The organism is Chitinophaga sp. 01L420 (genome assembly GCF_056399985.1).
Window position 1 is genome coordinate 173,015 of sequence record NZ_JBFTSK010000002.1, and the last position, 371,208, is coordinate 544,222.

Annotated in this window: 321 protein-coding genes, 1 tRNA gene and 1 pseudogene (1 of these 323 running past the window's edge); 139 read left to right on the forward strand and 184 right to left on the reverse strand. The window is 44.5% G+C overall.

The window, feature by feature from the left end; genetic code table 11:
* The 3 genes from AC1DP6_RS02420 to AC1DP6_RS02430 all read right to left on the reverse strand — a co-directional run.
* Nucleotides 1-1,307: the 5' portion of an Rne/Rng family ribonuclease gene (locus AC1DP6_RS02420; protein WP_133807633.1), read on the reverse strand. The gene continues 244 nt to the left of window position 1, outside the view; the window shows 1,307 of its 1,551 coding nt (coding positions 1-1,307); the start codon lies at nt 1,305-1,307; the stop codon falls past the left edge of the window.
* Between the two features lie 458 nt (nt 1,308-1,765).
* Complete coding sequence (locus AC1DP6_RS02425) at nt 1,766-2,608, reverse strand: tetratricopeptide repeat protein (protein ID WP_477053417.1); 843 nt, start codon at nt 2,606-2,608, stop codon at nt 1,766-1,768.
* Between the two features lie 24 nt (nt 2,609-2,632).
* Nucleotides 2,633-2,920, reverse strand: coding sequence for an HU family DNA-binding protein (locus tag AC1DP6_RS02430; RefSeq protein WP_073084475.1), 288 nt, complete (start codon nt 2,918-2,920; stop codon nt 2,633-2,635).
* 219 nt (nt 2,921-3,139) lie between these two features.
* Between AC1DP6_RS02430 and mutY the strand changes: the two genes are divergently transcribed.
* From mutY to AC1DP6_RS02460, 6 genes are all read left to right on the forward strand, one after another.
* Nucleotides 3,140-4,213, forward strand: coding sequence for an A/G-specific adenine glycosylase (mutY, locus tag AC1DP6_RS02435; RefSeq protein ID WP_477053418.1), 1,074 nt, complete (start codon nt 3,140-3,142; stop codon nt 4,211-4,213).
* 197 nt (nt 4,214-4,410) lie between these two features.
* Entirely contained in the window at nt 4,411-4,869 is a 459-nt protein-coding gene (locus AC1DP6_RS02440) for a single-stranded DNA-binding protein (protein WP_441577685.1), read from the forward strand.
* 132 nt (nt 4,870-5,001) lie between these two features.
* Complete coding sequence (gene gldE, locus AC1DP6_RS02445) at nt 5,002-6,345, forward strand: gliding motility-associated protein GldE (RefSeq protein ID WP_441577684.1); 1,344 nt, start codon at nt 5,002-5,004, stop codon at nt 6,343-6,345.
* A gap of 22 nt (nt 6,346-6,367) precedes the next feature.
* Nucleotides 6,368-6,970 (forward strand): gliding motility lipoprotein GldD, encoded by a 603-nt coding sequence (gene gldD, locus AC1DP6_RS02450; protein WP_477053419.1) that lies wholly within the window; start codon nt 6,368-6,370, stop codon nt 6,968-6,970.
* Between the two features lie 72 nt (nt 6,971-7,042).
* Nucleotides 7,043-7,609, forward strand: a complete 567-nt coding sequence (locus AC1DP6_RS02455; protein ID WP_477053420.1) for a DUF3109 family protein — start codon at nt 7,043-7,045, stop codon at nt 7,607-7,609.
* A gap of 46 nt (nt 7,610-7,655) precedes the next feature.
* On the forward strand, nt 7,656-9,035 hold the full coding sequence (locus tag AC1DP6_RS02460) for a LutB/LldF family L-lactate oxidation iron-sulfur protein (RefSeq protein WP_477053421.1): 1,380 nt from the start codon (nt 7,656-7,658) through the stop codon (nt 9,033-9,035).
* Here AC1DP6_RS02460 and AC1DP6_RS02465 read toward each other — a convergent pair.
* The 3 genes from AC1DP6_RS02465 to purH all read right to left on the reverse strand — a co-directional run bounded on the left by AC1DP6_RS02465 (nt 9,032) and on the right by purH (nt 12,541).
* Nucleotides 9,032-10,297 (reverse strand): energy transducer TonB, encoded by a 1,266-nt coding sequence (locus AC1DP6_RS02465; RefSeq protein WP_477053422.1) that lies wholly within the window; start codon nt 10,295-10,297, stop codon nt 9,032-9,034. The two genes, AC1DP6_RS02460 and AC1DP6_RS02465, sit on opposite strands and share 4 nt — an antisense overlap.
* On the reverse strand, nt 10,290-10,868 hold the full coding sequence (locus tag AC1DP6_RS02470; RefSeq protein ID WP_477023674.1) for an RNA polymerase sigma factor: 579 nt from the start codon (nt 10,866-10,868) through the stop codon (nt 10,290-10,292). Before AC1DP6_RS02470 ends, AC1DP6_RS02465 begins: the two co-directional genes overlap by 8 nt.
* Nucleotides 10,869-11,026: 158 nt before the next feature.
* Nucleotides 11,027-12,541 carry a bifunctional phosphoribosylaminoimidazolecarboxamide formyltransferase/IMP cyclohydrolase gene (gene purH, locus AC1DP6_RS02475; protein WP_477053423.1) on the reverse strand — a complete coding sequence of 505 codons (1,515 nt, stop codon included), beginning with the start codon at nt 12,539-12,541 and terminating at the stop codon, nt 11,027-11,029.
* Between the two features lie 252 nt (nt 12,542-12,793).
* Between purH and AC1DP6_RS02480 the strand changes: the two genes are divergently transcribed.
* A complete protein-coding gene (locus AC1DP6_RS02480) occupies nt 12,794-13,930 on the forward strand; it encodes a hypothetical protein (RefSeq protein WP_477053424.1) in 1,137 nt (378 codons plus the stop codon).
* 84 nt (nt 13,931-14,014) lie between these two features.
* Here AC1DP6_RS02480 and AC1DP6_RS02485 read toward each other — a convergent pair whose 3' ends face one another.
* Nucleotides 14,015-16,114, reverse strand: a complete 2,100-nt coding sequence (locus AC1DP6_RS02485; RefSeq protein ID WP_477053425.1) for a ComEC/Rec2 family competence protein — start codon at nt 16,112-16,114, stop codon at nt 14,015-14,017.
* 470 nt (nt 16,115-16,584) lie between these two features.
* Nucleotides 16,585-19,401, reverse strand: a complete 2,817-nt coding sequence (carB, locus tag AC1DP6_RS02490; RefSeq protein ID WP_477053426.1) for a carbamoyl-phosphate synthase large subunit — start codon at nt 19,399-19,401, stop codon at nt 16,585-16,587.
* 318 nt (nt 19,402-19,719) lie between these two features.
* Here carB and AC1DP6_RS02495 point away from each other — a divergent pair, with 318 nt between their 5' ends.
* The 5 genes from AC1DP6_RS02495 to AC1DP6_RS02515 all read left to right on the forward strand — a co-directional run bounded on the left by AC1DP6_RS02495 (nt 19,720) and on the right by AC1DP6_RS02515 (nt 22,410).
* Nucleotides 19,720-19,977, forward strand: coding sequence for a type II toxin-antitoxin system HicA family toxin (locus AC1DP6_RS02495; RefSeq protein WP_477053427.1), 258 nt, complete (start codon nt 19,720-19,722; stop codon nt 19,975-19,977).
* A complete protein-coding gene (locus AC1DP6_RS02500) occupies nt 19,974-20,318 on the forward strand; it encodes a type II toxin-antitoxin system HicB family antitoxin (protein ID WP_477053428.1) in 345 nt (114 codons plus the stop codon). The genes AC1DP6_RS02495 and AC1DP6_RS02500 overlap by 4 nt, the downstream gene beginning before the upstream one ends.
* A gap of 218 nt (nt 20,319-20,536) precedes the next feature.
* Nucleotides 20,537-20,773 carry a hypothetical protein gene (locus AC1DP6_RS02505; RefSeq protein ID WP_441577673.1) on the forward strand — a complete coding sequence of 79 codons (237 nt, stop codon included), beginning with the start codon at nt 20,537-20,539 and terminating at the stop codon, nt 20,771-20,773.
* A gap of 51 nt (nt 20,774-20,824) precedes the next feature.
* A complete protein-coding gene (locus AC1DP6_RS02510) occupies nt 20,825-21,751 on the forward strand; it encodes an MbnB/TglH/ChrH family RiPP precursor modification enzyme (protein ID WP_477053429.1) in 927 nt (308 codons plus the stop codon).
* Nucleotides 21,752-21,756: 5 nt separating this feature from the next.
* Nucleotides 21,757-22,410 (forward strand): hypothetical protein, encoded by a 654-nt coding sequence (locus AC1DP6_RS02515; protein WP_477053430.1) that lies wholly within the window; start codon nt 21,757-21,759, stop codon nt 22,408-22,410.
* A gap of 3 nt (nt 22,411-22,413) precedes the next feature.
* Here AC1DP6_RS02515 and AC1DP6_RS02520 read toward each other — a convergent pair whose 3' ends face one another.
* Nucleotides 22,414-23,568: an MFS transporter gene (locus AC1DP6_RS02520; protein ID WP_477053431.1), complete on the reverse strand. Its 1,155-nt coding sequence runs from the start codon at nt 23,566-23,568 to the stop codon at nt 22,414-22,416.
* A gap of 27 nt (nt 23,569-23,595) precedes the next feature.
* The gene (locus AC1DP6_RS02525; protein ID WP_477053432.1) at nt 23,596-24,342 is read right to left on the reverse strand and encodes a DeoR/GlpR family DNA-binding transcription regulator; all 747 of its coding nucleotides are present in this window, start codon (nt 24,340-24,342) and stop codon (nt 23,596-23,598) included.
* 83 nt (nt 24,343-24,425) lie between these two features.
* Here AC1DP6_RS02525 and AC1DP6_RS02530 point away from each other — a divergent pair, with 83 nt between their 5' ends.
* Nucleotides 24,426-24,962, forward strand: a complete 537-nt coding sequence (locus tag AC1DP6_RS02530) for a 5' nucleotidase, NT5C type (protein WP_477053433.1) — start codon at nt 24,426-24,428, stop codon at nt 24,960-24,962.
* A 10-nt stretch (nt 24,963-24,972) separates the two neighbouring features.
* Here AC1DP6_RS02530 and AC1DP6_RS02535 read toward each other — a convergent pair whose 3' ends face one another.
* Together AC1DP6_RS02535 and AC1DP6_RS02540 are read right to left on the reverse strand one after the other, a co-directional pair.
* Nucleotides 24,973-25,503, reverse strand: a complete 531-nt coding sequence (locus AC1DP6_RS02535) for a helix-turn-helix domain-containing protein (RefSeq protein WP_477053434.1) — start codon at nt 25,501-25,503, stop codon at nt 24,973-24,975.
* A 174-nt stretch (nt 25,504-25,677) separates the two neighbouring features.
* On the reverse strand, nt 25,678-26,277 hold the full coding sequence (locus AC1DP6_RS02540; protein WP_477053435.1) for a helix-turn-helix domain-containing protein: 600 nt from the start codon (nt 26,275-26,277) through the stop codon (nt 25,678-25,680).
* A 468-nt stretch (nt 26,278-26,745) separates the two neighbouring features.
* Here AC1DP6_RS02540 and AC1DP6_RS02545 point away from each other — a divergent pair, with 468 nt between their 5' ends.
* From AC1DP6_RS02545 to AC1DP6_RS02560, 4 genes are all read left to right on the forward strand, one after another.
* Nucleotides 26,746-27,021: a hypothetical protein gene (locus AC1DP6_RS02545; RefSeq protein ID WP_477023685.1), complete on the forward strand. Its 276-nt coding sequence runs from the start codon at nt 26,746-26,748 to the stop codon at nt 27,019-27,021.
* A 177-nt stretch (nt 27,022-27,198) separates the two neighbouring features.
* Complete coding sequence (locus AC1DP6_RS02550) at nt 27,199-28,344, forward strand: tetratricopeptide repeat protein (protein ID WP_477053436.1); 1,146 nt, start codon at nt 27,199-27,201, stop codon at nt 28,342-28,344.
* A gap of 112 nt (nt 28,345-28,456) precedes the next feature.
* Nucleotides 28,457-30,370, forward strand: coding sequence for an acetate--CoA ligase (acs, locus tag AC1DP6_RS02555; protein ID WP_441577663.1), 1,914 nt, complete (start codon nt 28,457-28,459; stop codon nt 30,368-30,370).
* Nucleotides 30,371-30,446: 76 nt separating this feature from the next.
* Entirely contained in the window at nt 30,447-31,388 is a 942-nt protein-coding gene (locus AC1DP6_RS02560; RefSeq protein ID WP_477053437.1) for an alpha/beta hydrolase, read from the forward strand.
* Between the two features lie 173 nt (nt 31,389-31,561).
* On the opposite strand, the gene AC1DP6_RS02565 is transcribed toward AC1DP6_RS02560, so the two are convergent.
* The 7 genes from AC1DP6_RS02565 to AC1DP6_RS02595 all read right to left on the reverse strand — a co-directional run bounded on the left by AC1DP6_RS02565 (nt 31,562) and on the right by AC1DP6_RS02595 (nt 38,035).
* Nucleotides 31,562-32,128, reverse strand: a complete 567-nt coding sequence (locus AC1DP6_RS02565; protein ID WP_477053438.1) for a L,D-transpeptidase family protein — start codon at nt 32,126-32,128, stop codon at nt 31,562-31,564.
* Between the two features lie 128 nt (nt 32,129-32,256).
* Nucleotides 32,257-35,196, reverse strand: coding sequence for a M16 family metallopeptidase (locus tag AC1DP6_RS02570; RefSeq protein WP_477053439.1), 2,940 nt, complete (start codon nt 35,194-35,196; stop codon nt 32,257-32,259).
* Nucleotides 35,197-35,350: 154 nt separating this feature from the next.
* The gene (locus AC1DP6_RS02575; RefSeq protein ID WP_477053440.1) at nt 35,351-35,686 is read right to left on the reverse strand and encodes a hypothetical protein; all 336 of its coding nucleotides are present in this window, start codon (nt 35,684-35,686) and stop codon (nt 35,351-35,353) included.
* 32 nt (nt 35,687-35,718) lie between these two features.
* Complete coding sequence (locus AC1DP6_RS02580; protein ID WP_477053678.1) at nt 35,719-36,129, reverse strand: outer membrane beta-barrel protein; 411 nt, start codon at nt 36,127-36,129, stop codon at nt 35,719-35,721.
* A gap of 73 nt (nt 36,130-36,202) precedes the next feature.
* Nucleotides 36,203-36,415 (reverse strand): hypothetical protein, encoded by a 213-nt coding sequence (locus AC1DP6_RS02585; protein ID WP_477053441.1) that lies wholly within the window; start codon nt 36,413-36,415, stop codon nt 36,203-36,205.
* A 19-nt stretch (nt 36,416-36,434) separates the two neighbouring features.
* Nucleotides 36,435-37,508, reverse strand: coding sequence for an anti-sigma factor family protein (locus AC1DP6_RS02590; protein ID WP_477053442.1), 1,074 nt, complete (start codon nt 37,506-37,508; stop codon nt 36,435-36,437).
* A gap of 41 nt (nt 37,509-37,549) precedes the next feature.
* Nucleotides 37,550-38,035, reverse strand: coding sequence for an RNA polymerase sigma factor (locus AC1DP6_RS02595; protein ID WP_133807663.1), 486 nt, complete (start codon nt 38,033-38,035; stop codon nt 37,550-37,552).
* A 380-nt stretch (nt 38,036-38,415) separates the two neighbouring features.
* On the opposite strand from AC1DP6_RS02595, the gene kbl reads away from it, so the two are divergent.
* The 4 genes from kbl to AC1DP6_RS02615 all read left to right on the forward strand — a co-directional run bounded on the left by kbl (nt 38,416) and on the right by AC1DP6_RS02615 (nt 42,700).
* A complete protein-coding gene (kbl, locus tag AC1DP6_RS02600) occupies nt 38,416-39,603 on the forward strand; it encodes a glycine C-acetyltransferase (RefSeq protein ID WP_441577656.1) in 1,188 nt (395 codons plus the stop codon).
* 129 nt (nt 39,604-39,732) lie between these two features.
* The gene (gene blaOXA / locus AC1DP6_RS02605; protein WP_477053443.1) at nt 39,733-40,536 is read left to right on the forward strand and encodes a class D beta-lactamase; all 804 of its coding nucleotides are present in this window, start codon (nt 39,733-39,735) and stop codon (nt 40,534-40,536) included.
* A 341-nt stretch (nt 40,537-40,877) separates the two neighbouring features.
* Nucleotides 40,878-41,897 (forward strand): VWA domain-containing protein, encoded by a 1,020-nt coding sequence (locus AC1DP6_RS02610; RefSeq protein ID WP_477023695.1) that lies wholly within the window; start codon nt 40,878-40,880, stop codon nt 41,895-41,897.
* A gap of 11 nt (nt 41,898-41,908) precedes the next feature.
* Entirely contained in the window at nt 41,909-42,700 is a 792-nt protein-coding gene (locus AC1DP6_RS02615; protein ID WP_477053444.1) for a tetratricopeptide repeat protein, read from the forward strand.
* Between the two features lie 60 nt (nt 42,701-42,760).
* Here the strand turns inward: AC1DP6_RS02615 and AC1DP6_RS02620 are convergent, their stop codons facing one another.
* Nucleotides 42,761-43,561, reverse strand: a complete 801-nt coding sequence (locus AC1DP6_RS02620; protein ID WP_477053445.1) for a helix-turn-helix domain-containing protein — start codon at nt 43,559-43,561, stop codon at nt 42,761-42,763.
* A 98-nt stretch (nt 43,562-43,659) separates the two neighbouring features.
* Between AC1DP6_RS02620 and def the strand changes: the two genes are divergently transcribed.
* Nucleotides 43,660-44,181 carry a peptide deformylase gene (def, locus tag AC1DP6_RS02625; RefSeq protein ID WP_477053446.1) on the forward strand — a complete coding sequence of 174 codons (522 nt, stop codon included), beginning with the start codon at nt 43,660-43,662 and terminating at the stop codon, nt 44,179-44,181.
* A gap of 294 nt (nt 44,182-44,475) precedes the next feature.
* Here def and AC1DP6_RS02630 read toward each other — a convergent pair whose 3' ends face one another.
* The 4 genes from AC1DP6_RS02630 to AC1DP6_RS02645 all read right to left on the reverse strand — a co-directional run bounded on the left by AC1DP6_RS02630 (nt 44,476) and on the right by AC1DP6_RS02645 (nt 51,420).
* Nucleotides 44,476-45,600 carry an efflux RND transporter periplasmic adaptor subunit gene (locus tag AC1DP6_RS02630; RefSeq protein ID WP_477053447.1) on the reverse strand — a complete coding sequence of 375 codons (1,125 nt, stop codon included), beginning with the start codon at nt 45,598-45,600 and terminating at the stop codon, nt 44,476-44,478.
* A gap of 50 nt (nt 45,601-45,650) precedes the next feature.
* On the reverse strand, nt 45,651-48,893 hold the full coding sequence (locus tag AC1DP6_RS02635; RefSeq protein WP_477053448.1) for an efflux RND transporter permease subunit: 3,243 nt from the start codon (nt 48,891-48,893) through the stop codon (nt 45,651-45,653).
* 135 nt (nt 48,894-49,028) lie between these two features.
* Nucleotides 49,029-50,444 (reverse strand): TolC family protein, encoded by a 1,416-nt coding sequence (locus AC1DP6_RS02640; protein WP_441577648.1) that lies wholly within the window; start codon nt 50,442-50,444, stop codon nt 49,029-49,031.
* 112 nt (nt 50,445-50,556) lie between these two features.
* Nucleotides 50,557-51,420, reverse strand: coding sequence for a helix-turn-helix domain-containing protein (locus AC1DP6_RS02645; protein ID WP_477053449.1), 864 nt, complete (start codon nt 51,418-51,420; stop codon nt 50,557-50,559).
* Nucleotides 51,421-51,584: 164 nt separating this feature from the next.
* On the opposite strand from AC1DP6_RS02645, the gene ispG reads away from it, so the two are divergent.
* The 6 genes from ispG to AC1DP6_RS02675 all read left to right on the forward strand — a co-directional run bounded on the left by ispG (nt 51,585) and on the right by AC1DP6_RS02675 (nt 57,545).
* On the forward strand, nt 51,585-53,543 hold the full coding sequence (ispG, locus tag AC1DP6_RS02650) for a (E)-4-hydroxy-3-methylbut-2-enyl-diphosphate synthase (protein ID WP_477053450.1): 1,959 nt from the start codon (nt 51,585-51,587) through the stop codon (nt 53,541-53,543).
* Between the two features lie 81 nt (nt 53,544-53,624).
* Nucleotides 53,625-53,972 (forward strand): hypothetical protein, encoded by a 348-nt coding sequence (locus tag AC1DP6_RS02655; protein WP_477053451.1) that lies wholly within the window; start codon nt 53,625-53,627, stop codon nt 53,970-53,972.
* 287 nt (nt 53,973-54,259) lie between these two features.
* Entirely contained in the window at nt 54,260-55,261 is a 1,002-nt protein-coding gene (locus tag AC1DP6_RS02660; RefSeq protein WP_477053452.1) for a c-type cytochrome, read from the forward strand.
* A gap of 21 nt (nt 55,262-55,282) precedes the next feature.
* The gene (locus AC1DP6_RS02665; protein WP_477053453.1) at nt 55,283-55,702 is read left to right on the forward strand and encodes a DsrE family protein; all 420 of its coding nucleotides are present in this window, start codon (nt 55,283-55,285) and stop codon (nt 55,700-55,702) included.
* Between the two features lie 9 nt (nt 55,703-55,711).
* Nucleotides 55,712-56,629, forward strand: a complete 918-nt coding sequence (locus AC1DP6_RS02670; protein ID WP_477053454.1) for a molybdate ABC transporter substrate-binding protein — start codon at nt 55,712-55,714, stop codon at nt 56,627-56,629.
* A 22-nt stretch (nt 56,630-56,651) separates the two neighbouring features.
* Nucleotides 56,652-57,545 (forward strand): LysR substrate-binding domain-containing protein, encoded by an 894-nt coding sequence (locus AC1DP6_RS02675; RefSeq protein ID WP_331961384.1) that lies wholly within the window; start codon nt 56,652-56,654, stop codon nt 57,543-57,545.
* A gap of 16 nt (nt 57,546-57,561) precedes the next feature.
* Here the strand turns inward: AC1DP6_RS02675 and AC1DP6_RS02680 are convergent, their stop codons facing one another.
* The 7 genes from AC1DP6_RS02680 to AC1DP6_RS02710 all read right to left on the reverse strand — a co-directional run bounded on the left by AC1DP6_RS02680 (nt 57,562) and on the right by AC1DP6_RS02710 (nt 61,843).
* Nucleotides 57,562-58,068 (reverse strand): GNAT family N-acetyltransferase, encoded by a 507-nt coding sequence (locus tag AC1DP6_RS02680; protein ID WP_477053455.1) that lies wholly within the window; start codon nt 58,066-58,068, stop codon nt 57,562-57,564.
* Between the two features lie 32 nt (nt 58,069-58,100).
* Nucleotides 58,101-58,847 (reverse strand): metal-dependent hydrolase, encoded by a 747-nt coding sequence (locus AC1DP6_RS02685; protein WP_477053456.1) that lies wholly within the window; start codon nt 58,845-58,847, stop codon nt 58,101-58,103.
* A gap of 165 nt (nt 58,848-59,012) precedes the next feature.
* Complete coding sequence (locus AC1DP6_RS02690) at nt 59,013-59,504, reverse strand: hypothetical protein (RefSeq protein WP_477053457.1); 492 nt, start codon at nt 59,502-59,504, stop codon at nt 59,013-59,015.
* A gap of 128 nt (nt 59,505-59,632) precedes the next feature.
* A complete protein-coding gene (locus AC1DP6_RS02695) occupies nt 59,633-60,124 on the reverse strand; it encodes a hypothetical protein (RefSeq protein WP_477053458.1) in 492 nt (163 codons plus the stop codon).
* A gap of 133 nt (nt 60,125-60,257) precedes the next feature.
* A complete protein-coding gene (locus AC1DP6_RS02700) occupies nt 60,258-60,728 on the reverse strand; it encodes a hypothetical protein (protein WP_477053459.1) in 471 nt (156 codons plus the stop codon).
* Nucleotides 60,719-61,219, reverse strand: a complete 501-nt coding sequence (locus AC1DP6_RS02705) for an RNA polymerase sigma factor (protein WP_477053460.1) — start codon at nt 61,217-61,219, stop codon at nt 60,719-60,721. Before AC1DP6_RS02705 ends, AC1DP6_RS02700 begins: the two co-directional genes overlap by 10 nt.
* Before the next feature lie 117 nt (nt 61,220-61,336).
* Nucleotides 61,337-61,843, reverse strand: coding sequence for a GNAT family N-acetyltransferase (locus tag AC1DP6_RS02710; protein ID WP_477053461.1), 507 nt, complete (start codon nt 61,841-61,843; stop codon nt 61,337-61,339).
* Nucleotides 61,844-61,987: 144 nt separating this feature from the next.
* On the opposite strand from AC1DP6_RS02710, the gene AC1DP6_RS02715 reads away from it, so the two are divergent.
* The 3 genes from AC1DP6_RS02715 to AC1DP6_RS02725 are packed head-to-tail and all read left to right on the forward strand — an operon-like array spanning nt 61,988 to nt 64,083.
* On the forward strand, nt 61,988-63,259 hold the full coding sequence (locus AC1DP6_RS02715) for an acetyl-CoA hydrolase/transferase family protein (protein ID WP_477053462.1): 1,272 nt from the start codon (nt 61,988-61,990) through the stop codon (nt 63,257-63,259).
* A gap of 59 nt (nt 63,260-63,318) precedes the next feature.
* On the forward strand, nt 63,319-63,516 hold the full coding sequence (locus AC1DP6_RS02720) for a hypothetical protein (RefSeq protein ID WP_477053463.1): 198 nt from the start codon (nt 63,319-63,321) through the stop codon (nt 63,514-63,516).
* 24 nt (nt 63,517-63,540) lie between these two features.
* The gene (locus tag AC1DP6_RS02725) at nt 63,541-64,083 is read left to right on the forward strand and encodes a hypothetical protein (RefSeq protein ID WP_477053464.1); all 543 of its coding nucleotides are present in this window, start codon (nt 63,541-63,543) and stop codon (nt 64,081-64,083) included.
* On the opposite strand, the gene AC1DP6_RS02730 is transcribed toward AC1DP6_RS02725, so the two are convergent.
* Nucleotides 64,067-64,546, reverse strand: coding sequence for an SRPBCC family protein (locus AC1DP6_RS02730; protein ID WP_477053465.1), 480 nt, complete (start codon nt 64,544-64,546; stop codon nt 64,067-64,069). The genes AC1DP6_RS02725 and AC1DP6_RS02730 overlap by 17 nt on opposite strands.
* A 106-nt stretch (nt 64,547-64,652) precedes the next feature.
* Here AC1DP6_RS02730 and AC1DP6_RS02735 point away from each other — a divergent pair, with 106 nt between their 5' ends.
* Together AC1DP6_RS02735 and recR are read left to right on the forward strand one after the other, a co-directional pair.
* Nucleotides 64,653-66,110 carry an Ig-like domain-containing protein gene (locus tag AC1DP6_RS02735; RefSeq protein WP_477053466.1) on the forward strand — a complete coding sequence of 486 codons (1,458 nt, stop codon included), beginning with the start codon at nt 64,653-64,655 and terminating at the stop codon, nt 66,108-66,110.
* A 59-nt stretch (nt 66,111-66,169) separates the two neighbouring features.
* Complete coding sequence (recR, locus tag AC1DP6_RS02740) at nt 66,170-66,790, forward strand: recombination mediator RecR (RefSeq protein WP_477053467.1); 621 nt, start codon at nt 66,170-66,172, stop codon at nt 66,788-66,790.
* A gap of 198 nt (nt 66,791-66,988) precedes the next feature.
* Here the strand turns inward: recR and AC1DP6_RS02745 are convergent, their stop codons facing one another.
* On the reverse strand, nt 66,989-67,207 hold the full coding sequence (locus AC1DP6_RS02745; protein WP_477053468.1) for a hypothetical protein: 219 nt from the start codon (nt 67,205-67,207) through the stop codon (nt 66,989-66,991).
* Between the two features lie 422 nt (nt 67,208-67,629).
* Between AC1DP6_RS02745 and AC1DP6_RS02750 the strand changes: the two genes are divergently transcribed.
* From AC1DP6_RS02750 to AC1DP6_RS02775, 6 genes are all read left to right on the forward strand, one after another.
* Nucleotides 67,630-68,646, forward strand: coding sequence for a homocysteine S-methyltransferase family protein (locus AC1DP6_RS02750; protein ID WP_477053469.1), 1,017 nt, complete (start codon nt 67,630-67,632; stop codon nt 68,644-68,646).
* A gap of 44 nt (nt 68,647-68,690) precedes the next feature.
* Nucleotides 68,691-71,456, forward strand: coding sequence for a methionine synthase (metH, locus tag AC1DP6_RS02755; RefSeq protein WP_477053470.1), 2,766 nt, complete (start codon nt 68,691-68,693; stop codon nt 71,454-71,456).
* 147 nt (nt 71,457-71,603) lie between these two features.
* Nucleotides 71,604-72,368, forward strand: a complete 765-nt coding sequence (locus AC1DP6_RS02760) for an exodeoxyribonuclease III (RefSeq protein ID WP_477053471.1) — start codon at nt 71,604-71,606, stop codon at nt 72,366-72,368.
* A gap of 26 nt (nt 72,369-72,394) precedes the next feature.
* Nucleotides 72,395-72,697, forward strand: coding sequence for a DUF4286 family protein (locus AC1DP6_RS02765; RefSeq protein WP_477053472.1), 303 nt, complete (start codon nt 72,395-72,397; stop codon nt 72,695-72,697).
* A 316-nt stretch (nt 72,698-73,013) separates the two neighbouring features.
* Nucleotides 73,014-73,283, forward strand: coding sequence for an HU family DNA-binding protein (locus AC1DP6_RS02770; protein ID WP_029465307.1), 270 nt, complete (start codon nt 73,014-73,016; stop codon nt 73,281-73,283).
* Between the two features lie 153 nt (nt 73,284-73,436).
* A complete protein-coding gene (locus AC1DP6_RS02775; protein ID WP_331957710.1) occupies nt 73,437-73,565 on the forward strand; it encodes a 30S ribosomal protein THX in 129 nt (42 codons plus the stop codon).
* Nucleotides 73,566-73,675: 110 nt separating this feature from the next.
* Here AC1DP6_RS02775 and pdxH read toward each other — a convergent pair whose 3' ends face one another.
* Complete coding sequence (gene pdxH / locus AC1DP6_RS02780; RefSeq protein ID WP_477053473.1) at nt 73,676-74,323, reverse strand: pyridoxamine 5'-phosphate oxidase; 648 nt, start codon at nt 74,321-74,323, stop codon at nt 73,676-73,678.
* Nucleotides 74,324-74,409: 86 nt separating this feature from the next.
* Here pdxH and AC1DP6_RS02785 point away from each other — a divergent pair, with 86 nt between their 5' ends.
* Nucleotides 74,410-75,528 (forward strand): DUF3298 and DUF4163 domain-containing protein, encoded by a 1,119-nt coding sequence (locus tag AC1DP6_RS02785; RefSeq protein WP_477053474.1) that lies wholly within the window; start codon nt 74,410-74,412, stop codon nt 75,526-75,528.
* A 104-nt stretch (nt 75,529-75,632) separates the two neighbouring features.
* Here AC1DP6_RS02785 and pyrH read toward each other — a convergent pair whose 3' ends face one another.
* The 8 genes from pyrH to AC1DP6_RS02825 form a co-directional block, all read right to left on the reverse strand.
* Nucleotides 75,633-76,346, reverse strand: a complete 714-nt coding sequence (gene pyrH, locus AC1DP6_RS02790) for a UMP kinase (RefSeq protein WP_133807696.1) — start codon at nt 76,344-76,346, stop codon at nt 75,633-75,635.
* A gap of 200 nt (nt 76,347-76,546) precedes the next feature.
* Entirely contained in the window at nt 76,547-77,371 is an 825-nt protein-coding gene (tsf, locus tag AC1DP6_RS02795) for a translation elongation factor Ts (protein ID WP_477053475.1), read from the reverse strand.
* A gap of 148 nt (nt 77,372-77,519) precedes the next feature.
* Nucleotides 77,520-78,527, reverse strand: a complete 1,008-nt coding sequence (gene rpsB, locus AC1DP6_RS02800) for a 30S ribosomal protein S2 (protein WP_477053476.1) — start codon at nt 78,525-78,527, stop codon at nt 77,520-77,522.
* Nucleotides 78,528-78,630: 103 nt separating this feature from the next.
* On the reverse strand, nt 78,631-79,020 hold the full coding sequence (rpsI, locus tag AC1DP6_RS02805) for a 30S ribosomal protein S9 (RefSeq protein ID WP_079471350.1): 390 nt from the start codon (nt 79,018-79,020) through the stop codon (nt 78,631-78,633).
* Nucleotides 79,021-79,034: 14 nt separating this feature from the next.
* Nucleotides 79,035-79,478 (reverse strand): 50S ribosomal protein L13, encoded by a 444-nt coding sequence (rplM, locus tag AC1DP6_RS02810; protein WP_079471351.1) that lies wholly within the window; start codon nt 79,476-79,478, stop codon nt 79,035-79,037.
* Between the two features lie 275 nt (nt 79,479-79,753).
* A complete protein-coding gene (locus AC1DP6_RS02815; RefSeq protein ID WP_477053477.1) occupies nt 79,754-81,118 on the reverse strand; it encodes a RagB/SusD family nutrient uptake outer membrane protein in 1,365 nt (454 codons plus the stop codon).
* A gap of 38 nt (nt 81,119-81,156) precedes the next feature.
* Nucleotides 81,157-84,219 carry a SusC/RagA family TonB-linked outer membrane protein gene (locus tag AC1DP6_RS02820; RefSeq protein ID WP_477053478.1) on the reverse strand — a complete coding sequence of 1,021 codons (3,063 nt, stop codon included), beginning with the start codon at nt 84,217-84,219 and terminating at the stop codon, nt 81,157-81,159.
* 286 nt (nt 84,220-84,505) lie between these two features.
* Nucleotides 84,506-85,198, reverse strand: a complete 693-nt coding sequence (locus AC1DP6_RS02825; protein WP_477053479.1) for a zinc metallopeptidase — start codon at nt 85,196-85,198, stop codon at nt 84,506-84,508.
* Nucleotides 85,199-85,757: 559 nt separating this feature from the next.
* On the opposite strand from AC1DP6_RS02825, the gene radA reads away from it, so the two are divergent.
* The 6 genes from radA (at nt 85,758) to AC1DP6_RS02855 (ending at nt 92,141) form a co-directional block, all read left to right on the forward strand.
* Entirely contained in the window at nt 85,758-87,134 is a 1,377-nt protein-coding gene (gene radA / locus AC1DP6_RS02830; protein ID WP_133807701.1) for a DNA repair protein RadA, read from the forward strand.
* Nucleotides 87,135-87,169: 35 nt separating this feature from the next.
* Nucleotides 87,170-87,859 carry a ComF family protein gene (locus tag AC1DP6_RS02835; RefSeq protein ID WP_477053480.1) on the forward strand — a complete coding sequence of 230 codons (690 nt, stop codon included), beginning with the start codon at nt 87,170-87,172 and terminating at the stop codon, nt 87,857-87,859.
* Between the two features lie 197 nt (nt 87,860-88,056).
* Nucleotides 88,057-88,578, forward strand: a complete 522-nt coding sequence (locus AC1DP6_RS02840; RefSeq protein ID WP_477053481.1) for a glutathione peroxidase — start codon at nt 88,057-88,059, stop codon at nt 88,576-88,578.
* Between the two features lie 128 nt (nt 88,579-88,706).
* Nucleotides 88,707-89,258: a hypothetical protein gene (locus tag AC1DP6_RS02845; RefSeq protein WP_477053482.1), complete on the forward strand. Its 552-nt coding sequence runs from the start codon at nt 88,707-88,709 to the stop codon at nt 89,256-89,258.
* A 33-nt stretch (nt 89,259-89,291) separates the two neighbouring features.
* Nucleotides 89,292-90,431: a DNA polymerase III subunit gene (locus AC1DP6_RS02850; RefSeq protein WP_477053483.1), complete on the forward strand. Its 1,140-nt coding sequence runs from the start codon at nt 89,292-89,294 to the stop codon at nt 90,429-90,431.
* A 147-nt stretch (nt 90,432-90,578) separates the two neighbouring features.
* Nucleotides 90,579-92,141 (forward strand): PSP1 domain-containing protein, encoded by a 1,563-nt coding sequence (locus tag AC1DP6_RS02855; RefSeq protein ID WP_477053484.1) that lies wholly within the window; start codon nt 90,579-90,581, stop codon nt 92,139-92,141.
* 409 nt (nt 92,142-92,550) lie between these two features.
* Here AC1DP6_RS02855 and AC1DP6_RS02860 read toward each other — a convergent pair whose 3' ends face one another.
* Nucleotides 92,551-93,603: a nucleoid-associated protein gene (locus AC1DP6_RS02860; protein ID WP_477053485.1), complete on the reverse strand. Its 1,053-nt coding sequence runs from the start codon at nt 93,601-93,603 to the stop codon at nt 92,551-92,553.
* Nucleotides 93,604-93,757: 154 nt separating this feature from the next.
* Here AC1DP6_RS02860 and AC1DP6_RS02865 point away from each other — a divergent pair, with 154 nt between their 5' ends.
* Nucleotides 93,758-94,657 carry an SMP-30/gluconolactonase/LRE family protein gene (locus AC1DP6_RS02865; protein WP_477053486.1) on the forward strand — a complete coding sequence of 300 codons (900 nt, stop codon included), beginning with the start codon at nt 93,758-93,760 and terminating at the stop codon, nt 94,655-94,657.
* Nucleotides 94,658-94,789: 132 nt separating this feature from the next.
* On the opposite strand, the gene AC1DP6_RS02870 is transcribed toward AC1DP6_RS02865, so the two are convergent.
* The 8 genes from AC1DP6_RS02870 to lptB form a co-directional block, all read right to left on the reverse strand.
* Nucleotides 94,790-97,813, reverse strand: coding sequence for a glycoside hydrolase domain-containing protein (locus AC1DP6_RS02870; RefSeq protein WP_477053487.1), 3,024 nt, complete (start codon nt 97,811-97,813; stop codon nt 94,790-94,792).
* A gap of 117 nt (nt 97,814-97,930) precedes the next feature.
* Nucleotides 97,931-99,415, reverse strand: a complete 1,485-nt coding sequence (locus tag AC1DP6_RS02875; protein ID WP_477053488.1) for a RagB/SusD family nutrient uptake outer membrane protein — start codon at nt 99,413-99,415, stop codon at nt 97,931-97,933.
* Between the two features lie 21 nt (nt 99,416-99,436).
* Nucleotides 99,437-102,664, reverse strand: coding sequence for a TonB-dependent receptor (locus tag AC1DP6_RS02880; protein ID WP_477053489.1), 3,228 nt, complete (start codon nt 102,662-102,664; stop codon nt 99,437-99,439).
* 195 nt (nt 102,665-102,859) lie between these two features.
* Nucleotides 102,860-103,969 carry a FecR family protein gene (locus AC1DP6_RS02885; RefSeq protein ID WP_477053490.1) on the reverse strand — a complete coding sequence of 370 codons (1,110 nt, stop codon included), beginning with the start codon at nt 103,967-103,969 and terminating at the stop codon, nt 102,860-102,862.
* 85 nt (nt 103,970-104,054) lie between these two features.
* Entirely contained in the window at nt 104,055-104,573 is a 519-nt protein-coding gene (locus AC1DP6_RS02890) for an RNA polymerase sigma-70 factor (RefSeq protein ID WP_477053491.1), read from the reverse strand.
* A 155-nt stretch (nt 104,574-104,728) separates the two neighbouring features.
* The gene (gene fabG / locus AC1DP6_RS02895; protein WP_477053492.1) at nt 104,729-105,478 is read right to left on the reverse strand and encodes a 3-oxoacyl-[acyl-carrier-protein] reductase; all 750 of its coding nucleotides are present in this window, start codon (nt 105,476-105,478) and stop codon (nt 104,729-104,731) included.
* A 17-nt stretch (nt 105,479-105,495) separates the two neighbouring features.
* Complete coding sequence (locus tag AC1DP6_RS02900) at nt 105,496-107,028, reverse strand: GH3 auxin-responsive promoter family protein (protein WP_477053493.1); 1,533 nt, start codon at nt 107,026-107,028, stop codon at nt 105,496-105,498.
* Between the two features lie 22 nt (nt 107,029-107,050).
* The gene (gene lptB / locus AC1DP6_RS02905) at nt 107,051-107,812 is read right to left on the reverse strand and encodes an LPS export ABC transporter ATP-binding protein (protein ID WP_477023738.1); all 762 of its coding nucleotides are present in this window, start codon (nt 107,810-107,812) and stop codon (nt 107,051-107,053) included.
* 162 nt (nt 107,813-107,974) lie between these two features.
* Here lptB and metF point away from each other — a divergent pair, with 162 nt between their 5' ends.
* On the forward strand, nt 107,975-108,928 hold the full coding sequence (metF, locus tag AC1DP6_RS02910; protein WP_477053494.1) for a methylenetetrahydrofolate reductase [NAD(P)H]: 954 nt from the start codon (nt 107,975-107,977) through the stop codon (nt 108,926-108,928).
* A 325-nt stretch (nt 108,929-109,253) separates the two neighbouring features.
* Here the strand turns inward: metF and AC1DP6_RS02915 are convergent, their stop codons facing one another.
* The 4 genes from AC1DP6_RS02915 to AC1DP6_RS02930 form a co-directional block, all read right to left on the reverse strand.
* Nucleotides 109,254-109,934, reverse strand: coding sequence for an outer membrane beta-barrel protein (locus AC1DP6_RS02915; protein ID WP_477053495.1), 681 nt, complete (start codon nt 109,932-109,934; stop codon nt 109,254-109,256).
* Nucleotides 109,935-110,103: 169 nt separating this feature from the next.
* Nucleotides 110,104-110,604 (reverse strand): porin family protein, encoded by a 501-nt coding sequence (locus AC1DP6_RS02920; RefSeq protein ID WP_477053496.1) that lies wholly within the window; start codon nt 110,602-110,604, stop codon nt 110,104-110,106.
* 271 nt (nt 110,605-110,875) lie between these two features.
* Nucleotides 110,876-111,577 (reverse strand): porin family protein, encoded by a 702-nt coding sequence (locus AC1DP6_RS02925; protein WP_477053497.1) that lies wholly within the window; start codon nt 111,575-111,577, stop codon nt 110,876-110,878.
* 126 nt (nt 111,578-111,703) lie between these two features.
* Nucleotides 111,704-113,110 carry a DUF5106 domain-containing protein gene (locus tag AC1DP6_RS02930; protein ID WP_477053498.1) on the reverse strand — a complete coding sequence of 469 codons (1,407 nt, stop codon included), beginning with the start codon at nt 113,108-113,110 and terminating at the stop codon, nt 111,704-111,706.
* Between the two features lie 120 nt (nt 113,111-113,230).
* Between AC1DP6_RS02930 and rlmD the strand changes: the two genes are divergently transcribed.
* The 11 genes from rlmD to AC1DP6_RS02985 all read left to right on the forward strand — a co-directional run bounded on the left by rlmD (nt 113,231) and on the right by AC1DP6_RS02985 (nt 125,327).
* On the forward strand, nt 113,231-114,646 hold the full coding sequence (gene rlmD / locus AC1DP6_RS02935) for a 23S rRNA (uracil(1939)-C(5))-methyltransferase RlmD (protein WP_477053499.1): 1,416 nt from the start codon (nt 113,231-113,233) through the stop codon (nt 114,644-114,646).
* Between the two features lie 6 nt (nt 114,647-114,652).
* Nucleotides 114,653-115,477: a rhomboid family intramembrane serine protease gene (locus AC1DP6_RS02940; RefSeq protein WP_477053500.1), complete on the forward strand. Its 825-nt coding sequence runs from the start codon at nt 114,653-114,655 to the stop codon at nt 115,475-115,477.
* A 47-nt stretch (nt 115,478-115,524) separates the two neighbouring features.
* Nucleotides 115,525-116,457 (forward strand): rhomboid family intramembrane serine protease, encoded by a 933-nt coding sequence (locus AC1DP6_RS02945; RefSeq protein ID WP_477053501.1) that lies wholly within the window; start codon nt 115,525-115,527, stop codon nt 116,455-116,457.
* Nucleotides 116,458-116,754: 297 nt separating this feature from the next.
* Nucleotides 116,755-117,678: an endonuclease/exonuclease/phosphatase family protein gene (locus AC1DP6_RS02950; RefSeq protein ID WP_477053502.1), complete on the forward strand. Its 924-nt coding sequence runs from the start codon at nt 116,755-116,757 to the stop codon at nt 117,676-117,678.
* 64 nt (nt 117,679-117,742) lie between these two features.
* On the forward strand, nt 117,743-118,849 hold the full coding sequence (locus AC1DP6_RS02955; protein ID WP_477053503.1) for an endonuclease/exonuclease/phosphatase family protein: 1,107 nt from the start codon (nt 117,743-117,745) through the stop codon (nt 118,847-118,849).
* Between the two features lie 160 nt (nt 118,850-119,009).
* Complete coding sequence (gene cysS / locus AC1DP6_RS02960) at nt 119,010-120,509, forward strand: cysteine--tRNA ligase (RefSeq protein WP_477023749.1); 1,500 nt, start codon at nt 119,010-119,012, stop codon at nt 120,507-120,509.
* A gap of 19 nt (nt 120,510-120,528) precedes the next feature.
* Entirely contained in the window at nt 120,529-121,521 is a 993-nt protein-coding gene (locus AC1DP6_RS02965; RefSeq protein ID WP_477053504.1) for a M28 family peptidase, read from the forward strand.
* A gap of 61 nt (nt 121,522-121,582) precedes the next feature.
* Entirely contained in the window at nt 121,583-122,224 is a 642-nt protein-coding gene (locus tag AC1DP6_RS02970) for a DNA-3-methyladenine glycosylase family protein (RefSeq protein WP_477053505.1), read from the forward strand.
* A gap of 41 nt (nt 122,225-122,265) precedes the next feature.
* Nucleotides 122,266-122,886, forward strand: a complete 621-nt coding sequence (locus AC1DP6_RS02975; RefSeq protein ID WP_477053506.1) for an alpha-ketoglutarate-dependent dioxygenase AlkB family protein — start codon at nt 122,266-122,268, stop codon at nt 122,884-122,886.
* Between the two features lie 16 nt (nt 122,887-122,902).
* Entirely contained in the window at nt 122,903-123,808 is a 906-nt protein-coding gene (locus tag AC1DP6_RS02980; protein ID WP_477053507.1) for a hypothetical protein, read from the forward strand.
* 109 nt (nt 123,809-123,917) lie between these two features.
* Nucleotides 123,918-125,327 (forward strand): META domain-containing protein, encoded by a 1,410-nt coding sequence (locus AC1DP6_RS02985; RefSeq protein ID WP_477053508.1) that lies wholly within the window; start codon nt 123,918-123,920, stop codon nt 125,325-125,327.
* A gap of 212 nt (nt 125,328-125,539) precedes the next feature.
* Here the strand turns inward: AC1DP6_RS02985 and AC1DP6_RS02990 are convergent, their stop codons facing one another.
* From AC1DP6_RS02990 to AC1DP6_RS03030, 9 genes are all read right to left on the reverse strand, one after another.
* Nucleotides 125,540-125,884, reverse strand: coding sequence for a helix-turn-helix domain-containing protein (locus AC1DP6_RS02990; protein WP_477053509.1), 345 nt, complete (start codon nt 125,882-125,884; stop codon nt 125,540-125,542).
* 27 nt (nt 125,885-125,911) lie between these two features.
* A complete protein-coding gene (locus tag AC1DP6_RS02995) occupies nt 125,912-126,304 on the reverse strand; it encodes a DUF6597 domain-containing transcriptional factor (RefSeq protein WP_477053510.1) in 393 nt (130 codons plus the stop codon).
* Nucleotides 126,305-126,394: 90 nt separating this feature from the next.
* Nucleotides 126,395-126,733 carry an IPT/TIG domain-containing protein gene (locus tag AC1DP6_RS03000; RefSeq protein ID WP_477053511.1) on the reverse strand — a complete coding sequence of 113 codons (339 nt, stop codon included), beginning with the start codon at nt 126,731-126,733 and terminating at the stop codon, nt 126,395-126,397.
* Nucleotides 126,734-126,946: 213 nt separating this feature from the next.
* On the reverse strand, nt 126,947-127,693 hold the full coding sequence (locus tag AC1DP6_RS03005; RefSeq protein WP_477053512.1) for a succinate dehydrogenase/fumarate reductase iron-sulfur subunit: 747 nt from the start codon (nt 127,691-127,693) through the stop codon (nt 126,947-126,949).
* A 15-nt stretch (nt 127,694-127,708) separates the two neighbouring features.
* Nucleotides 127,709-129,619 carry a fumarate reductase/succinate dehydrogenase flavoprotein subunit gene (locus tag AC1DP6_RS03010; protein ID WP_477053513.1) on the reverse strand — a complete coding sequence of 637 codons (1,911 nt, stop codon included), beginning with the start codon at nt 129,617-129,619 and terminating at the stop codon, nt 127,709-127,711.
* Nucleotides 129,620-129,625: 6 nt separating this feature from the next.
* Entirely contained in the window at nt 129,626-130,294 is a 669-nt protein-coding gene (locus AC1DP6_RS03015) for a succinate dehydrogenase cytochrome b subunit (RefSeq protein WP_477053514.1), read from the reverse strand.
* 21 nt (nt 130,295-130,315) lie between these two features.
* Nucleotides 130,316-131,746, reverse strand: coding sequence for an anion permease (locus AC1DP6_RS03020; protein ID WP_477053515.1), 1,431 nt, complete (start codon nt 131,744-131,746; stop codon nt 130,316-130,318).
* Between the two features lie 14 nt (nt 131,747-131,760).
* Nucleotides 131,761-132,936 carry a porin gene (locus tag AC1DP6_RS03025; RefSeq protein WP_477053516.1) on the reverse strand — a complete coding sequence of 392 codons (1,176 nt, stop codon included), beginning with the start codon at nt 132,934-132,936 and terminating at the stop codon, nt 131,761-131,763.
* Between the two features lie 163 nt (nt 132,937-133,099).
* Nucleotides 133,100-135,262 carry a S46 family peptidase gene (locus AC1DP6_RS03030; RefSeq protein WP_477053517.1) on the reverse strand — a complete coding sequence of 721 codons (2,163 nt, stop codon included), beginning with the start codon at nt 135,260-135,262 and terminating at the stop codon, nt 133,100-133,102.
* 206 nt (nt 135,263-135,468) lie between these two features.
* On the opposite strand from AC1DP6_RS03030, the gene AC1DP6_RS03035 reads away from it, so the two are divergent.
* The 5 genes from AC1DP6_RS03035 to recA all read left to right on the forward strand — a co-directional run bounded on the left by AC1DP6_RS03035 (nt 135,469) and on the right by recA (nt 140,540).
* Complete coding sequence (locus tag AC1DP6_RS03035) at nt 135,469-135,906, forward strand: hypothetical protein (RefSeq protein ID WP_477053518.1); 438 nt, start codon at nt 135,469-135,471, stop codon at nt 135,904-135,906.
* A gap of 89 nt (nt 135,907-135,995) precedes the next feature.
* Nucleotides 135,996-136,595 (forward strand): ribonuclease HII, encoded by a 600-nt coding sequence (locus AC1DP6_RS03040; RefSeq protein ID WP_477023763.1) that lies wholly within the window; start codon nt 135,996-135,998, stop codon nt 136,593-136,595.
* A 148-nt stretch (nt 136,596-136,743) separates the two neighbouring features.
* A complete protein-coding gene (gene rpoN, locus AC1DP6_RS03045) occupies nt 136,744-138,231 on the forward strand; it encodes an RNA polymerase factor sigma-54 (RefSeq protein ID WP_441578237.1) in 1,488 nt (495 codons plus the stop codon).
* An 11-nt stretch (nt 138,232-138,242) separates the two neighbouring features.
* Complete coding sequence (locus AC1DP6_RS03050; protein WP_441578238.1) at nt 138,243-138,938, forward strand: hypothetical protein; 696 nt, start codon at nt 138,243-138,245, stop codon at nt 138,936-138,938.
* Nucleotides 138,939-139,529: 591 nt separating this feature from the next.
* Nucleotides 139,530-140,540, forward strand: coding sequence for a recombinase RecA (gene recA / locus AC1DP6_RS03055; protein WP_477053519.1), 1,011 nt, complete (start codon nt 139,530-139,532; stop codon nt 140,538-140,540).
* A gap of 225 nt (nt 140,541-140,765) precedes the next feature.
* Here recA and typA read toward each other — a convergent pair whose 3' ends face one another.
* Nucleotides 140,766-142,574 carry a translational GTPase TypA gene (gene typA, locus AC1DP6_RS03060; protein ID WP_477053520.1) on the reverse strand — a complete coding sequence of 603 codons (1,809 nt, stop codon included), beginning with the start codon at nt 142,572-142,574 and terminating at the stop codon, nt 140,766-140,768.
* 262 nt (nt 142,575-142,836) lie between these two features.
* Between typA and AC1DP6_RS03065 the strand changes: the two genes are divergently transcribed.
* Entirely contained in the window at nt 142,837-143,838 is a 1,002-nt protein-coding gene (locus tag AC1DP6_RS03065) for an alpha/beta fold hydrolase (RefSeq protein ID WP_477053521.1), read from the forward strand.
* 2 nt (nt 143,839-143,840) lie between these two features.
* Here AC1DP6_RS03065 and AC1DP6_RS03070 read toward each other — a convergent pair whose 3' ends face one another.
* Both AC1DP6_RS03070 and AC1DP6_RS03075 read right to left on the reverse strand, forming a co-directional pair.
* On the reverse strand, nt 143,841-146,075 hold the full coding sequence (locus AC1DP6_RS03070; RefSeq protein WP_477053522.1) for a patatin-like phospholipase family protein: 2,235 nt from the start codon (nt 146,073-146,075) through the stop codon (nt 143,841-143,843).
* Between the two features lie 169 nt (nt 146,076-146,244).
* Nucleotides 146,245-147,291, reverse strand: coding sequence for a COX15/CtaA family protein (locus AC1DP6_RS03075; RefSeq protein WP_477053523.1), 1,047 nt, complete (start codon nt 147,289-147,291; stop codon nt 146,245-146,247).
* A gap of 183 nt (nt 147,292-147,474) precedes the next feature.
* Here AC1DP6_RS03075 and AC1DP6_RS03080 point away from each other — a divergent pair, with 183 nt between their 5' ends.
* A complete protein-coding gene (locus AC1DP6_RS03080) occupies nt 147,475-147,933 on the forward strand; it encodes a hypothetical protein (RefSeq protein WP_477053524.1) in 459 nt (152 codons plus the stop codon).
* Between the two features lie 94 nt (nt 147,934-148,027).
* Here the strand turns inward: AC1DP6_RS03080 and AC1DP6_RS03085 are convergent, their stop codons facing one another.
* A complete protein-coding gene (locus tag AC1DP6_RS03085) occupies nt 148,028-151,012 on the reverse strand; it encodes a glycoside hydrolase family 3 N-terminal domain-containing protein (protein WP_477053525.1) in 2,985 nt (994 codons plus the stop codon).
* Between the two features lie 281 nt (nt 151,013-151,293).
* On the opposite strand from AC1DP6_RS03085, the gene AC1DP6_RS03090 reads away from it, so the two are divergent.
* The 5 genes from AC1DP6_RS03090 (at nt 151,294) to AC1DP6_RS03110 (ending at nt 155,340) form a co-directional block, all read left to right on the forward strand.
* The gene (locus AC1DP6_RS03090) at nt 151,294-151,881 is read left to right on the forward strand and encodes an adenylate kinase (RefSeq protein WP_441578245.1); all 588 of its coding nucleotides are present in this window, start codon (nt 151,294-151,296) and stop codon (nt 151,879-151,881) included.
* Between the two features lie 171 nt (nt 151,882-152,052).
* Nucleotides 152,053-153,093 carry a GTPase ObgE gene (obgE, locus tag AC1DP6_RS03095; protein ID WP_477023770.1) on the forward strand — a complete coding sequence of 347 codons (1,041 nt, stop codon included), beginning with the start codon at nt 152,053-152,055 and terminating at the stop codon, nt 153,091-153,093.
* 65 nt (nt 153,094-153,158) lie between these two features.
* Nucleotides 153,159-153,866, forward strand: a complete 708-nt coding sequence (locus AC1DP6_RS03100) for a hypothetical protein (RefSeq protein ID WP_477053526.1) — start codon at nt 153,159-153,161, stop codon at nt 153,864-153,866.
* A gap of 30 nt (nt 153,867-153,896) precedes the next feature.
* Entirely contained in the window at nt 153,897-154,655 is a 759-nt protein-coding gene (locus AC1DP6_RS03105; protein ID WP_477053527.1) for a hypothetical protein, read from the forward strand.
* Between the two features lies 1 nt (nt 154,656).
* Nucleotides 154,657-155,340: a DUF2306 domain-containing protein gene (locus AC1DP6_RS03110; RefSeq protein ID WP_477053528.1), complete on the forward strand. Its 684-nt coding sequence runs from the start codon at nt 154,657-154,659 to the stop codon at nt 155,338-155,340.
* 6 nt (nt 155,341-155,346) lie between these two features.
* On the opposite strand, the gene AC1DP6_RS03115 is transcribed toward AC1DP6_RS03110, so the two are convergent.
* From AC1DP6_RS03115 to AC1DP6_RS03135, 5 genes are all read right to left on the reverse strand, one after another.
* Nucleotides 155,347-156,474 (reverse strand): TPR end-of-group domain-containing protein, encoded by a 1,128-nt coding sequence (locus AC1DP6_RS03115; RefSeq protein WP_477053529.1) that lies wholly within the window; start codon nt 156,472-156,474, stop codon nt 155,347-155,349.
* A gap of 142 nt (nt 156,475-156,616) precedes the next feature.
* Nucleotides 156,617-157,159 (reverse strand): GNAT family N-acetyltransferase, encoded by a 543-nt coding sequence (locus AC1DP6_RS03120; protein WP_477023775.1) that lies wholly within the window; start codon nt 157,157-157,159, stop codon nt 156,617-156,619.
* Entirely contained in the window at nt 157,146-157,511 is a 366-nt protein-coding gene (locus tag AC1DP6_RS03125; protein ID WP_477053530.1) for a DUF7674 family protein, read from the reverse strand. The genes AC1DP6_RS03120 and AC1DP6_RS03125 overlap by 14 nt, the downstream gene beginning before the upstream one ends.
* A gap of 377 nt (nt 157,512-157,888) precedes the next feature.
* Nucleotides 157,889-159,193: a PepSY-associated TM helix domain-containing protein gene (locus AC1DP6_RS03130; RefSeq protein WP_477053531.1), complete on the reverse strand. Its 1,305-nt coding sequence runs from the start codon at nt 159,191-159,193 to the stop codon at nt 157,889-157,891.
* Between the two features lie 218 nt (nt 159,194-159,411).
* Nucleotides 159,412-159,714, reverse strand: a complete 303-nt coding sequence (locus AC1DP6_RS03135) for a YbaB/EbfC family nucleoid-associated protein (RefSeq protein ID WP_441578254.1) — start codon at nt 159,712-159,714, stop codon at nt 159,412-159,414.
* A gap of 171 nt (nt 159,715-159,885) precedes the next feature.
* Here AC1DP6_RS03135 and AC1DP6_RS03140 point away from each other — a divergent pair, with 171 nt between their 5' ends.
* The 3 genes from AC1DP6_RS03140 (at nt 159,886) to AC1DP6_RS03150 (ending at nt 164,858) form a co-directional block, all read left to right on the forward strand.
* Nucleotides 159,886-161,121 carry an NAD(P)/FAD-dependent oxidoreductase gene (locus AC1DP6_RS03140; protein WP_477053532.1) on the forward strand — a complete coding sequence of 412 codons (1,236 nt, stop codon included), beginning with the start codon at nt 159,886-159,888 and terminating at the stop codon, nt 161,119-161,121.
* Nucleotides 161,122-161,134: 13 nt separating this feature from the next.
* Nucleotides 161,135-162,223: a DUF2891 domain-containing protein gene (locus tag AC1DP6_RS03145; protein ID WP_477053533.1), complete on the forward strand. Its 1,089-nt coding sequence runs from the start codon at nt 161,135-161,137 to the stop codon at nt 162,221-162,223.
* A 76-nt stretch (nt 162,224-162,299) separates the two neighbouring features.
* Nucleotides 162,300-164,858: a DUF3857 domain-containing protein gene (locus tag AC1DP6_RS03150; protein ID WP_477053534.1), complete on the forward strand. Its 2,559-nt coding sequence runs from the start codon at nt 162,300-162,302 to the stop codon at nt 164,856-164,858.
* Here the strand turns inward: AC1DP6_RS03150 and AC1DP6_RS03155 are convergent.
* From AC1DP6_RS03155 to AC1DP6_RS03165, 3 genes are all read right to left on the reverse strand, one after another.
* Nucleotides 164,855-166,048 (reverse strand): FtsX-like permease family protein, encoded by a 1,194-nt coding sequence (locus AC1DP6_RS03155; RefSeq protein WP_477023781.1) that lies wholly within the window; start codon nt 166,046-166,048, stop codon nt 164,855-164,857. The two genes, AC1DP6_RS03150 and AC1DP6_RS03155, sit on opposite strands and share 4 nt — an antisense overlap.
* Nucleotides 166,049-166,057: 9 nt before the next feature.
* Nucleotides 166,058-166,708 (reverse strand): ATP-binding cassette domain-containing protein, encoded by a 651-nt coding sequence (locus tag AC1DP6_RS03160; RefSeq protein WP_477053535.1) that lies wholly within the window; start codon nt 166,706-166,708, stop codon nt 166,058-166,060.
* 117 nt (nt 166,709-166,825) lie between these two features.
* Complete coding sequence (locus AC1DP6_RS03165; RefSeq protein WP_477053536.1) at nt 166,826-168,604, reverse strand: hypothetical protein; 1,779 nt, start codon at nt 168,602-168,604, stop codon at nt 166,826-166,828.
* A 214-nt stretch (nt 168,605-168,818) separates the two neighbouring features.
* Between AC1DP6_RS03165 and AC1DP6_RS03170 the strand changes: the two genes are divergently transcribed.
* Nucleotides 168,819-169,097 carry a YciI family protein gene (locus AC1DP6_RS03170; RefSeq protein ID WP_477053537.1) on the forward strand — a complete coding sequence of 93 codons (279 nt, stop codon included), beginning with the start codon at nt 168,819-168,821 and terminating at the stop codon, nt 169,095-169,097.
* Nucleotides 169,098-169,152: 55 nt separating this feature from the next.
* Here the strand turns inward: AC1DP6_RS03170 and AC1DP6_RS03175 are convergent, their stop codons facing one another.
* Nucleotides 169,153-170,169: an SRPBCC family protein gene (locus AC1DP6_RS03175; RefSeq protein ID WP_477053538.1), complete on the reverse strand. Its 1,017-nt coding sequence runs from the start codon at nt 170,167-170,169 to the stop codon at nt 169,153-169,155.
* An 87-nt stretch (nt 170,170-170,256) separates the two neighbouring features.
* The gene (gene msrB / locus AC1DP6_RS03180; protein WP_477053539.1) at nt 170,257-170,748 is read right to left on the reverse strand and encodes a peptide-methionine (R)-S-oxide reductase MsrB; all 492 of its coding nucleotides are present in this window, start codon (nt 170,746-170,748) and stop codon (nt 170,257-170,259) included.
* Nucleotides 170,749-171,072: 324 nt separating this feature from the next.
* Between msrB and mutL the strand changes: the two genes are divergently transcribed.
* On the forward strand, nt 171,073-172,971 hold the full coding sequence (mutL, locus tag AC1DP6_RS03185; RefSeq protein ID WP_477053540.1) for a DNA mismatch repair endonuclease MutL: 1,899 nt from the start codon (nt 171,073-171,075) through the stop codon (nt 172,969-172,971).
* Nucleotides 172,972-173,047: 76 nt separating this feature from the next.
* Here the strand turns inward: mutL and AC1DP6_RS03190 are convergent, their stop codons facing one another.
* Entirely contained in the window at nt 173,048-174,520 is a 1,473-nt protein-coding gene (locus AC1DP6_RS03190) for a gluconokinase (RefSeq protein ID WP_477053541.1), read from the reverse strand.
* Nucleotides 174,521-174,601: 81 nt separating this feature from the next.
* Here AC1DP6_RS03190 and AC1DP6_RS03195 point away from each other — a divergent pair, with 81 nt between their 5' ends.
* From AC1DP6_RS03195 to AC1DP6_RS03205, 3 genes are read left to right on the forward strand one after another with little or no spacing between them, the layout of a single operon-like run.
* Nucleotides 174,602-176,341, forward strand: coding sequence for a GMC family oxidoreductase (locus AC1DP6_RS03195; protein ID WP_441578103.1), 1,740 nt, complete (start codon nt 174,602-174,604; stop codon nt 176,339-176,341).
* Nucleotides 176,342-176,358: 17 nt separating this feature from the next.
* On the forward strand, nt 176,359-177,054 hold the full coding sequence (locus tag AC1DP6_RS03200) for a gluconate 2-dehydrogenase subunit 3 family protein (RefSeq protein ID WP_477053542.1): 696 nt from the start codon (nt 176,359-176,361) through the stop codon (nt 177,052-177,054).
* 48 nt (nt 177,055-177,102) lie between these two features.
* Nucleotides 177,103-178,557, forward strand: a complete 1,455-nt coding sequence (locus AC1DP6_RS03205) for a Gfo/Idh/MocA family protein (protein ID WP_477053543.1) — start codon at nt 177,103-177,105, stop codon at nt 178,555-178,557.
* 83 nt (nt 178,558-178,640) lie between these two features.
* Here AC1DP6_RS03205 and AC1DP6_RS03210 read toward each other — a convergent pair whose 3' ends face one another.
* The gene (locus AC1DP6_RS03210; protein ID WP_477053544.1) at nt 178,641-180,398 is read right to left on the reverse strand and encodes a RagB/SusD family nutrient uptake outer membrane protein; all 1,758 of its coding nucleotides are present in this window, start codon (nt 180,396-180,398) and stop codon (nt 178,641-178,643) included.
* 10 nt (nt 180,399-180,408) lie between these two features.
* Nucleotides 180,409-183,477, reverse strand: coding sequence for a SusC/RagA family TonB-linked outer membrane protein (locus AC1DP6_RS03215; protein WP_477053545.1), 3,069 nt, complete (start codon nt 183,475-183,477; stop codon nt 180,409-180,411).
* A gap of 388 nt (nt 183,478-183,865) precedes the next feature.
* Here AC1DP6_RS03215 and AC1DP6_RS03220 point away from each other — a divergent pair, with 388 nt between their 5' ends.
* Nucleotides 183,866-185,428: a carboxypeptidase-like regulatory domain-containing protein gene (locus AC1DP6_RS03220; protein WP_477053546.1), complete on the forward strand. Its 1,563-nt coding sequence runs from the start codon at nt 183,866-183,868 to the stop codon at nt 185,426-185,428.
* Nucleotides 185,429-185,565: 137 nt separating this feature from the next.
* Entirely contained in the window at nt 185,566-186,222 is a 657-nt protein-coding gene (locus tag AC1DP6_RS03225) for a hypothetical protein (RefSeq protein ID WP_477053547.1), read from the forward strand.
* Here AC1DP6_RS03225 and AC1DP6_RS03230 read toward each other — a convergent pair.
* From AC1DP6_RS03230 to AC1DP6_RS03240, 3 genes are all read right to left on the reverse strand, one after another.
* Nucleotides 186,219-187,511 (reverse strand): D-alanyl-D-alanine carboxypeptidase/D-alanyl-D-alanine-endopeptidase, encoded by a 1,293-nt coding sequence (locus tag AC1DP6_RS03230; protein WP_477053548.1) that lies wholly within the window; start codon nt 187,509-187,511, stop codon nt 186,219-186,221. The genes AC1DP6_RS03225 and AC1DP6_RS03230 overlap by 4 nt on opposite strands.
* A 108-nt stretch (nt 187,512-187,619) precedes the next feature.
* On the reverse strand, nt 187,620-188,951 hold the full coding sequence (locus tag AC1DP6_RS03235; RefSeq protein WP_477053549.1) for a Gfo/Idh/MocA family protein: 1,332 nt from the start codon (nt 188,949-188,951) through the stop codon (nt 187,620-187,622).
* A gap of 40 nt (nt 188,952-188,991) precedes the next feature.
* On the reverse strand, nt 188,992-189,957 hold the full coding sequence (locus AC1DP6_RS03240; RefSeq protein ID WP_477053550.1) for a formylglycine-generating enzyme family protein: 966 nt from the start codon (nt 189,955-189,957) through the stop codon (nt 188,992-188,994).
* A gap of 176 nt (nt 189,958-190,133) precedes the next feature.
* Here AC1DP6_RS03240 and AC1DP6_RS03245 point away from each other — a divergent pair, with 176 nt between their 5' ends.
* The 3 genes from AC1DP6_RS03245 to AC1DP6_RS03255 all read left to right on the forward strand — a co-directional run bounded on the left by AC1DP6_RS03245 (nt 190,134) and on the right by AC1DP6_RS03255 (nt 193,559).
* Nucleotides 190,134-191,066: a hydroxypyruvate isomerase family protein gene (locus AC1DP6_RS03245; protein WP_477053551.1), complete on the forward strand. Its 933-nt coding sequence runs from the start codon at nt 190,134-190,136 to the stop codon at nt 191,064-191,066.
* Between the two features lie 137 nt (nt 191,067-191,203).
* Nucleotides 191,204-191,557, forward strand: coding sequence for a phage holin family protein (locus AC1DP6_RS03250; RefSeq protein WP_441578114.1), 354 nt, complete (start codon nt 191,204-191,206; stop codon nt 191,555-191,557).
* Between the two features lie 28 nt (nt 191,558-191,585).
* Nucleotides 191,586-193,559 (forward strand): alpha-ketoacid dehydrogenase subunit alpha/beta, encoded by a 1,974-nt coding sequence (locus tag AC1DP6_RS03255; RefSeq protein WP_477053552.1) that lies wholly within the window; start codon nt 191,586-191,588, stop codon nt 193,557-193,559.
* 298 nt (nt 193,560-193,857) lie between these two features.
* Here AC1DP6_RS03255 and AC1DP6_RS03260 read toward each other — a convergent pair whose 3' ends face one another.
* From AC1DP6_RS03260 to AC1DP6_RS03275, 4 genes are all read right to left on the reverse strand, one after another.
* Nucleotides 193,858-195,237, reverse strand: a complete 1,380-nt coding sequence (locus AC1DP6_RS03260; RefSeq protein ID WP_477053553.1) for a TlpA family protein disulfide reductase — start codon at nt 195,235-195,237, stop codon at nt 193,858-193,860.
* A 97-nt stretch (nt 195,238-195,334) separates the two neighbouring features.
* A complete protein-coding gene (locus tag AC1DP6_RS03265; RefSeq protein WP_477053554.1) occupies nt 195,335-195,877 on the reverse strand; it encodes an O-acetyl-ADP-ribose deacetylase in 543 nt (180 codons plus the stop codon).
* Nucleotides 195,878-195,880: 3 nt separating this feature from the next.
* On the reverse strand, nt 195,881-196,666 hold the full coding sequence (locus AC1DP6_RS03270; protein ID WP_477053555.1) for an NYN domain-containing protein: 786 nt from the start codon (nt 196,664-196,666) through the stop codon (nt 195,881-195,883).
* A gap of 119 nt (nt 196,667-196,785) precedes the next feature.
* A complete protein-coding gene (locus AC1DP6_RS03275; protein ID WP_477053556.1) occupies nt 196,786-197,256 on the reverse strand; it encodes a Dps family protein in 471 nt (156 codons plus the stop codon).
* 176 nt (nt 197,257-197,432) lie between these two features.
* On the opposite strand from AC1DP6_RS03275, the gene AC1DP6_RS03280 reads away from it, so the two are divergent.
* The gene (locus AC1DP6_RS03280) at nt 197,433-198,626 is read left to right on the forward strand and encodes an MFS transporter (RefSeq protein ID WP_477053557.1); all 1,194 of its coding nucleotides are present in this window, start codon (nt 197,433-197,435) and stop codon (nt 198,624-198,626) included.
* 125 nt (nt 198,627-198,751) lie between these two features.
* On the opposite strand, the gene AC1DP6_RS03285 is transcribed toward AC1DP6_RS03280, so the two are convergent.
* From AC1DP6_RS03285 to AC1DP6_RS03300, 4 genes are all read right to left on the reverse strand, one after another.
* Complete coding sequence (locus AC1DP6_RS03285; RefSeq protein WP_477053558.1) at nt 198,752-200,284, reverse strand: DNA recombination protein RmuC; 1,533 nt, start codon at nt 200,282-200,284, stop codon at nt 198,752-198,754.
* A gap of 146 nt (nt 200,285-200,430) precedes the next feature.
* Complete coding sequence (locus AC1DP6_RS03290) at nt 200,431-201,507, reverse strand: iron-containing alcohol dehydrogenase family protein (protein ID WP_441578122.1); 1,077 nt, start codon at nt 201,505-201,507, stop codon at nt 200,431-200,433.
* 20 nt (nt 201,508-201,527) lie between these two features.
* Entirely contained in the window at nt 201,528-202,253 is a 726-nt protein-coding gene (gene kdsB, locus AC1DP6_RS03295; protein ID WP_477053559.1) for a 3-deoxy-manno-octulosonate cytidylyltransferase, read from the reverse strand.
* Between the two features lie 72 nt (nt 202,254-202,325).
* Nucleotides 202,326-203,516 carry a DegT/DnrJ/EryC1/StrS family aminotransferase gene (locus AC1DP6_RS03300; protein ID WP_477053560.1) on the reverse strand — a complete coding sequence of 397 codons (1,191 nt, stop codon included), beginning with the start codon at nt 203,514-203,516 and terminating at the stop codon, nt 202,326-202,328.
* A 118-nt stretch (nt 203,517-203,634) separates the two neighbouring features.
* Between AC1DP6_RS03300 and AC1DP6_RS03305 the strand changes: the two genes are divergently transcribed.
* Both AC1DP6_RS03305 and AC1DP6_RS03310 read left to right on the forward strand, forming a co-directional pair.
* On the forward strand, nt 203,635-204,084 hold the full coding sequence (locus AC1DP6_RS03305; RefSeq protein WP_477053561.1) for a YybH family protein: 450 nt from the start codon (nt 203,635-203,637) through the stop codon (nt 204,082-204,084).
* Between the two features lie 481 nt (nt 204,085-204,565).
* Nucleotides 204,566-205,111: a CAP domain-containing protein gene (locus tag AC1DP6_RS03310; protein ID WP_477053562.1), complete on the forward strand. Its 546-nt coding sequence runs from the start codon at nt 204,566-204,568 to the stop codon at nt 205,109-205,111.
* Here AC1DP6_RS03310 and AC1DP6_RS03315 read toward each other — a convergent pair whose 3' ends face one another.
* Nucleotides 205,112-205,402: a hypothetical protein gene (locus AC1DP6_RS03315; protein ID WP_477053563.1), complete on the reverse strand. Its 291-nt coding sequence runs from the start codon at nt 205,400-205,402 to the stop codon at nt 205,112-205,114. It abuts the gene before it with no gap.
* An 18-nt stretch (nt 205,403-205,420) separates the two neighbouring features.
* Nucleotides 205,421-206,161: a glycoside hydrolase family 25 protein gene (locus AC1DP6_RS03320; protein WP_477053564.1), complete on the reverse strand. Its 741-nt coding sequence runs from the start codon at nt 206,159-206,161 to the stop codon at nt 205,421-205,423.
* Nucleotides 206,162-206,291: 130 nt separating this feature from the next.
* Here AC1DP6_RS03320 and AC1DP6_RS03325 point away from each other — a divergent pair, with 130 nt between their 5' ends.
* The 3 genes from AC1DP6_RS03325 (at nt 206,292) to AC1DP6_RS03335 (ending at nt 209,447) form a co-directional block, all read left to right on the forward strand.
* On the forward strand, nt 206,292-207,317 hold the full coding sequence (locus AC1DP6_RS03325) for an SPASM domain-containing protein (protein WP_441578129.1): 1,026 nt from the start codon (nt 206,292-206,294) through the stop codon (nt 207,315-207,317).
* Nucleotides 207,318-207,429: 112 nt separating this feature from the next.
* On the forward strand, nt 207,430-207,792 hold the full coding sequence (locus AC1DP6_RS03330; RefSeq protein ID WP_477053565.1) for a BlaI/MecI/CopY family transcriptional regulator: 363 nt from the start codon (nt 207,430-207,432) through the stop codon (nt 207,790-207,792).
* A 5-nt stretch (nt 207,793-207,797) separates the two neighbouring features.
* Complete coding sequence (locus tag AC1DP6_RS03335) at nt 207,798-209,447, forward strand: M56 family metallopeptidase (RefSeq protein ID WP_477053566.1); 1,650 nt, start codon at nt 207,798-207,800, stop codon at nt 209,445-209,447.
* A 1-nt stretch (nt 209,448) separates the two neighbouring features.
* On the opposite strand, the gene AC1DP6_RS03340 is transcribed toward AC1DP6_RS03335, so the two are convergent.
* The 3 genes from AC1DP6_RS03340 to AC1DP6_RS03350 are packed head-to-tail and all read right to left on the reverse strand — an operon-like array spanning nt 209,449 to nt 210,501.
* Nucleotides 209,449-209,796 (reverse strand): hypothetical protein, encoded by a 348-nt coding sequence (locus tag AC1DP6_RS03340; RefSeq protein ID WP_441578132.1) that lies wholly within the window; start codon nt 209,794-209,796, stop codon nt 209,449-209,451.
* A gap of 20 nt (nt 209,797-209,816) precedes the next feature.
* A complete protein-coding gene (locus AC1DP6_RS03345; RefSeq protein ID WP_477053567.1) occupies nt 209,817-210,281 on the reverse strand; it encodes a hypothetical protein in 465 nt (154 codons plus the stop codon).
* A 25-nt stretch (nt 210,282-210,306) separates the two neighbouring features.
* Nucleotides 210,307-210,501, reverse strand: coding sequence for a YtxH domain-containing protein (locus AC1DP6_RS03350; RefSeq protein WP_166649869.1), 195 nt, complete (start codon nt 210,499-210,501; stop codon nt 210,307-210,309).
* 216 nt (nt 210,502-210,717) lie between these two features.
* On the opposite strand from AC1DP6_RS03350, the gene AC1DP6_RS03355 reads away from it, so the two are divergent.
* On the forward strand, nt 210,718-211,776 hold the full coding sequence (locus AC1DP6_RS03355) for an AI-2E family transporter (protein ID WP_477053568.1): 1,059 nt from the start codon (nt 210,718-210,720) through the stop codon (nt 211,774-211,776).
* Here the strand turns inward: AC1DP6_RS03355 and nadD are convergent.
* The 5 genes from nadD to paaA form a co-directional block, all read right to left on the reverse strand.
* A complete protein-coding gene (gene nadD, locus AC1DP6_RS03360; protein WP_477053569.1) occupies nt 211,773-212,342 on the reverse strand; it encodes a nicotinate (nicotinamide) nucleotide adenylyltransferase in 570 nt (189 codons plus the stop codon). The two genes, AC1DP6_RS03355 and nadD, sit on opposite strands and share 4 nt — an antisense overlap.
* A gap of 82 nt (nt 212,343-212,424) precedes the next feature.
* Nucleotides 212,425-212,916 (reverse strand): 1,2-phenylacetyl-CoA epoxidase subunit PaaD, encoded by a 492-nt coding sequence (gene paaD, locus AC1DP6_RS03365; RefSeq protein WP_477053570.1) that lies wholly within the window; start codon nt 212,914-212,916, stop codon nt 212,425-212,427.
* A 3-nt stretch (nt 212,917-212,919) separates the two neighbouring features.
* Nucleotides 212,920-213,684 (reverse strand): 1,2-phenylacetyl-CoA epoxidase subunit PaaC, encoded by a 765-nt coding sequence (gene paaC, locus AC1DP6_RS03370; protein ID WP_477053571.1) that lies wholly within the window; start codon nt 213,682-213,684, stop codon nt 212,920-212,922.
* Nucleotides 213,681-214,049, reverse strand: coding sequence for a 1,2-phenylacetyl-CoA epoxidase subunit B (locus AC1DP6_RS03375; RefSeq protein ID WP_133807807.1), 369 nt, complete (start codon nt 214,047-214,049; stop codon nt 213,681-213,683). Before AC1DP6_RS03375 ends, paaC begins: the two co-directional genes overlap by 4 nt.
* A 38-nt stretch (nt 214,050-214,087) precedes the next feature.
* Nucleotides 214,088-215,086, reverse strand: coding sequence for a 1,2-phenylacetyl-CoA epoxidase subunit PaaA (gene paaA / locus AC1DP6_RS03380; protein WP_441578138.1), 999 nt, complete (start codon nt 215,084-215,086; stop codon nt 214,088-214,090).
* 163 nt (nt 215,087-215,249) lie between these two features.
* On the opposite strand from paaA, the gene AC1DP6_RS03385 reads away from it, so the two are divergent.
* Nucleotides 215,250-215,900, forward strand: a complete 651-nt coding sequence (locus tag AC1DP6_RS03385) for a hypothetical protein (RefSeq protein ID WP_477053572.1) — start codon at nt 215,250-215,252, stop codon at nt 215,898-215,900.
* 67 nt (nt 215,901-215,967) lie between these two features.
* Nucleotides 215,968-217,422 carry a S41 family peptidase gene (locus AC1DP6_RS03390; RefSeq protein WP_477053573.1) on the forward strand — a complete coding sequence of 485 codons (1,455 nt, stop codon included), beginning with the start codon at nt 215,968-215,970 and terminating at the stop codon, nt 217,420-217,422.
* A gap of 73 nt (nt 217,423-217,495) precedes the next feature.
* On the opposite strand, the gene AC1DP6_RS03395 is transcribed toward AC1DP6_RS03390, so the two are convergent.
* From AC1DP6_RS03395 to AC1DP6_RS03410, 4 genes are all read right to left on the reverse strand, one after another.
* Nucleotides 217,496-218,428 (reverse strand): M28 family peptidase, encoded by a 933-nt coding sequence (locus AC1DP6_RS03395; RefSeq protein WP_477053574.1) that lies wholly within the window; start codon nt 218,426-218,428, stop codon nt 217,496-217,498.
* A gap of 44 nt (nt 218,429-218,472) precedes the next feature.
* The gene (gene feoB / locus AC1DP6_RS03400; RefSeq protein WP_477053575.1) at nt 218,473-220,608 is read right to left on the reverse strand and encodes a ferrous iron transport protein B; all 2,136 of its coding nucleotides are present in this window, start codon (nt 220,606-220,608) and stop codon (nt 218,473-218,475) included.
* 175 nt (nt 220,609-220,783) lie between these two features.
* Nucleotides 220,784-222,547, reverse strand: a complete 1,764-nt coding sequence (locus tag AC1DP6_RS03405) for a PspC domain-containing protein (protein WP_477053576.1) — start codon at nt 222,545-222,547, stop codon at nt 220,784-220,786.
* Nucleotides 222,548-222,581: 34 nt separating this feature from the next.
* Entirely contained in the window at nt 222,582-222,920 is a 339-nt protein-coding gene (locus tag AC1DP6_RS03410; protein ID WP_441578144.1) for a PadR family transcriptional regulator, read from the reverse strand.
* 376 nt (nt 222,921-223,296) lie between these two features.
* Between AC1DP6_RS03410 and AC1DP6_RS03415 the strand changes: the two genes are divergently transcribed.
* From AC1DP6_RS03415 to AC1DP6_RS03425, 3 genes are all read left to right on the forward strand, one after another.
* Nucleotides 223,297-223,590 (forward strand): hypothetical protein, encoded by a 294-nt coding sequence (locus tag AC1DP6_RS03415; protein WP_441578145.1) that lies wholly within the window; start codon nt 223,297-223,299, stop codon nt 223,588-223,590.
* A 203-nt stretch (nt 223,591-223,793) separates the two neighbouring features.
* Nucleotides 223,794-225,443, forward strand: coding sequence for a SulP family inorganic anion transporter (locus AC1DP6_RS03420; RefSeq protein WP_477053577.1), 1,650 nt, complete (start codon nt 223,794-223,796; stop codon nt 225,441-225,443).
* Between the two features lie 94 nt (nt 225,444-225,537).
* Complete coding sequence (locus AC1DP6_RS03425; protein WP_477053578.1) at nt 225,538-226,218, forward strand: carbonic anhydrase family protein; 681 nt, start codon at nt 225,538-225,540, stop codon at nt 226,216-226,218.
* Nucleotides 226,219-226,362: 144 nt separating this feature from the next.
* On the opposite strand, the gene AC1DP6_RS03430 is transcribed toward AC1DP6_RS03425, so the two are convergent.
* The 3 genes from AC1DP6_RS03430 to AC1DP6_RS03440 form a co-directional block, all read right to left on the reverse strand.
* A complete protein-coding gene (locus tag AC1DP6_RS03430; protein WP_477053579.1) occupies nt 226,363-227,499 on the reverse strand; it encodes a methionine aminotransferase in 1,137 nt (378 codons plus the stop codon).
* A 100-nt stretch (nt 227,500-227,599) separates the two neighbouring features.
* On the reverse strand, nt 227,600-228,655 hold the full coding sequence (locus tag AC1DP6_RS03435) for a mannose-1-phosphate guanylyltransferase (RefSeq protein ID WP_477053580.1): 1,056 nt from the start codon (nt 228,653-228,655) through the stop codon (nt 227,600-227,602).
* A gap of 38 nt (nt 228,656-228,693) precedes the next feature.
* Nucleotides 228,694-229,668, reverse strand: a complete 975-nt coding sequence (locus AC1DP6_RS03440) for a KpsF/GutQ family sugar-phosphate isomerase (RefSeq protein WP_477053581.1) — start codon at nt 229,666-229,668, stop codon at nt 228,694-228,696.
* A 156-nt stretch (nt 229,669-229,824) separates the two neighbouring features.
* Here AC1DP6_RS03440 and recQ point away from each other — a divergent pair, with 156 nt between their 5' ends.
* The 4 genes from recQ to AC1DP6_RS03460 all read left to right on the forward strand — a co-directional run bounded on the left by recQ (nt 229,825) and on the right by AC1DP6_RS03460 (nt 234,037).
* A complete protein-coding gene (gene recQ, locus AC1DP6_RS03445) occupies nt 229,825-232,026 on the forward strand; it encodes a DNA helicase RecQ (protein WP_441578150.1) in 2,202 nt (733 codons plus the stop codon).
* Nucleotides 232,027-232,057: 31 nt separating this feature from the next.
* On the forward strand, nt 232,058-232,825 hold the full coding sequence (locus tag AC1DP6_RS03450) for a DUF3050 domain-containing protein (protein WP_477053582.1): 768 nt from the start codon (nt 232,058-232,060) through the stop codon (nt 232,823-232,825).
* 82 nt (nt 232,826-232,907) lie between these two features.
* A tRNA-Phe gene (locus AC1DP6_RS03455) sits at nt 232,908-232,980 on the forward strand.
* Nucleotides 232,981-233,293: 313 nt separating this feature from the next.
* The gene (locus AC1DP6_RS03460; RefSeq protein WP_477053583.1) at nt 233,294-234,037 is read left to right on the forward strand and encodes a hypothetical protein; all 744 of its coding nucleotides are present in this window, start codon (nt 233,294-233,296) and stop codon (nt 234,035-234,037) included.
* 549 nt (nt 234,038-234,586) lie between these two features.
* Here AC1DP6_RS03460 and AC1DP6_RS03465 read toward each other — a convergent pair.
* From AC1DP6_RS03465 to AC1DP6_RS03485, 5 genes are all read right to left on the reverse strand, one after another.
* Nucleotides 234,587-234,997, reverse strand: a complete 411-nt coding sequence (locus AC1DP6_RS03465) for a DsrE family protein (protein ID WP_477053584.1) — start codon at nt 234,995-234,997, stop codon at nt 234,587-234,589.
* 41 nt (nt 234,998-235,038) lie between these two features.
* Nucleotides 235,039-236,013, reverse strand: coding sequence for a c-type cytochrome (locus AC1DP6_RS03470; RefSeq protein WP_477053585.1), 975 nt, complete (start codon nt 236,011-236,013; stop codon nt 235,039-235,041).
* Nucleotides 236,010-236,708, reverse strand: coding sequence for a hypothetical protein (locus AC1DP6_RS03475; RefSeq protein ID WP_477053586.1), 699 nt, complete (start codon nt 236,706-236,708; stop codon nt 236,010-236,012). Before AC1DP6_RS03475 ends, AC1DP6_RS03470 begins: the two co-directional genes overlap by 4 nt.
* A 262-nt stretch (nt 236,709-236,970) precedes the next feature.
* Nucleotides 236,971-237,783, reverse strand: a complete 813-nt coding sequence (locus AC1DP6_RS03480) for a helix-turn-helix domain-containing protein (RefSeq protein WP_477053587.1) — start codon at nt 237,781-237,783, stop codon at nt 236,971-236,973.
* A 55-nt stretch (nt 237,784-237,838) separates the two neighbouring features.
* Complete coding sequence (locus AC1DP6_RS03485; protein ID WP_477053588.1) at nt 237,839-238,072, reverse strand: hypothetical protein; 234 nt, start codon at nt 238,070-238,072, stop codon at nt 237,839-237,841.
* A gap of 30 nt (nt 238,073-238,102) precedes the next feature.
* On the opposite strand from AC1DP6_RS03485, the gene AC1DP6_RS03490 reads away from it, so the two are divergent.
* Both AC1DP6_RS03490 and AC1DP6_RS03495 read left to right on the forward strand, forming a co-directional pair.
* Nucleotides 238,103-238,876, forward strand: coding sequence for an outer membrane beta-barrel protein (locus AC1DP6_RS03490; RefSeq protein WP_477053589.1), 774 nt, complete (start codon nt 238,103-238,105; stop codon nt 238,874-238,876).
* Nucleotides 238,877-238,990: 114 nt separating this feature from the next.
* Nucleotides 238,991-239,971 carry a hypothetical protein gene (locus tag AC1DP6_RS03495; RefSeq protein WP_477053590.1) on the forward strand — a complete coding sequence of 327 codons (981 nt, stop codon included), beginning with the start codon at nt 238,991-238,993 and terminating at the stop codon, nt 239,969-239,971.
* 157 nt (nt 239,972-240,128) lie between these two features.
* Here the strand turns inward: AC1DP6_RS03495 and AC1DP6_RS03500 are convergent, their stop codons facing one another.
* From AC1DP6_RS03500 to AC1DP6_RS03510, 3 genes are all read right to left on the reverse strand, one after another.
* Entirely contained in the window at nt 240,129-240,572 is a 444-nt protein-coding gene (locus AC1DP6_RS03500; RefSeq protein WP_477053591.1) for a hypothetical protein, read from the reverse strand.
* A 182-nt stretch (nt 240,573-240,754) separates the two neighbouring features.
* A complete protein-coding gene (locus tag AC1DP6_RS03505) occupies nt 240,755-241,555 on the reverse strand; it encodes a lipid II flippase Amj family protein (RefSeq protein ID WP_477053592.1) in 801 nt (266 codons plus the stop codon).
* Nucleotides 241,556-241,591: 36 nt separating this feature from the next.
* Nucleotides 241,592-243,997, reverse strand: a complete 2,406-nt coding sequence (locus AC1DP6_RS03510; RefSeq protein WP_477053593.1) for an ABC transporter permease — start codon at nt 243,995-243,997, stop codon at nt 241,592-241,594.
* Between the two features lie 227 nt (nt 243,998-244,224).
* On the opposite strand from AC1DP6_RS03510, the gene AC1DP6_RS03515 reads away from it, so the two are divergent.
* From AC1DP6_RS03515 to cls, 3 genes are all read left to right on the forward strand, one after another.
* The gene (locus AC1DP6_RS03515; protein ID WP_477053594.1) at nt 244,225-246,372 is read left to right on the forward strand and encodes an alpha-galactosidase; all 2,148 of its coding nucleotides are present in this window, start codon (nt 244,225-244,227) and stop codon (nt 246,370-246,372) included.
* A gap of 120 nt (nt 246,373-246,492) precedes the next feature.
* Nucleotides 246,493-247,446 (forward strand): carotenoid biosynthesis protein, encoded by a 954-nt coding sequence (locus AC1DP6_RS03520; RefSeq protein WP_477053595.1) that lies wholly within the window; start codon nt 246,493-246,495, stop codon nt 247,444-247,446.
* A gap of 22 nt (nt 247,447-247,468) precedes the next feature.
* Nucleotides 247,469-248,947 (forward strand): cardiolipin synthase, encoded by a 1,479-nt coding sequence (gene cls, locus AC1DP6_RS03525; RefSeq protein ID WP_477053596.1) that lies wholly within the window; start codon nt 247,469-247,471, stop codon nt 248,945-248,947.
* 5 nt (nt 248,948-248,952) lie between these two features.
* Here the strand turns inward: cls and AC1DP6_RS03530 are convergent, their stop codons facing one another.
* From AC1DP6_RS03530 to ybeY, 5 genes are all read right to left on the reverse strand, one after another.
* A complete protein-coding gene (locus tag AC1DP6_RS03530) occupies nt 248,953-249,369 on the reverse strand; it encodes a hypothetical protein (RefSeq protein ID WP_477053597.1) in 417 nt (138 codons plus the stop codon).
* A 118-nt stretch (nt 249,370-249,487) separates the two neighbouring features.
* Nucleotides 249,488-250,852 (reverse strand): outer membrane beta-barrel protein, encoded by a 1,365-nt coding sequence (locus AC1DP6_RS03535; protein ID WP_477053598.1) that lies wholly within the window; start codon nt 250,850-250,852, stop codon nt 249,488-249,490.
* A complete protein-coding gene (locus AC1DP6_RS03540; protein WP_477023843.1) occupies nt 250,845-251,432 on the reverse strand; it encodes an RNA polymerase sigma factor in 588 nt (195 codons plus the stop codon). The genes AC1DP6_RS03535 and AC1DP6_RS03540 overlap by 8 nt, the downstream gene beginning before the upstream one ends.
* A 362-nt stretch (nt 251,433-251,794) precedes the next feature.
* Nucleotides 251,795-253,663 (reverse strand): tRNA uridine-5-carboxymethylaminomethyl(34) synthesis enzyme MnmG, encoded by a 1,869-nt coding sequence (gene mnmG / locus AC1DP6_RS03545; protein ID WP_477053599.1) that lies wholly within the window; start codon nt 253,661-253,663, stop codon nt 251,795-251,797.
* 822 nt (nt 253,664-254,485) lie between these two features.
* Nucleotides 254,486-254,911, reverse strand: a complete 426-nt coding sequence (gene ybeY, locus AC1DP6_RS03550) for an rRNA maturation RNase YbeY (RefSeq protein ID WP_477053600.1) — start codon at nt 254,909-254,911, stop codon at nt 254,486-254,488.
* 163 nt (nt 254,912-255,074) lie between these two features.
* Here ybeY and AC1DP6_RS03555 point away from each other — a divergent pair, with 163 nt between their 5' ends.
* Nucleotides 255,075-255,311: a FeoA family protein gene (locus tag AC1DP6_RS03555; RefSeq protein ID WP_441578170.1), complete on the forward strand. Its 237-nt coding sequence runs from the start codon at nt 255,075-255,077 to the stop codon at nt 255,309-255,311.
* A 1,998-nt stretch (nt 255,312-257,309) separates the two neighbouring features.
* Here AC1DP6_RS03555 and nadA read toward each other — a convergent pair.
* Nucleotides 257,310-258,266 carry a quinolinate synthase NadA gene (gene nadA / locus AC1DP6_RS03560; RefSeq protein ID WP_441578171.1) on the reverse strand — a complete coding sequence of 319 codons (957 nt, stop codon included), beginning with the start codon at nt 258,264-258,266 and terminating at the stop codon, nt 257,310-257,312.
* Between the two features lie 817 nt (nt 258,267-259,083).
* Between nadA and AC1DP6_RS03565 the strand changes: the two genes are divergently transcribed.
* Together AC1DP6_RS03565 and AC1DP6_RS03570 are read left to right on the forward strand one after the other, a co-directional pair.
* Complete coding sequence (locus tag AC1DP6_RS03565; RefSeq protein WP_477053601.1) at nt 259,084-261,171, forward strand: peptidylprolyl isomerase; 2,088 nt, start codon at nt 259,084-259,086, stop codon at nt 261,169-261,171.
* 144 nt (nt 261,172-261,315) lie between these two features.
* Entirely contained in the window at nt 261,316-261,822 is a 507-nt protein-coding gene (locus AC1DP6_RS03570; protein ID WP_477053602.1) for a DUF2480 family protein, read from the forward strand.
* Here AC1DP6_RS03570 and corA read toward each other — a convergent pair.
* Nucleotides 261,819-262,925 (reverse strand): magnesium/cobalt transporter CorA, encoded by a 1,107-nt coding sequence (gene corA, locus AC1DP6_RS03575; protein ID WP_477053603.1) that lies wholly within the window; start codon nt 262,923-262,925, stop codon nt 261,819-261,821. The genes AC1DP6_RS03570 and corA overlap by 4 nt on opposite strands.
* 328 nt (nt 262,926-263,253) lie before the next feature.
* A complete protein-coding gene (locus tag AC1DP6_RS03580; RefSeq protein ID WP_477053604.1) occupies nt 263,254-264,513 on the reverse strand; it encodes a DUF3472 domain-containing protein in 1,260 nt (419 codons plus the stop codon).
* Nucleotides 264,514-264,787: 274 nt separating this feature from the next.
* On the opposite strand from AC1DP6_RS03580, the gene AC1DP6_RS03585 reads away from it, so the two are divergent.
* Nucleotides 264,788-265,384 carry a type 1 glutamine amidotransferase domain-containing protein gene (locus AC1DP6_RS03585; RefSeq protein ID WP_477053605.1) on the forward strand — a complete coding sequence of 199 codons (597 nt, stop codon included), beginning with the start codon at nt 264,788-264,790 and terminating at the stop codon, nt 265,382-265,384.
* Nucleotides 265,385-265,420: 36 nt separating this feature from the next.
* On the opposite strand, the gene AC1DP6_RS03590 is transcribed toward AC1DP6_RS03585, so the two are convergent.
* Both AC1DP6_RS03590 and AC1DP6_RS03595 read right to left on the reverse strand, forming a co-directional pair.
* The gene (locus AC1DP6_RS03590; RefSeq protein ID WP_477053606.1) at nt 265,421-265,816 is read right to left on the reverse strand and encodes a septal ring lytic transglycosylase RlpA family protein; all 396 of its coding nucleotides are present in this window, start codon (nt 265,814-265,816) and stop codon (nt 265,421-265,423) included.
* A gap of 49 nt (nt 265,817-265,865) precedes the next feature.
* Nucleotides 265,866-266,387 carry a DUF2867 domain-containing protein gene (locus AC1DP6_RS03595; protein ID WP_477053607.1) on the reverse strand — a complete coding sequence of 174 codons (522 nt, stop codon included), beginning with the start codon at nt 266,385-266,387 and terminating at the stop codon, nt 265,866-265,868.
* A 153-nt stretch (nt 266,388-266,540) separates the two neighbouring features.
* Here AC1DP6_RS03595 and AC1DP6_RS03600 point away from each other — a divergent pair, with 153 nt between their 5' ends.
* Entirely contained in the window at nt 266,541-268,277 is a 1,737-nt protein-coding gene (locus AC1DP6_RS03600; protein WP_477053608.1) for a thiamine pyrophosphate-dependent enzyme, read from the forward strand.
* An 87-nt stretch (nt 268,278-268,364) separates the two neighbouring features.
* Here AC1DP6_RS03600 and tamL read toward each other — a convergent pair whose 3' ends face one another.
* The 12 genes from tamL to AC1DP6_RS03660 form a co-directional block, all read right to left on the reverse strand.
* Entirely contained in the window at nt 268,365-270,863 is a 2,499-nt protein-coding gene (gene tamL / locus AC1DP6_RS03605) for a translocation and assembly module lipoprotein TamL (RefSeq protein ID WP_477053609.1), read from the reverse strand.
* Nucleotides 270,847-275,931 carry a translocation/assembly module TamB domain-containing protein gene (locus AC1DP6_RS03610; RefSeq protein ID WP_477053610.1) on the reverse strand — a complete coding sequence of 1,695 codons (5,085 nt, stop codon included), beginning with the start codon at nt 275,929-275,931 and terminating at the stop codon, nt 270,847-270,849. The genes tamL and AC1DP6_RS03610 overlap by 17 nt, the downstream gene beginning before the upstream one ends.
* Nucleotides 275,932-276,199: 268 nt before the next feature.
* On the reverse strand, nt 276,200-277,036 hold the full coding sequence (gene dinD, locus AC1DP6_RS03615; RefSeq protein WP_477053611.1) for a DNA damage-inducible protein D: 837 nt from the start codon (nt 277,034-277,036) through the stop codon (nt 276,200-276,202).
* A gap of 106 nt (nt 277,037-277,142) precedes the next feature.
* Entirely contained in the window at nt 277,143-277,754 is a 612-nt protein-coding gene (locus tag AC1DP6_RS03620) for a hypothetical protein (protein WP_477053612.1), read from the reverse strand.
* Nucleotides 277,755-277,849: 95 nt separating this feature from the next.
* Complete coding sequence (locus AC1DP6_RS03625) at nt 277,850-278,455, reverse strand: hypothetical protein (protein ID WP_477053613.1); 606 nt, start codon at nt 278,453-278,455, stop codon at nt 277,850-277,852.
* A 183-nt stretch (nt 278,456-278,638) separates the two neighbouring features.
* On the reverse strand, nt 278,639-280,114 hold the full coding sequence (locus AC1DP6_RS03630) for a glutamate synthase subunit beta (RefSeq protein WP_477053614.1): 1,476 nt from the start codon (nt 280,112-280,114) through the stop codon (nt 278,639-278,641).
* A 63-nt stretch (nt 280,115-280,177) separates the two neighbouring features.
* Nucleotides 280,178-284,707, reverse strand: coding sequence for a glutamate synthase large subunit (gene gltB, locus AC1DP6_RS03635; RefSeq protein WP_477053615.1), 4,530 nt, complete (start codon nt 284,705-284,707; stop codon nt 280,178-280,180).
* A gap of 421 nt (nt 284,708-285,128) precedes the next feature.
* Nucleotides 285,129-286,772 carry a M57 family metalloprotease gene (locus AC1DP6_RS03640; RefSeq protein ID WP_477053616.1) on the reverse strand — a complete coding sequence of 548 codons (1,644 nt, stop codon included), beginning with the start codon at nt 286,770-286,772 and terminating at the stop codon, nt 285,129-285,131.
* A 361-nt stretch (nt 286,773-287,133) separates the two neighbouring features.
* On the reverse strand, nt 287,134-288,675 hold the full coding sequence (locus AC1DP6_RS03645) for a glycoside hydrolase family 10-like protein (protein ID WP_477053617.1): 1,542 nt from the start codon (nt 288,673-288,675) through the stop codon (nt 287,134-287,136).
* 88 nt (nt 288,676-288,763) lie between these two features.
* Nucleotides 288,764-290,626: a mechanosensitive ion channel family protein gene (locus AC1DP6_RS03650; RefSeq protein ID WP_477053618.1), complete on the reverse strand. Its 1,863-nt coding sequence runs from the start codon at nt 290,624-290,626 to the stop codon at nt 288,764-288,766.
* Between the two features lie 96 nt (nt 290,627-290,722).
* A complete protein-coding gene (locus tag AC1DP6_RS03655; protein WP_477053619.1) occupies nt 290,723-291,175 on the reverse strand; it encodes a methylglyoxal synthase in 453 nt (150 codons plus the stop codon).
* Nucleotides 291,176-291,233: 58 nt separating this feature from the next.
* Nucleotides 291,234-291,749, reverse strand: coding sequence for a ferritin (locus AC1DP6_RS03660; RefSeq protein ID WP_331965408.1), 516 nt, complete (start codon nt 291,747-291,749; stop codon nt 291,234-291,236).
* Nucleotides 291,750-291,901: 152 nt separating this feature from the next.
* On the opposite strand from AC1DP6_RS03660, the gene AC1DP6_RS03665 reads away from it, so the two are divergent.
* From AC1DP6_RS03665 to AC1DP6_RS03680, 4 genes are all read left to right on the forward strand, one after another.
* Complete coding sequence (locus AC1DP6_RS03665) at nt 291,902-292,498, forward strand: NifU family protein (RefSeq protein WP_133807858.1); 597 nt, start codon at nt 291,902-291,904, stop codon at nt 292,496-292,498.
* Between the two features lie 130 nt (nt 292,499-292,628).
* The gene (locus AC1DP6_RS03670; RefSeq protein WP_477053620.1) at nt 292,629-294,326 is read left to right on the forward strand and encodes a PNGase F N-terminal domain-containing protein; all 1,698 of its coding nucleotides are present in this window, start codon (nt 292,629-292,631) and stop codon (nt 294,324-294,326) included.
* Nucleotides 294,327-294,406: 80 nt separating this feature from the next.
* Nucleotides 294,407-295,030: a nicotinamide riboside transporter PnuC gene (gene pnuC / locus AC1DP6_RS03675; RefSeq protein WP_477053621.1), complete on the forward strand. Its 624-nt coding sequence runs from the start codon at nt 294,407-294,409 to the stop codon at nt 295,028-295,030.
* Nucleotides 295,027-295,551, forward strand: a complete 525-nt coding sequence (locus tag AC1DP6_RS03680; protein ID WP_477053622.1) for an AAA family ATPase — start codon at nt 295,027-295,029, stop codon at nt 295,549-295,551. The genes pnuC and AC1DP6_RS03680 overlap by 4 nt, the downstream gene beginning before the upstream one ends.
* On the opposite strand, the gene mtgA is transcribed toward AC1DP6_RS03680, so the two are convergent.
* The gene (gene mtgA / locus AC1DP6_RS03685; RefSeq protein WP_477053623.1) at nt 295,552-296,268 is read right to left on the reverse strand and encodes a monofunctional biosynthetic peptidoglycan transglycosylase; all 717 of its coding nucleotides are present in this window, start codon (nt 296,266-296,268) and stop codon (nt 295,552-295,554) included.
* 75 nt (nt 296,269-296,343) lie between these two features.
* On the opposite strand from mtgA, the gene AC1DP6_RS03690 reads away from it, so the two are divergent.
* Both AC1DP6_RS03690 and AC1DP6_RS03695 read left to right on the forward strand, forming a co-directional pair.
* Entirely contained in the window at nt 296,344-296,961 is a 618-nt protein-coding gene (locus tag AC1DP6_RS03690) for an L-threonylcarbamoyladenylate synthase (protein ID WP_477053624.1), read from the forward strand.
* 13 nt (nt 296,962-296,974) lie between these two features.
* On the forward strand, nt 296,975-297,271 hold the full coding sequence (locus AC1DP6_RS03695) for a hypothetical protein (RefSeq protein WP_477053625.1): 297 nt from the start codon (nt 296,975-296,977) through the stop codon (nt 297,269-297,271).
* 189 nt (nt 297,272-297,460) lie between these two features.
* On the opposite strand, the gene AC1DP6_RS03700 is transcribed toward AC1DP6_RS03695, so the two are convergent.
* The 3 genes from AC1DP6_RS03700 to polA all read right to left on the reverse strand — a co-directional run bounded on the left by AC1DP6_RS03700 (nt 297,461) and on the right by polA (nt 302,202).
* On the reverse strand, nt 297,461-298,606 hold the full coding sequence (locus tag AC1DP6_RS03700; protein WP_477053626.1) for a C1 family peptidase: 1,146 nt from the start codon (nt 298,604-298,606) through the stop codon (nt 297,461-297,463).
* A 127-nt stretch (nt 298,607-298,733) separates the two neighbouring features.
* Nucleotides 298,734-299,258, reverse strand: coding sequence for a GNAT family N-acetyltransferase (locus AC1DP6_RS03705; protein ID WP_441578335.1), 525 nt, complete (start codon nt 299,256-299,258; stop codon nt 298,734-298,736).
* 127 nt (nt 299,259-299,385) lie between these two features.
* Nucleotides 299,386-302,202, reverse strand: coding sequence for a DNA polymerase I (polA, locus tag AC1DP6_RS03710; RefSeq protein WP_477053627.1), 2,817 nt, complete (start codon nt 302,200-302,202; stop codon nt 299,386-299,388).
* 97 nt (nt 302,203-302,299) lie between these two features.
* Between polA and AC1DP6_RS03715 the strand changes: the two genes are divergently transcribed.
* Nucleotides 302,300-302,629: an arsenate reductase family protein gene (locus tag AC1DP6_RS03715; RefSeq protein WP_477053628.1), complete on the forward strand. Its 330-nt coding sequence runs from the start codon at nt 302,300-302,302 to the stop codon at nt 302,627-302,629.
* 180 nt (nt 302,630-302,809) lie between these two features.
* Here the strand turns inward: AC1DP6_RS03715 and AC1DP6_RS03720 are convergent, their stop codons facing one another.
* Complete coding sequence (locus AC1DP6_RS03720) at nt 302,810-303,904, reverse strand: glycosyltransferase (protein ID WP_477053629.1); 1,095 nt, start codon at nt 303,902-303,904, stop codon at nt 302,810-302,812.
* Nucleotides 303,905-304,285: 381 nt separating this feature from the next.
* On the opposite strand from AC1DP6_RS03720, the gene AC1DP6_RS03725 reads away from it, so the two are divergent.
* Both AC1DP6_RS03725 and AC1DP6_RS03730 read left to right on the forward strand, forming a co-directional pair.
* Nucleotides 304,286-304,534, forward strand: coding sequence for a hypothetical protein (locus AC1DP6_RS03725; protein ID WP_089764628.1), 249 nt, complete (start codon nt 304,286-304,288; stop codon nt 304,532-304,534).
* A 118-nt stretch (nt 304,535-304,652) separates the two neighbouring features.
* Nucleotides 304,653-305,792 carry a formimidoylglutamase gene (locus tag AC1DP6_RS03730; protein ID WP_477053630.1) on the forward strand — a complete coding sequence of 380 codons (1,140 nt, stop codon included), beginning with the start codon at nt 304,653-304,655 and terminating at the stop codon, nt 305,790-305,792.
* A 64-nt stretch (nt 305,793-305,856) separates the two neighbouring features.
* Here AC1DP6_RS03730 and AC1DP6_RS03735 read toward each other — a convergent pair whose 3' ends face one another.
* The 7 genes from AC1DP6_RS03735 to AC1DP6_RS03765 form a co-directional block, all read right to left on the reverse strand.
* A complete protein-coding gene (locus AC1DP6_RS03735) occupies nt 305,857-306,258 on the reverse strand; it encodes a lysozyme inhibitor LprI family protein (RefSeq protein ID WP_477053631.1) in 402 nt (133 codons plus the stop codon).
* 55 nt (nt 306,259-306,313) lie between these two features.
* Nucleotides 306,314-306,715, reverse strand: a complete 402-nt coding sequence (locus tag AC1DP6_RS03740; RefSeq protein ID WP_477053632.1) for a lysozyme inhibitor LprI family protein — start codon at nt 306,713-306,715, stop codon at nt 306,314-306,316.
* 4 nt (nt 306,716-306,719) lie between these two features.
* Nucleotides 306,720-307,523: a class I SAM-dependent methyltransferase gene (locus tag AC1DP6_RS03745; protein WP_477053633.1), complete on the reverse strand. Its 804-nt coding sequence runs from the start codon at nt 307,521-307,523 to the stop codon at nt 306,720-306,722.
* Nucleotides 307,524-307,806: 283 nt separating this feature from the next.
* Complete coding sequence (locus AC1DP6_RS03750) at nt 307,807-309,087, reverse strand: M16 family metallopeptidase (RefSeq protein ID WP_477053634.1); 1,281 nt, start codon at nt 309,085-309,087, stop codon at nt 307,807-307,809.
* 44 nt (nt 309,088-309,131) lie between these two features.
* Nucleotides 309,132-310,370 carry a M16 family metallopeptidase gene (locus AC1DP6_RS03755; protein ID WP_477053635.1) on the reverse strand — a complete coding sequence of 413 codons (1,239 nt, stop codon included), beginning with the start codon at nt 310,368-310,370 and terminating at the stop codon, nt 309,132-309,134.
* A gap of 156 nt (nt 310,371-310,526) precedes the next feature.
* On the reverse strand, nt 310,527-311,399 hold the full coding sequence (locus tag AC1DP6_RS03760) for an aspartyl protease family protein (protein ID WP_477053636.1): 873 nt from the start codon (nt 311,397-311,399) through the stop codon (nt 310,527-310,529).
* Nucleotides 311,400-311,460: 61 nt separating this feature from the next.
* Entirely contained in the window at nt 311,461-312,693 is a 1,233-nt protein-coding gene (locus AC1DP6_RS03765; protein ID WP_477053637.1) for an aspartyl protease family protein, read from the reverse strand.
* 136 nt (nt 312,694-312,829) lie between these two features.
* Between AC1DP6_RS03765 and mqnC the strand changes: the two genes are divergently transcribed.
* The 3 genes from mqnC (at nt 312,830) to AC1DP6_RS03780 (ending at nt 315,442) form a co-directional block, all read left to right on the forward strand.
* Entirely contained in the window at nt 312,830-313,954 is a 1,125-nt protein-coding gene (mqnC, locus tag AC1DP6_RS03770; protein ID WP_477053638.1) for a cyclic dehypoxanthinyl futalosine synthase, read from the forward strand.
* 182 nt (nt 313,955-314,136) lie between these two features.
* On the forward strand, nt 314,137-314,760 hold the full coding sequence (locus tag AC1DP6_RS03775) for a hypothetical protein (RefSeq protein ID WP_477053639.1): 624 nt from the start codon (nt 314,137-314,139) through the stop codon (nt 314,758-314,760).
* Nucleotides 314,761-314,899: 139 nt separating this feature from the next.
* Nucleotides 314,900-315,442, forward strand: a complete 543-nt coding sequence (locus tag AC1DP6_RS03780) for a GNAT family N-acetyltransferase (protein WP_441578321.1) — start codon at nt 314,900-314,902, stop codon at nt 315,440-315,442.
* On the opposite strand, the gene AC1DP6_RS03785 is transcribed toward AC1DP6_RS03780, so the two are convergent.
* Together AC1DP6_RS03785 and AC1DP6_RS03790 are read right to left on the reverse strand one after the other, a co-directional pair.
* Nucleotides 315,439-316,893, reverse strand: coding sequence for an amino acid permease (locus tag AC1DP6_RS03785; protein WP_477053640.1), 1,455 nt, complete (start codon nt 316,891-316,893; stop codon nt 315,439-315,441). The genes AC1DP6_RS03780 and AC1DP6_RS03785 overlap by 4 nt on opposite strands.
* A 57-nt stretch (nt 316,894-316,950) precedes the next feature.
* On the reverse strand, nt 316,951-317,844 hold the full coding sequence (locus AC1DP6_RS03790; protein WP_477053641.1) for a hydroxypyruvate isomerase family protein: 894 nt from the start codon (nt 317,842-317,844) through the stop codon (nt 316,951-316,953).
* Nucleotides 317,845-318,059: 215 nt separating this feature from the next.
* Here AC1DP6_RS03790 and AC1DP6_RS03795 point away from each other — a divergent pair, with 215 nt between their 5' ends.
* Nucleotides 318,060-318,344, forward strand: a complete 285-nt coding sequence (locus AC1DP6_RS03795; RefSeq protein ID WP_441578318.1) for a hypothetical protein — start codon at nt 318,060-318,062, stop codon at nt 318,342-318,344.
* Nucleotides 318,345-318,425: 81 nt separating this feature from the next.
* Here AC1DP6_RS03795 and AC1DP6_RS03800 read toward each other — a convergent pair whose 3' ends face one another.
* Together AC1DP6_RS03800 and AC1DP6_RS03805 are read right to left on the reverse strand one after the other, a co-directional pair.
* Nucleotides 318,426-321,314 carry an outer membrane beta-barrel protein gene (locus AC1DP6_RS03800; protein WP_477053642.1) on the reverse strand — a complete coding sequence of 963 codons (2,889 nt, stop codon included), beginning with the start codon at nt 321,312-321,314 and terminating at the stop codon, nt 318,426-318,428.
* Nucleotides 321,315-321,356: 42 nt separating this feature from the next.
* Entirely contained in the window at nt 321,357-322,154 is a 798-nt protein-coding gene (locus AC1DP6_RS03805) for a GLPGLI family protein (protein WP_477053643.1), read from the reverse strand.
* A gap of 194 nt (nt 322,155-322,348) precedes the next feature.
* On the opposite strand from AC1DP6_RS03805, the gene AC1DP6_RS03810 reads away from it, so the two are divergent.
* Entirely contained in the window at nt 322,349-323,791 is a 1,443-nt protein-coding gene (locus AC1DP6_RS03810) for a sensor histidine kinase (protein ID WP_477053644.1), read from the forward strand.
* A gap of 21 nt (nt 323,792-323,812) precedes the next feature.
* Nucleotides 323,813-324,499 (forward strand): response regulator transcription factor, encoded by a 687-nt coding sequence (locus AC1DP6_RS03815; RefSeq protein ID WP_441578314.1) that lies wholly within the window; start codon nt 323,813-323,815, stop codon nt 324,497-324,499.
* Here the strand turns inward: AC1DP6_RS03815 and AC1DP6_RS03820 are convergent.
* Nucleotides 324,496-325,338: a sensor histidine kinase gene (locus AC1DP6_RS03820; protein ID WP_477053645.1), complete on the reverse strand. Its 843-nt coding sequence runs from the start codon at nt 325,336-325,338 to the stop codon at nt 324,496-324,498. The two genes, AC1DP6_RS03815 and AC1DP6_RS03820, sit on opposite strands and share 4 nt — an antisense overlap.
* Nucleotides 325,339-325,438: 100 nt before the next feature.
* Here AC1DP6_RS03820 and pheS point away from each other — a divergent pair, with 100 nt between their 5' ends.
* The 3 genes from pheS to AC1DP6_RS03835 all read left to right on the forward strand — a co-directional run bounded on the left by pheS (nt 325,439) and on the right by AC1DP6_RS03835 (nt 328,438).
* The gene (gene pheS / locus AC1DP6_RS03825) at nt 325,439-326,467 is read left to right on the forward strand and encodes a phenylalanine--tRNA ligase subunit alpha (protein ID WP_441578312.1); all 1,029 of its coding nucleotides are present in this window, start codon (nt 325,439-325,441) and stop codon (nt 326,465-326,467) included.
* Nucleotides 326,468-326,554: 87 nt separating this feature from the next.
* Nucleotides 326,555-327,406, forward strand: a complete 852-nt coding sequence (locus AC1DP6_RS03830) for a 3-hydroxyacyl-CoA dehydrogenase family protein (RefSeq protein ID WP_477053646.1) — start codon at nt 326,555-326,557, stop codon at nt 327,404-327,406.
* A 45-nt stretch (nt 327,407-327,451) separates the two neighbouring features.
* Nucleotides 327,452-328,438 (forward strand): NAD-dependent epimerase/dehydratase family protein, encoded by a 987-nt coding sequence (locus tag AC1DP6_RS03835; RefSeq protein WP_477053647.1) that lies wholly within the window; start codon nt 327,452-327,454, stop codon nt 328,436-328,438.
* A gap of 100 nt (nt 328,439-328,538) precedes the next feature.
* On the opposite strand, the gene AC1DP6_RS03840 is transcribed toward AC1DP6_RS03835, so the two are convergent.
* From AC1DP6_RS03840 to AC1DP6_RS03905, 14 genes are all read right to left on the reverse strand, one after another.
* Nucleotides 328,539-329,210, reverse strand: a complete 672-nt coding sequence (locus AC1DP6_RS03840) for a hypothetical protein (protein ID WP_477053648.1) — start codon at nt 329,208-329,210, stop codon at nt 328,539-328,541.
* A gap of 89 nt (nt 329,211-329,299) precedes the next feature.
* Nucleotides 329,300-330,247 (reverse strand): UDP-3-O-(3-hydroxymyristoyl)glucosamine N-acyltransferase, encoded by a 948-nt coding sequence (locus AC1DP6_RS03845; RefSeq protein ID WP_477053649.1) that lies wholly within the window; start codon nt 330,245-330,247, stop codon nt 329,300-329,302.
* A gap of 573 nt (nt 330,248-330,820) precedes the next feature.
* Nucleotides 330,821-332,179, reverse strand: a complete 1,359-nt coding sequence (gene hemN, locus AC1DP6_RS03850) for an oxygen-independent coproporphyrinogen III oxidase (RefSeq protein ID WP_477053650.1) — start codon at nt 332,177-332,179, stop codon at nt 330,821-330,823.
* Nucleotides 332,180-332,185: 6 nt separating this feature from the next.
* Nucleotides 332,186-332,893, reverse strand: coding sequence for a sulfite exporter TauE/SafE family protein (locus AC1DP6_RS03855; protein ID WP_477053651.1), 708 nt, complete (start codon nt 332,891-332,893; stop codon nt 332,186-332,188).
* 18 nt (nt 332,894-332,911) lie between these two features.
* Nucleotides 332,912-333,349 carry a FixH family protein gene (locus tag AC1DP6_RS03860; protein ID WP_477053652.1) on the reverse strand — a complete coding sequence of 146 codons (438 nt, stop codon included), beginning with the start codon at nt 333,347-333,349 and terminating at the stop codon, nt 332,912-332,914.
* A 36-nt stretch (nt 333,350-333,385) separates the two neighbouring features.
* Nucleotides 333,386-334,771: a cytochrome c oxidase accessory protein CcoG gene (gene ccoG, locus AC1DP6_RS03865; RefSeq protein WP_477053653.1), complete on the reverse strand. Its 1,386-nt coding sequence runs from the start codon at nt 334,769-334,771 to the stop codon at nt 333,386-333,388.
* A gap of 62 nt (nt 334,772-334,833) precedes the next feature.
* Complete coding sequence (locus AC1DP6_RS03870) at nt 334,834-335,907, reverse strand: cbb3-type cytochrome c oxidase N-terminal domain-containing protein (protein WP_477053654.1); 1,074 nt, start codon at nt 335,905-335,907, stop codon at nt 334,834-334,836.
* A gap of 10 nt (nt 335,908-335,917) precedes the next feature.
* A complete protein-coding gene (locus tag AC1DP6_RS03875) occupies nt 335,918-336,097 on the reverse strand; it encodes a CcoQ/FixQ family Cbb3-type cytochrome c oxidase assembly chaperone (protein ID WP_331958343.1) in 180 nt (59 codons plus the stop codon).
* A gap of 10 nt (nt 336,098-336,107) precedes the next feature.
* Nucleotides 336,108-338,252 (reverse strand): cytochrome-c oxidase, cbb3-type subunit I, encoded by a 2,145-nt coding sequence (gene ccoN / locus AC1DP6_RS03880; RefSeq protein ID WP_477053655.1) that lies wholly within the window; start codon nt 338,250-338,252, stop codon nt 336,108-336,110.
* A gap of 30 nt (nt 338,253-338,282) precedes the next feature.
* Entirely contained in the window at nt 338,283-338,441 is a 159-nt protein-coding gene (gene ccoS, locus AC1DP6_RS03885; protein ID WP_441578301.1) for a cbb3-type cytochrome oxidase assembly protein CcoS, read from the reverse strand.
* An 8-nt stretch (nt 338,442-338,449) separates the two neighbouring features.
* The gene (locus AC1DP6_RS03890; RefSeq protein ID WP_331958334.1) at nt 338,450-338,740 is read right to left on the reverse strand and encodes a cupin domain-containing protein; all 291 of its coding nucleotides are present in this window, start codon (nt 338,738-338,740) and stop codon (nt 338,450-338,452) included.
* 197 nt (nt 338,741-338,937) lie between these two features.
* Nucleotides 338,938-341,376 carry a heavy metal translocating P-type ATPase gene (locus AC1DP6_RS03895; RefSeq protein ID WP_477053656.1) on the reverse strand — a complete coding sequence of 813 codons (2,439 nt, stop codon included), beginning with the start codon at nt 341,374-341,376 and terminating at the stop codon, nt 338,938-338,940.
* Entirely contained in the window at nt 341,376-341,927 is a 552-nt protein-coding gene (locus AC1DP6_RS03900) for a hypothetical protein (protein ID WP_477053657.1), read from the reverse strand. Before AC1DP6_RS03900 ends, AC1DP6_RS03895 begins: the two co-directional genes overlap by 1 nt.
* Before the next feature lie 135 nt (nt 341,928-342,062).
* Nucleotides 342,063-342,773 (reverse strand): Crp/Fnr family transcriptional regulator, encoded by a 711-nt coding sequence (locus tag AC1DP6_RS03905; protein WP_331957020.1) that lies wholly within the window; start codon nt 342,771-342,773, stop codon nt 342,063-342,065.
* A gap of 54 nt (nt 342,774-342,827) precedes the next feature.
* Here AC1DP6_RS03905 and AC1DP6_RS03910 point away from each other — a divergent pair, with 54 nt between their 5' ends.
* From AC1DP6_RS03910 to AC1DP6_RS03940, 7 genes are all read left to right on the forward strand, one after another.
* Nucleotides 342,828-343,421, forward strand: a complete 594-nt coding sequence (locus AC1DP6_RS03910; RefSeq protein ID WP_477053658.1) for a pseudouridine synthase — start codon at nt 342,828-342,830, stop codon at nt 343,419-343,421.
* 123 nt (nt 343,422-343,544) lie between these two features.
* Complete coding sequence (locus tag AC1DP6_RS03915) at nt 343,545-344,420, forward strand: YicC/YloC family endoribonuclease (protein WP_477053659.1); 876 nt, start codon at nt 343,545-343,547, stop codon at nt 344,418-344,420.
* Between the two features lie 15 nt (nt 344,421-344,435).
* Nucleotides 344,436-344,924, forward strand: coding sequence for a gliding motility lipoprotein GldH (locus tag AC1DP6_RS03920; protein ID WP_477023914.1), 489 nt, complete (start codon nt 344,436-344,438; stop codon nt 344,922-344,924).
* Nucleotides 344,921-345,940, forward strand: coding sequence for a sensor histidine kinase (locus AC1DP6_RS03925; protein WP_477053660.1), 1,020 nt, complete (start codon nt 344,921-344,923; stop codon nt 345,938-345,940). The genes AC1DP6_RS03920 and AC1DP6_RS03925 overlap by 4 nt, the downstream gene beginning before the upstream one ends.
* 63 nt (nt 345,941-346,003) lie before the next feature.
* Nucleotides 346,004-346,714 carry a response regulator transcription factor gene (locus AC1DP6_RS03930; protein WP_291915691.1) on the forward strand — a complete coding sequence of 237 codons (711 nt, stop codon included), beginning with the start codon at nt 346,004-346,006 and terminating at the stop codon, nt 346,712-346,714.
* 296 nt (nt 346,715-347,010) lie between these two features.
* Nucleotides 347,011-347,820 carry a sensor histidine kinase gene (locus AC1DP6_RS03935; RefSeq protein ID WP_477053661.1) on the forward strand — a complete coding sequence of 270 codons (810 nt, stop codon included), beginning with the start codon at nt 347,011-347,013 and terminating at the stop codon, nt 347,818-347,820.
* 125 nt (nt 347,821-347,945) lie between these two features.
* On the forward strand, nt 347,946-348,692 hold the full coding sequence (locus AC1DP6_RS03940; protein ID WP_477053662.1) for a LytR/AlgR family response regulator transcription factor: 747 nt from the start codon (nt 347,946-347,948) through the stop codon (nt 348,690-348,692).
* Between the two features lie 3 nt (nt 348,693-348,695).
* Here AC1DP6_RS03940 and AC1DP6_RS03945 read toward each other — a convergent pair whose 3' ends face one another.
* The 3 genes from AC1DP6_RS03945 to AC1DP6_RS03955 all read right to left on the reverse strand — a co-directional run bounded on the left by AC1DP6_RS03945 (nt 348,696) and on the right by AC1DP6_RS03955 (nt 352,303).
* Entirely contained in the window at nt 348,696-349,478 is a 783-nt protein-coding gene (locus AC1DP6_RS03945) for a tetratricopeptide repeat protein (RefSeq protein WP_477053663.1), read from the reverse strand.
* 20 nt (nt 349,479-349,498) lie between these two features.
* The gene (locus AC1DP6_RS03950; protein ID WP_477053664.1) at nt 349,499-351,445 is read right to left on the reverse strand and encodes a BatD family protein; all 1,947 of its coding nucleotides are present in this window, start codon (nt 351,443-351,445) and stop codon (nt 349,499-349,501) included.
* A gap of 156 nt (nt 351,446-351,601) precedes the next feature.
* Nucleotides 351,602-352,303, reverse strand: a complete 702-nt coding sequence (locus tag AC1DP6_RS03955; RefSeq protein ID WP_477053665.1) for an SDR family oxidoreductase — start codon at nt 352,301-352,303, stop codon at nt 351,602-351,604.
* 95 nt (nt 352,304-352,398) lie between these two features.
* On the opposite strand from AC1DP6_RS03955, the gene AC1DP6_RS03960 reads away from it, so the two are divergent.
* On the forward strand, nt 352,399-353,094 hold the full coding sequence (locus AC1DP6_RS03960) for a YjjG family noncanonical pyrimidine nucleotidase (RefSeq protein WP_477053666.1): 696 nt from the start codon (nt 352,399-352,401) through the stop codon (nt 353,092-353,094).
* A 95-nt stretch (nt 353,095-353,189) separates the two neighbouring features.
* On the opposite strand, the gene AC1DP6_RS03965 is transcribed toward AC1DP6_RS03960, so the two are convergent.
* The 5 genes from AC1DP6_RS03965 to AC1DP6_RS03985 all read right to left on the reverse strand — a co-directional run bounded on the left by AC1DP6_RS03965 (nt 353,190) and on the right by AC1DP6_RS03985 (nt 356,411).
* On the reverse strand, nt 353,190-353,414 hold the full coding sequence (locus AC1DP6_RS03965; RefSeq protein WP_441578288.1) for a hypothetical protein: 225 nt from the start codon (nt 353,412-353,414) through the stop codon (nt 353,190-353,192).
* Between the two features lie 27 nt (nt 353,415-353,441).
* The gene (locus AC1DP6_RS03970; protein WP_441578287.1) at nt 353,442-354,095 is read right to left on the reverse strand and encodes a phosphatidylserine decarboxylase family protein; all 654 of its coding nucleotides are present in this window, start codon (nt 354,093-354,095) and stop codon (nt 353,442-353,444) included.
* Nucleotides 354,096-354,182: 87 nt separating this feature from the next.
* Nucleotides 354,183-355,067, reverse strand: a complete 885-nt coding sequence (locus AC1DP6_RS03975) for a phosphatidate cytidylyltransferase (RefSeq protein ID WP_477023923.1) — start codon at nt 355,065-355,067, stop codon at nt 354,183-354,185.
* A 117-nt stretch (nt 355,068-355,184) separates the two neighbouring features.
* Nucleotides 355,185-355,433 (reverse strand): putative signal transducing protein, encoded by a 249-nt coding sequence (locus tag AC1DP6_RS03980; RefSeq protein WP_477023924.1) that lies wholly within the window; start codon nt 355,431-355,433, stop codon nt 355,185-355,187.
* Between the two features lie 27 nt (nt 355,434-355,460).
* The gene (locus tag AC1DP6_RS03985) at nt 355,461-356,411 is read right to left on the reverse strand and encodes a CPBP family glutamic-type intramembrane protease (protein WP_477053667.1); all 951 of its coding nucleotides are present in this window, start codon (nt 356,409-356,411) and stop codon (nt 355,461-355,463) included.
* Between the two features lie 185 nt (nt 356,412-356,596).
* On the opposite strand from AC1DP6_RS03985, the gene dusB reads away from it, so the two are divergent.
* A complete protein-coding gene (gene dusB, locus AC1DP6_RS03990; protein WP_477053668.1) occupies nt 356,597-357,664 on the forward strand; it encodes a tRNA dihydrouridine synthase DusB in 1,068 nt (355 codons plus the stop codon).
* Nucleotides 357,665-357,706: 42 nt separating this feature from the next.
* On the forward strand, nt 357,707-358,276 hold the full coding sequence (locus AC1DP6_RS03995; protein WP_133807162.1) for an NUMOD4 domain-containing protein: 570 nt from the start codon (nt 357,707-357,709) through the stop codon (nt 358,274-358,276).
* A gap of 87 nt (nt 358,277-358,363) precedes the next feature.
* On the opposite strand, the gene AC1DP6_RS04000 is transcribed toward AC1DP6_RS03995, so the two are convergent.
* Nucleotides 358,364-361,687: an AAA domain-containing protein gene (locus AC1DP6_RS04000; RefSeq protein WP_477053669.1), complete on the reverse strand. Its 3,324-nt coding sequence runs from the start codon at nt 361,685-361,687 to the stop codon at nt 358,364-358,366.
* Nucleotides 361,688-361,742: 55 nt separating this feature from the next.
* On the opposite strand from AC1DP6_RS04000, the gene proC reads away from it, so the two are divergent.
* Nucleotides 361,743-362,540, forward strand: a complete 798-nt coding sequence (gene proC, locus AC1DP6_RS04005; RefSeq protein WP_477053670.1) for a pyrroline-5-carboxylate reductase — start codon at nt 361,743-361,745, stop codon at nt 362,538-362,540.
* On the opposite strand, the gene AC1DP6_RS04010 is transcribed toward proC, so the two are convergent.
* The 5 genes and pseudogenes from AC1DP6_RS04010 to AC1DP6_RS04030 all read right to left on the reverse strand — a co-directional run.
* Nucleotides 362,537-363,031 (reverse strand): SixA phosphatase family protein, encoded by a 495-nt coding sequence (locus tag AC1DP6_RS04010; RefSeq protein WP_441578280.1) that lies wholly within the window; start codon nt 363,029-363,031, stop codon nt 362,537-362,539. The two genes, proC and AC1DP6_RS04010, sit on opposite strands and share 4 nt — an antisense overlap.
* A 232-nt stretch (nt 363,032-363,263) precedes the next feature.
* Entirely contained in the window at nt 363,264-364,991 is a 1,728-nt protein-coding gene (locus AC1DP6_RS04015) for an amidophosphoribosyltransferase (protein WP_477053671.1), read from the reverse strand.
* Between the two features lie 389 nt (nt 364,992-365,380).
* A complete protein-coding gene (locus AC1DP6_RS04020) occupies nt 365,381-366,763 on the reverse strand; it encodes a peptidylprolyl isomerase (RefSeq protein WP_477053672.1) in 1,383 nt (460 codons plus the stop codon).
* Nucleotides 366,764-366,990: 227 nt separating this feature from the next.
* Nucleotides 366,991-370,842, reverse strand: a complete 3,852-nt coding sequence (gene infB / locus AC1DP6_RS04025) for a translation initiation factor IF-2 (protein ID WP_477053673.1) — start codon at nt 370,840-370,842, stop codon at nt 366,991-366,993.
* Nucleotides 370,829-371,208: pseudogene (locus tag AC1DP6_RS04030) on the reverse strand (transcription termination factor NusA); the annotation flags it as partial. The gene infB and the pseudogene AC1DP6_RS04030, both read right to left, overlap by 14 nt.

The following is a 371,208-nucleotide window of genomic DNA, read 5'->3' on the forward strand; positions in this document are numbered from 1 at the left end:
GCGCCGATTTTACCTGTTCCTCTGCAGGTAGGGCAATCTTCTGCTACGGAAATGGTGATCTCAGGTTTTACCCGTTGGCGGGTAATTTGCATGAGGCCAAATTTCGATATAGGTAAGATGGTATGTTTTGCTCTGTCCTGGGCCATAAATTTCTCCATGGCTTCAAATATTGCCTTTTTGTTTTCCGGCAGTTTCATATCAATGAAGTCAATGATAATGATACCACCCAGATCGCGCAGCCTTAGCTGTCGGGCAATTTCTGCAGCTGCTTCCAGGTTGGATGCGAGGGCATTTTGTTCCTGGTTGTTGCTGGAGCTTTTATATCCGCTGTTAACATCTACTACGTGTAGTGCTTCGGTAGCTTCAATGATGAGGTATACGCCACTGTCGAGGTTTACGGTTTTACCGAAAGACGCCTTTACCTGGCGGGTAATACCGAAGTTATCAAAGATAGGCGATCCGTTATTATAGTAATTAACGATATCAGACTTTTCGGGTGCAATCTTTTGAATGTACGTTTTGGTGTCTGTATATATATTTTTATCGTTAACGACTATACGGTTAAAGCTCTCATTGAGCAAGTCGCGGAGAATACTGGCTGTCTTGGTTTGTTCGCTCAGGATCTTTTGCGGGGCAACGCCACCACTGAGATTCGCCTGGATATTTTTCCAGGTTTGAACGAGGGTCGTCAGATCTTCGTGTAATTCTGCTGTTTTCTTTCCTTCTGCGGCGGTGCGTACAATAACGCCAAAGTTGGGCGTTTTGATGGCTTCCACAATTTTCTGCAATCTTTTTCTTTCTTCGGAGGAGTGGATTTTTTTAGAAACCGCAACAATATCATTAAAGGGTGTTAACACTATAAACCTTCCGGGTAAAGAAATTTCGCAGCTAAGGCGTGGGCCTTTAGAAGAAATGGGTTCTTTCAGAATTTGTACGAGGATGTTGGGTTTCCCTCCCAGTACATCAGTAATTTTACCGGTCTTCACTATTTCCGGTTCATTTTTAAACTTAGTGAAATCGAATCCATCGGGCGTTTTATCGCTGATAGCTGTTGCAGTAAATTTAAGAATAGATCGGATATAGGGGCTGAGATCCGTGTAATGTAAGAAGGCATCTTTCTCGAAGCCAACGTCCACAAATGCAGCATTTAAGCCGGGTATCAGCTTTTTCACCTTGCCCAGGTACAAATCGCCTACTGAGAAGTTAGGATTGCCACTTTCGTGATGTAATTCCACTAGCTTCTTATCTTCCAGTAACGCAATTTCCACCCCTGTGGGAGCCGCATTTATAATAAGTTCCTTATTCAAGCGTCCAAAATTTTAACCTTTAAAACTTCACCTTTATGCTATGCACACGGCTATTAAGTAAGAACAGCTTACTGCATACCAAAACAATAGCTCACCATAAAGTTAGCGTATTTCTTCACGTTCGTGACGAATGGATTGCTTAAGGGTTCAGCGATCACTGCAGGTAATGTCCGGAGAATTCAATTGCGGGATCTATGGAAACAACCTGCATGACTATAGCAATTTAAGAAGTAAATGCTAGAATCATGCAGGATATATGAAAATTTTTATCCGACCACCGCGCCGGGAAAATACCGTATTAGTATAAATGGCGGGAAACTGGAGTAATTATTTCTTTTTACTTTTATGCCGGTTCTTTCTCAGTCTTTTTTTACGCTTGTGAGTGGCAATTTTATGTCTTTTTCTTTTCTTACCGCAAGGCATACGCTGATACGTTTTTAAATGATTGAAAAATAATATTATTGAATACTTTTAATGTAACTATCTACTTCCTTCTTCAGTTCCGGATCGGTCATCAGCTGTTTTGCTTTTTCAAACAGCTCAATCGCTTTCTTCTTGTCTCCTTTGCTCCGGTACGATTCTGCCAGCACAAATAATACTTTCGCATTATCCGGGTGACTCTTCGCAACGCCTTCCAGTCTTTCGATAGCTTTATCGTACTGACCCGATGTAATAGCAAGGTTAGCTAAAGTAACCTGTGCGTCTATATTATCAGGATGTGCAGCCACTACTTCTCTTAGCTTAGCCACACCTGTCATAGGTTCACCGGTGTTCATGTACACCATGGCCTGTGATATTTTAAGTGTGTCGTTCGCCGGGTTCAATTGTATTGCCTGATCAAACAAAGTGATTGCTTGCTGGGCTTCCCATTTTGCTACACGCGGATCTTCTGCATGCTGCAAGTGGGCCAAAAATAAATTGGCTGCAAAGGTGAGGCTTTTTTCGGAATTTTCCAACTTAGCGGCTTCGCCAAGATAATATGCGGCTACGGGCAGCTGGTTAAGGCTGTCCCAGGTGTTGTACAATTGCTGATAGGCGGCTATCTGTTGGGTCTTCACATCCCCGCGGACAACATTTGTCTCAATTGAATTTACCTGTAAAAGTTTTTCAGCAGGAATTTTCCCCTTCGCTGTAGTAAGCAGTTCAGAGAAGGCAATAGGTTCTACATCCTGTCCACCCTGCATAGGGGCGGCAGATGACATAGGTTTCTTTTCTGACCGGGGCACAGTACGGCCAAAGGCGAATAATATCACCAATAGTGCTACCGCAGCACCCACCAGAAGAACTTGTGATTTTTGCATCGCCTAAATTATTAGGCTGCAAAATTAAGAACTTTTAAGCTTCTTTACCTCAGCAACAAATTCTTTCGAAGGTTTAAATGCCGGAATAAAGTGCTCAGGGATCTCCACAGCTACGTTCTTCTTGATGTTACGCCCAATCTTGGCTGCTCTTTTCTTAGTGATGAAACTTCCAAACCCACGGATATAAATGTGTTCTCCGTTTGCAAGTGCTTCTTTCACCTCTTTGAACATAGCCTCGAGTGTGACTAACACATCGACTTTGGGGATGCCGGTTTTTTCAGCAATGTTGTTAATTAAATCAGCTTTTCTCATATGAAAGCGAGAGGATTACTTTACTCTCAAAGTTAATTTAAAAATTCTAATTGCTGAATTTTAAGCAAATAAATTTTATCATTTTTTCTTATAACTGGTATTGGCGATAATTTATATTTATTTGCAGGCCCGGAAATGGGTATCTGTTGTACCTTATAGGGTTTTGTACAGCATTTGCCATATCAATATACTAAATAATTTTATTAAAATAATATATAAATGATATCACCCCGACATTTTTTTACTGAAAAATTACTGGAATGGAACCGGGAGATGAACACCCGCAACATGCCCTGGAAGGGTGAAAAGAATCCATATCGTATCTGGTTATCTGAAATCATTCTCCAGCAAACCCGCGTGGAGCAAGGATGGCCGTACTATGAGCGCTTCATCCAAAACTACCCCACTGTCACTAAACTTGCCGCCGCCCCGGAGGAAGAAGTATTCCGCCTGTGGCAGGGATTAGGCTATTATGCCCGCTGTAAAAATATGCTGGCCGCCGCCCGCCAAATTACCAACCTCCATCATGGAAAGTTCCCGGATCAGTATGAAGAGATTAAAGCTCTCAAAGGAATAGGCCCATATACTGCTGCCGCCATCGCCTCCTTTGCTTTTAATCTCCCCTATGCCGTGCTCGACGGCAATGTTTTCCGGGTCCTCTCCCGCTACTTCGGCATAGAAACGCCCATAGACAGCACCGCCGGCAAAAAACAATTCGATACACTGGCCCAGGAACTCCTCCCCGAAGGCGCTTCTTCCGAATACAACCAGAGTATTATGGACTTCGGCGCAGTAGTATGCAAACCACAGCAACCACTATGCGCAGACTGCCCCCTCCGGAAAAAGTGCGTGGCCCTGCATAACCAGTTAGTACCCCTTCTCCCGATAAAAACTAAAAAATTAAAAATCAAAAAAAGATACTTCAACTACCTGCTGGTCAATTACAAAGAAGAAATCTTTATCCGGAAAAGAACCGACAGCGATATCTGGCAAAACCTGCATGAGTTCATTCTCATTGAAACACCAGCTCCTTCAGATATCACCACAATACAGTCTTCCGAAACATTCCGGCAACTTTTCGGCAACATCACCTTTGAAATAGACCGGGTATCAGCGCCCTTTAAACAACAGCTCACCCACCAAACCATTCATAGTCAGTTTATTAGTCTTACCGTGAAAAAACGCCCTGATCTGCCAGGATACACGCTGGTGGCGAGAAACAGCCTGAATAACTATGCTTTTCCAAAAACAATTACCACCTTTCTGGAAAGCAATCACCTGCAATTATTTTAGCCTTCACGCATAGAGATAAAAAATATACATTAACCATTAAGACAGTTCAGTAATAGTAGTGAAAGAGAAAATCCGGCTCAATCGGCTGCCAGTAAGAAATTTTTCACTATCGATTGGAAAAAAATATTAACTTTAAGAAGGTTGTTTATTTATTAAAAGAAGAACTTTTTAACAATAGACTAAAAAAACCTACAACTATGAGAGGTGTTAATAAAGTAATCCTGATAGGCAATTTGGGCAGAGATCCGGATGTACAGTTTCTGGAAGGGAATATTGCAGTAGCCAAATTTTCGCTGGCAACTACTGAAACATTCAAAGACAGGGCCGGTAAGCTCATTTCACAAACAGAATGGCATACGGTGGTGCTTTGGCGCGGATTGGCCGAACTGGCGCAGAAATACCTGCACAAAGGCAGTCTTGTTTATATTGAAGGCCGTTTACGCACCCGCAGCTGGGAAGATAAAGAAGGCAACAAAAAATTTGCCACCGAAGTTGTAGGAGACAACCTGGTTATGCTGGATAAACGCATGGACCTCAATAACCAAGATCACCCCATACCTCACCATAGCAGTACGAGCACAGGCAGTGGAGAAAATTTCCGGGAACTGGAAATCCCCCCTTCATTGAATGAACCTGCAGACGATCTGCCTTTTTAGTTGCAAAAAAATATTAAGTTTTGATCCTACGTAATCCCATATAGGGACATTACTTATATTTGCGTGCAGGGAAAGCAATTCCATGAATTACTTTCCCCTTATTTTTGATTATTTACATCAAAGTTGAACATCTTGGGCATCCTTTCGGCAAGCAACGTATCCTATTTTTTACAAGCCAGCGCACCTATTGGCACCCCTAATGTGGTGGTATTTCTGCTTGTTATATTTGTTCTACTGCTGCTTACCTTCATCGTATCCGGGGCAGAAGTAGCTTTCTTTTCCTTAAATTATAAGGATCTGAATGTGCTTAAAACCCGGCAGAATGCCTCCGGCAAACTTATTACCAAACTACTGGAAAAGCCGAAATCACTCCTCGCGTCTTTACAAATAGCGGGTATCCTGTTGACCATTGCGTTCATCATGATCACCAATTACCTCGTTACCCAGATGGAAGACCTGCAAACACTGCCGGTTGTTTCCCTCGTGGTACGTATTGCCGCTATCTGCCTGATATTACTGTTCTTCGGCCAGATACTCCCCAGGGTATGGGCCGCCCAGAACAATATTCGTTTCGCTACCTATTTCGCCTGGTTTGTAAGCCTGGTTCATGCCACCATGGAACCAGTAAGCGATTTCTTTGTAAGCCTCAGCGGCAGCATTGAAGCCCGCCTGTTTCACCGGGGCAGTGGCCCGGTAAACTACCAGGAAATTGATGAAGCCATCGAAATGAGCGTAGACCCTACCGCCTCCCAGGAAGAAAAAAATATCCTGAAAGGCATCCTCAAATTTGGCAACATCACCGTGAAACAGATTATGCGCGGCCGGCTCGACGTAAATGGCGTGGAATATGACAGCCCGTTTGGCGATATCGTCAAACGCGTAGCTGATCTGCACTACTCCCGCTTACCCGTATATAAGGATAACCTGGATAACATAGTAGGTGTTATTCATACCAAAGACCTGCTACCTCACCTCGACAAAGGCAGCAATTTTGACTGGCACGAAGTAATGCGTCAGCCTTTCTTTGTACACGGACATAAACTCATTGAAGACCTGCTCTCCGAATTCCAGAGCCGCCGCATGCATTTTGCCGTAGTGGTAGACGAATTTGGCGGTACTTCCGGTATCGTTACCCTGGAAGATATCATGGAAGAAGTAATCGGCGATATCAAAGACGAATTTGACGAGGAAGAATTCAACTACAACAAAGTAGATAACTTCACCTATGTATTTGAAGGCAAAACCATGCTGAATGATGTTTGCCGGATCATGAACATACCTCCTGAAACCTTTGAAACAGTGAAAGGCGAAAGCGACTCCCTCGGCGGCCTGATACTTGAGCTGGCCGGAAAATTTCCGGAAGAAAACAGCGTTATTAACTACAACAACTATGATTTTACTGTACTGGAAGTAAATAAAATGCGCATCCAGAAAGTACAGGTAACCATCAGGCCGGACGCCGCTGACAAAGTATAGCCGCCTGCTAAATAACCGTAAAATGCCACATATAAAAGGAAAGGCCCTCGCCGTGATTTCCCTGCTGATATTACTATTTGCAGCCTGCGAAAATGTACCCACACCTAAACCAAGGGGTTACTTCCAGGTAAAATTCCCGGAAAGAGCCTACCGCAAATTTGATATGCCCGGCTACCCATATACATTTGAATATCCTGCATATGCCAATATCATTAAGGATACTTCCTTTTTTGGTGCAGCTCCCGAAAATCCTTACTGGATCAATGTAGACTTCCCTTCCCTCAACGGGAAAATTTATATGAGCTATAAGATCATAGGCCCCGGCAACAATGCCTACCGTAAACTGGTGGATGATGCCTTTAAAATGACTTATAAGCATACCTATAAAGCCGAATACATCGATGAAAATGTGATCCACACCCCCAACAATGTGAGTGGTACCTTTTACGAAGTAGGCGGTAATGCGGCTTCCTCCAAACAATTCTTTGCTACGGACTCCATCCACCACTTCCTCCGGGGAGCCCTCTATTTCGACGTTACACCCAATGCCGACTCCCTCGCTCCAGTATACAAGTTCCTGGAACAGGATATGTGGCATATGGTAGAAACCCTCCGCTGGAGATAAGCCGGTAATGCCGTAACTTTGTGGTCTTATTAAGATTGTCTGTATATCATTTCAGGCATAAGACCGTTTCCGATGATCATCATTGACGATAAATACATAAGTGACGAAGTAATTGAAGAGCAGTTCGTATGCAACCTGTCGGCATGCAAAGGCGCCTGCTGTGTAGCGGGCGACTGTGGTGCTCCCCTGGATAAAACCGAAGTTAAAGCCCTGAAGAGAATTTATCCGCAGATTAAATCCTACCTGCGTGAAGAAGGAATCCAGGAAATTGAACGCACCGGCACCAACACGATAGACGATGAATACGGCTATGTAACACCTATTGTCAACAAAGGCATTTGTGCTTACGCAACAGTAGATGCCCATGGCATTGTGGGTTGTGGCATAGAAAAGGCGTACAATGATGGTGTGGTGGATTTTAAAAAGCCTGTTTCCTGTCATCTTTATCCCATCCGCATTAAAAAATACGAAACATTTGAAGCGGTAAACTATGACCGCTGGGATGTTTGCAAGCCTGCCTGTAAGAACGGTAAAACGTTACAGGTTCCGGTCTATCGTTTTCTCAAAGATGCTTTGATAAGAAAATACGGCACGGAATTTTATGAAGTGCTGGATAAAATTGCAAGAGAACACAAGTAAATCATTTTTGGATTTAACTATCTTTAATTAGGAACACTGCTTGCTTATGCATCAAATAGCATCTACTTTTCTCGAAGAAAGTGAAAAAAAAGCCGCTGACCTGGGTCACCGACAGACTATCAACTTCAACATAGGTAAATATAATACTGCCGTAAAAGCCGGTAAACAACAGTTTTCTGATTTACCCGGCGCCAGGGAAAGAGCCAAAAATATTAAGTGGAGAGCTATTGAGCACCTGGATAATCACCTGGAAGAATTTGAGCAAAACTTTACCCGTCGTGGTGGTAAAGTCATCTGGGCAGAAACTGCCGAACAGGTACAACAGGAAATACTCGCTATCTGCAAAGCCAAACAATGCAAAAGCATTGTGAAAAGCAAGTCTATGGCCACAGAAGAAGTACACCTGAATGCCTTTATGGAAAGTAACGGCATTGAATGTGTGGAAACTGATCTGGGAGAATATATACAACAACTGGACGGGGAACCGCCCTACCACATCGTTACACCGGCCATGCATAAGAGCAAGGAAGATGTAGCCCGTTTGTTTGCAGAAAAACTGGGAACAGATCCTGGTCTCACACCGGAACAACTCACCCTCGTAGCCCGCGAAAAACTCCGTCACAAATACCTGGAGGCCGAAATTGGTATCACCGGCGCTAACTTCATTCTTGCTGACACCGGCTCTATAGCGGTGACAGAAAATGAAGGTAATGCCCGGTTAACTACTGCATTTCCCAAAACACATATTGTATTAGTAGGTATAGAAAAGGTACTCCCGTCTATTGCAGACCTGGGGCTTTTCTGGCCTTTACTGGCTACTTATGGTACCGGTCAGCAGATCACAGCTTACAACAGCATCTTCAGTGGTCCGCGCCAGGAAGGAGAAGTAGACGGTCCTGAAGAAATGTATGTGATCCTGATGGATAACGGCCGCACCAATATCCTGCAGGATACCACTGCCCGTGAAAGTTTGTATTGCATCCGTTGCGGCTCCTGCCTCAATGCCTGCCCGGTATATAAGAATATTGGCGGCCATAGTTATGCCGCTACTTATAGTGGACCTATAGGTGCTGTTATTACCCCACACCTGAAAGGAATGGATTCGTATATGCACTTAAGTTTTGCCTCTTCTCTCTGTGGCAACTGTACGGAGGTATGTCCGGTGCGTATCAACTTGCATGAATTATTACTCCATAACAGGCAGAAGGCCGTAGAGGAAAACTATACTTCAGGCGGGGAAAAATTTGCCTGGTATGTATGGAAACAAGGTTGTGCCAGTCGTAAGATGATGAACCTGGCCAGTGGCAAAATGAAAAATTTCCTGTTAAAAAGATTCTTTGCGAAGAGCTGGGGCGATAACCGCGAGTTACCCGTATTTGCAGCCAAATCCTTTAATCAGCAATGGAAAGAGCGGAATAAGCACTAATCCTTATCCACTGTAAACTTCACTTTTACTTTTACTTTAGCAGGCTTTCTGTCTGAAGCAGGTATCCATGCGGGACCTTCTTTGATTACTCTGATGGCTTCTGCATCGCAGGCATCATTCAGGTGACGGATGATCTTAAAGTCCTGCAGGGAACCATCCGGCATAACGGTAAAGGATACACGTACGATGCCTGTATATTTATTTTCCGGGTTCACTGTTTTTGTGCGGAGATAATTTTCAAACGCTGTTTCTCCGGTTACTGGTGCGGGTTCCCGGTATACCATTTCTGCGTCATTGCGGTTGTCACTGGTTACATTTACCCCTGCCGCTTTTCCCTGCAATGCGTTGGCTATACTGTTCACGCTGTCTGCACTTACGCCATTCATGCCCCGGATCATCACCGACTGGCTTTGTGTTACATTTTTCTTTTGTGCACCATAGCTGGTGATCACAACTTCATTTAATGATTTATCATTATTGCCGGAGAGTGTTGGACTGGCCCACTGCGACCGGTTTGCCTCCTGCTTTTTATCAGCATTGGCATGTGGTACAAAATAGTGTTGATATTCTTCTTGTTTATCCTTTTTTTCCACTGCAAGAGCACCTGCAGGGGCATTATTCACCGGGGCGGGTACAGCACTCACGGGCGGCGCGGCCTTATATACTGCCGGCGGCGCGGTACTTGCAGCTGCTACTTCCGCACTGGCAGGTGCAGCTGCATTATTTGAAGGAGCAGGAGCGTCATCAGCTGATGACAGGGTAAAGCGTTGCTCCTTTAACCCGTTATTTTTAGTTGTGGCGGGTGCCGGAGGCAATACTTTTTTAGAAAGCTGATCTGCACTTGCCATTGCCGGCGCTGATGCCCGTTCGTCCTGCGGCAAAGAATCGGCCACCGGAGCGGGTGGAGGAACCTGCATCTTAGCCAGTGGTGGTGCGCTTCGTTGCTGATCCCACAAAAACCAGCCGGCCGAGAACATCAGCAATAATATGGCTGCAGCAGCGGCCCAGCGATAATAAAGTGTGCGAACCTTTCCTGCTTTGGGCGAAACCCGTCCCTCCAGTCTGGAAACAAGATCTGCCTGATGCGCCTGCTGTTCCGGAGCGTGCTCAGCATATCCTTCCAACGCGTCGGCCAGGAACGGATCGTCCAGGGCCTGGCGTTCCAGGTCGTGCATGGCTTTATCGTCCAGCTCTCCTGCCAGATATTGGCGGATGAGCCCGGCGAGTTCTTCCGGTTTTATATGTGGTCGCTTGTCAGACATCTTGTTGTTCCATACATATTTTCAGGTTACGCTTCCCGTTCTGTATATAGCTTTTTACTTTGTTCATGTCATAGCCGGTCATATCACTTACCTGCCGGTAGCTTTTCTCCTGCAGATAAAACAGGTCAACGCTACGCTTTTGCTCTTCCGGCAAGGTTTCCAGGCATTTTTCCATGCTCCGGAGGTTATCTTCCAGCGTAATTCCGTTCTCATGATGCCCTATTTCTTCATTTTCCACAACAGGGTGATCATCGATAGAAACTTGTCTTGATTCCTTGTTTTTCATGGCCCGCAGTTTCATTAAACAATGATTACGGGCCAGTACATGGAGCCAGCTTTTAAAATTCTGGACTTCGTGCTGTTTTAACTTACCGATCAGTTCTTCAAAGATCTGCATTACGGCGTCCTTACTGGCATCTTCATCAAAATATTTCAGGCACACCCCATATACCAGGTTCATATAACGCTGGTAAAGAGCTGCAAGGAAGTCCAGTTTGCCGGTAGCTTTATACTCCCGGATCAAAAAGGCATCCTCCGCATCCTGCATGATATTTTGTTGAATAAAAGACATTTGGAACAGCTATCGGCTCTTCGCCTTAGGCTTTTAGAATTATATTGATTTACAAGCTGACAATACTATTATTTTTTTTCGAATATCTAACGGGTAAAATAAGAAAGCACCGGAAACTCCAGTGCTTTCTCATTTTAATTGTACGTGGTGAATAACCCTTAGTGCCTGAAGTGACGCATTCCGGTCATTACCATTACCATATCATGTTCTTTACAGAATTCGATGGAGTCGTTGTCTCTCATGGAACCACCTGGCTGAATCACGGCTTTAATACCCTGTTCGTGTGCAATGCTTACACAGTCGTTGAACGGGAAGAAAGCGTCAGAAGCCATTACCGCCCCTTTCAGATCAAAGCTGAACTGTCCTGCTTTTTCGATGGCATGACGCAAAGCATCGATACGGGAAGTTTGCCCGCATCCTTTACCGATGAGTTGTTTGTTTTTCACCAGGGCAATCGCGTTTGATTTCAGGTGTTTGCAAACGATGTTGGCAAACTCCAGGTCAGATTTTTCTTCGGCAGTAGCTGCGCGGGCACCTACTTCGTTCCATTCTTTGTAGTTGCCGTTATCGCTGTCCTGCAGTAATACGCCGTTCAATACATTTTTGTACATGTATTTGCTCTTCACGGGTTGTTTCTGTTCCAGCAGGATGCGGTTCTTTTTCGCCTGCAGTACGGTGAGTGCGTCTGCATCAAAGCCTGGTGCGATCAGGATTTCAAAAAAGATTTCGCTGATAGATTCGGCGGTAGCTTTGTCTATTATCTTGTTGGTAACGAGTACGCCACCGAAAGCACTTTCCTTGTCACCAGCCAATGCTGCTTCCCAGGCTTCTTTCAGGGTATTGCGGGAAGCTATACCGCAAACGTTGGTATGCTTGATCACCGCAAAGGTGGTCGCTTCAAATTCYTGGATCAGCTGGCAGGCAGCATCTACATCCACCAGGTTATTAAAGGATAATTCCTTTCCGTGCAATTTATTAAATACTTCGTCCAGGTTACCGTAGAAAACACCACGCTGATGCGGGTTTTCGCCATAGCGGTTTACCTGCCCCTGTGGAATAGAGAGTTGGAAATTAGCGCCAGGCTCATTATTCAGGAAGTATTGAGAAATCGCTACATCATAGTGTGCACATACTTCAAATGCCTTAGCAGCAAAGCTTCTGCGGTCTTCTATGGTAGTAGCACCGTTGTTGTCAGTTAATACTTTTTCCAGATCAGCGTATTGATCTTTGGAGGCAACAATCACTACATCTTTGTAGTTTTTGCCGGCAGCACGTATCAGGGAAACACCACCTATATCAATTTTCTCAATAATAGTTTGTTCTACGCTGGTGCTCTTCACGGTTTCTTCAAACGGATACAGGTCTACGATCACCAGGTCAATTTCCGGGATCTGGTATTCCTTCAGCTGTTCCAGGTCCTGCGGATTATCGCGGCGGGCCAGAATACCACCAAACACCTTTGGGTGCAAGGTTTTAACACGTCCACCCAAAATAGAAGGGTAAGCAGTCAGGTCTTCAACTGCTACACATTTCACACCCAGGTCCTCAATAAATTTTTGCGTACCGCCGGTGGAATAGATGGTAACACCCTGTTCACCTAACTTTTTAACAATGTTCTCCAGGTTGTCTTTGTAGAAAACGGAGATCAAAGCGGATTTAATTTGCTTTTGCATGAATGGAAAACATTAGAAATTAATAACATAGGCTCCCTGATCCGGAACCGAAAAGAAGCGCAAAGTTAACACGTAACAATCATTTTTCCATTTATCAATCAGATGGGCGCTGTTATTTATGAAAAAAAGCAACTTATCAGGTGATAATTCTTTATTACTTAACCTTTTAAAATACCAATTATTTTATATTTTGCAATGAGTATCCGTAGTTATTCCAATAGTTCTGTACCCGTCTAAAATTTACATCCCTATATGAAAAGAATTGTTTTGTTGTTTGCCCTGCTATGCCTGCTTTCCAGTGTGAAAGCGCAGGTTGTTTGTGATACGGTAATCACCTATTTCAAAAATAGTACACCCGCTAATGGTGTTAAGATTAAAACCAATCTGCCCTTTACTAACGGAGCGGAAATGCCTACGATTATCATGGAGGGTTATAATTTCGGTACTGGTGAGGCCATTGGACTCATCATTAATTTTTATGTGTATGATAATGCCTTCTCACGATTGGGCGCTTCTTCGTTTGGTTCCTATACACCACGCATGTTCATTGCTAATGAAGGAGGGAAAGTGGTTATTTTCATAGACAGTAAAGATTATTATCAACGTTTTGCTGTCAGAGCGTTTGCTAAAGGCATGACGATGGATGTTCCTGCCAGTTACCAGGGTTGGAGTGTTGTTGACGAGGACATTTTAGGCACTGCTACTCAAAAAACACAGATAAGCTATTTGAACAGATTTAGTGGCCTCGTTACCCTTTTAGGAAACGGAGGAACCAATAATTCAGGGCGCCTGGGTATCAATGTTAATTCTCCTCAGGCCCCGTTACATGTGATGGCGACTCCAACAGACACCGCCAATAGTTTGAAAATAGCCGCAGTACTGGGTAATTCGTATAACGAATGGACTACTTTTGGCGGCACTACCGGAGGAAGGATCCGCGGCAGCAATGAAGGCTACCTGGTGCTCGAAACAAATGCTGCCGGTAGCGATAATAAGCTTTATATGAATACTGCTTCAAAAGGCAATATCATAATGGCCACCGGTGGAGGAAGTGTGGGTATCGGAACAATAACTACCGGCACAAATAAGCTGGCTGTAGAAGGTACTATCGCTGCGCGAAGAGTAAAAGTCACGCAAAACAACCCCTGGCCTGATTATGTATTCGGTGAAGACTATCCCCTCACACCTCTTTCTGAAACAGAAAAGTATGTGAAAGCAAATAAGCATCTCCCCGATATGCCATCAGCTAAAGAAGTGGAAGAAAACGGTGTGGATCTGGGAGAAATGAACAGGAAGCTATTAGAGAAAATGGAAGAAATGACGCTGCATATGATCCAAATGCAGAAGAAAATTGATGCCCTGGAAAGTAGAATGCAGAAGAAGCAGTAGTCAGATTACCAGTAGCTTATTTAATACGAGGACGTAATGGGTCCGTCTCTTTGAGACGTGACCCATTTTTTGCATTCGCATCTATCATCTGAAGTTATAAATAAAAGCCCCCTGCTCTGCAATGCTGTAGTACTTCTGCCCTGAGGTATCACAAACATTTTTCCATTTCTCTACTTTGTACATACTGTTAGATGCTGCAAAAATGAGCGTATCATATTCATAAAGACTACTCAATTGCCTGATATCAACCCGGGGATTATGTGTTAATAAAATATAGTTTGTTTTAAATTTTTTCTCCGGGAGATGCATAGACAATGTGCTGTCTATAATCAATAACCGTTTGCCCTGGAAGCTGATACAGTGGCCATACTGCTGAAAGTTGTCAGGGTCACCGGCATGCGCCCGCATATCATTTCTGGCACTCAGGAGTTGTTGTGCCATGGGCAGTTGCCAAACACTATCATCGCCGGTGAATTGTACCTGGTTACCTTTTATACAGTCGATGGCCGTATAGGCTGGCACGTTATAAATAATCATTTTACACTGCGTATTACAGAGGGTGACCCAGTATGCACGGGAAGCCAGATATCCCCATACACTCAAGATAGCCAGCCAGGCGCCTCCACGCCACCGGGTCAGCCACCACCCTGCCAGTCCGGCTATGAACAAATACAGGAATCCGGTTTGCAGCAATGAACAATGAATGTTGGTGATCAGGGCATAAGGCAATTCGCCCAGCCATTTTACGCAACTATTCATACCCCGGATCAGAAACTTCAGTGCGTACCCTGCCCATACTGCCGGCACCCGGAAGGGATCCAGGAAAAGTAGGATGACTTCTCCATAAATAATAACCGTAGATAACGGCACCGCTACCAGATTGGCCAGCAGGAAGTAATTGGGGAACTGATGAAAATAAAATAAACTCACCGGTGTAGTCATCAGTTGGGCAGCGAGCGACAGGGCCACCATTTGCCAGATCAGGTCTGCCCATTTTCTTTTCATCTCCCAAAGCTGATAAAGTGGTGGATAAAAAAGCAGGATACTCAGTACTGCCAGGTAGGAGAGCTGAAAACCTGCATCTATGGCCAGGTAGGGATTAAAGCATAATAATACGGATGCAGATGCTGCCAGTGTATTGTAAATACTGCTATAGCGTTCCAGTACAAAACGACCAATCGTAATACCGGTAAACATTACCGCAGAACGAAGCACAGAAGCAGAAGCACCAGTGAGAAACGCAAATCCCCACAGCACACCCAGTATGATAACTGTTTTCACAATGTTGGACCATTTATGTGCGGGCAGCCATTTCAGGCRCCACAGCAATGTGCCGTACAGCAGCGCGAGGTGCATGCCTGAAATCGCAATCACATGTACGATGCCGGTGTTGCTATAGGTTTGCACCACTGCTTTATCCAGGTCCAGGCGATAACCGATTAACAGGGCTTCGGCCATGCCGGCCTCCTGCCCTGTTCCGATATATTGCCGGAGGTTATCCAGACAATAATCCCTGGCTTTTAGTAATAGCCTGTTCACCGGGTTGCCGCGGTTGTGTGGTAGTTTGTAAAAGTCGGTGGTACGCAGGTAAAGCTGTTGATAGAGTTGCTGGGTCATACAATACTGCTGATAATCGAATCCTCCGGGGTTCCCGTTATTTTTAATCATTTCAGGGCGTTTCCCGGCAATCACCTCATCACCGTACCTTAAGCAAGGCAAAGTGCTATCTTTGGCAAAATAGAGCAGCAAATAGCCTTTTACCGGCATCCATTTACCATGATCATAGATGGCAATAACTTTAGCAGTTGTTTTAAAGGTGCGGGCCTTTTCCTCTAAGGGTTCATTGATCCGAAGTAAAAGCAGGGAAGAATCAGTAACAGTATGCCCAAAGAAGCCTTGCTGATGGCGGATGTCTGCCTTGTATAATAACAGGCCGCCACAACTGCCTAACAACATGCAGATCAGGATACCTGGTATCCAGGCCATCGCAAAGCGCCATTGCAGCGGCAAAAAACGAAACAGCAAAATACCGGTGATACTGATGCCCGCCAATAGCCACAGGCAGATGGGTAACATGGAAAGAAAAAGCTGTAAACTTATTCCTGCAAGCAGTGGTAGGAGAATGCGCAAAAAAGGCACACGCTTCCAAACCATGACAACAAACATGGTAGATTCAAAATGCATGTGGGGTTAACTTTTATCAGAAAACAAACATCGCATTTAATCCCCCGAAAAGTGTTTTAAGAATGTTAAAACAATCGATAGTATTTTTATATGATATCTTGAAAACTTTCTCTTTACAGTTAAAAATGAAGGGTAACTAGCGAATATTAACGACTATTTAATACATTATTAATGAATATATTAAATATTATAGATGTCTGCATCTGTTATTGATTAGTTAACATCTCTTTTAAATATAATATTATTTGTAAACTGCATTACCGGTCACGCTATTTGAATTGTATCAAGATTCAATAGTCGTGTCTTTAATGGTTATTTTGAGGGAAAAGAAGGAGCCTGATTTTTATCAGGCTCTGTTATTTTATAGCTGTTAGCTTTTAGCCATCAGTAGTTAGTTACAAAACGCAAAAGCCATCGAAGCGACGATAGTACGCTCCGATGGCTTTTTGCTAAAAGCTAACTGCTAAAAGCTATTTGCTCAGATACATGCTCTTTTCTTTGAACAACTGTCTGAAGTAAGGATCGCGCAGATCTTTAATAAAGCGGATCGCCTCACCAGTTGATTTCATTTCAGGTCCGAGCTCTTTATTCACGCCTGGGAACTTATTGAAAGAGAACACCGGCTCCTTGATAGCAAAGCCTGTGAGTTTCTTTTCAATGGTAAAATCTTTCAGCTTATTGGCGCCGATCATCACTTTGGTAGCGATGTTCAGATAAGGCACCTGGTAAGCTTTGGCGATAAACGGTGTAGTACGGGAGGCACGTGGATTAGCTTCAATCACAGCCACTTTACCATCTTTAATGGCAAACTGAATGTTGATCAGGCCTTTGATATTCAGCGCGCGTGCAATCTTTTCCGCGTAGTATTCCATGGTGGTTACTTCGATCGGCGACAGGTTGAAAGCTGGCAGCAACGCATGGCTATCGCCACTGTGAATACCAGCCGGTTCAATATGTTCCATCACACCCATTACATGAAACTCATCACCATCAAAAATACCATCTATTTCCGCCTCCTGGCAACGATCCAGGAAGTGATCAATCAATATTTTGTTACCAGGTAAATGTCTCAGCAAACTCAGTACAGATTCTTCCAGCTCCTCTTCGTTGATCACTATCCTCATACGCTGACCACCTAATACATAGGAAGGACGCACCAGTACAGGATAACCAACTTCTTTCGCCACATCAATCGCATCATCTGTGTTGTAAGCCGTACCATACTTAGGATAAGGGATACCCAGTTCTTTCAGCATGTCGGAGAAACGACCACGATCTTCTGCAATGTCCATGTTATCGAAAGAAGTACCAATGATCTTTACTCCTTTCTCTTCCAGGCGTTTTGCGAGTTTCAGTGCGGTTTGGCCACCCAGCTGAACAATCACTCCTTCTGGTTTTTCCAGCTCAATGATTTCCCACAGGTTTTCCCAGAACACCGGCTCGAAGTACAGCTTATCAGCCATATCAAAGTCGGTGGAAACAGTTTCAGGGTTACAGTTTACCATGATTGCTTCATAGCCACAATCCTGGATCGCCTGCAAGCCGTGTGTACAACAGTAGTCGAACTCAATACCCTGACCAATCCTGTTAGGACCAGAACCGAGTACGATGATCTTTTTCTTCTCCGTTCTGATACTTTCGTTTTCGGTATCGAAGGTAGAATAGAAGTAAGGTGTTTTAGCTTCAAACTCTGCGCTACAGGTATCTACCATCTTGAACGTGCGGCGGATGCCCAGTTCTTTACGTTTAGCATATACTTCATCTTCGTCGCAATCAGCGAAGAGGATAGACAGCTGTGCATCGGAGAAGCCCATTTTCTTGGCATCTTTCAGCATTTCCAGCGGAACGCTCTGCAGATCGTGTTCCAGTAATTGTTTCTCCAGGTTTACGATATCCTGTATCTGGTGAAGGAACCAACGATCGATATAAGTCAACTGGTGAATATGTTTTACGGATACTCCTGCCATCAAAGCATCTTTGATACGGAATATACGATCCCAGGTAGGACGCTTTAATTTTTCTACCAGTTGTTCGCTCTTCATGAGTGATTTACCGTAGTAGCCCAAACCGAGTGCATCGTTTTCGAGGCTCTGGCAGGCTTTCTGCAGCGCTTCAGGGAAAGTCCGGCCAATAGCCATTACCTCTCCTACTGATTTCATTTGCAGTCCCAGGGTGTCATCAGCTCCTTTGAATTTATCGAAGTTCCAGCGTGGCATTTTTACGATCACGTAATCCAGCGCAGGTTCGAAGAAGGCGGAAGTTGTTTTGGTGATCTGGTTTTCCAGTTCATCCAATGTATAACCTATGGCCAGTTTAGCGGCAATTTTAGCGATCGGGTAACCGGTAGCTTTGGAAGCGAGTGCAGAAGAACGGCTTACACGCGGATTGATTTCAATCGCGATCAGCTCTTCGTTTTCCGGATTCAGGGAAAACTGTACGTTACAACCACCAGCGAAGTTGCCGAGGTCACGCATCATCATCATGGCTTTGTTACGCATGTCCTGGAAAGCGGTATCGCTCAGGGTCATGGCAGGCGCCACGGTGATAGAATCCCCGGTGTGAATACCCATTGGATCCAGGTTTTCTACGGTACAGATGATAACAACGTTATCATTTTTATCACGCAACAGTTCCAGTTCGTATTCTTTCCATCCGAGTACAGCTTTTTCTACCAGTACTTCGTGAATGGGAGAAGCTTTCAAACCACGGTCCAGGGCTTCGTCCAGGTCGTCTTTGCTGTGTACAAATCCACCACCTGTACCACCCAGGGTAAAGGAAGGACGGATTACCAGCGGGAATCCTATTTCCTGTGCAAACTCTTTTCCTTCGAGGTAGGAGTTAGCTGTTCTGGCAGGAGCAACCGGTATACCCAGTTGGATCAYCCACTGACGGAACTGTTCACGGTCTTCCGCTTTGTCGATGGCTTTGATGTCTACACCAATCAGGCGAACATTGTACTTTTCCCAAATTCCCAGTTCGTCTACTTCCTTACAAAGGTTCAGCGCAGTTTGGCCGCCCATAGTGGGTAATACGGCATCTATCTGGTTTTCTTCCAGAATCTGCTCAATGCTTTCCACGGTCAGCGGCAGCAAATAAACCTTATCGGCCATCATAGGATCCGTCATGATGGTGGCCGGGTTGGAATTAATCAAAATCACTTTAATTCCTTCTTCCCGCAGCGAACGTGCTGCCTGGGAACCGGAATAGTCAAATTCGCAAGCCTGACCAATAATAATGGGTCCAGAACCGATAATGAGTACAGATTTGATAGATGAGTCTTTTGGCATTTGTGTAATCTATTGAAAATGAAAAACCAAATTGATTTTCCTGCCGTATGAGGGAACAAAAAAATCGTGCAAAGTTACGGGATTTGAAATTTATAAAGCGAAATTAATTTTGTTTGGGGGGAAGTTTTTTTGTGGAGCGGGTTGAATACACTTAGTTTTATATAAAATATTTATGCTATTTATTGAAGTGTCCACCCAAACATTGTAACCTTATAAGGACATCCTAACGTGAAATACGCTTATGATTATTTGTAACTAAAATTTAGTTGCAAATAATGAAAGTCTTAACTAAATTGCAAGTAAATATCCATTGCCCCCATGTCTAAAAAAGAAAAACTAATAGCCAGGCTATTAACCAGACCCGTTGACTTTACTTATGCTGAATTAATAAAATTAATGGCAGCTTTCGGGTTTGAAGAAGAAACATCAGGCAAAACATCAGGATCAAGGGTGGCATTCATAAATAGCGCAACGAAACAAATTCTCAGGTTACACAAACCTCACGCAGGTAACATTCTAAAGGGTTACCAGTTAGCACAACTAATAAATGAATTAAAAAATTTCAAACTACTATGAAGAAAAAAGGCATGCTACAATACCAGGGCTTTCTGGGCAGTGTTCATTTCAGCGCAGAAGACGATGTATTCTTTGGTAAGATTGAAGAAATAGATGATCTGATCAGCTTCGAGGCCAGCACAGTAAAAGACTTACACAAATCCTTTGAAGAAGCTGTTGACGATTATGTGGAACTTTGCAAAAAAGCCGGTAAAGAACCCTTAAAGCCCGCAAAAGGTTCTTTCAACATCAGGATATCACCGGAGCTACACCGAAAGGCAATACATACTTCCAAACAAATGCATTTAAACCTGAATCAGTTTGTACAGCAGGCAATAGAACAGGCCGTAGCCGCTTATTGATGAGCATGGTGGTCAGCAGGTACTTCTGCTGACCACCCCATTTTCCGTATAAATACTTATCTAGTTCTCGCTATATTCCCCTAACTTTATTATCCGCAGAAAAACACTGCGTGTACAACCCCAAAAAGACTGGCACTAAAACTACAACAGCCCTGCGTGCAGGGAGTATTTCCAATCTGTTTTCCACAAGCATTTTACACCCCAAAAATCAAAACATCATGCGTACAGCTGAAGTTCATTACGGTGACAATGGTCATGTAGATCTCGCCGTTCCCAAAGGCACCAAACTGGAAGAAATCACCAAATTACAATCTATGGTGATCAAACAAATTAATCCCCGTGGCTGCCAGGCATGCTTATCCGGCGTTCACTTCAATATCCGGGAAAAACTGGAAGAAGTGATTAAAGTAGACCTGGATAAAATGGCTGTCATCAAAAATGTCGCCCAGCATTAATTCTGTAATACCGTCCCGGCACCACCGGGACGGTTGTTAAACATTCTCACCATGTCACAAGTCATATCATCAGCCAGGGTGGGGCATCTTTATCAGCAAACTATTCCTCAACTGGGCGTAGGCCTGCTGTATAACCCTTCCCTTGAATTATACCTGGAAGCCTGTCCGGATAGCTGCGACTACGTGGAAGTTATCCCGGATATGTTTTGGACAGACCGAGGAAATGGCCAGCAGGAAAGATTTGAAGAGATTGAATCCTGGATGAAAGTGCTGGATAAAATTGCTGCCCGATACCCTTTAACTTCTCACAACATCTCCTACTCCCTCGGCAGTGCAGGTATCTTCGATAAAACCTATCTGCAAAAAATGAAAGAATGGCATACCCGCTATGCCTTCAAATGGCACAGTGATCACCTGTCTTTTGTAAAGGTGCATAACGAACAACAGGAAGAACATAATGCAGGACTGGCCGTACCCGTACCATACGATTATGAAGTACTGGACATGATAGGTGGTCGCATCAATGCTATTAAACGCATTATCTCCACACCTTTCCTGGTAGAGAACAATGTTTATTTTATTGATCTTCCGGATCAGGAACTCAGTGAAACATCTTTTCTCAATGAGCTATCGCACGACACCTCCTGTGGATTGCTGCTGGATATACACAACGTATATACGAACGCGGTGAATCATCACTTTGATCCGAAAGAATTCATTGCACAGCTGGATCTGGATAAAGTCATTGAAATTCATATTGCAGGCGGAAATGAGCTTGGCGGCATGTATACCGATTCGCACGCCGGACCTTGTCCACAGGCGGTATGGGAGTTGCTCGATTATACATTACCGTTAGTGCCTAATTTGTGCGGCATCACTTTCGAGTTTCATGAATCTTATTTTCACCTGTTGCAGTTCGATGGCATTACGCGTGAACTAAACAGGGCGAAAGCAGCCTGGAACCTTTATCATACCTGAAACATATGTCACTCTTATCATTTCAGAAAGCATTAACAGACCTGATTGCCTCCCCGCAATTATGCCTGCAGATGCGTACTGACCCAACTGTTATACTGTCGCGGTATGAGCTGACCGCCCGCGAAAAAGCGCGCCTGCAAACGGTGGTACACCAACCCGGCATGTCCGTTAGTTGTACCCTGTATCGTGTAAACAGGATTACGCCTATTTATACGATGCTTCCCTATACCTGCTTTTTATTGGGCCATACCTTAGTACCGCTGGCAGAGGAGTTCTGGAGCATCAGTAACAAATCTGATCTGCAATTTAAGCGGGAGATCACCATATTTGGTGAATTCTTACTACAGAAAATTGAAAATGGTTCCCTTGAAAATCCTTATCTGCGGGAGATTGTAGCCATGGAACTGGCAATTAATGAATTGAATTTTTTACCGAGAGAAGCATTGTTGGATACACCCGTTAATGAACTGGCCTTGCATCCGCTTATACGGCTGGTATCATTTGATCATCCGCCGGAAGCCTTACTCACTGCGCTCGCAGGCATGCAACAGCCGGAGCTGAGTGATAGTAAAGGACACTATTGGCTGATGATAGATCATCGCGAAGAGGAAATTTCTTTCAGCACACTGCCCCATAAAAACGAAGCAGTGGCTGTTTGATCGTTATACTTTTATTCTGGAAGACATTACCGCAATAGCTGCTCCCATTACTGCAATCATGGAGAAGGCAATACCCAGACTGGTCGCCTGCGCCACAAATCCGATTAATGGAGGTCCGCACAGGAAGCCTAAAAATCCGATGGTAGATACCGTGGCAATGGCCATGCCCGGAGGTACAGTCTTTGATTTTCCAGCGGCGCTGTACACCAATGGCACCACAGCGGATACGCCGGCTCCTACCAGCATGAAACCAAATGCAGCAGAAAGAAAATAAGGAAAAATAACGGCCACGAGTAAACCGGATGCTGTCAGGAAACCACTGCCCAGCAACATCTTTTTAACCCCAAATTTTGTGGTCAGGTAATCTGCTACAAAACGCCCTGCAGCCATGGTGCTCATAAATGTTACGAGACCGAAACCGGAAAGACGATCACTCAAACCAATTACCCGTCTGAAATATATCACGCTCCAGTCGAACATCGTCCCTTCACAGATCATAGAACACAAGGCAATAATGCCCAGCACCAACAACAGGTTATCCGGCCTTGCAAATAAGACAGGAGCATTATTTTCATTGGGTACGCGTGTTATCAGCCGGTTCATGGTCAACAGGATGATAGTCCAGGAGACCACCGCAACAATCAGAAAATGATACACCGGCGCCAGGTGCAATCCCGACATCCAGCCACCAAAAGAGGCGCCTGTAAATCCGGCTACACTCCACAATCCATGGAAGGATGCCATAATAGACCGGCTGTAGATGGCTTCTACACCAACGGCCTGTGTGTTTACCGCTACGTTGGCCATGTTACCACAAAACCCAAAGAGCACCAGGAATATGCTCAATTCCCAGGAAGTAGTGGCCAGTCCTAATGTTGGCAACACTGCGGCGTAAGCCACTGCCGCAACGAGCAGTACCTGCCGGCTGCCATATTTGGATATCAGCACACCAGAAACGGGAAGAGAAATAACGGAACCCACAGGCAGCGCCAGCAATAGACTACCTAGCCCGGCATCGTTCAGCCGAAGGCTTTGCTGAATGTCCGAAATACGCGACGCCCAGCTCGCAAAACATAAACCTGTAAGAAAAAATAAGGCACTTACCGCAATGCGGATGGCTCTCTTATTAATCATCACCATCGATAGATCCTGTAACATCTTCGGTTAAGATAAAAATTAAACTGATTAAATTACCTGAATACCCAGGTTTATATATGGTTTCAGTGAAGGCAGGTCGGGATTATCTGTGATGATGGTATCCAGTCCTGTAATATCACATACTTTAAAAGGCTCTGCGGTGCCCATTTTATCGCTGGTGGCCAGTGCGATTGTTTTGTTGGCTGATCCCACCATCGCGCTTTTCACATCTGCTTCTCCCAGATCAAGTCCGGTAACACCCGCATCCGGATGCAGGCTGCAGATCCCAAGGAAACAAATGTCTGCACGTAATTTCTCCAGCATACGAATAGTATCCATCCCTCCAGCTGTTTGGGAATCCTTACCGATCAATCCACCGGTGAAGATCACTTCAATAACAGGATGTTCTATCAGTTGTGCCACAATGGGTACACTGTTGGTGATGACCCTGATATGCAGATTAGCGGGAAATAACTTGGCCAGCATGAGTGTGGAAGTACCGCCATCGAGGATAATGGTTTGCCCGTTATGCAGATAGGTCAGTGCTTTGCTGGCGATATGCTTCTTATCGTCTTCATGGTATTGAATACGTTCCTTGAAAGAATAAGGATTGGGGGAATGTGGGATGGCCCCTCCCCTTACTTTGATCAGCTGCCCGTTTAGCGCCAGCGATTCAAGGTCCCTCCGAACGGTGTCTTCAGATACCTGTAAGTCCGTGCTAAGCTCTGTTTGCAGCACTTTATGATCCGTTTGCAGCTTTTTCAGGATATAGTCCAGCCTTTCTTCTTTCAACATGCTCATGCTATTTTATGCAATATTATGAAAGATTATGCAATAATTTGCAGAATATCGCATAACTTTGCAACAAACAGCAAAATATGGCAAGAATAGCAATCGACATGGACAATGTAATGGCAGACCTCACACAACATCTGCTGGACGTATATGCGAAAGAATATGGTGAAGTAGTGGATCCGGAGCGTTTAAATAATGTACCGGAAGGCAGTGCATTCCCGGAAGGGGTAGCTCACAAATTATTAAGTGCTCCCGGATTTTTCAGGAATATACCGGTAATGGCAGGCAGCCAGGAAGTGGTAAAAGCTTTGGCGGAAAAACATGAAGTATTCATTGTATCTGCCGCCATGGAGTTCCCTTTTTCACTGGCAGAAAAGCTGGCATGGCTGAACGAACATTTTCCTTTTATCAGCTGGCGCAATATCGTATTCTGCGGCTCCAAAACCATTGTAGAAGCAGATTACATGATTGATGACCACGACAAAAACCTGAGTTACTTTAAAGGCACTCCCATACTGTTTACAGCACCGCACAACTTACCCCTGACTGATTACAAAAGAGTGAACAGCTGGGAAGAAGTAGCGGAATATTTTGCAGTAAGTTCAGTGGAAGCGATATAAGGCGACCGGCTTACCTGGCATTCATCTTTTTCTCCAGGGTATTCACCTTGCGAACGTACTGCTGTACTTCCATACATTTATCCAGGTAAGCCTGCTCCCAGTTAATTTGTGGTTTCCCGGCCTGCGGATCAGTAAAGTATGCCGGCGCTATCAGCAATCCGGTATACAATTGCTGTAGCTGGGCTTCGCTGAAACAGGTACAATCGAACCAGTCATACATTTCATTTACGGGCAACTGCAACTGATCTGCCAGTTGTTTTACTTTTATTTTATGTTGGGCGAGATATAAAAGCAGTAGTTCTCCCTGGTGCAACGAATTTTCATCCAGTGAATTCCAATGATAAAAATCCGTGAAGGTAATAGGTACCGCATCCAGCAATACTTCCAGCTTTTCTCTTTTAATCACTGCCTGAGAAAAATAACGATATAATCCCTGTGGAGTAAGTCCTGCTTTTTTAGCATAATGCAGGATAACTATTTCTTTCTGTCTTAAAATACGCCTTAACCTGGCGCCTGCATGGATATAATATGGAACTGACATGTATATTACTCCTGTTTTGGTGAAGAATTGGGGAAATCTTAAGTATACAAATGTAATATTTTTCAGTTCCTATAAAAATATTAATTCTCAAAAAAGGGCTTCATCTGTTACATTTTAAAAAAGAGCCGGGCTAAGCTATCAACAAATATCATTATAATACATTGCTCCCCATTTTTAATCGAGTTGTTTGCGGCAGGCACTCAGTTCTTTCTTTGTTTGAACGAGTTCATCTCTCAGGGCAGCATGGCTTTTCAACAGTTGGTTATACTCTTCCAGCTGTTTGTAATACTTCTCTCTTAATAACATCATTTCTTCGCTATCAGTACTCCTTGATTCCTGGACTACGCCTGGATTCAGAAAGGCGTCCACACTCATATCCAGTCCTTTGGATACGCGATCCAGTTCATCCGGGGAGAAGCTCTCTTTTTCAAAAAGGTTATACATCGTGCGGCGGCTCATATCCAGCCGGCCGGCGAGTTTACTCTTATTCAGACCTTTCTCTGCGATCACATTCTGCAGCCGGTCGCCATGGTGTATATTTTTACCATTGGTCAGCTGCATAGCGCCATTCCATCTCATAAATTCGTCCGCAGAAATGCCGATAAGGGCGCAAAAACGTTCCATAGTGGCCCTTTTCATATCACTTTTACGCAAGTGATAGTGTGCGATCTGGTTTGTAAAACCAGCCATAGCTGCGAAATCCACTATCTTAATTTTCTTCTGCTTCAAGATCTGTTTCAACCGTTGTCCCATGTGTATCAGGCTCGACTGCATCCTTTACATTTTAAATTATGATGCTACATACAGGACTGACCTGTCGTATTACCGTATAATTTAACAATTAATATTTCATTCTGTAAATAAAAATATCAATTTAACGAAAAAAATATGAGTCTGTAAACAGCCCTGGCTGATAATTACTTCGTCTAACTGTAAAGGATATACGCAGAAAAATAATGATAAATATTTCTCAATTTGAACACGCAAAAACGATACTGATAATCCTATTCAAATGCACTTCAATTATTGTGTAAAACAATAGAAATAAAATTCGCCGAAATACTTTACCATAGTGGGTTACATGATTTATTATTTTTTTTAAAGAAAGTAAAATTTTATAATTATAAATTGCATGATTATAAATATATTTGCTTACACTAAATGATACTTTTTACACATGTTTCAATTTGACACAATTGCATTTGTTAACCATATCCAATCATACAGAAAACAATACCCACTATGACTAAAGAACCACTAAATGTTCTCCTTGACATCCACACGCAACTCTCCGGGTTACCAGTTCGTTTCAGGGAAAGAGTATGTGAAGAATGTAACTGGAGTACCCCTACTTTCTATCGCAAAATGCGCGGAAGAGATAAGCCCAATCCAAACGAGAAAGGAAAAGTAATTCCTGCACTCAGTAATGCGGAAAAACAAAAAATCATTGAAATCATGGAAGAAGTATATGCCGCAGGCGATGAATACCTGGAGAAATACAAGAAAACTTCCAAATAACCACTGTTATATTTCATCCCCTGTCTGTAGAAACATTTTCCGAAAAGTATGTTTGCAATAGTAAAGCCTTGTTCCCTGCCCCGGGTTTACAAGGCTTTATTATTTTATGAGATCAATCAACTAAGTTTTTCTTTTTAAAACTAAATTCTTAGTTTTAAGGTTATAAAACGCCTTATTATGCATCAACTCTTAACCCGCTCCCTTGCAATCATCATCCTGACCATTACCCTTCAATCTGCATTGGCCCAGCAATCTATAGATCGTACCCAACTGATGGAATACCTGCAGAACCAGCAGTATGAAAGCGCCATCAGCTACTTACAGCCAAGGGTAGATGAAAACGATATTCCCCAATTATCATTGCTGGCCTATACTTATTACCTGTCAGGCAAAACAAAGGATGCCGTCAGAAAGTATGAGAAAGTACTGCAACTGGATAGTAACAATGTGGTGGCCCATCAATATCTTGCCAGTATATGGATGCAAATGGAAAGTCCGCTACCTGCTATTCTTCATTACCAGGCAATCATCCGCCTGCAACCCACCAACGCCAATGCTTATAAACAGCTCAGCTTTGCCTGTTTTGCCGCACAGCAGCCGGATACCGGATTTGTATGGCTGCAAAAAGCATATGTACTCAATCAAGCTGACCCTAAAGTAACAGCACGCCTGGGCGAAGAATGGATAGACAGACAGCATTATACAACAGCAGACAGCATTCTCCGCTCCTTCCTGCAATCAGACTCCCTGCAGCCACAGGTGATTATGACCGCCGTAAGATCCGCCTGGTTCCTGAAAGATTATAAGCGCTGTACTACCCTGGGGAATCAGCTCATGAATATGCATATCCTTTCTCCCAATACGTTTAGTTTCGTCTCCGCCGCCTGGTACACACTTAAACAATATCAGCAGTGCATTGCCATATATGAATACCTCCGTGCCAGCAACGCACAATCAGAGAATATCATGTATTACGCAGCCATGGCATATACAGAGCTAAAAAATTATACTGCCAGCAATGATTTGTTACAACTCTGCATTGACCTCGCCACCTCCAAAAGCATGGATAGCTATTACAGCGGTAAATCGGCCAATTATGAAGGCCTCCGTCAATACAAATCCGCAGTAGCCAATCTTGATACCGCATATTATCTTTTCCATCAACCTCTGCACCAGTACCGCATTGGTCGTATTTATGAAGTGAATCTTAATAATAAACAACAGGCTACCGTCTACTATAAACGCTTCATGAAAGCAGGCAACCCGGCTGATCCCAAAGAAGCGGATATTTACAAATACCTGCGATCATATGTTGAAAAATAATCTGCTTTTAACATGAATTTTTAGATTATTTCTACTAAACCATCTGGTTTTTCTTAAATTTAAACCCCGTTAGTAAAATGCTTGTACTTAACCAATAAACAATTACGGTGCTATGTCGTACCCATACCAGATCAAGAGTATTGAAGATTATCAGCAGGCTTATCAACAAAGTGTAATTGACCCGGAAGGTTTCTGGGCCAACGTTGCAGACCATTTTTACTGGCGTCGCAAGTGGGATAAGGTATTGGACTGGAATTTTAAAGACCCGGAAATCAAATGGTTTACCGGTGCTAAACTGAACATCACAGAAAACTGTCTGGATCGTCACCTGGGAACATTGGGCAATACCCCCGCTATTATCTGGGAGCCTAATGATCCGGAAGAACACCATCGCATTATCACTTACCGCGACTTATACAATAAGGTTTGCCAGTTTGCGAATGTGCTGAAGAACAATGGCGTTAAGAAAGGAGATCGTGTGTGTATATACATGGGAATGATCCCTGAACTGGCGATTTCTATACTGGCCTGCGCCCGTATAGGTGCCGTTCACTCCGTGGTGTTTGGTGGCTTCAGTGCCCAATCTATTGCAGACAGGATACAGGATGCGCAATGCAGCCTGGTAATTACCTGCGATGGCGCTTACCGCGGTGCAAAGGATATTCCATTGAAATCAGTCATGGACGATGCACTGATGGCCTGCCCATCTGTAAAAAAAGTAATCGTATGTACCCGTACCCGCACTCCGGTGAGTATGCTGAAAGGCAGAGACCTGTGGTGGGAAGATGAAATTAAACAGGTAGAAACGATGGGCAACCCGCCCTGCCCGGCTGAAGAAATGGATGCAGAAGATCTGCTCTTCATCCTCTATACTTCCGGATCTACCGGCAAACCTAAAGGCGTGGTACACACCTGTGCCGGCTACATGGTATATGCCAACTACACCTTCGTAAACACCTTCCAGTATCAGCCAGGCGAGGTATACTTCTGTACTGCCGATATTGGCTGGATCACAGGACACAGCTACATTGCCTATGGCCCGCTCAGCGCAGGCGCCACCACCCTCATGTTTGAAGGGGTGCCTACCTATCCGGATGCAGGCAGACTGTGGGAAATTGTAGATAAATTCAGGGTAAACATATTATATACCGCTCCCACTGCCATACGCAGCCTGATGAGCTTCGGCCTGGGACCCGTTAACCATAAAGATCTCAGCTCCCTCAAAAAACTGGGTAGCGTAGGCGAACCAATCAATGAGGAAGCATGGCATTGGTTTAAAGACAATATCGGTAAAGGCAGGTGCCCGATCGTAGATACCTGGTGGCAAACAGAAACCGGTGGTATTATGATCACTCCGATTGCTGGCATCACCAAAGAAAAACCAGGTTATGCCACCCTGCCACTGCCAGGTGTACAACCTATACTGGTTGATGAAAATGGTAAAGAACTACAGGGCAACGGCGTAAGCGGTAACCTCTGTATTAAGTTCCCATGGCCGGGTATGCTGCGCAGCACCTACGGCGATCATGACCGTTTCCGTAAAACCTATTTTTCTACTTACGAAAATCTCTACTTCACCGGCGATGGCTGTCTCAGAGATGAAGACGGCTACTACAGAATCACCGGCCGCGTAGATGATGTACTCAATGTAAGCGGTCACCGTATTGGTACTGCGGAAGTGGAAAACGCCATCAACATGCACTCCGGCGTAGTGGAAAGCGCTGTAGTTGGCTATCCTCACGACATTAAAGGTCAGGGCATTTATGCTTACGTGATCATGGAAAGACTCACACATGATCTGGAACTGACTAAAAAAGATATTGCTCAAACAGTGGCCCGTATCATCGGACCTATTGCCAAACCAGATAAAATCCAGATTGTAAGCGGTTTACCTAAAACCCGCTCCGGCAAAATCATGCGCCGCATCCTGCGCAAAATTGCTGAAAACGACCTGGATAATTTAGGTGATATCTCTACCCTGCTGGATCCATCAGTGGTAGAAGAAATCAAGGTCGGCAAACTGTAAATTATTCTTAGATTTTTCGACAAGGGATGCAGGAATTTATTTCTGCATCCCTTCGTCATAAATGAATACCCCCGGCATGAAACGTTTTCTCAAAAAGGCAGCCTGGACCTGTCTTTTCCTGTTCCTGCTACTCAACATAACTGCAGCATTCCATGCCTGGAAATTCACGCATTTTTACGATGCAGGAGGCCGCCGCAATAAGCTGCCGGAACAAATGAGCACCGGAGAAAAAATACGCACCATCCTGTTTGGCGTTAGCATTGCTAAGTCGGTAACAACAGCACGCCCTGCTGTCCCCTTTGAAACAGTGCTCCTGCACACAAAAAAAGGGTTGCGGCTGGAAGGCTGGTGGATACCTGTTAAAGCGCCTAAAGGCACCGTTATCCTGTTTCATGGTTATAATGGCAACAAGGGTTCTCTCTTTCCGGAAGCTAATCGCTTCCGGGAACTGGGCTATAACACCTTCTTACTCGATTTCCGGGCGCATGGCAATAGTGAGGGGTATACCTGCAGTGTGGGATTTAAAGAAGCTGAAGACGTAAAGCTGGCCTGGGATTATGTACAGCAAAAGAGTAACCGGCCAATAGTATTGTGGGGCGTGAGCATGGGCGCTGCTGCCATTTTAAAGGCGGTGCCGGAGTATGGCCTCACCCCTCAAAAAGTAATCCTTCAATGCCCTTTTGCATCACTTACAGATGCAGTAAAAAGCCGTATGCGCGCTGTGCACCTGCCCGCCTCCCCTCTTTCGCAGCTGCTTACTTTCTGGGGGGGTGTAGAGCAAGGCTTCTGGGGACCGGGCTACCAGCCAGAAAGCTATGCCAGGCAAATACATATGCCGGTATTATATTTCTACGGCCGGCAAGACATCCGCGTTTTGCCCGGCGAAACGCAGGCCGTATTTTCAAATTTAGGTACCCGGCAGAAAAAGCTGCACATTTTCCCCAACGCCGGCCACCAGTCCTTTTGTGGGAAAGACTCCGCTGTTTGGATGAAGGAAGTCACCGCTTTCCTGCAATAAAAAAGCGCGCACCATACGAGTGGAGCGCGCTCTTCACAGGATCTGACCCGCCGATTTTATATTTGAGTCATGGTGCAGTAAAACTGCGCCACTAGATGCCGTATCTGTTCTGTTGCTAAATTACAACGGTTGGCTGCCACCCGGAGTCACCTGTTGAATTATCCACAAAAATCTTACCGGCGTATCACTACCGGTGTGCCTACTTTCAGGACATCGTACAATTCATTCACATCCGCATTTTTCATGCTGATACAACCCAGCGTCCAGTTAATTCTGCCTTCTACATAATTATCCCGGATACCAGAGTTATATTCTACTCCATGAATGCCGATAGCCCCACCAATACTGGCTTCAGTAGATACCATGCCTTCGGATTGCCGTTGATGGAATTTCTGCCAGGAATCCTCATTGGGATAATCCAGCAGCATAAACCGACTCCAGCTCTTATCTACTCTTTTACTTAAAATATGGAAGGTACCTTCAGGCGTCCTGCGATCACCTTCAACTTGTTTGTCTGTTTGGTCGCGGTTACCAAATACCACTTTGTAGATTTTTCTCAACGTCACATCTTCATATACATACAAACGATAATCGCTCTTGTCTATCAGCAGGAAAACTTTATCCGGATCAATGTTGGCAGCATTTAACCGTACACTATATAAATCAGATTCGTTGACAAATCCACTAAGTGGCAGCAGCAACAGGATCGCTACCAACCAGTAATGACAGCACTTCTTCATAGGGAGTAATAAATATGCAAATAACGTGTAGGGATAAGAATTTATTGTTTGGCAGAAGGGTATAAAAACAAAGGCACAAAGAAATAATCTCTGTGCCTTCGCCTTTTATATACTTTCAGATACGATAATTAGTACCCGAAAATTTCGTCCAGAGAAAGTTTTTTTACTTCTCCATATTTCTTCAACTCGTCTGCAGGTACCTTCTTTTCAGAGGCAACAATGCAATAAGTATATGGTTTATGAGCAAGATATTGATCGTGGAACTTCTTCACTTCGTCAAAATTCATTTTATCAATAGACTCATACACCTGTTTGCGGATATCTGTGCTTAAGCCCAGTTTCTGCGCAGCCAGATAGCTGAAAATAATACCGTCATTGGTGATACGCTCTGTTTCGATATCCTGTTTCATGCCTTCCTTAGCAGTTTCCAGCAATTTATCTGCACGGGGAACATCGTTCAGTAATTCGTTCATACCCACAATCGCATCATTCATTTTATCTGCCTGGCTTCCTACGTAAGCAACTACTGAATAGCGCTCATCTTTTTTATCAGGAGGTGCATAGAACGCATAGGTAGAATAAGCCAGTGCTTTGGATTCACGGATAGTCTGGAATACAACAGATCCCATACCGCCACCAAAATAACTATTGAACAATGTTACCAGACCGGTTTTAGCAGGGTCGTATACTTCTGAGTTTCTCAACCAGTTTACTTCTGTTTGTACCATGTCGTAGTCGGCAAACAGTACCTGGTTTTTCTGCTGGTTATCTTTCACAAACTTCACGGCGGGTGATGCTACTTTGAAGGAAGCAGGCAGGGTGTGCAGCTTTTTCACATCGGCAGCGGCAGCAGTCAGTGACTGAGGGCCCCAATAGATCACGCTGTGTTTGTAGGTAGGCAGTTCATGCAAAATGTTGGTCAACTCGGTAGCTGTGATGCCATCCAGGTCAGCCTGGCTTAACTGGTTGTTGAACGGATTTTTAGCACCGTACATGGCGTAGTTTACCACGCCTTTCATGATCGCACCCTTATTCAGTTTGTTATCTGCGCGGGCTTTCTGCAAGCGGCCTTTCAGAGCAGCCAGTGCTTCTTCATTCGGTTTGCAGTTAGCGATTACATGTTCAAACAAAGTTACTGCCTGATCAAAATTCTCCTGTAAACCACTGATAGTGATAGTTGTATTTTCAGTGGTAGCAGCTACGCTGAAGTTGCAGGCAATATTGTAGAATTCTTTACTGATCTGCTCAGAAGTATATTTATCTGTGCTCAGGAATTGCAGATATTGTGCTGCCAGCGGGAGTTTTTTATCATTCCAGCTACCCATATCGAAACGATAGTACAGGCGGAAAAGACCATTGTCTTTATTCTGTACGTACATCATTTCAGTATTACCCAGCGATGTTTTCTGGATATCTTTTTCGTAATCCAGCCATTGTGGTTTCACTGGAGTAGCAGGCATCGCGGCAATCTTCTGCAGGAAAGCAGATTGTGCTTCTCTGTTTACTTCTACCGGCGTGATCACAGGCTTTTCTACTTTCTGGATGTTTTTGTCTTCACCTTTACGTTTGTAGACAATCACATAATTATCATTGAGGTATTTGTTGGCGTAGTCAACGAGCTGTTTTTTAGTAACCGTGCCCATATCATCTACATAAGCCACATCATAAGCCCAGTTCTGGCCTCTGCTTTTAATGAAGCCATCCATCAATGAGGTAGCGCGGTTGTTATTACTTTCCAGGCCTTGTAATTCGCTCAGTTTCGCATTGTTAACAATCGCTTTCACCAGGGTTTCATCAAAGTCTCCTTTTTTCAGGATGGCGAGTTGACCCAGCAACAGTGCTTTCACTTCTTCCAGAGTCTGACCTTGTTTTGCTTTACCGCTCAGGGAGAAAATGGAATAGTCTTTCAGTCCCATTACACCTGCACTGGCATTCAGTACTTTCTGTTGTTTGTTGATATTTAAATCCAGCAAACCGGCTTTACCATTTTCCAGGATAGCGGACATTACACCCAACACCAGGTTAGATTTGGTATCGAGGGCACCTGGCATTCTGAAAACGATATCTACGCTTTCTGCGTCAGGACCGAAAACTTCTTTTACGATAGGTGCTTTGATCGGAGCTTCCGGAGCAGGCTTGTATTCCTTTACCGGCTTAGCTTTCATGTAACTGAATTTGTCATCGATGGATTTGATCACGTAGTCAGGATCAAAATCACCTGCCATTACCACTGCCATGTTATTAGGCACATAGTATTCGTTGTAGAACTGGCGGATGGCTTTCAGGTTTGGGTTTTTAAGATGTTCTACGGTACCAATGGTAGATTGCTGACCGTAGTTGTGAGTAGGAAACAGGGCAGCGAGCATTGTTTCATACACTTTGCGGCCATCATTATCCAGTCCACGGTTCTTTTCTTCGTATACTGCTTCCAGTTCTGTATGGAACAGGCGGAAAACAGGATCGCGGAAACGTTCTGCCTGAACAGTCAGGTATTTATCGATCGCGCTGGAAGGAATATCTTCTTCGTAGATCGTTTCCTCTACCCAGGTGTGGGCATTGGTACCCTGAGCGCCCATACCGGACATCAGTTTGTCGTATTCATTGGCAATAGCGAATTTAGCGGCAACGCCGGAAACACTGTCTATTTCATGATAAACGGCTTTACGGGCAGCAGGATCAACGGTTTTGTTGTATTTATCATACAAATCGGAGACCTGATCTATCAATGGTTTTTCCTTCGCCCAGTCGAGGGAACCATATTGCTGGGTACCTTTAAAGAGCAAGTGCTCCAGGTAGTGGGCCAGACCTGTATGATCTTTGGGATCATTATCACTGCCGGCGCGGGTGCCTATCAGTGTCTGGATGCGGGGATCTTTTTTATTGACACTCAGGATAACCGTCAGACCGTTTTTCAGCGTGTAAAAACGTGCCTTCATGGGATCATTGGAGATATACCTGTAGGTGTAACCGCCTGAAGTAGCCTCCTTCCATTGGTATTTCCCCTGAGCTCCTGCTGTTTTCAGGGAGCAGGCAAACAGGAATAGTAATACGACTCTTTTAAGACTCATACAATAGTTGGTTTTTTGAAATTATTCTGTCAAATATACCGGAAGTGGAAAATAAATAAGGGGAAAAAGGGGGAGAATTGTATGAGCGGTAGATGCACAGGGATAACAACCGATTGTCCAACCGGTAGTAATCTTAACAAGACGGGTAATTTGATCAGGGAATGGAATTATTATATATCGAGTATTGTCCCTTTACCACTGCCAGGTTAAACAGCAGCGAGTCGGTTGTTTTATTGGCAGTACCCGTTTGCTTTTTTGTCCGGGCCTTATTTCTGGGGCGTACCACCGGTGCAGACATCGGGACACTCGTTATCTGTGAAATATAGTGCGCCGGGATATTATCGGGTAATATGGCCACAGGCAGCTGCTGTAGCTGATGATTGGGAGTTAGACTATTTTTCTCGATCCGAACGCCTAACAAACGCTTTTCACAGGAGTGAATCCATGCAATACAACCAATACATGTCATCAGAGCAACAAAAGAACGCATAAACACAATTTAGGACTGGCTAGCTAATAAACTTAGAACCCATTCAACCGGATACCGATTGAAAAGGGATATTGCTGTAACCCGTAATCATGTAATGCCGTCAGGGCAAAATTTGCATACAACTTCACAGGACCGTAGCCCAATTCACTGGTTAGCCCAAAACGCCATTTATTCAGATTAAAGTCATCAGTTTTTCTCACTTTACCTCTCTCTTCACTTACTTGCTTTGTTCTGGATTTAAGGAGATAACCACCGGAGACACCAATGCTCGCCTGGAATGCACGACTCGGGCGGGCGGGGTTAGAATTAAAGTTAAGCATTACCGGCACTGATATGTATTCGGCAAATAGCTTATTCTTTGAAAACTCTACGGAATCTCTGATTATTTGTGTAGGATACCCTGGCAAATATGTGATGCTCCGGGCATACCTATAGTTATTCATCTCTAATCCTAAAGCATATAACAAGTTAAGTTTGTGTTTTGTTATATTAAGTCGCTGCTCAAATATCCATATATTAAAATTGATTGATTTCCCGGTGATTAGCTTGAATTCTGATGGTGTTAATGGCTCGCTTGCGTCCCTGGGGGCGAAGGTAGCTGATAATGATCAGTCCTTTGATCTGTATAGTATCTGGAGTGGCTGGAGCATTCTTTGTATCCGCCTTTTGCGCATGAGCCCATTCGCCACATAATACCAGTAACAAAATGAGTAAAATTTTATGCTTCATATGCTATCACCATGATTTATTATTTATTCCTTTTGCGGGAAAAAAACTTAGCTACGTTGGTTACTTTATCAAGGATTTTGCTGTCACTACCGCTTACGGACATGATCAGTTCTCCCTGAATGCCCGGTTGGGCGGTTACAGGGGCTACCTTATTATTGCTGACGGTGGCAGTTGATGCCATAACCGTTTCTTTATTGGCTTCTGGTTTTACAGCGGCGATATGTGCATTATCCGCCTGTTGCAGATGTTGTTCCACCACTTCATCCATTGAATTACGCTGAGGTGGCAATTGCGACATTACTGGTGCATCTCCTTTGGGAGCAGTGGTATTGGCGGCGGCCAGATCGGCTGTTTTAACCGGAGTTGCTGCAGTGGTTACCGGTTTCTTTTCGCGGGTGGTAGCCGTTTTATTACTTTTTGCCAACAGCGGTTGATCGTTCCGCGGGCTTGCAGCAGCTGGTATGGCTACCGGCGCAGGGGCAACTTCAGGTACTGCAGTTGCAGGGGCCGGCGCGGGTGTTACTTTTGGTGCAGTAACGGCACCAGGCGTATTAACAGCGAATGCTGGCGGACGTTGGGAATGATTATCTGCCGGTAACAGCCAGATAATAAGGCCGGCCATTACAGCGGCAGCCGCTACTCCCCATCCTATACGACGATACATCGGAGCAACCCGGTGTTTCTTACTTCTGTATAAGGATGCTTTATCTCCAAATACCAGGTTGGTATCCGGTGTTAATTTTGTTGCCTGCAGGAGAGACAGTTCCTTTTGGGCAGCCGGCCGCTGAGCCAGGTACACCTGTAAGGTTTGTTCTTCTTCAGAAGTAAGTTCCCCATCAATATAACTCAGCATTAACTCCTCATAATCAATGGTATCCACTGATGAGGTTCTGTATAAGGCCGCTTTATTATCAAATACGATTGTTTCATCCGGTACTACGCGTACACCTTCCAGCAGCTCCAGTTCCTGTTTGAATTGGGGATGTTTTTGCAGGAAAAGCTCCAGCGCCGCCTGTTCTGCCTCATTCAGCTCACCATCAATGTAGCTGAGGAGATAGGACTCGTAGTTTGATATGTTAATCTCTATTGACAAAAATCTATTTTATTATTAATGCTTTAGTAATTATAAAAAAATTATATAACATTCTCCATCTTCACCAGGTAATTCTTCAGATGTATCCTGGCCCGGTGCAGATAAACTTTTACCTGGGAAGGGTTCAGGTTCATCATCTCTCCTATTTCTTCATAAGAATATCCCTCATAATCCTTTAGCAGTACCAGGGAACGCTGTACCTCACTGAGTTTGGATAGCGCTTTTTCAATCACCTCTTTCGCGTTATGTATCTTATGATCCGAAACTTTCTCTTCGTCTTTGAACTGGTCAACCAATGTGATCCGCTTTACCTTACGCACATGATCTATCATATTGTGGTAGCCGACTGTGAACAGGTATGACTTAGCCTTTTCAAAAGGCACATCCTGACAGTGCTTCCACAATATTTCGAATGAATTCTGTACTACGTCTCTGGCATCTTCCGCATGCTCCAGATTTTTAACGATAAAGCGGAATAAATTGTCCGAATACAGATCCACGCATTTATTGTACTCCTTTTCCGTCATTCCGGTGGTGCGGGATTTTAGTGCTAAGTTCCGACAAAAACTTTAATACCCATCATTGACAACATCCATCCTTGTTACCCACACCAGCTCTAAAGCCTGTAAAACCTCCCGCACAGTTGTAGTAACAGTTCCTTTCAAACTGATCATCAATCCTTTATTCAGTATACTCTTTTAGCATTTCTCACTTAAAGGCTGACAGCTCAGTTTTTCACTTCATGGCATTTATGATCATGATAGTACTATGACGGAGTGCAACGGGTAAATGTTACACCTGGGTCAAACTTTTTGCATATCCGGTCCTTAGTCATGCGGACGATGAATAATCGTAATACATTTATTGCCATAACTTTGGTACATCGAATTTAAATATTGCAATTTTTATGAATGAAAAGTTTATAACCCGTTTACGGGAAGAACTCGGCGATATCAACAAAGCCGGCTTGTACAAAAGAGAGCGCATTATTACATCTGAGCAGGGGGCTGAAATACAGGTTGGAGGCAATACAGTACTTAATTTTTGTGCCAATAACTACCTCGGGTTATCTTCTCACCCGGCCGTAGTGAAGGCTGCCAAAGATGCTATTGATACGCATGGATATGGAATGAGCAGTGTCCGCTTTATTTGCGGCACACAGGATATTCACCGGGAGCTGGAGGAAAAAATCTCCAAATTCCTGGGTACAGAAGATACTATTTTATATGTAGCGGCATTTGACGCCAATGGTGGCGTATTTGAGCCATTATTCAATGAGCAGGATGCTATTATCTCTGATGCGTTGAACCACGCTTCTATCATTGACGGGGTACGTTTGTGCAAAGCCCAGCGTTTCCGCTATGAGCATAACAATATGGCCGACCTGGAAGCGAAGCTGCAGGAGGCTAAAGACTGCCGTAGCCGCATCATTGTTACAGACGGTTCATTCAGTATGGACGGTACCATTGCCCAGCTGGATAAAATCTGTGACCTGGCAGATAAATACAATGCCATCGTGATGTCTGATGAAAGCCATTCTTCCGGCTTCCTCGGCAAAACAGGCCGTGGTACACATGAATACCGTGGCGTAATGGGCCGTGTAGATATCATCACAGGTACCCTCGGTAAAGCCCTGGGTGGTGCTTCCGGTGGTTTTACCAGCGGTCCTAAAGAGGTAATTGACATTCTGCGTCAGCGCAGCCGTCCTTACCTGTTCTCCAACTCAGTGGCTCCCAGCATCGTAGGCGCTTCTATTGCCGTACTGGACATGCTGAGCGAAACAACGGAGCTCCGCGATAAACTGGAATACAATACCAAATACTTCCGTACCAAAATGACGGAAGCAGGTTTCGATATTAAACCCGGCGATCACCCTATTGTTCCGGTAATGCTGTATGATGCAGTATTGAGTGCACAGTTTGCAGATAAGTTGCTGCAGGAAGGCATCTACGTCATTGGATTCTTCTTCCCGGTAGTACCAAAAGGCCAGGCCCGTATCCGCGTACAGCTGAGCGCCGGTCACGAACAGGCACATCTCGACAGGGCCATTGCCGCCTTTACCAAAGTGGGCAAGGAACTGGGTGTTATTAAATAAATAATACAGCAAAAAGCAGTAGAGGCAAATGACAACAGGCGCTTATCCCCGGTTGTCATTTGCCTCTACTGCTTTTTGCTTTACGCTCTTTTGGCTACTTTTGCCCCTTATAATTTAATCTTTATGCTGATGAAACGATTTGGCTGGATGTTATTGGCGATAGGTTTGTCCCTTGCTGCCTGCGCACCGAATAATGTAAAAGAAGAGAATAGCTGGGAAAAATATTTTGCCCAATACAAAGTAGAAGGCACTTTTATGTTGTTCAATAACAGCCAGGGCGAATTTAAAGTCTACAACCTGGAAAGGGCTAAAAAACGTTTTCTGCCGGCATCAACCTTCAAAATATTCAATGCCCTGGTAGGATTACATACCGGGGTCATTAAAGACACCAGCATGGTCATTCCCTGGGATGGTGTTACCCGTCAGATCCCTGCATGGAATCAGGACCTCAGCATGGCACAGGCATTTAAACAGTCGGCTGTACCTTATTTCCAGGAAGTAGCCCGTCGTATCGGTCAACCTACCATGCAACTATGGCTGGATTCTATCAAATATGGCAACATGAAAATCAGCCGTTTAGATACTTTCTGGCTGGATAACTCCCTGCAGATATCACCGGATGAGGAATTAGGCTTTGTGAAGAAACTGTATTTTGATCAGTTGCCTTTTTCCAAAACAACCATGAAAACCGTACGTGAGGTGATGCTCATGGAAAAAACGCCAAAATATGAACTGTCTTACAAAACAGGATTGGGCAATAATGAGGCTAAGAAAATAGGCTGGATCGTAGGCTGGATTGAAGAAAACAGGCACCCCTGCTTCTTTGTACTGAATATTGAAACAGAGGACCCCAACATCGATATTCCTAAAGTTCGCATGGAAATACTCCGCAATATCCTCACGGATGCCGGCTATTTCAAAGGCGAAATGTAATTTTTGTCATCCGGCGATGGAAAGATGAGCAAATGCCCTACCAGGACTCATCTTCCCATCATTGGATAAATCTCAAGTCCACATCAAGTCCACCTTTCCTCCGCATCAAGTCCACCTCAAAGGCAGGTCATCGGCAGGTAATAGGCAGGTCATAGCCTGCTTTGAAACTGGCTCCTCCTATGTTTAAGGCGCACCCAACCCTGCAAAAGTGCACTCCAATAACAAGTGATCGTTAAAAAAACGATAAAACCCCACCTCAACGGCTTGCAATACGTGACAAAAAAATTATTTTTGATATCTTACCTGGTTTACTACCGGTAACGGATATCTTAAAATCGAATATGTTACGATTTCAGCATAGTGAATATTTATGGGCATTGGTGCTCCTGTTAGTCTTACAGGTGGCCTTCCTGGGTGTATCCTGGTGGAAACGCCGTTCTATACGCCGTATTGGAGACCAGGCACTGGTAGAAAAGCTTTTTACCGGTTATTCCCGCAAACTGTTTGTATTAAAGTTCCTGCTTATTTTCCTGGCCTTCTTTTTTGGTGTGGTGGGCCTTGCTAACCTCCAGAAGGGTAGCCGCATGGAAAAGATTACCCGCAAAGGGGTGGATGTAATGATTGCGCTGGACGTAAGTAAAAGTATGCTGGCCACCGATGTACAGCCAGATCGCCTTACCCGTGCACGCCAACTGATCAGCAAATTGATGGATAAGCTGGACAACGACCGTGTAGGCCTGGTGGTATTTGCCGGCAATGCCTATCTGCAAATGCCGCTGACAGTAGATTATTCCGCTGCCAAAATGTATCTCAGCACCGTATCTCCGGATATGATACCTTCACAGGGTACTGCTATCGGACAAGCCATACAGGTATCAGATGATGCTTTCAATAAAAAAGAACGTAAACATAAAGCCCTGATCATTATCTCCGATGGGGAAGATCATGACGAAACAGCAATACAACGGACTAAAGCCGCCTTCGAAAACGGCGCGGTGACTAATACCATCGGCATTGGCTCAGTATCTGGTTCTCCCCTCCCCGACCCTGAAACAGGTGGTTATAAAAAAGACCGGGAAGGAAATACCGTTATCTCCAAGCTGAATGAAAACGAACTCAGATCTATTGCTGCTGCCGGTAAAGGTATTTATCAGCACCTGGACAATAATACAGACGATGTGGTGAATACGCTGGTGAATAAAATAGACAGCATGGAACAGAAAGAGTTTGGCGAAAATGTATTCACAGATTACAATAGTTATTTTCAATATTTCCTGGGCATATGCCTGGCATTGCTGCTGATTGAATTTTTTATCCCTGAAGTACGTTTCAAACGTACGGCAGAAACACCCGCAGCTTAATACAACGGCTCATGAAAATCATTTTTATAAAATATTGTTTTATTACCACGGTAGCGCTGCTCTCCGGTGCCAGCCTGTTTGCTCAAAACGGCACCAATCAGTATATCCGCAAAGGCAACGAGTTGTATAAAAAACAACAATTCACCGATGCTGAAGCCAATTACAAAAAAGCACTGGAACAAAATGCCCAATCTGCGATCGGTAATTATAACCTGGGGAATTCCCTGTATCAGCAGAAACGTTACGATGATGCCCGTAAACAATATGCCAACACCCTGAAACTGGGCGATAAACCAGGCATAAAATCGGATGCAGACTATAACATCGGCAACACCTTTATGGAAGATAAAAAGTGGGAAGAAAGTATCAAATCCTACAAACAAGCCCTGAAAATAAATCCTTCCGACGAAGATGCCCGCTATAACCTCGCTTATGCACAGGCAATGCTGAAAAAGCAACAACAAGGCGGTGGTGGTGACGACAAGAAAGATAATAAGGATAAAAACAAAGACAAGAATAAGAACGACAAGAACAAAGACAAGGATAAAAACAAAGATCAGAACAAAGACCAACAGAATAAAGACAAAGACAAAAATAAAGACCAGAACAAGGACCAGCAGAATAAAGATAAAGATCAGGGCAAAGACAAAGAAGATCAACAGAAACCAGAGCCACAGCCCAGCAAAATGAGCAAGCAGGAAGCAGAACGTTTACTGCAGGCATTATCACAGGAAGAAAAGAAATTACAGGATAAAGCGAAGAAAGTGAAGGGTCAACCGGTGTCTAACGAGAAAGACTGGTAAGCATTTCATCCCTCATTATACATTAACGTCCAAAAGTAAGTCCACTTGCTTTTGGATGTTTTATTTAGCGGCAGAGGGTAATGTACCGGTATACTTCTTATAAGCTTTTATAAAGTGATTCTGATCATAATACCCGTTATCCAGCGCGATGCCTGTGAGTGGCTGCGCAGCCTGTTGTACGTCAGACCAGGCATGAAGGAAACGGATATTGCTGATATAATGTTTCGGTGTAACACCGGTAGATATACGAAAACTCCGCTCCAGCCATTTGTAATTTACTTTTAGTGATGTACATATATCGGATACCATAATTCTGCCCTGAGACGCCCTGATAATATTCGCTGCTGTTTGCAAAAGAAAGTTGCCGGTAATATCATCCGGCAGCTGTTGCATCAGGAACGCATTTAACAGCATCGCCTGCTCCTGCGGAAAAGTGGATTGTCGTATGGCCGTTAACAGCGGAAGTAAGGTGGTAGGAAGCTCCATGATGGGTGATGATACCTTCACTGACCGCGACAGTAATGGCTTCAGGTATGCCCAGCCATCTGCCGTAAACTTAACTACCAGCAACTGCGTCCCGGTGGGCATCTCCCCGAGATAAGTATTTTCAAGGGTACCATTGCAAAAGCATCCGTCACTGATTACTTTTTCATACTGACCGGTAAATTTTACGCTACCGGTATTCAATAAAAATACCAATGCAGGCTGGCCATCTATGGCAGCCCATACTTTCCTGTTATGCAGGGGAGTATACCAACAATAACATTCAACTGCATGCAACAGCGCCGCGGCGGGCTGCAACACTTTTACCCCAGCTGATGCGTGATGACAAATAATATGTGCAAGAATATCTACCGGCATGGTTATTTAAAATTACAGCTAAATTTATTATCCCCTTCCACAAGTGTCTAAAATTTACTATCCCTGCGCAACAATTCCTCCTTTCTTTGCAAAAAAATATGATACTACCTATCATTGCTTATGGAGCAGCTATTTTAAGACAGCCCTGCCAGGAAATAACCGCAGCAACAGCCGGGATCAATGAGCTGATAAAAAACATGTGGGATACCCTGGAACATGCTAAAGGAGCTGGTTTGGCTGCACCTCAGGTAAATAAACCTTACCGGATTTTTCTTATTTCCATAGAAACATTCAACGACACTTTTATTAATCCACGCATATTGAGTTATAGTAACGAAACCATACTGGATACCGAAGGTTGTTTGAGTATACCTGGTATCTGGGAAGAAGTTGCACGCGCAGCGGACATTACGCTGCAGTATCAGGACGAACATTTCATTTCACATACCCGTGCTTTCAGTGGGAATATTGCCAGGGCTATTCAACATGAATATGATCACTTAAATGGAAAACTATACCTGGATTATCTTTCTCCATTACGTAAAACATTGTTGAAACATAAGCTACAGGCTATTGCGAAAGGAAAAACAAAAGCCCCATATCCATTGAAGGTATTGTAGACCGGGCATAAAAAAACCGGAACAAGAGTATTCCGGCCGTTTTACCTAAACCTACAATTGTTACACGATGGCAACAATTCTCTTTCGTGTTTTAAAGCAACAGCGCCCCCTTTACGGAAGCGCTGTAATGCCCATTCATCGCGAAGTAATTTGCCTGCTTCTGTTCTTTTTTCACACTACTGTATATAGGCCGATTAATTGATTCTTCATCACTCGATTCATTTAACCTTTTATCTGATTCCTTAGCCAGTTCGATTCTTAATTCCGCAAATTACTTCCTCCTTTAAACACACATTATTTTGCAACTGCCTGTAAGGCTGTTCCTTCCTTTATTTCATCGCTACCGTTTTGTACCAGCTGATCATTGTCTGATAAATCACCAAAGACTTCTACCTGTCCGTTAGATTCATTGCCACACTTCACTGGTATCCACACCGCTTTGTTGTTTACGGATTTGATCACAAATACTTTCTCTGAATTAGTGATGATCGCCGATTTCGGCACTATGTACACATCTTTCTTACCGGGCATGGGCATTTGTACTTCTGCATACATGCCGGGCAGTAGTTTGGCGTTTTTGTTGGCCACATCCATCTCCAGTATTTCTGAGCGGAGCTTTACATCCAGGCTACCGGCAATACGATTTACTTTGGCGGTAAAAGTATCTCCCGGTAACGATTTCACGGTGAAACGAACATCTCCCGCATGGGCGGCTTCGTCTGTATATATTTCAGGTACGGCAACGGACAAACGCAGTTTCTGCTGTTCTTCCAGGCGAAACAACGGCCTGTCAGAACCTTTCCCTGCCGGACCTACATAGGTACCCGGATGTACGTTACGCTGACTGATAACGCCGCTGAAAGGTGCCCGGATCACGAGATAGCCCAGCATCTGTTGCACTTCATGATAGGAAGACCGGGAAGATAATAACTCTGCGCTGTCAGCACTCATTTTCTCAAAAGCCATATCCAGGTCGTTGGGAGAAATRGTACCGGGCACTTTACTTGTTTTCAGCAAACGCTCGTAAGTAGCGCGGCTGGCACGGAACATCGCTTCTTTGGTGTGGAGGCGTGACTGCGCTTCCAGCAATTGTGTATTCATTTCAGGTGCGTCCAGTGTTGCCAGCACCTGGCCGGCGAGTACCTGGCTTCCCAGATCTACATTCACATTTTTCACATAGCTATTCACCTTTGCATACAGGTCGGCAAACTGGAAAGGCTTTATTTCTCCCGGTAGCCTGAGAGACGCATCCAGCTGGCTTTTCTGCAGGTGAATAATTTTCACCTGTACACTTTGATTCTCCGAAGTATTTTCATCATCTGCCAGGGAACTATGGCAGGAAGCAAAAAACAGCCCTATTGGTAACAACGCAGCAGCCGTCATGACCCGATACGACAGGCTGTATGTATTTATATTCATGATATTGGTATGTCGTTTAGTCATTATAGTTATACTTAAAAAAGGCGCTGTTAAACACGTTCCGCGCCTGGAACATAATACTGGCTGTTTTCATCTTCCGGATCCAGCGACACCGATTTCACGGTAGTTTTCTGTTGTACCCAGGAGAAAATCAACGGCAGAATAAACAGGGAGGCAAACGTACTGGCGATCAATCCGCCAATTACAGCGCGACCCAATGGAGCCGTTTGATCTCCCGCTTCACCCAAACCGGAAGCCATTGGTATCATACCAGCCACCATGGCGATACTGGTCATCAGGATAGGACGCAAACGAATAGAAGTACCTTCCAGCGCAGATCTGCGGGCATCATGATTTTCCAGCCGCAACTTCTCAGCATTCGTAATCAGCAGAATGGCATTGGCCACCGATACCCCCACCGACATGATAATACCCATGTAAGACTGCAGATTAAGGGTAGACCCAGTGATCAGCAACATGATCAGCGAACCCGCCAATACCGCAGGGATAGTAGAAATAACCACCAGCGCCACTTTGAACGACTGGAAGTTGGCCGCCAGCAATAACAGGATCACCACAATAGCAACCGCCAGACCGGATTGTAAGCTATCCAGCGTGTCTCCCAACAAATTCATCAAGCCACGCTTTTCTACGGTAATACCCCGTGGTGGCTCGCCAGCACGCTTAATAGCGGCCGCTACTGCCGCAGAAGCGTTGCCCAGATCTTTCTTATAAATATTAGCGCCGATAGACACAATTCTTACAGCTCCGATACGATCATATTCTCCTACAATGGTATCCGGTGTCAGCGTAGCCACATCTCCCAATGAAGGGCGGGACTTATCTTTACTCACCGGGATAGCCGCCATATCATTGATACTGCTCATTTCATTTTCCGGTACAGATATCTGTACAAAATAAGAGGTGGCATTTCGCTCATCCAGCCAGTTATTCTTTTCCGTAAAGCGGCTGGAAGAAGTAGATGCTGTCAGCGATTTGGCGATGTCTGTTACGCTTACGCCCAGCTGCCCGGCCCTTTCCCGGTCGATGTTAATACGGATAGCCGGATAATCCATGGGTTGATTAATCTGTATATCACGCAGGTAAGGGATCTTTTTCATCTCTTCCATTACCTTCTTCGCAAATGGTACGCTTTCTTTCAGGTTTTTGCCCATCACCGCAATCTCAATCGGCGTAGCCGCCCCCTGGCTCATTACCTTGTCGGTCAGGTCAATGGGCTCAAAGCTCATCTTCACTTCCGGCATTTGTTCGTGGATACGCTTACGGAGTTTCTCCTTAAACTCGTCCATATTCACCTTGTAATCCTCTTTCAGATTTACCTGTAGTACCGCCTCGTTAGGAGTCGCCATGAACAGGTAAATGGGATTGGTAGAATAGGACGAGGGATGTGTACCGATAAAGGAGGAGGTGATGTCGATGTTTTTAGCACCGACCATCTCCTTCAGAATCTCCGTTGATTTAATAAGCATGGTTTCCGTCCGTTCCAGGCGGGTTCCTGTTGGCTCTTTCAGGCGCAACTGGAATTGTCCGTTATTCAGTTTAGGTAAAATATCGCGGCCTATAATACTTATGCAAAGGGCTACTATTCCGAGAACACCCAGGAAGTACGCACCTATGACTAGTTTCCGTCTTTTTAGTAATGTTTCCAGCCATCCGATAAAGCGAAGCTTAAACCGGTCGAAGCCTGAAATAGTTTTCGTGTGTTGCTTTTCATCTGCTATCTCTGTTTCTATGTAGCCGGCTGTTTTATGCGCATCGTTGCTATGTACATGTGGACGGGCATGATGCTGAAATTTTTCTTCCTTCAACATCCAGTTCGCCAGGATAGGCACCAGTGTTTGTGACAGGAGGTAAGAAGCAATCATGGAAAATCCGATGGCGAGCGACAATGGCATAAACATCGCACGGGGTACACCTGTCATGGTAAAGGAAGGTGCAAATACCGCGAGTATACATAGCAGGATCAATAATTTCGGGAAAGCAATTTCCTGACACGCATGCCATACTGCCTGGGCTTTGGGCTTACCCATCTCCAGGTGCTGATGAATATTTTCAATGGTAACAGTAGACTCATCTACCAGGATACCGATTGCGAGTGCCAGTCCACTCAGTGTCATAATATTGATGGTTTGCCCGAAGAGTTTCAGGAACATCACACCGATGATGATAGACACCGGAATAGTGATGATCACAATATAAGCGCTACGGCGATCTCCAAGGAACAGCAACACCATCAGGGCTGTCAATACAGCACCAATTACTCCTTCGCTGATCAAACTTTTCACCGCATTGATTACATATACGCTCTGGTCAAATACAAAAGATATTTTTACATCTTCCGGTAATAACTTCTGGATATTTGGTAATGCTTCTTTTAAATTATTCACCACTGTCCAGGTAGAAGCATCTGCTGTTTTAATGATGGGCAGATAAACAGAACGCTTACCATTGATAACTGCATAGCTGCTGGTCACATCTGCCGCATCTTCTACTTTGGCTACATCTCTCACAAACACGGTAGGGCCATCTCCCATTACCAGCGGAATATTTTCAAATTCCTTTACGGTGCGGATCACCGTATTAGCGGGGGTGAGATAGGTGATATCGCCGATACGTACGTTACCTGCCGGAGATATCTGGTTATTATCTTTGATGGCGGCAACTACCTGGTCTGCCGTAAGATGGTGACTACGCATCTGTTCCGGATCTACGTGGATCACGATGGTGCGGGAGTTACCACCAAAAGGTGCAGGTGAAGTAAGACCAGCAATACGGCTAAAAGAGGGTCGTACTACGGTCATGGCCAGATCCTGCAGTTCGTTATTGGAACGGGTAGGACTGCTCAGTGCCAGCTGCCCGATGGGCAGGGTGCTCGCATCAAAGCGAATAATAAAAGGCGGTTGCGTACCAGACGGCATCGAGGAAAATGCACGATTGGCCATGGCTGTCACTTCCGCCGCGGCTTGCGCCATGTTGGTCCCTTCATAAAAAGAGATCTTAATCATGGTGAGGCCCTGAATATTTTTGGCTTCAATATCCTTTACACCTGTTACATACAGGAAGAGATTTTGATAGTTGGTAGCAATAAAACCTTCCATCTGTTGTGGCGACATACCACCATAAGGTTGTGATACGTAAATAGCCGGCAGATTAAGGTCTGGGAAGATATCTATCTTAATATCCCGCGTAGATTTAATACCAAAAAACAAGAGGCCCATCACAACTACGATGATGGCTATTGGTTTTTGTAATGCGATTCTAATCAGGTTCATATGAGTTCGTTCAAAAATTGAAGGTTTTTGTGGAGCTGTTAGCAGTTAGCTTTTAGCTTTTAGATTAGAGCGGATAACTTATGAAGCTAGTCGCTCTAATCTAAAAGCTAACTGCTAAAAGCTAATAGCTAATCGTTACAGCTGACCAAGGAACAGCTGTAGATCCCCTACTGTAGCTGATTTATAGAGTATTGCCTGCCATACGCCGTTGTAGGCAATATCTCTGTCTGTTTCCGCCCGGTTAATATTATACAGGGCCTGGGCCAGGTCTGCGATATTGGATAATCCGTTTTCATACAGGGTGCTCTTCTGCAGAAATGCGTCACTGGCTGCTTTCAGGCCAACGGGCGCTTCCCGGTATTTCTTCACTGCATTATCTATTTGTTGTTCCGACAGTTGCAGCTGATGTTGCAGGCGGCTGTAGGTTTGATTATATTCATTCTTCAATCCTTCTGTGGTATAGTGCTGACGGGCTACCTGCGAGTGCGTGCGCCACAGATCTGTTACCGTCCAGGAAAGGTTGAGGCCTACGAGGTAATTAGCTACCTGTGGTTTTACGCCCGACCAGTATCCCTGGCTGTAGTGGCTCAGGTTAGCCGCGCTATAGTCGTAGTCAAAACCGGAACCGCGCGTTTGCATCACACCCATAAATGACAGGCGGGGCATGGCGTTTTTGCTGATCAGTTGTTGATTGGCTTCACTCAGGGTAACGCGGGAGCTGAATAATTTCAGCAGTGGTTGTTCTTTCAAAGACACGGAATCCTGTGCTGATACTGTTTCCAGCAGCTTATTGGGAATTTTGGTAACGAAAGTGGTGTCCAGGTTAAAGTCCTGGGCCGGTACATCCATCATTTCCGCCAGTTTGTTACTCTGAGCATTTTCATAATTCACGGCATCCACCAGGGTCAGTTTCGCTTTGGATACTTCTGCGTTGGCGATGGAGCTGTCTACCCCGGCACTGAGGCCATTCAACGCGCGGGATACAATAATATGTTGCAGGTCCTGTGCACGTTTCAGGTTGGATTCCATGGAACCTCTTAAACGTTGCGCTGCCAGCAGATTGAGATAGGCGCCGGCAATGCGTATTTGTTGTTCAAATGTTTCCTGGTCCAGGTCTGCGCGGTTAGTATTCAGTTGTTCTTTGGCGGCTAATACTTTCGCGTGTTGACGGCCAAATGTCACTACATCCCAGCTGATGTTAGCCAGATATAGTCCGCCAAAAGCGGCATTCCAGTTTTGCGTAGGCAGTGCCGGTCCGGAAGCACCGGTGGTCCAGCCTTTGTAGCCCCACATCGGGCCATTTTCCCCATTCACGGTACCATAGCTGTTTTGAGCGGAAAGATTCAGATCAGGTAAGTATTCTCTTTTTACTGCACTGATATTTTCTGTAGCTGCTTTAGCATAGTTTTCTTTTGCCTTGATGGACTGATAATTTTTCAATCCTGTTTGTAGTGCTTCCTGCAAGGTGAGCGGGCGGGTTTGACCCATCACAGCCGCCGAACTGCAACCTGCTGTAATGACCAGCAGGCAAAGCGGTTTCCAGATGTTCATATATTAATCTATAGCGTCCAAAAAAAGCCGTTGATAAGGGCTGGCAAATAAGTATGCAAATATAAACCCGGGTGAGTGGAGCGTGTTAGGACAATTCAGCTATTGACTTGTACTATTTGAACATCATGTCCCGGAAATCCTGTGGAGAGATGCCCGTATTATTTTTAAAAAAGCGGCTAAAGTAGGCAGGGTCTTCAAATCCAAGCTCATAGCAGATCTCCTTGACACTTTTATGACTAAATGCCAGGTTGCGTTTGGATTCGAGCACAATCCGGTCGTGCAATAATTCCGTCACAGTGCGACCGGTGGTGTCTTTCGTAATTTCGTTCAGTCTTTTTGGGGTAAGGGCAAAGGCGGCGGCATAAAAAGCTACCTGGTGTTCACAATGGTAGTGTTGCTCCAGCAGGCGCCGGAGCTGTACTACCCGGGCATCGTGGGTAAGCGGCATCATGGTTTCTGTGGCATTGCGTTTCTTTTCCCTTTCTGCCAGTAATAAGAAGGCATTCAGGTAATGTTTCACAATACCCTGGCTGCAGTTGGGGGCAAAGTTTTTTTCTCTGCTCATCAGCTCAATCAATCCCTGCAAAGATGCAGTGGCATTGTCGCTGATCCGGATGGGCCCGTATCCGTGCCAGTTATCGAAAAGCGTCGTAAAATCGTACAGTGTTTCTTTATCATGTTTGTTAGTGAAATAAAACTGTTCTGTAAAATACAGGAAGTAGCCTTCCCGCTCACAGTCCAACTGATGTACCTGTCCGGGTCTGAGCAGAAAGATCATATTATCATCCACATCATACCACACGAAATCCACCATGTGCCTGCCTTTCCCCTTTGTAAACCAGATAATCTGAAAGTGATCATGGCGGTGAGGCTGGTCTGTCAGTTCATTGCGGAACATGCCCAGTGCTGCGATATTAAACTGACCTTTAAATGGCAGCTGCTGATAAGGTATATCAATGCTTTTATTAACTAACATATGAAGGCTCAAATTTACGGCTTTATCCCCTATTTGTGTCGCCCTGCAACCGCCGTTCGTGGAATTTAATGTAGCTTTAAGGTGAGCTCATATATGACCTCTTTTTTGACTTTTACTAAGCAGGTTTAGTTAACTTTGCTTCCGCAGGAAAACAAAACAAACGTATGCAACTTTATTGCGACTCTCTGACAGAATACAAGCGATTGGCCACACTGGAAGTTAAGGTGGGAGATCTTATTATCGGAAATTTTAACCCGATCCGCATTCAAACAATGACCACCACCGATACCATGGACACCGCCGCCACAGTAGCGCAAACGATCCGTTGTATCGAAGCTGGTGCAGAACTGGTGCGTATTACCGCTCCCAGTAAAAAAGAAGCGGATAACCTGCTCGTGATCAAAAACGAACTACGCAAACAAGGCTACAACGTTCCCTTGGTAGCAGATATCCACTTTACCCCCAATGCAGCAGAAATAGYCGCACGCATCGTAGAAAAAGTACGTGTGAACCCGGGGAACTATGTAGATAAGAAGAAATTTGAACAGATAGATTATACCGACAGCGAATACCTGGAAGAAATAGACCGCATCCGCGAACGTTTTTCTCCCCTGGTAAAAATCTGTAAGGAATATGGTACTGCTATGCGCATCGGTACCAACCACGGCTCGCTGAGCGATCGTATCATGAGCCGCTACGGCGATACTCCTATGGGTATGGTAGAAAGTGCCATGGAGTTTTTGCGTATCGCAGAAAACCTGGACTACCGCAATATTATACTGAGCATGAAAGCCAGTAACCCACAGGTGATGGTACAGGCTTACCGCCTGCTGGTGCAAACCATGCAGCAGGAACTGGGCCACTGCTACCCACTGCACCTCGGCGTAACAGAAGCCGGTGATGGCGAAGATGGCCGTATTAAATCGGCTATCGGTATCGGTACATTGCTGGAAGATGGCGTAGGTGATACCATTCGCGTATCCCTGACAGAGGACCCTGAATTTGAGCTTCCCGTATGTAAGGATATTGTGAAGAGATATGCTAACCGCAACGACTATACGACTATTCCACCGGTAACCACCGTACCCTACTCTCCTTTTACATACCAGCGCCGCGAAACTACCCATGTGGAAAACATCGGGGAGAAACAGGTGCCTGTAGTAGTAGCAGATTACAGCGCAAAAGAACACCTGCAACCGGCAGATCTCACCGCCATCGGCTACCAATACGATGAGCCCAGTGATAAATGGAATATCGGCGATGCAGCAGCAGACTATATCTACACCGGCAAACAGCTGCCTTCCTTCGGATTGCCCGGCACTTTGCGGGTAGTGATAGATGCTGAATACTGGCAAAGTCTCAGCAACAAACAGGAGCTCGTTCCTTATTTTGATGCCCGCCATTATGTAGCCGCCTGCCAACAGCAGGAAACCGGCCATATCAACTTTGTACAGTTTGATTGTAATCACCTGGATACAGAAGATCACGAACAATTACTGCTGCAACTGGCCAATGCCACCGTTTCCGCCAGCACCGTGCTGATTGCTACTGCCACTGGAAGCAATGCCATGGCCGCTATCAGACGGCTGTTCATTTTACTGCTGGATAAAAATATCCACGTTCCTGTTATCATCCATAGTATCAGTCATCGGCCTTCGGCAGATGAACACCTGATCCACCATGCCACCGAAGCCGGCGCACTGCTCCTGGATGGTTTCGGCGATGGGCTGTGGTTAAGTAATGCGGATAACACCCCTGCACTACTCACTTTGAACAACGTAGCATTTGGTATTTTACAGGCTACCCGTACCCGTATTTCCAAAACAGAATATATTTCCTGTCCTTCCTGTGGCCGTACCCTGTTTGATTTACAGGAAACTACTGCCAGAATCCGGGCAGTAACCCATCACCTGAAAGGCGTGAAAATTGCCATCATGGGCTGTATCGTGAATGGTCCCGGTGAAATGGCCGATGCCGACTTTGGCTATGTAGGTAGCGGTGTAGGCAAAATCACCCTTTACCGGGGTAAAGAAATCGTGAAACGCGGCCTGAACAGTGATGTTGCCGTGAATGAACTGATTAACCTCATCCGCGAAAACGGCATGTGGGTGGAGAAAAACTAATTATTAAATATTGCTTAAAATGGCTGGTAGCGGATACAGCAATGAAGAAAAAAGCTTAAATTTTCGTAAAACATATTTGATATGAAAAAGCTCCTCACCGGATTGTTGGCCATGTTTATGGGTTTAACCGTAACAATGGCGCAAACACCTGCCACCGCGAAAAAAGAAGTAAAAGCCACTAAAACTAAAACCGAAAAGAAAGCAGAGAAAGCAGAAAAGAAAGCAGCAGCAACACCAGCGCCTGCAGCAGCAGCGCCTGCTCCGGCAGCTACCGCCGCTAAAACAAAGAAAGACGGTACACCAGATAAACGCTTTAAAGAAAACAAAACTACTGCCGCTCCAGCTGCAGCAGGACCTACCAAAAAAGATGGTACACCTGACATGCGCTACAAATCAAATAACAAAAATGCAGGAAAGAAGAAAGCGTAAGCTGATCATCTGAACTGAAGCTAAATAATTAATTTCCCGGAGAGGATGTATCTTATGATACATCCTCTTTTTATTATTAACACGCAACTCCTCCTTTATTCATACTCCTATTTTACCACTGATAACACCTGCTTTTTCATTCAAAAACATTTTCTCTATTTTGAGTGCTTACGTTTTTAATCACTTGTTGTCAATAACTTATAGTTATCATTAATAGTTATTAGTTATTTGACTTCGCTATGGTGGCGCCCTACTTTTGTATCGTAATCCACCAACCTGTAATTTTAATGGAAACCAATAAGATTCAACGTTATAAGCGGATCCTATCCGGATCTTTTGCATGCCTGTTAATGTTAGTGATGCTACTCGGTATTGAAACATTGTTGCTTTGCACGCGCGATTTAACTCATCCGGACATTCCAAAGGCCCCCGCTGCGCTGGCAGCTGCAACGCCCATATGGCGCCCACCAGCCGTTACCACCATTCCCAGCGGGGAAAAGGGGACTGCTATTCTTTACGGACAAGCACTGGTAAGTGAAACGGCCCGATACCTGGGCCCCAAAGGCAGTGTACGATCCATCACCAACGGGATGAACTGCCAGAACTGTCATTTGCAGGCCGGCACAAAACCATTCGGCAATAACTACAGTTTTACTGCCGCGTCCTACCCCAGGTTCAGGGCAAGGTCCAACAGTACAGAAACGCTTAATAAACGCATCAGCGACTGTTTTGAGCGTAGTTTAAATGGTACCGCACCAGACAGCAACAGCAAAGAGATGGTGGCTATAAAAGCCTATATTGAATGGCTGGGCAGTGAAGTAACGCCACGGGTAAAACCGGATGGCAGTGGCATCCAGAAAATCGCCTTCCTATCCCGTCCGGCAGATCCGGAAAAAGGTGTACAGGTATACCAGCAGCAATGCCAGAGCTGCCACGGCGCCAACGGAGAAGGGGTAAAAACGCCGGATGACATCACCTATACCTTTCCGCCACTATGGGGGCCGCACAGCTATAATGATGGTGCAGGACTATTCCGTCTTTCCAGCTTTGCCGGCTACGTGAAATACAATATGCCCTTTGGCGTAGATCATAATAATCCCCGCCTCACCGATGAAGAGTCCTGGGACGTGGCGGCATTCATTAATTCACAGCCAAGGCCGCATAAAGATCAGTCGGCCGACTGGCAGGATATAAAACAAAAACCTATTGACTTTCCTTTCGGACCCTATGCAGATGCTCACTCAGAGAAACAACATAAATACGGACCGTTTAAACCCATGCAACATTAATCGTTAAACAATAGAAGAACCATGAAGAAAGTAATGATCCTGCTTTGCCTCTTTAGCATATTGGGCATCCAATATGCCATGAGTCAGCGTAAAACGAAGTACAAGGCTATTTATCAGCTCAACAGCGATGATGATAAAGTAATCCGTAATACCCTGCGCAACATTAAGAACGCCCTGGAAGATCCACGCCTGCAAAACAAAGTAACCATTGAACTGGTAGCCCATGGCAGCGGCGTTACTGCCTTCAAAAAAGATCATCCTTACGAATCATTGCTACAGGAACTGCAGGCCAAAGGCGTGCTGCTGGTAGAATGCGAAAACACCCTGCGGGAAAGAAATATCCCTAAAGAAGATTTGTTTCCCTTCATCAGTTACACTCCCAGCGGTAACGGTGAATTAATTATCAAACAAACGGAAGGCTGGTCTTACGTACACCCATAAACGAAAAACATGAAATACTTTATAACAACGCTGATGGTAACCCTACTATTGGCAGGGGCGCTACATGCCCAGGATCACCACTTTGACCCACCCTGGAATACGCCACCAGCCGCGGGTGTGGCTTTTACTGTACCCGGCATCGATAACGTACCTGATTTATACGGCGACATTATCGATCCCCAACTGGTCATCTTTTTTGCAGGCAATCAGTTTATGGTCATCGATTCACTGATCACTGATTTTAAGAAGACATATCCACAGTATAAGCGCGTATTTGCAGAAACATTGCCGCCTGGCATACTGGCGCAGCAAATCCTCAGCGGATCGCTGGTATTGGGTAATCTACGTATTGCTATACAACCAGACATCTATACCGCGGGCAAAGGCCGCATAGATCAGCTAAAGGATAGCTTCTCCCTGGTAAAAAATTATGCAGGCAATACCCTGGCCATTATGGTACCAAAAGGCAATCCTAAAAAAGTGAACCGTCTCTCTGACCTGGCCCGCAAAGACGTAAGGGTAAGTATGCCCAATCCCGCCTGGGAAGGCATCGGTAAGCGTATAGAAGAAGCCTATGTAAAAGCAGGTGGCACTACGCTGCAACAAACCATTATGAAAGATAAGGTAGCCAAAGGTAGCACCTATCTCACAAAAATTCATCACCGGGAAACACCTTTACGCATCCTGTACAAACAGGCAGATGCAGGCCCGGTATGGTTTACAGAAGCTTATTATCAGCAAATGATTGGGCACCCGGTAGACCTGGTAAGGATACCTGAAAAGGAAAACATCCGGGCTTCCTATTGGGCAGGTATCCTTAAAAGTGCACCACATCCGGAAGCAGCAAAGGCTTTTATGGACTTCCTGATGGGACCACAGGGACAGGGTATTTATAAACACTTTGGCTTTACGCCGCCTGAGTTGTAAGGTTATTTTGTATTTTTATTGCATGTTCGATTTCAGACTCAGGGTATTTCATACCGTAGCCAAACGCCTTAGCTTCACCAAAGCTGCAGAGGAGTTATACATTTCACAACCAGCTGTTACCAAGCATATACATGAGCTGGAGCAGCAATTGGGGATGGCTATGTTTGAAAGAATAGGCAACAAAATAAAATTAACCCGTGCTGGTTTGCTGGTGATGCATCATGCAGAAATCATTTTCACCGATTACCGCAATCTCGAATATGATGTAAATCAGCTAAAACATATGCAGGGCGGGCTGTTACCAATAGGTGCCAGCACCACTATTGCACAATACCTGATACCACCCCTGCTCGCTAAATTCAACCAGCGTTATCCGGATGTAAAAACATCCCTGACTAATGGTAATACAGAGCAAATTGAACAGGCCCTGTTTGAAAAAACAATACAGCTGGGCATTATAGAAGGTAGTTCTAAAAATCCGTTGCTGAAATACGTGGAGTTTGCAAAAGATGAAATTGTGCTGGTAGGAAATGTTAAACACCAGTATGGCACCGGGGAACCATTGACAGCGGCTGATCTGAAAACTATTCCGCTGTTGATGCGGGAACATGGTTCCGGTACCCTGGAAGTGATTACGGAAGAACTGAAACGCTTAAAACTAAAGATCACTGACCTGAATGTGGCCATGTATATGGGCAGTACGGAAAGTATCAAATCATACCTGCACCATTCGCCCTGTGCTGCCTTTGTATCCTTACATGCAGTACAGCGCGAACTGGAGCTGGGAGAATTTACCATTTTACCGGTGAAAAACTTTAAGTTGGTACGGAAGCTGCATTTCACTTATCTGCAGGGGCTTCAGGACAAACTTTGCCAGCTTTTTATCCGTTTTGCGAAGCAAAATATGACGGAATAACGACTACGCATCTACGCTATTTATTCAACAAATGCCAATGCAGCATTTCTCCGGAAGAAGCTATTTCTTCCATGCCCAGGTGTTGTAAAACTTTCATAGACGCAACGTTGGTAACATCGCACTCGGCAATCAGTTTTTTCACATGTGGCTGCCGGAATGCCCATGATACCAGGGCAGTGGCAGCTTCCTGCATATATCCCTGGCCCCGGTGGGATGGCAACATGGTATAGCCAATTTCCACTACACCATTTTTATCAGGGCGTCCTTTAAAGCCGGCATCTCCTATCACTACTTTCTCGTCTTTGGATACAATAATCCATAACATCCAGGGAAATGATTTGGGATCATGTTGCAGCAGCTCTATAAAGTGAGGTAATTGTTCTTTCAGATCCTCCTGTGGCCATTCTTCCGGTATGCCAGCCTCCAATACTTCGCGGGCATGAGGGTGCCGCAGATATATTTCCGTCAGCAGGGGCAAACGGCATGGATATATAAATAAGCGCGCAGTACTTAGGGGTAACATGAATCGGGATTTAACTATTCTTCTACATTTCGCTATCGGTATCGCGTTTTTATGATACTGGTATCTAATATTTCTCCGGGCTTCAGCGCATGAATTTCCAATCGGTTTACATCTTCTGTTAAAGCCGCCAGCTTTTCCGGGGTGCCGCTTAGTGTAGGCATGGTACCATAGTGACAAGGAATCACATGCTTTACTTTCAACAGCCGGATGGCGAAAGCTGCTTCCAACGGCCCCATCGTGAAACGGTCGCCAATAGGCAGAATAGCAATATCCGGCTCGTAAATTTCGCCTATTAATTCCATGTCGGCAAATACAGAAGTATCGCCGGAATAATAAACAGAAACATCATCACTCATCCATACAATGAAACCGTTGCTGGCATGAGGATACCCGATCTTACCATCCGGCAGATTGATATGCGCAAAATGAAAAGCATTGGTCATTGTTATTTTTACATTCAGGATACTGACCGTACCACCGGCGTTCATCGGTTCAAATACGTGATCCGGCACGCCTTGTTCCTGTAAATAGAAGCGTACAATGGGATTGGCAATTACCTTGGGAGATTTGGTACGTATGATATCTACTATTTTGCTATCCAGGTGATCACGATGCCCATGTGTAATCAATATCAGGTCTACCTTTTCCGGGATTTTCAGATCGGCTGGCATTGCCGGATTATTGGTATACCAGGGATCTATTAAAATAACATGTCCTTCGGGCGTGGTGATCTGGAAGCTGGCGTGTGCCAGGAATTGAATTTGGGAATGCGTGCTCATAATTCTGGTGCTTAATTATTGCTGTCTAAATATACTATTTTTAGCTGTTAGCCATTAGCTTTTAGCTTTTAGAAAAAAATGCAGCGGAACAAATAAGCATATTGCTATACTTAAATGTTCCGCTGCATTTCTAAAAGCTAAAAGCTAATGGCTAACAGCCCTATACTATTTGCGTTGCAATGTGTAGATGATTGCTGCGCTCTTACTTTCGAAGTTTACATTTGCTCTCCAGGTCATCGTACTACCAGCATTCACCACTTCCACTCTGTAGCCTGTTGTTACATTTTTGGCTTTATCGCCGCTGTACAGCTTTTTGAAGCCGAACATGGTAACACCGCCTGATTTGGTCAATGTCCATGCAATATTTTGTGTTACTGCGCTGCAACCACCATCTGTAGAAGAGAGTGTGTAAGAACCACCAGCCCAGTTGTCAGGAAGTACCCACTGGCTACCGATAAAGCATTTTGCATTCGCTTCATCAAATACAGTTACTTTGGCGTTGTCAGGAATACCTTCATATTTAATATCGGTTAATACCCAGTTACCCTTTACCGCGCTTTTGTTAATGTCTTGTGTAACACCTTGTTTTGGGGAGCAGGAAGATGCAAAAACGGCCACAATAGCCATCAGTAATGCTGCAAATGAAAATTTTCTCATGGGAAATTAGTTTGTGTGTTTAAATGCCATAGTATTCAACACGCAGTTATCAAATAAGGTTTATAACAGCACGAATACGGCGGCAAGTTCAGCATTTGCAAGAAACGTACCAAATGAAAGTGAGCCCTTTAATGGGCGGCTGGTGCAGGATTGTTTACCACCGGGACTTTGAGCTTTATGAGCACGTCTTCCAGCTGTTCGGCGCGATGATAGAAATGCCAGGTACTGGCGGCGAGCGCCATCGTCAGCACTACAAGGGCAATAAACGCGCAACGCCACCACATGCTCACTGATATGCGGCGGTTCCAGAAAGGTTCCAGTTGTATATAAGTAGGGCCCGGATTCGTATGCTCATGGTTGTTATAGTTCCCCCAGCTTCGTTCCTTTGGGCCACTACTCCGCCGGACCCGCTGAAGTACAGTATTCCGCAGTTCATTTGGAGGATTTACCCCTTCTTCCAGCAACTTGTCCTCGAACCGAAGCTCTGCTGCTGTTATTTCCAGTTCCAATAGCGGATAAATCTGGCGCAGGTGGAGTAATTCCTCTTCCTGTTCAGGAGAAGTAAGGCCAAGCAGGTAACGCTCTATAATGCCACTTTCTACATAGTTACTGATGTTCAAACTACGAGATTACGAGACGACTCAAATGCAAAATATAATTAATAAATACCATATCAATAGATACGTTAAATCCGAACATGGTGGATTCTCAAATTGAGAAAATATTTTTAATAACGATTTTCCGGCCGAAAAATTACGCTATTATATTTTGTGTTTGTTCCTGTTTGGTTTGGTGGTGGAGATTGTCGCCATGTTGTTCCTGCGACATGCGGTATTTGAGGTAATAAAAGATAGCCAGGAAAAGAAATACTTTGGACATGATGAAGAAGATAATAAAGAATATCTTCCACCAGCGGTGAACGGTGATATGGCTCCCGTCTTTTGGTTGAATGTTAATAAAAGTATAGTTGGAAGAAGGATCCGAATAAGCATGCCCTTGCTCCCACCTGATTTTTTGCAGCACGCGATCGCGTACTTCCGCAGGCGGCATAGCAGGCTCATCAAACGCAGCCCTTTCCAAACGGCGCTCAACGAATTCCACTTCTGTATCCAGTTCAGGATATAGTTTTCTCATGTGTTGCAGCTCTTCTACTTCTGCTTCAGAAGCGAGGCCCAGCACAAAGGACTCGATAATACCGCTTTCTATGTAAAATTTTAGTTCCAAGTATCTTTTAAGAATTGTCTGAAAGATTTCATCGCATCTCCCAGGATGTCATTTATTTGCTCTTCCGGCAGGGCCAGTAAGCGAGCTATCGTTGTGATTGATAATCCTTTAAAATAACTAAGCCGGAACACTTGCTGCTGGTCGGCTGGCAGCACTAAATAAAAACGTTGTAATACTCCTTCTTCCTGTTTCATCAGCTCTGATCCGGTTAATGCGGTTTCCGGCAGTGCTTCTTTAATGGCGAGCTCTCGTGTTTTACGCATCAGCCACGCAAACAAGGTCTTGTAACCCGATGAATGAAACGTTCCAATGTGATGAAAGGCCCAGGTAAATACCCTTACAATTACATCATCCGCCCGCTCTCTTATTGGTACCAACTGCAGCACCATACTATAAAGCGCTCCCGCGTAGCGGTCATACAACAACTCTTTTGCCGCAGGATCCCCTATTACTAATCGCTCAATGAGCACTTGCTCACTTATATGTGCCAAATCACGCCGCAAAGAAGTTGTGTACCAGGTTTTAGATTGCTAATATAGAAAATTAAAGCATGTACAAGTCACAACAGATAATATGAATTTATCAACATATAGAGCTAAAATGGATAACTATTGTCGTAAATCCTTGCTATACAACCAGTATTGTTGTCCCAAAATAGGCTCCAACTCGCGAATCAATGTAAATCCAAGTTTACCATAAAGGTGCCGGGCATCCGGCATCATGGTACTGGTATGCAGCCCCAGGATTTTTTCACCATTGATGCCCGCCTGCTCCATACACATTTCCGTTAACCTGCGGCCAATCCCATGTCCCCGGTACCCGGGATGAACGCCCAAACGGCGGATATAGGCCCAGTCGGCAGGGTAAATAGGTGTTGGATTTCCAGATGGCACCAGGAATACCACACCCGCCAGTTCATTGCCGGCATCACAGACAAAGGTGGTGGAAATACTCATCAGCTCATCCAGCATCCCCTGATCACTCATACTATGTTTCATTCTTTCCCAGTGCTCCGGCGCCAGCACACATTCAAACTGGCCGTAGCTCTGCATGGAAACCTCCCTGATAGCTGCCGTATCTGCCGCCACTGCGGGTCTGTAATTTAGTATATCCATCACCGTTATTTCAAAGAGAAAGTCCAACAATTTCTGATGATTGTTTGTTGACAATAAGCAGTCACTAAAAATTAAATTTACGACATGACTTTGCTCATAGTTATTTTTTTTGCTGCACGATAATTTTGGAGAAAATCACCCACTATGTCCTACACATCGATTAAAGCAGCCGTAGAGTTAATACAGTCCGGACACACCGTATTTATACACACCGCAGCAGCTACCCCCAGAGAGTTGGTAAATGCAATGACCGCCCGCAGTCATGAGTTAAAACAAGTGCGACTGGTAAGTATTCATACCGAATGGGAGGCCCCTTATGCTGAACCCGAGCATGCACATGCTTTTCATATAGATGCTTTTTTTGTTGGTAAAAATATCCGCAAAGCAGTAAATGAAGGACGGGCGAATTATGTACCCATGTTCCTCAGTGAAATACCCCGCTACTTTCGTAACAGCGAGCAGCCAATTGATGTAGCACTCATTTCTGTATCCCCTCCCGATAAAAAGGGGTATTGCACGCTGGGAGTATCCTGCGATGTGAGCAAGGCCGCCGTGGATGTGGCAAAGATTATTATTGCAGAGATAAATCCACAGATGCCACGGGTGCTGGGCGATGGTGTAATCCATATTTCCAGGATACATGCTGCCGTTGAAGTAGATTACCCTATTTATGCACAGAAAATTAATGCCCCCAGTCATATAGAGCTCTCCATAGGCCGGCATGTAGCCTCGCTGATAGATGACCGTGCGACCCTGCAAATGGGTATTGGCGGTATTCCCAACGCAGTACTGCAATGCCTGTCCAATCACAAAGACCTCGGTATTCATACGGAAATGTTTTCTGATGGTATCATTGACCTGGTAGAACGGGGCGTGATCACCGGCAAGTACAAAGCCGTACATCCCGGTTTGCTGATTTCCRGCTTTGCCATTGGCAGCCAGCGGTTATATGATTTTATGGACACTAATCTGATTATGCGGCTCATGGATGTGGAATATGTGAATAACCCTACTACGATCCGCAAAAACCCCAGGGTGACTGCTATCAATAGTGCTATCGAAATAGATATCTTCGGACAGGTATGTGCGGATTCTATTGGATTCAGACAGTACAGTGGTGTAGGCGGACAAATGGATTTTATGCGGGGAGCCGCTCTTTCTCAGGATGGCAAGCCTATTATAGCCATTCCGGCTGCCACCTCCAAAGGAATTTCCCGTATTGTATCCAGGCTGCAACCCGGCGCCAGCGTAGTAACTACCAGGGCGCATGTACATTATGTAGTTACCGAATATGGTATTGCACACCTGATGGGGAAAAACCTCAAACAGCGCGCGCAGGCACTTATCAACATTGCCCATCCGGATCACCGGGAACAACTACAAAAAGATGCGTTTGACATCTTCAAGGTATTCTGATCCTATAATGCCCTCCTGCAAGGCGGTATTTCAGATCCCGGGATACTAACTTTGAACAATTGTCCGGCAGTCAGCAAACACACATGCGGCATTGGACCATTGGCATGGATTATGGGATAGGCGTTGTGATTAACCGCATGAGCATCAACTATACGCAGAAAACGCGTACGGAGTGGATGAGCGGCACCGGGAAACATTCAGTGGGTAACATCACCCTGTTAATACCCATCTCCCGTAAAACTATTATTGGCGATTAACGTTATTTATCAAAAACATACTCCATGCATTTCAAATTGTTTGTACTTGCGGTTTGTACACTTGCCATCGTTTCCTGCGTGAACAACGGAAAGAAAACGAATACCGACTCCACTGATAATGATACCGACACTGCGCTATCTGTGCAGGCATCTACCGAAAGCCAGTTGGAGGTAAAACCGATATCAGGATATTTTCTGAAGAATACTATTAAAGTAAGTGATAGTCTTACCTACTGGATCATTGATAACCAGGCCTCTTTTGACAGCTTATTCGGGGTGGCTAAAACCATGAACAATACCATAGATAGGCCTGATTTTGGCACCTCGATCGTTATCGCCGCTACCATGCCTCCTACTTATTATGGCACCCAGATACAGCTGGAATCTGCTACTTCAGACAATGCAGATAACAACGCCACACTACACTTTGTGGCAACGGCCAATCCTGATAAAAGCTCGGCTGCTACCGTTCCTTTATGGCTGGGCGCTGTGCCTAAAACGGGTAAAAGCACCTTTAAACTGTTTACCGGAGATAATTTAACGAAAACCATTACTGAGCAGCAGTAGTCGGACCAAAGATTTTCTCCACGGCTTTGTGCCTGTAGGTAAATAAAGACGCCAGCTGTTTTTTCACAAACAGGCCATGCGCGAGCTTTCCGAGCCACCCAAAGGGGAGCCGGTAATGTACAATGTCTGTCATATTAACGCCACCGGGTACTATCTGGAAATGGTGTTCATGATGCCAGATGCTGTAGGGGCCAACTCTTTGTTCATCTACAAAATAATCGAGATACGCTACATGGGTAATTTCCGTCATCCACTCCAGGGGAATACCTGCTATAGGAGCTACGGTGTAAGTAATCACCTGCCCCGGATATACCTGACCCGTATAAGGAGGCGATGTAACGGTGAAGCGCRTATAGGCGGGGGTAATATGTGGCAGGTTGCCGGGGGTGGAAAAATAGTTCCATACCTCTTCTGGCGTAGCCGGGATGAACTGTGTGCGCTGCAATAGATAGATACTGGCCATATATAAGATTAACGAAAAAACAGGTATATGCGGGCAAGGTATTACCAAATTCGTAATTCTTTAAATGAGTTCGTAAGTTTGTAGCCTACTTAATCCGATCAGGTACATGAATCAATATATCAGGGGCTGGGTTTTCTGGCTGATGTTTATTATCGTTTCCATTTCATTTACGCGATGCGCCAACATTGTACCACCCAGCGGGGGGCCAAAGGACAGTCTTCCTCCGGTACTGCTACAGGTAACGCCCCGCGATTCCACCCTTCACTTTCACAGCAAAAAAGTGGCATTCATATTTGATGAATATGTGGAGCTGGATAATGTAAACGACAAGCTGATTGTGTCGCCTACGCTGAAACGCCCACCAATAGTGACGGCCAAACTGCATACCGTTACCCTTGAAATCAAGGATACGCTGGTACCCAATACCACTTATACTTTCAACTTTGCGGATGCCATCCGTGATATCAATGAACGCAATATTACCCAGGATTTCCAATATGTGGTATCCACCGGCGACTACCTCGATAGTTTGCAGGTAAGCGGACATCTCATAGATGCAGAAAATGGCAGAGTTGATAGTAACGTAGCCGTGATGCTGTATCGCGACCTGACAGACTCTATTGTTTCAAAGGAAAAACCGGTATACTACGCCAAAACCAAGGGGGATGGCTCTTTCCGGTTCAAAAATATTGCGCCTGGTGCGTACAAGATCTTTGCGTTAAAAGAAGAAGACCGCGATCTGCAGTATAATCAGCCCACTGAGCAGATTGCATTTGTGGAAGAGCCGCTGGTGCTGAAAGAAGGCAACCTTTCAGATGTGAATATGCTGTTGTTTATGGAAACAGACAGTACTATAAAACCGCCACCAGAGCCCATAGACTCAACGGATATACAGCCGGAGGAAGACGAAAAGAAAAAGAAGAAATTACCTAAGTTAACGGCCACCGCCTCCCTGGAAGGCGGGCAGCAGGAATTGCCCAAGCCACTGAAGATCACTTTTTCGCTGCCGCTCAGGAACCTGGACAGCAACCGGGTAATATTAGGAGAAGACAGTGCCTATGCTCCGGTGACCTTTACCAACAACATGGACTCTACCAAAACACAGTGGACGATAGGTTATCCCTGGAAAGAAGGAACGCTGTACCGGCTGATTATTCCAAATGATGCCCCCACAGATACCGCAGGGCAACACCTGGCCAGGGCAGATACCATTAAGTTCAGCTCTAAAAAAGTATCTGATTATTCCATTTTTGCAGTAACGGAACTCAACATCGGCGATAGTACCAGGAATGCCATCAACGATACTGCCATGCATTATGTAGTGCAGCTGGTACAGGACAAAACCGTTAAATATTCCGGCACTATTGTGAACGGTAAATGGAGCCAGCGTTTCATTACGCCCGGTGAATACGAAGTGCGGTTGTTGCTGGATACCAACGGAAATGGTAAATGGGATCGGGGTAACTATTATTCCCACCCCAGGAAGCAGCCGGAGCGGGTGATCGTTATTGAAAAGATCAACCTCAAGTCCAACTGGACGCTGACAAAGAAAATAAGCATTTAAATAACGATAGCGGAGGGAGCGGATTACTCCCTCCGCTGCAATATTCCTAACTTTGCACTATGATATTTTCGTCTGCACTGATAGAAAACGCGGTAAATGAATTTGCGAAACTGCCGGGGATCGGTAAAAAAACGGCCCTGCGCCTGGTGTTGCACCTGCTGAAACAGGAAACGGCCCAGGTAGAGCAGTTTGGTGATGTGATTGCACGTATGCGGCAACAGATCCGGTTTTGCAATGTGTGTCATAATGTATCGGATGCAGAAGTGTGCAGTATTTGCAGCAGCCATTCCCGGCAAAAGCAAGTGGTATGTGTGGTAGAAAGCATCCGGGATGTAATGGCTATAGAAAACACCCAGCAATTCAATGGTTTATATCATGTGTTGGGGGGCATCATCTCCCCTATTGATGGTATTGGCCCGGATCAGCTGAATGTACACTCGCTGGTAGAAAGGGTGCAGTTCCAGGGCGTGGAAGAGGTAATTATGGCGGTAAGTCCTACTATTGAAGGAGATACTACTATTTATTATCTCTCTAAAAAACTAAAAGAATTTCCGGTAAAAATTACCACAATAGCCCGTGGTATTGCTTTTGGGGGAGAATTAGAATATGCAGATGAAATGACCCTGGCACGTTCTATCAGCAACCGGCTGCCGTTGGAAAGTTATGTACAGAACAAATAAAGAATTACGAATTAGAAATTACGAATTACGGAGTTGTGGGTAGATAAACTAAATTCGTAATTCGTAATTCGTAATTCGTAATTCGTAATTCGTAATTCGTAATTCGTAATTCGTAATTCGTAATTCTTTATAAAAAAATACGGGTGCTGAATAGCACCCGTCTTCGTTTAACCTGTAATTCCACGTTATGAAAAGTTATCAGACTGCATCCTTTAATGGATCGTCCTGAAATATTGTATGATTGGTTTCTGATTCCTCTTTTTCCTGCAGCTCTTTCCACCGCTGCATTTCATATTTATTTAAAAAACATACCTTAAAAACTTCCGGTTGCCTGTCATCATTTGATACGGGTACTGGCTGCAATCCCAGGCTGGCCAGGTGTTTATGCAGGGTATGGATATGTTCTGATATTGTCATGACTGACGTAAATTTTGTTGTAATAAATAATTGAGAAGAACTTAATGATGAATCTGTTAATTGCAACAGCAATTACAAGGAGTGTAGGCGGAGGGCTGGTGGGTGGCCATGACCGGGTAAATCACTATATTTCTATCATTTTGTTGCATGGTGTCTTTCTATTACCCTACAAATATAGTAGACTTTATAGACTACTACCAAATTAATTTTCCGGATATAAACAAAATCTATATTGAACCTCATAAATATAGAGTTAAGAGAAATCCGGTCAAAGTCCGGCCACATCTTAAGAAACACAAATTCACAAAACAAAAAATTAGCTGGGAAAAGGTTATATTTGTGGGGACTTTTACAGGGTGGATTTGTTTATTGTTCGACCCTGTTCTCTTTTCTTAACGGTAACTAATAAACGCCTTGATAATATGAAATCTTTACAAGACTGCGCCAATGAGCGCATACTTATCATCGATGGTGCGATGGGCACCATGATACAACGCTATCAACTCCAGGAATCTGACTACAGGGGAACCCGCTTTGCTAACTATCCCAGCGATCTTAAAGGCAACAACGACCTCCTGAATCTTACACAGCCGCATATCATTGAAGCCATTCACAAAGAGTACCTGGAAGCAGGCGCTGACATTATTGAAACCAATACTTTCAGCAGTACCTCTATTGCAATGGCTGATTACGACATGCAGGAACTGGCCTATGAGCTGAACGTAGCTGCAGCTACCATTGCTAAAAAAGCAACAGCAGAATATAATGCCAAAACACCCGACAAGCCTCGCTTTGTAGCAGGAGCGATTGGTCCCATGAACAAAACGCTCTCGCTGTCGCCGGATGTAAATAATCCGGGCTTCCGCTCCGTATACTTCGATGAAGTAGCCGCAGCCTACGAAGAGCAGGTCAGGGGCCTCTCCGAAGGTGGTGTGGACATCCTGCTGATAGAAACCATTTTTGATACACTGAACTGTAAAGCAGCTATATACGCCATCAAGAAATATTACCGTGAATCAGGGAAGCCGGAAATACCGGTAATGATATCCGGTACTATTACAGATGCCTCCGGCAGAACCCTCAGCGGGCAAACACTGGAAGCATTCTATATCTCGGTAATGCATGCCAACCCGTTCTCCATTGGCTTAAACTGCGCCCTGGGCGGACAACAAATGCGTCCTTATGTAGAGGAGCTCTCCAACATAGCCAGCTGCTATGTGAGCTGCTACCCTAACGCTGGTTTACCTAACGCCTTTGGTGAATACGATGAGGAACCGGAAGATACCGCCTGTATCATCGAAGACTTTGCCGCATCCGGCTTTGTTAACGTGGTAGGTGGTTGCTGCGGCACCACACCAGATCATATACGCCACATTGCAGATCATGTGAAGCATATCAAACCACGTCTGAAACCAGTATTAGCCGAAACACTGGCATAATCAATTACGGCAGGTTTTCTATTTAACTCCCACTAACAGCAACAATGAGCGAAACTATCATACATAATACAGAACTTACCAATGAACCAATTGTCAACGAAGAACGCAGGGTAATCAAGCCCTTTATGCGTTTGAGCGGACTGGAACCACTGGTGGTGCGACCTGAAACCAACTTTCTTAACGTAGGGGAACGTACCAACGTAACCGGATCCAAAAAATTTGCCCGTCTCGTCAGGGAAGGTCTTTACGAAGAAGCCTTGTCTGTAGCCCGCCAACAGGTGGAAAGCGGCGCACAAATCCTGGATGTAAACATGGACGATGCCCTCCTCGATGGAGAAGTGGCCATGTCTACCTACCTGAACCTCCTGGCAGCAGAACCGGATATTTCCCGTATCCCGGTGATGATTGACTCCAGTAAGTTTTCCGTTATTGAAGCCGGGTTGAAATGTGTACAGGGTAAATGTATTGTGAACTCCATCAGCTTAAAAGAAGGAGAAGCCAAATTCATTGAGCAGGCACATATCTGCAAAAGCTATGGTGCTGCCGTAGTAGTGATGGCTTTTGATGAACACGGCCAGGCAGATACCGAAGAAAAAAGGGTCTCCTTCAGTCATCGTGCCTATAAGATATTGACAGAAGTAGTGGGATTTGCTCCGCAAGACATCATCTTCGATCCCAATATATTTGCGATTGCCACCGGTATTGAGGAACATAACAACTATGCCGTAGAGTTTATCAATGCTACCCGCCGCATTAAAGAACTGATGCCGCTGGCTAAAATAAGTGGTGGGGTGAGTAACGTATCATTCTCCTTCCGGGGGAACGAAACCGTGCGGGAAGCCATGCACTCCGTATTCCTCTTTCATGCTATCAAAGCTGGTATGGACATGGGTATCGTGAATGCAGGTATGTTGCAGATATATGACGATATTGAACCAACGCTCCGGGAATTATGTGAGGATGCCATACTAAACAGACGGGACGATGCCACCGAAAGACTGATTCAGTTTGCGGAAACCGTAAAGGCCAAAGGAAAGGTAATAGAGAAAGATGAGACCTGGAGGCTGGGCACTGTGGAAGAGCGATTAAGTCATGCCCTCGTAAATGGTATTACTGACTATATAGATGGAGATACAGAAGAAGCCCGCGTTAAATATCCCCGTCCGCTGGACGTGATTGAAGGCCCGCTGATGGCTGGTATGAATATCGTAGGTGACTTATTCGGCAGTGGTAAAATGTTTTTACCACAGGTGGTAAAGAGTGCCCGTGTGATGAAAAAGTCTGTGGCCATTCTGACCCCATATATTGAGGAAGAGAAGCTGCGTATGCAGGCAGAATTTGGCGGAGAAATAAAAGCCGCCGGTAAAATACTGCTGGCTACCGTAAAAGGAGACGTACACGATATCGGTAAAAACATCGTAGGCGTGGTACTGGCTTGTAATGGCTATGAGATTATTGACCTGGGTGTAATGGTACCGGCAGAAAAAATCCTGCAGGCAGCCCGCCAGGAAAAAGTAGATATTATCGGTCTTAGTGGCCTGATTACCCCCAGTCTGGATGAAATGGTACACGTAGCCCGTGAGCTGAAAAGGCAGGACTTTAACATCCCGCTGATCATTGGAGGTGCTACCACCAGCCGTACCCATACTGCTGTTAAAATAGCCCAGGAATATGGTCATGGTGTAGTACACGTACTGGATGCTTCCCGTAGTGTAACGGTAACCGGCAGCTTGCTTAACAAAGCGCTGAAACCCGATTTCCTGGCTGGTATACAGGCAGAGTACCACAAATTAAATGAAGCATTCAGAAATAAAAAACAAACCAAACAATTCCTTMCGATCGCCGTAGCGCAACAAAACAAAACCCTCATCAACTGGGACACCTTTACACCTGTAAAACCTAAGAAGACCGGGGTGATGAAGTTTGAGAACTACGACCTGGGAGAAATTGCCGCATATATTGACTGGCAGCCATTCTTCATTGCCTGGGAACTACATGGTAAATTCCCGCAGATCCTCACTGATGAGATTGTAGGTGTGGAAGCTACCCGTTTGTTCCACGATGCAAAAGAATTATTGAACAAAGTGATTGCAGAAAAATGGCTGGGTGCCAATGCTGTGATAGGCCTCTACCCTGCTAACCGCGTGGCTGCAGACTCCGTAAAGGTAACCCCTGAGCAGGCAGATATTGCCCCGGTACAGCTGGAGTTCCTGCGTCAGCAGGTAAAGAAAGCCCCGGGACAGGCTAACTTTTCCCTGGCTGATTTTATTGCCCCTGAAGAAAGTGGCAAAACCGACTACATTGGCGGGTTTGCGGTGACTACTGGTGTCGGCATTGAAAAGTGGCTGGATAAATTCAAAGAGGAACATGATGACTATAACAGCATTATGCTGAAAGCGCTGGCCGACAGGCTGGCGGAAGCTTTCGCAGAACTCATGCACGAACGTGTACGTAAAGAGTTCTGGGGATACGCTACAGAAGAACATCTAAGCAACGAACAACTGATTAAGGAAGAATATGCGGGTATACGTCCGGCGCCGGGTTATCCTGCCTGCCCTGATCATACCGAGAAATACAAATTGTTTGACCTGTTAAGTGCCACCGAAAACACCGGCATTACACTGACAGAATCGCTGGCCATGTACCCTGCCTCCAGTGTGAGTGGCTGGTATTTTGCAAATCCGGAAGGCAAGTATTTCGGATTAGGCAAAATAGAAAAAGACCAGGTAATAGACTATGCTGCCCGCAAAGGCTGGACAGTAGAAGAAGCTGAACAATGGCTTCGCCCCAACCTGGAATACGATATGTAGTTGAAACAGCTGTTAGCCATTAGCTGTTAGATTAACGCGAATAGTTAAGCAGACCAAAATATTAGATTAAATAGCTGCTGGCTTTTAGCAAAATGCAACAGATCCGCTGCATTTTGCTAAAAGCTAAAAGCTAAAAGCCAAAAGCTAATGCGAATCATATCTTACAATGTAAACGGCCTGAGGTCAGCCATGACTAAGGGGTTCACCGAATGGTTACAATCAGATCCTGCCGATATTATCTGCCTGCAGGAAATCAAAGCTCACCAGGAAAACATCGACTTTGCCCAATTTGAGAAGCTGGGTTATGAACATTACTGGTATCCTGCACAAAAGAAGGGATATAGTGGAGTGGCGGTGCTGACACGTATTAAGCCCGACTTTGTACAATATGGTAATGGTCATGAACAGAGTGACACAGAAGGCCGCTTTATAAGGCTGGATTTCGGCGATATTACCCTGATCAATACCTACTTCCCTTCCGGGACTAGCGGGGATATCAGACAGACCTATAAATACCAGTGGCTGGAAGAGTTTTTCAAGTACCTCGATGAGTTAAAGAAAACCCGTCCAAAGCTCGTGGTATGCGGCGATTACAACATTTGCCACAAGCCGATAGATATACATGATCCGGTGAGCAATAAAAATTCTACCGGCTTTTTGCCTGAAGAACGGGCCTGGATGGACCGTTTCTTTGAGAGTGGCTTCGTAGACAGCTTCCGTCATTTTAATACAGACCCACATCAATACAGCTGGTGGAGCTTCCGGGCCAATGCCAGGAACAATAACAAGGGCTGGCGTATAGATTACATCAATGTTACAGCGCCCCTGAAAGAACAGCTTAAACATGCCACTATATACCAGCAGGTAAAGCATTCTGACCATTGTCCGGTGTTTGTGGAGCTGGCCATATAAGCATTTGAGAACAAGCCCAATTTAATATGATTATATACAATGTAACCACGAAAGTGGCCACAGACAGGGAGTTTCAGTGGCTACAATGGATGAGGGAGTCGCAGATTCCGGCTATTATGGCCACGGGATTGTTTAGTGATTACCGTATGAGCCGGTTACTGGAGCAGGACGATACAGAAGGGCCTACTTATGTAATACAATATTTTGCGGATAGCCTGGAACAGTACAATATCTTCTCAGAAAGGCACCAACAAGGGCTCCGGGAAAGTGCGTATGCTATTTTCGGGGATCGTTTTATTGCCTTTACAACCATTATGGAGGTGATTTAAGTAAGGGATCTTGACTAAACTTATCCACAGGAAATCCACTATTTTCAAGGCATCCGGACTTTGGTACAATACTTGGTTTAAAGCCGCGTTAATAGTAAAAAAACAGGCAAACATGCCACGGTGCAGGGTTCTACAAGATCCTGCTAAAGCTCACTACTTTAGCACGGATCAGGTCAATCAGCTGTAACCGTTACCAGTAGCGTTTTTCAGCCGATAAATTTTTCTATAAAAAATTTGTAAAAAATTTGGTAATCTGATAAAACGCGCTATATTTGCTCACATCAAACATTTTTTCACTAGTTAAATCTTACTAACTATGAACAAAGCCGAATTAATCGACAAGCTTGCTAAAGATGCAGCTATTACCAAAACCCAAGCTAACGAAGCTCTGGATTCTTTCACCAAAGCAGTTGCTGATACCCTGAAAAAAGGTGGCAAAGTAACTTTGGTTGGTTTCGGTACTTTCTCCGTTTCTAAACGTGCTGCACGTAACGGTAGAAACCCACAAACCGGTCAGATCATCAAGATCAAGGCTAAGAAAGTTGCTAAGTTCAAGGCTGGTAAAGCTTTATCCGACAAGCTCTAATCAGTTAGCACAACTTATTCAAGCAAGGAACAATCATGTTTCTTGCTTTTTTTTTATATCAAACGGCCGGCACTATACAATTTCATCGAATTACAGTAATTTGCAGCCTGATAACATCATATTTAATAAACAACAAACTTCAAATTATTCGTTATGGGTAGAGGAGATATCAAAACCAAAAAAGGTAAGATCTTTAGTGGATCTTTCGGTAAAGTAAGATCTGCTAAAACAAGAAAAAATACTGCAGCCAAGACTGCCGCTACAGCTGCACCAAAGGCATAAGCATAAAGCATAAGGCTAAAAGCAAAAAGCTATTGAAGCGAATAATTAAAGCAAAAGGTTAATACCCGCTTGGATCATTCGCTTCAATAGCTTTTTGCTTTACGCTTACATCAGGGTGCCAGGCGCTCTATTTTCCAGCTACCATCCGCTGTTAAAGTATACAAAATCCGGTCGTGCAGGCGACTACTTCTACCCTGCCAGAATTCTATCCCCTGAGGCTTCACTACGTAACCACCCCAATAATCGGGTCTCTGAGGGTCTTCTTGCTGATATTTTGCGGTCTCCTGGTCTACCTGTTCCTCCAGGAAAGATCTGCCCGGAATGACCTTGCTTTGAGGCGAAACGATGGCACTTATTCTGCTACCTAATGGACGGCTGTTATAATACTCATTACTGATCGCTACCGGCGCTTTACTAACGGTGCCCTCTATACGAACCTGTCTTTGCAGCTCCCGCCAGAAGAACAGCAGCGTAACATGTGGATTCTCTGCCAGTTCCTGTCCCTTGCGGCTTTCATAGTTAGTGAAAAACAAAAATCCATCTTCATCAAAGCTTTTCAGTAATACAATTCGTGCCGAAGGATGCCCGTCCGGCGTGCTGGTTGCCAGGGTCATGGCATTGGCTTCATCTATTTCGCTATGGATAGCATCGTCCCACCACTTCCCGAATTGTGCTAAAGGATAGGGTGCTATCTCGCTTTCATCCAGGGACGCCAGCTTATAATCTTTCCGTAAATCAGCTATTTTCTGGTTCAACATGGTCTGTTAATTTTATTGGTTCAAACGGGTCATCAAAGGTATGGAAGGATAATAGTAATTTTGACGGATCTGATATAAATCATACTATGAAAAGAGTTTCATTTTGGGTATTACTGATGACTGTCGCGCTGCTATCCTGCCATACGCGCAATGAAAAAGACAGTAGTGCTACCGGTAATACTGCTGATATCATTGTCCCATTGGTGTCTACTCCCCTGTTTTATACACAGCTGAAAGGTAAACTAGGTGAAAAAGAAATTACCATGCAATTACTGAAAACCGCGCCGAACCTGTTTCGTGGCTACTATAGTGACGACAGCATAGGACGGCCCATTGCACTATGGGGTACCCTGGATTCCAACCTGGTCAACATTTATGAAGAAACCAGTAACAGTGCGGAAGACCGGTTGTTCAGCGGATATCTCTCTGATGATGGGAGATTCAAGGGAGTATGGCATGGTAACGGTACTTCCTATCATTTTGAATTTCATACGGACCTGAAGAAAGCCGTACCATTACAGGTGTTTTACCAGATAGACTCTGCCAAACTGATACCTTCCTTTCCGAAATCACCGATAGGAACCGTTTCCGGGAGTGTGATATGGCCTGATTCCCTGGTAGACTCCACCATTGCAAACTTCATCATTCAGCAGGTGACTGGTGGTAGTCATTTCAAAAGTCCGCAGCAGTATCTGAAAAGAGGAATTGACTCGTTTATCCTTAGCTATCGGGTATCTGCCAAAGATGCGGATAGCAGTGAATTCAGTGATGCATCTGAGGCGATGTCGTGGAACTGGACTACAGACAATGATACAAAGGTGGTGTACAATACCTGGCCATTGCTGGTGATAGAGAAGTATGCTTATGATTTTACTGGCGGCGCACATGGCAATTGGGGCGCCACTTATAAAACGCTGGATCTGTCTAAACGGAAGGTGCTTACACCCGATGATATTTTCAAACCTGGTTATAAAGAAACGCTGAGTGCCTTACTGGACAAAGCTTTCAAAGACAGGTTTCACATGAGTGAAGAAGAAGCACTGGATCAGAATCTGTTGGTAAAGAGCATTCCACCTAATAATAATATGATTGTTACCGGTAAAGGTGTTGCTTTCAGCTATGTACCTTACGAGATAGGTCCTTATGCTTTGGGGCAGGTAACGTTGTTTGTGCCGTTTACAGCGATGAAGGGAATACTGAAGTAATAGCTTTTAGCTTTTAGCTTTTAGCAAAAATGCAGCGAGAAACATAATATATGTTCTTCGCTGCATTTTTGCTAAAAGCTAAAAGCTAACTGCTAAAAGCTAAATTATCCTTTCACTAAAGTACCAACATTTTTACCCATGATAACGTTCAGGAGATTACCCTGGCGGTTCATATCAAACACGATGATAGGCAGTTTATTTTCCTGGCAAAGGGTAAATGCTGTCATATCCATCACGTTGAGGGATTTCTGATATACTTCTGAGAAAGTAATGGTTTCGTAGCGGGTGGCTGTTTTATCTTTTTCAGGATCTGCTGTATAGATACCATCTACGCGGGTTCCTTTAAGGATTACATCGGCCTGAATTTCTATAGCGCGCAGGGAAGCAGCGGTATCAGTGGTAAAGTACGGGTTACCGGTACCTCCACCAAAAATCACAACACGACCTTTTTCTACGTGGCGGATAGCGCGGCGGCGGATATAAGGTTCAGCGATTTGTTCCATTTTGATGGCAGATTGCAGGCGGGTGTAAAGACCAACTCTTTCCAATCCACTTTGCAGCGCCATACCATTGATCACTGTTGCGAGCATTCCCATGTAATCGCCTTGTGCTCTTTCAATGCCTGTTTCGGCTTCATTCATACCGCGGTAGATATTACCTCCGCCAATTACGATGGCTACCTGTACCCCGAGGTCGGTAACCGCCTTAATATCGTAGGCGTACTGTGTTATCACCTTCGGATCAATACCATAATTTGCATCCCCCATGAGGGCCTCACCGCTCAATTTGAGCAAAATACGCTTATACTTTGGCAACATGACGCTATAAAATATTGTAAGATTGTGATTTCCTAATCTGGTTTACGGTATTCTAATATACAACTTAAATGCAGAAAGGAGGAAATGAAGGAAAAAATGCCTTTTTTATTGCCTGTTTCCTGTGGGTTAAAGTGTATGATTAGTTATGCGCAAAAAAAAGGAGAGAAACGAATTCTCTCCTTTTTTTCGATATGTTTTTCTTAACCTAAAGCGATTCGCTTAAAGCCAACCACTTTCAGATCAGCATCTACTGATTTCAGGTAATCCGCTACGGACTTGTTGTTGTCCTTAACGAAAGCCTGTGGCAGCAGGGTGCTTTCTTTGAAGAATTTATTTACTTTACCGGCAGCAATTTTCTCAGCCATTTCAGCAGGTTTGCCTTCAGCTTTCACTTGTTCAACAGCGATTTCTTTTTCGCGGGCGATCAGTTCAGCAGGAACACCATCCGCATCAACTGCGATAGGGTTCATAGCTGCGATCTGCATAGCGATATCTTTACCTACTTCTTCAGAAACAGGTTTAGAGAAAGCTACCAGTACACCCATGCGGAAGTTACCGTGAATGTAAGCGGTTACGCTACCAGCTTCAACGAATTCGAATTTATTGAGGGTGATTTTTTCACCGATTTTTGCTACCTGATCGTTTACTTTATCAGCTACTGTAGCGCCGTCCAGAGGAGCAGCGTTCAGATCTTCAACGGTTTTGATACCGCTGGTCAGTGCCAGATCAACGATAGACTGTGCAAATTTTACGAAGTCTTCGTTTTTAGCAACGAAGTCAGTTTCACAACCCAGACCTACGATAACACCGGATTTACCATCAGCTGCTGTTTTAGCGATGATAACGCCTTCTTTGGTTTCACGATCGGAACGTAATGCAGCCACTTTCTGACCTTTCTTACGCAGGTAGTCTACTGCTTGTTCAAAATCACCATCACTTTCTACCAGTGCCTTTCTGCAATCCATCATACCAGCACCAGTTTGCTGACGCAGTTTATTTACATCAGCTGCTGTAATTGTTGCCATGAGCTATAATTAGTTTAATTGTTGTAAAAATTTATGACCAGCTTTTAGCTATTAGCCTTTAGCTTTTAGTAAATGCTGTGAAGAACATTTTATGTTATCTCCGCTGCATTTACTAAAAGCTAAAGGCTAATAGCTAAAAGCTTAATGATTATCTTCCGCCGCCTGGTTTTCTAGGACCACCGCCGCCAGCGCCAGATGGACGACGTTGTCCGCCTGCTGCACCGCCACCACGGTTTCCACCTGCACCACCGCCACGGTTAGCACCGCCGCCCTGGCCACCTGGACCACGACCGCCGCCGCCTGGACCACCACGGTTAGCGCCACCTGGACCGCCTTGACCACGTCCACCACCTGGTGCACCTGGTTTACGACCTCTTTCACGATCTTCACCGCCTTCAACATCGAACTTGCGTCCTTTGTCGTCTGCTTCTTCTTCTTCCTCTACTTCTTCAGATTTCTCTGTAGCTCTTTCAGAAAGACCTTCAGCGATAGCTGCGCAAATGTAGCTGGTGATGATAGCGATAGATTTAGTAGCATCGTCATTCGCCGGGATAGCGAAATCTACTTTAGTAGGATCGGAGTTAGTATCCACCATACCGAAGGTAGAGATACCCAGACGCTTAGCTTCCGCCAGTGCAATGTGTTCGTGGCTGATATCAACCATAAACAGCGCAGCTGGTACACGTGCCAGTTGGGCAATACCACCCAGCACTTTCTCCATTTTCTCTTTATCGCGGCTTAAAGTAAGACGTTCTTTCTTGGTGATGTTGTCGAATGTACCGTCCTGCAGCATTTTTTCAATGCTCTGCATTTTCTTAACACTCTTACGGATCGTAGAGAAGTTAGTGAGCATACCACCTAACCATCTTTCAGTAACGAAAGGCATGTTGATGTTACGCGCAGCATCTGCTACGATTTCTTTCGCTTGCTTTTTAGTAGCAACGAACATGATCTTTTTGCCGCTTTTAGCGATAGATTTCAGGGCAGCTGCTGCTTCCTGTAATCCTTCTACGGTTTTGTTCAGATCAATGATATGAATACCTTTCTTTTCTGCGAAAATATAAGGCAGCATCTTGGGATTCCACTTTTTCTTCAGGTGACCGAAGTGAACACCTGCCTCCAGTAACTGCTGCTGCAATGAGGTATTATTTTCCATGTTTATATTGCTCAATTAAAAGGATCAAATAATGTTTAGCTCTTGGCGGTTAGCGTCCAGCAATTAGCTAAAGGCTAACGGCTAATGGCTAACTGCTCAAATATTAGCGTTTAGAGAACTGGAAGCTTCTTCTTGCTTTTGCTTTACCTGGTTTCTTACGTTCAACTCCACGTGGATCACGTTTCAGCAGACCAGCAGCTTTCAGTGCGGGACGGAACTCGATGTTCACTTCGCAAAGAGCACGGGCAATACCCAGCTTAATTGCTTCTGCCTGACCTTTGATACCACCACCCTGTGCGTTCACTTTCACGTCAAATTTATCGAGTGCTTCGATAGTTTTGAAAGGCAGTTCCACCTGATTTTGCAGGTAGATCAAAGAAAAGTAGTTTTTATAATCTTTGTCGTTAACAGTAATGTTACCGGTACCCTTGTTGATGTAAACACGGGCAACAGCTTCCTTACGACGACCTATTGTATTTTTTTGCTTTTCCATGTATCAGAGAAAAATTAGAAAGTTAAAGGTTGTGGTTTCTGCGCAGCATGAGGATGTTCAGCACCAGCATATACAAATAATTTTTTGTACATCGCACGGCCCAGACGGTTTTTAGGCAACATGCCTTTAACAGCCTTTTCGATCAACACCTCAGGACGGCGACGGATCAGATCCTTAGCCAACTCGATTCTCTGACCACCTGGGAAACCAGTGTAGTGCATATATTCTTTCTCCTGCATTTTGTTGCCGGTTAAAGCAATCTTTTCTGCATTGATTACGATGATATAATCACCACAATCAGTATGAGGCGTATAGTAAGGCTTGTTTTTACCTCTTAAGATAGCCGCCATTTTAGCTGCAACTCTTCCCAGAGTCAGGTTGGTAGCATCTACTATATGCCAGTCACGCTTTACGTAAGCGTCGTTAGCCGATTTAGTTCTGAAACTTAATGTATTCATTGTTGTATACGATAAAAATTACGTCTTGTAAACAATTCCCCATTATGAGGAGTGCAAAGGTACATTGCACAATCTTAATAACAATACATTTTGGACACTTTTTTCCGGGGCACCTTTGTAATAGATTGATTTTCAATAAAAAATTTGTATAAAAGTTATTAACAGCGTTTGTAAAAAGGTTAACAAAAGTTTTTTTCATCATATCACTCCCTAAAAAAAGCGCACCTGCCCTAAAAAAGGCAGGTGCGCTTTTAAAATATTACATTAATTCATAATTAATATCCTTCATTCTGCGTGAGTTTGGAGTTTACATCCGTTTCACGCTGTGGAATGGGAAGTATCATTTTATTATCATCATACTTACGAGTGCCGAAATCCATTTTCAAACGCTTGTAAGTAAAGAATTTATCGCCTTCGAAAGACAGTTCGCGTAATCTTTCCTGCACGGCAATATTTGCAGTAACGGCAGCTAAGATGCTGGCATTTGAGCGTCTTCTTACTGCATTAATATCGTTCAACGGCGTTTCCCCTATCACTGTTCCTGCTCTCAGGTTACCCTCTGCACGTGTAAGAAGCAATTCTGCCAGTCTTACAATAGGAATATTTTTAGCCTGCAATTCCCATTTATTAGTATAAAACCCTGCTGTGTTATTACCTTCTCCTTCATAGAAAAAGGATTTGCGTACATCATCCTCTTCATAGTTTCCTAACGTAGATGTATCTACTGTAATATCTCCTCTCCCATTCGTACTATAGAAAGTAGCTATACCAGCATTTACGGTGCCGGCATTGCTCTGGTCAGTTTCCTGAATAGCAAATACATCTTCTATAGAGTTGACTGCATTATTAAAGGCTGCAGGGAAAGTGGTGGTAAGCCCGTAAGCTCCACTGGAAATAACTGAATCTGCCATGGCAGCTGCATCTGCATATCTTCCTTCAGCCAGATATACTCTTGATAGGATAGCAAAAGCGGCATATTTAGTTGCCCTGGTTCCGTTAGTTTTAGGCAGATTTTTATACGCTTCTATAAGATCAGCTTCTACCTGCTTATACATTACATCCACAGTAGCACGTGCACCGAAGGATTTAGGCAAATCCGCATCAGAACTAACCGGCTCCAACATTAATGGTACAGCAAGATTACTTGTTACATTTCCTGCTGAATACGGCTTACCAAAAAAGTTCGTCAGATTAAAATTAACCATCGCCCTAAGAAACTTAGCCTCTGCAATTGTAGCTGGCTGTTTAGCCTTAGACACAAGGTCTATTTTGCTTATCACCAGGTTTACATTATTGATGATAAAAAAACCTCTTTTCCACATACTCTCAGGAATGGAATGGCTTTTTGTCTGAGTTTTATTCTGTATTTGTTTATAGGTCAGAAATGTTCCTCCAAAATTAATTTCGCCTTCATCCGCCAACAGATCCGGGATCAGCAGGTACCGTTCACCGAAAGCCTCTGCGTTCGCCATATTAAGATAAGATCCGGACAATACCGCTATCACATCACCTTCCGTCTCGATTTGATCAGGTGTGATTTGCTTACCTGGTACCACATCCAGGTTTTTATTACAAGCCGTCAATACTGCCAGGCTTGCGGCCATGATGCAAATACTGATATTTCTGATATGTGATTTCATGTGTTTACTTTTTAAATAATGAATTACAACAGGCTGGTTTAGAATTTAACATTTAATCCTACTGTTACTTGTTTTGCCTGTGGTACAGTATAAAAATCAACCCCACCTGCAATATTTCCTGTTACATCTGTATTGATTTCCGGATCAGCAATGTATTTGGTCTTGGTCCACAAATTAAATCCAGCTACATAAAAGCGCAGGTTGGAAATGTGCAGGGCACTCAATGCTTTCTTTGGAAGGTTATAACCAAGTGTCAGAGATTTCAAACGGATGTAAGATCCATCATATAACCAACGGGTAGAAGTTTCAGAAACACCATTCAGGTAATATCCGGATAAACGTGGTTCGTTCGTGATATCGCCTGGTTTTTGCCATCTGTCCAAAACTTCAGTGGTCTGGTTATCCAATCCATTTGCAAAGCCACTGGACATATAGATACCAGCACGATTGTAAATATTATTACCTTGTACGAAGGTGAAGAAAACACTGAGGTCAAATCCATAAGCAGAGAAAGTATTGGTGAATCCACCAGTCCAGTCGGGGTTAGATTTACCCACTACCTGACGTTCTCCTTGTGCAAAATCTTTGGTTGTTTTACCATCTTTATCCAGGTATAACGGATCTCCTGTTTGTGGATCTACACCTGCATATTTAACCATAAAGAAAGCACCGATGGGTTCTCCTTCAACGGCACGTTGTTCTCCGTTAGGGCTTTCAATAATTTGTCCTTTAATATCTTTTACCAGGTTTTTATTATACGCAAGATTCAGATTGGTGGTCCAGTTGAAATTCCTTGAAACAATATTACGTGTAGTCAGACCTATTTCGATACCTTTATTAGACATATTTCCAATGTTCTTATACTGAAAGGTATAACCGGACATATATGGCACATTCGCCTGTAATAACAGGTCGGATGTCTGTTTGTTATAGTAGTCTACTTCACCACTGATGCGGTTATCCAGGAGCCCAAATTCAACGCCTACATCAAACTGTCCGGTTTTTTCCCATTTGAGATCGGCATTACCAATGCGCAGTGGTCTGAAGCCTGGTAAGCCAGGATAGTTCGTAGGTTCCAGCAGCGTGAGAAAGCGGTTGTTCCCAATTTCAGCATTACCTGTTAAGCCATAGCTGGTTCTGATTTTCAGATAATTCAGTACACTGTTTCCTTTCAGGAAATCTTCTTCAGAAACTACCCAGCCCAAAGACCCCGCAGGAAATGTACCATAACGGTTATTAGGTCCGAAACGGGAAGATCCATCCGCTCTCACACTGAAAGAGGCCAGGTATTTATTTTTATAGGCATAATTGGCACGCAGGAAATATGACAAGAAAGTATACTTCTGCGTTTCAGAAGATCCTGCAGTGATAGTAGCTGCTGCTGCTATATTTTTCAACAAATCTGATGGGAAATTCTGACCATTAGAACTGGCGGCGTAGAAATTATTTTGCAAATAACTCATCCCAACTGTGGCAGAAAATGTATGATCAGCACTGATAGTAGGGGCGTAAGTAAAATAGTTATTGGTATTTAAAACTACATTCTGGTTAATGCTGGCTGAGGCACCACCGCCAGTGCTCACTCCATCAGATGCCAGTTTACCTATATATTGATCTTCATTCATATTCAGGATATCTGTACCCAATTCTGATCTGAATGTAAGAGAGGGAAGAAATTTATAATTCAGGAAAACGTTACCAACTGTTCTGAAAGTAACCAATGTATTCGTATTAAACTGCGCATCATATAATCCGTTTGCATAGGTACTTCTGCGGGTAATTTTTCCTGTAGAATCACGCTCAGGAGTAATGGGCGATAATGCTACTAATTCTCCCGGAGTAGATAATGTATTATCATTACTTATGCGGTCAAGCTCCGTGCGACTTACCGCCAGGTTTACGCCAAAAGACAACTTATCAGTGGCTTTATGGTCCAAGTTTAAACGGCCACCATATCTCTTGAAGTTATTATTAATAACAATCGCATTCTGGTTAGCAAAGTAGCCTGATATAAAAAACCTTGTTTTATCATTCCCACCTGAAGCAGATAAATCGAGTTGTTGACTGGGAGCTGCATTTCTGAATGAAAGGTCTTCCCAATTTGTATTCACGGCATTATTCCGCCAGTCCGTACCTTTTGATAAGCTTTTGAAAGCGGGAACAACACCATTAAACTGGTCATTCATGAAAAAGTCTAGTGCCTCTGCTTCAGTAGCAAAATCACCAACCTCAACACCTGTTTTAGCATCATTTTTCGCTCTTTCTGTCAGCAGGTCTACATATTGCTTAGCATTCAGAAAACCTCTCTTGCGGGTAGGTTTCCCCCAGCTAGAGCTGGCATTCAGTTCAATTCTTGTTTTTTCTCCCGATTTTCCTTTTTTCGTAGTAATCAATACTACTCCATTCGAAGCACGTGCACCATATATGGCAGAGGCAGCAGCGTCTTTTAGTACTTCTACAGATTCAATATCATTGGGATTAATGTCTGCCAATGGGTTTGTGTCATCATTATTGATATCCGACAAACTGGTTGATTGTATCGGAACACCATCCAATACATATAGGGGCTGGCTGTTGGCTGAAATGGAAGAAGTACCACGGATACGTATTTTAATAGCCTGGCCTAATTTACCACTTCCTGATTCAACCACCACACCGGGAGCTTTACCTTGTATCGCTGATTCGAAACTCACTACTGGCTGGTTTTCTATTTCTTTAGCAGATAGTTTTGTTACCGAACCTGTTAACGTTTGTTTGGACTGAGTACCATAACCTACTACTATTACCTCTGAGAGGTCTTTATTTCCTACAGTGAGGTTTACATTAACTACATTCTGATTACCTACAGCTATCTCTTGATCACTATAACCGACAAAAGAAAAGATTAATGATATTCCCTGGCCTGAGATGTCGAGCTTATAACTGCCATTGGGATTAGTTACCGTACCATTAGAGGTTCCTTTTACTTTCACAGTAACGCCGGGCAGACCGCTACCATCTTTCTGGTCTGTAACCCTACCAGTAATTTGTCTTGACTGGGCAAATGTCAAGGTACTGCATAGGAACAGCAACATGCCCACCATCGAGTAGAATCGCAACATGGTTCTTAGTTTAGATTTTGAGTTATGAACAGCAGTTTAATACACATTTGGTCGATGAGGTAATTTTGGGCCTTATCATTTAAGCAAAAAACACAAGCAATGCACTCACAGTACATTTTACACAAGCAAGCACTATAAAATTGGCTGAATTAACAATCCAAGATTTAAAAATATAAAAATATTTTCACTTTCTTAACAAAATGTTAAAGGAGAGTTTATTACATGATAAAAATAAAAAGAGACGACCGTAGCCGTCTCTTCATCATATAAGTATATTATATCTTTTTTAGTTGTTTCTGTTCCTGGCTCCCATATAAATGAGAATATACTGGAACAGGGTAGCTACGGAGGCCAGAGCGGCTACCACATAGGTCATGGCTGCCCACCAGAGTGCGTTCTTCGCCTTATCATGTTCGTCTGCTCTCATGACCCGGCTGCTATCCAGCCAGGCGAGTGCCCTCCGGGAGGCATCGAATTCCACCGGCAGCGTTATAAGGGCAAATAAGGTGGTAATACCGAAAAGGATGATACCCCCCAGGAGCAGTTCCGGGAAACGGTTTACAAGGAAAATACCGGCCAGTAATACCCATGAAACGATATTGGAGCTGAACTGTACCATCGGAACCAGCTTAGACCGCAGCCCCAGGAAAGGATAGGCCGCTGCGTGCTGAACAGCATGCCCACACTCATGGGCAGCAACCGCGGCCGCGGCTACGTTAGCGCCATTATACACATCAGAACTGAGGTTGACGGTTTTATCGGCCGGATTATAGTGATCAGACAGGAAACCATCTGTTTCCCGGACCTGAACGCCATATATCTGGTTGTCTTTCAGCATCTTATCTGCAATCTGCTTCCCGGTAAGGCCGGAAGAGGTGGGTATTTGGCTGTAAGCCTGGAACTTACTCTTGAGTACGTAGCTTACCAGCATACTGATCCCCACAAAAATCAGCGATAAAAACATGATTCCAGGTGTCATATTATGTAAAATTTGGTAAAAAGGGGGCGCAAATATCTCACCAGATCCCCCCTTTTAAGTTTTATTTAGCACTTGTCTGCCATCCCTTCCTTTTGTCTTAAAATTATAAATTTAACACTGCCATTTTGGCGTTTATATTATTTTTTTAGCGCAAAAAGCGTCTGTTTGTCATTTAAAAAAATGTGTCTTATTAGTAATTTTTCATATGCAAAAATCATCAACATCAACCCTATTTATCAACATTTTACGAGTACCCAATGAAAGTAATATTGGATAAAAACAACCCCTGAAACAAGCGATGGCAGCCACTTTGTTAGATCGGGCAAATGGCTCAAAAGTTATTCACATCAATTAAATAAACTTTTTTATTCTGAAGCCATTTTGTAATTTAGACCTGAATTTAATGGGTTAGTAAGTAGAAAGAGTCAGCGGAATCTTCCGTTTGGCTCTTTTCTCTTTTTATACCTTTTCTCCTCTCTTTTTATCGCTTCTCTTTTTATCATTTCGGTGCAATAAGTATAAAACCATTTACTTTGTATGCATCCTCTTTAAAAAAATTATGAGTAAAATAAGAACTGCTTTTTTCTGTCAGAATTGTGGATACGAATCAGCTAAATGGAACGGAAAATGTCCGAGTTGCGGAGAATGGAATACGTTTGTTGAAGAAAGAGTGCAAAAAGATATTCCACAAAAGCAACAAGACTGGAAAAACAACGACGCTCCCACTGCCCGCACACATAAAATCATTAACCTTTCTGAGGTAGTTACACAAGAAGAAGAAAGGATATTAACCCCCGACAACGAATTGAATCGTGTGCTGGGAGGCGGCATAGTAGCGGGTTCGCTGGTATTGGTGGGCGGAGAACCCGGCATCGGAAAATCTACGCTCTTCCTCCAGAATGCATTACAACTGAAGCATATTAAAACACTTTACATCAGCGGTGAAGAAAGTGAACAACAGATAAAAATGCGGGCAGACCGCATACAAAATTCCAATGAACAGTTTTATCTGCTCACGGAAACATCTACACAAACAATTTTCCAGGAAATAAAAAAACTACAGCCACAACTGGTCATCGTAGATTCTATTCAAACACTCCACTCTCCTTTTATAGAATCAGCTCCCGGTAGTGTATCTCAAATCAGGGAAACTGCCGCAGAATTACAACGTTTTGCCAAAGAAAGTAACACCCCCGTATTCCTCATCGGGCATATTACCAAAGATGGCTCCATTGCCGGCCCAAAAGTGCTGGAACACATGGTGGATACGGTTCTGCAGTTTGAAGGAGACCAACATTATGCCTACCGCATCCTCCGTACCATCAAAAACAGGTTTGGCTCTACCGCCGAACTGGGTATTTATGAGATGACCGGAACAGGACTCCGGCAGGTCACTAACCCCTCTGAAATTTTAATCTCACAACGGGAAGATCTGCTGAGCGGTGTAGCCATTTCTGCCACCATGGAAGGCATGCGTCCTCTCCTCGTGGAAGTACAGGCACTCGTTACACAATCGGTATATGGTACCCCGCAACGCACCGCTACCGGTTTCGACCTGCGCAGGTTACAACTCTTACTGGCTGTATTGGAAAAACGAGGCGGATTCCACTTCGGCGTGAAAGATGTATTCCTCAATATTGCCGGTGGCATCAGGGTAGAAGATCCCGCGATTGACCTGGCAGTATTATGTTCATTGCTTTCTTCCTATGAAGACAATGCCATCCCTCCTAAAATCTGTTTTTCCGGAGAAGTAGGGCTGAGCGGTGAGATAAGAGCAGTCAACCGCATAGAACAAAGGATAGCGGAAGCAGAAAAACTCGGCTTCGAGAAAATATTTATCTCCCGTTACAACAAAAAAGGAATTGATTTCAGTAAATTCCATATTGAAGTAATTGCGGTAGGAAGAGTGGAAGAAGTATACCAGCGATTATTTTAAAACGCTATTCAAACCATATCTTTAAAACCCAAACCATGTTTACCAGTTTGTTATCCCCACTGGTTCACCTGTTTTATCCGCATTGCTGTGAACTCTGTGGCACAGATCTGCAACAAACAGATGAACTGTTATGTATCCGTTGCGTGCAAACATTACCCGTTACTCATTTCCACCGGTACGCCGGCAACCCGGTAGCGAACGTATTTAACGGCAGGGTCGTTGTACAGCAAGCTACTGCAGCCTATTACTACAACCAGTCATCAGGTATGCAGCAACTTATTCATCGTTTTAAATACCGGCAACGGCCAGATATAGCCACCTGGCTGGGTAAACAAACCGGCTATCAGCTACAGGACAGCTCCTGGATCAAAGACATAGATATATTGGTGCCCGTGCCTTTGTTTCCCCGCAAAGAAAAACTGCGCGGCTACAACCAGGCCACCCTACTGGCCAGAGGCATCGCACAGATCATACCATTACCCGTGCATCCGGCTGCACTTGTGCGCCTGCAATTTACGGCTACCCAAACCAAAAAAGGAAGGACAGACCGCTGGCAAAATGTAGCCGCCGCCTTCAAAGTCAATGGCAACCTTCCGGCAGGAATACACGTATTACTGATCGATGATGTTATTACTACGGGCGCCACCACCGAAGCGTGCTGCATGGCCCTCCAACAAGCCGGCGCCAGGGTAAGTATATGCTGCCTGGCCTATGCCTGGAGTTAAAGCCAACAATCAGCTGCCAATAAAGCCTTCAGAAGATCCTCCCTGCCGGAAACACTGCTTTTTGCAACAGGCGCCCCACTTCTGATCGCTAAAATCTCACTTTGGAAAAACTTCCTTTTTTTTGATGCGGGAATGCTAACTTTACAAGTACAGCCTTTTCGGTGTTCATTTTAATCAGTCTTTAAAAAAACGTCTATATGTTTAGGTTAGCAATACTATCAGTTGTTATGCTTTTTGCCTCATCCCATCTTTATGACTTCAAAGTAGATGCTGTTGACGGAGGAAAAATCGATTTCTCCAAATACAAAGGAAAGAAGATATTAATTGTAAATACAGCATCCCTCTGTGGTAACACACCACAATACGAAGGGCTGGAAAAACTGTATAAGAAATACCAGGATAAACTGGTGATAATCGGTTTTCCTGCTAACAACTTCGGCTCTCAGGAACCCGGCAGCAACAAGGAAATACAGGAATTCTGCACTAAAAAGTATGCAGTTAGTTTTCCTATGGCCGCCAAAATATCTGTAAAAGGTGCTGATATCCATCCGCTGTACAAATGGCTGCTGGAGGAAAGCAAAGCCAAACACTTTGAACCAGCCGAAGTAACCTGGAATTTTCAGAAATATCTGCTGGATGAAAAAGGAAACCTGGTGGCTGTATTCTCTCCAAAAACTCAACCTGAGTCTGCGGAAATTATTGCTGCGATAGAAAAATAGTCGTAGTAAGCACTTTATTATCCTGTTGCCAACTTTGTGTATATAAGATTTTTGCAGGTGCTTGCGTTAACGTATATACGTTAACGTAAGTACACTGTCGTTTTTATTCACAATGTGTAACAGTATTCATGAAACACCAACTTATCCCCCGCCGGAAAACACTACCATTAGCCGCCATGGCTAGCTTCTTCCTGTTTTTTGCCGCTTGTCAAAACGACGCAGATGGACCATCCTTTTCCTGTCCGGAGATGAAGATGACTGCCACCATAGCTGGTCGCAGTAGCGCAATGAGTCTTACCAACAGTATCATATTCCGATCAACTACGGATAGTGGTAGTCACAAATTCCTGAATATGGAAACCATATCCGACACCTTTAAAATAGTATTCAATCTTACAGATGGTATGTTTGATGAGCATGCAATAAAGAATGATAGTCTGCACCTGGATACTTTCCGCTTTTCCCGGCTTGGTCCCCAAAAGAAAGGATTAGTAGCTGCCGCTTTTTTAAATAACAGCGGCAACTTTGATTTTCTGACCACAGATACTTCCAATATTATTATCCGTAAAATAAATACCAGGACGCAAACGATTTCCGGGAGCTTCTTTTTTATGGCAAATGACCGGACCATCACTGGTGGAGGCTCTTTTGAAAATGCCTGCTATGTATCGTTGCAGTGACCGCGATTAGCCCCTTTTCATTATCTTGCGCCCATGCTATTTTCAGATATCATAGGACAAGCTGATGTGAAGCAGCAGCTCATTCAATCCGTTCAGCATAACCGGCTTAGTCATGCCATGATACTACTCGCTCCGGAAGGTGCGGGTGGTCTTCCGTTAGGATTGGCATTTACACAATATCTTGTTTGTGAAAACAAAAAGGAGCACGATGCCTGCGGGCAGTGTGCTGCCTGTACAAAAGCATCCCAGTTTGTTCATCCGGATATTCATTACTCCTACCCGGTTATTCCACGTAAGTCAGGTGATAAACCTGTCAGTACAGACTATATCACTGAGTGGCGTGAATTTGTGGTAACACATCCTTATGGCAACGCTTATGACTGGTTACAGTTTATAGGCGCCGAAAATAAACAAGGGAATATTACGGCTACAGAGTGCCAGGACATTATCCACAAACTGAACCTGAAAAGTTTTGAGAGCGGGTATAAAATCCTGGTAATGTGGATGCCGGAATACCTGGGCAATGAGGGTAACCGTCTGTTGAAGCTGATTGAAGAGCCACCTCAAAACACACTTTTTATCCTGATAGCGGAAAACCAGGAGCAAATATTAGCTACCATCTTATCAAGAACACATCTTATTAAAATAAATCCGCTGGAAAAAGCGGATATGATTACTGCGTTGGAAGTGAAAAGCAAGGTACCTGCTGCCCGGGCACAGCAAATTGCCACCCTCACGGCGGGCAACTACCGGGAGGCCTTATACCTGCTACAACATTCCGATGACGACTATCATGAGTTACTCCGCAGCTGGCTCAATCATTTATTTACCGGTAACCGGGTAGCCCTGCAGGAATGGATAGAAGGTATTTCCAGCGCCAAAACCGGACGGGAAAACCAGAAACAGTTTCTTCGTTACTTCATTAACCTGCTGGAACATACCCTCCGACTGCAATACCTGGACAAAAGCCTGCTGGCTTTTTCTCCGGAGGAAATGGACTTTGCGGCCAAGCTCGCTAAACTGGCCAACCTGGACCAAATGCAGGAAATAACCGCGGAGCTGAACAATGCCAGTTACTATATTGAACGCAATGCCAACGGAAAGATGCTATTTCATGCCCTGTCCATCAAGCTCCAATATATATTTAAAAAGAAACCTTTACCGGTTATGTAATAAGCACAGGTATCCCGGGGGGCTTATCAGCTGCTTTTCCCTATCTTTGTTGCTTCCGGCCTTTTGTTTTTCTGAAAGGAAAAACGTATTTTGAAGAACTGGAATAACCTGAAATGCTTATTTATAAAATTTAAACTAATTAATAATATGGCTTGTGCCGGATGTGGTACGGGTGTGGATGGGRAGCCGTCAGGATGCAAGAGTAATGGAGGATGCAGTACAGGAGGTTGTAACAGACTGAATGTATTTGATTGGCTGTCCAATATTCCCCTTGGTGATAGCTTAGCACCATTTGACATTATAGAAGTAAGTTTTAACAACGGCAGCCGCAAAGACTTTTTCCGGAATGTGACCAAACAGCTCTTTGATAAAGGAGAAATGGTAACAGTGGAAGGTGTTAGCGGATTTGACGTTGGTACGGTGAGCCTGACAGGCGAACTGGTAAAACTACAAATGAAGAAGCGACGCGCGGAAGACACACCCGAAGTAAAAAAAGTTCTACGCCGTTCAACTAACGACGACCTGCAGCGAATGAATGACAACAAGTTACGTGAAAAAGAGGCACTTATTAAATCGAGAGCACTTGCCCGTAACCTTGGACTTGAAATGAAACTCGCAGAAGTGGAAATACAGGCCGATGGCCGAAAAGCCACTTTCTTCTACACAGCAGACGATCGCGTTGATTTTAGAGAGTTAATTAAAGTATATGCCTCTGAATTCAGGGCCAAGGTGGAGATGCGCCAGATAGGCGCCCGCCAGGAAGCCGGAAAAGTAGGTGGCATCGGCAGCTGCGGCAGGGAGTTATGTTGCTCCACGTGGTTGTCTGATTTCAAAAGCGTGAATACTACCGCTGCCCGTTACCAGAACCTGTCTATCAACCAGGCCAAGTTATCCGGACAGTGCGGTCGTTTGAAATGCTGTCTGAACTACGAGCTGGATACCTACCTGGATGCGTTGAAAGACTTCCCGGATGATGCGGATAACATTGAAACTGCCGGCGGGGTTGCCCACCTGCAGAAGAGAGATATCTTCAAAAGCCTCATGTGGTACTCCTACGAAGGCAGTAACAAACAATACCCGCTTACCATTTCCAKGGCCAAGGAAATACGCCTGCTCAACAAGCAGGGTATTAAACCGGAAGACCTGAAACCGGTAGAAGTAGTAACAGCCAAACCAAAAGAAGCGGATCTCGGATACGCAGATGTGGTAGGGTTAATCAGTCTGAAATCTCTCGAAAAAACTGCTCAGAAGCGGAAACAGAAAGATAAAGACAAGCAAAAACAACAAAAAGTCGGCGAGCAGAAACCAGCCCAGGGCCCCGGTCAGCCAAGAACGGAGCAAGCGCCTAAACAAGCTCAAAGACCTGATAACCGTCAGCAGCAGGATCGTAAACCTAAACAGGAAAACCGTCCGCAGCAACAACGGCCACAAGGTGGCGGTCAACCTAAACAGGGACGTGAACAACAACCCCGTTCAGAACAGCAGCCCCGCCCCGAACAACAACCCCGGCAACAAGGTCCAAGGCAACAGCAAGGCCCAAGACAACAAGGTCCGAAACAATCAGGGCAACAACCTGATCAACCAGGCCAACAGCCCGAACAAGGAGGGCAGCAAGGAGCAGCCCCCAGACACGACAGACGCCCACCAAGGCATAAACACCGGTCTGGTAATCCAAACAAGAACAACAATCCTGAAAAGGATAACAAATAATAAAAAAGACAACCGTAATGGTTGTCTTTTTTGTTTGCATAAAGTGCAAAAAACTATTATTTATTCATCTGTATAGCTATTTCAGGACGAGACATAGTGCGGTGAAAGAGTAGTAAGAGTGTAGTAAAAGAGTAATGTAACAGTAGTAAGAGTGCGGTGGAACAGTAATAGCAATATAGTAGGAATGTAATAGATAGACGAGTCCTAAGTACCGGAGAAGTAGTGGAGAAGTATACGAGAAGTAATAACAGTACCATCCGAGGCGGTATCTGTTAAAATAAAAGGCCGCCCAGACGAGGCAGCCTTTGTTAACAATTGGTTTTTGCTTATGAGAAAATCTTAAAAATTCGTTGTTATCCCTCTTCACAAAATCAACCACACAGGTGCCTCTACTGTTTCTTACACGAACCTACGCTTCATTTTCAAACAGTAATTTATAATAATTCATATTGGTAGCTTCGTCAAACCCGCGCTCAATCATTTCGCGGTTGCCGTGAATGTACACATGAAAATTCTTATCCAGTTTCAATATACTCTTAAATACTTTCTGCTGTTTCTTTACAGCAGGTGCAGATATTTCAAATTCGTCAGGGATATCTTGCTGAAAATGATTCGCATATTCATTTCGGTATTCTTTAAAAGAAGCTATCGCGTCGGGATGTCCCAGTACTTCTTTTGCGAAATCATCCAGCTGGAATTGCTCTTTTTCCTTGAAATAGGCGGCTGATTTATTTAACAGATCTACCTGATCCACCCTATCCATCTCATACTCTGTTGGTAGTTTATTATGTATAAACTGTTTACACATGTCTACCGCTGTTTCTGTCTGATGGTAGCTATCTTCCCGGCGCTGAACCTGTAGAAAAGCATCTTTCCAGTACACCGCCTCGGTTTGTTTGCTATTACTATCTATAATACTAACCTTAAAACCTTCTGATTCTTCTGTATTAAAAACCAGACAGCCTTTGTCCAGCTTATTAATATTTATACCATCTTCATAATTTACCTGGTAATTTTCATCTGCCAGAAACACTTTTAAGTAGGTATCGCGGTTTTCTGACTTGAAAATGCCAATCGCCTCCACTTCTTCACCATCTACCTGGCACTTGCTAAAGTAGGCTATATATAGCTCTCCGCCCTTAATTTTAGGATGGGTGGAATGTTTATATAGATGCTTGGCAATATTGACCGACTGCTCCTGGAATTCATTTTGGTCAGTAAATATACGGCGACAATATTGAAATATTTCATTCAATTGTATATCTGCGTCATGACGGAACCGAAAATATTCCGCAGCGTTGGCAAAAGGCTGAATAAAATAAGTGATCAATAACTGGCTGATCGTTTCATCCTCCAGCTGCAAAGGCGCTTTGGAACAGAGTAAAGCCTCTTCATTTGAGGAATTCCCTACCTTATGTATTGTCAGGTGCGCCAAATCTTTAAACTCCGAAACATGGACCATGGGCGCAAAATTAATAAATTAGTTGACAAGGCAACGGAACCGATTCTGCCATGAATTAATTCTTGATAATTTCATTACATAAGCCCCTCCCCGGATGAATACACGAAAAAATCCGGAACAGTTCCTTAATTTAAAGTTTCAAAATCCGATGAACATGCGAAAACAGATATGCCTGATGGCGATGATGACTGGCTGGGGCCTGCCAATGATGGCACAACAACCAACAGCCGCAAGACCCCTATACGAAACACGTGATCTGACAGCAGAAAATATGTTTTCCGTAAATATCGAAGGACCCAACTTTGACAAGGCGGGCAATTTTTATGTTGTAAATTTTAAACAGGACGGTACCGTGGGAAAAATAAATACCCACACCGGCGCCGGCGAAGTATTCGTGACCCTGCCCGATAGCAGCGTTGCCAATGGGATTCATTTCAATAGCAAAGGCGCCATGTTCCTCCCGGACTTTATCAAACACAATGTGCTTACCATAGATATGAAAACAAAAAAGGTAAGCGTATATGTCCATTCCGATAAATTCAATCAGCCCAATGATCTCTGTATTAATCGCAAAGACCAGATCTTTGTATCTGATCCCAAATGGGCTAATAACACCGGGCAGCTGTGGCGCATAGATGCCAACCGCACCCCTGTTTTACTGGAAGCCAATATGGGCACCACCAACGGAATAGAGCTGAGCCCCGACGAAAAAACCCTGTACGTAAATGAAAGTGTACAGCGAAAAGTCTGGAAATACGAGGTGGACAAAGCAGGCAACATCTCCCATAAAACCCTGTTCGCTACCTTCCCCGATTTCGGATTCGATGGGATGAAATGCGATAAAGCCGGCAATCTTTATATAGCCCGCTGGGGAAAAGGCGTCATCGCGGTAATGTCTCCTCAGGGCACATTAATCCGTGAAATACCGCTGAAAGGAAAACAATGCAGCAATCTTGTTTTCGGGGACAAAGACGGCAAAACAGYATACGTAACCCTGCAAGACAGAAAATGTGTGGAAACATTCAGGGTAGCCATTGCAGGAAGGAAATATTGATATAGCTGTTAGCAATTAGCCATTAGCTGTTAGCAAAATGCAGCGGAGACATAAGCAAAGTATCGTACACTTACGCTTATGTCTCCGCTGCATTTTGCTAACAGCTAACAGCTAAAAGCTAACAGCTAATTGCTAATTGCTTATAATCAGTATCCATCCTTTGTTCTTAGAAACCGGGATGCTGGCGTCTTTTCCAAATACCTGTCCCTGCTGGAAGTTACGTATATCCGGCGCCGTTATCACTGCCTTTGCCGGGTCCAGCCCCAGGGCTTTCCAGTCGATGGTCAACTTGATAGTCGTATCTTCTGCTGCCCAGCTGGCAACGGATACCAGTACTGCACCATCTTTCTTGTAGATAGTAGCTGGCACCAACGGGTTATTGGTTTTAACGGGGTTATTCTCTACCCAGTAACCAATCATTTTTGTGCCCTGCATACCAAAATCATCCCATACTTTCCAGATAGGGCGTGGGTCTGAGTTCTCTGTCCAAGGCATGCGGTTAGTCATACCATACACCATACCACGCCATTGATTGCCGCCATCCTGCAGCATTTCGCCCATCAGCCCAAATGGAATGCCACTCACTTCTGTAAGGAAGAAGTCGGGGCTATTCTTCTCATAGTCGAAGTATTCACCAAACCAAAGTCTGTTCAGGTAAGGGAAGTTCTCCATATAAAGTACCGCGCTGTTAATAAATCCATCTGATTTATTATACTGATTGGCAGAGTGCAGATCTATGATACCAGGGTGATTATCCTTTGTCAGTACGCGTTTCACACGTTTCATGGTTACCCGGTCAAAGGCAACATCATCGAGATAGATACCATCTATACCTACGTTTTGTACCAGCCAGTTCATGCCTTCCACATAATAGTTGTGCCAGCGGTTCATGCCACTGTTGATAATAGCGGCATCCTTAAATTCCGGTACAAACCAGGCAGCGATATAATCTTTTGCCACATGCTCCTGCAGCCAGGAGAAGCCACCACCTTTGCCCGGGCTGTATACCTCGTGACCCAGACTGCGCAGCGGGAATGTTTCCCAGGCATGGTTAGACAATTCTCTTACGGTATTATAGATCTTTACTTTCAGGCCTTTGTTATGTGCTTCATCGATATAGTCCTTCATCTTTTTCCATTCAATAAATGGATAATTGATCCAGGGATTTATATTATTGCCATGGTGGATATTCACTACAGTAGCGCCGGTAGCTTTGATGCTGTCCAGGTTATTATACCTGTGATAGAAACGGGTAGACCATTGAAAATCGGTATTAATAGTATGGAACGGCGTAATGATGAGGTGGAAGTTATAATACAATACCTCGCCTTTATGCAGGGTTCTTTCACCACTATAGCTGTTCACCAGGATCGCCTTTCCTTTTTCGCCGATGGTGATACCACCTTTATCGCCGTTACCCCAGGAAGTGGGCAGCAGTAAGGGTTTTTGCAGGTAGAAGTTGGTGTTCAACGGGCGTACGTAGTTTTCATCCCGGAGATTAAATTGTATCCCTGCGTTAACATCTCCTATCCAGGCGCCGTCCTGGTTTTTATTTTTCACATCCCATTTCCAGTCGATCTTTTCCGGACGCAGGCCCCCCTTCTGATTCAGGCCCATCATGTATTTGGCGGCGCCTTTATCAAATGGCAGGTGCATGGTAATTTCCTTCAGAGATGTCTCTTCCAGGGCAGTTACTTTTACCGTGTAATCCATGAAGCCATCAAATTCGAGGGAAGCATTTACTTCCATCTGTAATCCGGTAGTGGTATTAACAGCCTTCCAACTGATTTTACCGTCTTCTTTGGAAGTGATCTGCCAGCCATTGCTTTTCCAGGGAAGATCCTTGCCGGTAGCGGCAGATGTGAAATGAAAGTGTACTGGTTCCGTGAAAATATTCTTTGCCTGGGAAGACAATGTTGTCATTTCAGGGGTAAAGAAAGTTTGTATCTGTGCAGGGAAACCGTCGTTGTTGATCCCTACTTTACGACCAAGTAAGCTGATCACGCTGTCTTTTATTTCCAGCGGTGTATAGGGTGCTGTCAGGGAATTATCCTGTGCCAGCGTAGAGTTCAGCCATTTTAAACGGGTTTGCTTCCAGGGCTCATTAAAGCCACTGTTTACCGCCAGTTTATTCGTTACCGTTAGTGTAATTCTTACCGGCATGGCAGGCATCCCCGCAGCGCTGATAGTAACTGTTCCTTTATAAACACCTGCTGTAGCGGATGATGGCACATCTATACCACACCACAATGCCTGTACCTGATCCGCGGGGATGTTTACCTTAGGTGCAAAAGGTTTGGCATCATAGGTAGTACCACTGGTGTTGATACAGTTCAGCTGAGCAGCGGGAATTGTTTTGCCATCAGGTGCTGTAAGATCTGCAAAAGTGATCTGCACCTCTTTCATATCATGAYGGGCGTAGATGCCGAGCTGAAAAGCATAGTACTCTCCTTTATCGGCTTCGCCGGTGAAGGACTGCGAAGGTCCTTTCTTCACCCAGCGTTGGGGCAGATCGTCCGTCATTTTAATGGGAAACTGCCTGTCTTCCGGAAACACCATATAGCCTGCGCCGGGGTGTTTTAGCAGCAGTTGTTGCTTTTCTGCTGCGGTGGCAATTACTTCCATTGGGTAAAAGCTATTGAAAGTATCAATGGCTTCTATTTCCTTTACGGTAGTATTGGGTTTTATCCCGGCAGGGATGGATTGCAGCCAGTTGTTATCGGCTGTTTGTTCCGGCGCCAGATACATGCCTTTGGGGTAGTTATCGCGTCCTTCATTTTTAGAAGGCAGATAATATATATAGTAGTCGCCTTTACCGGAGATGGGTTCAAAGCAGATATCGCCTTGCTCGCGGGTAAGTGCCAACGTTTTTACATTGGTAATCTTTTGTTTTGTTTTTGCATCCTGGATGATGATGCGTTTCATTTCCGGATGTTCATCGCGGCGGCGCCATGGAATGACTACGCGGGCCACTTTGGTGGCTCCGTTAAAGCTAACTACTGCGCGGTGGTTACCGAGCGAATCCGCGTTCCAGCTATTGTTACCGGAGGTATATTTCAGTTCCTGGGCCAGCGCCGTAGTGAGGAAGCTGAAAGTAAAGCCTGCCAGCAGCAATCCTTTCCTGATGTTGCGGGAATGGTGGTTGATCTGATACATGTAGGACGATAAGTTTTTAAATGTTCACCGGTTATAAATTTACTATTGTTGTGGCTTCTTTTCCGGATTATTTTATAAAAGCAAAAGCCCCGTAGAACGGGGCCTGTGCCGGATATTTTAATTAATCGGGTTCTGCACAAGGTTCGGGTCCAGCAGTATTTCCTGTTCAGGAATAAAGTGAACCACCCGTGCATTCGTGTAGGATATGGTTTGCGGATTAGTTTGTACACCAGGATAATTTCTGTACACGCTACGGTTGTTGCGGAACAGGTCAAATGAGCGGTGTGTTTCAAAGGCCAGTTCCAGGCGGCGTTCGTCCAGGACTACATCCAGTACGCTGGTATACCCTTGCATATTATTCTCACTGAACAGGGCGTTGCCACTTAATCCTGCTCTTGTACGGATAATATTTACATCTGCCAGTGCTGCCGGGTTATTACCCAGTTTAGCATTTGCTTCTGCGCGGATCAGGTACATTTCGGCCACCCGTAATACAACCGGTGAGCTAAGAGTAGGCACGTTATCCTGGTTAGAATACTTCAGGATATACCATTTTTCCACACCGTTTCGTTTAGCGATCACTTTCTCGCCACTAACAGGATTTATAGAATCTTTACCATTAGCGCCTTTCAGATGTACCACCTGTATAAAGGAGTTACGTACATCTTCCGGATGTTTTTGAATCAGGTCACGGAAGGATTTAGAAGCATACATTTCACCATAACCCATACCACCAGGTGACATATAATACATGGAGCCGATAGAGCTCCAGGTACGGTCATCCTGCAGGGTATGATGAATAGCGAAAAGCGTTTCCTTGTTATTTTCATTCGACTTGGTATAGTAACCAGAAAGATCTCCGGTAGGCACCAATAAGCGATCTTTCGCATTGATCACAGAATCTGCATAGATACGTGCAGAATCGTTTTTCCCCATGTAGAGATAAGTCCTTGCCAGTAAAGCCATTGCTGCATCTTTGGTAGCATAGCTGTTGGTGTTGGTGTTATCCATCAGGTCTTTTCCTTTTTTCAGGTCAGCTACTATCTGCGCGTATACATCTTTTACTGTATTACGTTTAGGCATAGCTGCTATATCAAATTTGGTAATTACCGGTACGCCCAGATTGGTTTCAGGGCTCTGGCTGTAAGGGCGGCCAAATGTTCTTACCAGGCTCCAATGAACGAAAGCGCGTATAAACAGGTTTTCACCAATCAGTTGATTTACTGAAGCAGCGCTGTCTTGCGGCATTACAGCCAGCAATTTATTACAGCCATTAATGGCTTTATACCCCATGCGCCAGATCTGCAATGCATTACCCTGGTTGGTCAGATGTCCATATGTATAAGAGTAAAACAGCGGATCTGTAGTGGCACCACTTAACGCTACATCATCACTGGGAAATTCTCCCATCTGAAAATAGTTACGCGTAAAATTTTCTTCTTTCAGTAACGCATAGTTACCGGCAGTAGCTGCCGACCATTTACTTGGATCTCTCAGGATATTATCATCCGGAACAGCACTGTATGGATCTTTCTTTAATGAACAGGAACTGGCCACAGTTAACAGTAACAGCCCCGCAAAATATTTTGATAAGTGTTTCATGATCTTCTCTTTTAGCTCCTGTTAAAAATTAATTTCAAGCCCTGCAAACCATTTGGTGCTGGATGGGTACTTAATGTAGTTGATACCACGATCATCTACTTCAGGATCCAGACCGGAGAATTTGGTCAATGTCCACAGGTTATCACCGCCAACAGAAATTCTGGCGTTTCCAATGTGCACGCGGTCCAGCCAGGCTTTCGGCAGTGCATAGCTCAGGTTCACGTTTCTTAAACGCAGGTAGCTTCCGTCTTCCAGGAAACGGGAAGATGGTTTATGTGAGTTTTTATTTCCTTTGATGGTGTACTTGGGATGAGTAGCTACATCACCAGGTTTTTCCCAGCGGCTCCAGCCCTTATCCAGTTCCATCATATTATAGGTGTAATATGCGCCATCATTGTCCATCAGTTCACGGGTGCTGTTATATACATCATTACCGGAAACAAAGGCCAGGAAGGCACTCAGCTGGAAGTTTTTATACGAGAAAGTGTTACGCATACCACCAAAGAGTTTTGGTGTAGCAGAACCTACAATCTGCAGAGACGCATCATTATAATTATTGGTAGTTGTTTTACCGGTTACATTACCGTTAGCATCGGTAGTGAGTTTTTCCCACAACGGATCACCATTGGCAGGATCTACACCAGCCCATTTACGCATATAAAAGCTACGCATATCCTGTCCCTGACGCAGCACAAAGTAACCACTGATAGGATCTACGATCTGGTTTTTGCCAGCGTATAAATCAGTTACCCTGTTTTTGTTGAAGCCGATATTGAAGTCTGTACTCCATTTAAATGCACCCACCAGGTTATCTGTGCTCAGGTTGATTTCAATACCTTTATTACGCACAGATCCTACGTTCTGTGAAATGTAGCCGTAGCCGGCAGTTCCGGGCAAAGGCACATTAAACAGCAGGTCTTTACTATCTTTCTGATAAATATCAACGTTCAGGTTAATACGGTTAAACAAGCCCAGGTCAAAACCAAAGTTGGTATTGTAGGCTTTTTCCCAGGAGAGATTCGGAACATTATAAACGCTCTGATAAGCTCCCGGATATCCGTTGTACTGGGTGTTAATGGCGTATGCACCAATAGCGCTGTAGTCGCCTATTTCAGCATTACCGGTGGTACCATAACTGGCCCTTACTTTCAGGTTGGTGATGGCTTTGATCTTTTTAATAAAATTTTCTTCCGAAACAGCCCACGATGCACCAAAAGCATAGAAGTTACCATACTGTTGATTAGCACCGAATTTGGAAGATCCATCTCTTCTGAAGGAAGAAGTGAAGTAATATTTATAATTGTAGTTATAGTTCGCCTGAATAAAGTAGGAATTAAATGCCCGATCAATTTTTGTTCCACCGATAGACATAGGAGAAGAAGTGCCACCCAATACATTTACTCCCTGCAGCACACCTTTACCCTTTGCATTGATATCATTCAGGTTTGCCTGCTGGAATTCAGCACCCACCAATCCATCGATGTTGTGCACCTTGTTGATCGTATATCTTGCTTTCAACAGATTGGAGCTGATATAGCTGGCAGTATCCTGGTAATAGTTATACAGATTACCACGATCATCTGACCCGGAAGATGTTCTCACATCACCATTGCTTTCCTGGTTGAAGTGATAATACTGCGCGCGGTTAGTAGAGCTGAATGATAACCACTTGGTGATATCATATTCCAGTTTTACCAATGCTTCGAGTGACTGTCTTTTATTTTTGACATAATTATACTGTTGATCGTACAGGAAGTTGCCCATATCGCGACCATACCAGGTAGCAGCTGTTAACGGATTTACCGGTTTGCCCTGATCATCATAGGCTTTGTCCCATGGCAGGTTGGTATAATACTGATACAGTGACCCATTTGAGTTATCCTTGTCTGTAGTTTGTGTTCCGGCAACGTTTACACTCACGCGGAATTTATCAGTGATATTATGATCCAGGTTGAGGCGTGCGCTGAAACGCTCTACACCAGTACCTTTCAGGATACCATCTTCTTTATAGTAGTTACCACCCAGGTAGAATTTCGTTTTCTCATTACCGCCACTGGTAGATAATTCGTAGTTCTGGTTGCTCGCATTCTGGAAGGCCAGTTTCTGCCAGTTAGTATTAATATTACGGAGAGATGGATCTAAGTCCGCCCCTGCGGCCTTCTGAAGATCATACAGGTCTGTTCCGTTCATCAGGTGAAAATGCCCGGTATTGATTTGAGCTGTTCCGATATTGGTACGGAAGTTCACCTGTGTTTTACCGGCTTTACCTCTTTTAGTGGTAATAACCATTACGCCATTGGCAGCGCGGGCACCATACAATGTGGTAGCAGCCGCATCTTTCAACACCGTTACACTTTCAATATCACTGGGGTTAGGTAAACCACCAATGATACCATCTACTACTATCAGTGGAGAGTTGCCGGCAGTTAATGTTCCGTTACCACGGATACGGATAACAGGAGCGGCAGAAGGATCACCGGAGGCGTTTCCAACAAACACACCACTTACTTTACCCTGCAGCATTTTGTCCATGCTGCTCGCAGTAACGTCTTTCAGTTTGGTACCGCTTACCGCTTGTGCCGCACCGGTGAGGTTTTTGGTGGTGGTAGTGGTATAACCCATTACCACTACTTCTTCCAGTTTTTTGGTATCTCCCTCCAGTTTAACGCTAATCTCGGAACGACCGCCTACTGCTATTTTCTGCGGCACATATCCTATATAGGAAAACACGAGTATACTGGTTTCAGTGGGAGCCTGGATGGTATATTTACCGGTAGCATCGGTGACGGTACCTATGCTGCTGCCTTCTACAGACACGGTTACACCTGGCAACGGATCTTTGGTGATAGCATCGGTTACATAGCCTGTCACCTTTAGCTGTGCGGTACCGGCAGGTGTAATCACTACCAGGTTATTTTCTAGCACACGATAGGTAACATTGGAGCTATTGAAGAGCAACTTCATGATGTCATTGATCTTTTTATCTTTCACATCAATGGTCACTGCCTTATTCAGGTCAGCGAAGTTCTCGTTATAGAAGAAGCGGTAGTTGCTGCTACTCTCAATTAGTTTAAATACCTCTTTCACGCTAGCATTTTCAGCATGCAGTTCTTTTATTTTCTCCTGCCCAAAAACACTCGCGGATACTTGTAAAAAACTTCCGAAAATCAGCAGACCTGTCAATTTCGTCATGAGCAATAATTTTCGCCCGGGGCAAAAAAATGCCGCCAGGTTTGCAGTGGATTTCATAAACTTGTATAGATTTTAGTTAAACGAATGATTACGGTGATACGGCCCGTCGCAAAGGCCATTCACCAACACGTGATTTTCGTTGAATTGGGGGTGAGTCGCATCACTCCCAATTTTTTTTTCAGTTGTTCATATCGTGCATGTAAGTTGGTTTTTACAGGTGATGAATGATGATTCTCCTATATGTTCCGGTTGTTACCGTGTCTTAAATGCTTTTATATATTTTTCTTTCAGCTCATTATCCACTGCCAGGGTTACAACACCCTTGTCTATAGTATATTTCAGCGGAGCGGTGAGCTTAAGAATGTTGAGTACCTGTTCCAGTGTTTCCTGTCGGAAAGTACCACTGAAGCGATATTCTTTCAGTTCCTGTTCTTTAAAAATCACCTTTACATTAAACCTGCGTTCCATGGTTACCGCCAGTTCTTCCATGGTTTGAGCGGCTACAATCCAGTTGCCATCTTTCCAGGCGGTATATATTTCTGTGTTGTTCACTTCCCTGCTTTCTATCGGAGCAGCCGTGGAGCTATCTCCGTTAGATGCAGGTATTTTCATATGTTCACTGTCGTTGGTTGTCAACGGTTTCTTATACACAACATGCTGATGTGGTTTCATCATTAGTCCGAAAGGCATGGTTGTTTTGCTGCCATCAATTTTCACTTCTCCATCTACCAGCGTGGTCACCACGGTTTTATCTTCCGGATATGCCTTTACATTGAAAGAGGTACCCAGTGCAAGTATTCTCAGGTCGGAAGCTTTAACGGTGAAGGGTTTCTGGGCATTGGTATGCACTTTAAAGAAAGCCTCTCCTTCCAGTTTTACTTCACGGCCGCGGAGATTATAAGACTGTGCATATTGCAGTTTACTACCTGCATTCAGCCATACTTCTGTACCATCAGACAATTCGATTTTGGTAGTCGCCCCTTTCGGGCTGGTTACCGTTACCAGGGCGTTGTTACTATCCTCTTTTTTCAGGGATGACCAGGCATATACCAGGCCACCACCAATTAAGAAAGGCAAAGTATAGGAAGCTGCTACCCGGAAATAATATTTCCATCTGTTTACCACCATAGGTGGCGCTATCGCTGTCCTGTATTGCATACTATCCCAGGCGGCCGTAGTATCATATGTTCCTGACGAAGCAGTTGCCTGCCATACCTCCCTTAGTTGCAGAAAGTAGGACCTGTTCTCTGCCAGTGCATTGATCCAGTGTTCCAGTAATTTCTGCTCTTCGGCGGAAATATCGCCGGATAAAAAGCGTGCAATCAGGTCATCTACCTGCTCCTGTGTATAGTTAGACCCCATAATATAGAAAACAAGTACTAAGACAATATTTAGTATTGTATAGGGTGACAAGACAAGGAAAAAAAATTTGCTTTAATTTAACATGCTACTTGAGGAGCGGGAGTAATTCGTCCCGTAACCGTTGCAGGGCGCGGGTCATCTGGGTTTTTACGGTATTGATGGAGATCCCTAAATGTCGGGATATTTCTGGGTAACTGAGTTGTTCGAACCGGCTGAGACGGAAAACATCCTGGCATTGGGGTGGTAATTTCCGGATGGCTTTTTCTGCCAGTTGTTCCAGTTCGGAGGTTTCCAGTTTTTCTGCCGGTGAATGAGAAGGAAGACTGAAGAGGGAAATACGGGATTCCAGTTGTTGTATTAATTCACTGCTGTATTGTGTCCGGATCCTGTTTTGTTTAATAAAATTGAGGCAGTTATTTTGTACAGCCCTGTACAGGTATGCCTTTTCGGACACCTGGATGTCGAGGTCATCATACTTCTCCCATATCTTCATAAAGGTGTCCTGTACAATTTCTTCTGCCAGTTCATGTCTGTTTACAAAATCATAAGCAAATGTGCAGAGCGCAGGATAATACGTTTTGAATAATGATTCAAAAGATGGCATTTGACGTTGTTGCTGGGCAATATTTTTACTTACTTCCTCCAAAGTATTCCGACATCCTCACAAATATGTTCACTGTGCCGAAAAGATACGACAAGTAGCCCCAATAAAAAAACGCGGGTTATAGACCCGCGTTTTAACATCTTTAACTAATTGAATTACATGCACAAACCGCCACAGGTGCTGATTGTCTGGCCGGTTACATACCCGCTCATATCAGATGCCAGGAAGAGGCAAACGTTGGCAATATCTTCCGGTGTACCGAAACGGGCCAACGGAATTTGTTCAATATAATTGGCAGCGCCCTCTCCTTCTTTGAGGTAGCTGGTCATATCTGTTTCTACGAAACCTGGTGCTACAGCATTGCAGCGGATGTTACGGCTGCCCAGTTCCTGAGCGATGGATTTGGTAAACCCGATAATGCCTGCTTTGGAAGCCGCATAGCTGCTTTGGCCGGCGTTACCCATAATACCTATTACGGAACTCATATTAATGATGCTGCCACTCCTTGCCTTCATCATAGGGCGTATCACCTGTTTGGTCATATTATATACGCTCTTCAGGTTGATGTTCATCACATCATCCCATTGATCAGGGCTCATACGCAGGAGCAGGTTATCTTTGGAAATACCTGCGTTATTCACACAGATATCAATTTTCCCGAATTCTTTCAAAACTTCTGCTACCAGTGTTTCACATTCTTCATAAACGCCGGCATTAGATTTATATGCCTTTGCTTTTACACCTAAAGCTGTTAGTTTAGCTTCGAGTGCCTGGGCTTTTTCATCAGAACTCACGTATGTAAAAGCTACATTCGCTCCCTGTGCTGCAAATTTTAAAGCAATTGCTTCTCCGATACCACGGCTGGCACCAGTTACAATCGCTACTTTGTTCTCCAGTAATTTCATGTTATAGTTGATAGGTTTTAAGCGTTCATGTTGTTGGCCGCAAATTTCAGGATTTCTTCCAGGTAATTACGGTCATTATTCAGTCTGGGGACCTTATGTTGTCCACCCAGTTTACCTTTACTCTTCAGAAATTCGCAAAAAGTGYCTTCAGGCAATACATGCACTACCGGCATATGTAAAGCGATGTCTTTATATCTTTTTGCCTCATAGTCTGAGTTGATAGCTTTTAACGTGCTATCCAGTATACTGGTAAACCGGTTGATATCATCCGGAGCGACTCCGAATTCCACCAGCCATTCGTGTCCACCATTGCCGTGGTCACTGAAATATACCGGTGCGGCCGTATAGTCATTTACAACAGCGCCGGTGGCCTCACAGGCTTTGGCAACTGCCGTATCAGAATTTTCAACGATTACTTCTTCACCAAAGGCGTTGATAAACGACTTTGTTCTGCCACTCACTTTTATCCGGTAAGGAATCAGGGAGGTAAACTGTATGGTATCACCTACCAGGTAACGCCATAAACCGCCGTTGGTGCTGATTACCAGGGCGTAGTTTTTACCCAGTTCCACTTCCTGCAATTGTAATGTTTGCGGGTTTTCCTTACCTAATTCCTCCATGGGCATAAACTCATAGAAGATGCCATGGTTGAGGAACAGGAGTAGTCCTTCGTCTCCTATTACGTCCTGGGCGGCAAAAAAGCCTTCAGAAGCGTTATAGGTTTCCTGGTAGTGCATCAGTGGTTTGCGTATTAGTTTTCTAAACTGTTCGCGGTAAGGGGTAAAGCTTACGCCACCGTGCATATATAATTCTACGTTTGGCCATACATCGGCCAGGTTGTCTGTGCCGGTCAGCTCAAATATACGTTTGATCAGTACAATGGTCCATGTAGGCACCCCGGCAATCGAGGTTACGTTTTCATGGATCACCGCATTGGCCATGCGTTCTATTTTTTCTTCCCATTCGTCCATGAGTGCAATTTCCAGGTCCGGCGTGCGGATCATGTTGCCATAAAATGGCATGTTTTGCAACATCACTGCGCTCAGGTCTCCGAAATAGGAGTCGCTGTTTTCGGACAATTTATTCACCTGGTGGCTACCACCAATGACCAGGGATTTCCCGGTAAAAACATCGGAATCAGGGAAATTATTGTAGTAGAGAGAAATCACATCCCGGCCGGACCGGTAGTGACATTCATCCAGACTTTCTACTGTTACCGGAATAAACTTGCTTTTATCGGCGGTGGTGCCACTCGATTTAGCAAACCATTTAATGGGCGTATTCCAGAGTACATTTTGCTGTCCCTCCATCGTGCGTTGTATATACGGCTTGATGGTATCATAAGTATGAATAGGAACGCGCTGCTTATATTCGTCTATCTTATAAATCTTCGAAAAGCCGTACTGCTTACCGAATTCGGTATACTGAGCGGCACTGATAAGGTTTTGGAATACCTGCTGCTGCACCTGCACGGGATACTGCATAAAATACGCAATACGCCCCATGCGCAATCTTGCCAGTTGTGATATTGCAGGACTTAAAATTCTCATATAGGATGCTGTAGAATTATTTTTATTGTTTAGCTGCTTCGTCCAGGTAATCTTTCCGGCGCAAAATAAAATTCTGGCCAAGATACACTTTTCTTACCTGTTCGTCCTCTGCCAGCTCTTCTGCCGACCCGGATTTAAGGATTTTGCCTTCAAACAATAAATAAGCCCGGTCAGTAATGGACAGTGTTTCCTGTACGTTATGATCTGTAATCAGGATGCCTATATTCTTATATTTCAGCTTGGCTACTATTCCCTGGATATCTTCCACCGCAATGGGGTCAATACCTGCGAAAGGCTCATCCAGCAGAATAAATTTAGGGTCTACCGCCAGGGCGCGGGCAATTTCCGTACGGCGTCTTTCCCCCCCGCTCAATACATCGCCGGGGCTTTTACGCACGTGTGTAAGCCTGAACTCAGATAGCAGGCTTTCCAGTTTATCCCGTTGCTCGGCTTTTTTAAGGGTGGTCATTTCCAGTACTGCAGAAATGTTATCCTCCACACTCAGCTTCCGGAATACGGAGGCCTCCTGCGGCAGATAACCAATGCCCATCTGGGCTCTTTTGTACATGGGCAACTTGGTAATGTTCTGGCCATCCAGGTACACATTCCCTTCATCCGGCTTAATAAGCCCTACAACCATGTAGAAGGAGGTGGTTTTACCCGCTCCGTTAGGGCCCAGCAGCCCCACTATCTCACCCTGAGACACCTCCACAGATACATGGTTTACCACCGTTCTGTTGCCGTAACGCTTTACCAGCTGGTCTGTATGTATTCTTAATGCCATATGATCAAACTTAGCAAAAATAAACAATTCATTCAGTTAGCCTAGTTATAGTTGTCATAAGATTAAAAATGATCTGATTATAATAATCGGATATCTTATTTTTGCCCGCGTATTTTAGCAGGAATATCGGCATTCGCCGCATTCTTCAAAGCTTATAACTTTATGAAAGTAACTGAACATATTGCCCGGGCCAAAGACACCCTGATTTCTTTTGAAATCCTTCCTCCACTGAAAGGAAAGAGTATTGAGTCTATTTATGACCACCTGGATCCCCTCATGGAATTCAAGCCGGCTTTCATTAATGTGACCTACCACCGCAGTGAGCATATGTTCAAGAAAAAGGCGGATGGCTCCTTTGAAAAAGTAGAAATCCGCAAACGCCCTGGTACAGTTGGTATTTGCGCTGCCATCATGAACCATTACAATATAGATGCCGTTCCTCACCTCATCTGTGGTGGCTTTAGCCGGGAAGAAACAGAAAATGCCCTCATTGACCTGAACTTCCTCGGTATTGACAATGTACTCGTTTTACGCGGTGATGCGCCTAAAAACGAAACTTTTTTTGAACCAGACCCACATGGTCACAGCTTTGCGATAGAATTGCTCGACCAGGTTGCCCATATGAATAATGGCGTATACCTGGAAGATGACCTGCAGAGCGGTGTAAAAACCAATTTCTGCATTGGTGTAGCCGGCTACCCGGAGAAACATTTCGAGGCGCCGAATATGCAAACAGACCTGTCTCACCTGAAACGGAAAGTGGAAAATGGCGCTGATTATATCGTTACACAGATGTTCTTCGATAACCAGAAGTTCTTCGATTTTGTGACCAAATGCCGGGAAGCAGGGATTACCGTTCCTATCATTCCGGGATTAAAACCACTTACCTCCAGGAAACAAATGACCATGCTGCCACGCATTTTCCATGTAGATATCCCTACAGACCTCTCTACAGAGATCCTGAAATGTAAAACAGACAAAGATGTGGAGCTGGTGGGTACGGAATGGCTGATTGCACAGTCTAAAGAACTGAAAGCATTTGGTGTACCGGTATTGCACTACTATACCCTGGGTAAACCCAAAGTGGTGCGTGATGCAGTAGAAGCGATTATGTAATATCAACAAGACTTATAAATAAAAAGAAGGGAAGGACAGAAGTCTTTCCCTTTTTTCGTTTTCTTTCATATAAAAAAATAATGCCATCACGTAGATACGTAGTGGCATATCCCTATAACTGTCACACTTTTAATTATAACTGTCCAATGATCGAAATCGCTTTGCGGCGACCTCTTTCGCTAATAAGACGCGGTAAACAGACTTGTCCCCTACTCCATTTTAAAAAAAATAAAAAGAAGGCGCAAACGCAGCCTTCCCTGCCAGGCATAAAAAAAGTTCTTCCCGTCAGGAAAGAACTTCTCTTTTATCCTTGTGCATCTTATCGCTACCAGTCTTCCCGGTCAAACAGAAAGCCAAGGCTCACGCCCCAATACCTGTTTTTTAAATCGCCTGATGATTTATCCAGATCTATCAGACCATAGCCATAATGTGCAGTCAATGTAAATAAGCAATTAAATTCTATACCAGCAATAAAGTTTAATCCTGCATCCCAGCGTTGCAGATTAATATTGGTTCCAAATATATTGGGAGATCTATTAAAGTTTAATTGCTGGGAACCCGATTGCACCAGTTTTGTACCATCAAAAGCAGCTACATTATAGTGACCGCGTAAGCAATAGGCAGCATAAGGTCCGGCTCCCACCAGGAGTTTACCAAAGCTCACCGGTAATTTATATACCATGTTCACCGGTAATTCCAGGTATTGCAGTTTTAAACTGGTAGGTCCCGATGCAAAAAGATCCGGATGTAGCACCGTGTAATCGAGCCCGGCTCCTTTTACGATATACCCTGCACCTGCCTGCAGGTATCCTCTTTCAAATAACGGGATGTTCAGGTAGGCACCGGCTTGCCAGTTGTCCAGGGGGGAGGTTCCAGGGGCGGTACTATTTTGGGATGTGGCCAGTCCTGTATTTACGTATCCCCCGCGTATGCCCATACTTACCTGGGCTTGGGACGAGGAGACAACAAAGAACACAGCGGTAGATAGAAATGTAAAAAATTTCATCAGTAGTTCGCTAATAAGTGTATTAAAATATCAATGTGACAAACGATTTTGGGGAAAAGTCCTATAGCTCAGTCGGTTACTAGTACTAAAGTAAACAAAGGTTTTGATAAAAATAAAAAACCACCCGATAATTTCGGGTGGTTAATATAAAAATCATTTTGAGTATTCTTTATTTGCCGCCGAACTTATATCCTACGGAAACACCGAAAGAAGTGTTCTTAAATTTGCGGTCATTATTTGTGTTATCGGCAGTATTTATCAATCCGAGATCTGTATTCAGTCCAAAATAAAGCCCCATAGGCATTTCATAACCAACATTGATCCCCACTCCTGCATCGAAACGTTTCTGTTTCAATAATAAAGATTCATCGTCATACACGTTGAAATCTCCAAAACCAGTATCCTTAATCTTACCGCTGATACCATATGCGAGGTAAGGACCAGCCGACAGTACCAATCTTCCGCTTCCTACTTCAGGCTTGAACATGAAGTGGATTGGCACTTCCAGGTACGATAAAGTTGTTTTCGCATCTGAATTTTTAGCCTTGCCTCCTTTACCGGAATACAGTAAACCCGTTCCGATATAAAATTCATCCGCCAGTGGAATGTCTACAGTAACACCTGCCCTGATACCTGTCAGGATTTTACTGGTTTCTTTAGACGTACCCACTAAACCCGGGTTTTTAACGGTCATGCTGGAGAACTGGGGTCCTGCAACGATACCCACTTAGCCTGACCAAAGGAAAGACTGGCGATTAATAAAGCTGCTGCAGATAATAATACCTTTTTCATGTGTGATGTAATTTGAATGATACCAAAAGCGATACCCACAGGTCAGGTATCGCTTTTGTAGTTTTTCTTGATTGCCAACTAATGAATGAACCTGTTTTTTTGCTTGCTGCTGATATTACAATTGAATCAGCTAATTGTTTGTTATTGTGTTATTTTCCACCAAACAGGTAACCTACAGACACGCTGAAAACACGGTTTTTACTCTTGTCATCACTGCTGTTATCCTGACCGGAGCGTACTTTTGCAAACCCAATACCATACTGCGCAGCGATCAGGAAGTTGCTTATTTCAGCACCTACCTGTACGTTACCACCCCAGTCAAAACGTTTGAATTTGTCAAAACCCTGGTTGGGATCACCATTGTTAAATGGGGTATCATCATCCCATTTGATGTTGGAAGAGCTACTTTTAGTCACTCCGGCAATAGTAGTTTCGTATTTATTTTTCCCCGCAACACCAAAAGCAAAATAAGGTCCGGCGCCGGCAAATAAGCGGGCATTAGGACCCACTGGTAATTTTGCCACGAAATTCAAAGGAACTTCAATGTAGGATGGATTCGTTGTAAACTTCGAATTAGTAGTGGTGGTATTGTTGCTTAAATCCACCTTCGTTCCTTTCGTAGAATAAAAGACCCCTGGCTGAAAAGACAATATTTTAGGCACTAATGGTAAGTCAACAATGGCTCCTACATTAAAACCAGATAAAGAACGGCTGTCTTTTGTATTTCCTTCGTTATCGGTAGTAATGTTTGAAAGATTCCAACCAGCCTTAATACCTACACGGGCCTGAGACATTGCAGCAAACGACATACTTAATGCTGCAAGGGATAACAATAAAAACTTCTTCTTCATAATCTTTGGTTTTATGGTCTGGTACCCATAAAGCCAAAGACTATGCCAAAGGAACGTTAAAATTACATAACTAATTGATTATCAAATATGACTGAGGACCATATTCTACGTTCTACACCCCTATTTCTACAGCTTTGCTGCTGTGTTTTTGGGGGTTACACGGTCCAGAAACTCCTGTAATTGTTCCACACCCAGCTTTTTGGCCACAATTTTCTTTTTATCATCCAGCAGGTAGATCATTGGTGTGCTGTATACATCATACAATCTGCGGTAATTGGTCGCGGATTGTGGATCTGATCCATGTACCCATCCATCGAGATGATGGTCTTTTATGAACTGTATCCATTCTTCCCGGGTACCTTCTGTTTTTACGCCTATCATGGCTACTCCTTTGCTTTTCCAGCTTGCTTTATAGGCTGAGTCGAGGCGGGGCAGCTCTGTTTTGCAGTGGCCACAGGTAGGATCCCAGAAAACCAATACCGTATACCTGGATTGGGTTTTATACAAAGAAAGCATATTGGAAGCCGTGTCCTTAAACTCCAGTGGAGCGGCCTGTTTTCCGATAAGATTGGGGGCCATAGTATACGCCCTGTCCACAATTTTATTCAGCTGTTCGTCAGTCAGCCAGAAGGCTTCTCCTGGCACGTAGTACTTCTCTACCAGGTGAACGAATACCGCGTCCATGCCCATGTAGGGAGAGCTTTCATAATTATAGGTAAGCCACCATAATACAAATTTGAACACCTCTTTGCTCTTGCGGGTGCGGGCAATCAGGGCATCACAATCTACGATAATAGAGTCCGGGGAGGCCATCACCAGTTGTGTGAAGTATTTCTTTAGTTTTCCTTCCAGAATGGGCGTTCTTACCAGGCGGTCGCTTTCCAGGTCTACCTCATCCCAGTAATGCCCCTTGAAGTAGCGGTAGGCAAAGGTAGAATCTTCACCGGCAGGCTGCTGGGGCACTTCCGGCTCCTTCATTGCCAGAAATATGGCGCTGAGAATGGTTCCTGGATGTTTACTCACGAAGTCTGTCCTGAATTCCTGGATCTTTTTACCTAATTCCTTTTGTAACGGCAGCACTTTCGCAGTATCAGCCGCAGTACGCGCTGTCTGCAGCTGTTGCTGAATATTCCGGCTCAGTGTTTCCTGCTGGAACAGAAATTTATTATAAGAAAGGAACAAATCGTTGTCGGGACTACCTTTATAAATGGTTTTATTGATCAGATCTGAGGTGTCGAGGGTAACGCTAAAGACCTGCTGTTTATCGATCAGTGCTTCCACGTACTTTTCCTTTCCCGGCAGTACCAGCAGGTAAATGCCCGGGAGCAGTTTTTCCTTGCCTTTCAGGACTGCGTCTCCTGATGGACTAACATCAGCAGAGTCGGCCAGGTAGGTAGACCTGCCCATGTAATGGGCGAGGAAGAATTTACCACCGGTAAAGTTTTTCAGCTTAACGGAGATCTGGTATCCCTGTGCCTCCAGGTGTAAGTGCCCTAAAAGGGTGGCTATCAGTATTAAAAATAATTTACGCATAGGATTTCAAAGCAATATGTAAATGTAAGCGGAAAAAAGTAAAAAAGGAAAGCTGCGTGGTGAGTGGTAATTACATGAATTACGACGTAGGATTCAGCATTTCCAATTACCTTTGCAGCCGTGAGGAAAAAAAACGTTGTTTTAGAAAATGTACCTGTTACTGCCTATGCGGCAGAGGGTAAAGCCCTGGCCCGTCAAGACGGGAAAGTTATATTTATTGAAGGCGGTGTGGTACCTGGTGACGTAGTGGATGTTCGTCTTAGTAAAAACAAAAAAGACTGGGCAGAAGGGAAAGTGGTCCACTTTCACAGTTATTCTGACAAGAGGGTGACTCCTTTTTGCCAGCATTTTGGTACTTGTGGTGGTTGTAAGTGGCAGATGCTGCCTTACGCTCTGCAACTGGAGTACAAACAGCAGCAGGTGGCAGACCATCTGCAGCGTATTGGGAAGCTGACATTGCCACCAATGGATCCTATCCTGGGTGGTGTGCATACGGAGCATTACCGTAACAAACTGGAGTTTACCTTCAGTAACAAGGCTTACCTTACCAACGAGGAAATAAAGGCGAATGATGGAGAAATACCTGTAAGACCCGCACTGGGCTTCCATGTACCCAAATTGTTTGATAAAGTCCTGAATATAGATACCTGCTATCTCATGCAGGAGCCGGTAAACCTGATCCGTAATACCATCCGGGAATATGCTGTTGCGCATGAACTGCCGTTTTACGATATCCGTGCCCAGCAAGGCTGGCTGCGTAACCTGGTCATCCGTCTCTGTACCACCGGGGAGATTATGGTGAACCTGGTCATCCGTCATGAAGACAAGCCTAACCGGATTGCTTTATTGGATCATTTACTGAAAACAGTTCCGGCCATTACCACGGTGCTGTATACCATTAACTCAAAGGGGAATGATACCATTTTTGATCTGGAGCCGAAGATATACTTTGGGAAAGGTTATGCAGAAGAGAAGTTGGAAGATTTTGTTTTTAAGATAGGTCCTAAATCTTTTTTCCAGACCAATACCTACCAGGGGGAAGTATTGTACAAAGTAACACGGGATTTTGCCGGGTTAACAGGGTCTGAAATAGTATACGATTTATATTGCGGCACAGGCAGTATCGGCATCTTTGTATCTCGCAACGCCCGTAAGGTAGTGGGTATTGAGTTGATCAAAGAAGCCATAGATGATGCGAAGGAGAATGCCGCAAGAAATAATGTAGACAATGCCGAGTTTTTTGCAGGCGATGTAGTGGATATTTGTGATGATGCATTTTTTGCACATCATGGACAACCGGATGTAATTATTACGGATCCACCACGGGCAGGCATGCACGAAAAGCTGGTGAACAAGCTGCTTGAAATTGCAGCGCCTAAAATTGTATATGTTAGCTGTAATCCGGCTACACAAGCCAGGGATCTGGCATTGCTGGATGCACTCTATACAGTGGAAAAGGTACAGCCAGTAGATATGTTTCCACACACACATCACATTGAAAATGTGGTGCTGTTGAAAAAAAGAGCTAATAACTAAGCAACAATGAACGAGTACAGGCCCGGAAAATTTCAGCTCCTACCGATGGTGATCAAAAATCTGATGATCATTAATGGTTTGGTTTGGTTAGTGCAGATTACGCTGCTGAACAGATTTGATTATGATTTGAGTCGTTTATTTGCCCTGCATTACTGGGGCTCAGAACTTTTCAGACCGCATCAGTTCATCACGCATTTGTTCCTGCATGATCCGAAGAACATTACGCATGTGCTCTTCAATATGTTTACGCTGTGGATGTTTGGCGCCACCCTGGAAAACTTATGGGGTCCCAAGCGGTTCCTCATTTTTTACATGGTATGCGGAAYTGGCGCCGCACTTTGCCATATGGGTGTACTTACTTATGAGAACGTAAACCTCACCAAGTATGCGACTAACTTCCTGAACGATCCTTCCTACAGCAATTTTGCGTTGCTGGATGGCAAGTATGATCTGGGTAACGGCACCAATAGTATGGAAAGCCTGAAAAACGCGCTGGCCAATAATGACCCACGTGCCATAGATATTGCCAGGCTATACGTCCGGGACTACGTGCATATGTACCGCAGTGGTGCTACACTCGGAGCCTCTGGTGCGGTGTATGGCATCCTGTTCGCATTCGGCTATCTGTTCCCGAATACTTACATGTACATCTACTTCATGTTCCCTGTAAAGGCGAAATATATAGTTGGATTTATGATTGTGGCCGAGTTATGGTCCGGCATTCAAAATTCTGCAGGTGATAATGTGGCGCACTTTGCGCATTTGGGTGGCGCACTCTTTGCGTACTTATTGCTCCGGGGGTGGACGAAGAGGCGAACAGATTTTTATTAATACAACTGTATTAATGACGTATTTTTGTATTGAAAAATATATGTACCATGCATGCGTTGGAAAAGGAGAAATTACCCCGCCTCTCTTTAGGAGAAGGAAGAAATATGGTGACACAATTGTTGGTCGTTAATCTTACCATTTTTATTTTCCTGCTCTTCACTCTTGTTATTTACAAGATGGAAGATGTAGGGGAACCAAGGTTTCACCAGGACATCATGACCTGGCTGAGGCTTCCCGCAGATCCGGCAAAATTATTAATGCGTCCGTGGACGCTGGTCACCTCTCTGTTTACACATATCAGTGTCTGGCAGGTATTTACCAATATGGTGTGGCTGTGGTGCTTTGGCACCTTTATGCAACACCTGGCTGGCTATCAGCGGATTTTACCTTTATATCTTTTCGGAGGTATCTGTGGTAATCTCTTTTATGTGGCCRCCATGCAGTTTATACCGTCCTTTCATGTACTCAACGGTACTGAATACTGGCTGGGCGCAGCGGGCAGCATCATGGCGATAGCCGTTGGTGTTACAGCTATTGCTCCACGTTACCGCATTTTCCCGTTGCTGGCAGGTGGTGTTTCCCTTTGGGTCATTACCCTGCTGTTCATCGTACTTTCTGTAGGGTCACTGCTGGCCTCTTCTACCTATGGTTATACCTACATTCCGGTACTGGCCGGTGGCGCATTTGCCGGCTGGATCTATATGACCCAGTGGAAAAAAGGCAACGACTGGGGGTCGGGCTTCAACAGACTTACGTTTAAACTGACACATGTTTTCCATCCGGCCTCTCAGCAGATCAACCCGGATGATTTTAAAAAAAAGAATAGTCCATCAGATACCGATCAACAACCCTTCAGACGCATCGGCAAAGTACCGGAGCAACGATTGAATGAAATTCTTGATAAGATAAATGAAAACGGCCTGTCTTCCCTCTCTCCGGACGAAAGGGATACTTTACTCAGGGCAAGCCGAACAGAATAAAAGCATTACAAATTAAAAATTAAGAGTTACGATAAATGGGGACACATTAGCGGAGTTTATTCGCTGATGTGTCCCCATTAATTTGTAATTTGATTCCAGCAATTCGCAATTGCTTGTAACCCTATGCTACATAAAATTTTTCTCCGGATTTTGATTTGGGGCAGTACRATGCTCGCTGTAGGCCTTCTACTGAGTACATATCTATCTCACCTTAATCCAGGTAAGTACTGGATCACCGGGTTTTCTGGCTTCTTCTTTCCCCTCCTCTTTCCCATTTGTCTTCTTTTAATTCCTGTTTTGTGGTGGTATAAGCGCAAAGAACAGCTGCTGTTGTGCAGTATTGCAGTACTATGTTGTATCCCCGCAGCCCTGGTCACCTGGGGCGTTCATATCTTTCCTAAAAATAATATTGCCAAACGGCCCAACAGCCGGGAGTTTACGCTCATGACCTATAATACCAGCAGTATGGGACTAATGGCGTATAAAACGGATAAGGACAAAGAAGCGGCTATTTATAATGTGGTGAGTAAAAACAGCCCGGACATTTTGTGTATGCAGGAATTTTACAGCAACGACAAGCCGGATAAAGAACATCATATTGATAGTTTGATGCAGAGGGGCCAATACTCCTATCATTTCTTCACCTGTGACAAAACACATTGGGACACCTGGTTTTACGGCATTGCCCTGTTTTCGCGTTATCCGATCGCAGCTGCTGCTGTTATTCCCTGCGGAAAGAGCACAATGGGTAGCGGCAGTTCTTTTTTGCAGGCGGATCTTGTATTACAGGGAGACACGATCAGGATTTTCTCGGTGCATCTGACTTCGTATATGTTTAAGGGTGAGGATTATGATAACATGAAGGCGCCCGGTGGAGGTGGCCTGGTTTATAAAATGCGGTCCACTTTTCAGAAAAGATCCGCACAGGCACTACAGCTGGCAGCATTGGTAGCTGAAAGTCCCTATCCTGCGATAGTTTGCGGCGACTTCAATGATACCCCGGTATCCTTTACCTATAAAACAGTGAGCAGGAATTTGCAGGATGTTTTCCTGGAAACCGGCAGTGGCTGGGGGCGCACCCTCTCCTTTTTGTCGCCTTCCCTGCGGATAGATTATGTGCTGACGCAGCCATCCTTCCGTATTCACGGCGGTCAGGTTTTCCCTACCCATCCATCAGACCATTTCCCGGTTATGGCCTGTCTGTCGTTGAAAAAACACTAACTTTAGTACTTCAACAAAGTAAGACGCGGTGCGATTTTTAAGACTATTTACGAAAGGCTTTTTTTTGATCATCAACTTCGCCGTGGTATTACTTTTCCTGGCAGCCTGTATGGCGCCGTATATTTCACCGGCGTGGTTTTGGCCCATTAGCTTTATTACACTGGCCTTCCCGTTTTTACTGGGGGTGTTGATAATATTCCTTATCGGATGGTTATTTTTTAATTATCGCTATGCCTTATTATCACTGATCGCCCTGTTACTGGGTTGGAAATCTATCAGCGCTTTTGTGGCCTTTCACATGCCTTCCGGCAATAGGGCGGTGAAGAGTGATAGCACGCTCACAATTATGAGCTACAATGTGAGCCAGTTTGGCTTATACCGGGAAAAGGACAGTAAATACAACCGGCAGGCGATGTTTGCCATGATTAAAAAACAGGAGCTGGATATTGTCTGCTTCCAGGATTTTTATACCTCTGAAAAAAAGAATGACTTCAACAACCGCGAGGATATTTCCAGGGAGATGACATTGCCCTATCGTTACTTTTCCAGCGATTTTAACCGCGATGGCATGCAACACTGGGGGTCGATTATTTATTCCCGTTTCCCTATTATTGCGTCTGACAAAGTGAAGATGAGCGTGGGCCCGAGGAGCGAAAGCCTCATCTATGCAGATATTCAGAAAGGGGATGATACAATCAGGGTCATTAATATGCACCTGGAATCATACCGGTTTGATAAAAAAGATTATTCGGCTATTCAGAAAATCAAAAACCAGGAAGATACCGGGTTGAAAGCCACCAAAAGCATCATACAAAAAATGCGGGAGGCGTATATCCGCCGCAGTCAACAGGCCGATATTGTAGGTGATTTTATCCGGCAAAGCCCCTACCCTGTCATTGTATGTGGTGATTTCAACGATACCCCGGCCTCTTATACCTACTTCACCATTAAAGGAGGTTTGCAGGATGCTTTTCTGCAAAAAGGTTTAGGAATAGGACGTACTTTTACAGGGCTGGCGCCGACATTACGCATTGATTATGTTTTTGTGAGCAATCATTTTAAGGTAAACAGCTTCCAGAAAATCATTTCTGACCTGTCTGATCATTATCCTGTAATTGCCAATCTGAGTTTAATGGGCAGCGGAAAAACGGAAGTAGAAGTAAATAAATAACTGTAACCATTATGAAAATGTATAATATTTGTATGGCAGACCGATGTTGTTCCGGTAGTTTTATCGTACCCGGAAAACAATTTTTATCTTTGCCATCCACCAATAAAAAATAAGATGTCAGGACCCGGTTCAACCGGATGACATCTGTCATTTACAGCATATGTCAGAACTCAGGATATACAATTCATTACATCGACAAAAAGAAGTATTTACACCATTACACCCCGGCCATGTAGGCATGTATGTGTGCGGACCCACCGTATCCGGCGAATCACACCTGGGACACGCCCGCCCTTATATTACATTTGATGTAGTATTCCGCTATTTAAAGCACCTGGGCTACAAAGTGCGTTATGTACGTAATATCACCGATGCCGGCCACTTTGAAGAAGAAGGCCGCGCAGCAGAAGATAAGATTTCAAAGTTTGCCGTACTGGAAAAGCTGGAACCTATGGAGCTGGTGCAGAAGTACACTAACCTGTACCACTGGGCCATGTTGCAATTCGGCTGCCTGGAACCTAGTATAGAACCTACGGCTACCGGTCATATTATTGAGCAGATAGAAATGATCAAAACGATCATTGAAAAAGGATATGCCTACGAAGTAGACGGCAGCGTATACTTTGATGTGAAAAAATATGCCGCCAACTACGACTACGGCATTCTGAGTGGTCGTATACTGGAAGATATGCTCGAAACCACCAGGGAACTGGAAGGCCAGGATGATAAACACAACAAAGCAGATTTTGCCCTCTGGAAAAAGGCGCCACCGGAACATTTGATGCGCTGGCCAAGTCCATGGGGTGAAGGGTTCCCCGGCTGGCATATTGAGTGCTCTGCCATGAGTGCCAAATACCTGGGTGGCCAATTCGATATCCATGGTGGTGGTATGGACCTTCAGTTTCCTCATCACGAATGTGAAATTGCACAAAGTGAAGTAGTACACGGAGAGATGATGGCCCGCTACTGGATGCACAATAACATGATCACCATTAACGGCCGCAAAATGGGTAAGGCTTACAACAACACCATTAAGCTCACGGAAATGTTCACCGGCAGCAATCCTCAACTGGATAAAGCTTATAGCCCGATGACCATCCGTTTCTTTGTGTTGCAAACGCATTACCGTGGTACCCTGGACTTCTCTAATGAAGCCCTGCAGGCCGCAGAAAAAGGATTACAACGTTTGTGGGCTGCTTATGAAACATTGCAGAAGTTAACTTATACCAGCAGCAATGGTCAGGGTATTAATGAAGAGCTGGACAAACAGGTACGTACCTGGTGCCAGGAATGCCCTGAATTCATGAACGATGATTTCAACACCGCTAAAATACTGGCTAATCTGTTTGAACTTACACCGGTGATCAATTCCCTGAAAGGCGGGCAGATAAAAATGCACGAGATCAGTGAAGATACTTTCGTCCTGTTACAGCAAACATGGAAAACCTACCTGGTAGACATTCTGGGTATTCAACAGGAAACTATTACCGGAGAAGACAACAAGCTGGATGGGGTATTACAGATGCTGATTGAAATGCGTAAGGAAGCAAAGAGCCGTAAGGACTATGCTGCTTCCGACAAAATCCGTAATGAATTACTATCTATCGGCGTTCAGCTGAAAGATGAGAAAGACGGGTCTGTTTCTTACAGTCTTCAATAACTAAATATTTCCGAAGATAATGCGTAAAGCTCTTATTACGCTGACTGCGCTGGCCATACTGGCCGGCGCCTGTCAGCAGAATGGCCAGACAACAGAAAATACCAACGACAGTACAGGCGCCAGTAAAGTAGCCAAACTGGATGTACCTGTGCCCGTTTTCCAGGCAGATTCAGCGTATGCTTACACTGCCAAACAAGTCAGTTTTGGACCCAGAATACCCAATACGCCGGCGCAGGAAAAATGCGCCAGCTGGTTGATCGGCAGTCTGCGCCCATGGGCGGATACCGTATACGTACAACGTACTACCGTAACCGGCCCTAAGAGTGAAAAATTGCCTTGTATTAATATCATTGCCAGCTTTAACCCGGCAGCCAAACAGCGTGTACTGCTGCTGGCACACTGGGATACCCGCCCATGGGCAGATGAAGATGCCTTTGATAAAACAAAGAAGCTGGATGGTGCAGATGATGGGGCCAGTGGTGTAGCCGTACTCATGGAAGTAGCCCGGCAGTTTCATCTCCAGAAGCCGGAAGCAGGTGTAGATATTTTGCTGGTAGATGTGGAAGATTATGGTGCCAAAAGTGACGAAAACTCTTTTTGTCTGGGTACCCAGTACTGGGCCAAGAACCCGCATGTACCAGGTTATAAAGCTAATTACGGTATCCTGCTGGATATGGTAGGCGGCCGTGGCACACAGTTTTACATGGAAGGATCTTCCAAACAATATGCTGCTGGACAGATGAAGATGTTCTGGGACGTAGCCAACAAACTCGGCTACTCCGATAAGTTCCGTTATGAGAACAATGGTGCTTATATTACAGATGACCATATAGCGGTGAATACTATCGCCAATATTCCTACATTCGACATCATTGCATTGCAGGCCAATAACGACTTTGCTCCGCACTGGCATACGCAGAACGACAATATGGATGTGATAGACAAAAAAACGTTGCAGTCTGTAGGTCAGACCCTCCTGCAGGTAATCTATACACAGCCATTCAATTACTAGTCAGGTATCTGGTATTCCGGAGTGAAGGATGATGTGATGTATTAACTAAAAAAAACAGGTTATGCCCAGATCAGCAGGCACTCCGGATGCTAAGCCGGTGCACTATCAGATACATCTCAGCAAGGATAAGAAGCTGCAGAAAATTATCGGCGGCCCGCTAACGGAGCTGACCATACGAAAAAACATCTGCCTGAAACTGATCGGCTCTATTATGAGTCAGCAGCTATCCACCAAGGTTGCAGATGTTATTTACTCCCGTTTCCTGGACCTTTATGGCCGAAAGGAGCCTACCGCACAACAAATACTGGATACCCCCGCTGTAACGCTCCGGGGCATCGGTTTATCCAATGCCAAGGTGACCTATGTACACAATGTAGCCGCTTTTGTGATTGCTGAAAAGTTGACCGACAGCAAACTTAAGAAGATGGGAGATGAAGAAGTCATCACCTATCTCACACAAATCAAGGGTGTAGGCAGATGGACAGTAGAAATGCTACTGATGTTTTACCTGTGCCGCGACGATATATTTGCCATGGATGACTGGGGGCTGCAGCAAGCCATGATCAAGCTGTACAAGCTGGACCGGGAAGATAAGAAGGCCTTCAGGGATCAGCTGCGTAAAATATCTGATAAATGGTCCCCTTACCGTACACATGCCTGCCGTTATTTGTGGTCCTGGAAAGATAATACACCAGATAAATAACACCACATATACACTGCGTAGCATCTTCCTAAATTTGTAGTATGAATGTGCAGGGAAGTTTCTTCGATGATCAGGATGCAGCTACCAGGATTTCATTACTGAATGGAGAGCTGGTCTATTATCCGCAGTTTTTTACTACTGTGGAGAGCGATCATTTCATGCAAAAATTAACCGATACCATTGCCTGGAAACAGGAATCTATGAAGATGTATGGCAAGTCTGTGCTATTCCCCCGTTTAATGTCCTGGCACGGTGATGCCCCCACTTCCTACCGGTTCTCCGGCAATACCTTCTCCCCGGAAAGCTGGACGCCTTCATTGTTGCAGATACGCGACCGTATTACGCCGGCTAGCGGCCATGCCTTTAATAGTGTATTGCTGAATCTCTACCGTAACGGAMACGACTCTATGGGCTGGCATGCAGACGATGAGCCCGAGCTGGGTCCTCAGCCGGTAATTGCCTCTGTCAACTTTGGTGCCACCAGGCGGTTTCTGCTGCGATATAAAAGTGACCATCAGCGGAAATATGAGTTGCCGCTACAACACGGATCCCTGCTTATTATGAAAGGTATGTTGCAGGAATATTGGGAACACCAGGTCCCTAAAACATCTAAAGTATCTACCGGAAGAATTAACCTAACCTTCCGATTTATCCACCCCTAAAAACCGAATGTATCTTATGAAAAACCATGTTCTATTAATTGGAAATGACATTAACAACATTTCCCGCGGCCAAAGCTGGAAAGACCTGCTGCAGGATATTATCACCTTCTGTCATGCAGGCGACTGCATACAGCTGGATGATAAAAAGCCTTTCCCTTTGCTGTATGAAGAAATATTTTTAACCGCCAGTAAAAACCATAAAATCCGTGAAAAAGACCTCAAATCATTTATCGCTATCAAAGCCGCCGAGATAAAAAGCAATCCCATACACAGCGCCATCAGGGCCCTGAAGCCGGCACATATCCTTACCACGAACTATGAATTTACACTGGAAGGCAGTACTCCGCTGGAAAACACGAGTCTTATCAACGAAAAGTTTTACAGCATCTTCAGAAAGTATAAAGTCGGAGATACCAATTACTGGCATATTCATGGCGACTGTTTGAATCCGATGAGCATCAATCTTGGCTTTGAGCACTATGGCGGACAGTTACAGATGATGCGCAATTATGTGGTCAGCGGCACCGTGTACACTTCCAAAGAAGTACCTAAAAAGTCTCTATTGCGGCGTATACATTTCAAAGAAGTATACTTCCACTCGTGGATTGATCTCTTTTTTATGGATGATATTCACATCTTCGGATTGTCGCTCGACTTTGTAGAAACTGATCTGTGGTGGCTCCTGACTTACAGGGCCCGGCAGAAATTCCACCATAAAAATGTGCCGGTGCATAACAAAATATTTTATTACATCCCGGAAGAGTATGTAGCCGCCTCCAAATACAAGCTCGATTTGTTAACAGCAAATGACGTTACCATTATTGCGCTACCAGGAAAAGATAAGCTGGCTTATTATGAATCCATCATAAACGGCATTGGCAAACCAAATAAAACAGCCTACCATGGCTGCAAAAGCGAATAGTACGGCCTTCAAAATGAGTCTGGCAGCGTTTTTGAAAAATATAGGAAGTTGTAACAAAAGATAAAACCTGATCGTTCCTTTTGTTGTTATTTATTAAAATCTATATTTTATGTTATTCGAATTAGYAATCACCCTCGCGACCACTTTCATGGCCCCCGTCCAAAACAAGCAACAACCTGCCAAAACGCAGGTGATCTATGTTAAAGAATCCAAGGAACCCTGTACGGGAGTGGCGCCTATGGAGTGTTTGCAAATAAAAGGCGTTAATGATGCTGACTGGTCCAATTTATACACCAATATCAATGGCTTTAAATATACACCTGGCTATCGCTATAAACTGAAAGTAAGAATCACCCAGGTCAAGAACCCACCAGCAGACGGCTCTTCTATTAAATACACACTAACCAAAGTATTGGAGAAAAAAAGAATCGGCAATAGTAGTCAGTCCGCCGCCATTACCGGCAAAAAATGGGTATTGGTGAAAATGGACGATAGCGATATCTCCGATGGTAAAACCTGGATAGAGCTGGATGCCGGCAAAAAGCGTATGCATGGCAACGGCGGCTGCAACGGCATAATGGGAAGTTATACTATCGCCGGCAACAACATTACTTTCAGTAAAGTAGCCAGCACACTCATGGCTTGCGCCGATAATAACGTAATGCAACGTGAAGGCGCTTTTACGCAGCATCTGGGGGATCAGACCTTTAAATATGAAGTTGTAGGAACAACCGTTAACCTGATCCAAAATGGTAAAACAGTACTGCAATTCGCGCTGCAGAATAAAGATGCTAACTCCGGCAACACTACCGGTATTACCGGCAAAAAATGGACACTGACGCAAATGAATGAAGGTACTATCAGCAACTCCGGCGTATGGATTGAATTAGATGCCGCCGAAAAACGCTTCCACGGAAAAGGTGGTTGCAACAGCATTTCCGGCGGATACACCACTACCGGCAACAAAATTACTTTTACACAGGCCATCAGTACACGTATGGCTTGCCCTGATGCCGATGTGATGCACCGGGAAGCAGAATTCCTGCAACAATTAGGTGGACATACTTTCTCCTATACTGTAACAGGCGAAACGGTAAACCTGTATGAAAATGATAAACTCACCCTGCAATTCACCATGGAAGCGAAAGAAAGCGGCTCTCCTGATGCCAGGCAGTGGGCTTTCATTGGCAGCAAAAAATGGAATGTGATCCAACTGAATGGTAATACTTTATCTAACTCCGGCATCTGGGTGGAATTTGATACTGATAAAAAGCGGTTTCATGGCAAAGGCGGTTGTAACAATATCTCCGGCGGATACAGCGCTACCAAAGATCAGATTAAATTTACCCAGGGTATCAGCACCCGCATGGCCTGCGCTGATGCAGATGTGATGCGCCGGGAAGCAGAATTCCTTAAACTGATCAGCGCAAATACTTATCGGTATGACGTAGCAGACCAAACACTGAACCTGTATAAAGACGGGAAGATTATAGTAATGTTTGGTATGCAGGATAAATAAACTCAACTGCACTATACCATAAAAAAAGCTATCGCCGATAATGATCAACGAGGTGGAAATACACCTCTTGCTGACCACTATCGGCGATAGCTTTTTTTATTAATAAGTCTGCCCTTTCCCGAGCCGGGCTTTGTGCTGCCTAGTTTATTACGTATTCTCTTTACGTTGAAATCACGACATAATCGCCCTACCTCTGCCCGGTGTAAGTACTGTCACCGCTGCAGAAATATCGTAGGACTATCTCCGGAAAATGCTTTGAATTCACGCGTTAAATGTGCATGATCATAAAAGCCATTATCGAGTGCCAGTGACAATAAATGAGTAGGCGCATTTGTTTTCAGCTGTTGCTTTATTTCTATAAAACGAACAATACGAGAGAATTTTTTAGGGGACACACCAGTCATCTGCAAAAAGCATCGTTCAAAATTGCGGGTACTCATAAATGCCTGCGCAGCCAGTGCTGCAATGGGCACTCCGCCCTGCGACTGACGGATCAGTGATATGCTATGTTGTATTTTACCTGCCTGCATATTGCGTACCGGTAAACGTTGCAACAAGAATTTTTCCAGTGAATTTATTTTTCCTTAGAGAGAATTTTCCTTTGCCAGCAAAGGTTCCAACATAGTGTGCCAATTGTCAGCTATTTCTTTTAATGATAGATGCCCATCTGTAATTAGCTGCAATGGCAGTCCCGTAAAGGCATTCAGGCCACCGGGATGAAAACGTATTCCCAGCATGCGTGTATTTGCCGACATCTCTGCATCCTGAAAAGCGGTCATCGTACCTACCACAAAAGCGGTATTAGGCGCTATCAAATCTCCATTATCAATAGGAATAATGTCCTCACTGATATTGAATATAATATCCGCACAGGTATCCGGCAGAATGCGCTGCTGGCTGAACTGCATAACAGCGCTTACCCAGTAGGCATCTACATAATCAGCTAATAAATGATGAGGTCGGATCTCCTTATACATACAGCAAGTGTAGGAAAAAAATACGACTTAAAACATAATGGGTAGATGATCTTAAAAGACCTCTACCCATTACATTTAACTCACACTCTTTTAAAAGCTGGAAGCTACCAGCTTAGGATGATATGCAAACAGCATAGCGTTGGAAATATTTTCTCCTACGGTTACTACTACGGGTACCGTAGCAACTTTTTGCACAGGAACCTTTACCAACAGGTAGTCTGCATCCGCACGCAATACCTGCGCAGGGACCGTTCCAAAGATCACTTTATTCTGATTTTTGTCTTCGCTAAAACCATGGCCTTTGATAATGAGGAAATTACCTGCATTTCCTGTTACTACTTCAGTGGTATTTTCTTTTTGATTAGGGGAACAAGCCGTCATGGCTGTTATCAACAGCACAATGGCTGCCACAAACATTCTAAGTTTCATCTTATTTCTTTCTTTTTTTGGGGGGTCACAAACCCTGTTACAAATAATTCACCGGGGTTAACACCATTGCAATTGCAACTCTTATCAGCAACAGTATATATTCGGTATTCAAACGGACGCAAATTTACAACCTATATTTCAATAAAAGACAAGTATCCTAACTTATTTTTAAAATAAGTAGTAATACGTATACGGGTATATGAAGAAATAATTTTACTTTTTTAGCACCTGTGCTTTGTTATACTCATAGTTCATGCGGGCGATGTGCAGCACCGAAATTTGTTGCGGACATTCTGCTTCACAGGCTTCCGTATTACTGCAGTGACCAAAGCCTTCTTTGTCCATCTGATCTACCATATTTCTTACTCTTGTTTGCGCCTCTATTTGTCCTTGTGGCAACAGCACCAGGTGCGATATTTTCGCGCTGGTAAATAAGGCCGCACTCGAATTTTTGCATACTGCCACACAGGCGCCACAACCAATACAGGCGGCCGCATCAAACGCTTCTTCGGCAATTGGAGAGCCAATCGGAATACCATTGGCTTCCGGCGCCTGTCCTGTGTTTACCGAAATAAAACCACCTGATTGTATGACGCGGTCAAAAGAAGAACGATCTACTTTCAGGTCGCATTTCACCGGAAATGCAGTCGCACGAAAAGGTTCTATTACAATCTCCTCGTTATCTTTAAACGTGCGCATATGCAACTGACAAGTAGTAGTATTCAGTAACGGTCCATGTGCACGGCCATTAATCATTACACCGCACTGTCCGCAGATACCTTCACGGCAATCATGATCAAATTCCACGGGGCGAGTGCCTTCCTGCAACAACTGCTCGTTGAGCGTATCCAGCATCTCCAGAAATGACATATGCGGATTAATATCTTCCAAGGTATAACTCACCATTTTTCCAGCATCTTCCTGGTTTTCCTGCCGCCATATTTTCAATCGTATACGCATAACCGTTAGTTTACGTTATTTGTAGCTTCTTACTGTAGGTGTTACAAACTCAAAATGCAAAGGTTCTTTGTGAAGCTGCGGTGGCTTACCGGCACCCTCCCACTCCCAGGCAGATATAAAAGAGAAATCAGCATCATTACGCATAGCCTCACCTTCCGGTGTCTGATACTCTACGCGGAAATGTGCCCCACAGGATTCTTCCCGGGTAAGGGCATCATAACACATCAGCTCTCCCAATTCCAGGTAGTCTGCTACTCTGCCTGCTTTTTCCAGTTCTGTATTAATCGCATAGCCACCGGGTACGTATAAACGCTGCCAGAAATCTTCCCGTAACTCCGCAATCTCTTTGATAGCGGCTTCCAATCCTTCTTTGGAGCGGGTTAACCCGCATTTATCATACAGTATCCTGCCCAATGTTTTATGGAAATAATCTGCGCTGAGATTACCCTGTATGCCCATTAGCATTTTCAATTGCAGTTGCACATGCTCTTCTGCTGCTGCAAAAGCGGCATGCCGTATATCGATAGGCCCTGTTTTAATTTCATCTGCCAGGTAATTAGCCATGGTATAAGGTGCAATAAAATACCCGTCGATACTGGCCTGCAGAAGAGAATTGGCCCCTAAGCGATTAGCCCCATGGTCGGCGAAGTTGGCTTCTCCCAAAGCAAACAACCCGGGGATGGTAGTCATCAGTTCATAATCTACCCACAATCCGCCCATTGAAAAATGTGCTGCCGGAGAAATACGCATCGGCTCTTTATAAGCATCTACGCCGGTAATTTTTTCGTACATGCGAAACAGGTTGCCATACTTTGTCCGGATCTTATCTTCTCCCTGATCTTTAATTGCTTTAGAAAAATCGAGGTATACCGCGTTCTTTAGTGCCCCGATACCATAACCGGCATCTATCCGTTCTTTGGCTGCCCGGGAAGCAATATCACGGGGAGACAAATTACCAAAGGCAGGATATTTTCTTTCGAGATAGTAGTCCCTTTCTTCTTCCGGTATCTGGTTGGGCTCCCGCTCCTCTCCTTTGCTTTTCGGCACCCAGATGCGGCCATCATTCCGTAATGATTCCGACATCAGCGTAAGCTTAGACTGGTACTCGCCGGATTGGGGTAAACTGGTGGGATGAATCTGCGTCCAGCTCGGGTTGGCCATATAGGCGCCCCTTTTATGCGCGCGCCAGATGGCAGAACCATTACAGCCCATAGCCAACGTAGACAAATAGTATATTTTTCCGAAACCGCCCGTTGCCAGTACGACTGCATGCGCACCATGACGCTCCAGTTTACCGGTATCCATGTTACGCACAATCACCCCTTTGGCCTTGCCATCTATTACCACGAGATCCAGCATTTCATGACGGGCAAATAACTGCACAGTGCCGGCGCCTACCTGTCGCATAAGCGCCTGGTACGCCCCTAACAATAACTGTTGCCCCGTTTGTCCCCGTGCATAAAAAGTTCGGGATACCTGCACCCCGCCAAAAGAACGGTTATTCAGATAGCCACCATACTCGCGCCCGAAAGGCACGCCCTGCGCCACCGCCTGATCAATCAGGTTGGCACTGCACTCTGCCAGCCGGTATACATTACTCTCACGGGCCCGAAAATCACCGCCTTTAATGGTATCATAAAACATGCGGTATACACTGTCCCCATCATTTTTGTAATTCTTACAGGCATTCACGCCTCCCTGCGCAGCCACAGAATGCGCACGCCGGGGCGTATCCTGGAAGCAAAAACTTTTCACACTATATCCCATCTCTCCCAGCGAAGCGGCGATAGAACTGCCTGCCAGACCCGTTCCTATCACTATTACTTCCAGCTTCTTCCTGTTGGCCGGATTCACCAGCTTTGCATGTGCTTTGTAATGACTCCACTTTTCTTCCAGTGGTCCGTCCGGTATTCTTGCGTCCAGCATAACCAACTATTTTAAGAAATGAACATACACGGGCATTGCCGCAAATCCTGCACTGATGACAATACTGTATACCCAGCCAATAATTCTGACCCAACGCGCATAACGCGGATGATAAAGTCCCAACGTTCTGGCAGCACTGAAAAAGCCATGCAGCAGATGATAACACAGTGCTATCATACAAATCACATACAGCACCACATACCACAATTCACTATATACACTCACCACCAGGATATACAAATCCTTATGCCCGTTGGCATCCAGCGGGAGCTGCCCGTATTTATACACGTACCAGAAATCCTTCAGATGGATCACCAGGAAAATAAAAATGATAGTGCCCAGCAATCCCATATTACGACTATACCACTTGCTCACCGCCCCTCTGCGGTCATAGTGATACTTTACCTTTCTTGCCCGATAGTTGGTAAGCGTAATAATAATCGCATATACCACATGCCCGATAATACTGGCAAAGAGGATATAAGAAATGATCTGAATAATGATGTTACCGGAAAGTATGTGTGAATACAGGTTAAACTGCGTATGCGCCCTTTCTGCCGGCAGAAATAACTGCAGGTTACCCAACAGGTGGATCACCAGGTAAAGACAGAGGAATAGCCCTGTAAATGCCATCCAGTTTTTCCTGGATAATGTTTGTTGCTTCCATTGACCCATAAAAATATTTTTAGCGATACGTTACCAGATGCCCAATACCTTCCACCACACCCCACCAAKGCCCATCCAGATGATGATCAATGCAATACTTAACACAAACCCACACTTCCACCAGTCTTTCAGATCTACATAAGTACTCCCAAAAAATACCGGTGCCGGTCCATGACCATAATGCGTGAGTGTACCGAATATGCCACCACAGAAACCCAGTACCAGCGCCAGCAATGTGCCCGGTATGCCCACCGAAATACCTACTCCCAGGAAGGCCGAATACATAGCCGCCACATGCGCGGTAGCACTGGCAAAAATGTAATGACTATAAAAATATACCAGCACAATAATGGGAAAAGCGATCGTCCATTTCATACCCCCTACCTGCTGCCTGATCAGATCACTGAACCAGGGAATAAAACCCAGTGTATTCAGGAAACTAGCCATCATCACCAGCGCAGAAAACCATACGATCGTATCCCAGGCGCCCTTTTCTGATTTCACATCGTCCCAGGTCAGTACCTGTGATATAAGCAGAAATACCAGTCCTATTAACGCCGTAGTGGTAGCATCTATCCCAAACAAATCCCCGGTAATCCACAGGAATAAAAGAATGAAGAATGCCAGTAGCATCAGCCATTCATTTCTCTGCACCGGTCCCATTTCCTTCAACTTCTCAGACGCCATGGCAGGCGCATCCCCGGTGGATTTCAGCTCGGGCGGATATATCTTATACAAGATCCAGGGCACCGCAATAATGGACACGATGGCCGGCACTATTGCAGCTGTAAACCACGACATCCACGAAATATCAATTCCCAGATTTTTCGCAAACTTCTGACACATCGGATTGCTGGCGGTACCTGTTAAAAACATCGAAGAAGTAATAAGGTTCATGTTATAACTGTTCAATGTGAGATACCCACCCAGTTTGCGATGTGTAGCAGGATCGTCTGGCATAGAACCAAAGTTCATGGCCATCGACTTCATAATGGGATAAATAATCCCTCCACCCCTGGCGGTATTGCTGGGCACCGCCGGCGCCAGCACCAGGTCGGCCAAACCAAGTCCATAAGCCAGCCCCAGTGAGCTGCGGCCAAACACCCGAATGAAAAGGTAGGCGATTCGTTTACCCAACCCCGTTTTAATAAACCCACGGGCTATAAAAAAAGAAATACCAATGAGCCATATTACCTTATCACCAAAACTGCTGAGCGCCAGTGCAATGGATTTAGCCGGATCTCCCGGAGCCAGCACGCCGGTAAGCGCTACCAGCGTAATGGCAATCATCGACATCGTGCCCATACTGGCTGCTTTCATAATAATACCGGCAATAGTTGCCAGGAAAATAGCCAGCAGGTGCCAGGCTTCCGGCTTCACTCCTTCCGGCGCCGGAATAAACCAGATCAGCAGGCCAAAAGCCAGTGTAATTAACAGTTGCGGATACTTAATCTCTTTCATATAGATAGCCTTTATTAAAATCTACATTGTACCTGTGCAATCAATAGATTGCTGTTATGTGTTTTAGTTCCCGGAATATCTTTGTTGTATTGATCGATCTGCATACCTAACTGTATACGGCCACCATAGTCTTTCAGGAAAGCCAGGCTCACCATGGGAATATAAGACTGGCGTACATTTCCCGTATGTTTCTCATCTTCATTAAAATATTCATACCGCATAGAAAACTCTATGGAGGTTAGTTTGTGGTAATTAATTTTATAGCGGAAATTGGGGAGTACATATATCCCATTCATGATATAATTACCGACCGACCCTTTACGCAAACTGTCTGGTATGGCATAATACAGCTGATGGTTATTACCTTGCTTGTATTCTGATTGCAGCTGCAGGTCCCATTTAGGCGCCAAAGGAATAACACCGCTTACATCTATCCCCAACGCATAAACGCTTTGTTTCTTTACTGCACCGAAGCCACCGTTCAGTCCCAGCGATAACTTGTTCATATCGCCGAACTCCAGTCGGGCGGTGCCCAGTTTGCCATTATCATTATCTGATGCCTGGTTGCGGTTATTACCATTCACCACAGAGAGGGCATATTTCATGGGCACTTTCCTGTCTTTATTAAAGGCGCCAAACATGGAAACGCCTATCTGGAAGCTCTGCCAGCCGTTGCTTCCAAAAGCATAATACTGATTGGAGAAATCCATGGATTGAATAATATCTACCGGGTAGAGGTCTTCCAAACCAAAGGAAGGTCTGAACTGGCCGATGGTAAAGTTGAGCGCATCATTCCAACGGTAGGAGACGTACGCATTTTCCAACACCTTCCCCTTTGTATCGCCGGAAAATTCCGCGAGGTTTATCAGTACTGCGGCGGTGAAGCGGTCGCTCACCTGGGCTTTTGCCTGTAAACGTGCACGTTTTATGCTAAAGCTATTCCGCACTACTTCTTCGGCATTGGGCTGATGCACACCATTTACATCCACATCTTTCGTCAATGAGCCGGTATACCTGGCCTGGAAAACCCCACCAAAGGAAATCTTCTTAATAAAACCAATTACCTTCTGTACAGAAGAGTCCCTCGCAATACTATCCTGCTTTGCAGGGGCAGATTGCCTGGCATAAGTGTTGCCGGTAATGCAACAGAGCAGTATTAAAGAGGCAAAGCGTAAAATTCGTTTATGCATGCACGGTTGTTATACCGGGATAACAACCCTATATTAAAAAAGGTTCAGCCCAAGGCAGAAGGCAAAAAAGCAAAAAGCTATTGTGCAGAAGATATCAGCGAATGATCTACGCTTTTATCTTCTGCACAATAGCTTTTTGCTTTATGCCTTCTGCTTTAGGCTCTTATTTCAGCAGTTTCAGCTCATTGATAATATTTTTTGCGCCACCCAGTTTTTCGATGCACCACAATACATAACGTACATCTACACAGATAGTACGATTGTATTCGGAGTCGAACTGAATTTTATGGCTCAGTGCTTCGTAGTTACCATCGAAAGCCAGACCAATTAGTTCTCCGTTTGCATTGATAACAGGAGATCCGGAGTTACCACCGGTGATATCGTTGGTGGTAATGAAACCTACTACGATATCATTGCGTTTAGCATCTTTATACTGACCGAAGTCTTTTTTATTGTACAGATCCACATAGTTTGCAGGCAGATCAAATTCATAATCGCCTGGTACATATTTCTCGATCACGCCTTTCATAGTAGTTACATAATCGTAATGTACCGCATCACGTGGAGAGTATGGTTTTACCTGGCCGTAAGACAAGCGCATCGTAAAGTTAGCGTCAGGATATCTGTTGGCATTAGGCGTCATCTGCATTACACCTTTCAGGTAAGCGCGGCCCAGATCGGTATTCTTCGCATTAAACTGGGTGTATAATGGAAGATATTTACCTACGTAGTTTTTGATAAATGTACTGGCATAAGCAAATGCCGGGTCACTCTGCAGGGTTACTGCATCAGGATTAGACACAAATGCTTTCCATTTGGCATCGTCAAAAATGAAGGTGTTATTCATTAATGCTGCAGCCCAGGTGCGGTAGGTATTGTCTTCATCGAGGCTACCGTATTTTGCTTTCAGTGCATCATAAAAACCAACTGGTTGCTGATCTTTAGAGATGTCTGTGTAATACATATGGCAGGTAGCCGTGAGAATTTTCTGATCGCTGGGTTTATTTTCGCCTTCCAGGAAAGCAGTGCGTGCTTTATCAGCCGCTTCTACTGCCTGTTTCACGGCGTCTTTAGGGGCGCCTGCTGTTACAAGTGCTTTTTCCACGCCCATTAAGGAAGCGGCAAAAGCTGCTACCGGAGAGCCGAGGATACCTTCGTTCAGGTAAACACGTTGTTTGGCATATGGCGTCCATGCTTTATATGCGGCTTCATAATCACGCAGGATGCCGGAAAATTCCGGTTTATCCTGTGCCCATTTAGCAAAAGCAGCTTCCTGTTTTTGTTTGTCAGCCAGTACACCGTGTTTTTCCAGCTGTTTGGTTTCGCCGTCAAAGAATTTCCAGTAGTTGGCGATACCGGCATAAGAAGAAGCCAACTGCAGTTTTACCGCAGGGTCTTTCTTCATTTGCTCAAACATCGCTTTCAGTCTTACATCTCTCAGGTTAACCAGGAAAGGGTTTTCTACAGCTGTTTTCAACTGAACACCGTAAGAAGTTTCATAACGGTTGGTACCACCAGGGTAACCAAAGATCATGGCGTAATCATTTTCCTTTACACCTTTGAGCGATACCGGCAGGAAGTGCTTAGGCTTCATGGGCACGTTGTCGGCAGCATATGGTGCTGGTTTACCATCTTTACCTGTATAAACACGGAAAATAGAGAAATCACCGGTATGACGTGGCCATTCCCAGTTATCTGTATCACCGCCAAATTTACCAACGCTTTCAGGAGGAGCTCCCACCAGGCGGATATCTTTATAGCGCTCGTATACAAACATCAGGTATTGGTTGCCTTTGAACATCGGTACTACTTTCGCTTCGTAGCCGGTATTGGCAATGGCTTTGGCGATTACTTCGCCATATATCTGTTGTTCTTTCTTAGCTCTTTCAGCGCCGTCTAAGCCTTTCAGGGCTTCTTCCACCTGTTTGGTCACGTCTTCCACTTTTACGAGGAATTGTACGGACAACTGGGAAGAAGTTATTTCTTCCTGTTTATTTTTTGCATAGAACCCGTTTTTCAGGTAGTTGTGTTCTACAGAGCTGGCGGAGGCAATAGCCCCATAGCCGCAGTGGTGATTGGTAAAGATGAGGCCTTCGTTACTTACAATTTCTCCTGTGCAGCCACCACCGAAAATAACGATGGCATCTTTCAGGGAGGCCTTGTTGATACTGTACAATTGTTCTTTGGTCAGCTTCAATCCCTTCTTCACCATGTCGTTGTACGTTTGCTGCCCCAGTAAATAAGGTAGCCACATGCCCTCATCTGCTTTAGCCCATTTGATACTTACGCTAAGCAATAAGAGCAAAACCAGTAATTTTTTTCTCATATTAAGTCAGGTTTTGTTTTTAAGGACCTCAAACCTAGCTATTTTTTCGTTACCGGGCGCAGGTATAAGGATTAGTAGCGCCTTTATGTGATAATTATTTTTATGTGATTCCGGGGTAAACAGGAAAACTGGAATATGTTTTGATAAGGGGGTACAGCCGGATGGCTATGCCAATATTTTATTAAATTGAAAAAAACTGTAGAAGCATGAAAAAAATATTTTTAATAATAGGCATTGCCGCGTTCTTCGCCTGTAACGAGAGCACTACTCAGCAGGAAAAAAAGGAAGACGTAAAAGACAATTTGCAGAAAGCCGGTGAGGATTTAAAATCTGCCGCCAGCAATACGGGTGATTATTTATCCGAGCAAAAGAAACAGGCCGAAGATGCCATCCGTGAAAGAATTAAAGAAATAGACCAGACCACCACGGAGCTAAAGAAAGATGGAGATGAAAAAAGTGTAGCTGCCCGTAAAAAACTGGAAGCATTGAAAGCGCAGATGAATAAAAAGCTGGAAGACGTAAAAAGCAGCAGCGCACAAACCTGGGACAGTACCCGGGCAGCCGCTGATCAGCTGATGAAAAAATCTGATAAAGAGTGGACAGACTTTAAACAGGATTTCAAAGATCTGTTTAAGAAGGATTAAGAGAATACTGCAGTATAGCTTCAAAATTCCACAATCCTTGTTCCTTGTACATTAATCTTGTAATTTTACCCGGCTTAATATATTAGGATTTGCTACTTTCTTATCATCAGGAATTATTAACAGAAGCCGGCTGCGATGAAGCCGGAAGAGGATGCCTGGCGGGTCCTGTGTTTGCGGCAGCAGTTATTCTGCCAAAGAAATTCAGGCACCCATTGCTGAATGATTCGAAACAGATGAAGCCAGCTGACCGGGATAAACTACGGATAGTAATAGAGAAAAAAGCAATTTGCTATGCCGTGGCGAGTGTGGATAATGTAGAAATAGACAAGATAAATATACTGAAAGCTTCTTTCAAGGCCATGCATCTGGCATTGGAAAAGCTACAGCAGCAACCGGAGTTCATACTGGTAGATGGTAACCGTTTTTACGCATACGGCAATACGCCACACGCCTGTATTATACAGGGCGACGGTATATATGCTTCCATTGCAGCGGCTTCCATTCTGGCAAAAACCTATCGGGATGAATATATGCAGCAGTTACATGCTACTTATCCTCATTTCGGATGGAATGTGAATAAAGGTTACCCTACAAAGCAACACCGTAATGCGATACGGGAGTTTGGCGATACGCCTTACCACCGGAAAACATTCCGACTGTTGCCGGAGCAATTGGAATTAGACCTGTAGAGCTATTAGGCATTAGCTTTCAGCTTTTAACAAATGCAGCAAAGATCAACATACTATTATCTTCGCTGCATTTGTTAAAAGCTGAAAGCTAAAGGCTAACTGCTTAGTTAACCTTATACTTATTAATTTTGCCCTCTAGGGAACAATTATGTTAAAGCAGACACAACAGCAAAAATTATTACAGAAGCTTTCACCACAGCAAATTCAGCTCATGAAATTGCTGCAGGTACCTACTGTCAATCTGGAAGAAAGGATTAAAGAGGAACTGGAAGAGAATCCGGCATTGGAATACGGTGAAGAAGCCGGTGAAGATGAGTTCAAGGAACAGGAAGAATTTGAAACACCTGCTGAAGAGGATGAATTTGAACCAGACGGTAGTGAAAACGAATACGACAACATAGATATTTCTGAATACGTAAGTGAGGGAGATGATGATGTAGCAGATTACAAGCTGCGGGATGATAACTATCCTGACCCTGATGAAAGCAATAAAACCATCCCTATCCGGGTGGAGACTTCCTTCCACGAGCACTTACTAAGTCAGCTGGGCATGCTGGAGCTGGACGACCACCAGAATGCTATTGCCGAACATATTATAGGTAGCATTGATGATGACGGATATCTGCGCAGGGAAATAAGCTCTATGGTAGATGACCTGTCCTTTTCCCAGAACATCGACACCACAGAGGAAGAAATTAATACCCTGATCAAAAAGATACAGGACTTTGATCCTGCAGGAGTATGTGCTACTGACCTGAAAGAGTGTTTACTGCTGCAGTTAAAACGCAAAGTGCAGGATGATCCCGGCGTACATAACGCTTATCTGATCCTGGAGAACTACTTTGATGAATTTACCAAGAAGCACTACGAGAAGATACAAAAGGCGCTGGGTCTTACAGACGAAGGCCTGAAAGAAGCCATCACACAGATTATTAAGCTAACGCCGAAACCGGGCGGCAACTTTGCCACGCTCAATAAAGCTGAAAGCTATGTGTTACCTGACTTCTTTATATTGAATAATGCCGGCAAACTGGAGCTGACGCTGAATTCACGCAATGCGCCGGATCTGCGTATTTCCGGTGGTTACCGGGAAATGCTGAAAGAATATGACCGTGGTGATAAAAAGGATAAGCGCCAGAAAGAAGCGGTATTATTCATCAAGCAAAAAATTGATGCAGCAAAATGGTTTATAGACGCCATTAAGCAACGGCAACATACTTTGCTGTCTACCATGGAATCTATCATGGATTATCAGCGCGAATTTTTCCTTACGGGAGATGAAACCACGATGAAGCCTATGATCCTGAAAGATATCGCGGATCGTACACAGCTGGATATTTCTACCGTAAGCCGTGTGGCGAACAGTAAATATGTACAAACCGAGTTCGGTACCTTTAAACTGAAGTTTTTCTTCTCAGAGTCACTGTCTACCGACAGTGGAGAAGAAGTATCTACCCGGGAAGTGAAGAAGATTTTATCGGATCTTATAGAGGCAGAGAATAAGCGTAAGCCGCTAAGTGATGAAAATCTGACGAAGATGTTGCAGGATAAAGGATACAATATTGCCCGCCGTACGGTGGCCAAATACAGGGAACAGCTGAATATACCGGTAGCCCGTTTACGTAAAGAATTATAAGAAACCATACCATGCAAGAACAAGCTGTTTTAGACCGGAACGGAAATTTACATGCAGCGCCGGAGTTTTCACCTGTGATGAGATCACTGGCACAAATCATTTCCTATCTTACTCATCCGCTGTTCATTCCGCTGCTGGTAACGTTTTTGGTGCTACAATCTATTCCTGAATATATGGTAGCGTTCAAGTCATTAAGCAAGCGTTTTGCTTTTGACATGCTTTATTTCAGGGTAGCTATTATCAGTATAGGATTTCCGGTACTGACGATGTTACTGGCCAAAGCGCTGAAATTTGTTTCCTCTATATATATGAAGACCCAGCGGGACAGGATCATTCCATATGTGGCGATGATCACCTATTATTTCTGGGCTTTTTATACTTTTTTGCAGGAAGGCCGGGCGCCAAAGTTCTACACCGCCTTTTTCCTGGGCGTTTTCCTGAGTATTTCCATTTCTTTTATATCTAATAATTTTATCAAGACCAGCATGCATACAGTAGGCTGGGGAGGTGTGATCGGATTTTTATTGTCATTGATGTGGGGTATGCATATGAATGTGTCTGTGCCACTGCTGATCACCTTTTTTGTAGCCGGAATAGTGGCTACTGCCCGTATGGTGCTGGAAGCGCATACACCACGTGAAATTTATATTGGTTTCCTGATTGGTATTGTTTCACAGCTGGCGTCCTGCTGGATATTAGTAAAATAAGTATAAATCACCATTCTATTTCCCTCTTCCCTGCTGGTAATAGCCATACAGGGAACAGGGAGAACAGAATATAGAATGGCGATAAAAAACTTTTTGGGGTTTAACCTGGACCACTTCACCGTATCTTTTACACACATTGGATGCAAGGCCACAAGGCAGGCTAACAAACAACTTTAACAAACAGTAGGGGATTAACTTCAACAACTAAACTTGACAATACAAAAGTCAAACATTCTCTGATGATACTCAAGAGTATAACTACGCTTTTTAAAAATGCAGTAGAATTCTCCTTTTTGCAGATCTATAATTTTTTTTGACGTGTTTGTTATTACGCACATTCAATGCGTAATGGGTTAGCATCTTTGTTATGCCATTAGGGATTAACCCTTTTAAGGATTTGAGAATCAGGATGTAAGTAATAGAACGGAGTAAAAATAACAGCCGGAAAGAGAATACTAGTTTATTTAGCATTTGAAAGAAATTGCTAAAAATTTTAGGAAAATAAAAAATTAGATCATAACTTAGCAATCCAATTAACATGCTTTCTAATTGTGATCAGCTATCTTTTAAATTTGTAAAAACATTAATGATATGTCTACAGCCAATGCAGAAAAACTGAAGGCCTTGCGCCTCACAATGGACAAGATTGAGAAAGATTTCGGTAAGGGATCTGTGATGATGATGGGAGAAAAAGCGGAAGCGCCAATGGAGGTTATCTCTACCGGTTCCCTGGGTCTTGATATTGCGCTTGGAATTGGTGGTTTACCAAAAGGAAGAATTGTCGAGATATATGGACCTGAGTCTTCTGGTAAAACAACGATTGCCATACATACAATTGCCGAAGCACAGAAAAAAGGTGGCATATGTGCCATTATAGATGCGGAGCATGCTTTTGACAGCAGCTATGCAAAAAGGCTGGGAGTTGACGTAGATTCCCTGTTAATATCACAACCGGATCATGGTGAGCAGGCGCTGGAAATAGCAGATCGTCTGATTCTTTCCGGAGCAGTAGACGTAGTAGTAATTGACTCCGTTGCCGCCCTGGTACCAAAGAGTGAACTGGAAGGTGAAATGGGTGAAAGCAAAATGGGATTACAAGCCCGTTTGATGTCACAGGCACTACGTAAATTGACAGCCACCATTTCAAAAACAAATTGTTGCTGCATATTCATTAACCAGTTACGTGAAAAGATAGGTGTTATGTTTGGTAATCCTGAAACGACCACCGGTGGTAATGCGTTGAAATTCTACGCATCAGTAAGACTGGATATACGCCGTATGAGTCAGATAAAAGACGGTGACGAAGCAATTGGTAACCGTGTGAAAGTGAAAGTGGTGAAGAATAAAGTAGCCCCTCCATTCCGCCAGGCAGAATTCGATATCATTTATGGTCTGGGGGTTTCTAAAATGGGTGAGATCATTGACATGGGTGTTGAATATGGTGTTATTCAGAAAAGTGGTAGCTGGTTCAGCTATGACACCAATAAATTAGGTCAGGGCCGTGATGCAGTGAAACAACTGCTGAACGACAATCCTGAACTGGCAACAGAAATTGAAGCGAAGATTAAAGTGAAGATTCAGGAAAAGCAGGATGCTGCTTAATGATGGTCGCTTTTTGAAAGTTGCTAAAGAATTGAATTAGATCTTACTATTTATAAGATATACATAGAAGTTAGTTTTAGTTTTAGTAAGCATTGGGTTAGTATGCACATCCCTGCCTTGTCCTGGGCGGGGATTTTTTTGACCCTTAACCCCGAAAAAGAAAAACCCGCTCCGGTAATCGGAGCGGGTTTTTCTTTTTTCACTAGTTATCTTACAAAAAAACAATTAAGCTTCCGCTTTCATGCTCTTAGCTGTTCTCTTACGTTCTTCCTCATCCAGGGTAACCTTACGCATACGGATGAAGTTTGGTGTAACTTCAATACACTCATCATGCTGGATGTACTCCATACATTCTTCCAGTGTCATCAGAATTTTAGGCGCAATGTTAGCCGCACCATCAGTTCCGCTCGCACGCATGTTTGTCAGTTTCTTTCCTTCGTTTGGATTCACCACCAGGTCACCTGGTTTGTTGGTTTCACCAATGATCATACCCTTGTACACTTCTTCTCCTGGATCAACGAAGAAAGATCCTCTATCCTGCAGCTTATCCAGAGAATAACCGGTAGTAGTACCAGCTTCTTTCGCGATCAGCACACCATTGTTACGGCCTGGGATAGCACCTTTCCATGCTTTATAATCATTAAATCTGTGCGCCATTACAGCCTCACCTGCAGTTGCAGTAAGCATTTGTGTACGCAGACCAATCAAACCACGGGAAGGAATTTCAAATTCCAGGTGTTGCATTTCACCCTTGGTTTCCATGATCAGCATCTCACCTTTACGACGAGTTACCAGATCAATTACCTTGCTGGCAAAATCCTGCGGAACGTCTACCACCAGGGTTTCGTACGGTTCGCATTTTTTACCATCTACGTGTTTAACGATTACCTGTGGCTGACCAACAGTTAATTCATAACCTTCACGACGCATGGTTTCAATCAATACACCTAAGTGCAGGATACCACGACCATAAACCATGAAGCTATCAGCACTGTCAGAATCCATTACACGCAGTGCCAGGTTCTTTTCAGTTTCTTTCATTAAACGATCACGCAGGTGACGGGAAGTAACAAACTTACCATCTTTACCAAAGAACGGAGAGTTGTTAATACCAAACAACATGTTCATGGTAGGTTCATCTACACTGATGATTGGTAATGCTTCTGGTTCTTCTGCATCAGCGATAGTATCACCAATGTTGAAACCTTCAATACCAACTACCGCGCAAATATCACCGGCGAATACTTTAGTTACTTTTCTTTTACCTAATGCTTCAAATATGTACAACTCACGCACTTTCTGCTTTTTGCTGGTACCATCTGTCTGCATTAAAGTAATCCACTGACCTTCTTCGATGGAAGCACGTGCTACTTTACCTACGGCGATACGGCCAAGGAAAGAAGAGTAATCCAGGGAAGTGATCTGCATCTGCAGATTGCCTTCTGGAGTTTTAGGTTCCGGCACATACTGCAGGATACCATCCATCAGCGGGGAAATATCTTCACTCTGTTCTAATGAACTGTTGAACCAGCCATTCTTACCAGAGCCATAAAATGTCGGGAAGTTCAGTTGATCTTCTGTAGCGTCCAGGTTAAAGAACAATTCAAACACAGCATCATGTACTTCGTCAGGACGACAGTTAGCTTTATCTACCTTGTTGATAACAACAATAGGTTTCAGATTCAGCTGTAAAGCCTTCTGCAACACAAAACGTGTCTGCGGCATAGGTCCTTCAAAAGCATCCACCAGCAAGATAACACCATCAGCCATTTTCAATACCCTTTCCACTTCACCACCGAAGTCGGCGTGGCCTGGAGTATCGATCACATTGATTTTGGTTCCCTTGTATTCAATAGAAGCGTTCTTACTGAAGATGGTGATACCACGTTCTCTTTCAAGATCGTTACTATCCATGATCAGTTCTCCTGATTCCTGGTTAGCCCGGAATACATTAGCCTGATGAAGGATTTTGTCAACCAAAGTAGTTTTACCATGGTCTACGTGTGCAATAATTGCGATATTACGAATGTTCATATACTTAAGTCTTTAGCTATCAGCCATTAACAAAATTTACGCTAATAGCTAYAAAAAGAAGGCGCAAAGGTACGAAAACCTAGCGAGAATGAAGGGAACACGTTTTAAATAAATGTAATCATTTAGTCACGCCGCAGATCCATGTTGCAACATACTGACAACCATTGATTTACAATTAATTATAAGCAAATATGGTAACCAATTAGTTTTGTGGCGTTAATTTTGATTCCCCCACTGCGTTTTAACGGCATAATCGACTTTTATGATGAAGAAATTATACCCGCTGGCAATAGCCTGTCTCCTATTCATTTATAACCCAATACAAGCACAACAAATACCAGCCCAGGATATCACCCTGTCACAATATAAATACCCTTTCCCCGTACATTTTCTAAAACTCCAGATACAGGGCCAACCCATACAGATGGCCTATATGGATGTACAACCATCCAGACCCAACGGTAAAACCATTGTACTCCTGCACGGCAAAAACTTCTGCGGCGCCTATTGGGATACCACTGCCGCCGACCTCAGCAATAATGGTTACCGTGTAATCATACCGGATCAGGTCGGTTTTGGTAAATCTTCCAAGCCAGCACACCTGCAATATACCTTTCAGCAACTGGCTCAAAATACCAAAGCCCTGCTGGACACCCTCCACATCAGCAAAACCGCCATACTCGGACACTCTATGGGAGGCATGCTCGCCGCACGCTTCACCCTGATGTATCCTGAAGTAACGGAGAAGCTCATCCTGGAAAATCCTATTGGATTGGAAGACTGGAAAATAAAAGTGCCGTATCAGTCAATAGATAAATGGTACAAAGCAGAGTTGCAACAGAACTACGAAAAAATCAAACAATATATGATGGACAGCTACTATGCCGGCAAGTGGTCGCCTGCATACGATAAATGGGCCCAACTCCAGGCCAGCTGGACCAGCAACCCCGATTACTCCCTGGTAGCGTGGAATTCAGCGCTTACCTACGACATGATTTTTACGCAACCTGTATTATACGAATTCGAAAATATACAAGCTCCTACCCTCCTGATCATCGGACAACGTGACCGAACCGCATTGGGCAAAGCCAATGTGCCGGAAGAGGTACGTAAAACCATGGGGAACTATCCGGAATTGGGGAATAATGCAGCCAAAAAAATTCCCCATGCAACGCTGGTCCCCATTCCAGGTGTAGGACATCTTCCCCACATTGAAGCATATGCGCAATTCATCGCTCCCCTGCTGAAGTTTTTGCAGGAATAGATTTACTGCTCCTCCAACAGCTTCACCACATATTCCAGGGCACTCTGATTAGCCGGATTGTCCAACGCATGGGCGATGTCCAGCTTTTCGCGGGAAGTCAGATGCCACGATAAAGCGGCCGCCTTATCCTGCTTCTGCGGTACATACTGGAAAATAACCCGATGAAACTTGTCGGGGAAATATCCTTCCATATAATTCAACAAATCATCCTGGTCAAAATCCTGCATAGCGCTCCAGTGCTGTTGCATGGTAAACAGCGGCTCAAACAGCAGGTCGCTGAGGTCTTTCGTCTTTTTGATCGGGGAAATATCGTTCTTGCGCGTATCGCGGATCTGTATATATACTACACCACTGGTGTTTTCATTGATCCACTTATTAAAAGTATAGAGATAGCGCAAGGTGGTTTGTTGACCGAAATTATCACGAATTCCTGCATCCATTACATCTACAATAGGATTGCTGGGCAGGAACGCGTTAGGCAGTACATAAGGGAAAGTAGCACACATACGGATAGCACTGGTAACCCGCAGATCCATAGCATCCTGCGCAGCAAAATACTGCGCGAAATCCACCCCGTCTATATCTCTTACCTGTCGCGTTGGATACAGGTATTGCGGGCTACACAAATAACTGATCGGCAGTGGTGAAATCATTAAGCGGCGCCCATCCGCGTTGATAGTGGCATTCCATATCAACATCGGAATTTCTGCATTTGCTTCCGGCTGCCGGTAATCCTTCAGGGTTTTATCCAATGCACTATCGGTATGTTCATTCAGCTGCATTTCAAAAGCATAGCCTCTGTCTTTCGCATATTGGTTTTTACCTATGCTGAAACTCCTCCAGGGTGTAATAAAATCATTTACGGCTAAGGCGGTGAAAACAGAATTAAGCAAATCCCTTGATACCTTCTCCGCATAAATTGGACTGGTAAGACGAATCGGCTTTCCCTGTTGCTGCTCATAATACAACTCCCGGAAGTAGCTGGCGCCCAGCATGCCGCCGGAAGCACCTGTCATCAACACAGTATGTTCCATTAAGCGGCCATGTAACAAGCTGTCCAGCCGCTGCATCACATTTACACTCCATGCGGCAGAACGGCTACCACCTCCACTGAAATTCATGACAATCAGTGGAGGCTTTTTATTTGCCGGAAATTTCTTTCTCCACTTATCTAAAATTTCGATGGTTTGCTTCTTATCCGCTTCATATTTTTCCCTGGTAAAAAACTGTTGCAATGCAGACACACTATATTCCGGGCGCTCCTTCTTTTGCCGGTAGTTAAGGCCATAGGCTTTGTTACGGTTATCTACCCAGTTATGTTCTACCATCCAGTTGAGGCCAAACAGCATCACCAGCAAAATAGGAATAGACCAGGTTTGCAACATATAAGAATAGGCCCCTGCCACACCAATGAGGAATGCAAAGAAGATCAGTACACTACCACCAGCGGGAATCCGGAATACATCATAATCCATCATATAGGCCAGTATCATCAGAAAAATCAGGGAACACCCTACGGTGATTATGGCAGCAAAATGGTGCTGTTTTAGGATACTGTCGAGGTAGTGCTTGTTGTAGTGATCTACATTTCTGGCCCTCCGTATGCGCCAGGGTGTAGAAAAGTAGTTATGCACCGGCAGCGCATTTTCATCAGGCTCCTGTGTGGGCTTCATGATCATACGCAAAAAGTTGCGCGGATTTCCGAAACGCTTTTCCAGACGGCGACCGATATTTTTATCTGCATTAAAAAAATAAAAGAAGCAGAAAAAGAAAATAAACAATACCCCACAGATAAAACCTTCTCCCAGCAACAGGATATCGGGAATAGAGCTCAGTTCTTCATAACGTTGGTATTCCCACCCGCGGTAAAGCATGCTGAGAATAAATACCATGGGAATAATCGCATTATTCAGGCAATACCTGAAAAACGGCTGGGAAGTAGTGGCCAGAAATTTAAACCGGCCAGTATGCAGAATGAAAGTGGTGATTTGCCAGCTCATGATAAACATGCCTGTGGCCAATCCTAATATGGTAGTGCTGTAGAAATTTACTTTGCCCAGATATTCCGGGGCGAGGTACAATGCATCTCCTCCAAACACCTTGGCAAAACCGCCATTGATGGTGCTAAACAGTATCACCCAAAAAATAAGTAACACCTGGTACTTCCTGAAATGCAGGAGCAGTAGCTGTATAGGGAAAGAATAGTAAGTTTTTATCAGTAATAACTTCACCTTCATCAGACGATTATTACAAATAAACCTACGGAAAATTTACGGAATAATAGATTTTAAAGCGTAAAGCAGAAGGCAAAAAGCTATTGAGGCGAATGAGCTAAGCAGGTTATTAACCTTTCGCTTTAATCATTCGCCTCAATAGCTTTTTGCCTTCTGCCTTCTGCTTTACGCTTTATTTAGTGGTTCCTCTGCTGAGGAAAAGTGTCCATATCAGCGAAAGCAATAACAACATACCCACGCCCTGGTGCAATATACCATAGCTGATAGGTATTTTAACCTGGCTGTTTAACAAGGTAAGTACGCCCAGCAGCACCTGTAATAAAACCAGCAACAACGGCAAATAGCGGATGGTATGCAGTTGACTGTTAGTCGGCGTTTGAGCTGATTTCCACCACCAGATAGCAATCAGGAGGGTGATCAGATACGCCAGGCAACGATGTATAAATTGAATGGTAATCGGATTATGTGCAATATCTGTAGCAAAGCTTCCTTGTGAAAACATGCCATCGGGTATCCATGCACCGTTGATATCCGGCCAGGTACTTGCCACCAGTGCCGTATGCAGTCCGGCCATGAAGGCGCCATATACCAGCTGTATCACCAATAATACCAATAACCAGATATTCAGTTTCTTTAAAGCAGGCACCTCCAGTATTTCCACCGGGCGGACGCTGAGTTTCAGCGCAAACCAGAACACATAGGCCAGCAGCACCAATGCGGAAATAAAATGGATAGCCAAACGGATATGGTTCACATATAAGTTTTCTTCGTTCAGGCCGCTCATTACCATCACCCATCCTATCAATCCCTGCAAACCGCCCAGCACAAATAATATGATCATAGGATTGATCATACTCTTATTGATCTTCTTCTTAATAATGAAATAAATGAAAGGCACAATAAATACCAGCCCCATTAACCGGGCCCAGTCGCGGTGCAGCCATTCCCAAAAGAAGATAAACTTAAAGTCAGATAAGGTAAAGTGACTATTTACATATTGATATTGCGCTATTTTTTTATAGCCCTCAAACGCGCGTTCCCATGCGGCTTCATTCATAGGCGGAAATGCGCCTAGCAGCGGCTGCCATTCAGTGATGGATAACCCCGACCCGGTCAAACGGGTAATTCCGCCTAGCAATACCTGCACGATCAACATGCCCACACCAATATATAACCAGATGGCTACCGGGCGATTATTCTTTATTGTAACTGCTTCCATAAACGCTGCAAAAATAGGGAATGAATGGCGAACAAGTCCCCTAAATACTCACATTATTTTAACAAAGGCGTAATGTTCTGTTAACCCACAGATCGGAGCTTTGCATCGAAAATATAAGGCACCATTGTATTAGCTAATACCGCCCTCATTAAAAAAGAAGAAAACAATAAAAAAAATAAAGTCATGAAACACTTACGTTTTGTTTTTTTAGCACCCAAAGCAGCATTGTTATTACTTGTTACTATTTTGTTTCCAATTTTGCACGCAGCAGCACAGTCTAAAGCATTTGCTTATAATGTAGCCAGACATACTGTGAACGAGAAGCCAGGCAACTTTGCACCAGTTGAATCTTTCAATGTTCACATTATACAGGTACAAAAAGATCAACTGTTATTTCAACTTTCTGTGGACAATCCAGGCAACGAAAAGTTAACACTTTACATAAAAGACAATTTCAATAACACACTGCACCGCGAAATACTGCCGGCAACCCTTCGTTTTGAAGCACGCTACAACCTTGCCTCTCTGGAAGACGGCGACTACGTTTTCGAAATCAGAAGCGGAAAAAACAAACTGGCGGAAAAAGCAATTGCTATAAAAACACAGACACTCGTTAACAGGAATGTTTCTGTAATCGAGTAATCGAAAAGCTTAAAGTAAAAAGCTACTAAAGCAAATGACCAGAGCAAAGGATTTAATTCCGCTCTGGTCATTTGCTTTAGTAGCTTTTGGCTCATTACTTCCGAACCGACTCATACACCGCTTCAAACATTTTTTCGCGGGTATGTAAGGCGGTTAATTTCGTATTAGCGCCACCGTTAGGATACACCCGATTACTGAGGAATATAAATATAATCCCTGAACCAGGATCCGCCCATACACAGGTACCGGTGTAGCCGGTATGCCCAAATGTAGCAGCAGAAGCACTTTTAGCCGGATACGGTTCCCGGCGGGTAGCATTATCCTTTTCCGGCTTGTCAAAGCCCAAACCACGGCGGCTGATAGTACTGTTATATGCTGTAAACAACTGCACCGTTTCCGGCTTTATATATTGTACCCCATTAAAAGAGCCTTTATTCAGTAACATCTGCATGATAACACCCAGGTCATTGGCATTGGAAAATAATCCGGCATGTCCGGCTACTCCGCCAAACATGGCGGCGCCAGGGTCATGTACATCGCCTCTCAACTGCTGCATCCGGAAAGAATATTCGTGTTCTGTAGGTACAATTTCTGATAAAGCAAAACGCTCCCTTGGCAAAAAGCCCGTGGTGGCCAACCCCATAGGGGTATAAAATGTTTCCCGCACATAGTCATTCAGTTTTTTACCGGTTAACTGCTCCACAATTTTTCCCAGGAAAATATAATCACAGTCGCTGTACACATATCCCTGTCGGGGCGACAGCTTACTATCCAGGATTTTTTTCCAGAGTGTATCTACATAGCTGTTTTCCATGTACATCTGATCTGCCACACGGATGCCATGTGCCGGATCTGGTGCCGTATGATACAGGATTGTATCAGGGTAACCGCTGGGATATAATGTCTCTTTATAAAAAGGAATAAAAGGCACTAACCCTGCCTGGTGCAATAAAATATCGCGGATGCGCAATCCTGCTTTGTCGGTACCCAGCACCAGGGGCAGATATACACCCAATGTAGCATCAAGATTTAATTTCCCTTCATCGTACAAACGCATCACGGCCAGTGTAGTAGCGCATATTTTGGTAACGGAGGCCAGATCATAGATAGATTGCGGGGAAACCGGCTCTGCTTTGTTATACTCATAATGACCGAAGCAGTGGTTATACACCACTTTTCCATCTTTCATGGCCAGCACCTGCGCACCAGGAGCGGCTGTGCGGGCAATCATATCATTGGCAAAACCATCAATCTTTACCAATGTCTGTTCATCCATACCAGCTTCCTTGGCTGTTGCCACCGGTAAAATGGTAAACTGATTCACCTTGTAGGTGATGCCGGTACCGGAAGGCAGCGCAGGACATACCGTCACCGGCAGTTTGCCGGAAGGACCCAGTTTACCAAACAGGAGGTCTGCCGCTGCTTTTTGTGTGGTGCTATCGTCTTCATAGGCGGCAATGATAGCAGGAGCATCGCAGAAATACTGGATGGCGTAAGGGTTACCAAATGCGATGGTCACGGATGGCATTTCTGACTGCAGCTGCCGGATGATAAGCCGCTCCGCCATGGTGAGTCCGAAATTATTTGCCGGACGACGGCTGTAGTCATGCAGACTGATAATAACAGCCTTATAATCGCGCTGGATGCGGGATACGATAGGTGCAATCTGATCTACCGACTGCCGGGAAGTAAAAATAAATGCATCCGTGCTAGGTTTATATTCTTTCACGGTTTGCAGGAAAGTGTTGCTGGCATCGGCTCCTATTGCAATAACGGCCAGCTTTTGCTGGGTCATGGCCGGAGAAAACGGCACCAGTTTTTTATCGTTACGTACCAGGGTGATGGCGCTTTCTGCGATGCGTTTGCGTAGCGCATCTGTATTCGCATTGAGGTCGGCTGCCAGGTTGTTGGTATCAATAAGCTGTGGCTTCCACAGTCCCAGGTTGTATTTGGCGCGCAATACTTTCTTTACGCGGGCATCTACTTCTTCCTGGTCTATTTTGCCCGCTTTAATGGCTTTTTGGATGGCGTCCACACTGCCGGCGGCAGTAGAGGGTAATATCATCAGGTCGTTGCCCGCAAGCAGCGACTGTAAGGATTCCTGTCCTTTGGTGTAGAATTTTGCGATGCCTTTCATTTCGAGTGCATCGGTTATAATCAGTCCTTTGTAACCCAATTCATTTTTCAGCAGTTTTGTAACCGCATTGTAAGAAATGGAGGTGGGTGTATTGAGCTTTCTATCGATAGATGGGATATAAAGGTGAGCAATCATAATAGATCCCACACCAGCAGCAATGGCTTCGCGGAAAGGATATAGCTCCAGTGAATCTAGTTGTTCCCTTGTTTTATTGATGGTAGGTAAATCGAGATGTGAGTCCACGTTGGTGTCGCCATGACCTGGAAAGTGTTTGGCGCAGGCCATTATGCCGGCATCCTGCATTCCTCTGATGGTGGCTACGCCCATGCGGGCTACCTGGTATTTGTTTTCACCGAAGGAGCGGTCATTGATCACCGGGTTGGAAGGATTGTTATTCACATCCATGTCTGGGGCAAAGTCGATGTGGATACCTATGCGGCGGCATTGTTCGCCCATAATTTTTCCGGCATCATAAGCCAGGGCGGTATCCTGTACGGCGCCTATCATCATATTACGGGGCAGGGAGATCACACTATCCAGGCGCATGCCCAGACCCCATTCCCCGTCTATGGCCACCAGTAATGGTACTTTAGAGATAGATTGATAGTAGTTAGTAAGGCCGGCTTGTCTTACCGGGCCACCCTGGAAGAAGATGACGCCGCCGACTTTATTATCCTGGATGTCTTTTATAACGGCGTTCACATGGTCGGGGCCCAGGTTAGAGTGGGCTCTTATCATGATCAGTTGTGCGATGCGTTCATCTGGGGTGAGTGACTGAAATACACTGTCTGCCCATTGCGAGGCTTTGTCCTGCTGCGGTGCCGCAGTTTGTGCGGTGGTTTTCTTTTGTTTCTTTTTGTCCTTAAATACCAAGGGCGCAGAAATGGCGCTCCCGGTCATCATCAAGCCGGTTAGTCCTGCAACCAATATTTGTTTCCTCATATCATAAACTTACAAATATTCAGTCGTAAATCCAGAGCTGGCACACTGAATATCAAAGAATTACTAATAATAATCATATGATTTTGTTAGATAGAAAGTATTTCATTAAATTAGGATAGCCTGTTGAAGATAATTTAGGTATTCTGGTTAAAAATTAAATTATGTTTACTATTTTGTCAGAATATTTACATTTAGTTCAATCAATCGTAATTTTAATTACCAATACATTCATCTGTTTCATATATTTGCAGCCTTGCGAGTAAAGTAGATTTTAATTAAACATGGTCAATCTCATTTTATTTGGCCCTCCCGGTAGCGGCAAGGGTACACAAAGTGCTAATATTATCCAGAAGTACGGACTTATTCATCTGTCTACCGGCGATTTGCTTCGCAGTGAGATTGGTGATAAAACGCCACTGGGTCTTGAGGCCAAGAAATTCATGGATCAGGGTACTTTGGTACCTGATGAAGTGGTGATTGGCATGATTAGTTCCAAGCTGGAAGCTAATCCTGAAGCGCGTGGTTTCATTTTCGATGGTTTCCCCCGTACCACTGCGCAGGCAGAGGCGCTGGATAAGCTGTTGTCCCTGAAAAAAACGGCTATTTCAGTAGTGCTGTCTCTGGAAGTACCGGAAGATGCGCTGATCAAGCGTTTGCTGAACCGAGGTTTAACCTCCGGCCGTAGCGATGATGCTTCTGAAGAAGTAGTAAAGGCACGTATAGTAGAATATCATAACAAAACCGCTCCTGTGGCTGATCACTATGCCAAATTCGGCAAATTCAAAAAAGTGAAAGGTGATGGTACAGAAGGGGAAGTCTTCGAACTGTTGTCCAAAGAACTGGACGAACTCGTAGGAGAAAGAGTATAGTTGTAGGCGGAATACCGCTATCACAAAGACTTTTAACATCTTATTATACAACGCAAAGATTGTAAGTAGACAGCTCTTGGCACAGGATGGTGCTAATTAGCTTAAACTTCACGATCTTTGCGTTTTGTTTTTCTGTTGTTATGGAAGCAACAGACTTAAAATCCGAGAATAGTGGAAAAAGCGAATTTCGTAGATTATATCCGTGTATTTTGTAAATCCGGGAAAGGTGGCGCAGGCAGTTTGCACTTTATGCGAACCAAATTTAATGCGCAGGCCGGCCCTGATGGCGGCGATGGCGGCAGAGGCGGGCATGTTATTTTAAGAGGAAATTCACAGCTGTGGACCCTCCTGCATCTCCGCTGGCACAAAAACCTGCTGGCAGAAGACGGCGAAAATGGTAGCGGCGACAACTGTACCGGCCGTTTTGGTAAGGATATTATCATTGAAGTGCCGCTGGGTACACAAGCGAAAGATGAAGAAACCGGTCGCGTAGAAGCTGAAATTCTGCACGACGGACAGGAAGTTATCTGGATTCCGGGTGGACAAGGTGGTAAAGGCAATGCCTATTTCAAATCTGCCACCAACCAAACACCGGAATATGCACAACCAGGTATGCCAGGTACTGAAGGCTGGAAAGTAGTAGAATTAAAGGTGTTGGCAGATGTAGGCCTTGTTGGCTTTCCCAATGCCGGAAAATCTACCCTACTGTCTACTATTACCGCCGCCAAACCTAAAGTGGCCGACTACGCCTTTACTACGCTCACCCCTCAGCTGGGCATGGTGGAATACCGAGACAGCAAATCATTCTGTATAGCAGATTTGCCGGGTATCATTGAAGGTGCGCATGAAGGAAAAGGATTAGGACACCGATTTTTACGACATATTGAAAGAAACGCCGTATTATTATTCCTTATTCCAGCAGATAGTGCAGATCACCGCAAAGATTTTGAGGTACTGGTAAATGAGCTGGAACAATATAATCCCGAATTGCTGGATAAACAGTTTCTGCTGGCCATCAGTAAAAGCGATATGCTGGATGATGAGCTGAAAGCCGCTATATCAGCGGAGCTACCGGAAGATGTACCACACGTGTTTATCTCCTCTGTTACCAACCAGGGCCTCAGTGAATTGAAGGATATTTTGTGGGAAGCCCTTAACAGAAAAATAGATACTCCCGGTACCGTAGATGTAGATAAGGTAGACGCAGAGTAACTGTTTCCGGATTTACGGGGAAAACTATTTCTGACGCCAATGTTCGTTACAGTATCCCGTATACCATGAAAACATCCTTTTTTCTTGCAGCGACACTGATGTTGCTGCCGGCCTGCCAACATTCCGCCAAGCCAGAAAAGGCGAGACCGGTCCAGATTGATACAATGCAGCTGATAGCTCCGCCGGCAACATCAGTGAAAGTAGCTTCCAATGAAGTATATGTAGTGAGCCGAGATTCTACTACGTATATCCGTTTCGGTGATAGCTATTTTTCACTTGACTGGGTAAAACCGGATGCAAAACGCAACGATTTCGAATTGCATCCGGACACGCTCTATTTCCTGCTGGATCGCCTACATAGTATTGAAGGACAAATGTTGGCCGTCACCACCGGAGAAGCTGAAAAGATCAATGTATCCCAATGCTATGAAACCAGCGCCATTATTGAGCAGGAACCCTTGCTCAACTGGAAACATTATCGTTCCCCCTGGGAGTCGCTTAGCGCCGAAGCCAGCAACTTCTTCATCTGTAAAAAATATTCCGCTGCAGAAAAAACCAGGTTCCCTCCTGCCAGTATCTCCAGCTTACAACAACATATCAAACAACACGGCACTTCTTCTCAATATGCACTGATTGCACAACTGGATAATTTCCCCGCGCCCCCCGTTCGCATAGCCATCAGCCGCTACTATATCCGGCTGGACGGACTCACTAAAAAGACCACCAATAAAATCAATAAACTGCTCATTATTGAGGTATCATTTAAAGGCTGATAAAAATTATATTTACAAAAAATATACCCTGTGAAATTATTAACCAGTTCTCTTCTGGCCGCCCTGCTGTTTTTTTTCGCCTGCAAACCTGCGGCAGACAAGAGCAGCGACAAGCCCGCAAACGATGACAGTCTTGCTATCAGTAAACTACCTGGCACCTATATGGGCGACTTCGGTGGCGCACCTATCTACATTACACTGAACTACTCTAATGGTAAACAGGTAGCCGGATATAATGTGCATAAAGGATTACGCCGCAACCTGCGGGGAGAACTAAAAAAAGATAATGATAACTGGGTGATCACCCTGAGTGAACCCGGCGATCATCCCTTTGACGGGAAATTCGACCTTACCTTCGATCACCTGTTTGCCAAAGGAAAAGGAACCTGGACACCTTTGAACAATAATACCCTGAAAGAAAAATCTTTTGTGCTGGAGCCATCCAGTGGTAAAGGGCAAGAGGAATTTGGCATGCATGGAAATACCTTCAATCAATTCCTGATTGAATCGTCTAACTCCAAAAGTGACCTTACCTTCAATGTGGATGGTAGCTGCCTATTACAACTCTACGAAAAAGTAACCGACTCCACATTTGCCGAACAAATGATGAAGGTCAGGGGCACTTATCAAAAATCCAATGATAGCACGCTCGTTATTACCTGGGAAAAGAATTCGCATTTTCCAGAACGGACCAACACCTACAAAATGATAACCGGCAACAATGACGATGGGAGCACTTATTATTATGGCGTAAAGATTGACAGCTCAGAATTTGTAGAGGGACCATAATATGCGGCTACTGAAGAGAATAGGATGGATACTAACAGCAACGGCTATACTTTACGGGGCATGGCTGATGCTGTTACTCACCATTCCTTATGCAGCGTTTGAAAAGTATACCGATTTTCTCATCACCAAACAAAGAGTATACCCTATCCGCCACTGGCGCATTAGCTTCTACGTTCACATCTTCGTAAGCATCACTGTACTGATAACAGGATTGCTTCAATTCAGCAAATACCTGCTGGATAAGTATCCCCGACTACACCGAAACAGCGGAAAAATTTATGCACTGGTAGTTATTACCCTCAGTGGCCCAACCGGACTTATCATGGGGTTTTATGCCAATGGGGGGTTCTATGCACGTATCAGTTTCGTACTATTATCCCTGCTCTGGATCGCCTTTACCATTATGGGCTGGAGAACAGCAATGCAGGCCCGCTGGCCGGAACATATTACCTGGATGCTCCGTAGCTACGCCCTCACCCTGTCTGCGCTTACCCTCCGGCTGTATGCCTTAGTGCTGGGCTTGATGCATATGCCGCTAAGACCGGCAACGGCCTACATCATTATTTCCTGGTTAAGCTGGACGTTGAATTTGTTGTTAGCAGAGCTGCTGTTGAAGCGGGTATTTATAAAGAGGATGGGGATAACTCCTGCGGCGTCTCCAGGAGGAAACACCGCAGTATTATAAATTTGATTAGTGGTTCAATGCCAGTTGTTGCGTTTTAGCTGAAAAGTGGCCATCATCTGTAATAGCGAAAGCTGTCTTTTTTAGTTCTGTTCTGGACTTTTCCACATTATCTATGTACCCGGCATTAGCGGGGTCCTTTTCATATTCAACCTTATACTCCGTTACCGTAAAATCACTATTACCGGCAATGGTCAATGTACAATAAGGGTCTTCTATTATCTTTTGCCCGGATACCAGCATTTTTTCTATGATCTTTCCCGCGTTATCATAACTTACCATAAAGTAATATGCAGGAGCATCTGTGATGCTGTCTTCACCCTCCACTATTTCATCACTAACTGCATAGATCAATGTTTTAAAGGCTTCTGCTTTTTTCACCAGCCCTACATAATAAAAAGAGCTGCCCACATCCCTCGAAAATTTTGAATCCCGCATTTCTGCTACATACATTTCAAAATCATACGAAATAAAATTCTTTCCAAGTTGCTTCCCATATCCTGTATCAATGGTCAAAGGTATAGGTAGCTGTTTGAACTGATTAGCAAAAAGATTCCATTCCAGTTTTTCAGCATCACCGGCGCCACTGAAAGCGGCTATGATTTCTGTTTTAAAATTGTAGTTGTCCCTGAAATACGCCAGGTCCGGATCTGACATGATATTTTTCATGTTGTTGTATCCAAATTCAATGGCGGCCAACAGATTATAGCGGGAAGAATCTATGTTTTCTGAGAGAGAATATGCACACGCTTTATTATACAACACTTTTGACAACGGCTTGTAGTCCAATAGTTCTGCCATATTATAGGCAAGAATAGCTTCCTTTACTTTACGGGTATCCAGGAGAGCATTGCCCAGTTCATAATAACTTTTAGCCTGTGGTTGCAACAAAATAGACTTGATAAATTTATCTATGCTGCCTTTGGCGTTTTTCTTATTGCGGTATATATCTATGCCTTTCAGGAATTCTTTCTCGGCAGCATTATTTTTTTCGGAAGAATTGGCCGCGACCCATTTTACCGAATCGGCATTGTAAATACTGGATAAGCTGAGTTTTGCTGATTGACTGTCTTTACTCCCTGATTGATGACAGGAGGCTAACAGTGCACAAAAAGCAAACAAAAATACTAAGCGCATAAGGATAGGATTTGGGATATAAAGATATGGAAGAAAACCCTCGTTTTATCATACTTACGCGAGAAAACCGGCAATGCAAAGGCATCGCCGGTTTGAGGTTATTGGCTGTAATTTTCACCGTAAAGGGTTCTCCTGCTCACACTTATTGCGGATGAAACAGCATGGCAGTACACAAACAATTCCTGTAATTTTTTCCTGCCAGGATAGGATAGTTTACGCAACTCTTACACCCCTCCCAAAAGAGCGGGTCCTGAGTAATCTGATCATACGTCACCGGCTCAAAACCCAGTCTGGTGTTTAATTTCATGACCGCTAAGCCGGTGGTGATACTAAATATTTTTGCAGCCGGATACAGCACTCTGCTTAACTCGAATATTTTATTTTTAATAGCAGCAGCCACTTTCATTCCCCGGAATGCCGGCGCCACAATCAATCCACTGTTGGATACGAAGTGGCCCTCTTCCCATGACTGTATGTAGGAAAATCCTGCCCAGATACCATCTGCCGTAAAGGCGATCACCGCTTTTCCTTCCAGGATCTTTTTCCTGATAGCGGCTGGATCTCTTTTGGCAATACCTGTACCGCGTGCTTTGGCAGATGCTTCCATCTCCGCAACAATGGGTAGTGCAAAATCAACGTCCATGGCCGTAGCCATGCGGACGACAATCTCCTCATCTGTTTCCATTACCTGTAAGTTGATGTTGTATGTAAAGTGGATAAAGTGCATCGGGAAYAAGAGAATACATCCGGATTCTGCTCACGGCATCTGCCAGCGGAATGCTGCAGAGTGCCGGCAAAAAAACACGGGTGATAGCTTCTCTTACCACGGCATTGCCCCGCTCATATAATTTACCTGCCAGTTGCAAACATTTGCCTGCTACCAGGAAGTTTTGCTCCCTCAGTTGCCTGTCTGTGTATTCACTCAGGCAACTAACGGTATCGTATATATGAAATATAGCGGGAAACTGGTGTAATGCTTTTCTTAATGCCGGTATTGTGTCTTCAATACAGGCCGGTACTTCATATTGATTAATCATGGGTCATCGTTTTACACTTTGTGTAATATTTCAGCAAGAATAGAAATCGTAATAACGCCGATAGCTATATAGTACATCGCTTTATGATTAGGTACCGGCGGCTTTGGATAGGCTCGCATTGTTGTTACATTTCTTACTATATGCCAAATGCTATTCCATATTCCGCGCAAGGAATGTTAAAACTTAGTACAGGAAAGGGTTTGCAAAGAAAATGTTAAAGACCGGCCGGGCCGAAAACAGGAAAAAGCCTACCGTTTCTGAAGGGTATTTTCAGAAACGGAAATCCGGGGAGGTAATAAGGAAAGAAGAGAGATAAACAAAAAGCGGTTATCTCCGCTTTTGAGATAACCGCTTTTACTTTCGGGAACACTATTTCTTTAGGCGACCTGCTTCGCAACGTCTTCCTGCGGAACCGCCGGGACCTTTGTTTTCTTTTTCTTCTTCCGGGTTCTGTTAAGCCACATAATGGTACCGGTAGTTGGAAAAATGACACCCAGCAGGGCCACGAACAGAGCTAATATTTTAGAGGGCATACCAAAAATAGCACCCGTATGCAGGGGCTTAATGGTACCCCGGATCTTTTGTCCGAGGTTTCTTTGCGCAAAAGTTTGTGACTGCAACACCTTTCCGCTGAACTGGTCCAGGTAATAAGTGGTGGTAGYGGCCTCCTGGAATGCGTTGGCGGGGAGCAGACTCACCATAAAAGAAGCGGTACTGTCCTTCGGCGCTGAAAGGGTATAGAAAATGGCATCCGGCACGCTTTGTCTGACTGTAGCCAATGCGGTTTCATAAGAAATGTGCTTACCTTCCGGCACTGCCGCTGGCGCAGACACCGGCGCCGCCATGGGCTTGGGAGAAGTACTCAACATGGCATACAGTCCATTACTGAACCACTCATACGACCAGGTTAAACCGGTAAAAGCAGATACAAAGAGGAATATGGCCGCATAAAAGCCCAGCACTACGTGCAGATCATGGTTTAGGCGTTTCCAGCCTCCGTCCCACTTCACTTTAATACGTTGCTTAAAAATATTACGTGTCTTAGGCCACCATAATACGATACCGGTAATCAGAATAAATACAAATATCAGGGTACTGGCGCCAGTAATAACTTTACCGGTAGGACCGGCCAACAGCCAACGGTGCAGGGAAAATATCTGGTAATAAAATGTTTGCTGATAACTGTATAACTCCACCACTTTTCCGGTGTAGGGATTTACAAAAGCGGTGCGGCCACCTTTTTCCTTTTTAGGAGCGCCTTTTTCAGCGCCTGCTGATTTGTCTTTCTTTTCTGATTGGGATATTGCTTTCACATCTCCCTGGGCATTTTCTTTAGCCTCCGCTCTTCCTTCCCCTTTCCCTTCTTTCCTTCCTTCTCCTTTACCCTCTTTCTTTCCGCCTTTCTTGCCTTCTTCCAGCAGCACCTGCAGCGTCCGGGTAGGATCTGCAAATACCTGTATACGGGAAATACCGGCGCCTGGCACCTGCTGTTTTACCATCTCAGCCACCTTGTCCAGTGGTAAGCGTTCTCCGGAAGGCTGAATGTAATAACGGCCCTGATTAAATGCTTCTGTTAACTCTTTTTCAAATACCAGTAATGCGCCGGTTAGGCAGCTGATGGTGATTACCAGGCCTGCAGTAAGACCCAGGTATAAGTGAATGCGTCTAAAAAAAATTTTCATATTCAAACTGGTCGTAGCCTCAAAGAAACTACACGCGCGGGGTATTATACGAGCGAAAAGGGAAAAAGATTTATCTAATGCGGAATTTTTTGGGGTAGAGAAGGTTGGTGCCCGGTGGACGTTTTATTGGCAACGCATCGTAAATCTACACTGGCAGCCGTTCTTGCATAAAAAAGGTGCAAAGGAAGGTCTCCTTTGCACCCTCTTCACGAAATATATTACATCAGGCCTCCCAGCATACCGCCGGCAGCGTTCTTCATTTCTGCTTCCCAGGAGTTTTCTGCATCTTTCAGCGCACGGTTCAATGCGGTGAGCAGCAAATCTTCCATTTCTTCCTTGTTTTCCGGTGTAAAAAGATGCGCCGCAATATCAATACTTTTTACCTGACGGTTACCGTCTACGGTCACCTTCACGGCACCATCACCGGCCTCTCCGGATAAAGTTACTGTAGCCAAACGCTCTTTGCCTTCCTGCATTTTTTGCTTGATCTGCGTCAGCTTTCCAAATAAATCACCAAACATGTTTCGTGTGTTTTAAGAACGGCAAATATAATATTTTCCGCCTTCGGCGGAAGAAATTGTCTGGTTTACTCATAAACCTATATACCAGGAAAGCATTATTAATATTTAACATACAGAACAGCGCAAGGAACAATTACGTATCTTACTGGCAGGTAACAGTATCATCAAATAATGGAGACAAAAGTTTGTATTATAGGCGCAGGACCAGGAGGCGCTACCGCTGCCCTTCAACTGGCGCAGCTCGGCATTGAATGCATCGTTGTAGATAAAGCCGTATTTCCCAGAGACAAAGTATGTGGAGATGGACTAAGCGGTAAGGTATTAACACTGCTGGAACGCATCGACAAAGGCATCGGAGAACGTTTGCAGCAAGCCATGTTTAAAATGGACAGCTGGGGTGTCACCTTTGTAGCACCTAACCGCATTGGTATGGATATCCCCTACCGCCCGGATTATCAGCAAGACATGAGCAATCCACGCGGATTTGTGTGCAAACGCATTGACTTCGATAATTTCCTGGTAGAAGAAATCAAGCGCCGTTCAGAAATTCGTTTATTCGAAGGGGTTAGCATCGATAAATATGAACTGAAAGAAGATGGCTACCATCTGTCCAGTAAAGACGGCTCTTTCCAGGTAAAAGCAGACATTGTTATTGTAGCAAACGGCGCCCATTCCGGCTTCACTAAAGATGTAGCTGGTATTAAAATGGAACCGAAACATTATGTAGCCGGCATCCGTGCCTATTATAAAGGCATCACCGGTTTGCACCAGGACAATTTCATAGAACTGCACTTCCTGAAAAATATGCTCCCGGGCTATCTGTGGATATTTCCACTCCCTAATGGCGAAGCCAATGTGGGCGTAGGCATGCTCAGTAATTCTGCCCGTAATAAAAAGGTAAACCTGAAACAGCTCATGCTGGATACCCTCGCCACAGATGCTACTATGAAAGATCGCTTTGCCAACGCAGAGCTGGTAGGTCCTATTGATGGTTATGGTCTGCCACTGGGCAGTAAAAAAAGAAAATTACATGGCGAACGCTATATGCTCGTAGGAGATGCCGGCTACCTCATAGATCCTTTTACAGGAGAAGGGATCGGCAACGCCCTTTACTCTGGTAGAATAGCCGCCCAACAGGCCGCTGCCGCTATTGCGGCCAACGATTATTCCGATCAGTTCTTTAATGCCTACGATGAAAACGTATACCGCATCCTGGGACCGGAACTACAGGTCAGCACTAAGCTGACGAAACTGATCAAATACCCGTGGCTGTTTAATACCCTGATGAAAATGGGGTCCCGTAACAAACAACTGAAAGATCTGATGTCCTGCATGTTCCATGAAGTAGATCTGCGCAAAAAACTGGGCCAACCCATGTTCTATCTAAAATTGTTATTTAACAGATAAAGCATTTCCTGCTGTGAAATTTTTAAGCCAATTATCCATCATCGTATTCACCTCACTTACCATGAGTGCACAAATACATCCGGCGGCAGCCACCCGTTTAACGCCCGAAATCGCCAATAAACTGGCGGAGCTGCCACTGAAATGCCTGGACCTGGAATTTCCTTATAAAACAGGAATTGTATTTACCGATAGCTCACTGCTTACCGCTCCTAAAAACTATCATCCGGCCTTTTATGGCTGCTTCGACTGGCATAGCAGCGTGCATGGCCACTGGATGCTGGTACGCCTCCTGAAATCCTACCCGGACCTGGCCAAAGCCAGTACCATCAGAAGTAAACTGGCCGCACATCTATCTGCCGAAAACATAAAAATTGAACAACAACTGTTCAGCAGCACCGACAATAAAAGCTTTGAACGTATCTATGGCTGGAGCTGGCTCCTGCAACTGCAAAATGAATTGCTCACCTGGAAGGATCCATTGGGCAAAGAAATGAGCGGACATCTGCAACCACTGGCCACCCAGTTTTCTACTGCTTACATTCAGTTTTTGGATAAAATCATGTACCCTATCAGGGTGGGTGAACATACCAATCTCGCATTCGGATTATGCCTGGCCTGGGATTATGCCATCACCGCAAAAAATGCCGCCCTCCAGAAAGCCATACACGATGCAGCTATGCGCTTTTATGCAGCCGACAAAAATGCACCCGTTACCTGGGAACCAGGTGGATACGATTTCCTGTCGCCCAGCCTGGAAGAAGCTGATCTTATGCGCCGTGTAATGCCGGAAGCTGACTACCGGAAATGGCTATACGCGTTTCTGCCCGGCTTATTCGAAAACAAGATAAGTATCCTGCAGGTAGCACAGGTGAAAGACCGTACAGACGGCAAACTCGTTCACCTGGATGGTCTCAACCTCAGTCGCACCTGGTGCCTGGAAGCCATCGCAGAACATGGCGGGAAAAATAAAGCCGCCATTCAGCAGCTGGCACATCAGCACATGGAAGCCGGACTGCAACAGGTTTTCAGCGGAAACTATGCCGGGGAACACTGGCTGGCCTCTTTTGCTGTTTATATGCTAACTATCGGAAAACAACCGTAATTTCATTACCGTAATTTATTGTCCCTACATAAAGCTATAGTTTAGTTTGTCCGCAAGGAATATCAACCACGCTGTTATGCGCCCTACTATAACCCTCGCCTTGAAATCAGTATTGTCAATACTATTGATAGTATCGTCTTTCATCGCAACCGCTCAGAAAGTGAACACCAGCCCTACTCCGGCATGGCTGGTACCTTATACCCCGGACCTTACTAAAAAACCCAATGCTAAAAATATCAGCGATGGATATTATCTGCTGCTGCTGGAAGAACAAAGACAGGTAGAACTGAAAAGTAATTACCAACACTTTATCCGTCAGATTATTTCAGAAGCGGGCATTCAAAATGGATCGGAGATCTCGGTAGACTACGATCCACAATATGAAAAACTCTCCTTTCATAAAATAGTGATTCACCGTGACGGAAAAGAAATAAACCTGTTGCCAGGCGCTGCATTCAAACTGTTGCAAAAAGAACAGGACCTCTCCAGGTTCATCTACAGTGGCACTTATACCGCTTATCTTATCCTCGAAGATGTGAGAAAAGGAGATCAGATTGAATACGCCTATTCTATTACCGGCGACAATCCCATCTTCAACGGGAAGCTCGATAGCCGTATTTATTTTGTGGCCTATGAACCCATTGTTAACTATTACAAAAACCTGATCGTAAGCCCRCAAAGGCCCATCCGGTTTAAATTATATAATAACGCCTCCGCTCCCATTCAAAAAAACTGGAACGGACTACAAGTATATGAGTGGAATAATGTAGAGGTAAGGGAAGCCGACAACAGTAACTACGTTCCGTCCTGGTACAATCCCTTTACCCGTGTACAGGTAAGTGAATACACCTCCTGGAAGGAAGTGGCCGACTGGGCCAGGAAAATAAATACCGTGCCTGCCCCGGGCCCGGCATTGACACATAAAATTGCTGCCTTCAAAAAAGCAGCTAATGGCGATAAAACTACCTATCTGCTGCAAGCATTGCGATTTGTACAGGATGACATCCGGTATATGGGCATTGAAATGGGAGAATATTCACATCGTCCCAATGTACCTGACAGGGTGCTGACACAGCGTTTCGGCGACTGTAAAGACAAAGCCCTGCTGCTCTGTACCATCCTGCGCGCCAACGATATTGCTGCCAGCATGGCCTATGTGAATACGGACGGCAAAGGCGTGGTAAGTGAAATGCTCCCCTCCCCAAATGCCTTTAACCATGCCATTGTACACGTAGTCCTTGATAAGAAGGTGTATTGGCTGGATGGCACCATGTCCTACCAGCGGGGCAATCTGGCTGATTTCTGTGAACCGGACTATCAGCGCGCACTGGTCATTACTGATACCACTACGCAGCTCACCCCTATCGTTCCGGTCACCCGCGGACGTATTGTTGTTCATGAAACCTTTACCCTGCCTGACGATGAAAATAAAGATGGTGGCCTGGAAGTAATGACGGCCTATCACCGGGATGAGGCAGATGCACAACGCGCAGACCTCGCCGGCACCAGCATGAAGGATAAAGAAAAGTCGTATCTCAGCTATTATAAAAAGTTATATGGAGATGTGACCATCAGGGATTCTATCACCACACAAGATTCAAGTACCGTCAATACTATACGCATCAGGGAAAGCTACCTGATACACCGCATGTGGAAAAGAGATAGTCTTACCAATAAGTTGCAGTTCTCCACCAGCGCGCAATCTTTCTATGATATACTGTCGTATGTGTCTGACGAACAGCGGAAACTACCGGTCAGCCTGCGTTATCCATATAACCTGGACTATAAAATCATCATGCATACGCCCATTGAATGGTCCCTGGATCAAACACCAGTGCACATTCAGAATGAATATTATGCCTTTGATTATACCGCTTCAAAAAGCGGTACCCTGATAACATTGTCTTACCAGTTTAAAACCTTCAGTGATCATGTGCCCGTAAAGTTCATGTCGCAGTACGTGAAAGACCTGAAGAGGATGAATGAAGTCACTTCACTGGATCTTAGCTGGAAGCCGGATAATACACCTGTGCATCGTCCGGCAATACCCGGTAACTGGCTGGCCATTGCATTGGCCGTATTATTCGCCGCCGTTTTTGCTTACCTGGCAAGCGTTTACTATAAGCGGTCCGTATGGCCGGTAAGAGATGCGCCGGAATCCATGCCTATCGGCGGAGGGCTTGCACTGCTGGCTATAGGACTGGTATTTAGTCCCTTGGGAGAATTTGTAGGTGTTTGTAAAATGGCGGTATTCGATTATAGCTTCTGGGTAAATGCTTCTACCCGAAAAGACCTGGGGAACGTAACCCTGGTACAGCTTTTCCTGATTATGGAAATGGTGGTAAATGTGTTTTTGCTTACTTACAGTGTACTGCTGGCCGTATTATTTTTTAACAGAAGAGATACTTTTCCATTTGCACTCGCCACCTATTATTTTATCTCTACTATTTTTATTTATGTAGATAACTCCATCAACAACTACTACTTCAATACACATCAGCCAGACAGTATATTCAGCTTAAACAGCATTCTCTGGCCGCTATTGCGCATGGCTATCTGGGTGCCCTATCTACTGACGTCGGAAAGAGCAAAAACTACTTTTGTTATGCCGTACCAGGCAGAAAGAGAGCGTTAAATATTATTGACGTATTTCCGTACTGTGGCCAGGTTCACGATGTATACCAGTCCAAGCACCAGCACAATGCCCGCAAACACGGGTACGCCTGGCCAGGGGCTGACCTCCATCTGATGAGTAGCCAGTTCCGCAGCTGCCCAGTATTGCAAACCCGCTACCAGCAAAAGCGACAGGATGCCTATAACAATATATAAAGGAACAAATTGCTTCAGCAGGTATCGCTGTAGTTGTTTCGGCGCCGTGCCCAATATCACCAGCAACTGAATTTCCCGCTTACAGGAAGCAATGACCAGCTGGATAAACATGCTGAACACCAGCAGCGCAAAGAACAACAATATCAGTCCGAAGAACCCTACTACAGATACAATGGTTTGCACAATCATCCTGGTTTTACTGAACTTCAGCTTATCCTGATTGGTGGTGTAGCCATTGTCTTCCAGGAACTTTACCAGTGCCGGGTTAGACGGGTCCGGTGTTTTAATGATTACCCTGGAAGTACCAACATTAGTAGCCATTCCATATTTTTCATTGGCCCACGACATAAAGGAGGCTGGCACGAGGAAGGAAGAGATGCGATCAGAAAAACCCACTATATGGCCCATGAACTGATCAGCGACCTGGTTATTGGAAATGCTTACCTGTAAGGGCAGCGCCTTCACCGTTTCCTGGGAAATCTGTGGCAGGTCCTGGCTTAGGGAAAAACCAAAGTTATAGAGATTCAGAAAGTCGTTGGGTAAGATAATGGGAATGGTGCGGTCCCCGTTGCTCCATTTCCAGTCTTCGTTTTTCACATCTAAAAAGCTATCCGGCACTGCTTCAAAAAACATATCAGTTGCAAAGTGCAGGTCACCCGGAGCTTGTATAACTACTTTGTACTGACTGGAGGTAACTAACCCAAAAGCCTGTACGAAAGGTTGCTTTTTTATATTGGCAATTTCTTCCGGGGTAAAAATGCTTTTGGCAGATTGTCCCATCATAGCGTTGGTGATGGTTTTGTTGATCACCAGGAAATCGGCCGTTTCATTCTGGTTTTTGGCGCTGTACAGCAGCTGGCTGAAGTTGGTATGGGCCTGGATAGCAATCAGTATCAGCAGCATCGCAATACCCAGTCCAACCGCTGCCATCAGAAAGCGGGTTTTACCTACACCGGTTTGAATGATCTTCTTAAGTAAGTCGAAAAAAGGACGCATGAAACAACATTAAAGATGGAAATGCACATCATAAGTGAAGTGCTGGTCATTATCCAGGTCTGTTAAAATGAACCCGGCATTGCGGGCTTTACATTCATCGGCAATCAGTGCAGCGGCACGCTGCGTATTTTCTTCATCCAGGTGGCTGAAGGGTTCGTCCATCAGCAACCACTGAAAAGGTTGTACCAGTGCCCTGATAATGGCAATACGCTGCCGCTCGCCATAGGAAAGGGTTTTACCACTCTGCTCCAGTATATGCGATACATTGAGTCGTGCTGCCATTTCCTCGATCTTTTCGGCGGGATAGTATGGCTTGGGCTGCATTACTCTTTTTAAAGTAATATTTTCACGGGCAGTGAGCTGTTCAAACAGGCGAAGGTCCTGGAATATGACGCTCAACTCCTGCTGCCGCATCAGTGCAATCTCGTTTTTACTGTATGCCTGCCAGGGCTGTCCGTTTACCTGTACTTTTCCTGTATAGTCATAACGGATATGATACAGGTAGTGGATCAGGGTAGTTTTGCCGGTACCTGACGGCGCTTTTATTTTTACAAAACTGCCTGGTTTAAAAGTCACGTCCTGGTTCCAGATGTCCGATGACCGCTGCCGGAGCTTATCCTGCAAGGGTATGGGCATGAGCTGATTGAGCTGAATCTGCATAGTGGCATTTACTGTTAACAAAAGCGAATATAAATGATAAATTTCACGCAGAGGTGCAAAGAAAACAAGGGCGCAGAGGAATATCCCCTGCGCCCTTGCATATAAGTATGATCTGAATTAATGAGCTGTTGCAGTAGTATCTGCCGGGGCAGCAAAGAGGCTGTCTTCATAAGCCTTTTCCTTTGCTTTCTTTGCCTGCATTACTTTCGCCGCTTCTGTACCAAAATTAACCAGTTGTACAAGGCTGTTCTGATCTTTATTTTTAAAGGTCAGTACTGCTTCTGCATGCTGTACATCACCGCCTTCGCTTTTGCTTACTACGGTAAAGTCTTTGAACAGTTCTTTTACTTTCTTGGATACATTTTTTTCATCTGCATCCATTTTTTCTTCCGGAATAATGGCGGTCACCTTTTCGAGGTTTACATAGCCACCCAGCATGCTTCCTTTTACTTTGCTTTCAATGCCTTCCGGTAATTTGATGCTGCCTTTGCCGGCCAGGTATTGCTGTAACAATACGCTATCGGAACCTACCGTTACAAATTTCTCAGTAATGGAGAATGGAGGCATGGTAGCAGCAGCCATTGGGTTTACAGTTACGTAGTGGTCACCTTCGCGGGCAAACACTTCCTTCAGCATAGGAGAAGTCATTACTTTATTGAAAGCATCCTTATTTCCTACTTTCAGGCTGAAGATCCATTTAGCAGAAGGATTTTCAGTGAATTCGCCAGGGAAGTATTCTGATTCTTTCTTGGTGATCGCAAAATCAGAGGCAACATATACCAGCTGACCTTCAAAAGCATTCAGGATATCATCCATGGTTAAGCCGGATTTGCCGGTAATAGCCATGTTTACGATACCATCCATGCCAGTAGCTTTAATGATTTCACCGATCATGCGGAAGTCGAAAGCATAGGAAACGAAACCGGTCACGTTTTCTGAAGGATATTTCTTCAGCATGTCCATATCGATTTCTTTTTTGCCATATTTCTTATAGATAGCGGCAATTTCTTTACCCATGTAAGTATTCCCGTTAAACAGAATTTTACCGTTTTCGAAGTCAACGGTACCAGTGTAATAGGTACCTTCCATCAACTTCTTCACGTTGGCAGGGATCATAGTAAACTGGCCGCTGTTATAGATGGCTTCCGGGTTTACAAAGATGCCTGCATCTGCATCTTCTTTCAGCAATTTGGCAAAAGGCTCGATAGAACCGGCAGATTCTTCTTTTTTCAGGTGGAAGAGATGATCTACTTCCGCTACCCATGTTTTTATTTCTGCATCATCATCGGCAGCTCTGAAGGCTGCTGGTGCAGCAACAGCGCTATCAACAGCTTCTTCCGGAGCGTCCGGGGTGGGTATCCCGTTGTTACCTGGCGTATATTGCTGCAGACTATTAGGGTCTACTGCGCTCACGTAGATCACGGTAGATTTATTCCAGCCGATCACTGCATGTTGCTTGGACTCCCAGATATATTTAAAATCATTTTGTGTTTTCAGGGAGAAGTTAGCTACGGTCTTTTTGAGATAGGCCTCAAATTTGTCCGCATCTTTCAAACTGGCAGTAGCAGCCACATAGGACTTGTGGTCAGCGGGCTGACCCTGGAAAACGAAGGACGCAAAGAAATGGCTTTGCAGGTCGATACCGGAATTTTCGGCATCTTTCCAGGCTTTCATCATTTCATTGGAGGTGTCTTTGCTTTGTGCTGCATCAAACAGTTTATCCATGGTAATACCATTGGTCACCAGTTTGGTAGTCAGTTGTTTGGCATTCAGGTCTATTACCAGGCCAGCCGTTTTTGGAATATACCGGCTCTCATCAGGGGTTTTAGAGCAGGAAGACAGAATAACGGCTGCGGCTACAGCAGTTAACAACACTTTGGAAATTGTTCTTTTCATAAAAGCTATAAAAATTAAAGAAAATGATTCGGAGCAACACTCATCAAACAATACATTCCCACTATCGTGGTATTTCATTCGTGCAAAAGTACGTATATTTTTGTAGCGCATATGTCTGATTTTTCCCGGCAACATACAATAATTCAATACTGATTAAGTTTATACCTTTGCTACTAACTATGAAACTATTACTAAATACCATAGAAAAACCATTATGTTCCTGATTATGTTRCAATACATACGGCCCGTTGCGGCAGTAGAACACTTCATGGAGGCGCATACCGCCTTCCTGCAGAAGCACTACGAAAGTGGTCAATTCATCTTATCGGGTCGAAGAAAGCCTAAATCGGGTGCCGTTATTCTTTGTAACGTTTCGAGCCGAAGGGAGGTAGAAGAGATCATGAGTGAAGATCCACTGGAAAAGTACCAGCTGGCGCTTTACGAGATCATTGAATTTGAGCCAACAATGTATGCCAACACGCAGAAGAAATAGTCTTTCCGCCTTGTAATGCCTTGCCAACCGCTTATGCTTCTTTATTTCCGGATCATCACTTCATAAAGTAAATGACCTTCGTCAGCCATTTGCTACTGTCCTTTTCTTTGCCCGGATCTGTTACATACATCTCTATTGTGGGTGGGATTATTTTCCTTCCTTTATCTGTAATAAATTTTTGAATGGCCACATGTGCGTTGGCTATTTTGCTGTAAGGGCCATAATAGTCCGCATATGCAGCCTGTGCTGCCGGCAGTGTAATGATTTCATAGCCACTGGCTGCTTTGCTGCCTTCCGGAACCGGTATAGCCGCCGCCATATCTGTTTGCTGTAGTTTCCGATCCCAGGTAAAAAAGATGCCGCAGGGTACTCCTGGCTGCAATTTGGCTGCTGTGGCCGCATTATAGATCGTTTCCAGGTTTTTACGATAATAGTCGGTAATCCTGCTCATCTGAATGGTTTTTCGTACAGCCGCATACGTGGTCGCAGGGTAATTCATTTCTTTTACCGTTACATCAATACCGTTGGGGGTACCCGGTCCTTTCACCTCTGCTTCCGCCATACTCTTCAGATTACTGAGGCCATGGTGAAAATCCTTCTCCAGTGCGCCTTTCATAAAAAGCGACATCACATTTTGCGGGCGTTTATAGCGGGTATCAAATCCCCAGGTAACCTTTGTTTTGCCGGCAGCCTCCGATAAATTAAAAAACACATCTGACTCAGATGCGAAAGGTGTAATGAATGTAAGTTTCTGGGTAACAGACTTATAGGTATCCATGGATAGATGCTGTAACTTCCCCTCCCCGATTTTACTGCCTTTCCAGGAATCGGTAGCTCCAATAGCACCATCATCGCCTGTAACAGTAAACCTGGCGGTGGAATCCATCTGTTTCCAGCTATTCCACTCATTAAATTTTTCGAATCTGACAATGTCATTCCATACGATAGACGCGGGAGCATTGATTTCCACTGTGCGCTCCACATGCATTGTGGTGGGCGCGAAAAAGATCAACACGAGTGCTATGAACAGGATGATTCCTATGATCCAGGCGAGTGTTTTAAGTACTTTCATGACTGTCGGGGGTTGATGATAATAAAAATACGTCTTTTTATTGTTCAACCGACAGATCACGTTGGCAATCAGATAGAAGAATGTTGGCTACTCGTACTCTTTATCGTTGGCTTTGTCCTGTTGATACTGCTCGTCTGCTTCCTGCGCTTTTTCGAAGTCCAGGATAACGGAGTTAATGCAATAACGAAGTCCTGTTGGCGGTGGTCCATCATCGAAAACATGTCCGAGGTGCGATTTGCAGCGACCACACAAAACCTCCGTCCGATGCATGCCATGTGAATTGTCTGGCGCATAAATGACACTGGTTTTGGTAAGTGGCTGAAAAAAGCTCGGCCATCCGCAACTGCTTTCGAATTTGGCATCCGAAACAAATAAAGGATTGCCGCAGGCTGCACAGTAGTAACTACCATGTTCTTTGTTGTTCCAATATTTTCCGGTAAACGCCCATTCTGTTCCCTTTTCCCTGGCAATGTTAAAAACATCCTTTGGTAGTACTTCCTTCCATTCCTCGTCTGTAAGATTTACTTTACTGGCATCTGTATGGGAGTAAATTCCTCCCTTCTTTTTTCCATCTTCCATTGATTTCTTTTTTTCGCCGTTTTACGGGTAAGTACGGTTGGTCACCCTGATAGAGATCTTCAAAATTATTCGATTCCATAGGTACATATGTAAAGTTTTGATTCGTTAACTTCTCATTAACACTATCATTGTGATTCAGTCAGTCTGTTGCTTCCTTAATTTTTTCTCTATTTAAATTACGTATGAACAAGCATAATGGATTGTTATTTCCTGCAAATCAAGGGCCTATTTCACAAAACAGTTAGTTTTTTGTTTAAAACTGTCTGATAATCACCGATGAGCAACTGCATTTAAATTGTTAACTTTACAGCAAAAGGCTAGTAAGTGGCGGATATCATCAATTTATTACCAGACAATATAGCGAACCAGATAGCTGCAGGAGAAGTGATACAAAGACCGGCATCAGCGGTAAAGGAATTACTGGAAAATGCAGTGGATGCAGGCGCTACCGAGATTCAGCTGATCATAAAAGATGCAGGCAAGGAGTTAGTGCAGGTAATTGATAATGGCGGCGGTATGAGCGAAACAGATGCCCGGATGTGCTTTGAACGCCATGCTACCTCAAAAATACAATCCATAGACGATCTTTTCCAGATCACGACCATGGGTTTCAGGGGTGAAGCCCTGGCCTCCATTGCGGCCGTGGCCCAGGTTGAACTCAAAACCCGTAAGAAAGGCACCGATGTTGGCTCCTACGTGGAAATCGATAATAGCTTCGTAAAAAAGCAGGAACCCTGCCAAACAGCAGAAGGTACCAGCATCGCGATGAAAAACCTGTTCTTCAATGTGCCTGCCCGCAGAAACTTCCTGAAAAGCAATGCGGCAGAAATGAGACATATCGTAGACGAGTTCATTCGCGTGGCCATGTCTTTCCCCCAACTGCAATTTTCACTCACCAGCAATAATCAACAGCTGTTCCACCTGGACAAAGGATCGCTTAAACAGCGCATCGTGGCCATCCTGGGACAACATTATAACGCCCGTCTTGTTAGCGTAAAGGAAACTACCGACTACATGAATGTGTACGGATTTGTAGGAAAACCCGAAACAGCCAAGAAAACAAGAGGCGATCAGTTCTTTTTCGTCAATAACCGCTTTATCAAAAGCTCTTACCTGAACCATGCAGTCATGAATGCGTTTGCGGATATTATCCCGGCAGACGGATTCCCCCTGTATGTACTGTTTATTGACGTAAACCCTGAACATGTCGACATCAACGTACATCCTACCAAACAGGAAATCAAGTTCGATGACGAAAAGCTGATGTATGCCTTTGTACAATCTGCTGTGAAACACTCCCTGGCCCAGTTCAGCATCACCGCTACCCTGGACTTTGACCTGGATCCCAGTATCCAGGCCCTCGACGCTGTAAGTAAACCATTTACCGCCCAGCAACAGAACGAGTCTACCCTGAGTCCCTTGTATAAATCCTTTACACAGGCGAACCAGGCACACATGATCGATAAAAGCACCAACAGCAGTAACCTGAAGCACTGGAAAGACTTATACGAAACCAACAGCAACGACACTTACACCACCAGCACCTATACTGCCGAACAGGAGCCCGAAACACGCCCTGCTGTTACTTACGAAAGTCAACCCCATGCTACCGCCTCCGTTATTGATGAACGCTGGCAGGATACCGCTACAGATCAAAAAGTGCCGGTACAAATCCAACAACAATACATTTTGTCCCAGATAAAATCTGGCTTCATATTAATAGATCAACAGGCAGCACATGAAAGAATCCTGTATGAACGCTACCAGCGTGCCTTACTCGAAACACCCATGGCCACCCAGCAAAGCCTCTTCCCGCAAACCCTGCAACTCCCCCCTGCAGATGCAGCCCTGGTAAGCGAAATGCTGGGAGATCTCCAGACATTGGGCTACGACCTGGAACCGTTTGGTAATAATGCCTTCATTGTCCGCGGTACTCCTGCAGACATCCAGAATGGTAACAACCAGGCTACCATCGAAAACCTGCTGGAACAATTCAAAAACTTCAGCCATGAGCTGAAAGTAAATACCCGCGAGCAGCTGATCCGCTCTATGGCACGTAACAACGCCATCCCTACCGGTAAAATACTGGCCGCCCGCGAAATGCAGAACATTATCGATGAACTGTTTGCCTGCAGCATGCCAAATGTGGCGCCAGGCGGCAAATTCACCTTCATATCATTCAAACTCACTGATCTGGCGCGCATGTTTGAACGCGGCAACTAAGCGGGTTACATCTTAAAAAGAAGAGCGAGGAAGACTATATGATCTTCTTCGCTCTTCTTTTTAAGATGTAACCCGCTTAATCCCCACTGAGAAAAAATTCCAGCTGGTCATATAGCTTCCCAAAGCGTCTATACTTCTCCTGATACCCTTCAAACTTACTCACATCCGGTTTAAACACCACTTCCGTTGCCGGAGCACTATCATCCGGCTCCGGCCATTTCAGCGCCCTTGCAGCCAGTATGATGGCTCCCAATGCAGACGCATCACTTTCCTGCTGCAGATACATGTCCTGGCCAAAAATATCTGCCAGCAGCTGAATCCAGCCTGGAGAACTGGTGAAACCGCCACTAACAGAAATTTTGCGCACCGGTCCGGCTGTTTCTGACAACGCTGTTTTAATGCTGTAGAGCGCAAAACAAATACCCTCCAGCACTGCCCGGGTAAAATGTGCGGGGGTATGCTGGGGCTGTATGCCTATGAAAGCCGCACTGGCATGACTGTTCCACACCGGCGCTCTTTCTCCCAGCAAATACGGCAGGCATAACAGCCGGCCCGGATCGGTCAATAAAGCTTCGTTCACCAGGTCATTCAATGCGCTCAGCGGCTTTTGCAGAAAATCCCTTACCAACCATTGCAACACAACACCGCCGTTATTGGTGGCACCTCCGGTAATATATACATCATCTGTTAGCAAGTAAGTAAAGAGACGTGCGTGGGCATCTGTGAGCGGCTGTTGCCCTGCCATTCTTACCGCGCCGCTGGTGCCGATAGTGAGGGTAGCATGGCCTTCGTCCATAGCGCCACTGCCTAATTGTGCCAGGCAGCCATCACTGCCCCCTATTACAAATGGGGTGTTGGCCGGAATGCCCAGTTGGGTGGCAATATCTGCGTGTAATCCTTTTATGATGTGATTTGCCGGTACCGGTTGTGGCAGTTGTGCTGCCGTGATGCCTGCAGCCGCCAGTGCCGGCTCACACCATTGCAAAGTATGGATGTCGAACAATCCGGTAGCCGAGGCAATAGAATGGTCAATAATGTAACTACCGAAGAAATGATGGAAGATATATTCTTTAATACCAGGGAACAGCGCAGTTTGTGCAAACAGTAATGGCTGCTGCTCCCGGAGCCACATAATCTTGCATAGTGGCGACATGGCATGTACCGGCGTACCCGTTTGCCGGTATATCAGCTGACCTTCCAGGGTATTGCGCAATGCGAGCGCATACGATTCGCTCCTGTTGTCTGCCCAGATAATCAGGGGTGTAAGCGGTACGCCTTCACTGTTAACTGCCAGGATGCTGTGCATGGCGCTGCTAAAGGAAATGGCTGCTGGTGCAGCTCCCACCTTCGCTGCCACTTCCCGGATCCCGGCCTTTACGGCGGCCAGTATCACATCAGGGTCCTGCTCGCTGTAGGTGGGCTGTGGATGCCGTGTGGCATAGGGCTGTTGAAAAACAGCCAGAATTTTGCCGTCCATTCCTCGCACAATCGATTTTGTACTGCTGGTGCCGATATCTACCCCAATAATATACGCTGTATGATCACTCATATAAAAAACCTTCCTTTTTCCGCATTTAATTTATAGATTTAAAACCGGTGTTCTTCTAAAAAGTCTAAAATATCCACGCAAATGGCTTTCGAAATCAAAAAACAGGGGAAGGTTTATGACGTTTGTATTGTTGGTTCCGGTGCCGGAGGCGGTATGGCGGCAAAGATGCTGTCTGATGCAGGCCTGAAAGTAGCATTACTGGAAGCAGGTCCAAAGTATGACCCTGCCGACCCGGAACAGGCCACTCAATTAAAATGGTCATATGACTCTCCCAGAAGAGGTGCAAGTACCACCCGCCCGTTCGGCGACTTTGACGCATCGTACGGAGGATGGGAAATTAACGGTGAACCTTACACGAAAAAAGATGGCACCGAATTCGACTGGTTCCGCTCCCGTATGTTAGGGGGCCGAACTAACCACTGGGGCCGCATTTCACTACGCTTCGGACCACGTGACTTCAAACACAAAAGCTATGATGGCCTTGGTGATGACTGGCCCCTCAGCTATGATGATGTGGCGCCTTATTACGACCGGGTAGATAAGATGATTGGTGTATTCGGATCCAAAGAAAACATGCCCAATGAGCCCGATGGCTTCTTTCTACCTCCTCCCAAACCCCGGCTTCATGAGCTGATGGTGAAGAAAGCAGGTGATCGTTTAGGCATCCCCGTTATCCCGGCGCGTTTATCTATTCTGACCCGTTCTGTTAATAAAGATCGCAGCCCCTGCTTCTATTGCAGTCAATGTAACCGTGGTTGTACCGTGTATGGCGACTTCTCCGCGTCTTCTGTACTGGTGAAGCCTGCCATGAAAAGCGGACATGTAGACCTGTATACCAATGCCATGGTACGGGAAGTGCTCACAGACGGCAGCGGCAAAGCCACCGGCGTAGCCTATGTGGATAAAACAGATCTCCAGGAATATTCTGTGAATGCCAAAGTAGTGGTATTAGCTGCCAGTGCCTGCGAATCTGCCCGTTTGCTACTCAACTCAAAATCTGCCAAACATCCTAACGGGCTAGCGAATTCCAGTGGTGTGGTGGGTAAATATTTGCATGATTCTACCGGTTCTTCCAGGGGAGGCTTTTTGCCGCAACTGATGGACCGTAAACGTTATAATGAAGATGGTGTAGGCGGCATGCACATGTATGTGCCGTGGTGGGAAGACAATAAAAAGCTGGACTTTGCCCGTGGCTACCATATTGAATTCGGAGGTGGTATGCATATGCCATCTTATGGTTATGGTTTTGGTATGGAACACCTGAATGGCAAACAACCAGGCCGCGATGGTAAAATAAAAGCGGCCGGCGGCTATGGTGCTTCGCTGAAAGATGATTACCGCCGGTTTTACGGCGCCCACATCGGCTTTGCCGGCAGGGGCGAATGTATTGCACGGGAAGATAATTACTGTGAGATAGATCCTACGGTGGTAGATAAGTTTGGCATACCGGTACTCCGTTTCCATTACACCTGGAGTGATCATGAAATTAAGCAGGCCAGACACATGCAGGACACCTTTGAGCAGATCATTCATGAAATGGGTGGTATTGCGACCGGTACCAAACCGGGTGCTGATACCAAATACGGACTGGAAAATCCTGGCCGTATCATTCATGAAGTAGGTACTACCCGCATGGGCGATGATCCGACCAAATCCGTACTGAATAAATTTAACCAGGCGCACGAAGTGAAAAATCTCTTCGTTGTAGATGGTGGTGCATTTGTATCCCAGGCAGATAAAAATCCTACCTGGACCATACTGGCCCTGTCTATGCGGGCATCTGAGTATATTGTAGATCAATTGAAAAAACAGAATCTCTAATCATTTAAGTTTTTTTCATGGATAGAAGAGAATCACTTAGGGCCATTGCATTAGGCACGTTATCAGTAGGTACCATCTTATCAGCCACTGGTTGTGAAGATAAAAAAGGAACCGGTGATAAGAAAGGAGAAGAAGTTGCCAAAACGCCCGGCTATGGCCGCACACCAGAAGAAGTAAAACGGGATAAAGCATTGATGGAAGAGAGTTTCTTTACTCCGGAAGAAATGAAAACCATCACCATTCTGGCGGATATTATCATTCCGGCAGATGAACATTCCGGCAGCGCTTCTGATGCCAAAGTGCCTGAATTCATTGCTTTTATTGTAAAAGACATGCCGGAACACCAACTGCCCATGCGGGGTGGTTTGCGCTGGCTGGATGTGCAATGTGCCAAACGATATAATAAATCTTTTGCCGACTGCAGTGAGCAACAACGTATTGAAATCGTTGACCTGATTGCTTATCCGGAAAAAGCGAGTCCTGAAAACAGCCAGGGCGTTGCCTTTTTTAACCGGATGCGCAATCTGACTGCTACAGGATTTTTCACCAGTAAAATAGGTATCAAAGACCTGAACTACATTGGCAATACCCCCAACGAATGGGATGGGGTACCTGCGGATGTGTTGAAGCAATATGGTTATGCCTATGATGAAAAGACATTGGCGACCTGCCTCAAAATTGAGGACAGAGGTAAGCTGATGACCTGGGACTAATGACCAAAATTGCTATTTCATAATTTAAATCCAGAAAACTTATCATCAATGATTCCAGAAAAAAAGAATGAGGGGGAAAACGGTGTCTCCCGCAGATCATTCCTGAGAAACGGTGCGCTTGCAGCCGCCGGTTTCATGATAGTTCCACGTCATGTATTAGGCCGGGGCTATGTAGCGCCAAGCGATCGCCTGCGGGTAGCAGGTATCGGTGTTGGCGGTAAAGGCTTCAGCGATATTTCTGAATTTGCCAAAGGTCCGGCTGATATTACTTTCCTGTGTGATGTTGACGCCCGTCGTGCCGCGGAAGCAGTAAAGAAATTCCCTAAGGCTAAGTTCTATACTGACTTCAGGGAAATGTTTGACAAGGAATACAAAAACTTCGATGCGGTTTCTGTATCCACACCAGACCACACACACGCAGTGGCTGCCATGGGTGCGATGCAGCTGAAGAAAGATGTATATGTTCAAAAGCCATTAACACACGACATCTACGAAGCACGTATGCTCACGCAGGGTGCCAACAAATACAAGGTAGTAAGCCAGATGGGGAACCAGGGCTCTTCCGGTGATGGTGTTCGTCAGCTGATGGAGTGGTACAATGCCGGTCTTGTTGGTGATGTCCACACTATCTACTGCTGGACAGATCGTCCCGTATGGCCACAGGGCGTTCCCTGGCCAACCACCCGCCAGGATGTTCCTAAAGAACTGAACTGGGATCTGTGGTTAGGTACGGCTCCTAAAAAAGACTATGTGGATAACCTGGTGCCTTTCAACTGGCGTGGCTGGTGGGATTACGGTACCGGCGCTATCGGCGACATGGGTTGTCATATCATTGAACCTCCTTTCCGTGTACTGGGACTGGGCTATCCTACTTCGGTAGAGTGTAGCGTTGGTAGTGTATACGTAGGAGAATTTACACGTGGCTACTTCCCTGAAAGCTGCCCTCCTTCTTCTCATGTAATCATGAAATTCCCGGGTAAAAACGGCAAGGAAGTGACCCTGCACTGGRTGGATGGCGGTATTCAGCCTGAGCGTCCGGAAGAACTGGGACCAAACGAAGTAATGGGCGATGGTGGTAACGGCGCCTTGTTTATCGGTGATAAAGGTAAAATGATGTGTGGCACTTATGGTATGTATCCTAAGTTGTTACCTACTAACCGCACAGATGGCGCATCTGTACCACAAACCATTGCACGTGTACCCGAAGGGCACTATGTACAGTGGGTGAATGCCGCTATTGCTGGCTATGGCAGCAAGCAGCAGAAATCACTGAGCTCACCATTCGACATTGCCGGTCCGCTGACAGAAAGTATTCTGATGGCAAACCTTGCGATACGTAGTTTTGATATACGCAAACAAAAGTCCAATGGTAAAGGATTTGATTATCCCGGCCGTTATATCAAGCTGTTGTGGGATGGTAATAATATGAAGATTACCAACTTCGATGAGGCTAACCAGTTCGTGAAACGTAATTACCGCGATGGCTGGTCATTAGGTGTATAATTATTCAGCTCTTAGCCATTAGCTTTAGCTTTTAGAAAAATGCAGCGGAGATCTCCGCTGCATTTTCTTTTATGAAAGGTGTGTTATTTTGTATAGTCTGCCTGCTGCAACAGGTTGCTGTTTTTCCTGATTTCATTGGCAGGAATGGGCAACAAATAATTCTTCGCTTTTACAAACTTGCGATCCTGGATGCTAAACGGCCGGTATACGAAAGGATGTCCCGCAATCTTTGAACCCAGAACTTCAATACCTTTTGCATTTTCGTTAAACGCCGTTTCGGCATCTCTCCATCTGCGGGCATCGAAGAACCGGTGTTCTTCAAAAGACAGTTCATAGCGTCTCTCATACTTTATCACCGCCAGCAATGCGGCACCAGATGCAGTGGTAGCAGGCATACCGGCGCGTAACCGCACCTGGTTTACAGCATCACGGGCATCAGCTTCACTGCCGTATCCATAGGCTGCTTCTGCATAGCTCAGCAAAATTTCTGCATAACGGAAAAAGATCCAGGACTGGTCACCACGAAAGAATTGTGCATCCAGGTTTTTATCCATAAACTTACGCATGTAGTAGCCGGAATAGGTACCATTCCAGTTTTCGATAGTACTGTTGCGGGTATCCAGCCCCCAAACACTGTCTGTTCCATTTGCTGCTTCATATTTGCCGGTTTGTATCACACCGATCGGATCGGTTTTAGCTCCATCTGAAGGACGGGGTTTCCATTTAGCGCCATCATAAAGAATGGTAGCGTAAAAACGGGGATCGCGGTTTTCGTATGGAGCTTTCGCCTGCGCAACATTGCTCCAGGAAAATGCAGAACCATCTTTCATCTGGTAACCAGATACAAAATTTTCAATGGGCACATTTCCGCCCCAGTTATGGTAACCGTTAGGACCATTATACAAATCGTGAGAAGTGCCCAGCAGTGCTTTATCATACTGCTTTATAAAAATCAGTTCAGGATTATCCTTGTCCAGGAATACGCGGGTGTAGTTTTCTACCGGGTCACTGGTAGGCTTATAAAGACTGTACATGTTCATCTTTATAACGCTGTCTGCTGCATCCATCGCTAATTTATACCTCGCAGTTTGATTTCCTGATGTATAACCCATCAACTCATTCGGTGCATATTTTTGATCAAACAGATCACTGGCTGCAAAAAGCAACATCCTCGCTTTCAGCGCCAGCGCAGCACCTACCGTTACTCTTCCCTTGCTGGAAACGGCTTCATAAGTTTTGGGTAATTGTTTTGCCGCCAGATCACATTCTGCTACAATAAACTTAATACATTCATCAAAGGTGGCTCTTTTAATACTGAGAATTTCCTGTTCATCTCCCTTTATTTTGAATGTTTTAGTGATCAATGGCACGCCACCATAATACCTTACCAACAGGTGATAATACCAGGCACGCATGAAATGTACCTCTCCGGTCATCCGTGTACGCTGGCTTTCATCCGTGAAGGGTACAGATGCTACTTTTTCCAGGAACATATTACAGTTACGGATAGCTTTATAGTGCGCATCCCATCTGGCAAAGTCACCGAGTGCACCCGGATCATCTGCAGAAGCATTTCCCTGTACTACCCGGGAAGTATTATAATCGTGGATAAAGCGGCTTTCGTCCGTCATAGAAGAAAGCATGACTTCATTAAAACCAGGTCGCATCTGCACATACAGGTCATTTACAAATGCCTGCACCAGACCTACATCTTTCCATACATCGCCTTCTTCATATTCATTAAGTGGCTTCTTTTCGAGGAAGTCCTTATTACACCCAGTAGTGGCTGCACATAACAAAAAGGCTCCTACTATATATTTGATGATTGTTAATTTTTTCATGGCTCGTTAATTAAAAGGTTACGTTTAATCCCACGTTGTAGATTTTGGTTTGCGGATAGAATTGTCCACTACCGCTGGGTGCTTCCGGATCAAATATTTTCACTTTGTCAATGGTCACCAGGTTCTGGCCACTTACATATACCCGGAGGTTTTGCAACCCTACCCGTTTGCAAACATTGGCAGGAATATTATATCCAAGATCCAGTGTTTTCAACCGTACATAGTTGGTGTTCCAGAACCAGAAAGTATTAGGGCGATTTACCCAGTACTCACGGTCACGGTCATAGGCTCTCGGCCAGGAGCCATTAGGATTGTCTTCTGTCCAACGATCTTTTACATACGCCATCGGGAAATTGCCTATCAGCCCGGATTCTGTACGCAGGTACTGACTGGCACCGGTAGCACCCTGCCATAACATCGTGAAATCGAAGTTTTTGAATTTAGCGGTCATGGTTAACCCAAAGATCCAGGTAGGATTTTCCGTACGGTCCATGCGAACACGATCCAGGTCATCAATTACCTTATCATTATTAACATCTTCAAAAATCACATCACCAGCTCTGGCACCATCTAAGTGAATACTGTTTTTTACATCTTCTGCTGTTTTATAAATACCAATGGCTTTATAATACAACGCAGATCCTATCTGTTTACCGGTAGCCTGTTGATATGCCGGCAGATTGGGTGTTTCATCGAAATACAGCACTTTGTTTTGCGCATGTGTAACCGTTCCGATAATTTCATAGTGGAACTTTTTAATGTCGTTCTTATGACTCAGGACCATTTCAAATCCTTTATTTTCCACCTTGGCAATGTTTTCCTGTGGCAGCGTCATACCGGTATAGCCGGGCATGGACAGGCTACGGCTAACCAGGATGTTAGATCTTTTGGTCATAAAGTAATCTCCTTCGAAGGCCAGCTTATCTCCCAGTATTTTGGCTTCTATCCCAAAATCATAGTTGTTGGCAACTTCCCACGTAATGGCTTCATTGGGAGAACGCAGCTGATAAAGTCCTTTATTAAGATCTCCGCCCAACATCACGCCTCCGCTACTAAAGCCATAAGTGCTCAGGTATTGGAAAGGGTCGATCTGGTCATTACCCATTTGTCCCCAGGAAGCACGCAGCTTAAAGTAGTCCAGTGTGCGGATGCCTTTCTTCCAGAAGTTTTCGTTAGACAATACCCAACCGGCAGAAGCTCCCGGGAACAGGCCCATGCGGCGGCCTTCAGGGAAATTCTGCGAGCCATCATATCGCATATTATAATCAAAGAGGTATGTTTCCTTATAATTATAGGAGATACGACCGAAGTAGTTGCGGCGGGCATATTCGAAACCACTGCCACTATTATTCTTTTCTTTATCCCCGCCTAAACTCAGTTGGTCCAGTTTATCACTGATAAAGTATTTGCGGTTAGCAGAGAAGTTGTCATTTCTTAAAGTGGCCTGTTCAAATGCAATAAAACTGCTTAAATTATGCTTACCAAAGGATCGCACATAGTTCAGTTTGACGTTAACCGTAGTTTGTCGCAGGGTACCATATTGCTCCGACAGTTCCGGTGCGCTCACCCCTCTGGAACCTGCGTTCAGTTTATGTGTGGGATCATTCACATCTGCCAGGGTATATAATGTCCATGGTTTGATATATGATTTATAGAAATCAAAATTCTGGTCATATGCAAAGCTACCATCTACGAACAAGCCTTCTACCCATGGAATATTCACTACCGCCGACATGTTGGTATTGATCACATAGTTTTTATCGTTCGTGTATCCTATTGCGTTAGTCCCTGTTACCACGGGGTTATCGCCGTACTCAATATCTGGTCCTGGCAGTCCGTTGGGCCAGATGGCATTTTCAGTGGGGCGACCACGCATCAGTGAGCGGAAAATAGATCCGGCACTACGTGGAGGGAAGTTCCTGTTTTCCAGGCGGCCGGCCAGATCGAAACGCAAACGGATATAATCATTTACAACAGCATCGAGGTTGGCCCGTACGTTCTGTTGTTTATAGTTAGTCGCGCTGTTCTTATAAATACCATCCTGGAATAATGATCCGAGGGAAACGAAATACGACATTTTCTCGGTGCCCCCACTGAGCGACAGGTCATGCCTGTTTTGCAAAGAGTATTTCTTGATAGCGGCATCATACCAGTTGGTGTTGGGATACAACCATGGATCGGAGCCATCTCCAAATTTTTTGATTTGATCATCTGAGTATTTCGGGGCATCGCCACCATACTTTAAAATTTCGTTTACCACCTTTGCATAGGTAGGTGCATCCGCCATTTCCGGCAGTCTGGTGGGCGTAACAAATGATTGGTTAAAACCATAGCTCAGTGTAGGTTTTCCTCCTTTACCCCGCTTGGTGGTAACCAGGATAACGCCATTCGCTGCACGCGAACCATAAATTGCAGCAGCCGCATCTTTCAGAATAGATACACTTTCAATGTCGTTGGGATTCATGCGTTCAAAGCCATCGCGCGGGAAACCATCGATCACCACCAGTGGATTACTGTTGCCCAGTGTACTGCGGCCACGGATAAAAATCCGGGAACCATCGTAACCGGGTTCTCCACTGTTGTTGACGGCAATAATACCTGGAATGCGCCCTACCAGTGAGTTGGAGATGTTAACGTTGGGCGATTGCTGCAGCTCCGCTCCTTTCACAGAAGATACGGCACCGGTTTTGGTTACTTTCTTTTGTGTACCATAACCTACTACTACATACTCGTCCAGTGTTTTCTGGCTTTCTTTTAATACCACATTGATAATGCCTTTTCCTTCCACCTTTACCTCCTGTGGATCAAAACCAATATACTGGAATACGAGTATCCCATCTTTTTTTACATCGGTCAGTATAAAGTTTCCTTTTTCATCAGTAGTGGCGCCTTTTTTTGTGTCTTTCAACAATACCGTGACGCCTGGTAAAGGGTTACCATTAATGTCTTTTACTTTACCCTTTACACCGGGATTACCTTGTTGCCATACACTTGGTATAGGCGTACGCGCAGTAACAGCGCGAGAGGTGGTTGCAAACAGGCATAGCAATAGCATAGCCTTTGCATAACGTGGATTCATGCTACAAGTGATTTAGGATGATGAAATTCTGGTTTGCTACTTAGTTTTCTGTTAAACTAAAGCGTTAATCATATCATGCGTGATTTAGGATGTTCAAATTTTGGTTTGCTACGTTAGTTCACTACTTTGGTTTTCCAGGCCCCTCAAGGGCTTATCGCGTTGCAAGTGAAATTTATTTTTTGTTTGTTAAGGGTTTATTATATCGATCAAACGGGAAATCATGTCTTTGTAAGTTATCTCTAAAAGCTTTAATTATTTTCTAAAAATAAATGTACTTTTTACAATTATCTTTAAAATTCGTTGGCATAAAAAAGAATTATTAGCATTTCAACAATCCCAATATGTTGAAAGTAACTTTTACTCCCCCCTGCCCGTTTAGGGTATACGTATGAATAAGAAGGCTTTATGGTTATCCACAGCCAATAAATATCTACAACAGGACTGTCATCTTTCGGCAAGGGCTATACGCACTGTTGCTGCAGGGCATGTACTTCCTGGTAACCAACCATCTGTGGCGGGTACCAACACGTATTTTATCAAAATTTCAAATATTCAGACACCTATGTTCAAGCAAAAGTGCTGGTTGTTTATGCTGACTGTATGCATATTCATGGCCTGTAACAAGAGTACTACCAATATTAATTTCCCGGATCCTAATGTGACCAATCCTGAAAAATCACCCATCTCCGATAAGCAAGTGAGTAGTGCTGTGCAGGGTATTATATTAGATGAAACCAATAAGCCGGTAACCGGAGCCACCGTAAAATGCGGAACCGCCACCGCTACCACCGATGCCAGTGGCAGCTTCCTGTTTCCTAAAGTAACAGTGAATGAAGTAGCTGCAGTAGTCACTGCAGAAAAAATAGGGTACTTCAATGGTGTCCGTACCTTTCGTATAGCCGCTCCCGATAAGCTGCAATATGTTCAGATTCAATTGCTGCCCAAAAAGGCATTGGGTGTTTTTGATGCTGCTACCGGTGGTACCGTTACTGTTTCCAATGCACAATTCACCTTTGTCGCACAGCAGGTATTAGGTGCGGATAACAAACCCTATTCCGGCAAAGTATCCTTAATGTATGCGCCCATTAATCCGGAAAGGGCCGACTTTGCGGATATTATGCCAGGTGATCTGCGGGCTATCACTAAAAGCAATGTACTTATGGGGCTGCAGTCATTTGGCATGATGGCCCTGGAACTACAGAGTGAAGCCGGAGCAAAACTCCACCTGGATACCAGCAAATCTGTATCCTTTAAAATGACGATTCCTGCCAGCCTGCAAAGCCTGGCGCCAGCAACCGTACCTCTGTGGCACTTCGAAGATAGTTCCCGCGTATGGAGGGAAACGGGCAGTGCCACCAAAGCCGGCGATAGCTATACGGGTACTATAAAGTACTTTTCTACCTGGAGTCCTGCTGCTCCTTTTTCAACAGTTAATTTCCGAGTGGTACTACAGGATGCAGATGGCACTCCTTTATCTAATGTATCATTACTTATCAAAGGAAGCAGTGGCCGTTATTCTGCGGGGCATACCAATGAAAATGGCGTATTCAGCGGACATATTGTGAAAGGAGAAACACTGACACTGAAGGTGGCAGGAAGATGCAATGTGGCGGTTGACTCCCGTATTATAGGCCCCTTTGCCGACAGCACCAGTCTTGGTATGCTGAGGTTAAACATACCGGCTACTCAGTACGTTCATTTCAGCGGTGCAGTTACTTCCTGCACCAACACTCCTGTAAAGAATGGCGCAGTGTATATAAATATAGATGGTGTGGATTACCGTTACCAGGTAACAGACGGCAAATATGCGATCGGCATTATCCGTTGTAACGCTGACAATACCACTGCCAATATCAAGGCAATGGATGCTGATGCCAATAAAACGTCTGTTATCAACATACCTGTATCAACAAATACCTATGTAAAAGACCTGGTCGCTTGCGGCGAGTAAAATAACTTCTTCCATATCAGAATCAGGCGATAACAGGTAACAGATATTATTATAAAGCCATTAGCATAAAGCTAATGGCTTTTTTTGCATAAATTTATACTTATCAGCGTTATAGGAATATCAAAGCACATAGTTTTATGGAAAACCGTTACTTTCTCATAGCTATTCTTGCAGCAGTTACCCTGCTGTTTTCCTGCAGTAAGGAAATGAGCCGGGAAGGTGATGGCACACTTCCTCCTACCAGCACCTGCGACTACGCCCCTTATACCAACCACTCCTCCTTTTCCTACATGAACGTTAACAGCGCTAAAGACACCATTAAATATACCTTCACCGTTTCCGGAGATACGACCATTAATGGCAATGTGTATAAAATAGTGGGAAACGACAGCGTATTCACCTGCTCTAACTGTAAGGACGGTATTTATACACAGGTAGCCAGCATTCTTACCTTTCAGGGATATAGTGCGGATGATCTGCGGCTGACTTATCTGAAAGACAATGTAGCAGCAGGCACTACCTGGCGGGACACGATCACGGTTAGCAATGGCGGGGCCAGTACTTCTGGTATCCTCGAGTTTACAGTTACCCAGAAAGATGTGACCAAAACGGTGAACGGTAAAGATTATGCACAAGTGATTGCCGTAAGAATGGATGCTTTCGCATTGGTACTCAACAATCCTGTTGCTGTGGGCACCATCTCCACCAGTTACTATGGCAGAGGTATTGGCCTAATAGAAGCAGATCAGTTACACGATACCACCACAATTCTTTCCTATACATTACAGCCTTAATAATCTTTCCACACCATGGTGAGCAGACGTTCTACGGCCCTTCTTACACTGGTAGCGGATTCATGATGATTATTTACCAGCACACTAAATACCAGCTGTTTATTTTTCTTTGTTACCAGGTAGCCGCTCAGCGCTACCACCCCGTTTAATGTACCTGTTTTCGCGTGTACAGCCGGCTGTTGATAGTAGTTCTTCAGCGTACCTTTCCCTCCGGTGGGGAATATCTCCCATAGTCTTTCCTTTGGAAACTCCTGCTGCATGAGAGTGAGTACAGAAACAAAATCGCGGGGCGTAAATAAGTTATACCTGGAAAGGCCGGATCCGTCCTGCCATTGCGGCGGTTGTGGCATTACTTTCAGGTCATGAGACAGCAGGTATTCCATCATGCGATCACTGCTGATGGTATCCCATAAACGGGACGACGCCATCATCAGTGTTTGTTCTGCAAAGAAGTTATCACTGTGGTGCATCATGGGGATAAACAGGGAATCGGCCGGAATACTGTTCAATATGCGGAACCTTGCTTTGGGCGGTATAACTGTCAGTCCTATACGCTTATGCAGCGTGTCTTCCAACCGCTGCCGCAAATCCTGTATAGAGCCGGTAATAAAAGGTACTTCGGCTGCTGTCAGCCCTTTATCTTTCGGATTATATTTCAGGAAGAAGAAATTATTACGTTCCTCCCTGGTGGTGATCGTTTCACTAAGCGTATCATCTGCGGTAATATCCAGATCATAGGTAGCAGGTACAATGTTGCTGGTATCCCCGTGGTGGCGGATGCGCACCACATTTCCGTACATGGGAAATTCATTTAGTTCCGGCTGATAATCATCTGCGTAGTCATTCCAGGCCCAGCCCGAACCGTAACGCCGGTTGGTATTCACACCAGGTACCAGGTAAATCTTTTTAGTGGTTTGTTGCAGCAGCTGCAACAGGGGTTGGTAGGTGTACTCCGGATGTAGAAAGGAGGGGTCGCCCATTCCTTTCACAAATAATGCGGTATCGTTTTCATAGTAGCGGGCGGCGGGCAATGAGTCGCCTAACAACTTCATCCCTGCGTAGAGGGAGAAGATCTTCATATTGGAAGCGGGGGTAAAAAATTTATTATCCTGGTACTCATACCAGTATTTATCGGTGGCCGGTTCATAAATACAGATGCCCACGTGGGCCTGTTCCATAGGTGCTCTGTGTAACAATTCCGACTCTGCCCATTTTTTTATAGCCCCTACCTGTGCGGTAGCAGACGCTAATGAAAACAGCGCGGTCATTACAAGGAGAGTTCTTTTCATAGCAGGAAATTACGAATTGTACTGTACGAAATCAGGGATTTGTGAAAAGATCTGTTGACAAATCTCTCCGCAAATCCCTGATCCGCTATGTTAACTTCTTACTTTTTATCAGGTAAAATATTTGGTAATACCTGGTTTCGCATAAGCATAATTACCAGATGCGTCCGGCATTACTGGCGGTTGTGCATCAAATGAATATGTTTTAGGATGCAGATCAAGACCTGAGTTCAGGGCAACATTCCAGTCGATTACCTGACCGGAATAAGTTGCCAGACGGCCTATGATAGCAGAAAGGGTTGTTTGAGCGCCTCTTTCCGCATCTGCAAATTTGTATTCTCCTTTGGCGATGGCGGCAAAGAGTTCATCGTGTTCTGTCTGATAAGGGTTATTTTCCTTTTTCTTATCAAACTGGTACAGGACTTTCCCTTTGTGATCTACGATCTGCGCTTTATCGCAGAAGATGCGGCCTTTGGTGCCCACAATTTCTTCATCCACTTTACTTGGTGCATCTTTCCAATGGCGGCACTGGCTGTTCATGACCACGCCGTTGGCGTAACGATACTCTACGTAGTGGTGATCATAAATTTCACCAAACTCTTTTCCGGTACGCACAGCACGGCCACCCATTCCTCCTGCAGTTGCAGGTGTATCGCCCATAAACCAGTTACCTACGTCAATATTGTGGATATGTTGTTCTACGATATGATCGCCACACAGCCAGTTGAAATAATACCAGTTGCGCATTTGATATTCCATCTCGGTATATTCAGGTTTACGAGGTTTCACCCACAGTGCGCCCTGGTTCCACCAAACCTGTGCAGACACCATATCACCGATGATACCATCTTTATAGCGTTTGTACAGTTCGCGGTAGGAATTCTGGTAGCGGCGTTGTAAACCTACTACTACGTTCAGTTTTTTTGTCTTGGCCACTGCAGCAGCTTCCAACACTTTTTTAATACCCGCCGGATCTGTTGCTACCGGCTTTTCCATAAACACATGTTTACCCTGGCGGATGGCTTCTTCAAAATGAATAGGCCTGAAACCCGGAGGGGTTGCCAGTATTACCACATCAGCGAGCGCAATGGCTTGCTTGTATGCGTCAAAGCCAATGAATTTGTTGCCTTCCGGAACATTTACCCGGCTGGCTTTATCACCTAAAGCTTCTTTAATATTGGAGTAGCTGTCGCTCAGTCTGTCAGGGAATGCATCTGCCATTGCCACCAGTTGCACGTTTTCTTTAGTGCTCAGGGCTTGTGTAGCAGCACCGGTACCACGACCACCGCAGCCGATCAGCGCGATTTTAATGACGTCGGAAGATCCGGAGAAAAAGTTTGCTTTAGATAAGATAGGCATCGCCAGCAAACCACCCGCAAGCAAGGACGTTTGCTTTACGAATTCGCGGCGGCCTTCACCGTGGGATTTCTTTTCGTTGTCCATAAATGAATAAGATTTTTAGATTTTAGTAGTTTGAATCTTTCTAGCGTGCACCTTTATATTTCGCGATCATTTCTTCAAAAAATTGTTCTGCTTCTGCTGCTGTGGGCTGTTTTGCGGGTCTCACAATTCTGAATCCAACAAAGGGCGCATCAGCGTTCCACCAGGAGCTTTTCGGAATTTGCGGATCCCGGCGGTTCCAGATGGGGTCTGATTTTAAACGGGCCGCACTGCGAAGCAGCGGCGCTTCATCCTGGAAGCTGCCGCCTTTCAGCAGACGAGGTGTTTTTGCCGTAGGCACTGTCCAGGGATCCTGGTCTTTTGCGCTGGCTACGCCATTTTCATCGTATTGGTCCAGGGTCCATTCTTCTACGTTACCCAGCATATCATATAATCCCCAGGCATTAGGTTTCAGCTGACCTACTTTATGGTATTTCTGCTCGCTGTTTCCGTTGTACCAGGCGTAGTCCTTCAGTTGGGAGGCATCCGCTCCAAAAGGATATGCGGTAGCAGCACCGGCTCTGCATGCATATTCCCATTCTGCCGCTGTGGGCAGACGGTAGAATATACCAGTTTTAATGTACAACCATTTGCAATACATCAGGGCGGCGTACTGGCTCATACTATTCGCCGGGAAACCACCTGCCTTACCCATTCCTAAAGTCAGATCAATATATGGAGGACTTGGGCGGGTCATACCATCCGGCACCGGTGTTTTATCTTTTTCGGCATCTGAATAAATATCGTATTCATCAAAAGTCACTTCTGTAGCGCCCATCCAGAAGTCAGAGATCTGCACATTCTTAGCGGGACCTTCGTCCTTATTCCTGCCTTTTTCATTATCGGGGCTTCCCAGTTTAAAACTGCCCCCTTTAACGGGTACCATCTTGAAACGGACATCAGTGCCTGGAATTTGCTGGCTATAAGCTTCGAACGCCTGATTTGATTGCGCTATTACCACCTGGCTGAGTAATCCACTCAGCAGTAAGGTCACATACGGTTTAGTCATCTAACGTGATTGAAAATATAAGTGGGTGAATCTAAAAAAAACTAATCTGGAATGCAATATTTTTTTATGAGTGCGAAAAATGGCTGATGAATTGAAAATTTTTCATGAATATTAGCATTTCCTTGCAAAACCTATTAAATTTAGCCTCCTGTCATTTACACAATCAACCTAACGTTATGGAAAGAAGAAAATTCCTGCAAAACGGCACCCTGGCCGGCATTTCGGCACTGACACTTGGCAGTATCGGCAACACAGCACAGGCGGCAGCAGGCAACAACGATAAAGATGTAAAAGGAAAACCCTTTAACATGAACTATGGCCCGCATGATGGTATGTTTAAAAACAGTGCTGGCGAGGATTTCCTCGACCAGATAAAGTACATGTACGATCAGGGATTCCGCTCCATTGAAGATAATGGAATGTTAGGACGCCCTGCCGCCGAACAATCTAAAATAGGCGACCTGCTGAATAAATTAGGCATGCAGATGGGCGTGTTTGTAGTAGACACCGGCAACAACTGGAAAACTTCGCTGGCTTCCGGCAAACAGGAATTTAAAGATGCCTTTATCAAAACCTGTAAGGAAAGCCTGGAAACCGCCAAGCGCTGCAACGCCAAATGGGCCACCGTTGTTCCGGGATACTTTGACCGCAACCTCCCGATGGGCATCCAAACAGCTCATGTAATAGATGCACTGCGCGCCGGAGCAGAAATATTTGAACCGCATGGCCTGATCATGGTACTGGAGCCGCTGAGCGACAACCCCGATCTGTTTCTCCGCACAGCAGAACAAAGCTTTGAAGTATGTAAGGCGGTGAAAAGTCCTTCCTGCAAAATATTATACGATATCTATCATATGCAACGCAATACCGGCAACCTGATTCCTGTAATGGATATGTGCTGGGATGAAATTGCCTACATACAAATAGGTGATAATCCCGGCCGCAAAGAACCTGGCTCCGGCGAAATCAACTATAAAAATATCTTTAAGCATCTCCATAAAAAAGGATACAAAGGGGTACTAGGCATGGAACATGGCATGGTCGGACAAGGTAAAGATGGTGAAGCGGCCCTGATTAAAGCCTATAGAGAAGCTGATAGTTTTTTGTAAGAATTACGGATTAAAAATTACGAATTACGGAGTGATAACGAGACCGCAGCAGATGCTCTCCACATAACTCCGTAATTCATAATTCGTAATTCGCAATTCTTTTTTTTTCGTTAACTTAACTAGTAAAACAATCTGCTATGGGTTTTCTGATCCGTATACTAGTTAGTGCATTGGCTGCCATGTTAACCGCTTACCTGCTGAAGCCGGCAGTCAAAGTAGATACCTTTGTTACAGCCCTGATCCTGGCGTTGGTATTAGCGTTATTAAATGCCCTGGTAAGGCCGTTGCTTGTTATTCTCACGTTCCCGGTAACCATTGTTACACTGGGCCTTTTCCTCTTTGTTATCAATGCCCTGATCATTTTGCTGGCAGCGAAGCTGGTACCCGGCTTCAAAGTAGACGGCTTCTGGTGGGCATTACTTTTCAGTATTATCATGACCATCATCAATAGTGTGATGATTAATCTCGCGGGCAATAATAACAACGACTAGCCTTTACTGCCTGTTAAAAAGCCAACCCATGTATTTCGACCGGTCAGACCTGAGCGATTCGCAATTACTGTCTTTCTATAAAGCCTTGCTTTATCCACGGCTAATAGAGGAAAAAATGCTGCTGCTATTGCGACAGGGAAGAATAAGTAAGTGGTTTTCGGGCATAGGCCAGGAAGCTATAGCAGTAGGTGCCACGCTGGCACTGGATGCTGACGAGTGGATCATGCCCCTGCACCGCAACCTGGGCGTATTTACTACTCGCGAAATGCCGCTTGACAAATTGCTGCTGCAGTGGCAGGGCAGTGAACATGGCTACAGTAAAGGGCGGGAACGCTCATTTCACTTTGGCAGCACTCCACATCATATCTGCGGCATGATTTCCCACCTGGGCCCTCAGCTTTCTATTGCCGATGGTATCGCCCTCGCACATCAGCTTAAAAAAGAAAAGAAAGTATCCCTCGCCTTTACCGGCGAAGGAGGTACCAGCGAAGGAGAATTCCACGAAGCCCTCAATGTGGCTGCTGTATGGGGTCTTCCCGTTATATTTATCATTGAAAACAATGGCTACGGACTTAGCACTCCCGTAAGCGAACAATATCATTGTGCCAGCCTGGTGGATAAAGCCATCGGGTATGGCATGGAAGGCGTGCAGATAGATGGTAACAACCTGCTGGAAGTCTACCAAACAGTGCGTACCGCGCGGGCCTACGCCATAAAGGCGCAAAAGCCGGTGCTGATAGAAGCCATGACCTTCCGCATGCGTGGCCATGAAGAAGCCAGCGGTGTAAAATATGTGCCTCCTGCCCTTTTTGAAGAATGGGGTAAAAAGGATCCCATTCTGCAATATGAGATCTGGCTGCAGGAAAAACATATTCTTACCACGGCAGATATCGCTGCGATCCGCGATGAGCTGAAACATCAGATTGAAGCAGAGGTGGCTAGAGGTCTGGTAGATACGCCTATCATTGCAAACACGAAAACAGAAATAAACGACCTGTATGCCCCTACACCTGCTGTGGTGGCCGCTGCAGGGCCATCTTCCGAAAAACGCTTTATCAATGCACTGTCCGATGGCTTAAAACAAGCCATGGAAAAGCATCCGGAGCTGATCCTCATGGGACAGGATATTGCGGAATACGGCGGTGCCTTTAAAATTACAGAAGGTTTTGTGGAAATTTTTGGGAAAGACAGGGTACGCAATACGCCCCTATGCGAAAGCGCTATCATAGGCGCTGCGCTGGGATTGTCGATCGCCGGATTTAAGAGCGTGGTAGAAATGCAGTTTGCCGATTTCGTTACCTGTGGATTTAACCAGGTGGTAAATAACCTGGCCAAAATACATTACCGCTGGGGACAACACGCTGATGTAGTGATCCGCATGCCTACCGGTGGCGGTGTTGGCGCCGGTCCTTTTCACTCACAAAGTAATGAGGCCTGGTTTACACATGTTCCCGGCCTCAAGGTAGTATACCCTGCTACGCCGGAAGACGCCAAAGGCTTGCTCACTGCGGCTATTGCCGACCCTAACCCGGTGATGTACTTTGAGCACAAAGCACTTTACCGCAGCATCAGTGGCAGCGTACCGGAACATTATTACACTATTGAAATAGGAAAAGCCGCGCTGGTACAGTCCGGAGACGATATCAGCATTATTACCTATGGCAGTGGCGTACACTGGGCCATGGAATATGCTGCACAGCACCCGGAAATCTCTATCGGGATCCTGGACCTACGCACCCTGGTACCGCTGGATTATCCCGCCATCCGGGAGATCGTAGCTGCTACCGGCAAAGTACTGGTGCTCCATGAAGATACCCTTACCGGAGGCTTTGGCGCCGAAATCAGCGCCTGGATAGCCGAACACTGCTTCTCCCTGCTGGATGCCCCGGTGATGCGGTGCGGCAGCCTGGACACCCCTATTCCATTTGCAGGCACGCTGGAAAAAAATTTTCTCGCCAAATCAAGACTGGACACGTATATACAGCAATTAACCGCCTGGTAATATATCCTTTCATTGGGAATATGCCCCGAAAGTTTTAATTTGCATCCGGAATTAAATAAATCATTATACTATGTTGATGAATCTTTTAACAGTAGTACACACCACCAACTTTTATAAAGTTGGCGATAGTATTGGTCATTTCTTGGCACCTGTAGCCATTATAGTTTTTGCTGCTATGTTTATCTACGCCTGGGCGAAGTACGCAAAACTCTAACAGCACCGCTTTTTCACATCGCACTATAAAACAAAAGGCTTCCTTTAAACGGGAAGCCTTTTGTATAGCTGCTAGCAGATCTTTTTATCCTTTCGTAAGCGTTTTCTCTATCAGTGCCTTTAATGCCGGCTCAGACGGACGTGGCGCATCCACACTTACAATATTGCCCTTCTGGTCAAATACCATAAAACGGGGAATCCCTTTGATATCGTAGCTTTTAGTGATATCGCTCCAGCCACTCATAAAAATCTGTGTTCCCTTCATTTCCTGCTTCTTCACAAAATCTATCCACTTTTCTTTGTCTTTGGCTTCATCTACAGAACAGCCCAGGAACACTACATTTTTGCCTTCCATTTCCTCTTCCAGCTTACTGAGATGTGGCATTTCTTCTTTGCAGGGACCACACCAGGTAGCCCATACATCTACTACCACTACTTTTCCTTTCAGGTCCTGCAGAGATACTTTATTACCCGTTACATCCACACCAGAGAAGTTAATGGCTGGCTCTCCCGCTGCAAAGTGGCGTAAGGTTTTTTCATAAGCCAGGTAACGCTCTTTCTGCAGATCTGTTACCAGGTATTGCTGTACAGGCGCCATTGCCTCTGTAAGCTTTTCAAAAGTTCTGTAGGCCGTAAGGCTTTGCGTAATGGCCACTGCTTTGATGCTATCATTACCAAATAAGGCAACCAGATTTTGAAGCCCCTCAGATGCTTTCGGCCTTTCTTTAGGCATGAAAGTGATCAAATGGAAGGTGGAATAAAGGCCGATAATCCTTGCACCGTCTCCATCCTGCAACAATCTTGCATCAGCATATTTTTTGTCCTGGATAATCTGCCGGTAAAAAGCAGACCGTTGCTCCACCGTTGGATGCTTGGGGCGCGGCATAAGCAGAAATGACATGGCAGCATACTCCATATCTACATCCATTTGGAATTTCAGCAAGTCATTGAATTTTTTGTTGGGCGTATTCACCGCTTTCTTCCAACCAGCAACTTTAGGCACAAAGGCTTCAAGCACAGGGAAATAAGACTCGAAAGTGACAGTGTCGATATTGATTGCCGGCAACATAATTTCTTTCAGGTGCTGATCCCATTGTTGTAACGCTTTGTTTTCGGCAGATCCGGATTGTAGCGTGTAGTCGCTACTGTTAAGTGTCAGTTGCAACTGATCACCTGCTTTCAGGTACACGCGGGCATCCCGGCCTTTAGTGTCTGTTGATGAAACATAATAAAAGCCTTCTTGGGGTGTAGGTACTGCAAAAGCAAAAGCGTGATTTTCATTGACAGCAGCGGTAGCCACTTCTTCTTTACGACCTTCCTTAACGGCATAAAGCGTGATTTTCTTTACTTTTTCATTGGTTGCTTTTCCCTGAATAACGGCGAGGGTGGATGCAGGCACAGGTCCGGCATACGTGCTGGTAAAAGCCATAGCGGCTATCACCGGCATCAGACGATGTAATTTCATTGTTTCGTTTTTAATGGTTGGTGGTTTCGAAATACGTATTCAAATATAAAAAAGGTTGATTGATCGGAGCCAGCATTCTACATCAACGGCAGAAAAATTATTCTTCAGGACGAATATGCTGATTGTAGTACTGTTCTGTATAACGGAGGTTTTCTTCATCGAAACAAACAAATATTACTTCTTCCATTTCCGGATGTAATTCCAGGTATTTCACCACGGTGTCCATGGCAATAAACGCTGCCAGGTCTTTAGGGAAATGATAAATTCCCGTGCTGATGTTTGGAAAGGCCACTGATTTTAAATGATGTCGGGACGCCAGCTCCAGGGAGTGGCGATAGCAATTGGCCAGCAATGCTTCTTCGTTGTGGATCCCGTTATTCCATACCGGGCCTACCGTGTGGATAACGTGTTGGGCGGGTAAACGCCCGGCGGTAGTAATTACTGCTTCGCCGGTTTTACAGCCACCCTGTCGGGCTACGATGGTTCTGCAATCGGCCAGTATGGCTGGTCCACCGGCTCTGTGAATGGCACCATCTACTCCGCCGCCACCCAATAATGACGAGTTGGCGGCATTAACAATGGCGTCTGCTTTTATTTTAGTGATATCGCCCTGAACGATCCTGATCTTCCTGTATGCCATAAGTTATACAGTTCTTACATACACTAGTTTCCCGGTTTTTTTACCGCTTTCCCGGATATCAATTTCAAAGTTGGGAAAACTCTTCAGCAACTGCAGCAGTTTATTGAAGCCATAGTTACGGGCGTCAAAGTCTGGTTGCTTTTTCAACAGCAGGTTGCCCAACTCACCCAGGTAAGCCCATCCATCTTCATCCGCAATATCATTCACGCTGGTAGATAGAAGGGTAATCAATTGTTTATCGGCTTTACTGATGCTGTTCCGCTTTGCTTTGGTGGTTTTAGGTTTGCCGCCGGTTTCATTTTCCGAATCAGTGTCGGTATCCGTATCTGTATCCGTTTTCTTCCTGACCTGTAATATTTCCAGGTAAATAAACTTATCACAAGCTGCCCGGAAAGCGCTGGGGGTTTTTTGTTCTCCCATACCGTACACCCGCATACCTGCTTCACGCAACCGGGTGGCTAATCGGGTAAAATCGCTATCACTGGATACAAGGCAAAAGCCATCTACACGACCAGTATATAAAATATCCATGGCGTCAATAATCATCGCCGAATCCGTAGCATTTTTGCCGGAGGTATAGCTATACTGCTGGATGGGGGTAATTGCATAGTCCAGCAGCACACCTTTCCAGCCTACCACGGTAGGTTTAGTCCAGTCGCCATAAATTCTTTTAAAAGTGGGATTGCCGTATTTCGCTACTTCTTCCAGCATACCCTTTATGTTATGATAAGGTATGTTATCTGCATCTATCAGTACCGCCAGGCGGAGGTCACTCGTTGTATTATCCATTGTTATTGTTTTTGGGATGAAGAGGTGACAACAACAAATGTAGCCATTTACTTAAAATTAAAAACGTGTTAGTTACAGCTTGTTACTGTAGCTAACACGTTGCTTATATGAATGAGATATTATTTGAGATAGGAACGTATCATCCAGGCCAGCTTCAGGTGCTTCTGCAACATTTGCGTTGCAAAATCGGCTGCGCCCTTGTCTTTGTATTTTTCATCAAATTCATCTATCAGTCTGCGGAGATTACGAACAATGGTTTCGTGATCATCGAGTAATTCCTGCAGTTGTTTTTTCTGGTTATTGGAATACTCTGATTCCAACAGGTTGGTGAGCTTTAATACGTCTGCGTAGCGGCCTTCAGCATAGTGACCGATGGAGCGGATATATTCTGCTACTTCATCCGCATATTCTTCCAGCTCTTCATATTGCTCTTCATAGAACTTGTGCATTTCCATGAAGTTGTCACCTTCTATATTCCAGTGAGAATTACGTGTTTTAGCATAAATCACCAGTTCATCTGCCAATACTTTATTTAATTCTAATGCTATTTGCTTTGTGTTTTCTGCTGAAACACCAATGTTTATTTTCATATCATTGAAATTTTTTGGTTACTTAAATTTACAACTTCGGGAGATAGATTATTATGATGGATGTCATGATTTAACAGCCGGTTAATATAAACAGGCTTTACCCTGTTTTTGTTCATGTTTCCTGAAGGTGCCAATTACTTTGCTAAAATTGTACCATAGTTCCTAATTTTGTGTGCATGTATCAGTCGACAGAGAGAATTTACAGTCTTCATTTTATTCTACTTTGCCTTAGCAATGCCCTTTTTTCTGCCAGCTTCAATATGATGATCCCTGAGCTGCCTGCTTATCTTACGCGGATGGGCGGTGCGGATTACAAAGGATATATTATCGGCTTGTTTACTTTAATGGCGGGACTATCCCGACCATTCAGCGGCAAGCTTACGGATACAATAGGACGTGTGCCTGTCATGATTTTCGGCTCGCTGGTTTGTGTGGTTTGCAGCCTGATGTATCCAATCATCAGTTCTGTAGGGGCTTTCCTGTTATTAAGATTCTTTCATGGATTTTCCACCGGGTTTAAGCCTACCGGCACATCTGCCTATGTGTCTGATATGGTGCCGGTAACCCGGCGTGGGGAAGCCATGGGCATGGTCGGTTTGTTCAGCACTATTGGCATGGCCATGGGACCTGCCATTGGCGGCTATGTGGCGGTACGATGGAATATTAACATCATGTTCCAGCTATCTGCCGTATTTGCATTGTTGTCTGTGGTGATACTGGTAGGGATGAAAGAAACGCTGGTTAATAAACAGCCTTTCCGTTTTTCATTGCTGAAGATATCTGCTAATGAAATTTTTGAGCCCCTGGTATGGTCACCGGTGATCATTACTTTCCTTACCTATTTCAGCTATGGTGCTATACTTACTATTATTCCTGATTTCAGTGCTTTCCTGGGTGTTTCTAATAAAGGATTATTCTATACTTTTTTCACAGCCAGTTCTATTGGAATTCGTTTGGTGGCGGGTAAGGTATCTGACCGTTACGGGCGGGTGCCTGTACTAAAGATTTCTGCTATCCTGATGGCGGGTTCTATGTTGATGATGGGACTTGCGGGTAGCAGCAACTTCCTGATGGCCGCCGCTGTTGTGTATGGCATCTCTGTAGGGCTCAACTCTCCGGCTGTTACAGCATGGACCGTAGATCTGGGCAGACCAGAACACCGTGGCCGCGCACTCGCCAGCATGTACATCGCCATGGAGGCGGGTATTGGCTTGGGAGCTTATTTTTCTGCATTTATTTATAGCAACCAGTCTACTAATTTCCCGCTTACGTTTTATGTGATTGCAGGTATCACGTTACTGGCTACTTTGTATCTCAGTTTCGTATACAAGCCGAAACAGGTGAAACATTCGATGATGCAGGAGTTGTAATGGCTTTCATCCGCTGCTTTAATTTTTTTAGGTCCTCAAAAAAGCTGCTTTTTTTTGAGGCTGGTCGTTTGCGGATTTTGTCTTTTCTGCTCCTGCTTCAGGGCCTATGTGTCATTTATCACCTGCTATTCTGTTTCCTCTCCTGGTTCAGCGTTTTCCGTTATGGCAGTTTGCTGTCCGTTGAGCGCCATAGGAGCATCTGAAACAGCTTCGTCTTCCGACATTAAGTCAGCAGGAATCCCTGGTATCCGCTCTTCTTCTGGCAACAATAAATCAGCGGTCATTTCTTTAGGCAATACTTTCTTATTATCCAGGCCTAGTTTGCGCATTTTCTCTGCCCGGCCTATGAGATTACCATTGCCGGACGTCAGCTTATTCATGGCGTCGTCATATGTATTCTGACTACGTTTCAGGTGCGCGCCAATCATGCCCATATCTTCTGCAAAGCCAACGAATTTATCATAAAGGGCACTACCCTGCCGTACAATTTCTTCTGCATTCTTATTCTGTTTATCCAGTCGCCACATGTTATCAATAACACGGAGGGTGGCCAGCAAAGAAGGAACGCTTACCAATATAATCCTTTTACGGAAAGCGAAATCGTACAGATCTTCGTCCTGCTGCATAATCGCCAATGCATATGCTGGCTCAATGGGGATAAACAGCATCACAAAGTCGGTCGTATTTTTATACAGCGTATGATATGCTTTGGCGCTTAATTCACTGATATGGTTCTTTACCGATTGGAGGTGCATTTTCAATGCATATTTTTTATCCTCTTCATTAACGGCGCTGCAATATTGTTCGTAGGCTTTCAGTGACACTTTGGAATCTATCACCAGCTGCCGGTTTTCCGGGAGCTGTAATACCAGGTCTGGTTTTCTCAACTGTCCAGTTTCGTCCCGTTGCGCATCCTGGGTAAAGTAATGTACTCCTTTCTCCAGGCCCGATGCTTCCAGTACTCTTTCCAGTATCATTTCTCCCCAGTTACCCTGTTTCTTCGTATCTGCTTTCAGGGCGTTGGTAAGGTTATTGGCTTCTTTCGACAGGGTTTGATTGAGGAGCAAAAGGCGTTGCAGTTCATTTTTCAACTCTGTACGTTGAGCCGTTTCCGCCACCAGTGACTGTTGTACACTGCTGCGGAAGTTATCTATCTTCTCTGATAGTGGTTTCAGCACATCATCCATTTTCACCTTGTTCTGTTCCATAAACGTACCAGAGATACGTTGCAATAGCTGCTGGGCAATATTTTCAAACTGAACTTTAAAGTCCTCCTGCACCTGCTGCAGCCTTTCCTTTTCCCCCATCAGCTGTTGCTGCAGGTATTTATTCTGCTCCATCATCCGCCCCTGTTCAGACATCAATACCGAGAATTCTTCGTTTATCCGTTCCAGTTGCTGCTGCTTCTCCTTCACCAGCATGGCCTTGTCATCCAGCATATTTTGCAGGTACTCCTGCTTGGCTTCCAACAGGTGATACTTCTCCTGCTGCGCAGTATAGCCCGTTTGTAATGACGCATAACTCGCCTGGGCCGCGCTGAGCTGCTGCAATTGCTGCTCCTGTATGGCCTCCTGCGCCTTCTGTTGCTGTTTCGCAGTGAACAGGCAATAACCCAGCACAAGAATGCCTATTCCCGAAATAATCAATAGTATCAGCATGATAATCTTCTCCTTAAGCAATAATAACTTTTTTCTACGCACTGGATTTGCGTTGTAAAAAATTAGCGGAGACAAACAGGTATTATCTACCCRTCTATCTCCGCTAATTTCTATATCAAAATAAAATCAGAATAATACTAAAGAGATTATAAACGCTCGTACAGCTTACGCAGTCTTTCGCGGGTCATGATCTCCTTCCAATCTTTACCCAGTGCATTTTCCCATAACGGTGCCATGCCCAGTGATACGTTGATCATAATATCAAACTGCTCATCGGTGAGCCCTTTGGTAATCCCCTGTGGGATTTCAATGTTATGCTTTTTCACCATCTCCTTGAACTTGGCCACGCCTTCCGGATAAAACTCCTCCAGCTTGTCAAATACAATACAGTTACCGATACCGTGTTTGGTACCCAGCAGGTAAGCCAGTCCATAGCTCACCGCATGCGCCACTCCCACCTGGGAATAAGCAATGCTCATGCCACCGGCGTAAGATGCCATCATCAGTTTCTCATCTGCGTCATCATCCCAGTTTTCTTTCTGCAGGAAAATTTCCTCACACAGCTCCTGTGCTTTTTCCCCATAAGACTGACTGAACGCATTCAGATAAGTACCCTGCAATGATTCCACACAGTGAATAAAGCAGTCCATAGCGGTATAAAAACGCTGGTTAGGTTCAACTGTTTTCGTCAGTGAAGGATCCAGTACGATCTGATCAAAAGGAGTGAAATCGGAGTTCATACCCAGTTTACGGGTAGGGCCGGTTAACACACAGGTACGGCTTACTTCTGCACCAGTACCGGAAATAGTAGGAATACCTACTTTATACACACCCGCTACCTTTACCAGGTCCCAGCCCTGATAGTCGGCAGAAGATCCTACGTTGGTCATCATCAACGCTACAGCTTTGGCCATATCCATTACAGATCCGCCGCCAATACCAATGATACCGGATACGGTACCAAATTCAGCTTGTAGCTCATCACGGATCTTGTCTACCGTTTTGGTTTTTGGCTCATCGGTAACGTCAATCACTACTATTTTGTCCTTTCCCTGTAAAGGTACCCGGGCCAAAAATTCCTTTTTATCCTGGAAATACTCATCCACGAAAAATATCATGGGAGCATCACCTACGCGCCTGGGGGCCAGTATTTCGCCCAGCTGATCAAAACATCCGCTGCCGTAAACTACGTAGTCCACCATTTTAAAATTCCTGAATTTCATATATCCCTGTTAGTTAGATGTTATAAAAGTTTTGATGCCTTCTCCAGATCCTCCGGTGTATCGATTTCCACACCCATGTAAGAGGTTACCACCATTTTCATGGGAATACCATTCTCCAGGTAACGCAAACACTCAATTTTCTCTGCTGCTTCCAGCGGTGTTACCGGCATTTGTGTAAAGTCCAGCAATGTTTGTTTACGGAAAGCATAGATACCGATATGCTCGTAGTATACAGATTTAACGTCTTTATTACGTGGATAAGGAATAACAGAGCGGGAAAAGAATAATGCATTGGAGTGCTTGTCTACCGCTACTTTCACGTAGTTGGGATCTTCAATGGAGGCCTGGTCTTTCAGTTCCTGCATCAGCGATGCCACCTGCACTTTCTTCCCTTCTTCCCCTTCAAATACCTTCAGTAGCTTCTCCAGTGGGTCTTTTTGTGTAAACGGTTCATCCCCCTGAACATTCACCACAATATCTACGTCCATGTCTACAACGGCTTCGGCTATACGATCGGTTCCACATTCATGCTCTTTTTTGCTCATGACTGCTTTACCACCATTATTTACAATTTCATTATAGATCAGGTCACTGTCTGTCACCACCATCACATCATCAAATACCCCGGTTTTTACAGCCGATTCATACGTACGCAGAATCACTGTTTTATCACCCAGTTTTGCCATCATCTTACCTGGAAAACGGGATGCTCCATAACGGGCAGGTATCAACGCAATTTTTCTCATGCCTTCTGATTTTATCTGCAAAGGCGTGAAGTGGTTTGTAATAATGGCCACTCCGCGCCTTTGCCGGAAACTTTATAATGCGCTTTTAACAGCCTTCACCAGCTTTTCAGCTCTTTCCTGAATTTCGGCGTCACTCCAGCTCAGGTTAATGGGGGTGGAAATGTTTCTGCCAATGATCAGATCAGAAGCCGGGAATTCTTTTGTTTTATAGACTTCCATGGCTTGTTTCAGCTCTTTTGCAAAAGGAGTTAATACACCTCCCTCTTTAAAATGCTGCCACTGACGGATGTAGTGCCAGTTATTATCATAGTAATGAAAAGCAGCTAAGCCGGCGGCCTTCATCGCAGCAGCAGCTTTCGCAGCCTGGGCTGTTTCCGGCAGGAAGAACGACAGGAACGTTGCACTGTCGCCCGCTTCATCCGGTAAACGACGGAAAGTTACACCCGGCACAGTAGCCAGTGCATCTTTGAATATTTTCTTGGTTTTACGTTGTATTGCCAGGAAGGTGTCCAGCTTGCGCACCTGGGCCAAACCTACTGCAGCATGCAGTTCGGAAATACGGTAGTTGTATCCGATAAACGGATGCAGATCAGCACCGCGGTCTACGCCGAGGTGATCATGACCATGGTCCRTATAGCCGTCACATTTAGTATAAATATCTTTATTATTGGTAATGATAGCACCACCTTCTGCGCAGGTAATGGTTTTTACAAAGTCAAAAGAGAATGTACCGGCATCACCGATAGAACCTAATGCTTTTCCTTTGTAAGAGGCTCCAAAAGACTGACACGCATCTTCCAGCAGGAAGAGGTTATGCTTTTTACAGATAGCCTGCAATGCGTCAAGATCAGCCATAGCACCACACATATGCACCGGCATAACGGCTTTGGTACGGGGGGTGATGGCAGCTTCTACTGCTTTAGGATCCAGTGTAAGGGTATCATCCACATCTACCAGCACAGGTATGGCACCTACAGAAAATACGGACTCAAAGCTGGCAACGAATGTAAAGGTGGGCATGATAATTTCATCACCGGCCCCCAGTCCGAGCGCAGCCATCGCCGTGGTTAATGCGGCAGTACCACTGGAAGCAAGCTGAGTATACTGTACATTCAGTTTATCGCAAATGGCCTGTTCCAGCTCTTTTGCTTTCCAGATACCTTTACGCGGACCATCAAATCCGTAACGCATCATGATACCAGTTTCCAGTACGTCGTTTACTTCTTTCCTTTCCTCGGCTCCAAATAGTTCATATCCGGGCATAAACTGTTGATTTTTAAATATAATTGTAAGTGATGTGCTAAAAATAATGCTGCAAAGTTACTATAATCAGAGTTGCGTTACATCGGAAAAACTGTTTATCTTTTGCTAAAAATTTAACATGCGTTTTATTCTGTTCCTTACACTATTGGCATCTCTGGCACTGCTGCCGGCGCAGGCCCTGAAGGCTCAACAAGGCGACCAGCAAGGCGACCAGCAAAAAATCACTGCGCTCATGACAGCGCAAACAACTGCCTGGAATAAAGGGGATATCAACGGCTTTATGCAAACCTACTGGCATTCCGATTCCTTACTGTTTATTGGTAAAAACGGGGTTACCTATGGCTGGCAGGCCACACTGGATCGATACAAGAAAACTTATCCGGATGCCACTACCATGGGTACACTGGATTTTAAACTACTGGAGTTCAAGCCCCTGGCCGCTGGCCTATATCTTTTGATTGGTAAATGGCACCTGCAAAGAACTATCGGTGACCTGGAAGGACATTTCAGCCTGGTATTGAAGAAAATTCAGGGAGAATGGAAAATTATCGCAGACCATAGCAGCTAAAAAAAACCATCCCAGGAATAGGATGGCCAATATACACCACAACATTAAAGAAGTATTGAAACTCCTTTAGTTTAAAGAAGTAGGATTTTCATCTGACACGGTAATATGTTCAATGCTTCCGATTTTTTTGCTCATTACATGAAAGGAATTGCAAAGACTATTCCACCCCGGAAACGGCCGTTTTAAGCTGTTTAGCGAACTCCGTCCGGGGCATCCTTTCCCCAAATGCCTGATTCACAGTGGGAAAGAAACACAACGGCACCCTGCAGAAATATAGCAGTTGTGATTAACATTAGATTTACAAAAGCTATAATGAATTTCTCATATCTACACCCTATCTTTGGAGCCTCGTTAATGTTTTAACCCATAACCTCTGAGCAACCAAGAGTAGTTTTAATCAAGTTCCTCCTAAAGCCAATTTAGTTTTAATCCAAGTCCTGTTTAGAACCCGGTATCTATTTACTATAACTTATTACTGGTTATGTCCGGGAAAATTATCCGTATTGCTATCTCAATGATGGCCGTTATATGCTATTGCAGTTGCACCAAATCAGCAGGTGTTACCCCCAATGAGCCTGGCAAAACACCGCCGGCAGATACTTCTATCGTACCAGAAAACAGGGTTGACCGCAATGCGTTACTCGTTCTGGTAAATGGGCTACGCAGCCATGGCTGCAAATGTGGAGATGATCAGATGCCACCGGTAGGTGCTGTTATCTGGAATGGTTTATTGGAAAAAGCTGCCTACGATCATAGCAAAGACATGGCGATCAATAAATACTTTGATCACAACTCCCCCAATGGCTCCACGCCGGGTGCCAGACTCGATGCTGCTGGCTATCACTGGAATTATTATGGTGAAAATATTGCTGCTGGCAGTATGGACGAACAAGCCGTGATACTCGGCTGGCTGAATAGCCCCAAACACTGTCATAACATGATGAATCCTGCTTTCACAGAAATAGGTGTGGGTCTCTACAATAATAACTGGACGATGGAACTTGGCAAAAGAAGTTTTGTTCAATAATCACGGTGCACTCATTTTCTTGCGCCATGCGCGCCATATATAGTAGATATAGGCAACGAGTGTAATGCCAAACCAGGAATAGAAAAAGGTCATCCTGCCGGGGGTAGATTCCTCCGGCACAGCAAAGCCCAGATACAGGCCAAAGAATACGTTGATCATCATCCAGAAAAAACCAATAAAGATCGTACGCATGATTTTTATGAGGAAATGAAACAACTCATAATCCATCTTATTAGGATCTTCCGGTTCCGGTACTTCCGGATTCCCTGGTGTTGCTGGTCGTTCTGCCATAGTGAATGATATGCGTTACTAAGGTATGCACAGTTTAGCAAGTGCAGCACTGTCTCCCTTAAATACATTAAAATCTACGGTGGTACGGATACCGTTTACCCTGCCAATGTCACTATGTTGCCAGAACATCCAGGTCCTGTCTGAACGGGGCCGTTCCTTCTGGTAATAGTGTGCAATCCATAGCGGGTAGCGGTCAAATTCATTGCCAAGATATGTTTCGTAGAAGTGGATATTAGTATAAATGATCGGCTTTACTTTATATACTTTTTCCATTTCCTCCAGCCAGATTTTTGCCGTGCTGCGGATAACAGCCGCGGGTTGATTATTACTGGTTTCTATATCCAGCACCGGCGGCAGATCTCCTGACTGCAGATCCGCTACGTTATGAAAGTTAATGGCTTGTTTCAACGGATCACGGGTGGCATAAAAAAAATGGTAAGCCCCCCTTATCAGTCCGGCCTTGCCCGCTCTGTCCCAGTTTTGCCGGAAGGAGGCGTCCTGCCGGGTAATTCCTTCAGTAGCTTTTATAAAGGCAAAGGATATACGAATCTTATCCACTTGCATCTGCTTTACTGCCTGCCAGTTAATCTCTTTCTGAAATTTAGATACATCTATACCGTGAATTTTGTAATTCACCGGCATATCTATTCCAAATTCTTCATACCTCACAAAGGTAATGCCCTTGTCACGCTCTTTCCACCATAAGTAAGCCAGTACGGCCACTACTACTAATAATAATCTGATCCAGATGCTTTTCACTTTGCTTCAGTTAGTTGCAGGGTAATTGGGTAAGGTGACTGTAATAAATGCCGACAGCCCTATTTTTTCAGCAAGTATAGGCTATAATTTGTTTAAAGGGACTACTTTTACAACGGTCAAGTGATTTTTTATGCCCGATTTTAACCTGAAGGATACCCTTAATTTGTTTTCCAAATTCACACTGCGCCGCGGTATTAACGCCGGTAAAGTACTGGGAAGCTATTTTATGAGCAAATGGACTAACAAGCCCGTTCAGTGGGGATATCCTATATCCATCTCTTTTGAACCTACTACTTCCTGCAATCTTCGCTGCCCCGAATGCCCCAGTGGACTCAGAGCGTTTACCCGCCCTACCGGCATGCTGGAACAGGATTTTTTCCGGAAAACAATTGATGAAATTTCCAAAGAGCTGTTGTACCTGATTTTTTATTTTCAGGGAGAACCTTACCTCAACACCGGCTTCCTGGATATGGTAAAATATGCGGCAGACAAAGGCATTTATACCGCTACTTCCACCAATGCCCATTATCTCACAGATGCCAATGCTAAAAAGACTGTAGAAAGCGGCCTGGACAGACTGATCATCTCTATTGACGGTACTACCCAGGACGTATACACGCAGTATCGGGTAGGTGGCCATCTCGATAAGGTGATTCAGGGTGCTAAAAATATTGTGAAGTGGAAAAAAGAACTGAATTCCTCCAAGCCATTTGTATTCTTCCAGTTCCTGGTAGTGAAGCCCAATGAGCACCAGATAGAAGATATTAAACGACTGGCCAAAGAAATAGGCGTAGACCAGGTACGGTTTAAAACCGCCCAGGTATATGATTATGAAGAAGGCAACCGCTTAATTCCTACCATCGATAAATACTCCCGCTACCATCGTAACGAAGACGGCACCTATGCAATTAAAAATAAGTTAAGCAATCACTGCTGGCGCTTATGGCATTCGCCCGTTGTTACCTGGGATGGCCTCGTTGTTCCCTGCTGCTTTGACAAAGATGCACAACACCGGCTGGGGGATCTGAAAAAAGAATCCTTCAAGGAACTATGGCATAATAAAGAGTATATCCGTTTCCGTAGTCAGATTCTCGAAACCCGCAAAAACATAGATATCTGCGCTAATTGTAGTGAAGGCACCAAAGTCTGGGGGTAATTCACTACCATAAAATATTTTTTCTGATTGATATCCAATCAATTACTACGTTTATAGTTTTAATACTACAAAAATAGTTTTTAAACTACAGAAATAGTAATAGATTAGTGTTATGAAAAAACTATCCCGTAAAGAAGAAGAGTTGATGCAGGTAATATGGGACCTTGAAAAAGCTTTTGTAAAAGATGCAATAGAGCACCTCCCCGATCCCAAACCGCATTACAACACCATTGCCACGCTCATGAAGCGCCTGGAAGAAAAAGGGTATCTCGCCCATCATGAATATGGTGGCTCCTACGAGTACTATCCCACCATCGGTAAAGAAAGCTATAAGGATACTTTTATGAAAAAGGTGCTCAACACTTTTTTCGATAACTCCTATCTCAACATGTTGGCTTATTTCGCCAGGGAAGAAAAAATCGGTCCGGACGAAATGAAAGAATTAGTAAAGATGATTGAGAAAGATAAAAAATAACGTGTATGCCTACCCTCTTTTTATATATCCTGCAAGCGTCAGGATCCATGGCCCTTTTCTATCTCCTTTATATTATATGCTTTAAGAAAGAAACCTTTTACCAGTACAACAGGATCCTGTTGCTCAGTGCTTTTGTATGCTCTGCGCTGCTACCACTGTTGCCGGTTCCGGCCCTGCAGTGGAAAACAACGCCGGTAGCAGAAAGTCCTTCTGCAGCGGTTTACTTCAACAATAACGTATACGCAGCTACGCAAATGGGGGAAGTTACCATTGTACAGCACTGGTGGGATCCAATTATACAACATGCTGTTCCTATGCTGTTGTCAGTATATATAGGAGTAGCTATTCTTTTGCTGCTGGTACATGTGCTGCAACTGGTAAAAATCAGTCGCCTCGCTAAAACAGGCGACAGCTATACACAAAACAATATCCGCTATGTACAAATAAGCGGTATTACAGCTCCTTTCTCTTTTCTGCGAACCATCTTTTTTGATCCTAACGCACACGAACCTACGGAGTTACAACATATACTCCGCCACGAGGAAGCACATGTACGGCAATATCATTCTGCAGATATGTTGCTGTCGGCTGTCTACTGCTGCTTATGCTGGATTAATCCTTTTGCCTGGATGTGCAAAAGAGCCCTGCAGCTAAACCTGGAATTCCTCGCAGATGATGCCGCCGTACAGACTTTCAATACTCCTTCCGCCTACCAGTACAGTTTAATAAAGATCAGTACATCGCGCAGTCCCGTTGCTATTGTAAATCACTTCAGTAAATCATTTATTAAAAACAGAATACTTATGATGAACAAAACCCAATCTCCGCGTTTACGCGCCTGGCGGTACCTGATGCTACTGCCCGTGCTTGGCCTCACCGCCGGCCTTTTGTCCGCTACATCTCCCACTACCACCCAGGAATCAGGTGCTCAAAAATACCTGGCCACTGAAAAAGGAGTGTTGTATGGTATGGTAACCCGGCTGACTTCAGATGATGATCTGGCCGACATGAAAAAAGTATTGGCAGAAAAAGGAATCACCATTAACGTACCTGTGCTGAAACGTAATGCAACCGGTGAAATCATCAGCATCCGGTTTGTGGCACAGGATACCAAGCGCAGTACGCTGGGAGAAACACTGGACCAGGGTCCTATTAATCCCTTTTTCTTCTACTTTGGTGAAAAAGAAAGCGGTATTGGAGAAATAGCAGGCAAAAATTTCCCAAGAAGCCTCATCAACCTGGCGTTAACAGAAAGCAATGGTAGTGTGAAAGGAGTAACTTCTGATTCTACTTTCCTGAATCGCTTTCCCGGTGGAAAGGAGGCATATAGAAAAACAATCGCGAAGAACACGCGATATCCAAGAGTTAGTCATGACAACAACAAGGTGGGTACTGTAACTATGCAATACAAAATACAACCCAGCGGAGCTATCACAGATGTAGAAGTATTAACTACCCCTGATGAGGCTTTGGGTGATGAGGTGAAACGCGTTGTTGGCTTACTACCTGCTTTTGCTGCTGATCCTGCAGGTAAAACGGTAACCGTTTCACTTCGCGCCGCATTTATGCTATATGGAGGGACGCCAGAAAGACAGATCAAGGGACCTGACGCTGAAAATGCGGATATAGTAATTGTAGGCTACGGCAAAAAATAACCTATTCTGCCACAGGCTCTTTCTTCTTCTTCCTGGATTTAGTAACCTTATTAAACAGGTTAATACCCAGTTGAACACCAATAAATTCCAATGCTGTCATTAATGCCCCGGTAGCAAAATTCTTTACTTTACCACTTCCCCAGGCCATCTTAGCCACATTCATGGCTATGTTGAGGGCACCGCTATGTCTGGCGCTACCGGGGATTACAGCATTCAGGGCCATCTTTTTATAGTTGTCCTTAAAATAATCTACCCGGTTGCCCATTTCATTTTCGAGTTCCCGGGAGCGCATTTTTAAACGGGCAATTTCCAACTCCAGTGTTTCGAAGCTGTTTATTTTCTTACGCATGTGTAAACGTTTAGCATTGATTATCCCTTTGCGGTGTTTTCGGTTGCTTCATCGTCAGGAACATAGCCCGGATCAACCGGCTGCTGCCCCCTTGTACGTTGATTATGAATATGATTGGACTGTTCATCGTTATCTGTAATCTCATCCACCAACTCTGTTATCAATAGCTTAGCCAGCGGTCTTTGTATCAGCTGCTTACGGAACAACAGGATAATAAGAAATAATAAGACAAATAAGCCTGCCGCGCAGCCAAATCCGATCGTAAAACTACCGGTCATTTCACCGATCCAGAAGCCCACTACCATGCCGAGGAACACAATCACAAAAAAGAACAGCAGGAAAGCCATCGTCAATGAGAAAAACAATCCCAATGCTTTCGATAACTTTCCCGCTGCCTGGAGCTTAATCAGGTCCAGTCTGGTTTCCAGGTATTCCCTGGCTACTTTTCCCGTTTGGTTAAAGTAGTTGCCGAAATTATCTTCCATGCAAATAAATTTATTCAAATGGGGTTTACGCCAACTCGTTCTCTAACTCATCCTGAAATTGATCTTTTTTCTTTCTCCATTTTTCTTTCAGCTTATCAGACTGGTCTCTGAGCTTTTCTACCAGTTCATCTTTTTTATCTGAATTCAGGAAGTAACCTACAGCAACTCCTACGGCTGCACCTACAATAAATGAAACAACGGCTTTGGAACTTGTACTCATAACTAAGGTTTTAAAGATGTTATAAATTAGGTTTTCTTTTCGTACTAGCGATTCAACAAACATTATTCCATAAATGGAAGTTACACAATCTAAAATGTTAAACCTCCGCTTTAAGAACAAGCACTGCGTAATTTTGTTTACTGCTCATAAAAGCATCATAGCCCCCCAACCGGTCTGCTTTTTGACATACCAGATAATTACACGATATTATGTACTATGAGCTATCTTGACAATGACCGTCTTAAACAAATTGGTTTTCTACTCCTGATCCTCTTCCTGGGCATTCTCCTTTTTATGGAGATGTTTACCTTTTTCCCCGGCTTTCTTGGCGCAGTAACCCTGTACGTCATTTGCCGGAAATGGATGTTCAGACTAACAGAGCAAAGAAAATGGAATAAAAGCCTTGCTGCTACACTGATGATGGTGCTCTCCTTTCTCATCATCCTGCTGCCTGTTGGTATGCTGATTAACATGCTCACAGCCAAAATAGCCTATGCAGCCAATCACTCTACAGAGCTGATCAACAGTCTTAAACAAACCAATGCCAGACTGGAAGAGAGTCTGGGCTTCAGCTTAATGACCAATGAGCGGTTGCAGAAACTCCAGGAAAATTTAACAGCAGTGCTGCCGGGCTTCCTGGGCGCCACCTTTAATACCCTTACTGCTATTGCGATGATGTACTTTATTCTCTTTTTTATGCTGGTAAATGGCCGGAAAATGGAAGAGAACCTGTATGAATATATCCCCCTGAAAGATAAAAATGTGGAAAGACTGGGTAAAGAGTTCAACACTTTGGTAATTGCGAACGCCGTAGGCATTCCGCTTATTGCAATCGTACAGGGCATTATTTCCCTCATCGGCTATCTGATTTTTGGAATTCCGCAGCCTTTTTTCTGGTTTGTAGTGACCTGTTTTACGGCCATGTTGCCAGTGATTGGTGCGGCGGCTGTATATGTGCCATTGGGTGTTTATTTGCTGGCGGTAGGCAACACCTGGCAGGGTATTGCGATACTGGTATACGGATTTGGAGTAGTGGGTACTTCCGATAACATTGCCCGTATGCTGTTAGCGAAACGAATTGCTGATGTACACCCGCTGATTACTATTTTCGGTGTAATCATAGGCGTTAGTCTGTTTGGCTTTATCGGCCTGATCTTCGGCCCCTTACTTATCTCAATGTTTATCCTCCTACTGGAAATTTACGGGAATGAGTTTGTGGTAAAAAGAAGAGACCTGGCCGCCCAAAAGAAGGAACCAAAAAATACCGATCATTAACGGTAGTAATTATTCTCATTGATATAATGAATAACATTGTCCGGCACCATGAACCGTACGGACTTCGCTTCCTTTATCCATTTACGTATATCTGTTGCCGAGATATCCAGCATAGGTGCTTCCAGTATTTCTACTTCTGCCCCGAAAGTGTCTGTAATCTCATGTCCGGGCCGGCGATATACGTAGATAGGATAGTTCTTTACAATCTGTTCAAAATTCTTCCAACGGGGTAAATTCTGAAAACTATCACTTCCCATAATGATAGCAAATTCCTGAGTAGGGAATTTTTCCTCCAGGTAAGTCAGGGTATCTACAGTATAAGATGGTCTGGGTAAAGAGAACTCGATATTGCTGGCGCGCAGCCGCACCTCATCTTTGATCGCCAGTTCCACCAGGTGGAAGCGGTCATGCTCATTTAACAGCGCCGACTGGGGTTTCAACGGATTATGCGGAGAAACCACCAGCCATACTTTATCAAGGTCAGTATTGTACGCTACGTAATTGGCAATGATCAAATGCCCCGTGTGTATAGGATTAAAAGACCCAAAATACAAGCCTATTCTCATGTTTCATCGTATAAATTGCCAATGGCGACATCAATAATGCGTGTAAAAATAGGTATTTAAAGCGGGAACATAGAAATAAGGCTTATTCCAGTGGTTTGAACTGCTCAAACACTTGTCCGCAGGCCTTGCAAAAATGGATAGCCCGGCAAAGTGTAGACCCAAAAGGAGAGCGCAGGTAGGTTTGCTGACTGCCGCAATGCGGACAGGGAACCTCCAGCATGAGCTCTGCACTCACTTCTCCGGCCAATACCTGCGGGGGCGCTATACCAAAGTTTTTCAACTTTTCTTTGGCGGCAGGCGTCATCCGGTTGCTTTGCCAATGCACTTGTTTATCTACTTCAACACTTACGGCGATGCCGAGTTCACTTTCGAGTGTTGTTTTTATATTATGTTGAATATAACTCACTGCCGGACAGGCAGCAAAAGTGGGAATCATTTTGATGTGTACGCCGGTACTACCCAGATCCACATCAGTGATCATGCCCAGGTCCATGACACTTAACACCGGTATTTCCGGGTCCATCACATGCTCCAGCGATTCATATACTGCTGCTATTGTTATTTTGGGAGACATTATTTACCAGCTGGCCTCCGCATCCAGGTTAAACACTTCGCTCATTTCTTTCAGCAATGGCTGCAGGTGTTCCGTATGAAAACCTTGCCGGCCACCAAATACGGGTGTAATGTCTTTGATGTCGGGGATATTCAGGGATGCCTTTACCAACACCGGATAAATACGATCCATCCAGCGATGATAGAGTGCTACTTCGCCGGGATATACCTTGTCTGCTATCAGGGCTGCTTCATGTGCCGGTGATACTTCAAACAGGCCGGCCGCCAATGCAATAGCATCATTCAACGATTGCTGCATACGGATATAGCTATCCTCTCCTGCATTGCTCAGCTGCATCAGCCAGGCATTGGCATGCAGTGTATGATATTTCAATTCACCTTTTACTTTTTTGCTGAGTAGCCGGAATGGTTCAAAGCTGCTGTCCTGCAAACTTTCGTATCGTATTGTTTCAGCGTGGTCAAACAGAAAATGACGTATCAGGCTGAAGTCATATTCACCATTCGGCATTTCCACCAGGTGGGCCGACTTAAACTCCTTCTCCGGTCGCAAAAACGCGAACTTGTCGGGATGCTCGCCCCCCAGATCTTCATGAAGTATACGGTACAAAGCCCAGGCATGGCCTATTTTATCCTGCGCCATAGAAGAAAAAGCAATGTCTTCTTCCATCACAGGTCCTAACCCTGTCCATTCAGAATTCCGATGTCCCTGAATCAGTTCATCATCGGCCATTTTTATGATCAGATCCGTTATTGCTGCGTTATTAATCATTTGGATTGTTTGAATTTATTGATCTTCTCCATCACTTTAAATCCGCTGGCATCACGATAAGTTTTCTCCATATTGTTGGCAAACATATCTTCATCTTCCACATCAAATGCAAGTATATCCGCACTTCTTACCACCCAGAGGTTTACACATTTCTTGCGGCGGGCAAATTGTTCTTTGGCGAATACCAGCGCCAGTTGTGGATCCGGAGCATGTACACAACCTACGTGTTCATGGTGTGCCCCCCTTTTTTCCTGGTGAAATACTTCGTATACATTCCAGTTCTCCCCCTCCTCCACTTTCACTACTTCTCCCGCTTCGCCGAGTTTCAGCCTGTTTACGCGGGGATCTAAAGAATCGTTCGACATGAATTATTGAGTGGTTTTTAAAAAGTAAAATAGATGCGCTATGCTACCGGCAAGGCCCTTTTTTCAGTGGGTCTCATTAATGCCTTGCGTACCCAGCGTCCTTGCTCTTCCGCCCATTTACGCACCTGTAAACGCTCTGCATTACATGGTCCGCCACCATTGATGACCCGGAAAAACTCATCCCAGTCCGGATCGGTATATTCCCATTTACCACTTTCCGCATTTTTCTTCAGCGCCGGATCCGGCAATGTCATTCCCAGTTCCCATATTTTAGGAACATAAGACTCCAGGAACTGATTGCGCATATCGTCATTGCTGGCCATTTTCACCTTCCACTGCATCAGTTTTTCACTGTGGCTCGACGTTTTATCGGGAGGACCAAAGAAATGCATAATAGGCTGCCACCAGCGGTTCAGCGCATCTTGCAACATGGCTTTTTGTGCCGGCGTACCAGTAGCCAGTTCAATGAAAGCATCATGGCCTTGTTTCAGGTGGAAGCTTTCTTCATAACAAATGCGTTCCAGCGCCCTGCAATAGGGGCCGTAAGAACCTTTTGCATTGGCTACCTGGTTAACAATAGCAGCTGCGTCTATCAGAAATCCAATCACCGCAACGTCCGCCCACGTCTCAGCCGGGTAATTAAATACGTTAGAATACTTTGATTTTCCGCTAAGGAGATCATTGATCATAGCCTCCCTGGATTTACCCAGTGTTTCAGCGGCATTATAGAGTAATTGTCCATGGCCTATTTCATCCTGGACTTTGGCTATTAACGCCAGTTTACGCTTAAATCCCGGCGCCCTGGTAATCCACGTGCCTTCCGGTAATGCGCCAATAATTTCAGAGTGAGCGTGTTGTTCAATCAGGCGTATCAACTGTCTGCGATACTCCACCGGCATCCAGTCGCCAGGTTCTATCTTTTCGCCTTTGGCAATACGTTCCTCAAATGCAGCGAGCTTTTCAGGCTCATCGTGCTGTTCTTCTTCCCTCAACTGTTTCCTGTTGGGTTCATCGAAAATATATCCACCGCCGTACATAGTGCGATTGTTTTGGTCGGAAGTAATTTACGGAAAAAAGCCCGTTTTTGCCGGAAATCATTGTCAAAAACCACCAGGAGAAATGTTATAGAATCGCCAAATTTTCCCGCAGTGAAACAGATAGCCGGGCATTACAGTAATTTTAGTCCGGTCTATTTTACCAATGCTACCCAACACCGCTATACTGTGCTTGCTGTTACTGCCCCACGGGCACAAACATCCGGGTTCCTCTCCGGAGAAACACCGCCATTATACCGTAATACAGCTGAATTTTGAGGAAAAACAAGACGTCACCTCCCCTGTTTCAGATACCATTTTTTATGCCCCTGATAGAAAACTGCAGTGGGATGATTTCCTGGCTAAACCATCACCTTCCGGACCCAGCGCCGCAGTGGCCTATACCAGCTTTGCCTACGATGGCAATAGTAACCTGGTAAATGATACCCTGCGCATTACCCTGCGCCTGCAGGTGTTTTTCATAAAAAGCGCGTCCTGGGTAAGAGCGGATGCCAAAAGCAGCTACGCACTGGCCCATGAACAACTCCATTTCGACATCACCCGGCTGGTGGTAGAACGGTTCAAACAAAAGCTCCGGCAAACGGCCCTTAACCGCGATGACTATGATAGTATCATACAATATCAGTATCTTCAATCATTCCGGGAAATGAACCGGCTACAATACAAGTTTGACCAGGAAACCAATCACGGCCTGAATCCGGCGGCCCAACTACGCTGGCGGGACAAAGTGAATGTAGGCCTTAGAAATAATGGCGTACTGCCTGAAGAACTGGGTATTGAAAAGATGAGCTTTTAGAACCGAACCGAAATATCTATGCCCTTGCGTTTAGCCATACCGGTTATACTGCACAAAACAGGAATACATGCGATCTAGCCAATTTTACCCAACACTGGCCACAGGCCTTTTTATGCTCTTTCTGCTGTCCGCCTGTAACAAGGACAATAACAGCGGCCGGAACCGGAATCCCGATGACAATAATAACGGTTCGGCGAAAAGTATTAATGACAGCATCTTCTTTATCTCCAAAGACATTTACCTGTGGACGGATGCTTTGCCTGATTCGGGCACTTTCAAACCCAACAGCTACTCAACGCCCAAGGCGATGTTTAAAGCTTTAATGTCCTATAAAAAAGATAATGCCAACAACCTCCTGGACAGATACAGCTTTTTGGATAACGGAGGTACCTCCCGGGTACTCCAGCAAGGAATTGCAGGTGATATAGGCTTTGAAGTAGGCTATCAGACCCAAACTACCTTGTATGTAGTGTATGTATATCCCGGCTCTCCGGCAGACAAAGCCGGCATCAAACGCGGATGGAAACTGACTGCTGTAAATGGTGTTACCAGTTTTAAATATGGCGACGGCACAACGGATGAACTGTTGAATAATGCTTTTGCCAGCGCCAGTGCGACCTTTGGCTTTCTCAAACCAGATAACACGCCGCAGCAAAACACGTTAACCGCGGCCGAATACAAAGTGAACCCTGTTCTTTATTCCCATTTATATGATTTCAATGGTACCAAAATCGGCTATTTCGTTTTCAACAACTTCCTCGCATTGGCAGATGTAAAAACAGCGATCGATACCACCTTTGATTCCTTTGCGAAAGCAGGCGTAAAACAGGTTATTATTGACCTGCGGTACAATGGCGGCGGACTGCTGGAAACAGCCGAATACCTGGCCAACAAACTGGTGCCCGCTGCCAAATCGAATACAGAGATGTATTCCCAATATTTTAATAACAACGTGAATACCAATAACTACAGTAGTTATTTCAGAAACATGAAGGCCCTCCCTTATTATCCTACCCGTAACTGGACAGATATTTTCTATGCGGAAGCCACCACATATAAAACAGCTAAATTCCAAAAAGAAGGCGCACTGGAACTGAATAAGATCAACTTCCTGGTAACAAGAAATACGGTGTCTGCCAGCGAAATGCTGTATAATGTGCTGAAACCAGCCATGACAACCAAACTGGTGGGCGATACGACTTACGGCAAACCTGTTGGATTCATCAGCATCTCCTTTGGTAGCTATGACATGTACGCGGTGAATTTTCAGACTAAAAATGCCGCTGGTGAAGGAGATTATTTCACTGGTTTAAAACCACAGGTTTTGGCAGATGATGACTACACTACTGACTGGGGAAATTTAGCAGATCCTTTGCTGCGGGCTTCACTGGTAGATATGGGCGTACCGGCTGCATCTCTGGGACGTTCCGCCAAAATTATCGGGAACAGATTAGCCCGTACATCGGCTAACAGATTGGATGCCACTCACTTTAAAGGCATGATTCAAACATTCAAAAAATAGGAAACTGTTTGCGGATGCAGCCATTTTATCGCGTAATACTTCTACGGAAAAAATGGCTGCATCCGTAAAACCACTACATTGTTTTTGCCCCACTATATTTATTCTCTGGCATATCACTGTCCATCTTTTTCACTACATCTAAAATTGTCTGCACTGCCCTGTAATAGAAGGAATGATTAATTCGTGTATACTCATCCGATGCATGATGATAATCAGGATGATCTTCTACACCAAAGTACAGGAAGGGGATTTTTTGTTTAAAGAATTCGTACTGATCACTTTGCCGGGTCCAGTCCTCTGCGCCGCTATCCGGCTTATCATGACCGGCAATTAGCTGCACGCCGCTATGAGCAGCTATCTCATCAATATATTTCTTTGTGTCAGGAAATTGAAACGTACCACATACATACAATTCGTTTTTGTCGTTGTGGGCAATCATGTCCATATTAATGTTCTGGCGGATTTGCGTGACTGGTACAGGAGGTTGTGCTACAAAAGCCTTCGCGCCCTGCAGGCCTTCTTCTTCTCCATCCAGTGCAGCAAAGATCAGGGTATAACGGGGAGGATGTTTTTTAAAGTACGCTGCCATCGCCAGCAATCCACCTACACCGGAAGCGTTATCGTCTGCTCCGTTATAGATTGAATCGGTGCTATTGGCATTGGCTTTTATACCCAGATGGTCATAATGTGCAGAGATCACTATTACGGTACTTAACTTACCAGGAATATAGCCGTACAGGTTAGTGCCCATTATCTTCTTATCCCCTTCCTGGAAATAGAATGAATATTCGTAGGTGTCGTGGTAGGCAGCAAGGCCTGATTTCTTAAAGCGGTCGATGATGTAAAACTGTGCCATGCGGCTGCCGCGGGAGCCGGCTTTACGGCCTTCAAATTTATCTGCAGAAAGCGTGCGTATGTCCTTCATCAGTTGTGAAGAGTCTACGGCTGTTTGTGCCATTAGGGGGAGCGCAAATAACAGACAAAAGCTGTAACAGAGTAATTTCATAAACAATGCATTTACGATTAACTATAAATGCAATGTACAAGATATTATTTGAAGATATTAAAGATGATGAAACTGCAAACATAGGCCAGTGCAGTCATGTATACAAGCTGTATCACGGGGTATTTCCACGATTTCGTTTCCCGTTTAACAATCGCCATGGTGCTCATACACTGCATCGCAAATGCATAGAAAAGCATTAACGACAACCCGGAAGCCAGCGTATATACAGGCGCTCCGTCAGGCCAGGTGGCGGAAGACAGCTTCTCGCGCAATGTGGCATTATTATTTTCGGGATCTTCTCCCACACTGTAAAGAGTAGCCATGGTGCCTACAAATACTTCACGGGCGGCGAAAGAGGTGATCAGTGCAATGCCTATTTTCCAATCAAAACCCAGGGGGCGGATGGCCGGTTCAATAGCATGACCCAATACTCCCGCATAAGAGTTAGATAACCTGGCCGATTGGAATTCTTTATTCAATATGGTGGCTTCCTTTGAGTCCGGAGCTACCTTGGATAATAATTGTTCGTATTTCTGGTGTACCGGCTGCATTCTGCTGGCGGGGCCATAAGAGGCCAGGAACCATAAGATCACGGATATGACTACAATCACTTTACCGGCATCTCTAACAAATATTTTTGCTTTTTCTACCATGGTGGTACCAACGTTTGCCCAACGTGGTGAGCGGTACACCGGCAATTCCATGATAAAATAACTTTTCTCCTTAATGCGCACAAACAACTTCATGACAGCAGCAATAAAGATGGCCATGAAGAAGCCCAGCAGATATAATCCCATCATGATAAGGCCTTGTAAGCCGAGAATACCAAACACACGTTTGTCCGGAATAACCAGCGCAATCATCATGGTGTAAATAGGCAACCTGGCAGAGCAACTCATTAATGGTGTCACCATGATGGTGATGAGCCGTTCTTTTTTATTTTCAATGGTACGCGTAGCCATAATTGCCGGCACCGCACAAGCCACACCACTGATCAGCGGCATTACAGACTTACCATTCAATCCTACCTGTCGCATTAAGCGATCGGTTAAAAAGCTGATACGGGCCATGTAGCCGGTATCTTCCAGGATGGTGATCAGCCCAAAGAGGATCATGATCTGGGGGATAAATACGGCAAAACCGCTGATACCCGCCAGTATACCATTTATGAAGAAGTCGGTGACTTTATTATCGGGTAGCGTACTGCTTAACCATCCACTCAGCGCGCCAAAACTGCCTTCAATCCAGTCCATTGGATAAGAAGCCAGCCAGAAAATGCTCTGAAACAGGAGGAACATCACCCCCAGTAAAATGGCGTATCCCCAGAAACGATGCAGCAACAGGTCATCAATTTTTTCTGAACGCAATTGTTTTTGCAGCGGATCATTTTCCACTACCGTTGCCTTCATGATATGCTTGATGCGGGCATATCGTTGCATAATTTCTTCTGCCTGTATCTTGGTTTTATTGAACTGGTATGTTTGCAGTGCATTTTTGATGGCCCGTTTCTCACTACTGTTGATAAATGACAGTTCATCTACGTTCACGGCTATATGTAAAGCGCCGTAATCGCTTTTACAGGCGGGTGCAGCTTTCTTCACTTCTTCAATCACCTCTCTGGCCAGTGCGCTGTTATTGATAAAATCTCTGGGCGGCGTTCTGTATTGTGAACGTATAGCCAGGTCTATTACTTTTTTAATTTCTGTAACGCCTTTATTCTTACGTGGATTAATGGCCACTACAGGTACGCCTAATTCTCTTTCCAGTCCGTCCAGATCTATTTCCACTCCTTTTTTGCGTGCAATGTCCATCATGGTCAGGCCAATGATAACTGGAATCTTAAGATCGATGATCTGGGAGCAAAAGAGGAGATTACGTTTCAGGTTGGAAGCATCCGCCACTATAATAACCAGGCGGGGGGTATCATTGCTGTTCTGATTAATCAGCACATCATAGGTCACATATTCGTCTGCGCTTTTGGGGTACAGGCTATAGGTTCCGGGCAGGTCAATGATATTGGCGGTGACGCCAGGTACTATCTGAGCTGTTCCGGTTTTCTTATCTACCGTTACTCCCGGGAAATTGCCCACCTTCTGGTTTAAGCCGGTGAGCGCATTAAAAAGGGAACTTTTACCACTATTCGGATTTCCTACCAGCGCGATGTTTATGGGAGCCTGCATTCCTTATCTTATCCTATTATTTAATATTATGTGCTGAATAGGCAAAGTTAAACATTAATCATAGGGATGAATGATCCGATCGGGAAAATCTCGGAAAGGGTATGTTAAAAAAAAGTGAAGTGAAAACATGGCGGCGTTTTCACTTCACTTGATTTATAATTGAGCAATGATGCTATTAGCTGTTGTATTTATTCACCATCAGAAAGGCCAGGAAAGAAACGCTTCCGTCTAATGCCGGGGTCTTTTTGACTGCTTTGACTGCATTTTGAGCAGATGGGCCTTTGTAACGATATCCTTCTCCTGTGGAGTCATTGTGCTCTTTTTGAGGGGCTGGCTTAGGTTCGTTGAGGTCATTCGTACCATCTGGTGTCATTTTCAGATTAAGCGGACCTTCACCGTCATTATTATAGTCATCGTTATCCCAGTTATCATCATCAGAGCTATACCGGCTGAAGGAATAGTTGCGATATACTTCGCGATCTATTTCTATGTTCTTGCCTACCGGTACTCTGATGGTTACCGTAACACGCTGGCCGCGGTATTTAGAATGCGGAGACAGGGAGAATCCTTCCGGCAGGTACAGGATAGAGTCGTTCTGATTCAAACGGAATGCGATATCATGTGCCAGTTCTTTGGCCTGTTGTACGTTGCGGCCTCTTGAAAAGCGGGACACTTCTACGCCAAAGCTGTCGTTCGGGCTTTTTTCCACTCTTATTCGGATGTAGTTAATGAGCACAGTATCATCGGCTACCAGCAAATGGTCATCGAAGAAACCGAAATGCATATCATCATCTCCTTCCGTCAGGATACCACCGGGTGCCTTTTTCAGGATCAGTTTACCCTTAGATGGCTGTTGAATGGCTATTGTTTCCGTTTCTGTAGCGGGTCTTCTGAAGTCTTTCACTACTGAGGATACCACTATGGCTGCAAAAGCCAGTCCGAGCAACCAAAGGAACATCAAAGTGTAGCCGGCATAACGGTTTGTTTCTCTTACACCTGTGAGTTTACGGATAATAAATATAACCAGTGCCACAATCGGAATACCAATCAGTAAGCCGATGGCTGGCCATATGAAGAAGTTCTGAGCACCACTGAGGAAAAGATCTTTCAAGGGGAAAAGGGCCGCGGAAGATACTGCCATAGCTATTCCTACCACGATGAGGCAGATCAGCATTACTACAGCAAAGAAATAAAAGAACCCCTTGGTAACGGCTACCAACACTTTACCTAATCCACTTGCCAGGTTCACAAAAAAGCGTTCAATATCACTACCTACTTGCTTGCCGCGGCCCTGCGAAAAATTTCGGATATCTTCTCCTACATTTTTCACCTGGCCTTTCATATGATTTAACTCATCCTGGATGGTAGATCTGATATTATTCAGATCTACTCTTTCGCCTCTCATCTCCAGCTTCTCCGCTGCGGTATCAGCAGACGGAGTAGCTATCCAGAGAATGAAGTATACGAGGATACCGGTACCAAAACCACCGATGGCCAGCAGGGCGAAGATGATGCGGAAGATCACCGGATCAATATTAAAATAAGCACCCAAACCGCTACATACACCACTCAGTACTTTGTTTTCCGGATCGCGGTACAGACGCTTGCGGGGACGAGGTATATATCCTGCGTCTGAAGCGTCATCTCTTTGTTGTTGTTTAGTTCCTTCTCCGGAAGCATCATCAAATTGCTCTGGTGTGCCCATGGAAGCTTTTACCGCGGTTACGTCTGCGTCTGTAATGCAATGTGCGCCTTTCTTCAGTATATCATGGAAAACTTCGGCAATACGGCTTTCAATGTCAGACACAATTTCATCACCACCTTCCTCTTTCGAAAAATATTTCTTCAGGCTACCCAGATACTGGCTAAGTATCTCGTACGCACTATCCTCGATGGGGATAAGTCGGCCCGACAGGTTTATATTGATTATCTTTTTCATTACTAGTTCATTTAGGTTTTAGGTAAGTCTTCTCTTACAGAGGGGTACTGCTTTGTGTTAGTTGATGCACTGCATTAGCCAGTTCGTTCCAGGTGCTTTCCAGTTCCTGATAAAAGGCCTCCCCTTTATCTGTCATGGAAAAATATTTTCTTGGAGGACCTGAACTGCTTTCTACCCAGCGATACGTGAGTAGCTCTGCATTTTTCAATCTTGTTAATAAAGGATAAAGGGTGCCCTCCAGGATATCCAGCTTCGCTTCTTTCATCTTTTCGATGATATCTGACGGGTAAGCTTCCCCTTGCTTAATGATGGACAATATGCAAAACTCCAGCACTCCCTTCCTCATCTGCGATTGTGTGTTATCAATGTTCATGGCAAGTGAGCTTTAGTTTTTTTTCTTAATGGTGGTTTCTGATCAGTTATAGTTGTAATAGCTATTATTTCAATTGTACGATACAAAAGTAGGGAATATTTACTACTATGCAATGCCGAATACCATAGAAAGCAAAATAACTTGTTTAGAAGGTTACCCGAAAAAGGAGTAAAAAGCAATACAGCTAAGCATCTTCCTAAAAAAACAATAATAGAGCCGATAGCGACAAAAGTGATGAACGGCATTTAATAGGGATAAATGGAAATTTGGTTGAAATAAGCGTTTTTAGTGTTAAATTGCTTTAACATTTTTTTAATGGCTACAAATCGCAATTTGTGCTTTCCCTCAATTACATTTGTACAAGCGTAAAATACACATGAAGAAAATTATCGGCATATTCCTTTTGGCACTAATGGTGTCTCAATTACTTCCAATCAAGGAAGTAGGGAAACTGCTGTTTAATAATCAGATTGTGGAAGAGCATCCTGTTGATTGTGGTGGAGATCATATCAAAATTGCCAAGGAACTGAAATTCTGCAAGCAGTTTGATGAAGTTCAATTTAACCCACTGCTCATTATTGGTATTCTACAATATCATTTAATGGAAGATATTCCAAGCAACCCTGCTCAGGAAATACACGCCCCCCCTCCCAATATGCATATCGCATAATTCGCAAAGCAGTTGTAATCACAACCGCTGATTTTTCTATTCTTTTTATTTATTCATTCAATTACTACCTGGAATTCGTGTATCCGTTATCGTGATACGTGTATCGAGTCCCCAACGGTAGTGTTATTCTATCTGATTGTTTCCACGGTTGCGGCAAATGCTGCTATCCGGAAATGCGATCCCTTAACGGAAAAGCTTATTTTATGAACAAGCAAACATCATTATTCTCTAATATAAAAGGCGACTTCTCTGCCGGCCTTGTTGTTTTCCTCATTGCGGTGCCACTGTGCCTTGGCATAGCACTGGCCTCTGGAGCACCCCTGTTTGCCGGTATGATTTCCGGTATCGTGGGTGGCCTGGTCATCGGCTTCCTGAGCGGCTCGCAATTGAGTGTAAGCGGCCCTGCGGCCGGTCTTACTGCAGTAGTACTGGTAGCAATTACCAAGTTAGGCGCGTTCGACGTATTCCTGCTCGCTGTGGTTATTGCCGGAGTGCTTCAACTGATACTGGGTCTGATAAAAGCCGGTACAGTAGCCAACTACTTCCCTTCCAATGTTATCACAGGGATGCTTACGGCCATTGGTATTATTATTATACTGAAACAATTGCCCCATGCTTTTGGCTATGATGCCAACACAGAAGGTGACTTTACCTTTTTCCAGGTAGATGGCGACAATACTTTCAGTGCCCTGCTTTCTGCTGTTAATCATATCAGCATTGGTGCAACACTGATTACCATTATATCCATTTTCATTATTCTGTACTGGAGCAAGATCCCGAAACTCAATGTAGTGCCAGCGCCGCTGGTAGCAGTAATTACCGGCATTTTGCTGAATATAGCATTTTCCGGCAGCGAGCTGCTGGCACTGGGATCTAATCACCTGGTATCCCTACCGGTACCTGCCAGCYTTGGTGATTTCGTAAACCAGTTCACCTTCCCCAACTTCAACGCTATCACTAATAAAGAAGTGTGGATTATCGGGGTAACCATTGCGATTGTAGCCTCTGTAGAAACATTACTGAATGTGGAAGCAACCGATAAACTGGATCCAATGAAACGCTACACCTCTCCTAACCGTGAGCTGAAAGCCCAGGGTATTGGTAATATCGTGAGCGGTTTAATTGGTGGCTTGCCTATCACTTCTGTGATCGTTCGCTCCAGCGCCAACATCAACGCTGGTGGTAAAACAAAAATGTCTACCATGATACATGGTGCATTACTCTTGATTTGTGCTGCGCTGATTCCCGTAGTATTAAATAAAATTCCGCTGGCTACACTCGCCGCAGTATTGCTCGTAACCGGGTATAAATTGTGCAAGATCTCCATCTTTAAAGAGATGTTTAAAAACGGTAAATACCAGTGGGTGCCATTTGCGGTTACTGTTGTGGCGATTGTGTTTACTGATCTGCTGATCGGTATTGCACTCGGTATGGTTGTAAGCGTACTGGCCATTTTACGTGGTAATATGAAAAGCTCCTATTATTTCCGCAAGGAAAAATACCATAGCGGCGACAGCATCCGTCTGGAACTGGCCCAGGAAGTTTCTTTCCTGAATAAAGCCAGCATCCTGCTCACCCTGGATCATATGCCCGATAATATCACGCTGGTTATAGATGCACACAAAACAGCGTATATAGATTTTGATGTACTGCAAACCATTCGCGAATTCAAAGACATCAAAGCACCACAAAAAAATATCAAAGTAATCCTGACGGGGTTTAAAACGGTGTATAATATTCAAAATACACCCGATCTCACAGCCGAAGAGCAATCCAGGCTGACGTCTCCTCAGGTACACACGATTTCTTCCGGTAACCATAAAGAGTTGCTGAAAGAATTGCAGTTAAACTAATATCCGGGGCATACGCCTCCGCGCCGATTCAAATGTAAACGGAACACCATGCTTTTATCCGTTCATGTTTTTTCAATTTTAAAAAATGACAATCATGAAAACACTCAATAAAATATCTCAATCCAATATAACACCTAAAAAGGCTTTAGAATTACTGAAAGCCGGCAACAGCCGGTTTGTAGATAACCTTCGCCTGAACCGTAACCTGCTGCAGATGGTGAATGATACCTCTGACGGACAGTGGCCCATGGCGGCTATTGTAAGCTGCATGGACTCCCGTACTTCCGCAGAACTGGTTTTTGACCAGGGACTGGGCGATATCTTCAGCATTCGTTTAGCCGGTGGCGTTATTTCAGATAACGTACTCGGTAGCCTCGAATATGCCTGCAAAGTAGCCGGTTCAAAATTCATAGTGGTATTAGGCCATACCAAATGTGGCGCCATTAAAGGAGCCTGCGATGCTATAGAAATGGGCAACCTCACCGGATTACTGAATAAAATAGCACCCGCCGTTTTTGCAGAAAAAACAGTAAAAAACGACCGTAATTCACATAACAGTAAGTTTGTGGAGGCGGTAAACAATATACACGTAGAACGTTCTGTACAGGCCATTATGGAACAAAGCAATATTCTGCGTGAAATGATCCAGAAAGGAGAAGTTGGCATCATCGGGGCAGTGTATGATGTAGAAACTGGTATCGTGAGCTTCAAGGAGAACACGCTTATCCTGGAAAACARCAGACCCGCTGAACCAGCAGCAGCCGTGGCCGTTTAATAAAACGCCTTTTATTGCCGGGAATAAATTTGCTTTTTCATAAAAAAGAGGGAGGCATTAATAACCCGTTTGATCAATTTATTTAAAGGCAATTGATCAAACAGTTATTAACAGCCTCCTTTTTTTATTTGCAGCCCCGGGGCTTTATATGTGCAGGAGTTTTGCAGCAGCCTGTTCAAGTGTGGCCTGCTTTTTAGCAAAACAAAAACGGATCACATGATCATCTTTTCCGTCCTGGTAAAATGCTGATACCGGGATCACCGCTACACCAAATTCTTTGGTCATGCGGATCGCAAAATCTTTATCTCCTTCTTCCGAAATCCGGTCGTACTTCATCAGCTGGAAATAGCTTCCCTCGCTGGATAGCGGAGTAAACCGGGTATCTTTCATCAGTTGTAGAAAATAATCTCTTTTTTGCTGGTAAAACGCCGGCAGCTCCAGGTAGTGCGAAGGTGTTTCCAGGAATTTGGCCAGGCCATATTGCATGGGGGTATTTACAGAGAAGCAGAGATATTGATGCACTTTTCTATACTCTTTCATCAGGTGCTCCGGTGCCACACAGTAGCCCATTTTCCAGCCGGTATTATGAAATACTTTGCCAAAGGAAAAAGTAACAAAACTGTTGCGGTAAATAGCCGGGTAACGCAAAATGCTATGATGGGTGGCACCGTCAAATATCAGGTGTTCATATACTTCATCAGATAATACCAGTAGGTTAAATTCTGCCACCAGCTTTTCCAGCTCCTGTATATCGTTTTCCTGTAAAATACTTCCGGTAGGATTATGCGGGGTGTTCAGCATAATCATTTTTGTGCTGGGAGTTATCTTGCTGCGTACTTCCGCCCAGTTAATACGGTAATCAGGAAATGAAAGCGATATCAGGATAGGTATGCCCCCGTTTACCAATACGYTGGGAATATAGCTGTCGTATGCAGGTTCAAAAATGATCACTTCATCACCGGGATGAATACACGTAGCAATAGCGGTGAAGATGGCGTAAGTACCTCCCGGGGTAATGGTGATTTCCGTATCCGGGTTAACGGATTGCTGGTAAAGGTGACTGATTTTTTCTGCGATGGCGGATCTGAGTGGCATCAGTCCCGGCATGGGGGCATACTGGTTATGGCCTTGTTGCATGGCTTCATTCACCATCGCTTTCAGCTCATCGCTGCAATCGTAATCCGGAAATCCCTGGGAGAGGTTAATGGCTTTGTGGGTGGCCGCCAATGCGGACATGACGGTAAATATAGTAGTGCCTACATTGGGCAGTTTAGAGACCATTTATATTTTTTTTGATATTGAAATTTAGGCATTTAGTAGCAAAGCAAGTTGCTTTCAGCAGCTAAATATCTAAATTTCAATATCAAAAAAATGAAAAACTTTAGAGGAATTTTTCGCCTTTATTGCGTTTTATTTCTCCTACATATTCTTTGATCTGTTGTTCATTTTCTTTTTTACAGATGAGTAATACATCGTTAGTATCTATTACGATGAACTCATCCAGTCCCTGCAGCAGTACCAGTTTATCGTTGGGTACTTTTACCATACACTTGGTAGCATCTATTACCACTACGTTTTTGCCCTGAACCGCGTTGCCCAGATAATCTTTTTCCAGGTTTTCGTAAGCGGAAGCCCAGGTACCGAGGTCGCTCCATCCGAAGTTGGAGGGGATGACATAAACGTTACTGGCTTTTTCCATGATACCATAGTCGATAGAGATGTTGGTACACTGTGGGTATACCTTTTCCATCACTTCTTTCTCCTGTGGGGTATTGAGTGCTGGTGTAGCCTGTTCAAACAGTTCATCTATTTCTGGCAGGTATTGTTTAAATGCTGCCAGGATCGTTTTCACATTCCATACAAAGATGCCGGCATTCCAGAGGAAATCGCCACTCTGGAGGAAGGTTTTAGCCAGTTCCAGGTTAGGTTTTTCTGTGAATGTTTTTACCTGGTATACATTGTCGGACACCTGTTGAGGTTCAAACTGAATGTAGCCATAGCCGGTATCGGGTCTGGTGGGTTTAATACCCAATGTTAGCAGGGCACTGTTTTTTTGTACAAACAGCAGTGCGTTGAGGCATGCGTTGGTAAAAGCAGGTCCATCCATGATCAGGTGATCTGCCGGGGCACAAATGATATTGGCCAGCGGGTCCTGTTTATGGATTTTATGGGAGATATAAGCAACGCATGGAGCTGTATTTTTGCGGGAAGGTTCACTCACAATATTGGCAGCAGGCAATTCAGGTAACTGATCGCTCACCTTGCTGTTATACTGGTGATGGGTAACCACAAAAATATTTTCCTTTGGGATGAACTGCGCGAAGCGTTCATAAGTCCATTGGAGCAGGGTTTTCCCTGTGTTCAGGATGTCCAGGAACTGCTTGGGATTGTCTGTGCGGCTGTGGGGCCAGAAGCGGCTGCCTATACCCMCTGCCATTATTGCCACATAAAAATGGCTGTTCAGCTGTGTCATTTCTAAATAATTCCTTCTCTGATTAAATCATGTAAGTGAATAATACCTTGATATCGCTCTCCGTCCATTACCAGCAGTTGGGTTATATCGTGCTGACGCATCATTTCAAGTGCGTTGATAGCCAGCTGATCCTGCTGAATCATTTTTGGGTGCAGCGACATTATATCTTTGGCCGTTACAGCTGCTGTAGGAACATCTTTCTCCAGCATTCTGCGCAGGTCACCATCTGTAATAATGCCTTTTAATAATCCTTTTTCATCCACCACTGCGGTTACCCCCAGCATTTTGGAGGATATTTCCACAATTACTTCTCTTAAGGAGCTGTTTAGCAGTACCTGTGGGGATTGATGTTGTTTGCTGAGATCCCCTACTTTAAGATACAACTTCTTTCCCAGGGCCCCACCGGGATGGAATTTTGCAAAGTCAGCAGCCGTAAATCCGTGCCATTCTATCAGGCATACCGCCAGTGCGTCTCCCATTGCCAACTGTGCAGTGGTGCTGGTGGTGGGTGCGAGGTTATTAGGGCAGGCTTCCTGACTAACAGTGGTGTTGAGTACAAAATCGGCTTCCTGGGCTAAAAACGAGCTTGTATTCCCCACCATGGCGACGAGTATGTTGCCAAAATTCTTCACAAGGGGAACCAGTACCTTTATTTCAGCAGAAGTACCGCTTTTTGAGATACACATTACGATATCTTCCTCTCTGATCATCCCCAGATCTCCATGAATCGCATCCGCTGCGTGCATGAAAAGTGCGGGGGTGCCGGTAGAATTAAATGTGGCCACTATTTTTTGGGCAATAATGGCACTTTTACCGATGCCGGTTACTACCAGCCGTCCTTCACATTGCGCGATCTTTTCAACAACTTTCTCAAAATCTGCATCTATAAACTGTTGCAAATCATTAATAGCTGATGCCTCCATGGCAATTGTGCGTTTGGCTACGTCTCCTATATTGATAGTTTGATTCCTTTTCATGACGAATTACAAATTTATCATTTTTTAGTCAGCACTGGTGCTGTTATGTAATTTATATTGATACTCCGCGCTTTTTTAAGTAACTTCGTGTCCCCTAAAAAACATATAAAATTATTTCGTCATTTGTTGGTTCTTTAGAGTTAAAATTTGAATGCAATGGCTGTTGTTAAGGAACGTTTGATGGATGCATTACGCGAACACTTCGGGTTCGATTCCTTTAAAGGAAATCAGGAAAAAATTATAAATAGCATCCTCTCAGGCAAAGATACTTTTGTTATAATGCCAACTGGTGGAGGTAAATCACTATGCTACCAACTACCGGCGTTAATGAGTCCAGGTTGTGCGCTGATTGTGTCACCACTTATTGCCCTGATGAAAAATCAGGTAGATCTGGTAAGAGGCTACAGCAGTAAAGACAATGTGGCCCACTTTTTAAACTCCACCTTATCCAAGGCGCAGATAAAAAAAGTGCGGGCAGATCTGACAGCGGGCAAAACCAAGCTGTTATATGTGGCACCCGAAACGCTCACTAAACAGGAAAACCTGGATTTCTTCAAGGAACTGGAGATTTCCTTTATTGCCGTAGATGAGGCACACTGTATTTCTGAATGGGGACACGATTTCAGACCGGAATACCGCCGTTTGAAGGAAATGATAGACCAGATCAGCGATAACCTGCCTATCATCGCGCTTACCGCTACTGCTACCCCTAAGGTACAGAGCGATATTGTAAAGAACCTGGCCCTGAATAAAGCCAGCATCTTTATTTCTTCCTTTAACCGTCCAAACCTGTATTATGAAATCAGGACCAAACGTAAAAAGGAGCAAACCAATAAGGATATCGTTAAGTTTATTCACTCACATAAAGGTAAAAGCGGTATTATCTACACGCTCAACCGTAAAACCACAGAAGAACTGGCAGATATGCTGGTCGCCAACGGCATAAAAGCAGTGGCGTATCATGCAGGCCTGGACCCTACTACCAGGGCCCAGCGTCAGGACATGTTCCTCCATGAAGATACAGAAGTGATTGTAGCCACCATCGCCTTTGGTATGGGGATAGACAAGCCGGATGTACGCTTCGTAATCCACTACAATATTCCAAAGAGCCTGGAAAACTATTACCAGGAAACCGGCCGCGCCGGCAGAGACGGACTGGAAGGTATCTGTATCTGCTATTACTCCCACAAGGATGTGCAGAAACTGGAACACCTGATGCGGGATAAATCGCTCAGCGAACGTGAAATGGGCGCACAACTCATCAACGAAACCGTAGCCTATGCTGAAAGCGCGGTATGCCGCCGCCGGGTGATTCTCCACTACTTCGGAGAACACTTCGAAACGGAAAACTGCGGTCAATGCGATAACTGCCGCAATCCCAAAGAAAAAATAGAAGTGAAAAACCGGGTAGTGATCATGCTGAAAGCCATTCGCGCGCTCGAAGAACGTTTCGGCAGCGAATACGTGATCAACATCATCACCGGCAAAACAAGCCCTCAGATCAACACCTACCGCCACGATCAGCTGGAAGTGTTTGGAGAAGGCAAAGAAGATGATGCACATTTCTGGAATTCCCTGATGCGTCAGATGATGCTGGAGGGACTGATAGAAAAAGATATAGAAGAATATGGCCTGCTGAAAGTCACTGACAAAGGCACCCAATTCCTCAAAAAACCATATTCCATTATGGTGGCCCTGAATCATCAATTTGATGCAGACGCCATGGATGATGAAGATGAAGCAGCAGCAGAAGCACAGGCCTCCGCAGATCCTGCATTAGTTGAAATGCTGAAAGAACTGCGTAAAAAAGTGGCGAAAGAAAAGAACCTCCCTCCTTTCGTTATCTTCCTGGAAACTTCCCTGGAAGACATGGCCACCCAATACCCTACCACCGTTCAGGAACTGGAAAAGATCCAGGGCGTAAGTAAAGGTAAAGCGGTTCGTTATGGTAAGCAGTTTGTGGATGTCATCACCAGGTATGTAGAAGAAAACAACATCACCAAACCGGACGACTTTGTCATGAAAAGCGTGGTGAACAAAAGCGGTATGAAAGTATTTATTATCCAGAACATCGATAAGAAAATACCGCTGGAAACCATCGCCAAAAATAAAGAACTCTCCCTTTCACAATTACTCGATGAAATGGAAACCATTGTTGCCAGTGGTACCAAATTAAACATCGACTATTGCCTGGATGAAGAGCTGGATGACTATGCCCAGGATGAAATCATGGAGTACTTCAAAGGTTGTGAAACCTCCAGCCTGGCATTGGCAAGAGAAGAGCTGATTGAAAACGATTATACGCTGGAACAGCTGAAACTGATGCGTATTAAATTCCTGGTAGTATACGGCAACTAAGCCGTTTTTTATCAGTATCAAAGCATACAAAATGAGTATCAAACAAATACAGGAAACCATTGCCTCCAACAGGCAGAAAGTAGTGGAGCACCCGTTATATGCGGAGCTGCAAACACTGGAAGACGTACGTACCTTTATGCAGTACCATGTTTATGCCGTTTGGGATTTCATGTCGCTACTCAAAGGATTACAACAACAGCTTACCTGTGTAAACGTTCCCTGGGTGCCCGTTGGCAATGCGGCCACCCGGTATCTCATCAATGAAATTGTAACCGGCGAAGAAAGTGATGTGGATAAAGCAGGTAACCGCTGCAGCCACTTTGAACTGTACGAGCAGGCCATGCAACAGGCAGGTGCCGATATCGGCAATATAAAGACGATTATAGCCGATGTAAAAGCCGGGAAGTCTATCCAAAGCATTTTGGAAAAATCGTCCCTTCCTAAGGCTGTAAAGGGCTTTTTAGGCTTTACTTTTGATGTGGTTGCTACCGGTAAGGCACATATCATGGCAGCAGTATTTACTTTCGGCCGCGAAGATCTTATTCCTGATATGTTCTTGGCATTGGTAAAAGACCTGGATCAGAAGTTTCCTGGCAAGCTCGATACCTTCATTTATTATCTCGAAAGACACATAGAAGTAGATGGCGATCACCATAGTCAACTGGCGATGCAAATGGTCAACGAACTTTGTGGAGCAGATGAAAATAAATGGCGGGAGGCCGGTGAATACGCCCAACAGTCGCTGTTTTGGCGGCATGAATTGTGGAGCGGTATTCTGCACGAAAAAGTGATTTTATAAATTTTTTGAAAAAATATTTTGCAATTCAAAAGATTGTATTACTTTTGCAATCCCCTCACGAGAGAGGGCAACAAAAAAGGATGGTGCGGTAGCTCAGTTGGTAGAGCAAAGGACTGAAAATCCTTGTGTCGCCGGTTCGATCCCGGCTCACACCACAGAAAAAAGGTCATCGGAAGATGGCCTTTTTTTATGCCCGTAAACGTAGGCACAACTGGGCTTCAGCATTTATAATGTCCAGGGAGCTCTGACCTCCTTACATTTTATTGGATCAAGGTTTCAACCTGGAGAATATCTTTTTCAATATTCTCTAAAGGCCAATACACTCGCGTTTGCCATTCTCAAATCCCCATCGAATTATCCTTGAATATTATACAATAAGCAATACACTGGCTTTAGATAATCTTCAATCTGCCCCGAAAACTGGTTCCCCGGATTATGTTATATTTATAGTAATCAAAATAATCTCTCATGGCAAAACAAATGTCTATCATTCCCTTTACGGGAAAACTCGGTTCTCTCATTGGGTATAAGCGCAATGGCAACTACTTCCTGCGCTCCATGCCCGAAAGCGTGCAGCAAACGGCTGCTACCCGCCGCGCATCCCGGCGCTTTGGTATCGCCAGCAGGAAAGGTGCTTTTATCCGTCATGCTTTTTACAGCCACCTGGATATCCATTGTGACGGCGCCCACATCAATCGGCTCAATAAGCTACTCATTGCTGCCGGCGATCATCACGAGGCGCTGACAGGCTTCCGCTTCAATCAGCCTACCGGCGTAGATCGTTTCTTTCCGGTGGCTCCCCGCCTCTTGAGTAACGGGATATTAAATATTCCCGCACAAACCATCGATGGGTATAAAGGTATTACTGCCCTCGAAGTAAAAGTGATCGCTACGCGTATCGATTTTATATCACGCCAGGTGATGGGTAGCGAAACAGTTATGCTAATGATAGACACCGATACCACTTTCCAGGAAACAAATGTTTCGCTGGAGGTACCCGGAGAAGGTTCACTGGTAGTGGTTTTCCAGGTAAGAGCGATGTACAAAGATGGCCCATCGCGCAGCAGACAATACATGGCCGCCGATATTATTGCGGTGGCAGCGCCACAGGTACCTAAATCTGCTAATAAACGTAGGTACCCAAAGCGGACGAAATTGCTTCCCAAACTTACCTACACACACGCATATCCAGCTATCATTCAACTGGAATAAAGCGATCTTGCCTCCGGAGATATTTTGATGAATAGTCCCTTTATACCTGCTTCCTTTCAATAGTATATTTCTTTCCTCAGCTACAGCCTGGCACTGAAGCAGCCCTGTTATGGCCGGTTCTCACCTCTTTCCATCTGCTGATGCAATTTCATCCCGGTTATACATCCGGAACTCATCCCCGCATCAAGTCCACCTCTACTGCACTGCTACTATAGGTACTAAGCGGGTGCTAAGCATAGGCTCAACGGAGCCTACATAATGAAACCGTAATGCTGACTATAATGATGGAGGGCCTTAATGCACTATATCTTAAAAAAGTATTTAGAGACAACGAAGATAAAATTCCTTATAAAATATCCGTGATGAAGGCTTTCGGGCGGCCGGTGAACTTAGATCTGTAGCATTCTTCCTTTATAGATTGACTAAACTGTATGATTAAAATTTACACTATTCCCCAGGTTTTCAACTTGATCCAACATAGGTACAAGAGGCGTCAGCATTTATTAGGCCCAGGGAGCTCTGACCTCCGCAGGGCGTTATCTCATTTTATCAATGCGCCACTTTAATATACCCCCACCCTTCCCTCTGTTTGGTGATTATTTCATAAATGGCATCCGGTACAATTTCAACGCCCGGAATCAATTCACTGGCGTCTTTATTATTTCGTTTCATGGTAGCACCACATACTTTTATACTCACTTTTTTATTGGTCAGCAGCTCCGTGAGGGCAGGTGTTATCTTTGATTTATCTTTCAATACCATATCCAGGGCATCGCCATAAACGGCCACCTCCAACTGTGCATCCGGGCTACCTTTCAGGATACCGTTTACTTGTCGCATCACCGTGTTATGATCCTCTACCGATTTACTGGTAATATCAAATACTACCTTGTAATCTGCCTGGGCATAGGACGCGAGATATCCAAGCAAACATCCAAAAAGTACGAATAGCTTTTTCATGATCATATTGTTACTTGAAATGATAAATATTAGCCCGCAGTTTATTTAATGTGCTGCTTCTCCCTTAGATGTAGAATAGGACCAAAAGGACCATATTTATGTTGTTGCTCAGAAAAGGTATCGCTGAACGGCCCGAAAGGATGATCTGCTGGCTTGGTGCTTACTACAGGCCAGTCTTCAGGAAATTCCTTAACAGGACGAATTTGTGAATTTACAAAGGCAGCCACATCCCACGCTTCCTCGTCCGTTAATAATGTTTTGCTATAGTCGGCGCCAAACGGCATATTGTTTTTTACATACCCGGCAAATCTCGATAGCCTGTAGATGCCGGCGCCTGTATTATAAGTTTTCTCTCCCCACAAAGGTGGATACTCGTACTCAACAGCACCTGCAGATAATTTCCCTTCGCCATTCTCTCCATGACATCTACTGCATTGCTGCATATATACCCGCTTCCCTTTTGTGGTATCTGCCCTTCTTTCCAGGTATGCTATTTCTTTTATTCCGCTTCCCGGTGGTTTGTATCCTTTAGGTACATTTTTCCCGAGCCATTGTATATAAGCGATGATAGCCCTGAGCTCCCGGCTGTTACTGTCGAGAGCATTACCGTTGAGGCTGCGGATCAGACAATCATTCACTTTTTTTGCAATCGATTCAACCGTGCCGCTCCTTTCCCTGAATTTTGGGTACGTAGATGCCGTGCCCCCAAAGTTGTTTCCCCAGCGCCTGGTGCCCGCCTCTAAGTGGCAATTCTGACAGTTCATACCATTGCTGATGATTGCTATTTTTCCTCTGGGTCCCAGGTATACGGAAGTGTGGGCTATAAGATCCCGCCCATACCGGATCACTGCACCATCTGGTGTATGCGGAATCGTAGCTGTATCGGGCGCCATCCACAACGTCGCCATTCCCTTTTTTTCGCGCTGATCCTGATTGTTGAAAAACGTTTTAACAACAACCAGGATCAGCCCCAGTAATACTATACCCCACAACGCCCGGGAAAAAATCTTTTTCATCCCGCAAAACAGTAGCCGCAATTCTTTTCCTGAGCGCGGCCTACAGCCCACACGCCGGAAGGCACTAACTGTATTCCCGGTAAGATTCCTTCGATCCATTCTTTCTTGACCTCGGCAGCGTCGAGCGACATATTTTGTGCTACCACTGCGCTATACACTGTTATTGCCATGTTACATACGCAGAATAATACGCCACTGGCCTGCAGTTCATTGATTCCGATAGCTACGTCGCCAACACCCGGAACTTTAAAGTCTCCCGGTTTAGGCTCCCAGAAGGGGTTTCTGACTGCCGGCGCTTTTGTAGCAGGATCATCAGCCTTAAACATCTCTCCAAATTTATACTTGGCCCATAGCTCACTTTTCATAGCATATGGAATCGCATCGTGACGCAATACCACCACCACACAGCATTCTTTTTCAGGTGTGCCTGTAGCTGCATTGGTCAGTAAAAATACTTTAGGCCAGGCAAAAGGCAGTATATCGTGCGGACGAACTACATCCAGTACCATTTTGTGTTTGCCCTTGATTTTATTCACCCATGCTTCGGGGTTTTCGAGACCAATATTTTGTTCATGAGGAAATGCCGCCTGCAGGTTTAAAGGAACAAAAGATGGCATGGTCAACACCGTTGCTCCTGCAATGATTTTTCCGAGAAAATCACGGCGGTTGGTTGCTTCGTTTTCGATATAACTCATATGATTGCTATTTTGGTGAATGGAATATTTACCTATAACATCTGCTATTGCTAATAGCAGGCAATCAAGAAACCAGCATTAAAGGATAGTGGGAATTTCAAGAAGACGGTCAAAAATATCAGGAGATGCATTTTCGACATCATTAATACGGCCAATTCGTCAACCAATGTTATCATTGCTTAACCGCATTAATACGGGGAACTACAAGTGATGCTAATTTAGGAAAATAAAAACGGGGACTATCGGATAAAAGTGACAAAATTTAAATCCCCAACGCCAGCTCCAGGCTGCTGCGGAAACCAGGATATTCATGTGGTAAACATCCCGCGAAATGCCTGAACTCATTGATAAAATGAGTTTGGTCGCTATACCCGAACCGGTTAGCCAATAAACACCATTGAATTTTTCTTTCCTTTTCCATGTATTCAATCGTTCGTCGGAAACGCACAATGCGACAAAATGTTTTCAGGTGAAGCCCTGTTTGTTCCAGGAAATTTCTTTCTAAAGTACGTTTAGTAAGATACGTTTCCGATTCCAATTGCCGGATGGTAATATTGCCATCTGCTGCATATATCAATCGTATCGTCTCATTCAGATTTCTCGAATATTTTCTTTCGTTCAATAACTGGCCGATAAGAAATGCTTCCACGATGACAACCTGTTGCTCTCCGCTGCTGCATTCCCTTAACTGCTCCCCTAATTCATGCATTTGAGAACCGACAATGACCGACAGATCAATGCTTTTGTTTGTGAAGTTTGTCGCCGGAATATGGAAGAGCTTAAACCAGGCAGCTGGTTTAAAATTTATCACCTGGTTTTTCATTCCCGCGTAAATGCAGCGTTCACAAACAATATCATTGGGGCCTGTAATACTGTCTGCTGCTACATATTCCTTATTAGTAATATCATAAACCTTATCCGGCGGACCTAAATTAAATACCAGGCTTTGAATAAGGTGCGGCAGTATGGTCATCTTCCGGCTACCTTCTTCCCGGAAATCGCTTTCCAGTATTAGGTGGGAAAGTATATAATCCTGTAACAACCGGTGTGGCTGAAAAGATTGCACCTTGAACATATTCAAACGCTTTATAGATACCGGGTATCTGGCATATCAAACGGCTCTGAAATAATTAATAGTGGCAAAGACCAAACTTGAATCCATATGCAAATATAGGAATCATTATCCTTCTTATAAATCCGGCAATTCCACCAGATCCGCCACAAAGCACGTCGGCTTCTCCCCGGCTCCTTTCCGCAAAAAACAGGTCATCGGAAGATGCTCTTTTTTCATGCTCATAAACATCGGCATCTTGAAAAGTATCCTTTCTTTTTAACCCGCTTTTAATTCCCTTATAACTTCCCAAAACATAGTTTTTTATTACTTTTCAGAAAAAATGAAATCCCTATTGCCCCTATTTGCGCTGGCTCTGATCCCTGCCATCGTCGCAGCACAAAAAATTGAATTGAAAGTAAACGCTAGTGCTAACCTTAGTATGCTCCCCAACTTTGACAATCAAATTATAATCGTGAATGGTTTTACGATTCCGGGTGTAATAAGTGTGGCCAATGCCGCCAACCCTCCCATGGCCACCACTGCTACTTCTAAAACTAAACGGCAGGCTGGTTTTAACTTTGAAGTGGAAGCCGGGAGGAAGCTGTCTGATAGATGGAAGATTTCACTATCACTGGGCGTAAATCAAATCCGGTATGATTACGATACCCACATTTATCAATCTATTCTTTATAAGAATGATTTTGATTTAAGCGAATTAACAACGAAGTATGGCGATTCAAAGTTCACCTACCTTACATCACGTCCATTGAATGTTTCACTAACATTTGACCGGTTCTCCCTACAGGCTGGCCCCATTATCAATTATCTGATTGGCAAAAAATACTCAAACTATGTGGTCGTTTCCAATGTAGATACCCGGGAAGCAATCGGCGCCTTCTTTGAAAGCAAGGGAGATGTACAAAAATTCCTGTATGGTGTACATTTGAATGCCCGCATGGCTATGGCAAAAAATCTGGAAATTATGCTGGGCAGTCAGTACTTCCTAAACGCTCTCTATAAAAAAGAAACTACGTACAAACCGATATATGATAAAAGCAAGGCACTACAGATTCAGTTAGGATTGAGCTACAATTTTGCTTCTTTTATCAGGTAATCCTCTCATGATGAAAATGACTGATGTTCCTGACCAGGCAAATTCGCCGCGAAATAAGGAATAAACACCAAACTAAATATATAGTTATACATTTGCATGTATAATTATATGAAAATGTTATATCTTAATCCTATTCAGCGTTTCACGCAATTATTTCTGCCAGCCCTTTTAGTGATAGCCCTTCATAGTTGCAAAGGAGTAAAAGTTCACAGTAGTTTCCCGAAAAAGAATACACCTGTTTCCAGCGATCAATTGCAACAATTGAAAAACAGAACTGTCATATTTTTCGTCCCGGATAATGAAATCTCCTATTTGCAAGACTATCAGCAATTACTGGCAGAAACCTGGACACTCACACCGATTAAAGTAATAAAATACAGTGAACTGTCTTCCTATCCTGAAAATTCAGAGAAATACGCCTATTTTACTTTAAACTGGCTCATTACTTCGAGTCGCGGCGGCCATGTAGGCGCCGCATCCAGCATCTCCTATTCCAACAGTCACTATTATCTCACACTTTCTATACCACATGTTGCCCATAGGAAAAAGAAAACCTGGATAGAAAACGACTATCTATGCCGGATAGAATTATATCCTGAAATGGGGGCTATGGCTTCACGTACCCCAAATATTGTAGAGGGACTCTATAAATATGCTACCATACGCAATTTCACATTACCATATATGCTTGCCTATGTCAAATTTGTACAACAAAATCTGGAGAAAGGTAATAACCCCGGCGTATATGTAAACTATAAAAACAAGGACCTGATGAGTCAATTGAAGGATCAAACATTGTATGTTCCGGATAACCTAATATTCAGTCGAAATAAATTTAATGGTAAAGAAGCACTAAAAGATCAGGATCTTTTTGAAGGATATAAAGGCAAGTATAAATACATTTCCAGCAGTGATCTGATAAAAATTATAAAAGATAAAAAAGCAGCGCCTCTTTATCTATTCGAATATGTGCTTAGCAGTACTGATAAGTATGTAGGCGTACTCGAAATTAATTCGGGTACCGTTGCCTATAGAAAGTATACACCTTTGAGTTATAATCTGAAGCCTAAAGACATAAAAGCCATTATCGACTAGTATTCGTTTCCAGGTCTGGCGATAAATTGCCAGACCAGGAAACATAAAATATCTACCGCAATACAGTTACGCTACAGCTGCCAATTCCCGGACAGATTTCTCCAATACCGGTAATCCCCACCCTTTCAGGTGGGAAAGGTGCACTCATCCATTTCCATTAAAAATAAACCCGCTTCCTTTCCAGGACCTTCAACATCTCTTCCTTTACTTCCGCTGTTCTTTCATTAAAGCGTTGCAAAGACTTCGTTACCACCCGGTCCAGGACGTGAACGGTTCCATTTTCGACCGCTTCTTCAAACAATGCTATATCAGCAGAACTGATCATCTTTCTATCATACCAGCTGCTGCTTAGTATCAGGTAATGAACGTCAAAACCAGACTGGTTAAAATATGCCAGTATGTTTTGCACATCCCTTATACCATTACCAGGCACCAGATTCATAATCACACAAAAAGAAGTGTCAGATTCCCTGTGAAACTGAATGATGGTCTTAATACGCATCAGGTAATCATCTGAACCATGATAGCGGGGAAAGATAATTACAAACTGCTCTTCTCCAAATGATGCCGCTTGAATCGGCTGCTTGAAAGGAAAAAACATTTTCCTTTCAAAGATTTGCTGGGTCGTTTTTCCTTTGCCTGTATGGGGGTTACCAACAATAGCAAAAAATGTTCGGGGCTTAACAATCATCTCCCAAAAAGCAAAAAAAAACGGAAAAAACTGTTAACCAATTCCAAACAGTATCAGCATTGTAGATTCCTTTACAGGAAAATAAGTACCTGCTATACTTTTTCCGCCAACAACGCAATCAGCTGTGCACAAGGCAGGAAGAGTATCTGCGCTAACAATGTACCGCCAATCCTGGCAATAACCATATAGGAAATATATTTCCGGAAAGTACTCTCTGCTACCTTACCCAATACCACATCATCCGTAAGGATCGATAAATGAGGATCTATAAATAACGCCATTAATACAGTAGCCACCCCATTTATAACCCCGGAGAGATTACTGGCCGTTGTTCTGTATTCCGGATTCAAATAAGCCGCATATACACAGGACAACACCGCAATAGTAAGTATGGCCGTAGCCAGCAGGTTATACAAAAATATACGCCATGGAAAACTCTTCTGAGCGGTTAACTCCACTAAATGATCCCTGGATGGCATTTTCAGACTCTCCTTCACAAACTGCATTCCGGCACCGGAAAGACCCAGATAAAATAATCTGGGTATCGACTTATGCACACTGAAATGTACTACCGCCCTGGACAATAATCGCTGAAAAGTAGGAATAAGAAATGCTCCCAGCACAGACCCGACCGTACATGATAAAATAATGTACCTGAACATGAGCGTATTGGAAGCTACCTGCAACTTCAGATCCTGCTCCACCGTTTTAGCCAATAGTGGCGCCTGTAGCGTGTTAGCAGTACGTGATAATAATACGAGGATATTAAATAATGAAAAGGTAATGGCAATTCTTCCTGTCCTCACTCCCACGATCCTTACTGCATAAGATAATGTAGTAATCAGGTTGATCAGCAAAGTGAGGACGAGCACAATAATAATCTGGGTAGTCATTTTAGTAGCAATTATAAACTGCTACTAAAATAATCTTTATTCTGTTCTAAGGCTTTTTACCGGGTTTGTGGTCGCCAGTTTCCGCGTCATACCAATAATGACAAATGCTACCAATAACATCAGCAACACACCCACTATTAAAAACGGTCCGGCGCCAATATTAATTCTATAAGCATAATCCATTAGCCAGGTATGTAACAGGTACCACGCCAGCGGCCACGCCACCATATTAGAGGCAACAATGATCCAGGAAAATTCTTTCACGAACAACGTAATAATATTAAGCACAGAAGCTCCTAATGCTTTCCTTATTCCCATTTCCTTATTCCTTCTTGCAATACTTAAGGTAACTATTCCCAATACCCCGAGTAACACAATCATCAGCGACACAATCGTAGCAGCCCTTGCCGCTTTCTGCATTTGCGTTTCTGTTTCATACAACTGTGCAATACTGTCATCGAGGAACTTAAAATCAAAAGGAGTATCCGGAAAAACCTGTCCCCACTTATTTTGCAACGCTGCTATTTGTTTGGAGGTATTACCAGCATTTAACCGGAACGAGATGAAGCGATAAATACCCGTTGATTCTACCGTCATAAAGCAAAGTGGGGAAATCGCGTCCCGCAAGGTGCCAAAATGAAAATCACGTGTAACACCGCTCACATACATCACTGCATTAAAATTATGCATCCGCACCGGCTGATTTATAGCCTCTGCTGCACTTTTCCATCCAAGCGCATGCACTGCAGCTTCATTAATAACAATCTTCGATGAGTCTGCCTGCGTACCTGTGTAATAAGCCCCCGCGCTCATTTTAATCCCATAGGTAGCTACAAACCGTTCATCTGATATAACCGATACCGAGGAAATAGCGGTGCTGGAATCATTCTCCGGCCTGTAAATCATGTTGGTCCCATTACTCCACCCATCAGGGATCGCATAAGAAAATGAAGCATCTTTTACCTCAGACATTGTACGAAACTCATCTCTCATTCTTTCCATATGCTTTACACCTGAAAAGGTCCAGTCCCGCGGTACCGGAACGGTGATAACGCGCTCCTTATTAAAACCGAGATCTGAATTAAAAAAGAAAGATACCTGTCTGTCTATGACGATGGCGGCTATGAACACCACAATAGCGGTTACAAACTGCACGGTTATCAGTGCCCGCCTGAATAACAACTTCTCCTTTATATTCTTCAGCTTTCCTTTTAACGCAGTTACAGAAGGTTGTGCGGACAATACAAAGGCCGGATATAATCCTGCCAGCCCTCCCGTAAACAGAATAATAAATACCGGCAAAAAAGCAAACCAGGCAGGGAAGGAAGACAAGCCCGGTATCTCTTTTCCTATCATCTGGCTGAATAGTGGTTTTAATAAAAAGAACATCCCGAGTGATACCACAAAAGAAAATGCCACCACTAACACCGATTCCGTAATAAACTGAAATACTAACTGTCTCTTTTTACCACCCATAGCCTTTCTCACACCAATTTCTTTTAACCTGGTTAAAGAGTTCCCAATAGAAATATTGACGAAATTAATAATCGCCATCAGCAGGATGAACATCGCTACGAAAGAAAAAATGGCGATCATTCTACCAGCAAGACCTTTATACATACCCAGATAAACGTCCTTTAATGCTACCGGATATACCTCCAGTGTTTTTTGTATTTCAGAAGAAGCATTTGTTTTTATTAACGTGGCCAGTGGCACTTTTAATTGTTCCGGTTTTACCCCCGGCTTCAATAATACATAACCAACAATATTAGGTGATAGCCAGCTATTGAAGCCAAACTCACGGCCAAAGTACCTGATACTCGCAGGCCCCATGAATAACTCATTTCCGGGTTTAGTATAGTTGGTAACGGTATTGAACGGCAGATCTTTTATCACTGCAGTCACTTCAAAATCTTCATTCCGTCCATCGAACGATTGAATCTTCAACAGCTTTCCTACTGCATCTGCTTTACCAAAATATAATTTCGCCTTCTTCTCTGTAAGCACTACTGCGTTAGGTTTATCCATAGCAGTACGAGGATCTCCATAAGCGACCGGTAAATTAAATACATCAAAAAAAGTGGAATCTCCGGGGTGTATCCCTTCCCGGTAATGCTTATCTCCTACTGACACCACTGTAGTAATGGCATCATGACCATATGCTTTCTCTATCAGTGCAGGATAATTATCCTGTAATGATTTTGTTAATGGTCCTAACGTTGCAAATTCAACCCCTGTTTCTGGATTCGCCCACTTACTTTTCAACAAGAAAATACGGTCGTTGTTTTTAACGAACCGATTCACCTGTAGTTCCCCCCAGGTATACGCTCCTATCAGCAAAACAAAGGTGATTCCTATTGATAATCCCCAAATATTCACCATCGCAAAAAACCGATGCTTCACAATATTTCTCCAGGCGACCAGAAAGTAGTTTTTTATCATAAGATAAGAGTATAGAGCGTTGGTGCAGCTAAAAAAATGCCGCAACTGAAAGCATTGATAATCAATTTCATTATTCTCGTTTCATTGTCCGATAACGTACATCCGCTGTTCACTTCTGTACGACCCATTTTTGCACGAAAAGTACAAGGACCGGGTAAATTAGCATATATATCCTTTCCTTTTATTTGTATTTTGTACACTTATTCCTCGTTAGTAAATGTTTAAACATGAAGAAACTACTGGCCATAGGCCTGGTATTGCTGACCCACTTGGCTTCGGCACAAAATATACACATCCGTATTAATACCCAACATGTTAGCCTGGTATATGGCGTTAACAGGGAAGGACGACTGGTACAACAGTATTTAGGCCAGACACTACAGCCAGCCTTCGCGGACACCACTCTAAAAGGCAAACAGGAAGCCTATGTAACCGCTGGCATGGAAAGTCTGCTGGACCCCGCCATCCGCATAGTACACAACGATGGCAACCCATCCCTGGAACTGAAGTACGCGGCTCACGAATCAGCACCACAGAAAGAAAATAATGTCACCGCTACCACTATTACGCTGAAAGATCCCGTATACCCGGTAACCGTTATCCTTCATTTTGAGGCCTATTACAAAGAAGATATCATCAAAGCCTGGACGGAAATAAAACACGCAGAGAAAAAACCGGTACAGGTAACCGCATATGCCTCTTCCATGCTGCATTTGAAAGCTGATAAATACTGGCTCACCCAGTTTCATGGCGATTGGGCAAAAGAAGTAAACATGCAGGAACAATACCTGACTACCGGTATGAAAATTCTTGACAGTAAATTAGGCATCCGCGCCAACATGCTTCAATCTCCTATGTTCCTCCTCTCTCTTGATCATCCGGCAGAAGAAGAAAACGGTGAAGTATTGGCTGGGACACTCGCCTGGACAGGTAATTTCAAATTTGGCTTTGAGGTAGATGAACATAATGCACTCCATGTTAACGCAGGAATTAATCCATACGCCAGCGACTATACGCTGAAACCAGGCGAAATATTCACCACTCCTGCATTCATCTTTACTTTATCCACAAAAGGAAAAGGACAAGCCAGCCGTAATTTTAATCGCTGGGCACTTGACTATGGTGTCCTGGATGGGCGTGGTCCACGTCTTACCCTGCTAAATAACTGGGAGGCCACCGGCATGGACTTCAATGAACAACGCCTGACCGCCCTTTTTGGAGGGACCAAAAAATTAGGCGTAGATCTCTTTTTGTTAGATGATGGCTGGTTTGCCAATAAATTTCCCCGCAATGCCGATAATGCAGGTCTGGGTGATTGGGAACCCAATACCACCAAACTCCCACACGGCCTGGGATACCTGGTACAGGAAGCCCAAAAACAAGGCGTTAAATTCGGTATCTGGCTGGAGCCCGAAATGGTAAATCCAAAGAGTGAGCTGTATACCCAACATCCTGACTGGGTGTTACGCCTCCCTAACCGTGCAGAAAATTATTTTCGGCATCAAATGGTGCTTGACCTCACCAACCCGGCAGTACAGGATTTCGTGTATGGAATAGTAGCTAAAACAATGTCAGAAAATCCGGGGATAGCCTACATCAAGTGGGATTGCAACCGTATGCTCACCAACACCTGGTCTCCTTATCTGAAAGAAAAACAATCACACCTCTTCATAGAATATACGAGGAGTTTATATAAAGTGCTGGACAGGGTCAGGGCCAGATATCCTCACCTGCCCATCATGCTTTGCTCCGGCGGTGGTGGTCGTACAGATTACGGCGCCTTAAAGTACTTTACCGAATTCTGGCCCAGCGATAACACAGATGGTCTGGAAAGAATTTATATCCAATACGGCTACTCTCACTTCTTCCCATCTAATACAATGGCAGCACACGTAACCAATTGGGGCCATCAATCGCTGAAATTCCGTACAGATGTAGCTATGATGGGTAAGCTGGGATATGATATAAAGGTGGATGACTTCACCGAAAAAGAACTACAATTTAGTCATGATGCTGTAGAAACGTATAGGCGTATCAGTGATATCGTATGGTATGGTAATCTTTATCGCCTGGTTTCTCCATATAAAGAAAACAGGGCGGTGTTTCAATACACCAGCGATGATCAGAAAAAAACAATCCTGTTTAACTACCTGATGAACATCACCAGGAATGATGTATTTGCAGCGGTAAAATTACAAGGCCTGGATCCTCAAAAAAATTATCGTATCCGTGAAATCAATTTGTATCCTGACACCCATACCTCCTTTCATTTTGATCAGCTATATAGCGGTGATTTCCTCATGAAAGAAGGCATTCAACTGACAGGCAACGGCAGGTCATTGAGCAGTAATATTCTTGAAATAACAGCTGAGTAATTTTTCATAAAGTTAAAGCCCCTGTTTCCGAAAGAAACAGGGGCTTTTCTTTTTTGGGGAAGTCGGGTTTAAAATAGAAGCTATTGATTCACTATCTTCAGTACATCAAAATGCGTGCGTATGCTTCCTTTTGCCAATATGCCTTACGGTAATGCGCCTGGCTATTGCTTTCCGGTAACAGAACTTTGTATGTATGCTTTGCTGCTTATTTGCGGCTGGGATGCCTTTAAAAAAGGTACAGGACATGTATCCTGGCTACTGGGTGCATTGGGCTTTGGCCTGCTGTTGGAATATGTAAACGTAGCCACCAATAGCGGGTATGTATATGGCCAGTTTTGGGTAATGCTGGGAAAAGCTCCCCGCAACATTCCTTTTTGTATTGGGTGCGGCTGGGCAGTGATCATATACTCATCCCGGTTATTCACGGATAACTTCGCGCTTCCTTTATGGGCCGCTGCTGCATTCGATAGTCTGCTGGCATTGAATATTGATTTGAGTATGGATGTAGTAGCCTATCGCCTCCACATGTGGCACTGGGATTGGATAGGTAGAGGTTATCCCACAGAAACCCTTACAGGGCAATGGTTTGGCGTACCTTATGCGAATTTCTATGGCTGGCTGCTGGTCGTATTTTTCTATTCGTTGTTTGGCAGACTACTGGAAAAAGTATCTGTTGCCACTACGTGGAAAGCCATACTCCCTCTGCTTTCTATCATCATTTCCCAGGTGGCGTTGTGGGTGGCACTGTTCCCGCTGGCCGACTTATTGAAACAACTTTTTGGTATCAGCAGCATGCATAGGCTGATCGCACTATTGGTATTACTTGTGGCGTTAGTCATCTCCGGATATATAAAAAAAGGAAAAACAGGTGTTCATTACTTTCCATTGGCAGCATGGATTGTTCCGTTATGGTTCCACGTGTATTTTCTGGCGTGGTTATTTCTGGGAGGCTTTGCCGGAGAAAACAGCCGGATGACTACCTTTTCTATCTTCAATGTGGCATTGGGTATGCTCATACATCTACCGTTATTAATAAAAAAGAGACCCGTAACCATTTTAGCGGAAACGCGTTAATAGTATATCTTGCTTACAGTTTATGAAAACGCTTATCGGTTATCTTACAGGAACAGAGTGGCATCCTTATATTAAAATAGGTAGTAGCATTTTGCTGGTGCTTATTTTCATTGGCCTCGTAGCCACTATTCTGCTTGAAAACCGCAACCCGGTTAAAGCCATTGCATATATACTGCTGCTGGTATTTATTCCTGTTTTAGGGCTCATTGTTTATTATTATCTGGGCAGGGATCTGCGCAAAAAGAGGCGATTTACGCTAAAAGGCAGTAAAGATGAAGGGTTGTTTTCCCGATACTGGGAGTCTCAAAGAAGTGAAATAGAGCAAATGCAGCTGGAGCTGCGGCACCTGGCAGGAAATAAGCAGGAGCTTTCTGCCATGTTGCTGAATACACGGCAATCTGTTTTAAGTAAAAACAACCAGGTACAACTGCTGATCAATGGAGAAGAAAAATTTCCAGCTGTTTTTAGTGCCCTCCGTGCTGCCAAACACCATATACACATAGAATATTACATGATTGCTGAAGATGATGTAGGCAATGAAGTCACCGAAATACTGATTGAAAAATTAAAGGTAGGTGTACAGGTACGTTTGCTCTATGATGATATGGGCAGTGATCGCATTCATGCTATCCCGAAACGTCTGAAGGAGCATGGCGCCAGTGTATATCCCTTTTCACCGGTGTTGGTAGATTTCTATCTGAACGCCAACTACCGGAATCACCGGAAAATAATTGTGATAGATGGCACCGTAGGTTTTGTAGGTGGCATCAACCTGGATGAGCGCTATATCAACAATGGCAAGCACGCCACCTTCTGGCGCGACACACATCTCAGGATTGAAGGTGATGCCGTAAACATCCTGCAGCTACAGTTTTTAATGAGCTACCGATATTGCAGTAAAGAGGTATTTCCCTTTGCAGAACCTTATTTCGTAAGATCAGGATTAACAGGTACCTGTTTTACAGATATTGTTGCCAGCGGCCCGGATTCCGAATGGCCGGTGGCCATGCAAACCATCCTGATGGCGATTAACATTGCCAAAAGGAGGATACGTATTACTAACCCCTACTTTATTCCCACAGAAGAACTGTTGACAGCCCTGCAAATGGCTTCACTGGCAGGCAAGGATGTACAACTGATATTACCGTTGAAGGGTGATTCTTACATTGTGCAGCATGCAGCGCTTTCCTATCTTAAACCATTGCTGGCAGCGGGCGTGAAAATATTTTTTTATACCCGTGGCTTTATTCACGCTAAAACGATGGTGGTAGATGATAACCTGGCCTGGGTGAGTTCAGTTAATTTCGATAACCGCAGCTTTTACCTGAACTGCGAAATAGGCGCGCTCATCTACGACAAAGAAGTGGCAGGCAAGCTAAACCGGGCATTCGAAGATGACCTTTTGTATGCTGTTCCCGTGCAGGAAACGCGGTGGAACAAGCGTAATTTGCTCAAGCGGTTTATGGATGCCGTGTGCAGACTCCTCACACCGCTATTATAAGGCCCCTAATCCTTCTCTTCGTCCAGGTCGAGGAACTCACCGTTATCTTCTTCGAGATCTTCGTGCCTGTCGCCTCCTATGCTGTAAATATTATTTTCTTCGTCTTCCTCACCTATTGCTTCGTTCTCATCATCCAGTTCTGCTCCTGGAACATCGAGGTCATCGCCTACTTTATCTTCCCGCCAGGTTTCTTCCTGTTCGTTCGATTTATCAGCGGGTTTTCTCTTTTCAGTGGGTAATTCACTGTTATGCCGGAAAGAACCAGTTACAGCATCCATGTCTACATCCACTTCTTTATCCCGGTTCCGTTTGCTCATGATATCTTCTCCGGCGGGATATTCAGGATAACCGGGAAATTCTTCTTCATCCTTTTTAACGGGTTTGTGATCTCCCTTACCTGGTTTGTTATCTTTATTGCTCATAATCAGATCTTTTAGTGTGTACAATGCTGAAAATGCCGTGCCACATACAGTAGCAGGCATTGTATTATGATGGATAACAAGATAGTATAATGATTGTTTAACATCCTCAGGACGCTGGTCAGCGCTTCTTACCCACCAGGTTTAATTGAAAAGACACACCGGCGGAGTATAGTTTCACCTGTCCCAATCCTACCCCATGCAGTGGAATTTTGGCGTAAGGTTGTACCCCAATGATTAAGCGCCTTCCTGCCGGATGCTGGTATAATGCGCCCACATTTAAAATAGCGAGGTAATGTTGATTTTGATTCTCTACCGTTTTCTCCCACTTGGGATAATATTTATAGATATACTGATATTGTTCTTTCAGCATAAAATAGTTCGACACGCCAAGCGTAGCACTTAACGTATTGTTATTTACCTGCAGAAAGGTATAGTTCATATTCACGGGTATATCCAGCACATCACAATTGGCATTTACTTTCACCAGATCATAAGGTACTGAGCCGCTGGCGGGCGGCGTATAATCTTTATTGGTAGCTCCGTATAGTTTCTTACTGTACACGGCACCGGTGGTAATAAACCAGCGGCTGTTGAAATAGTAATTTGCCAACACACCTACATTAAAACCCACTTTCCCATAATTCAGGGAAGGCGCCACATTCAGATCTGGTCCGAGTGTAACACCTATAGACAATCCTTTTGAATTGATTTTCCGTCGTGGTATTTTTTTATTCAGATCCTGCTGAATGTCTTTATTTATAGGTATTTCAGCGATGTGTAATATTTTCGTATATCCGTTAAGGTTATTGACATTTTTTATTTTAATAAAGTTGATTTCATTTTGCTTAACAACGATAGCACTATCTATGTTTGTTTGTTTTCCACCTGCGGTGCTGATATCCGGGTTATAATGTCCGTTTGCTGTTATATTTTTTTCCGGGAGATGATTACCTGGTTTGTTGACTGTTTTGTTGTTTGATTCGTTTTCAGGAGATGTAGATGTACTCGACAGATGCTTTTCAGTTTGTTTTATCGTTTCGTTATTAAGTTTGTTTTCGGGAGATGCAGATGCGCCCGACAGATGCTTTTCCGATTGCTTTATTGCTTCGTTGTTTGATTTGCTTTCAGGAGATGTGGATACACCCGGCTCCTGCTTTTCTGTTGATTTATTGGTTTCGTTATCTCGTGTAATTCCGTTTGATTCGGGTATTACTTTATCCTGACCACTTCTGTGCAATACAGAAGTTTTTTGCGCAGAAATAGCAGCACGTTCCTCCTTCTTATCAGGAGTAGATGACTGAATGATCCACCATCCCATACCTCCCAGGAGAGGCAATAGGAAGAGCCACCACCAGCCTACCGGGCGTTTGTTCTTATCCCCGGCATCCAGCAGTGATTCCATTTTTGTCCAGGCATCCTGGTCAAAAGGAATATCAGCTTCATTCAGCTTGTTACGGATGCTATTTTCAAATGCGTCATTCATTTTTGTATAAGGGCATATTTACGTCCACTCCATCAGATGTCCCCATGGATGCTTTCGTAATTCTTTCTTTCAGTATTTTTTTTGCTTTAAATAAATTTGATTTGGAAGTTCCTTCAGATATGCGCAGCATGGCAGCTATTTCCTGGTGCTGGTATCCTTCCATAATATACAGATTAAACACGGTTCTGTAAGCCGGTGGTAATAACTGTACATGTTTCAGCAGTTCTTCATAGGATAGCTTATCTATTATTTTCTCATCTGTTCCTGGCTCTGGTACCTGGTTAATATCATCTACAAATACAAGTTTCTTTTTACTTCTTAAAAAATCAATTGAAGTATTCACCATGATTTTAGCCAACCATGTTTTAAATGATCTGCTGGTATCAAATGATTGAATGTGTTGAAATATTTTAAGGAATCCGTCATTCATGATTTCAACTGCCTCTTCTCTGTTTTGTGCATATCTCAGACAAATGCTTAATCCATACCCGAAAAAATTCCGGTATAACGCTTCCTGACTGCTGCGTTCTTTTCTGCAGCAACCGGCAATCAGATCATTAATATTGTTCAGCTCCTGCACAAAAATATTCTTGTCTGCTTTTTGTATTAAATGCGTTTATTGATGTCCTTCTGAAATAATTGTTTGATTTTGGTTTTTAAAAAATCAAATCTGATTACGGATACGATCAGCGAAGAAAAAAGGTTGCTTTCGGTTTAAAAAAACATTTCCACTTCAAAAAACGCATTTTTAGCCCTTTTATTCGATTCGACCTTGTTTTTAACACTTATATCCGGCTCTTTACAGATATACGAAATTTAAGCACTTTCCGGAGGTCGATTTTTGGGCATTTTCCCGCTTTTTTTGTCCTTTTTGACCTTTCAACATAAAAAAAGCGGACAAACTGTAAAAACAATCTGTCCGCTTCAAAACGTTTATTTTTCCTATCTCCCCATGTATACCATCAGGATTTGTACATCACTTGGATTAACTCCACTTATGCGACTTGCCTGACCTAAAGTATGCGGACGTATTTTATTAAATTTTTGTCTTGCTTCATTTGATAAAGAAACGAGTTTGGCGTAATCGAAGTTGGAAGGAATCACGAGGTCTTCCAGCTGACTCATTTTTTGCACTAACTCATTTTCCTTTTCAATGTATACATCATACTTGATCTGAATTTCTGCTTGTTCCAGGGTATCCTTATTGAATCCGGCGAGTGCCTCTGCAATTCTGGGTACCTGGTCTTTTATGGAGAAAATATCCAGGTTTGGACGCAACAATATCTGGTGCGCTTTCTGTTTTTGCGTTAGTGGAGCAGAGGATCTGGCTTCTAGTAATGCGCTTATTTCTTCCGGTTCTACTGATAATTCTTTCAGTATACGCTTGATCTTTTCTACGCCGTCTCTCTTTTCCTGTACTTTTTCCATTCTTTCTGCAGAAGCCAATCCCATTTTAAAGCTTCTTTCTGTTAAACGCAGATCCGCATTATCCTGGCGAAGTAGTGTTCTGAACTCTGCTCTGGAGGTAAACATGCGGTAAGGTTCTTCAGTTCCTTTATTAATCAGGTCATCTATCAGTACACCAATGTAAGCTTCACTTCTTTTCAATACAAACGGAGCTTCTTCTTTTGCTTTCAGATGGGCGTTGATACCAGCCATTAAACCCTGGCAGGCAGCTTCTTCATATCCGGTAGTACCATTTATCTGTCCGGCAAAAAACAAGTTCTGCACATGTTTAGTTTCCAGGGAAAACTGAAGTTGTGTAGGTGGAAAGAAGTCATATTCTATGGCATATCCAGGTCTGAACATGCGGCAGTTTTCAAACCCAGGCACCAGGCGCAGGGCTTTCATTTGTACATCTTCAGGTAAAGAGGTAGAGAACCCGTTCACATAAATCTCTACAGTATCCCAGCCTTCCGGCTCTACAAACAGCTGGTGGCGTTCTCTTTCTGCAAAGCGGTTGATCTTATCCTCTATACTTGGGCAGTAACGAGGACCAGTACCTTGAATACGTCCCTGGAACATCGGAGATCTGTCAAATCCGGTACGGAGCATTTCATGTACGGCTTCGCTGGTATAAGTAATCCAGCAACTTCTTTGCTGGGCGGGTTTAATTCTCTCTACATCCAGGTAAGAGAATCCAACGATTTCTTCATCTCCCTTCTGCTCTTCCATCTTGGAATAATCCAAACTTCGTCCGTCAATACGGGGAGGTGTTCCTGTTTTCAAGCGATCACTTTCAAATCCAAGTGATACTAATTGTTCAGTGATGCCAGTCGCTGCTTTTTCAGCTACCCTGCCTCCTCCGAATTGCTTATCGCCAATATGTATTACTCCATTTAAAAAAGTACCATTGGTGAGTACCACCGCCTTTGCCTGGATCTCATGTCCCAGTCCTGTAACAACACCATGGCAACGACCATCTTTCACCAAAAGACCTTTTACCATATCCTGGTAGAAGTCTACGTTTGGCGTTTTCTCTAACGCTTCCCGCCATTTTGCGGCGAAAAGCATGCGGTCATTTTGCGTACGGGGACTCCACATAGCTGGTCCTTTTGAACGGTTCAGCATCCGGAACTGGATCATTGACTGATCCGTTACTATTCCAGAGTATCCGCCCAAGGCATCAATTTCTCTTACAATTTGTCCTTTGGCAATACCTCCCATTGCGGGGTTACAGCTCATTTGAGCAATGGTTTGCATGTTCATGGTCACCAGTAAAACCTTGGAGCCCATATTAGCAGCAGCGGCAGCGGCTTCACAACCAGCATGTCCGGCGCCTACAACAATTATATCGTATGATGGAAACATAATAACTTTAGAAAGTGCAAAATTACGTAGAAGAAGGCAGATTGTTCTTAGAAAGTGYAATGTTCCACGTGGAACATTCCTGCTTCTCTTTTATTATCTCAAACGAAGGTAGCTTTTGTAAATCTAATTAGATGTTCCACGTGGAACATCTCCCTAATCCATAAAAATAATTCCGTCAAGAAAAAGACTATCTCCTGGGAAATATTCCAGAGAGCTTATAGTGTGTCTATTTTGCTCTCCCTCATAGAAGATAACAATGAGCTAAAATCTATCAAAGAGAACTACATTTTATATGGAGGCTTTTTTATAAAGCCTAACTCTTCAAAAAATCAAAGCCGACTATGATTCGCAAACAGGAGGACCAATAAATAAAATGTACCTGATTCCAGAAACACTATATTCTCTAAAAGTCCAACAAATAAAATGATGGAAGGGATAATACCTTCCCTTTAGACATCTCAACTCCAGAAGGTCGATTAGCTAAATACCAATACATTTCCTAACAATCAGACAGATGTTCCACGTGGAACATCTTACCATCTCCTGCAGCCACTTCATCAAAGCGCAAAAATATCTGCTTCACATTCGACTCTAAAGAACAATCACCTCCACCATTCAAAACACTAGCATCACCTGAATGGGAAAACAATGTTTCACGTGGAACATTCGCAAACTCGTAAATGACCTCCTTCCGACCCAAGAAATAAACATATCCCTTAATCGCAAAAACTACCGCCCACATGTTTCACGTGGAACGTCCTAAAATGAGAAATGTTCCGTTAGGAACATTTCAACCCTTTAATATTCTTGATAAAAAATAAATTACTTCCCAAAATACTTCTTCAGATACTCATCTTCCTTGCTCCTCATCAACGCCGCATCCTTCTTACTCTTATCTTTAAATCCACATAAGTGTAACGCTCCATGGAAAATAACCCGATGTAATTCTTCGTTTACCTTTGTTTTAAACTTTTCTGCATTATCCAGGACCCTATCTATGCTGATGTAAATTTCACCTTCGGTGATCTCCGGATCCTCTCCCATTTCAAAAGTTACGATATCGGTGTACGTATCGTGCTGTAGGAATTGCTTGTTAATCTCCAATAAGTATGCGTCTGAACAAAAAACAAAATGCAAACTTTTTAAACCTTGTCCTTCAACTGAAAAAAGGTCAGCCAGGAATAACTTCAACTTCCGCTTCTCCTTTAAATAATCTTTTACCTCGTGCGATGTAAATTGAACTGCCATTTATACTAAAAAAATTAAGTGGATGTAAAAGTAAAATGAAATTTTGGATTGGGGCGACCTTTCTTTTTGCATATTGACTGTACAAGGGTAACTTTGCTTATCATTCATGGATGAGCATCCCAATTGTCCCGGAACAAAGTTTAAACAGATTAATAATCAGGATATGAAAAAGGGCGTTATAAAGTTATCTTCCCTGACAACGGGAAAAAGTGCAGTAATAATAGAATTCGCAAAAGATGATCTTCATATTAAACTGATGGAAATGGGCTGCGTACCAGGTGAAACAGTTAAGATCGAAAAAATTGCCCCGCTGGGAGATCCTATTTCAATTATGGTAGCGGGATATAACTTATCGCTTAGAAAAACTGAAGCGGATCATATTTGGGTAGAGGAAATTTAGTTTTCCTCTACTTTCTTTCTTCCTTCCACAAGAAAAAATTGTTTTTCTATCCTAAAAACAAAAAAAAATTTGAAAAAATGCCTCTTTTTTCAAAATAATACCTTTAAGCGCTCTTATTTTCATTTAAAAAGTCAGAAAAAATAATTTTTTCCGACCTTCTCTCCTTCTTTTTTTTGCAAGAAAAAAAATCATTTCATTTTTCCACATCTTCTCTCTCTTTTTGCTCTTTTTATCTCAAAAAAGCCAAAAAAATCTGACACTTTTCACATTTACTGGCTTTACGCGGGAGCTCAGGCACTAAAAAAAATCTTCGCGACCAACTTTTCCACATAAAAAGAGCTGCCCATCTGAATTTTATTCCACTTCTTAACAAATTAAAAATGAGTCGTCTCACAGTACGATAAAATCTTCCAAAACTCTTTTTTCCAACACAAAAATTAAATTTTACATCCTCAGCAGCTTCATTTTTTCTAATTTACCATTACTTTATCCACATACTACTTTGCTTTTCACCACCTGAATCCAAAACCTAACCAACTTAATTTCCAATTTTTCGCCAGGCCTCACAAGACTAAATCCCAAAACCATTCCCCTGGACACCAAAAAATATTAACCCTCGGCGCTCTTACTATGTCCTGAGAATTTGCTATTTAATTTTGCCTTCGACACATCTACCAAAATTCCAAATAAGCAAATCTCAAGGCATCAACGGCGGCAGGAGAATCGATTCGACAGCCCTTTTTCGGACAAGTCATTCGCCTTCATCAAAATATCAAAACCTCAGCGCCCTCCCAATTGTCTTAGGCTTCCACGAAAATCCTTAACCTCGGCACCCCCTGAAATAATTCAAAATATTGAGATCTCAGGGCATTCCATTTGCGTTGAGCTTCTCTCAAAAATACCGTTATCAGTATAAATATAAAACCGATACTAAATATTAAAATCTCAGCACACTCCCTACCCGCTGAGATTTCAACCAATAATCGTCCTTAGAGATTATTGGAAAAAGACTTTAAAAAGAGAAATCTCAGCGCACTCCCAGTGTGCTGAGACTCCGCCATAATTTTCTATTTGATAATGGCTACAAAACCAATTATAAATATTCAATTCTCAGCAGACTTGTAGGGCTATGAGCTTTAAACAGAATTTTCTTTTTTCGATTAGTCTCAAAAACATAAAATCCATAAGATTCTCAGCGCCTTGGCAAGACGCTGAGAATCTTATGGATTTTATGTGTCACGGGATACCCCAATGCACATTCCATTCTCAGCACACTACAAGCGCTTTGAGAATTGAATGAAATACAAAATCCCGGGGTACCCCAATGATTTGACAAAATATTGGATTCTCATGGCACTTTTTTAAATCAATTACTGCTGTTATGCGAATCCATTATTTAGCGCAAAAATGACCTGTTGAAGAAGTATACAGCCGGTTGCGCACCTGCGGGAAATGAAGCTTAATTGTCGAAAAATTAAAACAAGTGGAAAAATTAAATGGGCTGAGAATTCGCCATTCGATTCGATATCGGCATAACCCAAGGGAAACAAAAAATATTAAAACCTCAGAAGCTAAAAAAAATATACACTCACAAGCTCCTGGAATAAAATTCTGAACATCCGTTCATCAAAAAATAAAATATCAAAACCTCACAAGACTATCAGCGCTCTGAGATTTTGATATTCAAATAATTCCTTCACTTACCCAATGAAAGAAATTTTTTTTAGATTCTCAGCGCGCTGAAAATTAATTTCAGTTCGTTTTTAACATCAACCGCAAGCCCCCCTAAAGTTTCCAGATATTGATTTTAAAGGAATTGATACAGGTGCGGACGAAATATACAATTCTCAAAAGCTTCGTAACACGCTGAGAATTAATCGATTCGAATACAAATACGAAGGCCTTGAGAATATTAAATTCTCAAGGCCTTCCGCATAATCATTATTTATTATTACTATTAAATAGTATTCGAATTTATTTGAAAATCAGATAGTTATATCAAAGTCCAGCTTGTGCACTTATTTCTAACATGCGCTCAATTGGCTTTTTTGCCGCTATTCTAAGACTTTCTTCCATCGTAATCTCCGGTTGTTCGTATTCCATGCACAGATACAATTTTTCCAGTGTATTCAATTTCATGTGTGGGCAGTCATTACATGCGCAAGCATTATTGGGTGGAGCTGGAATAAAAGTTTTACCAGGATTATCCTTCTGCATCTGGTGAAGTATTCCGGTTTCTGTCACCACGATGTATTCCTGGGCATCGTCCCGGTGACTGAATTTTAGTAATCCTGTTGTAGACCCAATGTAATCGGCGATGGCCAATACAGCTGGCTCGCATTCCGGATGCGCTATCACCTTGGCTTTCGGATGACGAATCTTCAATTTTGTGATCTTTTCCAGGGAAAAAATCTCGTGTACCATGCATGCTCCGTTCCAAAGGACCATGTCTCTACCCGTTTTTTTGATCAGATAGGCCCCTAAATTCCTGTCAGGTGCAAAGATGATCGGCTGGTTGTGAGGAACGCTTTCGATGATTTTCTCGGCATTGGAGCTCGTGCAAATGATATCGCTGAGTGCTTTGATACCCGCAGAGCAGTTGATGTAAGAAATCACGATATGGTCCGGATAACGGTCCCGGAACTTCTTAAACAGCTCTGGAGGCGCACTATCGGCCAGTGAACACCCCGCTTTCAGGTCCGGTAAGAGTACTTTCTTCTGCGGACTCAGAATTTTTGCCGTTTCCGCCATAAAATGTACTCCGGCGAAAACAATCATATCTGCATCCGTTTTGGCAGCCTGCTGACTAAGGCCCAAACTATCTCCGATGTAATCCGCAATATCCTGGATATCTGGTTCCTGGTAATAGTGAGCTAGTACGATAGCGTTTTTTTTCTTTTTCAGATTTTCTATCGCTTCAAACAAATCCAGGGAGGGATCGACTGATATATCCAAAAATCCGTTGTGTTGCAAATTTTTTTTCGCTTCAGCGATYTCCATAATCATAGCTATATACTTCTTTAAATATTTAAAAGAAAAAGCCCACTACTATTAGGGCTGTGAATATGTGGAAATTAAATTTCCGGCTCGTGTACAAATGTAGTTGTTATTCCTTTTTACTACGCTTTCCACATGAAATTAACATGCTCTTTCCGCGTCATTACTGGTTTTTCTTACTTTCATCCACATAGGTGGATATCCTTGTTGGTGAAAATCTTTTTGTTCAACAGGGTATTAGGAAAATGTTAAAAGATGGCATTTGCTATCCACAATTCACATCTTCATTTTTTAAGGGTAAATTTAACCACAATAACAAAATTAGTTTTACCTCTGGGCAAGGGTACCTTTTCCCACGTTATTTTACGTTTTACAGGGGTTTTTACACATCAATTGTGGAAAAGAATTGGTTGGGAATGAAAAATGGTCAAAATGCATACACGTCTAAATTAGCCCTGTTTTATTCACATTTTTATGTGGATTATAAAAAACGGCTTTTTAACATTTGTGAATAACCCTTTCATGTTATTATCACCCTGCTTTTGCGGAAATACCAGCTACAGTCAACGTTTAAAAACATTAAAACCTTGAAAAAAAATAAGTTGTTAATAAAGCGCCCATGTGGAAAACCTGTGAATGATATATAGTCCACAAAAGTGTTATACCATCCTGAAACCCTTTGCTGTATTGAGTTTCAGGGCAAAAAATACTCTTTTGCAGTTACAGTTATTTTATTCTATTTTTGCTATCCTTAAAAATGTAGACTATATAATATATGTCAGTAATTCAGAAAATCAGGGACAAGTACGCCGTCATGATCGTTGTAGTGATTTGCCTGGCTATTGTTAGTTTCCTGTTGCAGGATGCCTTTTTTGGCAAAAGTTCTCTCACCCGTCGCAGTACAAGCGTGGGTAAAGTAAATGGTGAAGATCTGGACTTAGCAGACTATCAACGCCGCATTCAGGACGCAGAAAATGGCGCCCGTCAGCAAATGCCTAATATTGACGATCAAACACGTCAGTATATCCGTGAACAGGTTTGGAACCAGTTTCTGAATGAACAAATTATGCAGGCTCAATACAAAAAATTGGGTATTGTGGTAACTGAAGCAGAAGTGGTAGACCAGATCCGGGGTAAAAACCCTAATCCGGTAGTTGTGCAGCAATTTACACGCGATGGTCAGTTTGATCGCGCCGCTTTACAACAAGCTATTGCACAGGCAGGCACCAATCCTCAGATCCGTGAAGGGTTGCATCAGCTGGAAAGCTATATTTCCAAATACCAGGAACAACAGAAATATGTAACCCTTGTTAAACAAGGTGTATACTACCCTAAATGGCTGGCAAAACAACAACAGGAAGATAACAGTCAATCTGCTGCTATATCTTATGTAAGCGTTCCTTATGCTACCATTTCTGACTCCACTATTAAAGTAACAGATGCTGAACTGGATCGTTTTATCCAGGATCACAAACAGCTGTTTAAAGTAGAAGAATCCCGCAAAGTAGAATATGTGTCATTTGATGCTATTCCTTCTGCTATAGATTCTACTGCTGCCATCCAACAGATTGTTGCGATGAAACAAGAGCTGGATACTACTAAAGATGTTGCCGGGTTTATTAACCGGAATTCTGATATTAAATTTTACGACGGATATATTTCCAAAAACGAAGCAAAAGTTCCTCAGAAAGATTCTATCGTGAATTTGCCTGTTGGCGCGATCTTCGGACCATATTATGATAATAACCTGATCGTATACGCGAAAATGGTTGATCGTAAAAATATGCCGGATAGCGTGAAAGTTCGCCACATCCTGATTGGATCCTCTGCTCAGGGTGGTTTGCCAGATTCTATTGCTAAGAAACGTGCTGATAGCATTGAAGTCGCAATAAGAGGTGGCGCTGACTTTAAAGCATTGGTAAATCAATACAGTGATGATCCAGGCAGTAAACAAACAGGTGGTGAATACGATTTAACTCCTTCTTCCCAGTTTGTTCCTGAATTCAAAACATTTGCTTTTGATGGTGCTAAAGGCCAGGTTAAAGTGGTGAAAACCCAGTTTGGTTACCATGTAATTGAGATTATGGATCAGAAAAATATTGGTCCTGCCATTAAAGTGGCTTATCTCGGTAAATCTGTAGAAGCAAGTAAAGAAACCAATAACATGGCTTACAGCGGTGCCAGCGATTTCGCAGGTAAGAGCCGTTCTGCTGCCAACTTTGAGAAAGCAGTACAGGAAAGCAAATTGAATAAAAGAATTGCTGACAATGTTCGCCCTATGGATTTTGTGATCCCAGGTATAGGACAATCACGCGAACTGGTACGTTGGGCTTACGAAGCTAAGAAAGGCGATGTGAGTAACGTATTCACTTTCGATGATAAATATGTAGTAGCGGTTTTAACAAGTGTTCGTAAAGAAGGTACTGCTCCGCTGGAAGATGTTAGACCTCAGGTAGAAGCTGAAGTTAAAAAACATAAGAAAGCAGAACAGATCATTGCTAAACTGCAAACTCCGGCCAGTCTGGATGCAGCAGCTAAAACTACTAACCAGCCAGTGCTGAAAGCGGAAGGTGTAAATTTTGCTACTCCGTTTATCGCTTCCCTGGGTTTTGAACCACGCGTTGCGGGTGCTGTTTTCAATAAGAAATGGGGTACCGCCAGTGTATCTGCTCCTATTGAAGGAAATGCCGGTGTATATGTAATTAAAGTAGATAGCTTCCAGCCATCTGCTCAACCTGCTCAGGACGTAACCGCTCAGCAGGCTGCATACGAACAAGGGGTTAAATCCATGCTGGATCAACAACTGTTTGAAGTGCTGAAAAAGAAATCTGATGTGAAAGATACCCGTGGTAAATTTTTCTAGACCGCTACATTTTTTACTGACATAAGAAGAAGGGAAGCAGCAATGCTTCCCTTCTTCGTTTTGGGCCCTTTCCCCACCTTCTATACCACTTATTCACATTCCTGCACCGATATTCGTAAATTTGTATCCTTAAATAAGGACAAAATGGACGAAATCATAAATAAAGTCGCGCTGAGTGGATTGGAAACCATAGATCTGGAGGATTATTATCCACAGGGAGAGACTGTGATCTTTGATATGAAAGATTACCTCTTTATGGGGCTCATCCTGAAAGAAAAAGATTTTCGCGCTTCCCTGCAGTCGCTCGACTGGGAACAATTYCGTGGAAAAAATGTGGGTTTAATCTGTAGTGTAGATGCAGTGATCCCCTTATGGGCATATATGCTGGTGATGACTAACCTGGAATCCATAGCAGATTATGCTGCCTTTGGAGATGCTGAGTTTATTCACAAAACACGTTATCTGCAAAACCTCGCGAAAATTGATGTAGCATCCTTTACAGACAAAAGAGTAGTAATAAAAGGATGTGGGGATAAACGTGTGGGAGAAATTGCCTACGCAGAAATTACCCGCCTGCTTCGCCCGGTGGTAAAAAGTATTATGTATGGTGAACCCTGTTCTACAGTGCCTGTATACAAAAAGAAGGGCTAGAACCAGCCTCTTTTCCTGAAGAAGAAGATCATCAATAATAATAATATACCCATTCCCCCTAAAGTATAATAGTACCCGTGTCTGGTTTCCAGCTCAGGCATATAATGAAAGTTCATGCCGTAAATCCCGGCTAAAAGTGTTGGCGGGGCCATCAAAGTGGTTACCACCGCCAGCACTTTCATTATTTCATTCATTTTCAGGTTCAGCTGTGTATGGTACATTTCCTGTAGGTTCAATACTGTATCCCGATAGTTATCTGCCAGGTCATTACATTGAATAATGTGATCGTACACGTCTTTATAATACTTAGTCACTTTATCTTCCAGCAGATCACTTTCACTTTTCAGGAAGCCATTTATTAACTCTCTCACTGGCGAAATAGCCCGCTTGAATAAAAATACCTGCCGTCTTAGGTAGTTGATACGAGCCAGTGTGCGGGTATTGGGCTGATGTTGTACCAGGTCTTCCATCATTTCTATCCTTTCTCCCAGCTTATCCATTACAATAAAGTAGTTATCCACAATAACATCCAGCAAGGAATAACACAGGTAATCCGCTCCCCCATTGCGTATCCTGGAGCCTTTCAACAAAAGTTTAGTTCGTACCGGATCAAATACGTCCCTGGTAGGATCTTCCTGGAACGAAATCACGAAAYTTTTGCCCAGAACAATGCTTACCTGCTCCATATCTACGGAGGATGTTTCACTATTAAAGTAAATCATGGGAAGCAAACAGAACATGCGATCATTGATTTCATCCATTTTTGCGCGCTGTCCTATGCTGAGTATATCTTCTTCTATCAGTGGATGTATCAGGAATTGCTCACAAACAGCGTGGATTTCCTCTTTTCTGATGCCATCAATATTAATCCAGCTGAGTTGCGAGGACTCCATATATTTGAAGGTATCTTCTACCTTATCCAGTACCAGTTCAGAACAAAGACTTGTGTTATAGTCAAAAACAGTGATTTTACTATTATCCGCCGGCTTACGGAGTGCCACTCCTTCTGCCGGATTAAAATTCATGATACGTTGCTTCTTCACTTTGAATGGATTCAGGACTTGTRCTACGCCGGGAATAGGCAGTTTATTTTTTAATGCCATACGCAACTGATGTTATCAGGATTTAAAACCGAATTTAAAGTAAAAATTGCTTAGTAGCCGTTAACAGAAAGAATTATGCCCTTTCTCAAAAGGCGTCGAAAATGCCCCACATCACCAGAAAATCGTCGTGCGCATGAAAAAATAAATGCGTAATGTCTGTCCTATGGGGTATGTAGACTAATTAAAATGAGCATTTATCTCCTTATATCATTGACAAATAGGTGATTAATATAATTTTAGGAAGATAAAAAAGGAGGATGTATCAGATAAATGATACATCCTCCTTTTTTTCCAGTTGCCTGGTTGCTTTATGGAAAGAGAAGCTGTTTTAGAACTTCGGAAGCTCTATCACTGGTGGCGTTCCGGTTGCTGGCCTTTCAAACAGATCACCATATTGCGCATTTGCAGGTTTAAATCCGCTGTTCCATAAATAGAACCATCCATTTTCTGCACCGCCGCCATAATCAAGACGATCTTTTGCTTTAGCGGTGGCATCGTTGGAGAATTTTGCTTTTGTCAGTTCTATCCATTCACCGGTATTGGTTTTTATCCAGTGATTGCCGAAATATCCTTTGCGGCCCAGGTGTCCGTTTTCAAAAGAGAAATTTTCCAGGAAAGAATAAAGGTGCCCCATGTATTTACCATCTTTAGGCGCTCTGAAACTGGCGATCAGCTTCCACTCTTTATGCTCAGGAACATAAAAATAAGCAGTATAGGTAGTGGTATTACCAGAGGGAACGCTGTGCATCAGGAAGCGATAGGTATCACCAGCTTTCCAGTTGTACACCCAATGACTATGACCGCCGGTACCTTCTCCGCCAAATCCACTCGCATCTACACTATCTCCTTTTGCCAGCATTACTACCTGATCTTCGTACTTTACTTTGCTGCGTTCCTGTGGTTCTCCTCCTGCATCCCAAACAGAAAAAATCACTCTTCTTTCGGTAGGAGAGTTTACCTGCATACCAAAGTACCCACGATGAAAACCACATGACATGAAATAAGTACCGAGTTTGTCTTCTCCTTCCGGCACTTTGATTTCTCCATAAAACCACTCTACATTTTTACCTTCCGGAACAGGGTAGTTTAAATGTACAGAAGCCGCGCGACGCCAGGGTTTGGCGTTAAATTGTATATCTTTTGTTGCAGCACCCGTTAAGGAAACGGCCTTCACATCTGCATACACGGACCCTGTTTTTTCTATGCCTTTTAAAGAAACGCAATAGAAACCAGGCTTTTTAATATTCGTTTGCAGAACAGGAATATTTACAAAGTCATTATTGTTAGGAATGCTTATTATTTTTTCATTTCCATTTACGGACACGCTTACTTTGCTGGCTGCATCTGCTTTTGCCAACAATGCCACTTTAAGCGGACCAGTAGTAGCGGCATGAAAATAAAAATTAACGGTGTTACTATTACCGGTCCAGTGTATGACGCCTTGGTTATGACTGATGTCTACATTTTCTTCTACCGGATCGGCATAGGCGGCAAAGCCGGGAAGTTCTATGGCGGGAGCCTGTGCAAAGGCATGATCAGCAGCCAGGCAAATAGCCAGCAATGCTGAAAGGAGTGTTTTCTTGTTCATTGTTCTGTAATTGTATATCAACAAATAAAGTAGCATCTGTTTCCAAATGCAATTTTCTCCGTAAAAAATTACAAACGAATGAGAAAGCAAATTGGACGCATATGCTACGGTATGAGTAAGAAATTATACAGCCCCGCAAACGCACTGATCTTTTACAATGGTCTGCCGGCGTCACCACTTGCAACGGGAATTGTTTTTGAGGTTGAAGACGATGGCATGAAGGGTATCTTCTGCCGAAGGCTAAATATTATAACACTATATAAAATAGCATCTTATGGAAAATCAATTAAAAGGAAAGAAAGTAGCTATTGTAGTAGCGAATGGGTTTGAGGAAGTGGAACTTACCAAGCCATTGGAAGCATTAAAAGAAGCAGGCGCCACTGTGGACATTATATCACCAGAAGAAAAAAGCGTGCGTGCCTGGGCGGAAACCGACTGGGGAAAAGACTATCCGGTGGATAAGAATATAAAAGATGTGATTGCGCAAGACTATGATGCGTTGGTATTGCCAGGAGGTGTGATGAATCCGGATCACCTACGCACCAATGATCGCGTGATTGCTTTTGTGATCGGATTTTTTGATGACAGCAAACCTATTGCAGCCATTTGTCATGGCCCATGGACGTTAATTGAAACCGGAGAATTGGATGGTCGTAAAATGACGTCTTTCAAATCATTGAAAACAGACCTGGAGAATGCAGGAGCATTGTGGGTAGATGAGGAAGTGGTGACTGATAATGGTCTTGTGACCAGTCGTACGCCGAAGGATTTACCTGCGTTTTGTAAAAAGATGATCGAAGAAATTGCGGAGGGAAGACATGATCAAAGGGGAAATAGTGCCAGGCATGGTGGTGTGCATCAATTGGGGTAAATAAACGTTACAGGAGTGAGTCACCTCACTCCTGCTCTATTTTTTCTTTTTCGGCTTTTTGTATTTCACTTCTACATTGGCAACGCCGGTATTCAGCATTCCCAGTTTGGACGCGGCTTTGTGTGAGAGGTCTATGACACGTCCGGGTGCAAAAGGACCACGGTCATTGATGCGCACTTTTACACTTTTACCATTAGCGATGTTAATAACAGTTACGCGTGTACCAAAAGGTAAAGTTTTATGTGCTGCGGTGAGTTGTCGCTGATGGAATGTTTCGCCACTGGCGGTTCGTTTGCCATCGAATGAGTCTGCGTAATAGGAAGCCTTTCCTGTTTCGGTAATTTTCCGGCTACAGGAAGTAGTTACTGTTGTTATCAGGATAACTAGCAGCAATACAACATTGCGTTGTAAGGGCGCAGGGATAGGTTTCATTGGTAGCGATTTAGACAATGCTATAAAAATAGTCAATTTTCTGTGGCTTTTAGCTGCCGGCTGCGCGTAATTGATGAATGGTGCTTTTTATCATTGCCGGAACAATGAGCCGGTGGAAAGGCTTTACAAAGAAGAAATAAATTTTCCCCAGGCGGTTGTTGAAATGCACAGCAGTTGTACAGAGTAGTTGTTGGTCTGCCGGCTGTTGCTGCAGATAAAGTGAAACGCGGAAATCAAGGTGCTTGTCATTTTCTCCCAGAATTACTTCTTTTTCATTCTTGTCCATGATTTTAAAGATGCCTAATTGGTCGCCACAGTTAAACGTTCTGGGGCCTTTGTGAGTTGATCCTTTACCGGTTTTAAGACCAAAGGGGCTTACTATCAGGTCTCTTATGTCCTCCAGTTTTTTGATCCAGTTGGGAGCTCCGATAGAAAAAGCAATTGCTGTTTGCGTAATGCTTACTGGGTGAGCAGTAGAAATGTTGGAAGCAAAGCAATCCTGATAGTGAATGGTAGTCATTTGCTTGTACAGCAGGGAGTCTGTGGGCAGGGCAGGTTCTAAAACAGTCATATAGATTGTTGTTTCTAACGCAAAATTAACGGTAGTAGCACCATTATGGGCATTAATTTTTATTTGCCATGGCCTGCTTATTGAAAGTAAGGAGGATGAACAATGTGGGAAAGCAACTGTTTTTATCATTCATACATCAGTAATACAAATATTATGGCAAAACTTGTAGCGGATCAATTAGTGGAGATGCTGGCATCTGCCGGCGTTAAGCGCATTTACGCGGTTACCGGCGATAGTTTAAATCATATAAACGATGCGGTGCGCCGTGATGGCAGGATACAGTGGATACATGTAAGACATGAAGAAGTGGGAGCCTATGCAGCTGGTGCCGAAGCACAGTTAAACGGACTCGCCTGCTGCGCCGGTAGCAGTGGCCCAGGGCATGTCCACCTGATCAATGGTTTGTACGATGCACACCGCTCAGGTGCTTCTGTGCTCGCCATTGCATCTACCTGTGCGACCAATGAATTCGGGAGTGATTATTTCCAGGAAACGAACACCATCAAATTATTTGATGACTGCAGTTGTTATAACCAGGTGGCCACTACCGCGGAACAGGCGCCCCGGATGATGCAGGCTGCCTTACAGCATGCGGTGCATAAACATGGGGTGGCCGTATTTGGTTTACCGGGAGATGTGGCAGCCGCGGATGCTAAGGATATTCCTACCGCTACCAGGTTGTATCATCCACGTCCGGTTATTTGCCCTTCCCCACAGGAATTAAAAGAGCTGGTGGAGTTATTGGGCAGTGCCCCAAAAATAGCGATTTATTGCGGGCTGGGAGCTGTTCCTGCCCATGATGAGGTCGTAGCCCTCTCTCAGTTGCTAAAAGCACCTGTAGCCTATTCATTTCGCGCTAAAATGGGCATACAGTATAATAATCCCAATGAAGTAGGCATGACCGGCCTGTTGGGCCTCGCATCGGCTTATAAAAGCATGCATGAAGCGGATGTACTGTTGCTACTGGGTACCGATTTTCCTTATACCCCTTTCCTACCTGAGAAAGCTAAAATTGTGCAGATAGATATTCAGCCCGAAAGACTGGGCCGCAGAATTGCATTAGAGATGGGCCTGTGTGGTGATATAAGCGACACCCTGAAAGCGCTGTTGCCCATGCTGAAAGAAAATCCCGACCGCAACTTCCTGGATTCTATGGTAGAATTTTACCAGGAAGTGAGAAAGAAAATGCAGACTTATGTAGATGATAACGGAAAAGAAGATGCTATCAGCCCCGAGTTTGTAGCTGCCACGCTGAATAAGATTGCCGCCGATGATGCCATATTTACAGTGGATACCGGTATGACGAATGTATGGACGGCGCGCTACCTGGAGGGAACCGGAAAGCGGACATTGCTTGGTTCCTTCAATCACGGCTCTATGGCCAATGCTATGCCGCAGGCTATCGGCGCAGCTTTGGCGCAACCGGGCCGGGAAATATTTGCTTTATGCGGAGATGGTGGTTTGACCATGTTACTGGGTGATCTGATGACCATTAAACAATATAATCTTCCTGTAAAAGTGATTGTATTTAATAACCGTGCGTTGGGTATGGTGAAACTCGAAATGGAAGTTGCCGGATTACCTGACTGGCAAACAAATATGGTAAATCCTGATTTTGCTGCGGTAGCAGTAGCGATGGGCTTTACCGCATTTACCATTCACAAGCCAGAAGACGTAGAAACCGTATTGGCACAAGCCAACAAAACTGCCGGCCCCGTATTGGTGAATGTATTTACTAATCCGGAATCACTGGCGATGCCGCCAAAAGTGGAGTTTGCCCAGATGAAAGGGTTTGCACTCTGGATGGGGAAACTGATTTTAGGAGGAAGATATGAGGATGTATTTGATGCGGTAAAATCAAATTATAAGCACCTGAAAGATGTACTATAGAATGGAAATTACGAATTACGGATTTGTGGGAAGAAAACATACCTAACCTCTCTTATTCGTAATTCGTAATTTTCAATTCGTAATTCTTTAGAACGGATATCCAATTGCGATATTGAGAATCAGATTCTTTTTGCGCCATTCCGGATCACCGAAATCAATTTTATTCAGTACCCAGCGCTCATTTTCCGGCAGATATGGGATACGGAAAGGCATCGCCAGATCCAGTCTTACTACCACAATAGACGCATCTATACGTAAGCCGACACCACCACCTACGGCTATTTGTTTATAGAAAGAACTAAATTCAAATTTACTGCCGGGTTTATCCGGGACGTCTTTTTGCAACCAGATATTACCGGCATCAACAAATGCAGCAAAGTTAAATACACTGGCCAGGTGTATACGTACTTCGGAGTTGAACTCCAGTTTAATATCACCAGCTTCATTGGCCAGTAGCGCCGATGTATCTACCGCTTTGTTATGATAAGATCCGGGGCCGAGTGTACGAGCCCTGAAAGCTCTGATACTGCTGCTTCCTCCTGTAAAGAATTGTTTTACAAAAGGCAGGGTGGCGGAGTTACCGTATGGTAAACCATATCCCAGTAACAGCCGGTTGATCCACTGTTTGCCTTTACCAATATTCCAGTAATGCCGGGCTTCCACTGTAAATCTTTCGTATTGTGCAAAAGAGTTACCCAATATCGTTCTCTGGCCGGTGTCGTTCTTTGGTATCAGCAGTCCTGCAATGTTACCGGATATGTCAACATTACCGCTTACATAAAAACTATGGACACGGTTAGGCTGTTGATTATTGTAAGTGATGTTATAGTTGCCACTCAGTATAAATTGTTTTTCAATGGCGTTGCGCTGGCCTGGATCATTCTTCAATATGCTGTCGTAAGCCGCCGTGGTTTTAGTTGGCAGTACATAAGTTATCGCAATTGGTGAAAATGCGTGACTCAGGAATTGCGTGCGTTGCCAGAGATATTGCAGCTGTAGCGTATATGCGTTAAGGTTATACATGTCTGCTCTGCTGTATAATTCGTATGTGGCGCTTATACGTGTTTTAGGTACATAGGGGGTCCGAATATTTAATCCACGGAATGGTGTAATGAATCTTGGAAAGGTAACGGCTACTTCTGCTCCCAACCCATATGAATTGGACCCGCCGGAACTTTTATTACCTGTTTGCCATTCCATTCCCCCGCGCAAACCAATTTCGAGCAACGCAGCAGAATGCAGCCAGTTACGGTTTTTAGCTGTCAGTTGGATTTCAGATCCAATGAATCCATTGGACTTGGAAGTGCCCCGAAGTTCTGCCTGCAGGGAACGGCGTTTATAGGGCGTCAAATAAAATTTAGCATCGAGCCATCCGCTGTCGAGAGAGATACGGTTATTCACCATAGCGCGGTAATTGTTCGCCAGCGAAGTGTCACGGGTGTAGGTCGGATCGCGTTTGAACCTTCCGCCAGACGTGTCTCGCCTGCCGGCATTTCTTGCGGAAGAATCTCTTCTGCCACCGGGTAGGTTTGGGTCACCACCAATGATATTATGAATAGAAGTATCTCTTACCGGTGAAAACTGTCCTTTTACAAATTTGAACACACCCAGATTGATCAATCGTTGTAGTGTAATATTATGAGAGCTGAGGCGATATAAACTATCAGGTCGTAAAAACACAGAACGATCAAAAGCAGAAGATTTGAAACGTTTGACAGAGTCAATGATGTAAATACCTTTATATTTTACCGGCGTGCCTAATGTGGAAGTGGAATCATTGTCCAATGAGTAATCCGGGAATAAGGAAATATCATGCATCCGGTACGGACGCAGCGCCAGCAAAGGGGTATTATCTTTTATTTTTACAAAAAGATCCACTTGTCCGCCATTGGTGCTATCTACTTGTACCAACAAATAATCCGGCGTAAAATAATAGAAACCCTGCTCTTTTAACATGGAGTGTATGCGTTCCCGTTCGGCCTTAATAGAATCGAGCGAATATGGAGCACCCACTATCAACGAACTTTCTGGCTTCGTTTCTTTTACTGTTCTTCCAATGGCACTCGTATCTGTTATATAAGTAACGCTTTTAATAGTATACCGGTGGTTGGGAGTAGCAGTATACTTAATGGACGCTTTTTTCTTGCCTGAGTTTTTAACGGCTGACACAACACCTGCCTGGAAATAGCCATTATCCACCAGGTATTCTTCCAGAATTTTGGAGGTATAGTCAGGTTTAGCCTGACTGAGTAATACAGGAGGCTCCCCCCATTTTCTACGCAATATATAATTGAGTCCTTTTCCTTTGGGTTCGTTTCCTAAATTATAAAGCCACAATTTAATAGGCATACCCAGGAATTTCCTGTTCCTGTTAGGACGGATGCGTTTATTCATCCCATCCATGAGGGAGCTGTAGTCGCGCGGCTTTTTCTTTGTAACAGTATCTGCTATCCACTTTACTTCACTGCCGGTATATAAGCGATCTCCTTCCGGCACTGTACGTGTAGAACTACAGGAGCTGAGCACCAGGTATCCCAGGCAAAACAGTATACAGAAGAAGGTGATATGACTATTTGCTTTTCGCATCGGGAGTCGTCGTATTTTTATCGTCTTTTTTATTTTTTTTCTTATCGCGGACTTTTTGTTTCTGCGATGTTGTTCTGGAACGTTGCAGAATTTCCCGGAACTCATCATAATCCATGATGAGTGCGAACGCCACACCTGTTTCCACTACTTGTCCGTCAATAACTGTATTGTTATCATTGTTTTGGTAAACCCGTATCCGATAACGTCCATCACGGGTAAGTTTGTATTCAACGGAGATATCACCTATCAGGGAGCTGGCATTTTGCTGGTTACCCTGCAGCATAATATTTGATCCGACGGAAACGGTTAAACGATCATTGAACAACTGTTTGGAAGCACCCACTTTCAGACTGGTTGTTTCCTGTGCCGTACCGGTTGAGTAATCTTCCTGGTTTTGCAGATCGAAATTGAGATCTATTCCTTTTATCAGGTTACCGGCCAGGTTATTCAATTGTTGTGAAAGGATTTTACTCACGCTGTTTTTCGCTGCCTGTCCTACGCCACCACCATTTCCACCATCCAGTGTACTCATCGGATCTTCCGGAATAAATGTATTCAGCACAAGTAAGCCCATTACCTGTTTATTCAGCTCTGATGGATTCTGATTAATTTGTTTCAGCTTGTTGTAAGGAGTACCGCTTAGTGTATTCCTGTCTTTCTCTGGTAAGTCAAGCCGGAAACTGATATCGGGTTTTAACAGGCTGCCTTTGATCATGAGATACACTTCAAATGGCATCCGCTGTTTGTACATATTACGTTGCTGGGTACTGATGTCCTGGAGCTGACCGGCTACCAGGTCATAAGCCGGTGCATTTACGGTGTATTTGGCCGTGATATCGAGGTCGGCATTGGTGGCGTCACCGTTGAACGAAATAAAACTTCCTTTCTGAATATCGAAGGACCGTTTGATGAGTTGGTTCAACGACATTTCATATTTACCTTCAGAAATTTCATAACGGCCGGTAAGACTCAGTTTGCTGCTGGGGTCCAATGTGGCGTTGATATTAGCGGTGCCTTTTGCCTGCACATAGTCACCATTCTGTGAATCAATAATAATTTTGATGATAGATTCCGGTGTAATCTCCACGTTGCCAGAGAGGAACATTCCTTTCAGGCGGGTGGTCTTATACTTTAAACTGTCTTGTTTAGCCAGCAGCGCAGAATCTATCGGGTTAGACATATCCACAAACTCAACGACTCCTTCCCTGTTGGCAAGTCCTGGTTCGTCCTGTGGTAACGTCATGGTTACACTGGATTTATCGCGAAGCTTAACGGTCGCGTCAATCCTTGGCAGATCCAAAGAGCCACGGATTCTTACTTTGCTATCTATATATGCAGGACCATAGATCCATTGATCAGGATTTTGTTGTCTGCCTAGTGCCATGAAGTTGTCGGCAGTAACATCCAGATTGAAATTATAGCGGGTAAAATCTTTTGTATTGATACGACCATCTACCACGAGTTCGTTGTTGGCACTGTCGGCAATGACGAGATTATTCAACAGGATGCCTTTCTCATCTATCACAATATCTTCATCCGGTAAGTGGAACTTACTACCAATCATTGTCACCATTCCGGTAGCATTGTCGAAATGCAGCGCACCGGTTATTTTGGGAGCGGATGCGGTACCGGAAATGTGAAACTGGCCATTGGCGCTACCGGTCATTTGGGTTACATTCCCCATAGTAAATGGCTCCAGTGAAGCCACGCTCAGCTTATTGATATTCAATTGTGCATTGATGGTGCTATCGTAGGTGCCTTCTACTTTAATATCGTTGTCGTTACCGGTTAGTCCAGCTATTAGTTTATACTGGCCAGGGCCATTGTTTTCCACATTGGCATCCAGCGTTCCCATACGTGTATTCTTCACCGTTAGACTGTCTACTTTCAGGTTAGCATGGATCAGGGGAGATTTGTTCCAGTTGCGCACAGTAGCTTCTGCATTCAGTGTGCCATTCGCGAGGAGTGTATCCGTGGCCAGTAGCCCTGTAATGGTAGAGAGCTGGAAGTTAGCAATATTGGCCTGTAATGCTGGTACCGCGCTGGTATCACTCAATGTGGCGATTTGTATGGATTGGTTGCCCTGAGACAGTTTGATATTAGCGGTATCAGGAGCTCCGTTTTTAATGCGTAAAATATTATTGTCTGCAACGGTCCATTCCTGTTTGTTAAGCAGTAGTCCTGGTTTCAGGGAAAGCTGCATGGCGTTGTCTTTCAGGAATGTGAAAATGCCACCCAATTTATATTTGGGTTGTCTTTTTACATCATCTACCTGCAGGTTAAAATCTACTACGCCGGTATTGGCTGTAGCAGTGAAAAAGGTATGATATAGTGGAAACGTAGGATGCGCCATACGTGCCAGTGATATGTTTGTTTGCAGAGAAGTATCCAAAATGTTGGCATACACTTGCAGGCTATCTACCTGTAAAGAATCATAGTTGATCTTTGGGAGATTGGCGTGCAGCACCAACAGACTGCTGTCGCTGTTTAAGCGACCATCCATTACCAGCGGTACTTCCATGCGTAGTGCCGGCAACATGGCCTGTAAGCTTTTAGGCCATACCAGGGAGGCGTTCCATGACAGCAACTGTCCTCCGGGAACTTTAATGATGTTAGTAGAATCAGGAGGGAGTAATGGCTTGTTGATAACGCCGGCAAAAGCGCCGCCTACTTTTCTGTAATCGATATGTCCGTAAGCATTGATCAGGCCAAACGGGCTTTTTAAAGTAATGTATTGCTGATCATCGTATTTCGCGAGCAGTGCAATGCTATCCAGCGGGAATACCTGTCCGTTGGTAGCAATTTGCCAGTTGGTTAAAAAGGCGTTTCCTTCGATGCGCTGTGGTTCAATGCTGTTGAAATCAGCAATCAGCTTGCCTTGTATGGTGAGTGGTTCTGTGTACCAGTGCGTGGCATAGAGGTCTGCTTTGGTCAGATCCATGTTCACTTTTAGTCCCTGCACCGTGGTGTCTACCAGGCGGCCGCTGATGTCGAAAGTAGCGGTAATACTGCTGTCGGCACTTTCTCCCTGTGCTTCAAAGTCGCCGTTATTAATACCGGCATTTACGCTTACATCGTGATACGTGTAGGCGTTATAGGTAGCTTCGTTTAATTGAATAGCTGCTTTGGCCGCCATTTGTTTAATCGTATAGCCCTGGCCGGTAGCGCTCAATTTCCCGGACATCCATCCATAAGTAGTATCATACAACATGATGCCGGGGTTGGCGCGGAAATAAGGGATACTCACTGTATAGCTGCTGCGGATGCTGTCTGTTATATTTACCAGGTGTGCATTGATGTTGGCGTTGGCGTAATCACTTTTCAACTGCAGCTGTGTAACCAGGTCTTTCATCCCTCCTTTGAACATACCGGTAATGAGCATATGCTCTGGTATGCGTGGAGTATCGGGCAGGGTTCCGGCTGGTAGCCAGGAGCGCAGCGGCTTGTTACCAGACTGGATATAGAGGTTCGGTAGATTAGCGCTGAGGAGGTCCGGGTTGGTGGCGTGTAACACCTGACTATTGTCGGCTTTAACCAGGTTCCCTTCATGGTCATTGATATAAAGCTGTTTGATGTTCAATTCACCCAGCGTTCCTTTTAATATAGCCGCCAGCGTTAGTTCTTTTTTCCAGAGAGGAGCAAACGATTTGTTTTTGCGTGCATCCGGTACAAACGGCAGCCATTCTCCCAGTGCTATGTGCACAGAGTCGAGGTTAGCGTCCAGGCCCAGCTGATCCAGTTTATCGGAGATGCCCGCCCAGGAAGGTACTGTTACGAGAATCTGTTTGCGGAGAATACTTTTATTTGTTTGCAGCAGGAAGTTGCGTAATGCCAGGGTATGTGGCGTGAACAACACATCCATGTTGGCTTTGCGGATGGCAAAACCGGATTTTTCCTGTGCTGTGAGTGATTTTATGGCAACAATGATGCTGTCGGGTTTATACCGGATATTATTGATTTTGCTGGAGAAGCGGGTCAGCATCAGGTGATTATAATCCGGATCAGGGCCCGCGGCTTTAGGAGCGGGTCCGCCGTTATCATATTTAAGGGCCAGTTTATCGAGGTTCACCTGTGTGGCGAAAACCTGCCAGGTATTTGGTGTAGTGTCTTTAGGTGCGGAAGGGATGGAGTCTTTGCCGGGTACCATCATTACAAATCCGGTGGTGCTGCTGATGGTCAGATCGCCGACTTGTATACGGGTGGAGTCCTGATCCATACTGCTGTTGCGAAGTAGCAATGCACCAATGTTCCAGGCAGTGGAAATGCCGCTGCCATCATCGGAATACACGAAACTACTATTGTTGATCTGTAGCTTTTTCAGCAGCAGGTGCAGCGAGGAGCTGTTGGTATCTGCCGGCGGCGGCGGTGGTGCGGCAGACGTTACTGCCGGGGCTATATAACTCTGATGGAAGAAGCCTTTCAGGCCATCCAGGGTAATGCCTCTGAAGGCATAGATCCCATCGTCAATCAGTAAATCATCCGGATCTACGTGCAGGCTATCCCAGGTTAATATGGCATTCATACCACCGGGCGCATCTGCATAACTAAGTTTCACTTTGCGGAGCGAAATATCTTTTAACCGGAACTGCATGGTGGTACCTGTTTCCGGAGCAATAGTATCGGGGGCAGTTTTGGGACTAACGAATGCATCTACCGCAAACTGGTAATTAAAAGCGGAGTCGCCCTGATGCCGGTACACATTTATCAGTACAGTATCCCATTCCAGTTTATCTATTCTCAGTTCATTATTGATAAGTGATAGCAGGTTATAATGCATTTTCAGTGAACCGGTATAAAAAAGGGCCTGATTGGAAGTATCGCCTACATATACATTTCGGAGTTCCAGGTACTGCCATCCCCTTGCGCGGAGATAGCCGATCTGCACTCTGGTATGTAGTTTCTTGCGCAGGTATATTTCTCCCTGTTCTCTTAAATAATTCTGGACGCCGTTGAGTTGTAATAATAAAACAGCCATTACGGGCAAAAGGAGCACCGCAACAATTATCCATATAAGCCATCGCCACCAGGGGCGGCCGTGTTTTTCTCCGGTTTCTGCTGGTTCTGTCACTATGATGTATTACAATAGTCAATTATTGAATATAAACGCAAAAGCACGTTTATGGTTTACTTTACCGGCAGGATAGTTTAAACCGGGGCGCTTGCCTTCGGGGAACAACAAAATCCATACCTGAGCGGTACCGGGAGTAAATAGTTATTGCAAGAATACATCAAATACGGTAACGGACATACTATTTTTTGGCAGAAGGCTGACAATGAGGTGAGTAGGAAAATGCACAAATTGGCGAAAAGTGATGGATCGGACGGGTGGTTGTTGGTTATTCTTCTTTTCGGGTACCTTCGTTTGGGACCCGTTTATTTTCCTTTTCAATTTTTCTCTTTTCTTTTTTTGCATCCTCTGCCTGGGGAAGAGTTTCTGGTTTTATACCTCTTTCTAACAACATTTTTCTGACGGCAGAATTGTTGTCCACGTGTTCCTTTGTGATGTTATGTTCCCCTTTTAGGTTTTTAGTAAGAACATTGTGGGTAGTAAGCTCAATAGCTAAAGTTTTGGCTATGATTGTCAGCGTTGGCAGAAAATCAGCTAGTGGTCTGTTATTGGGAACCATCAATATCTTCTTCATCTCCTGGGTGGTAAACCCGCCAAACAGGACTTGGTCACCTTTAGATCTGATAATAGCATACATTTCATCTTTTATTTTGAGGTCAGTGCCAAACATGGTTTTCTCTGCCTCGGTTCTGTTCTCTGGCATTTTGCTGTCAAAGGCGTTCCCCAATATCTCTTCAATGATTTTCAATTCTCTGGCTTGAATCGCAAAGTATGTTTGTGCGAATGCCCAAGAGTCATTTTGTGTTTCATCATTTTGAAAGATGAGGCAGCAGGCATAGTTGCTGAGAGCAATATCATGTAATTCTGTTTCACAATTTCTTCCAAGGCCGATCATTTTGCCGACATCAGCAAAATGATCGGAAACTGTGATACGACTCTTTTGACAAGCATTTTTAGCGTTTTCAATAATCTTGAGAAAAATCGTCCATTCTGAATATCCAAGAATTTCCTGTAGCTCCCTGGCACTCCAGCATTCAACTCCTTTGTTGTCATAACGGGCCCGCTCAAACTGAGCAAATAGCGCTTCAATCAATTCTTTTTTCATGAAAAGAAATGTTTAAATCATTTCACAATATTGTGAAGTGCTAAAGTAAAAGTCGGAACGTGAAGGTTTGTTAATGGGATGTAAATGAAAAGATCAAATTTACTCACTACAACACCGGCTTATTCCTTTGATTGAACCGATATATATAATATTCAAGCTGATCTTTCTTTTCCTTATCTGTCCTGAATTCATCGAGCAGGGCACTGTCCTGTGGAAGGATATATTTTTTGAGATTGTAGGCAGATAATTCCAGTATTTGACCAGTAACAACGTTCAGTACTTTTTTTAGCGCCACAGGTGTACTGACGCTGTTGGTCGTCATATCCGCCTGATTGAGATAGTTGCGGGAAGGTTGAATACCATGTAAGGTATAAATGCAGTAATAGCCGGTTTCTTCTATTTTGTTGAGGCCATTGTCTTTGATGTAGATATTGGTGCCATCGCAGAAGCCCCAGTAATTTTTCACTTTATGTTCCTGGCCAGCGCCATCCCGGAATACTAATTCGTTTCTGTTTGCCAGCAGATAGATCTGGGCGGCCGAGCTGCGGTTTTTAATCACCAGGTCGCCTTCTTCAGAGGGATTGTTAGCCTGAAATTCTTCGAATGATTTATATAAGCCCTTTTTCAGCTGCCGCGCATCGGTGATCAGCACCGTTTGTTGTCCTGCGGCAGACAGGGACAAGAGTAAAAGAATCCAAAAACACCCCAATTGTTTCATAATTAACAAATGTATAGGGTTTCGGAGGCGACGGTAGGTAGAAATAGCTGAATGGGGGCATTGTTTCTACTGATGTTGGATTTACGTCTGTAAAATCAGGAGCCTTTAACAATTAGTTTGATCTCTTTCCACTGGAACAGGAGCTCCTTTGAGAGTGTTTCATAAATTTCCTGGTTGGACATGTCTACCCATATTTCAATGCCAGCTGTCCAGAAGGGAGTCGTTAGCTCGTTGTCGCCGAACAGTGCGAGGAAGGTGGTTTGGTGGGTAGAGGTTTTGATCTTTGTACGCATTTCCCAGGGAATAGGCTTAAAGGGTTTAATTTTTACGCCTCTCTTTCCAATAGTCGTATCCTCCACAGATTCTGGGGTAAATAGTAGTACAATATCGTGTGGATGTCTGGCAGCTGCGGCTGTTACTGCCTCCGTTGACGCCTGTTGTTCGGTACCCAGGTATTCGAAGTCTGTAGAGATGTTATATTTTTTAAATCGTTTGTTAAGTTCGTATTGCAGGTCCTGCACTATTTTCCTGGTAGACATGTTGCCAAAGCAAATAAACAACAATTGTTTTCCCGGATGAGGTGCTGTTGATTGATGTGTTACCTCCATCTGGTAGGTATTCATTTTAGATTGCGCGGTACTTTTTAATATTGAACTACAGGAGATAACAGTCGCCACCAGGGCAATAAATAAAAGCTTCATTGTACAGGAATATGGTGGAAAAATAGCGAAAATGAGGGAGGGTACAATAATAAGTGGCTAACAGTTTTTAGCTAGTAAACTTTTTAAAAAAATATAGGCCGGGTAAAAACCCGGCCCGGCTGAAGGTTACAACAAAATCTAAACCTGCTTATGAGAAAAACTTTAATTAATACAATTGTTTAATTATAATGCCATTGCCTGTAATGAATGGTCCTTACTTTCCAGTTGGGAGCTGCCCATCAGGAATTCGTCCACTTTTCTCGCACACTCGCGACCTTCGCTTATTGCCCATACCACCAGTGATTGTCCGCGGCGCATATCGCCGGCAGTGAACACTTTAGGGATGGATGTCAGGTAATCTTTTTCGGTAGCTTTTACATTACCGCGTTCATCTTTTTCTACTTCCAGCTGATCCAGTAAGCCAGTGTGCTGCGGATGTACGAAGCCCATAGCCAGTAAGGCGAGTTCGCAGGGTACATCTCTTTCAGATCCCGGTACTTCGGTGAATTTCGCTGGTCTGCCATCTGTGCTGGCAGTCCATTGCAGGTCTACCAGGCGGAGCGCCTTCAGGTTACCGTTATCATCTCCTATAAAGGATTTGGTAGCGATGGCCCATTTACGGTCTGCTCCTTCTTCGTGAGAAGAAGATGTTTTTAATACCATTGGGTAAGTAGGCCATGGCATATATGCCGTACGTTCGCCCGGAGGTTTCGGTAGTAATTCCAGTTGTGTAATGCTGGTTGCACCATGACGGTTGCTGGTGCCCACACAGTCGGAGCCGGTATCACCACCACCAATAACAATTACATTTTTTCCGGTTGCCCAGATATCGCTGCCTTCAACGGCTCTCTCTCCTACTCTTTTGTTCTGTTGTTTCAGGAAGTCCATTGCATAATGTACTCCTTTCAGCTCACGACCAGCAATTGGCAGGTCGCGTGGAATAGTAGAACCACCGGCGAGTACAATTGCATTGTATTCTCTCAGCAGATCATTGGTACTAACGTTAACGCCTACGTTGGCATTGCATTGGAACACTACTCCTTCTTCCTCCATCAGTTTCACACGACGGTCGATTACCCATTTTTCCAGTTTGAAGTCTGGAATACCATAGCGTAAAAGTCCGCCTGGAGCGTCATCACGTTCAAATACGGTAACAGTATGGCCGGCATAGTTTAATTGTGCTGCTGCTGCTAAACCTGCAGGACCGGAGCCAATAACCGCTATTTTTTTGCCGGTACGCATACGGGGCGCTTTGGCCTGTACCAATCCTTTATCGAAAGCAACTTCAATAATATGTTTTTCTATCTCCTCAATAGCCACCGGGGGCTGGTTTATACCCAGTACGCAAGCGCTTTCGCAGGGTGCCGGACAAATACGTCCGGTGAACTCCGGGAAGTTATTGGTAGAAGTAAGAATATCGTACGCATCTTTCCAATCCTGGCGATATACGGCATCGTTAAATTCCGGTATCACGTTACCCAGCGGGCATCCGCTGTGGCAAAAAGGCACACCGCAGTTCATGCAGCGGGCAGCTTGCTGATTTAATTTGTTATCAGGAAAGCGCTCTACAAATTCATTATAGTGGCCAACCCTTTCCCGGGGGTCTGCTTTCCCGGGCAGCTCGCGTGTAAATTCCAGGAATCCTGTAGGTTTACCCATAATTTTCCTCCACAAGTCCCTTACCTGCAAGGGATATTTTGATGATGAATGTTAATGTTTCTCTTAGTGACCTACTTTCTGGCCCTGTACTTTTCCTGATTTCAACACTGCCTTGTATTCTTTCGGGAATACTTTCACGAAATGACGCAGTTGGTTCTCCCAGTCTTTCAGGATGAACTTCGCTACGGTGCTGTTCGTGTAGGCGTGGTGTTTAGTGATCAGGTCCTGCAGCAATGCTACATCTTCCTGTGCCAGCGGATCGAGGTCGATCATTTCCCGGTTACAGTGATTAGCGAAAGTGCCTTTCACATCGTACACATAGGCGATACCACCGCTCATACCTGCACCGAAGTTACGACCGGTTTCACCCAGTATCACCGCTTTACCATTGGTCATGTATTCGCAACCGTGATCACCTACTCCTTCTACTACCACGGTAGCACCGGAGTTACGTACACAGAAGCGTTCACCTGCTTTACCGCGGATGTAAGCTTCTCCGGAAGTAGCTCCATAGAAGCAAACGTTGCCTGCGATAATATTTTCTTCTGCCTTGAATCCAGCTTCTCCCTGTGGATAAAGGATCAGTTTGGAGCCAGACAAGCCTTTACCGAAGTAGTCATTGGCTTCTCCTTCCAGTTCCAGCGTTACACCTTTAGCGGTGAAAGCGCCGAAGCTCTGGCCTGCAGATCCGATAAATTTGAAGTGCAGGGTATCTTCCGGTAATCCTTCGCTCTTGTAGCGTTTGGATATTTCGTTAGAGAGAATAGTACCGATGGTACGATCTGTATTTTTTACAGGGAACTGCTGATATACCCTGGCTTTCTTTTCCAGTGCAGGCTGTGCGGCCTTGAGCAGTTGCCAGTCTATTACTTCGCTGATACCGTGATCCTGTTCTTCCTGTTTGTAAAGACCAGTTTCGCCGGCAGGCGCTTCGTTGAATAATATAGGAGACAGATCGAGTTTTTGCGATTTCCAGTTGGTGATGTTATCACGTACCTGTAAGCAACCTACCTGACCCACCATTTCATTGATGGTACGGAAGCCCAGTTCTGCCATGATTTCGCGGAGTTCTTCCACAAGATAAGTGAACAGGTTTACTACGTGCTGTGGATCGCCGGTAAAGCGTTTACGCAGTTCCGGATCCTGGGTAGCTACTCCAACAGGACAGGTGTTTACATGGCATTTGCGCATCATGATACAACCTTCTACTACGAGTGCAGCAGTTGCCACACCCCATTCTTCAGCACCGAGCAAGGTAGCAATTGCAATGTCACGGCCGGTTTTCAGCTGACCATCTGTTTGCAGTACTACGCGGGTACGGAGTTTATTTTTTACGAGTGTCTGATGTGTTTCAGCTAAACCAAGCTCCCATGGCAAACCTGCGTGTTTGATAGAGCTTTCCGGAGATGCACCGGTACCACCATCGAAACCGGAAACCAGTACTACGTCGGCATGCGCTTTAGCGACACCCGCTGCAATAGTACCTACACCTGCTTTGGATACCAGTTTCACACTGATACGGGCGGCGCGGTTTGCGTTTTTCAGGTCATAGATCAACTGAGCCAGATCCTCAATAGAATAAATATCGTGGTGAGGAGGCGGAGAAATCAGACCTACTCCTGGAGTGGAGTGTCTAACTTTCGCAATCCAGTCATCTACTTTATGACCTGGTAATTGTCCACCTTCGCCAGGTTTTGCACCCTGCGCCATTTTAATCTGTAACTCATCGGCATTGGTCAGGTAGTAGCTGGTAACCCCGAAACGGGCGCTGGCTACCTGTTTGATGGCAGAACGCATAGAGTCGCCGTTAGGCAGTTGCTCATAACGCAGCTCATCTTCTCCACCCTCACCGGTATTACTTTTAGCACCAATGCGGTTCATGGCAATGGCCAGTGTGGAGTGTGCCTCGTGAGAAATAGATCCAAAGCTCATCGCACCGGTAGCAAAACGCTTGAAGATGCTGGTGGCTGGTTCTACTTCATCGATTGAAATAGATGGACGGTTAGGCTTAAACGAAAACAGACTACGTAAGGTGGCTGCTTTTTCGCTTTGGTCATTTACCGATTTGGAATATTTCTTGAATGCAGCGTAATCGCCCATACGGGTGGCCAGCTGCAGGTAGTGAATGGTAGTAGGATTAAAGAGATGGAATTCTCCTTTACGTTTCCACTGATATACACCACCTTCTGTTAAGCGCTGAATAGGCGTTTCTTTACGACCGTAGCCCATCCAGTGTTTTGCCAGTGTTTCACGGGCAATATCATCCACGCCTAATCCCTGTATACGGGAAACGGCGCCGGTGAAATATTTATCAACCGTTGCCTGATTGATACCCAGTATTTCAAATATCTGTGCTCCCTGGTATGATTGCAGGGTAGAAATGCCCATCTTGGAGAATACCTTGAGGAGGCCATCACAGACAGCTTTGATATAATTCTTTTTCAGTTTGTCTACATCCAGCGAAGTATCCAGCTTGTTGTTCAGCTTCATATCACGGATGGTGCTGAGTGCCAGATAAGGGTTGATGGCAGTTACGCCAAAGCCCAGCAGGCAAGCAAAATGGTGTACTTCCCACACATCGCCGGCTTCAACAATCAGTCCTACCTGGCCACGGTAACCCTTGCGGATCAGGTGGTGGTGAACAGCGGAAGCTGCCATGATAGAAGGGATCGCAGCGTGTTCAGAGTCAATGGCACGGTCAGACAGAATGATTACTTCAAAACCATCTTCCACAGCATCTACCGCGTAACGGCAAAGACGGGCCAATCCTTTTTCCAGAGAGCCGGGCTTACCGTCTGCTTTAAAATAGGTATGTAATGTTTTGGCCTGGAATAAACCAGTGTCGATACTGCGTATCTTTTCCAGCTCATGGTTGTTGAGGATCGGATGACGCAATGCCAGTCCATGGCAATGCAGCGGATCTTCATTGAGCAGATTACCATTATTACCTACAAAAGTAGCCAGTGACATCACCAGTCTTTCCCTGATAGGATCAATTGGCGGGTTGGTTACCTGTGCAAATAGCTGTTTGAAATAGTTACACAGATGTTGCGGCTGGTTGCTCAGTACTGCCAGCGGGGTATCGGTACCCATAGAGCCAACAGGTTCTTTGCCATCAATAGCCATAGGGGCAATGATGTGATCCAGGTCTTCAGTGCTGTAACCAAATGCGCGCTGGTATTTAAAGATCTGATCATGTTCCAGGTGAGTAAAGGTTACTCTTGGTTCAGGCAGTTCTTCCAGGCGGATCTTATATTTATTCAGCCATTCGCCGTATGGTTGCTGAGAGCAGATTTGTTGTTTCAGCTCTTCATCACCAATGATACGGCCCTGTTCCATGTCTACGATAAACATTTTACCAGGTTGCAGGCGGCCTTTTTCTTTAATATTTTTTGGATCGATCGGTAATACACCGGCTTCAGAAGCCATGATTACACGATCATCTTTTGTTACTACGAAGCGGCTCGGACGTAATCCATTACGATCCAGGGTAGCACCAATGATTTTACCATCAGTGAAGGAAATGGAAGCAGGTCCGTCCCATGGCTCCATAAGAGAAGCATGGTATTCGTAGAATGCTTTCTTTTCTTCGCCCATATCTTCATTGCCATCCCAGGCTTCTGGCACCAGCATCATCATTACATGCGGCAAAGAGCGGCCTGTCATGGTGAGCAGTTCAATCACGTTATCAAGACTGGCAGAATCGGACTGGCCTTCTTCCACGATAGGAAGCAGCATCTCCATCTCTTCAGTAGTAAAAAACTTAGACACAAAGTCCCTTTCGCCGGCACGCAGCCAGTTGAGGTTACCTTTCAGTGTATTGATTTCGCCATTGTGTGCAATGTACCGGTAAGGGTGTGCCAATCTCCAGCTAGGGAAAGTATTGGTAGCAAACCGGGAGTGGATGAGCGCAAAGGCCGATACCATTTTCTCATCACTCAGGTCTGTATAATAATGACGCACCTGGTAGGTGGTCAGCTGACCTTTGTATACAATTGTTTTATAAGAGAGCGATGCAATATAGAACAGCGACTTTTCTTTCGGTACTGTATTGCGAACGGTTTTGGAAACGTAGTTGCGGAGTACAAATAATTTGCGCTCAAAAATTTCCGGATCACTGATATGATAAGGACAGGCGATAAATACCTGTTCAATTTCTGGTTCTACAGAAAGGGCTGTTTCGCCGATACCATCCGGACGTACTGGTACTTTGCGGTAACCTAAAATTTCCAGTCCTAATTTTTCTGCGCTGCGTTGAAATATCTCACGACACTCTTCACGCCAGCGTGGTTCTTTCGGAAAGAAGACCATGCCTACACCGTATTTCCCAAATTCCGGCAGGCGAATACCCAATTTCAGGCACTCGTCATACAGAAACTCGTGTGGCGTTTGAAACAGTATTCCTGCACCATCTCCCGTGTTTTGCTCGCAACCGCAGGCTCCGCGGTGTTCCATGTTTTCCAGCATGGTTAAGGCATCACGAATGATATGGTGGGATTTACGACCCTTAATATGGGCAGTAAAACCTGTTCCGCAGGCATCATGTTCAAATTCCGGACGGTATAAACCTTGCGTTTGCTTCACTTCATCCATTTGGTTTAGATTTTTTGCTTTGGCACACTCCCCCCTCTGACTTACGCCGCGGGTGATGGTGTACGATATAATTCGGGAACGGTTTAAAGATACTAAAGGAATGCGGTATTTTTTGTATAAACTTTTGTCAGACGGTTAAAATTTAGGAAAAAATAAAAAAAAGCCACTAATTGTTAGAATAATTGAAAAAATGAAAGCTCCCCGGAGGTAAATTGAGGTGTTGATGAGCACACATTGAAAGGATGGAGGGGGGAGCCGAAAAGTCAAGGTTACAACTTCGCATGACAAATAATTAATATGAGATGAAAATGACTCAAACAGGAAAAGGGTTTGTACCGAAGAGAAAATCAGGGATAAAAATGAAGGGCCAACCAAATAGACTTTGGTTGGCCCTAACGGGTAATATTTTATTGGGATGGGATTACAAACTAAGCCATGGACCGTAACCATTAGCTTTCGTCCAGGTCCGCTGAATCAGATTATCACTAGGTCCTTTAACAAAGATATCCATTGACAGGGAGTCCGGAGATGCTACAGCTGGTGCAGAATAAATGCTGGCACCAATACGATTCCAATTTTTCCAGCTGTCGGCAACTGACCAGTTAGTTGTGATAAGTTGATGGTTAATGCTCAAAGCAAAAATATCTACATTAAGATATCCTCTTGCAGTAGCGGCCGGAGCGGAATAAATAGCCCCCCCCAAATTCCTCCATTCAGTTCTATCACTCTCTTTTGTCCATATTCCCTGTACCAGGTGATTGGCATTATCCTGCGCATACATCTCTATTGAGTTAGGATAGCGGGAAGCGCTGGTAGCAGATGAAGATACATTCGTCACAAAATTCTGCCATTCGTGCCAGCCCTCTCCTTCTACATAATACCTGGTTTGCAAAACGTCATTAGCGCCTCTTACCAGTACGTTGATAAAATCGGCGCCTCTGGATGCAGCATTGGGAGCTGAAAAGAAGTAACCACCAAGGTCTGTCCATTGACTCCATCCGCCGTTCGGGGTCCAGGTTTTGAAGATGAGGTTATTGGATGCCCCTTTTGCAAAAACAGCAATTTTGTTTTCATCGCGGGAGGTAGCAGAAGGATCTGAAGTAAGCGTTCCTCCCAGGTCAGTCCAGTCAGACCAGCCAGTACCAGGTGCGTATACTTTCTCCAGAAGCGTATTGTTCTTGCTTCTTACGAATAAGTGCAGCTCTTTGGTGCCTTTTCTATAAGTAGCAGTAGGGACATTGAAATTACCGGGTGAATTGCCATAAAACTGGTTTAAGGCAACTACGTCATTTGGATTAAACGGATGATCCTCATTATTTAAACAGCCGGACATCCAGCTGAAAGCGGCTCCGCTGGTAGGTGTGCCATCAATCTTAATGAGATCTACCTGAGTATCATTTGCTTTAGCTACCTGAGTATAAGTACAATGGTAAAGATTGTCTGCATAGGTAGTATGTCTGATTCCAATAGCGTGACCAATTTCATGGGCAATCAAAGTCGCCAGTCGTTTTTCATCCAGGTTTGTTCCCAGTGCGGTTACGTCCAGGGTTACCGGACTGGATGGGTTTCTGGAAACAGCAGGATAGGCCGGAGTTAATACCAGCGGGCCACCCAGCTTACCATCTTTAATTTGAATATCTGCTTCTGAAGTATTGGCTACTTTTTTAAAGGTAACACGCAGATTAAGTGCATTATATCTTGCAATGGCAATATCCAGCGCATTTGAGTAAGCGGTTGGCAAACCTGTTGCTGAGATATTGATTATACGGGGCAATGCCGTCAGGGTATAAGATAATTTGTATTGGTCGGCTTCAGCGATAAACAGAGCGGTATATCCTTGTTTGCTGTCCAGGTCTTTTTCAGTTAAAAAAAGATCACCCTCTGCTACATAACCGCCATTTAGTTTTATTGCATTTAGCGTATCAAAGCCGAGCGCATTGATTTTGCCCATAGTGGAAGCCGGTATTTTTGTGCCTTCTTCCGGGGTAGTAGGATCTTTTGTGCACGCCGACAAAAAAACGGCACCCGCGGCAACGCAGGTAAAAAATTTAGTGTTTAAATTCATTGTTGAGATAATTAATCTTTTGACAATTAAAAGGGTTGCAGTATATGTGTTAGTATAGGAACCAGATACTGATCAAGCAATAACAATTGCAATCAAAAATAGCCGAAAAATAAAAGCAAAAAAAAATGATGCACGCGTAACGATCCCTTTGGCATGTAACTCCCGTTTTTTCCCGACAGGGAAAATGAGGTCAAACCTGCGGACCACGCAATTTATATACGCTATGTGAAAAATTTTTGCTTATCGAGAGGGATGTTTGGAATAATTTTTTCCTTATCCCAATTCAAATTATCAACCTGTACTGAACCAATGTTTTTGGACCATAACCAGGTAAGACAATTCAATTAATTCCCCTATGAGATTATGGTTCAAACAGGAAAACAGCCCTCCCGTTTTTTATCTGGACCCGTAAGGGCTCTCCCAATAAGCTCTCATTTTGCATCCTGTCCAGGGCAGTCACTACATAGATGTATGTTTTCCCCTTTACGTAGGTGATGTCTTTATACACTGGATCGGGCATCTGATCCAGAATGGAGAGGATTTTCGTTGGGTCGCTTAGGTTAATCGCTTCATTTTGCTCAAAGCGATACAGTACATATTGTTTGGTATGGCCACTGGTATCGTCATCCGACCAGTGTATTTCCAATCCGCCGGGGCGCTCAAATGCATCAATGAAATAAGGCGCTTCCGGGGTTTGTTTAGGCAGCCACGACATAATCGGTCTCAGGGCCGGATATTTAAAAATGCCGTTGCGCAACAGCGTTTCTACGCCGAGAGGATTCCCTCTGAAAGAAGCGGCACTATAAAAAATACTTCCCTGGATAGTGTTTAATGTCCTGGCTTCTTCTACCTGAGCAGGTATCTCGTTTGGATTTTTCCAGGCAGCATTGCTGTTAATACGGTATACACCATGACCAATATACACCTGCCGGCCATAGCTGTGTTGTCCCCACCAGTTCAGCAATATTTCGTAATCTACCAGCCGGTGTCCCCGTTCCCAGTATAATTGTGGTGCTACATAGTCAATCCACCCTTTTTTCAGCCACTTCAGGATATCTGCATACAGATCATCATAGTTGGTTTGGCCGCCTTTAGTGTAAGAACCTTCCGGGTCTTTATCTTTATTACGCCATACGCCAAAAGGACTGATACCGAATTTCACCCAGGGTTTTTCTGCCTTGATGGCCACACTCAACAGCTGTATAATCGCATCTACATTGGCGCGGCGCCAATCATCCTTCATCATGTTATTACCATACAAACGATAAGAGCTGTTATCAGGAAACTCTTTCCCCGGTGCACGATACGGATAGAAGTAATCATCGAAGTGTACGGCATCAATATCATATCGTTTTACCACATCACGGATAACCATGGTAACATATTCGCGTACTTCAGGAATGCCCGGATCAAAATACTTCTTGCCATCGTAAGTGAGGAACCATTGTGGCTTCAAACGGRTAATGTGATTAGGAGCCAGGCTGCTGCGGCTTACGTTGAACACGGCACGGTAAGGGTTAAACCAGGCATGAAACTCCATGCCGCGTTTATGGGTTTCCTCTACCATGAACTGCAAAGGATCATAATAAGGATTGGGCGCCTGCCCCTGCACACCGGTAAGGTATTCGGACCAGGGCTCGTATGGAGAAGGATAAAAAGCATCTGTAGCCGGGCGAACCTGTACTACCACTGCGTTCATGCCATTACGTTGTTGCTGATCAAGTAAAGCGATGAACTCCTGCTTTTGTTGTTCTGTACTCAGTCCACGCCGGGATGGCCAGTCAATATTTTCAACAGTGGCTATCCAAACGGCCCTTAATTCGCGTTTGGGTGGCAATTGCGCCCACGACTGCTGCATCAGAATGATCCATAGAATTGTACCTGCTATAAATTGCTTCAACATCTGCCTTACTTTTAACCGTAAGATGCGAAAATAGCAAAAACCGGGGCTGATGCGATATAATTATGTGATTCTTATGAAGATAGCTTGTTTATTCTTTTTCCACCTTCACCTTCATCACCGGCGCTTTATAATCATCTGCCAGGTATTCAGGCGGTACTGTACTCGTATTTCCATCTCTGTGAGCAATGAAATGAGGCGACATAATTTCCACGCCGGCGGCATTGAAATGATCGATGATGTTGCGGTGCAGATCTGAATAAATCAGGGCCATTTTATGTGAATGGTCGGTGTACACATTGATTTCATAGGCAATGGCAAAATCGTCCAGACTTGTTTGCAATACAAAAGGAGTTCTGTCTTTCATAATACCATCTGTTGCCATGGCAGCACCAATCAGCATTTCATGTACCTGTTTCCAGGGCACATCATAGCCGATAGTAACGGTGGTATGCAGTATTAGTCCCAGATCCTTACTGGAAGTGGTAAAGTTGATGGTATGGCCACTTAATATACTGGCATTGGGGACAGTGATTTCTTCGTTTTTTATGGTGCGTAACCTGGTGACCAGTAAATTTTTTTCAATGACATCACCGGTGATCTCCCCTATTTTCACCCGGTCGCCGATTTTAAAAGGACGCATATACGTAATTACAAAGCCTGCTATCACATTTGAAATGGCGGAGGAAGAGCCGAGTGAGAACAGGATACCGAGGAAAACAGATACACCCTGAAATATTTTTGAGTCGGACCCCGGGAGGTAAGGAAACACCACAACAAACATAAATGCATATAACAGGAACTTGATGCCGCTGGCGGTAGGCCTTGCCCAGTCTGCGTAAAAGCCGTTAATCGTTAAGTTGCCGGTTGCGATTTCTTCTGCGAGGTAGTTCACCAGTTTTACCAGGTATCGGGTAATCAGGTATATCACCAGTATGGTAAGTAATTTAGGGAGATAATGAACAAAGCCCAGGAATATTGATTTAACCGGAGACAATGTCCAGTCGATGAGTTTATCCGCGATGCCTTTAGTCCAGGGAAATATGCTGAATACAAAAGGTAGGGTGATGTAAAAGACGAACAGGATAAAGATGATCCGTGCTACGCGGAGAACATTAAATACAATCCCTACCTGCTTTTGCTGATTTAGCAGGGCATATTCTTTTACTTTCACGCCTTTGAAGTAACGGTCTTTTTCTCTGACTATTTTTTTCCGCAGTCGTTTGAACAGGCGGTTGATGCCATATACAATCGCGGAAAATATCACGATAATCAATAGCAGCCAGCCGATGCGAATGAGTATACTTTGCAGGCTGTTATCTTTCTTTTCCTGTAGTACGGCTTTTTTGATGATAGTTGCATAATCCTGTGCCACCGCCATTTTATCCTGGCTAAGCCACAGCGCATCATCATCAGTAACACTTAGTAGCACCAGGTCATTATAGACAACATCTATATTATTTTCATTTTGTATAGCGCGAATAGAGTCTGCTGCAAAAAAGGGATCATCAGATAGTTTTGCCAGTTTGCGATTGATATTCTGGGCTCTGTCGCTGGGTTGCAATGGCCCCAGTTTATTGTAAATATAAAAAAGGGTATCGCCGAAAGGGACTACGGGAAATCCGCYATGAGTGGCTTTCAGCTGATTAATACGTAGCAGATTGGCTACTTTCTTCAGGGAGTCGGCCTGTTCAAAGGAGTTGAGCTTTTGTTGGAGTTCTTTTTTTCGGTTGTCGTTATCGTTGCTGAGGAGAAGTTGTTGCTGCAATGCTTTCTTTTGTGCTTCATCTGCTTTTTGCAGAGAATCATTTTCCCGGAGCAGGCGGGTGGTAAGTACCAGTTGTGTATCCGCCAGCGAGTCGCGGGAGGCTTTGCTGCTATCACTTTGTGCGGGGCACAATAAGCTGATACTAACCAGTATAGTAGTGATGAAAAGGGTAAAAACAATTCTCATTCCCGAAGCTTTTCTTTAAAGTACGGAAAATTCGGGTAGCAGCTACCCGCTAAAGCGGTGAAAAATTATAAAGACAGGAAAACGGATGAACGGGTGCTATATCTTTCTCTTGGTATACTGGCTATAATCCGGCAAGGTAGCTTCATATTCCTGGTGCATCAGGGGAGATGTAAGCAGGAAGTCGGCGGAGGCGCGGTTGCTGGCCATCGGGATATTCCACACAACACCCAAACGGAGTAAGGCTTTGATATCCGGATCATGTGGCAATGCTTCCATGGGATCCCAGAAGAAAATAATGACGTCGAGTTCCCCGGTGGCCACCAGGGCGCCGATTTGTTGATCACCGCCCAGGGGGCCACTCAGTAACTTTCTTACAGATACGTCCAGCGCCTGTTCTATCAGCAGGCCGGTAGTGCCGGTAGCATATAGTTCATGGCGACTTAATACCGTTTTATTATAGATAGCCCACTCGATCAGCTCAGCTTTCTTGTGATCGTGAGCAATCAGTGCTATCCTTTTGCGTGCTTTTAATACTTTCGTTGTTTGCATATCTGTTACAAAAGTAATAAGTGGCCCGCAATAAATAAATGTCGAATACTGTAATGTTTTAATGTCTTTCGTTGGTATCCAGTGTGGCCAGGTCGCGGTCAAAAATATATAAACCACCTTTATCCTCTCCTATCAGCTTTAATTTGTCGAGGATGTGCCGGGCCAGGCGCTCTTCTTCAATCTGTTCAGTTACATACCATTGTAAAAAGTTATGGGTGGCATAATCTTTTTCACTGAGGCACATATCTACGAGGTTGTTAATCTCTTTGGATACCGCCAGCTCATGGCTAAACACCTGTTCAAAAATTTCATGGATGTTTTTGAATTTCACCGTAGGCTGTTTCAGGGCAGGTACCAGGCCATGTCCTCCGCGTTCGTTAATGAACTTCAGCAATTTGAGCATGTGAGTCCGCTCTTCATCGGAGTGACGGTATAAAAACTGAGCCACCCCATTAAAGCCCTCTACTTCTGACCAGGAAGCCATAGCAAGATAATATTGGGAAGAGGCCGCTTCCATTTCTACCTGTTGATTGAGCGCGGATTGGATTTTCGGCGAAAGTTCTTTCAGTAGCATGACAAAAAAATTGTATAATTAGGAAGATTGAGGTGTGGCGGGGATATCAATGATGCCTATGACCAGATTGTTATTTTCAATAGCACACGTTTAGATGCATCCCGAAAATCTGCCCGAAAAATGTTACCTTTGCATAAGTAAATTAGGATAAAATGATTAAAACAGGAAATCCAATCATCAGCATATATACAGAAATGACGCCTAACCCGGAAACCATGAAGTTTGTGGCAAACAAACTCCTGTATCCAGGTAAAAGCATTGATTTCCCGGATGAAGCCAGCGCTAAACCGTCTCCTTTGGCCATCGAGCTGTTTAGCTTCCCTTTCATTAGAGGGGTGTTTATTATGGCTAACTTTATTACGCTTACCAAAACCAGCGAAACTGACTGGAACGATATAATTCCTACGGTAAAAGCCTTCCTGAAGGAATACCTGGAAGACTCCCGCCCTGTTATCAACGAAGATGAGGTAGTGATTACCAAAGACACTGCCAGCAACGAAGTGAGTGCAGATGACACGGATGTGGTAAAACGTATCAAGGAATTACTTGAAAACTACGTGAAACCGGCTGTAGAAATGGATGGCGGCGCCATTCAGTTCAAAGATTACGACAACGGTACGGTAACACTGATGTTGCAAGGTTCTTGCTCAGGCTGTCCCTCTTCCATGATTACGCTCAAAGCCGGCATTGAAGGTATGATGAAGCGTATGATCCCTGAAGTGAAGGAAGTTGTGGCAGAAGCCGAATAAGCCATAGTTGAGTGAATGATAGTGTTAAACGAAAGCACAGTCTTAATGGCTGTGCTTTTTTTTAGCGTGTAGCCGTTGGGGTTGATAAATACTCACCGCTACACGCAGACGAATAAAAGCTAAAAAGCAGATGAAAGGATTATTACTGGTATTTGCCGGCCTGGCCATCGCCATGCAGCCGGCACAGGCCCAAAGAAAGAAAGGCGTGGATAGCGCATCCGCCGTTATTACCTATGGCTTCGGCAGCAATGGTAAAACGATACCCGGCAATGAACTGCAGCTGTTCATAGATCATCAGCGCAGCCACATCGTTGCTGGCAGAGGGAAACAAAAAGAACAACAGTTCCTGCAAATGTCTGAACAGGCTAGCTTACAGGTATTAAGTCTGCCTAACAACGAAGTATACACGCTGAAAAAATCGTTTGGCGAATACGCTACGCCGGAATTACTGCCCGATACCGCTACCATCCTGGGATATGTTTGTAAGAAAGCAAAACTCTTTATCCGTTCCAACACCATTGAAGTATGGTACACCAATGCCCTGACATTGAAAGGAACGCCTAACATCACTATTGCTCCGGGCCTGGGACTGGTACTTAAAATTGTACGCAATGGTAACAGCGAAACCCTGGCAAAGAAAATAACCTATCGTAAAATAACAGACGCAGAGTTGGCCTGGCCAACCAATACCGGTACTATGGTAAATGATGCCGCCTATATGAGGCAGGTAATCGACAGCCGTTATACTACCCTCCCTGTTTTTAACCAGGAGCAGATCAGCTGGGGAAATAATCCAGCCAACCCACAGGGAGAACAATTAAATCAAACTTATCATTATGCTGGTGGTACAGTTATACTGAAAAAAGTATCGCTGCCTGCGGTAAAGAAAGGTGAAACACTTTTTGCAGAGCTTACCCAATACTCTAATGGCGACGCTTATGACAGAACGGGTTCTGTATTTATGATACCGGCAGACAAAGCCACCTCTTTCCTGGATGGTTTACAAAAAGGTGTACAGGCCTTACCGTTATTCACGGCTAACAATGGCAATCCATACCATGGTATGGTAGCTACAGACAACTACTTGCCGGCATTGGAAATACTGCGCTTCTTCACGCCATTTGGGGTAAGACAGTTTAATAACCAGGTGAAAATAGCTGGTTATAATTGGGCAGATTCAGTGATCTATAAGCAGGATATTACAGAGCTGCATAATCGCCTCCAGGGCGATGTATGGCTGGGTGTATATATTGGCAACTATGATAAAGGTGGCCATAAAGTAAGCCTTAGCCTTAAATATTATCCAGGTGATCCGGAAGATGAAAACCGCCCCGCTCCCAATTGGATATACCCAATCTTCAACACGACTAACCTGATGGAAATGGCCGGACAGGAATACGCGACCCTGTTCGACAAAGAYTCTCTGAAGGTGACGGTGAATATTCCGGAAGGGCTTAAGAATGTGCAACTGCGCTTCCTTACCACCGGCCACGGCGGCTGGGGTGGCGGCGATGAATTCAACCCAAAACAGAATGAAATTTTTGTAGACGGTAAACGGATCTATCATTTTATTCCATGGCGGACAGATTGTGCCACTTATCGCCTCTCTAATCCGGCTTCCGGTAACTTCGGCAATGGCTTATCCTCTTCTGATCTGAGTCGTTCCAACTGGTGCCCGGGTACCCTCACTTCACCGGTAATTATTTCGCTGCCGGATATCACGCCTGGGTTGCATACCATACAAGTGGCTATTCCACAGGGCAAGCCCGAAGGTAGCAGCCAGAGTTTCTGGAATGTATCGGGAACACTGATTGGAGAGAAAAAATAGTTTGGTAGTCAATAGTTGCTGCGGAAATTTGAGGTAGCAACTATTGACTACATCTGGGAAAATTTATCCACTTTCGCACTATGAATGATTTATACCAGGGCTTTTTGGACGGCCTGCATCAAATGACTTTACTGGAAGGAATAGCTGTATTCTTTGCTGTCTTGTCGGTTATCTTTCAAAAAAATAATAATATCCTGGTATATCCTACGGGTATTATCAGTACTGGTATTTACACTTATCTCTTGTCGCGTGCGCATTTTAAGCTGTATGCCGATGCCACACTGAATGCCTACTACCTCATCATGAGCGTATACGGCTGGATATACTGGGCAAAGAAAGGACCAGCAGAACCAGCTACTCCCATTATGAGAAGTAGCAGCAGGGAGTTGACGACCGCCATTTTTATCACATTGGCCGGCTGGGGAATTTTCTACTTCCTGTTAAGTCGTTTTTCTGATTCCAATGTGCCGGTGATGGATGCTTTTGTTTCTGCCAGTGCCTGCGCGGGCATGTGGTTGTTGGCAAAGCGAAAACTGGAAAACTGGATATTACTGAATATATCTAACCTGGTGGCCATACCATTGTTGTTTTATAAGCACCTTTATCTGACAGCGCTGCTTACCGTGTTTTTATTTATCATTGCCATATTCGGATATATTGGCTGGAGAGCAATTGTGCAGCAAAGAGAAACTTCTCATCAATGAAGAAAGTAGTTGTTATAGGGCCTGAATCTACAGGCAAGAGTACCCTCAGTGAAAAGCTGGCGGCCCATTTTAATACGGTGTGGACGCCGGAGTATGCCCGCGAATATATTGACCAGCTCGATCGTCCTTATGAGCAAAACGATCTGCTGGAAATAGCAGCTGGTCAGATTGCACTGGAACATCAACAGGCCATGAAGGCAAATAAGGTGCTTATTTGTGATACTGATTTGTACGTAATAAAAGTATGGAGTGAGCATAAATACGGAAATTGTGATCCCCGTATTTTAAAGCAGATTGCCAAACAACACTGTGATCTCTATCTGCTGACTTACATTGATCTGCCCTGGGAAGAAGATCCACAAAGAGAATACCCTGATCCGGATATGCGTACTTATTTCTATAATATTTATAAAGATATTGTGATGGCTTCCGGTGCCCGTTGGCAGGAAATCAGGGGGAGTTATGAAGAGCGCGAAGCGCTTGCTATTGCGAGCGTACAGCAATTACTCGACCAGGCATAATTATTTTCTACCCGTTACCAGTTCCATAATATCCGGATCAGGTGACAGGTTACGCATTTGTACCAGGATTTTGCGCTGACGATAACTGGTAATTCTTGCCGGCGGATTAATTGTGTATTTAACAGGATTGGGCAAACAGGCGGCTATCATCGCTGCTTCTTCGCGGTTAAGACTGGCCGCATTTTTATTGTAATTGGCCAGGGATGCTGCTTCTACGCCAAATACTCCTTCTCCCATTTCTGCTACATTAAGATAAACTTCCAGGATACGTTGCTTGCCCCATATTTTTTCAATCATGAAAGTAAAGTATACTTCCAGCCCTTTACGAAACCAGCTACGGCCCTGCCAGAGGAATACATTTTTTGCTACCTGCTGACTGATGGTGCTGGCTCCTTTTATTTTTTTACTCTGTTGGTTATGCTTCATTGCCTTTTCAATAGACTTGAAGTCAAAGCCGTTGTGGTCGGTGAAGAGCTGATCTTCGCTGGCTATCACCGCGAGCTTGGCGTGCTGTGATATTTCATCATAGCTTACCCATGTTTTTTGCAGTTTTTTATCTGTTCCCCAGAGACTGAACCAGCTGGAGATTTCAGTGATGGTAATAGGTGGATTCACCCATTTCAACAGGATGATATAAACAAATTGTGCAACAATTAAAACCAGTAGTACTCTCCTCAATCTCCTCCACGTTCTGGGTACAATGCCTTTTAAATTCATCGCGTAGGTTTAGAAAAATCGGGCCGAAAGGTAGGCTAAAAAGCTGAAAGTGAAACACAATCGTTAACTTTATATATGCTATTAAACGTACACCCTGATAACCCGAATCCGCGCCATTTGAAAACAATTGTAGAATGTTTGAAAGATGGAGGGATCATTATTTACCCTACTGATACGGTATACGGTTTAGGCTGTGACATAACCCAACATAAAGCCATAGAACGTATCGCGCGGATTAAACAGATAGACCCTAAAAAGGCGCACTTTTCCTTCATCTGTTATGACCTGAGTCATTTATCTGATTATGCGAAGAGCGTGGATACGCCTATATTCAGGATGCTGAAAAAAGCATTGCCGGGTCCATATACTTTTATTTTGCCGGCCAGCCGATTGGTGCCCAAGTTGCTGAAGACGAAGAAAGACACCGTAGGTATAAGGGTGCCGGACAATAATATTTGCCGCACCATTGTAAAGGAGCTGGGTAATCCATTGATGAGTACTACCCTGCCCATAGAAGATTATGTAGAAGAATATACTGATCCGGAAATCATTTATGAGAAGTTTGGAAAGCAGGTAGACATTGTAGTAGACGGTGGCCCTGGAGGCATGGCGTTTTCCACAGTGGTAGATTGTACTGGTGCTGAGCCGGTATTGATTCGCGAAGGAATTGGCAGTTTTGAGGAAATATCCTGATAAAATAATTTTTATGAAAAGGAGATGGTGGGTATTGGTCGTTGGTATTGTGTTGGGCAGCAAAGTTGCCGGGGCACAAACATTTGCACTGAAGCCGGTGAAGTTATTACCGGTTGCTAAAACTACTTATCTCCCGCCTGCTCCCCCACCCGTTTACCCTGTTTATATGATGGCGCCTGATACTTATTACAGGCAGCATTTCGGTTTTTTCTGCAAACAGGAATGGACCTGGCAAAAGCATACAGGCTTGCCGGTAAAACTCCGTTTGGGTAATTATTCTTACACACAACAGTTGGAAGGAAAGCACTAAAATCTTTTATGATATTGGCCTTGGCTGGTAATGATTGACAATGTCAATTAAATATATTTGCTTCTGGCAAATATATTTTTTTTAGCAGTTAGCCATTAGTTTAGTTAGCATTTTAGCAAATGCAGGGAAGATCAATATTTTATCATCCGCTGCATTTACTAAAAGCTAACTGCTAAAAGCTAATAGCTGTTATTTAATCCCCAGTTTCTTTGCAACATCTGCAGGTAAAGCTTTTTTGTTTACCATGAAGCAGGTGGTTTTATATGCGAAGTAAGGTTCAGAAGCATAGAAATATCCCTGGCCAGGATTGTCTGTACCCCAGGAGTTTTTCACGCGGAAGTATTTGTTGCCATTTTGATCTTTTGCCAGACCTACAATGTGCATACCGTGATCATCCTGTGTTTCGAAGTTATCGAAAGCCTGCTGACGCAGTTCAGGAGTGATGGCTTTTTCTTTACCAGGTACCAGGAACGCGTTTCTCTTTTCTTCAGCAGACATGTCGGCCCAATCCTTTTCAGGAACGATTGCCAGACCATCTTTAAAGTTGAAGCCTTTTTCACTTACATCTGCAGCCCATGCAATGGAGTAACCATTCATGATGGCATTTTCAGCGATGTTAGTAAAGTCATTCAGGTTTACGTTGTATACTTTCTCCCAATTCCAGTTGTCCGGAACTTCCAGTACAAACTGTGAATTGTAAGGATGGTGTGTAAAAGAAGAAATCAGTACATAGTCATCTGCATTGATACCCAGTTCTTTTGCAAAAGACTGTGGCGTGTAGCTTTTACCGTTATACTGGAATTTCTCAGGCGCTTCTCCCATATAGGCATTCAGGACACCATCAAAAGCTTTAGACCAGTTAGGGTTGATAGTGCCGGAGGCATTACCGATTTTATTGGCCATACCTTCCAGGAGACTTTCCATTTCGGCGTGGTTATACATTTTGTCTTTGTTACCATCGTATACGCTCTGTGGAACCAGACCGTATTCGCGGAGGCACAACAAATCATCCGGGAACCCACCACCTTCACCGAAGTTGGCTTTACCATGCATACGTACATAATTCGCAGCTTTCAATGGGTACATTTTACGTACCACATACATTTCGCTGAGATTCAGGCCTTTGTTTTTGCCTGTGCGCAGTATTTCTGATTCAAAAAAAGACAAGCCGGAGAAAGACCAGCAAGTACCAGTACGTCCCTGGTTCTGTACATCACCCGCATCCAGATTCTTTAAAACAGTGAACTGGTATTTGCTTCCCTCCACATTGGTACTGTTTTGTGCAAATGCTCCTATGCTGCAAAGCATGGCTGCACACATCATCCATTTCTTCATGGTGTATAATGATTGATTTTTAAGACAAGGACCAAAAATAAGGGAAAGCAGGTATTTGACTGGTGAAAAGATGGATGAACGGAGCTTGCTACAGCTACTGATTTAACATTGTTCAGATGAATTACAGTTATTTTTCCTGGTACTGACCTCGGGTAATCTCCCATTCCCAGAGATCTTCTCCTTCTTTATTTTTAATAGTACCCACAAATCGCATTCCTGCTTTTTGTAATATTTTAACGGAAGCATTGTATTCTTCCTCTGTATGGGCAATCACACGTTTTACGTAAGAATGCCCAAAGGCAAATCTGATCAGGGCTTCTGCCATTTCTGTGCCCAGTCCTTTTTCCCGGTAATCTGCGGTTATTTCATAACCCATTTCTACCAGCCCTTCTTCATTGGGCTTGCCTTTAAATCCGCCTGCACCAATCAGGCGCTTATCGGCGCGATGTAATACCAGGTAAAAGAACCAGCCCAGCATGGCAGGATCATTGCGTAACTTATCATATGCTACCAGGACCATTTCGGGATATTCTGTCCACCCGTCCTGAATAGAAATGCCAAGCAGGTCGGCCAGATGATCGTTGCCCTGTAATAGCAATTCGAAATGCTCTAGTGAGCACGGCAACAATTGTAGTCGAGGTGTTTGGATCATATTTGAAAACTAGTAAACTGTTTTGGGAAATACAATAGCGGGAGCAAGCTTTTTAGCTTTTAGCCAATACCGCGAAGATCATTCGCTGCATTTGCCAAAAGCTAAAAGCTAACCGCTAAAAGCTGTATTAATGCGCTTCTAGCCAGTTATTACCAATACCCATTTCTGCTTCTACGGGAACAGACAGTGGTAAGGCATTACGCATAAGATCTAATATAAGGGGTTTAATAATCTCTAATTCGGAACGATGTGCATCAAACACCAATTCATCATGCACCTGCAAGAGCATACGGGACTTAAGATTTTGTTCCTTAAATGCTTTATGGATCGATATCATGGCCAGCTTAATCATATCAGCCGCGGTACCCTGAATAGGCATATTGATCGCATTCCTCTCTGCAAAGCCACGTACCACCGCGTTGGAAGAGTTGATATCTTTCAACCACCTTTTCCTACCCAACAGGGTTTGCACATAACCATTCTCCTGCGCAAACTTCACCTGGTCTTCCATGTATTGCTTGATAGATGGATATTGCGCAAAATAATTGTCGATCAGCATTTTCGCTTCTGCACGCGGAATACCGAGGTTCTCTGATAATCCGAAAGCACTCACACCATAGATAATACCGAAGTTCACACTTTTCGCATTGCGGCGCATATCCGATGTAACAGCATCCAGCTCTACATTGTATACCTTGGCCGCAGTAGCAGTGTGAATATCTATTCCATTTTGAAACGCTGCCGACATTTCTTTGTCTTCACTGATCGCTGCAATAATACGCAGTTCTATCTGTGAGTAATCCGCAGATAACAATACGTACTCTTCATTGCGCGGAATAAACGCTTTGCGTATTTCACGCCCCCTGTCTGTGCGGATAGGAATGTTCTGCAGGTTCGGATTATTGGAGCTTAAACGCCCGGTAACAGCTACTGCCTGATTATAGGAAGTGTGTACACGATTGGTCCGTTTATTCAGCAATAACGGTAACGAGTCTACGTAGGTAGATTTGAGTTTGCTCAGCTCACGGAAAATGAGAATATCTTCTACTATTTTATGTTTGTTGGAGAGCTTTTGCAGCACATCTTCACCAGTAGCATATTGGCCGGTACGCGTTTTCTTGGCTTTAGGATCCAGTTGTAATTTTTCAAACAGCACTTCTCCCAGTTGCTTGGGAGACGCCAGCTTGAACCGTACACCAGCCTGTTCGTATACACTTTCCTCTGCGCGTTTGATCTCTTTTTCCAGCTCTTTCGAATAGTCTGCCAGCGCCAGGGTATCAATAGCAATGCCTTCATACTCCATGTCTGTCAGCACCGGTACCAGCGGATTTTCTATCTCATAAAATACTTTGTCTACCGCTTTATCGGGCAGCATAGGCAAAAATACTTCCTTCAGTTGCAGGGTAACATCTGCATCTTCCGCCGCATATTCCTTGATCTTTTCAATTTCCACATCCCGCATGTTGCCCTGTCCTTTTCCTTTTTTGCCAATGAGCGATTCTATGGAAACCGGCTCGTAGCCAAGGTATTGAGCGCTTAATACATCCATGCTTCTGCGTCCTTCCGGCTCAACGAGGTAATGTGCGAGCATGGTATCAAATACGGCAGTAGTAATATCCACACCATACCACTTCAGGATCAGCATATCATACTTCACATTTTGTCCTATCAGGATAATGCTCTTATGCTGAAACAGCGGTGTGAATTCATGGATGATGGCGCGGGCAGCAGTATTATCTGCCGGCAAAGGAATATAATATGCTTCTCCCTTTTTAAAAGCAAAGCTCATTCCTACAATATCCGCCTCGTTGGCGTCTGTACCAGTGGTTTCTGTATCAAAAGAAACTTCCTGCTGCTGCAGCAATTGGGCTAACAGTGCGGTTCTTTTTTCGAGGGTATCCACCACTTCATACTGATGCGGTGTATTGTGAATATTTTTATCAGCCATCAGGATGTTACCTGATTCAACTATCTCTGTGGTAACCGTAATTTCTTCTGTAACGATGGCTGTTCCGAACAGGTCTGTTTGCACCACTCTTGGTTTGGCATCCGGGCTGGCGCTGCCGCCAAATCCCTCACCCAGTATTCTTTTACCAAGGGTTTTGAATTCCAGTTCTGTAAATATGCTGGTGAGTTTTTCTTTATCGCAGTCTTTGATGCAGAAGTCTTCTTCATGAAAGCTTACCGGTACATCTGTGATAATAGTGGCCAGTTCCTTAGACATGATCGCATTGTCGCGACCAGCTTTGATCTTCTCGCCCATTTTTCCGCCAATATTATCGGCATTTTCCAGTACATTTTCCAGGGAATGATATTGTGCCAGCAGTTTCATGGCGGTTTTTTCACCGATGCCTGCAATGCCTGGAATGTTATCCACGGCATCACCCATGAGACCTAAAATATCAATTACCTGGTGTACATCTTTGATCTGCCATTTCTCACAGATTTCCTTAGGCCCCATGATTTCTTCCTTGTTGCCCATGTACGGGGGCTTGTAGATAAAGATGTTATCTCTCACCAGTTGCCCATAGTCTTTGTCCGGCGTTACCATGTATACGGTATAACCGGCATCAGCGGCCTGCCAGGCCAGGGTACCTATTACGTCATCGGCCTCATAACCATCCAGCTCCACTACCGGAATATTAAACCCTTCTATGATGCGTTTAATATCTGGCAATGCATCCAGGAGGTCCTCCGGTGCATCCTGCCGGTTGGCTTTATAATCAGTATAGGTAGTATGACGCTCAGTGGGCGCGTGCGTGTCAAACGCTACGGCCATATGAGTAGGCTTTTCTTTATTGATGAGATCCAGTAAAGTAGTGGTAAAACCAAACTGCGCATTGGTATTTCGACCCGCACTGGTGATGCGGGGATTCCTGATCAGGGCGTAATAAGCCCTGTAAATCAGTGCCATGGCGTCCAGTAAAAATAATTTCTTTTCCATCGCTAAACCTACAAGATTTAATTTGAATCTGCAAAATTAAGATAGTACCACAATATACGGTGAGGGTGTAACTTTAGTGCTGAAAAAAAAGTAAGGAATGAATAAAATTTATCATTTGTCTACCTGCAGTACCTGTAAAAAAATACTGGAAGAAACCAATGCAAAAGAGCGTGGGTTTATTTTACAGGATATCAAGAAAGAGAAAATTACGCCGGAACAACTGGATGAAATGCATGCCTTGTCAGGTAGCTATGAGTCGTTGTTTAGCCGCAGATCCCAACAGTACAGGCCTATGGGATTGCATGAAAAAGATTTAAAGGAATCAGATTACCGGAACCTTATTCTACAGGAGTATTCTTTTCTGAAACGTCCGGTGGCCATCGTTGGTGATAAGATCTATACCGGTGCGGAGGTGAAAAATATTTAACCAGGGGTTAAATTCATTGCACTTAGGGTAAAGCGTATTTTTTACTGCCCAACTGAGGATAATGAATTTTGAATTTGCATCACAAAATGACGATGCTGAAGTAAATGATGAGTTATCCTTGTGACAAATCACCAGAGGCTGTCTGTTTTAACACAGGCAGCCTCTTTGAGTGAAGAAGGGTTACAGGGATTGTACAAATTGTTGTACTACCTGCCGGTACTGGTTCATATCCTGTTCATGATGAAATGACCGGAATGGAAAGCGGGACGCTTCTTCCAATGCGGTTTTCAAATTGAATTGTTCTTGTGGAAGAGAATAAAAATATCCTTTTTCCATCAGGTATTCGCCCAGGTATACCTGTTCTGATTGGCCAGGTGTAGGGATAAGTATGGCTTTTTTATTCAGTTTTGCCAGGTCCATCAGGGTAGTATAGCCGGAACGGCTTAACACCATGTCAGAAGCCAGCATGGCATCATTTAGTTCGCTGGCATTCAGGTGATTAATCTGCGTAACGCCGGGAGCCACCTGTTCATGCTGCGGAGTACCAGGCTTACCACTTACGATTAGTGCAGTGATTTGCAAGGACTTAATCTGATCCAGGATGAGTTTTTCCAGATTAGACCGTTGTGGTTCTGGTCCGGAGATCAATACCAGCAGGTCATATTTTTTTTCCACATTGGGTTTGGGTTCAAACCGGCTCAGACAACCAATATAGGTAGTATGTGGTGGTAATTTGCCGGGGTGAGCCAATTCGCCTGAAAGATTGTTATCGCCGGCAAAATCCGGGATCCAGCAGGCGCCATATTTGTTAATAAAACTATAATTTATCTTTTGCAGGGTCCGCTCTATCCAACCTCCGAAAGGTGTTTTTATCAGCAGCTGATGTGTGATGAAAACAGTGGGTATTTTTTTATGGTATAAGCCAAAACGGTTATCCGAAATAACTGCATTTATTTGATACTCAGCTACTATCTTCTTCAGCCATCGTTGCTCATACTTTATGGAGCGGTATATTTTGGGGATTTGCTGAATAATTTTCAACCCAAAAAACTGCCCTTTTTGTGCATATTTAATGCGATAGCCAGGTAGTGGAAATATGGTCAATTGCGGGAATTCCTGCTGCAATAAAGCGGCATGCTTTCCTTCGGCGGCAATAAAAACCTGACAACCTGCGTTTAGCATTTCATGGATCAAGGGAATATCCCGGGTGGCGTGGCCAAGGCCCCAGTCGAGGGGAATTACAAGAATTTTTCGGTCGGTTCGGATTGTGGACAAATAATTTAATATTTTTTACGAATTTAGCTTAAATTACAAATGGGCATTGTTAAGAAAAGGTAAACTCTTTTAGACAGGTTTTTAAATAATAGCTAAGTATATTAAACTGCAGTATGAAAAGTATAAAATGGATCGTAGTCATTTTTCTATGTGGAAGTTTAGCAATGGAGGGGTGTAAGGTTTTTAAGAAAAACGATTGCGGTTGTCCTACCATGAATAAAAAACGAATGCACTGATAACGATCTGTTTGACAACTAACAAACTGACAACTAACGAAGACTTTGACAACAGCTGACAACTAACAATTTTTACCTTATCTTTTTGGATTATCCTTGATACCTGGCCAAACAATATTTCGGGGAACAGTCAAATTTTTTATTCATGAAACCTGTAGATAGAGATTTATTAATCTTGCTACATGAAGATAGGTACACGGAACAGCAGATACAATCTGCGGTGAGACAAATCAGCGAAATGCTTTCGTTGATTGAGACGATGGATTATCTCTGTGCAGTTATGGAAGTTATGGATTGTAACAAGAGTCGTATTACCAGCAAACGATCTGTGCTGGAAAAAGCAATTTCACGTAAGTCGCATAAGCCTTTCGAATTTATTATTCACAAGAACTAGTAGCTTTATCTCTACAAAATTCCCGTTATAGTAGTTTTGACCCGCTGCCTTATCTGTCCGATTTGCTTTTTTTTAAATTCTTGTTGTAAGTTCGCCATCAATTAAATCTAATTTACTGATGGCAGATTTTTCGCACCTGCAGGATTTTCTACATCCTGTTTCTAAGGCATTTCTCAACGATGACGAGGAGTATGATCCATTCCAAGTTGGCGGTGTGATTGACGCGTACGAAGACGATCACCAGCCGGACATCGATGCCGCTGATATTATTTTGTTGGGTGTAGGAGAAGAACGAGGAAGCGTATCCGGCAAAACAAATACAGGCGGGCCTGATGCCATTCGCCGTGAATTTTTCCGATTGTACAACTGGCACCGTGACATTAAACTGGCAGATGTGGGCAACCTGCTGTCAGGCGCTTTTCTTGCAGATGCATATGCTGCCATGAAAACGGTTGTAGCAGAATTATTAGCAGCTAATAAAACAGTGATTATTTTGGGAGGGTCACACGACCTCACCTATCCGCAATATAAGGCCTATGCTTCCCAGCAACTAATTATTGAGGCCACCGTAGCAGATGCACTGATTGATCTTAAGGAAGACTCCAGTGTGCGCAGTGAACGGTTTTTAATGGACATACTTACAGAACAACCCAATTACCTGCGGCATTACAATCATCTCGGTTTCCAAAGTTATTTCGTACATCCGCGGATGTTAGAAACGCTGGATAAATTACGCTTCGATTGTTTCAGGCTCGGACGTATTCGTGAGAATATGGAAGAAGCTGAACCAGTGTTGCGGCATTCCGATTTATTCAGTCTGGATATTAACATCATCCGACATACTGATGCACCTGCCAATCAACTTTCTCCTAATGGATTTAGTGGTGAAGAAGCCTGCTCGCTCGCAAGATATGCGGGCATGAGCAGCCGTCTCTCCTCTTTTGGTATTTATGGTTATCGCCCGGAAAAAGATAAAGAACAACTCACTGCCCGGCAAATAGCTCAAATGCTATGGTATTTCATGGACGGACGTGCGGTAAAGAATAAGGAAGCCTTGCTGGATGACCGGGATGCTTTCTGGGAATTTCATATAGCCTTCTCCGATATAGAAACTGTTTTTCTGAAAAGCAAAAAAACTGGTCGCTGGTGGATGCAGTTACCCGACAGGGAATTTGTTCCCTGCGCGTACAATGACTATCTCATGGCGAGTAATAACGAGATGCCGGAACGTTGGTTACGTCATCAGGAAAGGCTGTAGGTAATCCCCGGTAGTAGCTGCTTTTATTATTTGGATATGATATCATATCCAAATAATAAAAGCACTAAATATTAAGTAGTGTTCTTAATCGTGCTTTTAGAAAGGCGGCTTTGTTGTCTGTTGATATCATGTCATCGTCCAGGCCCTCCATGGTGCGTTTATGCATCTTCTCCACCCGCTCATCTATCTTCTTAAAATACGCTTCTTTTTTTTCTTCCCAGGCCCCTTGTTCTTCCTGGAGTTGTTGTTGCCGGCCCGGAGTAAGGCTGGAATAGAGGTGTTGTAAAGTGTGATTCAGTAAGCTATCCAGTTGCTTATAGTAAGTAACAGCACAGTTATACATGCGCTGGTTATTACCAAGACATTGCTGGTAGTGGGTTTCAAGTGTGTCCAGCGCTGATTGTTGTTTTTGTGAATACGCTTTGGTGCACAGAAAAACCAATAGGAATAGGACCAGGTTTCGCATAGGTACTGTGTGAACAGCAAATATACGAAAATAACATTCTGAAAAATGTTAATATTTAATTGGCTTGTTTATCACCGATTGACCCGGTACATACATCGCCCTGGGGAAGTCCATTCAGCCATACCCGGAGCGCTTCGGTGCGTTGATGGGTTAATTCGGACAGGTAATTGGCTTTACACATAGGAAATACACTACCATAACTTTTTGACGAAGCAGGGTACATGGCTTTCACCTGCGCATCCCGGAATTGTATCCAGATACGCTGCGCATCTTTCAGGTTTTGAATAAATGCTTTATTGGGCGCGTAATCTTTCAGAATCAGCTGATAGATTTCATTCAGCTTTTTATCGGCATCCTTATATTCCTGTGCTGCCTGTTTATTCAGTTCTGCCTGTGACTGTGAAAATGCAGCCATACCTCCTGTCATCAGTAAAAGAAAAATAAAAAGAGATTTCATGTAATTAAGGTTTGAAGAATTTAAATGAATATACCATTGGTAGTTTTCCTTCCATTCCCTTGATATAAAAACGACCTTCTTTCTCAACGGTGTTATTAAAGCAGTTATAGGGAGAATAATCAAACTCCTGGAACACTTGTAGCTGCAAGCCTTGCCCGGTTAATGCAGTGACGATTTCACTTAATGGATGATTCCAGGAATAGGACTTGTTTTGAATGTTGCTGCTACGGTCTGTATAAGTGCCTTCCGTTTCTTCTATAATAGTTTCTGTATTAAAGTAATCGTACGTGATGGCTTTAAACTGATCATCCAGCATCCAGAGTACCGGATGAAAATCTGCCATAATGAAATACCCCCCTGGCTTTAGAAAATGATTGACTACCGCTGCCCATTTATCCAGGTCCGGTAGCCAGCCAATAGTGCCGTAAGATGTGAATACACGGTCAAATGTACCGGTTAAATGTGCCGGGGCACTATAGAGATCACAACAAATAAAACGTGCGCTGTTTTCCAGTTGTAATTGCTTCGTAAATTCATTGGCCTGATGTATCGCTGCATCCGACAGATCAACGCCGGTGATCTTCGCTCCCATTCTGGCCAGCGATAAGGTATCCTGTCCAAAATGACATTGCAGATGCAGGATATCCAGTTGCGTTACATCTCCCAGCAAAGCCAGCTCTATTTCCTTCAGTGATGTTTTACCGCTGAGGAAGCCAGGTACATCATAGAAGTCAGATGTAACATGAACGGCTGTACGTTTATTCCATAGCTCTTTATTCGTTGAAATATAGTCTGCTGAAATTTCCATAATTGCTGATTTATATGAAAAGATACTCTTCATTTTCCATTTGTACCTTGAAAGTTACTTTTGCTTTCAGGGCATTAAATACCTTTAAAATGATATCCAGCTGGGCACTGGTGGTGTTGTTTTCCAGTTTAGATATCTGGGCTTTTGTACACCTACCAGACTGCCTAATTACTCCTGTGTGAGGTTTTGTCGTTGCAGTTTAGATGTATGACATGGGTTACCCAAAAATAAAAAGGTTTCCATTAATGGAAACCTTTTTAAATTCTTCTCAGATGAGGACATCTTATATTACCACTAATTCATAGAAATCACCAGGTGTAAAGTATTGTTTAGCCAGATGTTGTAATTCCTCGGCAGTAATTGTTTTGATTGTTTGAATATTATTATAGAAATAATTTTCATCCAGGTCATTCAGTATCAGGTTTTTCCAACGCTGAATTAACTGGAAAGCGCCATCCAGGTCGCCCAGAATGGATCCTATCATGTAGTTGCGCACCAGATCCAGCTCTTCTTTTGGAACCGGTTCTTCCTGAAGGCGTACCAATTCTTTATATACTTCACCGATGGTAGCTTCACAAACATCCCGTCCTGCTTCTGTTTGTATATTCAGTGCGCTGGTTTGACGGAAGTTGTACAACTGGGAGTAGATGCCATAAGTATATCCTTTTTCTTCCCGGATATTGCTCATCAACCGGGAGCCAAAGTAGCCACCGAATATGGTGTTTAATACCAGCATCTTTGGAAAATCAGGATGGTAGCGGTTAGGGAAATGACGTGCAATACGCACCGCGCCCTGTACGCCATTTTCATCATTGAAAATCCTGAATTTTTTTTCTTCAGCAGGTTGAATAGGCAGATCCAGCTTTACCAGGTGTGTCTCTCCGTTCCACGGTGTGCTGCCGAAATATTTGTTCAGCAAAGCAATCATGTTGGCGGGTTGGTTGCCGGCTACAAAGATCTTGCAGTTGCTATAAGTATAATGTTTTTTATAAAACGCTTTCAGTCCTTCCGTTTGCAGGGCATCATAAGCCATCATGGTGCTTACGCGGCCATATGGATGAAAGTCGCCAAACAGATATTTATCAATAAAACGGTTGCCTACGAAATCGCATTTCAACAGGTTTACCGCCAGTTTTTGTTTCTGATTTTGTTTGTACAGACTTAACTCTTCTTCCGGAAATATCGGATCAAGAATTACTTCCTGTAATATGGGTAACAGCACTTCTGTATGTTTCGTCAGGCAGTGCAGTGTGTAGGTTGCATTTTCATGGTAGGCGTTGCGGTTCAGATAGGCGCCATGATAATCTACACTTTCATTTATTTCCTGTGCGGTGTGTGTGCTGGTACCATTCTTCATCAGGAAGTTGGTAGCAGCGGCTTCCAGGCTTTCGCTTTCATACCAGCTGCCTGCCGGAAATACCAGTTCCAGTTGTAATGTTTCCTGTTCATCGGATTTCATTACATACACGGGGATACCATTGTCCAGTTTGAACTGTTCATATGGTTTCAGCTTTATATCAAAATCCACCGCATCTTTAATGGGAGGGGCTATCGTTCTGTTCATCGGGTCTTATTTAAACTGTAATGGGCTGTAAACAAGCCACAGATTTAGTTTGCAGCGTAATAGTAAATAGTGWTGGAATTCTTTTCATCAAGTAACAGTTTTGCTTCTTCATGTAATTCTGCTGCCGTTACTACTTCGTAATTTTCAAATTCGTGGTTCATCCCTTCGGCATCGCCAAGCAGTTCATAAAAAGCCAGGTTGTTGGCGCGGTTCAGTAAACTCATATCTTCAAAAGCCAGTAAGCTTTCTACGCGGTTTTTTACTTTTTGCAGCTCTCTTTCTGAGATCACTTCGTTTTGTAATTTCTCGAGCTCCTGCTGTATGGCTTTTTCAGCGTCTTTCATCTTTACGCCTTTTACCAGTTTGCCTTCAATAGTGAGTAACCCGGCATCGAGGCTTCCAAAATGATAACACTCAATGTTGCTGAATAGTTTCTTTTCTTTTACCAGTACCTGGTGCAAACGGGAGGAACTTCCTCCACCCAGAATATCGGAAATCAGATCTGCCGCATAGTAGCGCTTGTCGGTGCGTGCATACATATGATAGCATTTGTATAATGCATCCAGTGGCACATTGGCTTTTACTTCCAGTTTATGGGCAGCTGTCTGTGGAGGTTCCACCGGCAGGTTGCGTTGGTATTTTTCTCCGGAAGGAATATCTCCAAACCATTTTTCCGCCAGAGCTTTCACCTGTTCTACGGTAACATTACCGCCAACGGCAAGGATCGCATTGACCGGCCGGTAATACTTAAAGAAAAATGCTTTCACATCTTCCAGTTTAGCATTTTCTATATGAGATAATTCCTTGCCTATGGTCATCCAGCGATAAGGATGCGTGCTGTAGGCCAGCTCGCGCATTTTATGCCATACATCGCCATAGGGCTTGTTGATATAATGTTCCTTAAACTCTTCTGAGACTACTTTGCGTTGTACATCCAGGCTCTTTTCATCAAAGGCCAGGGAGAGCATACGATCGCTTTCCAGCCAGAAGCCTGTTTCAATATTTTCTGCAGGCAACTGAATATAGTAGTTGGTCAGATCACTGGTAGTATAGGCGTTATTCTCTCCTCCAGCCATTTGCAGGGGCTCATCATAAGAGGGAATATTGATGGAGCCGCCAAACATCAGGTGTTCAAATAAGTGGGCAAACCCCGTTTGTGCAGGGTCTTCATCCCTTGCGCCTACATCATACAGTACATTTATGACCGCCATAGGCGTGGTGTGGTCTTCGTGAACAATTACTCTCAGTCCGTTTGCCAGCGTAAACTTATTATAATGGATCATATCTTTTTATTGGTCAATATGGTAAAAATAGGGAATTACGGGTAGCTTTTGACAGCTTTTAGGGTTTAGCTGTTCGCTTTTAGCAAAAAATTGGGAATGGTATCCTGGGATGGTCCGCTGCATCTGACTAAAAGGTAACGGCTAAACGTTAGCAATTTACTCCAGGTAAAGTTCTTTCCGGTCGTAATTAATGGTAAGTGTAAAGTCCTTCCAGATATCATAACCAATGGAGCCGGCTACTTCGGTAAATACGCCGAGGTCGTCAATATCTTTGCTATAACTGACGGGTACATTTTTAATGCTGTGGCCCCCCATTTCCAGTGAGGGAACCGAACTATTAATATAGTATAATACTTTGACCATATCCTGTACCCTGTCGGTATTAACAGTAGGCAACAGGGTGTTGAGTTTGTTTTTGTCTACATAAGGCCAGTTGAAAAGGATGCCATAGTCGCCACCGGTAGTAATGTGGTAGTGGCCGGGCAGCCTGCTGCCATTGGGTAGTTGTATAGAAGCATCTATTACGGGGGTAGTAAAATTAAGTTGAAAATGCAGTAAACGGCCGGTGTTGCCAATAGGGGTTTTCCCTGCTTTGTATAATACCAGTTGTTGTTTACGGTAATCAATTTTTACAATATAGGTTTTCATCAATGCTACGCCTATGATGCCATCTACGGCGCCCAGATCATCCAGGTTCTCCAGGTAGGCTTTTACATAAGGAAGGCGTTGTTCCTGCAGATACAATACATTAAGGGTGGTTACTGCTGTTTGCACCATTGCGTTATTGGTGCCACTCATATAGGCTTCTGCGGAACTTTTGAGGCGTAATCTGGCGGCGGTGGTGGTATGTAGCACCGTTACTTCTGCTCCGCTGTCAAAAATAAAATGCAGGGTATCCGTACTGCCGGAAATCAGTACGGGAATGATCACATGTTTATCCACCAGTTGGAAAGGGATGACTGCTACCGGCTTTTTATTTTCGTTTGCATCTGCAGATGGTGTGCTTTTACGCTGTGCGTAGGCAGACATAAGGGCATTGCAAGAAAACACGGTTACTATCCATAAAAAACGCCACATGACACAAATAACGTCAAAGTATGCTTTTTATTGGCAACTTTTTGATGATGAGGTCTTTGTCCCGGCTGATCAGGCAAATGGCCCGGGTACCTATATTTTTTAAGATTTCCCTGAATAGCTGCAGGTTTGGGCCGAGGTTATTGTTGATGGCCATAATAATATCGCCTTTCCTGAAGCCCGCTTTTTCTGCAGGTGAACCTTTGATAATATCGGTTACTTCTACCCTGCCATTGATCAGATAAATGATCAAACCTGTGTAGGAGTAGTCAAACATATCCCGGAAGTGCGAGTTAGGCACCATGTATATTTCCTTTTTGCCGTAGTTGAGCGTGATATTAAAGCGTCTGAGCAAATCGTTGCCTATCATACCTCCCAGAAAAGGATAGGCGGTAACGTTAGTTTTATCATCGAAGATGTAAGTGGGCACGTTCCGGAAGCTGTAGTTGCCGATGCGGAATTCATTGATGGTGGTGAGAGACATAGCCATCTTACCTCCCAGTCCCTGGGCTTCTGTTTGAATCATTCTTTTGGTACGGCGCCTTTTGCCCTGCAGTACACTACTGTCGTTGACAAACTGAGTAGAGAGTAATAAACACATACCTGCGCCCGTATCAAAATAATAACGGTTATTGATGGTTCTCAGGCCGGTTTTTAACGGAGCGGATATCAGCGGTATTTGTGTGAGAGAAGGTTTCAGGAGTTGTCCACCTTTGGGGTAAGTATATCTTCCTTTGGAATAGATGAGGATTTCTTCTGTATCGTAATCTATGGTGACGATATACCTGCTCAGTAAACTGAATCCCATGATACCATCTACCTGTATACCGTATACCTGACTGATAAGTTCATAGTCGTTGATATGGAAGTCAAGACTGTCTACTGTAAGTCCGGGCAATTTCAGGGAATGATTGCGGGCAAATGATACGGGTTTGGAACTACCCAATCCTTTGATGATCCGGTCTGAAGGTTCCATTTTGATGCCCAGCCTCATGCAGGTGGCGGTATCGAGGGAAATGCCAGCACTACCTGTATCCAGGATAAATTGCAGGGTATCCGGATAATTACTGACTAATGCCTGAACGACAACTACCCCTCCATAGTATTGTTTGAAGTGGAAACGGGTGATGAGCATGGCTTCGCGAGTACTATCGTTGTAGGACGTGGTATTTCCGGCTTGTGCTCTGGTTGATGTGCCGGCGGTGGCTGCCAGGAGCAGCATAACGTGTAACAGAATTGGTCTAAGCATACTGGGGGATGCAGGGATGTATATGAATCTAAATTTAACATTAAAAAGTGTTCGTATAAAATATATTTATTACGGGCGGTTATTTACCTAAATACTACCTTTGCCTAAGTTTATTCCCGGTTAGAAATATTAGCAAATGGAACTTCAGGATTTATATAAAAAGGCGCAGGATTTCGGATTTCTGACAGCAGCAGAGGGTGTTTATATGTTTGAAAACGCACCGCTGGCGGAACTGATGGAGATAGCCAATGAGTTAAGAAAGCAACAGGTGCCGCATGGTAAGGTAACCTGGCAGATAGACAGAAACGTGAACACCACCAATGTGTGCACCGCCAACTGTAAGTTCTGTAACTTTTACCGCATTCCAGGCCACAAAGAGGCTTATATCACGCCCATAGAAGAGTATAAATGGAAGATTGAGGAAACCCTGAAATATGGCGGTGATCAGCTGCTGTTGCAGGGAGGCCACCATCCGGAGCTGGGTCTCAGCTTCTATGTGAACCTCTTTAAAGAACTGAAGCAGTTATATCCTGAATTAAGATTACATACCCTCGGGCCCCCCGAAGTAGCTCATATCACCAAGCTGGAAAAAAGTACACACATTGAAGTATTGCGTGCTTTACAGGAAGCTGGTATGGACAGTCTTCCCGGCGCCGGCGCTGAAATACTGAACGATCGTGTACGCCGTTTGATCTCCAAAGGTAAATGCGGTGCACAGGAATGGCTGGATGTAATGCGTGCAGCTCACAAGCTGAATATCGCTTCATCTGCCACCATGATGTTCGGCCACGTAGAAACAGTACTGGAACGCTTTGAACACCTGGTGGATATCCGGCAGGTACAGAGCGAAAAACCGGAAGGACACTACGGTTTCACCGCCTTTATACCATGGACATTCCAGGATGTAGATACGTTGCTGGCAAAAATCCGTGGCGTACATAACATGACTACTGCGGAAGAATATATCCGTATGATTGCGATGAGCCGTATCATGCTGCCGAATGTTAAGAACATTCAGGCATCCTGGTTGACGGTTGGTAAACAGGTAGCGCAACTTTGTTTGCATGCCGGTGCCAACGACTTTGGTTCTATCATGATCGAAGAAAATGTGGTAAGTGCTGCCGGTGCGCCACATCGCTTTACTTACCTGTCTATGCAGGAAGCGATCCGCGAAGCCGGATTTGAACCACAGTTACGCACACAACTCTATAAATTCAGGGAACTCCCTGCTGCCATCGAAGAGCAGGTTATAAATTACTAGAAGCTGTCATTAATTATAAAAGGGCATTCCGGTTTTCGGGATGCCCTTTTTATTGTGTGTAAACTACTCATTAGCAAATCATTAACAAGTGACAAAGAATTGTTAAAACTGTCTTGTAGATGTTACAAAATGCTCCCTTCTACGTCTAACAGATACAAACTAATCAAACTAAAGGAGGGAATATGAAAAAGCTGGGTCTTATCATGGCAGGATTTGCAATCATAGCCATGGCAGCCTGTACAAGCACCAAAGTAACGTCTTCCTGGCGTTCTAATGATGCACAGCAGCTGCAGAAGGAAAACAAAATAATGGTGATGGCACTGGTACCTCAGAGAGATCGTACGTTGCGCAGCCAAATGGAAAACTATACAGTAGCGGAACTTAAAAGAAAAGGATATAATGCCGTGTCGGCACTACAGACTTACGGACCTCAGGAGTTTGGCAAGATGACGGAAAAACAGGTAGTGAAACAATTACAGGGTAGTGATGTAAATCAGGTGATGACCATTGTAATGCTGGATAAAGGCAGAGAAAGAAACTTTGTTCCTAACTATCAGCCTTACGGCTATTATGGATTCTGGCCTTATTACTCTATGTGGTCTTCCAGAATGTATGCGCCCGGATATTATACCTACAACACTAAATATCAGTGGGAAGGTAATCTGTATGATCTGAAGAGTGGACAAATGTTATACTCTGTGCAGTCACAGTCTTTTGATCCGCCAACAACAGAAAGAATGGCCGTTTTATATGCCCAGCAAGTGGTGAAAGATATGGCCAGACAGCAGTTATTGGCAAAGCAATAAACAGGAATTAGCATTTAGTATTTAGCCGTTAGTTTTTAGATTGCTCTACAAGCAGACTAAGAGCTAACGGCTAAATACTAAATGCTGGTTGGATTTTACGTTAAATCGGTGTAAGTTTAACGCCCCTTTAAATCCAGCTATGTTCGAAATTACTGTAAATGAAAATATATACCTGCGACAACTGCAACTGCAGGATGCCCCACTGGTATATAAACAACTGGATGTGTCGCGGAAAAGTCTGCGTAAGTTTTTACCCTGGGTAGATTATAATACCAACGAAGAACATTCCCTCCGTTTTATACAATTAATGCTCCGCAAGGCCGAAGAACAAGAGGCTGTTGCATTGGGAGTATGGTATCAGCAACAGTTTTGTGGCGTTATTGATTTGCATGGCTGGGATCATCAGTTACAGAAAGCTGAAATAGGCTACTGGATAGGTGAGTCATTTCAGCGCAAAGGTATTGCTACCGCTGCTTGTAAAGGACTGATCTCTTTTGCCTTTAAAAAACTGCACCTGAACAAAATAGAAATCCGCTTCGTGTTACAAAATGAACGGAGCGGGCAAATCCCCATTAAGCTGGGGTTTGCCCGTGAAGGAACGTTACGCCATAGCGCCAAACTGCATGGGCAGTATGTGGATATGGTGGTAATGGGTATTCTGCGGCAGGACTGGAAGTTCTAGCCCTGCAGGGATTTCCGCACCTTACTGTGTTTTTTACCGTAAAATTGATAGATCAGCATTCCTATTGCCATCCATATAATGAGGCGTAGCCAGGTATCCCAGGGCAGAAACGCCATCATTACCGTACAGGTAAGAATGCCCATGATGGGTACAAAAGGAACCCAGGGGGTTTTGAATGCACGCGGTGCATCAGGCATAGAACGGCGCATCTTCCATACCCCCGCGCATACGATTACAAAAGCCAGCAGGGTGCCTATGCTGGTCATCTCCCCTACTACCCTTATCGGTACCAGCGCCGCAAATAAACTCACAAACACACAAAAGAGGATATTGCTTTTCCAGGGAGTACGATAACGGGGATGTACATCTGAAAATACTTTCGGTAACAATCCATCTTTCGACATAGAATAAAATACTCTTGACTGTCCCCATAAATCCACCAGGATGACGGAGGTATAACCAACGATAATGGCCAGAATAATCATTTGCCCCAGCCATTTAAACGGCGTATGTGCAATGGCGATAGCCACAGGTGCCGCACTGTTTTTAAACTCCTGGTAGGGTGCTAAACCCGTTAGCACGTGCGCAAAAAGAATGAAGAGCACTGTACACACCGCCAGTGAGCCCAGAATGCCTATAGGCATATTGCGCCGTGGATTTTTGGTTTCCTGTGCAGCCGTACTTACAATATCGAAGCCCAGGTATACGAAGAAAATGACGCCAGCGCCTCTCAGGATACCGGAAACGCCGTATTCGCCGAAGTTCCCGGTGTTTTTAGGAATATATGGGGTGAGATTGGCCGGCTGTATGTATTTCCAGCCCAAAATGATGAAAACGAGAACTACCCCTACTTTCAGGGATACTACCACTGCATTCCACAGCGCAGAGCCCTTGGTGCCACGTACTAAAATAGCAGACATCAATATCACGACCAGCGCAGCCGGCAGGTTAAAATAGCCATGCGTGGTTACACCATTGGCCAGGGTAACGGTTTCAAAAGGAGAATGTATAAATTGGGCAGGGACGTATACTTTATACCTGGCCAGGAATTCTACCAGGTAGTTGGACCAGCTGATGGCTACTGTGGCGGCGCCTACGGAAAACTCCAGCACCAGGTCCCAGCCAATAATCCACGCCAGTTGCTCTCCCATAGTGGTATAAGCGTACGTGTATGCACTGCCGGCCACCGGTATCATGGAGGCAAATTCGGCGTAGCAAAGGCCCGCAAAAGCGCAACCTACTCCCGCAACGATAAAGGAAAGGGTAATGGCTGGTCCGGCGTTATTACCGGCTGCAGGCCCTGTCAGGGAAAATAACCCTGCTCCGATAATAACACCCAAACCCAGCATTAACAGCTGGAAGCCGTTCAACGTACGTTTCAGCGTATGCTTACTTTCATCGGCCGACTCGTTGAGCAGCCATGATAAAGGCTTTTTGTAATATTGTTTCATTAGTATACCCTACTGTTTTGGTGGACTAGTGTGCGAAAGTAGGATATATTTATGAATTTAAGCGATATCGCAAATTCCGATGGCCTGTGTGAGAGAGGCAATCTGATCTTTGTGTGCGGGAATAAACTCCTGCGCCACATGACCTTTGAAACCGGTTTCGTAGATCGCCTTCATAATAGCCGGGTAGAACAGCTCCTGGGTTTCATCAATTTCATGACGGCCCGGAACGCCACCAGTATGGTAATGTGCTATATATTCATGATGATCACGGATGTTGCGGATTACATCTCCCTCCATAATCTGCATATGGTAGATATCATATAACAGCTTGAAATTAGGAGAACCCAATGATTTACAGAGTGCTACACCCCAGGCAGTATGATCGCACTGATAGTCGTGGTGATCTACTTTACTGTTCAGCAACTCCATTACCAGGGTCACTTTTTTCTTTTCTGCGTAGCCAATGATCCGTTGCAATCCTTTGGTACAGTTGTCAATGCCTTCCTGATCGCTCATGCCATTACGGTTACCCGAAAAGCAGATTAAGTTGGAGAAGCCGGCTTTGGCGGTTTCGTCTATATAATGTTTGAAATATTCTTCCAGTTTATCGTGGTGTGCTACCGTATTAAATCCTTTGCTGATGCCCCATTCAGGACCGTTGCTGGCTACCATGGCGGTGATCATGTCATTCTTCTTCAGTATGGAGAAGTCTTTCGGATCTACCAGGTCAATAGAATGAATGCCGATATTTTTAGCGGCTTTGCACAAATCATCCAGTGGTATACTATAACACCACGCGCATACGGAGTGGTTAATTTTGCCTTTTAAGGGCTGGTCTACTGCGTTTTCATGTGCAGATACCCGGTTAGTGAGAGATGATAGCGCGGTGGATGCCAAGGCCATGGTGGCTACTTTTTTAATCATATCGCGGCGTGAGTTTTCCTGATGCATAAAAAGGTTTGCTTTAAACGGAGATCAATGTAGTTGAAATTATGCTTACTTACAAGCCCCTGCTACCTTTTTAGGATGAAAAAAGACGTGGAAATACGGATTTTATTTTTCGAGTAGAACTATCTGCTGTCCTACTACGTTTATATGTTAAATTGCAGGTAGTATTCAAAGTTTGGTAAGTAATTTGTTTAAGTACAGAAAAAGCGGAGGTTGATATGGATAAAAAATATACTCCCAGTTTATGGATCTGCATCCTGATGGACGTTTTAGGATGCGCCAGTTATGCGGTACCGGTTTTAGGAGAAGTCAGCGACTTTATTTGGGCTCCCATTTCYGCCATTATTTTCTACCGCATGTTTGGCGGTACGCTTGGCACCTTTGGTAGTGTTTTTAACTTCATGGAAGAATTATTTCCCGGAACAGATTTCATCCCCACCTTTACACTTTCCTGGGTGTTGAAACGAGTGTTGGCAGGAAGAAGAAGAACGGTATCTATATAGCTTATTTTAATAGTGAAGGGCTTTTGTTCAACAACCAGGTTGCTGATCAAAAGCCCTTCGCCATTTTAAATGGGGAGATGACTATAATCCTCTGCCCGGACGGAATCCTCCGCCTCCACCGCCCCGGCCTCCGGGGAAGCCCATACGGTTACCTCTGTCTCCGCCTTTGGTATTACCTCCAAATTTGTTCAGGAAGTAGGTGAAGCTCACCATGAAATATTGCTGCAGCACATTGCTTTGTGTATCCTGGATATAGTTATCAGCTACCGAACGGGTTACACTGATATATTGTCTCAGTAAATCAAAGCCCTGTACTTTAATCATACCTTGTTTCTTAGGGAATACATATTTTGAAATATTAGCATTCCACATGGTAGAAGTCAGATTATATCCTACGGGTCTGCCGCGGTTCAGGGTGCAGGTGATATCACTGCCGATCATAAAGCCTTTAGGCAGGTTAATGTTAAAGTCGGTATTGATGTTGTAATCCAGGTAACGGGTATCTTTCTGATTATCATTTGCTGCCTGCGTATAGTGGACAGCGTTATAGTTGATACTACCGCCCAGCGATACATCCAGCAGCTCCTTGTACATATAATTCACATTGGCAGACTGAGATAACTGCAGCGTTCCTGTGTAACTGGTGGTATTATTTACCATAATAACATCCCGGCTGTAACCGATAGTAGTACCGGTATTCAGATTTTGTCCGGGTGTTTTAGACAATGGAATAGAGTTGTGCACCATACCGCGGACACTAAAAAATCCATTTACGTTAACAGGTTTCACGGTTTGTTTACCAGTCGTATTATCCAATGTGGTAGCATTGATGATTTTATTCATCGAGTACGATCCGTTCAGTGAGGCAAACATACCACGGAAAGTGATATTGTTGAACTGGTTGAAATTGATGTTCAGGTTATTGTTGAACGATGGTTTAAGGTCCGGATTACCCAGCTGTATGTACAACTGATTGCTGTTGTCCGGCACGGGCGCGAGCTGCTGCACAGTAGGCTGTTGCGTGCTTCCGTTATAGTTGATGCGTAACCGTTTGCTTTTTGAAAACATATAGTTAAAAGAGGCCTGCGGTGCAAAATTAACCGTACGTTGCTGAATGAGCGTGTCTTTCCCTGTGAGGAAAGAATGGGTGGTATTATCCAGGTTGTTGAACAATACATTCAATCCAAATGAGTAATCGTATTTCAGCTTGTTGGTCCGGATGGATAGCCCTGCCTGCTGGTTCAATGTGCTGTTGGTGAAAACGTTGCTCAGTGAGTCATTCATGAGGGTGTATTCATCTTTTCCTGCATCATAATCATACGTATACTTGGTGCTGGTGCTGTTGTATTTCGTGATGCCATAGTTTGCTTCAAGGTAACGGTCTCGCCCTATAGGCTCTGTATACGTGAGGTTGACGCTTTCATTGCGACTATCGGTATTGATCTGATTACGCTGATTAAAAGCATTCACACTATCTTTATCGAAGAAGTAAAAACTGGACTTCACATAGTTTTGCTGATCGTTATTACTGTTGCTGTAATTGAAGTTTGCACTCAGTGACCGACCTTGCTTTTTAAACCGTTTACGGAATAACAGGGAACCACCAACGTTGGTATTATTGCCCTGCCCATCGTTTACTGTAACACCTTTATTGATCGAGTCTTTAGCAGTATTCAGCGACACATTATTGGTAATACTATAGCTGTTCCCGTTAGTAAGGGAATAAGTGGGTGTAAAGATGAGGGAATGCAATGAATCGATCGTATATTCTATACGGGCGGAAATGCGGTTGTTGCTGTTATCTGTTTGTGATACAGAATTAGAATTATCGTAGGTGGTATTTGACTTGCCGGCTTTGTCTGTGGAGAAAGTTTGTCTTTCCTGTTTTTGTTCTACATCCGTTTTGGTATCATTAAAAAAGTAGCTACCGTTTACGATCAGTTTTTTGCTGAAGTCCTGGTTAAAGTTCAAGCCAGTGTTCCAATTGCGGGTGATACCGGAATTGTTACCACCGCCTCCGAAGCTTTGTGCCATGCCGCGCATGCCACCGCCACCACCACCGCGGCCACCACCTCTTCCTCCGCCGGCAGAACTGAAGCTCATCTGATCCTGCTGTGTGTAGCCCATGTTGTTCACATTGTTACCGCCGCCTAACAGCGACATCTGTTGATTTTCGCGGAAGCGGTTTAAGCTAAGGGAAACACCATAGCGGTCATCTGTTCCATACCCTGCTGTGGCGCGGCCAAACATCCCTTTTTTCTTATCTTTTTTAATGGTGATATTGATTGTTTTTTCTGTTTGTCCATCATCGATCCCGGTAAATTGTGCCTGATCAGATTTCTTATCTATCAGCTGTACTTTATCAATGATGTTTGCGGGAAGGTTTTTGGTGGCCAGTTTCGGATCACTGCCGAAAAAAGGTTTACCATCTACCAATACTTTTGTAACGGTTTCACCTTGTGCGGTGATCGCGCCATCTTTATCCACTGTAACGCCGGGTAATTTTTTCAGGAGGTCTTCAACTACTGCATTCTCGCGGGTTTTAAAGGCATCCGCATTAAATTCAAGGGTATCTTTTTTCACTACAATCGGCGGCTTTTCATCCACGATTTCAACGGTGTTAAGATTTACGCCTTTATGCCCCATGGCGATGTTGCCGAGGGAAATATCTCTGTGGTCGGGAGTTATCTGTACTTGTTTGTTGATCGGTTTGTAGCCCAGGAAGCTTACATAGAGGCGGTAGGCGCCATCTGCTACACTGGTCAGTTCAAAATTGCCTTTGATATCTGTCATGGTCGTGCTGGCAACGCTGGAGTCTTTTGCGTTTAACAGCACCACCGTGGCAGCGGGCATCGCCTCCCTGCTGCTGGAGTCAGTCAATTGGCCTTTAATCTTTCCTTGTTGCGACTGGGCCTGGGCATATGATATGCCCAAACCCAGTATCAGCAAGAGTTGTATAAGTTTCTTCATAAATGAAATTAACAGGAAAGGGGAAAGTTAGGATGAAATTCACTATTGTTGTTGCCGCTTACGTAATTTATCCATTTCCTGTTTCCTGATTTCTCTCATTTGATCCTGGGTTACTTTTTCAGCGCCGGCAGGGAGGCTCAGATCTGCATCTGTTATGGCTTTCAGGGTTACATTTTTTGCAACGAAAGAACGGTTACTGCCCTCTGCTGACAGTACTACTGCATTGTTTTCAGGTAATAAGCCATTGAGAGGAGAAAAGCTGAACGGTAATTCTGTGGTATACCAAACAGTGTAAGTGTCGTCTTTCAGCTGTATGGTGGCCTTTTTGCAGTTGTATCCGGCTATTTTTTTAGTCTTGTCAGATGACTTGGTATTAGCGGTAATGATGAAATCCTCTTCTGTGTAATAAGTTTTCTTATCATCGCCAAAGGTGCTGAATACCTGTTCGTATTTTTTGTTGGCCAGATCTACGTATTGGGCATTGTTACCACGACCCATGCCAGGCCTGCGTCCGTTGCGGTTGCTGGTATCGCCTTGTGGACGCTGTCTTCTGCCTGCACTGGTGTCACCATCGGCGCGTTGTCTTCTGCCGCCACCAAAGTCAGGACGCTCTGTAGTGATTTTGCCAATATTGTTACTGAAAGTAAAGGTTTGTTTGAAGGTGATGACATCCGGGATAGCCGGTGCATCATCGCCACCACGCTGGAAACCGCGCATACGCTCCGGATCTGTTTTAGCTGTGACTTCATATTCAATAGTACCTGATTGCTGTGCAAATACCGGGCTGGTAGCAGAGAGCAGCATGGCTGCCGCAAAGAATAAACGGATAGTTCGGTTCATACCTGGTTGTTTTTGTTATCACAAAAATGCTCCTTCGCTTTCATTTTTTGGGTTAAAAAGCTTTATTTACTGTTATTTACTGTTAAGGACTATCTGTAAGCGTTAATCTTCCTTATTTACTGTTAATTACTGTTAAGAGATTAGCCGGTATTAAGCCGGGAATGGATAGTTTTGTAAGGATCTTAAAATGCTTCATGAGACAAAGAATCAGAAATATCCTCATCCTCATGTCTGTCTGTATACTGGGTATATTTCTATTCCAGGGCTACTGGCTGTACAATTCTTACAAGCTGAGGGAGGAACAATTCAGCAAAGAAATTAATGAATCGCTCCGTATGGCGGTTTTCAATAAACAGTTTTCTGATGTACGCCGCTATATCAAATATTTCGGGAAGGACAAAGATTCACTGAACCGGCCTATGAGAGGGCTCGCTGATCAGCTGGAAGAAATTGGCATGCCTAAAGGGAAACGATTCAGGGGACAAAGAGACTTTGACCGCTATCCTGGTCCACCTCCACCGGAAGCTCTTCACAGTGATTCTCCCTCAAAAGTTTATGTGGATACTTTAGCCAGACAGATCTCTGAGATACTCATTACCAATAACTTACATAACGATAGCACTAACCTTATAAAGCTGGATTCCGTTTTTAAGGTAGAACTGGCGAATCGGCAAATTGCCACGCCTTACGAAATGGATACTTTTCATCTTAACTATAGCGGCTTTGAAAGAGAGAGTTTCAGGGATAGTATCCGCCGACGTGAGCCCCGGCAAACGGCCAAGATCCCCTTTAACCCGGCCAGCAGTCTTTTTGTACAGGCCAGCTTCGATTCTCCCCTACAGTTTATTCTGCAGAAAATGATCTGGACTCTGCTGAGTTCATTGGTGCTACTGGTGCTGACCACCCTCTGTTTTGTTTATATGCTGAGAACAATCCTGAAACAAAAAAGGTTGTCAGAGGTGAAAAATGATTTTATCAACAACATGACACATGAGCTGAAAACGCCCATTGCCACTGTGTCTGCTGCGGTAGAAGCATTACAGAATTTCAATGCGCTGAACGATCAGCGCAAAACACAAACCTATCTCGACATCTCTAAGAATGAATTACAGCGCTTATCCGACCTGGTAGAAAAAGTACTGCACATCGCTGCCGAAGAAAAAGAGGATATTGAGTTGTTCCGGGAAGAAACAGACCTGAATGAAGTCATCGATAATATACTGTCCAATCATCAGCTGAAAGCAGGGAAACAGCTGCAGCTGCGCTACGACAATAACCTGGCGGGTAAAATGGTGTATGTGGATAAAACACATTTATCCAATGCTATCAATAATCTGGTAGATAATGCGATCAAATATTCCGGCGAAGTAGTACAGTTATATATACAAACCAGCCTGGAAAATGGTATCTTAAAGATCCGGGTGAAAGACAGTGGTATCGGTATCCCGAAGGTGTACCATGGAAGTATCTTTGATAAGTTTTTCCGGGTACCTACAGGTAATCTGCACAATGTGAAAGGCTTTGGTTTGGGTTTAAGCTATGTGCAAAAGATTGTGGAAATGCATGGTGGTACTATACATGTGCAAAGTGAGCCGGATAAAGGCAGCGAATTTACTATTATCATCCCTTCAGCGTAGCAACAATAAATAAAAGACGTTATGGCAAAAGTATTATTAATAGAAGATGAAGTACAGCTCGGACAGATTGTAAAAGACAGTCTTGAAATGCGGGGTTTTGAAATGTTGTATGCGGCTGATGGGAAGGAAGGGTTACGTTTATACCAGCAGGAACACCCGGATGTGGTGGTACTGGATATTATGATGCCTAATATGGACGGGTTTACTGTTACGGCAGAAATCCGCAAGCAGGATAAATTTACGCCGATCATCTTCCTGACGGCCAAATCGCAGACAGCAGATGTGGTGAAGGGCTTTGAACTGGGAGGCAATGACTATCTGAAGAAGCCTTTCAGTATGGATGAACTGATTGTACGCATTACCGCCTTACTGAAACGTTTCGGCGACAATCCTGGTACCCGCGAAATGGAAGAAGGTGCCGTATCCATTGGGCAGTATGTGTTTAATTATACCAAGCAAACCCTTGCCCGCAATAATACTATTGAGTTCCTGTCTCACCGCGAGGCCGCTATTTTACAGCGGTTATACAACAACAAAAATGAGGTAATGGAGCGGAAGTCGGTATTGCTGGATTTATGGGGAGATGATAATTTTTTTAATGCCCGCAGCATGGACGTTTTTATCACAAAGCTCCGCCGGTACCTGAAGGATGATTCCAGGGTACAGATTGTGAATATCCGCGGGGTGGGTTATAAATTGATTTTTTAGCGGGTGGTGCTCATATTGGGGTCTACTTCAAAAGTAATGTATACACGGGTACCCTGCACGGTGTTCTCTTCTCCCGGGAGATCAGTAATTTCAATATTAAACTGGGTATGGTACATGGATCTGTAAAGGGAGGCTCTCTCCATACATATTTCCATGCCCCGGGAGTGATGGTTATTCGTCTTCAGGCCATCATGATGATATTGCAGGGCTTGTACGCGGCCTATACCATTGTCGGTTACTTCACAGGCGTAAAGATTAGTTTGTAGCTGCATCCAGCGAATATGTAGTTGCCGGTCTTTTTCCTTATGCATCAGCCCGTGCCAGATGGCGTTTTCCACAAAGGGTTGTACCAGCATACAGGGTACTGGTAATGCAGAAGGAGAGATTTGGGGATCCGTGGTGAGCGTATATTTAAATCCGTTATTGGTGCGTAGCTGTTCCAGTTTCAGGTATAGTTCCAGCATATCAGATTCTTCCTGTAAAGAGATAAAATTTTTATCTGCCAGCATTAATACTTTCCTTAGCAACATGGCAAATCCGGAAATATATTCCTGGGCCAGGGCCGTTTCTCCGGTCATAAGGGCCGTATAAATACCATTCAGGCAATTGAACAGGAAATGCGGATTTACCTGCGACTTCAGGGTGAGGAGCTTTAGTTCCGACAATTGTTTACGGAGCAGCAGGAGTTCTTTTTCCTGTTGGTTGGTATGGCGCACCATGGCGGCTTCACTGCCTTTGAGGACAAGGTAACGGGATCTGTAATGGAGGAAAAGGAGTAAGAAAACGATAGATACAGCCGTAACAAGTGACAGCAGTGTTGTGTGTATAGTTGTAGGCATACCCCTTCAGATTTGCTAATGAAAATATACGTCATTTCCGGGAAATAAGCTATGGGTTTATGCCGGTAGATTTACTTCTAATCGCTTATCTTTGTTGTTTATGGAACAGTTAGTACAGCAAATAGCAGCCTACAAAGAAGAAATAGCGGCTTTTACGCCTGCCGGCGCAGCGGATCTGGAACAGTACCGCATAAAATTCCTGGGTACAAAAGGTATAGTGAAAGCTCTTTTCGGGGAGATGAAGCAGGTACCGAATGACCGTAAGAAAGAATTTGGGCAGATATTAAACGAATTTAAACAACTCGCGGAGTCCCGTTATGAGCAGTTCAGTGATCTGAAAGATGCTTCCGGCGCAGATACCGGCGATATTGATTATACTTTGCCGGCGGCGCCACACCGGCTGGGCACCCGTCATCCTATCAGCCTGGTGCGGAATAAAATTATCCGCATATTTGAGCGTCTGGGCTTCAGCATTGCCGAAGGTCCTGAAATTGAAGATGACTGGCACAACTTTACTGCATTGAATTTACCGGAAAATCACCCGGCCCGCGATATGCAGGATACTTTTTTTATCAGCAAAAACCCTGACTGGTTGCTGCGTACCCAAACTTCCTCCGCCCAGGTAAGGGTGATGGAAGCAGGCAAACTGCCGATCCGCATTATCAGCCCGGGAAGAGTATACCGTAATGAAACTATTTCAGCCCGTGCACACTGCTTCTTCCACCAGGTAGAGGGATTGTATATAGACGAAAATGTTTCTTTCGCGGATCTTAAACAAACGCTTTATCACTTCGTGAAAGAGATGTTTGGTGAAAATACGGGCATTCGTTTCCGCCCCTCCTACTTCCCTTTCACAGAGCCCAGCGCCGAAATGGACATCGTATGTTTCATTTGTGGGGGTACTGGTTGCCCTGTATGTAAACAAACCGGCTGGGTAGAAATACTGGGTTGTGGAATGGTACATCCGAAAGTGTTGGCTAATTGCGGCATTGATCCGGAAAAATATACCGGCTTCGCCTTTGGTATGGGAATAGAACGTATTACCATGCTGAAATATCAGATTAAAGATTTACGCCTGTTCTCCGAGAACGATACCCGTTTCCTGGAACAGTTTGAAGGTGCTATATAGCGTTTACATTATTTAGTTATTTATATAAATGCAGCGGAGTTCTTCGCTGCATTTATATAAATAACCCACCTGAAAAATCCTCAAATAGTGATTCAATCTATTGCCGTATGCGGCGCAGGTACCATGGGTGCCGGAATAGCACAGATAGCAGCCTATAGCGGATTTAATACATTGTTGTTTGATATACAACAGGAAGGTCTGGATAGGGCGAAAGCACAAATTGAGAAGAGTTTAACGGTAGCGGTAGAAAAGGGTAAACTGGCTGCTGAAGAAAAAGAACTTATCCTGCAGCGCATCCGTTTTACCGCTGAAATTGAAGACTGTATAGCCGATGTGATTATTGAAGCTATAGTAGAAAAAATTGCCGCCAAAACAGCCCTGTTTAATCAACTGGCGGCTATCAACGCTCCGGATACCATCTTTGCTACCAATACTTCTTCCCTTTCTGTTTCCGACATAGCGGCGGCAGTAGTAGGTCATTCTTCGAGGGTGGTGGGAATGCACTTTTTTAATCCCGCACACCTGATGAAGCTGGTGGAAGTGGTAAGTGGTAAAGATACCACTCCCGAAGTAGCAGACGCTGTGTTTGCGCTGGCGCAGAAGATGGGCAAGGTGCCGGTAAGGGTGAAGGACTCCCCGGGATTTATTGTCAACAGAGTGGCCAGGCACTATTACCTGGAAGCCATGCATGTGGCAGCACAGGGACAGGCCGATTTCAGTACCATTGACCAGCTGCTGGAAAGCGCCGGTTTTAAAATGGGGCCTTTTGCCTTAATGGACCTGATAGGTAATGATGTGAATCTGGCAGTAACGCAGTCGCTATACGATGCATTTGCCCAGGCTCCCCGTTTTAAACCGAATGCACTACAGGAACAAAGAGTAAAAGATGGTAAGCTGGGACGCAAAACGGGATTGGGTTTTTACAGGTACGAACAATAGTTTTAGTTATTTTTGGTCCTCTTATAGTTTTAGAATTTAGACTTCATGATTTTAGTCACCGGCGGTACTGGTTTTTTGGGTAGTCATTTAATTCGGGCATTAGTTGCTGCAGGGAAACCTGTAAGGGCATTGTACCGTCAACAACCTTCTCCCCGGTTGCAGGATATTTCAGATAAGATAGAATGGGTACCTGGCGACATCCTGGATATATTCACCCTGGAAGATGCGCTGGTAGGTGTAACCCAGGTATATCACTGTGCCGCGATGGTTTCTTTTCAGGCGGCCGACAAAGATCGTCTCCTGAAGATTAACGTAGAAGGAACGGCTAATGTGGTGAATATGGCATTGGATGCCGGTGTTAAAAAGCTGTTGTATGTAAGCTCGGTAGCTGCCATTGGCAGGGCAAGGGATAATGCGGCGGTGAATGAGGAATGTGAGTGGCAGGACAGCAAAAATAACTCGCGCTACAGCATCAGTAAGTTCCAGGGCGAGATGGAAGTGTGGAGGGGGATTGCTGAAGGACTGGACGCCGTGATCGTAAACCCATCTATTATTTTAGGCGCTGGTTTCTGGGATGATGGATCCGGTGCATTGCTAAAAAATGCCTGGAAGGAATTCCCTTATTATACAGAGGGCGTAAATGGTTTTGTAGATGTGGAAGATGTGGTGAAGGCTATGATACAGCTGATGGACAGTGATATCAATGCGGAGCGCTTTATTCTGTCTGCCGACAATTGGGGGTATCAGCGTCTTTTCACCACTATGGCACATGCTCTGGGTAAGAAGCCGCCACATATTGCTGCAAAGCCCTGGATGGCGGAAGTAGTATGGCGTTTGGAAAAAGTGAAAGGGATGGTGACGGGAAAGCATCCGTTGGTAACAAAAGAAACTGCCCGTACCGCACAAATGAAAGTTAATTACGAAAACACGAAGGTGTTGAATGCGTTGCCGGGTTTTCAGTTCCGGCCGCTGGAAGATACCATTAAACAAATTGCAGCTGCTTTCCTGCAGGAGGGTTCCGGAAAGCAATAAAAGCGCAATGGCGGCATCTTTTGCCGTTGGCCGGGAGGGTGGTGTCGCCTTATTCCCTGGTGCTTCAAACGGGTGTTATTTTAAATCAGTACTATCTCCACTACAACAAAAACGCCGCGATAGCTGCCGACAGCGTTTTAGCAATTTCAGGATCTGCTTCCCTGCTTACCCATACTCTTGGTTTATCGCCGGGTATTACAGCCGCCACTGGTTGTCCGCGATATTGAAATTCATAGCATATGTTTTCATAAGAATTGACCTTGCCATAGCGGTTATGTGCCGTGATGCGTATATCTGTATCCGTAGATCTCAGGACGCCTACCGGTTTGTTTTCATTCAGCTCCAGGTAATGGGGGGCTTTAACGATCATTTCCCAGCGCTTTAGCGGCTCATTTTTGGTGCCATTGATCAGGGTGTAGCGAAGATCGGTGCCAGCAGCCAAACCACTTAAATAAGACGGTAAATCACGGTTGGCAAAGGCGATGGCTGTTGTGTTCATGGTTTGTACCAACAGGTGTTCGCTATTGCCGTTCAGATAAAAATTAAAGGCGTTTTTAGGGTCTTTAATGAAGGTGGCCTCCGCTACTCCATTTTTGCGGGAAGTAGTGGAATAAAGGCCAAAAGAGATGGTTTTAGCGGTAAGCCAGCCATCTTTTACTTTGGTGGCCCATTCCTGGTCGTTGCTATAGAGAGAACTGGTGGTATTTGTCTTTTTGGTAGTGCTGCAGCTCCAGAGGAGCAGGGGGATTAAAGCGGCAAATAATAGCTTCATGAAGCGGGTGGGTTTTGAGTGTTGTGGCACGGGTTAAAGCGGATTGTTTACCTGCCCGGCGGCAGACAAACAATCCGTTATTGAAAAGCTTATTTGAGATCTTTTACTTTTTCCCAGATTTCAGGAATGCGTTTGATCCAGTTGATTTCTTTCTTCCGATCGCGGGCATCTTCTACCGGGCTGCCAAAGTATACTTTGCCGCCTTCGAGGTTACCAGGTACTCCGCTTTGTCCGAGTACGATGGCACCTTTTCCGATAGTGAGATCTTTGTTTACGCCTACCTGTCCCCACAGAATTACATTGTCTTCAATGTGAGCTTTACCGGCGATACCTACCTGTGCAGCAATGAGGCAGTTCCTGCCGATTACGGTACCATGACCTACGTGGATCATGTTATCCAGTTTGGTGCCACGACCAATGATCGTGTCGCCACTCACGCCTTTGTCGATGGTACAGCCGGCGCCGAGTTCCACATCGTCTTCTATGATCACCCTGCCGCAGCTCACCATCTTATCATACATGACTTCCCGTTCCGCTCTTTTCTTGAAGTAAAAAGCGTCTGCACCGAGTACAGTACCTGCATGAATCACTACGTTATCTCCTATTACACAGTGATCGTAAATAGTTACGTTAGGATGAATCAGACAGTTACGTCCGATACGCACATGATTGCCAATGAATACGTTGGGTTGAATAACGGTGCCTTCTCCAATGACAGCGCTATCGCTGATGGCTTTGGTTGCCGGTTCAAATGGTCTGAATCTTTTTACCAGTTTTACGTAGGCACTGAAAGGGTCATCAAGTACCAAAATTGCCTTGCCTTCCGGACAATCTACCTTTTTGTTAATGATGATAATTGTTGCTGCCGAATGCAGACTGGCGTTATAGTATTTCTCAAAGTCAACAAAGGAAATATCTCCTGGTGTTACCTTATGAATTTCATTGATGCCAGTGGCCATCAATTGACTGTTGCCAATCAGCTCTGCGCCTATGTATGCTGCTATTTCAGTTACTGCAACAGGTGCTTCGAACTTCATATACTCTGAATTATTAAAGAATGTTAAAGAGTAACAAAGGTAGTGAATCAACGATTGCAATAATCAAAATATGGGGAGATGATGATGATGTTCGGAAAGTTTCAACCGGCTGTTATCCACAATTATTTTAGTGGTGTGAATAAATTTTTTTGTAAAATTTTTCTTTTGTGATGAAATTCTTTTTAATATTGTGTAGGGAATTTTGTTTCCCTGTACTTACTAACCCATTCACATAACAAGAAAGTCTGATTGTTAAAACGGTCAGACTTTTTTTATTGCCTCTGAAACCCGCACGAATAAAGCGTTACAGCCGATCGTTATTTTACCTTACTAAAAAACATACCTGCTGCTCAATTACTTTTTTACCTTTTTTAAGCTAGTCCGGTGAAAACCGACCAACCCTCATTTTTTATGTTTTTTGGGAATTTTACCCTGGAACGGTGATTTTTTATCCTTTTCAACCCAACTTTTTTTATGTTTTTTATGATTCACCCGAAGCGTGAAAAATTAAACGAATCCTTATCACTGATCTTTGCTTCTCCGGTGAATCATAAAAAACATAAACAACCAGGTTTAGATGGACTTGCTAAACAATTGTGAATGTGGTACTTGTCGCCACAGACGTGCATCAAAAGCCATGCAGATGTTGCGTATAAACGGCTTGCCTTTAGCTGTCACCACCACCTTTTGAGGAGATACCTGTACCAGTTCATCCTTCTCCAGCTCCTGTAGTCTTTGCAACCCATCTATCACGGCATCGCATTGTGTGTCTACCTTATGCCAGGTAGTTTCAAAGTGACACATCAGGTCGTGAATATGTTTTCTCAACAGCAGGTCTTCTTCATTGAGGATGTGGCCACGCACCACCGGAAATTCTCCTTTGTTGACCAGCTCCTGCCAGGCATCAATCTTTTTCTCATTCTGTACATACGCGTACCAGTTATCACCAATGGAAGACGCGCCCAAACCCACCAGCAGGGAGGTATGAGAAACCGTATAGCCCATGAAGTTGCGGTGTAATCTCCCCTGTTTAAAAGCAGTATCTAACGCTTCTCCCGGCAATGCAAAATGGTCCATCCCGATCTCTGTATATCCATTGCTGTCGAAAAGTAACTTGCCCAGTTCATACAGCTGTTTCTTTTCTTCATCTCCCGGTAAATCTTCTTCTGTATATCTGCGCTGACCAGTACCCTTTATCCAGGGAACGTGTGCATAACTGTAAAAAGAGATCCGGTCAGGGTGTAATCTAACCACCTTGTCGATGGTGTTTTGCATACTGTTGGTCGTTTGCAACGGCAGTCCGTAAATCAGGTCGAAGTTGATGGAAGTAAAACCAATCTTCCTGGCGTTCTCTACTACAGAAGCTACCATCTCAAAAGGCTGCAGGCGGTTAATAATTTCCTGTACCCGTCTGTCGAAATCCTGTATCCCCAGACTGATCCTGCGGAAGCCCAGGTTGTATAGTGTTTGCAGATGCTCTGGTGTGGTATTGCCCGGATGACCTTCAAAACTGAGGGAGGCATCCGGAAGTACTTCCGCAAGACTGTAAATACCTTTCAACAAGGTGGTTAAATTTTCTGCACTGAAGAAGGTGGGGGTGCCTCCTCCCAGGTGTAGTTCGCGGATACGCGGCTTGCTACCAAACGTGTCTGTATACAGTTGCCACTCTTTCAGCAAAGCAGCTATATACGGTGCCTCTACGCCGTGATTAACGGTGATATATTTATTGCAACCACAGTAGGTACACATGCTTTCGCAAAACGGAAGATGAATGTAGATGCTGATGCCGTCCTTACCATTAGACTCCAGAAAGGATTTCTTCAGCAACGCTTTCCAGCTGACCGGATTAAAACTGTTTTCTTCCCAATATGGTACGGTAGGGTAACTGGTATACCGCGGCGCGGCTACATTATATTTACTGATGAGGCTCATGATATCTTATGATTTATGACAACAATTTTCGACGACATGTTCACTATGTGGTACCAATGTAGGACTGATATAAGGGATGCCCAGGTTAAGGCCCCGGAGGATCAGCAATATCCCCATTACGCTCACGACAACCGGTATCATGCTCCGCATTTTATTCCGGACCGTAAGACTGATCAGATGACTGAACCAGGTAACGCCTGCCATCGCAGGTAATGTGCCTGCACCAAAAGCTGCCATGAACAACATTCCTTTCAGCACATCGCCGGTAGCAATAGCGCCGGCAATTCCCAGGTATACAAGTCCACATGGCAGGAGTCCGTTCAAAAAGCCAATAGCATACAGTGTACGAAAGCGTTGTTGTTGCAGCAGGCTGCCCAGCAGGGATTTTATTTTTGTTGTAAATGCGTTAGGGAGATGTCCACCTTTTGTCCAGCGGATACTGGTGTATTTCAGGACAGCCACCAGCAACAACAAACAGCCGGTAATGATAGATAACCATTGTTGCAGCCCGCCCAGGTACAACTGTTTGCCCAGCCAACCAAAGATGAGTCCTAATATGGAATAAACACTGATACGACCGGCATTATACAGGAGGATGCCTGCCATTTTTTTGCTGCCGGTAAGATGTTGCACCGGTAACGTTAAGGCAATAGGACCACACATACCAATGCAGTGAAAGCTACCCACAAAACCCAACATAAAGGAGGCGATCATAATATCCGTTTTTATTGGTTAGTTAATATTGATGGGCTGTTCCTGGTAAAATGGCCGGTCATTCATGATCCACTGCACCTTGAAACGATACAGCCCTTTGATAAATAACTGTCTGTTTATCAATTGATGTCCGGCGTTATCAGGCTGTAGTGGCAGCTGTATATCTTTCCCTGAATCAGAGGGCCGGTAGAAGGTAACTTTACCCGTAATCGCTTTGCCCTGCAGCTCATGTGGGAAAGTAAGCAGGATACCTTCTGCTGCTTGCGCAACATTGACTGGGGCAGAAAGACCCGATGCATTTTGCTTACCGTCTATTACCTGCTGATATTTTAGTTCTTCACCATAATAATCCGGCGTCACCATGTCTATTTTGGTACGCATACTTTTGGTGACCAGTGTTAAAATGCCGGCAGCAAATACTACAAATACAATAATGATCTTGTGTCCCCAGTTCATAATAATCAGTTTAAAGAATGTTATATCGATACCAGCTTACTGCACCGGGCCTAAAAAGGTGGTACGTAACCGGGTAATTTTTTCATGATGCTCATAAAGGCCTACGTATAGTGTGGACTTGCGCTGATGCACCATCGTCTTTGGCAGTACAATAAAAAAGGTACCTTCTCCCTGTCCTTCTGCTTTTACATGGATCACCTCATTACCAATCATCGACACCACTCCGTTTTCGTCTTCCAGCTTCAGCTCAAGGGGAATATCTTTACCGGTTTTGTTCACCAGCTTAATGCGGTAGAGGTTAGATACACTATCTACTCCCCGCTCCTGGTATAACATTCCCGCAGTGCGCATGATGGTGCCGCTCACCGGCTTACGGCTGCCCAGCATAAAGCTGATGACCAGCAGCAGCAATGTCAGCACGGTAGTATATACTTTTAGCCTGGTGGTAAAACGCAGCTTTTGTTGTTGTGCAATCCCGTTTTCAGAAGCATAGCGTATCAGTCCTTTCGGCCGGCCGGTTTGTTCCATCATGAAGTCACAGGCATCTATGCAGGCGGTACAGTTTACACACTCCAGCTGTGTTCCATTCCGGATATCTATACCCGTAGGGCATACTTTTACGCACTGCATACAGTCGATGCAGTCGCCATGCGCCCTGGAATCGTCTTTACGGAACTTACCACGGGGTTCTCCCCTTTTGTAGTCGTATGCAACCAGTATGGAGTTTTTATCGAGCAATACCCCCTGCAAACGACCGTAAGGACAAACAATCGTGCAGATCTGTTCCCGCATAAAGGCAAATACGCCGTAGAATACCCCGGAAAACACCAGTATGGCAATGAAGCCACCAGTATGAGCCGAGAGCGGATCAGTGATGATATGGCCCAATGCTTTGGCACCAATGATATAAGCCAGGAATATATTGGCGATAAGAAACGACAGCGCATAAAAGGCCAGGTGCTTCCCTGTTTTACGGATTATTTTGTTAGTGTTCCAGGGCGATTGCTGCAATATTTTCTGTGATGCGGCATCTCCCTCTATCCAGTACTCCAGCCGGCGGAACAGCATTTCCATGAAAATGGTTTGTGGACACATCCATCCGCAGAAGAGTCTACCGAAAGCCATGGTGAATACTACGATGAAGAGAATGAATGCCATCATCGCCAGTCCGAAGATGAAAAAGTCCTGTGGCCAGAAGATGGCGCCAAACAGTATAAATTTCCCCTCTATCACATTCAGCAGAAATAAGGGTCTGCCATTTATAGAAATAAACGGCAGGCTAAAAAAAACACTAAAATAAAAGAGGCTCACCCAACTGCGGATATTATACCAGCGCCCTTTAGGCTGCTTTGCGAAAATCCAGTTGCGCTTGCCTTGCTTATCAACGGTGGCTATCGTATCTCTGAATGTGCTGTCGGTCATGATGTATACTGTTTATCCCTGCTTGTCAATGATGCTGTTGTATCTATGGCTGTACTATTGGTTTATTCCTTCGTTCCCTGTGCTTCCTGGGCATTAGGAGGGTTGCTGCCGTGTATAGACTTAATAAAGCTGGCCAGCTGCGCCAGTTGTTTCGGAGAAAAATCCTCTTGCCAGGCTTTCATCCCTTTATCGGCTACACCATATTTAATGGTTTTAAAAACCTCATTTATTTTACCGCCATGCAGCCAGTAATCGTCTGTAAGATTAGGCCCTACCACACCTTGCCCCTGTGGCCCATGGCAGGGAGCACAGTTAGAGATGAACATCTTCTGACCTGCAGCAATATCATTAGGATCAGCGAGTAGGGTGACGCTGTTTTCATCAATATTGCTGGCCGCTTTTTTCAGGTATTCCTGTTTGGCAACGGCTGCTTTTTCTTCTGCAGCGGCTAGTTCTTCCAGCTGGCCTGGCGCTGAATGTGATATTTCTGTTCGCCAGAAGTACACGATCCCAAAACATACCGTGAAAATGAAACCCCATTTCCACCAGGGAGGTGTAGGATTGTTTAATTCATGAATACCATCAAAGTCGTGGCCCATGTCTTCATCAGCTTCTGCTATAGCATCCACGGTTTTGGTATTGTTTATTTTCTCCAGCCAGGATACCCGCGGTTTTCCCGGTACTGGTACTTTAGCTGGCTTACGCTTGCGTTTAATACCTGCCAGGAAGCGTAACACAAATAACAGGCTGATGATAACAGCCAGTTCCACAATGATCACTGATACCAGCAGGTAAAAGGACGGTTGTGATAAATGAGTGAAGTAAGGAGAAGAAGCCGGCGCCTGATCTGCTGACATCGCAAATGAGGATTGACTCATGAGTGTCAGTGAGACAATACTTATGGTGACCAAGGCTTTGTCTGCATCTTTTTTCATCTTCTCTCTGAAAATATCCATAGCGCCTAATACGGCATTGCCAAGAAGAATGATGGCCAGTAACAGCCCGCCAATTACTACCAGCAACAGCAAGGCAACCGGATCATATAATTCTGACGGAGCATTGGCGCCGCTATCTGCAATAGCCGGCATGCTGCATAATAAACTGCCGCCGAGTAGCTGTATAAACCGTTTATTCATACGTTTTCTTTTACAGGGGATTAGTCTCATCATTATCTAAAGGAATACGGCTGATCCGATCCACCATTTTTTTATCTGCTTTAAAAGCCCATAACGAAGCACCTATGAAGAAGGTAAAGAGCAACAGCAGTGATGCCATCGGATAAACGCTGATGCCGGCTATGGATTCCAGGTAATTAATGAACTTCATGATGTGTGATTTAAAATGCTTCTTTATCGGCAACAGGCGCCGGTTTAGGTGCTGACTTAATATCTTTTCCCATGCGTTGCAGGTAGGCTATCAATGCAATGATTTCACGATCTGCTTTAATGGGCAGCTTATCTTTTTGCAGAGATGCCGCAATTTCCTGTGCCTGTTTTTCGAGATCAGCGTTGGCCTGTTTTTCATAGCCCGCCACATAAGGCACTCCCAGCTTGCGCATCACGTTGATCATAGCAGGTGTTTTGCTCTTATCTACCCTTTCTTCAAACAACCATGGATAAGCAGGCATAATAGATCCCGGCGACATAGACGTTGGATCCAGCATGTGATTGAAATGCCAGGAATCAGGATACTTGCCGCCAATACGGGCCAGATCCGGACCGGTACGTTTGGAGCCCCACTGGAAAGGATGATCATATACAAACTCACCAGCTTTGGAGTATTCACCGTAGCGTGCTACTTCATCGCGGAAAGGACGTATCATTTGTGAGTGACAGTTATAACAACCTTCTCTTAAATAGATATCGCGGCCATGTAATTCCAGTGGTGTATATGGTTTTACACTGCTGATAGTAGGGATGTTACTGCGTATCAGGAAAGTGGGCATCATTTCCAGTAAACCACCTATGGATACCACTATCAGGCTAAATATCACCAGCTGTAAGGGACGGCGCTCTATCCAGTTATGCCAGTGAGCTTTGCCATGGGTAGCAATGACTTTAGGTAAAGGTGCTGCTTCCGCTGCTTCGTTGGCAATGAAGGAACCGCGGCGGATGGTTTTGGAAAGGTTCACGATCATCAGCACCAGCCCACTGATATATAGCATACCTCCTACTGCGCGCAGGGCATACATGGGCACTATGGTGGTAACTGTTTCCATGAACTGATACTTCAGTTGTCCTTCTTCCGTAAACTGTTTCCACATCATGCTTTGTGTAAAGGCTGCCCAGTAAAGCGGAATTACATAAAAGATGATGCCCAGTGTACCAATCCAGAAGTGGGTGTTGGCCCATTTGCGGGAGTACAGCTGTGTCCCAAACATGCGCGGAATGAGCCAGTAGAGAATACCGAAAGTCAGGAAGCCATTCCAGCCCAGTGCGCCCACATGTACGTGTGCAATGGTCCAGTCTGTATAGTGACTAATGGCATTTACGTTTTTCAATGATAACATCGGACCTTCAAAAGTGGCCATACCATAGCAGGTAAGTGCTACCACAAAAAACTTAAGGATAGCATCTTCTCTCACCCGGTCCCATGCACCGCGGAGTGTCAGTAAACCATTCAGCATACCTCCCCAGGAAGGAGCAATGAGCATAATGCTGAAGGCGGTTCCCAGTGACTGTGCCCATTCAGGCAGGGCGGTGTACAACAGGTGATGCGGGCCGGCCCAGATATAAATAAAGATCAGTGACCAGAAGTGAATAATAGACCAGCGGTAGGAATATACTGGTCTGTTGGCCGCTTTAGGTACAAAGTAATACATCAGTCCGAGGTACGGCGTGGTCAGGAAAAAGGCTACTGCATTATGTCCATACCACCACTGTACCAGTGCATCCTGCACGCCCGCATACCAGCTGTAACTTTTGAACAGGGATAATGGGAACTCAAAGGAGTTAATAATATGTAACATGGCAATCGCTACCCAGGTACCGATGTAAAACCAGATAGCCACGTATAAATGAGATTCGCGTCTGCGTAAAATGGTACCCAGCATATTGGCGCCAAATACTACCCAGATAAGGGTAATGGCGATATCGAAAGGCCATTCCAACTCTGCATATTCTTTGCCGGTAGTATAGCCGAGGAACAAGGTGAGAGCGCCGCCGGCGATGATAGCCTGCCATCCCCAGAAATGTATTTTACTCAACAGGTCGCTGAACATACGTGCTTTACATAGCCGTTGCAGCGAATAGTACACACCCATGAATATACCATTACCCACAAAGGCAAAGATCACAGCATTGGTATGCACGGGTCTTAATCTGCCAAAGGTGATGGGGGCAAATCCCATATTAAGGCCGGGGATCACCAGTTCCAGCGCTGCCCATAGACCGGCCAGCATGCCTATCAGCCCCCAGAACATACAAGCGTAGGCAAACCATTTTACCGTGCGGTTGTCGTAATAAAATTTTTCGAGTGACATATTGGTATTTAAAGGTGTTGATAAATGCGTTTAGTCGTTTACGTTATCATGCTTATCCTCAAAAAGAATGCGGTGTGCCGGAGAGAAATCATCTTCAAACTGTCCGTTTTTTACAGACCAGATGAAGGCGGCCAGGAACCCCAGTGCTACCAGTAAACTGGCTCCGAGTAATATGATGATAACGCCCATGGATGTAGTTATTTAATGAGAATAAATCGTGCTGTTTCCAGCGCCTGTAAAGCATGTATCTCGTTGGCAGGAAAGGAAAATACGTCGCCGGTTTCCAATATGGTCACCTCTTCGTTCAGCATAAATGCGATCCTTCCTTCGAGTATAAGTATCATCGCATTTGCCGGCGATGTATGCGGTGGAATCTGGTGCCCCTGCTGCATAATAAGCAGTGTGGCATCAAAGCGTTTAGTTTTCAGGATAGCACAGCTCTTCACTCTTTCATTTCCTGCTACCTGCATTACGTTCATACCTTTCATTTGCTGTTTGTTGTGATGTAATACAATGCTGCATTTCCGGCATGCCTCACCCGCTGCGTGTAAACAGTCACTTTTTTTGCGACTACTTACACGCACATTTCATGCGAGCTTCAATTGAGGTTTGCTTAGATTATACTATGTATGTTTCGTGTGATAGCAAAGGTAATCTCCTGGTTTGGCCACTACTATGACTTTACTCAATCAGGAATATGATTTTTATCAGTCATTTGCTGTAATCCTTTATTGTAAAGCCTTTTCCCCTGCCACTCACTAGATGCGTAAGTGATCAGTATAATACTGATGGAACTTGCAGGCATCAGAATAGCAGCTACCAGCGGTGATAAAATTCCTTGCACAGCGAAGTATAAACCAGTGATATTATATAGGAGCGACAATGCAAAACTCACGAGGATAATTCGTTTGTTGGCTTTGCATAATTGTATGAAGTTGAATAGTAAAGGCAGTTGTTCCGCCGCCATAATACCATCGCTGGCAGGCGTGAAATTGTTACTGTCTTCTGTGAGGGAAATACCGATATCACTTTGTTTTAATGCGCCTGCATCATTTAATCCATCACCAATCATCATTACCTTTTTTCCTTGTTGCTGAAGGGAGATGACATAAGCGAGTTTATCTGCCGGTTGTTGTTCAAAAAGTAAGGTGGCATTGTCGCCCATGAGTTTGCGTAACTGTGTGGCGGTATGGTCGTTATCTCCGGAAAGTACAGACAGCGGGTAATGTGTTTGCAATAATTGCATTAGTTGCCGTAATCCATTGCGATAGGTGTTTTGGATCGTAAACAGTCCGGTTAGTTTTTCATTGACAGATACATATACAATGCTACCCTCCTGCTCATTTTTTTTATGCGCCCCGGTGAAGTCAGCGTTGCCCAAACGAACAAAAGATCCATTCACCCAACCACATACGCCTTTTCCTGTAAAGTGTTGAAAATCATGCATGTGTTTTGTATTTGGGGTGCCACAGTATTGCACAATGGCTTTGCTGAGTGGATGAGTAGATTGTGCAGCTAGTGTTGCAATCATCGCTTCCTGCTCCGGTGTTAACCGGGTGCCATAATATATAACGGAGCTACCGGTTTTGCCGGTCAGCGTACCTGTTTTATCAAAGATAATATGTGTGGTGGCTGCCATATTTTCAATGGCCTGTGCATTGCGTAGGTAAAGCCGCTGCCGGCTGAGGATACGTAATATATGTCCGTTGGTAAAAGAAGAGGCCAGTAGTAATGCACAGGGGCAGGCAATAATCAGGATGGCAGTAACGGCAGGCCATATACGTGTTGGTTCATGAATAGTCCAGTAACCTGCTGTGATGGCGGCAATCAATAGTACTACCCAGGTAAAATACCGGCTTAACAAATGCACAAAGGAGACTTGTTTGGCGGCTTTATTTTTGAGTTCATCCCTGTTCCATAAACTGGTCAGGTAGCTTTGTGCCACTTCTTTAATAGTCAGTATTTCCAGGTTGCCCTCCAGTTGCCGCCCGCCGGCATAAATAATTTCTCCGGTGGATTTGCTCACTGGGGCTGATTCTCCTGTTACGAAGCTGTAATCTATCAGTGCTTTACCTCTTACAATAATGCCATCTGCCGGCACCAGCTCATTATTATGAATGCGGATGGTATCGCCGGTTTTAAGTTCCGGTAGTGTGGTGGGAATTTCTTTCTCCTCTTTAATAACGCTGACGGCTATCGGAAAATAGGCGGTATAGTCCCGGTCAAAGGAAAGCCCCTGGTAGGTTTTATCCTGCAGTACTCTGCCTATCAGCATAAAAAAAACAATGCCTGTCATAGAATCGAAGTAGCCCGCATGTCCCTGCCATACTTCCACGAGGCTACGCGTAAACGTAACAAAGATGGCCAGCACAATGGGAACGTCTATATTCAGAAATCCATGTTTTAACCCGCTCCAGGCTGATTTGTAAAAGGCCTGCGCACTATAGAAGAGCACTGGCAATGCCAGTACCAGGTTCATATACCGGAACAGGCGGTTAAAACTTTCTTCCAGTCCGCCTGCACTGGCAAAGTAATCCGGAAAACTAAGCAGCATGATATTGCCGAAACAAAAACCAGCTACGCCCAGTTGATACACCAGCTTACGATTGGCCCCGGGCTTTTTATGTTGCAGATCCTGCAAACTGATATACGGTTCATATCCGATAGCCGTCAATATTTCCGCTACCCTTCTTAATGATGTTTGTGGATGAGAAAAGATGATGAGTACTTCTTTCTTACTAAAGTTAACGGTTACACGTTGTACGCCATTTTCCAGTTTGTGCAGATTTTCCAACAGCCATAAACAGGAGCTGCAGTGGATTTGGGGAATGTAGAAGTTTACATGCGTTTGTGTTTCATCTTTATAAAGATATAACTGTTGCGCAATTTTTTCATCGTCCAGAAAAGCAAATTTGTCTCCGCGCACAGCAATACGTTGATTAATCCCGGGTTTGTTGTTAAGGTCATAATATTCACAGAGATCATACTGGTTTAATATTTCATAAACCATTTTACAGCCCTGACAGCAGAAAATCTTTTCCTGCAGGGTAATATCCTTATCAGTACAGTCTTCCCCACAATGGAAGCAGGTAATTTGTGTATTGGTGTGCGAAGTAACAGCCATTAGTCAATAATTACGTTATTAATATCGTGTTGGGTGATCACTATGGTATGACCTGGAATAGCTGCCGGGTAAAGGATATTTTGTTCTACGTATATCCATTGTTGTAGCAGTTGTTCCGTAGTAAAAATGTCGTTTACGCATAATTTATATTCCGGACTCCAATGTTTTTGCAGTTGGTAGTTGGCGGAAATTTGCCGGGGTTTTTGCAGCAGTAGTAGTATTTTCTGGAACGACTGCTGTATGCTGTCATATGCTGCCGGCCTTATATTTTTCTGGTTTTTGTTGCGTGAAGAAGTATTGCGGATAACGGGGAATAATACAGTTGTTTCTTTGCTGATGAGCTCTGTAATTTCCGAGTACATTTTACCAAACAGTAATTGCTGTAAATCGGCGGTGGCAGGGGCGTTTAGGTCTTCTTGTCTTTCCATGTTAAAATAGGCCATTACCTGTTCTGCCAGGTGGTGAATAGGGTAATGGAATTTGTTGGCAATAACATTGCACAGGTTTCCGGGTGTTTGTTCATGGAAATTGATGATGGAATAAGCGAACATGAAGCGGACGTTTTATATTGGTACAAAAGTACCTGTAGCCGCAACGGGGGGCAATGATATGCGTCAAGGGAAAGTATGACATTTGTCACTTTTGCTGTTAGCCGTTAGCTTTTAGGGGTGGATGCGGGGAGTAGGTTAGTCCTGCAGGTTGGCAGTACGGATAATTTCGGGGAGGTCGAGCAGGCGGATTTTTTTGCCTTCCAGTTCTATCATGCCATCTTTCTTAAATTCAGAAAGCAGGCGTATGGCAGATTCGGTGGCGGTACCAACGAGGTTGGCGATTTCATCGCGAGACAGGCGTACGCTGAGGGTATGACCGTCTTCTTCGAGGCCATAGGTTTCTTTGATGAAGAGTAAAGTTTCTGCGAGTCGTTCTCTTACCGGCTTTTGGGCCAGGTGGGTGATTTTCAGTTCTGCCTTGCGCAGCTCACTTGATAAGATACGCATCATTTCAAACGAAAGGGAGGCATCTTTCTGGAGAATACTGAGAAACAAGTCTTTAGGGATGAAGCAGATGGAGGAGTCTTCCAGGGCGGTAGCTGTGGCGGTATATCTTTCGTTACTGAGCAATGCTTTGTAACCCATGATATCGCCGGCTTTGATGAGACGTACGATTTGCTCGCGGCCGTCATCGCCACTGTGAGATAGTTTTATCTTACCGTCATTGATACAATATACGCCGAATGGGTAAGCACCTTCATGGAAGATCACTTGTCCCTTTTTGTATATGGAGCACACCTTTGCCTCTGAAATTTGTTCCAGATTGCACTGTTCCGCTTTGCAGAATATTGAAGAGAAACGATCCTTGCAGTGTTGACACGAAGGATTGTGGAACGATGTAGCCATAATCAATTTGCAAAAGTACTAATTTACGGCTCCTTAACCAAAGCAAAAGTATTCGTGGCGCTTTATTATTATATTATTTATAAACCATATGAGGTTTTGACACGCTTTACTCCGGAAGGCAATAAAGCCTGTCTGGCAGACTATTTCAAAGTGCCGCCAGACGTATACCCGGTGGGCCGGCTGGATTACGACAGCGAGGGGTTGCTTATTCTCACAAACGACAAGGCATTGAATCAGCGATTGTTGTTGCCGCAGCATGCGCATGAAAGAGAGTATTGGGTACAGGTAGATGGGGCTGTTACGCAGGAAGCAGTGCAACAGTTACAGGCGGGTGTGCAGATCAACGTAGATGGTAAGCTATACCGGACCAAACGCTGTATTGCAGAGATATTCCAGGAAGAGCCACTATTGCCGACCCGTAACCCTCCTATTCGTTTTCGCAAAAGCATCCCGGCGCCCTGGATCAGGATGGTGCTGGGCGAAGGAAAGAACCGCCAGGTAAGACGAATGACTGCCGCTGTTGGATTTCCTACGTTGAGGCTTGTCCGTTATCGCATCGAAGATATTACCATTGCTGGGATGCAGCCCGGGGAAATGGTGCAGCTAAGCCGGGAAGAGATTTATAGTAAGTTGAAGCTGAAAGCATAAAGCCCAAAGCCACCGGAGCGATACTTAAAAAGAATTCCCTTTATATCCGCTTTGGTGGCTTTTTGCTTTGGGCTTTATGCTTTCAGCTTTTTTAACTAGGTTTGTCAYCTACAAATTTCTATTATGCTGAAATCAATGACCGGCTTCGGAAGGGCAGAAAGCACAAGAGGCGAAACTAGTATCGTAGTGGAGATCAAATCGCTGAATGGTAAGCAGTTTGAAGTGAATCTGAAGTTTTCTCCTTTGTTAAGACCCTATGAGTTCGACATCCGCGCCCTTATGCAACAAACCTTGCAGCGGGGAACACTGGATGCAACTATTAATATCCGTCAGAATGGGGCTACCCGACCGGTTGTGATTAATACAGACCTTGCAAAATATTATTACCAGTCTATCACCATGCTGGCTAACCAGCTGGAACTGCCTCAGGGTGATATGCTCAACGTACTGATGAAATTACCGGAAGTGGTAAGTCCTGCTACCGAGCAAATGACAGACGAAGAGTGGAAAGACGTGGAAGATACCCTGCGCCAGGCATTAACCGATCTGGATACCCATCGTATAGATGAAGGACAGATGCTGGAAGCTGACCTGCAACAACGTATAGAAAACATTGACGCCTCTATGCAGAAGGTGAAAGAACTGGATCCGCTGCGTAAAGATCGTATCCGTCAACGCCTGGAAGGATTGCTGGCTGAACATGTAGGTAAAGAAAATGTAGACAGTAACCGACTGGAACAGGAGCTCATCTTCTATCTGGAAAAACTGGATATCTCAGAAGAACTGTCCCGCCTGGAGAATCACCTGCGTTATTTCATGGAGATATTGAAAGATACTGATTCTGCCAAAGGAAAGAAACTGGGTTTTGTGTTACAGGAAATTGGTCGCGAAATAAATACAACCGGCTCCAAAGCCAATGATGCCGGTATACAACAATGGGTGGTGTTGATGAAGGATGAACTGGAAAAAGCCAAAGAACAAGTTTTAAACGTTTTATAGTAAGGCGAATACCGTATGAACAGACTTTTCCTGGCAACAGCAGGCTTGTTATTGTTGGCTGCAGCCTGCAAGCCGCCTAAAATGGACACTTACGAGAAGAACCTGGAAATCCCGGGGCATGAGTGGACGTATGATTATAAACCGTCTTTTGAAGTAAAAATACAACCGGAAGACACGGCGTATCTGTATAACATCTATGTAAACATCAGGCATACAGATGCTTACCCTTACAGCAATATATGGCTGGTGGTAGGAACGCAGACTCCCGGCGACAGTACCGTCAAAGAACAGCGGGTGGAATTACCACTCGCTGAAACATCAGGCAAGTGGGCAGGTTCCGGTCTGGATGATATTTATGAACACCGCGTATTCATTCAACAGCGCGCGATCCTTAATAAACCGGGGATCTATAAGTTTACCTTTGAACAAAATATGCGGCAAAATCCGCTACCCCATGTGATGAATGTTGGCTTGCGGATTGAGAAAGCCGGTACGAGGCAATGATGACAAAAATTTTCAATAAAATGCAGGAGGGTAAATCCGTTTCCCTCGTCTATTTTTTAGTACTGGCATATACAATAGCAGCCCTGGTGTGGTGGGGCATTCTCCTGTTCAGACAAAGTGAACAGATCAGCGGCTTTGAACGGCAAAATCTCTATTTACGTGTAGACAGTCTTGCTCAACCGATCGCTCATCAGCTGGAATTGCAGCGTATTAACAAGGAAGAGCATATGCGCTCTTTTAAATACCTGGGCGAAGGCCTCATTTTTTTAGGTATCATTTTACTCGGCGCACTCTTTGTATACAGGGCAGTATGGAAATATATGAAGCTCAGCAGACAGCAACAGAATTTTATGATGGCCGTCACGCACGAATTGAAATCACCTATTGCAGCTGCTAAATTAAACCTCGAAACCATCCGCAAACACCGGCTGGATGAGGAAAAACAGCTGAAGCTTATCAATAATACCATTCGTGAAACCAATCGCCTGGACCAGCTATGTAATAATATCCTGCTGGCAGCGCAACTTGAAACACACAAATATCAGCTGTATAAAGAGCCGCTCGATTTTTCAGCACTGGTGGCAGGTAGTATCAAAGATCTGGATGGCCGCATAGGTACCCATCAGATAGAAGCTGATATTTTACCGGATGTATGGCTGGATGGTGATAAACTAACCCTGCAGATTATACTCAGCAACCTGGTGGAAAATGCCGCCAAATATGCACCCAAGAACACCGTTATCATTGTAAAACTCTTTGAAAGCGACGACCAGCTGAAGTTACAGGTAATTGATGAAGGACCGGGGATACCGGAAGAAGAAAAAGGAAGGATCTTCCTGAAATTTTATCGCGTTGGTAATGAAAATACCCGCAAGGCGAAAGGCTCTGGCCTCGGCCTGTTCCTTACCGCCAAGATTGTGGAACAGCACGGCGGCGAGATAGAAGTAAAGGATAACTTACCCGCAGGTAGCTGCTTTGAAATAACCTTGCCTGAATATTCCGTGCAAACGGCGTAAATTAGATGACGGATTGATGAATACCGGAGAATCCGGATTCGATGTAAAATCAAACAATAACACATGAAGGAAGCGACAAAGGCATCAATACTACTGGTGGAGGACGAAGAAAATCTCCAGGAAGCGCTGAAGCTGAACCTGGAGCTGGAAGGATACGAGGTTACCGCAGTAGACAACGGCACCGCTGCGCTTAAAGCAGTAAAAAACGAATATTTCGATCTCATTATACTGGACATCATGTTGCCCGAAATGGATGGTATCGCGGTATGCGAAAACATCCGTATTCAGAACAATGAAATACCTATCCTGTTTCTGAGCGCCAAAAACAGCAGTGCAGACCGTGTGCTCGGACTCAAGAAAGGCGGCGATGACTACATGACCAAGCCGTTTAACCTGGAAGAACTGTTGCTGCGGGTGGAGAAACTCATCGTAAAAAACAAGAAGATCCAGGACAAAGACAGTGTGCCCAATGTATATCGCTTCGGAGATAATATGATCGACTTCGCTGCACAGGAATGCGTAGGTAAAGATGGTAAGCATTATGAGCTGAGTAAGAAAGAAGCCATGCTGCTCAAATTACTCATCGAAAACAAAGGCGAAGTAGTTACCCGCGAAAAGATACTGCAGGTGGTATGGGGATATAACGTATACCCTACTACCCGTACCATCGACAACTTTATACTCAACTTCCGGAAGTACTTCGAAGAAGACAGCCGCAACTCCCGCTATTTCCACTCTGTTAGAGGTGTAGGATATAAATTCACCGAAGCATAAGATAGCTTTTAGCCGTTAGCTGTTAGCTATTAGGCGATGCAGCGAAGATCCATGATATGTTGGACATGCGCTGCATTGCCTAATAGCTAACAGCTAAAAGCTGGTTCGCTGCATTGCCTAATAGCTAATAGCTAATAGCTAACAGCTAAAAGCTTAATCGCCACTTTTCACCTCATTCTCCCCGGTTTCCGTTAAAATTCAACCTCGTAGTAAATCCCACTTTCTTAAGGTGATTAATTAGCCGATATTTATTCCGCTTATACGAGAAGAAGATCATCTTCCTGTAAACCTAATATGTGGCACATTATTACACAGAAATAGTCTTTGCTGCGGAGTGGCCGTTCTGGCTGTTTTTTTTGTTAAGTCTCGTTACCCTAATAGTATTTTTTACCCTGCGTGAAAGAAAAATCAGGAGAGCCTCAGCGAAAGAAATAACCAAACACCACACTCAGATAAACCTGGAGCTACATGCTTTCCAGGCGCAAATGGACCCTCATTTTATCTTCAATAGCCTCAACGCTATTCACCATTATATTCTTACGACCAGTACAGATATGGCCTCCCTGTATCTTACCCGCTTCTCCCGTTTAATGCGCCTGATGATAGGCAACTTCAACAAAGAATGGATTTCCCTGCAGGATGAACTGGATGCACTTGAACTATATATACAACTGGAACAACTGCGGTTTGACGAACAGTTCAACTACCAGCTGAATGTGTTGCCGGAAGTAAACAAACAGTTTACCCTGATCCCTCCCCTGATCATTCAGCCATACGTGCAGTATGCCATCTGGCATCGGATACTGCTCCGACCCGAGAAAACAGGCGGAGAGCTATTGATCACCATCCGTAAGGAAAAAGACCGGCTGTTTATTCAACTGGAAGATAATGGGATCCTGATCACCGAAGTGCTGGATAGTACCGGCGAACGGCAGGCCTCCGGAATAGATATCGCTTCAGAAAGATTGTATATGATGAGCGAGAAATACCATATGCAAGCCAGCATCAAGGCTTTGCAGGTGTACGATGAAGAACAGTTGCCAACTGGCAACCGCTTAATTATCAGTATGCAACATGTAGGCAACCGGCAATCCCTGGCGGGCTGAGTCTTTAATTGGAAATATGCCATTAATTGCTTAATTTCTACATGGATTTTTCGAATCAATGACCATATTTAGCAAGATCTCACTGCAAATCTGTAATACCCAGACTTTTAATTCAATCTGATCAAATGCGTACCATTATTGTGGACGACGAGAAACATAGTCGGGATGCGCTGCTAATGATGTTGGAGAGGTATTGCCCGCAAGTTACTGTTCAGGCCGTTTGTAGTAATGGTGCTGACGCCATCACTGCTATTAATGAATTACAGCCCCAATTAATTTTCCTGGATGTGGAAATGCCCGGCATGGACGGTTTCGAGGTATTGGAAGCCTGTCATCATCACGATTTTGTTGTTATTTTCATTACCGCCTACGATCAATATGCCCTGCAGGCTATTCACCACAGCGCATTGGACTACCTGCTTAAACCCATTGATATTCAGGAACTGAAGGATGCGGTGGAAAAAGCCGGCACCCAAACCAACGCGGATAGTAACGACAAGGTAGATAACCTGCTGCTATTCCTGCAACAGCATATGTACCAGGACGAAAGACTGGCCCTGCCTACTATGGAAGGTTTACGTATGGTAGCCGCTAAAAATATTATCTATTGTAAATCTGCCGGTATCCAGACTAAGCTGCATTTACAGGAACCCGAAAAGCCGGTAATGGTATGCCGCACTCTCCTTGAAATGGAAGAATGGCTTTCTGATAAAGGCTTCTTCCGGGTACACAACAGCTTCCTGATCAACCTGTCCTTTATGGATAAATATATTAAGGGAGATGGAGGCGAAATAATTATGTGTGATGGCTATAGCGTTCCGGTAGCGCGTGAAAAGAAACATGATTTCCTCCTGCGTATAGAACGGTTATAGTGTTTATAACCGCTTGATGTAAGCACAACTGATCCATCCGTTTTTGCCGTCTGCCAGTTCTATTTTGCAGTAGTCGGCTGTAGCATCTGTGATATGTACTTTCATACCCTCTCCTACTTCAAATGCATCGCGGCTGTTTTCATCAGGAGATGATTTTGCTTTGATATTGCTGTTCATCACAATACCGGATTCGTGGTTGTTGGAAGAGAGGTAAGTGTCAATGGCCATGAGCAGGTAAAGTAAGGATAATGCGCCTACCACATAACTACCCCAGCGGAGGAACTTATTTCTCCATCCGGGAAGAAAAGTATTGAGCATAACGCCTGCAATCAGCAACCAGAATAACACTACTGTACCTATTGCCCATCCATTGGCCTTATGAAGATGTTGCAACTGTAGCCACCACTGCTGAAAAAACACCAACGGCAATTCTTCCACGTAGCCATTTACTTTCTGATTGGCAATTGCCAGGTTATGCTTTACGGCAGGATCGTTGGGCGATAGCTGTAATGCTTTTTCGTAACTATATACAGCCTGTCCGGTTTTACCTGCTTTATACCAGGCATTGCCGGCGTTGAAATAGAGTTCTTTTTGAGCATGACCTTCGTCGAGCAGTTGCTGATAAGTCCTGGCGGCTTCTGTAAACTTGCTCTGGTTGAAAAGAAGATTAGCCTGCTCAAAGCGTTGTTGCTGGTTGTTTTGAGGAACCTGCGCCTGGCTAACGATTGCCGTCAGCAGCCATGCTATTGCAAAAAAGACCGGTTTAATATTTCTGTAGTTCAGCATTTTCGCCTTTCGTTAAATAATTAGTTCTTCAACGCTTCTTCCAGGTTACTGATAATGCCAACAGCCTTTTCATAAGTGCCCTGCATTTTACGGTCATCCTGACCAGGTGCATACAGTGCGACTTCACAGTTGTCTATCAGGTTAAACAGTTCGTGAGTATTGCTACCGTTAATACTGCGGGCACTCAATTTATCCTGCACGAGTTGTTTACTCAGATCAGCCATTGGTATTTTCAGTTTCACACTGAGGTATCCCCATACAGCGCGGGAAGTTTCTTCATAAAATGCTTTATCCTTTCCTTCTTTCAGGTAGCGGGCGGCCAGCTCCAGTCTTTTCAATGCTACCTTATTGGCATAACGGTGCTTCAGGACAGCTGCATTGGTAGTATTGTAGTCTTTTCTGCGTTTGTAGAAAATGATACCTGTAGCAATCAGCAATGGCAATAACAAGAGGATATAGAACCAGGGACTGAGAATAAACCAGCTGTGATTCCTTGTCCAGTCGAGGATACCGGTATTATTTTTCACCAGGTCATTTTTGCCGGTGCCATAATCCTGTTTATCCTGTTTAATATGTTTACCCTGGTCAATGTGTACATTGAAAGGTTGGGAGCRCAGTGTTTTAAAGCTGTTGGCAGCCGGATCAAAGTAAGAGAATTCAACGGCCGGAATGGTATGGTCTCCGGCTTCCTGTGGCATCAGTACATACTCGAAAGTACGGCTGCCGGAGAGCGGGTTGCTGTTCTTTTCTATGTCATCGGTTACCTTGGGGTCGTATCTGTCAAACCCGGTAGGGGTTTCTATTTTAGGAGAGTTGAGCAGGTTTACGTTACCCTGTCCGCTGATGGTTACCTTTAAGGTGAGGGCATCATCAGTGGTCAGTTTATTTTTATCTACTACGGCCGTCATGTTGAATTTACCTACAGCGCCATTATAGCTCATAGGTCGTTCGTCAACAGGAACGGGTTTTACATTGATCTTAATCGGGCTGCTCTGTATTTTGTACGGAACATCCTGGTATTCAACTTCGGGCCGGTTAAAGAAGTCATCGAAGAAGGGATCTTTAAAGGCGGGGTCATTGAAGAAATCTTCAAACGGATCTTTGGCGCGGCCTCCCCCCTTTTTGTTACTGACCATTTTCACCAGGCGTACCTGGTTGTCTACTTCCACAGGATCCAGTTCCAGTGCGCCTGATTGCAGGGGGAACAGGAGTGTTTTGCGGATGGTAAATACTTTATAGGGTATACCATTGACCCTTTCCTCGGTAGCCTGTGGAGGATTGGGTAGCTCAATATCTTTAGCGGAAAAGCCTTTGAAAGCCGGTACTTTGGTAACGCTTGAATTAGTTGGGAGGCGTGTATAAAGTTTATACGTGGCCGTTAGTTGTTCGCCTTCGTATAGGTTGGTTTTATCCACATCTACTTTCAGGAAAATATTCTTCTTCAGTTTTTCATTGATGTCTTCGCCTTTTTTCAGGAAACCTTCTGGCAGGTCTTCCCCGCCACGGTGGGGCTGGGAGCCGGCGGAAGCCTGGGGCACCTGCTGCTGCTGCTGTTGTTGCTGCTGGGCATTGCCTTTTCTTACCTCAATTAAAACCGGATTTGATTTAACCACATTTCCATTGACGCGGGCTTGTGCGCCGGCAATGGTGAAGCTGCCTACATGCTTGGGTTGCAGCAGGTAGCTCAGTGCAATGTATTCAGAGCGCTTGCCATTGAAGATAGATTGCCCCTGCATTTGTGAGGGACCCTGCAGTACTTCAAAGTCTTTGAAACTGGGTGCTGTAAAGCTGGCAACATTCACCCCGTTTTCCAGCATAAACTGAATCTGGAACGGTTCATCCTGCGTCACAGTGTTATTGCTCACAGTGGTAGTAAAGCGGAACTCCTGAGCGGAGGCGCAGGCTACCAGTCCTAAACAAAACAAAATGGAGTAAATACACTTCCTTATGCAATATCTGTACATCATAATTATGTCAACAAATTTAACCAAAGCCGCACCGGAAGCGCTGTAAGGCCCCGTTAAAAGTTAGTTAAAACATTTTAATATGTTCTTATTTAGTTATTTTGATAATCTGTGTTGAAACAAATCTCCCAATAACAATCTCCCAAAATAATAAATGCTTTAAATATCTCCCAGCATGGGTCTGAGCAAAATTTCTTCAATAACGGTTTGTTTGGCCATGGTCCAGGCAGACCATATCACGCTGGCAATATCTTCAGGGGGCATCATTCTGTCTGGGGCCGCTTCAAAGCCTTCCCATGAAGCTGTCAAGGTAGGTCCCGGGCTCACGGCTGTTACCCGGATATTGTGTGGGATCAGTTCTTTCCGCAGGTTTTTGGTAAAGCCGAGCAGGGCATATTTGGTGATGCTATAGGAGCCTCCATTAGGATAAGCCCCATAGCTGGCAGTAGAACACATATTGAAAATATGGCCTTTACGATCAGCGATCATAGCGGGTAATAAGGCCCTGGTGAGATGATAAGCGCTGTATACGTTTACAGACATCAACTTTTCCAGCAGGCCATCCGCTTCTTCATGGAGACTACCAGGCACAAAGATCCCGGCGTTATTCACCAGTATGTCTACACGGGAGAAGGTGGATTTGATTTTCTCTCCAAAAGCCRGTACCTGTGATTTATCTTCCATATCTACCACCTCCGCCAATACGGTTACTGCCGGGTTTTTTTGCTGAATATCGGCTTTGGCGGTTGCCAGGGTATCTGCATTCCTTGCGCAAATCGCTACATTAAAGCCTTCCAGCGCCAGTTTTTCCGCAATAGCCTTTCCAATGCCTTTGCTGGCGCCCGTAATTACTGCATTCATAGTTTCGTTGATTAGTGCAGTAAAATAACGAATTTACTTTTAACAGACAGGGATGCTTCCTCGATGCAGGAGGTATTTTGTACCTTTGCGCAGTCATGAAATACAAACATCTTTTCTTTGACCTGGACCATACACTCTGGGACTTTGAAACAAATGAACAGGAAACCTTGCTGGAGCTGTACAACAGCCATGCTTTAGAAAGTAGAGGAATACCATCTTTTGAGGCGTTTTCCGTGTCTTATGTGGATCACAATGAACGTTTATGGGATCGCTTTCGCAGAGGATTCATTACCCGCCGCGAATTGCGCGATAAACGTTTCCGCCTTACGCTGGTTGATTTCAAGATAGGAGATGAAAAGCTGACGCAAAAGATCAGTGAGGAATTCCTGGAAATCCTCCCTTACAAGAAAGCATTATTTCCCGAAGCAAAGGAAACGCTGGAATACCTGGCAGCAAAGGAGTATCCAATGCACATGATCACCAACGGGTTTGAAGAAACACAGTTGCTGAAAATGAAAAATTCCGGTATCGACCAGTTCTTTACGCATATCGTTACCTCTGAATTAGCGGGCAGCTTAAAGCCTTACCGCGAAATTTTTGACTTTGCCATCAGCAGAGCAGGTACCAGTGCTACAGAAAGTGTAATGATCGGAGATGCGATGGAGCTGGATATTAAGGGTGCTCACGGCGTGGGGATGGACCAGGTATACTTTAATCCTGGCAAACCACCGGTCGATTTTCAGCCTACTTATGTTATCAGCCATCTGCGGGAACTGCGGGAAATATTATAAATAGCATAAAGCGAAAAGCTATTGAGGCGAATGATCTGAGCGAAAGGTTAATACCTGCTTAGATCATTCGCCTCAATAGCTTTTTGCTTTATCCTTTATGCTTTCGGCTTATTTTTAGTGGCGGCAGCCATTCTCAGGCTGGCGGTTTTAGACGGTTGCTGGCAGCAGCTTTTACCTTTTGCAGTGGTTTTACAGGTGGCAGCAGAACAGTTCTTTTTAGCGGACTTGTCTGCGGTTTTGCTGTTTGTTTTTTCCTGGGCAAATACAACACCTGCCAGTAACAGGAGGGCTGCAGCGCCGGTAAAAGCTTTCTTTATCATAAAAATGCCATTTAGCTATTAAAGATACTAGATTTTAGCTATAACAGATACACCGCCCTGCACTACTTCTTCCAGTTTTACCGCTACTTCGGTACCAATGGGGAGGTAGAGATCTACACGGGAGCCGAACTTAATAAAGCCCATTTCCTCATTTTGTTTTACATCCATTCCTGGTTTCAGGTAGTTCACAATTCTACGGGCCAGTGCGCCGGCAATTTGTCTAACCAGGATATCCGTTTTACCGTTGCCGATCACCACGGAATGTCTTTCATTTTCAGTAGAGGACTTTGGATGCCAGGCTACCAGGTATTTACCCGCATGGTATTGCGACAGTTTTACCACACCACTGATAGGATTACGGTTTACATGCACGTTAGCGGGACTCATAAAAATAGACACCTGCAGGCGTTTATCTTTGAAATATTCCGGCTCATATACTTCTTCAATCACCACTACCTTACCATCGCAGGGAGAAACTACCAGCGAATCTCCTGTTGTGTATTGTCTTGCCGGAATCCGGAAGAAGGATACGATGAACAGGAAGAATGCCAGGGATATAAGAGATACTGTCCAGCAAAGGCCGGATGAATTACCGAACCAATAAAATACTGCTCCGTTAATTAACGCCAGTACCAGGAATACAAGGGAAATGGTAGCAAATCCTTCACGATGGATCTTCATTGTTTTTTTATTAAAATGATTGATTTATGTGTTTAATCAAAGTGCGAAGTTAGTTCAATTCAATTTTTTCGGCATACGAAATTATGGTTAAGCCATCATAAAGAACTGAACATAGATCCAGGCGAAGGGAGCGGCCAGGAGCAATGAGTCGAAACGGTCCATGAATCCGCCATGGCCGGGCATGATGCGGCCGGAATCTTTTACCCCTGCCATTCTTTTCAGTTTAGACTCTATCAGATCCCCGATAGTGCCGAATATGGCAGCTATGAGCGCCAGGGCTATCCAATGCTGCAGGGCCAGGTATCCGGCCCCCCAGAAATGACCATATATACCTGCAGTGGCTACTGCCAGGATCATACCACCAACAGTACCTTCAATGGTTTTTTTAGGAGAAATAGCCGGTGCAAAAGGGGTACGCCCAATGAGCGATCCCACGATATAGGCCATGGTATCGTTTATCCAGATGAAAATGATGAGCAGTAAAGGAATCAGCCATCCCGGGGCAGTACCTACATCCGAAGGGGTGTAGTGAATATTGATGGCGTTGAGCCTTATATTTATCAGCAGCCCGAATGGAATGATGATATACAGCAGTCCAATGGCCGAGTAGCCGATGTTCTTTAAAGAGAAATCTTTACTCATTAACACTTCTCCCAATGGCATTACCAGCAGGAAAATAACAGCTATCCACCAACCAATAAGGCCAGTGGGGATGTGGGCTATCTGGAAATTATTGCCTGTAAAAGTGAGGAGTATAGCAGCTCCGGCGATGGTGGCTCCCCATTTATGCCAGGCAGGAACGCCCGCATAATCAGGATCTATATGCCGGATTAATTTAAAGTACTCCTGCAGGGCGAAACAACCTATCAGGAAAAAAAGCAGAAAAAATGTATAGTCGGTCCATAGGATACCTCCCAGCATTACTGCCACAAACACAAGCGCAGAGGCAGTGCGGGTGAAAAAAGTCTTCATTATGCTTAAATCTGGTGATTAAATTGCTGCCCGCAAATGTGGATAAAATAACCCGTTGGAGCAAATCCCTGTCAGACACTATTCAAGTGGGTAGACGTCTGACAGGAGCTGATACCCCTACTCAGGATCTACCTGGTTGGGGTCGCCGGTGGGCAGATTGTTGTGATTATGCACCAGACTTTTGGCAGTTTCTTCCTGGGTTTGATGAACATATAGTTCCGCCTGCCCAGGTAAGGTAATGTTATAGGAAGATGACTGCCTGTTCAGTAATACCGCTTCTACGCCATTATCCAGCAACATTCCTTTCACTATTTCTGCTTCAAATGGCCTGTCACTTGAAAAAATTTTAACCCAGTCTTTTTCCATAATTATAGCTTTAATGTCTTAGTAAGATTACAAATTTTCGTCCATTCCTATTTCATCTACCCCGTCTTTCTTTTTTTCCTCCACCGGATCAATCATCGACATAGGTGTTGATTTTTTACTTAACGCCCAAAACAGGGCAATGGTTACAGGAATACTTAAAGCTACATAATACCAGGCCACAGGCGTGTCTTTCATGGGATCATCCTTCATCATGCCGTGCTGGAAAAGATATAGCATAACAACCTGTGAGCCATTGTTGAGTATATGTGCCAGGATGCTTAACCAGAGATTGCCACTGATCACGTAGATGGCTCCCAGTCCAAAGCCCAGCACCACACGGGGCATGAAGCCCAGCACTTCACCATGAATGGCGCTGAATAGAATAGACGTGATAAATACGCTCAACCATACTTTACGGGTGGCTTTTATGACAAGGCGTTGCAGCACGCCCCGGAAGAACAGCTCCTCCCCGATGGCGGGTATAATGGCTACCAGTACCAGGTTGATAAAGAGGTCCTTCATAGTAGGCATGCGTAACATGACTGCCAGCAGCTTTTCTGCCATGGTCTGCATATCCTTCGCAGATTGAGATATAGGCCAGGTCTCATTCCACTCGCCTAACAGGCCTGCCAGTGGTAATACGCCATACATGGCAAACAGGGCAATCACTATCTGGATGCCTTTGGGTGCCGGTTTTAAACCAAGATAGGTAGCAGGATAAGGCTGCCACAGATAGGCAAAAAGCGCGGCTGGCACAAAGAATGCCACGATGGTATAAAAGAATTGTGTTATTTTCAGATAGCCGATGAGGTTAGGATCATTAAAGGCGCCACTTTGAATGGCCTCCAGGCTTTGTCCGGTCATAGCAGGTGTTATAGTCTGCAACGCTGCAATGTATAATGCAAAGAACCCAAAGAAAAAGCCCAGGAAGGTAACAAACTGTAATAAAGTGGAAGACTGCTTCAGATAACCGGTCATAAGAAAATACTGTATTAAATTTTGCGTAAATTTACAGCGCGAAATCCAGTTTTTGCAGTTACTTATTGATCATTACAGCTGCCTGGCGTTAGCTGTTACTGCAAAGAAATCCTGCTTGTAAAAGAAATAGTATATAAAACATTAAAATAATAACTACGGCAAAACCTGCTGTGGTTATATAAATTATGGTGAAGATAGGAAATATTGAACTGGGAGAATTCCCTTTATTACTGGCGCCCATGGAAGATGTGAGCGATCCGCCTTTTCGTGCGGTGTGCAAGGATAATGGGGCCGATCTCATGTATACTGAGTTCATATCTTCGGAAGGACTGATACGTGATGCTATCAAAAGCCGTAAAAAGCTGGACATTTTCGACTACGAACGTCCGGTAGGCATACAGATTTTCGGGGGTGATGAGGAATCCTTGTCATTGGCCGCGCAGATCGTAGAAGCCACCAACCCTGATTTACTCGACATTAACTTCGGTTGCCCGGTAAAGAAAGTGGCCTGTAAAGGTGCTGGCGCAGGTATCTTGAAAGATATACCTAAAATGATAAAACTGACGGCAGCCGTAGTAAAGGCAACAAGACTGCCAGTCACCATTAAAACCCGCCTGGGCTGGGACGATGATACCAAAAATATTGAAGAAGTAGCGGAAAGGCTGCAGGATGTGGGGATCAAAGCCCTTACCATTCATGGCCGTACCCGCACACAAATGTATAAAGGCAGTGCCGACTGGACACTGATCGGAAAAGTAAAAAACAATCCACGCATACAAATTCCTATCTTTGGTAACGGTGACATATGTACGCCGGAGCAGGTAATTGCTGCAAGACAGAAATATGGTGTAGATGGGGTAATGATAGGCAGGGCTGCGATTGGTTATCCATGGATTTTCAGGGAGATCAAGCATTTTATGAAGACTGGCGAACATTTGCCACTACCAACTGTTTTAGAAAGAGTGGAAGTTTGTAAAAAGCACCTTCACCAATCAGTTTCCTGGAAAGGAGAAGTAGTAGGCATACTGGAAATGCGCCGCCACTACACAAATTACCTCAAAGGGTTGCCACATATAAAGGAATTCAGACAACAATTAGTAACTTACAATACATTAGCTGAAATAGAGGAAGTACTAGACGCGGTGGTGTTACAATACAAGGACCATATATTCGAAAGGGCTGCTCCCCAATTAGCTGCACACGATTTTCTGCCGGCTGATACTGAAATGGCCGGTTGTAACGTTTACGGATAAACGGATAAACCCCAGAGTATAAAAAAATAAAAATACTTTCACATGACCACAATTAAAAATCTGAAAAATGAAGTCTGGAAAGACTTACAGATTAAAAACAAATCTGCCCTGCGTAAAAAATACGCTGTATCAAACATGGGGAGAGTGATCAGTTATCATGAAAGTACCGAAGATGGTAAGCTGCTCACGGGGTCTACCGTGGAAGGCTATACGGTATTAAACGTAAAGCCCGCAGATAGCTATCAGTCACTCTACCTGCACCGGGAGGTGGCCAAACTTTTTAGTAAAAAAGGAGGACGGGCACATAAATATGTGATTCACCTGGACTACGATAAAAAAAATAATAAAGCCACCAACCTCCAATGGGCAACCAAGGAGGAAATGGAAGAGCATCAGCAAAAAAGCCCTGCGAAGCTGGCTTATAAAGAAAAGCAACGCAACCGTGTAAAAGGTCTGAAGCTGAATGTGACCAAAGTAAAAAGCATTAAACGCCTGCTGAATAAGCCTGGTAAGAAAACTATGAAGCAGATTGCTGAACAGTTTGATATCAGCGAAATGCAGCTTTACCGCATCAAAAGCGGTGAAAACTGGGGGCATGTAACATTGGATTAAAGCCTGGATTTCCAGGAGTGATCATATATGATGTTGTCTAAACTGTGGCCATACTACCAGTATGGCCATAGTTATTGGTGGCTGGTACTACAGCACTCCTCTCACCATCTCCCCCAACATCTTCCGGTAATGTGCACTGTCCTGCAGTACCGGCTCATATCCCAGGATAATTACCTGTTTTCGTGCACGCGATAACGTTACCAACAACTTACGGTCTACTTCTATCTCTTCTTCTTCCCAGCTAAACTGTCCCAGGCACTGTAATGTCTGYACCTGCGCCGCATGATATACTGCCAGGGAAACGATGATAATGTCGTTTTCAGAGCCCTGGAAGCGCTCAACGGTATCTATATTGATGTCCTGCAAGGCGGTATCTTCTGCTATCAGCTCGCGGATAAGACTGATTTGTGTACGCCATGGCGTCACCACACCAACTGTGTCTTTACTGAAGCCAGCGCCATAACGACTTTTAAGATGTTGTAACAAGGATACTACCCATTGCGCCTCGGTTCTGTTCATTTTGGAAGTCGCTTCATAGGGGCTGGCAATAAATATCTTTCTTCCTAAAGATAAAACCCGCTCCCACCCTACGTTTTCATGATCCTTATAGAGATCAAAGCCAGCCTGTTGTTCCGGTTTTCCGGAAGATAATTGACCCGCATAGTAATGATTGACCAATGCAGCGATACTGTCGTGCATCCGGAAATGTGTATTCAGCATGCCCCAGGCATGGCGCCAGTGGCTGGTTTTACAGCGTAGTATTAACCTTTCGAAAATCGAAGTCCGCAGATCACGGATGCCCAGCTCTACTAAACAGTGGGCTTTTACCCGGCAAAAATATTCTTCCTGTGCTACCACCGGTGGCAACTGATTCTGATCTCCTATCAGGATAAATTTGCGAAAAGGCATCAACAAGCCCAACAGCTGGGGTTCTGTTAACTGAGATGCTTCGTCCACAATTAAAGTATCGGTAGGAATCCCCATCATTATTAATTGTTCCAGACGTGTAGCCATCGTGGCTACTGTGGCCACAAATACCCGGTGACTGGTAATATAGCTACGGGCCTCGTCCAGTGAGCCATCCAGGCAATATTGCTTCAACGTTAGCGAAGCTTCTGAGCTGCGGCCACCCATACGGAGATGGGTAATATTTTTAGCAGTCAGCTTATAACAGATTTCCTCTACCGCTTTATTGGTAAAGGCAACAATAATTACGTAGGTATCCTGCTTAACCATTTCTCCTACGATGGTGGTTAACAGGGAAGACGTTTTACCTGTTCCTGGAGGTCCCTGTAAAAGGTAGTAGTCCTGCGCTTCCAGGGCTTGCTTTACAATCTGTTCCTGGTTAGGGTTAAACATAGCCGGTGTGGTACGTTGCAGCGGGTACCAGCGGGGAGTGGTAAGCCCCAGCAGCATATTGGTGCGCTCCCGGTAGCGTGGCGAAATCACATGAAACAGCGAAGCCGCTGCAATCCAGTAATTCGACTCGTATATATCGTGTTCAATAATCCATTCATCAAACTGCCGGAAAAAGTCCAGGGTCATCTGTCGGTTATTCAGAGAAAAACTCAACTGCTCTTTTCCCACTTCCTCTATCCTGCCTTTCAGCAGCTGTTGCTGCATGGGCTGCAGTTCTGTGCTGGTACGCGGGTAAATAATTGCGGTATCTCCCCGGCGGAAGTTATGGCTAACGGGTACGACTATATCAAATAATACGGAACTGTTTACCGTATCAAATTCCCGGAAACGTAGTCCTGGTATAATATTGAAGCGGGAAAGCTTGTCTTTTTCCTGTTGCAGCCAGAGTGCGGCAAATCCATCGGCATCATCTTCCCTGTTAATTTCCGAAAACATACCGCACTTTGCCTGCAGATATTCCCGTAGCATAAATGCCAAAAACTCGTGGTAGTAAGCTTTCGCCACTGGTGGGGCTGTTTGCCAGGCCTGTTCAAAGGAGGTAAAATGTGCCGCGCTGAAAGATGGTAGTCCGAGCGCTGCCGCCGTAGTAATGGTAGACAGCACTTCAAATTCACAGCCTGCCAGCCGGAGGAGCATGCCTACTACTTCATTGCGGAGCAGTAATAAATCATTTTCTGTGAGATGGGTACTGCTCACATTCCTCAATGGGCTGGTTGCTGCGGCGGAGTACAGGATAGCAGAACTACCTTTGCGGTGCCGGCCAAAGGTAGAACGGAGCAACAGGTTATACCCTACTACCTGCATTTCATGGTTTTTCCAGGTATTAAAGTCCGGGCACTTTCCACTTTTTAACTCGAATATTTCTTTACGGTATTCATCGGTATCATCTTCTGCCATCAGGTCTAAACGTCCTTGGAGCCCGTATTGGGCGGAGAAGAAGGTGGGCTCTATACGTACCGGTTTATCCTGTAGCTCTTTCACTGTATTGTGGAGGTTTCCCCAGTGATGCTGCTTGATATCGCGGAACATTTCGTTTATTTTTTCCCTGCCGTAGGCCGCTGCCTGTAGCACGTTTTCAGCTACCGCCTCCACAAAGGAGCTTTTGAAATCTATTTCCCTGTTGCGCAACATCTCATCGAGCAGTGCATTCACCAGGTTTCCCTTGAATGCAGCCGGGCTGGATTGCTGTGGCGTCAGTTTTTTAACGAGGTATAATAAGCGGTTAGGACCTTTATGGGTAAAGCATTCCGCCAGGTCACTGATATCGATGAGCAGATCGGGTTCCAGCACCACCTGGCTTTCGCTGGTGGTGGCGTATTCATGCCCTTCTGCACCCTGACGGCAATGAAGCACATTAATGGTGTCGTAAGGACGTAATAGGCCATGTAACGATACTACAGTAGCCGATTCCATATGTTCCAACTGTAGCTGGAAATCGCCCTGTTCATCATTTTTTACATCCAGCAGTAGGGTATATTTTCCCTGGGCTCCCGTGGTGAGTGGGCCTACGGCAGTTACCATGCATTTCAAAAGGGCTAAGCTACCAGGGCGGTGCTGATAAGCCAGCGATAATTTATGTGTACCTGAAGGAGCGTAGATCTCTGTTAATGCTATCGGTGGTTCTACCTGGTAGCACCATGCCACCGATTCTGTGAGGGCTTTGATACAAAGTAAGTGTTCTGTTTCCTGCAGGGGGAACATACCACGTGTAGCCTTGTTCGTTAGTATACGAAGGGCAGTCAGTTGCTGAAGAATATCGGGGGGAACTGTCTGCCGGTCAAAGAAGAATTGCATGCGTGCAAACAGGTTCCCGAAGGAGCGGGTTTCTTTCCTGGTAAGTTCTCTGAAAAGGATTTCCAGTATCTGTTTATAGTGTCGTGTTTTTTCTTCTGTATTCTCAACACCGTGTGCTTCTTTAATCCTGGCGTAAAACGCAGTTGCTGTGTGTAATGCCTGCATAGCTGCAAGGTAATGAATCGTTGCCGTTTGCATGGATGCAGCATTTGTTATACCTTCCGTAGGATTTATAGTGTAAACATAATTTGTTATGTCAGCCAAAAAAATAGCCATTATAGGTGGAGGAAATCTGGGCTCGGCCATTGCCCAGGGATTGCTGAAGAGCGGTTTTTCAAAGGCCGGTGATATCACTGTTACCAAGCGTAATACCAGCACCCTTTCTGCGCTGCGTGATGCAGGCGTACGGATAGAAACAGACAATGATGTAGCGATCCGCGAGTCAGAAGTGATTGTGGTGGCATTGAAGCCGTACAATGTGCGGGAAGTATTGCAGGAGTTTCAATCATCTTTTGATCCGAAGCGGCATATATTGATCAGCGTTGTTACCGGTGTGAGTATCGATGACCTGGAACATGTGGTGCCAGGAATGCCGGTAGTACGTGCTATGCCCAATACCGCTATTGCCATACAGGAATCTATTACCTGTATTTCGCATAAACATGCTACCGAAGAACAGATCCGGTATATAAAAACCATGTTTGATCAGTTGGGGGCTACCGTTACCATCGATGAAAAGCTGATGGATGCAGCCACCGTACTGGGGGCCTGCGGTATTGCCTTTGCTTTGCGTTATATCCGGGCCAATATACAAGGTGGTATTGAAATAGGCTTTGATGTGCGCACCGCCAGTCTTATTGCGGCACAAACGGTAAAGGGGGCAGCAGAACTGCTGATCCGGGAAAACCGTCATCCGGAAGAAGAAATAGACAAGGTTACTACGCCCAAAGGCTGTACTATTGCTGGTTTAAATGAAATGGAGCATCAGGGGTTCAGTTCTTCGCTGATAAAAGGGATTACAGCATCTTATAACAAAATAGTTAAAGACTAGTCTTTCCGGGGGTATTCAAAGAAGAGGAACTTTTTCTTTGCCAGGTCAAAATCTTTCCAGTTGTCCGTATCTGCCTGTATCCCAAAGACGCCGGCGGTAGGCACGTTGTCTATTCTGATTTCTTCCGTCAGGTAATTGGCGAAATCGGTAATACCGGGATTATGTGCAAATATAGCTACTGCGCCGAAGTCATCATCTATTTTGGTAATGACTTTCAGAAAGGTGGCTGCATAACAGAGATAGAGTTCTTCTTCCAGCAGGATGGCCTGTTTGGGATACTTCCACTCGCTGGCCATCATTTTGGCAGTTGTTCTGGCTCTTTTGGCCGGGCTCGAAATGATTAATTCCGGCACCATACCCCGTGTAATGAGGTGTTGGGCCATTTCCGGGGCATTTTGTTTTCCCCGTTTATTGAGGGGCCGGTCAAAATCATCCATGTCTGGATCTGTCCAGCTGGATTTAGCATGACGTATAAGTAGTAATGTTTTCATGGGCTGAAAACCGATAGTTAACGAAAACGAAAATACAGATTTTACAGGAAGTTAACTTGTTAGACTTATACTGTTCGCGGAAAAGGGGTTATTTAAGATAAAATTAACATGGAAACATTTAGCCATCTGATGTAGGCTGATGGCTTAAAGGATAAAGCAAAAAGCTATTATTTACAAGATGTAAGGGAGGTGATCCGATTAAATCCTGTAAATAATAGCTTTTATTATTTAATTAATATCCTCTTTCGTTTTTGCCTTCCATGAAGTTCATAAATGCTTTATTTACGACACGGTTGCCGCCCGGAGTAGGGTAATTACCGGTAAAGTACCAGTCACCCAGGTTATTCGGACAAGCCTGATGCAAGCTTTCGATAGATTGATAGATCACTTCTATTTCAGCACGGATACCGCCGGGGTTGAGGATTTCTGCAATTTTTGCGGAGATCTGTTCCGGGGTAAATGGTTTGTATATATTCTTTACTACGTTTTGTGCGTGAAGGGTATTGGTGCGTTGCAGTTCCTTGCAGAGACCATAAGCTTCGTTCAGGATATGTTCCTTGCCGTGGTCTTTCAGGAGAGCAATGGCGGCCTGGAAGGCTACGAAATCACCCATCTTGCTCATATCAATACCATAGCAGTCCGGATAGCGGATCTGAGGGGCGGAAGATACGATGATGATCTTTTTAGGTCCTAAACGATCCAGCATTTTAACGATACTTTCTTTCAAAGTAGTACCGCGAACAATGGAATCATCTATTACCACGAGGGAGTCAATACCGGGTCTTACTTTACCGTAGGTGATATCGTACACGTGTTGTACCATTTCATTACGGCTGGAATCTTCGGTAATGAACGTACGCATTTTTACGTCTTTGGTAGCGATCTTATCGATGCGGATACGGCGGTTCACCATTTCAGTGAGCTTTTCCTCATCAAAGTCATTACCCCAGGAAAGAATACGTTCTACCTTTATTTTGTTGAGATAATCTTCCAGTCCTTTTAACAGGCCATAGAAGGCTACTTCAGCGGTGTTTGGAATAAAGGAAAAGATGGTATTGCGGAGGTCATTATCGATGGCCTTTAAAACCGTACCGGATAACAGACGGCCCAGGTCAGTACGTTCCTTATATATTTTTTCATCGTTACCACGGGAGAAGTAAATCCTTTCAAAGCTGCAGGCTTTACGTTCCTTAGGTTCGAGAATTTGTTCGATGCTGTAGTCACCGTTGTTTTTAACGATGAGGGCATTACCTGGCATCAGTTCCAGTACTTCATTTTCCCCTACGTTAAAGGTAGTGCGGATAGCGGCTCTTTCAGAGGCCGCCACAATCACGTCTTCATTAATGTAGTAGTAGGAAGGACGGATACCGTGTGCATCACGGATTACGAAAGCATCTCCGGAACCAATCAGTCCGCAGGTATGATAACCTCCGTCAAACATAGAAAATGCCTGCTGCAGGATTTTTTTGATATCAAGGTCATTGCTACCTTCATTATCTTCCTTCGCGAGGAAATGGTGTACCACTTCCAGCATAGCGGCGAGATCGCTGTTTTTGTGTACCTCACCTGGTTCAGCTTTGGAGAACTCAAACAGTTCATCCGTATTGATCAGGTTGAAGTTACCTGCCATAGCGAGGTTACGGGCAGGAATGGTATTGTAGCGTACAAAAGGATGGCAGAGTTCCACGTTGTTTTTACCCTGTGTAGCATAACGGATATGTCCCATCATGAGTTCACCGAGAAAGCGTACATGGCCTTTCATCAGCCCTGGATATTTGGTAATTTCCGGCTGATATTTTTCTATCTCCTGTATTTCGTCACGTACTTTTGCGAAGATATCACCGATCGCTTGTGGAGCTGCACTACGGATGCGGTGCATAAAGGGAACGCCAGGTTCGGTGTTCAGTTTTACGGTAGCCAAACCAGCGCCATCCTGGCCTCTGTTGTGTTGTTTTTCCATGAGCAGGTACAGTTTGTTTAGCCCATAGAAAACGCTCCCATATTTTTGTTGGTAGTAGGAAAACGGTTTTCTTAATCTTATAAATGCCAGACCGCATTCATGTTTGATCGCATCACTCATGGCAGAAAATTGAAGTCGCAAAGGTACGGCAAAAAAGGAGAAAACCAGAAAGGGGATGGTAAAGGTATCAGCCTTTGCTGATAAGCTATTAGCCATTAGCTGTTAGCTTTTAGTGTTTTGGGAAGTGAAGTGTATCCGTAAGAGTGGGAATGGCGGGCGGGGTAAGGGATATCATTTTTAATTATTTGTCCAAAAAAAGCGGAGATAAAAGCTTTTCGCTCTTATCTCCGCTTTACTAACTGCTGATAGCTAAAAGCTAACCGCTGATGTTATTGTTTGGCCAGGGCTGCCATCCACTGGCTGATGTGATTACAGTTTTTGTATTCCTCATCTACGTGTACATAGAAGGTTGGTATCTTTTCGATGAGCCATTTGTTGATAGCTTCCGCACGTTTGATATCCAGGGTACGTTGCTGTATGCGGGAGTAGTCATCCGTAAGATTTTCTCTATGTGGTTGTGAGCGTGTTTTCAGGTAAACGATACGTACCGCCTGGCGGCCGCTTTCGTCTGTGAATTGCGCTGGTGCAGAAATTTTACCTGGTTTCAGGGTGTCGAGCATCAGTACGATGTCTCTTTGGCCGGGATCGTCCAGCTGATCAATGGTGATCAGGGTGCTACCATCGCCTGTTTTAGACTGGAGCATACCACCATCAAATTTGGCGCTTGGCGCGTCGCTGTATTTAGCAACGGCTTCGGCAAAGTTAATTCTACCTGCCAGGATGCTGGAGCGTATAGAATCCAGTTTGGCGATATTAGCTGCCAGGTCGGATTTGGTAACAGCTGCTCTCAGGATGATGTGTTGCACGGTGATGTTATCGCCGGAACGTTTCAGCATCTGGATCAGGTGGTATCCGAACTGGGATTTAACCGGAGAAGACAGTTCGCCTTCTTTCAAACGGAAGGAAGCGGCCATGAACTCAGGATCCCAGTTTTTATCACCACGGTTGAGTACCATGATACCCTTGTTATCCTTTACGCTTGGATCTTCGGAGTACAGGATAGCCAGAGAGGTGAAGTCTGATTCCTTGTTCATTACACGTTTTTTGAAATCGAGGAGGCGTTCAATGGCGTATTGGTCCATTTCGCGGGTAGCCTTCGGTGTTAACACGATGGTACCTATTTCCAGTTCTGATTCGTAAAATTTGAGACTATCCTTAGGGATGGCGTCGTAGAAGCGTTTTACTTCTGACGGTGTTACTTTTACCGGTTCAATGATTTTGTTACGCATTGCCTGTGCCAGCAACCCTTCTTTGATGGGAGAACGGAAGCGTTCGCGGAGCTGGTAGATGGAGTAGCCGGTAATTTCCTTCATCTTTTCTTTAGAGCCGTACATCTGTTCGAAATAGCGGATACGGTTTTCCATTTGAGCTTCCACATCGCCGTCGCTTACGGGTAAGCTGTCTCTTTCTGCTTGAAGCACCATTACCTTCTGGGAAATCAGCATTTCCAGGGTTTTGCAGGCAGCATCGGGCATCAGATTTCCATCTGGTGAGTTGTGCATCTGATCGGCCAGCGCCCCATCCATATCGGATTTGAGGATAATCTTATCCCCTACTACGCCGATAATCTTGTCTGCAATCAGTTTCTGCTGAGCCGAAGAGGCTTGCCATAGCAGCAAAGCGCCTGCGGATAATGCTAAAAGTTTCTTCATACAAAAGCGGTAAAAATCAAAAATAACCATTTAAAGGTCAGTAGCATAGGGAAAGTCGATGGATTTAACAAAAGTTTAGATAAGCAGGGAGAATTCAGCTTTTAGCCGTTAGCTATTAGCTTTTAGCAAAAATGCAGCGAAGACATGAGCGTAGTTATTGTTTAACTTTTGCTGATGTCTTCGCTGCATTTTTGCTAAAAGCTAATAGCTAACGGCTAATAGCTGTTTTATAATGTTCTCTTTACTTCTACTTCTTCAAATCCTTCGATGTTATCGTTAGGTCTGAGGTCGCTGAATCCACGGATACTCAAACCACACTCCATGTTGGCGGCCACTTCCTTCACGTCATCTTTATAACGTTTCAGGGAGCCGAGTTCGCCGGTGTGAACCACGATACCGTCGCGCACCACGTTGATACGGGTGTTTCTTGTCAGCTTGCCATCTGTAACGAAGCAACCTGCCACGGTAACTTTCTCGAATTTGTAAGTTTCGCGCACCTGAACGTTGCACACCACTTTCTTTTCGATTTTTGGTTCCAACATACCTTCCATGGCGCTCTTGATTTCATCGATCGCGTCATAGATGATGGAGTAGTTACGGATCTCGATATTTTCTTTTTCCGCCAGCTTAGCAGCCTGGGAAGAAGGACGTACCTGGAATCCGAGGATGATGGCGTCAGAAGCGGTAGCCAGCAATACGTCGGATTCTGTGATCTGACCTACTGCCTTGTGTACGATGCTGATAACGATTTCTTCGGTAGACAGTTTCTGCAGGGAATCGCTCAATGCTTCTACGGAACCATCAAAGTCGGCTTTGATGATCAGGTTCAGCTGTTTGAAGTTACCCAGTGCCAGACGGCGACCGATTTCATCCAGTGTGATGTGTTTCTTGGTACGGATACCTTGTTCACGAACGATTTGAGCTCTGCGGTTAGCCACTTCTTTTGCTTCAGACTCGTCTGCGAACATTTTGAATTTCTCACCGGCCTGTGGTGCACCGTTTAAGCCGAGCACCTGTACGGGCATAGATGGACCTGCTTCTTCCATTTTCTGACCACGTTCGTTGAACATGGCTTTGATTTTACCGAAGAAGGAGCCGGATACAATGGTATCGCCCTGACGGAGGGTACCGTTTTGTACCAGCAGGGAGGCTACATAACCGCGGCCTTTGTCCAGTGTTGCTTCCACGATACTACCAGATGCTTCGCGGTCTGGATTTGCTTTCAATTCCAGCAGTTCCGCTTCCAGCAATATTTTTTCGAGGAGGATATCTATATTCAATCCGTTTTTAGCGGATATTTCCTGACTCTGGTATTTACCGCCCCAGTCTTCTACCAGGAGGTTCATGCCGGCCAGTTGTTCTTTAATTTTTTCAGGGTTGGAGCCTTCTTTATCCACTTTATTGATAGCGAATACCATTGGCAGACCAGCAGCCTGGGAGTGGGATATTGCTTCCCTTGTTTGTGGCATGATGGCATCATCGGCAGCTACCACGATAACAGCGATATCTGCTGCTTTGGCACCACGGGCACGCATCGCTGTAAACGCTTCGTGACCAGGTGTATCGAGGAAGGTGATTTTTTTACCACTTGCGGTAGTTACCTGGTAGGCACCGATATGCTGGGTGATACCACCGGCTTCACCGGCTACCACGTTTGCACTACGGATATAATCGAGCAGGGAGGTTTTACCGTGATCGACGTGACCCATGATGGTCACAATCGGAGCACGTGGTTCCAGGTCTGCAGGATCATCTACTTCGTCTTCATCATCGGATTCTTCTGCATCTTCCAGACCGATGAATTCCACTTCGTAACCAAATTCGCCGGCCACCAGTTCTATTACTTCCGCATCGAGGCGTTGGTTGATAGATACCATGATACCGAGGCCCATACATTTAGAGATAACTTCTGCGAAGCTTACATCCATCAGGTTAGCCAGTTCAGATACAGAAACGAATTCTGTTACCTGGAGTTTGTTGTCTCCATCTCCTTCCTTCGCTTTCTGGTGGGCTCTTTCTTCACGTTTTTCTCTACGGTGTTTAGCTTTCACGTTTTTACCGCGACCGCCACCGAGTTTGGCCATTGTTTCCTTGATCTTATTCTGGATCTCGTTCTTATCGATTTCTTTTTCTTCGGTAGTGCGTTTGTCTTCGCCACGGTTACCCTGACCTGGTCTGTTGTAACCGCCGCCGCCCTGGCCTGGCCTGTTATAGCCACCGCCTTGACCGCCTGGTCTGTTACCACCACCGGTTCCGCCACCTGGACGATTGTAACCGCCACCTTGTCCGGCAGGTCTGTTACCACCACCGCTTGCACCGCCTTGTCCGGCTGGCCTGTTATAGCCTCCGCCCTGACCCTGACCTGCAGGTCTGTTGTAACCACCGCCACCGGTTCCGGTGTTGGCGCCGCCTGGACGGTTATTATTATTGTTGCGATTATCGCCTTGTGGACGATTTCCGCCACCACCCTGGTGTCCCTGACCCTGATGACCGCCACCGCGGTTATCATTATGGTGAGGGCGATTACCGCCACCACCTTGTCCGCCGTGTTGATGTGGGCGATGTTCGCCCGGAGTGCCACCTTCTTTGCGGTCGCCTTCCTTGAAATCTTTAGGCTGAACAGGTTCGGGTTTCTTTTCCACGATGATACGCTTGCGTTTGCGTTTTTCGTCCCTGCTAAAGTTGTTCTTATTATTATCGCGTCTGTCAGATTGAACTGGCAGCTCAATTTTGCCGATTACTTTAGGGCCGGTTAATTTTTCGGCCTGAATATTTTCAATGACAGCAGCACCAGCTGGTTCGTCCTGTGCCTGAGGGGCAGCGGGAGGAGGTGTTGGTGGTGTGTTATCGACAGCAGCAGTGGGTTTGCGATGTTCTGTCTTTACGACTTGTTTAACAGGAATGTGCGCCGGTTCTTTGACTGCAGCCGGTTTTGCCTCTTGTAATACTTCTTCCACTTTTTTAACTACAGGTTTATCTTCAACCGGTGCGGCTTTTTCCGTTTTTTCTGTCGTATCGGTCTTTTCTGTTTTCGCTACTTTCTCTGCCGGAGGGGTAGTTTCGGCTTTAGGGGCCTGTTCTACTTTTACGGCTTTATCAGCTTTCTCAACTGGTTTTTCAGTTGGCGCTGTAGTTGCTTCCTGTACGGGAGGGGCAGGAACTGGCTTAGGTTCCGGTTGTTTTTCAGCAACGGGAGGAGCGGGTATAACTGGAGCCGGGGTAGGTTTTTCTTCCTTTACCGGAGGTTTTACTGCTTCAGGTTGCGGAGCCGGAGTTTCTTCCTGTTCTGCTTTTTTAGCAACTGGTTTTTTATTGCGGTTTAATGCGTCCAGATCGATGGTAGTAATGACTTTAGGGCCGTTAATTTTCGGCGCTTCTGTTTTTACTGTTTCTGGTTCAGCCGGAGGAGGCGTTGCCGGTGCTTTAGGAACTTCCGCAACAGGGGGAGCTGTAACAACGGGTGGTTCAGGCTTCGGTTCTGCTTTTTCCTTTGCGGGAGGTGGTGTTGTTGCCGGGGCAACAGTTGCCTGTGGTTGTGGTTCCGGTTTAGGGGTTTCCTTTACTGGTTCCGGTTGAGGCTCACGTTTTTCTTCCTTAGGCGCTTCTGCTACTGGAGCGGGAGTTGCCTCATTTTCTTTATTGGTATTCTTTTTAGCCGCCGCTTCCGCTTCCTCCTTCTCTTTCTTCTTCATCGTTTCTAACACGCTTCCTTTGGGCAGGGCTATCTGGTCGCTTTTGCGTTTGTTAGCCTTGTCCTGCTGGAACTCCGACTGCAGTGCTGTGTACATAACAGCCGTAAGGCGGGCATTGGGAGAACCAAAGCCACCCATGTCAAAGCCTTTATTGCCAAGGAAATCGATGAGGGTTTCCTTACCAATATTAAACTCCTTGGCTGCAGCCAGCAAGCGTGGTGTGTTGTTTGTTGTTTCAGGCATATCGTATTTCGGGCCTCCCCTGTTTCCCGTTTCTTCAAAACGGGATGTTTTTTTACGTTTAAACAATAACTCGAAAAAATCAATTCCCTTTCTAATAAGGCCTTTACCTGGGAAGGGTTGTGGCTCGGCTTTATTCTTTGTCAAACTCTTCCTGTAATATTCTTCTTACATCCTGCACTGTCTCTTCTTCCAGATCTGAACGGCGAACCAGTTCTTCAACAGTCAGTTCTAATACGCTGCGGGCAGTGTCACAACCTATTCGCTTCAGTTCATCTATTATCCATTCTTCGATTTCATCCGAGAATTCTTCCAGATCGATATCAAACTCAGACTGTTCTTGTGCTTCATCACGGAATACATCAATCTCAAAACCAGTCAGTTCGCAAGCCAGCTTAATGTTTACGCCTTTTTTACCGATGGCCAGTGATACCTGGTCAGGGTTGAGGTAAACGGAAGCATATTTGTTTTCGTTATCCACTTCCATGCGGCTGATTCTGGCGGGTGTTAATG

Excerpts from the sequence above, each read along its gene's own strand:
- AC1DP6_RS03980 (WP_477023924.1), bottom strand. The coding sequence starts at position 355,433 with ATGGAAAAAGACTGGGTTAAAATTTTTTCAAGTGACAGGCCATTTGAA.
- AC1DP6_RS02465 (WP_477053422.1), bottom strand. The coding sequence starts at position 10,297 with ATGTCTGACAAGCGACCACATATAAAACCGGAAGAACTCGCCGGGCTC.
- AC1DP6_RS03260 (WP_477053553.1), bottom strand. The coding sequence starts at position 195,237 with ATGAAATTACATCGTCTGATGCCGGTGATAGCCGCTATGGCTTTTACC.
- AC1DP6_RS02690 (WP_477053457.1), bottom strand. The coding sequence starts at position 59,504 with ATGAGAAAATTTTCATTTGCAGCATTACTGATGGCTATTGTGGCCGTT.
- AC1DP6_RS02685 (WP_477053456.1), bottom strand. The coding sequence starts at position 58,847 with ATGAGCACGCATTCCCAAATTCAATTCCTGGCACACGCCAGCTTCCAG.
- AC1DP6_RS03275 (WP_477053556.1), bottom strand. The coding sequence starts at position 197,256 with ATGAAAATAAACATTGGTGTTTCAGCAGAAAACACAAAGCAAATAGCA.
- AC1DP6_RS03475 (WP_477053586.1), bottom strand. The coding sequence starts at position 236,708 with ATGAGTTATATCGAAAACGAAGCAACCAACCGCCGTGATTTTCTCGGA.
- AC1DP6_RS03735 (WP_477053631.1), bottom strand. The coding sequence starts at position 306,258 with ATGCGAAACCTGGTCCTATTCCTATTGGTTTTTCTGTGCACCAAAGCG.
- AC1DP6_RS03315 (WP_477053563.1), bottom strand. The coding sequence starts at position 205,402 with ATGGCAGAACGACCAGCAACACCAGGGAATCCGGAAGTACCGGAACCG.
- AC1DP6_RS03490 (WP_477053589.1), top strand. The coding sequence starts at position 238,103 with ATGAAATCCCTATTGCCCCTATTTGCGCTGGCTCTGATCCCTGCCATC.
- AC1DP6_RS02470 (WP_477023674.1), bottom strand. The coding sequence starts at position 10,868 with ATGTCTTTTATTCAACAAAATATCATGCAGGATGCGGAGGATGCCTTT.
- AC1DP6_RS03345 (WP_477053567.1), bottom strand. The coding sequence starts at position 210,281 with ATGGAAGATAATTTCGGCAACTACTTTAACCAAACGGGAAAAGTAGCC.
- kbl (WP_441577656.1), top strand. The coding sequence starts at position 38,416 with ATGAATGAAAAGTTTATAACCCGTTTACGGGAAGAACTCGGCGATATC.
- AC1DP6_RS02425 (WP_477053417.1), bottom strand. The coding sequence starts at position 2,608 with ATGCAAAAATCACAAGTTCTTCTGGTGGGTGCTGCGGTAGCACTATTG.
- mtgA (WP_477053623.1), bottom strand. The coding sequence starts at position 296,268 with ATGAATTTAAAAGGCATTGTACCCAGAACGTGGAGGAGATTGAGGAGA.
- AC1DP6_RS03800 (WP_477053642.1), bottom strand. The coding sequence starts at position 321,314 with ATGAAGAAACTTATACAACTCTTGCTGATACTGGGTTTGGGCATATCA.
- AC1DP6_RS03930 (WP_291915691.1), top strand. The coding sequence starts at position 346,004 with ATGAAGGAAGCGACAAAGGCATCAATACTACTGGTGGAGGACGAAGAA.
- AC1DP6_RS03700 (WP_477053626.1), bottom strand. The coding sequence starts at position 298,606 with ATGAAGAAATGGATGATGTGTGCAGCCATGCTTTGCAGCATAGGAGCA.
- AC1DP6_RS02820 (WP_477053478.1), bottom strand. The coding sequence starts at position 84,219 with ATGTTGCGATTCTACTCGATGGTGGGCATGTTGCTGTTCCTATGCAGT.
- AC1DP6_RS03375 (WP_133807807.1), bottom strand. The coding sequence starts at position 214,049 with ATGTCGAACGATTCTTTAGATCCCCGCGTAAACAGGCTGAAACTCGGC.
- AC1DP6_RS02725 (WP_477053464.1), top strand. The coding sequence starts at position 63,541 with ATGCATTTCAAATTGTTTGTACTTGCGGTTTGTACACTTGCCATCGTT.
- AC1DP6_RS02460 (WP_477053421.1), top strand. The coding sequence starts at position 7,656 with ATGCATCAAATAGCATCTACTTTTCTCGAAGAAAGTGAAAAAAAAGCC.
- AC1DP6_RS02745 (WP_477053468.1), bottom strand. The coding sequence starts at position 67,207 with ATGACAATATCAGAACATATCCATACCCTGCATAAACACCTGGCCAGC.
- AC1DP6_RS02610 (WP_477023695.1), top strand. The coding sequence starts at position 40,878 with ATGTTACGATTTCAGCATAGTGAATATTTATGGGCATTGGTGCTCCTG.
- AC1DP6_RS03780 (WP_441578321.1), top strand. The coding sequence starts at position 314,900 with ATGTTCGAAATTACTGTAAATGAAAATATATACCTGCGACAACTGCAA.
- rpoN (WP_441578237.1), top strand. The coding sequence starts at position 136,744 with ATGTTAAAGCAGACACAACAGCAAAAATTATTACAGAAGCTTTCACCA.
- AC1DP6_RS03340 (WP_441578132.1), bottom strand. The coding sequence starts at position 209,796 with ATGCGTAAGAAAATAAACAGCTTCGAAACACTGGAGTTGGAAATTGCC.
- AC1DP6_RS03690 (WP_477053624.1), top strand. The coding sequence starts at position 296,344 with ATGCTATTAAACGTACACCCTGATAACCCGAATCCGCGCCATTTGAAA.
- pnuC (WP_477053621.1), top strand. The coding sequence starts at position 294,407 with ATGAATGATTTATACCAGGGCTTTTTGGACGGCCTGCATCAAATGACT.
- AC1DP6_RS02890 (WP_477053491.1), bottom strand. The coding sequence starts at position 104,573 with ATGCCATCTTTTGAATCATTATTCAAAACGTATTATCCTGCGCTCTGC.
- AC1DP6_RS03310 (WP_477053562.1), top strand. The coding sequence starts at position 204,566 with ATGTCCGGGAAAATTATCCGTATTGCTATCTCAATGATGGCCGTTATA.
- AC1DP6_RS03050 (WP_441578238.1), top strand. The coding sequence starts at position 138,243 with ATGCAAGAACAAGCTGTTTTAGACCGGAACGGAAATTTACATGCAGCG.
- AC1DP6_RS03505 (WP_477053592.1), bottom strand. The coding sequence starts at position 241,555 with ATGACTACCCAGATTATTATTGTGCTCGTCCTCACTTTGCTGATCAAC.
- typA (WP_477053520.1), bottom strand. The coding sequence starts at position 142,574 with ATGAACATTCGTAATATCGCAATTATTGCACACGTAGACCATGGTAAA.
- AC1DP6_RS02575 (WP_477053440.1), bottom strand. The coding sequence starts at position 35,686 with ATGCGTTCTTTTGTTGCTCTGATGACATGTATTGGTTGTATTGCATGG.
- dinD (WP_477053611.1), bottom strand. The coding sequence starts at position 277,036 with ATGAAAAAAGAATTGATTGAAGCGCTATTTGCTCAGTTTGAGCGGGCC.
- AC1DP6_RS03075 (WP_477053523.1), bottom strand. The coding sequence starts at position 147,291 with ATGGAAGCAGTTACAATAAAGAATAATCGCCCGGTAGCCATCTGGTTA.
- AC1DP6_RS02760 (WP_477053471.1), top strand. The coding sequence starts at position 71,604 with ATGCGAATCATATCTTACAATGTAAACGGCCTGAGGTCAGCCATGACT.
- AC1DP6_RS03155 (WP_477023781.1), bottom strand. The coding sequence starts at position 166,048 with ATGCGTCCTTTTTTCGACTTACTTAAGAAGATCATTCAAACCGGTGTA.
- AC1DP6_RS02770 (WP_029465307.1), top strand. The coding sequence starts at position 73,014 with ATGAACAAAGCCGAATTAATCGACAAGCTTGCTAAAGATGCAGCTATT.
- AC1DP6_RS02850 (WP_477053483.1), top strand. The coding sequence starts at position 89,292 with ATGCTATTTTCAGATATCATAGGACAAGCTGATGTGAAGCAGCAGCTC.
- AC1DP6_RS03290 (WP_441578122.1), bottom strand. The coding sequence starts at position 201,507 with ATGAAATTCAGGAATTTTAAAATGGTGGACTACGTAGTTTACGGCAGC.
- proC (WP_477053670.1), top strand. The coding sequence starts at position 361,743 with ATGTCAGCCAAAAAAATAGCCATTATAGGTGGAGGAAATCTGGGCTCG.
- feoB (WP_477053575.1), bottom strand. The coding sequence starts at position 220,608 with ATGCAGGCTCCCATAAACATCGCGCTGGTAGGAAATCCGAATAGTGGT.
- cysS (WP_477023749.1), top strand. The coding sequence starts at position 119,010 with ATGTCAGAACTCAGGATATACAATTCATTACATCGACAAAAAGAAGTA.
- mutY (WP_477053418.1), top strand. The coding sequence starts at position 3,140 with ATGATATCACCCCGACATTTTTTTACTGAAAAATTACTGGAATGGAAC.
- AC1DP6_RS02930 (WP_477053498.1), bottom strand. The coding sequence starts at position 113,110 with ATGCGTAAATTATTTTTAATACTGATAGCCACCCTTTTAGGGCACTTA.
- AC1DP6_RS03655 (WP_477053619.1), bottom strand. The coding sequence starts at position 291,175 with ATGCAAACAACGAAAGTATTAAAAGCACGCAAAAGGATAGCACTGATT.
- AC1DP6_RS03335 (WP_477053566.1), top strand. The coding sequence starts at position 207,798 with ATGCCTACCCTCTTTTTATATATCCTGCAAGCGTCAGGATCCATGGCC.
- AC1DP6_RS03070 (WP_477053522.1), bottom strand. The coding sequence starts at position 146,075 with ATGAAGGTGAAGTTATTACTGATAAAAACTTACTATTCTTTCCCTATA.
- AC1DP6_RS03960 (WP_477053666.1), top strand. The coding sequence starts at position 352,399 with ATGAAATACAAACATCTTTTCTTTGACCTGGACCATACACTCTGGGAC.
- AC1DP6_RS03175 (WP_477053538.1), bottom strand. The coding sequence starts at position 170,169 with ATGAAAGTACTTAAAACACTCGCCTGGATCATAGGAATCATCCTGTTC.
- AC1DP6_RS03110 (WP_477053528.1), top strand. The coding sequence starts at position 154,657 with ATGCGGCTACTGAAGAGAATAGGATGGATACTAACAGCAACGGCTATA.
- AC1DP6_RS03440 (WP_477053581.1), bottom strand. The coding sequence starts at position 229,668 with ATGAAAAGGAATCAAACTATCAATATAGGAGACGTAGCCAAACGCACA.
- AC1DP6_RS03625 (WP_477053613.1), bottom strand. The coding sequence starts at position 278,455 with ATGAAGCTTTTATTTATTGCCCTGGTGGCGACTGTTATCTCCTGTAGT.
- acs (WP_441577663.1), top strand. The coding sequence starts at position 28,457 with ATGTCGTACCCATACCAGATCAAGAGTATTGAAGATTATCAGCAGGCT.
- AC1DP6_RS03005 (WP_477053512.1), bottom strand. The coding sequence starts at position 127,693 with ATGCGTATACGATTGAAAATATGGCGGCAGGAAAACCAGGAAGATGCT.
- AC1DP6_RS03965 (WP_441578288.1), bottom strand. The coding sequence starts at position 353,414 with ATGATAAAGAAAGCTTTTACCGGCGCTGCAGCCCTCCTGTTACTGGCA.
- AC1DP6_RS03215 (WP_477053545.1), bottom strand. The coding sequence starts at position 183,477 with ATGAATCCACGTTATGCAAAGGCTATGCTATTGCTATGCCTGTTTGCA.
- ccoN (WP_477053655.1), bottom strand. The coding sequence starts at position 338,252 with ATGTCACTCGAAAAATTTTATTACGACAACCGCACGGTAAAATGGTTT.
- AC1DP6_RS02595 (WP_133807663.1), bottom strand. The coding sequence starts at position 38,035 with ATGACGGAAAAGGAGTACAATAAATGCGTGGATCTGTATTCGGACAAT.
- AC1DP6_RS03925 (WP_477053660.1), top strand. The coding sequence starts at position 344,921 with ATGATGACAAAAATTTTCAATAAAATGCAGGAGGGTAAATCCGTTTCC.
- AC1DP6_RS03410 (WP_441578144.1), bottom strand. The coding sequence starts at position 222,920 with ATGAACATTGATAACACACAATCGCAGATGAGGAAGGGAGTGCTGGAG.
- AC1DP6_RS04015 (WP_477053671.1), bottom strand. The coding sequence starts at position 364,991 with ATGGAAAAACAACACAACAGAGGCCAGGATGGCGCTGGTTTGGCTACC.
- AC1DP6_RS03895 (WP_477053656.1), bottom strand. The coding sequence starts at position 341,376 with ATGGCTGTTACTTCGCACACCAATACACAAATTACCTGCTTCCATTGT.
- AC1DP6_RS02880 (WP_477053489.1), bottom strand. The coding sequence starts at position 102,664 with ATGAAATCCACTGCAAACCTGGCGGCATTTTTTTGCCCCGGGCGAAAA.
- AC1DP6_RS03200 (WP_477053542.1), top strand. The coding sequence starts at position 176,359 with ATGGATAGAAGAGAATCACTTAGGGCCATTGCATTAGGCACGTTATCA.
- AC1DP6_RS03660 (WP_331965408.1), bottom strand. The coding sequence starts at position 291,749 with ATGCTACTGAAAGAACTTTCGCCGAAAATCCAATCCGCGCTCAATCAA.
- AC1DP6_RS03220 (WP_477053546.1), top strand. The coding sequence starts at position 183,866 with ATGAATAAGAAGGCTTTATGGTTATCCACAGCCAATAAATATCTACAA.
- AC1DP6_RS03820 (WP_477053645.1), bottom strand. The coding sequence starts at position 325,338 with ATGCCTACAACTATACACACAACACTGCTGTCACTTGTTACGGCTGTA.
- AC1DP6_RS02875 (WP_477053488.1), bottom strand. The coding sequence starts at position 99,415 with ATGAAACACTTATCAAAATATTTTGCGGGGCTGTTACTGTTAACTGTG.
- AC1DP6_RS03835 (WP_477053647.1), top strand. The coding sequence starts at position 327,452 with ATGATTTTAGTCACCGGCGGTACTGGTTTTTTGGGTAGTCATTTAATT.
- hemN (WP_477053650.1), bottom strand. The coding sequence starts at position 332,179 with ATGAGCCTCATCAGTAAATATAATGTAGCCGCGCCGCGGTATACCAGT.
- AC1DP6_RS03080 (WP_477053524.1), top strand. The coding sequence starts at position 147,475 with ATGAAACACTTACGTTTTGTTTTTTTAGCACCCAAAGCAGCATTGTTA.
- mqnC (WP_477053638.1), top strand. The coding sequence starts at position 312,830 with ATGGAACTTCAGGATTTATATAAAAAGGCGCAGGATTTCGGATTTCTG.
- msrB (WP_477053539.1), bottom strand. The coding sequence starts at position 170,748 with ATGGAAGATGGAAAAAAGAAGGGAGGAATTTACTCCCATACAGATGCC.
- AC1DP6_RS02620 (WP_477053445.1), bottom strand. The coding sequence starts at position 43,561 with ATGCCGGTAGATATTCTTGCACATATTATTTGTCATCACGCATCAGCT.
- AC1DP6_RS02680 (WP_477053455.1), bottom strand. The coding sequence starts at position 58,068 with ATGTTACCCCTAAGTACTGCGCGCTTATTTATATATCCATGCCGTTTG.
- rpsB (WP_477053476.1), bottom strand. The coding sequence starts at position 78,527 with ATGGAAAATAATACCTCATTGCAGCAGCAGTTACTGGAGGCAGGTGTT.
- AC1DP6_RS03480 (WP_477053587.1), bottom strand. The coding sequence starts at position 237,783 with ATGTTCAAGGTGCAATCTTTTCAGCCACACCGGTTGTTACAGGATTAT.
- AC1DP6_RS02455 (WP_477053420.1), top strand. The coding sequence starts at position 7,043 with ATGATCATCATTGACGATAAATACATAAGTGACGAAGTAATTGAAGAG.
- pdxH (WP_477053473.1), bottom strand. The coding sequence starts at position 74,323 with ATGTTGAACCAGAAAATAGCTGATTTACGGAAAGATTATAAGCTGGCG.
- AC1DP6_RS03970 (WP_441578287.1), bottom strand. The coding sequence starts at position 354,095 with ATGAAGATCCATCGTGAAGGATTTGCTACCATTTCCCTTGTATTCCTG.
- AC1DP6_RS03715 (WP_477053628.1), top strand. The coding sequence starts at position 302,300 with ATGAATAAAATTTATCATTTGTCTACCTGCAGTACCTGTAAAAAAATA.
- AC1DP6_RS02995 (WP_477053510.1), bottom strand. The coding sequence starts at position 126,304 with ATGTATAAGGAGATCCGACCTCATCATTTATTAGCTGATTATGTAGAT.
- AC1DP6_RS03775 (WP_477053639.1), top strand. The coding sequence starts at position 314,137 with ATGAAAAAGCTGGGTCTTATCATGGCAGGATTTGCAATCATAGCCATG.
- AC1DP6_RS03520 (WP_477053595.1), top strand. The coding sequence starts at position 246,493 with ATGCTTCCTTTTGCCAATATGCCTTACGGTAATGCGCCTGGCTATTGC.
- AC1DP6_RS02885 (WP_477053490.1), bottom strand. The coding sequence starts at position 103,969 with ATGGGGTCTAACTATACACAGGAGCAGGTAGATGACCTGATTGCACGC.
- gltB (WP_477053615.1), bottom strand. The coding sequence starts at position 284,707 with ATGGATGAAGTGAAGCAAACGCAAGGTTTATACCGTCCGGAATTTGAA.
- fabG (WP_477053492.1), bottom strand. The coding sequence starts at position 105,478 with ATGAAATTACTGGAGAACAAAGTAGCGATTGTAACTGGTGCCAGCCGT.
- AC1DP6_RS02655 (WP_477053451.1), top strand. The coding sequence starts at position 53,625 with ATGAAAAAGCTCCTCACCGGATTGTTGGCCATGTTTATGGGTTTAACC.
- AC1DP6_RS03915 (WP_477053659.1), top strand. The coding sequence starts at position 343,545 with ATGCTGAAATCAATGACCGGCTTCGGAAGGGCAGAAAGCACAAGAGGC.
- AC1DP6_RS03870 (WP_477053654.1), bottom strand. The coding sequence starts at position 335,907 with ATGAATAAACGGTTTATACAGCTACTCGGCGGCAGTTTATTATGCAGC.
- AC1DP6_RS03085 (WP_477053525.1), bottom strand. The coding sequence starts at position 151,012 with ATGAGGAAACAAATATTGGTTGCAGGACTAACCGGCTTGATGATGACC.
- AC1DP6_RS03810 (WP_477053644.1), top strand. The coding sequence starts at position 322,349 with ATGAGACAAAGAATCAGAAATATCCTCATCCTCATGTCTGTCTGTATA.
- AC1DP6_RS04020 (WP_477053672.1), bottom strand. The coding sequence starts at position 366,763 with ATGAAGAAACTTTTAGCATTATCCGCAGGCGCTTTGCTGCTATGGCAA.
- AC1DP6_RS03730 (WP_477053630.1), top strand. The coding sequence starts at position 304,653 with ATGGCAGATTTTTCGCACCTGCAGGATTTTCTACATCCTGTTTCTAAG.
- AC1DP6_RS03750 (WP_477053634.1), bottom strand. The coding sequence starts at position 309,087 with ATGAACAGAACGATAGCCCCTCCCATTAAAGATGCGGTGGATTTTGAT.
- AC1DP6_RS02765 (WP_477053472.1), top strand. The coding sequence starts at position 72,395 with ATGATTATATACAATGTAACCACGAAAGTGGCCACAGACAGGGAGTTT.
- AC1DP6_RS04010 (WP_441578280.1), bottom strand. The coding sequence starts at position 363,031 with ATGAAAACATTACTACTTATACGTCATGCTAAATCCAGCTGGACAGAT.
- AC1DP6_RS02750 (WP_477053469.1), top strand. The coding sequence starts at position 67,630 with ATGAAATCTTTACAAGACTGCGCCAATGAGCGCATACTTATCATCGAT.
- recA (WP_477053519.1), top strand. The coding sequence starts at position 139,530 with ATGTCTACAGCCAATGCAGAAAAACTGAAGGCCTTGCGCCTCACAATG.
- AC1DP6_RS03285 (WP_477053558.1), bottom strand. The coding sequence starts at position 200,284 with ATGCTGATACTATTGATTATTTCGGGAATAGGCATTCTTGTGCTGGGT.
- AC1DP6_RS03920 (WP_477023914.1), top strand. The coding sequence starts at position 344,436 with ATGAACAGACTTTTCCTGGCAACAGCAGGCTTGTTATTGTTGGCTGCA.
- blaOXA (WP_477053443.1), top strand. The coding sequence starts at position 39,733 with ATGAAACGATTTGGCTGGATGTTATTGGCGATAGGTTTGTCCCTTGCT.
- tamL (WP_477053609.1), bottom strand. The coding sequence starts at position 270,863 with ATGCGAAAAGCAAATAGTCATATCACCTTCTTCTGTATACTGTTTTGC.
- polA (WP_477053627.1), bottom strand. The coding sequence starts at position 302,202 with ATGGAAAAGAAATTATTTTTACTGGACGCCATGGCACTGATTTACAGG.
- AC1DP6_RS03355 (WP_477053568.1), top strand. The coding sequence starts at position 210,718 with ATGAGCTATCTTGACAATGACCGTCTTAAACAAATTGGTTTTCTACTC.
- AC1DP6_RS03875 (WP_331958343.1), bottom strand. The coding sequence starts at position 336,097 with ATGAAGTTCATTAATTACCTGGAATCCATAGCCGGCATCAGCGTTTAT.
- AC1DP6_RS02980 (WP_477053507.1), top strand. The coding sequence starts at position 122,903 with ATGAAAAACCATGTTCTATTAATTGGAAATGACATTAACAACATTTCC.
- AC1DP6_RS02660 (WP_477053452.1), top strand. The coding sequence starts at position 54,260 with ATGGAAACCAATAAGATTCAACGTTATAAGCGGATCCTATCCGGATCT.
- AC1DP6_RS03280 (WP_477053557.1), top strand. The coding sequence starts at position 197,433 with ATGTATCAGTCGACAGAGAGAATTTACAGTCTTCATTTTATTCTACTT.
- lptB (WP_477023738.1), bottom strand. The coding sequence starts at position 107,812 with ATGGCATTAAGAATACATACAGACCAGCTGGTAAAGCGTTACGGCAAC.
- AC1DP6_RS03890 (WP_331958334.1), bottom strand. The coding sequence starts at position 338,740 with ATGAAAGGTATGAACGTAATGCAGGTAGCAGGAAATGAAAGAGTGAAG.
- AC1DP6_RS02645 (WP_477053449.1), bottom strand. The coding sequence starts at position 51,420 with ATGTTAGTTAATAAAAGCATTGATATACCTTATCAGCAGCTGCCATTT.
- AC1DP6_RS03785 (WP_477053640.1), bottom strand. The coding sequence starts at position 316,893 with ATGAAACAATATTACAAAAAGCCTTTATCATGGCTGCTCAACGAGTCG.
- dusB (WP_477053668.1), top strand. The coding sequence starts at position 356,597 with ATGGTGAAGATAGGAAATATTGAACTGGGAGAATTCCCTTTATTACTG.
- AC1DP6_RS02505 (WP_441577673.1), top strand. The coding sequence starts at position 20,537 with ATGCGTACAGCTGAAGTTCATTACGGTGACAATGGTCATGTAGATCTC.
- AC1DP6_RS02635 (WP_477053448.1), bottom strand. The coding sequence starts at position 48,893 with ATGAACCTGATTAGAATCGCATTACAAAAACCAATAGCCATCATCGTA.
- AC1DP6_RS02710 (WP_477053461.1), bottom strand. The coding sequence starts at position 61,843 with ATGGATATACTAAATTACAGACCCGCAGTGGCGGCAGATACGGCAGCT.
- AC1DP6_RS03195 (WP_441578103.1), top strand. The coding sequence starts at position 174,602 with ATGGCTTTCGAAATCAAAAAACAGGGGAAGGTTTATGACGTTTGTATT.
- AC1DP6_RS03090 (WP_441578245.1), top strand. The coding sequence starts at position 151,294 with ATGGTCAATCTCATTTTATTTGGCCCTCCCGGTAGCGGCAAGGGTACA.
- AC1DP6_RS03450 (WP_477053582.1), top strand. The coding sequence starts at position 232,058 with ATGAGTATCAAACAAATACAGGAAACCATTGCCTCCAACAGGCAGAAA.
- AC1DP6_RS03470 (WP_477053585.1), bottom strand. The coding sequence starts at position 236,013 with ATGAAAAAGATTTTTTCCCGGGCGTTGTGGGGTATAGTATTACTGGGG.
- AC1DP6_RS03705 (WP_441578335.1), bottom strand. The coding sequence starts at position 299,258 with ATGATCCAAACACCTCGACTACAATTGTTGCCGTGCTCACTAGAGCAT.
- AC1DP6_RS02560 (WP_477053437.1), top strand. The coding sequence starts at position 30,447 with ATGAAACGTTTTCTCAAAAAGGCAGCCTGGACCTGTCTTTTCCTGTTC.
- AC1DP6_RS02580 (WP_477053678.1), bottom strand. The coding sequence starts at position 36,129 with ATGAATAACTATAGGTATGCCCGGAGCATCACATATTTGCCAGGGTAT.
- AC1DP6_RS03535 (WP_477053598.1), bottom strand. The coding sequence starts at position 250,852 with ATGAATGACGCATTTGAAAATAGCATCCGTAACAAGCTGAATGAAGCT.
- AC1DP6_RS03395 (WP_477053574.1), bottom strand. The coding sequence starts at position 218,428 with ATGAAATTACTCTGTTACAGCTTTTGTCTGTTATTTGCGCTCCCCCTA.
- AC1DP6_RS03815 (WP_441578314.1), top strand. The coding sequence starts at position 323,813 with ATGGCAAAAGTATTATTAATAGAAGATGAAGTACAGCTCGGACAGATT.
- AC1DP6_RS03460 (WP_477053583.1), top strand. The coding sequence starts at position 233,294 with ATGGCAAAACAAATGTCTATCATTCCCTTTACGGGAAAACTCGGTTCT.
- AC1DP6_RS03860 (WP_477053652.1), bottom strand. The coding sequence starts at position 333,349 with ATGAACTGGGGACACAAGATCATTATTGTATTTGTAGTATTTGCTGCC.
- ccoG (WP_477053653.1), bottom strand. The coding sequence starts at position 334,771 with ATGACCGACAGCACATTCAGAGATACGATAGCCACCGTTGATAAGCAA.
- AC1DP6_RS03840 (WP_477053648.1), bottom strand. The coding sequence starts at position 329,210 with ATGAAGCTATTATTTGCCGCTTTAATCCCCCTGCTCCTCTGGAGCTGC.
- radA (WP_133807701.1), top strand. The coding sequence starts at position 85,758 with ATGAGTAAAATAAGAACTGCTTTTTTCTGTCAGAATTGTGGATACGAA.
- AC1DP6_RS03585 (WP_477053605.1), top strand. The coding sequence starts at position 264,788 with ATGGAAAATCAATTAAAAGGAAAGAAAGTAGCTATTGTAGTAGCGAAT.
- AC1DP6_RS03225 (WP_477053547.1), top strand. The coding sequence starts at position 185,566 with ATGGAAAACCGTTACTTTCTCATAGCTATTCTTGCAGCAGTTACCCTG.
- AC1DP6_RS02835 (WP_477053480.1), top strand. The coding sequence starts at position 87,170 with ATGTTTACCAGTTTGTTATCCCCACTGGTTCACCTGTTTTATCCGCAT.
- AC1DP6_RS03325 (WP_441578129.1), top strand. The coding sequence starts at position 206,292 with ATGCCCGATTTTAACCTGAAGGATACCCTTAATTTGTTTTCCAAATTC.
- AC1DP6_RS02430 (WP_073084475.1), bottom strand. The coding sequence starts at position 2,920 with ATGAGAAAAGCTGATTTAATTAACAACATTGCTGAAAAAACCGGCATC.
- AC1DP6_RS03565 (WP_477053601.1), top strand. The coding sequence starts at position 259,084 with ATGTCAGTAATTCAGAAAATCAGGGACAAGTACGCCGTCATGATCGTT.
- paaA (WP_441578138.1), bottom strand. The coding sequence starts at position 215,086 with ATGTACGGCGGTGGATATATTTTCGATGAACCCAACAGGAAACAGTTG.
- AC1DP6_RS03160 (WP_477053535.1), bottom strand. The coding sequence starts at position 166,708 with ATGCAGATTCAGCTCAATCAGCTCATGCCCATACCCTTGCAGGATAAG.
- AC1DP6_RS03855 (WP_477053651.1), bottom strand. The coding sequence starts at position 332,893 with ATGATCGCCTCCTTTATGTTGGGTTTTGTGGGTAGCTTTCACTGCATT.
- AC1DP6_RS03510 (WP_477053593.1), bottom strand. The coding sequence starts at position 243,997 with ATGATAAAAAACTACTTTCTGGTCGCCTGGAGAAATATTGTGAAGCAT.
- AC1DP6_RS03270 (WP_477053555.1), bottom strand. The coding sequence starts at position 196,666 with ATGGATAATACAACGAGTGACCTCCGCCTGGCGGTACTGATAGATGCA.
- AC1DP6_RS03595 (WP_477053607.1), bottom strand. The coding sequence starts at position 266,387 with ATGACTGTTTTAGAACCTGCCCTGCCCACAGACTCCCTGCTGTACAAG.
- AC1DP6_RS03740 (WP_477053632.1), bottom strand. The coding sequence starts at position 306,715 with ATGAAATCTCTTTTTATTTTTCTTTTACTGATGACAGGAGGTATGGCT.
- AC1DP6_RS02665 (WP_477053453.1), top strand. The coding sequence starts at position 55,283 with ATGAAGAAAGTAATGATCCTGCTTTGCCTCTTTAGCATATTGGGCATC.
- AC1DP6_RS02570 (WP_477053439.1), bottom strand. The coding sequence starts at position 35,196 with ATGAGTCTTAAAAGAGTCGTATTACTATTCCTGTTTGCCTGCTCCCTG.
- AC1DP6_RS03995 (WP_133807162.1), top strand. The coding sequence starts at position 357,707 with ATGACCACAATTAAAAATCTGAAAAATGAAGTCTGGAAAGACTTACAG.
- AC1DP6_RS03495 (WP_477053590.1), top strand. The coding sequence starts at position 238,991 with ATGTTATATCTTAATCCTATTCAGCGTTTCACGCAATTATTTCTGCCA.
- AC1DP6_RS03240 (WP_477053550.1), bottom strand. The coding sequence starts at position 189,957 with ATGACTAAACCGTATGTGACCTTACTGCTGAGTGGATTACTCAGCCAG.
- recR (WP_477053467.1), top strand. The coding sequence starts at position 66,170 with ATGATATTTTCGTCTGCACTGATAGAAAACGCGGTAAATGAATTTGCG.
- AC1DP6_RS03985 (WP_477053667.1), bottom strand. The coding sequence starts at position 356,411 with ATGACCGGTTATCTGAAGCAGTCTTCCACTTTATTACAGTTTGTTACC.
- AC1DP6_RS03940 (WP_477053662.1), top strand. The coding sequence starts at position 347,946 with ATGCGTACCATTATTGTGGACGACGAGAAACATAGTCGGGATGCGCTG.
- AC1DP6_RS03210 (WP_477053544.1), bottom strand. The coding sequence starts at position 180,398 with ATGAAAAAATTAACAATCATCAAATATATAGTAGGAGCCTTTTTGTTA.
- AC1DP6_RS03100 (WP_477053526.1), top strand. The coding sequence starts at position 153,159 with ATGAAAACATCCTTTTTTCTTGCAGCGACACTGATGTTGCTGCCGGCC.
- rplM (WP_079471351.1), bottom strand. The coding sequence starts at position 79,478 with ATGAATACATTAAGTTTCAGAACTAAATCGGCTAACGACGCTTACGTA.
- AC1DP6_RS03385 (WP_477053572.1), top strand. The coding sequence starts at position 215,250 with ATGCTACCCAACACCGCTATACTGTGCTTGCTGTTACTGCCCCACGGG.
- AC1DP6_RS03945 (WP_477053663.1), bottom strand. The coding sequence starts at position 349,478 with ATGCTGAACTACAGAAATATTAAACCGGTCTTTTTTGCAATAGCATGG.
- AC1DP6_RS02775 (WP_331957710.1), top strand. The coding sequence starts at position 73,437 with ATGGGTAGAGGAGATATCAAAACCAAAAAAGGTAAGATCTTTAGTGGA.
- AC1DP6_RS03190 (WP_477053541.1), bottom strand. The coding sequence starts at position 174,520 with ATGAGTGATCATACAGCGTATATTATTGGGGTAGATATCGGCACCAGC.
- AC1DP6_RS03530 (WP_477053597.1), bottom strand. The coding sequence starts at position 249,369 with ATGAGCAATAAAGATAACAAACCAGGTAAGGGAGATCACAAACCCGTT.
- AC1DP6_RS02970 (WP_477053505.1), top strand. The coding sequence starts at position 121,583 with ATGCCCAGATCAGCAGGCACTCCGGATGCTAAGCCGGTGCACTATCAG.
- AC1DP6_RS02540 (WP_477053435.1), bottom strand. The coding sequence starts at position 26,277 with ATGCAGTCGAGCCTGATACACATGGGACAACGGTTGAAACAGATCTTG.
- AC1DP6_RS02860 (WP_477053485.1), bottom strand. The coding sequence starts at position 93,603 with ATGGTCCATGTTTCGGAGTTTAAAGATTTGGCGCACCTGACAATACAT.
- AC1DP6_RS03000 (WP_477053511.1), bottom strand. The coding sequence starts at position 126,733 with ATGAAACTTAGAATGTTTGTGGCAGCCATTGTGCTGTTGATAACAGCC.
- gldD (WP_477053419.1), top strand. The coding sequence starts at position 6,368 with ATGCCACATATAAAAGGAAAGGCCCTCGCCGTGATTTCCCTGCTGATA.
- AC1DP6_RS03975 (WP_477023923.1), bottom strand. The coding sequence starts at position 355,067 with ATGAAGACTTTTTTCACCCGCACTGCCTCTGCGCTTGTGTTTGTGGCA.
- AC1DP6_RS02825 (WP_477053479.1), bottom strand. The coding sequence starts at position 85,198 with ATGACACCTGGAATCATGTTTTTATCGCTGATTTTTGTGGGGATCAGT.
- pyrH (WP_133807696.1), bottom strand. The coding sequence starts at position 76,346 with ATGTTGCCAAAGTATAAGCGTATTTTGCTCAAATTGAGCGGTGAGGCC.
- AC1DP6_RS03555 (WP_441578170.1), top strand. The coding sequence starts at position 255,075 with ATGAAAAAGGGCGTTATAAAGTTATCTTCCCTGACAACGGGAAAAAGT.
- AC1DP6_RS03025 (WP_477053516.1), bottom strand. The coding sequence starts at position 132,936 with ATGCATAAACGAATTTTACGCTTTGCCTCTTTAATACTGCTCTGTTGC.
- AC1DP6_RS02965 (WP_477053504.1), top strand. The coding sequence starts at position 120,529 with ATGCGTAAAGCTCTTATTACGCTGACTGCGCTGGCCATACTGGCCGGC.
- AC1DP6_RS03695 (WP_477053625.1), top strand. The coding sequence starts at position 296,975 with ATGAAAAGGAGATGGTGGGTATTGGTCGTTGGTATTGTGTTGGGCAGC.
- AC1DP6_RS03390 (WP_477053573.1), top strand. The coding sequence starts at position 215,968 with ATGCGATCTAGCCAATTTTACCCAACACTGGCCACAGGCCTTTTTATG.
- AC1DP6_RS02675 (WP_331961384.1), top strand. The coding sequence starts at position 56,652 with ATGTTCGATTTCAGACTCAGGGTATTTCATACCGTAGCCAAACGCCTT.
- AC1DP6_RS02520 (WP_477053431.1), bottom strand. The coding sequence starts at position 23,568 with ATGTTACAGGATCTATCGATGGTGATGATTAATAAGAGAGCCATCCGC.
- AC1DP6_RS02500 (WP_477053428.1), top strand. The coding sequence starts at position 19,974 with ATGAAGAAAAAAGGCATGCTACAATACCAGGGCTTTCTGGGCAGTGTT.
- AC1DP6_RS03120 (WP_477023775.1), bottom strand. The coding sequence starts at position 157,159 with ATGGAAACAGATGAGGAGATTGTCGTCCGCATGGCTACGGCCATGGAC.
- AC1DP6_RS02840 (WP_477053481.1), top strand. The coding sequence starts at position 88,057 with ATGTTTAGGTTAGCAATACTATCAGTTGTTATGCTTTTTGCCTCATCC.
- AC1DP6_RS02545 (WP_477023685.1), top strand. The coding sequence starts at position 26,746 with ATGACTAAAGAACCACTAAATGTTCTCCTTGACATCCACACGCAACTC.
- AC1DP6_RS02915 (WP_477053495.1), bottom strand. The coding sequence starts at position 109,934 with ATGAAATTTTTTACATTTCTATCTACCGCTGTGTTCTTTGTTGTCTCC.
- AC1DP6_RS03465 (WP_477053584.1), bottom strand. The coding sequence starts at position 234,997 with ATGAAAAAGCTATTCGTACTTTTTGGATGTTTGCTTGGATATCTCGCG.
- mnmG (WP_477053599.1), bottom strand. The coding sequence starts at position 253,663 with ATGTTTCCATCATACGATATAATTGTTGTAGGCGCCGGACATGCTGGT.
- AC1DP6_RS02480 (WP_477053424.1), top strand. The coding sequence starts at position 12,794 with ATGAAAAGAATTGTTTTGTTGTTTGCCCTGCTATGCCTGCTTTCCAGT.
- metF (WP_477053494.1), top strand. The coding sequence starts at position 107,975 with ATGAAAGTAACTGAACATATTGCCCGGGCCAAAGACACCCTGATTTCT.
- AC1DP6_RS03680 (WP_477053622.1), top strand. The coding sequence starts at position 295,027 with ATGAAGAAAGTAGTTGTTATAGGGCCTGAATCTACAGGCAAGAGTACC.
- recQ (WP_441578150.1), top strand. The coding sequence starts at position 229,825 with ATGGCTGTTGTTAAGGAACGTTTGATGGATGCATTACGCGAACACTTC.
- AC1DP6_RS03760 (WP_477053636.1), bottom strand. The coding sequence starts at position 311,399 with ATGTCTGCCTACGCACAGCGTAAAAGCACACCATCTGCAGATGCAAAC.
- AC1DP6_RS03245 (WP_477053551.1), top strand. The coding sequence starts at position 190,134 with ATGGAAAGAAGAAAATTCCTGCAAAACGGCACCCTGGCCGGCATTTCG.
- AC1DP6_RS02735 (WP_477053466.1), top strand. The coding sequence starts at position 64,653 with ATGAATCAATATATCAGGGGCTGGGTTTTCTGGCTGATGTTTATTATC.
- AC1DP6_RS02565 (WP_477053438.1), bottom strand. The coding sequence starts at position 32,128 with ATGAAGAAGTGCTGTCATTACTGGTTGGTAGCGATCCTGTTGCTGCTG.
- rpsI (WP_079471350.1), bottom strand. The coding sequence starts at position 79,020 with ATGGAAAAGCAAAAAAATACAATAGGTCGTCGTAAGGAAGCTGTTGCC.
- AC1DP6_RS03905 (WP_331957020.1), bottom strand. The coding sequence starts at position 342,773 with ATGGCTACATCGTTCCACAATCCTTCGTGTCAACACTGCAAGGATCGT.
- AC1DP6_RS02535 (WP_477053434.1), bottom strand. The coding sequence starts at position 25,503 with ATGTCAGTTCCATATTATATCCATGCAGGCGCCAGGTTAAGGCGTATT.
- ybeY (WP_477053600.1), bottom strand. The coding sequence starts at position 254,911 with ATGGCAGTTCAATTTACATCGCACGAGGTAAAAGATTATTTAAAGGAG.
- AC1DP6_RS02495 (WP_477053427.1), top strand. The coding sequence starts at position 19,720 with ATGTCTAAAAAAGAAAAACTAATAGCCAGGCTATTAACCAGACCCGTT.
- AC1DP6_RS02585 (WP_477053441.1), bottom strand. The coding sequence starts at position 36,415 with ATGAAGCATAAAATTTTACTCATTTTGTTACTGGTATTATGTGGCGAA.
- AC1DP6_RS02530 (WP_477053433.1), top strand. The coding sequence starts at position 24,426 with ATGGCAAGAATAGCAATCGACATGGACAATGTAATGGCAGACCTCACA.
- AC1DP6_RS03235 (WP_477053549.1), bottom strand. The coding sequence starts at position 188,951 with ATGGACAACGAAAAGAAATCCCACGGTGAAGGCCGCCGCGAATTCGTA.
- AC1DP6_RS03640 (WP_477053616.1), bottom strand. The coding sequence starts at position 286,772 with ATGAATTTAAACACTAAATTTTTTACCTGCGTTGCCGCGGGTGCCGTT.
- AC1DP6_RS03010 (WP_477053513.1), bottom strand. The coding sequence starts at position 129,619 with ATGCTGGACGCAAGAATACCGGACGGACCACTGGAAGAAAAGTGGAGT.
- AC1DP6_RS03790 (WP_477053641.1), bottom strand. The coding sequence starts at position 317,844 with ATGCATCAGGAAAACTCACGCCGCGATATGATTAAAAAAGTAGCCACC.
- AC1DP6_RS03305 (WP_477053561.1), top strand. The coding sequence starts at position 203,635 with ATGCGTTTTATTCTGTTCCTTACACTATTGGCATCTCTGGCACTGCTG.
- AC1DP6_RS03630 (WP_477053614.1), bottom strand. The coding sequence starts at position 280,114 with ATGGGTAAACCTACAGGATTCCTGGAATTTACACGCGAGCTGCCCGGG.
- AC1DP6_RS03015 (WP_477053514.1), bottom strand. The coding sequence starts at position 130,294 with ATGGGTCAATGGAAGCAACAAACATTATCCAGGAAAAACTGGATGGCA.
- AC1DP6_RS03415 (WP_441578145.1), top strand. The coding sequence starts at position 223,297 with ATGAAGAAAATTATCGGCATATTCCTTTTGGCACTAATGGTGTCTCAA.
- ccoS (WP_441578301.1), bottom strand. The coding sequence starts at position 338,441 with ATGGGCGTTATCATCATATTACTCGGAGCCAGTTTACTGGTAGCACTG.
- AC1DP6_RS03580 (WP_477053604.1), bottom strand. The coding sequence starts at position 264,513 with ATGAACAAGAAAACACTCCTTTCAGCATTGCTGGCTATTTGCCTGGCT.
- AC1DP6_RS03135 (WP_441578254.1), bottom strand. The coding sequence starts at position 159,714 with ATGTTTGGTGATTTATTTGGAAAGCTGACGCAGATCAAGCAAAAAATG.
- AC1DP6_RS03620 (WP_477053612.1), bottom strand. The coding sequence starts at position 277,754 with ATGAAACAATTGGGGTGTTTTTGGATTCTTTTACTCTTGTCCCTGTCT.
- AC1DP6_RS03350 (WP_166649869.1), bottom strand. The coding sequence starts at position 210,501 with ATGAGTACAAGTTCCAAAGCCGTTGTTTCATTTATTGTAGGTGCAGCC.
- AC1DP6_RS03600 (WP_477053608.1), top strand. The coding sequence starts at position 266,541 with ATGGCAAAACTTGTAGCGGATCAATTAGTGGAGATGCTGGCATCTGCC.
- AC1DP6_RS03405 (WP_477053576.1), bottom strand. The coding sequence starts at position 222,547 with ATGAAAAAGATAATCAATATAAACCTGTCGGGCCGACTTATCCCCATC.
- AC1DP6_RS03255 (WP_477053552.1), top strand. The coding sequence starts at position 191,586 with ATGTATTTCGACCGGTCAGACCTGAGCGATTCGCAATTACTGTCTTTC.
- pheS (WP_441578312.1), top strand. The coding sequence starts at position 325,439 with ATGGAACAGTTAGTACAGCAAATAGCAGCCTACAAAGAAGAAATAGCG.
- paaD (WP_477053570.1), bottom strand. The coding sequence starts at position 212,916 with ATGTCTCCCAAAATAACAATAGCAGCAGTATATGAATCGCTGGAGCAT.
- AC1DP6_RS02510 (WP_477053429.1), top strand. The coding sequence starts at position 20,825 with ATGTCACAAGTCATATCATCAGCCAGGGTGGGGCATCTTTATCAGCAA.
- AC1DP6_RS03030 (WP_477053517.1), bottom strand. The coding sequence starts at position 135,262 with ATGAGAAAAAAATTACTGGTTTTGCTCTTATTGCTTAGCGTAAGTATC.
- AC1DP6_RS02515 (WP_477053430.1), top strand. The coding sequence starts at position 21,757 with ATGTCACTCTTATCATTTCAGAAAGCATTAACAGACCTGATTGCCTCC.
- AC1DP6_RS03665 (WP_133807858.1), top strand. The coding sequence starts at position 291,902 with ATGATTAAAACAGGAAATCCAATCATCAGCATATATACAGAAATGACG.
- AC1DP6_RS02615 (WP_477053444.1), top strand. The coding sequence starts at position 41,909 with ATGAAAATCATTTTTATAAAATATTGTTTTATTACCACGGTAGCGCTG.
- AC1DP6_RS03745 (WP_477053633.1), bottom strand. The coding sequence starts at position 307,523 with ATGGAAATTTCAGCAGACTATATTTCAACGAATAAAGAGCTATGGAAT.
- AC1DP6_RS03845 (WP_477053649.1), bottom strand. The coding sequence starts at position 330,247 with ATGAAGTTCGAAGCACCTGTTGCAGTAACTGAAATAGCAGCATACATA.
- cls (WP_477053596.1), top strand. The coding sequence starts at position 247,469 with ATGAAAACGCTTATCGGTTATCTTACAGGAACAGAGTGGCATCCTTAT.
- AC1DP6_RS03590 (WP_477053606.1), bottom strand. The coding sequence starts at position 265,816 with ATGAAACCTATCCCTGCGCCCTTACAACGCAATGTTGTATTGCTGCTA.
- AC1DP6_RS03265 (WP_477053554.1), bottom strand. The coding sequence starts at position 195,877 with ATGGCATACAGGAAGATCAGGATCGTTCAGGGCGATATCACTAAAATA.
- kdsB (WP_477053559.1), bottom strand. The coding sequence starts at position 202,253 with ATGAGAAAAATTGCGTTGATACCTGCCCGTTATGGAGCATCCCGTTTT.
- nadD (WP_477053569.1), bottom strand. The coding sequence starts at position 212,342 with ATGAGAATAGGCTTGTATTTTGGGTCTTTTAATCCTATACACACGGGG.
- AC1DP6_RS03065 (WP_477053521.1), top strand. The coding sequence starts at position 142,837 with ATGATGAAGAAATTATACCCGCTGGCAATAGCCTGTCTCCTATTCATT.
- AC1DP6_RS03230 (WP_477053548.1), bottom strand. The coding sequence starts at position 187,511 with ATGAAAAGAACTCTCCTTGTAATGACCGCGCTGTTTTCATTAGCGTCT.
- AC1DP6_RS02440 (WP_441577685.1), top strand. The coding sequence starts at position 4,411 with ATGAGAGGTGTTAATAAAGTAATCCTGATAGGCAATTTGGGCAGAGAT.
- AC1DP6_RS03805 (WP_477053643.1), bottom strand. The coding sequence starts at position 322,154 with ATGAACCGAACTATCCGTTTATTCTTTGCGGCAGCCATGCTGCTCTCT.
- AC1DP6_RS03250 (WP_441578114.1), top strand. The coding sequence starts at position 191,204 with ATGGGTTTTCTGATCCGTATACTAGTTAGTGCATTGGCTGCCATGTTA.
- AC1DP6_RS03900 (WP_477053657.1), bottom strand. The coding sequence starts at position 341,927 with ATGTTCGCTTATTCCATCATCAATTTCCATGAACAAACACCCGGAAAC.
- AC1DP6_RS03765 (WP_477053637.1), bottom strand. The coding sequence starts at position 312,693 with ATGCTTAGACCAATTCTGTTACACGTTATGCTGCTCCTGGCAGCCACC.
- AC1DP6_RS03140 (WP_477053532.1), top strand. The coding sequence starts at position 159,886 with ATGGAGACAAAAGTTTGTATTATAGGCGCAGGACCAGGAGGCGCTACC.
- AC1DP6_RS02640 (WP_441577648.1), bottom strand. The coding sequence starts at position 50,444 with ATGAACATCTGGAAACCGCTTTGCCTGCTGGTCATTACAGCAGGTTGC.
- AC1DP6_RS02525 (WP_477053432.1), bottom strand. The coding sequence starts at position 24,342 with ATGTTGAAAGAAGAAAGGCTGGACTATATCCTGAAAAAGCTGCAAACG.
- AC1DP6_RS03165 (WP_477053536.1), bottom strand. The coding sequence starts at position 168,604 with ATGAAAAGAACAATTTCCAAAGTGTTGTTAACTGCTGTAGCCGCAGCC.
- AC1DP6_RS03725 (WP_089764628.1), top strand. The coding sequence starts at position 304,286 with ATGAAACCTGTAGATAGAGATTTATTAATCTTGCTACATGAAGATAGG.
- AC1DP6_RS02785 (WP_477053474.1), top strand. The coding sequence starts at position 74,410 with ATGAAAAGAGTTTCATTTTGGGTATTACTGATGACTGTCGCGCTGCTA.
- paaC (WP_477053571.1), bottom strand. The coding sequence starts at position 213,684 with ATGATTAATAACGCAGCAATAACGGATCTGATCATAAAAATGGCCGAT.
- AC1DP6_RS02550 (WP_477053436.1), top strand. The coding sequence starts at position 27,199 with ATGCATCAACTCTTAACCCGCTCCCTTGCAATCATCATCCTGACCATT.
- AC1DP6_RS03330 (WP_477053565.1), top strand. The coding sequence starts at position 207,430 with ATGAAAAAACTATCCCGTAAAGAAGAAGAGTTGATGCAGGTAATATGG.
- AC1DP6_RS02670 (WP_477053454.1), top strand. The coding sequence starts at position 55,712 with ATGAAATACTTTATAACAACGCTGATGGTAACCCTACTATTGGCAGGG.
- AC1DP6_RS02845 (WP_477053482.1), top strand. The coding sequence starts at position 88,707 with ATGAAACACCAACTTATCCCCCGCCGGAAAACACTACCATTAGCCGCC.
- AC1DP6_RS03500 (WP_477053591.1), bottom strand. The coding sequence starts at position 240,572 with ATGTTTTTTCCTTTCAAGCAGCCGATTCAAGCGGCATCATTTGGAGAA.
- AC1DP6_RS02925 (WP_477053497.1), bottom strand. The coding sequence starts at position 111,577 with ATGAAGAAGAAGTTTTTATTGTTATCCCTTGCAGCATTAAGTATGTCG.
- tsf (WP_477053475.1), bottom strand. The coding sequence starts at position 77,371 with ATGGCAACAATTACAGCAGCTGATGTAAATAAACTGCGTCAGCAAACT.
- def (WP_477053446.1), top strand. The coding sequence starts at position 43,660 with ATGATACTACCTATCATTGCTTATGGAGCAGCTATTTTAAGACAGCCC.
- AC1DP6_RS02815 (WP_477053477.1), bottom strand. The coding sequence starts at position 81,118 with ATGAAATCACATATCAGAAATATCAGTATTTGCATCATGGCCGCAAGC.
- AC1DP6_RS03515 (WP_477053594.1), top strand. The coding sequence starts at position 244,225 with ATGAAGAAACTACTGGCCATAGGCCTGGTATTGCTGACCCACTTGGCT.
- AC1DP6_RS03035 (WP_477053518.1), top strand. The coding sequence starts at position 135,469 with ATGAAAAAAATATTTTTAATAATAGGCATTGCCGCGTTCTTCGCCTGT.
- AC1DP6_RS03115 (WP_477053529.1), bottom strand. The coding sequence starts at position 156,474 with ATGCGCTTAGTATTTTTGTTTGCTTTTTGTGCACTGTTAGCCTCCTGT.